This window comes from Marivita geojedonensis (assembly GCF_002115805.1).
GTDB lineage: Bacteria > Pseudomonadota > Alphaproteobacteria > Rhodobacterales > Rhodobacteraceae > Marivita > Marivita geojedonensis.
The window spans coordinates 168,016-625,956 of record NZ_JFKC01000001.1 but is presented as its reverse complement, the minus strand read 5'-3'; the positions used below and the strand labels follow the sequence as shown (position 1 = coordinate 625,956).

Below are 457,941 nucleotides of genomic sequence, written 5' to 3'. Positions count from 1 at the left end.
CACGGAAAGCGTTTGGAGCAGCCTGGTATGAACGTTCTTCTCGTCAACGGGACTGTTGGCAAAGGGGGTGCTGGAATAGCGGTGGAGGCCCTGGGTCGTGGTCTTGAAGACTACGGTCACCGTGTCGATTTCGCTGCAACATCCTATGACAGAGATATCGGTCCGAACTGCCACTTCATCCCGCGGGTTGGAAATATTTGGCAAAAGCTCGCGAGCAGGGCGACCTATGAGGCCGGACTGGGCAATATCGGCATTTTGAATACCCGCGCCATTGCTCGTCAAGATTGGTTCCAAAGAGCGGACATCGTTAATTTTCACAACCTGCACGGTGGATACATCAACTATCTCGCATTGCCAAAGTTGACGCGAAAGTGCCCCGCCGTGATAACGCTACACGACATGTGGAGCTTTACGGGGCACTGTGTTTACAGCTTCGACTGCGACCGCTGGTTGATCGGATGCGGGCGATGCCCTTATCCAAAAAGCTATGAGGCAATGAAGCGCGACGGGTCTGCGCTCTCGCATCGGCTTAAGCGTCGAGCGTTTCACGCGGCCAATGTAGAGTTTGTCGGCGTGTCGAGTTGGATAGCGGATCTTGCTCGGCAAAGCTTGCTTGCGCCGATACCTGTGCATCATGTGCCCAACGGGATCGATACGCAGGTCTATCGCCCCGAAGATCCCGTTCAGGCACGCCAAGACCTTGGTTTTCCGCTTGATCGTCCGGTCGCGCTTTGTCTTGCGCACAATATCTCCGACCCGAGAAAGGGTTTTGACCTATTGCAGGAGGCGCTGAAGCGACTTTCTCCGGATGTTCGCAAGAAGCTCTTCCTTGCCATCGTCGGTACGGTCGACAGTGATAGCGACCTTAACCTCGCGGTCGATCACAGGTATCTGGGCTATATCGCCGATCCGCTAGAAAAGCGGAAGATCTTCTCGGCCGTTGACATCTGCCTGTTCCCGACACGCTCTGACAATTTGCCGGTTGTCCTTCAGGAAAGTCTGGCCTGCGGCACTCCAATGGTAGCATTCGACGTGGGCGGCGTAGCTGAACTGGTCCGCGAAGGACAGACGGGGTTGCTCGCTCTGCAGGATAATTGCGAAAGCTTCGCGCGGTGCATCGAGACCTTGCTGGACAGGCCCGACCTTAGGGGCGAAATGGCTGCGGAGTGTCGAACAGTGGCCGAACGTGAATTTTCGCTAGAGCGGCAGGCTGACGGCTACAGCAAGATTTTTGAACGTATCCTGGAGACAGCCAGGCGGTAAGCGCCTCGCTCGTTCTAGAGGGAAGATTGTTCGTGATCATTATCATCGAGAAATGGGGGTGGAAGTGGCGACACTATTAGTAACAGGCTCTTCGGGGCTCATCGGATCTGAAGTCGTGAGCCATTTCTGCCAGAAAGGATGGCAGGTCTACGGCATCGACAACAATATGCGGGCCGACTTCTTCGGGGCGTCTGGGGATACGCGCTGGAACCAGCACCGCCTGTCCGAGCGTTTCGACAGGTTCATTCATGTCGAATGTGACATCCGGGATCGCAAGGCGGTTCTGGAGTTGGTCGCACGAATAAAGCCGTCGGCTATCGTGCATTGTGCAGCGCAGCCTAGCCACGATCTGGCCGCTTCGCGTCCCTTTGACGATTTCGACACGAATGCCATGGGGACGCTGAACCTGCTTGAAGCGACCCGGCAAGCTTGTCCGGAATCGCCATTTGTGCACATGAGCACGAATAAGGTCTATGGCGACGCACCCAACCTCATTCCGCTCGTCGAGAAAGAAACACGCTGGGACTATGACGATCCTGCCTTCTCCGGCGGAATCTCTGAGACTTTCAGCATTGACCAGTCCAAGCATTCAATCTTTGGCGCATCAAAAGTCGCGGCCGACGTGATGGTTCAGGAATATGGTCGTTACTTCGACATGCCGACCTGCTGCCTGCGCGGGGGTTGCCTCACAGGGCCCAATCATAGCGGGGTCGAGCTACACGGGTTCTTGAGCTATCTCATTCGTTGCAACTTGGAAGAACGGACGTACCGAATCTTCGGATACAAGGGGAAGCAGGTTCGTGACAACATTCACAGTGCCGACGTCACAGCGTTCATTGCCGCCTTCATTGCCAATCCGCGCAAAGCCGAAGTCTACAACATTGGTGGTGGCAAGGCCAATTCAGTATCCATACTAGAGGCTTTCGATATCATCGCGGGTATTTCGGGCAAACCAATGCAATACGAATATGACAATACGAACCGGATTGGTGACCACATTTGTTACTATTCTGACCTCACCAAGATGAGGGCGCATTATCCTGGATGGGACATCACTCGCACGGTCGAGGAGACGATTGGGGAGATCTATGAGAGCTGGAAACGGCGAGTAGATGTCTAAGGTAAGTTGGTTCTATTGAACAAATCAGACAATTGATGACAGCGAAACCAAATGAGGCTGCGCCTGGGCAAATGGCCAGCGTCGAACCACTACTTAAGAGTCTACCCCGTCTCGCCTATGTCGGCGATGTTCCGGTCGAGGCATCCTATCATGGTTCAGCACTTCTCTATCGTCTGATGGCAGATTATCCCACCGGACAGTTGACTATAGTCGAGGCCGGACTGGAGCGATCCAAGGTTGAGAGGAGGATCGAAAATGCGATTTATCTCTCGGAACCGGTGCCGTGTTCGCGGTTGAACTCGACACGTTTTCACCTCGAATATGAAGCATTGCGCATTGTAACCGCGCGTTTTCTTGGACGCCGGCTTGCAGATAGGCTCAAACCATTCAAACCTGAAGCGATTGTGACGGTTAGCCATGGGGTGAGTTGGATTGCCGCTGCTCATGCGGCGCGCATCCTCGACGTACCGTTTCACTTAATCTGTCATGACGAATGGGCCAAACTTCCCTCAAAAATAATTGGACAGTCCAGCCGCGAGGAGTTGTTTGGCAGGACCTACCGTGCGGCACACTCACGGCTGTGCGTTTCGCCGTTTATGGAGGAAAACTATGGGCGGCGCTTTGGTGAAACAGGAACGGTGCTTTATCCTTCGCGAGACAAGCTCGAACCTAGCCAAGACGGACCCCAAGCAAGGGCTGCCAAGACCGGTGACGGGCTGATTTGCACCTTCGCTGGCTCGATAAACTCGCCTGGTTATGTTGGCGCGTTAACGCGGGTTGCTGACGAGTTGGCGAAGATCCGCGGTCAACTCGAAATTTTCGGCCCGGTCGATGCTGAAGCGGGCGCACGCGCAGGACTGAACAAACCTAACATTCGCTTCCGGGGCATGGTTCCGTCCGCCCAGTTGATCGAGACCTTACGGCGGGAATCTGATATACTGTATGTGCCCATGTCTTTCGAAGCTCGCGACCGCCTAAATATGGAGCTCAGTTTTCCGAGTAAACTTACCGATTACACATTGACTGGTCTTCCATTGCTTATCTCAGGTCCCGATTATTGTTCGGCGGTCCAATGGGCGGAAAAGTATGAGGGCGTGGCCGAATGCGTCACTGAAGTGGAGGGCAACGGGCTTGCTGAAGCTTTGCGTCGTCTTACCGATCCGGCGCATCGGTTGCGCGTTGGCAGGCGAGCGGCTGAAATCGGCGAAGAACTTTTTTCCTATGAGCGCGCTATCGCGACATTCTATAGGGCGTTACAGAAGTCCCCACTGTTTGTGGAAGCGAGCCTCGATAATGAGGCGTGAACTTTTTTCCAATCCGCTGCTTCTGATTGAGCGCATTGGCGAATGGGCTACTGATAGGCGGCGTCTACGCCGATTGAAATCTACTCCTGCGCAGCACTTGCGGAGCGGTCATATCGACTCGCTTGAACTGCTTGACCTGATTTCTCGGGAATGCGGTCCACCTAATGTCATCTACGATGTGGGTGCCAATGTAGGCACATGGGCGCAGTTGGCACACAGTCAGTTCCCAAGAGCCGAAATTCATGCTTTCGAACCGCTGGAAAAGCATCTGGCTCGATTGCGAAAGTTCGCGACGGAAACCGACAGGGTTCATATTCATGAAGTTGCGCTAGGTGCCAAATCGGGCATCCATACTCTGCACGTAACGAACTTCAGTGATGCCTCCAGCCTGCTGGAGCTTGGGGCGAAGGGCGCTGAGGTCTGGGGGCTTTCAGAGTCTGAGCAAATCAACGTACCTGTAGAACGCCTAGATGACCGGATAGCGGAACTAGCCTTAGCTTATCCGGGTCTCATAAAGCTCGACGTTCAGGGTTTCGAACTGGAAGTGCTCACAGGAGGCACCGAAGCACTTCGTCGTGCTCATAGTGTCCTAATTGAACTTAGCTTTGAAGAAATCTATGAAGGTCAACCCGCTAGTCATGAGGTTCTAGGCTTTTTGGCGGAGGCAGGCTTCGTTTTACGAGCATTTGGGAAGGGCGTTCGCCTTGGCGAACCTGTGTTTCAGATTGATGCTCTGTTCATGCGCCGCGCAAGCAGACGTGACGATTAAGGTAGTCCTACAGTAATGCTTCAAATTCTTCAGAAGAACGTCCTAAGAGCATTGAGAAAGTCACCTGTTCTATATGCGGCCTTGAAGGGAGCCTATCGCGAACGGAAGCTGCAGGTAGAGCCGGTGCAAACGCCCTTCGGGTTCAAGCTGCTGGGTCCCGACGCGATGCAGAATGGAGCATTCGAGCCAATGGAGACTAAGTGCGTTCAGGCAATTCTGAGCGAAGTAGATGTCTTTGTAAATGTTGGTGCAAATGTCGGCTACTATGTCTGCCATGCTTTGAACATGGGAAAGCGCGTTGTCGCAGTAGAACCTCTTGAAGAGAATTTTTCTACGCTTCTCAGAAATCTCGAGGCGAACCAATGGGACGAGGTCGAACTCTTCCAAGTGGCTCTTGGCGATAGAGCAAAAGTGACCAAAATCTATGGAGGCGGGACAGCGGCTTCCTTGATAAGTGGCTGGGCCAATTGCGAGGCCGGCCATTTTGCGCGCGTGCCCGTCCTTACCCTTGATACGATCCTTTCCGACCGTTTCAAGAACCAGCGAATGCTGGTAATGATCGATGTTGAAGGTTTCGAGCTGCCTGTGCTCGAAGGTGCGCTTAGACAACTACAGCGGGCCTTGGCGCCGGTTTGGTTTGTTGAAATCGGAATCGACGAACATATGCCCGATGGCATTGGGATCAACCCGAACCTTCTGCCAACGTTCGATATGTTTTGGCAGAATGGCTATTGTGCTGAGAACGTGTTTTCTCCCGGGAAGGCTGTCAGTCGAAGTGAAGTGGAGGCATGGTCACAAGGGCTGGATTTACCCGGTAACAACAACTTTATTTTCAAGCGCGACTGACTAACTCCACAGAGATCAATGAGTAATCCGCCAATGGTTATTGTCCGCCTGCTGGGCGGACTTGGCAATCAGATGTTTCAGTATGCGCTTGGACGGGTAATCTCCATGCGTACTGGTGCTCCCCTTGTGTTGGACAAGTTCTTGCTTGAGGACCATCGACCTGGGCTTCATTTGACCAATCGGAATTACGGGCTCGGTATTTTTTCACTCGAGGCGAATTTCGCTCGGCGTGATGACGTGCGCCGCTACCACTCTTTCGGTACGGGCAAGCTGGGTAAGGCGCACTTCCACTTGCGAAAACGGTTGGCGAGTGCTGGGTTGTTGCCGGCACGACTTGGCCCGCTTGAGATGTTGCACGAAAACGGCTTTCGTTTCGATCCAACAGTTCTCTGTGCCAAACCGCCGGTATACCTCGAAGGTCTGTGGCAATCCTGGAGATACCTCGAGGAACAACAGTCGCAAATTCGACAGGACTTAACCTTTCGCCATTCGCTCGGCGCTGCAGGTGAGGCGCTCGTGCGTAAGCTAGGCGAGGTTAACAGCGTTGTATTGCACATAAGGCGCGGAGACTATGTGAGTGTCGCGGAAAATGCTGATCTGCTTGGCTTCGTTGGCCTCGATTACTACCGCGACGCGATTGCACAGATCCGATCTGTAATCGACAAGCCCCGCTTTTTCGTCTTTTCTGACGACTTGGGTTGGAGTCGGAAGGAGCTACCGCAACTGGGTATTGAGGCAGAATATGTCGACATGCGCGCACCGGACGGTGTGCCTCAACACGCGTTCGAGATGCAATTGATGTCAAGGGGCGCAAATCTCATTATCGCAAACAGCACCTTTTCTTGGTGGGCTGCTTGGCTGGCAGCCGATAGCGCGCGCAATGTTCTCGCCCCTGCGCGGTGGTTTGCAGACAATTCTGTCGACACCAGCGATCTGATACCGCCAAACTGGAGGACGGTATGAGGCTACGAGCTGGGTGTATTTGGATTATCGGCACATGGTGCAGTTTTCAGTCATTGTCCCGACCTACAACCGGTTGAGCTATCTCAAGCACTGCTTAGAGTCGATTGCGGCGCAGACCTGCGCACCATTCGAAATCATCGTCGTTGATGATGGGTCGACCGATGGTACCGTCGAGTGGCTGCAAAACACACACCCCGAGATACGTGCGATACGGCAGCAAAATGCTGGCCCCGGCGCTGCACGCAATCGTGGTGCAGCTGAAGCCTCCGGTGATTATCTGGCCTTTCTCGACAGTGATGATCTGTGGCCACCTTGGGCGCTTTCAACCTATCGCGACCTGTTGAAGAGATACGATCGACCCTCTTTGCTGTTTGCCCGGTATCGAGATTTTGCAGAACTTCCGGATTTCGGTTTGCTTGAAGCAGCAACTGCTGAGGTCTATGCAAATTTCGCCGCGAGCCATAAAGTCGCGGCGTTCGCAGGTGGGGGGATGATGGTAGCTCGACGCGATGCTTTCGTGTACGCGGAAGGTTTCCCCGAAGACCGGCTGAACGGTGAGGATCACGATCTTGCTCTGCAGCTTTCCGATGCCCCAGGTTTCGTTCGCGTGGTCAGCCCCGTGACAGTTGCGCACCGCGTTCATTCTGGCAACGAAATGGGCGATGTGGAAAAGACCGTTCTTGGCGTAATCCGGTTGGTTGAGCGCGAAGAGGCTGGTGCCTACCCTGGCGGCCGATCCTTAGCGTCTGCCCGTCGCGAGATTATCTCGCGGCATGCGCGCCCTGCGATATTGGAAGCAGCAAAGACGGGCCATTCAACAGCGGCGGGTGACTTGTACCAGCGCACGCTCAGCTGGCATTTGGCAAAGGGTCGATACAAATTCCTAGCAGCAGCGGGGTTCTCGCTGGCGATCCGGAAGCTTAGGATGAGTGATTCAGGATGAGTGATCGACTGATCAATTTTGTCATTAGAGCACCATCAGCGATTGCAATGCGGACCAGGATTGCGCGCCTACGTATGTTCGGAATGCAAATCGGACAGAACTGCTGGATTCGCAGGATCTCCGTGCCACGCAATCCATGGGATATTTTGCTCTCTGAGCGTGTCGCCCTAGACGACGGCGTGGTTCTCCTGACCAGCGGCAAGCGTGTAGCACGCCCTCGCTTGCGAATTGGGCCGCGCGTTTATGTAAACCGGAACGTTATGATTGATGTATCAGACGAGTTGACGATCGGCGCAGACACGATGATTGGTCCATTTGTTTATCTTACCGATCATGATCATGAGGCTAAGCTCGGCCAGAGGGTCGGAGATCAACCGCTGAAAGCTGCGCCTACTCATGTTGGGCGTAACGTCTGGATCGGCGCCAATGCTATTGTTCTGAAAGGGGTGACAATTGGCGACAACGCTATTGTCGGCGCTGGTGCCGTCGTGACGAAAGACATTCCCGCTGGTGCTGTCGCCACCGGTGTTCCTGCACGTTTCAGTGAATGGCTCCACGGCTCCAGAAGAGGTGAGTTTGCGGTGGAAACTGATTAGATGAGGGCAACCGTTGTCATTACAACCAAAAATCGCCGGGATAGTTTGCGAGTAGCTCTTGCGTCATGCACGGAGCAGACTGCTCGCCCAGAGATTCTAGTGATCGATGATGGCTCGACTGATGGCACTTCGGAGATGGTCTCGGCCGAGTTTCCGCAAGTATACTTGTTGAGGCATGAGGCTTCCGCCGGGCTGATCGTTCGTCGCAACGAAGCCTTTCGCAAAGCATCTGGGGACATAATATTCTCGATTGATGATGACGCCGAGTTCTCGTCCATACACACGGTTCGACAAACGTTGGCCGACTTTGACGATCCTCGCATCGCGGGCGTTGCCATTCCACTTATTGAGCCAAAATACGCGGGTCGGCGGCTACAATTCCCGCCAAACAGTAGTGATACCTGGATCACCGACTGCTTCAAGGGCACTGCGTTCGCGGTAAGACGTGAAACGTTCTTGAGTGTCGGCGGTTTTCGAGAAGATCTGGTCCACCAAGGTGAGGAGACAGACTTCGCCATACGTTTATTGGATCAAGACTTTCTAATTCGCCTCGGGAGAGCAGATCCGATCATCCATTACGAGTCTCCCATACGCGATCTTCGCCGCATGCATTTCTATGGCCGAAGAAACGATATCCTTTTCGCCTTCAGAAATGTGCCGACAGAAAGCGTTCCATTGCACCTACTCGGTACGACTTGGAATGGTATCAAAAGCATGGTGCGGGCCAAACAGCCACATGACATGGCATATGGGCTGCTTGTAGGCTGGCTTGACGGGATAAGGCTACTCAACACGCGTTGTCCGGTAAGCAAAACGACCTATCGACTCTATCGCAGACTGCGCTCGACTGGATCTATGCGCCGCACAGACTTCTGAGACCGAAATATGGCGTTCGCATCAGAACCCCTATGGACCATCTGCCAGATCGGAGCGCGGGAAAATTACGCGATCGCACGCGCGCTGCAGCGGAAGGGGCGGCTGGGTCGTCTCGTGACGGATATGTGGGCGGACGGAATAATAGGACGCGTCTCGACTAGGCTTGGCGAGAGGTGGCATCAGGAGCTTGCGCAGGCGCAGGTTGTGGCACCGACTATATCCGCGCTTCGACGCGCATTGCAGGATCAAGTTGCCCGAAAGGAAGGATGGTCGCAGATCATGGACCGAAACGCCTGGTTCCAACGGGTAGCGGCCCACACGGTAATGCGGGCGCCAGAAGAGCACGGGATTGTCTTCGCCTATAGCTATGCAGCCGAACGCGTTTTCGCGGCGGCGAAAGCACGGGGTTGGCCCACGGTGCTTGGACAGATCGACCCGGGGCTCTCGGAGGCGCAGCTAGTTGCGGACCTATACAAACTGGCTGGACAGGTGCATGAGCACATCCCTTCCGCTTACTGGGAGAGTTGGCGCAGAGAAACCGCCTTGGCCGATCTAATTTTGGTGAATTCAGAGTGGTCACGGCAAGGATTGCTGAACGAGGGTGTGGCTCCCGACAAGATCGTGGTGGTACCGCTCGCCTATGAATCCCAAAAGGTCACTTCCCCGAAGGAGACGTCCCCGACTTTTCGATCTGAACGGCCTCTCAGGCTCCTTTTCCTCGGCCAGGTCACGCTGAGAAAAGGAATCGATATCGTATTGGACGCAATGGCGCTTCTACCAGATTTGCCTCTGAGGCTCGACGTCGTTGGTCCTCTACAGATTCAGATCCCTGAAACTGCAACCGTTGACGAGCGAATCATCTTTCATGGGGCAGTCCCTCGAAGCAAAGCAGCAGAGTTTTACTCTGCCGCAGATATCTTTTTGTTTCCAACGCGTTCAGATGGATTCGGTCTAACGCAGTTGGAAGCTCTTAGCGCAGGCGTGCCCATTATTTCATCGGATCGATGCGGAGCTGTTGTTGAGGATGGCAAAAATGGGTTTGTGCTTCAAAATCTTGAACCGAAGGCTTTGGCCGATTTGATTGCATTCCTTCTCCACAGTCCATCCTTGGTCCAGGCGCTAAGTGACGGGGCAACCCTGAGTGACAGGTTTTCCATCGACCGGCTCGGCTCTCGGCTGATGTCCCTATCTAGCCAATATTTCAATGTTGTGTGATGACACCTTTGATTGAAACTTCTGCACAGGAACCTTTTCTGAAGGATCACGCGCCTTCGGCACAGGTGCCGGCCCATCGATCAAATAACTTGAAGCTGATTTCGACGTTTATTCTTCTCTTCAGCCTAGTGACCGCTTGGATGTCGACACTTATTGCGGAAAACGCTGATCAAGCCTTCTCTAATCCAGCGTTTGCGCTCGCGGTCGGCTTGGTCGTCGCGTTTTTCGTAGAGGGACAAACTGGCGTTCGTAACCTCCTACGCATAGACCTTTTCATGCTCGGTGTTCTATATCTGCTAACGTTTCTTGAGTTCCTCCTTCCACAAAGGACGCTCCTCGGACTGGTTTCGCTGAACTCAGCCCAGACAGCGGTGACCGCCGTTCTGCTTGGGTTCGCAGGCATCGTCTTGGGGCGGCATGCTTTTCCCGTACGACAGTCCATTTCATCAAGTTTTGAACTTAAAGTTTCGCCAAATGCGACAGTGCGTTTGATGATCGTTTGCGCGGTATTTGGTTACCTTTATATGCTGATCGCTGTGCGCTTCGACATCTTCGAACTTTTTTACCAGTTAACTCGGCCGCGTTTTTCACAACCTTGGGCGCGTGGACGATTTGGGTCCCTGTCGACTCTGCTGAACGAATTGGCACTGCTGAAATACCTGATCCCCCCCCTTGCCGCCGCCATTCTGGCAAATCGTAAGAAGTATTACAGGTGGCAGATTCTGATTGCTATGGTGCTTCTTTCACTGGTTTTATTTGAGAGTTTTGCGTCAGGTACGAGAAACGTTTTCCTATCGCATCTCGCGACGTTCATTTCGGCGTATGCGCTTATGAAGCCTCGAATGAACCTGCGCAAGCTGGCTTTGGTATTCGCTCCGATAGCAACCGTTGCCTACTTCGCCATCTACTACCTACCGGAAATAAGAAACTTAGGCCTTCAGAATTTCGGCTTGGCTTTGCAGAGGACAGATAGCCTTTTCGTTGACATGAACATGGTCAACGTTGCTCATTTGACTGAGGTCTTCCCCGAGCGGGCTGGCTACCTCGGTTTCGAAATTCCCTACATCGCGGCAATCCGTCCCGTTCCTCGCGCCCTTTGGCCTGGGAAACCAGAAGGCTTGTCCTTGGGGATTGAGGAAGCTCTTGGTGTTCAAGGAATGACGTTGTCAGCTACCTTCGTGGGTGAGTTCTGGATGGCCGGCGGCTACATCGCTATCCTGCTAGCTTCTCTGTTTCTAGGTGCAATGGCTGCATTATGGAACCGGCGCGGAGCTCGAGCCGCGACAACATTCGATGTCATCACTTTCGCACTTGGTTTTTTCGCGGCTGGGATTGCGATGCGCAGCTATTTATCGGTTTTCCCAACCCTACTTCCAATTTTTGCGATCATTCTCCATAAAAAGTTTAAGATTAGATCATGAAGCTTCTTTTCTTGACTGTGATCCCCTCACCCTATCAAAGACAGCTCTTTTCAACAATTGCGTCATCGGGGGAAGTGGAAATCAAAGTATTTTACTATGCATCATCGGCTTCGGATCGGCAATGGAAGAGACCGGATTTTTTTGACTACGAAAGAGTCTTGCCCGGTTACTCAAAAGATATTTTGGGAGCGACTACTTACTGGAATCCGTCCGCAAACTCTGAAGTCAAGAAGTTCGCACCAGATGTTGTGATCGTTAGTGATTACTCGTCACTCACGGCGCAAGTTGTAATGCGAGGTTTGGCAAAACAAGACGTTCCGATGATCTACTGGGGTGAGGTTCCTGGCTTCTCAAAACGTGGAGCCATTGGAAGAAAAGCTCGTCAACTGCTGCAAACCCCGCTGCGGCGCGCCGCTGCCATTGCGGGAATAGGTGAAGTCGCCGTTGAAGCCTACGAAAAATTGTTTCCCGACAAGCCCACACTGAATATTCCGTACTTCTGTGACTTGGAGCCTTTCCAACAGGCGCGGTCAAAGGCAACAAGAAATAAACAGACGGTTGATGTGCTGTTCAGTGGTCAGATGATCGAGCGGAAGGGCGTGGACATCCTTTTAGCCGCCTTTGATCGTATTGCCAGGAGGCGTCCAAATTTGCGCCTAGTTCTCTTGGGCAACGGTCCCGAGAAAGAACGATACTATGCCTCAGTTCTGGCCGAACTACGGGATCGTGTTCTCTTCCTCGGCCATAAGGATCCTGAGGACCTTCCCTCAGTTTTCGCATCGGCTGACATCTTTTGCTTGCCCAGCAGGCACGACGGGTGGGGTGTCGTCGTAAACGAAGCTCTTGGTGCAGGCTTGCCCATCGTCGTCAGCGATGCCGTCGGCGCGGGACGAGATCTAGTGTCGCAAGGAGTGAATGGCTTCATAACACCAGCACAAGATGCACGGGCCCTTTCAAAAGCGCTTGAAAAGTTGGCGATCGACCCGGACTTGCGATGTGATATGGCTAGAGCCTCAAGCTTGGCAGCAAAGTCATGGGGGGTGGACGAGGGCGCGCGTAGATGGATCGCGGCAGCAAGAGAAGTGCTGTCTCGGCGCCGTCAGGTGTGAGGCTATGTCGAGTAGAGTGGCCTTGCTAAGAAATCGCTCGTTGAGCATCTGTTATGCCGTGAACGGCACTCGCAATATTTTCGATAACTTCGGTGGCCTGAATTGAGCCGCCGCGTATTGCATGTAACGCCTTATCTCGATGCCTCGGCTGGTGGTCCTCCGGTCGTAGTGGAACGACTGTCTGAGCATGCTGCCGAAAACGGCTTTTCTGCGCAAATCCTAACAACTGCAAAAATGACGTCAGATCGTGGCGAGGCTTTGAGAGCAACATGCCCCGGCGCAATCGTGTTACCCAACCAGTTGGCTGCCACTTTCGGTGCCGCCAGCCGACAGGTTGCAAAGGCGGTTTCAGCTGCCGACATCCTGCATTGTCATACCATGTGGAGCCCCCTTGTTGCTTCGGCGGTCCGTCAGGCAAAACGAGCCGGTGTGCCGTATGTTGTGTCACCACACGGTATGCTTGACCCATATTCGATCGGCCAAAAACCATGGAAGAAGCGTCTTTATCTTGCGGTGATCGAAGGACGTACCATCCGAGGGGCATCGCAACTTTTGTTCACGGCAGAGGAAGAGCGACGCCTTGCAAACCCAATCACAGGCGAGACTTCATCAGCGATCATTCCCCTGGGTGCGGACGCCCCCCCAGATCGTACTGAAACCCTCCGACAGGAATTCCTGTCGCAGCATCCGGAATTGCGAAACCGGAAGCGCGCCATTTTCCTTGGCAGGTTGCATGCCAAAAAGCGTCCGCAAACTGCGCTTCGATCCATGATTAAAGTTCTGCAGTCTGAACCCTCTGCGTGCCTTCTTTTCGTCGGCTCAGGTGAAGCCGAGGGGGAATTACGGCAACTCGTGGCGCAATTGAAGCTTGAGGAGAGCGTCCGATTCCTAGGGTTCTTGGCGGGCCGCGAAAAATGGCAAGCAATGGCGGCATCAGATGTCTTTCTCCTGCCTTCACAGCAGGAAAATTTCGCTATTGCTTTGGCTGAAGCTTTGCATGCCGGTGTCCCTGCGCTCATTACACGTAAGGTCAATATCTGGCGCGAGATTTCCAGGGTGGGCGCAGGGCAGGTTCTTGAGGAGGAAGATCTCGAGGTCAGCCTTTCAGCAGGTATGCTTCGATATTTCCATAATCATGAGGTGCAACAGAGGGCAAGCGAGGCCGCGCACGCTCTAGCTCACGGCTCTTTCGACTGGAGGATTTCGGCCCGTCTGACACACGGTCTCTACGATGAAATCCTGTCAGTTTGAGCCATCACTCCTTGTCGAGTACTACGGTTTGATCCGGGATAGCACTGCCTGGAGGAATCTGGCAAAACGCAGTAATCCAGACACTTTCTCCAATTTCAATCGGCGTGCAGAAGAAGGCGAATGCCGGATCATTCCAGTCGTGATTGCCGGTGAAGAGATATACACCCTGGCTTATGCAGGTATTTGGGCCGATGCGGACCGTCGTGTGATTGTCGATCCAGACCTGTTCACCGATCCAAACATGATCGCCAATCTCGAGAAACCACGGGGACTTAATATTGACCCTAGGCTTGATTACGACGCCGTTGCCGACCTTCGCGCCGAACATCCTGAGCACAGCCGTCTTGGATGGAGAAGGCATCAGGCCGAGCAGGCTACTGCGGAAGATTACTGTGTTTATGAGATACCAGAGAGCGCGGAGGGGTAGTGTCGGGTTGCCGTCTATCGAGGGTTTCTTGAACGATGCAAGATCCAACCGAACAATTTTCCGCTGCTGCATATGAGGCACCCGTACATTCGAAAGAGATTGGCGAACTGAGGCGTTTTGTATGGCTTGCGCGCGCGAATTTCGCAAACAGGTTGTCAGAAGCGGCCCTTCGCTGTTGCCGCTCGTTGTTTGGCTCTCGAAGTTTCGCGCCCAATTTTCAAGTTATAACTTTCAGCCTTCGACTGCCTATTCGCTTATATGGTGAAACGAGGCGTCTTTGATGGGAGCGAAGGGTTTCACTCCCCAGCCCACGAGGCGTGATACTTTTGCACGATACGATCGCTTGTTCGTGAGCAACCCGGAAACCAAGCTTAAACTTCACCAAAATTGGAGCAATCAGTGACGCGACTTTATGACAGCCGCAAACGCATTCTTGTAACGGGTGGAGCCGGGTTTCTCGGGTCCCATTTGATTGATCGGCTTCTCGATCAAGGGCACGAGGTGATCTGTGCTGATAACCTTTTTACGGGGACAAAACGCAATATCGAGCACCTGCATGGACACCCACATTTCGAATTCATGCGCCATGACGTGACCTTCCCGCTGTATGTCGAAGTCGACGAGATCTACAATCTCGCCTGTCCGGCCTCTCCAATTCACTACCAACACGACCCGGTCCAGACCACTAAGACGTCTGTGCATGGCGCCATCAACATGCTGGGTCTTGCCAAGCGACTGCGCTGCAGGATCTTCCAAGCCTCAACAAGCGAGGTTTACGGGGATCCGTCGGTCCACCCACAGCCCGAAGACTACTGGGGCAATGTTAATCCGATCGGGCCGCGGTCGTGCTATGATGAAGGCAAACGCTGCGCTGAGACGTTGTTTTTCGACTATTGGCGCCAGCACAATCTCGACATCAAGGTTGTCCGCATCTTCAACACCTATGGCCCGCGCATGCATCATGCGGATGGCCGCGTGGTTTCGAACTTCATCGTCCAGGCCTTGCGGGGAGAGCCGATCACGATTTTTGGGGATGGGCAGCAGACACGAAGCTTCTGCTATGTCGACGATCTCGTCGAGGGTTTTCTGCGAATGATGGAGACCGACAACTCTGTCACTGGGCCCATCAATATCGGCAATCCCGGCGAGTTCACCATTCGGGAGCTTGCTGAAAAGACAATCCAACTAACGGGTTCAAAATCGGAATTGGTTCAGATGCCTTTGCCGGCTGATGATCCCAAACAGCGTCAGCCGGACATCACGAAAGCGCGGGAGGCGCTGTCTTGGGAGCCAACAATTGAGTTGGAAGAAGGCCTTACGCGGACAATCGAATATTTCAAAAAGCGTTTGCCGGAACTCGTTGAAGTGTAGACGGGCGGAGCTACGCGGATTGCGACGATCCGGACCTGATCGTGCTGCTGACAGAGTGGAACGAGTTCCGCGCGCTGGACCTCGACAAGATCGCATCCAGCATGTCGCGGCCCGCCATGGCCGACCTGCGTAACATCTACAGCGCCGACGTGGCGCGGGACGCAGGCTTTGTCGCGTATGAGAGTGTGGGTCGGATCGGGTTCTGCGAAAATAAATCCGTCTCGTCTTGAAGGCGCTGCACGGCTCGGGTTGAAGACTCAAGCAGCGCGTAGCTGGTTTGGCTGCGTATGGAGGGCGTCCCGTTCTCTTTGAGATGTGCACACCAACAGAAGTTCAAGCGATTTGATCTTGGCTGATGGACAGCCTTTTCTTCGTTTTGTCCAAGCTTGTCTGGCTGCTTATTCAGCCGGAAAGCTGGCTCACCGTGCTGCTCGGTCTGACCCTATGGGGGCTTCACCGTCAGTCGTTTCTGGTCGCGCGCAGGTTTGTTTTGTGCGCGCTCAGTCTCGTTCTCATCATTGGGATTGTTCCAATTGGGGCAATTCTCATTCGTCCTCTGGAGGTCCGGTTTCCCGCGGCGCCGGATATCTCATATCCGGCTGCGATCATTGTCCTTGGGGGCGGTGAAGACGCACGCATGTCAGCTGTTTCTGGCTTGCCAGAGTTGAACGATGCCGGCGAACGGCTTCTTCTCGGGGCGGCGCTTGCAAAACAACATGGCGACGCGAAGCTCATTTTCACTGGCGGGAGTGCTAGTTTAATAGATCAGAGCGTTTCGGGGGCAGACGGCGCACAAACCCTCTTTGATGCGTTCGGGGTTTCCAGAGAGCGGGTCGTGCTGGAGCCAAAAGCTCGCAATACGGCTGAAAACGCCTCTCTGACACGGGCTCTAGTCGATGACATCACGGCAGGACCTTGGGTTTTGGTCACATCTGCGTTTCACATGCCGCGCAGTGTTGGCGCGTTCTGTGCCGCGGGTTGGCGGAACATTGTCCCGTATCCGGTGGATTATCGCGCTGCCGACCGGCCCGGGCTTGGTTGGTCTTTCGCCGCAAATTTGAAGCTTCTCAATGTCGCGGCCAAAGAGTGGATTGGGCTGGTGGTCTATCGCGTCACGGGTCGGACAACCGAGGTGATGCCACGCAGTTGCTGAGTGCTGCGGCTCATACACTTATTCCCAAACGTTGTGCTCCGCCTTTTCCAGATAGCGGGCAAGGATGTTGACGGATTTCCAGCCTCCCGCACGCATGATGGCAGCTGTATCAACACCTCTCTGAAGGAGGTCCTGAGCGGCTCCGACCCGCATTGAGTGTCCACTGAAGGCATCAATGTCTGCAGGATCGAGACCCGCGTTTCGCGCTGCATTTTTCACAATGCTTTTGACAATGGTGGCTTCAAGAGCTCGGTTGATCGGTTTGCATTGGTAAATTGGGCAGAAGAGAGGGATGATCTTCGCGCCGCGCCACTCCAACCAATCCTGGACCAGGCGAGCGGTCTTGCGAGACGTGAAGGATATGCGTCCCAATCCCTCCTGATCCATTTTGCTGCGCCGGATCAAAACGCGAAACGTCCCGTCTGACCGCAACTCAAGATCATCCGTTCTCAATGCAACCAGCTCGGATCGACGGGTCAGCAATTCGTATCCCAAGGACAGCATCGCGCGGTTTCGCAATCCCCACGGTGTATCGGGTTGAGCATCGAGAAACCGCTCAAGATACGCTTTGGTAAGACCCTTCGCCTGTTTCGGGCGCGCCGCTTTTTTTCGACGCACCCGACGGACTGCGAGTTGGACGTCCGGATGTCCGGTTGGATCAGGCTGATCAAGGAGGCGGTGAACCAGTCGAATGGCACAGAGACGGCGTTTGATTGTCGAATGCGCTTTCATTTCGGCTTGGTCGTCGATGAACCTGCACAACATATCGACGGTCGCCGGGAAAGGACCGGGTATCCCGGTGTCAAAGCACCAGGTTTCAAAGGCCTCGACATCCGCGCGGTACGCGCGCATCGTCAATGGCGCATAGGCCCCTTCGAGGCGTAGAAAGGCAGAGCGCCAATCTGGTTTGGCCGGATTATTCATTCATCCAATATGATACCAAAAGGATCATAATTCAAGTGCAGGACATAACAGCGGAACAGATCAAAGCTGCTCGTGCTGCGCTTGGCTGGAGTATCAAAGAAATTGCCGAAAGTACGGGTATCGGCTCCGCCACACTAAAGAGATACGAAGCGTCTCAGGGGATACCGAAGTCTCGAAAGGGACACCTGCAACTTCTAAGAACCCATTTTGAAAACGCAGGCATTGAGTTCATTGGCGCCCCTGATGATCGTCCTGGCATCCGGATCGGATCGCCGAAAACATGATCCGTGTTTGGTCAATGCTCACCAGCATCAAGAACCTGCCGGACGACACATGATTTCAATCGATCTTGAGCCGACACCATGGGCCTACAGTTCGGGAGCGGCGCGGAAACACCCTGCGGGGTCGTAAGCGCACCACCATGCCTGGTGGTTGCGTGAACGGGCGTCTCAATATATGGTGAAACAAAAGGGGAACGACTAGATTCGCGAGCGCATGGGGGGACGCGCACAAGGGGCCACACAGCCCAGAAGGAGTGCACAATGGCACAAGACCTTTCGCTTCCCGATCCAAATCGGTTCAACCTTTCGAGTTTTGCCGACATGCTGCCCGCAAGAGATCCCATCGTTGGAGAGGATCCCGGCTCTTTCCAAAGCTTTCACGACGGCATGATGCGCTCGCTGGCGCCACTTACGCCGTACGAATGTGTCATTGCCGAAAACCTCATCGCCATCGAATGGGAGCTGCTGCAGCACCGCCGTATGCGCGACGCAGGTTTGCGCCGTCATATTCAAACGGCCATTCGAGACGCTCTGCGCTCTTACTATGAGGACCTCTACAACTCCGAGATGGATGTTGAATATGATAAATTCATCGAGGAGGGCGGGGAGAGAGATGACTGGGACGAACCTTACGAGTTCGATCCCGCTCCGGCAGACAAACATGCAGAGCATCTCTGGAAGATGTGTCTGTCCGGCGATCCCGGCGAACAGGAAACCGCATATGGTGAGATTGCCAAGCTCGGGCTCGATCCGTTGGCATTGTTGGGCGAGGCGCATCGCTCCTACGGAGCATCTGTCAAATATCACGAGGAGAAGTTGCCGGATCTTGAGCGCCGTCGCCGTGAAGTGAGACGGGACTACGATCTTCTCCAAAATGCGCGCCCCGTCGAAGGAACGGTGATCGAGGGATGACCCACCGAGACCAAACCGCCCGCAATCGGGTCAATGCGCAGAAGAGTACGGGGCCAAGATCGGAGCGCGGGAAAGCCGTGGTCGCGCAGAACGCCCGTCGGCATGGCGTCACAGGCCGGCTCGATCCGACGTCTGTTGCCTCCTGGTTGGCGGTCATTCTGAACCAACCCGATCTGCAAGCGCAGGATTTGATGCCCGATGACGATCTTGGCGTTCAAGCCCTGATACTGGCACAGGCCGAAGCGGGTCTGGTGCGCGCTGAGCAGGCGCTCAAGGACTTCGAGTCAGGTCGCGAACGGCCATCCGATGTCCTGACTGAGTTCAAGGAGCTGCGGGACATGATCCTCGATGAGCTTGCTGTTGAGCCCTGTACCAAGCGCCAGCGGCGCGAGGCACTAAGCCTGCTTACGCGTATTGCCAAGGTTGAGGTCGAAGAGACGGCTCGGGGTGGCAAGCGGCACCGCCTGTTGCAGCGCTATGTGCGGGAAGCTCGCGCGCAGCGTCGCAAAGCTCTGCAGTCCTGGGTTGCGGTACGGGACCAAGCGCGGATGGCGGCATGAAACCTCTCAAGTCCCAAAACAAACACAGGATATGTCGACATGACATTGCCCTGGAAATCAGAACAAGCACGGTCCAGCAAGTGCGAGAGAGCGGAAATGTCTCAAACACGCGACGCTAGACGGTTTTTCCGCGCCGTTTGTAGCAGTACTGGCAAACCTCTTCGGGCATGCTGGAACTGTCCCTCCAGCTGTGCACGTTCAAGGCACAGAGGGCTCTGCGAAACAAACGTCTGGCGTCTCGGATCATTCGGCTTGACCTGTACTCCAAATTATCCTGTGCTCAAGGTCAGTATTTTTAAAGGCTCTTTTGCAAATGCACTGTCAGATTCTATCCAGATTGGCGCAAAATATCATTGGTGAAGAGCGGTATGCATAATCCGTGTGCAAAGGGCGATGTCCCGAAACAAAGCCAGAAATCAATCATAGGTTGAATTTGGCGATGTTGAAAGGTTAGAGCTTAAAGCGCTGAAATATCAATTCTTTTCGGGGTTGTGGTCAAAGAGGATGTGAGATGGTCCAAATACCTGATAGTGGGCGTTATTAGGATATTCCTTTCCTTCATGAGGGACGGGCGACCGGCAAAATACTATGGCCTTCAGTGCCAATCTCTACCCCATTATGGGCTTCAAACGACCTGGTATCTGCACTAACGTCACGGCTTCATCCCTGATCTGACCAAATCCCAGCCAAACCAATTTCCCCTTTGAAAATCTCCGTTGTCACCGCAGTCTATAACCGCCGGGCCACCATTGCGCAGGCGCTCGGCAGTGTGTCCTCACAAAATTATGCTCAGGTCGAGCACGTCATTCAAGATGGTGGCTCCACCGATGGAACGGTCGACCTGATTGCCGAAATATCCAACGACAGGATGCGCCTTACCTCCGAGCCGGATGACGGCATCTATGATGCAATCAACCGCGGCATTCGCCGTGCGCAGGGTGACGTCATCGGGCTTATGCATTCGGATGATTTGTTCGCGCATACTGACGTCCTGACAGCTGTGGCGGAGGCTCTTTCGAATCCGGATCTCGATGGCGTTTACGGCGATCTCGACTATGTTGCGGCAGACGACACGAGCCGTATCATCCGCCGATGGCGCTCAGGCCCATACAGTCAAGACCGCCTGTCCAAAGGATGGATGCCACCGCACCCCACCGTGTATCTGAGGCGCGATGTCTTTGACAGGTATGGCCTTTACGACACATCTTACCGGATTGCCGCAGACTACGACGCCATGCTGCGATATCTGGGAAAAGGGCAGATCAAGCTGGGATACATCCCGGACGTCATGGTCAAAATGCGGGTAGGTGGTGAAAGCAACAAATCCCTGGGCAAGATCCTCCGGAAAAGTCGGGAAGACTACCGTGCGATCCGGAGCAACGGGGTCGGGGGCCTGGGCACCTTGGCCCGGAAAAATCTCTCCAAAATCCAACAGTTCTTTTGAGGTAGACAGAGACCGATGAGCAAACGGGCATTGATCACTGGCGTGACGGGGCAGGACGGGTCTTATCTTGCCGAATTCCTTCTGGATAAAGGATACGAGGTACATGGCATCAAGCGCCGCGCCTCGTCGTTCAACACACAGCGGATCGATCACATTTATCAGGATCCGCACGAGACAAATCCAAAGTTCAAGCTGCACTATGGTGATCTGACGGACACCTCGAACCTCACCCGGATCCTGCAGGAAACGGAGCCGGACGAGGTCTATAACCTTGGCGCGCAGAGCCATGTCGCCGTGAGTTTCGAGGCCCCTGAATACACCGCCGATGTTGATGGGATCGGGACGCTGCGCCTTTTGGAGGCCATCCGGTTTTTGGGACTTGAACGCAAAACGCGTTTCTACCAGGCCTCAACGTCGGAACTCTACGGGCTTGTGCAGGAAACGCCCCAGAAAGAAACCACGCCGTTCTATCCGCGTAGCCCATACGCTGTTGCGAAACTCTATTCCTTCTGGATCACGGTAAACTATCGCGAAGCCTATGGCATGTATGCCTGCAATGGCATTCTCTTCAATCACGAGAGTCCGCGGCGGGGAGAGACATTTGTCACCCGAAAGATCACCAGAGGCCTCGCCAATATTGCGCAGGGTTTGGAGGACTGCCTCTACATGGGCAATATCGATGCTCTGCGTGATTGGGGGCACGCCAAAGACTATGTCCGCATGCAGTGGATGATGCTGCAGCAGGACGCGCCCGAGGACTTTGTGATCGCGACAGGACAGCAATACTCGGTTCGCCAATTCATCACATGGAGCGCGAAAGAGCTTGGCATCACCCTGGAATTCTCTGGGGATGGGGTCGATGAGATTGCGACTGTGGTCTCGGTGACAAGCGACAAGTCTCCGTCCGTGAAACCCGGGGATGTGATCATGCGGATTGATCCGAGGTATTTCCGTCCGGCGGAAGTCGAAACACTCCTTGGGGACCCGTCCAAAGCCAAGGCCGCGTTGGGTTGGGAGCCCGAGATTACAACGCAGGAAATGTGTGCCGAGATGGTCGCCGAAGACCTGAAGATTGCGCAGCGACATGCGTTTCTCAAGGCACATGGGCACGACATTCCAGTCAGCCTGGAAAACGGGTGACGCCCATGAAAATCTATCTTGCCGGACATCGGGGCATGGTGGGAGGGGCAATCCTGCGTCGATTGGAAGCGCGCAAAGCGTCCGGCGAAGATCTAACGATCATCACCCGCACCCATTCCGAGCTTGATCTGACCGATCAATCGCAGGTGCGCGCCTTCCTGAAGGCCCAACGTCCGGATGTTGTCATTCTGGCAGCCGCCAAGGTGGGCGGCATTCACGCCAACAACACCTACCCTGCCGAGTTCATTTACGAAAATCTGATGATGGAGTGTAACGTCATCCATGAAGCCTATGCTGCGGGCGTGATACGTCTTCTGCAATTGGGTTCGTCCTGTATTTACCCCAAACATGCAGATCAGCCGATGGCCGAGCAGGCGCTTCTGACCGGGACGTTGGAGCCTACCAATGAACCCTATGCCATCGCCAAGATTGCCGGGATCAAGCTCTGTGAAAGCTACAACCGGCAATATGGAACGGACTACCGTTCGGTCATGCCGACCAATCTTTACGGTCCGGGCGACAATTTCCATCCCGAGAACTCTCATGTTCTGCCCGCTTTGATCCGTCGATTTCATGAGGCAAAGGAAGAGGGTCGCGACAGCGTGACCATTTGGGGCACAGGATCACCCCGCCGTGAATTTCTCCATGTCGATGACATGGCCGAGGCAAGCCTCTTTGTTCTGGATCTCGACAAATCGACCTACCAAGCCAACACGGAGCCCATGCTCAGCCATATCAATGTTGGATCCGGAACCGATGTGTCGATCCTTGAGCTAGCGAAACTTGTGGCCAACGTCACCGGCTTCACGGGCCAGATTCTGACGGATCCATCAAAACCGGATGGGACGCCTCGCAAACTGATGGATGTTTCGCGGCTCAGCAATATGGGCTGGACCGCCCAGATCCCCTTGGAAAACGGAATTCGGGAGACTTACCGCTGGTTCCTCGATCATCAGGAGGATTTTCGCGCCTGAGGCTTTCTGCGACACGTCGAATAGTTGTTTTGGACAGTTCTTTCGTCCGACACAGTGTTAGTCTTTTGGCGTAGTCGAATGGACTACGTTGCGTGACTCGTTTGCAACGATCAGATTTCGTCCATGAAAACCTGTCGAAATCAATAGAGCGCGCGCATAGAACAGACGACGCTAGAGGCGGAGAGAATCCCAAAGAAAAATGATTCTCCGGAGGCAGCAGTGCGGTACTTGATCAGATCAACTCTTGTTGTGGCGTCTGGAGGCGTGTTTTTGGGCCAGTCTCTGGCTGAGCCGTATTCCGGATACAATACTTATGGCTATCCAGGTCTGATCGACACGCCGTCGGCGTTGAGCCGTCCGGATGCAGAACTGGCCTTCACGTCCAGTTACTTCAAGAACCAGTCGCGTAACACGATCACGTTCCAAATCACGCCGCGCCTGTCCGGGAGTTTCCGCTACTCAAATATTGAAAACTTCCAGCGCGAAGGATCCGAACTCTTCGATCGAAGCTTCTCGCTTCAATATCGTCTGATCGACGAAAACCCGGACACTTGGCAGCCTGCTGTAGCTGTTGGCTTGAACGACTTTCTCGGAACAGGGATCTATTCCTCTGAATATGTCGTTGCCACCAAAACGCTTGGAAGTGGTGTTCGCGTAACCGGCGGTTTGGGCTGGGGTCGTCTGGCAGGCGTCGGCGGGTTTGATAATCCACTCGGCGTCTTCAGTGATGCGATGAAGACACGACCAACCCGTGATTTTGGCAAAGGCGGAACCGTTGAAGCGGACCAGTTCTTCCGAGGTAACGCGGCGTTCTTTGGCGGGATTGAGTGGCAGGCGACCGAGAAACTCGCCATCACCGCTGAATACTCATCGGATGCTTATCCGTTTGAGGATGGATCTGCCTTTGAACGCAAGTCACCCTACAACTTCGGTGTTTCCTACCAATACCGCCCCGGCATCACGCTCGGCGCGCATTATCTCTATGGCTCGGAATTCGGGGTGCAGGCCACATTTGCAACCAACCCCAAATCACCCAGTGGGGGACCAGGGATTGATCGTGCGCCGATGCCGGTCTTGCCGCGACGCAATGCAGCTTCTCTTGGATGGAGCGTAGACTCCATTGGAGAAACCCGTGTCCAAAATAGGATTCAGGCTGCTCTTGCACAGTCCGGGTTGAAGCTGCATGGCTTCTCGGCGTCAGGGCGCAGCATCCGGATCGAGGTTGAAAACGCCACGTATCCGAACATGGCGCAGGTTGTTGGTCGAACGGCGCGGGCACTGACCCATTCGGTGCCAACAGGTGTCGATACATTTACGATTGTGCCTGTTGTCGCGGGACTTTCTGGGGCGGCCGTGACCTTGAACCGCTCAGATCTCGAAGAGCTCGAATACACCTACGACAATAGCTGGAGCAGTTTTGCCCGTGCCTCCATTGAACCTGACACTGGGCCGCTATCGCCGATCTCTGGACGGTATCCGCAATTCGAATGGCAGTTGCGCCCCTATCTGACGCCAAGTCTGTTCGACCCGGATGATCCCATCCGGGTCGATGTTGGCCTCGAACTGGCTGCAAAATACCAGCCTGCTCCTGGTTTTGAACTCCGCGGTGCCGTCCGCAAAAAACTCGCTGGCAATCTCGACGAAAGCACCCGTGCCTCTACATCGGTGCTCGAAAAAGTGCGCTCGGATTTCAACATCTACGATCGCGAAGGGGATCCTGCGATCACGGAGTTGGTAGGCGCGTATTACTTCAAGCCAGGCGAAGATCTTTACGGTCGAGTGACTGCCGGATACCTGGAGCCGATGTTTGGCGGGATTTCAACGGAACTGCTCTGGAAACCGATCGACAGTCCGTTCGCCTTGGGAGCTGAGCTCAACTACGTCAAGCAACGTGACTTCGACCAGCTCTTTGGGTTCAGGGATTATGAAGTCGCAACCGGCCATGTCTCTGGATATTGGGATATGGGCAACGGGTTTCATTCCCAGCTCGATGTTGGCCGCTATCTCGCCGGAGATTGGGGAACCACCTTTACACTGGATCGTGAGTTCAAAAACGGCTGGAAAGTTGGGGCGTTTGCCACTTTCACCGATGTCAGCTTTGATGATTTTGGCGAAGGCTCGTTCGACAAAGGTCTGCGGTTCGAGATTCCGATCAGCACGGTCACGGGGCAACCTAATACAGACAAACTGACCTACACGATGCGCCCGGTGCAGCGTGATGGCGGTGCGCGCTTGAATGTGTCGGACCGTCTCTACGAGACCGTGCGGGAGCTCCATAAACCGGAACTACAAAACGGATGGGGGCGGTTCTGGAAATGATGTGGCGGTCTTTCATAAGTCTCGTGGTTGCTACGATCCTTGGCGCGTGTTCTCAGCTCACATCACTTGCGGGTCTTGGTGGTTCAGAGGTCGTGATCGGGACAGCCACCCGTGACAGTCTCCAAGTGTCTGTTCCCGTGCTCGGTGCGCAGGGCTTTGCCACTGAAGCTGCCCGCATCGGCAGCGTTGTCACATGGCGGACGGCAGACAACGCAACGTTTTCATTCGATCAAGGCGTGATCGTCTCGACGCGTGGTCTGGGTGATGACCTCATGGGAGCTGATGCAACCCAGTCGATCGCGGCGGTAAATGGCGGAGCACTCGCGTGGGCGCCGCGGATCAATGGTTATATGAATGGCGAATACCAAAGCTTTTTCATGACGTTTCAGTGCCGCAGGTCTGACACACAATCCGTCCAAACACCTGTCGGAAATCGCCTTGTCACTGCCACACGCATCACAGAAGCCTGCATCAACGATGAGCGGCAGATCGAGAATACATACTGGCGAAATAGCAACGGCTTGGTTCTGAAATCACGCCAATGGGTCTCGCCGGGCGTTGGTTACGTGGAAACCGAGCGGGTCATCCGTTAAGTTTTCGCGATGGAACGCCGACGTCGAATCGGAATTGAGGGTCGAGTATGAAGCGCCGAAATTATCTTGGGATCGCGCTGTTGAGCACAGCTCTTGTGACAACGGCATGCGGCATTACCTACCATAGCCCGACTGTAAAAGACGCGGGCGCCGGCGTAGCCGTCCGTGAAATCCCGCTCACGGCACAAAGTGTGCTGGTGGCGAACCGCTCGTCCTACACACCTAAATCTCTTCCGGCAGCCTTCTACCAGACAGCGGGAGGAGGGTCTTTGCGGTTTGGGGGACCCCTTCCGGAAGAACCCTTCGTCCCGGAGGAAACACCGGGCACATTGCAGCTGCGCCCGCCGCCGCAAATCCTTCCGGAAACATACCGGATCGGGGTCGGTGACGTCGTTCTTCTCGCCACGAAATCCGTTGGAACAACCGTCGAAGAGCTGACCGGACTTCTTGCGGCCCAGAACCGGCGGCAGGGCTACACGGTGCGGGATGATGGCCGCATTGCCATTCCGGAAATCGGACAGATCGATATCGCCGGCTTGACGGTGGAAGAAGCGGAGGCCCGGATTTTTGAGATCCTTGTTCGGAACCAGGTCGATCCTGCCTTCAGTCTTGAAGTCTCGGAATTTAATTCGCAGCGCGTGGTGATCGGTGGCGCCGTAGGCAGCTCAACCCTGATACCCATCACGCTCCGGCCCCTGACCCTCGGCGAAGCACTGGCCGCTGCCGGTGGGGTTCAACTGGCAAATGACGAGTTTGGCTCCATCCGTATCTACCGAAACGGGACGCTCTACCAAATTCCCATTCGGGATTATTTTGCGGATGCCTCCCTGCAACGGCGTATCCTTCTCGATGGTGATGCCGTGTATGTCGATACCACCTACGATCTCGAGCAAGCCTTGCTGTTTTACCAACAGCGTCTCGATGTGATTGCCCAGAGAAACCAGGCCAGAACACAGGCTTTGGCTGAGCTGCAGGCTGAAGTTGGGTTTCGGCGGGCGGCTTTGGACGAACAACGGTCGAATTTTGGTGCACGAGCCGAATACGGTGCCGTCGAGCGGGATTATGTTTATCTGACAGGAGAGGTAGCCAAGCAAAGTCGCTTTGCGCTTCCTTATGGTCAGACAGCGACCCTTGCCGATGCGCTCTATGACAGTGGCGGTTACAGCAATGCGACCGGAAGCTCACGGCACATTTACGTATTGCGTGCCTCGGAAAACCCTGCGGAATTTGGTGCGGTGACAGCATGGCATCTGGATGCCAGCAACGCGGTGAACCTGACCTTGGCGGCTCGCATGGAGATGCGCCCCAATGACATCATCTTCATCGAAGAGCAGCCGGTAACAAAATGGGGCCGGTCGCTCCAGCAAACCTTTGGCCTCGTTGGGGCAGCAATCAGCACGGCAAACGCTGCGGGCAACTAAACCAAAACTTCCTCAAAACGATAAAAAAGCGGGCCTCTTCGGGGCCCGCTTTTTTCATGTGTCGTAGTAATGTTTGCCGTATTTGGCATAGGCCCCATAGGCGCTGTAGCGACCACCATAGCCGTAGCGCTGCATGCCTTTTGGGTCGATCTGAGACAGAACAAATCCAGCAACCTTGAGATTGGCGCCTGCCAGTTGACGCAGACCTTCGTCCACCTGGGCCTTGGCGGTCTTGTCCCACGCCACCGAATAGATAATTGCATCAACAGCCTGGCCGATGACACGAGCATCGGGAACCACAAGGACGGGCGGCGTGTCGATGATGATGACATCGTAGGATTTTCGGGCGTTCCCAATAAACTCCTGGAAGCGGTCGGAACTGAAGAGATCTGCCGCATTCACCGAGCTCTTTTCTCCCATAAGCACGTCTGCGCACAATGCCTTGTCATGAAAGACGATTTCATCCAGGGGTCGACGACGTGACAAAGCCGAGACGATCCCGCAATCAGGCGCGGTTTTGAAATATCGGCTGAAGGTTCGTCTCCGGATATCGCATTCAATCAAGAGAACACTCCGCCCCAAAGTCGCAAAATTCTTGGCCAATGCGATGGCCTGCGTGGTCTTGCCTTCGCCCGGAATCGACGAGGTCGACATGATGACCTTGGGTGGCTGGTCAATGTTTGACAGCATCACCGACGTGCGCAGGTTGCGGACGGCCTCTGAGGCTGCAGATGTGGGTTTGTCATTCAGATAGGGAATAAGGGCTTCGCGTTTTGAAATCGGGATCCGCGGAATTTGACCCATAACACCGATACCGGTGTGGCGCTCCAGATCCTCGGCGGTCCGGAAGCCATTGTGCAAAAACTGCTGCAGCAAGACAATGCCGACCCCCAGCATGCTGCCCAGGATCAGCGAGAGTGCCACGATCCGTGACTTGCGTGGTTCAACGTAAACGCCATTTATCGCAGGTGAGAGCACTCGGGCATCGGCCTCCTGCAACCCACGTTGAACAGTTGTCTCTTTCAGACGCGCTAGAAATGTATCGTAGAGAATGCGCGTTGCTTCCGCTTCGCGTTCCAATTGCTGTAGATCAATCAGATCCTGCGTCTGCAGGGCAATCCGGGTTTGAAGCTCGTCATAAGATGCAGACAGGGACTCGGCCTGCGTCAGGGCACGTTGCGTGTCTGTGGCCTCCCGATCCACGAGCAGTGCAAAACGGTCATCGAACAAAGTCAACCTTTGCGGACCGCCATCGCTCAGATCGTTGTAAAGCCTCTGAAGTACCGGGTCGGGAAAGGCTTCCAGGATTTCTTCCGGCGATCCATCGAGTTGAAGAGCTCGCAAACGTTCCAGACGGGTTGTTGCTCCTTCCGCGGTCTCACGCAGGCTTTGCAGGCGGTCCTGAATATCGTTTGCTTGCTGGTTTAATCCTGCAAGGACCTCTGCATTGACCACGTTTGACCTGGAGCGGAGATCCTTGATGGCGTCTTCTTTTTCTTTCAGTTCAATTTCCAACTCGGTAACACGCTCAGAAAGCCAGGTGACCGCATTTTCAGTGGCTTCGAATTTCACGGCGATCTGGTCCGCGATGTAGAGCTGAGCCAGCGTATTCACGAGCAAGACGGATTTCTGCGGATCAACCGTTTTGGCTGAGAGCGTGAACACGTAGGTATCACGCTGTAACGACGCGCTGATCGCGCTCATCGCGTTAACGACTGTGCGATCGAACTGCTGAAACTCCGTCGGTGTCGGCTCTTCCGGAAATTCGAAGCCGAACCAATCCTTCAGATAGGGTTCGAGATACGGTTCGTAGAAGGCTGGCCCCGTGTCCGCGAGATAGGGATTAAATGCGGCATCCGCTGTGAGATTGAGCTCTCTGACGAGTTGCTCTCCCAGTTTGCGCGATTTGATGACCTCGATTTCCGTGTTCAGAGACACGGTGTCGGCGGAGACACCTGAAAACACGCTGTCGATATCGACAATTTGCGAGCCACCAACCTGAATGGCGAGAGTTGTTTGCGCAGAATATTTCGGTACCGCAAGTTGGAACGCATAGTAGCCGCCACCAAGACCCGCCAGCAAGGCGCAGAGCAAAATGATCCATTTGCCGCGCCAGAGCGACCCGAACAGCTCTAGGAGATCGATTTCGTCGTCTCCGATATGCTCGGATTTCTGGTTGCGTCCAGCGCGTGCGTAGTCCTGCAACAAAATCTGTGTTCCTACTGCTGATCTCACATGTAAGCGCGACTTGGTCCGTGTTTCGACAAAGTCGCTGTTCCGAACCTACAAACCTTTTCCTCCAAAGACGATCAACAAGGTGCGCCATACGATCCAAAACTCCAGCAGGAAGCCGGAATTTCTGATGTAATAGAGGTCTGCCAGCACCTTGCGGCGCGTGTCACTCGGACCCTGCACATAGCCAATTTCCGTTTGAGCCAGCCCACTGATTCCCGGACGCACTTCGTGACGTTCACGGTATCCTGGAATGTCCTTCAAAAACACTTGGGCGTGCGGCAGGTAGTCAGGACGCGGTCCAATCAGACTCATTTCCCCCTTCAGCACATTGATGATCTGGGGCAGCTCATCAAGCCGGGTGCGTCGCAGAAACTTGCCAAGCTTTGTAATGCGATGGTGTTCGAGGGGGTCATTTACATCTCTGTGCGACAACGTGCAGGGGAGCAACGTTCGGAATTTGTACGCGACAAAGGGTTGGCAGTGCCGTCCCATGCGTTGCTGCCTGAACAGCAGAGGCCCACGGTTGAGCAGCGGATTGAGTGCAAGAATCGCAAGCGCGGACGCGGCGAGCAGAGGCAGCAACATCAGGCTGACGAACAAATCAAACAGCCGCTTGAACGCCTTGAATACAAAAGAGCTGCGCCTCTTCGACGTCGCTAAACCCGCGACATCGTCCATCAAACTGTCGAACACAATGAACCCCCACCGTTCACGTGAAATGTCTGCCAATATCTACAACTAAAACGATACTGGTTTTGCCTCCAACGCTCAATCCATATTGTCACACTGATAAGAGTCACAGGGCGATAACTTGCCCGTCGACCAAATTTTGGTCATTCAACGCGGCCTGTATCTCTTTGCGATGCGTGCCTAGCCAATTATTGCAGTTACAAAAAGACTCCAACGGATCACGGTTTCGGCGACGCTAGCGCAGTCAAACAAAGAAGACTGCCCGCAAAAGTCCAAAAAGATCATACACAAGCCGCGATTATCACTGATTCTCTGAGAAAATCAGGAGTATCTTGCCAGTTTTGTGAGATGCGGAGGTATGTCCAACAAGGCTCGAAGTCCTTTCCATGTGTAGACGTGCTGCCACTGCTTTCCAAGCTGACCGAAACGGCTTTTCATTTATACATATTATTGCGGAGGTCATGAGATGACGCCTGAAATCCGAGATTTTTTCACTTGATCTTTGGCAGCTCAGTTTAATCATGTTATCTACCCGCAAAGTTGTGTCGTCGTCAGAACCGGAGTCCACTATGAAAAGCCCCTTCCTCGCCGCCATGATGGCCTTGACCGTTTCGGCCACGGGTGCATTTGCTCAATCCAATGCTGAGGCTTTGGCCATCGCCCAAGCTCAGGAAGCATGTGGTGAAGGTCAGAACGATTTGATCGTGTCGGCGCGCTTTCTCGAGGATGGGCGCGTCGGTGTTCGTTGCGCGGAAGGTGTGGCTGGCGCGCAATGCATTCCCGTCGCTGCTACGGGAGCATCGGAGTCTGAGCGTCGCGCGTACGAAATCGCCCGCAGTCAAAATGCTTGCGGAGACCGGGCGATCATCAGCGCGCGTTTCGAAACGAATTCAGAGATCCGCGTTCAATGTTCGGCGGCCGCGGCCGTTGTCGGCACCTGCCCGCCTGGTACAGTTGCAGCCGGGGGCGCAGCTGCAGGCGCGGTTGTCGCAGGCAGTTTCACACCCACGGTGGTCGGTGGTGTCGCCGCGTTGCTTCTGGGTGCAGCAGCCATGGGCAACTCGACGGCCACGTCCGACACCCAGTAGACGCAATCTTCGGCAAGACGTGACACATGTCGACCTCGACGTCTGACGTGTGTCTCTCTTGACACCTTTTCGAGACCAGTGACCCGGCGCCGTGTTCATCGGATTCGGCCCGGTTCATCAATCTCAAAGATCTTCGCAGTCTGCGCCATTTTTGGGGGTGTTTGTCGCTGTCGAGACAACTGCTCGCTTTTCTCCGTTACTCGCTGGTTTGCCAAAAATTGCGTTTCTTCTCAGATGGCGACAGTCTGTGATTTCGAGACGTCGACGAGGGGGACAGCAGATGACATCCATCCAGAGCAACGTGGTCACGAGAGGGTCTTGGGTGCTTGCCTGTATGCTGGGTCTTTTTGCGACCTGTGTTCTCTTGCTCTCAACAGTCGCAGTGCCGGCCCAGGAAACTCTCTCAGAGGGCGATGCTAGCAGGACAACGGGTGCCAATTCGGAGCAGGTTGTCGATGATAATGCGGCCAATTCCGAACCCGGTCTTTCGCGCGACATACTGGACCCGAATATTCCCCTAAACGAGCTTGAACTGCGACTGATCCCCCTCACGAAATCCGAGTTGGAAAGTCTCGCGGAAACCTGGTTGGAAACTGTACGCGCAGCGACAGAAGAGGTGATGGCCGCACAAATCACCATCTTGCGGACGGATCAGGGTGTCGAAGATGCGGCTCGCCAAAACCTGTCCGCGCTGGTCCTTGAGAGAAAGGCACTGTTCGACAAATACAGCAGGGTCATCTCCTCCCTGGAAAAGAAGGGCGGTGATCCATCTCTGGTCGCGGAGTATCGGGCGTATCGGTCCTCGGTCATTATTGACGAAACACGGAACACCGATTTTGAAACTCTCGTGTCCGAGACTTTGAGTTGGCTTATGGATCGCGAAGGTGGCATTTCGGTTGGGCTGAACGGGGCCGTACTTGCCGTTGCACTCCTAGGGTTGCTCTTGTTTGCAAGAGTGAGCCGGCGCACAAGTCAGCGGATGATGGGCCGTGTTCCAAATCTCTCCAAGCTCTTGCAGGCCTTTCTCGCGACGGTGGTCTACTGGCTGGTTCTGGCGTTTGGTCTGCTGGTGGTATTGTCTGCCATGGGGATCGATATCACACCCGTTTTCGCCCTGATTGGTGGTGCTTCGTTCATTTTGGCGTTTGCGTTTCAGGACACGCTTGGAAATCTCGCAAGTGGACTGATGATCATGATCAACCGGCCATTCGATGAGGGCGATTATGTCGATGTTGGTGGTGTGGCTGGTACTGTGCGATCCGTCAGTATCGTTGCTACCAAAGTGGTCACGCCCGACAACCAGGTGATCGTGATCCCGAACAAGAATGTTTGGGGGAACGTCATTACAAATGTCACTGCAAGCACAACACGCCGGGTCGATTTGTTGTTTGGTATTTCCTACGCGGACTCCATCTCTGATGCGCTAGACGTCATCAAAGAGACAGTGACCGCCCATCCCCTGGTTCTGGCCGATCCGGAACCTGTTATTCGCGTACATGAACTGGCGGATAATTCGGTAAATTTCATCTGCAGGCCGTGGAGCAAGACAGCTGACTACTGGACGGTTTATTGGGACCTGACACAACAAATAAAGGAAAAATTTGACGAGGCCGGGATCTCGATACCGTATCCGCAACGGGATGTTCATATTCATCACCATGGCACGGATGCGTCCCGGGCAGACTCGTCATGAGCACGTGTCAGTGGACCTCGCGCGCACAGGTCAAAACGCGACCAGGTGCTCCCTAATTGAAACTGTCGGCCACAATTAGGGTTCTTCACGCCAAACGCGCCGACCGTCCATGAGGCTGTGCCATTCTCGACCAACTTGAGGTGTCGCAATGGCATCGGGCTCACCCGCCAATTCCAAGGCCTCCCGCATGCTGCCTGCATAGGCGTAGCACGGCGGGCGTTCCGTGCTTCCCTGGTCGCCGCGCGCAGTGATCTTCCAAACATACTTCATGCCTGTCATGACGCGCGTGACCTCCAGATTGCGGGTTTGTTGACGCTGAAGTGTGCCATCCTGTCCGGGATCGGGATTTGATCAACATCAATGCAATGCTGTGAACGCCTTTCGCACATTCGGGCCCAGGCATTTCTGTTTGCACTTGCTTCAGCGGACCTTCGATGCCGCATGTCTTTAGGGCGTCCTCATGCAAAAAACCGCACCGATGAAGAAGGGGCCTCCGCCTAGGAAAGAGGTGGGGTGGGCGCAGGCCCCTTCACTTGGGAGCTCGGACCGATGAGTCCGCAACGCAAGAAGCGTCCCACAGAACGCACATAAATCAAGTGAGCAATGCTGACCTTTCTACCGGATTTTCCGTCTCCATAACTTTTCTGGTGCCCGCAGCGACGGGTTGATCGGGCTCTACTCTGCGTCAACAGTACCCGCGCTATTGAGGCGTCATTAAAGGCCAGGACGCGGTCACGGCAACCAGCCAAGGCGTCACCGGCGGACTATTCGTTCTTGGGTCTCGACGTGTGAGGTTTGTCCTTGCCGGATCTTTACGTGTGCATGCCCGCCAATTGATAGATGGGGCATCGACCGATGAACGCCGTCATAAACAGCACAACCCCCAGAAACCCGCTTATCCAAACAACAACGGGCCCAAGCGCCTGTGCAAATGGGCAGAATAGTGCAAACCCTAGAAGTACCAGTGCCAGGATCAGCCGAATGATCCGATCCAGTGGTCCAACACGCCCCGCTTTTCCGGTTGCCATCTGCATGTCCCCCCTTTTGAAACACGTGCCCAGTAAACGTGTTTTGGGACGTGATTGCGTTGATGTGGGTCAACGCGATCGCTCAGGGGTTTGGGACTGTCCGCGTCGGGCCTCGACATCACCTCCGGACGTGACTCGGCGCTGAAGGCATGTCGTGGGCATCAGGCATGTGCCCCTGCGATGTCACGTTCCCGTCGCGTGGACAGGCCGTTGTCGGGGTCCGTTATCGTGAACTCCGGGACAGTGTCTCGTCCCCTTGAACGATGCGTTCCACCAATCCGCAACCGTTCTGCTGCAAACTGAAATGCTGCCATGCATTGGTCGCAAACTTGCGGGGCTCCAGCCCATAGATCCAAATGTCGATCAGCCCAGTTTTTGGCGGCAGCGACACGGGAGCTGCAGAAATCAACACATCGCGCCATTGAGGCTCCATCAATTCGAGCTCAAGTGCGGCCGCAATGTATTCGTGATCAATCAGGGATACTTCGCGACCATTTGCACTTTGCGTAATGAGGGCATGCACCAGTTCGTGCGTGAGCGCATTTTCCAGCAAGACATCCGCTGGCAGCGTGGCATAGGGGCTGTCCTGGTCAATAACCTCTGGATAACGGGCGGGATTGGTCAGCCGGATGGAGTCGTGATCGCAATCAAACCACGCGAGGCAGTTTCCAATCTTGTGGCTCAACTCGTCCACAACCTTGATCGTCAAGGGTCTCGTCTGGGTCAGCCCGCAGTCTGAAAGCGTGTCCCGGATGCGCGGTGCGGCGTGACAGAGCGTTTCAAGCAACTCGTCATTTGGCGCCTCGACAGAAAACTGCCTATCTGAACAGGTTTGGAGGTCATCGGCGTAAACCGACGAAACCAGAAGACTGGCCAAGGCCGCGCAGATCCCGGTTTTCCACACTCGTCGCCTGTTGGACCTGCCTTGCTGACTCTGCTCGGGAGACAGCTTGGATATGAAGTGACGCCGTTGCACAGAACCAGTTCTGCGCCAATCGCTCAAAGCCTGGCGCATGTGCCCCATTCTGACCAAAGCGCCGAACCGCGTCGTTCGACACAGGACGTCACGCAAATCCGGCTTTCGTGGGAAGCCCGAGTTTCTTCAATGTCATGACAACGGGGCACATCCCCGTAAACGATGCCTGGATCAGGTGTGCACCCATGAGACCCGTCAGCCAAAGCCAATTCGGGTTATGGAACGCTGCAAGAAGTGCACTGCCAAGAACCACAACACCAACGATCAAAAGGATTGAACGTTCTACGGTCATTTGAGACCTCCCTGTTCGTGCATGTCTCAATAATCGCAAAAGAAGCTTCTGTGACAAGCTCTATTTCAGCCGGTCCTATCCTCTGAACGAGCAGCGCGGTTGGGTTATCGGTCAAGGCAGCGCCCCCGTCTCATGTGTCTCGAGGGGCTGCTGGAGGTGGGATTGGTCTGTTTTGGTCCATCACCTCCCAAAAGCGGGTGAGAGGTGCGGCCATGTCGAGATTGGTGTCGGGCTTTGGCCGAGGCCGGGAAACGCGGGATTAGGCGAAACCGCCAGGATCGGGTAGCATGAGAGCAGAGAGCGCGCAGACTATATCAAAAACAAGCGTGCCTCACGAAACGGGGGACCATCTATGCGAAACGATCTACTTGCAGCCCTGGTCATGGTGCTGCCCATCGCGGTTTCGGCTGAGCCCAGCCTGGAGCGCGGTGAATACCTGGTTCGCGGGCCAGCGGCCTGCGGCAATTGTCACACACCGCAGGGTCCAAACGGACCCGATATGGCAAATGAGCTCGGCGGATTCATGGTGGAGAAGTCAGAGGCGTTCGAGGCCTGGGCTGTCAACATTACGCCGGGGAGCCGTGTTGCGGAATGGACTGACGCAGAACTTGCGCGCGCCATCCGGGAGGGTATCCGACCTAATGGCTCTGTTATTGGACCTCCGATGCCGATTGGACTGTATCGCGGTCTCTCAGACGATGATCTCATGTCGATCGTCATGTTTCTCCGGACCGTCCCTGCAAGTGACAATACAACACCTTTCTCGACCTATAATATTCCCCTCCCACCGGCCTATGGCCCGCCCATCGAGAGCGTCGCCGCCATCCCTGCCGCTGTGACTGTCGAATATGGGGAGTATCTTGCAGGCCCGGTTGCTCATTGCGTGGAATGCCATTCGACGCCGGGTCCCATGGGCCCGATGCTGGATACACATCTTGGCGCTGGCGGGTTTCCGTTTCATGGGCCATGGGGAACCTCGGTTTCCGCAAACCTGACAAGTCATGAGGACGGTCTCGCAGGGTATACGGACGACGAGATCAAGATGATGATCACCCAGGGCAAGCGACCGGATGGCAGTCCCATGATGCCTCCCATGGGATATGGGTATTATGCCTCGATGACCGAAACAGATCTGGACGCTGTTGTTTTGTATCTGCGGCAACTGCCGCCTCTCCCGGATCCGGAATAGCGCTTCTCTGCTCTGGCCGCGGTTTCCAATCGCGGCCATGACTCACCAGCTCGGTCTTTGGGTCCGATCGCCGCGCGTCGGGTCGATCGCGCTTCAGGGCGTCCTGCGCTGTGCATGCGCAGGTGCAGGACATTTGCCCCAGAAGGCTTGAGCCGTGAAGGCCGACACTCTCTGGACTCCATTCCAAGCCTGATTTCAGCTTGTGACGCTTGGCCTCAAACCGGTGTTTGCCAAGCCGCAGTTCGCGCGGCACGCGCGCGCACCGGTCGAGGTGTTCCCGGCTGTGATTGATGGTTTCGTCCATGCTCCTAAGGCGGGGTTACCCGTGACCTGTCCGGGGAACGACACTGGGCGCCTCATGAAGCACGGCTAGGGCTGAACGCATCTCCCTATCCCTTGACCTGGGTTCCCGAAACACCCAAACCGCCCAGGTTCAGACCGGTTTTGGATGCACCGGCGAACCGGCCAAGCGTCCAGGACGGCGAAACCCGCGCATCCGCTCTTCATGGAGGGCTCAAAAACCGTCCTGCCATACCCAGGACTGGGATAGCGCCGGTTCTCCGTTTTGATTCATATCAACAACAATGGTTTTCGAACGTGGAAGCTTGCTGGTGCGAGGGTTTGCTGTTCGGTCGTTGCGTCACGTGGCCTGAAGTCTTGCCATCTCCTCGCATCCTGACGGGAGGACACCATGACCTATCCACTATCCCTGGCAGTCACCGCTGCAGCGCTTAGCCTTGCGAGTTTTGCCCATGCGGCCGACCCTCTGGTTGATGTGGCATGGGTGACGGAAAACCTCGACAGCGAAGATGTGGTGTTTGTCGATCTGCGGAGTGGGGGCGCGTATCTGGACGGCCATATTCCTGGCGCCGTGCATACCCAATATGGTGGTCCCAAGGACCAGTGGCGCATGAAGGTTGGACAGGTGCGGGGGCTGGTGCGCGAGCCGGAGCAGATTGCGGCGCATCTCGGGAGGATTGGTGTTTCGAACGACGATCATATCGTGCTGATCCCTGGCGGGACCAGCTCATCGGACATGGGTGCCGCGACCCGAGTCTACTGGACCTTGAGTTATTTGGGCCATGATGAGCTCTCCATTCTGGATGGCGGCATGGCCGCTTATCTCAAGGAGCTGGATGACAAGAAGATCCCTCTCAACCCCCTGCAAAAAGGCAAGGTCGATAGGGGTTCGGCGTCCTTTGTCGCCAAGCCAAGAGAGCACATGCTTCTCACCGCGGACGACGTCGAGATCATGGTGGCGACAGGTGTGGTGCCGGTCGATAATCGCACCCGTGACTTCCACTTGGGCATTACAAAATCAGGGGCTGCCAAAACCGCCGGGACCATCCCGAACTCGGTGAATCTTCCTCACAGCTGGCTGACGGTTGATGCAAAAGGGTCGTTCCGGGAGTCCGATGCTCTCGCGGCCCTCTATGCGGCAGCCGGAGTGTCCCTCACGGATCCACAGATCAACTTCTGCAATACAGGCCACTTGGCCAGTATCGGCTGGTTTGTGAGCCATGAGCTGCTGAACAACAAAAACGCCCTGCTCTTTGATGGGTCGATGGCCGAGTGGACTCACACGGGGCACATCACAGACCAAAAGGTGACGTTCTGATCCATGTTGCTCGGGCGCTGTTGGGCTCTCGGAGCTTTGCCCGATCAAAGCCGCGTCGCGCGGATCTCCCCCGGTCTCTGCTCTTTCCTGACCTCAAACTGAAAAAGGAACCACTATGAAACATATTGCATATTCCGCCCTGCTGGCACTGATCTTCGCGATCACAGGATGTACCGAGACAGGGACATATCCGGTGAGCGAAGAGGAGTGTGGTCCAAATGACCCTGTCCTTGACATGGATGCCAGTGACTGCAGCGTGATCCCGGGCGCGTAAACACGCTCCCTTGCACAACCCGGATCCGCTCAGAATGGCGGATCCGGCTTCATGGCCGGCGCTTCGCTGAGATCTGTGCAGGGCGTGTCGCAGTCCATGTCCCGCCGTTGCGTTCAGCCAGACTCTGTTGCTGCGGGATCCCGCAATCGCGGGTCATCTGTCCGCCGGGATGTCTTGAATGCTCCGTCCACCACGGCGCATACCTGTCCCGGACTCTCGCGTCCTGCGAGGATCCGCAGAACGGCAATCCTGGTCTCAGCTAAGAGCCTTGGCCTTCTGTCGTCCGTCTCAGCCCGCCGGCCAGTTTCCCATCGACGGGGGGCGCCTCATGCGGAGACTGGCGTTTCCAATCCGACAGCTGCATCAGCTCCTGGATATCGGTGATCTCGCCCAGGGGAATGCCCAGCTTGGCGATGTCCTGAGCGGTCAGGCCTCTGTCGACCCCGTCGATCACTTGGTCCACCACGCTGTAGTCATGTCCAATCCCGAACTCATCGGTCACACCTTTCGCCATGTCCGGCGAGGGAAGTTGCGTGGATATCTCCGAGGGCAGCGCAAGCGCCTTCGCCAATTGGCGTACCTGTGTCTTGTAAAGGCCAGTCAAGGGTTGAAACGGGAGATCGTCGATACCGTCTTTTACAAACCAGCCCACGTCACATTCCGAGAGGTTGGCTGCGCCAATGAGGGACAGTTTGCGTTCCAGGGCCAAGCGCTCAAGCAACACACGGCGATATTTGTGCCGGGCTGCAAAGCCGGAATCGACATGATGCATCGTCATTCCAAAGAGGAGTCTTTTGTACACGGGCTGAGATGTTCCCCGCGCCCAACACGCAGCGTCGATTTAAACGGGCTCTCTCCACAAATGACGCGATAGCTCCCGGCGCTGAGTTTTGCGATCAGGGGAGAGAGTCTTAACAGCTTGATGAAGAGCGGTTTGTAGACCTGGGAGTTTTTCATCTCCTCCGAAATATCCAGGATCTCCAGCTCAAGACCCAGATGCTGCGCCATCAGCCGGGCGTTGCGGCCAATTCCGGCATCGCTGTCGCGGTCGAAGAGATAGACAACCGTCACCTTCCCGGCGCCAAGGGCCTTGACGGCAAGGGCGGCCAAAACCGAGGAATCAAGCCCGCCGCTCAACCCGAGTATGACACCTTCTGACATGTCGCGCGTGACCTTCTCGGAGATGGCGTTGCAGATGGCCTCGATGGCTCGATCGGCATCAATCTCAAGAGGTCTCATAGATATGTCTCCGAACGGGGCATCCTGATTGGGCAGTGCTCTCCTCACGCCAAAATCGAGAACTTCGGCCGGGTGCCGAAATCCTCCCACCCTGGCGCTGGTCCAAGGCGACCCCGACGGTCAAACGTGACCGCCGCGCGTCGCGGTATCTGTCCCGCAGCGCAGTCGAGGTGGCGTGTTACTGTTGCTGGATGGCCTGGAGATAGAAGACCAGTTCGAGGATCCGCGCCCGAACCGCCTGCTCACTCCCGTATGGGCCGTATTTGCTGCCGGCCTGTTCCTTGTAGCGATCCCCCCAGATGGGCATTTCCCAGCCTTCCGTATGCCGGACGCCATGGGCTCCAAGTTCCGTGCGGCCATCGATGATCTGAAAGATTTCGAGGAGCGGAAACACACCTTCATTGTTCTTGGCGATTGCCGTCAGGTCCGAAGGTGTGACCGACAGGTATTCTGCCATCGGGCCATCGCCTTTGCCGCCAACCCCATGACACGCCAAACAGGCCGCCTCATATTCGTCAGCGCCAATGAGGTCTTCCTCGGCAGACACGGAGATCGGCGCGACAGCAAGCGCCGCAAGACAACAGAGTGCGCGCAGGCCTGACCCCAAATTCGGCGACAGCGTGGTGACGTTGATTTTGCGTTCCGGCATTTTTTGCACCTCCCATAAAAGTCTGGTGATGCTAGGGACTCAGGTCCTGACGCGCTTTGACATATCTCAATGTCACTATGTTTTGAGCGCGGTACCCTTCAATGGGTCGACTTCAAGATTGGAGGTCTTGAGCTCGACACAAAGGGAGGATTGATGATGAACCGAGCCAAAGCCGTTGTACTAGCGATATGTCTGTCTGCCCCAATTGCGCAGGTACAGGCACAGGAATCTGAGATAACATTGGGCAAATCCACGTTTACCGCGCGGTGTGCGCTGTGCCATGGACCGGATGCATCCGGCGGTGGTGAGATTGCCGAGCTCTTCAAGGTGCCGCCAGCGGATCTGACGACTCTGGCTGCGCGCGCCGGTGGGTCCTTTCCGTTTTCGGATGTCTACGAATTGATCGCAGCGGGGATGGACCAGCCAGGGCACGGGGATTCCGAGATGCCTGTCTGGGGTGATTATTTCCTGGCGGATACTTTGGAAGACCGCGGTGTCTCTCCCGGGGACGCCCTGGAGATCGCTGCCGGGCGGATCTTCTCCGTCGTGCTCTATCTCGAGTCCATTCAAAAATAGCGACCGGTGCGGGGTCGATGCGGGCACGGTCTCTTGCCTGCCGCGTCTCCTGATCCCGGAAACGCCGAACCCGTCGTTTCCGGTGAGTCCCGAAACCACAGGCACTCAGCGCGCATGGCGTGAAGGGTGTCCATTCAGCCAGGTGACGTCGATATCAACAAGGGAAGGATGTCAAAATGAAGTTTGGTATTCTCGTAGCATCAGTTTTCTTGGGTTTGTCATGCTTGCCGTCAAACGCGCAGGAGAGTTCCGGCCAAAAGGAATACATGATTGCCTGTGCCGGATGTCATGGCGAATCCGGGAAGGGTGATGGTCCTTTGGCGGGGTTGTTGAACATCCATACGCCGGATCTCACGACGCTGGCCGCGCGAAATGATGGTGAATTCCCGTTTGAATACACGCTGTTCATGATTGACCGGAGAAACGTGATCCCGGTGCATGGGAGCGAGATGCCGGTCTGGGGGGACCGCTTTCAAGCCTCAGCCACCAGCCGGAGTGGGGAAACGGCAGAGATGGTGGCCCTCGGGCGCATTCTATCGCTGACCTATTATCTCGAGACGATCCAGGAATAGGTCGGCAACAGGTCGGTGGCAGAGCGCTTTGCGTCGAGCTACCGGAGGGTCTCTGCCGCGACACCTGTCGTGGGTGCCCAAAGGCATGCGTCTCGGATATCGGGTGCGGGATGTGTCGTGCCGCCCGGTTTGAGGGGCCGGCAGGTCTTGCCTGTCGTTCTGCGCCCAGGGGGATGCGCACAGCCTGTCACATGGCCTGATTTGGGCCTGATTTGGGGGCGAGATGTCGAACCAGACGCGCGGGCGTTTACCAAGACGCCGTGGCCGTCGAAGTGCACAGCTCCGCCGTGCCAGCTGTGACAGGCGGGCGGTCGCTGGGCGACGCATATGTCAGGTTGGGTTTTTCGGGTGTTCAAGAGTTGTCGGTCGGTTCTGCGACGTTGGATTTAACTGAAGACCAATGGGAGGTGTTCCATGTTGAAAAGGGGAGTTTTGGCCTGCGGGCTGGTGGTGCTGCTTGGATCTATTGCCAATGCGCAAGATCTCGGGGCCATCGAATATTCCAACTCCTGTGCGGTGTGCCACGGACAGGATGGCAAAGGAGATGGACCTGTCAGTTCACAGCTCCTGAACACGCCGCCAGACCTCACTGTCCTGAGCAAGATGAACGGGGGGGTATTCCCCATCGCGGATGTGTACGCGATTATCGATGGCACGGCTGATGTCGCTGTCCATGGCGGACGGGATATGCCGATCTGGGGTGATCGGTATATGACCGAGATGCAGGATGACCCGACAGCCCATTATTCCTGGACCGAAGCGCGCGCCTACGCCTTGAATCGGGTTCTGGCCTTGGTGGAATACCTGTCCTCCATCCAGGAGTAACATCGGTCCTTTCCCCTGCGCCCTGGCGCAAAAACATCATGTGCCAGAGGCTGCTCGCTCTGCGTCTCCTCCGTGAGCAGCCTCTTCGGCCCTGTCGCGCGTTTTGGTCCAAGATAATCTGGCCCAGGACAGTGCATGAGCTGCCTTGGGTTGTGGCTGTGCGCACGTGTAGCTGGTGGGAGGCATCTGTCTTTGGTTTTTGGCACAAATGTGCCCGCCAAAAGAGGTGTCTTATGCCTGCAAAGGCCCGGTTGCCCCTCGATTGCCCTGTGTTCAGACCCTAAAGTAAGGCCCAAATGCAGCGGTTGACCCCCGATATCAAACCCCCGATCCTGCCGGCACGCTCCGTGGTGATGGACGGCTTCAGAGCCCTCACTCTGACTCTCTGCCTGTTGAGTGTGCTGACCCGGCCTGCGCTGGCCGAAACGCCTGTCGTCTCCTGTCACAGTGGTGCGTTCTCGGTCTCTGCAGAGGATCCGCAGGAGGCCGATCTGGCCTGCGCAATCATCGACAAGACACATGCCCGGCTCGCGCAACTGGGTTTCGAAATGCTTGAGCCTGCCCGTGTCGAGATCACCAGCGCGCTGGATGTGGCTCAGGGTGTCTGCGTCGGCCTGTATAATGCCATGGAGAAGAAGCTGCAGATCCTGTCCAGAAGCTGCCTGCAGGATCAAACGGCTCATTCGATCGGGTTTGCCGAGATGGAGCCGGATCTGCTGTTCGAGACAGTTCTGGTCCATGAGCTTGTGCATGCGCATATCGACCAGCACAGCTCGGGCCGGTTCCTGCCGCGGGTTGCTCATGAGTACCTGGCCTATTCCATCCAATTGGACCTTCTGCCCGAGGCGGACCGCATCCGGATCCTCGAGAAGGCCCAAATTGCAGCCCCGATTGTCTTCGATGAGATCAGTGCGTCCCTGCTGCAGTTCTCCCCCATCCATTTTGCTGCCATGGCGTGGATGCATTTCGACCAGGAGGGTGCAGATTCGGATCTCGTGGACCGGATCATTCGCGGTGACTTGCTGTTCAACACCCTCTGGGACTGAGAACCGCGATGTGCCGCAGGCTTCCTCAACAAAAGGCGATGATCCCATGTCTGGGGTTCCTCGCACTGCAGCAACGCTACGCTCCCGCTCAGATTACGCAGTCCCATCGGTGATTCGAGGGACAGCGTGCATTTCCCACACCCCCGAAAAAAGCCTGCTCGCCCTGACAAACATGCTCTCACAATGGCTCGCCGCTTGCGGGTAGACCGTGTTGCGCACCCGACTGGCTGCCGCGATTTCGGGAGTGCGTTCAGTGGCAGGACCGTCATGGCTTCCGCGCTGACGGCGTTCTGACTAAGGTCAGAGCCACACAAGAGAGACCGCGGTAACAAAAAGACACTGGTGGCACCGAGATGGTCTTCGGGACAGGAAAGACCACCCTGCGGTGCCACCAGCCGTCTTAAAATCGGCAATTATTACTGCCCCACCGTTCGGATCGTGCTGACCCGGGGGGCGTGCCGATCACTCGCTATTCATGCTGAACGAGTCACGATAGATCCGCCACGATCCATCATCCTGACGGCGGAAAATCGTCAGAAACTTCCCCTCCACTGCATCGTTGACCGTAAACGTGCCGCGCGAGTAGGCCCACTCATCTGCAATGACGATTTCTTCGGAGTTGATGTCCATCGACTTTGGCGGATTGGCAAACCGCTTCGCGGTTCCCGGCGCAAAGGTCTGATAGTCAACCGCTGGAACACCGGGCGGCATCCGGATGCCCTCTTTGTCCCAAAGGCTCAGCCAAGTCTCCGCATCACCGTCGACCCGTGCCTCCGTGTATGTCGACCAGATCCCCAGGATCGCTTCTTCATCGGACATGCCATCCGATACCGCCAGCGTCGGCAGAACAAGTGACGCGCCGAAAGCCAGCGCAGCCATGGTCTTGTGTGATAGCTCTTGCATAGATCCCTCCTCCCCAGGATTTCTCCACACTCTGGAGAGTATATGTGTTTCGAAACATTCCGTGTTTGACATGTATCAAACCGGGCGCTGCCCGCTCGGCGGGCGGAGACTGTCACAGGCGGCGACCTGCGTGGTCTCCAGGTGGGACAAGTTGCTTAAGGGACTGTGAGATGCAGACACGTGATGTGGTTCTGCAACCTCCTATCCGGATGAGATCCCACCTATTCAGCTGCATGAGCCTGGTCTGCGCTGCGCGGGGCAGGGCGATGATGGGGTCTCGCAGGCGACCTCGTCTCAGCTGTCCGGCGGCAGACCCAATATGGTGGTTCCATCGATCAGCGATTTTACGAAATCACATCCGTTTCCGTCTGTCTGAAAGTGCCGCCAGACCAAGGGCGCAAAGGCATCGGGTCCACCAAAGAAGAGTGTCAATTCGTTTATGGCCGAACGGTCCACTGGACCCTCGGCGCGGACGTCTTCCAAGCTTTGTCTAACGGCGCTGGGCAACGATGCCATCTGCATAGCGTAAGCAATGTATTCATGGGAAGCGACGCTGAGTTCCTCGCCCTGCAGCGCCTTGGTCAACCGCGCGTGGGTGATCTCATGCACCACAAGGCTGTCAAACAGGACTGCCGCATCCATGGAGCGGTAGATGTCAGACAGCACTTCGAGCGTGGCAAGCTGCTCTGGGGCAACAACGGCAATTTCATCGGTTTCGCAGATATACGCACCAAGACAGTGAGGTCCTGCCGCTTCGATCCGCTGCACCACGTAAAGACTGAGCGGTGTACGATCCGACATGCCACAGGCGGCGAGGGTCGGGGCTGTCTGTTTCTCAATGTCGCAAATGCGGCGCGCCAATTCGGGATCTGTTGCATATACTTCCAAATGGCCAGACGGGCATTGAAAGGCCGGTGGGTCGTCAGCCGTCAAACCATTTTCCTGCGCAGCCAGCGACATCGTCATGGACATGACGATTGCGGACGCTAGGGAAGCGTCTCTTCTCATGGATTTTCCATATCCGTCGGCAATCGTTTTTCCTTACGGCGCAGCATTCGCCACATGGCGCAGAGATTTCAGAGCGCCACAGGGGTATGGAATTCAAGGCACCCGTTTCGTGGCTTGCTCCGGACCTGCAGCATCCAGCCTTTGTTGAAAGTGCTCAAGCTGCATGACCAACTCTATCCTGCGATGTTCCGGGAGCCGTGTCCACAAATCCTGAGGTGAACCTTTGACTGCTCATGCACGCTCGGTGTGAATCAGGATTTGGGTTCACCCTTGTGCAGCGCGTCGAGGAATTGGCTTTGGGCCTGGCGCCTTTGATCATCGGTTCTTGCGGTTTCCCAAGCCTCGAACGATCGCACCCACTTGCATCAAGTGATCTGCCAACGGGTTGGACTTGCGCCAGATCATTCCGATCGTTCTTGACGGTGTTGGGCTGGGGAACCGGGCAATGGAAACGTCAGCTGACCGGGTTTCCAGGTTGAGCGCCATTTCTGGAATGAGCGTCACGCCCATTCCTGCGCCCACCATCTGCACCAGTGTGGACAGCGAACTGCCCTCCATCAATTGCCGTGGCTGCGTTTTCTTTATCTCGCAGAAACTCAATGCCTGATCGCGAAAGCAGTGACCTTCTTCGAGGAGCAGCAAACGCATGGTCCTGAGCATGTCAGGACTTGGCACGGGCTTTTCCGCGTCAGAGCTTGGACGAACAAGGACAAAATCCTCTTTGAAGAGTGCAAACTCCCTCAGGGCTTGTTCCGAAATCGGCAGCGCTACGATGGCCGCGTCCAGACGGGACTCCAATAGATCTGCCACGAGGGACTTCGTGACCGATTCCCGAACCTCCAGCTCAATATCAGGGAAGCGCTCTGACAAAGCAGCTATTGTCGATGGAAGGAGATATGGTGCAACTGTTGGAATGACACCCAGTCGAAACCGACCGGCAAGTGGGCCATGCGCGGCGCGGACAAGGTCCTCCAGTTCATCGACTGCAACCAGGACTTGACGCGCCTTACGAACAAAGTCTTCGCCAATGCGCGTCAGCCTGACTGTGCGGGGCCCTCGTTCCACCAGTGCCGTTCCCGTTATTGCCTCCAATTCCTTGATTTGAAGCGACAGTGCAGGCTGAGAGATCGAGCAGGCATCTGCAGCCTGTCCGAAATGCTGGTGTCTGGCCAAGGCATCAAGATACCGAAGCTGTTTGATCGTAAGAGCAGCCATTGGAAAATCTTATCATTATCTTTTGAATATCCAATTGGAATTTATCAATCCCAAAGGTTAGAACCATTCTAGAAAGAGCACGATGCTCTTCATGATTCACTGCGAGGGAGAAGATCATGGATGGAAACAACATCGACCCGACTGGCGGCTGTCCTGTAATGCATGGCGGCAATACGGAGATGGGCAACAGCGTCACGAAATGGTGGCCGAGTGCTCTGAACCTGGACATCCTGCACCAGCATGGTGCGCGCACCAACCCGATGGATCCGGATTATGACCACCGGAAAGCGGTGAAGGGCCTTGACTATGAAGCGGTCAAAGCAGACGTCAAAGCGCTCATGACCGACAGTCAGGATTGGTGGCCGGCCGATTGGGGTCATTATGGCGGACTGATGATCCGTCTGGCATGGCACTCTGCAGGGTCGTACCGGATGGGCGACGGACGTGGCGGTGCAGGCAGTGGCAACATTCGCTTCGCTCCCCTCAACTCCTGGCCGGACAATGCAAGCCTCGACAAGGCGCGTCGTCTGCTTTGGCCGGTCAAGAAAAAGTACGGCAATGCGCTCAGCTGGGCCGATCTGATCATCCTTGCCGGGAACATGGCCTACGAGTCGATGGGCCTCAAAACTTTTGGTTTTGGCTTTGGTCGCGCCGACATATGGGGTCCTGAGCAGGACGTGAACTGGGGTGCCGAAAACGAATGGCTTGCTCCTTCCGAGAGCCGCTATGGCGATCTGGATGACACTTCGACCCTGTATAACCCACTCGCTGCCGTTCATATGGGGCTGATCTATGTGAACCCGGAAGGCGTGAACGGGAATCCCGATCCGGCGCGGACAGCCAAACATGTCCGCGAAACCTTTGCCCGTATGGCAATGAACGATGAAGAGACTGCTGCTCTGACGTGCGGTGGGCATACCGTTGGTAAGGCGCACGGCCGCGGCGCTGTCGATAGCATTGGCGCAGAACCGGAAGGCTGTCCCGTCCACGCGCAGGGCTTCGGCTGGGACAACCCGGGGATGGAAGGCAAAGCCGCAAATGCATTCACGTCCGGCATCGAAGGTGCTTGGACCCAACACCCTACCCAATGGGATATGGGGTATTTTGACTACCTCTTCGGGTATGAGTGGGAACTCAAGAAGTCGCCCGCTGGCGCCTGGCAGTGGGAACCGGTCGATATGCCGGAAGACGTCAAGCCTGTCGATGCTTCTGACCCGTCGATCCGTCATAACCCGATCATGACGGACGCCGACATGGCAATGAAAGTCGACCCGATCTACAATGAGATCTGCCAGAAATTCCGTGCGGATCCAGAGTATTTTGCGGACACGTTCGCACGGGCCTGGTTCAAGCTGACACACCGGGACATGGGTCCTAAAGTCAACTACTACGGGCCCGATGTTCCGGCTGAAGACCTCATCTGGCAGGATCCGATCCCGGCCGGCAGCACCGGCTATGATGTGGATGCGGTGAAAGCGAAGATTGCCGACAGCGGTCTGACAGCTGCCGAAATGATTGCAACCGCTTGGGACAGCGCACGTACGTTCCGCGGCTCGGACAAACGCGGTGGCGCAAATGGAGCGCGCATTCGCCTTGCTCCGCAGAAGGACTGGGTCGCCAATGAGCCCGAGCGTCTGGCGAAGGTTCTGGGAATTCTGGAACCAATCGCAGCAGAGACCGGCGCGTCAGTTGCCGACGTGATCGTTCTGGCTGGCAATGTTGGCCTTGAACAATCTATCAAGGCAGCCGGTTTTGATCTCGACGTCCCGTTTGCACCCGGTCGCGGCGACGCGACGGAAGAGCAGACCGACGCAGACAGCTTCGAGGTGCTCGAGCCTCTGGCGTGTGGTTTCCGGAATTTCCAGAAGGAAAAGTATGCTGTCAAACCGGAAGAGCTGATGCTTGATAAAGCTCAGCTTCTTGGCCTGACCGCCGCAGAAATGACCGTTCTTGTTGGCGGGATGCGGATGCTGGGCACAAACTTCGGCGGCAATAAGCATGGTGTGTTTACGGACCGCGAGGGGCAGTTGACCAACGACTTCTTCGTCAATCTGACCGACATGTCCTACAGCTGGCATCCGGTCGAGGATGACCTGTACGAAGTGCGCGACCGCAAGTCGGGCGAAGTCAAGTGGACGGCAACAAGCGCGGATCTGGTGTTCGGATCAAATTCGATCCTCCGCGCCTATGCAGAGGTCTATGCGCAGGACGACAACGCCGAGAAGTTCGTGCGTGATTTCGTTGCTGCGTGGACGAAAGTCATGAACGCGGATCGTTTCGATCTGGTTGCTTGATCGACTAAACCAGCCCGGGCAGCTCTGACTGCCCGGGCGTTTTCAGTTCAAGCGCAACGTCTCCGAACCCAAAATCGCTTTCCAATTACTGTCGGTGTCAGGGCCAAAGGCGGTTGCGTCGTCTTTCTGAAAGATACCGAAGCTTTTACATCGGGTTCATTTAACGATATTGCCCTTCGAGGCACTTCGAGTTGGACTAGAAGGTAACATGGGCACATCGGGCAACCTCCTTTTTCTCATAGCTTTGCTGCCGTTCCTCGGCGCGCTGGTTCCGGGAGTGATGATTCGAGCCGGGCGGAATGCCTGCGCTTCCTTCACGGCGGTGCCAACGGCCTTGGCGTTGATCCTTCTGCTCACATTTGCGCCTGCAGTGATGAACGGCGAAACGATCCAGGCAGAGATCGAGTGGCTACCTCAACTTGGATTGTCCGCGTCCTTCTTCCTGGACGGTCTGGGCCTGCTATTTGCCTGCATGATCCTCGGAGTTGGCTTGCTGATCACGCTTTACGCGCGGTTCTATCTGTCGGGGGATGATCCAGTTGGTCAGTTCTACACTTACCTCCTGCTGTTTCAGGGTGCGATGCTCGGGATTGTGATTTCCGATAACATCTTGCTTTTGCTCATCTTCTGGGAGCTTACATCGCTGTCCTCCTTCCTGCTCATCGGCTATTGGAAGCACCTTCCAGAAGGCCGTCAGGGTGCGCGTATGGCGCTTGCTGTGACCGGGGCGGGTGGTTTGGCGATGATCGGGGGGATGTTGATCCTCGGAAACATCGTCGGCAGTTACAACCTGACCGATATCTTGCAGGCGGGCGATGCAATTCGTGCCTCGGATTGGTACATGGCTGCGCTGATCCTGATCCTGCTGGGCGCGTTCACAAAGTCCGCGCAATTCCCATTCCATTTCTGGTTGCCGCACGCGATGGCGGCTCCAACACCCGTTTCGGCCTATCTTCACTCAGCCACCATGGTGAAAGCAGGTGTATTTCTGATGGCGCGCATGTGGCCGGTTCTGTCAGGTACCGACGCGTGGTTCTACATCGTCGCCACCACGGGATTGGTCACTATGGTTGTGGGCGCGTTGATTGCGTTGTTCAAAGATGACCTCAAGGCGCTCCTCGCATTTTCGACCGTCAGCCACCTTGGTCTGCTGACGATGTTGCTGGGTTTCGGAACCGATGCTGCCGCGGTCGCGGCGGTCTTTCACATTATCAATCACCTGACCTTCAAAGCCGCTCTCTTCATGACGGCCGGGATCATCGATCATGAAACCCACACCCGTGACATCAAGCGGTTGGGAGGGTTGCGGCATCTCATGCCGATAACCTTCGGGATCGGAACCATCGCGGCATTGTCGATGGCGGGAATACCGTTGTTCAACGGCTTTCTTTCAAAAGAGATGATGCTGGAAGAAGCGTCCCACACGACATGGCTCGACAGTCACTACGTCGTTCCTGTGTTGGCGACCATTGGTGCTCTGCTGTCCGTGGCCTACTCTTTCCGATTTGTCGCGCATGTGTTTCTTGGCCCGGTCCGCGATGATTACCCATCGAAGCCACATGATCCGCCGTTCGGGCTGTGGGCGGCGCCTGCGCTGCTCGCCACGCTGGTTGTTTTGATCGGGGTCATGCCTTTCCTTGCCGAAGGTATCGTGACGGCGGCGGCCAATGCTGTCACGGGTGGTGACCTTCACCCGCATCTCAAGATTTGGCACGGTGTTACTCCGGCCCTTTACATGTCCGTAATCGCAGTAATCGGTGGCGGGATACTTCTGATGCTCCATGGGCCACTGGACCGAGCCTGGATCAAGGCACCTCGACCCGAGGCGAAGGATATCTTTGATCGCCTCGTTGCGGCGCTGGTTGGCTTTACCCGGTTGGTTACGGAAGCGACTCATAACGGTGCGATCAGCCGCTACCTTGCAATATTCACGGTGGCGTCCGTGGCACTCGGGACCATCGCCTTTTTCGGAGGCGGATTGTCTGCTCCTTCACGGGGTCTTCTTCCGGTTCCGGCTGTGATTGCCGTGGGTTGGCTGATGCTGATCGTCGCCACGGTGAGCGTTGTGACGATGCATCACAACAGGTTCCGCGCGCTTGTACTGATCGGGATCATCGGTCTGACCATATCTGCCGGCTTTGTATATATGTCCGCGCCTGACCTGGCTCTGACACAGATTTCTGTCGAAACGGTTACGATCATGCTGTTGCTTTTGGCGCTGCATTTCCTGCCAAAGGAAACGCCAAGAGAAAGCTCTGTCGGTCGCAAAACCCGCGATGGTCTGATCGCACTGGCTGCGGGAGGTGGCGTCGGCGGTCTGGCCTACGCGTTCATGCAACGCGATATTTCCACGATCTCCTCGTATCATGTGGAGAACAGTTACGAAGGCGGCGGAGGCACCAATGTGGTGAACGTGATCCTCGTCGATTTCCGTGGCTATGACACTTACGGCGAGATCATCGTTCTCGGAATTGCAGGTCTGTTGATCTACGCGCTGATGCACGCGTTGCTTGATGGACCGGCTGCCCGGAGACTGCGGAATACCGATTACTCCCAGGATCGTTCGCGCGACCGTCACCCGCTGATGATGGTTGTCGTAACACGTGTCCTGATGCCAATTGCGGTTCTCGTCGGCATCTACATCTTCCTTCGGGGACACAACCAACCGGGTGGTGGTTTCGTTGCCGGACTCGTCGTCGCCATCGCGCTTCTGATGCAATACATGGCTTCGGGTTTTGCATGGACGCAGGCTAGAAAACGTATCGAATATCACAGCATGATCGGCTTTGGCGTATTGATTGCCGGGCTGACAGGGGCGGGCGCTTGGGTGTTCGGTGTGCCTTTCCTCACCAGTTCCTACACCTATGTGCATTTGCCCCCGATCGAGGAGTTCGAGCTTGCTACGGCGATGCTGTTTGATCTGGGCGTTTTCCTTACGGTCCTCGGTGCTGTGATGCTGATGCTCTACAGCCTGTCGCGGATTGCACGCTATGCCGGTGAAACAGTGAATGTCACGCCCATGGATTACGATCCGGGCACCCGTACAACTGACAGCGTGGAGGAGGGCTGACATGGAGCTTCTCGTTGCAAGCGCTATCGGAGCGATGACGGCCGGAGGCGTTTACCTGATCCTGCGTCTCAGAACGTTCCCAGTGATCCTTGGTCTGGCGCTTCTGTCGTATGCTGTGAACGTATTCCTGTTTTCCAGCGGTCGGCTCGCCATCGACATGTCGCCCATTCTGTCGAAATACGGTGAGGCCAGTTACACCGATCCCCTGCCGCAGGCATTGGTTCTTACGGCCATCGTGATTTCTTTTGGCATGACCGCAGTCTTGGTGATGATCTCACTTGGAGCCTTTCTGGAAGCTGACAGTGACGAAATCGATATAGCCCAAGCCGATCAAATCGAGGATTCCGCGCAATGAGCCACTGGATCATCGTTCCTATTGTCTTGCCGGCCATGCTTGCACCGCTGATTGGCTTTGTCATGCGGCACGACATCGTACTTGCGCGCATCGCATCGACAGTCGGCACGGTTTTGCTGCTTGGCGTCTGCATTGGTCTTGCCGCTATGGCTGCCGATGGGGATACGCATATCTATCGTCTTGGCGACTGGCCCGCACCCTTCGGGATCGTGCTGGTATTGGACCGTCTGTCCGCCCTGATGATCCTTCTCACAGCCAGTTTGGCTTTGATGGTGCTGCTTCACGCCATCGCCACCGGATGGGACTCACGCGGCCGACATTTTCATGCGCTTTTTCAATTCCAACTCATGGGGATTTGCGGCGCGTTCTTAACTGGTGACATCTTCAATCTGTTTGTTTTCTTCGAGGTGTTGTTGATCGCGTCCTACGGCTTGATGATCCATTCTGGCGGTCGAGAGCGGATGCGCGCTGGCCTGCAATACGTCGTGATGAACCTCGCAGGTTCAACGCTGTTCCTTTTCGCGCTGGGCACGCTCTACGCCAGCACGGGAACGCTGAACATTGCGGATCTGGCTGCCAAAGTGGCGGACATTCCGCCGGAGGACGCCGCGCTGGTACGGGTCTCGGCGATGCTTCTGATGATCGTGTTCGCCGTCAAAGCGGCACTGTTTCCGGTGCAGTTCTGGTTGCCAGCAACCTATGCAAACGCCCCCGCTCCGGTTGCTGCGCTGTTCGCGATCATGACCAAGGTCGGTGCCTACGCGTTGCTTCGGGTGTATACGGTTGCTTTCGGCCCCGGCATAGATGGAACCGAAGGGATTGCGGATACGTGGCTGTTCCCGGCGGCGATTGTTACGATCGCGTTGGGCGCATTCGGTGTACTGGGCGCACGACGTCTGATGCCGATGATCAGCTTCTCGGTGATCGGATCGATGGGCACTTTGCTTGTCGCGGTTGCAGCGTTCTCACCGGCGGCAACCACCGCTGCTCTCTACTATATGGTGCACTCTACCTTTGCTGCGGCAAGCCTGTTCCTGATCGCCGATCTTGTGGTTAGCCGGCGTGAGGGAGACTCTCTCCGGCCGGAACCGGCCACGGTTCAGAACGGGTTGTTTGCCGCGATCTTCTTTGCCGCGATGATCGCCATGGCAGGCATGCCACCTCTTAGTGGCTTCTTGGGCAAGCTGCTGGTGCTTGATGCGCTGCGGGAACCGGGCCAAATGGTTTGGGCATGGACGGCGATCCTTATCGGTTCACTGATCACGATCGTTGGCTTCGCGCGCGCGGGGAGTGCCTTGTTTTGGAAATCGACTTCTATTCCACAAGCTTCACCCGACCCTGAAATCGAACCGGATGGGCAGTTGCTTCTGGCTCGTCACGCCGGTGTTTTCGAAGTCGCACCAGTGATGCTCACGCTCGCCGCCTTGGTCGGACTGGCCATTTTTGCAGGGCCGGTCGCGGAGTACCTGGACGAGACGTCTGCTCAGTTGTTTGACCGACCGGGATACATCTCGGCTGTGCTGAACCCAGACGCGGAGAACTAAGCCATGCTGCGTCGTCTGATCCCACACCCGCTGCTGAGCCTTGCTCTGGTTTTTGTCTGGCTCGGGCTGGTCAACAAGTTCACCTTGGGCAACTTGATCCTTGGCGTTGTCTTCGCCGTTATCATTCCGATGCTGACCGCGCCGTATTGGCCTGACCGCCCGAAGATCGCAAAACCGCTGCGTGTTATCGAATACGTGTTGGTTGTCCTTTGGGATATCGTGGTGGCCAATGTACAGGTGGCGGCCATCATTCTTTTCCGAAGCAATCCAGATATCCGCTCTCACTGGATTGTGGTTCCCCTTGAACTGACCTCGGCCGAGGCGATCACCGTGCTGGCAGGAACGATCACCATGACCCCCGGCACAGTCTCGGCCATGCTTGCCGCCGACGGAGGCAGTATTCTGGTGCACTGCCTGCACATTGACGATCCGGACGGAGTGCGCGATGAGATCAAGTCGCGCTACGAACGCCGATTGAAGGAGATTTTCCAATGATCGAAGCCGCGATACTGTTTGCAGCTGCGTGTTATGGCATCGCCCTGCTGTTGGATCTCTGGAGGATTGTGAAGGGCCCCAACGCAGCCGATCGCATTCTTGCGCTTGATACAATGGTCATCAATGTCATTGCCTTGCTCGTTCTTTATGGCGTCTGGCGCGACACGGCGATCTATTTCGAGGCAGCGATGCTGGTTGCCATGGTCGGCTTTGTGTCGACCGTGGCGTACTGCCGGTTCCTGCTTCGCGGCGACATTATCGAATGAGGCACTGACATGAGCTTTGTTACGGAACTACTCATCGCCATTTCTCTGGTCGTCAGCGGGGTGTTCGGTTTGGTGGGCTCCTACGGGCTGGTCAAACTCCAGGACTCGCTACAGCGGTTGCACGCGCCGACAAAGGCGACGACACTTGGCGTCGGCGGCGTGTTGATCGCGTCCATGCTGTATTTCTTTGCGAAGACAGACCACCTGTCTATCCATGAACTGCTGATCACGGTCTTTCTTCTTCTTACCGCGCCGATTACCGCGAATTTCATTGCAAAGACCTACATGGCACGCAATCTGAAAGAGTCGGATTTGCCGGACAGCCAAAGCTCTTGCGGCTGGTCCGTCTTTGATGAACCGCCCGAACAGACGGCCGATAAGTAGTAGCTTCGAACGGGCACCTATTGCAGGAACGACATCAGTTCCTTCACACGTGCCCGGCCCAGTTCGACACGGCAGGAGCGAATCGCGATCTCCGTACCGGATCCGCCTCCGAAGGTTGATCCGACAAATTCACAATGCGCATCGCGGTAGATCTCCCAAGCGGATTGCCCCGCCTTTAGTGCAGGTACGGCTGTATCGCGCTCGGTTGCGGCGTCCAATTCGGCTGCTGACTCCATGGCGAACCGCAGAGCGACCTCAATGGTTTGATTGACCGTTGTTTCGGCCTCGCCCACGCAATTCCCGATCTCGACCTGGCTTGAACTGTTCATACTGCATTCGAAAGAGGGGTCTGCCGATGCCGCAGACCAACCGACCATGGCCAGGAGAGTGACCGCTAAGGCAACAGCAAATCTCGTCATTCGGCTTTCCTTTCCGTCCTGATCTCTCCCGTCGTCAAGACCGGAGACGCGTCCAACCCGCGTGCATCAAGCATATCCGCAACCCGTTCGAGTGTCGCGACAAGCTGGGCCTGTTCCCAGTCTGCCAGTTCCAGAAATTTTCTCACATACCGTTGTTGCAGCGCGTCCGGAGCATCCTGAAGCCTGGTGTGTCCCTCTGACGTGACGGTGACGTTGGTTTGGCGCCGGTCCTGTTCAGAGGGAATTCGCTTGACCAGCTGTTGTGCCACCAGTTTGTCGACCAAGGCGGATACGGTTGCTTGGCTGACGCCCATCTGCGTCGCCAACGCCTTCTGCGTTACGCTTTCCTTCTCGTCAACGATCTGCAGCACCCGAAGCTGCGCGGGTGTCAGCCCCACGGCTTGAGCAAGATCCCGGGCATATAACTCGGTCGCTCGCAGAATGCGTCGCAGCGCAATCAGGCTGTCGTCCATCCTCTGAGGCGTCGTTGTGCTCATTGGAAGAGCTTCGCACATTTTTCGAAGCGGCCGCAATCTTCCTTCGCTTGGAACCAAGTCGGTCCTTGCGAGTTAACGCTTAGTAAAAGCAATAGAGATTCATGACGATTTGAATAGAATAACTAACTAAAATTTTGCAATGAAATATATAAATAACAGCTTTAAATTGCAGCTAGGCTATGTTCTTGAAATCAGTGACCAGATGAACTACTTAGCCAAACGAACTAAAGATGAGGTGGAAGCCATGCCAAAGAACAGTGATCCGGATCGAACGCGAAAGCCCCGTCTGCGCAAGCCAGATGCGACGGACGGGGCTGCCATTTGGGAGCTTGTGAAGGACTGCAAGCCTCTCGACGAAAATTCGATGTATTGTAATTTGGTACAGGCCGACCACTTCCGGGAGACCTGTGTTGTCGCAGAATTGGACGGATGCGTCGTTGGATGGGTCTCTGGGCACATGATACCAGATCAGGACGCGCTGTTTGTTTGGCAGGTGGCCGTTAGCGAAAAGGCGCGGGGTCTGGGCCTCGCCAAATCCATGCTTCTTGAGTTGATCGAGCGTGATGTCTGCGATGCCGCTACACACCTCAAAACCACGATCACGCGTGACAATGATGCGTCGTGGGCCTTGTTCCGTGGCTTCGCGAGATCGATCGGCGGAACTCTGACCGACGTGCCTCACTTCAAGCGCGACACCCACTTCGAAGGGCGTCACGACACGGAATACATGGTGTCGATTTCGCTGCCTAAGGTTAGCAACCTCAAGCGCGCGGCCTGACCGTCTCCCTCTACAATCCAATTTCAATGCCTTGAAAGGACATGCAATGCCCAAGGACATGAGTCATTCTGTTTCGATATTCGAGCGTCGCGAGAGTGCGGCCCGATCCTATTGCCGGGGGATGCCGGCGACCTTTGCCACGGCGCAGGGTTCAGAGATCACCGATGAGGCGGGTAAGACGTGGATCGACTTTCTAGCCGGCTGCTCTTCGTTGAACTATGGTCACAATGATCCGGACATGAAAGCCGCTCTGATTGAGCACATCTCCAATGATGGGCTGGCCCACGGTTTGGACCTTCATACCGACACAAAAGCGGCATTCCTTGAAGCGTTCGAGAGTCACATTCTTGAACCCCGCGATATGGACCACCGCGTGATGTTCACGGGTCCTACCGGCGCAAATGCCGTTGAGGCCGCGATGAAGATTGCGCGCAAGGTGACCGGACGCACTAACATAATCGCTTTCACCAATGGCTTTCACGGCGTTACCACTGGCGCGCTTTCGGCAACGGGCAATGGCTACCATCGCGGGGGCGCCGGTACGTCGTTGAACGGTGTCACGCGTATGCCATTCGACAATTATTTCCCCGGAGAGACCAATACGGCAGAGTTCCTTGAGGCCATGCTGAAGGACCAGTCCGGCGGTGTGGATGCGCCTGCTGCCATTTTGCTGGAAACGGTGCAGGGTGAGGGTGGTCTGAACGCCGCAAGCCCGGAATGGGTCCGACACATCGCAAAGCTGGCAAAAGACAACGGCGCTCTTCTGATTATCGACGATATTCAGGCAGGCTGCGGCCGCTGCGGAACATTTTTTTCATTCGAAGATATGGGTGTCACGCCAGATATCGTGACGATGGCAAAATCGGTTTCCGGGTTCGGTCTGCCGATGGCCATGGTTCTGGTGAAACCGGACTATGACATCTTCGGCCCGGCAGAGCACAACGGCACTTTCCGCGGGAACACGCACGCGTTTGTGACGGCAAGAGTTGCTATCGAAAAGTTCTGGTCCAATGATGCTTTCCAGCGCGAGTTGAGCGAAAAGGCGCAGATAGTGCACGACGCTCTGGCCGATCTCGCTGCAATGGTGCCCGACGCCCATCTCAAGGGGCGCGGTCTGATGCAGGGCGTTGATGTGATTTCGGGTGATCTTGCGTCGGAGATCTGCGCGCGGGCCTACGAAAAAGGTCTCATCATCGAAACATCGGGCAGCGAGGATCAGGTTATCAAGGTATTGGCACCTTTGACCACACCCACAGATACGCTGCGGAAGGGTCTGAACATTCTCCTCGATGCAGCGAACGACGTCTTGACCGGTACAAACAAGATTGCGGCGGAGTAACCGAAATGATTGTCAGAGACTTCAACAAGATCGTTGAGCAGGAAAAGAACCGGGTTGTCTCGGACGCGAATTGGACCAGCGTGCGGATGCTTCTGGCTGACGACAACATGGGTTTTTCCTTCCATATCACCTTTCTGGAAGAGGGTTCCGAACACACCTTTGAATACAAGAACCACTTCGAAAGCGTCTACTGTATGAAAGGAAAGGGTTCCATCACCGACCTTGCCACCGGTGAGACGCATGAGATCACGCCGGGTGTGATGTATGCGCTCGACAAACACGACCGGCACAGTCTTCGCGCGGACGAGGAACTTGTCATGGCCTGTTGTTTCAATCCGCCGGTGACGGGCAGTGAAGTCCACCGTGCAGATGGGTCCTACGCGGCGCCCGAGGACGCCTGACATGACCCACACTGTTGAAAAGATCGGCGGGACATCCATGTCCCGCCTGTGCGAACTCAGAGACACGCTGTTTATCGGAGGTCGTTCTGCAGAGGACATCTACAACCGAATATTTGTTGTGTCCGCTTTTGGCGGGATTACAAACCTCCTTCTCGAACACAAGAAATCCGGTGAACCGGGCGTATACGCGCTTTTCGCCAACGACGACAGCAATCACAAATGGCAGGACGCGCTTGACCGTGTTGCCAAGGCTATGAAGGCAGCGCATGGGGACATCCTCAGCCACAAGGGGGATATCCAGCAGGCGGATCTGTTCGTCGATGAACGGATTTTGGGGGCACGCAACTGCCTGATCGATCTACAGCGATTGTGCTCTTACGGCCATTTCCGGTTGCCGGAACATATGGGGCATATCCGTGAACTATTGTCTGGCCTTGGCGAAGCCCATTCCGCATTTGTCACAACGCTTCTTTTGCAGCGAAGTGGAATAGAAGCGCGGTTTGTGGATTTGTCCGGATGGCGGGACGAGGGAGACGTCGATCTCAAAACACGGATCACGGATGCGCTCGAGGCAATCGATCCCGCATCTGAGATGCCAATTGTGACTGGGTATGCACAGTGCGTCGATGGTTTGATGAACGAATTTGATCGAGGATACTCCGAGGTCACGTTCTCACATCTCGCTGCTCTGACCGGTGCAAGAGAAGCGATCATCCACAAGGAGTTTCACCTGTCCTCGGCGGATCCAAATCTTGTTGGGGCAGGTGCAGTGCGAAAGCTTGGTCGTACGAATTACGACGTGGCCGATCAACTTTCGAACATGGGCATGGAGGCCATCCATCCGAACGCGGCCAAGACCCTTCGGCAGGCTGGAGTGCCACTGCGCGTCACAAATGCCTTCGATCCGGGAGACCCGGGTACGCTGATTGACGACCAGCCTGCAGATGAGGCCGCAGCAGAAATTGTCACGGGGTTGGACATCGTGGCGTTGGAAGTGTTCGAGCAGGACATGGTTGGGGTCAAAGGCTACGATTCCGGAGTCCTCGACATTTTGAAGCGTCATAATGTTCGGATCGTGTCGAAGGTCTCAAACGCAAATACGATCACGCATTATCTCGATGCGTCGCTCAAGACGATGCGTCGGGTAGAGCGCGACATCGCCAAGCTTTTCCCGGCAGCCGAGATCTCGACACGCCGACTTGCGATGGTTTCCGTGATCGGTCGTGATCTGCGAGGTCTGTCTGTTCTGACGCGGGGATTGCAGGCTATCGCCAATGCAGGCCGCGAAGCGATCGGCGCGAGTCAGGGGCCCCGCAATGTGGACGTTCAGTTTGTGATGGACCGGGATTCCATGGAAGCGGTCATTAAAGCGCTTCATGCCGAACTGATCGAAAATGCCCCTACAACGCTGTCGCGCGCGGCATGACATGTCCGGAGTATTCCGATGCCCTGATCAGGGCATCGGAATACCGGTAACGAACTTCGGAACTTGATAGCCTCTTTGAGCGGCGGGTCGGTTTGCAATCCGAAGATACCATTCCCGCACATTCGGAAAGTCGTTCAGGTTGATCTCCTGCCACTCGAACCTCGCAGCCCAAGGGAAGATTGCCATATCTGCAATCGAATAGTCCCCAGCAACATAGCTGCGCCCTTCAAGCCGTGTATCTAGTACGGAATACAGGCGTGCGGCTTCTTTGCCGTATCGCGCTTCGGCATAGTCAGATGTCCCTTTGTTGAATTTCAGGAAGTGATGGGCTTGTCCAAGCATTGGCCCGAAACCGCCCATTTGCCACATCAGCCATTCCATCATACTCCAGTAGTCATCCCCTTGGGAAATGAAGCGACCATATTTCTGTCCGAGGTAGAGCATGATGGCGCCACTCTCCATTAGAGCGAGGTCAGCTTCCCTGTCGACGATTGCCGGGATCTTGTTGTTGGGTGAAATTTTGAGAAACTCTGGCGCAAACTGATCGTCCTTTCCAATATCGATCGCATGGACGGTGTAGGGGACGCCCAACTCCTCCAAGAGGATCGAAACCTTCCGTCCATTTGGCGTCGTCCACGTGTAAAGATCGATCATCGCGCAGGTCTCCAGCAAAGTCTTTCAGGGGCAGATAGTCTGATTACGGCTGTAAGCCAAAGGGTGTCAGCCTCCAGGGTGCAGGTCAACCAACCGCGCCGTTCAGCTTCAGATTGTGTTCAAAAACTTTTGTTTTGCCGCGCGCTAAGAACATGTAAAGTTTCCGGAAAGAATGAGGGAGGAGGCGTCAGCCGCTTGCTGAAGAGGAACGCTCATGACGCAAAAACGAATTCGTAACATGGAAGAGTTCGCTGCAGTTAGCGGAATATCACGACCAACAGTTTCCAAGTATTTTAATGATCCGGACAGTGTCCGAAGGTCGACACGTGCAAGGATCGAAAAGGCGCTCGAACGGTATGACTACCGGCCGAACATCTTTGCGATGAACCAGAACCGGAAGCTTACAAAGAATATCGGCATCGTCGTGCCCTTTATGGCTGACCCCGTCTTTGCCGAGCACGCAAGAAATATCGAGCAGCGCTGTATCAGTGCAGGTTTCAGGCCGACACTCTACAGTGCGCATGGTGACCCTGCGCTCGAAGTGGACATCCTGGATGGGCTCCGCTCGCTCAAGCCTGCCGGGGTTCTGCTTGCCCCGCTGGGACGCGCGTCCGACCAGAAAGAGATCGAGAAATTCTGTCGGGACGTTCCGACCGTCCTTTTTGACAGTAATATCGAAGGGCTCGGAGAAGCGTTTATCGGTTCTGACAATTTCAGCTTTGTGTCGCAGACCGTTGAATACCTCACCAGAACAGGAGCGCCGCCCTCCTTTTTTGAGATGCGGACGCCTGCAAACCCAAACGCAAACAAGCGGCGCGTCGCCTACATCCAGATGATGGACAGGCTAGGTCTCGAGCCTCATATCATCCAGATTGAAGGCGAGGGCTGGGCCTTTGAGGAGATCGGACGGCGCGGTGCTCTTGAAATCCTGCGGGACAACCGTCTGCCAACGGATTCGATCCTTTGCAGCAACGACCGCCTGGCCATCGGGCTTTTGTCGGCCTGCTGTGAACTGGGATATCGAGTCGGTCGCGGTCCGGATTGTAACCTGCGCGTTGCGTCGAATGACGATCATCCTTTCGCACGTTTCACATGTCCGTCCCTGACGACAGCCGCGCATGACTACGACTCCGTATCCAATCGCAGCGTGGAGACGCTTTTCGAACTCATTGAAAGTGGGGGGGAATTTCGGAACCGAGAGGAAACGTTGTTCCCGTCGCGGCTCGTGCTGCGAAATTCAGCGTAAACTTAAAAGTTTCCGCGCGTCAATTTAATATTGACGGCGCGGCAACTCTTCGGCTAACTTTTCGGTCACAACATCCAAGCTAGGGAGGATTCGGATGTCTTTCAGAAACGCACTCCGTGCGGCCACGGCGCTTTCTCTGATCACAGCAAGCGGCGCGTATGCAGAAACCATCACTATCGCGACAGTGAACAATGGCGATATGATCCGCATGCAGGGTTATACCGACGACTTCACAGCCAAGACCGGCCATGAAGTCGAGTGGGTAACCCTTGAGGAAAACGTGCTGCGTCAGCGTGTGACCACGGACATCACCACCAAAGGTGGTCAGTTCGACATCATGACAATCGGCATGTACGAAACCCCGATCTGGGGCGCCAACGGCTGGCTCGTTCCGCTGGACGATCTGTCCGCTGAATATGACGTAGATGACATCCTGCCCGCGATGCGCGGCGGTCTCTCCCATGACGGCACGCTCTATGCGGCACCGTTCTATGGCGAAAGCTCCATGGTCATGTACCGCACCGACCTGATGGAAAAAGCAGGTCTGGACATGCCGGATGCACCGACCTGGCAGTTCATCCGTGAAGCCGCTGCGGCGATGGATGATCCGGCCAACGACATCAATGGCATCTGCCTGCGCGGCAAGGCCGGTTGGGGTGAAGGCGGCGCGTTCATCACTGTAACAGGTAACTCGTTTGGCGCACGGTGGTTCGACGAAGAGTGGAACGCTCAGTTCGATCAGCCGGAGTGGAAAGCCGCACTGGATTTCTACGTTAACCTGATGAACGACTACGGCCCGGAAGGTTTTGCGACCAACGGTTTCAACGAAAACCTGTCGCTGTTCCAGCAGGGCAAGTGCGGCATGTGGATCGATGCGACCGTTGCGGCGTCCTTCGTGACCAACCCCAACGACTCGACCGTTGCTGAGCATGTCGGATTCGCGCTGGCTCCCAACGCCGAAGGCGTCGAAAAGCGCGCCAACTGGCTGTGGGCATGGGCTCTTGCCATCCCGGCAGGCACCCAGAAAGAAGCGGCAGCTAAGCAGTTCATCGAGTGGGCTACATCCAAAGAGTACATCGAACTGGTTGCAGCGAAAGAAGGCTGGGCCAACGTTCCTCCGGGTGCGCGGACGTCTCTCTACGAGACACCTGAATACCAGGATGTTCCGTTTGCGAAGATGACGCTCGACTCGATCAACGCAGCTGATCCGACCGATCCGACCGTCGATCCGGTGCCGTATGTCGGTATCCAGTTCGTCGCGATCCCGGAATTCGCAGGCATGGCGACAGAAGTCAGCCAGGAATTCTCCGCAGCTTATGCTGGTCAGCAGACCGTGGACGAGGCGCTTGCCAAAGCACAGGCGATTGCGACAGAAGTTATGGAAGCCGCTGGCTACCGCTAAACTTCGGGCTTGACCTTCAGGGGGCGGCCCCGCGCCGCCCCCTGACACCCCACTCCATTTAAACGTTTCCACTTTGAAGTGGTTCTATTCGGACAGCGCGGTATCCTGCGACGGGCTGGCAACGGAGGAGATGTATCCCATGGCGACGAAAGCATCCCGATCAGCGGCCCGACTTATGATGGCCCCGGCGGTTATTCTGCTTCTGGGCTGGATGTTGGTTCCGCTGATCATGACGCTCTGGTTTTCGTTCCGCACCTATCTGCCGCTGCGCGGTGGTGATCAGGGGTGGACCGGGTTTGACAACTACGTACGGTTCGTCAGTTCCAGCGCGTTCTGGCCTGCAGTGCAGACCACTCTGGTTATTGTTCTTGGCGTGCTTGTGATTACCGTCTGTTTGGGCATCCTGCTGGCCATTCTTTTGGATCAGCCGATGTGGGGGCAGGGTGTTGTTCGTATCCTTGTCATCGCCCCATTCTTTGTGATGCCGACCGTTTCAGCTCTGGTCTGGAAAAACATGTTCATGGACCCGGTGAACGGTCTCCTGGCGCATTTGTGGCGCTTCTTTGGAGCCGATCCGATCAGTTGGTTGTCGGACGCCTCGCTGCAGTCGATCATCATGATCGTGAGCTGGCAGTGGCTGCCTTTCGCAACGCTGATCCTGCTGACGGCAATCCAGTCGCTTGACAGCGAACAGTTGGAAGCTGCCGAAATGGATGGTGCCCCTGTTCTGAAGCGCTTTGCCTATATCGTTCTTCCGCATCTGAGCCGCGCGATCACAATCGTGATCCTTATCCAGACGATCTTCCTTCTGGCCATCTTTGCCGAGATTTTCGTCACCACAGGCGGTGCGTTCGGAACCCGTACCCTGTCTTACCTGATCTTCCAGCGGGTGCTGGAAAGCCAGAACGTGGGACTTGGCTCAGCCGGTGGTGTCTACGCCATCATCCTTGCAAACATCGTCGCGATCTTCCTGATGCGGATCGTCGGCAAGAACTTGGACAACTGATCATGGCACGTGCAGTTACACCCCGCCGCAAACTGATCAATACCGGTCTTGCCTGGGCAATCGGATTGCTGATCTTCTTCCCGATCCTCTGGACGATCCTGACCAGCTTCAAGACCGAGGCTCAGGCCATCGCCAGCCCTCCGCTGTTCCTCGGCTTCGATTGGACGCTCGAGAACTATGGCGTCGTGATGGAGCGGTCGAACTATGCTCGGTTCCTGATGAACTCGATCATCATCGCCGGTGGCTCTACGGTTCTTGGCCTGATTGTCGCGGTGCCTGCCGCCTGGTCGATGGCCTTTGTACCTTCGCGCAGGACCAAGGACATCCTGCTTTGGATGCTCTCGACCAAGATGCTGCCGGCCGTCGGCGTGCTTTATCCGATCTACCTGCTGTTTATTCAGTTGGGTCTCCTCGACAGCCGCGCCGGCCTAGTGATCGTGATGATGTTGATCAACTTGCCGATCATCGTCTGGATGCTCTACACCTACTTCCGCGAAATCCCGGTCGAGATCCTTGAAGCCGCCCGGATGGACGGTGCGACGCTTAAGGAAGAAGTACTTTATATCCTCACGCCCATGGCGGTTCCGGGCATCGCATCGACTATGCTGTTGAACTTTATCCTCGCTTGGAACGAAGCCTTCTGGACGCTGAACCTCACGGCTGTAGATGCTGCTCCGTTGACTGCGTTCATCGCCAGCTACTCCAGCCCGGAAGGCCTGTTCTTCGCAAAACTCAGTGCAGCCTCGACCATGGCCATCGCGCCGATCCTCATCCTTGGCTGGTTTAGCCAGAAACAACTTGTCCGCGGCCTGACATTCGGCGCGGTGAAATAAGGGACCAGACCTATGGGACGTATTCAACTCAAATCGGTCACGAAGTCTTTCGGCGACATTCAGGTGATCCCACCGCTGGATCTGACCATCGAGGATGGCGAATTCACGGTCTTCGTCGGACCATCCGGCTGCGGCAAGTCCACACTTCTTCGCCTCATCGCGGGTTTGGAGGACATCACCACCGGCACAATCGAGATTGACGGTAATGATGCGACAAATCTTGTTCCCGCGAAGCGCGGACTGGCCATGGTTTTCCAGTCATATGCCCTGTACCCGCATATGTCGGTGCGCAAGAACATCGCGTTCCCGCTCAAGATGGCCAAGATGGACCCGGCAGAGATCGACAAGCGGATCGAAGCAGCCGCCTCTGTTCTGAACCTGACGGCTTACCTCGACCGCCGCCCAGGCCAGCTTTCCGGAGGTCAGCGTCAGCGTGTTGCAATCGGTCGCGCGATTGTCCGCGAGCCCGCTGCCTTCCTTTTCGACGAACCGCTGTCAAACCTCGATGCGGCTCTTCGCGTGGGAATGCGTCTGGAGATCTCGGAACTGCACAAGCGACTTGCAACGACCATGATCTACGTTACTCACGATCAGGTCGAAGCGATGACAATGGCCGACAAGATTGTCGTTCTTCAGGCCGGTGTAATTGAGCAGGTCGGCAGCCCGCTTGAACTCTACCAAAGACCGCGCAACACCTTCGTGGCCGGATTCATCGGTTCTCCAAAGATGAACCTGATCAGCGGTGCCGAAGCGCAGAAACACGACGCGGCGACAATTGGTATCCGTCCGGAGCATATCGATATTTCCGAGAGTTCAGGTGCTTGGAAAGGCAAAATCGGTGTTTCGGAGCACCTTGGATCCGATACTTTCTTCCATGTGCAGTGTGACGTGACCGACGAACCTTTGACCGTTCGAGCCACAGGCGAGGTCTCGTTTAAATACGGCTCCGAGGTTTATCTCACGCCGCGGCCGGAGCACCTGCACCGCTTCAACGAGCAGGGTTTGCGTATCGAATGAAACGGCTGCAGGACAAAAGCGCGCTGATCACAGGCGCCGCCCGAGGGATCGGGCGCGCTTTTGCGGAAGCTTACGTTCGCGAAGGTGCAAAGGTCGCCATTGCGGATATCGACATTGGCCGCGCACGGGAAACTGCAGAGCAGATCGGTGATGCAGCTATCGCCGTCGAAATGGACGTCACCCAGCAACAGAGCATCGATAGTGCCGTGGCCACAGTCGCTGAGGCTTTTGGCCAAATCGACATCCTGATCAACAATGCAGCGCTTTTTACTGCCGCGCCCATTGTCGAGATCGAACGCAAAGACTTTGACCGCGTGTTCGAGATCAACGTAGCCGGGACGCTATTCACAATGCAGGCTGTAGCGAAACACATGATCGAGCGAGGCGTTCGCGGCAAGATCATCAATATGGCAAGTCAAGCAGGACGCCGCGGTGAGGCTTTGGTCGGGGTTTACTGTGCAAGCAAGGCTGCGGTTATCAGTCTCACGCAATCAGCGGGTTTGAATCTTATCGGGCATGGGATCAATGTAAACGCAATCGCTCCCGGGGTCGTCGATGGCGAACACTGGGATGGCGTTGATGCGTTTTTTGCCAAGTATGAAAACAAGGCTTTGGGGCAGAAGAAGAAGGAAGTGGGCGAGTCCGTTCCATACGGCAGAATGGGCCGCGCAGAAGATCTAACTGGAATGGCAGTCTTTCTCGCCTCGGAAGAGGCCGACTACATTGTCGCTCAAACGTATAACGTTGACGGCGGCAACTGGATGAGCTGATGGACGATTTCGTAAAAGGGCCACATGCCATGAAACTGTGCAACGCAAACCTCGACATGCTTTCTGCCGACGTTGTGCGCCCGCAGTATGACCGATCCAAGCTGACGCCTGGGATCGTCCACATCGGTCTCGGTAATTTCCATCGTGCGCATCAGGCGTGGTATCTGCATAGCCTGATGCAGCAGGGCGAGGCACATGATTGGGCGATCATTGGGGCCGGGGTTCGGGTCTACGATGCTGCGATGCGCGAGAAGCTTCTGGCGCAGGATTGCTTGACCACCTTGATCAAGCTGGATCCTCTTGGCTCCTCGGCTGAAGTGTCGGGCTCGATGATAGATTACCTGCCGATCGAAGAAGGCAACGCCTCTTTGATTGAGGCGATGTCCAACCCGGCGATCCGCATTGTGTCCATGACTGTAACGGAAGGCGGGTACTACATCGATCCGGATAGCGGTGACTTTGATCAAAGCCACGAAGACATCCGGCACGATGCTGCGAACCCTGATCGTCCGCGCACAGCATTCGGTGCCATGGTTGCGGCTCTCAAAGCACGCCGGGCGAATGGAGTAGGGCCCTTTACAGCTCTGTCCTGCGATAACCTGCAGGGCAATGGTGCGATCTTGCGCCAGTGTGTGGTGGAGCTCGCGCGCCTTTCTGACCCTGATCTGGCAGATTGGATCAACCGTGAAGCGACATTCCCCAATTCGATGGTCGACTGCATCGTTCCTGCGACAAGCGCGGAACTGATCGCACGGACACATGCGCTCGGTATCGAGGATGCCGCACCTGTGTCGCATGAGAGTTTTCGCCAGTGGGTCATCGAAGACGCGTTTGTTGCAGGTCGACCGGCCTGGGAAAAAGTCGGCGCGACAATTACCGATGATGTGCACACGTATGAAGCGATGAAGCTGCGGATGCTGAACGGTGGACATCAGCTTCTGGCAAATGCGGGAGAGTTGCTTTCTGTTGCGACGATTGCGGACTGCATGGCGGATGACGACATTTCCGGCTTTTTCCGCAAAGTCGAAGAAAAAGAAATCGCACCTTTTGTTCAAGCGGTTCCAGAGATTACACCTACAGGCTACCTCGAGCTTATTGACGGTCGGTTCTCCAATCCTCAGATCCGGGACAGCACGCGGCGCGTTGCCTTCGACGGATCATCCAGACACCCCGGGTTCCTGTTTCCGAGCCTTCGCGATGGACTTGCGGCAGGTCGAACCGTGGATGGACTGGCACTCGCCGAAGCCCTCTGGGCGCGTATGTGCGCAGGTGAACGGGAAGACGGAACCGCGATTGAACCCAACGATCCGAACTGGACGGAACTTCAGGCTGCGGCGCTTTCCGCACGCAGCGATCCGTCCGCTTGGTTGCAGTTGAGTTGCTACGGCACGCTTGGGCAAAACGTAGTCTTTGCCGATAGTTTTTCGGCCTGGCTGAACAGCCTCTGGACAGATGGCTGCCGGAATACTCTGCGGCGCTTCCTGGAACAGTAGAGACAGAAAGGTTCTTTTCTTACTGTCACTGGCCTTGGACGGATTGGGACGCCGCTTTCGCGGCGTCCTCGCCGCCGTGTCCAGTGGCCGGTCGGCTGTCCAGATCGAGGTCCAGATCCGGGAAACCCTCGCGCGATAACAGGATTGCGAAAGGCCGCAAATTGCGGATGTGCGAGCAGACGATCATGATTGAAACCATGATCGGAACCGCAAGAAACATCCCGACAATTCCCCAGACTGCCGCCCAGAAGGCGAGCGAAATAATGATCCCGAAGGAAGACAGTCGAAGGGTCTTTCCCAAAAGTAGAGGGTCGAGAACCTGACCCACTACAAACTGCATCATTCCGACGATCAACAGCAGCGACAGCCCAATAACCGTATCGCCCGTTTGAACATAGCTGACGAGCGCGACGACAAACGTAGCGATGATCGAGCCGATATTCGGAATAAAGTTCAGAACGAATGTCAGAACACCCATCGCAAATGCCAGTTCCAAGCCGAAAACCGTCATCACAGCATAGACCAACCCGCCGGTCAGAACGCTAATCAACGCCTTTACAACAAGATAGCGGTTCACCCTGTGAATGATGGAGGAGATGATCATCTCCACGCGTTCAGCGCTTTCCTTGTCGCCCATCAGGCTGGTGAGTTTGGTCGAGAACCAGATCCTTTCTAGGAACATGAAGCCGACGAATAGAGTGACCAGGACGGCTCCGGATGCGATGTTCCCCGCTTGCCCGGCCATTGACGTCAGATACGGTCCAAAGCGAATGCCCTGCAGCCATTCGAGCACCGCGGATTCAACATCCTCACCCATCCAGCGAAAGAGTTCCGCCACCGCGCGCTGCGCAGGGTCGGCGTATTGAAGGATTGTCACGACAACGGTGTTGGCTTGTGTCAGGAGGATCGCAGAAGCCGAAATCAGGATCGCGGCGATCAACAGGACGGCCAATGTCGATGCAATCCAGATCGACACCTTGGCGCTTCCGATCCTGAGCTGCTGGAAATAGCTGATTGCATCGGAGGTCAGCGAGAACAGCATAATTGCGATAGCAAGAGAGATCAGAAGAAATTTTGCCTGAACAAGGAGAAACAGAATAACCGCAAACGCGATGATGCCCAGAAACCAGATCTGGGCTTTTTGCACATTTAGAACGATGGACTTGGCGTCCTGCTCTTCTTCGGTTGACTGTGGCATAGTGTGAATGCTGGCCCAAGTGGGGGAACGGCGAGGCGGCTCAAGGCTACAATAGCTTGCTTGCAACCGAAACCCCAGTTTGGCCAGACATATTCAATTGTGAAAACCTGTTTTTTGGATGAATTCGATTGGATGTGCTGATTTCCTCATCGCTGTCCCGCACAACACCGGCTGCAGTTCCACAATGCTCGAGTTCGGCCGTTATTGCGCAAGTGGTTCAGACGCTTGGAGATGTCGTTTCTTTCCGCAACGCGGCTTCGACAAAGCGAAGGAATCTACGGCCTGCAAAGGCCAATTCCGAAGTCGGTCTTCCAAGAAGCTCAACCAAGCTTCGGTCGCGACTGAATAAAAGTTCATGGACTGGTCAAACTGATCCTGCAGCTTCACACGATCCCTCCGAGTATCCATAGGTTGTTTCGAGTGAATTTTTCGGAAAGGCCTTGCGAAGCGAGGCGCGCCAAACCGGGGGTGCGCCGTCAATAATGAATAGTGGACCGGCCATGCCAGCTTGAGATGTGCGAAGGGTTTACGCGGCCCGCGTTGGACCGGCTTCGCGCGGTACAACTTCGACGGACGCAAGACGCCTCAGATCAAATATAATGTCGGTCTGGTATGGAAAACGACTGAAACAGTATTAGTAAATCAGCTGTCGTACCCTATCGTGGGTCGAAAGGTGTTTGGGGAGGCACCGACAGGTAAAGCCACTCAACTTGGCGTTCACTCAGGCTCTGGACTGAATCCAGAGATGACGGTTCCGCTGACTCAACAGCTACCGGTTCGTGACGAATTTGGGCTGTCGATGGGCAATGCCGGAAGACAGGTGAAACGTGAAAAAGACAATGAGCAACAAGAAGGACTGATCCGACATGACACTGGCAAAGACGATTGTGATCCACGAGAACGGAGGGCCGGAGGCGCTTAAACTGGAGGAATGGCCGGTGGGCGACCCCGGTGAGGGTGAGGTTCGTATTCGGCATGCGGTGTGTGGACTGAATTTCATCGATGTCTATCAGCGCAGTGGGCTTTATCCACTGAACCTTCCCCATGCGATGGGCATGGAAGCGTCAGGTACTGTCGAGGCCGTCGGTGCGGGCGTAAAACACCTCAAGGAAGGGGATCGTGTTGCTTATGCGTCGATGCCGCCTGGGGCATATTGCGAAGCCAGAGTGATGCCGGCTGCGCAGGTCTGCCCAATACCGGACGAGGTCGATTTCGAGACTGCCGCCGCGGTCATGCTGCAGGGTCTGACGGTCGAATACTTGTTCCATAGGACAACTCCGATCGCCAAAGGGGACACGGTTCTGTTCCATGCCGCTGCGGGTGGCGTCGGTTTGATCGCCTGCCAGTGGGCGCGTTCTGAAGGGATAACTCTGATCGGGACCGCTGGATCCGATGAGAAGTGTGCCCTCGCCAAGCAAAATGGCGCGGATCACGTCATCAATTATCGTACCGATGACTTTGTGTCCGGGGTCAAAGAGATCACCGGCGGTAAAGGTGTTGATGTCGTGATGGATGGTGTCGGCGCAGATACTTTTGACAAGTCACTCAATTGCCTGAAGCCGCTCGGAATGATGATTTCGTTCGGCAACGCCTCTGGGCCTGTGCCGCCAGTCAACCTGCTGACTCTGGCCGCCAAAGGGTCATTGAAGGTGGCGAGAACAACCTTGTTCACCTACGTTGCCGACCATGATCGCTGTCAGGACATGGCACGCCATCTGTTCGACAAGGTGGCGTCAGGTGCGATCAAGGTGACTATCGGCCAGCGGTTCAAGCTCGAGGATGTGGCGGACGCGCACCGCGCGCTTGAAGGGCGTCAGACGACGGGGTCGACTGTCCTGACGCTCTAATACGGGTTGCGTGCGTCGCGGCTCTCCGACAGAGATTGCTGGCGAAGCTGCACCAGCAATTCGATGGCATCGGCAAGGTGGACGCGGTCGATATTGTGATCGCCGCGTTCCACTCGAATACGGTGTGCTTCGATCATCACATCCGAATGACGACAACCTTCTGGTGGTTCGAACCGGTAGGACGCCAGTTCTATGCGAAGACCCAGAGGGTCACGGAAATAGATCGAGTCCATGAAGCCGCGGTCTACAGGACCGGAATGTGGAACACCTCTCGCATCGAGCCTCTCTGCAACCTGCCAAAACGTGGCCTGACTGACATTCAGGGCAAGATGGTGAAGCGATCCCGTGGCTTCGGGGACCGGTGTGTCATCCGGTTCACGCTCTTCATTGGTGAAAATGGTGATCAGTCGACCGTCACCCGGGTCGAAATAAAGATGTCCCTCATTCGGGTTGTCGAGATTGGGCTGGTCGAAGACGAAAGGCATTCCAAGCACACCTTCCCAGAAATCGATGGACGTCTGCCTGTCCGCGCCAATGATCGTGATGTGGTGGACGCCCTGCGTCTGAATTTTTCGAAGTCCTTTCGACTGCATACCTTCGTCCTCGCTCTAGGTTCTTCCCCTGTTCTAGCCGTATTCGGCCCGAACAATTGCCGCACCGTCCGCCATTGCCTTCATTTTTCCAAAGGCAACATCACGCGGGAGGTATTTCAGCCCGCAATCCGGTGCGACGACTACGTTCTCTGGATCCACATAGGGCAACGCACGTCTGATGCGAGCGGCGATTGTTTCCGGGGTTTCGATTGCCATGTCAGACAGATCAAGAACGCCGACCATGATGGTCTTGCCACGCAGGTCTTCGAGCACCGACGTGTCGAGATTGGCCTGCGCGGTTTCGATGCTGATCTGGTTGCATGTGCAACTCTTCATCTGAGGCAGGAACGAGTAGCCATCTGGGCGCTTCTTGGTCATCGCTGCGTAACCGAAACAGATATGAACAGCCGTGGTCCCGGCCGCGCCCTCGAGCGCTGCGTTGATGGCTTCGATCCCATACTCTTCAGCGACTTCGGGTTTCGCCTGCAACCAAGGCTCGTCAAGTTGCACGATATCAGCGCCGGCTGCAAAGAGATCAGCGATTTCCTCCTTTACCGCTTGCGCATAGTCCATCGCGGCATCCGCTGTTGACGCGTAGTAGTCATTCTGCGCCTGCAGGCTCATGGTGAACGGACCGGGCAGCGTTATTTTGATTTTGCGGTCAGTATTCGCCCGGAGAAACTTAAGGTCTTCGACCTCGACAGGGCGCGCTCGAGAGATCTTGCCAACAATGCGCGGAACTGGAACAGGGCTTCCCGAGCGTGTCATGACCGTTCCGTAGTCATCAAGATCAAGCCCGTCCAGCGCAGTCGCGAAACGATTTGAATAACTCTCGCGCCGGATCTCGCCATCCGTGATTATATCCAGCCCGGCCAGTTCCTGATCCCGGATTGCGATCCGCGTGGCATCGTCCTGAGCTTCCCTCAGCCAAGGTTCCTGAATGCGCCATAGCTCTTTGGCGCGCGTGCGTGGCGGGAACTGACCTTTGAGTTTCTCGCGATCGATCAGCCAGTTTGGCTGGCAATAGCTTCCGACGAGCGTTGTGGGAAATAGCATGGCGTCCTCCTGTGCCGGGCGCATCGGTTGCGCCCGGAGGCATGTCTTCAGGAAAAGAGGTCGCGGTCGACACCGGCCTTTTCGAAGATGTAATCGCGGCTTTGTTCAAGCTCCCGACGCAGTTTGTCGAGGTCATGTCCAAGCAGTTTACCCTGCCACTTGCGGATTTTCCCGGCGACCATCACTGTGTCCACGTTGGTCCGATCCATAAGTGTCACGACGGCACCCGGGGCATTGTTCAGCGGTGCGACGTTGATGGCTTCGGCATCAAGCAGAATGATGTCGGCCTCCTTGCCCGGTGTGAGGGATCCGGTCTTTCTGTCGAGGCGCAGCCCTTTTGCACCTTCAATGGTGGCATGGCGAATGGCATCATACGACTTCATCAGGCTTGGGAAATTTTCGTCACCCGACAACGCGCGTTCGTTCGCGCGCATCCGTTGAAGTGTGATTAGTCCACGCATCTGCGTGAAGAAGTCAGCCGACATCGTGCACTCAACGTCAGATGACAGAGACACAGACATGCCGAGGTCGATGGCCTTCTGGATCGGTGGCTCGCCGTGGCGCATGTGCATTTCGATCGGAACCGACAGCGATACATGCGCGCCCGCGTCTGCTGCGGCCTTCCATGCGTCATCCGTCATTCCGGTCATGTGAATGAAAATGTTGTCCGGGCCGAATACGCCCTTCTTGGCCAGTTCGTCGAAGGTCGGGGTCATGCCGAACGTTGTGACGACATGCAGCGCGATCTGAAGGTCAAGATCGCGACCGATCTTCCAGGCGTCTTCGTATCCCTCAATGTAGATTTCTCCACCCATCACCATGGACAGAAGCTGATCATCGGACGAGAAATACTGTTCCCGAATGCGCTTGGCGCCGCCGGGGTATTCCTTGCCGTCCCACCAGCCTTCGAAATAACCGAAAACACCACGGCGCCCGGCGTCGCGAAGACCTTCTAGCGCAGCATCGGAATGGTCCGCAGAATGGTGGATCTGGCTAACGTCCATTACGGTCGTGACACCGGCATCCAACTGGGCAAGTCCACCGTAAAGTTCGTTGATATAAACGTCTTCCGGACGGTAGTGCTGCGAGAAGTTCAGCAGCATCGTTTCATAGTAGTTTTTCGAGTTTTCGGGCCGACCATCGTTTACAACAATGGCATCCGCCAAAGATGATCTCAGCCCTGTTTCAAACTGGTGATGATGCGTATCGATGAAGCCCGGCATCACGATCTTGCCGCTTGCATCGATGACGTGCGCATTGGACGCTTCGATGTGGGCCCCGACCTCAACGATCTTTGACCCTTCGATCAGCACGTCACCCTTCGAGAAATTGCCGACCGCATCGTCGACAGACATCACGACGCCACCCTTGATCAGTATGCGTGTGCCGGGTTCACCGGAGAGCTCGGGCAGAGGTGCAGCTGTGATCCGGGGGTTGGCTGCCTGTGCTGCAGATGCGCCGGATGCGGTTTCAGCCGGGGCCATCATAAACGCCGGAACGCCCGGACAGAGTGCCCTTGGCGTCGTTGGTTTGCAGAGTCTGCACATTTGTTGTTTCCTCCCTGAAACGTTTCTAACCGCCAAGCGCCGAGCGAAGTGTCGGGTAGCGGGTCAGTTGATGTGCGATGTGCGATGCCGCCTCTTGCAGCGCCGGCAGGCGTTCAGCGACAAGTGTCTCTGGTGAGGTCAACCCGGTGTATCCAGAGGTATTGAGCGCAGCGATGGTCTTTCCCTTCGCATCGCGGATGGGAACGGCCAGAGCCGTAATGCCATAATCCAGCTGGTCTACCGTGGTTGCATATCCGTCGCGGCGGGCAACCATCAGTTCCGCCCGCAGAGCCTTGGTATTGGTGCAGGTCTTAGATGTTAGTTTTTGCGGTTGCACTTCGTTTAGGTATTGATCGAGCTCGTCGTCGTTCAACGCCGCCAGCAGGACTCGGCCCATCGAGGTCGCATACGCTGGATAGCGGGCTCCGGCGACCGCGGCGGCCCGTCTGGCACGCTGAACAGAGTGGTGCGCGACGTAGATGACGTCACCGCCATCCAGCGTGCCGACTGAGGAGGCATCCCCGAACCGTTCCACGATTGAGCGTAGGTCTTCCTGAAGAATTTCATCGACCCGCGCTGTGAAGTAGAATGCTGATCCAAGCGCCATCAATTTCGGCTTCAGGTGAAACCGCTTTTCCTTGCGCCCGATGTAGCCGAGGGTTTCTAGCGTCATTAGGGATCGACGGGCTGCCGCAGGGCTGAGGCCAACGCGCCGCGCGACTTCTGATAACGTCATCTCTGGATTGTCGGCATCGAAGGATTCCAGGATCGCGATGCCTTTGGCCAGAGCCTCGACAAATTCCGCCGGTTTTTCGGTAGTCTGCGTCAACGATCATCCTTCCGGTGCAAGCACAAAATCAAATTCGCAGATCGCATCGGGAGTCTTGTCGAGTTTGTAGCCCAAGACGTCCACGTCTTTGGCTGGGCCGAGTTTTGCGATCAACGATTTGCGCACACCGAAGACGGCATCATTGTCGAGATATTCGGCATTTTCGAAGAAGATCTCTGTCGTGATCGAACTCATTCCAGGCGCGCGAACAATGTAGTGCAGGTGGGCCGGGCGCCATGCATGTCGGTTGCCAGCGCGCAGGAGCTTTCCAACCGGTCCGTCGTAGGGGACGGTGTAGGGTTTGGGAAGCACGGTTGTATAGTAATAGCGGCCATGCTCGTCGGTTTCGAAAACGCCTCGCAGATCGAATTTGTCCTGGCCTTGTTCCTGCTCCTGAATTGGGTAGGTGCCAGCCGCGTCTGCCTGCCAAGTGTCCACGATGGCACCGCCAAGCGGGTTGTGGAGCGTGTCCGTCACTTTGCCGTGCACCAGAACGCAAACACCTTCCCTGTCGTCAGAGAGGTCCGCGCCCAAGGTTTTGCGTGGCGCTTCGTCCAGATAGAACGGGCCAAGGTTCGAGCCCTCAGTTGCGCCGCCTCTTGTGTTGATCATGTCCACGAGCGCAGAGAACCCAACCACGTCAGACAAGAGAATGAACTCGTGCCGTTCCGGCGTAGAGATTTGCCCGCAATCATAAAGGAAATTGAGCACACCCATCCACTCTTCATGGGTGATCTGATTTTCGCGGGTGAAGTCGTGCAGATGATCCAGAAAACTGTGCAAAAGCTGCTCGAAGCGACTTCCCTCTTCGGTCTTGAATGTTTTCTTCACCGCGTTGGTGATGGTGAACTCGTTGATATCCCGCATTAATTTTCCTCCCGCTCCAAACGCTCGTTCCGAGCCCGCGACATATTGACTTGACCAGAACCTAGAACCATCCATATTTTTCGACAAGAGCAAAAAATTTCGTAATGCGAAAAAAGAGAGACTCATGCGAATCGGAAAGCAAGACCAATCGTTCACAGCAATTGCGACTTCTGACGCCGACAGCGTGACTGTGCGGGGGTATGACCTGTGCGACGAATTGATCGGAAGGATCAATTTCACGGATTATTTCTGGCTGCTCGTACTTGGTGAAAAGCCGACGTCCGCACAGCGTGACATGATGGACGCGTGTCTTGTCGCAATCGCTGAACATGGGCTTGTACCCTCTGTGCAGGCAGCACGAATGACGCTCGCGGCTGGTCCGGATGCGTGGCAGGGTGCGATGTCGGCTGGTTTGCTCGGCATGGGTAGCGTGGTTGCCGGGAGTTCCGAGTCGGCGGGCCGTTATCTCGCGGAAGTCATTGCCAGGGCCGAAACGGATGGCACCGACATCGAAGCGGCGGCCATCGCCAGCCTGAAGGAGCACAAGGTAAAGAAGCAAAAGGTTGCTGGTCTTGGCCATCCCCAACACTCTGGTGGCGATCCACGAGCAGACCGGCTGCTGGCGATTGCCGATGATTTGGGTGTGACCGGCAGATACATTGAGACGCTTCGGATACTCGGCAAGCACGCGCCTGGGATCATTGAGCGCCCTCTGCCGATAAACGTGTCGGGTGCGATCCCTGCCTGTATTCTTGATGCGGGTTGGCCGCTTGATGCGATTAAGGCAGTGCCTTTGCTGGCGCGCGCAGCAGGGCTTTCTGCGCACCTTTTCGAAGAGGCGCAGCGCTCCATTGGTTTCATCATGTCTCACAAGGCCGACCAGGCCATTGCGTATGACGGCAAACCGTCCAAGCGCCATTCAAAGGCAGCGGAGTAAACCCGATGGTCAAACTGCTGAAAGACATTCGCGTTGTTGAACTGGGCACCTACATCACAGGTCCTGCAGCCGGGATGCATCTCGCAGATCTGGGCGCTGATGTGATCAAGGTGGAGCGCCCGGGGACGGGTGACCCGTTTCGCGCTTTCAAGGGCGGCCTCTACTCACCGCATTACCAGACCTATAACCGCAATAAGCGGTCGATTGCGTTGGATACAAAAGACCCCGCGGATCTGGCTGTCCTGCACGATCTGGTTTCGACAGCAGATGTATTCATCCAGAACTTCCGTCCCGGCGTCGCCGAGAAGCTGGGAGCGGGTGAAGAAGATCTGCGGAAGGTCCGTCCTGATATCATCTATTGCGCCATTTCGGGGTTCGGCACGTCTGGCCCGTCGCGGGATCGGCCGGCCTATGACACAGTGGCCCAAGCCGCGAGTGGCTATCTCCGCTTGCTCACGCCGCCAACCAACCCACGTGTTATTGGCCCTGCGATCGCTGATGCTGTGACCGGGCAATACGCGGCCATGGCGTGCCTTGCTGCTCTTCTCGAGCGCGGCAAGACCGGCAAAGGGCGGCGCATCGATATCTCCATGCTGGAAGCGATGTGTCACTTCAACCTCGACAGTTTCACCCATTACTTCTCTGTGAACGAGATCATGGGGCCACTGTCACGCCCGGTGGTTTCTCAATCCTACACCTTCGAATGCTCTGACGGAAAATGGGTTGCGATCCACATGTCTTCGCCAACGAAGTTCTGGGAGGGCTTGTTGGCGGCCACGGGGCAGGAACATCTTAAGGATGATCCACGATTTGCCGAACGGCTCGAGCGCATCAAACATCAGGATGACTTGATCGCGCACTTCACACCCATCTTCAAAGCAAAACCAAGGGATGCTTGGTGCGATTTGCTCTTGAAACATGAGGTGCCGCACGCGCCTGCCTACGATTCCAACGAGGCGTTGGAAGACCCGCAGGCGCAACACCTGAATATCAAGGTTGAGGCACCGTCATCCGAGCTAGGAACATTCACCACTGTACGTCCGCCTTACACTTTCGACGGGACGCCCGAACTTCAGGTGTCACCGCCCCCTGTTCTGGACGAACACGGCGATGAGATCCGGGCTGAGCTTGCACGCAGAAAGGCAAGTTGAGCCGGAGATAACGGAAGCGGCTGGAGGGCCGCGAAAATGGGAGGAAAAACATGAAACTATTCCGCGGTGCGCTCTTGGGCGCAGTGTTGGCTCTGCCTGTTCACGCACAGGAAACTATCAACCTCACCGTTGCGTCGAGCCACCCAACAGTGGTTCCTTGGGTCGGTATGATCCAGAGCCATTTCATGTCAAAAACCGATGAATTGCTGGCCGAGGCCGGCAATTATCAGATCGAATGGAACGACGCCTTCGGTGGACAGCTCTACAAAGCCAACGCCACGCTGACGTCTGTGGAAGAAGGCATCACAGATGTCGGATGGGTCTTTTCGTTCCTGGAGCAGGCTAAGCTGCCGCTTAGTCAGGCATCCTCGAACGCGCCCTTCGCAACGTCGAACCCGCCGGTCCTGCTCGACGTCATGGAAGACCTCATCGAGAACAATGAGGCGTTCCGAAATGAGTGGGAGCAACACAACCTGAAGGTTCTCGGACTGACGGCCACGGACCTTTACGATTTCTATCTGAAAGATCCGATCACCGGCATTGATGACCTGAATGGGCGCAAGATCTCGGCGCCCGGCGTTCTGGGCAACTGGCTGCGCGGGACAGGTGCAAACGCCGTCGATGGCGCTCTGACAACATACTACACCGACGTCCAAACCGGTGTATCCGACGGTGTGTTGTCGCTTGCTCTTGGGGCTCTGCCGATCAAGCTTTACGAGGTCGCCCCGTATATCGCGCGCTTCGATGGCGGATCGGTGTTCTCGGGTGCAGTGGCCATCAACCGCGACACGTGGGACTCGCTTCCGGATGAGGTGCAGGCCGCAATGATTGAGGCTGGCAAATACTATACTGCCAGCCACGGTCAGGATCTTGTCGACCGGCATGAATTTGCTCTCAATAAAATGGTCGAACTGGGCGCCCAGATCATCGAGATGCCCGAGGGCGAGACCGCCAAATGGGTGGGTAAATTGCCGAACATCGCTGCCGACTGGGCGGCGCCTCTCGAAGACCGCGGGATCCCGGCCAATGCGTTTCTGGCCGCATATCTTCAGGGGCTCCGCGACGCGGGTGAAACGCCGTTGCGAGACTGGGACAAGTGAGGTCACGCTTTGAGTGTGCCTGACGACAATCGCTCCTTCCCACAAGGGAAGGGGCCTGACACCGCTCTGGAACGGGTTTGGCATAGGCTTGTCGAAGCCTTTGCAGCGACGGGTACAGTGATGATCGGCATTTTGATGGTCATCATTTGCGCCGACATCGTCGCGAGAAACTCCATGGGAGCTTCGCTGCCGCTGATCTCGGAGGGTGGTGCCCTTCTTGTTGTGACGCTTGTCGCGCTGCAGCTGGCAGCCACAGTGCGGGCAGGACGACTGGCCCGAACCGAAGTCTTCATCGTGCCGTTTTCCGCCCGCTTCCCGCGAGCAGGAGCGCTTTTGAACGGTATCTTCGATCTCGTCGGTGCTGTCGTTCTTGGCACGATTGCCTGGGTATCGATCCGCGTGGTCGAAAAGGATGTGTCAGCGGGTGAATTCATCGGGATTACCGGAATGGCGACTCTGCCAACCTGGCCGTTCCGCGTGCTGATCCTTGCGGGCTTTGCCGTTGCGGCCATCGAGTTCGCTGTTCGAATTCTGTCGGCTCTGCGCAAAATGGGGAGTGACGCGCGGTGACTCCCTTCGACATAGGTTTGATCGCCATCGGGGTTCTCGTCCTGCTCATCCTGATCGGCATGCCTATCGGGATTGGTATGTTGGCCGTCTCCTGCGTCGGCGTGCTTTTCATAAGGAATGAGACCGTTGCCATCAGAATGATGACACAAGTCGCGAATGACAGCCTTGAGGAATACCTTTTTGCAGTTGTTCCACTTTTCGTTCTGATGGGGCTGTTGGTGACCGTGTCAGGCGTCGGTAAAGACACCTTTGACGTGTTTCAGAAGATGCTACGGCGCATCACGGCAGGTCTTGGCGTCGCCACTGTTTTCGCCAATGCCGTCTTTGCGGCGATCACCGGGATATCGATTGCGTCGGCAACCGTGTTCAGTCGTATTGCTGTTCCCGAAATGCGCCGACACGGATACACACGCAGCTTTTCGACCGGAGTCGTCGCCGGGTCTTCTGTGCTGGGTATGCTGATCCCGCCGTCACTCTTGATGATCGTCTATGCTGTTCTTGCGGAACAGTCGGTCGGTCGGATGTTTCTTGCGGGCATTGGTCCCGGTCTTCTCTTGGCGGTCGCGTTCACGATCACCATCCTCCTGTTGGCTTGGTCACAGCGGAGTTTCGTGTTCGAAGGTCACGACGACGCCACCTATGATGATATCGGATTGGTCGATGTCATCCGGAAATCCATCCCGATCTTCTCCTTGATGGTCGTCGTGCTGGGGGGACTTTACGGAGGTTTTCTCAACCCCACTGAGGCCGGCGCAGCAGGGGCCTTCGGTGCCTTGGTCATCGCGGTGATGCGCCGCTCGCTTGATCGGGCCACCTTCTGGAGACTGCTGGTCGAAACAGGTCAGATCACGGTTTCCGTTCTTTTCCTGATCCTCGCCGCGACGTTTTTCAGTCGGATGCTTGCACTTTCTGGCGTCCCCCGTGAACTGTCGGAACTGTTCCTGTCAGGCAATATCGGCCCCTACGGATTTCTGGTCGCCTACATTGTCCTGATCGTAGCATTGGGATGCCTGATCGACTCCATCTCAATCATGCTGATCGTTCTTCCGATTGCTTTGCCAATAGCAGACGCCGCTGCGTTCGATCTGATCTGGTTCGGTGTGATTACCGTGATCGCCGTTGAAATAGGTCTACTGACTCCGCCATTCGGGCTGTCGGTCTACACCATTAAATCCGCGATGGATGATCCGGATCTGAAGGTCGGAGAAATCTTCCGTGGTGCGGTCCCCTTCATTCTTGCGATGCTTGCGACGCTTGCGGTGATCGTTGTCTTTCCATCCATCGCCACGTGGCTGGCACAGAACTAATCCAGAGGTTCAAATGAGCAGAATTCTCGTCATTCCCGGCAGTTTGAGAGAGGCGTCGTCCGCCCGTGCAACAGCGCGAGCAATCGTGAATCGTCTTGGCGACCGCGCGACGTTTATTACTGCCGATGTCGGGCGTTTGCCCCACTACAATGCAGATCTAACGGACGATGCGACAGTTGCTGAATTCATCAGTCAGGTCGGCGCCGCAGATGGCATTCTCTTCGTTACTCCGGAATACAACTACAGTATTCCCGGCGTCCTCAAGAACGCCATCGACTGGGCATCGCGACCTGCCTACGCATCTGTTTTCAAGGACAAACCCTGCTTTGTCGTCACGGTGTCCGGTGGCGTGCTGGGCGGCGTTCGCGCACAGGCGCACCTGAAATACATACTCAACGGGATGCTGGCGCGAGTGCATAGCGGCAAGGAGGTGCTTGTTCCGGAAGCGAACGCAAAAATCGTGGATGGCATGATGACGGATGAGACAATTCTCGGGTTTGCTGAAACCGAACTCGCAGGGTTCATCGAAAGCCTCGGCTGAACGCCGACAACAAAATCAACAGAAATGAAGACGAGGGACGAAATATGCGGCTGGTGAGTTTTGAGCGGAAAGATGGGCGGCATTCCTATGGCACTCTGAACGGCGATGAGATTCTCGACGCGGGCGCGGTGCTGGGCGACACGTTTGGCGATTTGAAAAGTGTGTTGTCTGCCGGTGCCGCGAATTCGCTGAGTGGAGTTGGGCAGGCGCTCTCGCTTGCCGACGTCAAGCTGTTGCCGCCGATACCCAACCCGAGCAAGATCATCTGCGTCGGTTTGAACTATCTTCCGCATATTCTCGAATCCGGTCGGGCAAAGCCCGAGTATCCTTCTCTGTTCATCCGTTATCCTGAATCAATCGTCGGGCATGGAACGCCGATTGAGCGGCCAAGTGTAAGCCGTGAATTCGACTACGAGGGCGAGTTGGCGCTGGTTATCGGGAAGGATGGTCGCCACATCAGTGAAGCCGATGCATGGGATCACATCGCAGGATATTCGTGCTTCAACGAAGGTTCTGTCCGCGATTATCAGAACCACACGACCCAGTTCTGGCCCGGAAAAAGCTTTGAACGGTCCGGGTCGATGGGTCCTGCGCTGGTTACGCCGGATGAGGTTGGCGATATCCGCGACCAAACACTGACCACGCGGGTGAATGGAAACGTCGAACAGCATGCCCCGATTTCGGATCTGGCCATCGGCATTCCCGAGATCATCGCTTACGCGTCACACGTGATCACGCTTAAGGCGGGAGATATCATTGTCACCGGCACGCCCGGCGGTGTCGGACGCTATCGCAAGCCGCAGCTCTTTCTCGAACCGGGCATGTCTGTCGAAGTCGAAATTTCCAATGTCGGGCTGTTGGCCAACGGAGTGATCGACGAACCGATGGTTTGAGCGCCGTCTTGGTTCAGTTGGCGTGACTCAACGAGCCTGTTGCCATCGCTTTTCGGTCTTCAAGGATCATGTCAGATGCTTTTTCGCCGATCATGATTGCAGGTGCGTTGGTGTTGCCCGAGACGATCTCGGGCATGATGGAACAGTCCGCCACCCGCAGCCCGGAAATCCCGTGAACGCGCAGCCGCGCATCCACAACTGCGTCCCGCCCTGGCCCCATCTTGCAGGTGCCCGTCGGATGGTAAATCGTCGTGGAATTGTTTCTCGCCCAGTTGAGCGTTCCCTCGTAGTCATCAAGGTCAAGAGAGCTGTCCGGGCGGTACTCTTCGGAGATCTTGTGGGTCAGCGGCTCACAACGCGCGATACGGCGGGCAATCTTGATACCTTCCACAATTGTTCGGCAGTCGGTCTCTGTTGAGAGATAGTTTGGGTGGATCTTGGGGTAGACAGCAGCGTCCGAGGACGCCAGCCGGATCTCCCCCCGGCTCTCGGGACGAAGCTGACACACCGACATCGTGAAAGCCGAGAATGGATGCACCCCAGCGCCGGGGCTGTCCGCAGACCAAGGCTGCACGTGGAACTGAATATCCGGAGTTTCAACGTGATCACCAGTACGCATGAAACCTGTCGCAAGGCTGGCGGCCATTGCCATCGGTCCTGATCGGAACAATGCGTATTTCAGAGCGATACGTGCTTGATCGATCAGGCTTCGCACTTCGTCATTGAGGGTGGGTTCCTTGCACTTGAACACAAGCCGGGCTTGAAGATGGTCCTGCATGTTCTTGCCCACACCATGCAGATCCTGAACCACGTCTATGCCGTGTTCCCGAAGCTGATCCGCTTCTCCGACACCTGATACCATCAGCAATTGGGGCGAACCTATCGCACCGGACGAGAGGATGACTTCGGCGTTGGCCTTTACGACATGCTCGGTCCCCGAGGGGTCTCGATAGGCGACGCCGCAGGCGCGTTTTCCATCGAACACGATCCGGCTTGCCGCAGCCTTTGTGATGATTGTCAGATTCGGGCGCGACTTCGCTGGGTTCAGGAAGGCAACCGCGCTGGAACAGCGCCGACCATTGCGGGTCGTCAACTGAAAGTAACCGACACCTTCCTGTGTTTCGCCGTTGTAGTCGGGGTTGAACGGGTAACCAGCCTCTTGGGCTGCTGCGACCCAGGCATCGCAAATCGGGCGTTGCAGTCGCATGTTCGAGACAGACAGCGGACCCTGATCACCGTGATACTCATCCGCTCCGCGCTCCTGTTTCTCGGATCTCTTGAACAGCGGAAGGACTTCGTCCCAGCTCCAACCCGGGTTTCCCATCTGTGCCCAGCGGTCATAGTCCTGCGGTTGGCCCCGAACATAGAGCAGCCCGTTCAAGGACGATGAGCCACCCAGAACCTTGCCGCGGGGCCAATCCAGCTGACGACCGTTCAGACCAGGATCGGGTTCGGTTCGGTAGCACCAGTCGACCGAGGGGTTGTGCATGGTTTTGAAATAACCGACCGGGATGTGAATCCATGGATTAAGGTCGCGCCCGCCTGCTTCCAGTAGCACCACTTTGATATCCGGACGTGCACTCAGCCGATTTGCCAAGACACAACCGGAAGAGCCGGCGCCTACGATCACATAGTCTGCTTCCACGTCGAAATCCCTGTGGTGATTAAAAAACTCTATGCAAATGGATAATACCGGTCTAGCCTTTTTTGAAACTAAAGATCTCAATAATTGCTAAAGTGGGAGGAGACAATGGCAGTTTATGATCGTATCCGCGGAGTCTCGAGACGAGATTTCTTCAGGATCGCAGGAACTTATGGGATGAGTTCGACGCTGCTCGCGGCGGGGGCGTTTGGCGGGGCAATGACCGCGGCAAACCTCGCGCGGGCGGCAGAATCGACCTATGAGCGTCGCTTCGCGAAAGAGCCGAAGTTCCAGCTTACCTTTGGTGCGGCAGGCTTTAATCCACAGAACCTTCTGATCGAACGCGCCGGGGCTCTTGAGTTTGCGCGCGATATCGAAGCGCGGACTGACGGAGAAATCCGTGTCGAATTCATCGGCAACAACCAGATCTGCGGTCAGCTGTCTTGTGTGGAAAAGACCCAGCAGGGCATCACTGACATTTATGCGGCTTCGACCCAGAACTCGGCCGGCGGCGCGCCTTACCTGAACGTGCTGGACTATGCGTACATGTTCCGCAGCCGCGCAGACCAGTACCACTTCCTGTATCACCCGAAGAGCCAGGAACTTCTTCGCGACCCTTATGAAAAGCGTCACGGTCTGAAGTTCCTGTTCAGCCATGCTGAACTGCGCGGCATTCAACTGGGTCTGTCGTGGCAGGACAAGCCGACAGTTACCAAGCTGGAAGAGCTGTTCGGAACCAAGAACCGCGTGACAGGTACTCAGCTTGGCCGGATCGCAATGAATGCGCTGAACCTCAACCCTGTGCCAGTCGCTTGGGAGGAAACGCTGGACGGTCTCAAGCAGGGCCTCATCGATGGTGCGGAGACATGGGCATCGGCTGTGGCCTACGCCAACATGTCGCCTGTAGTCAGCCAGTGTGTCGATCTCAAATTCTTCTGCGGGACCGAGCACACGGCAATGAGCGCGTCTATCTTCGACAGCCTTGGTGGCGAATTGCAGGATGCCGTTATGGAGTCCGCCTACTGGGCGCAGACCCATGTGCAGGCCGCCAACGAAGCTGCACTGGTCAAAACCGTCGGTTTCTCAGATCCGCAGATGCCGGGAACGATCTTTGCCGAGAACGACGTCCGTGTGGCGTTCCTCGACGATGCCGAGATCAAGAAGGCCGAGGAAATGTGCTCGCCCGAATACCAGCCGCAGCTCTGGGAAGAGTGGCGCGAGCGCCTCAACGGCTGGGCCGGTGGCCTCGATACCTATCAGGAAATCTACAACATCGCGCGCGAGATCGATGCAGATACGCTGCCCGAGAACGTGGAGCCCCGCCGCTGGTGGAAAGGCTGATACGCACTTGCTAGCCTGACATCCTGTCCCGGCCACCGGGACAGGATTTCGTATTCGGACCGACAGATCGGGATCAACCCGGCGGGTCCAACCTAAGGGAGGAGGGGCCAATGTCGATCTGGTCCGACTTGGGCACGCTTGTGGCGGCCTTTGCCAGTCAGGATTCGTTCGAGATCAGACAAGCGCTGAGATCGGACACGTCATGGATCTTTGGAGCGGTTTTTCTGATCATATCCGGAACGCTACTCGCGTGGGTGTACCAACGCGTTCCTGTGATCGAGCGGTATTTCGAGCGTACCGTGATGGTCACCAGTTATCTGGCGATTGCCCTGATCATCTTCTGGGGCGTGATCGACCGGTTCATTTTCTCCAATCAACAACCTTGGTCGACGACAATCCCGCCACTGCTGTTCATGATCATGGCGTGGTTCGGTGCTGCGTATAACATCCGCGTCAGGACGCACCTAAGCTTTTCTGAATTCAGAACGGCAATGCCTCGCACAGCGCAGTTCCTTTGCCTCTGGCTGGACTTCTTCTTATGGTTCGGGTTCGCCCTCATCATGTTTGTTACGACAATGCGCCTGGTCGCGCTGTCGGCGTCGAATTTCCAGATTGTTCTCGGGACAGATAACACCATGCAGTGGTGGTTCCTGATTGCTGCGCCGATCGCGGCAACCCTTATGGCGGCACGTGCTGTCGAGAACATCCAGGATGATGTGAAGAATTACCGAAGCGGGCAACCCTTGATCCGCCAAGCTGTGATCGGAGGAGACACCTGATGGCGGACGGAACTCTGATCACGCTGATCTCAATCGGCGTAACCCTGCTGTTCATGCTGGGTGTGCCTGTCTTGCTCGTGATCGCCTACTGGGTCGTTGGCTGTTCATTTGTTCTGGGATTGACCCTCGACAATATGGGCGCCGAGCTTCTCAATGTATTCAACAAGGGCTTCGCTCTCTTGGCGATGCCACTGTTCATTCTGACAGGGGACCTCATCAACAAATCGGGCATTGCGCGACGCTTATCCGATTTCGCTTATGCATGCCTTGGCTGGTTGCGCGGTGGTCTGGCCATGGCATCTCTCGGGGCATGTGGGCTGTTTGCCGCGATTTCCGGATCCAACTCGGCCACGACAGCCACCATCGGGTCGATGTTGCACCCCGAGATGGTCAAAGGTGGATATGACGAGCGCTTCTCAGCCGCGACGGCGGCGGCGGGCGGGACGGTCGGGATCATCATCCCTCCCTCGATCATCTTTATCGTCTACGGTTTTCTGATGAACCTACCGATCTCTGATCTCTTCGTGGCCGGTATCATTCCCGGAGCGCTGATGGTTATTGGCATGCAGTTGGCGTGCTGGATAATCTGTCGGATCAATGGTTGGGGCTACCTGATCCCGCTGCAACTCAATCGCGTGCTGAAGACGGCATTTGGTGCATGGCTCGGTTTCTTTGCCATCGGATTGGTGCTCTGGGGTATCTACACCGGCAAGTTCTCCCCGACGGAAGCCGCAGGCGTGACCGTTGGCTTTTGTATCATCGCGGGCCTTGTGTCTTGGGTACTCAGCCGTGTGATGCGGCAGGATCCGAACAAGACCTGGGAAGACAAGAGTTACGGTGAGATGCTTGTCGTCGAAGGGTTCACTCTGTGGCAGATCCCCGGTATCACGATGCGGTCTGCGGAAATCACCGGAATCCTTGCACCACTGATCGCCATTTCGGTTGTGATGCAGCAGATCCTGTCGCTCCTTGGGGCACAGCAGGTAATTGGAGATTTCGTAACCGCGATGGGCGGGTACTACGCCGTGCTCTTCACCGCGATGATCATTGTATTCTTTTCGGGCATGGTTCTTGAGTCCCTGCCAGTCACGATCATTCTCGCGCCGATCCTTGCGCCCATTGCGTCAAGTGTAGGTGTAGACCCGATCCATTTCTCGGTGATCTTCCTCGTTGGGGCCTCAATTGGCTTCATCACGCCGCCCTACGGACTGAACCTTTACGTGGCGTCCGGGGTGACTGGCGTTCCCTATTTCCGCCTGCTTCGATACACGGTACCCTATCTTATTGCGTTGATCGGTGTCTGGATCCTTGTGTCCCTCACACCTGAACTCGCGTTGTTCCTGTTGCCGAATAGGTGAGCGTACTGAATGCCCAAAGACCCCGACACAGATACGAAAGGACAAATTCCGACCAACCTAAGGCTCTTACTTGTCATTGAAGAGGTGGCCCGCGCGGGCGTGCCGGTATCACCCGCCGCTTTAGGCGAGGCACTCGACCTTCCCAAGCCAACGATCCATCGTCTGCTGACAACGGCAGAAGAGGAAGGATTTCTTCAACGCGACATCGATGGTCGATCATATGGTCCGGGTCGCAGACTCAGAAAGCTGGCCGGCAATACGCTGTCGTCACAGCGCTTGCGGACCGAACGCCTGATCATAATGCAGGCACTTGCAGGTGAAGTGGGTGAGACCTGCAATCTTGCTGCTCCGGGTAGATATGGCATGGTGTATTTGGATCGGGTTGAAACCCATTGGCCGCTCCGAATTCAGCTGCCAGTCGGTACGCAGGTGCCGTTTCACTGTACGGCCAGCGGCAAGATGTATCTGTCTTCTCTTCGCGCCGACAAGCTGAAGCGCCTGTTGTCCTGGTTGGAGCTGAAGCCTTCAACGAAGAAGTCGATTTCCGGAAAACAGGACCTTCTTGACGAATTGGCAGCGACACGCGCGCGCGGCTACTCCACCGATAATGAAGAGTTCATGGATGACATGGTGGCCATCGCCTGTCCCATCCGGGATACCGAAGGCCGTCTCCTGACAACTCTGTCAATACATGCTCCGCGTCAAAGGCATGATCTGGAAAGCCTGAGCAAGATGGTCCCGCAGGTGCGGCAAGCAGCGTCGCGCCTTGAAAGCTTGGGGCGGGAATAATCGGCGCCTGCGTGGTGAGTGAATGACAAAGAGAGGCTTCGAAAGAAGCCTCCCTGTCGTGAACTGCCGTTTCCGATCTATTAAAGAATGGCTTCGAAAAGGGCTCTCGTGTTCGCCTCTGTCATCTTGACTGGATTGCCGCCGGTCGAAGGATCGTTCAGCGCATCGCGGACGAGGACGTCGATATTCGCATCCTTTACCCCAAGACCCGTGAGCGACTTTGGAATGGCGAAGCTGTCGTTGAACTGATCGACAAAAGCGCAGAAGCCGTCGAACCCGCCGTCGATGCCCAGATAACCCGCCGCGCGGTCAAACCGGTCGCGGATGGCGTCGGCGTTGAACCTGAGCACAGCCGGCATGCAAACGGCATTGGTTGTGCCATGATGCGTATGATGATGCGCGCCGATGGGGTGGCTCAGGGCGTGGATTGCGCCGAGGCCTTTCTGGAAAGCGGTCGCACCCATGGCGGCGGCGCTCATCATGTTGGCGCGGGCTTCGATGTCGGTCCCGTCCGCATAGGCGCGGGGCAGGTTGTCGACGACAAGGCGCATACCTTCCAAAGCGATGCCCTGACTCATCGGGTGGTAATGCGGGCTGGAATAAGCCTCGACACAGTGGGCGAAGGCATCAAGGCCTGTGCCTGCGGTGATGAACTTGGGCATGCCCACGGTCAGTTCGGGGTCACAGATCACCACGGCGGGAAGCATCTTGGGGTGGAAGATGATCTTCTTCTCATGCGTTTCCGAATTGGTGATGACGCTGGCGCGGCCCACTTCGGACCCGGTGCCGGCGGTGGTCGGCACGGCGACGATCGGGTGGATGCCGACAGGATCAGCGCGGGTCCACCAGTCGCCGATGTCCTCAAAATCCCAGAGCGGGCGGGACTGGCCCGCCATGAAGGCAAGCGTCTTGGCGAGGTCGAGGCCAGAGCCGCCGCCAAAGGCGATGACGCCGTCAAAGCCGCCTTCGCGGTAGACTTTCAGACCTTCTTCGACGTTCTTTTCGTTCGGGTTGGGATCAACATCCGCGAATAGCGCGCGGCCCAAACCCGCCTGTTCGACGAGGTTCAGGGTCTTGGTGGTGATCTCCATATTCGCGAGGCCCCGGTCGGTGACGAGGAGCGGTTTGGAGATGCCAGCGGCGAGGCATGCCTCGGCGATTTCCGAGATGCGGCCCGCGCCGAAACGGATGGTGGTGGGGTAGGACCAGTTTCCAGTAAGCGACATCGGCTTATGCCTTCTTGAGATGGTAGGATTTGGGGCGTGTCAGGGCCTGATACGCCAGTTTTGACAGACCTTGGCCGCGTCCGGTGTCCTTGCAGCCGGTCCAGCAGAGCGCGGGGTCGAGGTAATCGCAGCGGTTGAGGAAGACGGTGCCGGTCTCGATCCGGTCGCCGATAGCCTCGGCGGTGGCGGTGTCGGCAGACCAGATCGACGCCGTAAGGCCGAATTGGCTGTCATTCATCAGCGCGATGGCTGCCTCATCGTCCTTGACCGGCATGATGCCGACGACGGGGCCGAAGCTTTCGTCGCGCATGACGCGCATCTTGTGGCTGACATTGGTCAGGATCTGCGGGGTCAGGTACGCGCCGCCATCATCCGCGGGCATGGTGTCGATATGCGCCTTTGCGCCATCGGCCAGCGCCTCTTCGATCTGGGCGCGAACTTCCTTGGCGAAGCGGACATTGGCCATCGGGCCCATCGTTGTGTCCGGGTCCAGAGGGTTGCCGAGTTTCTGCGCGTTGACCCAGGCGACGGCCTTTTCGACGAATTGGTCGAAAAGGCTTTCGTGCACATAGATGCGTTCGATGCCGCAGCAGCACTGGCCCGAGTTGAACATCGCGCCATCGAGCAGCGTGTCGACCGCTGCGTCGATATTGGCGTCAGCGCGGACATAGCCGGGGTCTTTGCCGCCAAGCTCGGTCGAGACCGGGATGAAGGTGCCCGCTGCCGCGCGTTCGATGGCCCGACCACCGCCGACCGAGCCGGTGAAGTTGACGAAGTCCACCGCACGTTCAGAGAGCAGCGCCGAGGTCGTGTCGTGGTCGAGAACAAGGTTCTGGAACACGTCGTCGGGCACACCCGCCGCGTGGAAGGCTTCGGCCAGATGGTCGCCCACGGCCAGCGTCTGCCCTGCGTGCTTCAGGATCACGGTATTGCCCGCGATGAGGGCGGGGGCCACCGTGTTGATCGCGGTCATGTAGGGGTAGTTCCACGGCGCAATAACAAGGACGGTGCCCCAGGGAGTGCGCTTGATCAGGCGGCGGAACGCGTCGCTGTCTTCGATCTGCATCGGTGCGAGCGACTCTTTGGCAACATCGGCCATGTAGGTGAGGCGTTCGTTGAAGCCACCGTATTCGCCGCCATAGCGGACGGGACGGCCCATCTGGTGCGCCAGCTCGGTCGCCATGCGGTCTTTCTGCTGGCCGATGATTTCCCCCGCCTTGCGCACCAGTGCGATGCGTTCGGACAGCAGGAGCGCCGCCCAACCGGCTTGGGCGGCCTTGGCGCGTTTGGCAGCGTCAAATGCTGCGTCGCGGGTCAGAACCTCGCGTGTGAGGTACACCGATCCGTCAATCGGGGAGATCAGGTCTACGGTCTTGGTCATGTGAATGCCTGCGTCATATCGTGTTCAAGTTCGTTCAGGCTGGTCTGCTGGATCAACCAGTCCCCATCCTTGTCTTTCGTCAGTGTGTTCACGCTAGCGCCGTGAACTCGCATTGGTCCGTTGTCGCCGGGAACGTCCGCCGAATAAGCGACGAGGCAGAAGCCGGCTGCACCATCGAGAGCTGCGTCGAGCACAATCATCGATTTGTTGGTTTCACCTTCAAGAAACCATGCGGCATGTTCGTCGCGAATGGCGGCCCGACCAATGGCCGGAGGGCCGTAAGGCGACAGGATCACACCAGTTTCTGCATAAAGATCAGCGCATCCCTCTGGGTCATGAGCCGCGTACCTTTCCAGGTATCGGTTCATGACTCTTTGGAATTGATCCTTTGCAGTCATTGTCAGGACCGTTCAAATCCGCGCTGGAGTTCCCAGTCGGTGACTACGGCGTCAAAGGTTTCCTGCTCAACCTCGGCGGCACGGGTGTAGTGGTCGATCACGTCATCGCCCATCGCGGTGCGAAGCATTTTGGAATTGCGCAGGGTTTCGGTCGCGGCACGAAGGGTGGCCGGGATCTCGGGGATGTGGTGCATGTGGTAGACATCGCCGGAGACCGGCTCTTCCAGTGACAGCTTTTCTTCCATCCCGGCGATCCCAGCGGCGAGTTGTGCCGCGCAGGCGAGGTAGGGGTTGATGTCGCTTCCAGGGATGCGGCATTCGATCCGGACGCCTTTGGTGCCGTCGCCCACAAGGCGGTAGCCTGCGGTACGGTTGTCTACCGACCATGCGATCTTGGTGGGGGCGAAGGTGCCCGGCAGGAAGCGCTTGTAGCTGTTGATGTACGGCGCGAGGAAAACGGTCATATCCGGAGCGTATTTGATCAGGCCCGCGACGTAGGATTTCATCGTGTCCGACATGGTCAGCTTGGCGTCCGCGTCGTGGAACACGTTGGTGTCGCCCTTGAACAGCGACTGGTGCACGTGGGCGGCGCTGCCCACCTTGTCGGCGCGCCACTTGGGCAGGAAGCTGGCCGCGTGGCCGTTCATCTGGGCGATTTCCTTGACCGCATGTTTCGCGATCGTGTGATTGTCGGCGCAGGCAAGCGCATCGGCGTAACGGATGTTCAGCTCTTCCTGACCGGTTTCGGCTTCGCCCTTGGAGTTTTCGACCGGCACACCTGCCGCCACCAGATGGTTGCGGATCGGACGCATCACGTGTTCTTCGCGGGTGGTCTGGAGGATGTTGTAGTCTTCGTTATAGCCGCTGATCGGGGTCAGGTTGCGGTAGCCGGATTTGCGGATCTCGTCGTAGCTGTGCTCGAAGAGAAAGAATTCCAGTTCGGTCGCCATCATGGGCGTGAGGCCCATCGCGTCAAGGCGCGCGATCTGTTTCTTGAGCATCTGGCGCGGGGAATGGGGGACCGGTTCGTGCGTGTGGTGGTCGATCAGGTCACAGAGCACCATCGCCGTACCTTCGAGCCACGGCATCGGGCGCAGCGTGGCCATGTCCGGCTTCATCACGTAATCGCCATAGCCTGCGGTCCAGCTGGTGGATTTGTAGCCGTCAGGGGTGGCCATCTCGAGGTCAGTGGCCAGCAGGTAGTTGCAGCAGTGGGTCTCTTTCCATGCGGATTCGAGGAAGTTCGAGACATGGAAGCGTTTGCCCATCAGGCGGCCCTGCATGTCGACCATGCAGACGAGAACAGTGTCGATTGCGCCGGTTTCGGCGGCGTTGCTCAAAGCATCCAGGGTCATGTGGGCCATTGGCGTGTCCTTTGCTTTCACGGTCAAAGCGACCCCCGGCAAGGGGATCGCTTTTCGATGGAATGTGCTTCGATTATTCGAAGTTGTACGGCGCGCCAGCCTGGTTGATGACGCTGTTGTACTCGCGGAAGATGTTGATGATCTTCTGCTGGATCTCGCCTTCCTCGGCAACCTCGTTCCAGAACTCCTTCGCGGCGTTCTCGACCTCGGCCCATTCGCTCGGCGGAACCTGGCGCAGTTGCAGCTTGTCGCCATTGGCGCGCAGGGCAGCTTCACCGCCCCAGTACCACTGGTTGCGATAGGTGTGGCCAGCTTCGGTGGCTGCCATCACGACGGACTTGAGGTGATCCGGCAGGTCTGCCCAGCGCTGTTGGTTGACGAACCACGAACCGATCCACGCACCCGAGATGTTGTTGGTGAGGAAGTAGTCTGTCACATCCGCCCAGCCGACGGTGTAGTCTTCGGTGATGCCGGACCAGGCCATGCCGTCAAGCTCGCCCGTCTGCACCGCGACTTCGGCGTCTTCGTAGGGGATCGAAACCGGCACGACGCCGAATTTCGACAGGAAGCGACCAGCGGTCGGGAAGGAATAGAGGCGCAGACCGTCGAGGTCGGCAACCGAGGTGATTTCCTTCGTGGTGTTGAAGTTACATGGATCCTGACCGGCGGCCGAGATCCACTGCACGCCGACCTTGGCGTATTCCTCTTCCCAGATTTCCTTGAGGCCGTACTGGTTGAACAGCACCGGGACGTCGAGGATATGCTTGGTGGCGAATGGGAAGTAACCGCCGAACTGGCGCAGCGGGGTCGGGGATGCCATGGAGTCGTCGTCCGAGTGTACGCCGTCGATGGTGCCGCGCTGAAGCGCCTGGAACAGTTCGCCCGTGGGGACGATCTGATCGGCGTAGAACAGCTCGACCGTGAGTTCACCGTTGGAGTTGTTGTTGATGTAGTCGATGACCGGCTTGGTCACGTGCTCACCCAGAGCGGCCCCGGCATAGGTCTGGAAGCGCCAGGTGATACCGGACTGTGCCTTGACGATTGCGGGCGCTGCAAGGCTTGCTGCTGCACCGATCCCGGCGGTTCTGAGAAACTTACGTCTTGTAGTCATGTCATTTCCTCTCGGTTGGGTTGCTGCCCCGCTTCCGGGGTCTTTTTGGTTATTTGTCGTACACGTATTCCGGCAGCCAAAGGGCTATATCCGGGAAGATCATGATGATCGCGAGTGCCATCACCATCACTGCTACGAAGGGAAGGATGGATGTGTAGATGTCACGAAGGCTGATTTCCGGCGGAGCCATCGCGCGCATCAGGAAGAGGTTATAGCCGAAGGGCGGCGTCATGTAGGCGATCTGGGTCGTGATCGTGTAGAGGATGCCGTACCAGATCAGATCGAAGCCCAGTGCGCCCACCAACGGAACGTAAAGCGGCGCGACGATCACCAGCATGGCGGTGTCGTCAAGGAATGTACCCATGATGATGAAGCTGAGCTGCATCAGGATCAGGATCATCCACGGGTTCAGACCAAGCTGTTCCGTAAACAGGTTCTCGATCGCCTTGACCGCGCCCAAACCGTCGAACACGGCGCCGAAGGCCAGCGCAGCGAGGATGATCCACATGAACATGCACGAGATGCCCAGCGTGTTGCGGACCGAGTTCTCGAACACCTCGCGGGTCATTCGGCCTTTGAGGACGGCAGCCATGAAGGCGGCGATGGCTCCGATGGCCGAGCTCTCGACAAGTGAAGTCCATCCGTTGACGAAAGGCACCATCATCACGAAGAAGATGACGAGCGGCAACAGACCGGCGCGCAGCAAGCGCAGCTTTTCTGCGCGGGGAATGTCGCGCTCCTCCGGCGAAAGAACCGGGCCAAGAGACGGGTTCAGTTTGCAGCGGATCACTATGTAGAAGATGAACATCGTCGCCATCATCAGTCCCGGGATCACACCTGCGAGCCACAGTTGGCCGACCGGTTGACGGGCGATCATCGCGTAGAGAACCAGCACAACAGAGGGTGGCACGAGGATACCCAGAGATGACCCGGCCTGGATCACCCCCGTCACCATGCGTTTGTCGTATCCGCGCCTCAAGAGTTCGGGCAGCGCGATGGTGGCGCCGATGGCCATGCCCGCAACGCTGAGCCCGTTCATGGCCGAGATCAGAACCATCAGGCCGATGGTGCCGACAGCGAGGCCGCCAGACAGGCCACCCATCCAGACGTGGAACATCTTGTAGAGGTCATCGGCAATGCGGCTTTCCGAGAGCACGTAGCCCATGAAGATGAACATCGGCAGCGTCAGCAGCGGATACCATTTCATCAACTTCATCGCCGCCGAGAAACCCAGGTCGTACCCACCCCGGTCACCCCAGAGGAAGAACGCCGCGACCACGGCCACAAAGCCAATGGCACCGAACACGCGCTGGCCCGTCAGGAGCATCAGCATCATGGTCGAAAACATGAGTGCCGCAATCAGTTCATACGGCATCAGATTTTTGCCCCCATGTCATGTCCCTTGAGGCGCAGGATGTCCTTGGCCAGTTCGCAGAGCACTTGCAGCAGCATCAGGAAGATCCCGATCACCATAATGACCTTGATCGGCCAGAGGTACGGCCGCCACGAGGTGGGGCTGCGTTCGAGGAAGCCAAGCTCTGCATTGCCGGTGGCGAGGCCCGCGAAAAAGCTGATCGGTTCAGAGCCGAAATAGCCCAGCGAGTAGGCTGTCGAAGCGATGCCGCCATAGAGCAGGAAAACCAGGTAGACGAGCAGGAATACCACGGTCAACGCGTCGATGGCGGCTTTGCGGCGATCGCTCATTTCACCGTAGATCAGATCCATGCGCACGTTCGATCCCAGCTGGATCGAATAGGGGCCGCCAAGGATGTAATAGGCGACCATGGCAAACTGAGCCATTTCCAGCGTCCAGAGCGAAGGCAGGAAGAACACTTTCGACACTGAAGACCAGAGCAGGATGCCCATCATCACGAAGATGCCGTACATCACGATCCGCCCGATTATGCGGTTGAACGGGTCGATCACCCGAACATAGGCCTGCAACGCGCCCGTCATGTCGCCTCCTGCTCTGCCAATGCCTTGGTCAGCATTCCCGCAAGGATGTCGGCAAATCGGGAAACACCAGCCGCATCGGAGATCAGGTCATTACGAACCTCGATCATGACATTTTGCAGACCGCGCGGGATCGCATGTTCGCGCAGGGTGTGGGTCACGCCATCGGTTGCGTCGTAGGGCGCATTCAGTCTGGTATCCAGCCCATCTGGGGCGCTTGCCAACATCGCCCTGGCCAGCCTGTCGTCGCTGTCATGCAGCAGACCAAGTTCAACTTCACGGGGTACGCCAAACCATACCGGTGTGAAGGAGTGTATCGTTACCAGGACAGGTGGCGCAGCAAAGGAATCGAGCGTGTTGCTCAGCAAGCTGCGGAAAGGTTCATAAATTTCGGTCACCCGCGCGGCCCGGTCTGTCTCCGACAACGCGGCATTTCCGGGAACGTCGATCACTTCGGATCGTGTTGGGATTGCATCCGGAGCAGTTGGCGGACGATTGCAGTCATAAACCAGTCGCGACACGCGGGCGCACACCAATGGTGCATTGAGTATGCGCGACAATGCGATGGCCAGCTCCCGCCCCCCGATATCCCACGCAGCATGGCTCAGGCGATGCTCTGGCGCGAGTCCAAGATCGTTGAGTCGCTGCGGTATGAAGGCGCTGGCATGTTCGCAAACGAGACAGATCTGCGCAGCGCCATCAGGCGCAATCACTTCAGCGGCGGGGCCGTCTGCTTCTGCCAGAATCGTATGTTGCGCGGATGTGGTCACGCAACTCATTAGGGTGCTGGCCCAGTCACCTGTCAAGATAATTTCGTTGATTTTTGTACCAATGAATTGCAGAATGTAGTGATTGCTACAAAAGGCATCAAACGATGGCAAAACCCTTGTCTGTCAAGGATCGTTTGCACGATCAGGCGGTTTCGCTGACACCCGCAGAACGACAGCTGAGCGGGGTTCTCATGCGCGATTACCCGGTGGGAGGTCTGCAATCCATTACCAAGATCGCAGAGGCGGCCGGTGTTTCGACACCCACCGTCATCAGGTTGGCCCGCAAACTTGGTTTCGACGGCTTTCCAGAATTGCAGTCGGCAATGCGCGAGGAAGCGTCAGCACAATTCAAGACCCCGATCCATAAGAGAGAGGGCTGGGGCAGCGCGCAGCCAGGGTCGGCAGCATTCAAGGCGTTTGCCGAGGCGGTGTTCGACAATCTCAGCCGAACAATCGACAGGCTGCGGCCTGAAACGCTGGACGCGATCGCCCGTGTTCTGGCGGACCGGCAAAGGCCGCTTTTTCTTTCCGGTGGGCGGATTACGCGGTCGAATGCCGATTACTTCTACAATCATCTTCAGATCATCCGCCCCGGCGTGACGCTTCTGGGGGCATCCCCCAACGTCTGGCCGCAATACATCCTCGATATGGACCGGGCCTCGGTCCTTATCCTTTTCGACATTCGCCGCTATGAACGTGACCTTGAACGCCTGGCTGAACTGGCAAAAGAGCGCGAGGCAGAAATCGTTCTATTCACCGATCAATGGGGGTCACCGATTTCCAAACTGGCCGATCACGTGGTCAACGCGTTGATCGAAGTTCCTTCGAACTGGGACTCCACACTGGCAATCAATCTGGTGATTGAAGCCTTGATCGCCGAGGTGCAGACACGCGTATCGGACACGGCGCGCGCCCGGATCGAGGCGTTGGAGGACATGTTTCAGTCCACCCGCATCTTCCGAAAGTCACCGTAAAGCCGGCGCAGGTTCGTCGTCGGTGAGGCGACTGTCCAACAACTGGCCCTCACGTAGAAGAATGGGGTGCGCAACGGTCACGATCCAGGAATGGATTTCCTTCAGTGTGTAGGCCGTTTCGATGTGCACGTCGCTTGAGGCAAAGCTCTCCGGCACACCGGCACTAAGGCGCTTGAGATGTTCCTTGCGCGTCTTCCGTTCGAGGCGCGCCATTTCAGCTTTTTCTTCCAAGAGCTGGCGGGCACCGATCAGATCGTTGCTGACCAGTACGCTGGACGCAGTCTGAAGGTTTTGGCACAGCCGCTTATGCAGGCCGGACAGTTCGGCAAATCCAGCCTTAGAGAACGACAGGCCATTCACCGATTTTTCTTCGGCCAGTGGCAGCAGTCGCTTCACCAGCAGGTCTCCCGCGGCTTCGATGGCGATGGCGTAATCCACCAGCGCACGCAGCTCGCGTTTTTCCGATTTCTGCATTGCATGGTGCGGCAATTCAGCAGCAAACAGTCGAATGTCATGGAGCGCCTTGTTTAGGATATCATCCTCTGCGGTCAGCGCGCGGGCCTGATCCCTGTCGTATGACTGATAGAGGGTCATCGTCGGGGCCAGCATTTCTGACAAAACATCCGCCATGCGAATGACCTCCCGCCGCAGACAGGCCAGTGCCCGCACCGGGGTGTCCGTCGTACCCGGATCAAGATGCGATCTGTGCAGGGGTTTGGGCGTTTTATTCGAGGCAAGATCCGGCATCACCCGGAGAAGCACTGTTTCGAGCGGTCGCGCCAGCAGGACAAGCGACAGCACACAGAAGTTGAACGCGATATGTACGGCCACCAGAGTAGCGGCATCGCTCAATCGGGCAGCACTGTCGGGCAGGCCAAGCAGATCTATCAGGGTTGCCACAACGACAGCCGCAAAGCCGCGCAGAATGAGATTGGCCACCGGGATGCGCCGCACCGATGGCGCAGCTCTCCGGGTCAACCAGACCGGAATGAACGCAGATCCCAGGTTGGCTCCCAAGACCAGAGAGATACCCGCCGCCAATGGGAGGGCGCCAATGCCGACAACGGCAACCGTCATCAGGATGGTCGCGACCGAACTGTGCATAACGAAGGCAAGTGCGGCCCCCGTCAGAAATGCAGTAACAAAGTCCTTCTCGAAGTAGCCGGCAAGCGCCGGAAGAATGGCGCTGTCGCGTACGGGTTCAACAGCTTCTCTGAGATATCGAAGCGCGATCAGGATCAGAGCGATACCGACAAGTATGCGACCCGCCTGTTTCCAGTTCCGCGCCTGCGATTTCAGAAAAAGCAAACCACCCACGACAAGCAGCGCGGGTATGACTTCTTCCAATGGGAAAGACAGCAGCATGATCAGCAAGGCTGACCCGAGATCTCCGCCGAGAACCATCGCGAGACCGGGGGCAAACCCGATACCTCCCGTTCCTGCAAAACCAGCCACCAAGAGGGTCACGGCCGCCGAACTCTGAAGGACCATCGCCATCAACAGACCAGATGTCATCATTGTCAGCGGGCCACGCGGTGTGCCCATCGCCCGATGCAGGCGCGGTCCGAGCGCGCGCTCGATCCCGGTTCGCACCATGCGAACAGCGAACAGCAGCAATAAGACTGCACCGGAGAGATGGAGGAGGAAGGAAAGTATTTGCATTTGCTTTCAAGTTACTCAGAACAGCGCAAGGATCATGATGCCTCCGGCTACGATGGTTGCAGCGACAAGTCTACGGCCCGCGGGTCCCTCGCCCATCCAGATCACACCGATCAACGCGGCAAAGATCACCGATGTTTCACGCACGGCGGACACAATGCCAATCGGTGCAAGGGTCTTGGCAAACAGTGCAAGGCCATAGGCGAGTCCCGAGATAACACCACCCGCCAGACCAAGCGCAAGGGCCTTTCTCCCAATTGCGCGCGTACGTTCGTATTGTCTTGCGAACACGAACCCTGCGACACAGACCTCGGCAGAGAACAGCCAGGTGACATATCCGACCGGAGATCCGGACACCCGAATTCCGATCCCGTCAACCACGGAATAGGCCGCAATAATCGCGGAATTCAGAAGCGCAGCCCAAATCCCCCGTTTGTCCGCATGGCGAACAGCGGCCAAAACCATGATCCCGGCAGATATCGTGAAGATACCAATCCATGCCCACAGAGACAGATGTTCGTCAGCCCAGATCATGGCACCCATTGCGACCATCACAGGGGCAGTTCCACGGGCGATCGGGTAAATCAGGGACAGGTCTCCAAAGCGATAAGAGACATTCAGGAAGTAGTAGTATGCCCAGTGAATAACCGTAGAGGCGACGATATAGGGAAAGGCTGCAGCAAGCGGAACGGGAACAAACGGCAAGAGAAAAAGCGCGGGAACACAATGGCCGGTTGCAACAAGGCCGAGAGTGATCGCCCTGTCTCCTGATGCTTTGACAAGAGCGTTCCACAACGCATGAAGAAGCGCAGCCGAGAGAACGATGGCAAGGACGGCAGCGGTCACACCTGCGCCTTTGTTGCGTCGATGACGATGTCGAGGGCTGTGTCTAGATCGGCTTCAGAGATCACCAGCGGCGGCGACAGGGTCAGAACACTGCCAGCGCTGATCTTGAAGCTGAGGCCTTTGTCGAGGCAGGCGTAATAGATGCGCTCGGCCCGGTCGGGATCGGGGGTGCGGCTGTCGCGGTCGGTGACGATCTCGACCCCGAACATGAGGCCGCGACCGCGGATGTCGCCGACATACGGGTGATCATGCAGCGCGTCCTTCAGGCGGTCCTGCGCGTGGGCGCCAAGAGTGGCGGAGCGGTCGACCAGACCTTCGTCCTCGATGATGTCGAGCGTGGTCAGGGCGGCACGGGCGGTGACGGGGTTTTTCTCGTGCGTGTAGTGGCCGATGGCGAAGTCGCCGGCGACGTTCAGATCGTCCCGCGCAATGATCCCCGCGATGGGAAGCATGCCGCCACCAAGCGCCTTGCCCAGAACCACGATGTCGGGCTCGATCCCGTCATGGTCGAAGGCGAACATGCGGCCGGTCTTGCCGAGGCCGGTGGGAATTTCATCCATGATGAGCAGCGCGCCGTGTTTGCGGCAGGCGGCCTGCACCGCTTGCCAGTAGCCCGGCGGTGGGACGACGGGCACAGCGCGCATGGGTTCGGCGATCACCGCCGCCACGTCGCCTTCGCGGGCAAGTGCGAATTCGACCATCTTGGCGCAGGCAAGGGCACAAGTTTCAGGTCCGGGGTGACCGTAGGCGCAGTGATAGCAGTGGAAGGGCGCGACGTGCTCCGCACCCGGCAGGAGCGGGCCTGCGATATGGCTGCGGAAGGTGGCTTCGCCGCCCACGCTGGACGCGCCAAAGCCTGCTCCGTGGAACGCGTCCCAGAAGCTGATCGTCTTGAACCGTCCCGTGGCAGCGCGGGCAAGGCGCAGGGCAACTTCGACGGCATCCGATCCGCCAGTCGTGAAGAGAACGCGGTTGAGGGTGCCGGGTGCGATCTGGCCCAGGCGTTCAGCGAGCGTGACGGAGACATCGTTGGTGAATCGGCGCGGTGAGAAGGGCAGCGCGTCGATCTGGTCTTTCACCGCCTGCACAAGGCGCGGGTGGCCATAGCCGATATGATGTACCGAGTTGCCGTGGAAATCCATGAAGCGGCGACCGCTGGTGTCTTCGATCCAGATGCCTTCGGCCTTGGCGATGGTACTGAGGCAAGGCGAGGACAGCGACTGGTGCAGGAAAGCGTTAGCATCGCGCGCGAGCAGGTCGCGGGTTTCGTTATGTGTTTCCCGCGACGCCCATTCGGCCCGCGCGGCGCTGGTGTTGGCTTCGCCTTCGGTGTGACGGGTTATGGCCACGGCAGGGAGTAGGTTTTGACGTTGGTGAAGAACTTCATCGCTTCGATGACGCCTTCCTTGACGCCGTTGCCGCTGTCCTTGATGCCCCCGAAGGGCGACATCTCGATCCGGTAGCCCGGCTGTTCCCAGATGTTGCAGGTGCCGACGTTGAGCCCGTTGATATAGGCAATCGCGCGGTTCAGGTCGTTGGTGCATACGCCGGAGGACAGCCCGAAATCGGTGCTGTTGGAGATGCGCATCACCTCTTCGTCGTTGTCGGGGACGCGGACGATGGGGATGATCGGTCCGAAGGTTTCCTCCATCACCAGTTCGCTGTCATGAGGAACATGATCGACCACGATTGGCGGGAGCAGTGCGCCCCTGCGGCCCGGATCATACAGCACTTTCGCGCCTTGATCTGCGGCCATGTAGACCCGTTTTTCGAACAGCTCTGCGGCTTGCGCGTGTATCACGCAGCCAAGCTCGGTTGCCGGATCCTGCGGATCGCCGAATTTGATCTTCTTGGCCTTCTCGACCACCAAAGGCACGAATTTGTCGGCAACGCTTTCCTGCACAAGAATGCGCTTGATCGCGGTGCAGCGCTGGCCGGAGTTGCCGGTGGCGCCCGCAACGGCAATGGTCGCGGCCTTGTCGAGATCGGCATCGCTCAGGTCGTTGCAGACGATCAGGGGGTCATTGCCGCCCAGTTCGAGTGCGGTGCGCTTGTAGCCCGCTTTGGAGGCGATGAGTTTGCCGACAGGGACGCCGCCGGTGAAGGTGATGATGTCGATGTTTTCGTTCGTCACCATCTCGTCGCCGATATCGGCGGGCATGCCGGTGACAACCTGGAACATCTCGGGCGGCAGGCCCGCCTCATACAGGATGTCGGCCAAGGTCAGCGCCGTGAGTGGTGTCAGTTCCGTGGGCTTGCACACCATGCAGTTGTTGGTGGCAATCGACGGTGCGATCTTGTGGCTGACCATGTTCAGTGGGTGGTTGAACGGGGTGATCGCGCTGATTGCGCGGACGGGTTCGCGCATGGTGAAGATCTTGCGCGCCTTGCCGTTGTGGGTGAGGTCGCAGGAGAAAATCTCGCCATCGTCCTTGAGCGCTTCGGCGGCAGCGAACTGGTACACGTCCTGCGCGCGCTTGGTCTCGTAGATCGAGTGCTGGTGGCAGATGCCCAGTTCCAGCGTCAGCCACTTGGCAAGGTAATCTCGGCGTTCGCCGATCAGTTCTCCGGCACGTTGCAGGATTCGGCTGCGTTCGTAGCGGGTGAGCTTGGGCTGATAGTTCGCGGCAATCTCGAACGCGCGTCGGGCGTGTTCGGCGGTGCCCATCGGGACGGTGCCGATCACCTCGTCGGTGTAGGGATAGCGGACTTCGAGCCGAGCATCGGTGTCGACCTTTTCACCACCGATGCGCATCTGTTCGTGACGGATCTCGGTCATGCGGTCACCTCTTCGAGCGCGGCGGCGGTGGTGGCGTAGAAGAATGCATCGAAGTTGCGCAGGGTCGGTGCGTCAGGCAGGTCGATCTTGCGGTTCACGATGAACGGCACTTCCTGTTCGGTCAGCCCGCCATGGCTGCGCAGCGGTTCCTTGAGCGCGGCAAGGTCGTGGTGGTGTGCAGAAGTGCCGATGGTCATGTTCTCGGTCGAGATCATGACGATGTCGCCGATGCGGTCTGCGGGCAGTTCGTATTTCTGAACTGCGGTGGCCTTGTCCACAACCTCGAGCATCTCCGGCAGCGCGCGCAGGCGGGCGATGATGTCGGCCTGATCTGCGCCCGAAGGCAGGTAAGCTGTGGCGAACGACCCAAGCGCGCCATGGTGCACCACGTATGGGTCCGTGATCGGCAGGATCACGCGCGCGGCTGCCTCGCCCAACCACTCGTCGAGCAAATCCTGAACGTAGATGACGGCAGGGTCGCCGTTGGCGTCATGCTTGGGCTTCATGCCGTGGTCGGCGGTGACGACGATGGCAGCTCCCATGGCGTCCAGTTCGGTCAGGTACTTGTCAAACATCGCGTAGAAGTCTTTGGCGCCCTGTTCATCAGGGGCGAACTTGTGCTGGATGTAGTCGGTGGTGGACAGGTACATCACGTCCGGTTTCCACTCTTTCAGCAGCTTTACGCCTGCCGCAAAAACGAATTCCGACAGGTCGGCGGAATAAACCTCGGGCACGGGCATGCAGAGCCAGTCGGACGCCTTGTCGATGCCGTGTTCCGCTTTGGTCGTGTCACCCGAGCGTTCGGATGAAAACGCGATGGCGCGGTCTTCGTCGAATTTCAGACCCGCACCCAGCAGCGCGCGCAGCTTGTCCTTGGCGGTGACAACGGCGACCCGTGCGCCAGCCTCGTAGAACTTGGAGAACACTGTCGGCGCGCGCAGGAAGCGAACGTCGTTCATCATGACTTCCTGACCGGTTTCCGGTTCATAGAGGAAGTTGCCGCAGATGCCGTGCACTGCAGGAGGACGACCCGTTGCGATGCTCATGTTATTGGGGTTCGTGAAGGAGGGGATCACCGAATGGGCCAGACGGTCTGTCCCGGTTTCGCGGATGCGCTTGAGCGTCGGCATCAGTCCTTCGGCGATGGCGACCTCAAGGTATTCGGGTTCGCAGCCATCCAGACAGATTGCAATCGCGCAGGTCTTGGGCGCGGGGTAGCTGCGGTCGTTGGCGACCACGGGATTGTTAATCGGCATATCTCTTCCTTCAGGCGGCGAGTTTCTTGCGTTCTTCCAAAGCGGCGGCGGGTGGAGCCGCGCTGCTTACGTTCATGTCGGTCAGGGCGTCGCGGGCGGCTTCCACCACGCGGCGCATCACGTGTTCGTCCATCTGCCCGATCACCCCGATGCGGAAACTGTTCACAACGGTGAGTTTGCCGGGATAGATAATGAACCCGCGTGCTTTCATGGCGTCATAAAAGCCCTGAAAGGTAAAGCTCGGATCAGCGGGGCAGAAGAAGGTCACGATGATCGGGCTGAGCCACCGGTCTGCGAGCAGGGTCTCGAACCCAAGATCGCGCATCCCCTGAACCACCACATCGCGGTTGCGGGTATAGCGCGCACCACGGGCGGACACGCCGCCTTCGGCTTCGTGCAGGTCGAGCGCCTTGAGGAACGCCGCGACCACGTGGGTCGGGGGCGTAAAGCGCCACTGGCCGGTTTTCTCCATCGTCGCCCATTGCGCGTGGACATCCAGCGACAGAGAGTGGGAGTTGCCTTTGGAGGCTTCAATCTCGTCCTTGCGGGCGATGACAAAACCGAAGCCGGGAACACCTTCGATGCACTTGTTTGCAGAAGAGACAAAGGCGGCGCAGTTGAGCTTGACCGGATCGAGCGGTAGAGCGCCAAAGGCCGACATGCTGTCGATCAGGAGTTTGCGTCCTGCGGCTTTGGTCGCCTCGGCAATCTCTTCGACCGGGTTTTGAATGCCGCTTGAGGTTTCGCAATGGATCGCCAGCACATGAGTGATGGCGGGATCAGCGGCGAGGATCGCCGCAACTTCGTCGCCGCGCGGTGGCAGGTAATCGCCTTTGTCGAGCAGGTGGTAGTCGCGTTCGAGGTAACCAAGGGTCTGTGCTGCACGCAGGCCGTAAGCACCATTAGCGAGGACCAAGACTTTGCCATCGCGGGGAACAAAGCTGCCGAGCATCGCCTCCACACAATAGCTGCCGGACCCTTGGATCGGCACGCAGTCATAGTCGGATGCACCACCACCGATAAGGGCCAGCAGACGCGATCGGAGCGCGCGGGTCATGGCACGGAAATCATCGTCCCAACTGCCCCAATCCTTGAGCATCGCCTGTTTCACGGAATAGGCCGTGGTCAGCGGGCCGGGAGTCAGCAGATAGGGCTCCCCGAGTTCCGGGGCAGGCAGCGGAGTAGCAGACATAGCGTGGTTCCAAAGCTGGTGTGGCTTCGGATATGCGCCTTACCCATTCATATGTAAAATCTTTGTTTTCTATTGTTTGATAGTCTAAGGCTATGCCACTTCACTAGACATACGGGAGATGCCATGCGGTACAGTCAGTTGCGCGCTTTTCATCACGTCGCCTTGCACGGGGGCTTTTCCCGGGCGGCGCGGGCGTTGAACATCTCGCAACCGTCGGTGTCGGACCAGGTCCGCCAACTCGAGCAGCGGCACGATGTTCTCTTGTTCACGCGCGAGGCGCGGCAGGTGAAGCTGACAGAAACCGGAGAAGCATTGTTCCGTCTTACCAGTGAAATGTTTGAGGTCGAAGAACGCATAGGTGTTCTTTTCGATCAGAACCGTGAGGCATTGTCCGGGCATCTTCGGATCATGGCGGATTCCGCCATGCATGTGACAGAAGCCGTTCGCCGGTTTCGAGAAGCCAGCCCAGACGTTTTTGTCACGATCCGTACAGGCAATACCGAAGACCTTTTGCGCAGGCTGAGGAATTACGAGGCTGAGATCGGCGTGGTGGGAAATTCGATTTCAGCTCCTGACCTCGACAGCGTCGATCTTGGCCGCACGCCAATTCTAGCACTTGTCAGTAAGGGCTATTTCCCGAGAAACATCGCCTCGCTCAAGTTTCAGGATCTCGCAAAATACCCGCTGATCTATCGAGAGCTGGGCTCACGCACCAGGGCGCAGGTTGAAGAAGAGGCGATCCGGCTAGGCCTGCAACTGGAACCGGCGATAGAGGTCGAGGGGCGCGAAGCCATGCGCGAGGTGGTAGCGTCAGGCGCTGGCATCGGATTTATCAGCGAGGCTGAGTTCGGACATGACGCGCGTCTCGTCGCGATTCCCTTTGCAGATGTCGATCTCGGGATGTCGGAATCCCTTGTCACACTTTCTGCGCGTCGGGATGTGCCACTGATCCGCGGATTTCTCAAGGCGGTTCAAAAGTCCCTTCATTCCGTCGACTTATAGGTCTAAGCTATAGAAGTATATCAATGACCTCTCTTTACATATGGTGACGGCTTGGCATGATCGATCTGATCCTGGGATAAGCCGTGCCACAGACCAAGCTGAATACGCTCTTCATCGTTATTGACCAACTGCGCGCCGATTGCGTGTTTGGGGATCTGTCCGCACATCTTGAACTTCCGAATATCAGGGCCTTGGCCAAGGACGCGGTCTCTTTCGAGAACCACTATTCTGTCACGTCCCCCTGTGGGCCATCGCGGGTGTCTCTGCTGACAGCGCAATATGCGTCAAACCATGGTGCAAAGCGCAATGGCACACCTCTGAAACGGGACACTCCGAACCTTGCTTCGGTTCTGCGTGACCAAGGCTACGATCCCCTTCTTTTCGGATATACAGACACCTCTCAGGATCCGCGGTTCCTGCCGCCAGACGATCCGCGTCTCTATTCCTATGAAGAGCTCATGCCGGGATTTTCCGAGGTCGTCCGAATGAGGATGGAGGGCGATTCTTCCGCCTGGGAAGACCATCTGCGCAGCCACGGCTATAATGTCCCTCCATACCCGGACATGTACAGACCATCCGGTGAAACACCGGACTCACCGGCCCTCTATGCGGCAGAGCACAGTGATACCGCCTTCCTCACGGACCGGACCATTGAAGACCTCACGCAGCGCGACAACGGTTGGTTTGCACTTCTGACTTACATCCGGCCTCACCCGCCATTCGTAGCGCCGGCACCCTACAACACCATGTATGACGCCTCAGCGATGCCGCCGGCTTTACAGTCTGACGAACCTGACTGGCACCCCTTCCACTCTACGGCCCGGCGAAAAAGCAGCGCAGCGTCAACGGTTGTCGGATTCCCGGACCTGAAGGACTCAGAAGAGACCACGGGATTGATGCGAAAGCTGTATTTCGCTTTGGCAACAGAGGTGGATCATCATATCGGGCGGGTCATTGGGTGGCTGAAGGAGACCGGGCAATACGAAAACACGTTGATCGTGTTGACGGCGGATCATGGGGAAATGCTCGGAGACTATGGTCTTTGGGGAAAGATGACGTTTCACGATGCCGCATTCCACGTCCCGCTGATTATTCGGCACCCGTTTGCCAAAGCGCGCGGAACCGTCATCACGGCGCCCACGGAGTCGATCGATGTCACGCCAACCATTCTTGAATGTCTTGAGGCAGAAACGCCTCACTCGATGGACGGGCGCAGTCTGAAAGCCTTCCTTGACGGGGTCAATCCGAAGGATTGGCGGCGGGTGTCGGTGTCGGAACTCGACTTCGGAAATCCAATCATTCCGACGGCCTGGCAGACCGATCATGGCCTGTCGATTGATGCCGCGAATCTGTCTGTCTTGCGTAGAGACCAGATGCGATTCGTCCAGTTCGCCGGAGGTCTGGAGCCCATTCTTATGGATGTATCGGGCGGCAAAGAGGACCAGAATCTGACAAAAAATCCGGCATTTGTGCAGACAATGCTTGATTTGATGCAGGATATGCTTTGCCATCGGATGGTTAACACCGATGGCACGTTTTCGCGGACATTGATTACCGATGACGGTGTGAAGGTGGCGTCATGACCCGACGCGCTGTCATGGATCTGTCACGGTTGCCAGAGATACAAAGCCCGGCTGTTTGGATTGGGCGCACACACTGAGTTTGAAGGAGACACCACGCCAGAATTCTGTCCAGCGCACGTCGGCAACTGCCAGACTGACCGTGTGAGCCTAAGGACACCCGATATTGCCGGACGTTCAAAGCGGACCGGGACAAAAAGGGGGAACAGCCCCCATCACCACTTGGAACCAACAGGAGAGACCATGAAACGGATCCTACTATCAGGCGTGGCCATGATTGCCCTGCCGGCAGCGGCCTACGCCAACTGCCCGGCAATCAGCCTTGCCGACATGCAGGGCGTTGCCCCCGGAGAATTCCCGCAGCAATACGAACTGAGCGCTTTTCAGGAAGCGGCCGGATGCACGATGGAGTTCAAGGCGAACCCCGAAATCGAGGCTCTGAACGCACAGATCAAGGGTAACCCCGACCTGCCGCCGCTTTCGGAGCGTCTGCCGTCCGAACCGTTGGTTGTCGTGCCCTATGACAGCGTCGGTCAGTACGGCGGTGAGCTTAACGTTCTGTCCAACGCGACCGAAGCGGGCACGTCTGACTTCCTGTCGGTGCGCCACGTCAGCCTCGTGCGTTATTCCGATGACCTTCAGACCATCGTTCCGAACGTCGCGAAGTCCTGGGAGTGGAACGACGATTTCACCCAGCTGACAATCAAACTGCGTGAAGGACACAAGTGGTCCGACGGCGCGCCGTTCACAAGTGCGGACATCGTGTTCTACCACGACAACCTGATGCTCGACACGAACATCTTCGAAACGCCCAAGGACTACATCACTGTCGCGGGCGAGCCGATGACAGTGGAGGCACCGGACGACACGACGGTGATCTTCAACCTTCCGGCACCGAAACCGGGCCTGATCGCACACTTTGCGACACACTATTCGCAACCGTTCCAGCCCAAGCATTTCCTTGGTCAGTTCCATCCGGATGTGAACCCGGATGCCGACGCCTATGCGCAGAGCCTGGGGTTCGAGAACGGCTATGACGCGATCCTGGCTTATTACGGGAACTCCGACTGGACCGACACGCCGACACCGATGCTGTCGCGTGCGGATATTGTGGATGGTCTGCCGAAGGCGACCTATCCGACGCTCGAGTCGCACATCTACATCAGCGACACGACCGAAGGCCGCAAGCTGGTCGCGAACCCGTACTTCTTCCAGGTCGATCCGACGGGCCAGCAGCTGCCCTACATCTCGACACAGGACGAACTCTATATCAACGACAACGAAGTCCGGATTCTGAAGCTCGTGAACGGCGAAGTGGACTACAAGTCCCAGTCGCTGCAACTCGCATCAGCACCAATCCTTCTCGAGAACCAGGAGAAGGGCGACTACACCATCCATCTCCGTCCCGAGATCACGATGGGTGTCTTCGGCTTCAACGTCACGCATGAAGACGCCGCCAAGCGCGAGGTCTTCAGCAACCTCGCCTTCCGCGAAGCGATGTCGGTCGCGATCAACCGTACAGAGCTGAACGAAATCGGCTTCTTCGGTCAGGGTACGCCGCAGCAGTATGTCGGCTTCTCGCCGCTGCCGGAGTTCGTGGATCAAAGCTGGCTGCAATACAAAGCCGAGTACGATCCTGATGCGGCCAAAGCTGCGCTTGATTCGATCGGAATGGTCGATACCGATGGTGACGGTTTCCGCGAACTGCCGAATGGCGACAAGCTGGTACTCAACCTGAACTTCTCGACACAGGGCATCGCCGGTCAGACCGTTGAACTCGTCGCACAGAACTGGGCCGATGTGGGCATTCAGTCCGTGGTCAAGGAAGTGACGCCCGATGAATACCGCTCGGCGCAGTCCTCGAACCAGCTCGACGTTGTCATGTGGCGGAAGTCGCAGCCTTTGGCGATCGTTCTGGGCAACAACGAACTCTGGGTTCCGCCCTATGAGAACTACTTCGGTGTCCGTAACGGGATGCTCTGGGCCGAGTGGATCGATTCCGGCGGTACAGCGGGTGTCGAGCCTCCGCAGTGGGCGAAGGACATGATCGACGATATCAATGCGCTTCAGTCCGCAGCTCAGGGAACAGCCGAGTTCGAACAGCTGGCGAATGATCTCGTGTCCGCGATGGTCGAGAACATGATGTTCATCGGAACGGTGAACGCGCCTGCGCCGATCTATCAGCAGAACAAGCTGAAGAACTTCGCAGACTTCAAGACACACTCCTACGAGTACTACCGGACCTACCCGTACCGTGCCACACAGTGGTGGCTGGACGAGTAATCCGACCCGAAACAGGACACGGGCGGGCCTCCGCCCGTGTCCCATGCCAAGAACGACAGCAGTCTGACGGACAAACCGGAACAACCGGGGGCGCAGACGCAATGCAGGGGCACCTATCATGTTGAACTTCGCGCGTTTCGTGCTGACCCGCGCTGTGCTGGCGATGATCACGCTGGTGATCGTGTCCCTTGTGGTCTTTTCCCTCATGGAGCTGGTGCCTGGTGATTGCGCTGAACGTTACCTCGCGTTCAAGAACACGCAGGGGTCGGGTATCTCGGTTGAGGATATCGAAAACGAGCGAATACGCCTCGGACTGGACCGGCCGTTTCTTGAGCGTTGGGGCAAATGGATCGTCAACGCCTTTCAGGGTGAGTTCGGCGACAGCTGTATCCTTCGCGTGAACATCGCCCAGCTTCTTGGTGACAAGTTCTGGATTTCGTTGGGCCTGTGCCTGGCCTCGCTCGTTTTGGCATATGCCATCGCGCTGCCAGTGGGCATCATTGCTGCGGCTTCGAACAACGCGGTTCTGAACAACTCGCTGCGCCTGTTCAGCTACCTTGGCCTAGCCATGCCGAACTTCCTTCTGGCGCTTATGATCATGCTGTTCTCTACGATGTATTTCGGAGACACGCTGACCGGACTGTTTTCTGCCGAATACCGCGATGCGCCATGGAGCTTTGACCGGATTCTCGACTTGCTGAGCAATGCATGGTTGCCGATCTTCATCCTTGGTTGGTCAGCAACGGCCTTTGCGCTTCAGACGGTCAGGGCGTTGATGTCGGACGAGATCGGCAAGCTCTACGTCACTGCGGCTGAGGCGCGGGGGGTCCATGGGCGCAAACTGCTTTGGAACTATCCGGCACGTCATGCGCTGGGCCCCATCGTCAACAGCCTGGGTTTCGACCTGAACCGTATCTTCAACGAACTTCCCATCGTGGCCCTTATTCTGACGCTGACCGAGGCAGGTGCGCTCTTGATCGAAGCGCTGGCACGGTCGAACGACCAGCAGCTTGCCGGTGCAATCATCTTCCTTCTGACTGCGTCGATTGTGACGCTGAATTTCCTGACTGACGTATTGCTGGCCGTGCTCGACCCGCGCGTCCGCAAGAGCATTGTGAGGTGACGCCATGACGACGACACCCGATCCCCTCAAGCCGAACCTCGCCGAGACAACCGGTCCTCACGTTCAGATCGTCGAGACCGAAGACGCGGTACAGCGCAGATCCAAAGAGGCGTATTTTACCGCCTCGCAAGGACAGCTGATCTGGGCACGCTTCAAGAAACAGCGTTCGGCCATGATTGCGGCATGTGTTCTGTTGTTCCTGATGCTGTCGGGAATCTTCGCGCCGTTTCTGTCGCCCTATAATCCGACCATTGCCGGGAAGAACGACGCATACCTGAATGGTGCCCCGCAGGTACCGATGTTCTGCGACACAAATGGGTGTTCGCTTCGTCCCTTTGTGCATGCAGTTGAGCGCGAGCGCTCGCTGGCCACCAATTTCAGGTGGGTGACCAAGGTCAATGAGGATCAACGCAACTATGTCTACTTCTTTGTCGACGGCTGGGAGTACAAGCTTTTCGGCTTCATCCCGATGGACACACACCTCTTCGGGACCGAAGAGGGTTTTGTGCATGTGTTTGGTACGGACGCGAGCGGAAAGGACATCTTCTCGCGGACCTTCCACGCGATTTGGACGTCCCTTCAGGTGGGTACAATTGGGGTCTTGATTGCCTTTGTTCTGGCGCTCGTCATTGGAGGCGTGTCCGGTTACTACGGCGGCTGGATCGACAGCGTCCTGCAGATGATCACCGATGCCGTCCGAACGGTGCCCGCAATTCCGCTGTTTATGGCGGTGGCGGCCTTCATGCCGCCGGAGATGTCTGCGGAAGAGAGGTTCTTCTACATCTCGCTTATCCTTGGCCTGATCGGTTGGCCAACCTTGGCCCGTCGGGTGCGGACGCATCTTCTGACCGAGCGGAACCAGGAATACGTATTGGCGGCACAGCTTTGCGGTGCATCTTCCGGCCACGTGATCCGGCGGCACCTGCTGCCCAGCTTCACCAGTTACATCATCGTCGATCTGGTGATCTCGTTCCCTTACATGGTGCTGTCGGAAACTGCGCTGTCCTTCATCGGTCTTGGTCTAAAGGACCCGGTCAACAGCCTTGGCGTCATGCTTCAGAACGTGACCAGCGCCGACGTGCTTCTCAACTACCAATGGTACTTCATCCCGGTGATCTTCTTCATCGCACTGGTGATGGCGTTCGTGTTCGTCGGTGACGGCCTGCGCGACGCGGCAGACCCCTATTCGGATAATAACAAATGACGGCCCTGATCGACGTAAAGAACCTGACGCTCAAGTTCCGCACCGACGAGGGGCTGATCACTGCTGTCGACAATGTCAGTTTCTCGCTGAACAAAGGCGAGGTGATGGGGCTGGTGGGGGAGTCCGGCTCTGGGAAATCCGTGACCGCCAAGGCGCTGATGCACCTGAACGCCAAGAACGCCGTTTATTCCCCGGAAAGCCGGATCACCCTTCACAATGACAAAGGGCCGGTGGACGTCTTGTCCCTGCGCACGCCGCGTGAGCTGAACATCGTGCGCGGCGGGGCGGTTTCGATGATCTTTCAGGAGCCGATGGCCAGCTTTGCGCCAGCGATCACGATCGGCAAACAGATGGTCGAGCAGCTTCAGTTGCACGGGAATTACACCAAGGAGCAGGCGAAGAAGATCTCGGTTGAGATGCTGGATCGAGTGGGTATTTCGGATGCAGCGCGCCGGTTCGACCAATATGCATTCGAACTGTCAGGTGGCATGCGCCAGCGCGCGATGATTGCTATGGCTCTTTCGACAAAGCCAAAGCTGCTGATTGCCGATGAACCGACAACTGCCCTTGACGTGACAATTCAGGCGCAGGTGATCGACCTTATGAAAGACCTCGTGTCTGAATTCCATATGGGGATCGTCTTCATCACCCACGATCTTGGCGTGGTGGCGCAGACTGCCGACAAGGTAAACGTGATGTATCTTGGCCGCATGATCGAAGAAGGCCCGGTGCGAGAGGTAATTCGCAATCCAAAGCATCCCTACACACAGGGGCTATTGGCAGCCCTGCCGAAACTCGAAGATCTCGATGCGCCGCTGACGCCGGTCCCGGGTGATATCCCGTCTCCGCTGGAACGCCCGTCGGGCTGTGTGTTCCATACGCGGTGTTCGCAGATCGTAGGAGATGTTTGCCGACATACTGAGCCGTCGGAAAAGAGCATCGATACAACCCACAAGGTGTCCTGCCATATCTATGACGAGGTGTCCGCATGAGCGACGTTCTGATCCGTGCCAAGGGATTGTCTGTCGGCTTCCCCATCGGGGGTGGGATGTTCAACAAGCAGATCCTGAAGGCTGTCGACAATGTCTCTCTGGATATCGAGAAGGGGTCGTTTTTCGGACTCGTCGGAGAAAGCGGGTCGGGCAAGACAACGCTGGGGCGGGCCCTACTGAAAGCGGCGCCGATTACCGGCGGCGGAGCGCATTACAGCGATGGTGAGGTGGATTACGACCTCGAAAACATTTCGAAGGAACAACTCAAGGATTACCGCAAGCGCGCTCAGTTGATCTTTCAGGATCCTTACGCAGCGCTGAGCCCGCGAATGACTGTCCGTGACATCATCGCAGAACCTTTGGAAGTCATGGGGCTGACCAAGACGCGAGCGGAAACCGACGCACGCGTGCGCGAGATTGCTGCGAAATGCCGGTTGAACCTCGAACACCTGCGCCGCTTTCCACACGCCTTTTCCGGCGGACAGCGTCAGCGGATCTCGATTGCCCGGGCGCTCGTTTCCGCGCCTAAATTCATCGTTGCCGACGAAAGCGTGGCGGCACTTGATGTGTCCATTCAGGCGGATGTTTTGAATCTGCTCAAGCAGATCCAGTCGGACATGGGGCTCACATTCATGTTCATCAGCCATGACCTGTCAGTGGTGGCGCACACCTGTGATCATGTCGCGGTGATGTATCTTGGGCGCCTGGTCGAGACCGCCCCGACCCGCAAGCTTTTTGCTGCGCCGCGCCACCCTTATACCAAGGCGCTGTTTTCGGCGATTCCGTCACTCGATCCGGATGATCGGGGAACCGCCCAGAAACTGACCGGCGAAATCCCGTCACCGACCAACCAGCCCTCTGGATGCAAATTCCATACGCGCTGTCCATTTGCCATCGACCATTGCAAACAGGTCGAGCCCAAACTGGAAACCGATGGCAGCGGGCACGATGTGTCCTGCCACCGCTGGAAAGAATTGATGGCACCCGAAGCAGCGTAATTACCCGTCCAGCGCGCGCCGCATGGCAACATGGGTTTGGGAACGGCTAAGGTCGTCTGCAAGGACAGGGCTGAGCGACAGCGCGCCGGTACGTGTCAGGAGGGTGGATGTCAGGTAATCGCTCGACAGTCCCCCTCGGGCATCGCACCGTGTATCGGTGCAGAATACCGTCCATGTGTTGACGTAGGACAGCTTGCCCATTGCCGATAGGCGCCGGAATATATCGTCTGTCGGTGCGTGGAGTTGCTTGAGGTAATCCGTGGCTACGGTTTTCGAAAGCAGCGGCATCCCGAGATACATCCAAGTGACAGGAACGCTCGCGCGTGCTGCAAGCTCTGCATCAAACTTCGGCTGTGCCGGGACCTGTCTGAGCACTGTCACCCGAAGTCCATGATCGACGATGCTTTGAACGGTATGTGCGGCAGCTTCTGCGACGTAGTCGGACTGCCGTCGCAGATCAATGGGCGACCCGTCAAGCGGACCCAACCGAACAGGTGTGCGCGGCAGCAATTCTGCCTTGCGTGTTCCCGTGTAGTAGAGCCAGTCGCCGACAAGTGTCACCTGCCGCACGCTTGGTAAGTGTGGAAGTGCCTGAAGCACCTGAGCGGAATGCTGATCGCAGTTGCGCCCCGCAGTCGGGCTGCCCTCGGAGTTCCGGGTTTGCAACCCGTGCAGAGGGATACAATTCGCCTGGCTGATCAAGAGCGCTGACACACCAGCCCGACGCGCTGCCTCGGCGTATCCCGGGCGCAACGCGTCGAGCTGATGGTCCCCCCAAATCAGGACGGTTGGTGCGCCCGGCGGGCCGACTCGACAAACCTCCAGCCCTGCCAAGGGGCCTTCGGTCGCGACAGGACAGGTGAACGAAGGGTGCGGGGCTTCAATTGCGTGGATATACGCCATGGCACCTGTCGAGAACCTGAGCTGTGCACCTTGTGTTGCGAGACCAATCAGACCGTTGATGAAAAGTACAACCGCCACGCCGGCGCTGATGATCATGTGATTGTGGCCGGCTTTCTGTTCCACGGTCTGCCATACGGCCCAGGAAAAGATTGCGAAGAGCAGGCAGGGAATGATCAGATACAAATAGTCTGAACTGTCAGGCTGATAGATGTTCAGTGATGAACTGATCTGCGTCAATGGAACGGCCCAAAGGAAAGTGTGCAAAGTCATCCCGAACCACCGACGTCGTTGGTCCGTCAGTTCGGGTTTGAAGTCCTGCGATCGGCTCCCGAGGTAAAGAAGCGCAAGCCCAAGCGCCAGAAGAGCCCGAGCGATCAGAGTATCACCACTGATTGTGATCAACAGGATGCCCGTGAGCAGGTTGATCACACCCAGCAAGAACGCGTGCCTCAGGATGGGAAAGCGGTTTGACGCAATAAACGGCAACGCACCGAGCATGAAAGGCCAAAGCCCTCCGAGGGGCAATAGCTGGACAAAAGACGATTTCGAAATCGACAGGAGCAGCGATACAACGGTGATCGCAGCCAAAGCCGCCAAGAGCCGTGTGGGGTTCTTGTGCAGTTTCCAATAAAGCAGGGTCAGGATTGCAGCGCACTGGGCAATCAGCGCCGGGATCCAGAGGTGATTGAACAGGCCGTCAAAGCGCATCCCGTTGTCGACAGGGAAAAACACCATTCCGATATTCGTCGTGAAGGTTGCGGCAAGCAAAAGAGAATGACCGAGGTTCCGGTATTCGCTGGGCAGGAACAGCATCCATCCAATAAAGAAAAGCAGCGCCGAACAGCACAGAACACCGATAAAATACGCCTGCAAAACGCAGATCACCTGTTGCCGGAATACTGCAAATCCCCGGATCAGCTGATTTGCGCACCATGCACCGCCAAAGACGAGCACAATATCAGCTGCAAACGCATTCGCGGCGATATTCTTCGTTCCCAAGGCTGCCATGACAAATGCGAGGCAAGAGATCGCCAGAAGAAACTGACGCATCTCCGACCTCGCATTCTCCGTATCCGGAACATGCAGCATTTTCTTAGAGAGTTTCGGCGTATGGGCGGTCACAATAACGATTTCTGAACTACATCGGCCCCACACCTGTCGCGAAATTAGCCGGCCACCTGTCGAGGAGGCAACGCCAAATGTGGAAACAATATGTCCTGTCGGATTAAGCGGTTTTGGCGGAAGTTTGCCGCAACTGCGTCTTAAAAATGTCAGGTTTTTCGGATCGGGTCTGCTGTGCGCACCAATCGTAAACCTGTTTGACCTGTTCGGCTTTACATGACCACAGGAAGTGCGATTGCACTTTTTCTTTGGCGGCATTTGCAAGTGGGGCGAGTTGGTCAGGATCGTCGGCCAATGTATTCAGGATTGTCCTGAAACCCGAAATGATCTCTTCACGGCTACCACAGGGAACCTTGAAGCCCGTTGCGTCGGATACAAGTTCGCCCGGTCCGGCGTAATCCACAATGACCGGAACCACGCCCAAAGCCATCGCTTCAAGAACCACACCGCCGCCGAACTCCCGGATGGATGGGAAGCTGAGGATATGTGAACGGCCGAGGATGGCCTGAACTTCACCATGCGGAACCCACTTGTGAAAAGTCAGACCGGCTTCGCAGTTCAAGGCTTTTGCTTGTGCCGTCAGCTGCGGCATCATCGGCCCGTCTCCGATGATGTCGAGTGTCATTCGGCCTTCGCGCAACAGGTCCGCCGCAGCCGCAATCAGCATATCCGCGCCCTTTTATTGCACCAGACGGCCCACGAAACAGGCGCGTAATACGTCGCCCGGCGGATTGGCTGTATGATTGAACCTTGAGGGATCAATCCCGTTTTCAGGGATGTAGACAGTCTTGTGTTGATGCTCGGACGGGATTTCGCTTTGCGTATGTCGCGAGCCAACGATGATGGCGCTTGCATTTTTCAGCGTGCTCGACCGCCCCGGAAGGTGTTTGTAGGCACTTCGCAGATAGCTGAGCCACTCTTTTTCTGCACGGCGTTCCGCATCGAACTGCTTGGGCCAGGGCACCCCACCGTTCAATGGGCCCAGAACAAAAGGCACGCCTGCCTTGGCCACTTTGGCCGCGATTGGCGAGGCGATAGTTGGACTCAGCGGAGTGATGCGGTGGACAACGTCAAATGCCCCATCCGCGATTTCCTTTCCAAACTTTCGCCAGACCAGATGCTCGAACCATGGATAGATCAGCGCATTCATGGCCTGAAGCGTTGTCCATCCCTTGCCGTCTCCCATTCGCAGCTTTTCGGCGAGCGCCCAGAGCGGGCGCGCTACGGCCTCGGAATCGATCGCTGTGAAATCGCGTCCCTCGACCAGCCCCGCCCGAAGGATCGCATCGCGGTTTCTGACCTGCGTGACCAGATGAACATCAGCCACCTCGCGCAGCGCCTGAGCAAGTGACCATCCGACCAGTGGGACACTGACCCATTCAGGGTTTGCAGCCTCTGCAATGGCGAGGATACGGGGGCGTTTCGAATTGGAACCAGTCATGGGTTTACTCGTTACTAGGGGTTACAAAACTGGGCGCCATTGCAGGCGTTGTTTGGATATGTAGCCGTCCCGACCCTGGCGGAGCGTCTCGGCATAGCCTGTTAACGCGCCTGCCATCAGCCAGGTCAGTGGCGTAAGCGTTGCGTTTGGCAGCATGTCAAAGACATTCACGGCAAGCATCAATGAGAGCGGAACGATCAACGGTGAATAGTCACTTGGGTTGCGGTAACGCGTCTCGCGCCACAGGAAGAAAACAGGAAACACCAGCAACCCGAATTCGGCAAGAAAGCCGAGCCACCCAAGCTGCCCGATCAGGATAACCCAGCGGCCATCGGTAACCGTCTCGACCTCACCTGTCGCAGTATTGAGGATCTGGTTGCGATCATAACTGCCCCAGCCGAACAGCGGTCGTTCCCTCGCCCGTTCGAGCAGCAGGTTTTCGTTCCCGAACCGAAACCCTAGCGATGCAGCGCGCTCCGGATCGATCTGCTCGACCGCAGCAAGAAGGCGGTCCTGCGGCACCACGTTGAGGCCTTTAAGTGCAGGATAGGCAATCGCAAACCCGGCGATCAGAATGGCAAGGCGCATCTGCCATCTGGCCCCAAGAAAAACCACTGTCGGGATCAGCACTACAGCAAACAGCCACGCAACAAGCGATTTTGCCAGAACCAGGATACCGGTGAGGTAAAGTGCGATCAGCAAAAGTTTCCAGTTTGCCTCGCCCTGTTTGTATTTCCATAGCGAAAATGCAGACAGAATTGCCATGAGAAGGAAGAAAGCGACCCAAATCCCGTGATACAGGAACACCATCGGACGGTAACCGCCAAACCGGATGGTTTGTACGAAGTCGTGTTGGAAGTATCCGTAGATCCAATTGTTCATCTGCGGAGAGAACCGGATCTCGATCAGCATGGGCAACGAATAGATCAGTCCGCCGATCATGAATGCAAAAAGCAGGTCGCGCTGGTCTTCCGCGCGGAAGAGGAAACGCCGCGCGAGAAGGAACGGGATGATCAGCAATACCTGCTGGATCACCAAGCCGATGGCATCCCTGATCGACATGGATTGAATGAAAAACTCGCCCCAATAGACAGGGTCTGAATTCAACATGGTCGTTGCCAATGGCGAAAACACAAAGAGCAGAACCATACCGACAGTGACCGGCGACCGGGGCATGAGGTTGATGTTCTGCGGGTGCAGCCATGCCCACATGACCAAAGCGCTCAACGCGGGAATTGTGTGCTTGGTCAGAGGGGGTATCAGTGGAAAATCGAACCCCGCAGGAGGTTCCGGAAGAAATAGATACCCTGTCAGCAATGTCGCGATCACCGCGCGACCCGGCGGCAGTTTCAGAAAAAGAAACACCGTCACCAAGGGCCAAACGGCCAATGCCAAGGTTGCCAATGCATTCGGCATTCGCGGTCCTGCCTTTGTGCTGCGGTCCTGTTTCTGGTCGCTTGGTGCCGCAGGTCCGGTGGATCAAGCGGCGCGTTGGTTCATCTGCCGTAAAGCATACTGCATTTGAAATCCGGCACAAATGGCACCGGATTGCAGCAAATGCGTGATGGTTTGTGCAAAATTCTGGGGTGGACCGTTAAGGGCACTGGGATCGAATTGGCTATAAGTCGGATGTAGATTTGGCCCTATTGGGCGCGCGGTCCGGAGGGTACTATCGCTTTCAACCGCGCCGACCATATCAGGTCGGCGTCCACATTTGGGAGATGCGCGATGAAAATGACCACCGAAGAAGCCTTTGTAAAAGTTCTCCAGCGGCATGGGATCGAACATGCTTTCGGGATCATCGGGTCGGCGTTCATGCCGATCTCCGATATTTTCCCAAAGGCGGGGATCACCTTCTGGGACTGCGCGCACGAAGGTTCCGGCGGGATGATGGCGGACGGCTACACGCGCGCCTCGGGCAAGATGTCGATGATGATCGCCCAGAACGGGCCCGGCATCACCAACTTCGTGACCGCTGTCAAAACGGCCTACTGGAACCACACACCGCTTCTGCTGGTCACGCCGCAGGCCGCGAACAAGACCATCGGCCAGGGCGGTTTCCAGGAAGTCGAGCAGATGAAGCTGTTCGAGGACATGGTCGCCTATCAGGAAGAGGTGCGTGACCCGACCCGCGTGGCCGAGGTGCTGAACCGGGTGATCCTGAATGCCAAGCGCGCCTCCGCTCCGGCACAGATCAACATGCCGCGCGATTTCTGGACTCAGGTGATCGACATCGAACTGCCGGAAGTCGTTGAATTCGAGCGCCCCTCGGGTGGTGATAGTGCGATCCAGCAGGCGGCTGACCTTCTTTCGAACGCCAAGAACCCGGTCATTCTGAACGGTGCCGGTGTTGTCCTTGCCGGTGCGATCCCCGCATCCATGGCGCTTGCAGAACGGCTGACCGCGCCGATCTGTGTGGGCTACCAGCACAACGACGCGTTCCCTGGATCGCATCCGCTCTTTGCAGGTCCGCTGGGCTATAATGGCTCCAAGGCGGCGATGGAGCTGATTTCCGACGCGGATGTTGTGCTGTGTCTTGGTACGCGCCTCAACCCGTTCTCGACTCTGCCGGGCTACGGCATCGACTACTGGCCCAAGACCGCCAAGATCATTCAGGTCGACATCAACCCCGACCGCATTGGTCTGACCAAGAAGGTCAGCGTAGGCATCGTCGGCGATGCGAAGAAGGTGGCTGAGGGCATCCTCGAGCGCCTGTCGGGCACCGCAGGTGATGAAGGCCGCGAAGACCGCAAGGCGCATATCGCGAAAACCAAATCAACCTGGGCGCAACAGCTTTCCAGCATGGATCACGAGCAGGACGATCCGGGCACCACATGGAACGAACGCGCACGTGCGGCCAAGCCGGATTGGATGAGCCCGCGGATGGCGTGGCGTGCGATCCAATCGGCATTGCCGAAAGAGGCGATCATTTCGTCCGACATCGGCAACAACTGCGCCATCGGCAACGCCTATCCGACCTTCGAAGACGGGCGGAAATACCTTGCGCCGGGTCTGTTTGGCCCCTGTGGCTACGGTCTGCCCTCCATCGTTGGCGCCAAGATCGGTTGCCCGGATGTTCCGGTTGTCGGTTTTTCCGGGGACGGGGCGTTTGGTATTGCGGTGACAGAGCTGACCGCGATTGGCCGCCCGGAATGGCCGGCAATCACCCAGATCGTTTTCCGCAACTACCAGTGGGGCGCGGAAAAGCGGAACTCCACGCTATGGTACGACGACAACTTTGTCGGCACCGAACTGGATGAAGGCGTCAGCTATGCCGCCATCGCGCAGGCCTGCGGTTTGAAGGGTGTTGTCGCGCGCACGATGGACGAACTGCGCGACGCGCTGAACACCGCCATCAAGGACCAGATGGAAAACGGCAAGACCACCCTGATCGAGGCGATGATCAACCAGGAACTGGGTGAGCCGTTCCGCCGCGATGCAATGAAGGCACCGGTGGCTGTGGCGGGTATCGACCCGGCAGATATGCGCCCGCAGAAGGTCGCCTGATATGAACGACCCCGCAGTAAACGGACCTATACTGGTTCTGAATGCGGGGTCGTCCTCCATCAAGTTCGCGCTGTTTGACGATGCGTTGAACGAAATCCTGTCCGGCATGGCCGAGGCCATTGGCGGCGCCTCCATTCTGCGGATCGGCGACGAAAAGCACGACGTTGTGTTGATCGATCATCGTGCAGCGCTGGAGGCGATCCTGAAGGCGTTGTCAGAGCGTGGCATCACGCCCGACACGCTTCGCGCGGTGGGGCATCGCGTGGTGCATGGCGGCCGCAAACTGACCGCTCCGATGCGCGTTACGGATGAGGTGCGCGCAGAGATCGCAAACTGCACGCCACTTGCACCACTGCATAACCCGCACAACCTCGCTCCGATGGAGGCCCTGTCGCGGCTTGCTCCCGACCTGCCCCAATTTGCGAGTTTCGATACCTCGTTTCATGCGACCAACCCGAACGTGGCCACCCGCTATGCCATCCCCAAGATGATGGAGACCAAAGGCATCCGCCGCTACGGGTTCCATGGTCTCAGCTATGCATCATTGGTCCGTCGCCTTCCCGAGATTTCGGGTGAAGCCTTGCCATCCCGCCTGCTGGCGTTTCACCTCGGCAACGGCGCGTCGCTCTGTGCAATCCACAACGGCCAGTCGATCGCCACGACAATGGGGTATTCACCATTGGACGGCCTGACCATGGGCACACGGTCTGGCGGGATCGACGCGAACGCAGTGCTGCGACTGGTCGGGGAAAACGGGCTGGAGCGCACCAAGGCGATCCTGAACCATGAAAGCGGCCTGCTGGGCCTGTCAGGTGGAAAGTCCGACATGCGCAAGCTGATGCTGGATGCGTCGGCAGAAAGCGCCTTTGCGGTCGAGCATTTCTGCTACTGGACGTTGCGCCATGCCGGGTCACTGATCGCCGCGCTTGAGGGCTTGGATGCCATCGCCTTTACCGGTGGCATCGGTGAAAACGCCGTGGGCGTCCGGGCGCGCATCCTGCGCGGTCTGGAATGGGCCGGCGTGCGGATCAATCCGGACTTCAACCACCGCTCGGGCCCGCGCCTACACGCGGAGAGTTCCAAAGTCGCCGTCTGGGTCATCCCTGCCGAAGAAGAGCGTATGATCGCGATGGACGCGCAGGCCTTGTTGGAGGCCGCATGAGATACACGGATCAGGCGCGCTGGGCCAAGGCGATGGTTACAAGCGTCGAGGCAACGATGTCGTCCACCGTTGCTCCTCGGCTCAGATCGCAGACCGGTCGGGCAAAGCCTTGCAGGAAGGGGCCGATGGCCTGCGCGCCCCCGAGTTCCTGGCAGAGCTTGTACGCGATATTGCCGGCATCGAGCGACGGGAAGACGAGGACATTGGCATCACCGCTGCCCAGTCCCTTCTTTGCCGCAATGGTCGCGTTCAGCGCGGCATCGGCCTGGACAGGACCGGCAAAGCCAGTTGCCTCTGCCACTGCGCGCACGCGCTCCACGCTGTCGCCCGCGCCGCTGGTGCCTGTCGAAAACGACAAGAGCGCGACCCGTGCATCGCCCAGCAGCGCTTTTGCGGTATCCGCTGAAGCTCGCGCAATGGCTTCCAGTGCGGCTGCATCCGGATCGACGTTCACTGCGCAATCGGCAAACACCAATTCGCGCCCGTCCGGGAACACCATCAGGAAATACGACGACGGGATCGCCACGCCTTCAGCAAGTCCGATCGCCATACTTGCCGCTTCGATCACGCGCCGCGTCGGGCTGTCCGCACCAGCCACCATCGCGTCGGCCTCGCCCGCAGCGACCATCGCAGCTGCGCGGTACAGGGGTTTCTGCAACAACCGGCAGGCCAGAGCCTCTTTCATTCCACGAGCGGACACGAGGGCGGCAACCTGCGCCTCTGTAATGTCTTCGCTCACGTCGAGCGCGATACACAGCCCGTCCGCAGTCAACCGCTGCGCCGCGTCTGCGACACGCGGATCGTCCCGTTCCGGAAACACCACCCGTGTCTGCGACCCTGCTGCTGCGGCACGTGCCTTGTCGAGTACGCTCATCTCACCCTCCCATTTCCGGCCGCAAAGGAGCCTTCAATGACAGACAACGTCAAGATCAACCGAGGTTTGAAGGGTGTCTATTTTGAACGGTCTGGCGTGAGCGACATCGACGGAGCGGCGGGCACGCTGCATTACCGCGGCTATTCGATCCACGACCTGGCGACCCACGCGACCTTCGAAGAGGTCTGCCACCTGCTGATGAAAGGCGAATTGCCGAACGCAAGTGAGTTGGCGGCATTCGACGCAGAATTGCGCAGTGCGCGGTCGGTGCCGGAGCCGGTGCTCGACATAATCCGCGTCTGCAAGGACGGCCATCCGATGGACGTACTGCGCACCGCAGTCTCGGCGCTCGCGGCGTTGGAGCCCGACAGCCTGGAGACTGGAGAAGAGGCGTTCCTGCGCAATGGCATCAGACTAACCGCACAGGTGCCCACGCTTGTTGCGGCGCATGAGGCCATCCGCAACGGCCGCGATCCTGTCGCACCGGATGACAGCCTCAGCCATGCCGCGAACTGGCTCTGGATGCTCAAGGGAGAAAAGCCGTCCGAGGATGCGGCCCGCCTTGCGGATGTCGATTTCGTCCTGCACGCAGAGCATGGCGCCAACGCATCGAGCTTTGCCGCACGTGTAACGGTCGGAACCGAGGCAAACCTGCACGGCGCCATCGTGACCGCGCTCAGCACGCTGGCAGGCCCCGCGCATGGCGGTGCGGCAGAAGACGTGATGAAGATGGTCAAGGAGATCGGCACGCCGGACAAAGCGGCGGAGTACGTGAAAACCAAGCGCGCTAACCGCGAGGCCGTCACCGGTTTCGGCCATCGCGTCTACCGCGCCGAAGACCCCCGCGCGCGCCACATGCGCGAAGGCGTGCGCAAGCTGGGCGAGGAGATGGGCGCGCCTGAGTGGTACGAGATCCTGCAAGCGGTCGTCGAAGCGATGAAGCCCTACAGCCGTCACGGTCTGAACGTGAACGTGGATTTCTATTCCGGGGTGATCTACCAACTGCACGGCATTCCAATGGATCTCTACGTTCCGATCTTCGCCATCGGGCGGATGCCGGGTTGGGTGATCCAGTGCATCGAACAGCAGCGCGGCAATATCCTGATCCGTCCGCTCACGCTCTACAACGGGCTGGAACCACGTGGCTGGGTGCCGATCGAAGATCGTTAAGGTAAAATGTAAGCGCTTGCATTATGCGCCTTTACCATCGGCGCAGAAACATGAACACTGTCGCCAACTCCGACCGGGGCGACACCCGGCGGATCAGGGAGGATAGATATGGGCCACGTCCAGCCAGAGCTGAACCTGTCACCAAAAGTCTCGGACGAGGTGCGTAAAACCACCTGCTACATGTGCGCCTGCCGCTGTGGGATCAATGTGCACATGAAGGACGGTAAGGTCGCCTATATCGAAGGCAACCGGGACCATCCTGTGAACCGGGGTGTGCTCTGTGCCAAGGGCAGCGCGGGCATCATGCAGCACAATGCGCCATCCCGCCTTCGTGCGCCTCTCAAGAGGGTTGGCCCGCGCGGTTCTGGTGAGTTTGAAGAAATCAGCTGGGACGAGGCGCTGCAGATCGCGACAGACTGGCTGAAGCCGATCCGCGACACTGCGCCAGAGAAACTTGCCTTCTTTACTGGGCGGGACCAGTCGCAATCCTTCACCAGCTTCTGGGCGCAAAATTTCGGCACGCCGAACTATGCCGCGCATGGTGGGTTCTGTTCAGTGAACATGGCCGCCGCAGGCATCTACACAATGGGCGGCGCGTTCTGGGAATTCGGGCAGCCGGATTGGGACCACACCAAGCTGTTCATGCTCTTTGGCGTGGCCGAGGATCACGACAGCAACCCGATCAAGATGGGCCTCGGCAAGATCAAGGCGCGCGGGGCCAAGGTGATCGGCGTCAACCCGATCCGCACCGGGTACAATGCGATTGCCGATGACTGGGTTGGCATCACGCCGGGGACGGATGGGTTGTTCATCCTTTCGCTGGTGCACGAGTTGATGAAGGCCGGGAAGATCGACCTCGATTACCTTGCGCGATACACCAATGCACCAGTGCTCGTGAATGGCGATCCAAAATCGCCGGAGCATGGGTTGTTCCTCAAGGACGAAAACGGCAAGCCGCTTGTGATGGACCGCGCGACCGGCAAGCTGACCCCCTTTGATCAGCCGGGCGTAAAACCTGACCTCGCCGCCAGCTACCGTCATGCCGGGATCACACACAAGACCGTCATGCACCTGATGGCCGAACGTTATCTTGATCCGCAATACGCCCCGGAAGCGGTGGCAGAAACCTGCGGTGTGTCCGCGAAGAAGATCAAGCGCATCGCGGCCGAGATTGCCCGTGTCGCCTTTGACGAGGCCATCGAAATCGACCAGCCCTGGACTGATTTCCGCGGTGAAAAGCATGACAAGATGCTGGGCCGTCCGGTCAGTTTCCATTCGATGCGCGGCATCAGTGCGCATTCCAACGGTTTTCAGACCTGCCGTGCGCTGCACATGCTGCAAATCCTGCTGGGCGCCGTCGAAACCCCAGGTGGCTTCCGCTTCAAGCCGCCTTACCCGAAACCGGCCACAGCGCATCCCAAGCCGCATTGCAAAGTCACGCCGGGCAAACCCTTGGACGGCCCGCATCTCGGATTCGTGCATGGTCCCGAGGATCTCTGCCTCAAGGATGACGGCACCCCCGCCCGCATCGACAAGGCTTTCACCTGGGAAAACCCGATGAGCGCCCATGGCTTGATGCACATGGTCATTTCCAACGCCTATGCCGGCGATCCCTACAAGATCGACACGCTGTTCATGTACATGGCGAACATGTCGTGGAACTCGACGATGAACACGTCGGGCGTGATGAAAATGCTGACGGACACAGACGAGAACGGCGAATACGTGATCCCGCGCATCATCTATTCCGATGCCTACTCGTCCGAGATGGTCGCCTATGCCGACCTGATCCTGCCCGACACAACCTATCTTGAACGGCACGACTGTATCTCGCTCCTCGACCGCCCGATCTGCGAAGCCGACGCGGCAGCCGATGCGATCCGTTGGCCGGTGGTGGAGCCGGACCGTGATGTGCGGGGGTTCCAGTCTGTTCTGTGCGAATTGGGTGCAAAGCTCGACCTGCCCGGTTTCGTCAACGAGGACGGCAGCCAGAAATACGCAGACTATGCCGATTACATCACCCACCACCAGCGCCGCCCCGGTGTTGGCCCGCTGGCGGGCTGGCGTATGGGCGAAGACGGCCTGACCGGCGGGCGTGGCGACGTGAACGAGGCGCAGATCGATAGCTACATCGCCAATGGCGGATTCTGGATGGCGCATGTCCCGGACGAGGGTCTCTACTACAAGCCATGGAACACCGCCTATCAGGACTGGGCGGTCGAAATCGGCCTCTACGATGCAGCCGCGCCCTACATCTTCCAGCTTTACGTTGAACCCATGCGCAAGTTTCAGCTGGCTGCCGAAGGGCATGGCGACCGCCAACCGCCGGATCACCTGCGCGAGCGGATCAAGGAAACGCTCGACCCGCTGCCGATCTGGTATGCCCCGTTCGAGGACAGCCGCGTAGATACAGAGGAATTCGCGATCCACGCGCTGACTCAGCGCCCGATGGCGATGTATCACAGCTGGGGCACACAGAACGCTTGGCTGCGGCAAATTCACGGCCGCAACCCGCTCTACCTGCCGACCAAGCTTTGGGAAAAGCACGGGTTCAAGACCGGCGATTGGGCGCGTGTGACTTCGGCCCATGGCAATATCACCGTGCCCGTCGCGCACATGGCTGCACTGAACGAAAACACCGTCTGGACGTGGAACGCTATCGGTAAGCGCAAAGGCGCGTGGGCCTTGGACAAGGATGCGCCCGAGGCGACCAAAGGCTTCCTCCTCAACCACCTGATCCACGAATTGCTGCCGCCCAAAGGCGACGGTTTGCGCTGGGCGAACTCCGACCCGATCACCGGACAGGCGGCATGGTTTGACCTGCGGGTGAAAATCGAAAAGGTCGATGGGCCTTCGGAATCTCATCCGGTGTTCGACGAGTTGAAATCACCTGTCGGCCAGGGGCCGGACGAACTGCGCTGGAAGGTGGAACCATGAACGGACCAGTGAAAGCCACACTAGCGGTTATCGCCATCGTCCTGATCGGCATGGCCGGGTCGTTCATCTGGTTCGTCGCAACCTGGGACAAAGAGGCGGAACAGCCCATAGGGTTTGCGCCCGGACCGACTATCAAGATCACGGAGGACCGCACCGCATGACGCAGCTTCCTGAAAAGACCGAGCGCAAGATGGGTCTGGTGATCGACCTCGACACCTGTGTCGGGTGCCATGCCTGTGTTGTGTCCTGCAAAGGCTGGAACACCGAAAACTACGGCGCTCCGCTGTCCGATCAAGACCCCTATGGCGCGGACCCTTCCGGCACGTTCCTTAACCGGGTTCATTCCTACGAGGTCCAGCCGGAAAGCGGCCCGGCACAGCTCATCCATTTCCCGAAATCCTGCCTGCATTGCGAAGACGCGCCCTGTGTGACCGTCTGTCCGACCGGGGCCAGCTACAAGCGCACCGAGGACGGGATCGTTCTGGTGAACGAGAAAGACTGCATCGGCTGCGGCCTCTGCGCCTGGGCCTGTCCCTATGGTGCGCGCGAGTTGGACAAGGCAGAAGGGGTGATGAAGAAATGCACCCTTTGCGTGGACCGCATCTACAACGAGAACCTCCCCGAGGAAGACCGCGTGCCCGCCTGCGTGCGCACATGCCCGTCGAACGCTCGCCACTTCGGGGATCTTGGTGATCCGGATAGTGAAGTCAGCCAGCTTGTCGCGGAACGCGGCGGCATGGACCTGATGCCGGAACAGGGCACCAAGCCCGTCAACAAATACCTGCCACCCCGTCCCAAGGACCGGCTGAACGAAGAAATCGACATCCTCGCTCCGCTGCTTGCACCGGTCGCGGAAGAGCCGAAAGGCTTTTTGGGGTGGCTCAACAAATCGCTGGAGAAACTCTGATGCATCCGGCTCCATCCATTATCGCCTTCAGCACATTTTCGGGACTGGGACTTGGTCTTCTGTTCTGGCTTGGTGTCGACAACACCGCGCCCACCGGCTGGGTCGCGTTCGCGTTCTTTGCAATTGCCTACATTCTGGCCGTAGGAGGATTGATTTCCTCGACCTTCCACCTTGGACGGCCGGAGCGCGCCATCAAGGCGTTTACGCAATGGCAAACCAGTTGGCTCAGTCGCGAGGCATGGTGTGCGGTTGCGGCGCTCGTGACGATGGGTCTCTACGGGCTGTTTCTCGTGTTTTTCGAAACACAGATCGCGGTGCTTGGATGGCTCGGAGCGTTCTTCAGCCTTCTGACGGTCTATACGACCTCCATGATCTACGCCCAGCTCAAGACGGTTCCACGCTGGAACACGGGTCTGACCTCAGCGCTTTTTGTGTCTCTCTCCCTCGCGGGTGGAGCATTGCTGTCAGGCCGGGTTACGGTCGGTCTTGTCCTGTTGCTCATTGCCGGAGCCATTCAAGGCATCTGGTGGAAGACCGGCGACACGCGGTTCAAGCAAAGCGGTACCGATCTGCAAACAGCCACCGGGCTCGGCCGAATGGGGCAGGTCCGGGCGTTTGAGCCGCCGCATACCGGGACCAACTACCTGCTGAACGAGATGGTCTACACGGTGGGCCGCAGACACGCCCAGAAACTGCGGATGATTTCGCTAATCCTGATGCTGGTCGTGCCGGTAGTCCTGCTGCTTCTGCCCTATCCCCACATCTTCGGCCTCTTAGCGGTCCTCAGCCATATCGCGGGTGTTCTGGTCTCCCGCTGGCTGTTCTTTGCAGAAGCCGAGCACGTCGTGGGCCTCTACTACGGGATGCGGTAATTCCCGGGTTCAGGCCGAACCGCGACGGATCAAAGCTACAGGCAACGGGGCAGGGGAGGTGACCTCTGTCCCGCCAATCTCTGACAGCAACGCGTTCACTGTTGTGGTCACCATCGCCTCGGCGTCCTGTTTGATGGTGGTCAGGCTGTAGGCGGGCCAAGCAGCACTCGGTACATCGTCAAAGCCGATCAGCGCCACATCTTCCGGTACACGCAAACCAAGTTCCGACCGCAGAACATCCATCACCCCGAAGGCCATATAGTCATTGGCCACGAACACCGCATCCGGGCGGTCGGGCGTGTCGAACATGCGTCGTGCCGCCTCTTTGGCACGGGGCAGGCGGTAATCACCGACCTCCCGCGCAAACAGACCGAGACCGGCGGCGCGCAGCCCTTCCATAAACCCTGCCTCGCGGTCGCGTTGCGTACTCGCGCCTTCCCAACCGGCGATGTAGCCGATGCGCGTGCGCCCCAACGAGATGAGATGATCCGCCGCCAGACGCCCCCCCATCCGGTTGTCCGAGACCACTGCCAATTCGCCCTCGGCCTCCAGCTTGCGGTTGAACAGCACCACGGGCACACCGGACGCGCGGCATCGTTTTGCCATGTCAGAGCTTAGTGCAACCGAGGCAAGGATCAGCCCGTCCACTTGGTAGTCGAGGATCTGGCTCACAACGTCTTCAACATCATCCGCCGAGTGGGCGGCCATGAAGACGAGCACGTGATATCCCTCGCGCTCCAAAGACTCGGAAAGCAGTTCCAGAACGGTCGGGTAGAAATGGTTGTCGAGGTAGGCCACCACCAACCCGATGATCTTGCTCTTCCCGGTCAGCATCGCACGCGCCAACACGTTAGGGCGATACCCCAGCGCATGTGCCGCCTCGCGCACCTTCGACGCTGTGCGTTCGCTGACGGAAGCGCCGGGCGTGAACACACGGCTCACTGCGGACCGGCTGACCCCGGCGCGTTTCGCCACGTCGAGAGAGGTAACCTTGCGCGTCGTCGTCATGGGGCAGGCGGGGTCCTCTCGCCCCGGTCATAGGCTTCCCAGCCTTCGCCGCCAAACACATCAACGCCAAGCTGCGCCAGCACATGCGGGAAATCGACCATCACGTAGTTGTCGACGATCTTTCCATCGACCACTTTCCAGAAATCCATGTACCGGATCGTGACGCGCTTGCCGGTTGGCTCTACACCCATGAACCGCCCGGAATGCACGGCCTCCTGCCGCCCGAATGCAGCTGCCCATTCGCCCATGTAAAGCCGCGCCTCATCGACACAGACCTTGTCGGAAAACGCCGCCTGAAACGGCTTCTGCCAGTTATCCTGGAATTCCCGCAGACCCTCTTTGGTCCCGCAGCCGGTATTGCCCATCCAGCGGAACCCTTCCGCGAAGAACTCGCCGATATCTGCAATCCGGTGGTCGTTGAGGCCATCCACCATGCCTTCGATCACCCGGCGGGTGTCTGCGGTCTTGGACATGTCCGTATCGCGGGTCAGAACCGCCTGTTCGGGTCGCGCGCCTGCCATCATTCCTCACTGCATGCGTTTGCAGGAGACTGGCCGAAACCGGGTTGCTTTTGCAAGCGCGTTACTTGGACTTCCAGCTGTCCAGCCACCGGCGGAACCCGCTGCGACGACGCGCGATGCCATCGCCAACCGCATCAAACCCCTCTTCCACGTCCTCAAGAACCGGGTCGATGCGCGCGATGCGGAACCGCCGCCAGCGCACATAGATCGCCCAGAAAAGCGCCGCGAGCGTCGTCAGGATGACGATATTGATCCACGGGATGATCCGCACATCGGGGCCGTCCACGGGCCGCACGCTGATCGCGTTGGGAAAGATCGTTAGGAATTCGTTGCGCCAGCCGTAATGCTTGATCACCACCCATTGCGGATCGGCCGACGTGCTGCGCAGGTCTGCCGCTTCGGCCTGCAAATTCGACGTGTCGAACTTGAAATAGGGCGGCCAGCCCCAGCCTGTGTCTTCGTTGCGATAGACCATGACCCGACCGTTGTCGCGGACGGTCGAGATGAAGAACACATCCCGGTTCGGCAGGGTGCCGTCACTGCCCACATCCGCGGAAGCCCAGAACCAGCGGTTCTCGCCGGGATCGATGCGGCGCACCTCGGTATCCGTGATCCGCGCAACATCATGCTGAGGCAGCGTGTAGTGCAGGAACGACGCGAACAGCACCCAGAAGGTCAGGATGAAGGCCCATTTGATATACCCCACGGCGTCGTCCCCTCAGTGGAAATTCGTCAAGTAGATGATGACAGAGATAACCGTCAGCGGCACGATATACACCCCCAGAATGAGCTTTCGCCGCAGCGACCCGTCATATTCGCGCAATCCCGCCTCGACGAAGGTTTCGCGATCCCCCTGCTGGATCTCCTCGTCCCATTCCTTTTCTAGTTTCCCGCGCCGCACCGCGCGGGAATAGAGCGACAGGCAGATATAGACCACGCTCAGGACCAGAAATCCGATCACCAGCAACCGACCAAGTGCAAACATACCCTACCTCCGAACCGCGCCCCAGGGGCCGACGCGTGTGATGATATCCTCGCGCACGGGCGCAGGCTCTTCAAGCGGCGCGTCATGGCCGAACAAAGCTTCCCGCGCGCCCGCCTTGTCGGCCACGTATTCCCGCGTCAGGAAATCGACCACATAGGCGCGCTTCGTGTCCGTCCAACCGCGATAGGCGGCGTAGAACGCCTCCTTGTGGCAGATGTATAGCTGCCGGATATCCTTGGGCGACAGTTCCGACAGCAGCATGTTGACCAGCGACGCGTCCTTCGTGTCACTGGCCCGCAGCGTATAGAAATAGGCCGGATGGTCGCTCGCGATCCGGGGCCATTTGGCATCCCCATCGGCCCATTGCACCAACTGGTTCAGTGCGTGCCACTCGGGCGGGAGCCGCTCGGCATAGCGCCGCGCCAGCCCGCGAATGTCCCGCCGGGTCGCCCGGGTCAGGTCGATCTCCGCCTCCTGTGCGATGTCCACAACGATGAAATCCATCTTCTGCCGCAGAATGGCCGAGGCATCGATCCCCCGCGCCCTCACGATCGGCTCCACCAATCCGTTCAGGTCGAGAAACTTCGCCACCTTGTTCCGTTGGTCCAGCCCGAACGTATAGGCAATCGGCAACCCCGGTACGACACCCCCGGAACAGATCGCCGCCGGATGCTCCACCTGACGGAACACATAGATCCCGCCGAAATGGCTGGTGTGAAAGTTCTCCTGCCGGAACTCCATCTGCCGCAGGCGCACCGGATTGCGCACCACATCGCCCGTGCGTTTCGCCAGAGTGATCATGTCCGCGATCAGCACATCATCGTGCCAGCCATCCGGCTCCGTCTTGAACCGATCCACCAGCGCACCCAGCTTTTCCGCGTCGCGCACTGTGCCGCTTGTCGTGTCCGCCTCGATCTTGATGGTGTGAATATCGAACAGCCGCTCCGGGTTCGACACGTCGAACACCGTGTTCACCAACTCCCCCGCCACCGCATCCTTGGCGGTCAGCGCGAACAACTGGCTCTCATTCGCCTCAATGAACTGCCGCAGGATATCCCGCGAGGTCGAAAACTTCGCATCGAGCAGCGGCGCCGTCTTCTGCTGCGTCGTCAGCAGGATGAACTGCCGGTTCACCCCGTTGTGGTTGAGGTAAAGGTGGTCGCCCAACTCGTCCCCCACCTCGGGCGAATAGCCGGAGATGTCGATGTGGAAATCGGTCTGGGCCGTGGTTTTGCCCGTCAGAGCCTCAAGCGCCCGGTTGTACCGCTCCACCAGCGCCGGCGAGGCGACATGGATCAGGTTGCCGAACATCAGGCCGGATTGGATGAGGCGGTTCATACATCAACCCTCGTAGGGTGGGTTTCCAACCCACCATGCGCAACCGTACCACACAGCACGAAGCGATGCGCCCGGCCCGAAGGTGGGTGCGGAACGCGCCCGCCCTGGGGGGCGGGTCGGGCGCGTCGCGGCTTCGCCGCGTTCTTTTCAAACTCTGTGTTCATGATTTGCCCAATGTCATTTTGTCTCCGTTTCCGATGTAAAAACCGGCAATACGAAATCTCCATCAGCTACAAACGCATCGGGCAAATCCATTACGATTTTGTCCACACTCTGATCGGGAAGCGTGTCTAGCAGCATTACCTCGTTGGTCTTTGCGCTCACTAGCCGCACCCACTTCCAAGCCCTGTGGTTCCACTTCCACCAAACGTTAAAAGCGCTTTCGCCTTCCTCAAGCTTTCGTGACGCGAACATTCTATTCAGGCGTCCAGTAAATGAAATCTCATCACCTATAAGTGTGAATGAGTTTGCATCAGGTTCTGCAAGGTACAGGGCAAGTTGCATTTCATCATTCAGGTGCTCCAGGTTTTCTTTAACTCGGACTGGATCATAGTGGTTTGTGGTATAGTCGCGGATGTTGCGAACGACGTTGTAGTCTCTTTGCAAGTTGTGTTTCTCGAACTCGTCGAGAGCAAAACTTGCTATCGCAGCGGTCCTATCTTCATTTCCTGCATTAGATTGTTTCTCAATGGCTTTGTGAAATTCAAAGAGCTTTGCCGAACGGCACCTTATTATGGTCAAGCTCTGATGTGTGACTGCTACTCTTAGAGTGGGCGAGAGCTCTTTGTGGTTAACCGAGTAATAAGCTAACCTTCCTAGGACATTGATCTCAGAATAAGCATGGTTCACCAATGCAAAAAAAGCTATTTCATCATCTGAAAGTGAACTAAGGATTTCTTTCGTTACGTTGATTCTATGGATGGTTTTTGTGTTCTGGATTTGACTCACCCCTTCCCCTCCAAATACCGCCGCTTCGCCTCTTCCGTCCGCCCGAAGTCCCGCACCATGGCCTCGATGGCCACCTCATCCGACTTGTCCGCATAACGGAACTCGGAATCCGCGTAGCGATTGATCTCCTGGATCACCATCTCGACCGTGATCGGCTTGCGTAACTCTTCGATCATCGCCGCCTTCTCGTCATAAGGCTTGAACAGGAACAGGTCCGGCTGCTCCATCCATTCGTCCGGCAGTTCGAAATCCATCGCGCGGACCTTCACTGCGTCGGTGATGTTCTTGATAGCCCGGCCCGTAAAGCGCGGATCGGCCTCCTGAATGGCCTTGAGATAGGTGCCCATCTTGGCAATCGTATCGAGCGCGCCAATCTGCGACGACACCCGGTCGAACACGTCCATCAACCCCGGTTCCTTGGGCCGGTTGTGCGATGTGAACGACGCCGCCACCGCCTTCTGGATCTGCTGCGCGGCGTACAATTCGTGATCCCCCAGCGGAATGTCGTGCTTCTTGCCCATCAGCAGCGCAAGGATGTCGATGTAATCCTCCCGCGTCTGCGGCCCGTCCACAAGAAACCGCGTCCCCGCCCGCTGCCGCAGCGCATCGTCCACGTTCTCCGGGAAGTTCGAGAACATCCCGAACGTGCAGTTCCCCCGCACCACCGTATTCGCCCCGGCAAAGGCCTCCATGAACACCGCCGTGACCTCCTGCTGACCCGCGCTGGATTGCCGATCCCCCCGCTTGCCCGCGATCTGGTCGATGTCGTCAATCGTCCCGAACCCGATCACCGACGGGTCGAGCACATTGTTGATAAACGCCTTCGCGTTCTGCCCCGACTTGCCCTGATAGCTGTCGATATTGTCGATGCCGAAGTTCTGATACCGGAACGTGTAACCCGCGTTCTGGCAGTATTCATTGATAAACCCCGCCATCATCTGAATGAGCGTCGTCTTCCCCGTCCCCGGCGCGCCATCCCCCATGAAGGTAAAGATGAACCCACCAAGCTCGGCAAACGGGTTCAACCGCCGCTCGAAATCATAGGCCATCAGCATCTTCGCCAGCCGCATCGCCTGATACTTGGCGATGTGGTTGCCCACCACCTGATGCGGCTTCTTGAACTGCATGGTCAGCGTCGTGCCCTTGGCCTTGGTCGCAGGCGTAAAGCCCCGCAGCGTCAGGTCATCCGCCTCCACCCGCCAATTGGCGCTGGTAAACGCCCCCGTCCGCGCCCCGTTCTGAGCGCGCAGGGCGATCCGTTCCATCAACTGCTCGGCAAAGGCGAGGACAGTGGCCACCATGCGCGGCTCATCACTCGCATGAGTGCTGAGCTTCTGGTCCAACTCCCAAAGCGCCCCATGCAGGGCCAGTTGTGCGTTGTCGGTCAGAACCTCCTGCACCTCGCCCACATCGACCGTCACCTCAGACGCCTGCGCCGCCAACAGAAACGCCGTCGTATTGGCGAACACATACCCAACCGCCAGCGCCTCCCCCTCAAGCAAAGCCGAGAACTCAGCCTTCCGGTCCGCGCCCAGCGCGCCTTGCAAATTCGCCCGCTTCATTTCGCCCAAGGGCGTCGCGTCCGAAAACGCCTCTCCAACCGCCAGGGCAATCCCCAAAGCCCGCCGCAACCCATGCATCACCGATGCCTGCGCGGGCGACACCAGCGGATCCTCCCCATCAGACCCGGCGATCCGCTCCAGCAGATGCACCCCCTCGGGCCGCGCCGTAGACCGTGTCACCAACCCTGGTGTTGTTGACCGAAACCGCCGGCGCGTGCCGATCCCCGCAGATCGTTCCACCGCCGCAGACTCCGACGCCGCCGCCACCCGTGGCGTATGGTCGAACCCCTCCAGCATCGCATTGGCCGCCGCATAATGCTTGCGGATCGCCTCTTCGCGCAACTCCATCAAATCGGATGAAACGGACATATCCCGACGCTCCTCAACTTCATCTTGCCAAATAAACTCCCGCCGGAGGCTCCCGCAGCAAACGCAAGCGCGACGGTCAATAACTCAATACCCGCCCCGCATCGTTCACCACGAACTTCCGCACGCTGGCAAAGCCCGGCGGGTTCAATTCCGCCAGCGCCTGGAACGGCCGCTCCGGCAGGATCACCATGCGTTCGGTCGCCGTCGTCCCGGTCTCCGCCCCGCGCCCCGCAAACGGGTCCAAAGCGAACACCTCGCGGTCCACCTTGGAAAACCACCCCGATTTCTCCTGCCGCACCCGCTCGCTTTCCAGCTCTTCCAGCGTCCAGGCCAAGGCCCAATCCTGCCCCTCGGGCGCGCGGGCCTGTTCCAGTACCTCGCGGATCGGGCCGGACTGCTGGGTGAAGGAATGCGAATACATCGGCCCGATGTGAAACCGCCGCAGCCGCTTGGGATGCAGGTCGTCAAAGGTCTCGTCAAACCCCTGCGCGATGGTCAGCAGCTTCAGCCCGCCCAACGACTGCGCCATCAGATGCGCCTGCACCTCGGGCCAGCGCCGGTCGTCCTTTGGCAGGGCATCGCGGCCACTGTCCTCGACCTCCATCAGGTAGATCGTCGGCAGGTTCACCTGGCTGTCATAGACCCCCCAATGCAGCAGATAGCGCCGGCGGGGCTCGGTCCCCGACAGCCACAGGCACTGCGGATCATTGCGCGCCCAGAACAGCTTTCCGCGCGTCAGTTCCTCGTAATAAAGCCGCTGGCTCAGGGTGAATTGCAGCCGCGTCGGGATCGCCTGGTCGCCGATGATCTCGGCCACCATCTGGTCCTTCAGCGCGTCGACCGACGGCATGGTCCGCAAATGCTGTGCCGCCTGTGCGGCGTCATTCGCCATGACCAGAAGCTCCGTCACCGTCGGAAACCCGCTGTCCTTGACGTCCATCGTCAGGGACCCGAAGAACTGCCCGGTGTCGCGCCCGACCAGCAGGTACTTCATCGCCAGTGCCCGGAAGGTCAGGTTGAGTGCAGTCACGTAACGCGCCAGCACCTCGACCTCTTCCTTGGTCAGCCGGTTTTCCACATGCAGCATCGCTGCGACCCGGCCCAGATGGGTGAGGATCTTTTCGAACTTCGCAAAATACCGGCGGCTGGCCTGAGTGTCAGGCAGCCCCCGGTGATCATTGGCCGCGTTGGTCATGCTCCATACAGGTTCTTGTCATGTTTCTCGACAATCGCCTGGAACCGGCGGGCAAAGCGTTCGTCCGCCTTTGCCTTGGCTTCAAGCACCTCGCGGGCGAACACCATGTGGTCTTCGTGGCTTTCCAGCATGTCCGCCATCTTCTGATTGGTCGCCGCCCCGATCCCGGCCATCGCGGTCTGGGCTTCCTGATCGGTCTTCACGCCGATTTCGTTGATCCGGTGCGCCACGTCCTGCTGCTGTGCAGTTTTCAGCGACTTCGACAGCGCATCATACAGAACCACGCGCTGCTTGGTGTCGGTCTGGAGCTTGTTGATCAGCACCATCTGCGTCGCCGCCTGGTTCTGCAGAGAGTCGATCCAGGTCTTGCCCTTCTCGATATAGCGTTCGAGCGTCTGGCTCTTGGCCAGCTTGACCTGCTCGTCCTGAACCATCGCGTTGTAGGCCGCATTCAGCTCGGCCAGTTCGGTTTCCAGCTTGGTTCGCGCGGCCGCGTCCTGTTCGACGCTGATCTTGTTTTCCAACTCGATGATCTTCGGGTCCATCGCCAGAATCTCGGCGCGCACGGTCTCAAGCTCACCAACGGTGGCTTCCCGCTCGTCCAGCGTTTCGGCGAGGTTTACCTCGACCTTGTCTTTCTGCTCGTTCAGCAGATTCAACTGGCCCTGAAGCAGATTCACGATCACGTCTGATTTGGCGATCAGGTCCTGCAGCTTGTCGTCAATGGATGCGGTTTTCATCCGCTCCTGTCGCATGGACTCGGATTTGCCTTTGGAGAAGATGCCGACAAAGCTTTCCCATCCGGTTTTCGAACGCATTTCGTCGAAATCCTTGGAAAACGCGGCTGTTACGTCGTCCAGCCCCATGATCAGTTCCGCGATATTCGCGTTCATCACATCCGTATGTGCGTGGACGTCCTCAAGCGTCGCGTTCTCGATGTCGAAGGTGACGTCTGTGCCATCCTTCATCTTGGCGCGTGCGGTTTCGATGCGGCTGGTCAGCTCCGCGATTTTGGCCTGTGCTTCGGCCACCTGTGCCTGACTCTCGCGAACCTGAGCGTCGAAATCAGCCATTCCAAATCCTCCAATCAATCCATCCGATCCGACCATCAATGCTGTGTTGGGGGCTATCGAACCGGGTCTGGCAAAACAATCGCAAATGCCCGGTTGAAAGGGAAGCAAAGATCGCGCTTAAAGGTGGTCGAGGTGCTGCGGCGGACCGCGGTGCTTGACCATCTCACTGGGGAATTTGACATGAAACGTTTTACCATCCTTGCCCTGACGGCGGCGCTTTCTCTGCCGCTTTCTGCTCAGGCCGACGAAATTTCCGACACTCTCCAAGCGGCCATTGATGCCTATAACGAAGGTGACATCACCTATGCGCTCGAAGAACTGGACTACGCCCGTCAGAAACTGATGGCCCTGCGTGCAGAGGCGTTCCAGCAATTCCTGCCCGCCGCCCCGGATGGCTGGAGCCGTGATGTGGAAACCGAAATGCAGGCCGGTCTTGCGATGATGGGGGGCGGCCTGGGCGCCAGTGCCGAATACCGTGCGCCGGACGGGTCGCAGTATTATACGATCACCATGATGGCGGACAATGCGATGGTCGTCAGCATGGGTGGCATGATCGCCAATGCGGCGGCCATGGGCATGAAGGTTGAACGGGTCGGCCGCCAGCGTGTGGCGATCAATGATGGACAAGCCATGGCGCTGGTGAACAATCGCATCCTCGTCACCGTCGAGGGTGGGGATGAGGCGTTGATGATGCAGGCGATGGAGTCGATCGACTTTGAGGCGTTGTCGAACTTCGGCAACTGAGAAATTTGACCATCCGGTAAAAACCCGAAAGGCGTCCCCCCTGCGGCGCCTTTCGTCGTCTTTGGACTTGCCGACCTGCGTCTTGTGACGCATCCCTTGCGCGACCCAGCCAAGGAGCGTCCCTCATGTCCGACCTGTTCCTGCGCGTCCTGACCTCTGTCGAACCAGAGCAAGACGCGCCACCCGCCGACCGCGTGATCTCGGGCGCGCCGAAGTTCACGACGTGGAACCATGAAGAGCGCGATGGTCTTTACTGTGGGATCTGGGAATCCACGCCCGGCCATTGGCGTATCTCCTATGACGAATGGGAATTCTGCCACATCCTGTCCGGCCATTCGATCATCACCAATGCCGACGGTACCGAATACGAGCTGAAGTCGGGCGACAGCTTCATCCTGCGCCCGGGCTTCACAGGCTCTTGGAAGGTCATCGAAACCACCCGCAAGGAATACGTGATCCGCACGTAACCCCCAACCAAGGAAGAACCGAATGAATTGGTCGCCTGACAAGACCCAAGTCAAAAGCTGGAACGAATGGGACACGCTGCGCCACGTGATCGTGGGCCGCGCCGACGATTGTCACATCCCGCCGGAAGAACCTGCGCTGGATGCGAAAGTGCCCGAAGACAGCGACATGCGCGGCCAGTGGGGCCGCCGGCCGCAGGAAACCATCGACCGCGCGAACGAGCTCTTGGACAACTTCGCTGACATGCTGCGCAAGCGCGGTGTGCGGGTGGATCGCCCGACGCCGACGGATTTCTCCAAACCGGTCACGACCCCGGATTGCATGCCGCCGCGCGATGTGCTGCTGACCGTGGGGCACGAGATCCTTGAGGCGACGATGTCCTATCGCTGCCGCTGGTTCGAATACCTCTGCTATCGTCCGCTGATGCAGCAATATTGGGAAGAAGACGTCAACTTCCGCCACGAAGCAGCGCCCAAGCCGCGTCTGACGGATGAGGATTACCACGCCGATTACCTGTCCGAGAAGATCGGCATCGAAAAGCGCCTCAAATGGACTGCCGAGAAGTTCTTTGTCACCACCGAGGAAGAGCCTTTGTTCGACGCCGCCGATGTGCTGCGCTTTGGCAAGGATCTGATCGTGCAGCACGGGTTCACCACGAACCTCAAGGGCATTGAATGGCTGCGCCGTCACTTCCCCGACCACCGTGTCCGCGCCGTGAACTTCCCCGGTGACCCGTACCCGATCCATATCGACGCGACCTTCACGCCGCTGCGCCCCGGTCTGATCCTGAACAACCCGAACCGCCGCTTGCCCGAGGAACAGCGGGAATACTTCAAGAAGAACGACTGGGAAATCGTCGACGCCGCCCAGCCCGCGCATAACACACCGCCGCCGCTGTGCTATTCGTCCACATGGTTGTCCATGAACGTGCTGGTGCTTGACCCCAAAACGGTTTGCGTCGAGGCGTCCGAGATCTACCAGATGGAGCAGATGGACAAGCTGGGGATGGAGGTTGTCCCGGTCGATCTGCGCGACGCCTATGCCTTTGGCGGCGGCCTGCATTGTTGCACGGCGGATGTCTACCGGGATGGCGAATGCGAGGATTATTTCCCGGTCCAGTAAGGCTGGGGGCCAAGTGTTTTCGAAAACACGTGGCACGACATTTCGAAATGTCGTGCCGCGCCGACCCGTACGGTCAGCCTATCCGAACCGTACGGTCGAGCAAATCCACACCCTGCTGCGCCCAGAGGTGCAGCAGGTCGATGAAGATCCAGTTCTCGGCCAGCTTGTCCCCCTCGCGGCGGTAGAAGTCGATCACCCGGAATTCCACGCGTTTCCCGGTGGCCGGCATCCCCATGAACCCACCGGTGAATTCGGCAGTGAAGTTGGGCCAGCCGAAGAACCCGCCGAAATGTCCCTCGGCCATCCGACAAAGGTGACCGGTTTTTGACCGATTGGTAAAACTTTTGCGGAACGGCCCGGAATGCTGTTCGGCATAGCGCGGGACCGTGTAGGTGGCCCCGATCCCCGCAGGCCCCCACCAGATCATATCCTCGTGCCAGGTGCGGCGGAGTTCTTCCTCCAAGGGTAGGCCAAGGTTCCAGTCGCCCAGATCCCCAACCATCGCGTTGATGGCGTGCAGGGTCGCGGCACCTTCGGCCTCGGGCGCGTCGTGGTAGAGCAGCGCGTCATGGGTGATCGGCCCCGGCTGCACCAGATGCGCGCCGGTCTGCGGGCCAAAGGGGTTTTGTCCGGCCTGCATCATCAGGTGGGGCAGGTCGAAATACATGACCTCTTCGGTGATTTTGCCGTCCTCAACCTTGTGAAACGCGCCGACGCGCAGCATGCCGATCTTGCGGGTTGGGCGGATGCCCCAGAGCGGTTGGTCGAAAAGGCCCATCAGATGCCCCATCGACGCGACCCAGATCGCGCCATCCTCGGCCATGTGGTTGCGCCCGGCGAAGAACAGGTCGGTGCGCCGTTGCAGAGAGGTCAGCGCGGTCTTGATCGGCGTCCAGAACTGCGCCGCCACAGCCTCGGGTCCGGTCAGCAGACCGACGGGGTGATAGCCGCGCCAGATCAGATCGGGGTGGCAGAACCGCGCCATCACGGTGGCACTGTCTTCAGCCCCGGACAAAGCGGCGTAATAGTCGCGGACAATCTGTTTTTCGGATTGGAAGCCGGGCATGGCGGGCCTTTTGCAATCGTATGCAGTCCCCTCACAATGCCCGAATTCACCGCTTCGGCAAGCTGAAAGTCAGATGTCGAGCGTGTTGTCCTTCTCCCACTGGGTGAAGTGCGACACGTAGGAATTCCATTCCTGCCGCTTGAGGTTCAGGAAGGCGTTCGAGAACTCATCCCCCATCGCCGCTTTCAAGTCCTTGTCCTTGTCATAGGCGCGCAGCGCGTCGAGCATGTTGAGCGGAAGCTGCGGTGCCCCGCGCACTTTGTGGCCTTCGGCGTACATGTCGATGTCATACCGCTTGCCCGGATCAGCCTTGGAGCGGATACCCGACAGGCCCGCCGCGATGATCACAGCCTGCAAGAGATAGGGGTTCGCCGCGCCATCGGCCAAACGCAGCTCGAACCGGCCGGGGCCGGGGACGCGCACCATGTGGGTGCGGTTGTTGCCGGTCCATGTAACGGTGTTGGGCGCCCATGTGGCCCCCGAGATGGTACGCGGCGCATTGATGCGTTTGTAGCTGTTCACCGTCGGGTTGGTGATCGCGGCCAGCGCACTGGCGTGTTTCATGATGCCGCCCAAGAAATGCTTGCCGCGTTCCGACAGCCCCACCTCTCCGGTCGGGCCATCGCCGTCCCCGGCAAAGACGTTGGTTTTCGCCTTGTCGCCGGGCGCGTCCCAGACCGAGACATGCACGTGACAGCCATTGCCCGTAAGCCCTTCGATCGGCTTGGGCATGAAGGTTGCGCGGAAGCCGTGTTTTTCGGCCACCGATTTGACCATGAACTTGAAGAAGGAATGTTTGTCGGCGGTGCTCAGCACATCGTCGAATTCCCAGTTCATCTCGAACTGGCCATTCGCGTCTTCGTGGTCGTTCTGGTAGGGACCCCAACCGAGATCGAGCATGTAATCGCAGATCTCGCGCACCACGTCATAGCGGCGCATCACCGCCTGCTGGTCATAGCAGGGCTTTTCCGCCGTATCGAACGGGTCGCTGATCTGGGTGCCTTCGGGGGTGAGCAGGAAGAATTCGGCCTCGACCCCGGTCTTGACGTGCAGGCCTTCGTCCGCCGCTTCGGCAATCAGACGGCGCAGCACGTTGCGCGGGGCCTGGGCCACCTCCTCGCCCTCCATCACGCAGGAGGATGCGACCCAGGCCACTTCGGGCTTCCACGGCAGTTGGATCACCGAGGACGGGTCTGGAACGGCCAGCATATCGGGGTGCGCCGGCGTCATGTCGAGCCATGTGGCAAAGCCCGCAAAGCCGGCGCCGTCTTCCTGCATATCGGCAATCGCCTGCGCCGGGACCAGTTTGGCGCGTTGGCCGCCAAAGAGGTCGGTGAAGGAAATCATGAAATATTTGACGCCCTTGTCTGCGGCGAATTTGGCGAGATCCGTGGTCATGCGATCTGTTCCCCGTTGTCTGTTTCTCAATTGAAAAAGGCGCAGCATCGTGGCCGCGCCTTTGGGTGTCTCCTAGAATGTCGTGCCGGGCTTGCCGGGCCACCAGTCGGTTCCTGCAAGCGGCACCTTGGCCATCGCCGCCGCCTCCATCGTCAGGGCGCAGAGGTCTTCGGGCTCGAGATTCTGCAGCTTGTTCTTGCCGCAGGCCCGCGCGATGGTCTGCGCTTCGAGTGTCATCACCTTGAGGTAATTGCGCAGGCGCCGCCCGCCTTCAACCGGGTCTAGGCGCGCGGCGAGGTCCGGGTTCTGGGTGCTGATGCCTGCCGGATCGTTGCCTTCGTGCCAGTCGTCATAGGCTCCGGCGGTGGTGCCCAGCTTCTGGTACTCGGCTTCCCATTTCGGGTCATTGTCGCCCAGCGCGATCAGGGCGGCGGTGCCGATGGACACGGCATCCGCCCCAAGCGCCATACATTTGGCCACGTCAGCCCCGGTGCGGATACCGCCCGACACGATCAGTTGGACTTCGCGGTGCATACCGAGGTCTTCAAGCGCGCGGACTGCTTCGCGGATACAAGCCAGCGTCGGCATGCCGACATGTTCGATGAACACGTCCTGCGTCGCGGCGGTGCCGCCCTGCATGCCGTCGATGACCACCACATCGGCGCCTGCCTTAACCGCGAGAGTGGTGTCGAAATAGGGCCGCGCGCCGCCGACCTTGATATAGATCGGCACCTTCCAGCCGGTGATTTCGCGCAGTTCGAGGATCTTGATCTCGAGGTCATCCGGCCCGGTCCAGTCGGGGTGACGGCAGGCGGACCGCTGATCAATGCCTTTGGGCAGGTTGCGCATCTGGGCCACGCGGTCGGTGATCTTCTGCCCCAGAAGCATGCCGCCGCCACCGGGCTTTGCGCCTTGGCCGACCACGACTTCGATGGCGTCCGCCTTGCGCAGATCATCGGGGTTCATCCCGTAGCGCGAGGGCAGGTATTGGTAGACCAGCATCTTGGAATGGCCGCGTTCCTCGGGCGTCATGCCGCCATCGCCGGTTGTGGTCGATGTGCCGGCGAGCGTCGCGCCTCGCCCCAAAGCCTCTTTCGCCGGACCGGAGAGCGCGCCGAAGGACATGCCTGCGATTGTGATCGGGATGTCGAGTTTGATCGGGTTTTTCGCGTAGCGTGTGCCAAGGGTGACGGATGTGTCGCACGCCTCGCGGTAGCCTTCGAGGGGGTAACGCGAGATCGACGCACCGAGAAAGAGCAGGTCGTCGAAATGGGGAACCTTTCGCTTCGCGCCGCCACCGCGGATGTCGTAAATGCCGGTCGCCGCAGCGCGCCGGATTTCTGCGTTGACCGGGTTGGAGAAGGTGGCGGATTGGATCGGAACGGTGCGCGGGGCGCTGCTGTGGTCGTCTTTCATCGGTCCGGCCCTCAATACGCGTTGTCGATGTTGAAGTTGTAAAGCTGCCGGGCCGAGCCGTAGCGTTTGAACTCTTCGGGTTTGGCGTCGCATCCACCGCGTTCCAGCAGGTCAGCCAGAAGCGCGATATGCTCGGGGCGCATTTCCTTTTCGATGCAGTCCGCGCCCAGCGACTTGACCGAGCCGCGTACGAAGAGCCGCGCCTCGTAGATCGAGTCGCCCAGCGCATCGCCGGCATCGCCGCAGACCACCAGATTGCCCGACTGCGCCATGAAGGCAGACATGTGGCCCACATTGCCATGCACGATGATGTCGATGCCCTTCATCGAGATGCCACAACGGGACGAAGCGTTGCCCTTGATGATGAGCGTGCCGCCATGGCCGGTGGCCCCTGCGTATTGCGAGGCGTCGCCGTCGATGATGACGGTGCCGGACATCATGTTTTCCGCAACACCCGGCCCGACAGACCCGTTGACTGTGATCGTCGCCTGTTTGTTCATGCCAGCGCAGTAGTAGCCGGTCGAGCCTTTCACCGTGACTTCGATGGGCGCATCAAGCCCGACGGCGATGGCGTGGCTGCCCTTGGGGTTCACGATTTCCCATGCGGTCTGGTTGGTCGCCTCGGCCTGCGCCTGAAGAGTGGCGTTCAGGTCGCGCAGGGCGGTGGTGGCCATGTCGATGGTCTGCATCTCAGGCGGCCTTTTCGGTTGGGGTGGAGGTGTGGTCGTGGCTCCAGAAATACACTGTCGCAGGTTCCGGTTCCCAGACGCGGGCGTCTTCGATGCCCGGCAGGCTGACCAGCGCGCGGTATTCCGACCCGAACGCAACGTACTGATCGGTTTCGGCCATGACGGCGGGTTTGCAGGCGATGGGGTCACGGACCACGCCGAACCCGTCCTTGGTGCCGACGAGGAAGGTGAAGAAGCCATCGAGATCGTTGAGCGAGCTTTCCAGCGCCTCGCCCAAAGTGGCCCCGTTCTGCATGCGCCATGTGAGGTAGGCCGCGCCGACCTCTGTGTCGTTCTCGGTTTCGATATGGATGCCCTCGCGCTGCAGCTTGCGGCGCAGACGGTTGTGGTTCGACAGCGATCCATTGTGGACAAGGCACTGGTCCGGCCCGGTGTTGAACGGGTGCGCGCCCATCGTCGTCACCATCGACTCGGTCGCCATGCGGGTGTGGCCGATGCCGTGTGTGCCGGACATGGACCGCAGGTCGAACCGCTCAGCGACGTCTTTGGGCAGGCCGACCTCTTTGTAGATTTCCACCGTGTCGCCCGAGGACATGACCCGGATGTTCGGGTTTACCGTGCCAAGGGCTGTGCGGGCGGCGGTCAGTTGACCGCGCGGGATATGCAGCACCGCATGTGTGTCTTTGCGGCGCAGATGCACCGGGCTTCCAAGAGCGGCGCCAAGATCGGCTTCCAGCGTGGCGAAGTCTTGATCCGGGGTATCGGATTGCACCGTCAGCTTGGAGATATTGGGGTTTTCCTCGCCATAGATGGCAATACCGGCACTGTCGGGGCCGCGATCTGTCATGGTGATCAGCATGTCGGTCAGCATCGACCCAAGCTGCGGTTCAAGCGAACGATCCTTGAGGAATAATCCGACGATTCCACACATCCCGCGTTCCTTCTGCGTTGACGGGTTCAAGACGATGGCACTGGATACCATCGCCTTTCTGTGTGGGCAACAAGGGGAATGAAATATTCCCCTGAGGAAAATTATTCGTGCTTAATTTTTCAGCTTTGGGCGTAGCAGATAATAGACAGGTACCGAGCGGGCAGCTCGACCAGGGTCTCCGGCCCATGCGGGGCGTCCGCCTCGAAGAACAGTGTATCGCCCGGACGAAGAGGATAAATCGTTGATCCGTGTCGGTAATCGACCGCACCTTCCAACATGAAGATGGTCTCGATCCCGTCATGCTGAAACGTCTGGAACGTGTCCGATTCCGAGGTCAGAACGATCAGGTACGGCTCGACGATCACGCCGCTGGTGTTGGCGCCGATATGGCCCAGAAGGTTGTACTGATGCCCGGCCCGTGTGCCCTCGCGTTCGATGGTGACGCCCTGACCGGCGGGCGTGTGCACCACCTCGCGCTTTTCCTCGAACCCGCGAAAGAACGCGGTCAGCGGCACCGAAAGAGCATTGGCCAGCGTCTGAAGCGTGGTGAGCGAAGGAGAGGTGTTGCCGTTCTCGATCTTTGACAGCATCCCCACAGAGATATCCGTCTGTTTGGACAAATCGGCCACGGTCATCTTCTTTTGCTTGCGGAACGCGCGAAGTTCGCGGCCGATCGCAACCTCGAGAACCTTCTCCTGACTGCCGGAAACACGGTGCGGGTTCTGCGTGAGTTTGACCAAGGATCACCTGTTCAGCGGATGCATCTCGCTACACCAGTTAGAGAGACTATATGTAAAAGGCCAGCATCGGAAAACCTGTGGCTTTTACCCATCAAACCCCATGAATCGCGACTGTGGGGAAACAATCACGTTTTTCTCATCGACTGGCGTGGAACCAGTCGCATATCCAGACGTTGCAGACCAACAGCGCTCATAATCAATCAGGCAGACGACGAAATGTTCCCGACCAAGGCCAAATTTCCGACCAGCGGTAAGGCGGACCGGGGCGACGTGCTGCGCGCTGCAAAACTGTTTCGATACGATAAGCAAGGCACATGCTGAAGCCCCATTCCGATACCGATGCGCAGGAAGAGCGCGCAACCGGGTTGAAGAGGTTCCGTCAAAGCCTCGTGGTGCGCATTGCGTTTCTGCTGTCGCTCGCGCTCTTGCCGATTGGTCTGGTCGCAATGGGGCAAAGCTGGCGCGCGCTGAACATCACCAACGACAATCTGCAGGCTTCGATTCATGCCCGCACCAGTGTTCTGGTAGAACCCGAGCGTCGTGCCCTGTTCACCAAACTGGGTACGGCGCGAACGCTCGCAGATACACTCGGCGCCGCGGATCTGGAAATCGAGGAATGTACCGCCATCATGCTGCGGGTCCTCGAAACCAGCCCGCGCCTTGCCTTTGCCGGTCTGCTTGAAGAGGGCGCCGTGTCGCGCTGCAACAGCATGGGGCGGACCTTTGACTTTCTTCCTGATCCCCGCTCGGAAGAACTGTTCGCCAACCCAGAACCTTACATCACTTTCAATCCGCAGGGCTCGGCCAGCGAACTTCCGGTGATGATCGTTGCCTATCCGACGTTCGACGATGGCGGCGGTTTGAAGGGGTTTGTCACCATCTCATTCGAGACCGAACCGTTGTTGCAGTCGGATGGGTCGTTCGACCTCGATGGCGATGTCGCGCTGATCACATTCAACAAATTCGGAGACACGCTGTCGACATTCACACCAGAGGGCAACATCGACAATTACCTGCCCAACGGACTCGCCCTTGAAGGCTTCGTCAATCAGGGCGACACGTTCTTTACCGCGACGTCTCAGAACGGCGACACGCGGCTGATTTCGGTTGTGCCGATCCTCCCGGGAGAGGTTTACGCATTGGGCAGCTGGGGCCGCACGGCATTGCAACGAACAACGGCACCGTGGTTCACAATCTCCACACTTCTGTTTCCGTTTCTGATGTGGCTGGTCGGGATCGTTGTCGCGGTGACGTCGCTGAACCGCCTCGTGCTTCGGCACATCCGCGATCTGGGCCGTCGGATGCGCCGTTTCGCAAATTTCCGGGATGTGGAGTCGTCGGAGCGTATCTCAGATGCGCCCAGCGAAATCCAAATGATCAACGGCACCTTCGAATCGATGGCGGATCAGCTCCTGCGCGATGAAGCAGACCTCGAGAATGCGGTATTCGAGCGCGAAGTGTTGCTGAAAGAGGTTCACCACCGGGTGAAGAATAACCTTCAGCTCATTTCATCGATCATCAACATGCAGGTCCGACAGGTGTCGAGCCCCGAAGCGGTGTCAGCCCTGCGCCAGTTCCAGGATCGCGTGACCAGCCTCGCTTCGGTGCACCGGGCGCTGTATCAGGAACCATCACTCACGCATATCCGGTTCGACGTGTTGCTGGGCGATCTGGTCGCCCAGGTGGATCCCTCGGGAACGCCCGGTCACCAGCCGGTCGAGATCACTCTCGATATGGATTCCGTGACGCTTCTTCCGGACCAGACAAGTCCGCTTGCCATGGTCACGACCGAAGCGCTTTCGAATGCGCTGAAGTATGGCGGTTCCGGTCAGGATGGTGTGTTCCGCCTGCACGTGACGCTGAAGGAGACACAGGAGGCCGACAGGACCCGTGTCCGATTGACGATTGAGAACAGCGTCGATGGGACTTCAGGAGGCGACACACGTGGAGGACTCGGTCGCCGCCTGATCCTTGCCTTCGCAAGCCAATTGAACGCTGATCTGAAAGAAAGCCGAGAAGGCGACAGATACGCGTTGTCCGTCAGCTTCGAATATCAGCCTTTCACCCCTGAGTGACGTTTTCTCCTATCCTGAAGAAAACGCGCACCCAGCCGAATGCGCGCATGTTTGTAAGCCCCGCAAGTTGATCAGGAGCATGGTGCGTCCACCACAAAACTGGATTTTGGCGCGCTCGATCTCTACAACGCGGACCGCATTGCCGTCAGCAGCGCATGATGCAAAGACCCGGCGGACGAGCGCCCGCCAAGGATCGTCAGCGCATCCGGCGCGCTGCGCAGGACATAAACCCCCATGTAGTGGATCACGCTGCGCGCGGCGGCCCCCACCGGCATCTTCTCGATGTCGATATTGGCGCACAACTGCATCACCTGTTCGACGCCGTCTCCCTGCATGTCGAACCACACCCAGGCGTCGGTCTGTTCGGTGATTGCCGCTGTCGCACCGAAGTGGGCAGTCAGTTGCGCGGCAAGGTCTTCATGCGTGTCGTAGGGAGCGCTGAGCATCCATTGGTCTGGTCCTGTCCAGAAAGCCGAAATCGGTTCGGATCGGACCCAGGACCCCACACCGGGGGCTTCGCTGCCCAGCAACGTGCCGAGGTGTTTGGTGCAAGCGTCTTCCTGTCCCAAACGGGCGGCGACAGAGGCGAGCGTGTGACCGGGGGTCTCGGTCAGGGTGACACCTGCCACCTTATCGGTGTGCGGTTCTGCGCCGCCAAGGGCGCACAGGGGGGTCAGATCATGCACGGAGCCGCTCTCCTTCCGGGTCAAAGAAATGCGGGCTGACAACTTCGACTTCGTGATCGACACCGGTCAGCGGGCTGACAAGACGGATGGTTTCTCCGATCCGCGTGTCGCCGGATTTCAGGAACCCCAGCGCGATGTGGCAGCCCAAGTTCGGTGAGTAACAAGCCGAGGTGACGTAGCCCTGATCGTTGGACGCCGTGACCTTGTCGCCCTTGGTCATCAAATGCGCCCCGGCGGGCACCTTGTGGTCGGGGTTCACCGGCTTCAGGCCCACCAGTTTCAGCGAGTCGGGTTCATTCAGGCCCGGACGTTCCGACAGTTTCGATCCGATGGAGTCCTTGGCCTTGGACACCATGCGGCCCATGCCAAGGTTCAGTGCCGTGGTTGTACCGTTCAACTCGTTGCCGGTCACATGGCCTTTCTCGATGCGCATGACATTCAACGCCTCAAGTCCGTAGGGCACCACGTCGAATTCCTCGCCCGCCTGCATCAACCGCCGTACAAGCGCGTCGCCATAGCGGGTCGGCACGGCAATCTCGTAAGCCAGTTCGCCCGAGAACGAGATGCGGAACAGCCGCGCGCGCAGCCCGCCGCAGATGGTGATTTCCGCGCAGGCCATGAAGGGAAACGCCTCGTTCGACAGGTCCATGCCGTCGTCCACGATCTTTTCCAGCAGCTTGCGGGACTTCGGCCCGGCGACCGAGAACTGCGCCCAGGCTTCGGTGGTCGAGATCAGCTGCACGTCCATATCGGGGTATAGACACTGACGCACGAATTCGAGGTGGCGATAGACCGGAACCGCCTTGGCGGTGGTGGTCGTGACGACGAAATGATCCTCGGCCAGCCGCGCGGCGGTGCCGTCATCCATGACGATCCCATCTTCGCGCAGCATCAGGCCATAGCGCACCTTGCCGACGGGCAGCTTTGCCATGCCGTTGCAGTAGACTTTGTTGAGGAACCCGGCGGCATCCGCGCCCTGCACATCGATCTTGCCCAGAGAGGTCACGTCACAGATGCCCACGGATTTGCGCGTCTGCATCACCTCGCGGTCGCAGCTTTCGCGCCAATGGGTCTCGCCCGGTTTCGGGTACCATTGCGCCCGCAGCCAAAGCCCCGCTTCGGTGAACACCGCGCCTTGCTCCTTGGCCCAATTGTGGCTGGGGGTGAGGCGCGTCGGGCGCACCTCCATCCCCCATGCGCGGCCGGCGAACACGCCCATCGCCGTGGGTGTGTAGGGCGGGCGGAACATGGTGGTGCCCACTTGGGGGATCGCCTTGCCCGCCACTTCGGCCATGATCGCAAGGCCCGCGATGTTCGAGGTTTTGCCCTGATCGGTCGCCATGCCCAGCGTCGTGTAGCGCTTGAGGTGTTCGACCGAGACATAGTTTTCCTGATGCGCCAGTTTGATGTCCTTTGCGGTTACATCGTTCTGCTGGTCCACCCATGCACGCTTGGCGGTCTTGACGTGCCAGAACGGCGTGATTTTGACCGGAGTGTCTTCGGCCTCGGGCAGGGCAGGGGCGCTGGCTTTGATGCCGAGATCCGCAAGAATCGCCTTGGCTCCGTCCGCGCCGGACTGCAGCGCGCCGTGGGTCGAAAAGACGCCATTTGCAGCGCCGGCAACGGTCATGCCCGGAGGCAGCGTTGCACTGGGGACAAAGGCGGCAAGCGCCTCGTTCCAGACAGGCCGACCGCCCTGGTGGCAGGTCAGATGCACGTTCGGGTTCCAGCCGCCAGAGACACCCAGCGCGCCGCACTTGATCCGGCGGATGCCGCCCTTGGGCATCTTCACCTCGATCTGCGAAAGGCCCAGCCGCCCCCATGTCTGGTCGATCACACCGCCCGCAACCACGTCATAGTCTGACGATGTCGGAGCTTCGGCGCGGGTGTCGATCACCGACACAACCTCAACGCCCCTCGCCACCAGATCGGAGGCGGTGCGATGCCCGTCGTCGTTGTTGGTAAAGATCGCCACCTGTTTCGCAGGCGTCGTGGCCCAGCGGTTCGCATAGGCGCGGACGGCACTGGCCTGCATGATGCCGGGGCGGTCGTTATTCTCGAACACGATTGGGCGTTCGGTGGCCCCGGCGCAAAGCAGCGCGCGCTTCGAGGTGATGCGCCACAGGATCTGCCGGGGCTTGCCGTCTTCCGGCACCGCAAGGTGATCGCTCACCCGCTCCACCGCGCCATAGACGCCGTGATCGAATGCGCCGATCACCGTGGTCCGGGGCATCACGCGGACGTTCGGCATCGCCTGCAGTCGCGCGACGGTTTCCGCCGCCCAGGCCGCGCCGGACATGCCGCCGACCGCGTAGGTCTCCAGGTTCAGGCGACCCCCGACCAGGAAATCCTCGTCACAGAGGATCACCCGCGCGCCGCTTTCGCCTGCGGTCAGAGCAGCGGCAAGGCCAGCGGGACCGCCGCCGATGATGAGCAGATCACAATGCAGGAAGCCCTTGTCGTAGCCATCGGGATCGTCCTGAAGGCTGAGCGACCCCAGACCGGCAGCGCGGCGGATGATCGGTTCATAGACCTTTTCCCAAAACGCGGCAGGCCACATGAAGGTCTTGTAATAGAACCCGGCGGCAAAGAAATTCGACAGAAGGTCGTTCACCGCCATTGCGTCGAATGTCAGCGACGGCCATCGGTTCTGTGAATTGGCGCGCAGCCCGTCATAAAGCTCGATGGTCGTCGCCCGCGTGTTGGGTTCCTTGCGCGCGCCTTCGCGCAGTTCGACAATCGCGTTGGGTTCTTCCGATCCGGCGGTCATCGGGCCACGCGGACGGTGGTACTTGAACGACCGCCCCATCAGCCGCACGCCATTGGCCAGCAAGGCAGAGGCCAGCGTATCGCCCTTGTGGCCTTTGTAATACTGGCTGTCGAAGCGGAACGACCATGCCTCGGACCGGTCGATCAGCCCGCCATCCAAACGGTTCTTCTGGCTCATTTCGACCGCCCCTCTGCCCGGGCCACATCGCGGGCCAGTTCCACCTGCGTGATCTCATGCGTGACGGTGTTGCGGGTCACCACCAGCCACGACCGGTCGCCTTGTTCGTGATACCAAAGCTCTCGGTGAAGCCCTGCCGGGTTGTCGCGGGTGTGGCCGTATTCGATGAACTGTTCCAGCGCATCGTCTGCCTGCCAGTCGGGACGGTTGATGAGGCACGCATCGCCCAGATAGACGAATTCGCTGGAATCGCGCGGGCCCAGAAGCGGATGGTTGATGATCATCAGTGCAGATTGGGCTGATTGCCCATCCCTTTTTCGTCGACCATGTGACCGGTGTGGAACCGGTCCAGTCGGAACGCTGTGGCGGTGTGGTGCGGTGTGTCGGTGGCCAGCAGATGGGCATAGACAAAGCCCGAGGCAGGGGTCGCCTTGAACCCGCCGTAACACCAGCCGCCGTTGAAATAGAGCCCGTCGATATGGGTCTTGTCGATGATCGGCGTACCGTCCATCGACATGTCCATGATCCCGCCCCAGGACCGGAGCAGACGCGCGCGGCCCAGCATCGGGAACATGGCAATCGCCTCTTCCATCACGTCCTCGACCATCGGCAGGTTGCCGCGCTGGGCGTAGGAATTGTAGCCGTCGATATTGCCGCCAAAAACAAGCCCGCCCTTGTCGGACTGGCTGCAATAGAAATGCCCCGCACCAAAGGTGATGACACCGGGCAGCACGGGTTTCAGACCTTCGGACACAAAGGCCTGAAGGACATGACTTTCAATCGGCAGGCGCATCCCGGCATAGGCCATGACCTTCGACGACGATCCGGCCACACAGGCGCCGACCTTCTTCGCGCCGATATAGCCGCGCGAGGTCTCGACCCCGAGGATCCTGCCGCCTTCGATCCTGAACCCGGTCACTTCGCAATTCTGGATGATGTCCACACCGCGCTGGTCCGCCGCGCGGGCATAGCCCCACGCCACCGCATCATGCCGCGCGGTGCCTGCGCGCGCCTGCAGCAGGCCGCCCATCACCGGGAAGCGGGCGTTTTTCACGTTGAGGAACGGGTACTTTTCCAACACCTGTTTCTGATCCAGCAACTGCGCATCCGCGCCGTTCAGGATCATCGCGTTGCCGCGCCGGATATAGGCGTCGCGCTGGGCGTCGGAGTGCATGAGGTTGATGATCCCGCGCTGGCTCATCATGGCGTTGTAGTTCAGGTCCTGTTCCAGCCCTTCCCAGAGCTTGAGCGAGAATTCGTAGAACGGTTCGTTCCCATCGAGCAGGTAGTTCGACCGGACAATCGTGGTGTTCCGCCCGACATTGCCGCCGCCGATCCAACCCTTTTCCAGCACTGCGATGCGCGCCTGCTTGTATTCCTTGGCAAGGTAATAGGCCGTCGCCAGACCATGCCCGCCGCCACCGATGATGACGTAATCATAGTCGGGTTTGGGGTCAGGGTCGCGCCACGCAGGCCCCCAGCCGCGATGACCGGTCAGGGCTTCCTTGATAACCCGAAATCCAGAATAGCGCATGTCCATCGACTCCTTCCCGGCGACACTTGCACGGGGTTCAGCACCGCGGCCTGCCTCTTTCAGTCAAATCGAGGTCCGAAAAAGACATTTCGCGTCGGAAGCTCTTTCCGAAACCCGGGAAGTGTCAAGACGGGGTGTCGAGAATTGCCCGCATCAGGGGGCTGTCCGATCGGGTCATGCCATTTATGACGTCAAAATGATGCGTGCCCGCGTCGATGACGATGGGACATCCCCAGGCATCGGCAAGCCATTGCGCCTGATCCAGAAAGGCGGGTCGCTCGTCGCTGCCGACCCAGACCGTGACCGGAATGTCGGGTGGGGTCATCGCAACCGGGCTTTCGGCAAGGGCCTGCGCCTCGTCCAGCTTGAAGTCATTGTTCATCGAGGTGCGCAGCAGCGGGCGCAGATCGGACAGGGGCGAGATCGGCACACATCGGGCAATGCGCGCCCGCACATCCTCGGGCAGAACTCCGGGGTCCAGCATCCGCGCCACCAGATGCCCGCCCGCCGAATGCCCGGCCAGCCGGATCGGCCCGGACACCTCGCGCGCGATCACGGAAATGGCGGTGGCCACCTGACGGGTGATGTCCGAGATGCGCACGCGCGGGCACAGGTCATAGGTCGGCATCGCCACGGCCCAGCCGCTGTCCACCGCGCCTTGCGCCAGATGCGACCAGAGCGATCCGTCCGTCTGACGCCAGAATCCGCCATGCACAAAGACGACCAGCCCCTTGGGCACGCCATCTGGCAGGAACAGATCGACGATCTCGCGCGTTCCGTGTCCGTACATCACACCCAGCCGGGCGCGGCCCAGAACGGACATTCTTTGACGGTAAGCATCCGCATCAGCCCGCCAGATGGCTGGGAACCCGTCCCCATTGGGGATATGCTTGCTGTTGGCGTAGGCGTCGTCCAATTCCACGTCACGGCTCCGAAAGATCAGCACTTGTCATTGCATCTAGCAAGTGTTCCACCTTTGTCAGCACAAAATCCGGAGGGACCTCATGCTCGACCAAACAACAAACCTTGCCAGCCTGCTCAAAGACCCATCGCTGCTGGAAACCCGCGCCTATGTCAACGGCGCTTGGATCGACGGCGATGATGGAACCTTTGCCGTGGACAACCCCGCGCGCGGTGACAAAATCGCCGACGTGGCCGACCTGTCGCGCGCCCAGGTGGCCGACGCGATTACCGCCGCTGAAAAGGCGCAGAAAGAGTGGGCCAAGTGGACCGGCAAGGAACGCGCCGCCGTTCTGCGCAAGTGGTTCGACCTGATGATGGAGAACCAGGACGATCTGGCCACCATCCTCACCGCCGAACAGGGCAAGCCGCTGGCCGAGGCCAAGGGCGAGATTGCTTACGGCGCATCCTTCATCGAATTCTTCGCCGAAGAGGCCAAACGGGTCTATGGTGAAACCATCCCCGGCCACCAGCGCGACAAGCGCATCATGGTGATGAAGCAACCCATCGGCGTCGTTGGCTCGATCACGCCGTGGAACTTCCCGAACGCGATGATCACCCGCAAGGCCGGTCCGGCGCTGTCTGCCGGATGCAGCTTTGTCGCGCGTCCTGCTGCGGAAACGCCGCTGTCGGCGATTGTTCTGGGTGTGCTGGCCGAACGTGCGGGCATCCCGGCGGGTGTGCTGAACATCGTGCCTTCGTCCTCGGCCTCCGAAGTGGGCAAGGAGATGTGCGAGAACCCGATCGTGCGCAAGATCACCTTCACCGGCTCCACCGAGGTTGGCCGCATCCTGCTGCGTCAGGCGGCGGATCAGGTGATGAAGTGTTCGATGGAACTGGGCGGCAACGCGCCCTTTATCGTGTTCGACGATGCCGATCTCGATGCGGCGGTCGACGGCGCGATCATGTGCAAGTTCCGCAACAACGGTCAGACCTGCGTGTGTGCCAACCGGATCTATGTGCAGGCCGGTGTCTATGACGCCTTCGCGCAGAAACTGAAGGACAAGGTCTCCAAGATGAAGGTCGGCGACGGGCTCGAGGCAGGCACCGATCTTGGCCCGCTGATCAACCCCGAAGCCCTCGACAAGGTGCGTGAGCATATCGCCGATGCCAAGTCCAAGGGCGCGCAGGTCATTCTGGGCGACGAGTCGGGCAGCAATGATGGCAACTTCATCGCGCCGACCATCGTCACGGGTGCCACCCGCGACATGGCCTTCTCGACCGAGGAAACCTTCGGCCCGCTGGCCCCGCTCTTCAAGTTCGAGACCGAAGATGACGTGATCGAACTGGCGAATGACACGATCTTCGGTCTGGCCAGCTATTTCTACGCCAAGGATCTCAGCCGCGTGTACAAGGTCGCCGAGGCGCTGGAATACGGCATCGTTGGCGTGAACACAGGCATCATCTCGACCGAGGTCGCCCCCTTTGGTGGCGTCAAGCAGTCGGGCCTTGGCCGTGAAGGCAGCCACCACGGCATCGAGGAATTCCTCGAGATGAAATACGTCTGCATGAGCGTTTGAGAAGCAATACAGACAGTACGAGACCCTTGAGGGTCTCGTACCTCGGCAGTGGGGCGATTGCGGCGAGGGTTCTTGCGCTCGTTTGCCTAAAGAATGGCGCGCCTAAGCCCTTGGACATTCGTCAGCAATATCGTTGACTCTTCGCTCCTTGGTCCCTTATCGCTTCCGGTATGATGAATTCGTTCTTTGTATCGCAGAACTATTATCCACAGCTTCGATAGCTGCGGGTAATTCATCATTTTTTTTCCGCTGCCCCTGACAGCGGTCAACATACAATCGACCTTGTGCCGGGCGGCAATTTCAAAGGTCGAAAAATGAACAAAAAAATCAGAAGCCAAAACCCTTCGCTCGGCATCGTGGGATTTGGCGCGTTCGGACAACTCGCAGCGCGTCATCTCGGACCGCATTTCGAAATCTCGGCTTATGACCCGTCCGAGAATGTTGCCGAGATCGCAAAGCAACTTGGAGTGCGGCTGTCATCCCTGGACTCAGTATCACATGCAGATGTGATCCTGATTTCAGCTCCCGTGTCATCGTTCGAGCGGGTTGTCAGCGAGATCGCGATTGCCTGTAAACCTGGCGCTCTGATTGTCGATGTCGGCTCAGTCAAAGTTGTTCCGTCTGAAATCATGCGGCGGTTGCTACCCAACCACGTAGACATTGTGGCATCTCACCCGTTGTTTGGTCCTCAGAGTGCCGCGACAGGTATCGCAGGTCTGAAAATTGCGGTCTGCCCAATTAGGGGACGACGACATGCGAGGCTGGCTGCGTTTTTACGAAAAGCACTCGGGCTGACGGTCATCATGACGACGCCTGAAAGTCACGACAAAGAAGCAGCAGTTGTCCAGGGGCTCACTCATCTCATTGCCAAGGTGCTAGTCAAAATGGGACCGCTGCCAACGCGCATGACAACGAAGAGCTTTGAGTTGTTAACTGAGGCGATTTCTATGGTTCAGCATGATGCGCCAGAAGTTTTCGAAGCGATTGAGAAAGAAAACCCATACGCCGAGAGTGTGCGACGGCGGTTTTTTGATTTGGCGGCAAGTCTGAGTGTTGAGTTGGAAACAGAATTGAGCACACCGTCACACAATGAAACCGGAAATCAATAAAGCCGCATGACAAGCAGGCTGGGTCGGCATTGCTGCCGATCAGAAACAAAAAAGGCCCAGCGCCATGCTGGGCCTTTTGCGTCAGTCATTCGATGGCTGTCAGTTGACGGCTTTCGCGTCGACCACGTCTTTTTCGACCGCATCAGCCTTGGCAATCGCGATCCGGCGCGGTTTCAGCGCTTCGGGGATTTCGCGTTGCAGGTCGATATGCAGCATGCCGTTCTCGTGGCTTGCGCCAACGACGCGGACATGGTCGGCCAGATGGAACCGGCGCTGGAAGGCGCGGGTGGCGATGCCGCGGTGCAGGTAGGTGCGGCCTTCGTCCTCATCGACCTTGCGCGCCGACACGTGCAGCGCACCGTCCTTGACCTCAACGGTCAGGTCGTCGTCCGAGAACCCGGCGACGGCGATCGAAATGCGATACGCATCGTCAGCGGTCTTTTCGATGTTGTAGGGCGGATAGGTGGGTTGGCTGACCTCATTGGTCAGAACCCGGTCCATCATGTCGGCGATTTTGTCAAAGCCGACTGTGGCGCGGTAAAGCGGTGCGAAATCATATCCTCGCATAGGTCATCCTCCATTGAGCGATACCAGATGTAAAAGCCTTCCGGATCGGACAGGCTCAGTTAACTGTGCCGGACCCCGTCTGGGCATCCCGACATCAGGAACTTGGGAATGGGAAATGCGCGTTTCAAGAGGTCCCGCGCAAGCCGTCAGGGACGGACGAATTTCGCACCCGTGTCCTTGCGGGCGTCCTTCTCGGCGCGAAAGGGTCTGAATGCGGAGCCTTCGGCAAAACCGGCCCCCTGATCCATCAAAGCGCGGATCGTTTCGATCTGGTCCTCCAGCGGTGCACCAAGCGATACGGGCATGTCACCGCTTTTCGCCTTGGACGAGACCACGGACACGATCTGCGGCCCACCTTCCGAAAAGGAAAAAACCGGCGACCCGGAGCTGCCGAAATCTACGGAACAGGACATCACGACAAGGTTGTTCTGCACCGACATGACCTCGCAGGTATCCTGCATGGAGGGCGCTTCCGACCGATTATGCGCGTATGACACAACCCCTACGCTTTCGCCGACTGGCGGGCGGATACCCGTGGTGAACGGAATGATCGTCGTATTGCGCACCGGATGCTGCAGTTCGATCAGCGCGATGTCATAGAACACCCGGTCAGAACTCGGCTCGGCATCGAACACGTAGTTCGGATGTGCCACAGCCCGCCGGACCCGGCGATACGCCGCCGCGCGCCCATTGCGCCAACCGGCAAGAAACTGGATTTCATCGGGCCCAAGCAACCGGCCCATCTCATCGTAAAGGCAATGTGCAGCGGTCAGAACGATCTCCGGGGTGATCAATGAGCCGGTGCAAAACGCAGTGTCCGCGAGTTCCAGCCGCCCAACGGCCTCCCAGGCACGACCATCCTGCCTGCTCTCCATCGAGAACAGCCCGGTATTCTGCGCTGCCGCAAGTATCGGCAACGCGCTGAGAAGAATCCCCAGGATCAATCTGCGCACAGTCCACCTCCGTGTGCCTTGGCAGTTACAAAGGCAATTGGGCAAAACTATGACTCAGAGGTTAATTTTTGGACATCTCCATGGCTTTTGGCGCAGGCCCGCCGGTCGCCCAGTCCAACAGCTCGACCGTGTGCACGATGGGCACCGCCGTTCCCGACCCGATCTGCATCATGCACCCGATATTGCCTGCCGCGATGATGTCGGGCTGCTTGGCCTCCAGCGTTCTGACCTTGCGCGCCTTCAACTGCTTGGAAATCTCCGGCTGCATCAGGTTGTACGTCCCCGCCGACCCACAGCACAGGTGGCTGTCCGCAGGCTCCACCACCTCGAACCCGGCCGCCTTGAGCAGCGTCTTGGGATGGGTCTTGATCTGCTGCCCGTGCTGAAGGCTGCACGCCGCGTGATAGGCCACTTTCATCCCGCCGTGATGCGTCCGCGCCTCTGCGACGCTGGCCTCGTCGATCAGGTCAATCAGCACTTCGCTCACATCCCTAGCAATCGCCGACACCCGCGCCGCATCCTCCGCCAGCGGGTCATTGCGGAACATATGCCCGTAATCCTTGACGGTGGTGCCGCAACCGCTGGTGTTGATGACAATCGCATCAAGCCCCGCGCCATCCATCTCGCGCACCCAGGCTTTGATGTTCGCCGCTGCCGACCCGTGGCTCTGATCCACCTTGCCCATGTGATGCGTCAACGCTCCGCAGCAGCCCGCGCCTTCGGCCACGACGACCTCGCAGCCCAACCGCGTCAGCAACCGGATCGTTGCATCGTTGATATCGGTGTTCAGCGCCTTCTGCGCACAGCCGGTCATCAGCGCCACGCGCTTCTTGCGCGGCGCAACCGGCGCAAAGCTCTGCGGATCGTCATTGCGGCTGACCGGAGGAATGCGCTTCGGCGCCATTTCCAGCATGGCCTTCACCCGCGCGTCGGGGATCAGCGGCGCAAACGGCTTGCCGATCTTGGCCAGCAAAAGCGCCACCCGGAACCGTGTCGGATACGGCAGGATATTCGCCAGCGCCCAACGCAGCGCCTTTTCGTGCCACGGCCGGTCGTAATGCTCCTCGATATACGCCCGCGCATGATCGACCAGATGCATGTAATGCACCCCCGACGGGCAGGTCGTCATACACGCCAGACAGGACAGGCAGCGGTCGATATGCTTGACCGTCTTCTCGTCCGGCTTGCGCTCGTTCTCGAGCATGTCCTTGATCAGGTAAATCCGGCCACGCGGGCTGTCCAACTCGTCGCCCAGCACCTGGTAGGTCGGGCAGGTCGCGGTGCAGAACCCGCAATGCACGCAGGTGCGCAGCACTTCGTTCGAGCGTTTGAAATCCGGGTCACGGAGCTGGTCTTCGGTGAATGTCGTCTGCATCGCTTACCCCATCAGCCCTGTGTTCAGGATACCCTTCGGATCGAACCGCGCCCGCAACCCGCGCGACAGAGCCGCAATCGGTGCCGGATCCGGTGGGAACTTTGCCTGCCCACTGCCGCGCACCAGCGTGGCGTGCCCGTCAAATGCACCAAGACGCGCCCGAACATCCGTGCCTTCGGCCACGCGCGCCCAGACAAGCCCGCCGCCCCAATCATAAAGCAGCGCCTCGGCCCCGATCCTTGCCGCCAAGTCGGCAGCCTCGGTCGGCGTGCAGGACACCCGCCAGACATCTCCCGACTGCCCGTGAAACGCTTCGACATCCCGCACCCAGGCCCAGCCCTTGGCCACTGTGTCCGGGTCACGTTCCACCCGCACCGCCATGCCGCCAAACAGCCCCGCCACCTGATCCGCGCGGTAGGCGACCGACCCGGCAAATCCTTCGATCCGCAGCATTGTCACCGGTTGCCCGTCCAGCCCCACAGGGATATGCGCCGCCCCCGACACCTCGAACGGTGATCCCAGTGCCTTGGCCATCGCCAGCATCGCGTCCGCGTCGCTCAACCCGTCGATCAACACGCAGGCCGCCGTTTCCGGTTTCGGCAAAACCTTCAGGCTCACCTCGGTCAAAACACCCAGCGTGCCCCATGACCCGCTCATCAGCTTCACAAGGTCATAGCCAGTGACGTTCTTCATCACCCGGCCGCCATTCTTGACGACGACCCCCGCACCATCGACATAGCGCACACCCAGCATGAAATCCCGGCACGCACCTACCGACACCCGGCGCGGCCCGCTGACATTGGCGGCCACAACCCCGCCAATCGTTGGCGCGCCAGAGGTGCCTAACAGCCCGCGATGGTCCATCGGTTCAAACGCCAGCCGCTGCCCTTCCGCATCCAGCGCCGCTTCGATCTCGGCCAAGGGTGTGCCCGCCTGCGCCACCAGCGTCAGCGATCCCGGCTCATAAAGCGTGATGCCCGACAGTCCGCCGGTCTCCAGCACGGTTCCATCAAGGTGAACGCCCCGCGTTCCCCCGCCTCGCACGCAAACCGGCGCGCTGGCCGATGCGATCATGTCGGCCAGGTCGGCCTCTGTCTCAGGTCTCATGATCTTCTCTGTTTTCCAAATACCTCGGGGGAGTCGCGCGAAGCGCGGCGGGGGCAGAGCCCCCGATCCTCACTCTGCCGCCAGAGCGACGCTGCGACGGCTCTCGGAAGCCGCCAACGGGAACACCTTGGCCGGATTGAGCAGCCAGTGCGGGTCAAACACGTCCTTGACCGCCATCTGCGCCTCTAGGTCGGCCGGGGCAAACTGATCCACCATCAGGTCGCGTTTCTCGATCCCCACGCCATGTTCGCCGGTCAGGCAACCGCCCACCTCGACGCAAAGACGCAGGATGTCAGCGCCAAAGGCTTCGCACAGCTCCAGATCGCCCTCCTTGTTTGCATCGAAGAGGATCAGCGGGTGCATGTTGCCGTCGCCCGCGTGGAACACGTTGGCCACGTCCAGCCCGTACTCCTTGGACATCTCGCCAATCCGGCGCAGCACATAGGGCAGCTCCGACACCGGGATCGTGCCATCGAGACACATGTAATCATTGATCTGCCCCATCGCACCAAAAGCCGACTTGCGGCCCAGCCAGATGCGTCCGGCCTCGTCGGCATCCTTCGCTTCGCGCAGCTCCACCGGATTGTGCCGCCGTGCGATCTCCAGGATCAGCGCAAGCTGCTCGTCAATCTCGGCCGGGCTGCCTTCGACCTCGACGATCAGCAGCGCCTCGCACATCGGATAACCTGCCTTGGCAAAGGCTTCGGTCGCTTCGATACACGGGCGGTCCATGAATTCGATCGCCACGGGCAGAACCCCGGCCTTGATGATGTCCGCCACACAGGCACCGGCCACTTCGTTCGAATCGAACCCCATCAACACCGGCCGCGCGCCCTCGGGTTTCGGCAGGATGCGCAGCGTGGCCTCTGTCACGACGCCCAACTGTCCTTCTGATCCGCAGACCAGACCGAGAAGGTCATAGCCCCCCGCATCCAGATGTTTGCCGCCGATCTCCATGACGGTGCCATCCATCTGCACCATCGTGACGCCCATCAGGTTGTTGGTGGTGACCCCGTATTTCAGGCAATGCGCGCCACCCGAATTCATCGCGATATTGCCCGCGATGGCACAGGCGAGCTGGCTCGAGGGGTCCGGCGCGTAAAAGAACCCATCCGCCTCGACTGCGCCCGTGACGCTCAGGTTGGTGCGCCCGGTCTGCACCCGGATAAAGCGGTTGTCGTAATCGGTTTCCAACACGTCATTCATCCGCGCCACACCCAGGAGCACGCAATCGGCTGTGGGCAGCGCGCCGCCCGCGAGCGACGTCCCCGATCCACGCGGCACCACAGGCACGCCCATCTCGTGACAGACCTTGAGAACCGCGGACACCTCTTCAGTCGATGACGGCAGCACCACCGCCAGCGGCGGGCATTTATACGCGGTCAGCGCGTCGCACTCATAGGCGCGGGTTTCCATCTCGTCCGAGATCACCGCGTCGCGGGGAAGAACCTCCTGCAAACGGGCGACGATTCCGGCCTTGCGCGACAGCACATTCGCGTCTGGTGTGGGCATCTGCATGGCGTTTCCTCCAAATTGGTAAAAAGATATAACCAATACTCACGAATTGGCCAGTGAAAAATTCATCCCGAGCGACATCGCCGCCTCTTGCCTTTGCGGTCAAGCCCGGTCACCAAGAACATATGGACTGGATCAAGATCATTCATATTCTGTGTGTTATGGGGTGGATGACCTCGATTTTCGCCGTCCCGCGCGCCCTTATTTACTGGAAGCGCGAATATGACCGGATTGGCGAATTCGGCCCGTTGGGGGATCTCACGATCCGTCTTTACCGCTTTTCCGCCGGGCTTGCGATCATCGCGCTGATCACCGGCCTATGGCTTGGCGGGCTTTGGGGGATGCCGGGTTGGGTCTGGCTCAAGCTTGGTCTCGTGCTGCTCCTGGCACTGCATTACGCTTGGACCGGACGGCTGGTGCTGCGTGCGAAACGTGGGGTTTTCACCGAATCCGACCGTTACCTGCGCATCTTCAACGAAATCAGCGTTTTCGGCGCCATCGCGATCCTTTGGGTTGTGGTCGTCAAGCCGTTCTGACCGATGGAGTGGTTCGACCGGCTTTCGCTTTTCACAACGCTGGATGCCGTGGGGCTGGGGTTTCTGCTTTTCTGCTGGGTCGCCTGCAGTTTCGTCGTTGAGAATGCGCCGAAATCCTTTCAGTCCACATCTCAGATCATGGCCGAGTTCCGCCGGGACTGGATGCGGACCTTCTTGCAGCGCGATCCCCGTATTTTCGACAGCCAGATCATTTCGAGCCTGCGGCAGGGCACGGCGTTTTTTGCATCCGCAAGCATGATCGCCATCGGTGGGGGCTTCGCGCTCCTCGGCAACGCCGAACGGCTGCGCGGTGTTGCGCAGGATCTGACACTGGAAAGCGACCCGATCTTCCTGCTCGAGGTCAAACTGCTTGTCCTGCTGCTTTTCGCGGCGAACGCGTTTCTGAAATTCGTCTGGTCGCATCGTTTGTTTGGGTATTGCTCGGTGATCATGGCGGCGGTGCCGAACGATCCGAACGACCCCAAGGCGCTGCCAATGGCGCTTCAGGCAGGTGAACTGAACGTCACTGCGGCGCGCGGCTATAATCGTGGCCTGCGGTCGGTCTATTTTGGCATCGCGTCGTCGGCCTGGCTCTTGGGGGCGGGTCCGTTGATCCTCGCCACGCTGGTCACGCTCCTGGTCATCCTGCGCCGGGAATTCGCGTCGCAGTCACGCCAGGTGCTGCTGCACGGCGCGCCGGGCGCGGAAACGTGACTGCCGTGTGAAGATCGGTCTGTTATGCTGTGGAAATGTTGACCCGTTCCTTGATCGCTCTTTGTTGTTTCGCGGCACCCGTTCTCGCCGACCCACCTGACATTGTCGGGGTCGAAATCTCTGGATCGCGCGTTTCCGTCACGTTGGCGCACCCGGATACCGGATGGGACCATTACGCGGATGGGTGGCGTATAGAGACTGAGGACGGGACGGTGGTTGGCACGCAGGAACTGCTGCATCCGCATGTTGAGGAGCAACCGTTTACCCGAAGCCTGACGGTCAACGATCTGCCCGATGAGCCGCTGTTCATTCGGGCGAAATGTTCGGTGGACGGATGGTCAGACACACGTGTCATCCTGCGGCGTTGACGGTGAGCTCTTTAAGGGAAAGCCCAGCCGCTGTGACTGCCAGCCAAGTCCCCAAAAAAGTGTGAACGAAAAAGGGGCGAAGACCTGACCCAATGTTTCGCGCGCGAAACATTAGGACTGGTCCGGACCTATTTACGTTTCGTCAACCACATCCGCATGAAGGTGCCGCTCGCCGCGTGCTTCGGCCAGACGGATCTGCTTCTGCCGTTCGCGGAACCGCGCCTTGTCTTCGTCCGAGGTCTCATTGATGCACAGGTGACAGGACACGCCGTGCTCGTACTCAGGGCGTTTTTTATCATCCGGTAAAATCGGGCGGCGGCAGGCATGGCAAAGCAAATGCGGCCCTTCCTTGAGCCCATGCCCAACCGACACGCGACCATCAAACACAAAGCATTCGCCCTGCCATGTGCTTTGTTCGGCGGGAACTTCTTCCAGATATTTCAGGATCCCGCCCTTGAGGTGATAAACCTCATCCACCCCCTGACTGATCAGGTAGTTGGTGGACTTTTCGCAGCGAATGCCGCCGGTGCAGAACATCGCGATCCGCTTGTTGTGGAAGCGGTCCTTGTTCTTTTCCCACCATTCCGGGAATTCGCGGAAGCTGTCGGTCTTGGGATCGACCGCGCCTTCAAAGGTCCCGATAGCGACCTCGTAATCGTTGCGGGTGTCGATCACCGCCACATCCGGGCTTTTGATCAATTCGTTCCAGTCCGCAGGCTGCACGTAATGCCCGACCTTGGCGCGCGGATCGACATCGGGCACGCCCATCGTGACGATCTCTTTCTTCAGGCGGACCTTCATCCGGGCGAAGGGACGGTCCCGCGCGGTCGACAGCTTCCATTCCAGATCGGCGCACCCGGGGAGGGCGCGCAGGTGAGTTAACAAAGCGTTAATGCCAGCCTCGGGTCCGGCGACGGTGCCATTGATGCCTTCTTTGGCGAGCAGCAGGGTGCCGGTAATGGCGTTGTCGCGGCAGACGGCCAGCAGCGGCTCGCGCAGCGAAGCCGGGTCGTCGAAGCGGGTGAAGTGATAGAGTGCGCAAACCGTAAACATGGGCGCGGGATTACGCCTCGAATCCCGTGCAGGCAAGGTCCCTGAATGCCGCAACCCTTGACCCTTGGAGGCGGGGTTCTTACCCAAGACGTATCCAAGAGGAGGCTTGCCCCATGTCCGCGCTGATCGTCATAGACGTACAAAACGATTTCTGCCCCGGCGGTGCGCTGGCGGTGCCCGAGGGCGACCAGATCGTTTCCGGCATCAACGCACTGATGGACGGGGCCGAGGCGGTGGTTCTGACACAGGATTGGCACCCGGCGGATCATTCGAGCTTTGCCTCGCAGCATGAGGGGCAGGACCCATACAGTCTGATCGACATGCCGTACGGTCCGCAGGTGCTCTGGCCGGATCATTGCGTGATCGGGTCGGAGGGTGCGGCGTTTCACGCGGACCTGCATACCGACCGTGCAGAGATGGTGATCCGCAAAGGGTTCCGCCGTGCCATCGACAGCTATTCCGCGTTCTTCGAGAATGACCACACTACGCCGACCGGGCTGGAAGGCTATCTGCGCACGCGCGGCATTACAAAGCTGACGATGGTCGGACTCGCCACCGATTTCTGTGTCGCCTATTCCGCCATCGATGCCGCCAAGCTGGGCTTTGACGTGACCGTGAAACTGGAGCTGTGCCGCGCGATTGATCTGAACGGATCACTTGAGGCCGCCAAGGCGGATATGCTCAAGGCCGGCGTGACGCTGACATGAGCAAAGCCCCCACGCTGTCTGACCGTCTGAGCAAGGCCCGCTCTGGCAGCGCGCCCGAGGTAACTGACCGGGCACGGCGGGGGTTGATGGCCTATGTCGGCGCGCAGGCGGATGTCGCCCGCGCAGGTAAAGAGCTTGCCGATGGCACCGCCGCTACCGGCGTCGGGCGGGTGGCACTGTCGGCCATGTCACCGCAGGGTTTGGCCTGCGCGGAAGGCTGTGCCTTCTGCTGCATCCTGTCGGGGGACGATGGTGGGACCATCACCGAAGCGGAGGCTGTGGCGCTGCACAGGGCGCTGGCCGCGCTGGCGGGGCAACCCGATGGGCGTGCGTGGCACCCGAAGGCCTGCCCGTCGCTTGACCCGGAGACGCGCAGCTGCCGCGCCTATGATGCGCGGCCGATGATCTGCCGTGCCTATGTGTCGACGGATGTGGAGGCATGCAAAGCCGTGTCGGACGGGCAGGCGGCAAGCGGTCCGGGCACGCTGGGGCCGTACCACACTTATCTTGCTGCCATTGGCCTCAGCCGGGCCGCGCTGAAAGGGGTGAAGCGGGTATCGACCTATGCGATGGCCAGGGTTGCAGCGGCGGCGGTGGACGGGGCATCCTTGGAAGGCGCTCTGGCATCTGCGCGGCATAAGCCGACAGAATTGGACGCGGAACTGAAGCGCAGCAAGCGGGACCTGTCGCGCATCTGATCGGGGGTGTTTCCCAATCCGCACTGTTCTGGGCCGACACGCGGTCAAACCGGTTTCCCTCTTTGTCGCTGTCGCAGAGTTTCGTAGACTGAAAGAAAACACGACCCCTAGAGGCACCGAGCCATGTTTGAACGTATCCTTGCCCTTTTTGACAAGTCCACGCCGTCCACACCGCTGCCGCCCGCTGATGCGAAATTCGCGTTGGGTGCGCTGATGGTGCGGACCGCGATGGCGGACAAGGCCTATCTTTTCCAGGAGGTCGAAGAGATCGACCGCGTTCTGGCCAAGATGTACGGGCTGAAGCCTCTGGAGGCGGCCAAGATGCGCGCGCAGTGCGAAAAGCTGGAGCATGAATTGCCACGCACGGAAGACCTTGCCGCGATCCTGACCGATAATATCAGTGAGGAAAAACGCGAGGCGGCAGTCGCTGCGCTTTGGGATGTGGTCTATGCCGACGGCAACCGCCACGCCAAGGAAGACCTGCTGGTTGGAGAGATTGCCGGGCTGTTGGGAGTGGACGAGGCGACCTGCGAACGCATCCGCGATGAAGAGGTCGCGAACTGGGACAAGAACCACTGACACTGGACAAGTCCCGGCAGGGTTGGTCTAAGCGAGGCGCCTGCGCCTTTGGAGACCATTATGGTTGATATTGCCACCCGTGTCTGGAACCACAAATGGAAGATCGACCCGATTGTGCGGTCGCTCATCGACACGGATTTCTACAAGCTGCTGATGTGCCAGTCGGTGTTCCGCAACAAGCGCGACACGCAGGTGACGTTCAGCCTGATCAACCGGTCCTCGCATGTGCCCCTGGCCAAGCTGATCGACGAAGGCGAATTGCGCGAACAGCTGGATCACATCCGGTCGCTGTCTTTGCGCCGCAACGAGAGCACATGGCTGCGCGGGAACACGTTTTACGGCAAGCGTCAGATGTTCCGTCCCGATTTCATGGAGTGGTTCGAGCAGTTGCGCCTGCCGCCCTATCATCTGGAGCGCGTTGGCGATCAATACGAACTGACCTTTGAAGGCGCCTGGCCTGAAGTGATGCTGTGGGAGATCCCGGCGCTTGCTGTGCTGATGGAGCTGCGAGGGCGCGCGGTCCTGAACGGTATGGGGCGGTTCGAATTGCAGGTGCTGTATGCCCGCGCGATGACGAAGCTGTGGGAGAAGATCGAAAAGCTGCGCGAGGTTCCGGAGCTGCGGATTGCGGATTTCGGCACGCGGCGGCGGCATTCGTTCCTGTGGCAGGACTGGTGTGTGCAGGCGATGTACGAGGGGCTGGGTGACAGTTTTGTCGGCACGTCGAACTGCCTGATCGCCAAGAACCGCGACCTTGAGGCCATTGGCACCAATGCGCATGAATTGCCGATGGTTTATGCCGCGCTGGCCGAGGACGACGCGGCGCTGGCGAAAGCGCCTTATGATGTTCTGGCCGATTGGCATGAGGAGCACGAGGGCAATCTGCGGATGATCCTGCCCGACACCTATGGCACCAAAGGTTTCCTGAAGAACGCGCCTGACTGGTTGGCGGGGTGGACTGGTATCCGGATCGACTCGGGTGATCCGGCGGCTGGCGCCGAAACTGCGATCCGCTGGTGGCAGGAGCGGGGCGAGGACCCGACGAAGAAGCTGGTGATTTTCTCGGACGGTCTGGACGTGGAGAAGATTCTCGAGCTTCAGCGACAGTTTGCGGGGCGCGTGCGTGTCTCGTTCGGTTGGGGCACACTCCTGACCAACGACTTCCGCGGATTGACGCCGGATGACCGGCTGGCTCCGTTCAGCCTTGTCTGCAAGGCGGTCGAGGCGAATGGAAGGCCAACCGTCAAACTGTCGGACAATCCGAACAAGGCGATGGGGCCGCAGGACCAGATCGACCGCTACAAGCGGGTGTTCGGCGTCGGCGACCAGAAGCGTTTGGACGTGGTGGTCTGAGCGCGTCCTGCGCTTTGGGCAGTTTCCACCGGATTTCCGGTTCCTATATGCGCGCAGTGGCGATGGTGCTGGACTCTTTTTCAGCGCCAGCCATATCCTTGCGGCAAAAGTCCAAACAGGAAGGTTTTCGTTATGTCCAGATTTCTCACTCTGACTGCGGTGCTGGCCGTGGTATCGACGTCCGCTATGGCAGGTGGCCATTGCGCGGCGGGAAAGACGCTTGAAGACGGCAAGCTGACCATCGCCACGGGCAACCCTGCCTACTACCCCTGGGTGCTGAACGATGCGCCGGAAAGCGGCGAGGGTTTTGAGGCGGCTGTGGCGTACGCGGTGGCTGCTGAAATGGGGTTTGCCGACGAAGACGTTGTCTGGGTTCGGTCTTCCTTCGATGAGGCGATCCAGCCGGGCGCAAAGAATTTCAACTTCAATATGCAGCAATACTCGATCACCGCGGAGCGCGATGCGGTGGTTGATTTTTCGGTGCCCTATTACACCGCGCCCATGGCGGTACTGGTCAGCCCCGGTGCAACGGAGACCGAGCCGACACTTGCGGCGCTGCGGGGGCTGAAGTGGGGGGCGGTCGGTTCGACCACGGCCGTTCCGAAACTTGAAACCGTGATCCAACCGGACAGCGCGCCTTTGCTTTATGGGGACAACGCCGATGTGAACGCGGCAATGAGCGCAAACCAGATCGATGCGGCGCTGTTCGATCTGCCAACGGCTCTGTTCCTGTCGGCGGTGATGATCGAAGGATCGAAAGTTATCGGCCAGTTTGCGCCGGACGAAAGCGACAATCCTGATCAGTTCGGCATGCTGATGGAACAGGGCAACCCGCTCAAGGCCTGTGTCGATGAGGCACTGAACGCCATGAAGGACAGCGGAAAGCTGGCAGAGATCGAGGCTCAGTGGTTGCAGGACACCACCGGTGTGCCGCTGATCAAATAAGCGGGCGCGCCCTATGACAGAGCAGAAAGCGGCGGGCCTTACCCGCCGCCAACGCTATGAGGCCGCGCAGCGAAAACGCGCAGCGATCATCGCAACGACCAGCACCGTCTTGGTCGTTGCGGCAATCGTCATTCTTGTGCCGATGACCCCCGGCTGGGAAAAAGTGCAGCGCAGTTTCTTCAACGGCGCAACGCTGGTCCAGACCTTTCCCAAGCTGCTGGACGCCTTCAAGATCAACGTGATGATCTTTGCATGGTCGGCCCCCGCAATTGCCATTCTCGGCCTCCTGATTGCGCTGGCACGGGACACCAAGTCACCGGCGCTGTTTCCTTTGCGGATCTTCGGTACGGCATTTACCGATATCTTCCGGGGTATCCCTGTCATCCTGACGGTCTACCTGATCGGCTTCGGCATCCCCGGTCTGGGTTTGCCATGTCCTTGGAATTCGCCCTATATCTGGGGATCGCTTGCTTTGATCCTGACCTATTCGGCCTATGTCGCCGAGATTTTCCGGTCGGGCATCGACAGCGTCCATCACAGTCAGCGTTCAGCAGCATTGTCGCTTGGCCTCACGGAGCGGCAGGTGACGCGCGATGTGGTTCTGCCGCAGGCCATTCGCAACGTGGTTCCAGCGCAGATGAACATGCTGATCGCGCTGCAAAAAGACGTGTCGCTTCTGAGTTTCATCGGGCCTGTTGAAATCTTTCGGCAGGCTGGCGTGTTCAAGTCGCTGCTGGCCAATTTCACGCCTTATGTCGGTGCCGCCATCATCTTTCTGATCGTCACGATCCCGGCCACGCGCTATGCGGATTATCTGATGGCGCGACAGCGGCAGGAGCGGCGCTGATGGCCAAGCTGGAGTTGCGCGGCGTCGTCAAGCGCTTTGGAGATGTGACGGTCTGCGACGGGATCGATCTGGACGTGGAAGAAGGCCAGATGGTCTGCCTGATCGGCGCCTCGGGTGGCGGGAAATCCACGCTTCTTCGCTGCATCAACCTATTGGAACCTATTGAGGACGGAGCGATCCTGCTTGACGGGGAGGACGTGTCAGTTCCCGGCCTCGATCCACAGCGGGTGCGGTCACGCATCGGGATGGTGTTCCAAAGCTTCAACCTGTTTCCTCATATGACTGCGCTTGAAAATGCGATGCTGGCGCCCCGGCGGGTCAAAGGCAAATCCCGCGAGGAGGTGCGACCCGAGGTCGAAGCCCTGTTCACGCGGTTCGGGCTGGCTGATCGCATGGACAAATATCCGGACCAGCTTTCTGGAGGTCAGCAGCAGCGTGTGGCGATCGTCCGGGCGCTGGCGATGAAGCCCGATGTGATGCTTTTTGATGAGATCACCTCGGCGCTGGATCCACAGTTGGTGGGCGAGGTTCTGGATGTGCTTCTGCAGTTGAAGGCGGAAGGTATGACAATGGTGCTGGCGACGCATGAGATGGAGTTCGCCCGGCAGGCTGCCGACAAAGTGTGTTTCCTCAAGGATGGGAAGATCATCGAGGAGGGCCCGCCGTCGGAGATATTCAACGCACCGAAGCGGGCTGAGACCCGCGCGTTTCTGGAACGCGCACTGAAGTAAAAAGTCTTTCTTCGCCCGGTCGGCTTTTGGCTGGTCCTGTCCGCCGCCGGGGGGAGTCTTGGACTCTGACACCGGGTCACGTTAGAGACCGGGTCACCGACTCGTGTCGGTACGGGTTCGATCCTGGAACAGACAAGGAAATGTCATGACGCAGAACCATCCAGTTTATGGTCGCATCGACGGGCCGATTGTGATGATCGGTTTTGGCTCTATCGGCAAGGGTACATGGCCCCTGATCGAGCGGCATTTCGAATATGATGCGGACAAATTCACCGTGATCGAACCGGATGCGCGGCAGGCAAATTTCCTGCGTCAGCACAAGATCAATCATCTGCAGGTCGCCCTGACGCCCGAGAATTACCGCGAGGTTCTGGGCGAGCTGTTCTCTGAGGGCAAAGGTTTCTGTGTCAACCTGTCGGTCGATACCTCGTCTTTGGATCTGATGAAGTTCTGCCGCGAGATCGGCGTGCTTTACATCGATACGGTGGTCGAGCCCTGGGCGGGGTATTACTTTGACACCGCCGACAATGCCGCGCGGACGAATTATGCGCTGCGGCAGAAGGTTCGGGACGAAAAGGCGGCCAATCCCGGCGGGACCACTGCGGTCAGCTGTTGTGGGGCGAACCCGGGGATGGTGTCCTGGTTTGTGAAGGAAGCGCTACTGACGCTGGCCAAGGACACCGGTCGTGACGTCGCGGTGCCGCAGGACCGTGCGGGTTGGGCTGCGTTGATGCAGTCGCTGGGCGTCAAGGGGGTTCATATTGCCGAACGCGACACTCAGGCCCGCCGCCAGCCCCGGCCTCGGGATGTGTTCGTCAATACGTGGTCTGTCGAGGGCTTCATTGCCGAGGGGTTCCAACCGGCAGAACTGGGCTGGGGCACGCACGAGACGTGGTTCCCCGAAAACGGCCATTCCTATGACACCGGTTGCCAGGCTGCGATCTGGCTGGAGCGGCCCGGCGCGATCACGCGGGTGCACACATGGTGTCCGACGCCCGGCCCTCAGTTCGGGTTCCTCGTGACGCATAACGAGGCGATTTCGATCTCGGATTACTATACGGTCGGCAATGCAGATGCGCCCGAGTACCGGCCCACCTGCCACTATGCCTATCACCCCTGTGACGATGCGGTGCTGTCTCTGCACGAGATGTTCGGGTCCGGCAAACAGCAGAAGGTGCATCATATCCTGACCGAAGATGAGATCGTCGAGGGGATCGACGAGCTGGGCGTGCTTCTCTACGGCCATGAGAAGAACGCGCTCTGGTATGGATCGCGTCTTTCGAATGAGGAAACGCGTGATCTGGCACCTTACCAGAATGCGACGGGTCTGCAGGTGACATCGGCGGTTCTGGCCGGGATGGTCTGGGCGCTGGAAAACCCGAACGCTGGGATTGTCGAGACCGACGAGATGGATCACGCGCGATGCCTCGAGGTGCAGCGCCCCTACCTTGGTCCGGTCGAGGCGCACTACACTGATTGGACTCCGCTTCAGGACCGTTGGGAGCATTTCCCCGAAGATATCGACGAAAGCGACCCCTGGCTGTTCCGGAACGTACTGGCCAGCTGATTGCACCTGACGGGCAGGGCGGCGGCTGGTCGCCTGTCCGGCTTCACGAAGCTGTGGGACAGCTTTTCCGAACAGGATCTTTGGCCTAGCTTACCTGAATATCGACGTTCTGCCGGGGCGTTGACCGGAGGATATGCGGTCCGCGCCCCAAGACTGTTTCGACAGGAGATGTGTAATGAATATCCGTTCCCTGACACGACGTGGCATGATGGCCGGCGGTACGGCGGCGCTGGGACTTCTCGGTTCCGGCCTGATTGTTCCAGCACGGGCGAAGGGTGTCGCGCCGACCCCGTCGATGCGCGGTGGCTCGAACAATTACCGTCCGGGCGCTCCGATCGTGGAACGGATTGGAGGCGGCGGATTCTGGATGACGGGGTCGGTTCGACGGGCTGGCGACGGAGCGCCTCTGGCCGGACAGCGCATCCAGATCTGGGCGCATACAACCGAGGGACATGAGCGGGACTGGCACAGTCACGGCGCCACGCTGACCGATGCCAATGGCGAGTTCCGTTTGGAGATGCCGCAGATCGTGCCCGCCTTCGGTCAGCCGCACGGGCACCTTGCATATGACAGCGGTGAATTCAAAACGGTGTTTCTGCGGCCGATCATGGCGAATGCGGGGGATACCAGCCTGAGTGCGCATTTCGTTCTGGAACCGGCCTGAGCCGGGTTGGCAGGTGAGTGGGCTTCGTGCCGCGCTGATCTGGGGCGGTTTGATCGCGGCAGTTCTGGTGACGTGCTGGTATGCCCTGAGCAGTCCGCTTCTCCAGTGGCGAGACCCGATCTACATCCTCGCCGGTTTTGCAGGCGTCGTGGGGATGGTTCTGCTTCTTCTTCAGCCGCTCCTCGTCGGTGGTCTCCTTCCCGGTCTTGAGGCCTTGCGCGGGCGACGGGCACATCAAGTCATCGGGTTGGCGCTTGTCCTTTCGGTGCTGGTGCATGTCATAGGGCTTTGGATGACCAGTCCGCCCGATGTCATCGACGCGCTGCTTTTTGTTTCTCCGACACCGTTTTCCGATTGGGGTGTGATCGCGATGTGGGCCGTATTCGGAGCGGCTGTTCTGGCGATCCTGCGGCGGCGTATGGGGTCGCGCCTGAGGCTTTGGCGCATTGCGCATACAGGGCTTGCCGTGGTGATCGTCATTGGGACTGTTCTGCACGCCGTTCAGATTCAGGGCACAATGGAGACTGTTTCAAAATGGGTGCTCGCGGCGCTGATCGTGATGGCTCTGGGCCGCGTCGTGGCGGCTCGGCGTGTCTGGGCCCTGCTGTCTGCGTCAAAGTCCCGGTGACGGCTCCGTTCAGGCTGGCGCGGTGCGGATCGCACCGTTTCTCTGACCGCGCATGAAGATGAGGATCATGATGGCGATGTTCATACCGTTCCAGACGATCCCGTTCACGAACGCCCATTGGTAGCTGCCCGTGACATCATAGATCCAGCCGGACAGCCAGCCGCCAAGCGCCATTCCCATGATGGTCATCATCATCACGAAACCGACCCGCGCACCTGCTTCGCGCGATGGCATGTATTCGCGGACGATCACGGCATAGCTTGGAACAATGCCGCCTTGGCTCAGGCCGAAAACCAGACTGACGAGGTAAAGTGAAACCAGCCCGCCCGCGGGCAGGTACAGGAACAGCGCGATGGCTTGCAGCGTCGAGCCGATGAGCAGGGTGGGAACGCCGCCGATGCGGTCGGCCAGCGTGCCCGAGATCAGACGGGAGACCACCCCGCCGAGGAGCATCAGAGACAGCATCTCTGCCCCGACTGCTGCGCCGAAGCCGTAATCTACGCATAACGCAACGATGTGAACCTGCGGCATCGACATGGCTACGCAGCACCCGATTCCGGCGATGCCAAGCATCCACTGCAACTGGCGTGGGGTGAAGCCGGTGGCGCGCGTGCGGCTGGCCGATTGGGTGTCTGCGGTTGCGAGTGCTTCGGCGGGGACACGGGTGCGTAGCATCATCGCCAGCGGTGGAATGATGATCAGCGTCAGGGCTGCGAGCGCCGAATAACTCCAACGCCAGCTTGCCCCATCGGCAAGGTAGCCCAGAAGCAGCGGCCAGATCGCGCCAGACAGGTAGTTGCCGGATGCGGCGATAGCGACGGCAATGCCACGTCGTTTCAGGAACCACTGAGAGATGTCAGCAATGAGCGGACCAAAACTGCAGGCCGTTGCAAAGCCGATCACGAATTGCAGGGCTGTCAGGATCAGCAGCGATGGACTGAGCGCTGCGAGCGCGTAGGATGCGGTCAAGGTCAGGGCGCAGGCGATCAGCGCCGTTGTGATCCCGAACCGATCCACCGCGCGGCCAACGTAGAAATTGCCCAAGGCAAAGCCGATCATCGTCAGGGTATAGGCCAGCGACACATCCGCCCGCCCCGCCCCGAACTCTTCCTGCACCTCGGGCATGACGACAATGATGGCCCACATGCCGACATTACCCATCACCGCGATCAGCAGAGTGACCAGAAGGCGGGTCCAGGAATATCGGCTGTCCAGTGCAGAAGGTGCGTCCATGCCGACACTCTAGGCGGAACCCGGCGCGGAGCCAGCGGAATTTGCATATGCGCGCCGAATTCAGCAGGATCGGTTCATGGGGTTCGGGAGGGGTTTATGGATCAGATCGCGGCGTATGTGTTGCGGGACGAAGAGACCGAGGTAACCGTTCTGTCGATCGGGTGCGCGGTGATGGATTGGCGGATCCGAGGCAGGCCTGTCGTTCTTGGTTACGCATCGCCGGAGCACTATCGGCAGAACCCGGCCAGTATGGGCGTTATCTGTGGACGCGTGGCGAACCGGATATCGGGCGCGCGGTTCACTTTGGACGGTGAGATCCACGAACTGCCTGCCAACGCACCACCGCATCATCTGCATGGAGGGCCGCGGGGGCTTGGATGGCGCAATTGGGACATGTCGCCGGATGGGGACCGAGCGGTGGAATTTCGTCTGACTTCGGAAGATGGGGATCAGGGCTATCCCGGCCGCATTGCGTTTCGGGTGGTGATGCGACTGACGGGTGGTCGGCTGACCTGGGAAATGGAGGCTGTTCCCGACCGGGTTACGCCGGTCAACCTTGCGCAACATCTCTATTTCAACCTGATGGGACGCGGAACGGTGGCCGATCACAGGCTCCGGATTGCTGCGGACAGGTATACACCGAACGGCCCGGATCTCGTGCCCGTGGGAAGGATCGAACCGGTTGATGGCACCTCATATGATTTCCGAAATCCGGTCCGGCTTGGTGAGGGTGAAGCAGAGGGATGGGATGGGAACGTTGTTCTGACTGCCGGATCCGATCCGGCGGCAGAAGTCACGGTGCCTGACGGGACATATCTACGGCTCTGGACGGACCGTCCGGGATTGCAGGTTTACACCTCAAACACCCTGAAACCGGTCCTTCCGGAGGGCCGGGGCGCGGCGCATGGGCGGTTCGCCGGCTTGTGCCTTGAGGCGCAGGATTTTCCGAATGCGGTCAATGTGCCGGGCTTCGGATCGATCCTGTGTTCACCGGAACGCCCCTACCGTCAGGTGACGTCGATCGAGATCGGTTAGGGTGATGCTTGGACGCTATCCGCAGATGGAAAGCCGCGCGATGCCAGACTGGTCGCGTCAGTGCTGCCCGGTGGCGAGATCGCTGAGGATAGGGCAGTCGGGCCGGTTGTCGCCGGCGCAGCTTTGAACCAACTCTGACAACGTGTCGCGCATCGACTGCAGTTGCGCGATCTTGTCCTCAATCTTGTTCAGGTGCGCCTGTGCCAGTTCCTTTACATCGGCGCTGGCCCGGGTCTTGTCGTCATAGAGCGCCAGAAGGGTGCGGCAGTCTTCGATGGTAAAGCCAAGTGCCCGGGCACGGCCAAGAAAGGCCAGTTTGTGCAGGTCGCTGTCACGGAAACGACGGTACCCGTTATCATCTCTGAGCGGTGTGATGAGGCCGATATCCTCGTAGTAGCGGATGGTTTTGGCCGGAAGGCCCGCGCGCTTTGCAACATCTCCGATGTTCATACCGGGGCCTCCGTTGTTGTGGCGCTGCGCATTGGGCGGTCCTGTTGCGCCGGTGCGATCCGGCGCAGACGCAGCGCGTTTGTCAGCACAAAGACCGAGGACAATGCCATCGCACCTGCACCCAGCATCGGCGACAGGAGGATGCCGAAGGCCGGGTAGAGCACACCCGCCGCGACCGGGATCAGCGCTGTGTTGTAGGCGAAGGCCCAGAACAGGTTCTGGCGGATGTTGCGCATGGTCCGGCGGGAGATTTCTACCGCGTTGACCACGCCGGAGACGCGACCCGAGGAAAGCACGATGTCCGCCGCCTCGATTGCCACGTCGGTACCGGTTCCAATGGCGAGACCGATTTCGGCTTCGGCCAGCGCCGGAGCGTCGTTGATCCCATCCCCGACAAAGGCGACCGGACCGAAATCAGCCCGCAGCGCCTTGATTGCGTCGACCTTGCCGTCAGGCAGCACCCCGGCGGTCACATGGTCGATACCAAGCTGGCGCGCGATGGCTTCGGCGGCGGTCGGGCTGTCGCCCGAGATCATCGCCACTTTGAGACCGGCATCATGCAGCGCATCAATGGCGGCCTTTGCGGAAGGTTTGATCTGGTCGGCAACGGCGAAAGCAGCAGCGGCTTGGCCATCGACCGCGAGGCAAACAAGCGTGTGGCCCTTATCGGCAAAGCGCGAGATGGCGTCTCTGAGCGGCGTGGTGTCGACCCCCTGTTCGATCAGGTGACGTTCAGAGCCGACCAGCACGGCTTTGCCATCGACCGAGCCGGTCAGGCCATAGCCTGGAACGGTTTCCGCGTCCGTCACTCCGGGCAGGTCAGTTGGCGCCGCAGTCAGGATGGCGCGGGCGATCGGGTGGTCGGAGCCCTGTTCGAGCGCGGCGGTCAGTGCCAGTGCTTCGGCTGCGTCAAAGCCCGGCAGAGTGGCCTGATCGGCAAGGGTCGGGCGGCCCTCGGTAAGGGTGCCGGTCTTGTCAAAAGCCACGACCTTCGCCGCATCGAGCCTTTGGAGTGCGTCGCCCTTTCGGAAGAGCACGCCGAGTTCTGCCGCGCGGCCTGTGCCCACCATGATCGAGGTTGGTGTGGCGAGACCCATGGCGCAGGGGCATGCGATGATCAGCACCGCAACCCCGGCCACGAGGGCGTGGCTGAGTGCGGGGGAGGGGCCAATCGTCAGCCACACCAGAACTGTCAGCACAGCAATGGCAAGCACCACCGGAACAAAGATGCGGACCACCTTGTCAGCCAGCGCCTGGATCGGGAGCTTTGCCCCTTGTGCGGTCTGAACCATGTCGATGATCCGGGCGAGAACAGTATCCGACCCGACCGCGGTGGCGCGGTAGATCAGGGGCCGCTGTCCGTTGATGGTTCCGCCTGTTACGGCATCACCCTCGGCCTTGGCCACTGGGACCGGTTCACCCGTGATCATGGATTCATCGACAAACGATGTGCCTTCGGTCACCACACCATCGACGGCGATACGCGCGCCGGGGCGGGCTTTGATCCGGTCTCCGGTTACGACCTCGGACAGGGGAACCTCTGTGAAGCCGCCATCGCGATCGACCCGCACGGTGTCGGGACGAAGTCCGATCAGATGTCGGATCGCCGCTCCGGTGCGGCCCTTGGCGCGCGCTTCCATCCAGCGTCCGGCGAGGATCAGGGTAACGATCACACCTGCGGCTTCGAAGTAGACCGCTCGGGTCCCCTCAGGCAAAAGCCCCGGTGCGAACGTGGCAATGGTCGAATAGCTCCACGCAGCCAGTGTTCCCAGTGCGACGAGGCTGTTCATGTCCGGACTGCCCTTGGCGAGAAGCGGCAGCCCGATGCGGAAAAACCGACGACCGGGCCAGATCAGGACCAGCGTGATCAGAAGAAATTGAAGCACCCAGAAGGTTTGCACCCCAATGCTGCCCATGATGGCGTGGTGGATCGGCGGAAAGATGTGACCGCCCATTTCGGTCAGGAACACCGGCAGGGTCAATGCGGCGGCAATCAGCGTATCGCGCCTCAGCGCCGGAACCTCGGAAGGGGTTTCCGTCTGGGTGTCGGTGGTGACCGGTTTCGCCGGGTATCCGACCTCGGTCACGGTTTTTGCCAGCGCTTCGGGTGTCACCGAGCCGTCAAGCACACGAACGCTTGCGGTCTCTGTGGCAAGGTTGACGCTGGCTGACACGACGCCGGGCGCTGCCTGAAGAGCGCGTTCCACCCGACCGGTACATGACGCGCAGCTCATCCCGGAAATCGACAGGCGGAGAGTTGTTTCGCGCGCCGGATATCCCGCGGATTTCAGAGCGGAGCGCAGCGTTTCGGACGAGGCGCTGCCGGTCACCTGAGCCATGCGGTTTGCAATATTCACCGATGCTTCCGACACACCGGGCGCAGCTGCCAACGCGCGTTCAGCGCGCCCGGCACATCCGGCACAGCTCAGGTTGTCGACTGCAAAGCGAAGCGTTGTCATGGGTCTGATCCTTTGTTCTGGGGATCAGATAGGGTTTCCAGTCACCGGAAGGTCAAGGGGCTTTTTCGGAAAACCACACTGAGCGATGATAGAGGGGTTTCAGTTAAGCCGGGGGCGCACCACTTCGCTGCGGACCCGCGCGCGACAGTCCTCACACAGAAGCGGCAACCCGAACCGTGATGCCGCACAGACGAGTGGCAGCAGCGCGGCAGGTGAGACAAGGAATCCCGCTTGTGCAAGAGCAGCTTCGCGCTTTTGTTCTGTTGCCGCCATGACGAAACGGGCGATGGCGGCCTCGTCAGCGGAAACACCATCTGTGTCCCGCGGAAGAACAGTCAGAGTCTGCCAACCATGTTTGACCAGAAGCCCAAGCATCTGTTCGAAAGCCTGCAGGCAGGCGCGTGCGCGGGCCTGACCCATCGAGCGGCAAAGGTCGTTCCAGACGTCTGCCTGCGTTTCGACATCCCCTTGCCAGGCGCGGAGCAGAAAAACCACACGCAGTTCCGGTCTGCGGAGCTCACTCTCGGATAAACGAATCGGCGTGTGATGCATCCTTGATCCTCGGTTTTCAGCCTAGGGCCGACCTTAAAGAATAAATCTGATAAAAAAAATCGGGAATAAACTCTTTTGCTTTCCGGGCCCCTATCGGACTGGGCAGAGGGGTCCCGCCAGTCACCTTCGCAAAGGTATATTGGAGATGACAATTTTCCCGGATTGGGTGATGATGCCCCATTCGACGCGATGAAGCGCCGAAGATCTGAACGAAAGACCTGTTTCCCAATGACCCTAGACTACGAGGCGGTATTCCGGGAATCGCCTGCGCCCACGATGATCCTCGACGACTCGCTCGTCTTTGTTGCCGCCAATCCCGCGTATCTGAAAATGGTTGGCATGAGCCTCGAGGACCTTGTCGGAACGTATGTGTTCGACGCTTTTCCCGAATCCAATGACCGCGTGGGCAGCATGAAGGCGGTGTTTGAGGAAACTCTGGCGGGCAATCCGATGACGATCTCTGAGATTCCATTCAGGATTACCGTTGACGGTGTCGTGCGGGAACAGTGGTGGACGGCCTTGCACGCGCGGCTCGAGAACAGAAGCGATGGTCGTGCCTACCTGATCCAGTTCACTGAAAACGTCACCGACCAGGTCAAGATGCGCGATATGCGTAATGCGCTTCTCGGGGAGTTGCAGCACCGGGTCGGCAATATCTTTACCATCATCAGCGCGATTGCACGCCAGACATCGCGGGTCAGCCAGTCGGTACCGGAGTTCGTCCGCAATTTCGAAGAGCGGCTCGGTGCGTTTATTCGGGTGAACCGGCAATTGACCGGCGACCGGGGCGGACTGGAAACGCTCAGGGATGTGGTCGAGGATCAGCTGACCGCGCATGCCAAGGACGCGAAGGAGCGGATCCGTATCGACGGGCCGGACTACCCGCTGTCGATGGTGCAGTCGCAGGCGATTTCGATGGCGGTCCATGAGTTGGCGACCAACTCGATCAAATACGGTGCGCTGGGTCATCCCGATGGTGGTTTGACGATTTCCTGGGATATTCTTCCCCGCAATGGCTGCCTGTTCCGCTGGACTGAGAACGGGATCGATACGGGAAAGACATCGGACAAGTCGGGCTATGGCACCATGCTTTTGAACACGATCATCCCGAGCCAGCTTGACGGCAGCGCCGCGCGCGAGTTCTCGGACGGCAAGATGATCTATTCGCTCGAGATCGGGGGCGCTGGGTAAGCGCCCCTTTCCCTGCCAATCTGCGTCATACTCTCGTCCTATTGCCTGCTTTCAATCACGGGCAATCGATGTGTGAGAGGTGGATATGAGCGGGCCAGTTGCGGTTTTTGTCGATGGGGACAACCTGTCTTCGTCGTTTGCCGGCAGGATCATACGATCAGCACGAGCGCTTGGGCCGGTTGTGATGGCGCGGGTCTATGGTGCTGTAAACGCGTTGCAAGGTTGGTCCGACAGCCCCTCCTTTACGTTTCGCTATTCCGGGGGCGGCAAAAACGCCACGGACATCTGCCTTGCCGTTGAAGCGACGGAATATGTCTGCACCCATGAGGTAAAAAGCGTTGTGCTGTGCAGCTCCGACGCGGATTTCGTCCACCTCGCCTGTTGCCTCCGGGCAAGAGGTGTGCACGTTCTGGGCATGGGAGAAGAAAAGACGCGTGCAGAGATGCAGGCGGCGTGTTCGGAATTCCGGTTTTTGCGCAGCAAATCTCCCGTGCCTCCAAAGAAGACGCACCTTTCGGAGATGGATCAGAGGGTTGTCCAGACTGTCAGGGAACGCGGCGGGTCCATGCCGCTGTGTGAGGTCAACCCATTGATGTGGCAAAAATTTCAAACAAAGATCAGCGCGACCGATCACAAGAACTGGCGCGCCTATTTCAAGGGGCGAGAGTCGTTGTTCAAGATGAACGGCACGGGACAGGGCGCCCGTGTCCACCTGAAGCCGGACGTGTCGGACTAACCCGTACCCGTTTCCGCCGCAATCTGCGCCTTGCTCTTGCGGGCGCGTTCTGTTGCCGATTTCAACTGACCACAGGCCGCCATGATGTCTTCGCCGCGCGGGGTGCGGATCGGGGACGCGTAGCCGGCCTTGTAGATGATGTCGGCAAACGACTCGATGCGCGACCAGTCAGAACGCTGGTAGGGCGCGCCGGGCCATTCGTTGAACGGGATCAGGTTGATCTTGGCCGGGATGCCCGAGATCAGTTTGACCAGACGGCGGGCGTCTTCGTCGCTGTCGTTCACATCCTTGAGCATCACGTACTCAAAGGTGATGCGTTCGGAGTTCGATTTTTTCGGATACTCGCGCAGCGCGTCCAGCAGCGTTTCGATATTCCAGCGCTTGTTGATCGGCACCAGCCTGTCGCGCACCTCGTCGGTTGTGGCGTGGAAGCTGACCGCGAGGAGACAGCCGATCTCCTCGGCGGTCTTGGCGATCTCCGGCACGACGCCGGAGGTGGACAGCGTGATGCGGCGGCGGCTGAGGGCGATGCCTTCGCCGTCCATCGCGATTTTCATCGCGTCGCGCACGTTGTCGAAATTGTAGAGCGGTTCGCCCATGCCCATCAGAACGATGTTAGACAGAAGGCGCGGACCCGCGTCGCCTGTGCCGACGCCCGGTTGCGGCCATTCATCCAGATCGTCGCGGGCCAGCATGACCTGACCGATGATTTCGCCTGCGGTCAGGTTGCGGACCAGTTTCTGCGTTCCGGTGTGGCAGAAGGAACAGGTGAGCGTGCAGCCCACCTGGGACGAGATGCAGAGCGTGCCACGGTCGGTTTCGGGGATGTAGACCACCTCGACCTCGTGCCCGCCTGCAATCCGGACAAGGTATTTGCGGGTGCCATCAGCCGAGACCTGTTTCGACACGATCTCGGGCAGGGCGATTTCGAAATGCTCATCGAGTTGGGCGCGGTAGGTCTTGGCAAGGTTGGTCATCGCGTGAAAGTCACGCACGCCCCATTGGTAGACCCATTGCCAGATCTGGTTGACCCGCATTTTGGCCTGCTTTTCCGGCGTGCCGATCGCGATCAGCGCCTCGCGCAGCTTGTCGCGCGTCAGACCGACAATATTCGTCTTGCCCCCCTCCGGCAGCTTCCGGGGGATGGTCAATACGTCTTGCGTGATCGGTGCAGAGCCGGTCATGGGGTCAGCCTTTCTCGAAAAGAGATGGGCCACATATAGGATTCTTTGCCGGATGCCAAAGGGGAATGCGGGGCCAAGGCTCTTGCAAGAGCCTTGAAAAGCGTCTTCGAAGACGCTTTCCCGCGCTCAGATCAGCGTCCAGCCCTGATAGGCCAACCCGATCATAAACGCACCACCCAGCGAAATGGCGATGTAGAGCGTGAACACGCGCGGCTTCACCAAGGCCCAAACGGCGATAGCGGCGGGCAATGACGTGACACCCCCGGCGACAAGGAACGCCAGACCCGCGCCTTGCGCCATGCCCTGCTCCATCAACCCGCTGATGAGTGGCAGAGCGGCGTAGCCGTTCAGGTAAGCTGGCACACCAACCACGGTGGCAATTGCGATCGGGCCTATGCCGGTGCCCCCCAGAACCGAGGTGATGGTTTCCGCAGGCACATAGGCCAGCATGAGGCTTTCGAGCAGGAAGGCCAGTGTCAGCCATTGCGCCAGAAAGAGTGTCGTCTTGAACGCCTCTTTGCCGAATTTTTCGACCCGGTCCCCGTGGTTCCAGAAGCGCCAGACAACGGTCTTCGGATTGCGGATCTTGGCCGCGCCGCAGCCGCCATTGCCAACGCCGTCGCGCAGTGCATCGTGGAGGATGTGGCTTCCAGCCAGAGCCATCACAATGAACCCGCCTGCGACGCCCAACCCGATGGCGGCAAGCGTCTTGGCGATTGCGAATTCGAAGCCGAGCACGCCCGATGTCAGCAGGAACATCGACGGGTCCATCACAGGCGATGCCAGCCAGAACGCCATCACCGCAGACAGCGGCACACCCATGGTCAGCAGCGCTGCGATCAACGGGATCACCCCGCAGGAGCAGAAGGGCGACAGGCCCCCCGCCAAGGCTGCAAGAAAGATCATCAGCACCGGCGATCCGGTGAAAGCGCGGGCGATCAGGTTGTCTGCACCTGTGGCCACGGCCCAAGCTGCGATCCCGATGGACAGCAGCAGGTAGGGCGCGGTGGTCAACAGCGACTGCGCGACAAAGCCCAAGCTGTCCCTTGCCTGATCGGGTGAGAGAGCAGCGACCAGAAGCAGCAGGATGCCGGAGGCGATCCAGACCTTCTGTTTCTTGACGGCGACCCAGATTTGGTTCGGTGGGGCGTTGGAGGACAGGTCGGCCATCAGGTGTTTCCTTCGTTCAGGCGGCAGTATCGGCGCTGTCCGCCGCAAAGCCCTTGCAGCATTCTTCGGAGAGAAATCCGATCACGCTGTTCATCCGGTTGAAATCGACCGTGTTGATCACCTCGCGGCCCTGCTTGGTTTGAACAACCATGCCCGCATCAACCAACATACGCAGGTGATGCGCCTGTGTGGATGCGGGCAGGCCAAGATGGGCTGCGATCTGGCTCACGGTCAGGCCGTTATGCCCGGCTTTGACCAGCACGCGGAAGATCTGAAGCCGGGCTTCGTGGCCAAGGGACGCAAGGGCGCGGGCGATGAGTTGGGTCTGATTCATGTCACTATATGACTAGATTTATAGTTTTATTGCAACTGCGAATGCGTGGGCACAAGAATCCAAAGGCCGGATCGTCTGATCCGGCCTCTTGATCGGCGTTGAGTGTGTTGCGTCTGTCCTGACGGATTACCCGTTTGCGCAGCGCTTTTCCGCATCCTCGACCGCTGCGGTGAAGCCCAGCAGGGAGAACGTGTCCTTGGTGGTGGTCCCACGCGCCGATTGAGCGGTGAGCACCGCATCTGCGCCACGCTTCATTGCGGTGACGATCTTGGCATCGTCCTGCGGTGTTGCCGGCCATGCCCATTCACCCTCGGTGAACAGCTCGAACTCGGTGCCGCTGATATTCACGTTGACGGTCGATCCCGGCGCGAACGGGTAACCGCCGGTAAAGGCGACCTGACCCTGCACCTCGGCGCCCGGACGGTAGAACACCATCAACAGGATCTCGCCTCGTGTCACGGCGACAACACGACCGCCTCGGGTGTTCACGCTTTCCTTATAGGTGGTGACCGCCCAGCATTCCCGCGGGTCCTGCCCTTCGAACACGCTCCAATCGGTGATGGCATTCACGCGGTTCGTGCTTGTTTCCTGCGCTGCGCCCACACCTGCCGTTACCAGCGCAAGTGCGCCGACGACCGCTCCGCCAATCCATGAATTCATGCGTCCAGCCTCCAGACTGTCCCTTGCCTCAAAATGTTTGTCCGATGCAGTATGGGTTTAGCCCGTCATTATGTCACTGCAACTTTGCTCTCGACGGCATCAATTTAGCCTGATTTATGGGGGTGTTTAAAGCCCAATTGGCAGTTTTTTGCCCAAGATCGAGGACGTCTACCCATGGGACAACCCGCTTCACTGGCCGAAGTCTGGCGCGGCCCGTTTCAAGAGAGCCATCATGTCGGCCACGCAGTCATCTGCGACGGCTCCGGACAGATCGTGGCCGCATGGGGCGATCCGGATGCAGTGGTGCTTCCGCGCAGCTCGTCAAAGATGATACAAGCGCTGCCGCTGGTAACGTCGGGCGCGGCGGACGCACGTGGGTTGACCACGGAACACCTTGCCCTCGCCTGTGCGTCGCATCAGGGCGCCGCAATACATGTTGAGCGCGTCAATCGCTGGCTCGCGGACCTCGGTTTGGACGACTCGGCGCTGCTCTGCGGTCCGCAGGTGAGTCGGGATACCGATCTCAAACTGGCGATGATCCGGAATTATGAAACCCCATGCCGGGTCCACAACAACTGCTCGGGCAAACATGCGGGGTTCCTGACGCTGGCGCAGCATCTTGGAGCGGGTCCCGACTATGTCGATCCTGACCATCCCGTGCAGGCGGCTTGTCTTGAAGCGTTCGAAACCGTCACGGATCAGGCCAGCCCGGGGTTCGGGATCGATGGCTGCTCTGCCCCGAATTTCGCGACAACCATGCATGGCATGGCGCGGGCGATGGCGTGGTTTGCCACATCGGCGCAGCGGTCAGACACGATGAGCACGTCCGCGTCCCGACTCGTGGAGGCGATGCATACGCATCCCGAACTCGTTGCAGGTGAAGGCCGCGCATGCACGCGGCTTATGCGCGTGGCGTCAGAACCCGTCGCCCTCAAAACCGGCGCAGAAGGCTACTTCACAGCCATCCTGCCGACGCGTGGGCTTGGTGTCGCGGTCAAGGCTGCAGATGGGGCAACCCGAGCGGCGGAATGCGCGATTGCAGCACTCCTCGTGCGGCTTGAGATGCTCGACGCAGAACATCCCGAAGTCAAAGCCTTCTTGAATCCACCAATCGTGAATCGGGATGGGCTGGTGACCGGGGAGATCAGACCCGCGCCGGGACTTCTGGCGTAATCCAACTGTCTCGGGCGTATCCCTGAAGGAAAAGCAGGGCGGTCAGATCCCCGTGGTTGATGCGCAGCTTGGCCTGTGCCTGAACGCTTGGTTTGGCATGCAGTGCCACGCCCGCCCCGGCGCGTTGCAACATACCGAGGTCATTGGCCCCGTCGCCAACGGCAAGGACATCGTGTTCGGACAGAGCAAGCCGGCTGGTGATATCTTCCAGCGCGGCAATCTTGGCCTCCCGCCCGAGGATCGGCCGCGCGACATCACCCGTCAGCACCCCCGCTTCGGTGAGCAGCGTGTTGGCTCTGTTCTCGTCAAACCCAAGTGCTGCGGCCACCCGTGCCGTGAAGGCGGTGAAACCACCCGACACAAGCGCCGCATGGGCGCCATGTGTCTTCATCGTCGCAAGCAGAGCGGGACCTCCCGGCATCAGCGTGATGCGATGCTCCAGAACCTCGTCTATCACGCTCTCGGACAATCCTTTGAGCAGGCCGACACGTTCAAGGAGTGCGCCTTCGAAATCCAGTTCGCCATTCATTGCGCGGGCGGTGATCTCCTTGACCTGTGCGCCGACGCCTGCAACCTCGGCCAACTCGTCGATGCATTCCTGCTGGATCATGGTGCTGTCCATGTCAGCCAGAAGCATCTTCCTGCGGCGTCCTTCGCTGGGCTGGATCGCAAGGTCGACACCTTGATCCTGAAGCGTGGTCCAACTGGAGTCGGCTGTATCCGGCACGGACGGCATCTCGAATTCCGCGGCTTCATCCGGTGACAGCCAGACAAGATCGCCGCCACCCCATGCGTTGCGCAGCGCCTCGGCAAGCGCGGGATCAAGCGTTCCCGGACGGGCAATCAACGTGGCAGTGAACATGGTGTATCTCCAGTCAGAGTTTGTGGCGATCTATCCACCGACTCCGAAAAAGGCCAGATGGAAGAACCGCGCAGGTGTCTTCTTCTCTTTCCAAATACGCAAAGAACCCATCTCCCTTGCCGCCACCCATGGGGAAAAATCCCAAGTTTCCGATCCGCAACACGTGTTTCTGGGGAAACGTCAAATGCGTCACAATGGTCGCATTTTCCGACTTGCGCGGCGCATGCCGCCCGCATACACGCAGCGGTGGGACACCCCTCCCCAACGAGGGGCGCTTATCTGGAAGGGTAGCTACATGGCTATTGCAAAACCGGCAACGCGGCCGGCCAATCCGCGTTTCTCCTCTGGCCCCTGTGCCAAACCCCCCGTTTTCAAACTCGAAAATCTTGCTGACGCGCCGCTGGGCCGCTCCCACCGGGCTGCTGTCGGCAAGTCCAAGCTGAAAGCCGCGATCGAAGAGACGCGCGAGCTGCTTGGTGTGCCCGCCGACTACCGCATCGGCATCGTGCCGGCGTCCGACACCGGCGCGGTCGAGATGGCGATGTGGTCGCTGTTGGGCGCTCGCAAAGCCACGATGGTCGCTTGGGAATCCTTCGGCGCAGGCTGGGTCACCGATGTGGTGAAACAGCTCAAGATCGACGCCGAGGTAAAGACTGCTGAGTACGGTCAGATCGTTGATATGGCGACGGTCGATTACACCACCGATGTCGTGTTCACCTGGAACGGCACCACCTCTGGCGTGCGCATGCCCAATGGCGACGCGATCCCGGCGGACCGCGAAGGTCTGACGATCTGTGACGCCACATCGGCGGCCTTTGCGCAGGACCTGCCGTGGGACAAGCTCGATGTGACGACGTTCTCCTGGCAGAAAGTGCTGGGCGGCGAGGCGGCGCACGGGATGCTGATCCTGTCCCCGCGTGCGGTCGAACGGCTCGAATCCTACACACCGGCCTGGCCGCTGCCCAAGATCTTCCGCATGACCAAAGGCGGCAAGCTGATCGAAGGCATCTTTGTTGGTGAAACCATCAACACGCCCTCCATGCTGGCGGTCGAAGATTACCTTCTGGCGCTCGAATGGGCGCGGTCGGTTGGTGGTCTCAAGGGGCTGATGGCGCGGGCGGATGCCAACGCCAAAGCGGTCTGGGATTTCTGCGACGCGAACGACTGGATTGCCAACCTGGCTGACGACGCTGCAACGCGGTCGAATACCTCGGTCTGCCTGAAGTTCACCGATGACCGGATCACCGACGGTGCGGTTTTCGCCAAGGCTGTCGCCAAGCGGCTTGAGGCCGAAGGGGTGGCATTGGACATCGGTGCGTATCGCGATGCGCCGGCCGGTCTGCGCATCTGGTGCGGTGGTACGGTCGAAACGGCGGATATCGAAGCGATGCTGCCGTGGCTCGACTGGGCGTTCCACGCCGAGATCGAAGCGCTGGCTCAAGCCGCCTGATTCAGAAGTGCGCGCCCGCGCGCACTTTCCCCACACATCCCCCGAAGGGTGCGTGATGTCACGCACCTTCCCCCGATATTCAAAAGGACCACTGACATGGCCCCCCGTGTACTCATCTCTGACAAACTTTCCGACGCCGCCGTCCAGATCTTCAAGGACCGCGGGATCGAAGTCGATTTCCAGCCGAACCTCGGCAAGGACAAGGACAAGCTGGCCGAAGTGATCGGCCAATATGACGGTCTCGCGATCCGCTCGGCCACGAAGGTCACGCCGACGATTCTCGAGAACGCGACGAACCTCAAGGTGATTGGCCGCGCCGGGATCGGCACCGACAACATCGACAAGGACGCGGCGTCCAAGAAAGGCGTGATCGTCATGAACACGCCCTTCGGCAACATGATCACCACCGCCGAGCACGCCATCGCCATGATGTTCGCCTGTGCGCGCCAAATCCCCGAGGCGTCGGCCTCGACCCATGCGGGCAAGTGGGAAAAGTCGAAATTCATGGGTGTCGAGCTCACCGGCAAGACGCTGGGTGTGATCGGTGCGGGCAATATCGGCGGTATCGTCTGTGATCGCGCCCGTGGCCTCAAGATGAAGGTCATTGCCTACGATCCGTTCCTCGGTGAGGACAAAGCCAAGCAGATGCAGGTCGAGAAGGTCGAACTGGACGACCTGCTCAAGCGCGCTGATTTCATCACCCTGCACGTGCCTCTGACCGATCAGACCCGCAACATCCTGAGCCGCGAGAACCTCGAAAAGACCAAAAAGGGCGTGCGGATCATCAACTGTGCCCGTGGCGGTCTGGTGGACGAAGAGGCGCTGGCCGATCTGCTGAAATCCGGCCATGTGGCTGGGGCCGCGTTCGACGTGTTCAGCGAAGAGCCCGCGACAGAGAACCCGCTCTTCAACCTGCCCAACGTGGTCTGCACCCCGCACCTTGGGGCTGCCACAACAGAAGCGCAGGAAAACGTGGCGCTTCAGGTGGCCGAGCAGATGGCCAACTACCTGCTGACCGGTGCTGTCGAAAACGCGCTCAACATGCCGTCGGTGACCGCCGAGGAAGCCAAGATCATGGGGCCGTGGATCAAACTGGCCGATCACCTGGGCAGCTTTATCGGTCAGATGACCGACGAACCGATCAAGGCGATCAACATCCTGTATGACGGCACCGTCTCTTCGATGAACCTCGATGCGCTGAACTGTTCGGCAATTGCGGGCATCATGAAGCGGGTCAACCCGGACGTGAACATGGTAAGCGCGCCGCTTATCGCAAAGGAGCGCGGCATCAAGATCAGCACCACCAATCAGGCCAAGTCCGGTGCCTTTGATGGCTACATCAAAGTGACGGTGGTCACCGCTGAGCGCGAACGCTCGATCGCCGGGACCGTGTTCAGCGATGGCAAGCCGCGCTTCATCCAGATCAAGGGCATCAATATCGACGCCGAGATCGGGGCGCACATGGTCTACACCACCAACGAAGACGTGCCGGGCATCATCGGTACGCTGGGCACCACCATGGGCGAGAACAACGTGAACATCGCGAATTTCACGCTTGGCCGTTCTGCCGCCAAGGGTGAGGCGATTGCGCTTCTCTACGTTGACGAGCCGGTACCGGCGAATGTCGTGGACAAGCTCAAGGCGACCGGTCTCTTCCGGCAGGTCAAGCCGCTGCAGTTCGACGTGGCCTGAAGCTCGACATAACAAAGCACCGGGAGCGGTTCTGATTGCGCCGCTCCCGACCACATGCCACACAACAGGCATGACAGGCATACTTTACGCGATTGGCGATATTCACGGGCAGCATGGGATGCTGGAAACCGCGTTGTCGCAGATCGACGCCGACGGCGGTGCCAACGCGCGGGTGGTCTTTCTGGGCGACTACGTGGATCGCGGTCCGGACAGCAAAGGCGTGATCGACACTCTTGTCGATGGGCAGAATGCAGGACGCGACTGGATTTGCCTTAAAGGCAACCATGACCGATTCTTTGAGTGGTATCTTCACCCCGATGGCCCACGCTTTGATCCGCATCTGCTGGTTGGATATCACTGGTTTCACCCGGCTATCGGTGGGACGGAAACCATCGCATCCTATGGCGTTTACCTGCCGGACCGCATTCGCAAGGCTGACCTTGCCGATCTATTGCATGCTGAAGTTCCAGAAACGCACAAAGCATTCCTGCGCGGATTGAAAACATCGCATCTGGAAGACGGGTTGTTCTTCGCACACGCGGGCATTCGTCCGGGTGTTCCGCTGGATCAGCAGGCCGAAAACGATCTGCTTTGGATCCGGCAAGAGTTCCACAGTGACAAACGCGATCACGGTTCCATCGTTGTTCACGGCCACACGCCCGTGGATGCGCCCGAGCGCTATGCGAACCGGATCAACCTCGATACGGGCGCCGGTTACGGGCGCCCGCTCACCGTTGCGGTGTTCGAGGAGGACGAGGTGTTCCGATTGACCGACATGGGCCGCGAGCGCATCCCTAGTCGTAGCTGAGTGCCGTCGCCTTGCCGCGGAACACGGTGTAGGCGAGTGCGGTGTATCCCAGGATCATGGGCAGCACGAAGAGTGTGCCGATCAGGATGATGAACAGGCTTTCGGGGGCGCTGGCCGCTTCGTATATGGTCAGTTGGTCCGGTACGATGAACGGGTAGAACGAATAGGCCATCCCGAAGAAGCCCAGCACGAACAGAACGATGGTCGCCGCGAAGGGAAACCATGCAAAGCTGTCATCGCTGGTGGGCAGACGGCGCAGGCTCAGCCAAAGCAGAACGATCAGCGCGCCTGACATCAGCGGCAGAGGCATCAGCAGGAAGAATTCAGGAACCGAAAACCATTTGTCGAAGATGCGCGGGCTGACCAGAGGGGAGGAAATGGAGATCGCCCCAAGCCCCAGCACAACGCCCCAGATCCCGCCTTTGGACCAGCGCACCGCCTTAAGCTGCAACGCGCCCTCGGTTTTGAGGATCAGCCACGTCGCACCGATAAAGCTGTAAGCGACGGTGAGGAACACCGCCGTGACCGCCGAAAAAGCCAGAGTGAAGGCCGTCACTTCCAGCCCCATGATATACATGCCAAGCATGTAGCCTTGGCTCAACGACGTCATCATCGAGCCTGTGTAGAAGGCTGTGTCCCATGCCGGTTTATGTTTGACCGGTGCTTTGACCCTGAACTCGAAAGACACACCGCGCAGGATCAGGCCGACCAGCATCACCGCGACCGGCAGATAGAGCGCAGTCAGGATCGTGCCATGGGCGGTCGGGAAGGCCACCAGCAGGATGCCGATGGCCAGAACCAGCCATGTTTCGTTGGCGTCCCAGAAGGGACCAATGGAGGCGACCATGCGGTCTTTCTCGTCAGGGTCTGCGAAGGGGAAGAGCACGCCAACGCCCAGATCGAACCCGTCGAGAACCACGTAGATCAGGATCGACAGCCCGAGAAGGGCGGCAAAGGCCAGGGGCAACCAGGTTGCGGGATCTCCGAACAGATACATGGTTTACTCCGCTGGGACTGTGACTTGGGCTTCGGACGCTGCAGGAATGCGTGCTCCGAGCGGTTCACCTTTGGCCGCTTTGCGTGCGAGGTAGAACAGCACGCCGATATAAGCAGCAAGCAGGGCTGCATAGATTGCCAGGTAGGCGATCAGTGTCGAGGCGACCATCGGGGCGGGCACGTCGGCCACGGCGGCTTCGGTGGTCAGCACACCTTGCACCAGCCACGGCTGACGTCCGATCTCGGTGGTGTACCAACCGGCGAGCGTTGCGACCCAGCCCGAGAACGCCATCGGCACCATCGCCCAGAGCAGCGGTTTCGGCAGGCCTTCGACACCGCGCTTCTTGCGGGCCATGAAGAACACGGCGGACCAGCTGAGCAGCAACATCGCCATGCCTGTCGCGACCATGATGCGGAAGCTGTAGAACACGGGCGCCACTGGCGGATGCAGCACGGTGCCGTCTTGGGTGACGAAGTCATTCAGACCCGGCACCACGCCATCCGGGGAGTGCTTCAGAATCAAGGATGCGCCATTCGGAATGCCGATCTCGAAATCGTTGGACCGTGTCTCTTCGTTCGGGATCGCAAAGAGCACCAGCGGCACGTTCGGGCCGGTTTCCCAGTTGCCTTCCATCGCCGCCACTTTCTGCGGCTGATGCTCAAGCGTGTTCAAACCATGGAAGTCGCCGGCAAGGATCTGCAGCGGGATCAGCACCGCACCAAGGGTCATGCCGGTCTTGAGTGTCGCCCGGACGCCGTTCGACCGGTCACCGATCAGCCAGCGGAACGCGCTCAGACCTGCGAGCAGGAAGGCAACGGTGAGCCCGGAGGCCAGCAGCATATGCACAAGGCGGTACGGCATCGACGGGTTGAAGATGATCGCCCACCAATCGGTGGCGAAGGCGACGCCATCGCGCATTTCGAACCCGGCGGGTGTGTGCATCCAGCTGTTCAGGACCAAAATCCAGAAGGCCGACATTGTCGTGCCGAACGCCACCAAGAAGGTCGAGAGCGTGTGGAGCCAGCTTGGCACCTTCGACATGCCGAACAACATGATCCCAAGGAACACAGCTTCGAGGAAGAAGGCGGTCATCACCTCATAGGCGAGAAGCGGGCCGGCAATATTGCCGACGCTTTCCATGAAGCCCGGCCAGTTGGTTCCGAACTGGAACGACATGGTGATGCCGGACACCACTCCCATGGCAAAGCTGAGGGCAAAGACCTTGACCCAGAAGCGGTAGGCCTCAATCCATTTCTGGTCACCTGTCCGGGCAAAGCGCAGTTTGAAGAACAAAAGCACCCAGCCCAAGGCGATGGTGATCGTCGGGAAGAGGATGTGAAACGAAATATTGGCACCGAACTGGATGCGGGAAAGGATGAGCGTGTCCATTTGACCAACCTTAAGAAACCATTTCTGTCAGGAAATAAGATAGGTCGCAGATGCAGGTTTCCCCGTTCCTGCGACAGCATTGCGCACCGGTTTTCAAGCAGCGCCGTTTCGCCTTCTGCCCAAGGTTGCGCATTGCTCAAAACGTCTATTGCGCAGGAAATTCTTGCTCAGATGGATTGTCCTGCGAAAGATATTTGCGGCGATTGCGCTGTGTTCGGCAGGAAAAGAGGCAAATAGACTTTCCGCAAGATGATAGATTGTGAGGACCGGCGTTTAGACCGGGAACATTTCGCAAGGGGGACATTATGTCTGAGAAATTCGTTGTGGGATACGATGGGAGCGATGTTTCAAAACGCGCTCTTGATTTCGCCGTGTCGCGGGCCGAGGCCCAGGGCGGCAGTATCCTGATTGTTCACGTGCTGGAATGGTCACCGTATTCATTCCTCACTCCACAAGAAATTGAAGAGCGCCATGCGCGGCGGACCGAAGAGTTGGAACGCGCTGAAAAGGCATTGATGGCGCCGCTCAAATCCACAATCGCCGCTGCGGGTGTGCCGGTCGAAACTCAGATCAAGTACGGGCATGTCGCCAAGACACTGTGCGATGTCGCCAAGAAAGAGGGCGCGACACAAATGGTCATCGGCCGTGACGGCGATGGCGGTTTGTCGAGCCGGGTTTTCGGCTCAGTTGCCGGGTCTCTGGTTCAGGTCGCGCCAGTGCCCTGCACCATCGTTCCATAATCGCACAAGGAATTTCATAGATGACACGTCTTGTTCCAGCGGCGGTTTTGGCCGCCTTTTTCACCATGTCCGGAGCCCTCGCAGCATCCGCACAATCCATCGACGAAACCATTAACGGAATCTTCGCCAGCTCAACCGGCTGGTTTGTCAGCCTGATCTTCAGCAACTTCCCCGGCACCAGCTTTCCATGGATCGTCGGCTGGCTGGTGATCGCAGCAACCGTCTTCACCGTCTATTTCGGTGTGATCCAGTTCCGCGCCTTCGGTCATGCCATCGCGCTGGTCAAAGGAGATTACTCGGACCCCAACGATGCAGGTGAGGTCAGTCACTTTCAGGCTCTCGCCACCGCGCTGTCTGGCACCGTGGGTCTGGGCAACATCGCCGGTGTTGCAGTCGCGATCGGGATCGGCGGTCCGGGCGCAACCTTCTGGATGATCCTTGCCGGTCTGCTTGGCATGGCGTCCAAGTTCACCGAATGTACGCTGGGTGTGAAATACCGCAACGAATACGCCAACGGCACGGTGTCCGGCGGTCCGATGTACTACCTGACCAAAGGTTTTGCCGAACGCGGCGTCGGCGGTGGACGCATCCTTGCAATCCTGTTTTCGATCTTCTGCATCCTCGGCGCACTTGGTGGCGGCAACATGTTCCAGGCCAATCAGGCCCATGCGCAGCTGACCAACGTGTTTGGTGAATACCCCGGCTGGATCACCGGCGTGGTCTTTGCCGGCATCGTCTTTGCCGTGATCGTCGGGGGTCTCAAGTCCATTGCGCGCGTGACGGAAAAGGTCGTGCCGTTCATGGGTGTGATCTATGTCGGTACGGCGCTGATCATCATCCTGATGAACTATGACAAGATCGGTTGGGCCTTCGGTCAGATCTTCGCAGGTGCCTTTACCGGCCTGGGTGTTGCAGGCGGGTTCGTCGGCGCGCTGATCCAGGGCTTCAAGCGGGCAGCGTTCTCGAACGAGGCGGGCGTCGGTTCGGCTGCGATTGCGCACTCTGCGGTCCGCACAAAAGAGCCGATCACCGAAGGGTTCGTGTCGCTTCTTGAACCGCTGATCGACACGGTGATCGTCTGCACCATGACCGCGCTTGTGATCATCATCACCGGTCAGCTGATCGCGGACCCGAACACCGGCAACTACCTGTTGAATGAAGCTGGCACAGCGATCCAGACCGTCGGCGACACATCTGGCGTGGCTCTGACCTCGGCGGCGTTCTCGTCCTCCATTAGTGGGTTCAAATATGTGCTGGCGCTGGCGGTGATCCTGTTTGCTTTCTCTACCATGATCTCGTGGTCCTACTACGGGCTGAAGGCATGGACCTACCTCTTTGGTGAGGGCAAGGCGCAGGAGCTGACCTTCAAGCTGATCTTCTGCCTGTTCGTCGTGATCGGCGCAGCGGCCAGCCTTGGTCCGGTCATTGATTTCTCCGACGCGGCGATCTTTGCGATGGCGGTGGTCAACATCATCGGTCTCTACGTGCTGATGCCCATCGTGAAGCGTGAAATGAACAGCTACCTGTCGCGCCTCAAGTCGGGTGAGATCAAGAAATTCACCTGATTGCAGTATCTGCAGAGTGAAGGACGAAGGGGCGGGCCATTTGGTCCGCCCTTTTGCGTGGCGCTCCAGAAAAGCGGTTTCAAAACCGCCGGGACATCCTATATCTAGCCCTCTCGCGGGCAAAGGAGACCGCAGCGATGGCCAAGCCGAAGGACAATCCGAACTACAAGGTGATCGCCGACAACCGTCGGGCGCGGTTCGACTATGCCATCGAGGACGATCTGGAGGCGGGCATCGTTCTGCAAGGGTCTGAAGTGAAGTCGCTGCGCGAGAACAGCGCCAACATCACCGAATGTTACGCAGCGGTCGAGGATGGCGAGCTGTGGTTGGTGAACTCCTATATCGCCCCCTACAACCGTGCGATGTTCCCGCATGAGGAACGCCGCCGGCGCAAGCTCTTGGTGTCGCGCAAGGAATTGTCACGCCTTTGGAATGAAACCCAGCGCAAGGGCATGACGATTGTCCCGCTGGTGCTCTATTTCAATGACAAGGGCATGGTGAAGATGAAGCTTGGCATCGCCAAGGGCAAGAAAACCCACGACAAGCGCGAATCCGAGGCCAAACGCGACTGGGGCCGCCAGAAGCAGCGTCTGTTGAAGAACGCAGGGTAAGGCGGGGGCGGCTTTCCGTCGACGGAAAACCACGATGCGTTGACGCATCGAAGCGTCTTTCATGGGCAATCGCTTGCGAGTCGGATCATCGGGTTCTATGCAGAACCGATCCTTATCAGATGTGGCGACAGATATGGCACAGGACGATCCGAAGACTCTGGTTTCGACAGAATGGCTGGCCTCGCACATGCGCGACCCTGATCTGCGAATTCTCGATGGATCGTATTACCTGCCGGATGCAGGACGGGATGCAAAAGCGGAATACGCCGCCGGTCACATTCCCGGCGCGCGTTTCTTCGACATTGACGACATTGCCGACAGCCGCTCCGATCTTCCGCATATGGCCCCGCCGATTGAAAAGTTCATGTCCCGGATGCGGGCCATGGGCGTCGGAGACGGGCATCAGGTGGTGGTCTATGACGGGGCTGGTATCTTTTCCGCGGCCCGCGTGTGGTGGCTTTTCAAACTGATGGGCCAGAACGATATCGCCGTGCTTGATGGCGGTCTGCCGAAATGGGTGGCCGAAGGACGAGAGATTGAAGACTTGCCACCGATCGTGCGGGATCGCCACATGACAGTGCGGAGGCAGGCACATCTGGTCAAGGACGTGACGCAGGTCTCGGCCGCTTCCAAGCTCCGCGATCAGGAAATCATCGACGCGCGCTCGCCCGGCCGGTTCCGGGGTGAAGAGCCCGAACCACGCCCCGGCATGCGGGGCGGGCATATCCCCGGGTCAAAGAACGTGCATTACGCAAGCTTGCTCAATGATGATCAGACCATGAAGTCGCCCGAGGAAACCCGCGCGATCTTTGAGGCGGCGGGTGTGGACCTTTCGAAACCCGCAATCACCACATGCGGCTCGGGCGTGACTGCAGCGATCCTGACGCTCGCAATGACCCGCATGGGTAAGGACGACCATTCCCTTTACGACGGTTCGTGGTCCGAATGGGGAATGTTCCCCACGGTACCGGTGGCCACTGGAGATGACTGATGTTTGAGACCCTCAAGGAACAACCTGCCGACAAGATCCTGGCGTTGATGCAAACCTATCGCGACGATCCGCGCGAAGGGAAAATCGATCTGGGCGTCGGTGTCTACAAGGACGCGTCCGGTAACACGCCGATCATGCGCGCGATCAAGAACGCCGAGCAGCAGTTGTGGGAGGCCGAAACCACCAAGGCCTATACCGGGCTCGCCGGTGATCCGGCTTTTGCCGACGCAATGATCGCCATGGTTCTCGGCGATGCAGTGCCGCGCGCAAACGTGGCCGCTGTCGCCACGCCGGGCGGTACGGGCGCGGTGCGTCAGGGTTTTGACATGGTCAAGATGGCGAACCCGAACGCCAAGGTGTTCGTCAGCGATCCGACATGGCCGAACCACCTGTCGATCCTCAAGCACATGGGCATGACCATGGTGCCCTACCGCTATTTCGACGACGAGTCGCGCGGTGTGGATTTTGCAGGGATGATGGAAGACCTTGCCCAAGCGGGACCGGGCGACATTGTTCTGGTGCATGGCTGCTGCCACAACCCGACGGGTGCGAACCTCAACATGACCGAGTGGAAGGCGCTGGTCGATCTGCTGATCAAGACGGGCGCGACCCCCATGGTCGACATTGCCTATCAGGGCTTTGGCGACGGGCTTGAGGAAGACGCGGCGGCGACACGCCTGATTGCCTCTTCGGTGCCGGAGACCATCATTGCAGCAAGCTGTTCCAAGAACTTCGGCATCTACCGTGAGCGCACCGGTCTCCTGATGGCCGTGGCCGCCGATCCGTCGGCGCATAAGCTGAACCAGGGGACTTTGGCCTATCTGAACCGCCAGAACTATTCCTTCCCGCCCGATCACGGCGCGCGCCTTGTGACGATGGTTCTAACCGATGATGCGCTGCGCGCAGAATGGGCTGCGGAACTGGAAGAGATGCGCAATGGCATGCTGGGTCTGCGCGAGCAACTTGCCGCCGAGTTGCAGCGCCTGTCCGGTTCGGACCGCTTTGGCTTTATCGCCCAGCACCGGGGTATGTTCTCGCGCCTCGGGGCGACGCCGGAGCAGGTGGAGCGTCTGCGCGAGGAGCACGCGATCTACCTGGTTGGGGATTCCCGTCTGAACATCGCAGGTCTGAACAAGGACTCGGTGCCCATTCTGGCCAAGGCGATCATCGACGTCGGGATCTGAGTTTACCCGTTATTCAAATTGCATGGGCGCCTTCGGGCGCCCATTCTTTTTGTCTCGGCCTGCGGCCTCGTGTGTTTGTTCGCGTGATGCGTTTTTTGGGGCAGAGCGACCTTTGCAAAGTTGCGTTTGCATATTTGCAAAAAGGAGAAGGGTTAGCCGTGCGCCTTGATGCTGTCCTCGGGTGCCTGGTCGCGGTCGAACATGCCGTAATCGCGTATCACGTGGCAGACCCGCAGGTGGTAGTCCGAAAAGATGCCGTTCCGGCCTTTTGACTGGGCGTTCCGGTGTGCGGCGAGCTTTCGCCAGCGCAGGACGGCGTCTTCGTCTTCGAAAAAGCTGATCGAGAGCAGTTTGTCGGGGTTGGTCAGGCTTTGAAAGCGTTCGACCGAGATGAAGCCTTCGACCTGTTCAACCATGGGGCGCATGGTGGCTGCGATGTCGAGATAGGCGTCTTTCTGGCCCTCTGCGGGCATGACTTCGAAGATGATGGCGATCATGTGTTGCTCCCTTTCGCGGCGGAGAATGGCGGGGTTGGCGAGGCTTGGCAATCAGTCCGGGTTTGCGCGGGTGAAGGGCAGAGGCATGGGTGGTTTGTACGGTTTGGGTGTTGAAACGTACGGATCAATTGTGCGGGGCTGATCCGGCGTCAGGATGTGCCGCAGCAGCGCCACCGGATGGCGGCGCAGGGTGAGGCGCATGGCGACGTAATCTTCGACCACCTGTTCGCCCTCTGTCATCTGCGGCAGCAGGGCGGCGGGTTCGACGATGCCTTCGCCGTCGATGTCGCCATCGAAAAGCGGCAGGGTCTTGCGGGTGGTCAGTGCCTTGGCCTCCCATAGGGCTTGCCGGCGGGAAAGGCCGATCTCGCGGAACGTGTCGGCCTCGGCCAGTCGCGCGATGGTGGCGGGGTCCAGCCCGGCGCGGCGCCAGAGGTCGTTCACGCTCTGGTAGCCATTGCCGCGCCCGGCGGCGATCCATGACGCGTCTTCCTCGTTCAGGCCCTTGATCTGGCGGAAGCCCAGCCGCAGGGCGAGGCCACCTTTGGTGTCGGGTTCCATCACGTTGTCCCAGAAGCTGGCGTTGATGCAGACGGGCAGGACCGTCACGCCGTGTTCGCGCGCATCGCGGACGATCTGGGCGGGGGCGTAGAAGCCCATCGGCTGGGAATTCAGCAGCGCGCAGGCGAAGATGCCGGGGTGGTGGTGTTTGATCCATGCGCTCGCATAAACCAGCAGGGCAAAGCTGGCGGCGTGGCTTTCCGGGAAGCCGTAGGAGCCGAAGCCTTCGATCTGGGAGAAACAGCGTTCGGCGAAATCGTCGTCATAGCCCTTGTTGCGCATGCCGCGCATGAAGAGGGTGCGGAATTCGCTGACATTGCCGTGCTTCTTGAAGGTGGCCAGAGAGCGGCGCAGGCGGTCAGCCTGTTCGGGGGTGAAGCCCGCGCCGACGATGGCGATCTGCATCGCCTGTTCCTGAAAGAGCGGCACGCCCAGCGTCTTGCCCAGCACCGCGCCGAGTTCGTCGGAGGGAAAGCTCACCTCTTCTTCGCCGTTGCGGCGGCGGATATAGGGGTGGACCATGTCGCCTTGGATGGGGCCGGGGCGGATGATGGCGACCTCGATCACCAGATCATAGAAAGTGCGGGGTTTCATCCGCGGCAGGAAGTTCATCTGCGCGCGGGATTCGACCTGGAAGACACCGACGCTGTCGGCCTTGCAGAGCATGTCATAGACCGCCGGGTCTTCGGGGGGGAGCGTGGCGAGGTTGTAGTTTTGGCTGTGATGCAGGGTCATGAGATCGAACGCCTTGCGGATGCAGGAGAGCATCCCGAGGGCCAGCACATCGACCTTGAGGATGCCGAGCGCGTCGATGTCGTCCTTGTCCCAGCAGATGACGGTGCGGTCCTCCATCGTGGCGTTTTCGATCGGGACCAGTTCGTCAAGCCGCCCTTCGGTGATGATGAAGCCGCCGACATGCTGCGACAGGTGGCGGGGGAAGCCGATGATCTCGAAGATCAGTTCCATCGTCAGCTTGAGGCGGTGATCGTCGGGATCGAGGCCGATTTCGCGCATGCGGTGCTCTTCGAGGCCGTTGGTCGAGAAAAACCCCCAGAGCTGCGAGGAGAGCGCGCCGATGGTGTCTTGGCTCAGGCCCATGGCCGCGCCGACCTCGCGGATGGCGCGTTTGCCGCGATAGTGGATCACGGTGGCGCAGAGGCCGGCGCGATGGCGACCGTAGCGGTCGTAGATGTGCTGGATCACCTCTTCGCGGCGTTCGTGTTCGAAATCGACATCGATGTCGGGCGGCTCGTCCCGCGCCTCTGAGACGAAGCGTTCGAACACCATCGTGCCGATTTCGGGGGAGACCGAGGTCACGCCGAGGCAGTAGCAGACCACCGAGTTGGCGGCGGACCCGCGCCCCTGGCAGAGGATGTTCCTGTCTCGCGCGAAGGCGACGATGTCGCGCACGGTAAGGAAATAGGGCTCGTATTTCAGCTTGCCGATCAGGGTGAGTTCATGGGCGAGTAGCTTTTTCACCTTGTCGGGCGCGCCATGCGGGTAGCGCCATTTGAGCCCCTCATGGGCGAGGCGGGAAAGGCGCTGCGATGCGGTCTCGGTGCCGGTGATTTCGCTGGGGTATTCGTAGCGCAGCTGGCCGAGGTCGAAGGTGCAGGTCTCGGCCAGCTGCGCGGCGCGGTCCACCGCATCGGCATGAGTGCCAAGCAGGCGGCGCATCTCGGTCTCGGAGCGCAGGCGCTGTTCGCCATTGGCGAGCGCCTTGGTGCCCAGTTCGTCGACGCGGCAGCCTTGGCGGATGGCGGTGACCACATCGGCCAGCTTGCGGCGGCGGCCGTGGTGCATGATCGGGGTGGCAGATGCGATGGTGGGCAGGCCCAAGCGTTGTGCCAGTGCTGCGATGCGGTCGAAGCGGGGGCTGTCCTGCCCGTCATAGAGCGGGCTGAGCAGGAGATGGGTCTGTCCGGGGAAGCGGCGCGACAGCCGTTCCGCCTGTGAATGCCAGTCGCCCGCGCCGCCCGTTGCCGTCAGGGCGTGTGTTGGCGGGTGCAGGAGCCAGATGAGACCGTCGGTGCAGGGAACCAGATCGTCGAGCGTCAGGTGACATTCACCCTTGGGCGCACGGCGGCGGCCGGTGGTGATGAGGCGGCAGAGCTGCGCCCAGCCTTGTCGTGTGCTGGCGAGCACCGTGGCGGTGAAGCCGGTATCGGTGACGATCTTTGCGCCGGGGATAAGCCGGGGGACATGGGTCAGGATGTGGGAGCGCCGGTGGTCGATGTGACCCGGCACGGGGGGACCGATGGGGCCATTGCGGGCCTCGAGTTCGGTGCGTTCGCGGATCAGGCGCTGGAGGGTTTTCCCTTCCGTCCAGGCGCGGACGATGCCCGCGACCGAATTGGTGTCGGTGATGGCGATGGCCGAGAGGCCCAGCGTGGCGGCACGCTCCATATACTCCTCGGGGTGGGAGGCCCCGGTGAGGAAGGTGAAGTTGGAGGTGATCGACAGCTCTGCGAACATATCTCTCTTTTATGTTCTTATTTTGTTCTTTTTCCAGTGATTCGAGTCAGGTGAGCGGCCCGCGCTGTGGCCGCGGCGGATTTTGCATATTTGTAAAAAGGAGAAGATCAGGGGTTGGGCACAGCGAGCCATGTCAGGATGTGGGCCGATGTGCACCTGAGATGGATGTCGAAGCGGCTGCCTTTGGGCAGGGTTTCGGTGAGGTCGGTCGTCAGGGAGAGGGTCAGGCTCGTGTCTCCGGGCGGGTCGGTCAATGTGGCGGCGTCGAAGCCGAAATGGTGGCCGACCTGTGGGTAAAGGGCTTTGAAGAGCGCCTCTTTGGCCGAGAAGGCCAGCGTGGCGTTGGTGTTGGGCGGATAGGGGCCTTGCGTCAGCAGCGCACGTTCGTCCGGCGACAGGGTCTGTGACAGGATCGCGCTGAGGGAGCGGCCTTCGGCGATGGCTTCGGTGTCGATGCCGAAACTGCGGCTGGTGTCCTGTGACAGAAGGCAGGCGCAGCGGCCGCGTGCGTGGCTGATCGAGCCGGACAGACCTTCGGGCCAGAGGGGCGCGCGGCTGGGGGTTATGTCGACCGGGCGGAGGGGCAGGCCGAGGCAGGACATGGCGGCTTGTGCCATGGCGCGACCGGCGAGGAATTCGGCTTTGCGGCGCGGGACGGCGCGGGAGAGCGTGGCGGGGCGTGGAATGTCCAACTGGGCGAAGAGGTCATCGGAGAAGGCGGCCTCGTCATAGCTGGCCGAGACCAGAACCGCACCGGGGATCAGGCTGTCCTCCTGCGCCATGCCGGAGAGGAACCCGCGCGCGCGGGTGTTCAGGTCTGTGAAGAACGGTGTCGTCATCACCTGACTGCATTCCCGTTGCGCGTCAGACGGTCAAGGGGAAAGCGTGTGGCGGATTTACTTGAGGCAGACAGAGCGCTAGGCAACGCGGGACGAAGGAGAGGTTGGATGTCGGAGCAGAACCGGACACGCGGCGTGATGTATGTGGCCTGGGGTAAGGCGCATGTGGATGTGGCGCGGCGGTCTGCGGCGTCGGTGAAAAAGCACAATCCGGGTCTGCAGGCGGCGATCTGGTGTGCGGCGGACGATGACACCAGCGGCTTCGATCAAAGCTTTGTCATTCCGGCCGAGATGTCCCGGCCCAAGGTGGGGACGCTGAAGTTCAGCCCGTTCGACGAGACGCTTTATCTGGACAATGACACGATGATCCGGGCCGATCTGTCGTCGCTGTTCGACCTGTTGCAGCGGTTCGATCTGTGCGGCGCGCATGTGATGCTGTGGCATCGGCCGCGTCACAAGCGGACGTGGCAGACCGAGGTGCCGGAGACTTTTCCCGAGATCAATTGCGGGGTGCTGCTGTATCGCAAAAACCCGGCGACGGAGCGGTTCTTTGATGACTGGCAGGCGGCTTACGATGCGGCGGGGTTCAAGATCGACCAGCCGACCTTCCGCGAGACGCTGTGGAATTCGGACCTGCGGTTCTATGCCTTCCCGCCGCAATTCAACAAGCGCATCTTCGAGGTGTCGGAGTTGATCTGGTCGGACCAGCCGAAACCGCGCATCCTGCACCTACCGATCCTGCGCCCGCAGAAGAACGCGTTCAAGCGCTGGTTCTCGAACCTGATCCGATAGCGCGCTACGCGGCGTCGCGTCTTGTCTGCGCCGTGTGGCCGTGTCAGCATCGGCGCTCAAGGAGTAATGATCCATGCAGACCCAGACATCGCAGAATGAGGCTGTGCACCTGCCGCAGACTCTTGAGCCGCGCAATCCCGGGATGGAACTTGACCTCGACTGGGTGATACGTGCGACCGCGAACCGGTCGGCGATCGAGCGGCGGGCGGCGACGCTGCCGGGGCGGCGGTCAGTGAAGAAGGACTATCAGGCGGCGTGGCTGTGCCGGGCGATCACCTGCATCGACCTCACGACATTGGCCGGGGATGATACCGTTGGGCGTGTGGCGCGGCTCTGTGCCAAGGCGCGGCAGCCGGTGCGGGCCGATCTGCTGAATGCGCTGGGCATGGACGGGCTCAAGGTGGGTGCGGTCTGCGTGTATCACGACATGGTCGAGTCGGCGGTTGACGCGCTGGCGGGCACGGGGATTCCCGTGGCTGCGGTCAGCACCGGTTTCCCTGCGGGCCTGTCGCCGTTCCATCTGCGGGTGGCCGAGATCGAAGAGAGCGTGAAGGCGGGTGCTGCCGAGATCGACATCGTGATCTCGCGTCGGCATGTGCTGACGGGCAATTGGCAGGCTCTCTATGACGAGATGCGCGCCTTCCGTGCCGCCTGTGGTGAGGCGCATGTGAAGGCCATTCTGGCCACGGGCGAGTTGGGTACGTTGCAGAACGTCGCGCGCGCCTCGCTGGTCTGCATGATGGCGGGGGCGGATTTCATCAAGACCTCGACCGGCAAGGAAAGCGTGAACGCTACGCTGCCGGTGTCGCTGGTGATGATCCGGGCGATCCGCGACTATTTCGAGGAAACCGGCTACCGCGTGGGCTACAAGCCTGCGGGCGGAATCTCCAAAGCCAAGGATGCGTTGGTTTACCTTGCGCTGATGAAGGAAGAGCTGGGCGACCGTTGGGTGCAGAACGATCTGTTCCGCTTTGGCGCGTCATCGCTGCTGGGCGACATCGAACGGCAGTTGGAGCATCACGTCACCGGCGCCTATTCGGCGTCTTGGCGCCATGCGGCCGGGTGAGGCGGGACGATGGGCAATAACCCGATGGTCCTGCTGTTCGGTCTTTCGGCTCTGATGTGGCTGGGGGCGCAGAACTGGCGGCGACGCAGGCTCAAGCGCGCGGTGCGCGATCTGCCGACACTGATGCAGCGGATGCTGGGGCCGGAACCGGCCTTCGAGCCGCCGGCCGATCCGCCCGATGGCCTGCAGGGTTTTACGCGTTTGCATGACCGGACCCGCCGGGTTGAATGGGTCATCCGTGGAGCGGCGCTGCTCTGGCTGGCCTATGTTGTTTTCCTGCTTTTGAAAGGCACCTTCCAATGACCGTACAAGAGATTTTCGAGAGTATGGACTACGGAACCGCACCGGAATCGGCGGCGGATGCGCTGGCATGGCTGGTCGATCAGGGGGATCAGTTCGGGCATTTCATCAACGGCGCGATGACCGATCGCGGTCAGGTGTTCGAAAGCCTCAATCCGGCAAATGGCGAAGTGCTCGCACATCTGACGCAAGGCACGCAGGCGGATGTGGATGCGGCTGTGGCGGCGGCCCGCAAGGCGCAGAAGGGCTGGGCAAAGCTGGGGGGCACGGGACGGGCGCGGTATCTTTATGCGCTGGCGCGGCTGATGCAGAAACATGCGCGGCTCTTTGCGGTTCTGGAGACGCTCGACAACGGCAAGCCGATCCGGGAAAGCCGGGACATCGACGTGCCTCTGGCGCAGCGGCATTTCTACTATCATGCCGGTCAGGCGCAGCTCTTCGAGAGCGAATTCGCAGGGCGCGAGGCGCATGGCGTCTGTGGTCAGGTCATTCCGTGGAACTTCCCGCTGCTCATGCTGGCGTGGAAGGTCGCGCCTGCGCTCGCGGCGGGGAACACGGTGGTTTTGAAGCCTGCGGAATACACGTCTCTGACCGCTCTTCTGTTCGCGGACATCTGCCGTCAGGCCGGGTTGCCGAAAGGCGTGGTGAACATCGTCACCGGTGACGGGGCTGTGGGCGAGATGATCGTCACGCACCCGGATGTGGACAAGGTCGCCTTTACCGGGTCGACCGCCGTGGGGCGGCGTATCCGCGAGGCGACGGCTGGGTCGGGTAAGGCCCTGACGCTCGAGCTGGGCGGCAAGTCGCCTTATATCGTTTTCGAGGACGCGGATCTGGATTCCGCCGTCGAAGGTTTGGTTGATGCGATCTGGTTGAACCAGGGGCAGGTCTGCTGCGCGGGGTCGCGGCTTCTGGTGCAGGAAGGCGTGGCAGATCGGTTCTATGCCAAGCTGAAAGCGCGGATGGACAAGCTGCGGGTCGGATCGCCTTTGGACAAGTCGATCGACGTCGGGGCGATTGTCGATCCAAGGCAGTTGGAGACGATTACACGTCTGGTGGACAGCAACACGGTGGGCGAGACCTATCGCACGAATTGCGAGATGCCGCAGAACGGGTGTTTCTATCCGCCAACGCTGATCACCGGGCTGAACACCGCCGATCCGCTGATGCAGGAAGAGATATTCGGGCCGGTTCTGGTGGGTACCACGTTCCGCACGCCGTCCGAGGCAGTCGATCTGGCGAACAACACGCGTTACGGGCTGGCGGCGACGCTCTGGAGCGAGAACATCAACGTCGCTTTGGACATCGCGCCCAAGCTTGCCGCAGGGGTGGTCTGGGTGAACGGCACCAATATGTTCGACGCCGCGGCACCCTTTGGTGGCGTCCGTGAAAGCGGGTTTGGGCGTGAAGGCGGACCGGAAGGGATGATCGCCTACACCAAGCCTGCGGGCAGCGGTAAGGCGATGAGTAAGATCGAGGGCTATAGCAGTGGGCCGGATGCAGAGCCGCAGGCGGTAGACCGGACGGCCAAGCTTTATGTCGGTGGCAAGCAGGCGCGGCCCGATGGCGGCTACGCCTACGAGGTCTACACCAAGGCGGGCAAGCTGATCGGGCAGGCGCCGCTGGCGAACCGCAAGGATGTGCGCAACGCGGTCGAGGCGGCGCGCGGGGCGGCAGGCTGGGCTGGGACAACGGCGCATCTTCGGGCGCAGATCCTCTATTACATCGCCGAAAACCTCGCGGCGCGGAAAGACGAGTTTGCGGCGCGACTGAATCAGATGACCGGCGCAAAGACCGGCGCAAAAGAAGTGGATGTCGCAGTGAACCGGCTGTTCACCTATGCCGCCTGGGCCGACAAGTTCGACGGGCGCGTGGCGCAGGTGCCGCTGCGCGGCGTGGCGCTGGCCATGCGCGAACCCTGTGGGGTGATCGGGGCGTTCTGCCCGGACGATCACCCGCTCCTGGGCCTCGTGTCGGTGATGGCCCCGGCGATTGCCATGGGCAACCGGGTTGTGCTGGTGGCGTCGGAACCGTTCCCGCTCGCGGCGACGGATTTCTATCAGGTGCTGGACACGTCGGACGTGCCGGGCGGGGTGGTCAATATCCTCACCGGGCGGCACGCGGAACTGGCGCCGACGCTGGCGCAGCACATGGATGTGGAGGCGGTCTGGTCGTTCTCCTCGACCGACCTTTCGGCGGTGATCGAACGGGGTGCCGCGCTCAATCTCAAGCGGACCTGGGTCAATTACGGGCGCGGTCGTGACTGGATGGGTTCGGATGGCGAAGGGCGCGTGTTTCTTGATGCCGCGACCGAAACCAAGACGGTTTGGGTGCCCTACGGCGCGTGATCGCCAATTTTCGCACAGGTCATTGAGAAATTGCGGTGCCAATGCTATTTTTGTCTTACCCGGCGCCGGGTTTAAGGGCGTATAGACAAAGGAGGACGATGTCCTGTCACTTCAAACGGATGTGGCCATGGCCGCTGACGGGGGGTTGCCGGTGACCGGTGGATCCCGAACCGGATCAGCCAGCGAAGCGTTGCTCGCGGCGATCCTGACTGAGCTTCAAGACAACAAAGCCGAAGATATCGTGCAGATCGACCTGCGCGGTAAATCGGCTATTGGCGATTACATGGTTATCTGCTCCGGGCGGTCCACCCGGCAGGTGACGGCTATTGCCGAAAAGGTTGTCGATATGCTCAAATCCGAACACGGTGTTCTGTCCAAGATTGAGGGCAAGGAAACCGGTGACTGGGTGCTGATCGACACGGGCGATGTGATCGTGCACGTGTTCCGGCCGGAAGTGCGCGAATTTTACCAGTTGGAAAAAATGTGGCTCCCGGCAGGGGCAGCGCAGACCAGCTAGGATGCGGGTTCATCTTCGCGCCGTGGGACGGCTTTCGGGCCGATCTGAAGAGCGCGCGCTTGTGGACGACTACCTGAGCCGCTTTGGCCAGACCGGGCGCGGTCTTGGCTGGCGGTTTGAGGGAGAAACCGAGGTCGAGGACAAGAAGAATGGCGGGATGGCGGCAGAAGCCGCGTTGCTTCGGGCTGCGATCCCTTCAGGAGCGCTTCTTGTCTGTCTCGACGAGCGGGGAACGCTGATGTCCTCGCCCGAATTCGCCAAAAAACTGCAGGGATGGGCCGACCAGGGGCGGTCGGATGTCTGTTTCGTCATTGGCGGTGCGGACGGTATCGACCCGTCATTGCGGGCCGAGGCGGATATGCTCTTGTCGTTCGGCAAGATGGTCTGGCCGCACAAGCTTGTACGGGTGATGATCGCAGAGCAGCTGTACCGCGCTGCATCGATCATTGCGGGGACGCCTTATCACAGGGACTAGGTGAACGATGCGTTGACGCATCGCGGCTTTCGGTCGACCGAAAGCCTGCGACTGCGATCAGGTGTAGGCGATAACCAGCAGGATCACACCCAGGATCACGCGGTAAATCACGTAGGGCGTAAAGCTGACCGATTTCAGCAGTTTGAACATCAGTTTGAGTGCGGCCAGAGCAGCAACGAAGGCAAATACAGCCGCGATGGCGGCATCGCGTGCAATGGCCATGTCGGCTTCCTGAGCTACCTCGATGCTCAGCAGGGCGCCTGACGCCAGGATTGTCGGGATCGACATAAGCATCGCCAGTCGCGCGGCGCTTTCGCGATCATAGCCGAGTTGTCGTCCTGCGGTGATCGTAATACCCGACCGCGACGTTCCCGGAATGAGCGCCAGCGCCTGCCACAATCCCATGATCACCGCATCTCTGAGGCTCCAGTCGGTGGCGCGCTTTGTCACCGGTCCGGTCTGGTCCGCCCAATAAAGGACGAGGCCAAAGATCAGCATGGTCCAGCCGATGACTGCGGTGGAGCGGAGGAGATCGTTGTACCCCGACAGCTTAAGGGCAAGACCAAAGAGGATCACCGGAATCGTCGCGATAATCAGGCACAGCGCCCAAAACGCGCCCTGCGTGTCGATCCGTCCTTGAAGAAGCCGTCCGACCCCGCGCAGAACACCGGCAACATCGGATCGGAAGTAGAGCACGACGGCAAACAGCGTGCCAACATGTACCGCCACATCAAGCGCCTGCCCCTGATCGGCCATGCCGGTCAGATTCGGCAGCAGAATCAGGTGGCCGGACGAGGAAATCGGCAAAAATTCCGTAACGCCCTGAATCAAAGCCAAGATAAGCAGATGTGTCAGGGCCATGTCACGCGGTCCGGATAGCAAATACGCCTTGGGTATAAAGCCTTGGAAACCAATAGGAAGTCTTAATTTAGGTCCGAATCGGACATAAAATAGCTGCGATGCAGCGAAATTTTGTTAGTCACGGCCGATAATTCCTCAAAATAGGTCAGAATAAGTGACTTTTCTTTCCTGAAACTCTTCTATAATCAGGCGCGACCATATGAAGGGAAGGACATGCGCCATGGCAAAGCAGCCGATGTTGAAGTTCGTCAAAGTTGAACGCGACATGCCCACAAAGCGTGCTGCGAAAGAGCGGCGCGAGGACTTCCATGAGATTTATGCGGAATATGCCGACGCGAAGGCCAAAGAACAGGCCAGCCGCTGTTCCCAATGCGGTGTTCCTTACTGCCAGTCGCATTGCCCGCTGCACAACAACATTCCGGATTGGCTGCGCCTGACCGCCGAAGGCCGTTTGCAGGAAGCCTATGAGGTCAGCCAGGCGACCAACACCTTCCCCGAGATCTGTGGCCGCATCTGCCCGCAGGACCGTCTGTGCGAAGGCAATTGCGTGATCGAACAGTCGGGCCATGGCACAGTGACCATCGGGTCGGTTGAGAAATACATCACCGATACCGCTTGGGAAGAAGGTTGGGTTCTGCCGATCAAACCGGCGCGGGAGCGCAAGGAAAGCGTCGGCATCATCGGCGCAGGCCCCGGTGGCCTTGCTGCTGCGGACGTACTGCGTCGTCAGGGTGTGCAGGTCACGGTGTATGACCGTTATGACCGTGCAGGAGGTCTGCTGATCTATGGCATCCCCGGCTTCAAACTTGAGAAGCCCGTTGTCATGCGCCGGAATGAGCAGCTGGAAAAAGGCGGTGTGCGCTTTGTCCTGAACTGCAATATCGGTGAGGACATGTCGTTCGAAGAGATCCGCGCGCAGCATGACGCGGTGATCATCGCGACAGGCGTTTACAAGTCGCGCGATCTGGGAGGTCCGGGTTCGGGCGCCGATGGCATCGTCAAGGCGCTGGATTACCTGACCGCGTCGAACCGCAAGAGCTTTGGCGACGAGGTTGCCGAGTTCGACAGCGGCAAGCTGAACGCGGAAGGCAAGAAGGTTGTCGTGATCGGCGGTGGTGACACCGCGATGGACTGCGTGCGCACTGCGATCCGCCAGGGTGCCGAGTCGGTCAAATGTCTCTATCGCCGCGACCGTGCCAACATGCCCGGCTCGCAGCGCGAGGTGCAGAACGCCGAGGAAGAAGGCGTGCAGTTCGAATGGCTGACCGCACCAAAGGGCTTTACCGGCGATCCCGTCGACGGCGTGATCGTCGAGCGGATGCGTCTGGGCCTGCCCGATGCGACCGGTCGCCAGATGCCCGAGGTGATCGAAGGGTCGGACTATGTCGAACCTGCCGATCTGGTGATCAAGGCGCTGGGTTTCGAGCCGGAAGAGCTCCCGACGCTTTGGGGAGTACCGGAACTGGAAGTGACCCGCTGGGGCACCATCAAGGCCGAATTCACTACGGGTGCGACCGCGCTGCCGGGCGTCTATGCCGTGGGTGACATCGTGCGCGGCGCCTCGCTGGTCGTCTGGGCGATCCGTGATGGTCGTGATTGTGCCGAAGCCGTGCTGCGCCAGTTGAATGGCGCGAGTGCCGTGGCGGCCGAATGAGCGATCTCGCCGCTCCTTACAGGCGGACGGGTCGGCTTGACGGGGCCTGCCTCTGCGGTGGAACACGCATCCGCGTGGACGGTGACTATGTCGCCGCAGTCGGTGTGTGCCACTGCCGTAAATGCCGGGTCTGGTCTGGAACGATCACCGGATATTTTCTGGCCAAGCCCGAAGCTGTCCATGTCGAGGGTCCGACCAAGACCTACGCATCGACACCCTTCGCCTCGCGCACCTTCTGCGAGGTCTGCGGGACGAACCTTTGGCTGCGAAACAACAAAGACGATGCCGAGTACGAATTGATGCCCGCGCTGTTCCCTGCGGCGGATTCGTTCCCGGTGATTTCAGAAATCTACTGCGACCGCGCGCCGGCCTATGGCCAGCTCAAAGGCGACCACAAACGCGCGACGCAGGCGCAATATGAAGCGAACAACCCTTTTGTCGAAGGAGACACGCCATGACCAAGTATGATGCAGCATGGGTCCGTGCCGAGGAAGCCAAGCGCAAATGGATGGCGGAGAACGGTCTCTATTCAGAAGAAGACGAGCATTCGTCCTGTGGCGTGGGCCTTGTGGTCAGCCTTGATGGCAAGCCGTCGCGCAAGGTGGTCGAAGCGGGTATCGACGCGCTGAAGGCGATTTGGCACCGGGGTGCGGTGGATGCCGATGGCAAAACCGGCGATGGCGCGGGCATTCACGTGCAGATCCCGGCGCCTTTCTTCTATGACCAGATTGAGCGCACCGGACATACGCCGCGGATGGACGAGCTGATGGCGATTGGCCAGGTGTTCCTGCCCCGCACCGATTTCGGCGCACAGGAAACCTGCCGGACCATCGTGGAAACCGAAGTTCTGCGCATGGGCTATTACATCTACGGATGGCGGCACGTTCCGGTCAGCGTGGATTGCCTTGGTGAAAAGGCCAACGCAACCCGTCCTGAGATCGAACAGATCATTATCTCGAACGCCAAGGGCGTGGACGAAGAGACATTCGAACGCGAGCTGTACGTGATCCGTCGCCGGATCGAAAAAGCAGCGGCAGCGGCTGGCATTGGTCAGCTTTACATCGCATCGCTGTCCTGCCGGTCGATTATCTATAAGGGCATGATGCTGGCCGAGCAGGTGGCGGAATTCTATCCGGACCTGCAGGATCCGCGTTTTGAATCCGCCTTCGCGATCTATCACCAGCGCTATTCAACCAACACCTTCCCGCAGTGGTGGCTGGCGCAGCCGTTCCGCATGCTTGCGCATAACGGTGAGATCAACACGCTCAAGGGCAACGTCAACTGGATGAAGAGCCACGAGATCCGCATGGCGTCTGCGGCCTTTGGCGACATGGCCGATGATATCAAGCCGATCATCGCCAATGGTGCATCGGACTCTGCTGCGCTTGACGCGGTGTTCGAGGTTCTCGTGCGCGCGGGCCGCAATGCCCCGATGGCGAAGACCATGCTGGTGCCGGAATCGTGGTCGAAGCAGGCGATCGAGCTGCCCGAAGCGTGGCGCGACATGTATTCCTACTGCAACTCGGTGATGGAACCGTGGGACGGCCCCGCCGCGCTTGCCATGACGGACGGCCGCTGGGTCTGCGCCGGCCTGGACCGGAACGGCCTGCGCCCGATGCGCTATGTCGTGACTGGCGATGGACTTCTGATTGCCGGGTCCGAGGCTGGCATGGTGCCGGTCGACGAAGGGACCGTGCGCGAAAAAGGGGCTCTCGGACCGGGCCAGTTGCTTGCCGTCGATATGAAGGAAGGCAAGCTGTACCATGACGTCGAAATCAAGGACAAACTCGCCGCCAGCCAGCCCTTCGGAGAATGGGTCGGCAAGATCAACGAATTGGACGAAGAACTCGCAAAGGTGACCGAAGCGCCTCTGTTTGAGGGCGCAGAGTTGCGTCGCCGCCAGATCGCGGCAGGCTATACCATCGAGGAACTGGAACAGATCCTTGCGCCTATGGCCGAGGACGGCAAAGAAGTTGTGGCCTCCATGGGCGACGACACGCCGTCTGCGGTTCTGTCCAAGAAGTACCGCCCACTGTCGCATTACTTCCGTCAGAACTTCAGCCAGGTGACCAACCCGCCGATTGACTCACTTCGCGAATTCCGCGTGATGAGCCTCAAGACCCGGTTTGGCAACCTCAAGAACGTGCTCGACGAGTCGAGCGCACAGACCGAGATTCTCGTTCTGGACAGCCCGTTTGTCGGAAATGCGCAGTTCAAGGAATTGTCCAAGCACTTCAACGCGGGACTTTGCGAGATCGATTGTACGTTCCCGGCGAACGGAGAACAGGGTGCCTTGCAGGAAGCGCTGGAACGTGTCCGGTCTGAAGCCGAGGACGCCGTTCGCTCCGGTGCGGGGCACATCACCCTGACCGACGAGCACTGCGGTGAGGGCAAAGTGGCGATGCCGATGATCCTTGCCACCAGCGCGGTTCATAGTCACCTGACCCGCAAAGGTCTGCGGACCTTCTGTTCGATCAACGTCCGGTCGGCAGAATGTATCGACCCGCATTACTTTGCCGTTCTGATCGGCGCCGGTGCGACCGTGGTGAACGCCTATCTGGCCGAGGATTCGCTGAACCACCGGATCAAGCGTGGTCTTCTGGACCTGACGCTGACCGAGGCCGTCGCCAAGTACCGCGAGGCCGTGGATCAGGGTCTGCTCAAGATCATGTCCAAGATGGGTATCTCGGTCATCTCGTCCTATCGCGGTGGTCTGAACTTCGAAGCTGTGGGTCTGAGCCGTGCCATGTGTGCGGAATACTTCCCCGGCATGTTGAGCCGGATTTCCGGCATCGGCCTGAACGGTCTTCAGCGCAAGGCCGAGGAAATCCACGCTCTGGGCTTCCGCGGCGGTAAGGATGTGCTGCCCATCGGCGGCTTCTACAAGGCGCGGAAATCTGGCGAGACCCATGCCTGGGGTGCGCAGACCATGCACCTGATGCAGATGGCGTGCAACAAGGCGTCCTACGAGATCTGGAAGACCTATTCCAAGGCGATGCAGGCGAACCCGCCGATCCATCTGCGCGACCTTCTGGCAATCAAGCCGCTGGGCGAGCCGATTCCGCTGGAGCAGGTGGAGAGCATCACATCGATCCGCAAACGGTTCGTGACTCCGGGCATGTCGCTGGGCGCATTGTCGCCCGAGGCGCACAAGACGCTGAACGTGGCGATGAACCGGATCGGCGCGAAGTCCGATAGCGGTGAAGGTGGCGAAGACCCGGCGCATTTCGTGCCTGAGCCGAACGGCGACAACCCGTCTGCAAAGATCAAGCAGGTGGCGTCGGGCCGGTTTGGTGTGACCGCCGAATACCTGAACCAGTGCGAAGAGCTTGAGATCAAGGTCGCGCAGGGTGCCAAGCCTGGTGAGGGTGGTCAGCTTCCGGGGATGAAGGTCACTGACCTGATCGCCCGCCTGCGCCATTCGACCAAGGGTGTGACGCTGATTTCACCGCCGCCGCACCACGACATCTATTCGATCGAAGACCTTGCGCAGCTGATCTACGACCTCAAGCAGATCAACCCACGCTGCAAGGTGACGGTGAAGCTGGTGGCGTCGTCGGGCGTCGGCACGATTGCCGCCGGTGTGGCCAAGGCCAAGGCAGACGTGATCCTGATCTCGGGCCACAACGGCGGCACCGGTGCATCGCCCGCAACCTCGATCAAATATGCCGGTCTGCCGTGGGAGATGGGTCTCACCGAGGCGCATCAAGTTCTGTCGATGAACAAGCTGCGGGATCGTGTGACCCTGCGGACCGATGGGGGCCTGCGCACAGGGCGTGACATCGTCATGGCCGCGATGCTGGGCGCCGAGGAATACGGCATCGGTACCGCAGCGCTGATCGCGATGGGCTGTATCATGGTGCGTCAGTGTCAGTCGAACACCTGCCCGGTTGGTGTCTGTACGCAGGACGAATCCCTGCGCGCCAAGTTCACCGGCAACGCCGACAAGGTCGTAAACCTGATCACCTTCTACGCGCAGGAAGTTCGGGACGTCCTGGCCTCTATAGGTGCGCGGTCTCTGGACGAGGTGATCGGCCGTGCCGATCTGCTAAGCCAGGTCAGCCGTGGCTCGGATCACCTCGATGATCTGGACCTCAACCCGCTGCTGATCCGCGTCGATGGCTCGGATGACATCGTTTATGACCGCAACCGCCCGCGCAACGCGGTGCCGGATACGCTTGACGCGGAAATCGTACGCGATGCAGCGCGGTTCCTTGAGGACGGTGAGAAGATGCAGCTGTCCTACGCGGTGCAGAACACCCACCGGACCGTGGGCACACGTACCTCGTCGCATATCGTGCGCAAGTTCGGCATGCGCAACGCGCTGCAACCGAACCACCTGACGGTCAAGTTGACCGGCTCTGCGGGTCAGTCGCTGGGTGCATTTGCGGCACCGGGCCTCAAGCTCGAAGTGTCGGGCGATGCCAACGACTATGTCGGCAAGGGTCTGTCGGGTGGCACTATCGTGGTCCGACCGCCGATGATGTCTCCGCTGGTTGCCGCCGAGAACACGATCATCGGCAACACGGTGCTGTACGGCGCGACCGACGGATATCTCTTTGCGGCGGGCCGCGCGGGCGAACGTTTTGCCGTCCGGAACTCTGGCGCCAAAGTGGTGGTCGAAGGTTGTGGCTCCAACGGCTGTGAATACATGACCGGTGGTGTGGCAGTCATCCTCGGGGACATCGGTGCCAACTTCGGCGCAGGTATGACCGGCGGTATGGCCTATCTCTACGACCCGGAAGGCAAGGCAGAGGCGCTGATGAACATGGAAAGCCTCGTGACCTGCCCGGTGACGGTTGACCATTGGGTCGACGAACTGAAGGGCTTGATCGAACGCCATGTCGAGGAAACCATGAGCCGCAAGGCGCAGGACATTCTCCAGCACTGGGACATCGAACTCGGGAACTTTGTCCAGGTCTGCCCGAAAGAGATGCTCGACAAGATCAGCCATCCGCTCGGCATCGAAAAGAAATCCGTCCCGGCGGAGTGATCCCAAACATATCCAACAAAAAAGCCCGGCCATCGCGCCGGGCTTTTTCTTGCCAGGTGATGCCGGTCTGGACATGGATCGCCAATCCCGCCTTAGTTCTGGCCAGGGAGTTGAAGGAGCAAGCATATGAATCTCGCACGACTGGCGGCTGAGGCGGCTGAGCGTGGCACACCGGTGCGCGCGGGGCTGATCGGGGCGGGCAAGTTCGGGTCAATGTTCCTGAGCCAGGTGCCGACGATTGCAGGGTTGGACGTCTCGGCGATTGCCGATCTGGACGTGGAGCGTGCCCGTGCAGCCTGCCGGGTTGTCGGCTGGGACGACGCGCGGATCGGCGCAACGGCCTTTGTCGAGGACGGAGAAGAGCTTGCCGCGCGGGATGATGTCGATGTCGTTATCGAGGCGACCGGCAATCCGCGTGCCGGGATCGCCCATGCGCGGGCCGCGATTGCGGCGGGCAGGCATGTGGTCATGGTCAATGTCGAAGCGGATGTGCTGGCCGGCCCGGCACTGGCCGCCGAGGCGCGGTCGGCTGGCGTGGTCTATTCGATGGCCTATGGCGATCAGCCCGCGCTGGTGGCCGAGATGGTGGACTGGGCACGGGCCACCGGGTTCACCGTCGCGGCGGCGGGAAAGGGTACGAAGTACCTCCCGGCCTATCACCAGGTGACGCCGGATGACGTCTGGGCTCATTACGGCCTGACGCCCGAGGAGGCGCAGAAAGCCGGAATGAACCCGCAGATGTTCAACTCTTTTCTCGACGGCACCAAGAGCGCGATCGAGATGGTCGCGATTGCCAATGCCTGCGGCCTGACCGTTCCGTCCGACGGCCTTGCCTTTCCGCCCTGCGGTGTGGATGACCTTGCGCATGTTCTCAGGCCCAGGGCCGTTGGCGGGCAGCTTGAAGCGACGGGCATGGTCGAAACCATTTCCTCGGTCGAGCGAGACGGGCGTCCCGTATTCCGTGACCTGCGCTGGGGCGTCTACGTGGTGCTGGAAGCGCCGAACGACTATGCGGCGGCCTGTTTCAGGCAATACGGTCTGCCCACAGACAGCACGGGGCGCTATGCCTCGATGTACAAACCTTTCCACCTGATCGGGTTGGAACTCTCGGTTTCGGTGCTGAGTGCGGCGCTGCGGGGCGAGGCCACAGGCCAGTCGCAGGCGATGCGGGGAACGGTGGCGTCTGTCGCCAAGCGCGACCTCAAGGCCGGCGAGATGCTCGATGGTGAAGGTGGCTACACGGTCTACGGCAAGGCGCTGCCGGTGGAGCGGGCCGGGGCTGCGGTGCCCATTGGTCTGGCCCATCGCGTGCCCTTGCGTCGGGACGTGGCGGTAGGGACCGTCCTGACCTTCGACGATGTCGATCTCGGGGCAGATGCCGTGGTCGAGCTCTACCGGGGCCTGGTGGCCGGGGCTGCATAGTTCGGCATGGTTCAAACCGTCGTCTTGACCCGCAACTGACCCCAAACAGGCCTCATTGCTGCCTGATTGGGTGCTTATCCCAAGCCCAAACCAATGAGAGTTCGGGCCATGGAAACAATCAACGCGTTTCTTAACAACGTCATCGCCACGCCGTTCGACATGAACATCCGCTATTCGATGTTCTACCTTCTGTGTACGGTTCTGATTGCTTTTGCGATCTGGAAATATCGTGGCAGTCCCGACAGTTTCATGCGTTGGCTGTTGCCCAAAGAAGTCTACAGCCACAAATCCAACCTGTTGGATATCAAGCTTTTCTTCGCGTACCGGGTGTTCACCGTGCTTGGTGTTCTGGGCGCTGTGTTCTTTCCGACGACGGTCGCCTTTGCGCTGATGTCACACCTGGCCGGCAGCGATTTCTCCCCTCCGCCGGTAACGGGGATGCGGATGTTCCTCGTGACGCTGATCATCGTGGTTGTTTCCGATTTCTGCAAATACTGGGCGCATCGCTGGCATCACGAATTGAAAATTCTTTGGCCGTTCCATGCGGTGCACCACTCTGCCGACGTGCTGACGCCACTGACCGTTCAGCGGACACACCCGGTGGAGCCGATGATCCGCAACATCCTGATGACAGTGCTGGTGGGTGTCGCGCAGGGTCTGTCGCTGTATTTCCTTATCGGGGATATCAACCTTATGACAATCGGCGGAGCAAATGCGCTCTATTTCACGTTTAACGCTCTGGGCGCCAATTTCCGTCACAGCCACATCTGGATCAGCTATGGACCGGTGCTGGAACACATCCTGATCTCGCCCGCACAGCATCAGGTTCACCATTCGGTCGCCCGCAAACACCACGACAAGAACTACGGTTCGATCTTTGCAATCTGGGACTGGATGTTCGGAACGCTCTATATCCCGACTGAGCAGGAAAAACTGACCTTTGGGGTGTCCGATGGCACCGACAATCCCATGGAACAGCCCTATCCGACCCTGCGCGCCGCGCTGCTGAACCCGTTCCGGGAAAGCTGGGCGGCGCTCAAGGCGCAGTCGTCGAAAGAGTCGCGTCTGACGCGTCCTCTTGCACCGAGTGATGCGAAGATGACACCGGGCTTTTCGCTCTGGCTCGATGCGCTCAGAGCCGGGGCGGCGCTGACGGTGCTGTTCGGGCATATGGCCCATATCCGCTTTACCGGAGGTGACTTCTACGTCCTGCGTGAATGGAACGTGGCCAGCGATGCAGTCGCGGTGTTCTTCGTCCTCTCCGGTGTGGTGATTGCCTATGCCGCCGGTCGTGACGGGACCCTGGGCCGCTTTGCCTTCAACCGGATCACCCGGGTGATGTCGGTCCTCATCCCCGCGCTTGCTCTCACGTTGGTTTTTGATGCCATCGGTACGCGCGTCGATATGACGGCCTATCCGGAAAAGTATTATCAGGAATTGTCGCTTGGCGAATTCCTGTGGCGCGGTTTGACCGTGACAAACCTGTGGACCGGGACGGGTGAGTGGGTGCGCCTTGGCTCAAATGGCCCGATCTGGTCCCTCAGCTATGAGGTCGCATTCTATCTCATCTTCGGCGCGGCGATGTTCCTCACCGGCGCAATGCGGATCGTGGTCCTTGCGACGCTTGTTCTTCTGGTCGGAATTCCAGTGCTGGCGATGTTGCCCGCATGGTGGATCGGTGTGATGGTTTGGAAGCGGGCCTCGGCTGCTGCGACCCAAACCAGCATGATGCGGGCCTGGACCATGACGGTGGGAAGCATCGCGGTGCTTATCCTGATCAAGATTTCAGTGCTGCCGACCTATCTTGAGATACAGACGGCCAAGGCGCTGCTTCCTCTCAGCCACCATGACGTGCTGGTCTATTCAAACGAGTTCCTGTGGAACACGATCATTGCCATCTGTCTGGCCGTTCACCTGAGCGGTGTGCGCAAGTTGGCAGAGTCCTGGACGCCGCGCCTTGATGGCGGATTTGCCAAGGGGGTGCGCTGGGTTGCAGGCGGGAGCTTCTCGCTTTACCTCGTGCATTACCCGACGCTGCATCTTCTTGACGCGACCCTTCCGGAAACCCTTCCAGGCTACCAGCTTTGGCTTCTCGGGATCACGCTTGCGGTGTGCTTTGGCTTTGCAGCGCTGTTCGAACGCCCGATCCGCCAGTATCGCACCGGATTGATCCGGATGTGGGAACGGTTCAGACCGGACGTGACCGCTGCGCAGACGGGCACGCAGGTATGAGCCGGGCGTCAGGATGCAAAGGCTGCTGCAAGGCTCGCGGCGCATTGGGCTGCGGCGGTGGCGCAGGCAAGCCCATAACGCCAGTCTCGTTTTTCGCTGGTGACGCGCATGGCCCAGCCAAGGCTCAGTCCAAGTCCGATCATCAGCGCGGGCAGCGCGATGGTACCGGCCATGGCGATCGCGACCCACGGCTCGGTCATACCAGTCTGCGTTAACAGCCAAAGGGTCACTCCTGCCAAGCTGGCTGTGATCATCGTACCAAGTCCGCTAACGAGGGCCTGTCGGGGCAGCGTCACCCAGTGGGCCATGAGAAGGCCGAACAGGTAAAAACCGCATATGACAGTCAGGATAAGCATGCCAACTATTGGGGCCTGACCCGGACCCTGTGCAACGGTTTTCAAGGTTTTGCCATGACCATGCCGCGCAGGGACCGGATTTTGCGGGCAGGAATGGATGTAGACGTGAACAGTAAGGGATGTTTTCTCTGATGGCGGTTGCGCCTAATGTGCCTGCAATGGCAGGCGGTAAACCCAAATCGACATCGCAGCAGGGGCCTCGGCTGGATAAGCCGAAGAAGAAACGCGCGCGTGCGGTGAAGGAACCAGGGTTGGTGGATAAGATACTCGCGCCGTACAGGTGGCTGGTGAAGTGGAGCATCCGCACCGTATTGGGCGCGGCTCTGTTGATGGTTCTCATCGTTGCACTTTTTGGCGTGGTGAACCCCCCGACGACCCATACCATGTGGTCGGAGGGCCGCCGTCTTGGCGCACCAGTGGATCAGGTCTGGGTCGATGCCGACAGGGTCGCGCCGGTGATGTTCCGATCGGCTGTTGCGGCGGAAGATGCGAACTTCTGCCTGCATTGGGGCTTCGACGTCGAAGCCATCCAAGCGGCGATAGAGGCGGGTGGCGCGCGTGGGGCGTCTACGATTTCGCAGCAGGTCGTGAAGAATGTGCTTCTCTGGCAGGAGCGGTCCTGGCTGCGAAAGGGCCTTGAAGCGGTTTTGACCCCGGTCATCGAGGCCCTTTGGTCCAAGCGTCGAATTCTGGAACTGTACCTGAACGTGGCAGAGTTCGATGAGGGCGTGTTTGGCGTACAGGCGGCGGCACGGCACTACTTCGGTGTCGATGCACGCGATCTGAGCCCGCTGCAGGCGGCCCGGTTGGCCGCAGTGCTCCCCTCACCGAAAACGCGGTCGGCCTCGAAACCCAGCAATTTCGTTGAGCGTCGTGCCCGCTCGATCCGGGCCGGAGCCGAAACCATTGACAAGGATGGTCGCGCGGCCTGTTTCCAATCCTGAGCGGCGCGGGGTGAGACGAAAACCGCGCGTCGGGGATTAAACCGGCGCGAGCCCATTGTATTGCATGGCGCTTCGCGGCAATTAGAAAGCGACTGATCCACCATTTTCGGGGCGCGCTTCGCATGGCCAAACTCTATCACGTTCCGTTGTCGCCGTTCTGCCGCAAGGTCCGGCTGAGCCTTGCGGAAAAGAAGATCGAGTGCGAACTGGTGGAAGAGAAATACTGGGAGAAAGACCCGGATTTCCTGCGCCGCAACCCTGCCGCCAAGGTCCCCGTTCTCAAGATCGATGGGCGCACGATGGCGGAAAGCGCTGCGATCTGCGAATACCTTGAAGAGAAATATCCCGAGCCGCCTTTGATGCCGCGCTCATCCGAGGCGCGTTACGAAGTGCGCCGTCTCGTGGGCTGGTTCGACGACAAGTTTCACAACGAGGTTACATCGAAGCTGCTCTATGAGCGGGTGAACAAGAAGGTCACCAAACAGGGCTTTCCCGACAGCGCCAATGTCAAGGCGGGCGCGAAGGCGATCAAGTATCATCTCGATTACATGGCGTGGCTGCTGGATCACCGCCGCTGGCTGGCCGGCGATACGATGACACTGGCCGATTTTGCGGCTGCGGCCCATCTGTCGTCGCTGGATTACATCCGTGATGTCGACTGGAACCGCAGCGCTGTGGTCAAGGACTGGTACGCCAAGATCAAGTCGCGCCCGGCGTTTCGGTCGATCCTCGCAGATCAGGTGCCGGGTTTCCCGCAACCGCCGCATTATGCCGATCTGGATTTCTGATCCCGCAGCGCGGAGTGGGGGCCAGCCCCCACACCCCCGGGATATTTGTGGCAAGAAGAAAAGCAGGCCGTCATGGATCTGACGGAGCAGGTCAAGGCGCAGGCTATGGCCGAAGGGTTTTCGGCCTGTCGGATCTGCCGACCCTGGGATGTGCCGGAGGTTCCAGAGCGTCTGCAGGCGTTTCTCGATGCAGGCTATCACGGCCAAATGGGCTGGCTGGCGGAGCGGGCGCATTGGCGCGGTGCGCCGCAGGTGCTGTGGCCAGAGGCGCGGTCGGTCATTGTTTTGGCTGAAAACTATGGGCCGGAGCATGATCCGTTGGAGGTCTTGCAGCACCCTGAACAAGCGGCCATTTCGGTTTATGCGCAGAACCGCGATTATCATGATGTGGTCAAGAAGCGCCTCAAGCGTTTGGCGCGTTGGCTGATCGCCGAAGCCGGGGGCGGGGTGAAGGTGTTTGTTGACACGGCCCCCGTGCCGGAAAAGCCATTGGGACAGGCGGCGGGTCTGGGCTGGCAGGGCAAGCACACCAACCTTGTGTCGCGTGACCTGGGGTCGTGGTTCTTCATCGGGTCGGTGTTCACCACTCTTGATCTGACGCCGGACGCGGCGGAGGTGGATCACTGCGGATCGTGCCGCGCCTGTCTGGATGTGTGCCCCACCGATGCGTTCCCCGGGCCCTACAGGTTGGACGCACGGCGCTGCATTTCCTACCTGACAATCGAGCATCATGGTCCTGTGGATGAAGACCTGCGCGCGCTCATGGGCAACCGGATCTATGGCTGTGATGATTGTCTGGCGGTCTGTCCGTGGAACAAATTTGCCAGCCGCGCCGCAGAGGTGAAATACCATGCGCGGGAGGATCTGCTTGCTCCCGATCTGGCGGAGTTGGCGCAGCTGGACGACACCGCTTTCCGGGCACGGTTCTCTGGATCTCCGATCAAGCGGATCGGGCGCAACCGGTTTGTGCGCAACGTGCTTTATGCCATCAGTAATTCCGGGTCGCCGCGTCTGCGGTCAGTCGCGCAGGCGTTGGTGGATGATCCCGATGAAACCGTGGCCGATGCGGCGCGCTGGGCCGCGATGCGACTTGCCGATGTCGCAAACGCGCGGGCCGGAGCGGGCGACTAGTCTAGGTCAGTCGCAGGAGGCGGGATTATGGCAATTCTACTGGGTGTGGACACCGGCGGCACCTATACCGACGCGGTGCTGATGCGCGATGAGGATGCGGTGATTGCCAGTGCCAAGGCGCTGACGACGCGGCAGGATCTGGCCATCGGTGTGCGCGAAGCGGTCAAGGCGGTGCTGGCGCAGTCTTTTGTGTCTCCGGCAGATATCGCGCTGGCCTCTTTGTCGACTACGCTCGCGACCAATGCGCTGGTCGAAGGGCAGGGCGCGCGGGTCGCGCTGATTTATATCGGTTTCTCCGAACGCGATCTGGCGGCGCAGGGTCTGGCCGAGGCTTTGGCGGGCGATCCGGTGCTGGTGACGGCGGGCGGGCACAGCCACAGCGGGGCCGAAGTGGCACCCTTGGACGCGTCGGTGATCGCCGATTGGGCGGCGGCACAGGACGTGTCGGCCTTTGCCATTGCGGCACAGTTCGGCACGCGCAATCCGGCGCACGAAGTGGCGGCACGCGAAGCGGTGCGGGCGGCGACCGGGCGGCCTGTGACCTGTTCACACGAACTCTCGGCCAAGCTGGGCGGACCGAAGCGGGCGTTGACGGCAGTTCTGAATGCGCGGCTGATCGGGCTGACGCACCGGCTGATCGGGCGGGCGGAAGGGGCCTTGCGCGAGCTTGGCATCGATGCGCCGCTGATGGTGGTCCGGGGTGACGGGGCGCTAATGTCGGCAGCGCAGGCGCAGGAACGGCCCATCGAGACCATCCTGAGCGGGCCTGCGGCCTCCATCGTCGGTGCGCGTTGGCTTACCGGGGCGGATCAGGCGCTTGTGTCGGACATTGGCGGGACGACAACCGACATCGCCGTGCTGCGCAACGGTCAACCGGTGATCGATCCGGATGGCGCGCGGGTCGGTCCGCATCGCACCATGGTCGAGGCCGTGGCGATGCGTACGCACGGTTTGGGCGGCGACAGCGAGGTGGGTTTGGCGAGTGGCGGTTTGACCGGGGGTGTGACGCTCGGGCCAAGACGCGTGCTGCCGGTGGCGCTGGTGGCGCAGGATGCGCCCGAAGTGGTGCAAAAGGCGCTGGACGAGCAGATGAACCGGCCAGTTCCGGGCGAATACGATGCCCGCTTCGTGCGGCGGGTCGAGGGGCAGGATGCTGTGGGCCTGCCGGAGCGAGCCGAGGCGCTGCTGAACCGGATCACCGTTTTGCCGCAGACGTTGGGCACTGTCGTGCAGTCACGGCTTGAGGCGCAGGCGTTGCGGTTGCTGGTGTCGCGCGGGTTGGTGCAGGTCGCGGGGCCGACGCCGACGGATGCGCTGCATGTGCTCGGGCGCTTTACCCATTGGGATGCAACTGCGTCGGAAAAGGCACTGGCCTTGCTGGCCCGCAACCGGGCCGGATCCGGTGAGAGATACGCCCAGACCCCGCAGGAGATGGCCGAGCAGATCGTCGATGCACTGACCCGAGCGACCGGAACCGCGTTGCTTGAAGCCGCTTTTGCTGAAGACGGGATGGAGGACCCGACCACCCTTGCCCAGCATCCGCTGATGGCGCGGGGGTTGCGGCACACGCCGGGCTTGGTGCACCTGACGGCGGACCTGTCCGTTCCCGTTGTTGGATTGGGCGCATCGGCGCAGACGACTTATCCGGCGGTCGGGCAATACCTCAATGCCGAGATGCTGCTGCCGGATCATGGCGATGTCGCCAATGCCATCGGCGCTGTCACAGGCCGGATCAGGATGCTGCGGGAAGGTTTGGTCACCAGCCCGTCCGAGGGGCTGTTCAGGGCGCACCTGCCGGACGCCCCGCAGGATTTCCGCGATGCGGATGCCGCCATGGCGATGCTGGAAGCGAGCCTCAGCGCAGCCGCGACCGAAGACGCCGAAGCGGCGGGTGCAGCGTCGGTCCATGTACAGGTCTGGCGCGAGGTCAAACGGGCCGAGATCGAGGCGCGAGATATGTTCGTCGAGGCACGGATCGTGGTCGAGGCGACGGGCCGCCCGCGGATCGCGGCTCACGACCCGGAGACCGTGCTGTAACAAGGCTTGGACTTGGCACGGCGCGCGCCATCTATAGTGTCGAAACCACGAATGGAGGTCCCCGCATGGCCAAATACGAAAAGAACCCGGACGTGATTGCAACGCTGTCGCCGGAACAGTTCTACGTCACGCAGGAAAGCGGAACGGAACGGCCCGGCACCGGGGAATACCTGAACAACAAGGAACCCGGCATCTATGTGGACATCGTCAGCGGTGAGCCGCTTTTTGCGAGTGCCGACAAATACGAGTCCGGCTGCGGCTGGCCGAGCTTTACCAAGCCGATCGAACCGGCGCATATCAACGAACTGCGCGACCTGAGCCATGGCATGATCCGCACCGAGGTGCGGTCGACCCATGGCGACAGCCATCTGGGGCATGTGTTCCCGGATGGGCCGCGCGACCGGGGTGGTCTGCGCTATTGCATCAATTCCGCCAGCCTGCGGTTCATCCGTCGTGACGACATGGAAGCCGAGGGCTACGGCGATTATCTCGATCAAGTGGAGGATGTGGCATGACTGAACGCGCTGTTCTGGCCGGAGGCTGTTTCTGGGGGATGCAGGATCTGATCCGCAAACTGCCCGGCGTACAGAAAACCCGTGTGGGCTATACTGGGGGCGACGTGCCGAACGCGACCTATCGCAATCACGGCACCCATGCCGAAGGGATCGAGATCATGTTCGACCCGTCGGTGATCTCCTACCGCAAGCTCTTGGAGTTCTTCTTCCAGATCCATGACCCGACCACGCTGAACCGGCAGGGCAATGACCGTGGCATGAGCTATCGGTCCGCGATCTATTATGCGGACGATGAGCAGAAAGCCGTGGCCGAGGATACGATCGCCGATGTGAATGCCAGCGGTATCTGGCCGGGCAAGGTGGTCACCGAAGTCGAACCCGTGGGCGATTTCTGGGAAGCCGAGCCCGAGCATCAGGACTATCTCGAGCGGTTTCCGAACGGCTATACCTGCCACTTCCCGCGCCCCGATTGGGTTCTGCCCAAGCGCGACGCCGCGGAATGACATAGGTCCAATCCGGAAATCTTCTCTGACCCAGAGAACAGGAGAAGCTGAGAAGGCCGGGCTTGATCGCCCAGCCTTTTCACAGGTGTCGCATCAGGCGCATGGCGTCATAGATCGCTGCGTGGGTGTTTCGTGCCGAAACCGCGTCTCCGATGCGGAAAAGCTGAAATCCCTTTGAAGGGCCGGTCTGCGGTCTCCTGGCAATCAGCGCATCGTAGTCGACCTCGCCCCTGTTTCCACTGAGCGGCTTCAGGTCGAAATAGAGATCGTCCATCGGCATTGTGCCGTAATTGACGACCACTTGATCGTAGTCCTTCTCATATGTGTGATCGCTGTAGTCCGTGCCGATTGTGGCGGTCAGGGTGTTTCCGGTTCGGGTGACGCCAAGCAATCTGCGGGTGACGGTAAAGGTCACATCCTTGCTCTGCAGATTGCGCATGTAGGGGACGAGGTTCATTCCCATCACGTCTGGGGCAAAGGTTCGGTCCGGGGTCATGATTTCGACCTGAGCTCCGGCTTCGGCGGCGATTTCTGCGGCCTGCATGGCCGGGTGATCGCCGGATTCATCATAAATCAGAACGCGGTCGGCTGGCTTTACATCGCCCGAGATCAGGTCCCAGGCCGATATGACATTTTGTGCCTCTGCACCCGACTCGAACAGTTCGAGATTGGGCAGACCACCTGTCGCAATGATGACGATATCCGGGTTCAGTGCTGTCACGTCCCCGGCTTCCGCCCAGGTGTTGAAATGGAAGGTCACGTCACGAGCGGCACATTGCGCCATGCGCCAGTCGATGATGCCGATCATTTCGCGGCGTCGTGGCGTTTGCGCCGTCAGACGGATTTGGCCGCCCGGATCAGCTTGGGCCTCGAACACGGTCACGTCGTGCCCGCGTTCTGCTGCAACGCGCGCGGCCTCCAGTCCGCCCGGCCCGGCCCCGACGATCACCACCTTGCGGCGGGTCAGAGCCGGAGGAATATCGTGAGGTACCGACAGTTCCCGACCGGTAGACACGTTGTGGATACACAGCGCCTCGCCCGCGCCGTAGATCCGATCAAGGCAGTATGTGGCCCCGACACATGGACGGATGTCATGTTCCCGGCCCTGCACGATCTTGGTGACGATATGCGGATCGGCCATGTGCGCGCGGGTCATGCCGACCATGTCCAGAAGCCCGGCATCCACCGCATGGCGTGCGGTTGCGACATCCGGGATCCGCGCAGCGTGGAAAGTAGGCAGACCGGTCGCAGCACGTACCGACCCGGCGAAGTCCAGATGCGGCGCGCTCTTCATACCCTGCACTGGGATCACATCGGTCAGCGCCGGATCCGTATGCACACGGCCGCGGATCACATTGAGGAAATCGCACTGCCCGGTATCGGCGACAACCTTTGCCATCTGAACACCCAATTCCGGGTCGATCCCGCCCGTGGCGACCTCATCTGCACTGAAGCGGATGCCCACGATGAAGTCATCGCCGACGCGTTTGCGGATCGCAGCCAGCACATCAAGCGGCATCTTCATCCGGCTCTCAAGGGACTGACCGCCATATGGGCCGTCAAGATCGTTGGTCAGCGGCGACCAGAACTGATCGAGGAGATGCCCATAGACCTCCAGCTCTATCCCGTCCATGCCGCCGGCTTTCATCCGTTCGGCAGCATCGGCGAAGTCCGAAATTATGCGCGCGATGTCCCAGTCTTCTGCCAGTTTCGGGAAGGCTTTATGCGCAGGCTCGCGGTGCTTCGAAGACGAAACGGAGGGAAGCCAATCGCCTTTGCTCCAGACCGTTCGCCGGCCAAGATGGGTCAACTGGATCATCGCCGCGCACCCATGTTCATGCAGGGCATCGGTCAGGCGCCTGATCCATGGAACCACTTTGTCGTCATAGGCCAGAACGTTGTTGAACACCGGTGGACTGTCGCGTGACACGGCTGCGGATCCGGCGGTCATCGCCATGGCAACGCCGCCTTTTGCCCGTTCCGCGTGATAGGCGATGTACCTGTCCTTGGGCATCCCGTCTTCGGGATAGGCCGGCTCATGCGCGGTCGTCATGATCCGGTTCTTCAGTGTCAGGTGCTTGAGCTGAAAGGGCTGCAGAAGAGGGTCTTTTGACATTGCGCGTTCCGTCACTGACATGCGGTCAGTATTTGGCAATTGCGCCATGCTTGTCATTCACAAACCGACAGGTGGTGTCGTGTTGGGGCCAGTCCGTTCAGGCCTTGGAGCCGCCGATCCGTGGCTCTGTCCCGGCTTTGAGCCGCGCCAGGTTTGCGCGGTGCCGCCAGAGGATGAGACCGGCAAGGATCAGCGTCAGCAGGAAGATCTGACCCTGCCCCAGCATGAGGCAAACCAGCGGGGACCATGCCGCTGCGACAAGGGCTGACAGGCTTGAAATCCGACTGATGGCAGCCGTGGCAAGCCAAATGCCGCAGGCCAGCAGCCCAACCGGCCACGCCAGCGACAGCATCAGACCAAGGAAAGTGGCTACGCCCTTGCCGCCTTTGAACTGAAGCCAGACCGGAAAGCAGTGACCCAGAAAAGCCGCAAGCGCAGCGATCTGTGCGGCGTCTTCCGCAGCCAGCGCGCGGGCCAGCAGTACGGCCACGGCGCCCTTTGCGCCATCGAGCAGCAGAGTGGCTGCCGCCGCCCCCTTGTTGCCGGTGCGCAGCACATTTGTTGCGCCGATATTCCCGGAGCCGATCTCGCGCAGATTGCCGAGGCCCATCGCCTTTGTCAGGATCACGCCAAACGGGATCGAGCCGAGCAGGTAGCCGGCGATGGCCCAGAGGGCGAGGATCACAATGCCGGTTTCAAAGGCTGGCATCAGGTGCTCCGATAGACCGAGGTTCCGCTGACAAAGGTTTCAAGAACCTTACCTTGCAGCCGCGCTCCGTCAAAGGGTGTGTTTTTCGACTTCGATTTGAGTTTGAACCGATCGAGAATGATGGGTTTGTCCGGATCGAAGAGCACCAGATCGGCAGGTGCGCCCTTGGTCAGACGCCCACAGTCAAGACCAAGCCGTTTCGCCGGGTTCAGCGACAGCGCCCGAAACAGCGTTGGCAACTCGATATCGCCAGAGTGATAAAGACGCATCAGAACGGGCAGCATGGTTTCCAGACCGACGGCACCGCTCGCGGCTTCTTCGAAGGGGAGGCGTTTACTTTCCTCGTCCTGCGGCGTGTGAAACGAACCGATTACGTCGATCAGACCGGATTTAACGGCTTCAACAACTGCCTGACGGTCGTCTTCGGCCCGCAGCGGCGGCTTCACCTTGAAGAAGGTGCGGTAGTCGGCAACGTCGAATTCGTTGAGTGTGAGGTGGTGCATCGAAACGCCAGCGGTCACATCGAACCCGTTGCGCTTGGCGCGTTCCAGTGCGGGCAGGGCGCGTGTCGTCGTGATCTGGTCGGCGTGGTAGCGCACACCGGTCATTTCGACGAGAGCGATGTCCCGGTCAAGTCCCATCCGTTCTGCCATGGGTGAAACACCGGGCAGACCGCGCAGCGAAGCAAACTTGCCCGACGTGGTCGCCGCCCCTGCGGACAGGGTGGGCTCCTGCGGATGACCCACAACCAGTGCGCCGAGCGCACGGGCATAGGTCATGGCCCGGCTGAGAACCTTGGTGTCGCGCACAACCCGGTCGCAGTCGGTGAAGGCAACAGCACCGGCGTCCATCAGGAAGCCGATCTCGGTCATCTCGCGCCCCTCGCGCCCCTTGGTGAGCGCAGCCATCGGCAGCACGTGAACCGGGGCCGCTTCATTCGCGCGACGCCGGACGAATTCGAGAGTCTCCGGCGTGTCGATTGCCGGGGTGGTATCCGGACGTGTGACAATGGTCGTGACGCCGCCCGCAGCGGCGGCCTGGCCCGCAGAGCCATAGCTTTCCTTGTGCCGTTCGCCCGGTTCGCAGATCTTCACACCGATATCGACGATCCCGGGTGCAAGGCATTTGCCGCCAGCATCGCGCCGGTTGTCGGATGGCACGGCGTCAAAACTGACTTCAGGCGCAGGAGTGTCGAAAATCTCGGCAAGGACGCCATTGCGGATCAGAACCGCGCCGTCCCTGACCTCTCCGGCCTCCGGGTCGACCAGCCGCGCATTGGTGATAAGCAAGGTCATGTCAGGCCGCCTGTTTCTGCCGCGCCACGTTGATCTGTTCGATCACCGCTTGCGGGTCGGGTTGGTACTTGATGAGATGTTTGTTGCCCGCCGCCGTGATCACCTGTACCGCACCGGCAATGGTGCGCAGTTTGGTGATCTCATCCAGACGCGCCACGCGTTCATACGGCCCCTTGAGGCTGCCCTCAGCGAGCGTCCAGATCTCGTCCATCACCTCATCGGCAAGATACCATCCGCGCAGCGCAACGGCAGCAAAGCCGCCTACTGCGCCGGTCCAGATGTGCGGATTCCCCAAGGCCCAGAGGATCATCATTCCCGCCGCCATTGCGATCGCCGTCATCACCACATGTGCGCGGATGTATGTCTGCATGTCTGGTTTGAATTCGATCATCTGAGGGGCGTCGCTTCAGTCAATTGAGCAGGATCTTGGCCATTATGATGCCCGATGCGATCAGGCCGAACAGCCCGACCACAAACCACAGGGCAGAGCCGCTCTTGTTGGATCGAGGTGCCTTCGCTCCACTTCCGACGCCCTTCGCCGCATCGGAGTAAACAGGCGCACCGGGTGCAGTCGGTTTCGGCTCGTTGAATGTTCCGATCCAGCGCAGAGGGGTGGATATGGTCAGATCCTGTTCGGTCTGATTGAACGCCTGCGACGGCAGCACCAGCACGAAGCCTGTCAGTGCATTGAGCCGGTCGCGCATCGCATCCAGTTCCTTTGCGCTCAGGTCATGTGCGTTCGAAAGGTACTGCGACAGGGTCATTTCCCGCAGATCGCGCAGGTCGATCACTTCGACGAAGGCGGGGCGCAGCGATTTGGCCCCGAGCGCGTATTGCAGCGGCCATTCGCCGGTGCCGGCCTGTGTCGTGAAACGTTCGACCGCCTCGCGCGGAAGGTCGATATGGAACACGCGGATCACACCGCGTTCGCTGCTCTTGATATGCATGGATGTACTCACACCATCACGCCTTCATTGTGATTGGCACGCCGTGCGCGCAGAGACCGCGCCAGCAGGTCCATCGCGGCCATTCGCACCGCGACACCCATTTCCACCTGTTCCTGAATGACCGAGCGATTGATGTCATCGGCCAGTGTTCCGTCGATTTCGACCCCGCGGTTCATCGGTCCGGGATGCATGACGATCGCATCCTCCTTGGCATGTCCCAACTTTTCGGCATCAAGCCCATAGCGGTGGTAATACTCCCGCTCGGACGGGATGAAACCGCCATCCATCCGCTCTTTCTGAAGGCGCAGCATCATTACGACATCCACATCCTTCAGACCCTCGCGCATGTCCTCGAACACCTCGACACCAAACTCCGCGATACCGGATGGCATAAGCGTCGGCGGGCCGACCAGCCGCACGCGGTTTTCCATCTTGCCCAGAAGCAGGATGTTCGACCGGGCCACACGGCTGTGGGCGATATCGCCGCATATGGCGATCGACAGGCGGTGCAGACGGCCCTTGGCGCGGCGGATGGTCAATGCATCAAGCAGGGCCTGTGTCGGGTGTTCGTGTCGGCCGTCGCCTGCGTTCAGAACCGCGCAGTCCACCTTCTGCGACAACAGGTCCACGGCACCCGACTGCGGGTGGCGCACGACCAGCAGATCCGGCCGCATCGCGTTCAGAGTCATCGCCGTATCGACCAGCGTCTCGCCTTTCTTGATCGAACTGGCCTGCATTGCCATGTTCATCACATCGGCACCAAGCCGCTTGCCCGCCAGTTCGAAACTGGCCTGCGTCCGGGTGGAATTCTCAAAGAACATGTTGATTTGCGTCATGCCGGCAAGCACATCCGTGCTGGGCGTACGCTTGCGGTTCCGCTCGGCATACTGGTCCGACAGATCGAGCAGAGTGGTGATTTCGTCAGGGCGGAGGGGTTCGATCCCAAGCAAGTGTCGTTGATCGAAACGCATCTTGTGGCCTTTTCGGAATGGTCAGGTGCTTATAGAAATTGCGCTGCGGGGCGGCAAGGGTGCGATCCCTTTTGCGCGACACAATGCCGGGATAAGCTGAGCACATGGATTCGCAGATCGACTGGCATGCGGCACGCGCCGCGCTGGAATGGCAACTTGAAATGGGAGTGACCGAGGCGATCTCGGAAACTCCGATAAACCGCTTTGAGCAGGTGGCACCGCCGCCCAAAGCCGGTGTTGCACCGTCCGCGGCGGCGCCGGTTATGCCTGTTCCCGCCGCGCCACAGATTGATCCCGTCGCAGAATCCGAAACTGCGGCGCGTGCGGTCCAGGATTTGGCGGGGTTGCAGGCCGCGATGGCAAACTATCCCCATTGCGAACTCCGCAAGGGTGCCCGGAATCTGGTCTTCTGCGACGGTGTGCCGGGAGCGCGCGTGATGATCGTGGGCGAAGCTCCGGGCCGCGACGAAGACCGGATCGGAAAGCCGTTTGTCGGTCGTGCGGGACAATTGCTCGACCGAATGCTGGATGCAATCGATCTTGGGCGCGACCGGGACATTTCCGAGGCCGTCTACATCACCAATGTGCTGCCTTGGCGCCCACCCCAGAACCGCGATCCGAAGCCGGACGAGATCGCCATGATGCTGCCGTTCCTCAAACGGCACATTGCCCTCGCCAAACCCGAGTTTCTGGTCGTGATGGGCAACATCTCGTGCCAGGCCCTTTTGGGCAAACGCGGCATCACCCGCCTGCGCGGCAAATGGGCCGAGGCAGTCGGCCTGCCCGTGCTGCCGATGTTTCACCCCGCTTACCTTTTGCGTAACCCGGCGGCCAAGAGAGAGGCTTGGGCCGATCTTCTGGACCTGCGCACGCGCCTGACCATGAAAGCCTCAACATGAGCCGTATCGACGAAAGCAAAGAATTCCTGCCCATCCGCATTGCCGTTCTGACGGTCAGCGATACACGGTCTATGGCCGAAGACCGGTCTGGGGACACGCTGGTGGGCCGGATCGAAGGTGCAGGACATGTCGTGGCCGACCGCAAGATCATCCAGGACGAACGCGACCAGATCGCGGAACAGCTCCGCGTGTGGTGCGATCAACCTGACATCGATGTGGTCATTTCGACCGGCGGTACCGGTCTCACCGGGCGGGATGTGACGGTCGAAGCGCACCGCGATGTCTACGAAAAAGAGATTGACGCCTTCGGGACCGTGTTCACGATGGTGTCGTTCCAGAAAATCGGCACAAGCGCCATTCAAAGCCGCGCCACCGGGGGGGTGCGCAACGGAACGTACCTCTTTGCGCTGCCCGGAAGCCCCGGCGCCTGCAAGGATGCCTGGGACGAAATCCTCAGCCTGCAACTCGATTACCGGCACCGACCCTGTAACTTTGTCGAGATTTTACCGCGATTGGACGAGCATCTCCGACGGAAATAGCGTTTATCTTCGTTTAACGTAGGGATGTGTTATTGGAAAACATGCAGTTCTGGCTACCTGATAGGTCAGAGTTGGTGATGAGGATTGTCGCATATGCGGTTTTTGCGCCGTAGCCTGACCGGGCTTTTCCTGCTGTCATTGACGCTTGGCCTGCTGGCCTATGCCGGGGTTCAGGTGCGTGACGCCGTCCAGGCGCGCATGGCGCAAGAGCCACGCGCCTTTCAACAGCGTGAACGGGTCTTTGCCGTCAACGTAGTTAAGGCCGAGTTCGACACGATCACGCCGGTGCTGACGGCGTTCGGTCAGATTGAAAGCCGCCGTACCCTTGAAATCCGCGCTGCTGCAGGGGGGCGCGTGATCGAGATCGCACCGGAATTCGTCGAAGGTGGCACTGTGACCGAGGGGCAGGTGCTTGTGCGGCTCGACCCGACCGATGCGGAGGCGGTCCTCCAGAGGATGCAAAGCGACATCCTCGATGCCGAGGCTGAACAGCGCGAAGCCGAACGCGCGCTTATCCTCGCCCGCGATGAGCTTGCGGCCGCCGAAGAACAGGCGTCCCTGCGCGAACGCGCGTTCCAGCGCCAGCGCGATCTTCAGGATCGGGGCGTCGGCACGGCGGCAGCGGTCGAAGTGGCTGAACTGGCTGCGGCGCAGGCCCGCCAGGCCGTTCTGTCGCGCCGTCAGGCCGTGGCGCAGGCCGAGGCCCGGATTGATCAGGCCACCACACGCCTGTCCCGCGCCGTGATCGCCGAAGCCGAAGCGCAGCGGCGGCTCGACGACACGGTCATCACGGCCGATTTCTCGGGAACATTGGCGGACGTGTCTGTTGTTCAGGGGCGGCTTGTTTCGTCGAACGAACAGCTTGCCCGCCTGATTGATGCCGATGCGCTCGAAGTGGCGTTCCGCGTATCGACCCAGCAGTTCGCACGGCTGTTGGATGAAAGCGGACGATTGACCGAAACGGATGTGACGGTGGTTCTCGATGTCTTCGGGACGAACCTGACCGCACAGGGAACACTCAGCCGCGCAGGCGCGGCGGTGGGGGATGGACAGACGGGTCGCCAGCTCTTTGCCACCCTTGGCAGCGCGCCGGGATTCCGGCCCGGAGACTTCGTGACCGTTGAGATTGATGAGCCACCTCTGGAACAGGTGGCCCGCCTGCCTGCCACATCGCTCAACGCTGCAAACGAAGTGCTGGTAATGGGCGAGGAAGACCGCCTTGAAGTGGTCGGAGTCAATCTCCTGCGCAGACAGGGTGACGACGTTCTTGTGCGGGCAGATGGCCTTCAGGGACGTGAAGTCGTTGCCGAACGCACGCCGCTGCTGGGCGCCGGGATCAAAGTTCGCCCGCTACGCCCGAGCGGTGCGGCAATCCCCGAGGAACCCGAGATGGTGGAGCTTACCGCAGAACGCCGCGCGCGGCTCACCGCCTTCATTGAATCGAACACGCGGATGCCCGAAGAGGCCCGCCAGCGTATTCTGAACCAGCTGTCTCAGGGAACGGTCCCGGCACAGGTGGTCGAACGGATTGAATCCCGGATGGGAGGCTGATCCATGATGCGGACGCTGCCCGGACGTGCCGGAGGACTCCTGAGCTATTTCGTCCGTCACCGGACAGTAGCAAACCTGTTGCTGATCGTCCTGATCGCAGCGGGGGCGTTTTCCATCCCCAATATGCGGGCGCAATTCTTTCCGGATGTCGTTGTTGACGATGTCGATATCTCGGTGGCGTGGGATGGGGCCGGCGCCGAAGACGTGGACCGGGGCATCGTTCAGGTGCTCGAACCGGTGCTGCTCGCGGTCGAGGGAGTCGAAAGCTCTGAGGCCTCCTCGCGCGAAGGCCGTGCGTCCATCAGGCTTGAGTTCGAACCCGGTTGGGACATGTCGCGTGCGTCGGACGATGTGCAGACGGCTGTAGATGCCGTGACGACCCTTCCCGCCGATGCCGAAGACCCGGTGGTCCGGCGAGGCGGCTGGCGGGACCGTGTGACCGATCTGGTCATCACCGGCCCGGTCGAGGTGGACCAACTGGCCCGTTTCGCCGACGAACTGACGGCACGGCTGTTTGCAGAAGGGGTAACCCGTACAACAATTCGCGGGCTTTCAGCCCCACGAACTGTGGTCGAGGTCCCCTCCGCCAACCTCATCGCTTTTGACATTTCGATGCGGGATATCGCCAATGCCATCGCGCAGGAGGTCGATACCGACCCGGCGGGTGATGTCGGCAACGCCAACACCCGCGTTCGCACTGGGGTCGAAAAACGCAGCGCGGACCAGATCGCAAATATCGTCCTGCGCTCGAACGAAGACGGTTCAAACCTCACCGTCGGCGATGTCGGCACGATCTATATCGAGGGCATAGACCGGGAACGCAGCTATTTCGTCGGTCAAAACCCGGCCATCTCGATCCGTGTGGACCGCAGCGATCAGGGCGATGCAATCGCGATCCAGCAAAAGGTCGAAGATGTGGCGTCAGAGTTTGAAGCCTCTCTGCCGAACGGCGTGACCATCGACCTGATCCGCACCCGCGCCGAGATGATCTCGGGGCGTCTGGATATCCTTCTCGACAATGCGGCTACGGGGCTGGCGCTGGTTCTTATGCTGCTGTTCCTGTTCCTGAATGTGCGAACCGCGTTCTGGGTCGCCGCAGGTATCCCGGCCGCGCTGCTTGCGGCGATTGCCTTGATGTACGCGGCGGGAATCACCATCAACATGATCTCGCTCTTCGCGCTGATCATCACGCTCGGGATCGTGGTGGACGATGCCATCGTCGTGGGAGAGCACACCGACCATCTGGCACGCACCGGCCTGTCTCCGGTCGAGGCGGCGGAACGCGCAGCGCACCGTATGGCGCTGCCCGTGTTTTCAGCCACATTGACCACGATTATCGCCTTCTTTGGCCTGGTCGCGATCGGAGGGCGCTTTGGCGACCTGATCGCGGACATCCCCTTCACCGTGATCGCCGTGCTCGCCGCATCGCTTGTTGAGTGTTTCCTGATCCTGCCGAACCATATGGCGCACGCGATGGCGCACAGTGCAAAGCAGCATTGGTACGATGTGCCGTCCCGCGTGGTGAACCGGGGGTTCCGATGGGTGCGGGAAAACCTGTTCCGTCCTTTGATGGGTCTGGTCATCACCGCACGCTATGCCGTTCTCGCAGGGGCGGTCGTGCTGCTGGCCTCGCAGGCGGCCCTATTTATCCGGGGTGACGTTCAGTGGCGCTTCTTCAATTCGCCCGAGCAAAGCTCTGTTACCGGTAATTTCGCAATGGCCCCCGGAGCAACGCGCGAAGACACCTTCGAGATGATGCGTATCTTCCAGAAATCGGTCGAGGACGTTGCCAAGAGTTTCGAGGAGCGACATGGCGTCAATCCCATCGACTATGTGATTGCCGAAGTGGGTGGCAATGCCGGACGAGGCATCGCTGGGGCAGATACCAAGGATGCCGACCAACTGGGTGGGATTTCGATTGAACTGATCGACCCCGATCTGCGTCCGTTTTCAAGCCGCACCTTTGTCAGCGAGTTGCAGGACAGCGTTCCGCGACACCCGATGGTCGAAACCATCAGCTTCCGCAGTTGGGGCAGCGGACCGGCCAGTGACGCGCTGGACGTGCAGTTCTATGGCGCAACTGCCGAAACCCTCAAAGCAGCGTCCGAAGACCTCAAGGTTGCCCTCGGACAGTACCCCGAGGTTTCAGCGGTCGAGGATAACCTTGCCTATGACAAGGAAGAGCTGATCCTCGAGCTTACCCCGCAGGGGCAGGCGCTTGGTTTCACCATTGACGGGCTCGGTCAGGTGCTGCGCGCCCGCCTTGGTGGCATTGAAGCGGCAACCTATCCCGACGGCCCCCGCAGTGCGGAAATCCGTGTCGAACTGCCGGCAGGCGAACTGACCGCTGATTTCCTCGAACGCACCCAGATGCGGACACCAGAAGGTGCTTACGTTCAGCTTGCCGATATCGTCAGCGTTGAACGTCGCACCGGGTTTTCGACGGTCCGACGCGAAAACGGCATTCGTCTGATTTCCGTGACCGGGGATATCTCCGAAGATGATCCGGCCCGCGCAAACGATATCATGCTGGCGCTTGAAACCGAAATCCTGCCCGCCATCGCCAGCGAACGACAGGTGGACTATCGCCTCTCTGGGCTGAGTGAGCAGGAGGGCGAATTTCTCGATGATGCGCGGACCGGGCTGATCCTGTCGCTTCTGGCGATCTATCTTGTCCTGGCATGGGTCTTTGCCAGCTGGACACGGCCACTGGTCGTCATGTCGGTGATCCCGTTCGGTTTGGTCGGCACGATTTACGGACACGCGCACTGGGATGTTCCGCTCAGCATGTTCACCGTCGTCGGACTGCTTGGCATGACCGGCATCATCATCAACGACTCGATCGTGCTCGTGACAACGATCGACGAAAAGGCCCAGGACCGGGGGCTTGTCCCGTCGATCATTGACGGCGCTGCGGATCGACTGCGACCCGTGTTCCTGACCACGGCGACAACCGTGATGGGGCTTGTGCCGCTGCTCTATGAACAGTCCAGCCAGGCACAGTTTCTCAAACCGACAGTGATCACACTCGTCTATGGACTTGGATTTGGCATGTTCCTCGTGCTGTTGATCGTTCCTTCCCTGATTGCCATCCAGAACGATATTGGCAGACTGACCCAGACCGCCCGACGCGGCCTCCGCTTCAGGCACAATGGTGTTCAGGCGGCTCTTGTTACGGCGGCAGGGCTTATCCTCGCCTGGCTGGGCGCAACGATGGGAACCTTCGCGGTCACTGGCGCGCTGCCGACCGTCCTGGCAAACGCACTGTCCGAAACACCTTTTGGCGGCGAGGTGACGCTCGGGCTGAGCCTCGGCCTCTTCGTCGCGGGGGCGGCTGCGGTCTGCGTTCTGCTTTATCTTGTGGCTGCGCTGGCCATGGGTGTCAGCCGGCTGCGCCGACCGGCGTGATCAGGGCAGTGTTCAGGGCGTGCAACCCTGAATATCCACGGCCCGTGCGTCGCCGATCACTGTAAAGCGCAGCTCCGCGCGGTTGAGGGCAAAGCTCTTGCCCTCCACATGCACCATCCGCGTGCTGGCGTGCAGAACACCCCCTTCGCGGCGGCTGTCCGGTTCGGCGACCCAGACATGGGGATTGCCCGCCTCGACCACCACATACTCGATACCCCCGGCCGACGGCATGGAAATCTCCGTATGCAGGATGAGGCCGCCATCCGGACCCGCCTCGATCCGGCAGGTGATGCTTCTCAGACCCGCTTCACGTGCGGTATAGGGCATGTCCGTCAGTGCAGCGGCAATCATCGGATCGGGTCGCGTAGGGGTCATCGGCAGGTTTGCCGTGAATGACAGATTGGCCGGGATGCAGATGTCCTTGCAGAGACCGATCTGCATTCGTCCCTCAAGCCGCATCTCGGCGGTGTCATCCAGCGCCGTCAGATGCAGCGGGATCACAACTTCGGTCTTGTACCCGACCGATCGCATTCCCTGTTCGAAGAACACCTCGGGTGTCGGCCAATTCGCTGAAACGGCGCGGATATTGTCCGACCCGCTCCAGTCGAACTGCGGGGGGATGCCGACATCTCCCGGTGCACGCCAATAGGTCTTCCAGCCCGGATCAAGCACGAGGCGCAGCGCTGCCATGTGACTGCCGTCCTCCAGGCGCCAGCCGGGCCGGAGCTCGACTTTGGACAGGCCGGTGGTGTCTCCGGCACTGGCCGGAACTGCGGGGGACAGGGCCAGTACGAGACCGGCAACAAGGGATCGGAAGTGCGTCATCCCCAAGCACATGGCTGTTTTCAGGCGCGATGAAAAGTCACAAACCAGCGATCCTTCGTGTCCACGTGGCTCTGTGCTCTTGCAACCCCATCTGCCCCTCTCCATGTTTGGAATGTGAAAAGCACCGATACCATGACAGACCTGACCGGCCAGATGCTGATTGCGATGCCGGGAATGCCCGACCCCAGGTTCGAGCACAGCCTGATCTATATGTGCGCTCATTCCGATGAGGGTGCCATGGGGCTGATCGTCAACAAACCCTCTTCGGACGTGACCTTCGAGAACCTCGTACAGCAGCTCTCGATTGAAGAGGTCGGGGACGTCTCGGGCATACGGGTACACTTCGGGGGCCCGGTCGAACTGGGACGAGGCTTTGTTCTGCATTCGCCGGACTTCCGTTCGGAAATGACCACACTCAATGTCGATGACGGTTTCGCGATGACCGCAACGCTTGATGTGCTCGAAAGCATCGCCCGGGGCAGCGGGCCGGCCAAACGTCTGATCGTGCTCGGCTACGCAGGCTGGGGTCCGGGGCAGCTTGAAGGCGAGATCGCCGCGAATGGATGGCTGATCTGCGATGCGTCCAGCGATCTGGTCTTCGACACAGCCGATGGTGACAAATGGGAGGCCGCGCTGGGCAGCCTCGGAATTTCACCGCTGGCGCTGTCTTCGGAAGGAGGACGCGCCTGAGAGGCGCGCGCCGGAGGTGAGACCTCCGGGAGGGGCGCTGCCCCTCGCCCCGGACGATGTCCGGGTCTCACCCCGAGGTACTTGGAAAACGAAGAAGATCAGCCTTGGGCCTGGAACACCCAGGCGCCCGCATCATTCATGTGTCGGGTGGCGCGCCCCTCGTGCCAGAGGTGCAGGCAATGGGCCATCGATTCGACCAGCGCGAGACCGTATTCGCCATCCCCGATATGGCGTTTGAACAGAGGTGCGAAACAGTCTCCGGCCGTGCGCGGCGTCGTGAGATGCGCCTCTAGGCGCCGCAACGCTCCATGATGGTTCTCGATCAGCTGGTGCAGGCGCAAGGGCAGCCCGGTGAAGGGCAGCTTGTGCCCGCCCAGAACCAGATGATCCTCCCGCGCGAGGGTGGACAGCCGTTCGCAGGATTCGAGCCAGTCCGCCACCGGATCCGCTTCGGGTTCGGTTGCGTAAACGCCGATATTCGAACTGATCGACGGCAGGATCTGATCGCCGCCAAGAACGAGAGTGTCATCGCGGGACCAAAAGGTGGCGTGCTCGGGCGCATGGCCATTGCCGATGTGGATGTCCCACACGCGCCCGCCTGCCGTGATCGTGCCGCCCTGCTGGATGCGGGTGTAGCCCAGCGGAAGCGGAGCAACGCAATCGGCAAAGTTGAACGGTCTCTCGGACCGGCGTTTCTCCAGAATGGCTGGCGCCATGCCGCAACCCTGCCAGAACGCCAGGGTTTCCGCGCTCGGCAGCGGTTGCTCGTCCATCTGCAGCATCCGCGCCATCAGCCATGCGGTGCGCGTGGTGACCAGCTCCGCCCCGAATTCGGATTTCAACCATCCAGCCAGGCCGACATGGTCGGGATGGTGGTGTGTGACGATCACCCGCGTGACGGGTTTTCCCGCAAGCGGACCCTCCATCAGGCGCGTCCAGATCGCCTTGCCGCGTTTCGAGGCAAAACCGGTATCGACCACAGTCCAGCCATCGCCGTCGTCCAGCGCGTAGACATTGACGTGGTCGAGCTTCATCGGAAGCGGCAGGCGGATCCACAGAACCCCGTCAGCGACCTCGATAGCCTCACCTTCTTCGGGTGGCGTGTCCCAGGGGTAGCGAATTCCGCCTGTGCTTCGGTCCTTCATGCGGCGAGATCGTCCAGGCTCAGGGCATAGAGATCGCCGGCACCCTGCCGCGCGTGGGTCAGCAGACCGATATGTTCGGGCAGAAGGCGGTGGATGTAGAAGGCGGCCAGCCGCTCGTGTTTGCCGCCACGGTCGGCCCGTGCCGCCTTGAGGTGGAAATGTGCGCCCAGCACGCGGGCAAAGCCGCGCAGATAGGGCACAGACCCGGCAAAGCGGTCCTGCGCGCCTTGGGCGACCATCCATTCCGTGGTCTCGCGCAGGGTTTCGCAGGCCTGCCATACCGGTTCTGCCAGCTCCGGCAGATCGGCACGTGCCGCTTCGGCATCTGCTTCCATCTCGTCAAGCAGACGGTACGCAGCCTCGCCGCCATCCATCAGCTTGCGGCCGACAAGGTCCATCGACTGGATGCCGTTGGTGCCTTCATAAATTGCGGTGACCCGCACATCGCGCGAATACTGGGCCGCGCCGGTTTCTTCGATGAATCCCATACCGCCATGCACCTGCACGCCCAGTTCGGCAACGTCAATCCCCGTGTCGGTGCCGAACGCCTTGGTGATCGGTGTCAGCAGCGCCGCCCGCGCTGCCCAGTCGGCATGGCCGGTGGCGGTTTCCATGTCGATGGCGACCGCATTGGCCAGTGCGATGGCCCGCGCTGCGAAGGTATCGGCCTTCATCGTGGCCAGCATCCGGCGCACATCGGCGTGGTCGGTGATGGTGTTGTTCTCGGTCCGGCCCTGCTTGCGCCCCTCGGCATAGGCCAGCGCGTGCTGGTAGGCTCCTTCGGCCGCGCCGATGCCCTGCACACCCACGCCAAGCCGGGCGTTGTTCATCATGGTGAACATGGCGCGCATCCCGTCATTTTCCTCACCCACAAGCCATCCGGTCGCGCCGTCATACTGCATCACCGCGGTCGGGCTGCCATGCAGACCCATTTTGTGTTCGAGGCTCACCACCTTGAGGCTGTTGGCCAGACCGGGCGCGCCGCTCTCGTCCGGGATGCGCTTGGGCACAAGGAACAGGCTGATCCCCTTGGTGCCCGGAACCGCACCCGGCAGTCGGGCCAGAACCAGATGGCAGACATTTTCTGAGATGTCGTTGTCACCCCATGAGATGTAGATCTTCTGCCCGGTGATTGCATACGTCCCGTCGCCGTTCGGCTCTGCCTTGGTGGTCAGCGCGCCCACGTCGCTGCCTGCCTGCGGTTCGGTCAGGTTCATGGTGCCCATCCATTCGCCGGAAATCAGCTTGGGCAGGTACAGCTCTTTCAGTTCATCGCTCGCGTGGTTTTCCAGCGCCTCGATCTGCCCCTGTGTCATCAGCGGCGCCAGTTGCAGCGACAGGCAGGCGGCGCTCATCATATCGTTCACCGCCGTGGTCATGGTCATCGGCAGGCCCATGCCACCATATTCCGGGTCGGCAGCAATCGCGATCCAGCCACCCTCGGCAATCGCCCGAAGCCCGTCCCTGAATCCCGGCGAGGTGCGCACGATCCCGTTCTCAAGCCGTGCCGGATGCAGGTCCCCCGCGCGCTGTAAGGGCGACAGAACTTCTTCGCACAGCTTGCCCGCCTCACCCAGCACCGCATTGACGGTCTCCGGCGTGGCTTCGGCAAACCGCTCGGTCGCCACGACCTGATCGAAGCCGACCACATGGTCAAAGAGGAAACGAAATTCGGAAACAGGGGCGCGATACGGCATGTTCAGCTTTCCTTCGGCATCTGGACAGATGTGCTGCGGCTTGGCAATCGCGTGCCGGAACGGTAAGCAGCCGTCAGCTTTTGGTGCGACCATGACGAATGCGGCCAGCCCCATCAACAAAAACGCGGCGTCACGACGGATGAACCCTTCTTCCCCCGAGATATTGCCCGATACCGAGACCGGCCACGCGCGTGCCGCAGAAATCCTGCGTGCAGGTGGTCTTGTCGCCTTCCCGACCGAAACCGTTTACGGGCTTGGCGCCGATGCCAGCGATGACCGCGCCGTCGCGCGAATCTACGAGGCCAAGGGGCGGCCCAGTTTCAATCCTCTGATCGTGCATTTCGCCGATCTGGAGACCTTGAAACAGCACGTTCACTGGACGCCTGAAGCCGAGCTTCTGGCGCAAACCTATTGGCCGGGGCCGCTGACCCTCGTGCTGCGCAAGCAGGCGGACAGCCCGATCTCGCCTCTGGTCTCGGCGGGTCTCGATACGATCGCGGTGCGACTGCCCGCGCATAATTCGGCCCGTGCGGTGCTGCGGGCGTTCGGGCGTGGTGTTGCCGCGCCTTCGGCCAACAGGTCCGGCCAGATCAGCCCGACACAGGCCGATCACGTTGCCGCCAGCCTGGGCAACCGCGTCGATGCGATTCTCGATGGCGGGGCGTGCGAGGTCGGTGTCGAATCGACCATCGTCGGACTGCTCGACAAGCCCGTTCTGCTGCGCCCCGGCGGTATCACCGAGGAAGACCTGGCGAAAACCCTGGGCCGACACCTTGCCGTGCGCCACAAGGCCGAGGCGATCTCGGCCCCCGGTCAGCTCATGTCACACTATGCGCCCGACGCGCTTGTGCGTCTGAACGCCACCGAATGGGAACCGGGCGAACTGCGCCTCGGGTTCGGAGACGTGGACTGCGATCTGAACCTGTCCGAGACCGAGGATCTGGTCGAGGCTGCGGCGAACCTCTTCGACTACCTGCATCGGTTGGATGCGCGGGGGGGCGGCACGATTGCCGTATCCCCCATCCCACACGAAGGTCTGGGCATTGCGATCAATGATCGCCTCAGTCGCGCCGCAGCGCCGCGCGACTGATCGGGTTCAGTCGAACTTCCAGAGCGCCGGAACAAAGCTGTAGGCGTCGCCGTCGCGCATCACATGCCCGACACCGGGGAACGGGAAGTGGTACCCCAGAACCGCCATCCGATCCGTCGCCGCCATATCCAAAAGCCGCTTGCGGGTCGCCACCGTCTGATCGCCATCGGCGTCGAAACTGTTGTACCACTCGGGATGCGCAAAGTTGGTGTAAGCGTGGCTCATCGCATCCCCGAGCGCGATCAACTGCTGCCCGCTGCTTTCCACCACCACAGCCATATGTCCGGGCGTGTGGCCGGGCGTGTCGATGACCCGCACACCGGGGACGACCTCGAACCCGTCCGACATCAATTCCCATTCGGCGCCGTCGACATTGATCGAGTTCTGTGCACCGACGACGAATTGCTGCATGTCCACAGGCACCTGTGACGCCAGCCCGTCCTGCATCCAATAGGCGTGCTCGGTTTCGCCAAGGTAGTAGGCCGCGTCCGGAATGATCGCCTCGTCGAAATCGTCGCGGATGCCCCAGATATGATCCGGGTGCGCATGGGTGATGACCACGTGTGTGATCCCCGCCGCATCGATCCCTGCCGCATCCAGATTGGCCCAAAGCCGCCCGGCGGTGTCCAGAAACCGGTTCCCCGACCCCACATCGACCAGAACGGTATTGTCTCCGATCTCCACGATCAGATGATTGGTGTGCGAGGTGTTGGTCTCGGTCGACAGGTAATGCGCGGCCAGAAACGCCTGCACCTCTGCCGGATCGGCATTCACACCCAACCCGTTGGTCGGAAGGCTCAGATACCCGTCCGACACGATCGTGATCTTGGCGTCCCCCATGGTGAATCGGAAGTGACCGGGATTTCCGCCCACGGGCCCCCCGAGTTCGGCAAGCGCCTGCGCGCCCGGAAGCGCAAAGGCGGGCATCGCGGCAGCGGTTTTCAGAAACGACCGGCGAGTCGGGCGCAGAAGCATGAGGTCTCCTCCCAGAGATAAATTCAGATTTATGAATAACATGGCATCCCCGGTGATCGCAAATGCCTTTTGCAAGCAATCGAAGCGGGGAAACCGGGCCGTCAATTCCCCCGAACCACCATATTTCTCAATCACAGCAGCACATTGACGGGAAATCCTTCCGCGACGCAGTTGCGAGTCGTTTGCAACTGCCTCCAAGACCTCATACATAGCGGTCGTGCTGCACTGCAGCAGCATGCAACAACGCTTCAGACAGGAGGCGCGGACATGACCTTTCTCAAGACAGCCGCTCTCACCGCCATGCTTGGCATCACCGCAACCACCGGAATGGCGCAGGAAGTGACGCTTCGCTTCCAGCATTTCGTCTCGCCCAATTCGGCGAATCCCAAGTATTTCCTCGACCCCTGGGTCGAAAAGGTTGAGGCCGAATCGAACGGCCGGATCAAGATCGAGATCTATCCGTTCATGCAACTCGGCGGCAAAGCGACCGCACAATATGACCTGATCCGCGATGGCGTGATCGACGGCGGTTGGGTGATCCCCGGTTACACGCCGGGCCGCTTCCCCGAAGCCGAGGCGCTGGAACTGCCCTTCATGGTCACCAAAAGCGCCGAAGAAGCCTCGCGCGCGGCGTGGGAATTCACGCAAAAGCACCTGATGGACGATTTCGCCGATGTCCACCTGATCGCCGCCCACATGCACGGACCGGGGATCGTCCACAAGAAAGGCGCGGCCATCGAAGACCTGAGCGATTTCGCCGGCCTTAAACTGCGCGGTCCGTCCCGACCGGCAACCTTGCTGCTCGACAAGCTGGGCGCGGAACCCATCGGTCTGCCGGTACCGCAATTCCCCGAGGCGCTCTCCAAAGGCGTGGTGGATGGCGGTGTCATCACGTGGGAAATGTCGCCTTCGCTCAAGCTTGATGAGCTGACCGACAGCCACACTGATGTTGCGGGCGACAAGTCGCTCTACAACCTCTACTTCATCTGGGCGATGAACAAGGACAGCTACAACGCGCTGCCCGATGATCTGAAGGCTGTGATCGACGCCAATTCGGGTCTGGAAACCTCTGCCATGGCGGGTCGGGCCCATGACACCGGCGACCGCGACGGCTTTGTCCTGATGGAAGACGCCGGCAACGAGATCGCAACGTTGAGCGACGAAGTGACGGCGCAGATCCTGGCACTGGGCGATGCGGTCACGCAGGAGTGGATCGTCGAAATGACCGAGCGTGGGTTGGACGGCGCAAAGCTGGTCGGAGACGCCCTTGCGGCGGTCGAAGCGACCCGCGGCACAGCCACCGGCACAGACGGGTAAAGCACAGTCCTTATCACCAGCGACGCGGCATCCATGCCGCGTCGTTTTTGCATTGACGCAAGAACCATCCGCGCTGGTTCAGTCTTCCCGATCCCAGCGTTTCCAAAGCAGCGACAAGAGCGTTTCCCCAGCCACGGGCGTCACACAGTCTGCCATCAGTACCGGCCCGCCTTTACCCGGTGGGCGCACAGTGTCGGCGGCCCTGTCCTTTGGCCGCGCGAAATCCTGCGCTGTGGGTACAAACGTGGTCATAGGCGCAGCCTATCACGCATTGGGCTGATCCCCAAACCGCAGCACGGTCACATGCGTGTCGCCATAGCGCCGCGAGTCCAGAAGGGCGAAGCCGTCGGGCGCCATCTGCGGCGTGTTTTCCTCCCAGACGATCAGCGCGCCTTCGGCCAGCCAACCGCCTTTAACGGCAGCGGCAAGCGCTTTTTCCCCGAGCCCCTTGCCATAGGGCGGATCGAGAAACACCAACGTCGCGGGCTCCGTGTCACACGGCGGCAGCCTTGTGGCATCCCGTGCGATCACCCGCGCCGTTTCGCAGCGCAACAGCTTGAGATTGTCCTTGATCAGCGACAGCGCCTTGCGCCCGTCATCGACAAACACGGCCGACACCGCACCGCGCGACAGTGCCTCCAATCCCAGCGCCCCGGTCCCCGCAAAGAGGTCGAGCACATGTGCGCCCTCGAATGGATCACCGAACCGCCCGCCAGCCAGCATGTTGAACAGGCTTTCGCGCACGCGGTCCGTCGTCGGGCGCAGATGCGCGCCGGGATCGCCCTTTCCCACGCTGGCCAGCGGTCGCCCGCGCCATGTGCCAGCGATGATCCTCACGCCTTGAGCAGCGCTTTGAGATTGGTGTCGGGGTCGCGGATCAACTCCGAGTCAGGCGACTTGCCGCTCTCGATCAGCCGCTTGCCCACCATATAGGCGCGTGGATCGTTCATCGCGTCGATGGCCAGCAGGCTGTCGCCCGCATAGTACCAGAACGACACAACGCCGTCCTCCCCCTGCCGGGTGACGATCCGGTCATAGCCGGTGCTCAGCCCTGCGATCTGAAGCTTCACGTCATACTGGTCCGACCAGAACCAAGGCTTGGCCTCGTAGGGCCGATCCTCACCCAGAATGTTGTCCGCCACACATTCCGCCTGATCAATGGCATTGCCGACGCTCTCCAGCCGCATCTGCTGCCCGTTCATCGGGAAAGAGGCACAATCTCCGGCCGCCCAGATATGCGGGTCCGATGTGCGCCCCTGCGCGTCGGTGGCGATGCCGTTCTCGATCCGCACGCCCGCCATTTCGGCAAGCTGCGTGTTCGGAACAATCCCCACACCCACCAGCACGAAATCCACCTCCAGAGTGCTCCCATCGCTCAGCACCGCACCGGTCACGCGGCCCTCGGAGCCGGTCAGGTGATCCAGCCCGACGCCTTCGCGGATGTCGACGCCGTGTTCGCTGTGCACGGCGCGGAAATAGGTCGAAGTCTCAGGCGCTGCGACCCGTTGCAGAATACGGTCTGCCATCTCGACCAGCGTCACGCTCAGCCCCAGCTTGGCCGCCACCGCTGCAGCTTCCAAACCGATATAGCCCCCGCCCACGATCAGCACCCGCGCACCTTTGGCAAAGCGCGGGGCCATCGCATCCACGTCGTGCAAGCCGCGCACGACCATCACACCGTCGAGATCGCCGCCAATGGCGGCAGGCAGACGGCGCGGGGTCGATCCGGTGGTCAGTACCAGATCGTCATAGCTCAGCACCTCATCCCCCACGGTCAGTGTCCGCGCGGCAGGATCGATCGCCGTCACAGGCGCCCCCAGCTTCAGCGTGATGTCCTGTTCGGCATAGAAACTCTCGGGCCGCAGATAAAGCCGGTCGCGCTCCATCTCGCCCAGCAGATAGGCCTTCGACAGCGGTGGGCGTTGATAGGGCGGAAACGGCTCTTCCCCGATCAGCGTGATCCGTCCGTCGAACCCTTTGGCACGGAGACGGGCAACGCAGGACGCACCGGCTTGACCGGCCCCGACAACTATAACATGACTCATCGCTGAACCTTTTTTCACAATGCCATTGGTCTCGTTGCGCGCGACCCTATATGGCACAGCGTCCAGATTGCAATTCATCAACGAGGGACAGACGATGACAATCGCACCGGGGGATACCCTTCCTGAGGCCACACTTGTCAAAATGGGCGCAGACGGCCCCGAGCAGGTGTCGCTGGCCGACCATGCCAAAGGCAAGACAGTCGTGATCTTCGCCGTGCCGGGCGCTTTCACGCCGACCTGCCATTCGGCCCATGTACCCAGCTTCATCCGCACCAAGGATCAGTTCACCGCAAAAGGCGTGGACGAGATCATCTGCGTGTCGGTCAACGACCCCTTCGTGATGAAAGCCTGGGGCGAAGCCACGGGCGCAACTGAGGCCGGGATCACCATGCTGGGCGATGCCGAAAGCGCGTTCACCAAGGCCGTCGGCATGGATTTCACCGCGCCGCCTGCGGGTCTGATCTCCCGCTCCAAGCGCTATGCGATGGTTGTCGAGGACGGCAAGGTCACCAAGCTGCACGTCGAGGAAAGCCCGGGCGTCTGCGAAATCTCGGGCGGTGAAGCCCTGCTCGCCGAGCTCTGATCTGCGCGGGCAATCCTTCGAAGGATTGCCCAAAACTCTTCGAAGAGTTTTGGCCCGGTGCCGGATTACACTCCGTGCCGGGCCTTGTTGTACGCGGACCAGTCGTCGATCTCGGGGTAGTACTTCTCGCGCCACGCTTTGACCCGAGGGTTCATCATCGTCCGCCACTTGCGCGGGAAGAGCGCGAAGAAGGTCATCACCGGATAGCCATAGGGCAATTGCGGGGCTTCGTCCTCGTCATAGGTCTGCAGCAGCGGAAAGCGGCGGTCGGGTTTGTAGTGGTGATCCGAATGGCGCTGGAGGTTGATCAGCAACCAGTTCGACGCCTTGTGTGACGCGTTCCAGCTGTGGCGCGGTTTGACATGCTCGTACTTGCCGTCGCCCAGGTATTTCCGCGTCAGCCCGTAATGTTCGACGTAGTTCACCAGCTCCAGCTGGAAAATCGCGGCAAGGGCCTGCAGTACGAAGATCAGCACCCCCAACCAGCCGCCCAGCCCAAAGGCCAGCACGACGAACGCGCCCTGTAGTCCCCAGTAGCGCCAGAACGGGTTGCTGCTGTGCCACCACGGCAGAGATTTGCGCCCCAGCATCTCGCGTTCGGCGCGAAACGAAGAGAGCAGGCTTTGCCGCAGCACACGCGGGTAAAAGCGCCAGAAGCTTTCGTTGTAGCGCGCGGTGACCGGGTCGCGTGGCGTGCCGACATGGCGGTGATGCACCAGCAGGTGCTCGGACCGGAAATGACCGTAGAGCGCCATGCACATCAGCAGATCGCCCAACCACCGTTCGAGCTTATTGCGCTGGTGCATGAGTTCATGGGCGTAAACGATGCCGATCGTGCCCGACAACACGCCCATTCCGATGGTCACAAAATAGATCTCAAGCGGGTTCAGATGTTCGGTGCGCGGGACGTACCAGATCAGGCCAAAGATCATCATGAACTGCAGCGGTGGCCAGATCAGGGTGATCATCCGGTGCCAGTAAAGCGCGCTCTCTTTTGTCTGCGGATCGAGGTTGTCGGTGTCCAGACCAAGTGCTGCGTCGAGCGTTGCAAACACGCCCCATGTGGCAAGGATCGGAACGACGACCCAGAGCCCTCCTAGAATTGCACCTGAGAGAACCAGCGGGATCATCAGAAGCGACAGCCAGAACGGAAGGGCCGCACGAAGCGGCAGCCGGGAGGTGTCGGAAGGCAGGGTGCTGTCGGACATGGTAGGCCTGTGCTGCTTTTACACTGAGTTTACCAGCACCAGAGGTGGTTCACCAAGACTGACGTTACGCAGACCGGTGTCAGGACTTGGTCAGAGCATGGGCCTTTCGCATCACCGTTGGAAGGTTCTCCGGGTCGAACGCGTCGGCCTCGATAAAGAACCCCCGCGCTGGCGCGCGGTCCATCGGGACGAGCGCGGTCTTGACCGTCAGTCGGAGGTGGAAATGGGTGAAGGTGTGTCGCGCCTCGGCGGGCAGGGTGCGCCATTCCGCCCGGATCGGCGGGTCCTCGGTAGGGGCATCCCCCCAGTCGCTGCCGGGCCAGCCGAGCATGCCACCGAGAAGGCCGCTGTCGGGGCGTTGTTCCAGAAGCCATGCGCCATCGACCCTACGGGCGAGATAGGCGATGCCGAACCGGGTGGGCTTGCGTTTCTTCGGGGCCTTCTTGGGCAGGTCTTTGGCGGTGCCCGCCTCCCATGCCGCGCAGGACTTGCGCCACGGGCAGAGGTCGCAGGCCGGGTTGCGCGGGGTGCAGATCGTGGCCCCCAGATCCATCACCGCCTGGGCGTAACAGCCCGGTCGTTCCTGCGGGGTGAGGGCGGCGGCGTATTCCATGAACACAGGTTTCGCAGCGGGCAGGGGCGTGTGATCGTCGTAAAGCCGCGCCATGACCCGCTCCACGTTCCCATCGAGCACCGTTTCCGGAAGATCAAACGCGATGGATGCGATGGCTGCGGCGGTGTAGGGACCGATGCCGGGCAGGGCGATCAGGCCGTCATAGGTGCCGGGAAAGACGCCGCCATGATCATGATGCACCACCCGTGCGCATTTGAGCAGGTTGCGGGCGCGAGCGTAGTAGCCAAGGCCAGCCCATGCGGCCATCACATCGGCATCTTCGGCCTGTGCCAGATCGCTGACCGAGGGCCAGCGGGTAGTGAAGGCTTCGAAATAGCTTTTGATTGCGGCAACCGTGGTCTGTTGCAGCATGATCTCGGACATCCAGACGCGGTAGGGATCGGGGCGGACGCCGTTTGCCCGTGCTGCGGGTCCAACGCGCCATGGCATCTGGCGGGCGTGTCTGTCGTACCAGTCCAGCAACGCGGCGGGGTCGGGCCGTTCACGCAAGTCTGACATTCCTTTGAACTCGGGTCTCATTTGTGGGCTGGTTGCACAGGCGCCGCGCCACTAGAATAGTGTTCGAGACAGGGAGTCAAACATGCCGCCGCGCAACGGTCAGATCCACGGCTTCAAACGTACATCAAGCCTCTTGCAGACGCAGATCCGCAAGACGTCGGAGACCCGTGGCTTTGCGCAATCGCGGCTTCTGACCCATTGGGCCGAGATCGCTGGTGAGGACATCGCCGCCATCAGCCGACCCGTCGAAGTCCGCTATGGCCGGGGAGGTTTCGGTGCCACGCTGACGCTGCTGACCACCGGTGCGAACGCGCCGATGCTGGAGATGCAGAAGGAAAAACTGCGCGAAAAAGTGAACGCGGTGTACGGCTACAACGCGATCTCCAAGGTGCGGATCACGCAGACGGCCTCGACCGGGTTTTCGGAAGGGCAGGTGAGTTTCGATCACCGCCCCAAAGTGGCGCGTGATGATACGCCCGCGCCGATCCTGCCCGAGGCGCAGACTCTGGCGGATGGGGTTCAGGATGACGGATTGCGCGCGGCGCTGGAACGTCTGGCCACGAACGTCTATTCAAAAACGCAAAATCGGACCTAGGTCCCAGAGGAAACAGAACAAAGGGTTTCGCAATGAAACAACGGTTGACGACAATTGCACTTGCTGCGGCACTGGTCGCGGGCGCGGGATGGTGGGTTGCCGGAACGGGTGCGCAGGCACCGACGCTCAACGGACAGGCCATCGCGCTGCCGGGTGCGGCCAATGCGCAGGAGAGTGCTGCTGCGGACGTCACCGTTCAGGAGATGGTGCTGGGTGCAGAGGATGCTCCGGTCGAGATCATCGAATACGCGTCTTACACCTGTCCGCACTGTGCCAACTTCCATAAGGGCGTCTTCAAGGATCTGAAAGCGGATTATATTGACAGCGGCAAGGTGAAGTTCACCTATCGCGAGGTCTATTTCGACCGCTACGGTCTGTGGGGGTCGCTGGTCGCGCGCTGTGGCGGTGAGGAGCGGTTCTTTGGCATCACCGAAATGATCTATGACACGCAGAGCGAATGGGCCCGTGCGGGGTCGGAAGCGGCGATTGCCGATGAGCTGCGCAAGATTGGGCGGATCGCCGGGATCGAAAACGACCAACTGGAAGCCTGTCTGAGCAATGGCGACAAGGCGCGGGCGCTGATCGAGTGGTATCAGGCGAATGCCGAGGAACATGGCATCAGCTCCACCCCGTCTTTCGTGATCGATGGCACCACCTATTCCAACATGAGCTATGGTGAGTTTCAGGAAATCATCAACGAGCGGCTGGGCGGCTGATCGTTCTTCAATTTGTGCGAAAAGGCCGGTTCGTTGGACCGGCCTTTTTTATTTGTGTCGCGTATTTGAGAATGGGTCCGATCCGGACCAAATGTTTCGCGCGCGAAACAATAGGGCCGAAACGGACCCTTTAACCTTTTGTTAACAATGGCTTATGTCCGGCGCCCTTCGCGCAGCCACGCGCCGAGGATCAGGCCGGATGCCAGCAGCAGGACCAGCCAGCCGGGCAGCATGGGGGTTTGGGTCACATCCAGGGTCTCGAACGCTTCGCGCGGCGTGATGCCGAGCCAGCCGCGGCCGGCGGCGGGGCGGCCTTCACCGACGGAGCGGATGCTGGGCAGGCCGTCTTCCAGACGGCGGACGCCGCCTCGGGTGCCGTCCACAACCGGCTCCAGCACCTCGCCGCTGGCGATGGTCTGTTCGAACTCGCGCGGGGCGGCAGGGCCGAGGCCGACGACCGCCTCCTGGTCGCCTTCGGCAAGGCGGTAGAGCCCGATCTCGGGTCCGGTATAGAGCGCCTCAAAGCGGCCCGGTGTGACCTCTTCCAGCGTGATCTCTTCTTCAGTGCCATCAGGGCGGGTGACCGTCACTGTGCCGATGGTCTCGTCGAGCGTGCGGCGGATGATGCGCATGGTCTGGCCGGTGGGTTCGGCCCAGAGCGCCTCTTCCTCAAGCTCGGGTTCCTTCATCATCCAGTGGGCCAGACGGCGCAGCAGGTCGAGCTGCGGACCGCCGCCTTCAAAGCCGCGCGACCAGAGCCAGGCGTGATCAGAGGCAATCAGCGCAACGCGGCCTTCACCGACGCGGTCGAGGACAAGCAGCGGTTTGTCGTCGATGCCGCTCATCACGACGTCGCCGCCGATGGGGTCCACCTCGATCTGGCGCATCCAGCGGCCCCAGGTCTCGGCCCCGGCAAGGCCGGAGGTGACAGGGTGGCGGTCGCCCAGATCGGTGATGCCGGGACGGTAGCCGCGTTCGATCACGCGGGCGGTGGGTTCGGCCGGAATGATGCTGGACAGCGGCGAGCGGTAGATGCTGTCGGCGCTGGCGAAATCCGAGCCAGCGGCGATGAGGACTGCGCCTCCCTCTTCGACATAGTTTGCGACGTTGTCGAGATAGATCGCGGGCAGGATGCCACGGCGCTTGTACCGGTCGAAGATGATGAGGTCGAAATCCTCGATCTTCTCAAGGAACAATTCACGGGTTGGAAAGGCAATCAGCGACAGTTCGGTGACCGGGACGCCGTCCTGTTTCTCGGGCGGGCGCAGGATGGTGAAATGCACGAGGTCAACCGAGCTGTCGGATTTGAGCAGGTTGCGCCATGTGCGGCCCCCAGCGTGCGGTTCGCCGCTGACCAGCAGAACGCGCAGGCGGTCGCGGACGCCGTTGATCTGTACAAGCGCCGTGTTGTTCCTGTCGGTCAGTTCGTCTTCGGCGGTGGGGACGGTGAACTGGATCACGTTCAGCCCGCCATGGGGCAGGGTGATCGGCAGTTCAATGTCCTGACCGATGGGCATGTCAAAGCGCTGCGGCTCGGCCCCGTCGACGGAGATGTCGATCACCGTCGATCCGGTTTGCGGGGCGGCACCCTCATCGTCAACGCGCAGGGTCAGGGTGACGGACTCGCCAAGGATCGCGAAGGCGGGGGCGTTCTTGACGATCAGGCGGCGGTCCCAGTCGGTTTCCTTGCCGGTCAGCAGCAGGTGCAGCGGCGCGGGTAGATCGGGGGTGCGTTCGAGATCGTGAACGCGCCCGTCGCTGAGCAGGAAGATGCCCGCGATGCGACCGCGCGGCTCTTCGGCCAGCGCATCCGACACGGCGGACATGAGCAGGGTGCCGGTGTCGCCTTCACCGTCGCGCACTTCGATCCGGCGTATTTCGGTGTTTTCGCGCGCGTTGAGCTGTGCAGCCAGCGCGACGGCCGCGTTGCTGGTGTCGTTGAGGCGGTCGCCCAGCGATTGGCTGGCGCTTTTGTCTTCGACGATCAGCACGATGTTCGAGAGCGGCGCGCGGTCTTCGATCTGATACGACGGCTGCGCGAGGGCGGCGAGCACGACAAGCGCGGCCAGCGCCCGAAGCGCCCAGCCCTGCAACCCGCGCCACAGGGCCAGCGCCACGCCGAGCGCGGCCAGACCGGCCAGACCGGCGATGAACATCCACGGGAGAAGTGGATCGAAGACGATGCTGCCGGTCATCAGTTGCCCAATCTGTCAAGAAGTGCAGGCACGTGAACCTGATCGGATTTGTAGTTTCCGGTCAGCACATGCATGACCAGATTGACCCCGAAGCGGTAGGCGATCTCGCGCTGGCGTTCGCCGGCATAGCCGCGTCCGATGGGGAAGAGCGGGTTGCCGCGTTCGTCCATCGCCCAAGCCGACGCCCAGTCGTTGCCGCCGATGATCACCGGGGTGACGTTGTCGTTGAGGTTACGGAAGGGCATGCCTTCGACCAGTTCGGCATCGGGCGGCGCGGCTTCGACCCAGACATCGCGGCTGTTGTGGCGGCCGGGGAAATCCTGAAGCAGGTAGAACGTGCGGGTGAGGACGTGATCCTCGGGGATGGGTTCAAGCGGCGGAATGTCGAGCGGGGCGGCAAGCTGTTGCAGCTTGCGGCCGTTCGGACTGCCGGTGCCGAAACGGGCGATGTCGGCATCGCGGGTGTCGAACATGATCATCCCGCCAGAGCGCAGATAGGTGTTCAGCTTGGCATAGGCTTCGGCCGAGGGAGTCGGCTGGTCCGGCGTGATCGGCCAGTAGAGGAACGGGAAGAAGGCCAGTTCGTCGGTCTCGAGGTTGACCGCGACGGGGTCTGCGGGTTCGACGGAGGTGCGGAAGAACAGCGTGTCTGAGAGGCCCCGAAGGCCCGCCTGCGCCGCGCGGTCCAGCGTTTCGTCGCCGGTGATGACGTGGGCGAAGGTCACCTCGGAGGTGGCAGCAAGGGCGAATTGGTCGTCGGTCGACTGCGCCTGTGCCGGGGGGACTGGCATCAGGAGGAGGGCGGCGGCGACCCCGACTGCGGTCGTGGCGCGGGGGCCGGAGAGGCGACCGGAGAGGAAGAGCGAGGCGATGATGTCGGCAAGCAGGAGTGCGATTGCGAGGGCGAGGAGCCAGCCTGCGAGCGGTGTTTCCTCGGACTGGGTGAGACCTTCGACGGTGATGTCCGAGGGCCAGCTGGCCGGGGTCAGAACGGCGTCAGACGCAAGCACGTTGCGGGCCATGGCGCGGTCCTGACTTTGGTAAAGGCCGGGGCGCAGATCGGGGCCAAGGGCGGCTTCGACCATGTCTTCGCCCGGGACGCCGGGCAGAGTGCTGCCATCATTGAGCGATCCGAAGGCGTCGAGCACCATGTTCGGCTGCCAGATGGTACCAGCAAGTTCCTCGGCGCTGGGCTGGCTTGAACTGCCAGCCGCGATGGCGAGGCGTTCCAGCATCTGCACGAAGAGGCCGGAGAGCGGCAGAGAGGACCATTCCGCATTGGCGGTGACGTGGAACAGGATGATCTGACCCTGACCCACGGCTTTGCGGGTGACGAGCGGTGTGCCGTCGCTGAGTTGCGCGATCACCCGTTCGGCCAGGGCCGGATCGGGTTGCGCCATGACTTGCGCGGAGACTGTGACATCTTCAGGGATCGGCAGGCCGAAGAAGGGGCTGTCTTCGCTGAATTCGGCAAGGGATTTCGGCTCGCCCCAGCTCATTGCGCCTCCGACGCTGCGTCCTCCGGCGCGCAGGCGCACGGGCATCAGGGGGTCTTCGGTTTCGCGGCTCACGTCACTGGCGGCAAGGCGCGGGCCAGCGAAGCGCAAGAGGATCCCGCCGCCGTCGAGCCAGTCGAGCAGGGCTTCCTCTTCGGCTGCGCCAAGGGTTGCCACATCGGCCAGTGCGATCACATCCGGGTTGGCCGGGATCATGTCCATCAGCGCGCCGGTGAGGAGGTCGGCGCTGGGTTCAAGCGCCTTTTCCAGATAGTGCAGCGGCGAGAGCAGTTGCAGCTCTTCCCGGTCTTCGCGGCCTGCCATCAGAGCGACTTCGCGGCGGCGCAGGCTGTCGTCGGGCAGTGTGGTGGCCCCGGCGCTGCGATTGCCTTCGATCTCGAACCGGGTGATCCGGGCGCGGAGTTCCGAGGGCAGGGATAGCGCAGTTTCGGTGGTTGTCGCGTCGGACTCGAAGGTTGCGGTGGCGCGGGCGAGGACGGCGGGGTTGCCCGCCGGGTCGCGGCCTTGGGCAAGAACGACGATTTCATGTTCGCTGCCCGTCTGGGCGCGCAGGGCGGTCAGAACGATGTTGCCATCCTCAAACCGCGCAGGGGCGAGACCGAGGATGGTCTGTCCGGCCTGAAACACGGTGACGGTGCCGCGGTCTTCGAGAGCCTCCAGCAGGTTGGTGCGGGTTTCACGCTCCAACCCATCGGACATCCAGTAGGTGTCGAAGTCACCCTCGGGCAGCAGGTCAAGGGCGCGGGTGATCTGTGTCTCACCGGGTTCCCAAGGCTCGGGGGTCAGGCCGACAAGTCGGGCGCGGAGGTCGTCGGCGGTTTGGAAGCTGGCGGGTTCGGGTGCGCTGAGTTTCAGCAGAGCCACGCGGCGGTCGTCGCGGGCGGCTTGAGCCAACAAGCCGTCGAGTGCTTCGGTCCGGGCGCGCCAGCTTGCGGCGCTGGCCCATGAGCCATCCATCACCACAAGCAGTGGTCCATCATTCGCTGCAATGTCGTCGGTCTGAGGATTGAGGATCGGACCGGCCAGCCCGATGATGAGCGCCGCGACGGCCAGCATTCGCAACAGAAGCAACCACCACGGTGTGCGGTCGCTGACCTGATCATCGTCCTTGAGGCCCAGCAGAAGGACGACACCCGGGAACATGCGGCGGATCGGGGCTGGTGGGACGGCGCGCAGGATCAGCCACAGGATCGGCAGCGCCAGAAGCGTCAGCAGAAGCCAGGGGGTTGCAAAGCCTATTCCGAAAATCGTCATCCGTGCGCCCCATCCATAGCTCTGTAGATCCACAGAAGCGCAGATTGCGCGCTGTCACTCGTATGATGACACATGTATTGCCAGCCGGTGAGGCGCGAAAGGTGTTCAAGCCTGTCTTTCCGCTCGGCAAGCCGGTCGAGATAGCGGCTCCGCAGATCGCCGGCCTTGAGCGTTTCGTGAACAATTCCGCCGCCGACGCTCTGGAATATCGTGCGGCCATCGAAGGGGAAGGTTTCCTCGCTCGGGTCGAGGATCTGAACCAGTGCGCCGCGAACGCCGCGATCCGCAGCCTTGGTGAGGGCGGCCTCAACTGGGCCGGGATCACCGAGGAAGTCGGAGAAGAAGATCGCACGCGACTGGGGGATCATGCCCCGTGCCTCCGGCTCGGAGTAATCGTCTGGCTGATCGACTGAAAGCATCTGTGCCAGTCGGGTAATCTGGGCCTGCCCGCGTCTGGGAGGCAGATCAAAGCCGGTCAGTCCGACACGCTCACCGCCCCGGACCAGAAGGATCGCACTGGCGAGCGCGAGGGTCCGGGCGCGGTCTGCCTTGGTGGCGATGTTTGGATCATAGGAAAACCGCATCGATGCTGCCTGATCGACCCAGAGGATGACACTTTGCGCGATTTGCCATTCGCGTTCCCGGACGAACTGGGTGTCGCTGCGGCCGGACCGCCGCCAATCGATGTCGCGCAGCGCATCGCCCTGTTGCATTGGACGGTACTGCCAGAAATCATCGCCCAGCCCGGAGCGCCGCCGCCCGTGATCGCCAAGCAGGACAGTGCCTGCCAGGTGCTCGGCGCGTGCAAGCAGCGCGGGAAGCCTGGAGGCTTCTTCTTCCGCATGTTGACGAAGGGCGGCGAGTGTTGTCACGCAGCGGCCTCGGTCGCGACCATGCCGTGAGCCACTTCGTCGATCAAGCTACCGAGATCCTCGCCGCGGGCGCGGGCCGAGAAGGTGAGCGCCATCCGGTGTGTCAGAACAGGGCGGGCCATGTTGATCACGTCTTCGGGTGCCGGAGCGAGCCGCCCTTCAAGGAGCGCCCGCGCGCGAACCGTCAGCATCAGGGCCTGTGCCGCACGGGGGCCGGGGCCCCAGGCGACGGTGTCTTTGACCCGGCTTCCGGCGCGTTCGTCATGCGGGCGGAAAGCGCGGACCAGATCGAGGATCATTTCGACCACGGCATCGCCCACTGGCATCCGGCGCAGGAGCTTCTGCGCGGCGATCAGGTCTGCGGCTGTGAACACCTCGTAGGCCTCGGCTTCTTCGGCACCGGTCGTGGCGAGCAGGATCTCCTTTTCCGTTTTACGGTCCGGGTACTGCACGTCGATCTGAACGAGGAAGCGGTCCAGCTGCGCTTCGGGCAGCGGATAGGTGCCTTCCTGTTCGATGGGGTTCTGTGTGGCCAGAACGTGGAACGGTGCGTCGAGCTTGCGGGTTTCGCCCGCGACCGTGACCACCTTTTCCTGCATCGCCTGCAACAGCGCGGACTGCGTGCGGGGTGACGCGCGGTTGATTTCGTCGGCCATAAGAAGCTGGCAGAAAATCGGACCCTGGATGAACTTGAACGCACGGCTGCCATCGGCGCCGGTTTCCAGCACTTCCGATCCGAGGATGTCGGCGGGCATCAGGTCGGGTGTGAACTGCACGCGGTTGCCGTTGAGACCCATCACTGTCGAAACCGTTTCGACAAGGCGCGTCTTGCCGAGGCCGGGCAGACCGATCAGCAACCCGTGGCCGCCGCAGAGGAGCGAGGTCAGTGTCAGTTCGACCACCCGTTCCTGTCCGATGAACCGGCGGGTGATCGCGGTCTTGGCCTGCGCCAGTTTGTCTTCGAGCGCTTCAATCTCTGCCACCAGATCTTCGGCTGCGGCCATGACGTCTCTCCCTTGAATCCTATCTGGGTTTCAGGAAAGTGTAACGCGCAGCGGGGAAATGGCAAAAGCAATGAGCGCACAAGATCGTGTAATTCCATCCGCAGAGGGCATTGCTGCCTCTGTACGCGCCAGCAAGACCAAGGGTCTGCCGCCGGTGCACCTCTGGAACCCGCCGTTTTGCGGCGATCTGGACATGCGGATCGCGCGGGATGGGACGTGGTTTTACCTTGGGACTCCGATCGGGCGACCGGGGCTGGTCAAGCTGTTCTCATCGATTCTGCGCAAGGACGGGGACGCGTATTTCCTTGTGACCCCGGTCGAGAAAGTGGGAATCACGGTTGACGATGCGCCTTTTGTTGCCACCGATTTCGAGGTCTCTGGAGATGGCGAGGCGCAGGTGCTGACCTTTACCACCCATGTCGGGGATACGGCAGTCGCCGGGCCAGAGCACCCGATCCGGGTGGAGCGCGATGCGGAAACCGGAGAGCCGTCACCCTACGTGCTGGTGCGTGCCAATCTGGAAGCGCTGATCGACCGGAAGAGTTTTTACCGTCTGGTCGAGTGCGGCGCACATCACGATGTCGACGGCCAAAGCTGGTTCGGAGTGTGGTCTGGCGGCGCGTTCTTTCCGATCATTCCCTCGGACGACTTGCCGGACTGAGGCAGCGGGGCGCCGTCCGGAGCGTCAATCGCCGAGTTTGGCGTGCACTTCGTCCAGATCGATCTCGCCGATTGGCATCTTGTTGGCCGGATTTTCGAAGTCGTATCTGAACAGGTCGAAATCCTTTTTATAGATTTCATAGACGAGATGCATGGACAGATCGTCGAAATAGTCTTCGACCGGGTGGGCGCGTTTCGGCCCATGGCCTTCACTTTCGTTGAAGCGCGGGATTTTTGCCAGATCGACGGGTTTCTGGGTTTCGACATGGCTGAGAACTTCGGCCATTCCGTCATTGAAACTTTCGGTCCAGAAGATGTTGTCGTAACGGCCGCCATTCACGATGAAGGTGCTGATGTGGCCTGACATGGCCGACCAGTGGATGTCGGGGTCCATCGGGCGCCGCCAGCGGATGGTGTCGCGGGCGAACAGAAGGAAACGACGGAAGCTCTTGATCTGGTCGAACTCCTGCTTGCCATCGTCGCCGCCGACCTCGATCCCGTATTTCTGGATCAAGAGCGGGACAAGGTTGCCGCGATAGCGTTTCCCGTTGCGCTGGATGCCGCAGATCTTGTCGAAGAACGAACTGAGGATCCGGGTGTAGGGGTTGCGGACGCAGGTGAACGCATAGGTGTCATGCGCCTGAATGCGTTGGGTGATGGGATCTTTCGAATGATCCAGCGCCCATTTGTGCAGACCGGTCTGCGCATCGTGGATATCGCCGTCGAAGAATTCGCCGTGATCCGAATAGAACATGATCTGTCCGATGGTCGAACAGGCGCATTTTGGCACCACGCGATAGACCATGCTTTCGCTCTCGGTCATCCACGTTCCGGGAAATCCCATAGTCCTGCCGCCTCCAGCCTCGTCTCGGGCTCTTGTCGTCCCGTAATATAAACAAAAAATCAAAGAAAGTCGGTTTATTCAATCATTGAACGCGCGTATCGTAACGAAAACGAGGTAAAACACGGGCAGATGTCTGGCTGAATGGCAAATATTGCCTTCATATTGCTGTGCCACAAGGATCCGGACGCGATCATCCGACAGGCGCTGAGCCTGACGGCTGTGGGCGATTATATCTCGATCCATTTCGATGCGCGTGCGGATGCCGCGGCGTACCGGGCGATCACATCTGCGTTGTCGGATCACCCCAATGTCGTGTTTGCCAAGAAGCGCATCAAGTGCGGCTGGGGAGAATGGTCACTGGTGCAGGCCACGCTCTATGCGGTGGAAGCAGCGGTCGAGGCATTCCCGCGCGCCACGCATTTCTACATGCTGTCCGGCGATTGCCAGGCGATCAAAACAGCCGAATACGCGCACGGCTATCTGGACCGCTTCGAGGCGGATTTCATCGAGAGCTTCGATTTCTTCGCGTCCGATTGGATCAAGACCGGGATGAAGGAAGAGCGGCTGATCTACCGGCACTTCCTGAACGAGCGGAACAACAAGTGGCTGTTCTACAAGAGCCTTGAGTTGCAGCGGCGGTTTGGTTTGTCGCGGAAGGTGCCGGAAGATCTCGAAATCCAGATCGGAAGCCAATGGTGGTGCCTGCGCCGCAGAACGGTCGAGGCAATCCTCGATTTCCTCAGGCAGCGCCCGGATGTGAAGCGGTTTTTCCGAACCACCTGGATTCCTGACGAGACCTTTTTCCAGACATTGGTGCGCCATCTGGTCCCGGAAAAAGAGATCGAATGCAGAACGCTGACCTTCCTTATGTTCTCGGATTACGGGATGCCGGTCACGTTCTACAACGATCACTTCGATCTTCTGCTGAGTCAGGACTTCCTGTTCGCGCGCAAGATCTCTCCCGAGGCGTTGGAGCTGAAGGAACGTTTGGGTTCACTGTATTCGGCCAGGGGCGTCCAGTTCGAGATATCGAACGAGGGGCGGTCGCTTTACAAGTTCCTGACCGGCAAGGGGCGCATCGGACGCCGGTTTGCACCACGGTTCTGGGAAACCGAAAGCACACTGGGCCGAGAACGCGAGTTGCTGATCGTCGTTTGCAAGAAATGGCATGTCGCCAAGCGGCTGGTCGCGCGGATCCGCCAGCTGACGAATGTTCCCTGCATCGAATATCTGTTCAATGAAGAGCATACCGATCTGCCCGATATGGGGGGGATTCAATCCACCCTTGGCAAGCGGCACCGGCACCGCAGATCGCTTATGCGGATGCTGTTCGACTATTTCGAGACGGATCGCATGGTGATTTGCATGGACCCCGGCAACCTCGATCTGCTTGAGGATTTCTGTCGCGACCGGGCGACGACGCGTCTGCTTGAGATCGAGTGTGGCTTTACTGATGAGTACCTTATCGGTCACGCCATGCGGGTTGGTCTGGCCGGAGACAGGACACCGCGCGAGACGCTGGAACGCCTTCTGCCGACGATCCGAAACGACATGGTCCATGAAAGCGATCGGATCCGGGATTCGGAGTTTGAAAACCACGTCCGCATCCGGGAAAGTGACAGCGCCGACGTGAACGCGATTGCGCTGAGTGAATTCCTGTCGATCTCAACGGAACAGGCGCAGGACATCGCGCGTACCGACCACCTTTTCGCCGACTGAGGAGCCCAGACATGGCCTATGTCTATGACCACCAGAACATCTTCGCCAAAATCCTGCGCGGCGAGATTCCCAACGACACGGTTCTCGAAACCGAACATTCGCTCGCTTTCCGGGATATTCAGCCGCAGGCGCCGGTGCATGTGCTGGTGATCCCGAAGGGGCCCTATGTCTGCTATGATCACTTTGCCATCGAGGCGAGCGATGCGGAGATTGCGGACTTCACGCGTGCCATCGGACGGGTCTGCAAGCAGGAAGGTCTTCAGGAGGGCGGATACCGGATCATCTCGAACGCGGGGGTGGCCGGTGTGCAGGAGGTGCCGCATCTGCACATTCACGTGCTGGGCGGTCGTGGGCTGGGCCGTATGCTGCAACCGGCGCGTTAAAGGCTTTACGAAAACGCATCCCGCCCGGGTTCAGGCCGAGCGGGTGAGCGACAGGAACACGTCTTCCAGATCGGCCTGTTCGGTGCGCACGTCGCGGATCCGAACACCGTTGTCGCGAAGCATCGAAAGCACGTCCTCAGCTGAGGTTTGCCGCGCGCGGTAGCTGACGGCGAGGGTGCCGTCTTCCCGTGTACTCACACCAATCCCCTCGACTTCGGGCAGCGGTCCAACCTCGGTATCCGGCTGGATAACCATGGTTTTCGCGTCCAACTGACCCAGAAGGTTGCGGGTGCTGTCGCGGGCCACCACCTCACCATGATTGATGATCGCGATTTCGTCGCACATTTCTTCTGCTTCTTCGAGGTAATGCGTCGTCAGGATGATCGTCATGCCCTCATCGCGGTTGAGCTTGCGGACGTTGGTCCAGAGCATCTGGCGCAGTTCGATGTCCACACCCGCCGTCGGTTCGTCGAGAACAAGTACGTGCGGGCGATGGACCAGCGCCTTGCCCAGCAGCAGACGCCGCCGCATCCCGCCCGACAGTGTGCGCGCGTAGGCTTCGGCTTTGTCTGTAAGGCCGATCATTTCAAGGATTTCGTCGGAACGGCGCCGCGCTTTGGGCACGCCGTAGAGCCCGGCCTGCACTTCCAGTGCACCGCGCGGGGTAAAAAACGGGTCGAGGTTCAGTTCCTGCGGCATCACTCCGATTGAGGCGCGGGACTGGCGCGGGTTCACGTCCTGATCCCAGCCCCAGATCGTCACCTTGCCCGCGGATTTGGTGACGAGACCGGCCAGAATGTTGATTAGGGTCGATTTCCCGGCGCCGTTTGGCCCGAGCAGGCCAAAGACCGACCCGCGTGGGACATTCAGGTTGATGCCTTTCAAGGCTTCCTTGCCGCCGGAATAGGTCTTTTTCAGGCCTTCGATCTCAATGGCATCCTGTGTCATCGCTGTCTCTTGCTCCCGTGGCTTCGTCGTCTTAAACCGCACCTAGTGGAAAATCCGGACGAAGGAAACGCAGCTTATGGCAACGCAAGCGCCCGAAACCAAGATCGTGGACAGCTACCGCATCGCCTGTGACGGCGGCGAAGGGGCGTTGGGCCACCCGCGCGTCTGGCTGCAGATCCCGCATGACACCGGCTGGGTCGAATGCGGTTATTGCGATGCCAAGTACATCCACAAGGATTTCGCCGACCAGCCGGAGTCGTGACTCGGAAACGGCTGTGCGCTGCGCTTCTGGCGCTGGCGGTCTGCGCGACGATTGTCACGCGGATCTGGCTGCGGATCGACCGGTATGACATCGATCTTATCGATGCGTTGGCGTTCAATTTCCGCTACTTCACCATCTGGACGAACACGCTGATCGGCCTGACCTGCGCCTGGGTGGCGCTTGGCGGGCGCGAACCTGCGAGGCTGCAAAGCGGTCTGCTGCTGTCGATTGCGATGGTGGCCATCGTGTACCATGTGCTTCTGGCCCATCTGCGCGACTACCGGGGCATCGACATGGTGATCGACCTGATGCTGCACACGCTGATCCCGCTTGGCTTTGCGGGCTATTGGCTGGCTTTCGTGCGGAAAGCCGATCTGCGCTTTCCCGACATTCTGCCGTGGCTGATCCTGCCGCTGCTTTACTGCATCGTGGCGATGGTGCGCGCGGCGTATTTCGATGGGCGCTATCCCTATCATTTCCTGAACCTGGCAGAGCTTGGCGTACTGCGCACGGGGATCAACATCTTCGGTCTGCTGGTCGTGTTCTCTGGCTTCGGGGCGCTCATCGTCTGGGTGGGACAACGGCTGGGCCGACGCCCGGCCTTTGCCGGGGGCGATGCCTGATCAGAACCGTGCTCGGGGTGGGCCTTTAGCGCAGGTTCCTGCTGGCACCTTGCCGCCGACCGTGGCACATCTTGGGCCAGCACGAAAACGGGGACGCGCGATATGGCATTCGGCAAAGGACATCACCTTCACCTGATCGACGGGTCGGCCTTTATTTTTCGCGCTTATCACGCATTGCCGCCACTGACGCGCAAATCCGACGGTTTGCCCATTGGGGCTGTCAGCGGCTTTTGCAACATGCTGCAGAAATACGTGGAGGGGAACAACGGCTCGGATGCGCCGACCCATGTGGCGGTGATCTTCGACAAGGGGAGCCACACGTTTCGCAACGAGCTTTACGATCAATACAAAGCCAACCGCGAGGAGATGCCCGAAGACCTCCGTCCGCAGATCCCGCTGACCCGCCGTGCGACTGTCGCCTTCAACATCGCCTGCGAGGAAAAAGAAGGCTACGAGGCCGATGACATCATTGCGACGCTGGCCTGTCAGGCGCGCGAGGCCGGTGGTCGGGTCACCATCATCTCTTCGGACAAGGACCTGATGCAGCTGGTCGGTGACGGCGTTGAGATGCTCGACGCAATGAAGAACCGCCGGATCGACCGTGACGGTGTGTTCGAGAAGTTTGGCGTTTATCCGGAGCGCGTGGTCGATGTGCAGGCTCTGGCCGGAGACAGTGTGGACAACGTACCCGGTGCGCCGGGCATCGGAATCAAGACGGCGGCGCTGCTCATCAACGAATACGGGTCGCTGGAAGAATTGCTGGACCGGGCTGGCGAGATCAAACAGCCCAAGCGCCGAGAGACCCTGATCGAAAAGCGAGATCAGATCGAACTGTCGAAGAAACTGGTTCAGCTGGACTGCAACACGCCGCTGGACTTCACGTTGGATGATCTGGAGGTCAAGGATCCCGATCCTGACGTCCTGATGCCGTTCCTCGCTGAGATGGAGTTCCGCACGCTGACCAAGCGCATCGCGGAAGCTCTGAACGTCGATCCGCCTGCGATACAGGATACGACGCCGGAAGGCGCGAACCCGCCGGCGGAGGATGCACCCGAGATGCCGCCTCTGGATACGGCCAATTATGAATGCGTCCGGGATAGGGCGGCGTTGCAAGCCTGGATCGATGCTGCAACCGACAGGGGTTGGGTGGCGTTCGATACCGAGACCACCGGGCTGAACGAGATGACCGCCGACCTTGTGGGCGTGTCGTTGTGTATTGAGCCGGGTAAAGCCTGCTACGTGCCGCTGGGCCACAAGGCCGAGGGCGGCGAGGGGCTTTTCGGATCAGATGATCTGGCCGAGGGTCAGATCCCGATGGAAGACGCCCTGGCCGTTCTGAAACCGCTTCTGGAAGATCTGGCGGTGATGAAGATCGGCCAGAACATGAAGTACGACAGCAAGATCATGGCGCGTTTGGGGATTCATGTCGCGCCCATCGACGACACGATGCTCATGTCATATGCGATGAATGCTGGTCTGCACAGCCACGGCATGGACACGCTGGCCGAGCGGTACCTCGGCCACACGCCGATCCCGATCAAGGACCTTTTGGGCAGCGGCAAGAGCCAGATCACGTTTGACCGGGTGCCCATCGACAAGGCCACGCCCTACGCGGCCGAGGATGCTGAGGTCACGCTGCGGCTTTGGCAGATGTTCAAGCCGCAACTGCATCAGACCAAGGTGACACGCGTGTATGAAGGCATGGAGCGTCCGCTGGTGCCGGTCTTGGCCGAGATGGAGATGGCCGGGATCAAGGTGGACCGCGACACGCTCAGCCGCATGTCCAATGCGTTCAGCCAGAAAATGGCGGGGCTGGAGGACGAGATCTACGAGCTTGCGGGGCGCAAGTTCAACGTGGGCTCTCCCAAGCAACTGGGCGAGATCCTGTTCGATGAGATGGGCTTGGAAGGCGGAAAGCGCGGCAAGACCGGGGCCTATGCCACGGGCGCCGATGTGCTGGAGGATCTGGCGACCGAGCACGAGTTGCCGCGCCGGGTGCTGGATTGGCGGCAATTAAGCAAGCTCAAGTCGACCTATACCGACGCTTTGCAGGACCACATCAACCGTGACACGGGCCGGGTGCACACGTCCTATTCCATCGCAGGGGCGAACACCGGGCGTCTGGCCTCGACCGATCCGAACCTGCAGAACATCCCGATCCGTACCGAAGAGGGCCGTCGCATCCGCGAGGCGTTTGTGGCCGAAGAGGGCAAGACGCTGGTGGCGCTCGATTATTCCCAGATCGAACTGCGCATTCTTGCCCATATCGCCGACATTCAGGCGCTGAAGGACGCGTTCAAAGAGGGTCAGGACATTCACGCCGCGACCGCGTCGGAGATGTTCAACGTACCGCTGGATGAAATGACGCCGGATGTGCGGCGGCAGGCCAAGGCCATCAACTTTGGTGTGATCTACGGGATCAGCGGCTTCGGCCTTGCGCGCAACCTGCGCATCCCGCGGGCCGAGGCGCAGGGATTCATCGATCGCTATTTCGAGAGGTTCCCCGGTATCAAGGCCTACATGGACGATACGACCGAGTTCGCGAAGAAGCACAACCGTGTGGAGACACTGTTCGGTCGTGTGATCCATACGCCAGAGATCAATGCCAAGGGGCCGCGTGCCGGCTTTGCCAAGCGCGCCGCGATCAACGCGCCCATTCAGGGCACGGCAGCGGACATCATTCGCCGGGCGATGATCCGGATGCCGGATGCGATCAAGGGGCTGCCTGCCAAGATGCTGTTGCAGGTGCATGACGAATTGCTGTTCGAGGTTGATCAGGGCGCCGAGGACGATCTGATAAAGGTCGCCCGCGAGGTGATGGAAGGGGCCGCCGATCCGGTGGTACACCTGACCGTGCCTCTGGTTGCCGATGCCGGGCAGGGCAAAAACTGGGCCGAGGCGCATTGATCCGGGGAAGAGATTTCGAAATCTCTTTCCAAGGTTCTTTGAAGAGCCTTGCCCGCCCGTGATCAAAGTCGATGTCAAATTCCGCGGCGAGCTGCGCGCGTGAAGGGCTTCGGCCCAGCCCCCTCCGACGCTCATGGAACATATCCCCCTTGTCCGGGTTTTGAGTGAAAGGACAGACGAAGGGGTTACTTCATGGCGCAGTCGGCAGACACAAGATCACACCACAGACGCGAAAAGAGCCACGGGTCCTATCTGCGGTTCTTTGCCATGATCCTGACGTCTACCGTGGTGATGTACGGGCTGATGTACCTTAACACCTACGCGCTGGATCATGTGTTCTTTTCCCAGACGCGCATGTGGATGGCGCTTTACATGGGTGCGATGATGGCGGTGGTGATGCTCGCTTTCATGCTTGGCATGTATTCAAATCGAAAAGCCAACATAGCGATCTTCGCAGGCGCTCTGTTTGCGTTTGCGTTGGGTGTTGGACTGGTTCGTTCGCAGACCACCATTGGTGATGTCGCGTGGATGAAGGCGATGATTCCTCACCATTCGATTGCTGTGCTGACGAGCGAACGCGCCAACCTGTCCGATCCGCGCGTTCGGGCGCTGGCGGATGCGATCATTGAAACCCAACGCAGTGAGATCGCCGAAATGGAAAGCTATATGGCGGATATCAAAGCCAACGGTGATGCCGCGCCCGGGACGGATCGGGCAACAGGGAACTGATCGGCGCGTTTCTTTTGTGGGCTGGGCCTTTCCGGGCTCATGTCCTAGCATGGCGGGATTGCTGTTTTTGCCGGAGTCCTCGTGCGCCGTTTACACCTTTCAAACCGCACCGCGCGCCGGCTTTGGTTGCAGGTCAACGGTCTGGGCGACACGCCGACCGGACCTCTCGACCTCAAGGAACTGATCCATGATCTGGGCTTCGTGCAGCTGGACACGATCCAGGTCGTGTCGCGTGCGCATCATCATATTCTCTGGAGCCGAAATCAGAATTATCGCGAGCCCATGCTGAACCGGCATCTTGCGCAGGATCGCGCGGTGTTCGAGCATTTCACCCATGATGCGTCCGTCCTGCCGATGGAGTTTCTTCCGATGTGGCAACGGCAGTTCCGGCGGATGCGGGACAAGGTCAGTCGGTCGTCCTGGTTCGGCAAACATCTGGCCGAGGATCATCTGGATCACATCCGTCGCCGGATCTCCGACGAAGGGCCGTTGTCTACTCATGATTTCGATACGAAAATCGAGGGCGCTCGCGAGATGTGGAAGCGACCTCCGCACAAGATCGGGTTGGATTATCTTTGGTACGCGGGTGAACTCGCCACATGCCACCGCGAGGGATTCACCAAATATTACGATTTGTCTGAACGAGTCTTTCCTGACCATTTGCGCGAACAGGATTTGCCGGAGCAGGAGCAGATCGACTGGTTGTGCCGGTCCGCACTGGACCGGATCGCCGTTGGAACCCAGGGTGAAATCCGGAAATTCTGGGACGCAACCGATGTCGCTGAGGTTGCACTTTGGACCACCCAGAATGAAGGCTTGCTTGTCCCCGTCGAGGTGCAATCGGCAGACGGCTCTTGGACAAAGGCCTTGGCTGCACCGGATATCGAAGACCGACTTTCATCGTTGAACCCGCCGACATCTCGGCTGCGCATCCTTAATCCGTTCGATCCCGCCATCCGGGATCGTGTTCGGCTGAAGCGGCTTTTCGGATTTGAATATACGGTCGAGATGTTCGTGCCAGCCGAGAAGCGGCAATGGGGCTATTACGTCTATCCGCTTCTGGAAGGCGACCGCTTCGTTGGACGGATCGAGGTCAAGTCGGATCGGTCCAAAGGATTGCTGACCGTACAGAACCTGTGGTGGGAACACGCCGTCAAACCGACAGCGCAACGAATGGGCAAGCTTGAGAGTGAATTGGCGCGCCTAGCGAAGCTGGCTGGTGTTACAGACGTGGAGTGGTGCCAGCCTAAATAGCCGCGACGGCGCACTTTCGTTTTTCCCGATGTGCTGAGCCCAAAACCACAAGACATTCTGCTGTTGATATACATCAACGACGGAATGTGTTTGGCTGATCATCTTTTCCTCAACCGCGTGCAGTGTTGGGAGGGGACGAATGGCTGCAGGGTAGGCCGGAGGCTTTCAAAGCGTGCGGTGATTGCCTCGTTTGTTTGCCTGAGATGCCTGCCTACCACCCCCCATCAAACCGCGTTTGGCCTGACCGACGACGTGTTCGGTTCTGACAGGCGCGGGCACGTCGCCCCGCGCGCATGGGTGTTGAGGGAACACGCATTGGGTTCAGTGACGGTTGGATGACCAACTGGTGACGAGTGTGCGATCAAACATCAGAAAGGGGAGAGACCATGTTCAACATGAAGACCATCGGGACAGCCGTGTGCCTGTCCTTTGCGGCGGCGACCGTCGGTTTGGCGGATGACCTCGGAAAACAGGATTACATGCAGGGATGCGCCGGATGCCACGGGGAAAGCGGTATGGGACAGGGGCCGCTGGCCGAGCTCCTGACCATCGACGTGCCTGACCTGACGACACTGTCTGCCCGGAACGACGGGAAATTTCCCATGCTTGACGTCATCCATGTGATCGACGGGCGTATGGGGGTGCGGGCGCACGGAGGGGCAATGCCGATCTGGGGACTGATCTTCAAGGAAAACGCAGCGGGTGATTCCGGGCTTCTGGGCGGTGCGGAGGCCATCGCACGGGGGCGGATGCTGTCCATCGCGTATTATCTGGAGTCGATCCAGAAGTAGCCTTGCGCCGTTAAAGCAAGGTCAGAGGTCCAGTGCGATACCACTGTTTTCTGACTTGGCCAGCGCGTGGGTTGCAATTGCGGTGTCCTGCGCACCGGTTCCAGTCAGGTCGCAGATCGTGATCTGATCGGCGTGGGTCCGGCCTGTGATGCTGGCTCTGACCACTTGTCCCAGTTCGGGAACGGTGTCGGCTGTCATCAGACCAGCTGCAATGGCGCTGCGAAGCTCCCCAAGGGTCGCGCACTGGCTGACCCGGTCGGCAACATAGAGATCGGCCCGCGCCAAAGCGGTCGGGGCGACCTCGTTTTTTCCTGCCTGATCTGATCCCATGGCAGTGATATGCAATCCGGGGTGCAGCCATTCTGCTTGCAGGACAGGGGTGCGGGCTGGGGTTGTCGTCACCACCAACTGGCTTTGCGCGACAAGATCCGCCGGGTTTGTTTCGACACGGGCGGGCAGTCCGAGCGTCTGTGACAGATCCTGTGCGCAGGCCTGTGCCTTGTCCGCATCACGCCCCCAGACGAGAACCTGTTGAAACGGTCGCACAAGATGCGCCGCCTGCATTTGAAGACGCGCCTGCATTCCAGTGCCGATCACACCGGCGGTGTGAACCTCGGGGGCAAGAGCTTTGGCGGCAACGGCGCCGGCGGCGGCCGTGCGCACATCCGTGAGATACCCATTGTCCATCAACAGCGCCTCAACGAGGCCGGTTTTCGCGGAAAACAGGATCATCAGTCCGTTGAGGCTGGGAAGGCCGAGTTTGGGGTTGTCGAAAAAACCCGGGCTGACCTTGATGGCAAAGCCATCGAAGCCAGGGATATACGCGGTCTTCACATCGACCTCGCCGTTGGCGTCCTCGATCTCCATCGAAAGGATGGGCGGCATGACGACCTTGCCGGTTGCGAGCGTCGCAAACGCACGTTCCACAACGGCAATCGCCTCATGATCCAAAGGCACCGTACGGCGCAGATCGGTTTCCGTCAGCACGCGCACTTTACGGGCCATAGGATTGTCCTTTCACGATGTAGTCACCCAGTACGACGTCGCGCCCGGCCATGATGTCGGCATGTGACCGCATGTCGAGGTTCCTCCCGGTGATGATCGTTGCGGTCGGTCCGGTAAGGACGACCCTGCCGGATTGAACGGCAGCAATACCGACGACGCAGGCCCCTTCACACACGATCCGGTCTTCGTAGTAGACGGTCTGGAGGCTGCGGTAGATGTCTTCCTCGGTCACCAGAACGATGTCGTCGAGAAACTCACGGCACAGGGCAAACGAAAGGCGGTTCTGCAGGCCGATCCCGCCGCCGAGAGAGTCGGCAAGACTCGGTACCTCTTCCACCTCAACAGGGTGCCCGGCCTTCACCGACTCGTACATTGCTGCGCCGCGGTCCATCGTTATGCCGATCACCCGAATATCGGGCCGGATTTGCTTGGCGGTATAGGCGATTCCGCCGGCCAGTCCGCCACCTGACAGCGGAACGAGAATCGTATCGAGGTCGGGGCGAGCTTCGAGAAGCTCAAGGCCAATGGTGGCTTGTCCGGCGACCACGTATGGATCATCGAAGGGCGAGATATCAACCAGGCCTTCCTCTGCCGCGAGGCGCTCTGCTTCGTCCTGGGCTTCATCCTGGCTCTGACCGATGATGCGCGCCTCGGCTCCCAGTACGCGAACACCGGCGATTTTGCTCTGGGGGGCAAGATTGGACATGCACACCACGGCTCTCAGACCGCGCTGCCGCGCCGCGAAGGCAACGCCGCGTCCGTGGTTGCCCGTGGAGCAGCAGGTCACACCCTTCGCGCCATCGGGAAGATTGAGAACGGAGTTCAGCGCGCCACGCAGTTTGAACGCACCGATGGGTTGGGCAATTTCGAGTTTTAGGAGGAATTCCTGTCCAAAGGTCTCTGTCAGCGCCGATGGAACAAGCGGAGTGCCATCCGCCACTCCGGCAATTGTGTTTCGCGCGGCGAATACCCGGGCCAGAGAGAAGTCCATTTTCGTTATCCCAGCGTCAGTGCCCCTGTGCTCTTTGTAAGCGCAGAGTCAGAGACAAACAAACCCGTGGCGGGACCCTATGCGGGATGGCCGCGTGGTCCGCAGCATGCTGGGGTGTCGACCTGAACTGAAGACTCAGATCAGGCCAGCCTCCTTGAACAGCGATTGCAGATCCGCTTCGGGGCGCGGGCCGATATGCGAAATGACCTCGGCGGCAGCTGCGCAACCCATCCGGCCCGACGTTTCCATGTCCCGTCCCGTAGCGAGACCATAGAGGAAGCCTGCCGCAAACTGATCGCCTGCGCCGGTGGCGTCCACAGGGACCACTTTCTGAACGGGAATATCGACGCGCGCGCCGTCGCGGATGATCGACACGCCGTCGCCGGACCGGGTGCAGACGACGAGGGGGCAGATGGCGGACACGGCGGTCAGATCGGCCTCCAGATCGTTGTTCTGGTAGAGGGACATGATCTCGGCCTCGTTGCCGATCACGTAGTCCATTTCGTGTTCGATCAGGTTCAGGAAGTCGTCGCGGTGGCGTTCGACGCAGAACGGGTCGGAAATGGCGATCCCGGCTTTGCCGCCAGCGGCGCGGCAGGTGCGGGCGGTGCGGATGAAGGCGTCTTTGCCCTTGTCCTTGTCGAAGAGATAGCCTTCGAGAAACACCACTTCCGCCTCGGCTGCTACGTCTTCGGACACGTCCTCGGGACCAAGCTCTGCTGAAATCCCAAGATAGGTGTTCATCGACCGTTCCCCATCGGGCGAGACAAAGATCATGGAACGCGAGGTGGGGAGTTCGCCGCCCGGCACCGGCGGGTTCACGAAATCGGTGCCGTCCTCTTCCATCGCGTCCGCATAAAAGCGCCCCAGAGCATCATCATGCACGCGCCCGATAAAGGCGGTGCGCAGGCCCAGATTGCCCAGCCCGGCCAGCGTGTTGGCAACCGACCCACCCGGCGTCTGCACACGTTCCTTCATCGCTGCATAGAGCGTTTCGCCGCGTTCGCGTTCGACAAGTTGCATGATGCCCTTCTGGATTCCCATCAGGTCCAGAAACGTGTCTTCGGCACGTGCGATCACGTCCACAACGGCGTTGCCGATCCCGACAACCTGGTATTTCTTGGTCATACTGTTTTGTCCTCGAATGGGCAGAGATCGCGGATCACGCAGACGCCGCATTTTGGTTTCCGGGCCACACAGGTGTAGCGCCCGTGCAGGATCAGCCAATGGTGGGCGTGATGCTGGAAATCGACGGGGATGTGGTCTTCGATGGCGCGTTCCACGGCGACCACATCTTTGCCGGGGCAGATTCCGGTGCGGTTGCCGACGCGGAAGATATGCGTGTCGACCGCCTGGCTCGGATGACCCCACCACATGTTCAGAACCACGTTTGCGGTCTTGCGCCCGACGCCCGGCAGGCTTTCCAGCGCGGCGCGGGAATTGGGCACCTCACCGCCATACTGGTCGACAAGGATCTGGCTGAGCTTGATGACATTCTTCGCCTTATTGCGATAAAGGCCGATGGTCTTGATGTGCTCGATCACACCTTCTTCGCCAAGTGCCAGCATCTTTTCCGGCGTGTCGGCAATCTTGAACAACTCGCGCGTCGCTTTGTTCACGCCCACATCGGTCGCCTGAGCGGACAGCGCCACGGCGACGACCAGAGTGTATGCGTTGACGTGTTCAAGCTCACCCTTCGGTTCGGGGTCCACCGCCTGAAAGCGGGTGAAGATCTCGCGGATCGTGTGATAATCGAGTTGCTTTGCCATCGCCGCCTTATGACCGGCAGCGGGCGGGGGCTGCAACGGAAAATTGCCGTTACTTGGTCACACGTCCCCCGGCCATCAGTTCCGGATCAATGGCAAGTACGACGTGATAGGGTGTCGGCCCGAATCCTAGCTGCGTACAAAGTGCCTCGGAGGGCGTGTTGCCGGTGCGGATGCCGGTAAAGAACCTGGTCGTACCGTGCCGCCGGTTCATTTCGTCCAGCACCACTGCGCCAAGTCGGCTGGCGATGCCCTCGCCGCGCCGGTCCGGATGGGTGGACAGCATGCCCCACCAGCACAGGCCCGGCCAGTTCGAGTCGGGGTGGAACATTTCAACAGAGGCCGAGGCGCCGACGATACGGCCAGAAGGCTCGGCCACATAGGCGCAGACCGCAGGCCGTTCGAGCCCGCGTATGAACGGCCCGAGGGGCAGCAGAACCTCACACATCTGGGTGACTGCATCCAAACCAGCCATGACTTCGGCCGAGGTGTCCGGCCCGACAATACCCAGGGTCAGGTCATCGGCAAATGGCCGTGCAGCAAGTCGAGCGCGGGCCAGAGGCAGGGTTTCGGCGCTACTGCCCCAGTCGACAAAGCTGTCGGTTTTCAGTCCTTCTGCCTCCAGCGCGGTAAAGCGGGCGGCGAGTTCCGCCTCCGGTACATGCTCGCAGGCCGCAGCGCCCATCTCGCGGGCCAGGGCGACCTGACGCGACAGGGGTGCGGCATCCGGCGATGCCAACCCAAGCGCGCGTCCATGGGTGACGATGGCGGGATCATCCCGCAGCTCCTGCCACCTTGCCCAAGCCCGAGCTTGCAGAGCTTGTGAGGATGGTGGACCAAAGGTTTCAACTATCCGGGTCATGTTTCAGCATGGCATGACTCCGCTGCTTTCCAAAGCGGTAACGCGCAAAGCGCAATAAACGGGTCGCAGCCTGACGGGTCTGCACGATATGACGTGGGCAGGTGATGATAAGGTGACGCGATGCAGGCTATGACCGAAGACACACACGGCTATCATTTCCATGTCATGCGACGTGCGCTGGATGTGATCGATGCCAGCGGGCCGGCTGTTTCGTTGGATGATCTTGCCGCGCAGATGAATATGAGCCCGGCGCATTTCCAGCGGGTGTTCTCGCGCTGGGTCGGGGTCAGTCCGAAACGATATCAGCAATACCTCACGCTGGGCCATGCCAAGGCGCTGCTGGCCGAACGGTTCACCACGCTCGAGACGGCACATGCGGCCGGTCTTTCGGGCGGCGGGCGGCTCCATGATCTGTTCCTGCGCTGGGAGGCGATGAGCCCGGGTGATTTCGCCCGCAAGGGCGAGGGGCTGACGATCTTCTGGGGCTGGTTCGACAGCCCGTTTGGTCCGGCTCTGGTGATGGGGACGGAGAAGGGGCTTTGCGGGATCGGGTTCGGTTCGGAATGCACAGAGGCCGAAGCGATGCAGGATCTGACGAGCCGCTGGCCAAATGCGACCTACGTGGAAGCGCCCGACAGGCTCGATCCTTGGGTGAGGGCCGCCTTTGGTCAGGCCGAGGGCGATGTCCCGCTGTTTCTTATTGGAGCGCCGTTCCAGATCAAGGTCTGGGAAGCATTGATGCAGATCCCGTCGGGCCATGTCACAACCTATTCCGAGATCGCGGAGTTCATCGGCCATCCCAAAGCCGTGCGCGCTGTGGGCACAGCGGTGGGGCGTAACCCGATCAGCTATCTGATCCCCTGTCACCGCGCTCTGCGGAAGTCCGGCGGATTGGGGGGCTATCACTGGGGGTTGCCGGTCAAGCGCAGCATCCTTGCCTGGGAGTCTGCACGCGTCGAAGCCTGACCCTTGCGCGGAAATGCGCCGATTTTTTCACGACATGGGGGAACTAACCCTCTATGTTATCGCATAGCAGTAGTTGGACCCCTACAATCGGGCGCAGATAGACGAGGCAAATCCTATGACACTTACCAGACTTCCCCTTACCGCAGCATTGTGCAGCGCAATTGCACTGTCGGCCTGTACGACGGGAACCTTCAACGATCCGAACGACCCGAACCGCCAGGCCAAGACCGGCGCATTGATCGGCGCCGGAACAGGCGCCGTGATCGGTGCGCTGATGGGCAACGATGCCGAGGAACGTCGGCGCAATGCCGCTGCAGGTGCCATTATCGGCGCAGGTGGTGGTGCCCTCATCGGCAACCAGCTCGACAAGCAGGAAGCGGACCTGCGCGCACAGATCGGCAATGATAACGTGTCGATCCGCAACACAGGTGACCGCCTGATCGTGACGCTGCCGCAGGACATCCTGTTTGCGACGGACAGCGCGACCCTACGTCCTGACCTTCAGCGCGATCTGCGTACCGTGGGACAGAACCTGCTGGCTTACCCGGACACGACGGTTCAAGTCATCGGCCACACGGACAACACAGGCGAAGCGGGTTACAATCTCAACCTGTCGCGCCAGCGTGCCCAATCGGTCGCGAATATTCTGATGAGCGAAGGCGTGCCCTCATTCCGTATCCAGAGCATTGGACGGGGCGAGGATCAGCCTATTGCGAGCAACCTGACGCCCGAAGGCCGGGCTCAGAATCGCCGCGTGGAGATCGTGATCCTGCCGAACGCCTGATCCGTTTCATATCGGTTCAATGGCCCGTGCCGGTTCGGCGCGGGCTTTTTCTTTGGCCGCGCGCATTTTCGGGTTGCCCTGTCAAGGTTGAGTTCCAGTTTGCTGATCGACAGATCAGGAGACAGTAAATGAGTGACCTTAAGCTTGTCGGATTGTGCGGATCCCTTCGAAATGCATCGACGAACCGCCTGTTGATGAAAGAGGCCGCACGGCGTTTTGGGGAGGCAGAGTTCGTGGAGGGCGACCTTCGGTTGCCGCTTTATGATGGTGACCTCGAAAGCGGAGCGGGCATCCCGGATGAGGTGCAATCGCTGGCTGACCTGATTGCTTCTGCCGATGCGGTCATTGTCGCGACTCCGGAATACAACAAGGGCATTTCCGGCGTTCTCAAGAATGCGTTGGATTGGGTGAGCCGGACGGATGGAAACCCGTGGCTCGACAAGCCTGTAGCCATCATGTCGGCAGCAGCGGGCCGGGCTGGCGGAGAGCGCAGCCAGAACATGGCTCGCCTGTGTCTGACACCGTTTCGTCCGCTGCTTGTTCCCGGTCCGGAAGTACTGGTTGGCGCAACGGCATCGCAGTGGGATGACGAAGGCCGTCTGATAAATGAGCGAAACGCGAAAGCTCTGGATGACCTGATGCGGATCCTCAGGCGTTTCGCCGAGGTAAACCGGTCTGCCTGATCAGCAGCCGGTGCCTTTTGTCACGACGCTGACGGTCTTCCACATAACCGAAAGATCTTCGAGAAGCGTCACCTTGCCGAGGTATTCTGCGTCGTAATGCGCGCGTTCGGCAAAGCTGCTCTCGTGGCGGACCGAAACCTGCCAGAACCCGGTCAGGCCCGGACGCAGTGCATAATACGCAGAGCCGGGGTAGAGTGCTTGCTGATCCAGCATCATCGGACGCGGACCGACCAGCGACATATCCCCTTTCAGCACGTTCCAAAGCTGCGGCAGTTCATCCAATGATGTTTTGCGCAGGATCTGACCGATCTTGGTGATACGCGGATCATTGCGGAGCTTCTGGTTGCGGTTCCATTCGGCGCGGGCCGACGGGTTTTGTGCAAGATGCTCTTCAAGCGCCTGATCCGCGTTGGCCACCATGCTGCGCAGCTTCCACATCTTGAAGGTTTTCCCAAACCGGCCGACGCGCGTCTGATGATAGAACGGCGAACCGCCGTCACGGGCCACCGGCAGTGCGCAAATGCCCAAAATGATTGCAACGGGAAGCGCTGCCATCAGGACAAGAGCGATATCCAAGCCTCGCTTGAAGTGGTCGCGATAGATGCTTTTTGGCTCTGAGGACGAGAAGGCCGAGTTGACCAAGTTTTCAATTTCAGCGCCAGGCAGCGGTTGGCGAATGTGCAGTGTCATCGTTACACCCTTTGACCCTTTGTGCGGGGTCGACTGCATGGGTGCCGCAGGCATGAAAACATCGTTTGCCGACAGCGCAGTGCTGCAGGCATTCGAACAGATCTGGATCCAGATTTCGGCTTTCAGACTATGTGGCAGACTTCAGCAGACGAACCGTACGCAACTCCCAAGTGGAAGCACCAACCCCCAAGTGCCAAACTCAAACATGGCAGGAATGTGGCCTGCCAAAACATGGCTTGTTTATGACGCTCTGCCGTAATTAGGTCAACTTTCAGATCGAGGGGAAACTTTTGCGTGTATTCCCATGAACTGATCAATCAATGAGCGAGTGTGCGTTTGTCGAGCTTTCGCGCGGAGGTGAGGGTTAATCACTTTTTACGTATCGTGTTCAATCCGTCAGTTTCTTATGCGTGGAGCTTGTCAGGGCGGTGGTTCAGGCTTGCTTTTGCTGAGTTTTTAAGTCGGATATGCGGCGAAGAATTCTGATCAATTCGGCCGAATTCCACGAATTGATTTCCAGAGCGTCGATTATTGGGATTAATTGGCGGGTTTTCCGCAATACTGTTTCTTCAGTGGAAACATTTTTGCGCTGGTTCCGGGTATTGGGCAGTTTTCAAGTGTTCCCCAGTTGGCAACAATAAAGCATGCTGAATACGCCGTTATTGCTTTGTCTTTCGCCCGGCTTTTGGAGGTTGCGTTGGATCTCTGGGACCTCACGGGGTGAAACAAATTGAAATATATTGGGCCGAAATTGGGCGACGTGCCGGGACGCGGTCCGCTCAATTTGGGCCGAATCGTGACGAAATGCCGAGAATCGGGTCAAACTTGGGCAAAGCTGGGGCAGGTTGCGTCGTGCCCGGCGAAAGACTATCTGCCAAGCGATGTCTGTTGAGCAAGGACGGTTCTGATGGCCCACCAAGTCTACCTGCGCGATCTTCCCGACGATCTGGACCTAGGACCGGAGGTTGCCATCGATTGCGAAACGATGGGGCTGCACCCGCACCGTGATCGGTTGTGCGTGGTACAGCTTTCGGGCGGTGATGGAACAGCGCATCTGGTGCAGATCGAAAAAGGACAGACCTCTGCGCCCAATCTCGAACGGCTGCTGACCGATCCCAATGTGCTCAAGCTGTTTCATTTCGGACGGTTTGACATCGCGGCGCTCGAGAACGCGTTTGGCGTTGTGACCGCGCCGGTCTACTGCACCAAGATCGCCAGCCGCCTGGTCCGGACATATACGGACCGGCATGGATTGAAGGTCTTGCTTCAGGAACTTTTGGGCGTCGATATCTCAAAGCAACAGCAGTCCAGCGACTGGGGTGCCGAGGCCCTGTCATCGGCGCAAATCGAATACGCCGCGTCCGATGTGCTTTACCTCCACAAACTTCGGGATGCTTTGCAGGCGATGCTTGAGCGTGAGGGCCGTGCAGAGTTGGCGCAGGCCTGTTTCGACTTTCTGCCGACGCGCGCGCATCTCGATCTCGCAGGTTGGCCCGATACCGATATTTTTGCGCATTCCTGAGCGTATGGGCGGATAGGATGTATTCGCGCCTGATTGCATGGTTGAAGATCCTGCTTCCTCTGGGTGCATTGATCCTTCTGTCCACGATCTTTCTCTATTCGCGAGGCCCGGATCCGATTTCCACCATTCCGGTCCTGTCCGGTGGCGGCGATCCAAGCAAGACGGAACAGATCGGCAGTCCATTCTATGCCGGGACGACGGAAAACGGTCAGGGTTTGACGCTGGCCGCGCGGCAGGCGCGGATGCTGGATTCAGATGGTGCCGGAGTGGTTGCCGATGACCTGCGCGCCGTCATCGATGTGCGCGATGGAAATCGGATCACCATCGATGCGCGGACCGGACGGATGCAGGAAGGTGATATGCTCTTGTTGCGGGACGGTGTCACTCTGGAAAGCAGTTCGGGATATACTGTCACCACCAACGGGTTGAATGCCGAGATCGACCGCGTTGCGATCGAGAGCACGGAAGCGGTGGATGCGACGGGACCCGGGCTGACCTTGTCGGCAGGAAAGCTGCGGGTGGAAGAATCTTCGGACACCAATGACATTCAGTTGCTGTTCACGGACGGGGTAAAACTGGTATACACGCCGCAACCAAACGAGGCTGAGTGATGATCCGAACCGTGATGAGCGTTGTGCTGCTTGGCCTTGCGCCAGCGGCGTTTGCCCAAGGCACCGAGGTGGCGTTCGGAACGGTTCAGCAGGATACCTCGCTGCCGGTGGAAGTGAGTGCGGATGCGCTGTCGGTTTCCCAGAACGACGGATCGGCGCTGTTCACTGGAAATGTCATCATTGGTCAGGGCGACATGCGTCTCTCGGCGCCACGTGTCTTGGTCTATTACACTGAAAACCAAAGTGGCATCGAACGGCTTGAGGCAACTGGCGGCGTGACCCTCGTCAATGGTGATCAGGCGGCAGAGGCCGAAAGTGCAGAGTATGAAGTCAATCGGGGCACAATCCGAATGGTTGGCAATGTGTTATTGACCCAGGGTGCGAACACACTTGTTTCCGACAGTATGGATGTCGATCTTGAGGCCGGGACGGCACAGATGAACGGTCGGGTCCGGACAGTGTTCCAGTCGGGGCACAATTGATGGCCGCGCCCAATCTGTCCGTGACCGAGGGCCAGAGCGGGCTGGTCGTCCGGCATCTTCGCAAAAGTTACAAGAAGCGCGTGGTGATCCGCGATGTCTCTCTTGAGGTGCAGCGCGGCGAGGTAGTTGCGTTGCTCGGACCGAACGGAAGCGGCAAGACGACATCGTTTTACGCGATTGCCGGGCTTGTGAACCCCGAAGCGGGTCAGGTTTTGATAGACGGGCAGGATGTGACCTACCTGCCGATGTATCGACGCGCGCGGATGGGCATTGGCTATCTTCCTCAGGAAATGTCGATCTTCCGGGGCATGAGCGTCGAAGACAATATCAGCGCCATTCTCGATATCAGCCAACCGGATCGCCACAAACGGCGCGAACGGCTTGAAGAACTGCTGGGCGAATTTTCCATCGAACACTTGCGCCGTGCGCCTGCGCTCGCGTTGTCTGGCGGGGAACGGCGACGGGTAGAAATCGCGCGGTGCCTTGCAGCCGATCCGAAGTATCTGCTGCTTGATGAACCGTTTGCAGGGGTGGATCCGATCAGCGTTGGTGACATTCGGCATTTGGTGGCTGATCTCAAGAAACGGGGAATCGGCGTTCTGATCACGGACCACAATGTGCGCGAAACGCTCGAGATCGTGGACCGGGCGTACATTCTGCACGATGGCAAGGTGCTGATGTCAGGATCTCCGGATGAGGTGGTTCGGAACGAGAACGTGCGCAGGGTCTATCTGGGCGACAGTTTCCGCATCGGATAATTCCTGCAACCTGTGACGGAAATGATTGACACGCAGCCGCAGCAGGATTGAAATGGCGGTATGGCGTTTGAAGACTCAGACCGTCAATTTCCGCTCTGCCTGCCACCGCGGCTGGACAATGAAACACAACGGTCCCTACGCCAGATTCCTTTTGCAGCTGAACGCACCACCGGTTTCACCGGAGCTGTTCTGCTGCAGAACTAAAACAATAAAAAGGATATCCTATGCGTTACCAGATAACCGGCAAACAGATTGATGTTGGGGAAGCGCTCCAGACCCATGTGAAGACGGAATTGGACGGGATGCTTGGCAAATACGCCGGACGTCCGACCGATGCGACGGTCATCTTTTCCAAGAGCGCGCACGAATTTGTTTGTGAGACGGTGGTACACCTGTCGACCGGTTTGAACGCGACCGCCAAGGCGCACGCGACTGAAATCTATGCGGCGTTCGACGGCTGTTGTGAAAAAATGGACAAGCAGTTGCGCCGCTACAAACGGCGTTTGAAGGATCATCACAAGGACCGTACGGAACCTGTTGAACTCTTTGGGGCATCCTCGTATATCCTCGCCAGCGAAGCGGACGCGCATGACGACGAGCCGGAATCGCTGCAACCGATCATTGTCGCCGAGATGGAGACCAAGATTCCATCCCTGACAGTGGGCGAGGCGGTGATGCAAATGGAGTTAGCGGGACTGCCAGTCTTGGTGTTCCGGAATGACAAAAAGGACGGGGTAAACGTCGTATATCGAAGGGAAGATGGGAACATCGGTTGGATCGACCCATAATCTCGGACATACGGGCGGACACGTCCACAAAACGAGCAGCACATGAAATTTGCAGATCTGTTGAATTCCAAGGCCGTTAAGGCCGTCACAACTGCATCCAGCAAGAAGCGTTTGATGCATGACATCGCGGATGTCGCAGAGGTCGCTTATGGCATCTCTGCACAGCGCGCGGTTGAGGCGCTGCTTGAGCGCGAAAGCCTTGGCCCCACCGGTGTGGGCCATGGCGTTGCCCTGCCACATGCCCGGCTTGATGGCGTGGACGAGGTGGTTGGTGTGTTCATCCTGCTTGAGAAGCCTATCGATTTCGAAGCAGTGGATCGTCAACCGGTAGACGTGATCTTTGCGCTTTTTGCGCCGGAAGATGCAGGGGTGGAGCACCTTAAGGCATTGGCGCTGGTGTCGCGGACTTTGCGGGATCAGAATTTCTGCGCCAAACTGCGGGCCAATCCTGATCCGGCGACCCTGCATACGATCATCACAGAAGCCGCCGCGGTTCAGGCTGCATAGTGAAAACCCCGCTCAGGCGGGGTTTTTCGTGTCGAAATCCGAGAAACCGAGCATCATGTAGTCGCGTGGATACGCGTCTCGGCAGAGCCTTTCCAGGCGCGGTTCATAGATTGCGGCAAGGCGCGTTTGGTGATCAGTGCCTGCAGGCAGCGGCGGAACCTGACTGATCCCCAGGGATGTGGCAAGCTGTGGCAGTGCTTCGCCCACGTCCTCTTCGCGTATCAGATGATCCGGCAGACAGAAATCGGCCATTCCCTGAAGACACGCAACCTGGCTGGCCCAGTGTGCATCCACACGAATGCTTGTCTGTCCGTTCAGATTCGATTTGAGAAAGGTCAGGAAAGTCGCAAATGCCTCCCGGTGGGCGTGTATGTCATATCCCGGATCTGTGGGATCATCCGGAAGGTTGAGCCCGTGAAAACGGATCAGCTGCTGACGGATCTTTGCAAAGCTGCCCGGTCCGGTGTTCAGAATACGGTCGCAGAACGCGGCATGTGCGCGTGCCAATGGGTGCCGCACTACAGTGAAGCGGCGGTGTCCGGGGTTGTTCTGCATCCAGCCGCGCAGAGATTTCTGGTTGAAGTCCCCGACCAACTCGGACGTGCCCCCATCCAGTGCTTTCATCCAAGTGACGACTTGGCTCCCAGGCCCTGATCGGACCGGCATGAAAAGCAGTGGGTGCCGCGCGCAGGCCACGTAGGCGGGCACCACCGGCCCGCGTCGAGGTTCGAAATTCGGAGTGCGGGTAAGGTCGAAGCGGTCAAATGCGCTCAGTGCGGCAACCATCCGATCGAAGTTTGCGACCTTGTCCGACAAGGGTTCTGGGTTCTGGGGTTTCAGATTGCTCTGAAAGGCATCAGGCACCGTGGGCACCCCCAGCCATCCTGCCAGGCCGCTTAGGATCTCGGTGTCGTGGAGATCGTCATAACCAATGTAGAACGCGGTTTGCCCGGTGACCTGCAATGCCCGCATGATCTCGAGCTGGAAGCTCTGCATTGTTCCAACATGGCGTTCAAATTCGTGCAGATCGAAATGGGCCTGCGCCGCCTTGCGGTTGGTGACATTGGTCAGCTTCCACTGATCCGTTGCACGTGCGATCTTGAGGCTGACGTAGCTGTCCACCGGATTGCGCGTAAGCACGATCTTTGCACATCTCGGGTCTGCGAGGATTGCCGACAGAACCCGCGGGTCGTGGTCGTGAAAATATCGAAACCCGCCAAGCCCTGCGCTCTTTGATTTGATCGCCCGCAGCAGGCGTTCCGGGTTGTCCTCGCGTTGGCGCTGGGTCACGCCAAGAATGTCATCGCGGTTCGGATATCCAATGAAATTCGGATTGAACGCTTCGCCGTGGCACGCAATGCCGTCGATCTGGTTGAGGTAATCCTCAAGCAGGTTCGAGCCGGTTCGCATTTCGGCGAAAACGACGAAGTGATCGAACGGTCCGGCCACGACTTATTTCTTCACCAGATAGGGCCGCGGACGCTGTGTATCTCGCAGCGAAGCGGGTGTGATCGGGTCTGCGGGGAAATCCCCCATCAGGTATGGGTGCATGCCCTGGTTCTTGAGGTTCTGCAGGAACTGTCCAAAGCCAGCCAAATCGACCATCGTGGGCGCAGTGGTCAGACGGCGGTTGGGCTGAAACCCGATTTCATCCACGATGACCTGAATGGCTTCCATCGGGGCTTCGATGAATTCGGCCATCGTCCAGATCCGTTTGCGGCATTTCGAGTAGGGAGATCTCAGCGCGTCCAACATCTGGGTTTCGATCTTCTGCATCTGCGCGGCCTCTTTCCGTAATTCCCCGAAAGTCCGGTTGGACTGAAACAGCGGAATGGCCCACGCGCCGCTGATGACCGAAACCTGCGCATTCGGGTCTTTGGCAATGTCCCAGACAACGTTGGGTGTGCTCTTGGGGCCAAGCTGGAAGCATTGCCGTTCCCCGCGCGTGTTCCAGAGCAGGTTGGTCAGAAACATCTTTGGATCATAGTCGCGCAGGGTGGCGTTGTCCGACAGCGCGCCATTCATGACCGTTTGGCCTTCTGCAAAGTGGGCCCGGTCAGGTGCGAAAAGATGTCCGTGTACCCGCGCGCCGGTGACTTGGGCCAGCCACGGCTCAAAATCGGTAAACAGTTCCGTAAAGCCCTGAAACACCGAATATTTGGCAGCCGTCACACCGTTTTCCCAGTCTTCGTTTGGAAAACGGCTTTGCATGTAGAGCCCGGGTCGGCCCCGGGTCCGGCGGTCCACAGCCTTTGCGAAGATGCGGTCGATTTTGCCGGGGTTGGGCTCCTGACGGCTGAGTTCTCCGGGTTTCGGATTCAGGAATGTCTCGTAGAGACGATCTGCACTGTGCCAGATTTTTCGCGCGACAAAACAATCTGAGCGGCGCAGCAGTTGAAGATGGTCATCATAAAAGATGTGTGGCTTTCCCTGAAAATCGAATTTGGAAAGGGTCAGTGAGCGACTGATGATGCTGGTCGAATAAAGCCGCGAGAGCGTCTGGAAGTAGCTTTCATCCGGGATCCAGACATGGCGGAAGTACCGGTCATAGACCTTGCGTTTCGGGTCCTGCAGGATCGATGAGAGCGTTTGCCGCGTCAGGCACCACCATTGGCTGCCCATATGCGGGGTCAGGCCGTCGGGAATCTTGCGCGTGTAGCCGAGCTTGCGCTGCAACTCTACGAAGCGGTCGAACAGATACCGGTTCCGGCGCCATGAAAACGGAAACCGCATGGTGAACCGTTCCTCATCGAGTCCGCCCACCGTCCAGGGGACATCGGCAGTTGTCGCGCTTTCGATGTGATCTGTGCGGGGTCTTGCCTTGAGATAGTCGATCAGTTCCTGAACCGGGCGCAGCGGCAGGCAGGATCCCGAAGTCAGATAGACATGGCTGACGTCCTCGAACCCGGTCAGCATCAGCTCGCTCGCATCCTGACTTGCTGCGACGAGGCCCCATGACCCCCAATCGCACCGATGCCTTTTAGAGAACCGGATCAGGGGGTCGTCGCTCAGACGCTCGGTGAAGATGCGGTAGCGTTTTGGGGAAACCACCTGATCGACATGGATCACGACCGGGCAGCCTGCCTTGGTCCAATGCCGCGCGACCTGCTCTGCCCTGTGCAGCGCGGTGTGCGCCAACATGACAATTCCGATGCTCATGCCCAGTTGCCCATCGACATGAGGCCCAGAATTTCAAGCTGCCGCCAATTGATGTATTTCTCGGACCACTTGCACCAAAGATCAGGATGATCCTGAAGCGCGTTCGCGTAGGCCACATATTCGAGACTGCCCGCGTAGTGTTCGCGACGCTTCAGCTCTTCCATGGCTTTATCATTGAACGTGCTGAGGAATTTGGTGTGCAACAGCGCGCCCGATGCTTTTTCCCCGCCCCATTCGTCATAGACGTAATTCAAGCCACGCGGCAACAGCATGTGTGTCGAACTGACATAGGTGTAGCGGTGGTGCCATTTCACCAGCGGGATTTTGTTCAGGGCGGGCGCGGCTTCCGGTTGATCGGGGAAGAACACTCGTGCGCGCGCACCGCCCTGTATCCAGAGATTTCCCAAGAGGTGATTGCGCTTGAGCGTGTAGTTTCCCGAGTCGAACCAGGAAGCAATTTCGAGTGGGTTTTGACCGGCCTGGTAAGGCACTGCGTCGATGCGGCCCTTGGGATACATGTCCAGAAGCATCGCGCTGAACGATTTGATCGACGAGGCTTCCAGCCAGTCGGTCAGCGCGGGCAGTGGGCGGGAGTCGCAGAACGGGTAGACGAAAAGCTCATCCGGATCGACCGTAAGGCACCAGTGGTCGTGGCCGTAACGCCGGAGCAGCCAGTTCATCCAGTCGATGCCAAACCTGGCGCGTTTGTAGCTCTTGCGGGTATGCCAGACGGACACGTCCGGCTGCTCGGCCAGAAGCTCTGCGCTGCCGTCCGTGCTATCGTTGTCCACAAAAAAGAAATGGGACACACCCATGTCCCGATAATACTTCAGAAAGTAGGGAAGCCTGATACCTTCGTTTCGCAGGGTGCAGAACAGCAGGATATCGTTCTTGCGGATCTGATCTGTGCGATTGGTCACAGGCTTGAGTTCGCGACGTTTTCGAAACGCGCGAAGCCTCCAGCGTTTCCGCTGGAGCCTGAGACCGTATCGTTGCACCACTCCCAAGAGTCAGCTGCCTGTCTTTCCGCCGCAAGCAGCGTCCGGGTATCAAAGGAGTGTAAACAGCAGGTTGAAGTGTTCCTGCCAAGTCGGCACCAAACAAGACCCAACCGAATACTGCTCACCGCTTTGGCCCCGACGTACCTGCGTCAGTTGCTCAACTTTGCTGCGCCAAAGGTAGCGGTCTGATTCGTCTGCGTAAATAGCCGAGTTGCCGAGCACCTCGCGGAAAACGGGCAATGGCGTACAGATCACCGGAACCTGTAGCCGAATGGCCTCAATCGCAGGGTAGCCGAACCCTTCTGCTTTGCTGGGAAACAGCAATCCGCAACTGTCTTTCAACAAGGCCCACATTGCACTGTCGGGAAGGCCGGACAGTTCGTGCACATTGGGAGGATGCCGGTCTAGGCGCGCGAACACGTCTTCGCTCATCCAACCGCGCCGCCCGCAGATCACAAGGTGCGGGTCATCAGGGCCGGAGAACGTGTCCCACAGATCCAGCAGAAACCCGATGTTCTTGCGTGGTTCGATCGTGCCGATCGCCATGACGTAGGCTTCACCACTCCACGGTCCGTTTGGGGCCGTTCCCAGTTTGATGTCCGGCACGCCGGGCATCACAACATGCACCTGATCGTCTTTCAGATGGTCAGCATGGTACAGGACGCGCGATCTCGTGTGCTCTGAATTGCACAAGACCAGATCCGCGTGGCGGTCTGTCCTGCCGAAGAACTGCTTGAACCGGAGCCGCGACGCGTTTGTCTGTACCTCCGGAAAATCCAGTGGAATCGTATCGTGCAGGTATACGGAAATCCGAACGTCCTCGCAGGCTTTGAGGGCGTGTACGATCCGGTCGTTAAACTGTGTCTGGCCAGTATTCAGGTACGCGGTGCCGCGAGGCAGGTGTCGCTTGAGCATCGCGGTCAGGCGCGCAGGTGTTGCGCGGTCCAGCGCGATACGGCGAAGGCCGGTTTCCGTCCGCGCGCGGTCCGCATCCGAGCGGCGTAACAGGCGTGACAGCAGGTCGGCGTCCTGCCAGATTTGCGTTTCGCAATGCTCAAGCAGCGACTGGCAGCCTGAATCGTCGAGCAGCAGATATCCGAGCTTGGTTCGGACGAGACCGAACAAAGGAGCCGGATCATAAATCAATCGCGCAATATACGCCCGCTCGATCCGATCGATTCCCGTGGGCTGCCAATGCGCCCGACTGACCGTTCGCGTTACATCCAGAAGATGGGCTGAGGCCCGGCTATTCGCGATAGTCTGCAACTTGGTGCCACCGCCACGCATCTTCGATCATCTGAGGCATGGTCGATTTTTGCGGCTGCCACTGCAGTTCGTCTTCCGCGCGCTTTGATCCGGAGACCAGTTTGATTGCATCTCCTGCGCGCCGATCGCCAATCGTTGTCGGCACATCCCGATTTGTGACCCGTCGCGCCGAGTCGATCACTTCGCGGACGGAGAAACCTGATCCGGTGCCAAGGTTGAACACGCGGCTTCCCTTGCCATCCAGCAGCCACCGCAGCCCAAGGACATGCGCATCGACCAGATCGGAAACATGCACGTAGTCCCGAATACAGGTTCCGTCTTTGGTCGGATAGTCCGTGCCGTAGATCGTCACACCGTCGCGCACCCCGGCCACCGCATCGAGGACAATCGGGATCAGGTGCGTTTCCGGGCGGTGGAACTCTCCGACTTCGGCTTCGGGGTCCGCACCGGCCACGTTGAAGTAGCGAAAAATCACGCGCCGCAGCCCATGCGTGACTCCGAAGTCATGCAGGATGCGTTCCACGGCCTGCTTGGACGCGCCGTAGGCGTTGAGCGGCATCTGAGCGGTTGTCTCGTCGAGAACCACGTTGTCCTGATCGCCATAGGTCGCACAGGTCGATGAGAAGACGAAATCGAGGCAGTTGTGGTCGGTGGCAGCTTCAATCAAATTCAGCGAACCGAGCACGTTGTTGCGCCAATAGAGGCCGGGATTGCTCATCGCTTCGTCGACGCGGCTCAACGCGGCGAAATGCAATATGGCCTTGGGATCATGCGCCTCGAACGCCCGATCGATTGAGGCCCGGTCGGTCAGGTCGCCCTCGACAAAAGGCCCGAACTTGACCGCGTCACGCCATCCGGTCGACAGATTGTCAAAGGTAATCGGCGTGAACCCGGCCTTTGCGAGTGCCTTGCAGGCATGTGAGCCGATATAACCGGCCCCACCCGTAACCAGGATGTTCATACGTCACTCGGCCGCGTTGTCGATCTGCATGACCGAGTCGAGGAAACCGCGCAGATCGTCCTTGAGATCGTCTCGGGCCAGCCCGAAAGCCACGGTTGCCTGAAGGAACCCGGCTTTCGATCCGCAATCGAAGCGCTGTCCCCGGAAGCGATAACCGTAGACACCGGTGCCGTCGATTTCCTGTGCAATCGCATCGGTCAGCTGGATTTCACCACCTGCGCCGGTCTGTTTCTTATTCAGGTTCCGCAGGACGGCCGGGTCCAGAATGTAGCGCCCGATCACGGCAAGATTTGACGGTGCTTCCTCGGCGGCAGGCTTTTCCACCATGCCCTTGACCGAGACAAGCGACCCCATGTCGTCCTGAACATCAAGAATGCCGTAGCTCGACGTACGTTCACGCGGCACTTCCATCGCGGCGACCATATTGCCGCCGGTTTCTTCGTAGGCTTCGACCATCTGCTGAAGGCAGGGCTTCTCTGCCGAGATGACGTCATCCGGTAGCATTACAGCAAAGGGTTCATCACCGATCAGGCGGCGCGCGCACCAGACCGCGTGGCCCAGACCAAGAGCCTTGTGCTGGCGCATATAGGCAATCGCGCCGCTTTCCATATTGGTCGATTTCAGGTCTTCAAGGATGTCCAGTTTTCCCTTCTTGCGCAGCTCGCGCTCAAGAATAGGGGACTCGTCGAAATAGTCCTCAAGCGCGCTTTTCCCGCGCGAGGTTATGAAGATGAATTCCTTGATCCCGGCAGCGCGGGCTTCGTCGATGGCGTACTGCACCAGCGGACGGTCCACGAGTGTCATGATTTCCTTGGGGACCGATTTGGTTGCAGGTAGAAAGCGTGTCCCAAGTCCCGCGACGGGAAATACGGCTTTGGTAACTTTTCTACGCATGGGCTGCTCCTTACTGGTCACGTCTTACTGCGCGTCACTGGTTATTACACAGTATTGACCTTGGGTGTATGACATAACTGGGGAATTAATACGGTCTTTTGTCGAATTCTGCACAATCGCCGCTCACCAGCCCATTTTTTGAGCGGATCCCTGCAAGCCTGTCCAACGTGCTCTGTATGCGATCCTGGCGGTTGGATCTCCGGATGAGCGGTTCTGACCGTATCTCGCGACCATAGATCCCGCCTTGGTGGAGCCAGTACCCGTCTTCCTTATACTGGACGCGATGAAAGCGTGCGTTCGGTTTCAGGTCGAATACCGTGACCCGGTTCCCGAGTGCGACCTCTCTCGCAATTTGAGCGTCGCTGCCACGACCTGAAACCAGGTACATGTCGCGACGTTCTGCGACTTGTGCCTCCGGGATCTCTCTGGTGACGGATCCAAAGGATGGTAGGGGCAGGGCAGGCCGGCCGGAACCAGCGGCGTACCCGGTTGTAAGTTCGCGGTTCAGACGGGCAACATCGTCAGGCGTGAGTGCCCCGGACTGCATATGCCCGAGCAGCCATGCCTGTCGCTCTGACAAGAAGGCGTCCCGTGCATTTGCCATTTCGTGCGCTGCGCAATGCTTGCGGTGGAAGACGCCGGCAGACGCGGCGATCTCGAACACGCTGCGCGGGGTGCGTCGCGCATCTCGAAAGTCGCTTGGCCCGCTGGCATGGTGCACGATGGCTTTGGGGACAAGCTTCGTGCGGCCACCCGCCTTTGCAACCCTGAGGCTCAGGTCGGTCTCGTCGAGGAAAAACGCGAACCGTTCATCGAACCCGGAGTGATCCGTAAGGGTCTTTCGCCGAATGGCCATGTTGGTTCCATGAAGGCGCGGAAAAAGGTCTCCCGACCTTTCGATGTCCTGCGGTTCGCTTCCAATATGGCTGATCGGATGGGACCGCCCAAATGGATCAACCCGTGCCGCCGCGTGCTGGACCGAAATCCCGTTGCGCCCAAGAGTGATGCCTCCGGCCTGTGCCACCGTGGGATCTTCAAAAACCGGAGCAAGATGGAGCAGCCAGGTTGGTTCTGGAACGGCATCGTCGTCGATGAAGGCAACAACCTCTCCGGCGGCCTGCGCGACTCCGATGTTGCGAGCAGCCGAGATATTAACTGTGTCGAAGTGGATAACCGTATCCAGCTCCATCTCCTGTGCAACTCGGGCGCCCTCTGCACAGGCAACGACCACGGTTTCGAACCGGGGATAGTCGAGTTGCCCAACCGCCCTCAGGCATCGCCGAAGCCAACCGGGCCTGCCCCGACTGACGATTACGATGCTGATCGGAAGCAGGGACATCCGGCGGATCAGACGGGCGTCAGATCAATGCCCGGCGCTGTCGCCACAAAGAACGGGTTGGCAAAGGTTGGCTTGCCGTATGTCAGCGTTTGCAGGTCATCCAGCCGCAGAACCTCTCCCCCGGCGCCGTTCAGAACGGCATGCCCTGCGGCGGTATCCCACTCCATCGTGCGGCCGAGCCTCGGGTAGAAATCGGCTTCTCCGGTCGCCACAAGACAGAACTTGAGTGACGATCCCGCGCTCTTGCTGTCCTTGACGCTATAGCGGTTGATGTAATCATCGGTTGCCTGATCTCGGTGCGATTTGGACGCGACGACCATCAGCGCGTCCGTGTCCGGATCGGACACGTGGATTTTCTTCGTTGTGCCAATTGATGCTTTGGCAAAATCGCCTGTTTCCTCAACGCTTTGACCGTTGGCATCGGTAAAGAACAAACGGTTCTTTGCGGGGGCATAGACCACACCACGGGTCGGCACTCCGTCTTCGACGAGCGCGATATTGACGGTAAAATCTCCGCGCCGATGAATGAATTCCTTTGTCCCGTCGAGAGGATCGACAATCAGGAAATCCTTCACGTCAAGGTCATGTGTGTCGGACTGTTCTTCGGTCACCAGTGCGATGTCAGGAAAGGCTGCCCGCAGCCCGTCCGAAATAAGCGCATCTGCTGCTTCGTCCGCTTCCGTTACCGGGCTGTCATCTGATTTGGCCCGCACATCGAAATCATCGGCGTGGTAGATTTCCATGATTTTGTCGCCTGCTTCGAGCGCCAGCCTGCGCATTGTGTGCATCAGTGCATCATAGTCTATGGTCATCGTTCCCCGCCTCGATTGATTTGAAAGCGCGCCTCTCTTATCATCTGCTTAACAAATGTCCGCAACAACAGTCAGGGAAACTGGCGGCAGAAAACGCGGACTGAGGCAGAGGCAGACAAAGATGTTTCAGAAAACGGCTCCGACGAACCGGATGGCTTCGGCTGTAAACATCGCTGAGCTGATCTATCACAACACCGTTCGATCGATCCGCAAGACACATGGCAATGCCTTCATGTCCATCGCGATGAGTGTATTTCAATCGCTGATGTTCGTGCTGTTCTTCTTCATCATGTTCAGCGTTATGGGCATGAAGGGCCTCGCCGTGCGAGGCGACTTCGTGATTTTTCTGCTGACTGGCATCTTTCTGTTCATGACCCACAACAAGGCCGTTGGTGCGGTTCTGGGAAGCGAAGGGCCGTCAAGCCCGATGATGCAGCACGCGCCGATGAACACATTCGTGTCGATCGTCTCGGGGATGCTGTCGACGCTCTATATCCAGATCCTTGCCATGCTCTTCATCCTGTTCGTCTACGACGTGGCGATGAACCCCTACGTTCTCACTGAGATCGTGGACCCTGCGCCGGTGATGGGAATGTTGCTGCTGTCATGGTTTTCGGGTGGGGCTGTGGGCATGGTGTTCCTGGCGCTCAAACCTTGGTTTCCATCGCTTACCGGAACACTGTCCACACTCTATAAACGCGCGAACATGATCGCGTCGGGCAAGATGTTCGTTGCCAATTCCCTGCCCGGCTTCATGATCGCCATGTTCGACTGGAACCCACTGTTCCACACCATCGACCAAGCCCGAGGATACGCCTTCATCAACTATGTTCCGCGGAATACGAACTGGGAATATGTGCTTTATCTGTCGCTCACTCTGCTGATGATCGGGCTCATGGGTGAATTCTACACCCGCAAGCACGCCTCGGCGTCGTGGTCGGCCCGGCGCTGATCACGTCACGACCCGTAGCGTCAGGTTGATCCGGCCGCCTTTGGGCAAGAGAGTCGAACTGTCTGGGCGGACACGGTCTATGCCGTGATAAGCCCGTCGTGCCGCGCCGGCCATTACGACAACATCGCCCGACCGCAGCCACACAGAGTCTGTTTTTCCGCCGCGGGTGGTATTGCCCATTCGGAACAAAGCGTCGTCTCCAAGAGATATCGACACCACAGGGTGCGTCAGATCTGCCTCGTCCCGATCCTGATGCATCCCCATTTTTGCAGAGCCGTCGTACCAGTTGATCAAACAGCATTCCGGGTCCCGTGCGCCGGGCGCCAGATCGCGCCAGATGGACAGAACCGTGTCCGGAATCCGAGGCCAGCCCACGCCTGACGGATGCGCACGTTCGTAGCGATATCCTTTCCGGTCACTGATCCAGCCAAACTCTCCAGCGGCGCTCATCCGTACCGACATCGGTTTGCCGCGCGGCGTTACAGGTTGGAACAAGGGCGCCTGGGCAAGGCATTCGCGCAGCACGGCGACCATTGCCGCCTGCTGTTCTAGAGAAAGGTAGCCGGCATGAATCTCGAAATCGCGGACGCGTAGAACACTCATATGGCAAGATTACCGACCTCAACCGGCGAAGGCATACCGAATTTTCAGAAATTCCCTGTAGCTGCGGCGCTTGCAGGCGTCTTGATGCCTCCTTATATACCCACCGGACCTGCTGAACGATCTTTCGTCAGCGGACAGAAATGCGGGGCGGGATGCCGGAACGGGTCATCGTCTCGTGATATCGCCTTAAGAAATGAAGGGATCGAAAAACATGGCCAAAGTGATTGGTATCGACCTCGGTACAACCAACTCCTGCGTCGCGATCATGGATGGATCGCAGCCGCGGGTTATCGAAAACTCCGAGGGTGCTCGCACAACCCCATCAATCGTTGCGTTCACCGATGATGAACGCCTCGTTGGTCAGCCGGCCAAGCGTCAGGCTGTCACCAACCCTGAAAACACCATCTTCGGCGTCAAGCGTCTGATCGGTCGTCGCAACGACGACGCGGATCTCGCGAAAGACCGGAAGAACATGCCGTTCGAAGTGATCGACGGCGGCAATGGCGACGCATGGGTGCGCGCCAAGGGCGAGAAGTATTCGCCGTCCCAGATTTCCGCATTCATCCTTCAGAAGATGAAGGAAACCGCTGAGTCGTATCTTGGTGAAGAAGTGACCCAGGCGGTCATCACCGTCCCCGCCTACTTCAACGACGCACAGCGTCAGGCAACCAAGGATGCAGGCAAGATCGCCGGTCTCGAAGTGCTGCGCATCATCAACGAGCCGACAGCTGCCGCGCTGGCCTATGGTCTCGACAAGAAAGAATCCCGCACCATCGCGGTTTACGACCTTGGCGGTGGTACCTTCGACGTGACCATCCTCGAAATCGACGATGGCCTGTTCGAAGTGAAATCCACCAACGGCGACACGTTCCTCGGTGGTGAAGATTTCGACATGCGGATCGTCAACTACCTCGCAGACGAGTTCAAGAAAGAGAACGGCGTCGACCTGACAAAGGACAAGATGGCCCTGCAGCGTCTGAAAGAGGCGGCGGAAAAGGCCAAGATCGAACTCTCGAGCTCCAGCCAGACAGAGATCAACCAGCCGTTCATCTCGATGGACAGCAAGACCGGCCAACCGCTTCACCTCGTGATGAAGCTGACCCGCGCCAAGCTGGAAAGCCTTGTCGGCGACCTGATCAAGGCATCGATGAAACCGTGTCAGGCTGCGCTGAAAGATGCAGGTCTCTCGACATCCGAAATCGACGAAGTCGTGCTTGTCGGCGGGATGACCCGCATGCCGAAAGTGGTCGAGGAAGTGACCAAGTTCTTCGGCAAAGAGCCGCACAAGGGTGTGAACCCGGACGAAGTCGTGGCGCTTGGTGCAGCCATTCAGGCCGGTGTTCTGCAGGGTGATGTGAAAGACGTTGTTCTTCTCGACGTGACCCCGCTGTCGCTGGGTATCGAAACGCTGGGTGGTGTCTTCACCCGCCTGATCGACCGCAACACGACGATCCCGACGAAGAAGAGCCAGATCTTCTCGACCGCCGAAGACAACCAGAACGCCGTGACGATCCGCGTGTTCCAGGGTGAACGCGAGATGGCGGCCGACAACAAGATGCTCGGTCAGTTCAACCTCGAAGATATCCCGCCCGCACCGCGCGGCATGCCGCAGATCGAGGTGACGTTCGACATCGACGCCAACGGTATCGTGTCCGTGTCCGCCAAGGACAAAGGCACCGGCAAAGAGCAGAACATCACCATCCAGGCATCCGGTGGCCTGTCGGACGAAGACATCGAAAAGATGGTTCAGGACGCCGAGGCAAACGCCGAAGCCGACAAGGAACGTCGCGAGATGGTCGAGGCCCGCAACCAGGCTGAAAGTCTCATCCATTCGACCGAGAAATCGATCGAAGAGCATGGCGAAAAGGTCGACCCGACCACCGTGGAAGCGATCGAACTGGCGATTGCTGCGCTCAAGGATGATCTGGAGGACGAAAAGTCCACCGCCGACAAGATCAAGTCGGGAATCCAGAACGTAACCGAAGCGGCAATGAAGCTCGGCGAGGCGATCTACAAAGCGCAGCAGGAAGACGGTGATTCAGAGCCTGCCGCAGCCGATGCGCCAGGTGGTGACGACGACGATTCCATCGTCGACGACGATTCCATCGTCGACGCCGATTTCGAAGATCTCGACGACAACAAGCGCGGCTGACGCTTGTTGTTCGGAACCGAAATGGGGCCGGTCCGGACACCGGGCCGGCCTCTTTCGTTCCGTAGAAGGAGGGCATGATGTCCAAACGTGACTACTACGATGTGCTCGGCCTCTCGAAAGGCGCATCCGCCGAAGAGATCAAGAAAGCCTATCGCAAGAAAGCGAAAGAGCTTCACCCAGACCGCAACGCGGACAACCCCGAGGCCGAAAGCCAATTCAAGGAAGCCAACGAAGCCTACGAGGTCCTGAAGGACGCGGACAAGAAAGCGGCTTACGACCGCTATGGCCATGCCGCGTTCGAAGGTGGCATGGGCGGTGGCCGTCCCGGAGGTGGATTTGGCGGCGGTCAGGGCGATTTCGCCAGTGCATTCTCGGACGTGTTCGATGACCTGTTCGGCGACTTCATGGGTGGCGGCCGCGGCGGTGGTCGTCAGCGTGCGTCGCGGGGTGCAGACCTGCGTTACAATCTGCGTGTCACGCTCGAAGACGCCTATCAGGGCATGCAGAAGACCATTCAGGTGCCGACCTCTGTCCAATGTGGTTCCTGTTCGGGATCCGGCGCTGAAGGTGGCGCTGAACCGACGACCTGTCCGACCTGTTCCGGCATGGGTAAGGTGCGCGCCACTCAGGGCTTCTTTACCGTAGAACGGACCTGCCCGACCTGTTCGGGTCTGGGTCAGACGATCAAGAATCCCTGCAAATCCTGCAGCGGGGCCGGGCGTGTTCAGAAAGAACGCGCGCTGTCGGTCAATATCCCCAAAGGTGTCGAAACCGGTACACGTATCCGCCTTGCCGGAGAGGGAGAGGCCGGCCTGCGTGGTGGTCCGCCGGGTGATCTGTATATCTTCATCGAGGTTGCCAAGCACGAACTTTTCGAACGCGATGGCGTTCACCTGCACTGCCGCGTACCGGTCTCCATGACCGTTGCCGCGCTGGGCGGTAATATCGAAGTGCCGACAATCGACGGTGGCCGCAGCCGCGTTGCCATCCCGAACGGAAGCCAGTCGGGCCGCCAGATGCGTCTGCGGGGCAAAGGCATGCCCGCACTGCGTGGTGCAGGGCAGGGCGATATGTTCATCGAACTTGCGGTGGAAACACCGGTCAACCTGACCGCAAAGCAGAAAGATCTTCTGCGCGAATTCGAAGAGCTCAGCGAAGACAACAACCCGGAATCCAAGAGCTTTTTTAAATCCGTCAAAGGCTTTTGGGATTCCATGAAAGGCTGATGAAACGGCCCCGCGGCAAGCGGGGCCGTTAGCATTTCGTTAACCGTTTCTGCGCCAAGACTGGCGCATGGCGCGCTCCCGATCCCCCGACCTTCCACTATTTGAAGCCGCTGGAGCGGCACCCGCGCCTTCGTCGAAATCCAAATAACCGTCTTACATCCGCGGACATCGCGAACGCCTGCGACAACGGTTTCTAGAGGGCGGCGCGGAAGCGCTCCCTGACTACGAACTGCTGGAACTGATCCTCTTCCGCTGCCTCAGCAATGGCGATGTCAAACCGCTCGCCAATCTCCTGATTGCCACCTTCGGAGATTTCAACCGCGTCCTGTCCGCGCCCATTGAGCGCCTGACCGAGCTCAAGGGAGTGGGCCCTGAAATTGCCTTTGATCTCAAACTGATCGAAGCAGCGACCCACCGCATGTCACAGGGCAAAGTGCTGAAGCGACCCGTCATCTCAAGCTGGGACGCACTTCTGGATTACTGCCGCGTGTCCATGTCCCACCGTGACACCGAGGCGTTTCGCATCCTGTTCCTAGACCGCAAGAACGTCCTGATCGCGGATGAAGTCCAGGGCAGAGGCACGGTCGACCATGTCCCCGTTTACCCGCGCGAAGTGATCAAACGGGCGCTTGTGCTCAACGCCTCGGCGTTGATCCTCGTGCACAACCATCCCTCTGGCGACCCAACGCCATCTGCTGCCGATATCGACATGACAGCAGACATTGTCCGCGCCTGTGATGCGGTTGGCATCACGGTGCATGATCACCTCATCGTTGGCAAATCGAAGGAGGTCAGCTTCAAATCCGAAGGCTATCTTTAGCGCACCCAGACCTCGACCCGGCGATTTACCTGCCGCCCCCAACTGGTATCGTCGCACGCCATGGGCATTGCCTCTCCAAAGGCATCCGTAGCCAGTTGAATGTGTGACAGGGTGGATGTTTCCACTGCGGCCTCGACAGCCTGCTTGACCGTCTGCGCGCGTTGCTGTGCGATCTGGAGATTGCCCTCTGCCGGTCCCTCTCCGTCCGAGAAGCCTACGAAGACGAGCCGCCGCCCGTCATAAACCCCGGCTTCGATGGCACTTGCCAGTTGTTGAACATTCGAACGGGACTGCGCATCCAATCGCGATGCGCCCGGTTCGAACCGGAACGAGGTCGACAGTCGCCGCAACGGGGCAAGTGTCTCAACCATGCGCTTCAGGGCGTTCAGTCCGGTTTCCCCCTGTGCAACACGGATCGCGTTGGCAAATCTGTCGCCCTGGGCGTTGAGCGCGATTTCTTCGGGGGCCTGATCGACGAAACCGGCCCGCCGGGTGATGATCTGCGCGGGGCCCGTTCGGGTATAGGCGAGAAACTCGCGTGCGAGTTTGGGTAACCGACGCGCGGGTATGTAAAGGAACATCGGCGCTGTCAGCGGATAGTCCTCGGTTTTGATCGTCAACCGATTGGCCCGGAGTTGAAATCCGCATGTCCCGGTGAGTGCAAGCGGCTTGCTGTTGCCGATTTCCGAATAACTCGCCACCCCGATACCCAACGGGTCCTCGGCCACCGCGCGGGCCAGTTCGGCATTGGTCGGGTACCGTTTTATATAGTCGAGCAGTTGCAGGCGCGCTTGGCGCAAGACGCGGTCTTCGACCGCCTGCGCGATTCCGGATTGCGCATCCCGCATATGAATCGAAATCGGCGCGTCCGGCCCGCCAAGTGTGCGCCAGTTGTCGATGTCTCCTGACAGGATACGTGCAAGATCAGACACTGAAAGCGCCGACACCGGGTTGGTCGGGGATACGATCACAGTCATCGCATCCAGTGCCAGAACTCGGCTGCGGTTCACATCGTCGAGCTGCCCCAGACCAACCTCACGTGCCAACGCCAATTCGCCGGGGCGGATCTCTCGCAGCGCCATGACGAGGTCAGCCTCGTCTGCCAAAAGATCGGCGAACCCTTCGTCTGTGCTGGATACCCGAAACCGGAACCGGCCGACCGTCTTTTCGGTCGCCGCTTCGCTCAGGACGTATTCGAAATGGGTGTCGTCCTCGCGCAGCCGTTCGGATTTCAAACCGTTCTGCAGCGCGAAGCCTTCGACCAGGGCGGGCATCAGAACCTCGCCCACAGTGGATGAACCCGAGATCGAAAGCTCGGCCACAAAGTTGGTCAGTGACGGGCATCCCGGCCCTTCACAAAGAACGCCGGAACCATCGACCGTCAATTCGCCATATTGGGTCTCAACCCGGTAGAATTCACCGTCGAACCCGAGAAGCGTTCCCGAAAGTTCGATTGCTCCGTCGCGCGACCGAAGGGTCACGTCATCGGCCGAAGCGGTGACTCCACTCACTACAAGGAAAAGTGCGGCCCAAAGCGCCGCACAGAACTGTTTCATCTCACAAAGAGCCTTTGAACCGCCCGCTTATTTTGCGGCGATTGTCAGGTCTTCGACGATATTTTTCAACAGCAAGAAATCACCAACAGCGTCGCATCCGGGAACGTCGATCGTCAGCTCTTTCGACAGAAGGTCGCGACCGTTGCGCAGTTCAAGCGTTTGGGCCTCGACGCTGCTGCCACAGTTCGTGTCGAGAATCTCGGCCTCGACAGTCAGGGCAACCGTTCCGAAAGTGTCGGTCATACCCGTTGGGAAGGTATACACTTCTGCCAACAGGGCATCCGGCGCATCCGGCGCTCCCAGACGGGTCAGGAAGCCGCCTTCGCCTGTCGCGGCACGGGTCGGGTCCGACCCTGCACCCTGCCAGATATGACCTTCCGAGAAATACTCGGCGTCAAATTCGCGGGCGTGCAATTGCAGTCCGGACGTTCCGCGCCATTGCAGCACCACACGGTCGTAGAAGGGCACGGATGTCACCTGAGTCTGCGCCACGGCGCCGCCACCATCGAGGAACGACGCAATTACCAGCGCATTCTCCACCAGCGCGGGCACCTCAACCGAAAGCGTTCCATCGGGTTGCATCAACGTCGTGAACATCATTCCATTGTGATGCAGAGTCACGCGTTCGCTGCCGTGGCACGGTGCGATCACTTGGACGGCGATCATTGCGCCGGCGGCAGGCGTGGCCGTCATGGCGACCTCACAGGCGAAACCGGTTTCCTTGGGCGCTTCGGGTATTGCGATGACGGATGCGTCCACCGGTGCCGCTGCACTGCTGACAACTGCCGCGGGCAGCTCTGCCGTCATGGACGTGTCCATCGGGATCGGGGCTCTGGGCGCAGAAGACACTTCCTGCACGTCTGAAACGACAAGCGGTGTCTGAACCGTTCGCGTTCCTCCGGTGCCAGGCCAGTACTGCATGGCTGCACCGATTCCCAGCGCTGTGCAAAGCGTGAGTGCGGCGATGCGAATAGAGGACTTGCGTTCCATGGCAGACTCCCGATGCGTTTCTGCATCGATGTGTCTGCCAGAGGAATTGGGTGTGCCTAGGGCGCGGGTTGGGTCACTTTACGACCGCTTTGTGGCGGTCTCGCCTTACGCCAGCCGCCCGTGGCAATGTTTGAACTTCTTTCCCGATCCACAGGGGCAAGGCTCGTTACGGCCGGGGTTGCCCCACGTGTCCGGATCATTTTCGTCAAAGCCCTCGACGGCGGCATCAGAGGCAGCGCTGCCAGAGCCGTCCGGTCCCTGGGCGGTTGCAGTTTCGGCGGCCTTCGCCATCGCGGCCTGCTGTGCGGCAAGCTGCTGCATCATCGCCTGCTGCTCTTCTTCCGTCATCGGGCGCACTTGGCCAAGCTGCTTGCTGACGTCCTCGCGCAGGCTGTCCAGCATCGACTCGAACAGCTGGAAGGCTTCGGATTTGTATTCGTTGAGCGGATCACGCTGCGCATAGCCCCGGAAGCCGACAACCGAGCGCAGGTGTTCCAGCGTCAGAAGGTGCTCGCGCCACTTGCTGTCGATGGTCTGCAGCAGAACCTGCTTCTCGATCTGGCGCATCGTATCGGGGCCAAAGGCCTCGGTCTTCTGCGCCATCATCTCATCTGATGCTTCTTCCAGACGCTCGCGGATCACATCGGCATCAACGCCTTCTTCGTCACCCCATTGGACGACAGGCGCGTCTACGCCGACCAATTCCTTGACGGAGGCCTGCAAGCCTTCGGTGTTCCACTGATCCGAATAGGTTTTCGGCGGAATGTAGGTGTCGACCAGATCATCGATCACCTGGTACCGCATGTCCTGTGCGATCTCTGAGAGATCCTGCGCTTCCATGATCTCGCGGCGTTGGCTGAAGATCACTTTCCGCTGATCGTTCATAACGTCGTCGAATTTCAGAAGCTGCTTCCGGATGTCGAAGTTGCGCCCCTCGACCTTGGCCTGCGCGCGTTCCAACGACTTATTCACCCAAGGGTGCACAATCGCTTCGCCTTCCTTCATACCCAGCGTCGACAGCACCTTGTCCAGACGCTCGGACCCGAAAATGCGCATCAGGTCATCGTCCAGCGAGAGGAAGAAGGACGACCGACCAGGGTCACCCTGACGGCCCGAGCGGCCGCGCAGCTGGTTGTCGATGCGGCGGCTTTCGTGACGCTCTGTGGCCAGAACGAACAAGCCCCCGGCAGCCTTCACGGCCTCTTCATCCGCGGCGTGCCCTTCTTCGATCCGTTTCCGGATCTCTTCGGGGTCGCCCTCCGGGTCGGCCGCGATGGCTTCCATGATCTTGAATTCGACATTGCCGCCAAGTTTGATGTCGGTCCCGCGACCGGCCATGTTGGTGGCGATGGTGATCGCGCCCAGCTTGCCGGCATCCGCGACGATCTGAGCTTCCTGCTCGTGCTGACGTGCGTTCAGGACGTTGTGCTTCAGGCCGGCCTGCGTGAGCAGTTGGCTGAGCATTTCTGACTTTTCGATGGACGTCGTTCCGACCAGAACCGGCTGACCTTTTTCGTGCGCCGATTTGATCTCGGTTACGATGGCATCGTATTTTTCCTTCGCGGTCCGGTAGACCTTATCGTCTTCATCGATCCGCGCAATTTCGCGGTTGGTTGGAACTTCGACCACGCCCAGACCGTAGATTTCCGCGAACTCGTCCGCCTCGGTTGCGGCGGTCCCGGTCATGCCGGCCAGCTTCTCGTAAAGGCGGAAATAGTTCTGGAAGGTCACACTCGCGAGAGTGACGTTTTCCGGTCGGATGTCGCAGCCTTCTTTTGCCTCGATCGCCTGATGCAGACCCTCGGACAGGCGCCGACCTGCCATCATGCGTCCGGTGAATTCGTCGATCAGAACAACTTCACCATCGCGGACGATGTAATCCTTGTCCTTCTGGAAAAGCTTGTGCGCGCGCAGACCCTGATTGACGTGGTGAACGATTGTCGTGCTTTCCGGATCGTAGAGCGACTGGCCGTCGGGCAGCAGACCGCTCTCGTGCAGCACCTCTTCAAGGTATTCGTTGCCTTCATCGGTGAAGGTCACATTGCGGGTCTTCTCGTCAATGGTGAAATGCTCATCCGTCAGTGACGGGATGATCTTGTCGATCGAGACGTAAAGCTCGCTGCGGTCCTGCGCCGGACCAGAGATGATCAAGGGCGTCCGGGCTTCGTCGATCAGGATTGAGTCGACTTCGTCCACAATGGCGAAGAAGTGGTCGCGCTGATACATCTGGTTCAGCTCGGACTTCATGTTGTCGCGCAGGTAGTCGAACCCAAGCTCGTTGTTCGTCGCATAGGTGATGTCGCAGGCATAGGCAGCCTGTTTCTCCGCGTCGGGTTGACGTGGATAGACGACACCTGTTGTCAGACCCAGCGCGCCGTAGACCTTGCTCATCCATTCGCTGTCGCGCTTGGCAAGGTAGTCGTTCACGGTCACGATGTGCACACCGCGCCCGGTAAGCGCATTGAGATAGGCGGGGAAGGTCGCAACGAGTGTCTTGCCCTCACCGGTTTTCATTTCCGAGATATTGCCCTGGTGCAGGAAGATCCCACCCATGAGCTGCACATCAAAGGCCCGCAGCCCCAGCGCGCGCTTTGCTGCCTCGCGACAGTTGGCAAACGCCTCGGGCAGCAGCGCATCAAGCGTTTCGCCATTGGAATGGCGCGCCTTGAGCTCGGCTGTCTTTTCGATCAGCTGCGCATCGTCCAGCTTTTCGAATTCCGCTTCCAGTGCGTTGATCTTCTCAACCAGCGGGCGGGTCGCCTTGACTTTACGGTCGTTCGGCGTTCCGAACACCTTGCGCGCGACTTTACCTAATCCCAGCATTCATCCACTTTCAGCTTTGACATCTTCGTGTGCGGCATCTGCTTGCTCGCCTCGCACACAGCCCATATGTCACAGGGGAACGACTGGCTTTGCAGAGCCTTGTGGCGATGTAAGGTGAGGGAAATACACTGTCAATGTCACCCCATGGCGCGGGTGGCTCAGGAAGGATGAAACATGACGAATCTCATCACGAAATTGTCGGCAGGCGCGGTCGCCCTGATGCTGGCTCTGCCGGCACAGGCGCAGGATTCGCTGACCGCCGACTCTGTGGTGGCCACAGTCAACGGCACCGAGATCACGCTGGGCCACATGCTCATGGTGCGCGCGTCGCTCCCCGAACAGTACCAGCAGCTTCCCGATGACGTATTGTGGGACGGCATCCTGGATCAGATTGTGCAACAGACTGTGCTGAGCCAGCAGGACGCCAACGAAGACAGCCGACGGGTTCAATTGGCTCTTGAAAATGAACGCCGCGCGCTTCTGGCTGCGCAGGTCATCGAAGGTATCGTCGATGACGCCGTAACCGAAGACACCGTGCAGGCTTTCTATGACGAGACCTACCTTCAGGCGGAGCCGACACAGGAATTCAACGCGTCGCACATTCTGGTTGAGACTCAGGAAGAGGCCGCAGCGATTGTCGAAGAATTGAATGGCGGCGCAGATTTTGCGGAGGTCGCCCGTGAAAAGTCGACAGGCCCATCCGGCCCGAATGGCGGCCAACTGGGTTGGTTCGGTCCCGGCATGATGGTGCCTGAGTTCCAGACGGCGGTTGAGCAGCTTGAAGTTGGTGCGATCTCTGAACCCGTTCAGACACAGTTCGGTTGGCACGTCATCACGCTCAACGATAAGCGCAATCAGGAAGCGCCTGATCTGGCTGCTGTCCGTTCTGAAATCGAAACCCAGTTGAGCCAGCAGGCGGTTACCCAAAAGATTGCCGAACTGACCGGCACAGCAGATGTCACCCGCACGGCGAAGGAAGAGGTCGACACCTCTGTCCTGAGTAACCTTGACCTCCTGGAGGAATAAGAATTGGCCAAGATCACGTCGGTCTCCCCCCTCGCTCCGAAAAACTTTCCGGAGTTGCCCGTAATCAAGGGCGTGCGATTTGCGACAGCTGCGGCCGGTGTGAAATACTCCGGTCGAACCGACGTGATGCTGGCAGTTCTCGATCCGGGATCCCGTGTGGCGGGTGCGTTCACCAAATCCGCCACGCGGTCGGCCAACGTGCTGGATTGTCAGTCGAAAATCCGACTGACAGATGATCGTGGTGCGGCGATCATCGTCAACTCCGGGAACTCGAACGCCTTCACAGGCCGGGCAGGTGACGAATCTGTGCAGGCCATTTGCGCCGAGGTCGCCCGCGTGACCGACCTTCCGGCGAACCGCGTCTTCACAAGCTCCACCGGTGTGATCGGCGAACGCCTGCCGCATGATCGCATCGCGGCAAAGGTCGAAGAGCTTTACGGCAATCTGGACGAAGCTGGTCTGCCCAACGCCGCCAAAGCCATCATGACAACCGACACTTTTCCCAAGGGTTCGACCACCTCTGTCGACCTGCCGGGAGGCAAAGTCACCATCGCGGGCATTGCCAAAGGGTCGGGCATGATCGCGCCCGACATGGCGACGATGCTCGTCTACATCTTCACCGACGCGAAGATCGCGCAGTCCGATCTGCAAGCGCTGGTATCCGAGATCAACGAAAAGACCTTCAACAGCATCACCGTGGACAGCGACACGTCCACGTCGGACACACTCCTCGTCGCGGCCACAGGGGCGTCCGGTGTGAGCGTCACGGCCAAGGACACTGCTTTCCGTGACGGGTTGCATCATGTGATGCAGGATCTGGCCCATCAGGTGGTCCGGGACGGCGAAGGTGCCACCAAGTTCCTGCAAATCACCGTCACAGGCGCGCTCAATGACGCCGATGCCAAGACCCACGCCATGTCCATCGCCAACTCCCCGCTGGTGAAAACCGCCATCGCGGGTGAAGACCCCAACTGGGGCCGCGTGGTGATGGCCATCGGTAAGTCCGGCGCACCCGCCGACCGCGACACGCTCAGCATCTCCTTCGGGGATGTTAAAGTCGCCACGAACGGCTGGGTCGACCCCGACTACCGCGAAGAGCAGGGTGCTGCGATCATGAAGCAGGAAAACATTTCCATGACTGTTGATCTTGGCATGGGAAGCGGCGAGGCAACCGTTTGGACCTGCGACCTCACCCACGGCTACATCTCGATCAACGCCGATTACCGCTCGTGACCGTCGTTCTTGTTTCCGCAGTTGCGCTCATCGACCCCGATGGGCGCATCCTTCTGGCGCAACGCCCCGAGGGCAAGTCGATGGCGGGCCTTTGGGAATTCCCGGGCGGCAAGGTCGAGCCGGGTGAGACACCGGAAGAGGCGTTGATCCGCGAACTGCACGAAGAACTGGGCATCGACACCTGGCAAAGCTGCCTTGCCCCGCTCACCTTCGCCTCGCACAGCTACGATAAATTCCACCTGCTGATGCCGCTCTTTGCCTGCCGAAAGTGGAACGGCACCCCCGAATCAAAAGAGGGACAGGCGCTCAAATGGGTTCGGGCCAATCAACTCCGGGACTATCCAATGCCTCCCGCGGACATTCCTCTGATCCCGATTCTTCGTGATTGGCTTTAAAAAGCCTCCCCTTTCGTCGAAATGTGGCTTGGTTCCGCTGTTTTTTCTAGCCAAGTGGCGTGCCGCATTCTACCTACAAATTGTCAAAACTTGGGGGAGATTTGGCGTGTTGAAGACTATAATCATCGGTAGTTGCATATCGGTTCAGGGGATTTTGGAGAAAACCCTGCCTGACGGCCGGATCTCTGTGCGCGTCGGAAACCGCATCTTCACCGGCTTGCCTGTCCTGAAATCCGCATAGCAATTTTGGGGACAGAAAAGAAAAAGGGCAGCGTCACCGCTGCCCTTTTCTTTTTGGGAATATCCCTGGATCAGTCCAGCGTGCGCTCGACTTCCTGACGCTCGAAAATCTCGATGACGTCGCCTGGGCGAATATCGTCGTAGTTCTCGAATGCCATACCGCATTCCTGGCCCGACTGGACTTCCGAAACTTCGTCCTTGAAGCGTTTCAGTGTCTTGAGCGTGCCTTCGTGGATCACCACGTTATCACGCAGCAGGCGCACACCGGCACTGCGGCGGGCAACGCCTTCGGTAACCAGACAGCCGGCAACCTTGCCAACGTTCGATACCTTGAAGACTTCCTTGATCTCGGCATAGCCGATGAACGTCTCCTTGATTTCGGCGCTGAGCAGGCCGGAGGCGGCCGCCTTTACGTCGTCCACAAGGTCGTAGATCACGCTGTAGTATCGGATCTCCACGCCCTTCTGGTTGGCCGTGTTCCGCGCCGACGCATTGGCACGTACGTTGAAGCCGAACACCGGCGCACCGGATGCTTCTGCAAGGCCGATATCGGTTTCGGTGATCGCGCCCACGCCGGAGTGAAGAACCCGAACACGCACTTCTTCGTTGCCGATCTTCTCCATCGCCTGGACGATGGCTTCGGCTGAACCCTGCACGTCTGCTTTGACGAGGATCGGAAGCTCCGAGACATTCTCGTCTTCTTTTGCCTTCTGCATCAGTTGTTCGAGCGTTGTCGCTGCACCTGCGGCCGCGCGCTTTTCCTTGGCGACGTTGGCGCGGTATTCAGCAATCTCGCGCGCCTGCGCTTCGGTCTCGGTCACGTTCAGCACGTCACCCGCTTCGGGTGTGCCGTTCAGGCCAAGAACCTCGACAGGTACGGACGGACCGGCTTCTTTGACGCGCTCGCCCTTGTCGTTGATCAGCGCACGCACCTTACCGTACTGCTCACCCACAACGAAGATATCGCCCTGACGCAATGTGCCATTCTGAACAAGCACTGTCGCCACCGGGCCTCGGCCCACATCCAGCTGTGCTTCGATCACCGCACCCTGAGCCGCCCGATCCGGGTTCGCTTTGAGTTCGAGGATTTCTGCCTGCAGCGCGATGGCTTCGAGAAGCTCATCAAGCCCCTGACCGGTGGTCGCAGACACCTCGACATCCTGAACGTCACCGGACATCTGCTCCACGATCACTTCGTGCTGCAGAAGGTCGGTGCGCACCTTTGTCGGGTTCGCTTCCGGCTTGTCGATCTTGTTGATCGCGACGATCATCGGCACCTTCGCCGCCTTGGCGTGGTTGATGGCTTCGACAGTCTGCGGCATCACAGCATCATCGGCAGCGACAACGAGCACGACGATATCCGTCACCTGTGCACCGCGAGACCGCATCGAGGTAAACGCCGCGTGGCCCGGTGTGTCCAGGAAGGACAGAACCGCGCCGTCTTTCGTCGTGACCTGATATGCACCGATGTGCTGGGTAATCCCACCGGCTTCGCCGGAAGTCACGTTGGTGTCACGGATCGCGTCGAGCAGCGATGTCTTGCCGTGGTCAACGTGGCCCATGATGGTGATGACCGGAGGGCGCGGCTGCAGGTCTTCAGGTTTGTCTTCGACCTCTTTGATCACGTCTTCCACGTCTGCGTCGGAAACGCGGGTCACGTTGTGGCCGAACTCTTCGATGATCAGTTCCGCCGTGTCGGCGTCGATCGTCTGGTTCTGGGTCGCCATGATCCCGTTCGTCATCAGCGCCTTCACCACGTCGCCCACGCGCTCTGCCATACGGTTGGCCAGTTCGGCGACAGTAATCGCTTCGGGCAGCTGCACGTCGCGAACGATCTTTTCACGCGGCTGGTTGCCACCCATTGCCTTCTGGCGGGCACGTTCCTGCTTGCGCTTCATCGCGGCCATGGACTTCTGACGTCCGCCTTCGCCGCCCAGCGCCTGGTTCAGCGTCAGCTTGCCGGACCGGCGACCGCCATCATCGCCTTTGCGGCGACCGCGTTCCTCCCGTTCGCGCTCGGCTTTGCGGGGCGCGGCGGGCTGCGATTGCTTCGCACCGCCCGCAGGTTGCCGTGCCGCCGGCTGTTCCGCCGGTGCGGCAGCAGCTTGCTTGGCCGCTTCGGCAGCCTCGCGTGCCTTACGCTCTTCTTCTTCGGCTTTCTTTCGGGCGCGCTCTTCGGCCTCGCGCTGTTCGCGCTCTTTGGCCTCTTTCTCTGCACGCATCCGCTCGCGCTCTTCAGCGCGTGCCTTTTCTTCGGCCTCACGCTGCGCGGCTTCCTCGCTTTCGCGGGCTTTCGCTGCCTGAAGGGCCTTCAGGCGGCGTTCCATCTCTGCATCTGAAATGCCTGCGGGGCGTTTGCTGCCGGAGCCGCCGACCGCTGCGCCACCGGTGGACCCACCTGCAGTCGGTTTGGACGCGCCGGGCTTTGGCACCACCACGCGCTTGCGCTTGGTCTCCACCACGACGTTCTTGGTGCGCCCATGGCTGAAGCTCTGCTTCACGTTCCCCGACCGGGGGCCGCCGCGCAAACCCAAAGTCTTTTTGCCGTCGTTATCGCTCATTTAGCTCTTTTTTCCTTCCCAGCAGCCCCTGCCGCTGTCTTTGCATCAGACGTCCCGATGCGAAAGCCCTTCAATCTTTGGGCTTCCTCTACAACACGTTGCGTGAGTCCGCCAGCGCCAAGCGCGGCATGTATCACAGTTTGTCGCCCAAAGGCCATTCCAAGCTCATCTGCCGTCAGCCAGCCAATGTAATGGCCATAATGCGGCGTGCTGAGTTTCGATTTACCCCGGCTTGATCCGTCTTCGGCCTGAAGCAGGACCTCGGCGGTCTCCTTGGACAGAACGTCCTTGACCTTTTCATAGCCGGACACAGCCACACCGGATTTCCGGCTGAGGCTTATCAGATCGATGACACGGCGTGCAAGCTGCTGCTCAACGTCGCTCACTAGGCTGTCTGAGACCTTCAATTCGCTGCGTGCCGCACGCTGAAACATGTTCTTTTTCAGCGCTTTTTCAAGGGATGCCCGATCGGCACTCACCCAGAGACCCCGACCCGGCAGTTTACCTGCAAGATCGGGAACGAGTTGTGCATCGGGCCCGACGACAAAGCGGATCAGCCGGGCCGTTGGGCGCACCTCACCTGTCGCAATACACTTGCGCTCGGGCCCGCTTTCCCGGTCCTTGTGTTTTCCGCCGCGTGTCACGACTGTCGTCACCCTTAGTCCGGTCGCAGGTCAGACCTGCTCTTCTTCGACGCCTTCAAGATCGTCGTCTTCGCCGTCTTCTTCTTCGGCCTCAAGCTCTGTCGGATCGACCCAGCCCAGAAGAACACGCGCCGTCATCACGAGGTGCTGTGCTTCTTCCAGTGACACGTCGAACGGTTCCAGCAAGCCATCGTCCTTGATGCGTTCGCCGTCCACGGTGGTCCAGCCGCCGGCCAGTTCCCAGTCCGCGCAGGTCGCGAAATCCTCGAGCGTCTTGACGCCATCCTTGGCCAGCACTTCGACCATCTGCGGTGTCAGGCCTTCGAAGTCGATCAGGCTGTCCTCGGCACCCAGTGCACGGGCGTTTTCGAGGGCTTTCTTTGCCTGCTCTTCCAGGAATTCGCGGGCACGGGTCTGCAATTCCTCGGCGGTGCCTTCATCCACACCGTCGATGACCAGCAGTTCGTCCAGCTCGACATAGGCCACTTCTTCAAGGTTGGTGAAGCCTTCGGCCACCAGAAGCTGGGCAAAGAACTCGTCCAGATCCAGCGTGTCCATGAACAGCTGCGTGCGCTCTTCGAACTCTTTCTGACGACGCGCGGATTCTTCTTCCTCGGTCATGATGTCAATGTCGAGGCCGGTCAGCTGCGAGGCCAGACGTACGTTCTGACCGCGGCGGCCAATCGCCAGCGACAGCTGTTCGTCAGGGACCACGACTTCGATACGCTCTGCATCTTCGTCCAGAACCACCTTGCTCACCTCGGCAGGCTGCAACGCGTTCACGAGGAAGGTCGGAACGTCCTCGTTCCAAGGGATGATGTCGATCTTTTCGCCCTGAAGCTCGTTCACAACCGCCTGCACACGGCTGCCGCGCATACCAACACAGGCCCCGACCGGGTCGATCGAACCGTCGTAAGAAATCACGGCGATCTTCGCGCGCGACCCCGGATCACGGGCCACGGCCTTGATCTCGATGATGCCGTCATAGATTTCCGGCACTTCCATCTTGAACAGCTCGGCCATGAACTCGGGCGCGGTCCGCGACAGGAAGATCTGCGGACCACGGGTCTCGCGGCGCACGTCCTTGATGTAGCAGCGGATGCGGTCGCCGTTGCGATAGCTTTCGCGGCCGATCTTCTCGTTGCGGCGCAGGATGCCTTCGCCCCGGCCCACATCGACGATGACGTTGCCGTATTCTTCGCGCTTGACGACGCCGTTGATGATGGTGCCGGCGCGATCCTTGAATTCCTCGTACTGACGGTCACGCTCGGCTTCGCGCACCTTCTGCAGGATCACCTGCTTGGCCGACTGCGCCGCGATCCGGCCCATTTCGACGGGGGGCACTTCCTCTACAAAGGTGTCGCCCACCTTCGGGTCGTCCATATACTGCTTCGCCTGCTCGACGGTCATCTCCGCCTGGTAATTCTCAAGCTCATCGTCCTCGACCACGGTGCGCACACGGGTAAAGGTGGCGCGGCCGGTCTTGCGGTCGATCGAGACACGAATGTCCATCTCGCTGCCATAGCGGCTCTTGGCGGCGCGGGCGAGGCTCTCCTCCATCGCTTCCACGACAAGAGACGGATCGATCATCTTCTCGCGCGCCACCGCCTCTGCGGTCTGCAACAGTTCCAACTGGTTGGCGGATGTGATTGCCATCGGTCTTACTCCTCTTCGGGCCCTTCGGCCTCAATCACGTCGTCAAATTTCGTTTCATCCAGGCCTTGGGCTTTGCGCGCCTTCAGCATTTCCTTGATCAGGTCGTCGGTCAGAACCAGCTTGGCATCCGACAGCCAGTCGAATTTCAGGCCAACGGTGCCTTCCTCGATATTGATCAGAACCTCGTCTCCCTCGACACCGGCCAGAACGCCCTTGAAGCGTTTGCGCCCATCGATCATTTCCGAAGTCTCAATCTTCGCCTCATAGCCTTCGAATGTCTCGAAATCCTTGAGCCGTGTCAGCGGGCGATCGATGCCGGGTGAAGACACTTCCAGTGTATAGGCATCAAGGATCGGGTCCTCGACATCCAGTGTCGCGCTGACGGCGGTGCTGATCTCGGCGCAGTCATCCACCTCAATCCCGCCTTCGGGGCGTTCCGCCATAATCTGAAGCGTCGTGTTCTTGCCGCTCATCAGCCGGATGCGCACGAGTTCGAACCCCAGATCCTCGATCACCGGGGCAACGATCTCGGCAAGACGCCGGTCAATCGCGGCTTTTGCGATCAGGTCAGACATTGTCGTGTTGTGCTCCAAAAACAAAAAAACGGGCGCGCGGCCCGTTGAAACTTTCCGGTGGGTGCGAGCCGGAGCCTGCACGCCGCTGTTGTGCGTCATATACGGAGCGCTTCCTGAGTCTGCAAGGGCTTTGTCAGCGCCCTTGCCGGGAAATATCCTCATGCATGGAGAGCTCGTTTGCTCCGTCCCGCGTCAATAGTCGCGTTCGAAGAAAACACCGAGGGAAGAATTCCCGGTGTTGTCCACGCTGCCCCGTGCGGTGATGTCAGAGGTCACATCCAGGTTCAGATTGATCTCGGTCCGCCCGCCGCTTTCCACGACGACGTCGGTATAGATGTTGTCCGAGATGTATTTCCCTGCACGGACCGCAGTCCCACCGTCCTCGGTCTGGGTGACGTCCAGATCGTCAAGCCCGAAACCGTCACGCAGCCGGGACAGGATTCCGATGCCACCGCGGCCCGCCAGGGTCGCAACCGCATTCGCCAGTTCCAGTGCCTGAAGGGCCGAAAGGTTGGACAGGTTGCGCCCGAACAGGAGCTGCGCAAGGACTTCGTCTTCCGGAAGCTCCGGGCTGGACGAAAAGGTGATTTCGGGTGACGAAGCCGGACCTTCAAGGATGATCATCACGGTGATCCCATTGGCTTCGGTCTCGGCCACGAAGCGCAGCACTGGATCGAAGCTTCCGCTCATCTGGATGCGTCCCTCGTCCAGCGTGAACCGCTGATTCAGGATATCGAGCCGCCCTCGCACGAGCTCGAACCCGCCCTGTGGAATGATGTCCGACGTCGGGCCGGTCAATCGCAAAGACCCGCCGAGTTCGGCATCAAGCCCACGGCCTCGGACAAAAACCTGACTCGGGGCGCTCAGTGACAGATCGAGCCGGGTCGTCGATGGTCCGCGAGAGGCCTGAACCTGCGTATTGGTCGTGTCCTCGATGCCGGCCCGCTCGAGCGTCCGCATGACGGGGCGGGTGGCCCCAAGATGATGGATGGGCGGGAGGTCTCCCAGCGCCGAAATCCCCGACGATGGTACCTGAATCTCGGTTTCGTTCAGCCGAAGATCACCACTGACAAGCAGGTTTCGCCCGATTGGGCCGCTGATCGACACCGTGCCATCCACGCTGCTGTCATACAGATCCACATCTCGGATTCCGAAGCGGTTCAGCGTGGCTGTGATGTTGGCGTCGAGAGATGTCAGGCCAAGCCGCCCGTTCACATCCACCGATCCACCATTGTTGCCCTGCGCGCTCAGCGCGATCTGAGTCGCGCCATTATCCATCAGGATTTGTCCGTTGATCGGGGCGAGGATGATTCCCAGCGTCGGCGCGCTCAGTTCTGCCCCGACCGGCGTGATCCGTCCGGACAGGCTCGACAGGGCAAGCGGACCCGACATGCGCAGGTCCAGTTCCGCGCGTCCGTTTACGCGGCGCGGCGCGATGAACACGTTGGCAAGTCCAAGGGGGGCTGAACCGTTGATCGTTAGATTGGCGGTCCCGCCAGTGGCAACCGATCCGTCGACGGCAAGTGTTGTTCCTCCAGGGCCATCAAGGTCGATGTCCACCCCGAAACCGTCGCTACGTTGCTGCACCGTGCCATCGACAACCAGAGCGCCCTGAAAATCCGGGGCTATCAAGCCCACATTGGCCAGACGTGCGGCAATGTCGAGGTTGCTCAATGGCCCGCTTACCCGTGCGCTGATCTCCGGGTTCTGCACCTGAGCTGACAGTTCGCCCAATTCGGTACCGGTTCCATTGGCGCTGAATTCGAACCGCGTCAGCCCCGCAAGGAGCGGATCAACAGTGCTGTTGCCGATACCCAAGCCTGTGCCCTGACCGCTCGCGCTGACATCGAATGTCCCGCCATCCGAGTAGGTTCCGCTTACGTCAATCGACGCGCGCCCGCGCAGCGGTTGACCGACAAGACCCGCCAGCGGCGAAAGGCTGTCTGCGACCAGCGAAAGCGCAAACTGCGCGTCCGGATCAGACAGCAGGCTGGTTGCCATTGCCGAACCGGTTGCGTCAATGGCTCCGGTCTCAAGCCGGATGGATTGCAGCGCAAGACGTTCGCCATCCTGCTGCCAGTCGAAATTCGTGGTCAGAACCGGGTTCGGTCCGATCGCCTGCGCCAGTCGGGCATCTGCAAGCCGAAGGTTGGCTCCGTCCACGCGAAGGTCGCCCGCGGCCGACACGAAACCACCTGTATCGGTCTGGCGAAGCTCACCATTGCCAATGATTTCCAGATTGGCCGCCGAGATCTGCGGCGATCGAAGCTCGCGCACATCGATATCTGTGTCCCAGCGCCCGTTCTCACCGCCGGTTGCTGCGATCCGCACAGTTCCATTGGCAAGCTCCATTCCACCAGCGAACGGAAGCCGTACGGGTCTTGTCTGGTTCGAGAGATCGGCCGTCAGTTCAAGGTTCCGCAGCAGTGTTCCCGTCAGGGTCGCCACCCCGTTGATCCGGGCCGAACCACTTGTCTCACCGGGATATACCCGGTCCAGATTGCTGATCATCCCGTCAAGCCGCAGCGACGTCGCCTCGCTGGTGATCTTTCCTGCTGCTTCGAGATTCGCTGCCGGTGTCACTGCTCGGGCGGTTCGAATCGTCGTCCCGGTCTCATCCCGGCGCACATCCAGTCGCACCGACCCGACGCCCGCGAGTACCCGGTCAACTGCGTTTTCACCTATCGACAGGTCAAGAGTTGTGCCGTCAACAGTCACGTCGGCCATGCCGGAAAGCGGCCCAACCTTGCCGTCGACGTTGACCTCTACGCGTCCAGCAAGGTCTCGGCCGGCCAGTGTGGAAAAGCGCACGATGTTTTCGGCTACCAACTTGAGGTCCAGCGTCAGCGGCATCACCTCTGCAAAGGTCCATGTGGCCGTTCCGTCCAGCCCGTAATTCGCGCCATTGACCTCAAGACCGGTCATACGAACGGGCTGGCCGCTCTGGTAGTCCACACGCGCTGCGCCCTTTAGTTCGGACCCGACGGCCTCGGCCAACCGAACATCGGTCATCGCGATGTCGTTGGCCTCAAAACCGATATCGAGTCCGAAACGACCGTCAGCGGCAAAGCTCTTCTGATCGATCTCGCCGCGCCCGGTGATTGTCAGGTCATGGATCGTTGCTTCCGGGCTTTCGAACTCCTGCATCCGCGCGTCGAATCTCAGCACACCGTCGAGCGCCGCATCAAAGGTGACGGATTGCACCCGCGTCGTTCCGCCATCAAACGGCAAAGCTACCGGGCCGCCATTCGGATTTACGATCCGTCCCTCGGCATCCAGTGCCTCCAGCCACCCGGCTTCGGACACCATCGCACTCCCGGTCATCTGAAGGGTATTGGCACGCAGATCAAACTCGGGCAATTCCGTGCGTCCGGCCGCATCCCGCACCACGCGGGCACGAAGGCCAATGCTGGAGCCGAAAAATTCGCGAATCTCTTCCGTCACGAGAGGCGTAGGATCGCCGGTGATGTCCACCCGCGCATCCCATCCGCCGGTCTCGGCCGGAGCAAGGATTTCGACCGTCCCGGTGATGCGCGGCTGACCGTTGGTTGCCAGTGCAATTTCTGCCACGAAATCATCGACAAGTCCTTCGCCCTGGACGGTCAGAGATACCGACGGCGCACCGGGTATTTTGAGCAGCGTCGCCGCCAGCCCGCCCGCAGCCTCTTCCGCATTCAGATCAACAACAAGCTGGCGTGAAGACGGATCATAGCCTGCCGTCAGCGCAATCTCGGACTGCTTTCCATCGGTACGTTCGAGGTTGAGTTGCAGATCAGCTCCACCATCGGCGAGGTCCGCTGCGCCATTTATCGTAAACTCAGCCTCCTCACCCAGAAGGGGTGCGCCCAGTTGCAGAGAAGTGACTTCAAACCGCTCGATCTTCACCTCTACCGGGAGCTCCGGGATCTTGAACGGCTTGGCTTCTGCGCTGGGCAGGTCCTCGCCGGCGTCCGGAGGCCGCGAGACCACAACGGTTTCAGCTGTGAACGAAGTTACATCGACAATCCCCCGCAGCAGAGCTGCCCGTCGCCAGTCCAGAACGATATTCTCTGCACGGAACCATTCGCCCTGATCATCGATGATCGAAAGGGATGCAATTGTCGCCTCACTCGAAAGGGCGCCCTGAAATCCCCGGATCCGCACCTCGCGACCTGCACCGGACAGCGCATCCTGCAGCAGGCCCGCCAGGTATCCGGGGTCTTCGTCACTTTCCTGTGCCATGCCCGCGAAAGGCAGCCACAGAAGCAATAGAAGCGTTGCGATGAAGCGCATATCAGAAAGCCTGACCAATCCCGATGTAAATCTCGTAGTCCTTGCCAGCGCCGTCCCCTGTTGTGGGCGTTGCCAGATCGACCCGGATCGGACCAATCCCGGTATTGTAACGCAGGCCGATCCCCGCCCCGGCGTGCCAGTCGCTGTCGCCTGCGAACCCGCTTTCCTCGGTGATGAAGCCCGCATCGTAGAAGCCCACGAGGCCGATGTTCTTGCGCACCGTCGCGCGGATCTCGGCAGACAGTGCCGCAAAACTCTGACCGCCGGTGAATTCGCCATTGTCGGCGGTGACGCCCAGCGATTGATAGGGTTGGCCGCGGACTGTTCCCCCGCCGCCCGAGTAGAACAGGTAGTCCGGCACCGTGTCCTCAAGGCTCGGTCCCCAGACTGAACCAATCTGCGCCCGACCGGCCAGAACATATTTGTCATCTGCGCCCAAGCCGACATAGGCCCGCGCGTCAGAGATCAGGCGAAACCCGCTTTCCGTGTCGTCCAATCCGAGAAACGGTGTGCCGGTGGTGGAAAGATAGAAGCCTTCAGTCGGGTTGAGTTCGACATTCCGCGTGTCGTAGGTCGCGCCGAAGGTGGCAGTCAGAAGCTGGAACTCCCGTTCTCCAAAGGCATCCTTCGTGTCGATATACCGGTATCCCAGCCCGAAAGACGCGTTCAGCTCCTCCGAAAACCGGTGTGAAAGCCCGGCGCCTATTCCGGCCTGATTGCTGCTGAAGCCGGGTTCGTTCAACTGTTCGATCCCTGCAATCAGGAAGAATTCCGTGTCGGGTGTAAAGGTCGCGGGCCGCCCGTAGGTGAGGCTCAAACGGTAGTCGATATCCTCACCGTCGGTGCCGATCCCGGATATCTCGCCCTCCACGCGCAACCGCTCGGCCCCCTGAAACAGGTTGCGATGCAGCCAGAACGCGCTGAGCTTGCCACCCTCCTGTGTCGACACCTCGGCACCAAAACCAAACCGGCGGGGTTTCTGTTCGGCCACTTGCAAGGCGAGGTCCAGCGTGCCGTCCGCATTCGGAGTTTCGGCTTCGGAAATTGCGACCGAACTGAACACACCTGTCTGACGCAGACGACGCTCGGCCTCGGCAATGTCTTGAGGGCTGAATACGCCGCCCTCGGGCAAACCGGCGATCTCGCGTATCCGGGTCCGGCGCACGCGGTCGTTTCCTGTAACGACCACTTCGCCAAACCGCAGCCTCGGCCCGGGCGAAAGACCCAACCGTACGTCCACTTCGCGTGCCGGATGATCTGCGATGATCTGCTGCTCTGACAGGCGCGCCTTTGCGTGGCCAACGTCCCGCCAGCCGCTCACGCCGGCTTCGACCGCATCGCGGATCACCGCCGTTCCGGCGCGTTCGCCCACAGCAAATCCTTCGGGGACTTGAGTTCCCTCGGCCAAGGGGGCGATCTCTGCGCGGCCAAAACGGAAACGCGGCCCGGGATCGATCTCGACAAGGATGAGCTCAATCGAACGGGGAGCCTCGAAGGGGGAAATTCCGGCGGCTTCCCGCCCATCGACCTTGATGGACACAACCGGACTGAACCGGCCGACGGAATAAAGGTACGAAACGATCCTGCCGTAATCGGCCTGAGCGGCCGCGATCAGTGACTGCGGTGTCGGGTCTTCGCCGTCCAGCAGGCTGAACATCGACATCGCGTCTTTCAGCGGGCTGCGCAGGGCGTCGTCGTCGCGCGAGATATTGAGATCAAGGTCTTGGGCCGCTCCCATAACCGGAACTGCCAGCAGATATGCGCACAGAGCCGTGCGTTTCAGCCCGTACATTTGCCTCGAAACCTCATGCTTTGTTGCGCTGAGTCTAACAGCCCAACGACTCCTCGTGCAAACGGTTCCGCCGTCTCTTTCAATCAAAAGCCCCGTCAAAGCGTCGCGGCGCAAAAAAGCGCGCATGGCGCGGGGGTTCCATGCGCGCAAGGTGGGGGTGTCAAAGGACCAAAGACACCCCTGAACGGTGACTGCGGTCAGTTCCGCGCCAGCGTGTATCCCCGGTGGCGGAGGCAGGGCAGTGCATAGGCCCGCGCGGTACCCCGCCGTGTCTCGACCTTCATCCGGCACGCCTTGGGCAAAGTCCGGAGCGAAACGTCATTGCGCTCAAGGCAGCGCCCCATGACAACTCGGTTCACATGCCCACCTTCAATCCTGCGCACGCATTGCGCAGGCAGGGCATCGCGGTGGTGCTGCTTGGCATCGCGCGGAACCACCTTGGGAAGGGACCGGTCATTGTTCGGACGATCGTATCTCGGATTTTCGAAATATTGGACCTGGGGTCCCCTGCCGTGGTCTGGCTTGTAGTGGGTGACACCCTTCTTTTTGTCGTCGCGGTCGTTGTCGCGGGAACTCTGGATCGCTTTCCCGATGATGAAGATTGTTGCCGCTCCGGCCAGAAGGCGTGCAATGTCCTCTTCGGAGGCCGCCCGTGCCGGTGCGGCAGAAAACCCTGCGATGGCGGTCGAAACGGCAAGAACGGCGGCAATGAATTTGCGTGACATGTTGGGTTCCTTTCCCTGTCGGTAAAGCCGGAAATGGCGGTGTCGGGGGCAGGGGCCTGTAAGACGCTCTGCCGGTGCCATCCATCTCGGGTGTTCCCACAGGGTCAGGCAATAACGCCCCCCGGCTATCGGATAACCGCGCCACAGTTATTGAATTTCGCGAGGCTTGGTCGCAGGGTGGCCGCATGAAACACACGCTCCCCTTTCTGCTCTTCGCTGTGCTTTGCATGCCCGCCGCCGCACAGGCCGCGTGCTATGCCGATTACAAAGCGAAACAGGACGCCCCGCTCCGGCTCCATTACGGTGTTGCCGAAATTGCCGAACCCTGCACGCCGGACTCGGCGCGACAGCAGTTGCAAAGCCGTCTTGAGAAAGAGGGCTGGACACTGCTCAATGTGGTGTCGGTGTTTGATGAAAATGGGCTTGCGGAAAGGAAAGAAAGTGCCGGAACAAACTACCTCCGTTACTGACGCCCGCCGCTCCGGCACCCGCCTCGTGGTGGTCGGCATCAGTGGGATCCTCGCCCTATTGCTGCTCGCGGGGGTCTTTCTTGTCCTGACCCTGCCCGATGCCAACGCGTTCAATTCCCGCGTTGAACAGATCTTCGTCGAAAATGACGACCTGACCTCTCAGGCCGAGGTCAAGCTGCTCGAAATCCTCGCCCAATCAGGCACAGCCTTTTCCGACACTCTGGCAGGCTATCGAACAACGATCTTCGTGCTGCTCGTGTTCGCCACAGCGATGCTGATTGCAGCGCTCGTGTTTCTTGTGATGCTCGTCACTCTGAACCGGCGCATGGCGCAGATCGAACGGTCGGGCATTCAGGTCAATTCCCTGATCGTCAGCCGTGAGGAAAACACGGTCTATCTGAACACGATGGGATTCAAGCTGACAGACGCGATGATGGAGACCATTTCCATTCTGGCCGAAGCACGGTTGGACGATGAACTTCTGTCCGGCGCTCAGATCGAGGCGATCATATCGGGCCGGTCCGAGGCTGATTGCGACGAGGCCGCCGGAGCCACCCGCATCAAGCGCCTGCGCGACGGCTTGGGCAATCAGCTGGTCAGCGAATTGCTGATCAAGAACATCGCCCGCCGAGGATACATGCTTGCCATCGACAAAGACGTGATCGAGGTTCTTTGATCCGGAAATCATCCGCCGCTTTTTGATCGAGGTCCCGGTGACTTCAGCCCGTATAGACGAGGCGTTCCGCGATCTGCCCGTGCAATTCGTCGCTCGCGGCCACGACACCCGCCGTCTGCGGAAGCGCATTATTGAATCGCAGCGTACTCCCATGCCGGTCCGTCACGGTTGCCCCCGCTTCGGACAGAATGAGCGTCCCTGCCGCAATGTCCCATTCCCAGCTTGGCCGGAACGTCAACATCGCATCATATTTCCCTTGTGCCACCAGACACAGGCGATAGGCCAGCGAGGGGCGATGCGACCGTGCAAAGCCAGGCACGGCGTCGCGCCAGTGCTTCGGGTCCATGTTGGGTTTTGTCGCCAGAATCCGAGCAGCGTGAATATCAGTGATAGCAGAAACACTTAGCGGTTCTCCGTTGCAGAACGCCCCGCGCGTTCTGGCAGCGGAATACAGCAAATCCATTTCCGGAAGGTAAACCACACCCTGGGTGACGATCCCCTGTTCGACCACCGCCAGTGAGTGCGCCCAGGTGGTTTCGCCATTGACGAAACTCCGCGTCCCGTCGATCGGATCAACAATGAACACCCGATTCCGCCCCAACCGATCCGGCGTGTCCCGCGTCTCTTCGCTCAGCCAGCCATAGCCGGGCCGCGCTGCGGTCAGCGCCTCACGCAGTGCCTTGTCGACCGCGAAATCGGCTTGCGTTACAGGGCCGGCGTCATCCGGTTTATGCTCTACTTCCAAGCCCTTGGCCTTGTGGTAAAGGGCGATCTCACCAGCCTGACGGGCAGCGTCGATCAGAAGGTCAAGATCACTCTCCGGCAAGCGTCAGACCTTCCACCAAGAGCGACGGCACCACGCGGCTGAGCCACGGACGGGCGTCATTGGCCGGGACAATTGTCTTGAGCATCTCGATCAGGTTCCCGGCAATCGTCACGCCGCTGACCGGGTACGCGACTTCGCCATTCTCGACCCAGAACCCGGCCGCACCACGCGAATAGTCGCCGGTGTTCGGGTTGATCGTCGACCCGATCATTGAAGTCACGACAAGCCCGGTCCCCATGTCGGCAATCAGCGCCGCGCGATCCTTAACGCCTTGAGAAAGCGTCACATTCGACACGCTGGGTGATGGCCCACCCGTCGTCCCGCGCGCTGCGTTTGCCGTGGATTCGAGCCCCAGTTTCCGCGCCGTGGCCAGATCGAGCGTCCAGCCCGTCAGCACACCGTCCTTGACGATGTCACGCTTCTGCGTCGCCAAGCCTTCGGCATCGAACGGGCGCGATCCGCCAACCCGTACGCGGTGCGGGTCTTCGGTAAGGCTAAGCCCTTGCGGTAGAACCTCTTTCCCGAGCAGGTCCAAGGCCCAGGAGGACCGCCGTGCAATCGCAGCCCCGTTGATCGCCATCAACAGATGCCCGATCAGTGACGACGAAATCCGCTCGTCGAACAGCACCGGATACGCCCCCGTCTTGGGCTTGCGCGGGTTTATTCGTTCCAGTGTACGTTCCGCAGCAGTCCGCCCAATTTCGGCAGGCGACCGCAGATCTGCTTGGAAAATCCGCTGATCTCCGTCGTAGTCCCGCTCCATGCCAGTGCCGGAACCGGCGATGGCCACACAGGACGTGGACCGCGAAGTGCGCTGATAGCCGCCGGAAAATCCATTGCTTGCAGCAAGATAGACCTCTTGCGACCCATATCCGGCGGACGAGGCCGACACCTGCGTGATGCCCTCAACGGCCAAAGCCGCCGCTTCGGCGTCGCGTGCGTCCTGTTCCAGGTCTGCGGGTGCTGGTTCTGGTGTCGGATCGTACAGTTCAAGCCACTCGGCCTTGCGGTTCTCAGCCAACTGAGCCGGATCTGCCAATCCCACATAGGGGTCTTCCGGCGCCTCGCGCGCCATTGCCACAGCCCGTTCGGCCATAATGGCAAGGCTGTCGGCCCGCACATCCGAGGAAGACACGTTTGCGACCCGTTTCCCGACGAACACCCGCAGCCCGATATCCGTCGCCTCTGACCGCTCGGCCTGTTCCAGGACCCCGTTGCGCACGTCGATGGATATGGAGTTGCCCCGCACTGCCAGCACGTCAGCCGCATCGGCCCCGGCCTCCTTGGCGCGCTGCAACAGGCTTTGCGTCAGGTATTCAAGCGTGTCTGTCATAGGGCCTCCGAAGCCAGTTTTGCTGCTGCAGAGAGGTAGAGCGGCGCGCGGACCACCGCAACCCTGCTACCGTTCAAGAGGGGCGACCACGCCGACAATCGGACCCAGCCAGCGCCCGAAATCAGAGCGATTGAGCTGCGGCGCATGTATGCGCGACACGCTGCCATCGAGGAAGAGGGCGTTAGGCAGGTCAAGGTCATCTCGGAAGATGCGGCCGAATTCGTGGAAGGTCACGGCCTGATCGGAAATCACAAAAACCACGCGCGTGCCGTCATCCGATGTCCCGACCCCGTTGCGGATGTATCGCGAGTCGCTGTCTTTCAGGAACCGTGGGTGCAAATCCCCGTCGATCACCAGCATCGGACCGGACTGCGTGGCATATCGGCACGCAGGGCGCGCGGCGTCATAGGCCAGCGTCTCGATCACATCGGCGCGGTCGTCCTGGATGCAGAAGACGCCGTTCGGCAACAACCCGAAATTGCCCGGCCCGGCATTGGGGATCACGCGCATGATCTCTTGCCCGTTCTCGATGTAATGCCCGACCGGCGCGCGGTCGTCGTGATACATGCCGCCGTTCATTGCAAAAACGAGTGTTTTCCCGTCCTGCGCAAGAGTTCCTTCGAGGGTCGAAAACTGTCCGTATTTCTCGCCCGAGGGTGCATCAAGAAACAGACGCAGGTCATCGACACGCGGGTCGACTTCGCAGGCAGTATAGGCCAGCCCGTCAAAACTGCGCTCGGAACACGTCACCTCTGCAAATGCTGCGCTGCCGGTTGTTACACACAAAGCAAGCGCGGCAAGGGTGGTCTCAGCTTTCGAGATCACGGCGCACGGTGTCCTGTTCGAACATGCGGCGGGTGTCGTCCATGCGGTCGAACGTGTCGTCGAGCTTGAACCGGAGTTCAGGCGAGAACTTCAATGTGAGATTCTTGGCCACCGCGCGGCGCAATTCGCTGCGATTGCGGTGCAACAGCTCAAGGACGTCCTCCTGCCCCTTGCCACCCAGCGGAACGACATAGGCGGTCGCCACCCGCAGGTCGGGCGAGGTGCGCACTTCCCCCACGGTGATGGAGTAGCGGTTCAGGTCGGGATCGTGAATGTCTCCGCGTGCCAGCACCTCGGACAGGGTGCGGCGGATCAATTCGCCCACGCGCAGCTGTCGCTGGCTGGGTCCCTCAGAGCTGTGAGAACGGTTTTTTGCCATATCCGGCACATAAGCGGTCTGACGGGCTTTGCCAAGCAGAGGGTCAGCGGGTATTGAGGCGAAAATCCACCTGCGGAGAATGTCATGAGCGAAGAAATCGGGGTCGTCGTCACCGGAGTGTCCGGGCGCATGGGGCAGATGCTTGTTTCCGAGATCGCCAAACATCCCCGGATGCACCTTGCCGGAGCTGTCGAACGTGCGGGGCACGACTGGGTGGGCAAGGATGTCGGAACGGCTATGGGCGGCGCCGCGAACGGTGTGATCGTGGCTGATGATCCGCTTGACTGTTTTGCCCGTGCGCAGGCGGTGATCGATTTCACCGCACCTGCCGCGACGGTGGCCTTTGCCGAATTGGCCGCGCAGGCCCGCGCGGTCCATGTGATCGGAACAACGGGGCTTTCGGACGAAGACCTCACCAGGATCAAGACCGCAGCGCGCCATGCGGTCGTTGTGCGGGCCGGGAACATGAGCCTTGGCGTCAACCTTCTGACCGTTCTGACCCGTAAGGTCGCGGCGGCGCTGGATGCCGACTATGACATTGAGGTGATTGAGTATCATCACAACAAGAAAGTCGATGCGCCGTCAGGAACCGCTTTGATGCTCGGTGAGGCAGCTGCCCAAGGCCGTGGTGTCGAGCTGCGAGAGGTATCTGACCGTGGTCGAGATGGCATCACGGGTGCGCGCAAGCGGGGCGACATAGGCTTCAGCGCCATTCGCGGTGGTGACATCATCGGGGACCATGATGTTCTGTTCGCCGCAGAAGGCGAACGGATCACCCTGCGCCATGTTGCCAGCGACCGCGCGCTTTTCGCCCGGGGAGCGCTCAAGGCGGCGCTTTGGGGGCAGGACAAGGCCCCCGGCGAGTACGACATGCTTGACGTGCTTGGTCTGTCAGACGACTGATGTAATCAAGGTCGAGCAGTCCGCTTTGATCCAATCCTGCATTTCCTGCGTATCTTTCGCAGGATCAAACGCAGGAGGATCACATGCTCAAACCCGTTGCTTTCGCAGTCGCGTCGCTGGTTGGTGCCGCGCTTCCGCAGACGGCTGCCGCAGAGCTCAAGCGGATCGAAAACAAGGCCGAGTTTGTCCAGCTTGTTCAGGGTAAGACGCTGTCCCGTCCTCTGGTCAGTCTCCGGGTATCGCCCGATGGCAGGATCACTGGTCGCGGAGTGCGCTGGGATGTCACCGGATCCTGGTCGTGGGAGAACGGTTTTTTCTGTCGCGATCTGAACTGGGGCGGAGATGATCTTGGATACAACTGCCAGGAAGTCCGTGCCGATGGCAGATCGATGCGCTTCACCTCTGATCGGGGCGCAGGGGACTCGGCTGATTTCCGGCTGCGCTGAGGCTCAGAAGTCGATCGCCAGACCGCCTTTTTCCCAATCGCCATAGCGCACCGGCTCGGGCCCGTCGCGTCCACCCAACTCCTTTGGTAATGGCTTTTCCGCTGCAGCTTTTCTGCGCCGCTCTTCAGCTTCGGCTAGCGCGCGCTGGGCCGCAGGGGGCAGGTCTTTGGGTGTGTCGGCAGGCGTGTCGGAACTCATCGCGGTCTTCCATTTTTCCTGCCTTTGATATACGCGCCTTCCGGTCCGGGGCAAGCCCGGCTCGTTTTCAGGAGTGGCCCTTGCCCGGACCCATATCGCCCCGCCATGATGCCCTCGACGGGCTGAGCCAGATCATTGGTGAAGGACGCATGCTGTCGGATGTGACCAGCGACGCGACCTGGCAGGACCTCGCGCCAGCCGAGCGTGCTACGGCGCAGCGTTTGATCACCGAAACGCTCCGCTTCCTCGGACGGGCCGATTATCTTCTGACCCCGAACCTGACCCGTCAGCCGCCTTTGCGCGTGATGAACCTGCTGCGCATGGCGACGGTCGAACTGATGACGGGTGGCGCGGCACATGGAGTCGTGAACGAAGCAGTGAAACTCGCCGGGCGCAACCGGAAGACCGCGCCAATGAAGGGGCTCGTGAACGCGGTCCTGCGCAAGATCACTGCGCTGGAGCCGGCGGTTTGGGACGAAGCGCCGGATACGACGCTGCCGAAATGGCTTCGGCCGAGACTTGCCAAGGCGTGGAGCAAGAAAGCCGTCGCGCAGATCGAACGCGCGCACGCCGTCCCGCCGCCCGTCGACATTTCGGTCAAGTCAGACGCTCAGGGCTGGGCCGAGAAACTGCAGGGAACGCTTCTACCCACCGGTTCGGTGCGTCTGGGCGCGCGTGGCCAGATCTCTGCCCTGCCGGGATTCGAGGACGGTGACTGGTGGGTACAAGACGCTGCGGCGGCCGTGCCGGTGAACCTGCTTGGCGACGTTGCCAAAAAACGTGTCCTCGATATTTGCGCGGCCCCCGGCGGCAAGACGATGCAGCTGGCCGCGAAGGGTGCGGACGTCACCGCGCTTGATATCTCGGAAACCCGGATGGCGCGGCTGAGAGAAAACCTGCAGCGCACCCATCTCGCAGCACACACCGTTGTCGAGGATGCGCTGACTTTTGAAGATGGCTTTTTCGATGCGATCCTCTTGGATGCCCCCTGTTCAGCCACGGGTACGATCCGCCGGCATCCGGACCTGCCCTACGTCAAGACCCAAACCGGGATCGACGAATTGGTGGCACTTCAGCGCGCCTTGTTGAGCCGGACGCTTCAGCGCCTCAAGCCCTCTGGTCTGTTGGTCTATTGCACCTGCAGCCTTCTCCGCGAAGAAGGCGAGGATCAGATCAAATGGCTGGTGTCGCAGTACGAAAATCTTGAGGTTGTGACCCCTGACGTTCCCGGGATCGAACCGGACTGGATCAGTTCTGAAGGAGGTATTCGCCTGCGACCGGATTACTGGCCGGAACTGGGCGGAATGGACGGGTTTTACATGGCGCTGTTGCGCCGCAGCGGCGAACCCTCGCCCGGTTGAGATTTGAACAGTGACTTGAGGCGATCTCGGCGGTAAGATGCCCGCATAAGAAGACCTGCGCAAATGCAGGACAGAGGCAGAGCTGATGTTCCGACTGGACGCCGTTACGCGGGCGCGGGCCCGGATACTGAACCGTGTTCATGCACGGCTGTCCACGCGTGCCAAACCAGCGACCGCCTTTGTGGGCACACCAGAGCCTCGGACTGTAGGTTCGTACGCGCGGGGGCGCCAGATGACTGCAGGCAATCTGCTTTTTGCCGGCCATCTGGTTGAGGCCCCCGGCGCAGTGCTTTGGGACATCACGCCGCCGGACGATGCCTTTCTCGAGGAAATCCACGGATTTGTGTGGCTCGATGACATGGCCAGCGTCGGCGATCCGACCACACGGAAGATTGCGCAGAGCTGGCTTTTTGAATGGATCGCGCGCTATGGCAATGGCACAGGGCCGGGTTGGACGCCCGAACTGGCCGGGCGTCGGGTCATTCGCTGGCTTCATCATGCGATCTTTGTCTTGGGGGGCTGTACCCCGGAACAGTCCCGCGCGTTCTTCCGGTCGATTGCACAGCAGACCATTTTCCTCAACCGACGCTGGCACAGCTCGACCCCGGGATTGCCAAGGTTTGAGGCGCTGACAGGTCTGATTTCCGCAGGTCTGTCGCTTCAGGGGATGGAGCAGCAGGCGGACCCTGCGATCAAAGCGCTTGGGCAGGAATGTGCGCGCCAGATCAGCGAGAGCGGGGGCATCCCCACGCGCAATCCTGAAGAACTGATGGAGGTATGTACCCTGCTGATCTGGGCACGGGACGCGCTGTACGACACAGGGAGATCGCCGGAACTGGCACATGTGCAGGCCATCTCGAAGATCATTCCGACACTGCGGGCATTGCGTCATGCCGATGGAGGGTTGGCGCGGTTTCATGGCGGCGGGCGGGGAACCGAGGGTCGCTTGGACACGGCGCTTGCGGCAGCAGGGGTCAAGGCGCAGGCCGCCCGGGATCTTGCGATGGGCTACGCGCGTTTGTCAGCCGGCCGCACGACGCTCATCATCGACGCGTCCGCACCTCCGACCGGCACCGCCAGCTTCAACGCTCATGCATCGACGCTGGCATTCGAACTGACGTCCGGGCGGCGGCCCCTGATCGTCAATTGCGGGTCCGGGGCGTCGTTTGGTGAAGACTGGCGGCGGGCCGGGCGCGCAACGCCCTCGCATTCAACGCTCTGTCTCGACGGTCTGTCCAGCTCGCGCCTCGGGGCGACGTCGCGGATGGGTCCGATAGAACGCGAACTTCTGGATGACGTCCCCAAAGGCGTGCCTGTCGAAATGTCCCGCGCCTCGGATGGGGTGCGGTTTGAAGGTGGCCATGACGGATATCTCAAGACCCACGGTCTGACCCATGCCCGCATTCTGGAACTGACCTTCGACGGGCGCGGAATCGTTGGCGAAGACCTTCTTGTCGCGCTCGATGCACCGGACAAAACCCGCTTCAACCAGAAATTGGAAGACACGCGCCTGTCGGGTATTCCCTTCGATATCCGGTTTCACCTGCACCCCGAGGTCGACGCTGCCATCGACATGAATGGAGCGGCCGTCAGCATGGCTCTGCGCAGCGGGGAAATCTGGGTGTTCCGGTTTGACGGAAACTGTGATCTGGCCGTTGAGCCGTCAGTTTATCTGGAAAAAGGCCGCCTGCGACCACGCGCGACCAAACAGATCGTTTTATCTGCCCGCGCAATGGAGTATGCGACCCGCGTTCGCTGGTCGCTGGCAAAGGCTCAGGACACCGCAATCGCGGTCCGGGACCTTGTTCAGGACGACGCGACAACGCTGCTGAACTGAACATCTGGGACCTATCGCTGTCATGACCAATCTCGCCCCCCTTCGCCGTGCGCTTCTGTCTGTTTCGGACAAGACCGGACTTGTTGACCTTGCCAAGGCCCTGGACGCGCGGGGTGTGGAACTTCTGTCCACCGGCGGTTCGGCAAAAACGCTGCGCGACGCCGGCATCCCGGTCAAAGACGTGGCCGAGGTGACGGGCTTTCCGGAAATGATGGATGGCCGGGTCAAGACGCTGCACCCGATGGTGCATGGCGGACTTCTGGCGCTGCGCGACAATGACGATCATGTAGCGGCCATGACCGAGCACGGCATCGGCCCGATCGACCTGTTGGTGGTGAACCTCTATCCGTTCGAGGAAACCGTCGCCAAAGGCGCGGACTATGACACCTGCATTGAAAACATCGACATCGGCGGCCCCGCGATGATCCGCGCCGCGGCCAAGAACCATGCCTTTGTCACGACCATTGTGGATGTCGAGGATTACGACGCGCTGCTGGCCGAGCTTGACGCCAATGACGGCCAGACCACGCTGGCTTTCCGCCAGCGCCACGCGCAGATCGCCTATGCCCGCACTGGCGCCTATGACGCTGCGGTCAGCACTTGGATGGCCGGTGCCATCGGGGAAGAGACCCCGCGCCGCCGCGTGTTTGCCGGAACGCTCGCCCAGCCGCTGCGCTATGGCGAGAACCCGCATCAGGGCGCGTCATTCTATCACGATGGGTCTGCCCGTCCGGGGGTTGCCACGGCAACGCAGCTTCAGGGCAAGGAACTCAGCTACAACAACATCAACGACACCGACGCGGCCTTTGAACTGGTTTCGGAATTCCTGCCCAAGGACGGCTTTGCCTGCGCGATCATCAAACACGCCAACCCATGCGGCGTGGCGACGGGCCGGACGCTGAAAGAGGCGTATCAGAAGGCGTTCGACTGTGACCGCACCTCTGCGTTCGGCGGGATCGTGGCGCTGAACTCCACGCTTGATGGTGAGACCGCCGAGGCGATTGCCGAGATCTTTACCGAGGTCGTCATCGCCCCCGGCGCGCATCAGGACGCCAAGGATGTGTTCGCCAAGAAAAAGAACCTGCGCCTTCTGACAGCACCGGGTCTGGCCAACACGGCCGAGCCGGGCACGGCATGGAAACAGGTGTCGGGTGGCATTCTGGTTCAGAACCGCGACAACGGGCGGATCAACATGGACGACCTCAAGGTTGTGACCAAGATCGCGCCGACCGACGACCAGATGCGCGACCTGCTGTTCGCCTGGACCGTGGCGAAGCACGTCAAATCCAACGCCATCGTCTACGTCAAAGACGGCGCGACCGTGGGTGTCGGGGCGGGCCAGATGAGCCGTCTGGACAGCGCCCTCATCGCCGCCAAAAAGGCCGAGCGTATGGCCGAGTCGCTGGGCCTGCCGGAGCCTCTGACCAAGGGCAGCGCGGTGGCGTCCGATGCGTTCTTCCCGTTTGCCGATGGCCTGCTTGAAGCGGCTGCTGCTGGCGCGTCCTGCGTCATTCAGCCGGGCGGGTCGATGCGGGACGATGAAGTGATCAAGGCGGCGGATGAGGCCGGGTTGGCGATGGTGCTGACCGGGATGCGTCACTTCCGGCACTGAATTTGACCATCCGGTAAAATTTTCCGGGTGAGGACAAAGGAGACAACATGCGTCTGGTGGCCAGCGTCGCGGCAGCGGTCTTTCTTCTGGATCAACTGACCAAATGGTTGGTGGTCCACGTGATGGACCTTGCCCGCGTCGGCGCCATCGATGTGTGGCCCCCCTTCCTGAATTTCCGCATGGCGTGGAACACGGGCATCAATTTCGGCCTGCTGTCGGGTAACGCTGACTGGACCCGGTGGGTGCTGATTTCCGTAGCGCTGGGCATCGTTCTGTTCGTTCTGGTGTGGATGCGCCGCGATCCGCCGGGACGTACGGGGTTGATTTTTGCGGGGCTGCTGATCGGCGGCGCGCTGGGCAATGTGGTGGATCGGTTGCTATACGGGGCGGTGGCGGATTTCCTGAACATGTCCTGTTGCGGGATAGACAATCCCTACGCGTTCAATGTGGCGGACATTTCGGTGTTTTTCGGAGCAATTGGCCTGGCCTTGTTTTCGGGCAGCAAAAACGCCTCGTGACGAGTGCGGCATGATGCGTTAAAGCAGGGATGAGGCGACTACGGAGGCGGGCAGACAGCATGATGCCGCGCGCATTGATCATACTGGCATTGGTGGTTTTGACCGCCTGCGGATCGCGTCAGGACACGGCGGATCGGGACACCAATCTGCGCCAATTGCGCAATCCCAACGGGACTCCGGAAGAATTTTCGATTGTTCCACCGAAGCCGTTGCAGGCACCGGAAAGCCTGACAGAACTGCCGACTCCGACGCCGGGTGGCAGCAACCGGACTGACCAGACGCCGCTGAAAGACGCGGTTGCAGCGCTTGGCGGATCTCCCGCGCGGCTTGACCCGCAGCAAGGGATCGGTGCCGGGGATCAGGCTTTGGTTGCACGTGTTTCCCGTTTCGGCCGTCAGGCAAACATCCGCGAGGAACTTGCAGAGGCGGATCAGGCGTTCCGGGAGCGGCGGTCGCTGTTCAACTGGCGGCTTGTGCCTCAGGACACTTACAACCGCATCTATCGCAGCCAGATCCTCGACCCCTACAGGACGCTCGAAGCGGCGCGCCAGGCCGGGGCGCAGACACCTTCGGCTCCGCCGCGCTAAATCCTTAAGCGATATTGCCGGGCTCCGGGGCTTTCAGAGCCTGACTTGCTCACGATCCTGTTGGCACGCTTGAACTTGGCTGTCCGCATCGTACCTTATTTCAAAATTGAGGAGGATTGCCGATGCGTCGCCTGATGGCTCTTGCCGGTGCGTGTCTACTTGCCGCTGCACCGCTCAGCGCCAAGACCATAGAAGATCAGGTCACCACCTTCCAACTGGACAACGGGATGGATGTGGTTGTGATCGAGGATCACCGCGCACCTGCCGTGGTCCATATGGTCTGGTACCGTGCTGGCTCAGCCGATGAACAGCCCGGCGTTTCCGGAGTGGCCCACTTTCTGGAACACTTGCTGTTCAAGGGCACAGAGAAACTGGCTCCCGGAGAATTCAGCGAAACGGTGGCCGCCAACGGTGGCACGGACAACGCGTTCACCAGCTTTGACTACACCGCCTATTTCCAGCGTGTCGCTGCAGACCGGCTTGGCCTGATGATGGAAATGGAAGCGGATAGGATGAAGAACCTCCAATTGGATGGTGAGGACATTCTGACCGAACGCGATGTCATCATCGAGGAGCGCAACCAGCGGGTCGAGAACGATCCCGGTTCGCTGTTCCGGGAACAGCGCATGGCGGCGCAATACCTCAATCACCCCTACGGCACGCCGATCATCGGCTGGCGGCACGAGATGGTGTCGCTCGATCTGGACGATGCTCTGGCCTACTACCGCCAGTTCTATTCACCGAACAATGCGGTTCTCGTGGTCGCGGGCGATGTCCTGCCCGACGAGGTGCTGGCTCTGGCTCAGGAACATTACGGACCCATCCCGCGCAATGACGCTCTCCCGGAACGGGTTCGTCCGTCAGAGCCTCCGCAGATGGCTGAACGCCGGATTTCTTTTGAAGATCCCCGTGTCGCCCAGCCCTATGTCATGCGGACCTATCTGGCGCCCGAGCGGGATCCGGGTGATCAGCGGACGGCCGCAGCGCTGACCCTTCTGGCGGAGGTTCTGGGCGGGTCGCAGACTTCGGTCCTGCCACAGAAACTGCAGTTCGAGGAAAAACGTGCGGTCTACGCCGGTGCGTTCTACAGCGGTCTCTCACTCGACGACACGACCTTCGGCGTTGTGAATGTGCCCGCTCAGGGCGTCAGCCTCGAAGCCGCCGAGGCGGACATGGACAGGGTGATTGCGGAATTCCTTGAAACCGGGGTCGATGAGGCTCAGCTGGATCGGATCAAGTTCCAGCTGCGCGCGGCGCAGGTCTATGAGCTCGACAGCTCCAATTCCCTTGCACGCCGCTACGGCGCGGCGCTGACCTCGGGGCTGACCATTGACGATGTGCACGAATGGCCTGAGATTCTGCAATCCATAACTCCCGAAGAAATTATCGCAGCAGCCCGTGACGTGTTTGATCGGGACAATGCCGTAACCGGCTTTTTGCGTACGGCCGAGGAGGTGACACAATGAAGGTATTCGGTTCCCTGATCGCCTTCTTGATGCTGGCAGCCGCGCCGCTGCGGGCCGAGATCGACATTACCGAAGTGACCAGCCCCGGCGGTATCGACGCGTGGCTTGTTCAGGAAGAATCGATCCCCTTTGTCGCGCTGGAACTGCGGTTCAAAGGTGGGGCTTCGTTGGACCTGCCCGGTAAAAGAGGCGCCACGAATCTGATGGTCGGTCTGCTTGAGGAAGGGGCCGGTGATCTGGATGCCCGTGCCTTCGCCGAACAGGCCGAGTCGCTTGCAGCTAGTTTCGAGTTTGACGTCGGTGACGACGCCGTGTCGATTTCCGCAAGGTTTCTGACCGAGAACCGGGCTGCAGCGCTGGCGCTTCTGCGCTCTGCCATCACGCAGCCCCGCTTTGATCAGGATGCGATTGATCGGGTGAAAGCCCAGATCGTGTCGGTGATCCGTTCCGACGCGCAGGACCCCGATACCATCGTCGGGCGAGAGTTCGACCGGATGGTATTTGGCGATCATCCCTATGGCTCTGCTCTTGAAGGAACAGAGGAGAGCGTTGCGGCACTGACCCGTGACGATCTGATCGAATCGCACGCCGGGGCACTTGCCCGTGATCGTGTCTATGTCGGCGCAGCCGGGGATATTACGGCAGACGATCTGGCTGCGATGCTCGACACCCTTCTGGGCGATTTGCCCGAAACCGGTGCCGCCCAGCCGGCGGATGTGGATGTGTCAACCGAAGCCGGGGTGACCGTGGTCCCGTTCGACGTGCCGCAATCCGTCGCCATTTTCGGCCATGAGGGTATCGCGCGCGACGATCCGGATTTCTTTGCAGCCTATGTGCTTAACGAAATCCTTGGAGGAGGCGGATTCGAGGCGCGCCTGATGGAAGAGGTTCGGGAAAAGCGGGGTTTGACCTATGGCGTCTACAGCTATCTGGTGCCCAAGGACCATGCGGCGCTGTATCTCGGCCGTGTGTCGAGCGCAAACGACCGAATAGCGGAAGCCATCAAGGTGATCCGTGAAGAGTGGACCAAAATGGCAGAGAATGGCGTAACCGAAGAGGAATTGGCGAGCGCCAAAACCTATCTGACGGGTGCCTATCCTCTGCGGTTCGATGGGAATGGGCCGATCGCCAACATTCTGGTCGGGATGCAGATGGATGATCTGCCAGTGGACTATGTGAATACGCGCAATGAGAAGGTCGAGGCGATCACTTTGGACGATATCAAGCGTGTCGCGGCACGTATTCTCAAGCCCGAGGCTCTGCGGTTTGTTGTGGTGGGTCAGCCGGAAGGGCTTGAGTCCTGAATTTTACCGCCTGGTAAAAAAAGGCCGCGCCTAGTTTGCGCGGCCTTTGTCATTTCCGGAGGCAAGATCCGTGCAAGGAGTTGCCACACGCTTAGAACAGTTTGGTTCCGTTCAGTTGAGCAGACCTGCGTGGCGCAACCCATTGTCGATCAGATCGCGCGTCGGCTGGGACACAGGGAAGAGCGGCGCGCGCATTTCTTCTTCGCACAGTCCCAGGCGGCTCATGGCGTATTTCGCGCCGCACAGACCCGGTTCCACGAAGATGCTGTGATGCAGCGGCATAAGCCGGTCCTGAAGCTCCAGCGCGGTGATGTAGTCACCGGCCAGTGTTGCTTCCTGCATCTGTGAACACAGCGCCGGGGCCACGTTGGCCGTGACCGAGATACAGCCTACGCCGCCTTGCGCGTTGAAACCATGCGCGGTCGCGTCCTCACCGGAAAGCTGGACGAAGTCGGTGCCGCAGGTGATACGCTGTGCGCAGACGCGGGCGAGATCGCCAGTCGCATCTTTGACCCCGATGATGCGCGGCAGTTTCGCCAGTTCGCCCATGGTCTTGGGTGTCATATCCACAACCGAGCGGCCGGGGATGTTGTAGATGATGATCGGCAGCTCGCAGGAATCGTGCAGCATTGTGAAATGCCGGATCAACCCATCCTGTGTCGGCTTGTTGTAATAGGGCGTCACGACAAGACCCGCCTGCGCGCCTGCTTTTTCGGCATGCTGCAGAAAGCGGATCGCTTCTTCGGTGTTGTTCGATCCGGCACCGGCGATGACGGGGATACGTCCTGCCGCGGCCTCGACAACGAACGTCACGACTTCTTCGTGTTCCTCGTGGGTGAGGGTCGGGCTTTCGCCCGTTGTGCCCACAGGCACGAGACCATGGCTGCCCTGATCGACATGCCAGTCCACGAGGCGTTTGAGCGTGTCAAAATCCACTGCACCGTTTTTGAACGGTGTGACCAGTGCAGGCATTGACCCTTTGAACATTGTCACGCTCCTTCTTTGTTGGTGGCACGAGTGCCGTAACGCCTGTCCCGCGAATGTGAGTTGAAGGCCGCGGGGGGCGGGTTATCCTATAGCGAGCCGTCTATCCTGTTTCAGTGGGGAAAATGCAAGTCATGTTTCGGCGTATCGCGATCCTGACACTGGCTCTGCTCGTCCTGCCGCTGTCAGTGCTGGCCCAGGACGGTGGGCGTCCGCTTGAGCGCGCGATGGACCTGATGCGCGAGGGAAACTGGGCCGCGGCGCAGATCGAGGCCCGCGGTGACGGGCAGGCCGCTTTGGACGTTATTCTCTGGCACTACCTGCGCGCCGGGCTTGGGTCGCCGCGCGAGGTTCAGGATTTCCTGTCGCGCAATCCTGACTGGCCGGGGCTGCCCTATCTCCGCGAAAAGAGCGAAGGCGCTATGACCTCCGCTTCGGCGGAAGCGATCCGGGCTTTTTACGCAGACCACGTGCCAGAAACCGGTGCGGGCGCCTTGTCCCTGGCGCGCGCGTTGTTGACGGCCGATGACCGCGATTCGGCAAACGCTGTCATCCTCGAGGCCTGGCGGCGACTTCCTCTCACAACCGAGGAGCATGCGGCGTTTCTGTCTGCGTATGGTCCGCTTCTTGCACCGCATCACACAGAACGGCTGGACGTGATGCTTTGGAACGGATGGGACAGCAACGCGCGCGCGATGCTTCCGGTTGTCGGCGAGGACTGGCGTGCGCTGGCGGAAGCGCGAATGGCGCTGCGGGCAGACGCACCGGGAGTCGATACGCGCATCGAAGCGGTGCCTGCCGCGCTGAGCGCGGATGCCGGACTGGCCTACGAGCGTTTTGCGTGGCGGGTACGCAAGGGCCGTACGGCGGATGCCGTCGAATTGCTGCTGGCTCGGTCGTCATCACCGGAAACGCTTGGGCGACCCGATATCTGGGCGCGGCAGCGGGACGATCTTGTCCGCCGGTTGATGTGGGATCAGCAATACCAAACTGCTTACGAGGTCGCGTCAGGACACCATCTGACAGAGGGGTCGTCCTTCGCCGATCTCGAGTGGCTTGCGGGCTACCTTTCCCTGCGGTTCCTCGATGCGCCCGAGCGCGCCGCCGGGCATTTTCGCGCGCTGCGGGGCGGCGTCGACTCTCCGATTTCTCTTGGTCGGGCCGGCTATTGGCTTGGCCGGGCGCTGGAGGCGTCGGGCGATGCAGAAGGCGCGGCCAAGGCATTTGAATTCGGGGCGCAGTATCAGACGTCTTTCTATGGTTTGCTGGCAGCCGAGGCAGGTGGACTTCCGCCAGATCCGCTTTTGTCCGGAACAGAAGTGTTCCCGGATTGGCGCGATGCGCCATATACCCAATCGTCGGTCTTTACTGCCGCGATCCTGTTGCTCGATGCCGAGGAAAAAGTTCTGGCGGAACGGTTCCTCACCCATCTGGCCGAGTCGCTGGACCGACAGCAGATCGGGCAGATGGGGCAGATGCTCGAAGATCTGAACTTGCCGCATGTGCAGGTCATGCTGGGCAAGCGGGCTGCACAATACGGGCATGAGGTACATGCACCGTATTACGCGCTGCATCGGGTCGCCGAGTTGGAGCATCCGGTGCCGACCGAACTGGTTTTGGCAATTGCCCGACGGGAATCGGAATTCGACCCGGGTGTGATCTCACCTGTCGGTGCGCGGGGACTGATGCAGGTGATGCCCCGCACCGCGCAGGAAGTGGCCGGGTGGCTTGATGTCGAATATTCCGAGTCCAAGCTTCTGACCGATCCGATCTACAATGCGGTGCTGGGGGCGACCTATCTGGAACGGTTGGCCGAGCAGTTCAACGGCAATGCGGTGATGATCGCGGCGGGTTACAACGCTGGGCCAAGCCGTCCCGAACGCTGGATGCAGGAGCGGGGCGATCCCCGGCGCGGGGATATGGATGTGATCGACTGGATCGAACACATCCCCTTTACCGAAACCCGCAACTACGTGATGCGCGTCACCGAAAGCCTGCCGATCTACCGTGCCCGGCTGGGGCGTGACCCGCATCCGGTGCCGTTTTCGGAAGAGCTGAAGGGCTCAACCCTTTTGCCGCTGCCGCCACAGGGTGAATAGGCCCGCGCCGACGATCAGGCTTGCGCCAAACACCACGTTGGGGCGGATCGCTTCGCCGAACACGAGAATACCGAGGCTCGCCGCGAACGGCAGTTGCAGGTAGGCGAAGGGCTGGACGGCGCTGGCTTCGGCCACGTCGTAGCATTTTATGAGCAGGTAGTGGCCGGTGGCCCCCGTCACGCATAGCAGCGCCATCATGCCCCAATCCGCAGGGGTCATTGGTTCCCAGAACCAGATGCCGATCAGCGTCATGAACACCGCCCCCACTGTGCCGGTCCAGAAAAAGCTGGTGGCTGCACTGTCCTTGCGGGCGGCGTAGCGGGTGAGGAGGCCGTAGAGGGCGAACATCAGCGCCGAAACGGCGGGGATGATGGCCAGTGGTGAGAAGACGCCAAACCCGGGTTGCAGGATGATGAGGATACCGATGAAGCCCACGCCAATCGCTGTCCAGCGCCGCCAACCCACCTGTTCACCCAGGATCGGGCCAGACAGCGCGGCGATGAGCAGCGGGTAGCAGGCGAAGATCGCATGGCTTTCGACAAGGCCGAGGTAGGTGAAGCCAAGCACCATCACGCAAATCTCGGACGCCAGAAGCAACCCGCGAAACCCTTGCAGCCAAGGCTGGGTGGTGGCCGCCGCTGCGCGCAGGCCACCTGCACGGCGGCTGGCGACAAACATCACGAAGGCGGCGAAGAACCAGTAGCGGATCATCACCACCATCAGCACGTTGTATTCGCTTGCCAGATGCTGGGACAGTCCGTCTTGCATGGCGAAAACAAAGGTGGTCGCCACCATGAGCCAGATGCCCAAACGGTTGTTGGTCTCACTCATATCAGGCGGCTTTCCGGGCGATGGTCATATGGCGCTTGCGGCCAAAGCCGGGGATGCGGGTGGTGATGAGACCCGCCGCGTCAAGCGCGCGGCGCACATGTCCCGCAGCGGTATAGGTGGCGGCGGTGCCGTTCGGCGCGGTTTTTTCGGCGACTTTGGAGAGAAGCTCGGGCTCCCAGAGTTCGGGGTTTTTTGCCGGGGCAAAACCGTCCAGGAACCATGCGTCGGCGGGGGTGGGCATGGTCGGCAGGGTCTGGCGTGCGTCGCCTTCCACAAGGGTAAAGTGCAGGTCGGGCAGAGAGATGCGCCGTGCGCCTTCGGCCCAGAAGGGGGCGAGCTCTTCGGCAATCGCGGCAAGTTCCGGGAACGCCTGCTGCGCGCGGATCATGTCATCCGCCTGCATCGGGAACGCCTCAAAACTGGTGAAGTGGAGTGTGCCTGGCTGTTTGCCCGACCGCCAGAGGTCGAGTGTGGCCAGAAGGTTCAACCCCGTGCCGAAGCCCAGTTCGGCGATATGAAACCCGTCCCGAAACCGCGCAGGCAGGTCGTTGCCCGTCAGAAACACGTACCGCGTTTCTGCGAGGCCGTTGTCGAGCGAAAAATAGGGGTCGTCGAACCGGCGGGAGACAGGGATATCCCCGTCGCGCCAGTCGAGCGGTTCCGTCTGGAGTTCCATGATGACATACCTTAGCGACAGCGCGACCTTGGCGAGGAGAGACCGGAATGGCAATGCCCGAAATCACGGTGCGCGGTGCGGGAATTTTTGGCCTGAGCATCGCATGGATTCTGACGCAGCGCGGCGCGCGGGTGCAGGTGGTGGACCCGTTCGGAGCAGGTTCTGGCTCGAGCGGTGGGTTGGTTGGTGCCCTGGCGCCGCACGTGCCGGAGAATTGGAACGACAAGAAAGCGTTTCAACTGGAGAGCCTGCTCATGGCCGAAGCGTTCTGGACTGAGGTGCAGGAGGTTGGTGGTGTCGATCCGGGCTACGGGCGCACAGGGCGGTTGCAGCCGATCGCTGACGATCATGCCTTGGATCTGGCGCGGGCGCGCTGTGACGGCGCGCGCAGCTTGTGGCAGGGGCGTGCGGTGTGGGAGGTGATTGCGGCGGACAAGGCGGGTGATTTTGCACCTGTGTCGCCGTCAGGTTTCGTCATTCGGGACACTCTGACTGGAAGGATGCACCCAAGAAAGGCCTGTGCCGCGTTGGTTGCGGCGTTAAATGCAAAGGGCGTCGGGGTTGTTTCCGAAGCGCCGGACCATGGTGCGGTGATCTGGGCAACGGGCTGGCGTGGGCTTTTAACCCTGTCTGAAGAGGTCGGGAAATCCGTCGGTGCCGGAATCAAGGGCCAGTCGGCGGCCTTGGCCTATGATGCCGGACCCGTGCCGCAGGTGTTTGTCGATGGTTTGCATATCATCCCGCATGCCAACGGCACGGTTGTGATTGGGTCGACCAGCGAAAGGGAGTTCGACAGCCCCGATGGTTTGGATACGCAATGCGACGATCTGATTGCGCGGGCGATTGCCGCGATGCCTGTGCTGGCCGATGCGCCGGTCGTCGACCGCTGGGCCGGGGTGCGCCCGCGCGCCCGGTCACGCGCGCCGATGCTTGGGGAGTGGCCCGGACGGGACGGGCATTTCATCGCCAATGGCGGTTTCAAGATCGGGTTCGGAATGGCCCCGAAGGTGGCTGAGGTCATGGCCGATCTGGTGCTTGAAGGGAAAGATGCGATCCCGCCGGGGTTTCGTGTGGGCGCCTCTATGTGACAGGCGTTGCCTCGATGGCCTTGGCGATTTCCGCCACACCCGGGTCGATCCGGGCTTGGGCAATCGAGCTGTAGGCGAGGCGGTAGAAATTGCGCGGCGGGATGTCGTCGGCAAAGAATGCGGTGCCGGGTTCGATCAGCACGCCAACCTTGGCCAGACGCTGGGCCAGTTCTTCGCAATCGACATGATCCGGAGCGCGCATCCAGAAGCTCGACCCGCCATAGGTGCCTTTCCCGGCGATGGTCAACCCGTGTTTGCGGATTGCATGTTCCATGATTGCGCGCCGGTCGTTGAGCGCTTTGCCAGTCCGTCGGATCAGGCTGTCATAGTGTCCGAGGCTCAGGAAATACGCGGTGGTGCGCTGTGTCAGGCCCGGTGGGTGGCGGAGCATGGCAGCGCGCAGGGCGCGGGCTTCGCGGATGAACGGGGCCGATCCTACAAGATAACCCAGCCTTAGTCCCGGGAAGAGCGATTTTGAGAAGCTGCCGACATAGATTACCCGGCCGTCCTCATCGAGGCTCTTGAGCGCGGGCATCGGAGGTTTGAGATAGGCCATCTCGAATTCGTAGTCGTCTTCAACGATCAGCGCATCAAGCGCACGGGCCCGTTCGAGCAGCGCCTGCCGACGGGACAGCGGCATCGTGTAGGATGTCGGGCATTGGTGGCTGGGGGTGGTGAAGATCACATCGGTGTTTTCCGGAATCTCTTCGGGCGGCAACCCGTCTTCATCCACGTCGACCGCGCTCAGATGACATCGGGATTGGGTAAGCACACCACGCAGCGACGGGTAACAGGGGTTCTCGATCACGGCGTTGCGGCGCTGGGTCAGCAGGACCTGAGAGGTCATCCAGAGCGCATTCTGAGCGCCCATAGTGATCAGTACTTCATCGGTTGTTGCGGTGATCCCCCGGCGCGGCAGGGTGTGCCGCAGGATGAATTCGACCAGTTGCGGGTCGTCCTGATCGAAGTAATCGCGTGTCAGGGCGGCAAAATCCTTTGCCCCCAAGGCTTGCAATGCACAGAGCCGCCAGTTGGCATGATCGAAGAGTTGCGGGTCAGTCTGACCGTAAAGGAACGGATAATGGTACTGTGCCCAGTCCTGTGGTTTGACGAGTGTCACCGCGCCGGTGAATTTTTGGCCGATCGCACGGGACCAGTCGACGGCATCCTCTTTGCGTGGGGTGTTTTCGAAATGCGGCGGCTCGGGCGCGTCGTTCGACACGTAATAGCCGGAGCGGCCGCGCGATGTGAGGTAGTCGTTGGCCAGAAGCTCGGTATAGGCGAGTGTGACGGTAATCCGGCTGACGCCGAGGTGATGCGCCAGTTTGCGGCTTGAGGGCAGCTTTTCACCCCGGCGAAACCGCCCGGAGAGGATGCCTTCCGCGACCATCTGCTGGATGCGCGCCTGAAGGGTGCCCTTCGAGTCCGGTTTGAGAAAGAAGTTTTCGACGGGGATTGGCATTGCATGACCCTATGTTGGACTCATGCGATTGGCAATCTGGTCTTACGTTGAGGTGGCGGTCATTGTCGCCCCTTACAAGCCCGGAGTTTTGGAGTACTGCGAAGAAACGTCCTGCAGCGGGTCTTTCAGAACGCAAAAAGTCTAAATTCCAAAGTCCTTTGGAAAGCTGGCACGGATGCGGTGCAATACCCGCATCCGTGCCGGCACTCGTAAAGCGTCTTACTCCGACCAGCTCACACCGGTCAGGTCCGTGGCCTGGGTCGGCGCGTTCTGCCAGAGCCCCTTGATCCGTGTATCCGCAACTGTCGGGAAGGCCAGCTGGAAAAGATAGCCGTTGACGTAATCGTCCGCGATCATGGTTTGGGCCTGTGCGAGCAGGTCCGACCGCGCAGCGGGGTCGCTCGTGGCGCCAAGGGTGGTTATCAACTCCTGGAACGCCGGATTGTCATACTGGAAATAGTAATCCGGACGCGCATAGATGCCGATGTCGAACGGTTCGGTGTGGCTGATGATGGTCAGGCCGAAATCCTTGCCGCGGAACACCTCTTCCAACCACTGTGCCCATTCGAGATTAGTGATCTCGGTCTCGATCCCAACTGCACGCAATTGCGCTGCGATGATCTCACCACCGCGTCGGGCGTAGGAGGGCGGTGGCAGTTTAAGCGTTGTGGTGAAGCCATCCGCCAAACCGGCTTCGGCCAAGAGCGCCTTCGATTTCTCCGGGTCGTAATTCGATTTTGCGGTCAGATCGACGTAGTCGGGATTGTGCGGCGCAAAATGGGTGCCGATGGGGGTGCCCAGTCCGAACATGGCCCCGTCGATGATTGCCTGACGGTCGATCGCATGGGCGATGGCCTCGCGCACGCGCACGTCATCCAAAGGCGGCATCTTGTTGTTCGTGCTCAGGATCGTTTCGCCTTCGGTCGAGCCGACGAGCACCTGGAAGCGGGGATCGGCCTCGAACTGAGGCAGGTTTTCGGGCGCCGGGAAGCCTGCAAACGCGTCGATATCCTGCGCCATCATCGCAGCAAAGGCTGCGGTTGGGTCTGAGATGAACTTGAACGTCGCCGCTTCGAGCGCCGGGGCGTCGCCCCAGTAATCGGCATTACGGCTGATTTCGATCCGATCGCCCTGCACCCAGGAGTCAAACTTGAATGGTCCGGTGCCGATCGGGGTCTGCTTGATGTTATCGATGCTCTCGGGGGCCACGATCACCGCATCGCCCCAGGCCATGTTGAACAGGAAATTGCCGTCCGGGGCCGAGAGTTTCACTTCGACCGTTGTCGGGTCGATAACTGTGACTTCCGAAATCCCGGCAAAAAGAGCCTTTTGCGCATTGGCGCTGTCTTCGGCGCGGGCGCGGTCCAGCGTGAATTTCACGTCCTCGGCATCCATTGTGGTGCCATCGTGGAACGTCACGCCATCGCGCAGCTTGAACGTGTAGGTCGTGCCGTCGTCGCTGATCTCCCAGCTTTCGGCGAGACCGGCCACCACGGACCCGTCAGACATGAAGCGCGTCAGCCCTTCGAAGACGTTGGAGTAAAGCACGGAGTCAATCGCCCCGGCGGCCGCGCTTGTTGGATCAAGATGTGGTGGTTCGAGTTGCAGAGCGATGGTGAGGTCGGTCTGCTGCGCCATCGCAGGCGCCGAAAGAAGCGCCGCAAGGGCAACGCCCCGAAGGAAGTGATGTGTCATGGTGTCCCTCCTGTTGTTGTCCTCACTGTCCGCGCGAATCGTCCTGCAATCAAGCACATGCTGCAATTTGCGCAGTGCGGAGGTTGGCCGCGCTTGCTAGATGCGCGCGCAGAAATGACCCCAGAGGAGACGCCATATGAGCGCCACCGCCCGAAAGACTGCCCCCTTGCCCGACGATATCCGTGCGCGCAAAGGCGGGACACCCATCGTCAGTCTGACAGCCTATACCACGCCGATGGCCGAGTTGATGGATGCGCATTGCGACTTCGTGCTGGTCGGTGACAGTGTGGGCATGGTGCTGCACGGCCTGCCTTCGACGCTGGGCGTCACCATTGAGATGATGATTCTGCATGGGCAGGCGGTGAAGCGCGGCTTGCAGCGGGCGATGATGGTCGTCGACATGCCGTTCGGATCCTACGAGGAAAGCCCACAGCAGGCATTTCGGAACGCGGCGCGGATCATGGCGGAGACCGGCGCGGGTGCGGTCAAGCTGGAAGGGGGGCAGGGCATGGCCGAGACCATCGCGTTTCTGGTGGCCCGCGGTATCCCGGTGATGGCGCATATCGGTCTCACACCGCAGTCGATCAACACGCTTGGGGGATACAAGGTGCAGGGACGCGGTTCGGCAGGCGCGCGGTTGCTGGCGGATGCGCAGGCGGTGGCTGCGGCAGGGGCCTTTGCCGTTGTGTTGGAGAAGGTGCCGCAGACGCTGGCAGGCCGGATCACGGCCGAAGTGCCAATCCCAACCATCGGCATCGGCGCGTCGGCGGGATGCGATGGGCAGGTCCTGGTGGTCGATGACATGTTGGGGCTCTTCACCAGGTTCAAACCCAAATTCGTCAAACGCTATGCCACTCTGGGCGAGCAGGCCGAGGCTGCTGTCGCGGCTTATGCCGAAGAGGTGCGGACTCGGGCTTTCCCCGCAGACGAACATGTGTTCGCAGACGCTGCACCGGAGGCCAAGTCGTGATCGCTCCAATCGTGCGGGACAAAGCGCTGCTGCGCGAAATGGTGACTCCGTGGAAACGGGCGGGCGAGGTTGTGGGCGTCGTCCCGACCATGGGCGCGCTGCATGACGGGCATCTGAGCCTTGTCGCCGCGGCCAAGGCGGTCTGTGACCGGGTGATCGTGACGATCTTCGTCAATCCGAAGCAGTTCAACAATCCCGAAGACTTAGCCAACTACCCCCGCACCGAGGAGGCGGATGCGCGCAAGCTTGAACGGTTCGACGTGGATGCGATCTGGGTGCCGGATGGCGACCAGATGTATCCCGAATGTTTTGGGACAACCGTTTCAGTGACTGGGCTCACCAATTGTCTTTGCGGCACATCGCGGCCCGGGCATTTCGAGGGCGTGGCCACGGTGGTGGCTAAGCTGTTCCTTCAGACGCAGGCGGACAAAGCGTTTTTTGGCGAGAAAGACTACCAGCAATTGCAGGTGGTCACCCGGATGGCGGCTGATCTCGACATTCCGGTTGAAGTGATCGGCTGCCCGACAATCCGCGAAGAGGATGGGCTGGCGATGTCGTCCCGCAACCTGCTGCTGTCGGATCGTGCGCGTGTCTATGCGCCGGTCTTGAACGAGGTGATGGAGGGTATGGCGGACGCCTTGCGCGGTGGTGCGGCGATGTCGGAAGTCCTGCCGGATGCCTTGGCGCGGTTGGAGACCGCCGGATTCACCGGGGTGGATTACCTCGAGCTGAGGGCGGCGGACGGTTTGGCTCTACTGGAGCGGTCCGACGTTCCGTCGCGGCTTTTTGCGGCGGCGTGGCTGGCCGGGGTGCGGTTGATCGACAATATCGCGGTGTGAGAGAGCGATCCTGCGTCGATGCAGGATCACGTTTCTGTTGACGGAAACGGTTGGGGCGCTGCCCCGGCGTATTTTGAAAACCGAGAAGATCAGGGCAGCAGCAGGGTTTCGAGGCTGCGGGCCATGACCTTGGCGCTGTCGAGCATATCGGTGATCCCGACCCATTCATCGGGTTTGTGTGCCAGTTCCAGAACACCGGGTCCATAGGCGATGCAGTTCTTCAGCTTGCCGATCCGGTCGATGTGTTTCTGGTCATAGCTGCCCGGTGAGGCGACGTAAGTGGGGTCTTGCCCCAGCACTGCGTGGATCGCGTCATGGACGGTTGTGACGATGGGCGCGGTCTTGTCGGTCATTGACGGGATCACGCGGTTGATCTCGCGGATTTCGTAATCGAAGTTTTCGCGCCGTGCCTTGAGGTCTTCGAGCAGGTCGATCACCTCTTGCCGGACGGCTTCGATGGGTTCTTCCATAAGAAAGCGGCGGTCGATCACGATGCGGCAACTGTCGGGCACGCAATGGGCGGGCAGGCCGGTATAGTCGCTGGCCTGTTCGGGCTGGCCGCCGTGAATGGAGTTTATGTTCATCGTGGACTGACGTGCGCCTTCAGGGACGACGGGCATTTCCGTCCAGCGGGAGGCCATGGCCGGGTAGAGGGTTTCCTCAAAAGCCTGCAGAACGGCACCCATGTGGCGCACGGCGCAGACGCCGAGAAACGGCATGGAGCCGTGGGCGATTTCGCCCTTGGTTTCGATCTCGGCCCACCATCCACCCCGGTGCCCAAGGCAGATACGGTCCTTGTTCAGCGGTTCGGGGATGATGACATGCTGAACGCGCTTGGGGTCGAACCATCCCTGTTGGGCCAGATGGGCCACACCGCCATAGCCACCGGATTCCTCGTCGGCGGTGCCGCTGATTTCGATCGCGCCAGCATAGTCGGGATGTTCGGCGATGAAAGCTTCGGCGGCGATGATGGAGGTGGCGAGGCCGCCTTTCATGTCGCAGGCGCCACGACCGTAAATCCTGTCGTCCTCGACCGCGCCGCCAAACGGATCTCGGGTCCAGCCGTGGCCGACTTCGACGACATCGGTGTGGGAGTTAAAGTGAACGCATTCGCCGGGGCGCGAGCCTTCGTGTCGCGCGACCAGATTCCAGCGGGGATAGCGGTCACTGTCGCCGGGAGCGCCTTCTGCGCGCACCCAAGTGGTATCGAACCCGGCGTGGGACAGGCGGGTATCGAGCAGATCGCAGATCGCGGCGTAGTTCTCACCGGGCGGGTTGAGCGTTGGAATGCGGATCAGCTCCTGCGTCAGTGCGATCAGGTCATCGCGCGCGTTGTCGATCCGTTGGAAAAGCCCGTCTGCCATGTCTCACCTCGAATTTGGCACCAGTGTTGCGGCGCAGTGCGGGCTTGGCAAGGCTCAGCGCCATTGCAGAGGCGGTAAGGTTCCAATCGGGATCGGGCCGATCAGGACTGTGCCGCGATCCAATCCGAGTGTCACATCCAACGCATCGCGCGCGCCGCTCAGGCTGGACAGCATCGAAAGCAGATCGATCAGTCCTTCCGACAATGCAGGCGGCAGATCCCCCCGATTGCGGGCAGCCTCGATTGCATCGCGCCAGTTTTCCGCGGCAATATTGACCTCTCCCGTGGCGCGGCCCTGCATGTCAAAGCTGGCTGACCCGGTGAGTTTGAAGGTCACGGATCCATAGGTGATCTCGGACCTCTGCAGGGTTATGTCGCGTGGGGGAGGCGCATCAGTCAGACCATCTATGCGAAGCGGGGTATCAAATACGAGATCCATTTCTGCCCTCAGAGAGGCGAGCGAGTCGGGCCCCATATTCGTGGTCACGTTGGACGGGGATACGGCGATGCTTTCGACCGAGACTGCCGCGCGATATGCGCCGGGCGCGGTGTCCGTCTTTTCCAGCGCCGCCGAAACACCGGCCATCGCAACCGCGCGCTCGGGTCCCGTCAGATTGAGAACCATCGCCTCAAGGTTGCTGCGCAAGACTGTTTGATCTTCGAAAATCACGCTTGCGCGCAAGCCGTCCGAAGAGAGACCAATCTCGCCATCAGGTGTGGTCAGAGTCTGTGTGTCCGAAGGTACGACTATAACGTGCCCGTGTTTGTAACTCAGGCCAAGGATTTGCAGGAAAGGTGCACGCCATCCGATTGTACCGTCCGGCGACAGCAGCAGAGGGTCGGTGACTGTTGCATCGGTACGATTTGGAAAACCGCGCACACTGAGATCTGAGAATGTGGCTTGCCAGGAAGAGTTGCGCTGATCTTCGAACCAATCCTCAAGGCCCCTGCGCATGTCCTGAGCGGCATAGATCCACCAGCCACTATAAAGAACTGCCGCTGCGAGGATCACAGCCAGTAGACGTTTCACTCGGACACCCCTTTTGTCTGCCGCGCCTTTGGTGTTTACCGCCTGCATGACGGCAGGACCAGTATCATGACACATTGGGTTTTCGGTTACGGATCGCTTCTTTGGAACCCCGGGTTTACCCCGGTGGAGACAGTGCACGCGCGGCTGGATGGATATGCGCGGAGTTTCTGTATGAGATCGATCCACCATCGCGGAACTGAAGAGGATCCCGGTCTTGTGCTGGCGCTCGACGCGCATCCGGAAGCGGGGTGCGACGGGCTGGCGATGCAGATGCATGAAGAAGAACTCGATGCAACGATGGCGTATCTGCGCGAACGCGAACTGGTGTCTTCTGCCTATCTGGAAAAGATTCTGCCCATTCGGTTTGCAGATGGCCGCGAGGAACTCGCCGTCACCTACGTGATTGATCCTGACCATGTCCAATACTGCGGCGCGCTTGAGCTTGAGGAGCAGGCCCAGATCATCGCACGGGCTGTTGGCGGGCGTGGTCCGAACAGCGAGTACCTGTTCAATACGGCGGCACATCTGGCAGAATTGGGCATTCCGGATGCAGAGTTGGACTGGCTCTGCGCACGTGTACGTGCCCTGATCGCTTAACCGCTTGGCGATTGGCGGCGAACCGCCTAAAGTCTGCGACGAACAACAAGAAACGCGTCAGGAACTGTCCGCATGGATCAGCCGGACATCGAGGCCGAGCCACAGTTTTCTCAACCTGTCCGACAGGTGCTGATGATGCTCCTCGTTCTGGGGCTCACAGGCGCTGGCGGTTTTCTTGCACTGCCGCGGGTGTTGCCGGTGTTCGAGGCGAACCCGTATCTGAACGGCTTCATTCTGTTTGTCTTTGGCATCGGGGTTGTCGCCTGTTTCTGGCAGGTCTGGCAATTGATCCAATCCGTGCGCTGGATCGAGCATTTCGCTCAGGAGCGCGAAAGCGGAATTCAAAGCAAAGCGCCTCTTCTGCTGGCTCCGCTTGCAACCCTGCTGCGGTCGCGCGGCAAGCGGATGCAGATCAATACAACTTCGACGCGATCGATCCTCGACTCGGTTGCGACGCGGATCGACGAAGCGCGGGAGATCACGCGCTATATCGTCAATCTTCTGATCTTTCTTGGTCTGCTGGGCACCTTCTACGGCTTGGCGACGACCGTACCGGCGCTGGTCGATACGATCCGGGGCCTCGCGCCCGAAGATGGCGAGAGCGGGGTTGAGGTATTTGCACGGCTGATGAACGGGCTGGACAGCCAACTGTCCGGAATGGGGGTCGCCTTTGCGTCGTCGCTGCTTGGGCTCGCGGGATCGCTGGTTGTCGGTCTGCTCGAACTTTTCGCGGGTCATGGTCAAAACAGGTTCTACCGTGAACTTGAGGAATGGCTGAGCTCCATCACCAAACTCGGGTTTTCGAGTGGTGAGGCCGAGGGCGGCGGAGACATGGGAACCGCCGGGGTCATCCTTGATCAGATGGTCGAACAGATGGAGGCGCTGCAGCTCCTGTTTGCGCGGTCCGAAGAAGGTCGGTCAGAGGTTGAGGACAAGCTGGGTCAGTTGAGCGATACGCTTGAACGGATGACCGAACGAATGGAGGCCACCGCACCGAGTGCGACGGCATTTGCGCGCATCGCGGACAGTCAGGACCGTCTGATCGATGTTTTGACCCACAAGTCCGAGAATGAGGGGCTTGATGCCGAGAGCCGCATGCGGCTGCGATCCATCGACGTTCAGATGTTGCGGATCCTCGAAGAAGTGGCGGCCGGACGTCAGGAAACCATGGCGGAACTGCGGACTGATCTTTCTGCCATAAGCCGCGCCCTCGAACGCATGGCCCGCAATTCGGGCCGCAGGATCGAAAAGGGCGAGGGCTAGTATATGGCCCTGTCACGGCGCACCGGAGCCCGGTTCCAGGCCTCAATCTGGCCCGGTTTCGTGGATGCGATGACCGGGTTGCTGCTGGTTCTGATGTTTGTCCTGACCATCTTCATGGTGGTTCAGGCCGTTCTGCGCGACACGATCACCGGGCAGGAAAATGAGCTGAATGCTCTGTCTTCCGAGATAGCCGAACTGGCCCGCGCGCTGGGCGTTGAACAGCAGCGTACAACATCCCTGACCAATCAGTTGGGCGCGTTGAACGCGACGCTGGATGACACCCAGGCCAGGCTGACCGAACAGGAAGCAATCATTGCCTCGTTGTCGGCAACGCGCAACAGGCAGGCTGCGGCGCTTGAATCCGCCGACGCACGGATCGCCTCTTTCGAGGAGCAAGTGGCGGGACTGCTTTCCGAGCGCGATTCTGCGCGGGATCAGGTGGCTGATCTGACGGAAACGCGCGATCAGCTGCTGTCGGAGCAGGAAGCGCTCAATCTGGCATTGGCGACCGCGCGGAGTGAGATCGATGCGCAGGCAGAGGAGGCGCGTCTTGCGGCAGCGAGGCGGGAAGCGCTTGAGGCACTGGTGGCGGACCTGCGCGCCGAGAACGCTGAGACGACCCAGCAGGTTGGCGTTTTGACCGCGCAGGTCGCCGATCTTGAATCCGCGTTGAGCGAAGAAGAGGCTGCCAAGCTTGCCGAGGCGGCGGCGGCGGAGGCTTTGCGGAAGCGGCTTGAGAACGCCGATGCTGAACTGACTGCAATGACCATGGCTCTGGAAGAACAGCGCGCCCGGGCCGAAGAAACCCTCACTCTTCTTGCGGCGGCCCGTCAGGCAGAAGAGGATCTGAACGCACGCCTTGCGGCAGCTTTGCTCGAGGGCCGCGAGAGGGTGGATGAATTGCAATCGCGACTTGAGGCGGCACTTGCGCAAAGCGAAGAGCGGATCGCGGCGCTTCAGGCGCAGTTGGACACAGAGGTCACGCAAGGGAATGAAACTGAAGCGTCTCTTCAGGCTCAGTTGTCAGAGCAATCGTCCCGGATCGCTGCTCTTGAACAGGAATTGGAAGCAGCGCGGGTTGATCGGACCACGCTGTCCACTCTGGAAGCGCGACTGTCGCAGGCGTTGATCCGCGTCACCGAGGCGAACGCGCTAGAGGCGCGACTGGAGGACTTGCGCGCCGAGAACGCAACGCTCTCGCTGGAGTTGAGCGGTTCAGAGGAAGCCAGTGCGGAACTGCGGGCGACGGTCGATGCTCTGCGTCAGGCTTTGGCAGAGGCACAGGCAAATGCGGCTGCCCGAACCGACAATGAACAAACGCTCGAGCAGCGGCTGGCTGCCGCGCTGGCGCAGCAGACTTCTACTGAAGCGACACTTGAGGAGACCCGTAATCAGTTGGCCGCGGCACTTGCCGCGCAGGTGGCTGCTGAAACTGCGCTGGAGGACCGATTGTCAGAGTCCGAGCAGCGGCAAGTGCTTCTGGAACAGGCGCGCGATCAGCTTGAGGCGGAGTCACAGCGCGCGACCGAAGCGCAGCGCCAGACCGAATTGCTCAATCAGCAGGTCGGAGCGTTGCGCCGACAGCTGTCGTCACTGCAGGCTCTGCTGGATGAAGCCGAGGCGCGCGACGCCGAAGCGCAAATCCAGCTGGAAAGCCTGGGTAGCGAATTGAACACGGCCTTGGCGCGCGTGGCGGCAGAGGAACGGCGCCGTCGTCAATTGGAAGAAGCGGAACGCCAGCGGCTCGAAGAAGAGCGCCAACGCCTCGAAGAGGAAAAGCAGCGCCTCGCGGGGCAGAACCAGGATCTTGAACGCTACAGGTCGGAGTTCTTTGGCAGGCTGCGCGAAGTGTTGGGCAACCGGGAAGGTGTCCGTATCGAAGGCGATCGATTTGTCTTTTCCTCCGAAGTGCTGTTCCCACCAGCGGAAGCCGGGCTGTCCCCGGAAGGCCGTGCGCAGATTGCCAATGTGGCAGCGATCCTTCGGGACGTGGCGCAGGATATACCGGAAGGCATCAACTGGATCATTCGCGTGGACGGGCATACAGACAACCTGCCGCTGTCGGGGCAGGGGCTGTACGCCGACAATTGGGAACTGTCCCAAGCGCGGGCGCTGTCTGTGGTGCGCTACATGATTGAAGACCTGGGGATTCCCCCGCAGCGACTTTCTGCGAACGGGTTTGGGGAATACCAGCCGGTCAACACCGATGATACTCCTGAAGCACGGGCGCAGAACCGAAGGATCGAGCTGAAGCTCACCGAGCAGTGAGCCTCACTTCACCGTTACATCTGCGTGGCGCACCGCCAGAATGGTGTTTCCACGGATCAATCGCGCGTATCCACGATAGTTTCCCTTGGGCCAGCCGGCTGATGGGGCGCGGCGTCCATAGGCGCGCATAAGCTGTGCCTGGTCTTGGTCCAGCCGCGCCGTGTGTTCGAAGATCATGCCTTCGGGACCAGACATTGTGAATTCGATCCTGTCGTGGCGATTGCCGTGAAAGGCATGGGCGTACAACACCATCGCATCCGAAGCCGCCAGCGCAGTTCGCCGTGCCGCGCCTGAGGCCACGTCTTCAAGTTCTGGAACACCGTCCGAGACGCCAACCGTGAACAGGCCTGCATCCGAATAGGTTGGAGTGTCCAGCCAGAGGGTCTCAAAAGGCTCGCTGCACGCATTGTTCTGTGATGGTGCAAACGGGTCGATGATTTCAGCCCCTCGCGTGATCGTCAGATGCAGATGCGGATAGTTTGTCAGACCGCTCAACCCTACCTCGCCCAGAAGCTGTCCCTGCACGACGCGCTGTCCGGGGGTCACCCGGACCGACCCCAGCTTCATATGGCAGTAGATCGATTGATAGCCATTCCCGTGGTCGATGCGAACGGCGTTGCCGCACTCTTCGCCATTTAGATCCGTCCCCGGCACGTAAGGCTGGTCCGGGCGCGTGTTGCGTATGGCCTCAACCCTGCCGTCGGCTGCTGCGATCACACGAACACCCTTCTCCATCTGTTCGAAGCTGAGAAGGGAAAAATCCGTCCCGCTGTGCGCGTTTCTTGATTTCAAACCGCATCGGTAGTCCGAGCTTGCGTCGGTAGGGTCGATGTCGGGGTAATCCTCGATCACGCAGGTTTCACCAAGCACGCATTCGAGAGGCAGGGCCAGAAATGGAACGTCCGCCACAACCGGTGTGGCGGACGCAAGTGCTATTGCAATAAAGCGCGAGATCACTCCGCCGTCAGCAGCGGGGGTTTCTTGCTCGACAGGCGGGGATTGTCCGGGCCTGAGGTTTCGAGGAAGAGCTTGCCGTCTTTCACCGACACGCGCACCACGCCGCCTTTTGCCAGCTTCCCGAAAAGAAGCTCTTCCGCGAGCGGCTTTTTGATTTCTTCCTGGATCACACGAGCCAAAGGACGCGCGCCCATCTTGTCATCATAGCCTTTGTCGGCAAGCAGTTCCGCGGCGGGTTTGGTCAGTTCGATGGTCACATTCCGATCCATCAGCTGCGCTTCGAGTTGAAGCACGAACTTCTCGACCACGCGCAGAATGACCTCTTTCGGCAGCGGAGCAAAGGAAATCACCGCATCCAGACGATTGCGGAATTCCGGCGTGAACGTGCGTTCGATCGCAGCGGTATCCTCACCCTCGCGACGATCGCGGCCAAATCCGATGGCAGCCTTCGCCTGTTCGGCAGCACCCGCGTTCGAGGTCATGATCAGGATCACGTTCCGGAAGCTGACGGTCCGCCCGTTATGGTCGGTCAGCGAGCCGTGGTCCATGACCTGCAACAGGATGTTGTAGACATCCGGGTGTGCCTTTTCGATCTCGTCGAGCAGGAGCACACAGTGCGGATGCTGGTCCACACCATCGGTAAGCTGACCACCCTGGTCGAACCCGACATAGCCCGGAGGCGCACCGATCAGGCGGCTGACCGCGTGCTTCTCCATGTACTCGGACATGTCGAAGCGCAGCAGTTCTACACCCAGCGTGTCCGCCAGTTGCTTGGCGACCTCGGTTTTGCCGACACCGGTCGGACCGGCGAAGAGGTAGTTTCCGATCGGTTTTTCAGGTTCCCGCAGACCGGCGCGCGCCAGCTTGATGGCCGAGGACAGCGCTTCAATGGCGGCATCCTGCCCGAAGACCACGCGCTTGAGGCTTGCTTCGAGATCCTTGAGCACCTCTGCATCATCCTTTGAGACGTTCTTTGGCGGGATGCGCGCGATTTTGGCCACGACGGCTTCAATCTCTTTCGCGCCAAGCGATTTGCGGCGCTTGGATTCCGCGACGAGGTGCTGCGCTGCGCCAGCTTCGTCGATCACGTCGATCGCCTTGTCCGGCAACTTGCGGTCGTTGATGTACCGTGCCGAAAGTTCAACCGCCGTTTTGATCGCGTCGGCAGTGTATTTGACGTGGTGATGCTCTTCGAAATAGGGTTTGAGACCCTTGAGGATCTTGATTGCATCTTCCACCGAAGGTTCGTTCACGTCGATTTTCTGGAACCGGCGGCTGAGTGCGCGGTCTTTTTCGAAGTGCTGGCGGAATTCCTTGTACGTGGTGGAGCCCATTGTGCGCAGCTTTCCGCCCTGCAGCGCCGGCTTCAGAAGGTTGGAGGCGTCCATTGCGCCGCCGGACGTTGCGCCTGCACCGATCACAGTGTGGATCTCATCGATGAACAGAACCGCGTCCGGGTGTTCTTCCAGCTCGGTCACGACCGCCTTCAGTCGTTCCTCGAAATCACCGCGATAGCGGGTGCCTGCCAGAAGTGCTCCCATGTCGAGCGAGTAAATCGTGGTGTTCGCGAGAACTTCGGGAGTTTCACCAGCCACGATCTTTCGCGCCAGACCTTCTGCAATCGCTGTTTTGCCAACGCCGGGGTCGCCCACCAGAAGCGGGTTGTTCTTGCGGCGGCGGCACAGGACCTGAATACAGCGTTCCACTTCGGCATCTCGGCCGATCAGGGGGTCGATATCCCCCTCACGCGATTTGGCATTGAGATCGACGCAATATTTCGCGAGAGCGGACTCTTTCTGCTCTCCCTGCGGTTCCTGTGCCTGCGCTTCTTCCTCGTTTTCGGTTGCGCCGGTGACTGGGCGGCTTTCGCCATAGGCCGGGTTCTTGGCCACGCCGTGAGCGATGAAGTTGACGGCATCGTAGCGCGTCATGTCCTGATCCTGCAGGAAGTAGGCTGCGTTGCTTTCGCGTTCTGCAAAGATCGCCACCAGCACGTTTGCGCCTGTGACCTCGCTTCTGCCAGAACTTTGAACGTGGATGGCGGCACGCTGGATCACGCGCTGGAATGCTGCCGTAGGTACCGCCTCGGACCCTTCGATATCCGTCACGAGGTTCGACAGGTCATCGTCGATGTAATCGACCAATGTCGTCCGAAGTTCCTCTGTATCGACCGAACACGCCTTCATGACCCGCACCGCATCGGGTTCATCAATCAACGCCAGCAGCAGATGCTCCAGCGTTGCAAACTCGTGAGATCGGGAATTGGCCAGTGCCAATGCCGAATGGATTGCCTGCTCAAGGGTATTCGAAAATGAAGGCACGGTTGAGTGCTCCTTCCTTTTTATGTTGCCCCGCAGGGTACGAGGCAACTGTCATCTTAATATTAAAGTTTGGTCGTTACCGACAAAGCTTCAAGTTTTTTCTTTGGCTTGACAGGCCCCAGCGCATCGATTGCACACAAGTTCTTGTGAATTTGCCTCAGAAGCGATCTTTGCGAGCGCGTATTTCGGCAAATACCTCTGCCGGCGCCGCGCCGATCATGTCGAGATGGGCCTGGATTGCGGGGTCAGCGGCGCGCAGGAAGGGGTTTGTCGCCACTTCTTCGGAAAGTTTGCTGGGAACCGTCGGTTGGTTTCCGCTACGCAATGCATTTATGCGGTCTATGCGTGCTTTCAAGGCGTCATTGTCAGGGTCCACGGTGATGGCGAAGCGCGCGTTGGCCTGGGTGTATTCATGCCCCGAACAGATAATCGTTTCCGGATCGAGCGCGGCCAGCTTTTGCAGGCTGTCCCACATCTGCCCGGCGGTGCCTTCAAAAAGACGACCGCATCCAAGCGCCATGAGGCTGTCCGCCGTGAATGCATAGCCGGAATTCGGAACCACAAAGGCGATGTGGCCGATTGTATGTCCGGACACGTCCAGAACATCCACGACTTCGCCACCGAATTCAAAGCTGTCGCCGTCAGCAACTTCGCGGTTGAGCGTAGGCAGCCTGTGCCTGTCAGACTTTGCGCCGGTGACTTTGGCATCGCACGTCTTGAGCAGATCCTCGACCCCACCGATGTGATCATGGTGATGATGGGTCAGCCAGATTTCGGTCAGCGTCCAGCCCCGCTTTGCGAGTTCGTCCAGAATCGGCTCGGCCTCCGGCACGTCGATACAGGCGGTCGCACCACTCGCACTGTCATGCAGCAGATAGGTGTAATTGTCAGACAGCGCGGGCAGGGTGACAAGTTCAAGGGGCATGGCGTTTCTTTCCGTCGTGGTTACATTGCTTCATACCTAGGCCAATTGGACCGGAGGCCCAAATGCATCTCGACGTGCAACGACTGCACAACTTCTACTATCGGAGTGCAATCGGGCGTGTGGCGCAGCGCGTTGTGCGGGATCAGGTCAAGACGTTCTGGCCGGAAGCCAAACATCAATCCGTTGGCGGATTTGGTTTCGCGGTGCCATTGCTGCGCCCCTACCTGGCCGATGCGCGCCGGGTGATCGGGTTGATGCCGGCGCAGCAGGGGGTGATGCCTTGGCCGGCAGGAATGCCCAATGTCTCTGTTCTTTGCGAAGAGACCCTTTGGCCCATCGAGACAGGACGTTTCGACAAGCTGGTCCTGATGCATGGTCTGGAAACGTCGGAGCGGCCATCGGCTTTGCTCGAGGAATGCTGGCGCGTTCTTGGACCGGGAGGCAAGGCACTCTTCATTGTGCCAAATCGTTCCGGATTATGGGCACGCTCAGATGCTACGCCCTTCGGATACGGGCGCCCCTACTCCATGGGGCAACTCGAAGCCCAGTTGAAAGCCCATGATTTCGCACCACAGAGGCACACGGCCGTACTCTACCAGCCACCCTCCACGCGACGTTTCTGGATGAAGACCGGGCGTATCTGGGAACAGATGGGTCGGAGCGTGTCGGCGCTGGTCGCAGGAGGTGTCCTGATGGTGGAGGTCACCAAAGCCAGCCCCACACCCGGAGGATCGAAGGTCGAAAACCGGGTTCTTAATCCGTTGGGCAACCTTGTTCCGACACCCTCCGCCAAACCGGCGAGGGCAATGGTCAAAGCTGAGAAATAGGTTAGACGGAGCAGGAGAGCCGATGCGGGAAAGACGTTTCATCCAGACAGACGTGTTCGCGTCGGAACCGACCGCGGGCAACGGCCTTGCAGTGGTTCTTGATGCCGAAGGTCTGAGCGACACTCAGATGCAGGCCTTTGCTGCATGGACGAACCTGGCAGAAACCACCTTTGTCTTTCCGCCATCGGTGGCCGACGCGGATTACCGAGTTCGCATCTTCACGCCGGGCCGCGAAATGCCCTTCGCAGGCCATCCGACGCTGGGGACGTGCGCGGCGTGGTTGCACGCTGGTGGCGTGCCTCGGAATGCCAAAAGGGTCATCCAGGAATGTGCGATCGGGCTGGTCGAGATTGACATGACCGGCGATGTACCGGCTTTCGTCGCGCCTGCGACCGAAGTCGCTCCATTGGACGAAGGCATAGAGGTAGATCTTTGCAAGGCGCTGAGGATCGATCCAGCACGTGTGGTCCGGTCTGCAGCTTTGGACAATGGTCCGCAATGGAAGGTTCTGGAACTCATTGATGCGTACGATGTCCTTGGCATCGACGCCGATCTGGTGCGTTGGCCAACCTATTCAGGGCTTGGCGTTATCGGTCGCTACCCCGCCGGATCGCGCTGCGATTACGAAGTACGCAATCTGACGCCTTCGAGTGGAATGAGCGAGGATCCGATCACGGGATCACTGAACGCGGCAATTGCCCAGTGGATGTGGAGCGATGGACGCCTCAATCGGGACTTGGTCATCGCTCAGGGGACCTGCATAGGCAGAAAGGGTCGCGTGTTTGTTCGACTCGATACGACCCACGCGGAACGTGTTCTGATCGGCGGACACTCAATGGTTGTGATCGATGGAACGGTCCGAATCTAGCTTGTGGTGCCAATAACGCAGAGTGCCCAAATTATGGGCGCTCTTGGCAATCCGGCGATCAAGGCGGTGAGGAATCGCTGTTTCGCAGCAAAACTGACAGGAAATCTCATCTTTTCGGGGGCGCAATAAGTCGCAGTTGCGCCAAGTCCTTAAAAATAAGGGGTTTGGTGCTTCACACGAAAACACCTTACCGTGTTGCGGGCTTGGAACGCCTCTGCTACATCCGCGCTGATTTCTATGCCAAGCGGCATTTGCCAAACTGAAAACGCCTCTGACCACCGGTAACGCGGGGGATCGGAGGCAGAATAGCGGAAGGGTGGACGTGTCTGAACCAGCATCCATTTCCTCTGGCATCGCAGAACGCTATGCCATGGCGGTCTTTGACCTCGCCAAGGAGGGTAAAGAGCTCGACAAGCTCGAAGCCAACCTCGACGATCTGTCGGCCGCGCTTGCAAGCAGTCCAGAACTGACAGACCTGATCCATTCGCCGGTTTACAGCCGCGATGCGCAGGCCAACGCGATTTCGGCGGTTTCCGCCAAGATGGGCCTCACCAAGACAATGCAGAACGTGCTGGCGCTGATGGCGTCGAAGCGCCGCCTCTTTGTGCTGCCGCAAATGATCACCCGCCTGCGCGACCTGATCGCGGAAGAAAAGGGCGAAGTGACAGCCGATGTGGCGTCTGCCGTCAAACTGACAGCGGCCCAGTCAAAAGAACTTGCCAAGACGCTCAAGGCGAAAGTCGGCAAGGACGTTAAGATCAATGCGACCGTTGATGAATCCCTCATCGGCGGTCTTGTCGTTAAAGTGGGCTCGAAGATGATCGATACCTCGATCCGCTCCAAGCTCAACTCCCTCCAGAATGCAATGAAAGAGGTCGGATAAATGGGTATCCAAGCAGCCGAGATTTCTGCGATCCTTAAGGAGCAGATCAAGAACTTCGGGCAGGACGCCGAAGTCACCGAGGTGGGCCGCGTCCTTTCCGTTGGTGACGGTATTGCGCGCGTGTACGGCCTCGACAACATCCAGGCCGGTGAAATGGTCGAATTCCCGGGTGGAATTCGCGGCATGGCGCTGAACCTTGAATCCGACAACGTCGGTATCGTTATTTTCGGTTCCGACCGTGACATCAAGGAAGGCGACACCGTCAAGCGGACCAACGCCATCGTGGACGTTCCGGTGGGCGACGAGCTGCTGGGCCGCGTTGTTGACGGTCTGGGCAACCCGATCGACGGGAAGGGGCCGATCAACACCAAGAACCGCTCCATCGCGGACGTGAAAGCCCCGGGTATCATCCCGCGTAAGTCGGTGCACGAACCGATGGCGACCGGCCTTAAGGCCGTTGACTCGATGATCCCGATTGGTCGTGGCCAGCGTGAGCTCATCATCGGTGACCGTCAGACCGGTAAGACTGCCGTTGCTCTGGACGCAATCCTGAACCAGAAATCCTACAACGACGCTGCTGGCGATGACGAGAGCAAGAAGCTCTACTGCATCTACGTTGCCGTTGGCCAGAAGCGTTCTACCGTGGCGCAGCTGGTGAAGAAGCTCGAAGAGAGCGGCGCGATCGAATACTCGATCGTCGTGGCGGCAACCGCGTCCGACCCGGCGCCGATGCAGTTCCTCGCACCCTACGCTGCGACGTCGATGGCCGAGCACTTCCGTGACAACGGTCGCCATGCACTGATCATCTACGATGACCTGTCCAAGCAGGCCGTTGCGTACCGTCAGATGTCCCTGCTGCTGCGTCGCCCGCCGGGCCGTGAAGCGTACCCGGGTGACGTTTTCTACCTCCACTCGCGCCTGCTCGAGCGTTCGGCAAAGCTGAACGAAGACAACGGTGCAGGATCGCTGACAGCTCTGCCGATCATTGAAACTCAGGGTGGTGACGTTTCGGCGTTTATTCCGACCAACGTGATCTCGATCACTGACGGTCAGATCTTTCTTGAAACCGAACTCTTCTATCAGGGTATCCGCCCGGCCGTGAACACCGGTCTGTCGGTTTCTCGTGTGGGCTCGTCCGCTCAGACCAAGGCAATGTCCTCGGTTGCCGGTCCTGTGAAACTGTCTCTTGCGCAGTATCGCGAAATGGCGGCCTTCGCGCAGTTCGGTTCCGACCTTGACGCAGCCACCCAGCAGCTTCTGAACCGTGGTGCGCGTCTGACCGAACTGATGAAGCAGCCGCAGTATTCGCCGCTCACCAACGCGGAAATCGTCTGCGTGATCTTCGCGGGTACGAACGGATACCTCGACAAGGTTGCCGTTTCCGATGTGGGCCGTTTCGAAGCAGGTATGCTTGCACACCTGCGCGGCAAGCATCAGGCGCTGCTCGACGACATCACCAACAACGACCGTAAGGTGAAAGACGAGCTGGCCGACAAGATCAAGGCCGCGCTGGACGAATACGCCGCCGACTTCTCGTAAGGAGACGAGGCAATGCCAAGTCTTAAGGACCTGAAAACAAGGATCGAGTCGGTCAAATCGACCCGCAAGATCACCAAGGCCATGCAGATGGTGGCCGCCGCAAAACTGCGGCGGGCACAGGATGCTGCCGAAATGGCGCGCCCCTACACAGAGCGGTTCAATGCCGTGATGGGTGCGCTGGCAGCAAGCGTGGGCGACAGCGACAGCGCGCCGAAGCTGCTGAGTGGCACTGGCAAGGATGACGTGCATTTGCTCGTCGTCATGACGGCGGAACGTGGCCTGTGCGGCGGCTTCAATGCGAACATCGCGAAGCTGGCCAAGCAGAAGGCGACAGAGCTGAAAGCAAAGGGCAAGACCGTCAAAATCCTGACAGTCGGCAAAAAAGGCCGTGACGCGATGAAGCGTGACTTCGGCAGTCTGTTCATCGGTCACATCGACCTGAGCGATGTAAAGCGGATTGGCTACGCGGATGCGCAGGGCATCGCCAAGGACATCCTTGGCCGCTTTGATGCAGGCGAGTTCGACGTGGCGACGATCTTCTTCGCGAAGTTCGTCAACGTGGTCAGCCAGACGCCCACAGCGCAGCAGATCATCCCGGCCGCGTTCGACGCGCCCGAAGATGGGTCGGCTGAAGCGACAACGCTCTATGACTACGAGCCGGACGAGGAGGCGATCCTCGCGGATCTTCTGCCGCGTGGTGTCGCAACGCAGATCTTCGCTGCACTGCTCGAAAACGGCGCCTCTGAACAGGGCGCCCGGATGAGCGCGATGGACAACGCTACGCGGAACGCGGGCGAGATGATCGACAAGCTCACCATCGAATTCAACCGTTCACGTCAGGCCGTGATTACCAACGAACTGATCGAAATTATCTCGGGCGCCGAGGCGCTCTAAGAACCGGAGACGAAACATGGCAAACGCAAAAGGCAAAATCACGCAGGTGATCGGCGCCGTCGTGGACGTTCAGTTCGACGACCACCTGCCGGCTATTTTGAACTCGCTGACCACTGACAACAACGGCAAGACGCTCGTTCTCGAAGTGGCCCAGCACCTTGGCGAAAACACCGTGCGTACCATCGCGATGGACGCAACCGAGGGCCTCGTCCGCGGTCAGGAAGTTGTCGACACAGACGGTCCGATCTCGGTCCCGGTGGGCAACGCAACGCTCGGTCGTATCCTTAACGTCGTCGGTGAGCCGGTGGACGAAGGTGGCCCGGTTGAAGCGGATGAATACCGCCCGATCCACCAGCCTGCTCCTGAGTTCTCCGAACAGTCTACCGAGTCGGAAATTCTCGTGACCGGCATCAAGGTGATCGACCTGCTCGCGCCGTACGCGAAGGGTGGTAAGATCGGCCTCTTCGGCGGTGCCGGCGTGGGCAAGACCGTTCTCATCATGGAACTGATCAACAACATCGCGAAAGTGCACTCGGGTTACTCGGTGTTCGCGGGTGTGGGTGAACGGACCCGTGAGGGCAACGACCTCTACCACGAGATGATCGAATCCAACGTTATCAAGCCGGACAACCTTTCGGAGTCGCAGGTGGCCCTGGTCTACGGTCAGATGAACGAGCCTCCGGGTGCGCGTGCCCGTGTTGCCCTGACCGGTCTGACACTGGCCGAGCAGTTCCGCGACCAGTCCGGTACCGACGTTCTGTTCTTCGTGGACAACATCTTCCGCTTCACACAGGCCGGTTCCGAGGTGTCCGCTCTCTTGGGTCGTATCCCTTCCGCTGTGGGCTACCAGCCGACACTGGCAACCGACATGGGCGCGATGCAGGAACGCATCACCTCGACCAAAGCTGGCTCGATCACCTCGATCCAGGCCGTCTACGTGCCTGCGGACGACCTTACCGACCCGGCGCCTGCGACAACCTTCGCGCACCTCGACGCTACAACCGTTCTGTCGCGTGCGATTTCCGAGCTCGGCATCTACCCCGCTGTGGACCCGCTCGACTCGAACTCGCGTCTGATGGACCCGCAGATCGTGGGCGAAGAGCACTACAAGGTTGCCCGTGACGTTCAGGGGATCCTCCAGCGCTACAAGTCGCTTCAGGACATCATCGCGATCCTCGGCATGGACGAACTGTCCGAAGAGGACAAGATGACCGTGGCCCGTGCCCGCAAGATCCAGCGCTTCCTGTCGCAGCCGTTCGACGTGGCGAAGGTTTTCACCGGTTCCGACGGTGTTCAGGTTCCGCTCGAAGACACGATCTCTTCGTTCAAAGCTGTTGTGGCCGGCGAGTACGATCACCTTCCGGAAGGCGCCTTCTACATGGTTGGCGGCATCGAGGAAGTGAAAGCCAAAGCCGAAAAGATGGCGGCAGACGCAGCCTAAACCGGGCGTTCAAAAGTCCTCGCGGAAGTTTTCGCGGGGACGACACCCAAAAGGAGATCACACATGGCAGAGACCATGCAATTCGATCTGGTCAGCCCCGAGCGCAGCCTGATGTCGGCGCAGGTCAAATCTGTGCAGATCCCCGGTGCCGATGGTGACATGACGGCAATGCCGAACCACGCACCGCTGATCACGACGCTGCGTCCCGGCATCCTTACGGTCGAAACCGAAAAGGGCACCGAGGAATTCGTCGTCACAGGTGGTTTCGCGGAGCTGGGTGAGAGCCTGTCTGTCCTCGCGGAGCGGGCGCTGCCGAAAGGCGATGTGGATCAGGCGACCTATGAAGCGATGGTTGATGAGGCTCAAGCCGCGTACAACCAGACCAAAGAGACCTTCAAGAACGAGCCCGGTCCGGTCGATGACGCAGCCAAGCTGCTCGCCGACATGGTGGCTGTCGGTGGCCATATCGGTCTGTCGCCGAAACAGCCGTCTCTCTGAGAACGCTATCGTTTCCAAAATCAAAGCCCCGCGATGCAGCGGGGCTTTTTTCGTTTTTTCAGAGGGCGGCATGCAGTAGACCCTGTGATCATTTGGAATATTGGCATGCAGATCATTCAGGGATCACGATTGGGAATTGCGCAGGGCTCCGTCGATTTGTTTTCGGATTTCGAACAGGGCGGTGAGATGTGGACCGGCGAGGGCTCGCGCGAACGGCGTCAGCGAATCCATTTTGACCATCCTTTTGCGGAATTACCCATGGTGCATGTGTCACTGACACTCTGGGATATGGACAGTGCGCACAACGTCCGGGCGGATCTCTCGGCAGAAGATATCAGCAAGACCGGGTTCGACGCTGTCTTCAGAACATGGCTCGATACGCGCGTTGCGAGAGTGCGGATGTCTTGGATCGCGATGGGACCTGTGTCGAATGATGATGACTGGGACGTGCTCTGAAGCCTGTCATCAGCTCGGTCGTGGATTACGTCACTGCCTTTAAGACGGTTTCCCTTCAGGGGATCGGTTCCAGGCCTGCTACACATTCGAACACTACTCATCGATTGGTTCCAGTCCTCAGCCTCAAAGGGCCGATCAATCCAAAAGGATGAGCTGTTTCACCTGTGCCATGATGGCTCGATGGCATTCGCGTGCCGTTGCCCCTACAAAAATCGCAGCGCGGGTGCCCCACGTGTAGATCGCCCAGATTGATCTGGCCGTCAGGATGGGATCCAAGGACGGTCTGAATTCATCCGTCTCTTGTCCGTGCGTGATGATCGCGGCCACTGCTTCCTTGAAGTTCGCGCGAACGCTTTGATTGTCGTTTCGGTCTCTGGTGGCCAGACCCAAGAATAGCTTTGCATGACCGACAGGAGCCGTGTGTCCTCGGTGTCGCCATCAAGCCACGAGAGAATGACGTCCTCCAACTGGCCACGGGTCGGAAGCATCTTTTCGATTTGCATGATGGTTTAAGACCGGAACACAGGCTCCAACCGGCGGCGCGCAATGCACCACCGTTCATTCGTGGATCGGTCTTGGAATTTAACCTGTCAGAGGATGCCTTCGTAGATCGGGCCGAGAGTATCGGTCTCGAAAAGCGATGACACGGACGTTCCGTTCCAGATGTTCAGGATTGCCTGTGCGAACATCGGTGCTGTGGGAACGATACGGATGTTCTTTGCGGCAGAAACGGCTTCGGTCGCTTGGATCGAGTCTGTGATCACCAGAGATTTCATCACAGATTTGGTGATCCGGTCGACCGCCGGCCCCGACAAAACGCCATGAGTAATGTAGGAATGAACTTCGGTCGCACCGTGCTCCATGAGCACTTCCGCCGCCTTACAAAGTGTCCCGGCTGTGTCGCAGATGTCATCTACGATGATGCACTTCTTTCCGGTAACGTCGCCGATCACGGTCATTTCAGCCACTTCGCCGGGTTTCTCGCGACGCTTGTCCACGATCGAAAGCGGCGCATTGATCCGCTTGGCCAACTCCCGCGCGCGGGCCACGCCGCCCACATCCGGAGAAACCACCATCACATCTTTCAGCCCGTCCTTGAATTGTTCCATGATGTCGAGAGCAAAGATCGGAGACGCATAGAGGTTGTCCACCGGGATATCGAAGAAGCCCTGAATCTGCGCCGCGTGAAGATCCATGGTCAGAACCCGTTCGACTCCGGATTCGACGATCATATTCGCCACCAGTTTTGCGCTGATCGGGGTGCGCGCTTTGGAACGGCGGTCCTGACGGGCATATCCGAAATAAGGAATTACGGCAGTGATGCGCGCGGCCGAGGAACGGCGGAGCGCGTCGGCCATGATCAGCAACTCCATCAGGTTATCGTTTGCGGGGTTGGACGTCGGTTGAATGATGAACATATCCTCACCGCGGACGTTCTCGTAGACCTCGACAAAGATCTCTTGATCGTTGAAGCGTTCGACCCGCGCATCCACCAGCCCGACATTCATTCCGCGATACATCGTCATGCGGCGCGCGATGCCTTTGGCCAAAGGCATATTGGCATTGCCAGATATCAGTTTGGGTTCAACAATGCTGGGCATGGCGGCAGGCTCCGTAGACAGTCAGTTATGACAGATTCGTGACGTTGCGCTCGCCTTAGCATGGGCCTACCGTCGCGCAAAGCAACACACGCCCGGAGGGACCAAATGGCCCACATTGATTACTTTTTCTCAACACTCTCGCCATTCACCTATCTTGCGGGCACGCGAATGGAGGAGGTTGCGGCAAAGCACGGGGCAACGATCACCTACAAACCGGTGGATGTAACGACGCTTTTCGGACGAACAGGCGGCACACCTCCGAAGGAGCGCCATCCCAGCCGACAGGAATTGCGGGCGCAGGAATTGACCCGGCAATCGAAAAAGCTGGGGATGCCGTTGAACCTGCAGCCTGCATTCTGGCCGACAAATGCAGCGCCGTCTTCATATGCGATCATCGCGGCGCAGAACGCCGGTGGTGGTGATCTTGGAGCGTTGGTGCATGGGTTTCTGCGTGCCGTATGGGCTGAGGACAAAGACATCTCGCAGGATGACGTGGTGCGCGCGATGCTTGCAGATGCAGGTTTCGATCCGGGGTTGGCGGACAGCGGTCTTCTGACAGGGGCCGAGACCTATGCTGCAAATCTCGAAGAGGCGGTGACTCGCGGTGTGTTCGGCGCACCTTTCTACATCACTGATGACGGCCAGCGTTTCTGGGGACAGGATCGTATCGCTGATCTGGATCTACACCTGTCGGGACAGCTTTGATGCCCGACGCGATACGCGGAGGGTTTCCCGTTCACCTGCGACGTTTCGGTACCGGGAGGGATCCAGCCCTCTTGCTGCATTGTGCTTTGGCCCATTCCAAGGCCTGGACTCCGCTGGCACAACAGTTCTCGGACCGACTGACGATGCTCGCCCCGGACATGCCAGGCCACGGACGCAGCGCCAGGTGGGACCACCGACAGGACCTGCATGATCAGGTTACCGCTATTGCGCGTGACTGTCTGGGGGATGGTGGCCATGTGATTGGCCACAGTTTCGGGGCGACCGTTGCATTGCGGCTTGCAATCGAGGCACCGGAGGCGGTCCGAAGCCTGACGCTGATCGAACCTGTTCTATTTGCTGCTGCCGGAGAGAGCGCGTCAGACGTGCTGCGCGGCTATATCAACGAGACCGAGGCATTCAACGCCGCGCTTGCCCGTGACGACTGGACCAGAGCGGCAATAGATTTCATTCGGATCTGGGGTGACGGGCGTCCCTGGGAGGCTCTGACCGAGCGTGAGCAGGAGCTTTTCGCCTCACAAATGCATTTTATCCGCGAGACCGAGGCCTGTCTTCTGAAAGACAGTGCCGGATTGCTATTGCCGGGGCGGCTGGAATCCATTCGCTGTCCGGTCCACCTCATCCGGGGCGGGTCAAGTGTTCCAATCATCGCGGCGATTCATCGAACGCTTGCCGGTCGCATACCCGGAGCGCGCGACTGTGTGATCGCCGGGGCCGGGCATATGGTCCCGATCACGCACCCGATACCGGTCGCCCGCGAAATCGCCCCTCTGCTTGACCTCGCATCAGCCTGACCCCTTGCAAGACGGACATGGGTGCGCCATCTACCGCATGACACGACGGCAGCGGTGACAGGAGACGCGTATGATCGAACTCGGACAAGGCCCGGCGCAGACCGACCTGATCAAGGATGTATCGCAGGATGCGTTCATGGCCGAAGTTATCGATGGCAGCATGGACACTCCGGTCATTGTTGATTTCTGGGCGCCCTGGTGTGGCCCGTGCAAGACGCTTGGCCCGATGCTGGAAGCCGAAGTGGTTGCCGTGCGCGGCGCGGTAAAGATGGCCAAGGTCAATGTTGATGAAGCGCAAGGGCTGGTTCAGGCGCTCGCGCAACAGGGCCTCCCAATCCAATCCATCCCGACTGTGGTGGCCTTCGTCCAGGGGCGTCCGGTGGACATGTTCCAGGGCGCGCAACCTGCCTCCGAGATCAAGGCGTTCGTCGATCGCGTTGTAAAGGCAGCGGGTGGGGATGCCAGCGGCGGGCTGGATGAGGCCGTCGAGGCAGCGGAAGAAATGCTTGAGGCAGGCGCTGCGGTCGATGCGATGCAGACCTTCTCTGCCGTTCTTCAGGAAGATCCGAATCATGCCCGAGCCTATGCCGGTTTGGTACGCTGCGCTCTGGCAACTGATGATCTTGACCAAGCTGAAGCCATTCTGAACGGTGCGCCTGCCGAGATTGCCACGTCCGCCGAGATCGAGGCAGTTCGCGCGCAGCTCGAGTTGGCCAAGCAGGCGAGCAATTCCGGCCCCGTGGCGGAACTGCAGGCTGCAGTTGAAGCGGACCCCGACAACCATCAGGCCCGTTTCGATCTGGCTCAGGCGCTTTATGCGAAGGGCGACGGCCAGGCTGCCGTGGATCACCTGCTGGAACTCTTCCGGCGTGACCGCGAATGGAATGATGGCGCTGCCAAAGCACAGTTGATGACCATCTTCGAAGCGTTGAAACCGAATGATCCGGTGGCACTTAACGGACGCAGACGTTTGAGCTCGATGATATTTGCCTGATCGGCGACGCAGGCTACGTCTCTGCTCATGACAAGAGTTGCCGAATTGCCAGGGTCCATCCCAGTATTTCCGTTGCCCGGGGCGCTGCTGCTGCCCCGCGCACGGCTGCCATTGCATCTGTTCGAACCTCGCTATCTGCAGATGCTTGAAGATGCTTTGAAAACACCTGCACGGCTGATCGGCATGGTGCAGCCCAATGCTCGACCCAACGGCAGCAAGGATGCGTTGCATCGCATCGGCTGTGCCGGGCGTGTGACACAGTTTTCGGAAACCGAAGACGGGCGATACATGATCACGCTCACGGGCATTTCGCGGTTCCGGCTTGCGGAAGAGGTCGAAGGGTTCACGCCGTACAGAAAATTCGACGTGACCTGGGGCGGATTTGAACGGGATCAGGGCGGCCCGGAACACGACCGCGGTTTCGACCGCGATGGGTTCATGCATCTGCTCGACCGTTATTTCACGGCGCGGGACCTTTCCGCAGACTGGCCTACGCTCAAGGATGCCGACGACGAGCTGTTGATCAATTCCCTGTCGATGCTGCTGGATTTCGAACCGGAAGAGAAGCAGGCCCTGTTGGAAGCGCCGTCGTTGTCGACACGACGTGAAACGCTCGTCACACTGATCGAATACGCCCTGCGCGGGGGACAGTCCGAGGATATCCTGCAATGAACGACACACCGGGTTTTGACCGAAGAATGCTGGAAGCGCTGGTTTGTCCGCAAACGCAGGGCCGCTTGGAGTATGATGCGGCGAAACAGGAACTGATCAGTCGCAGCGCACATCTGGCATACCCGATCCGGGACGGTATTCCGATCATGCTTATCGACGAAGCGCGCGACCTCGACTGACACTTTTCCTCGAATTGACAGGCTGACTCCCCTGAGATACCTCGCCGGACTTCAAGACACGCGAGGATGACATGGGACGCAAACGCAAGGGACGCGATATTTCGGGGTGGCTGGTGGTGGACAAACCCGCTGGTGTCACCTCTACGGCTGTCGTGAACAAAGTGCGCTGGGCGTTTGATGCCAAGAAAGCAGGGCATGCAGGAACGCTCGACCCGGATGCTACAGGTGTATTGGCAGTGGCCCTCGGAGAGGCCACGAAGACCGTGCCGTACATAACTGACGCGCTCAAGGCATACGAATTCACCGTACGGTTCGGAGAGGCAACCCGGACAGACGATGCCGAAGGCGACGTAATCGCCACGTCGCCGCTGCGCCCGAGCGACGATGACATCAAGGAAGCGCTGCATGGTTTCGTCGGGGAGATCATGCAGGTGCCACCGCAGTTCTCAGCCGTGAAGATCGATGGGGAGCGGGCATACAAACTGGCACGCGACGGTGAGGATATAGACTTGGCCGCGCGCCCGCTCTGGGTCGAGGAACTGACCTTGCTCGACCGCCCGGACGAGGACCATGCCGTTTTGATGATGGTTTGCGGTAAGGGTGGGTATGTGCGGTCCATCGCACGGGATTTGGGCGAGACACTCGGCTGTTTGGGCCATGTCCGCACCTTGCGTCGCATCTGGTCCGGCCCGTTTTCGACAGATGATGCGCTGAGCCTTGAGCAAATTGATGCCATGGCAAAGTCTTCGGAACTCGATACGTTTCTGAAACCGTTGCAAACCGGTCTGGCCGACCTGCCGGAACTGTCCTGCAACGCCGAAGCCGCGACCCGGTTGCGCAATGGAAACCCGGGTAAGGTAATCACCTCTGGCGTGGACTACGGAGAAGAGTGCTGGGTGTCGCTCGATGGCGTTCCCGTTGCCGTAGGCCGCTACAAGGCAGGCGAAGTGCATCCGACTCGGGTGTTCGTCACAACATGACGTCTCTGCCATCGGATCTGCAGGCACAAATGGTACACCGCATGCATGAGGCGGAAGGCTGTTTGTCCGAGGTCTGGTATTCGACCTGCGATCGTTATCGCTATGGCTTGTCGCGTGTCTGGGACAGGACCGCGCCACGGATGCTGTTTGTCATGTTGAACCCGTCCACCGCGGATGAGCACCGCAACGACCCAACCGTTGCGCGGTGCGAAACGCGGGCACGCCGAATGGGCTTCGGGGCGGTCATGGTTGCGAATATCTTTGCGTTTCGCGCAACGTTTCCGGATGATCTCAAACGGGCGAAGGCTCCTATTGGCAAATTGAACGATTCCGTACTGGAGCATTGGAGCGGCCTGGCGGAGATGACGATCGCCGCATGGGGCGTACACGGAAGTCACCGGAGCAGAGCCCAATCGGTGGCACGCGGGTTCACCGGAAAGTTGCACCATCTCGGACTGACGAAAGATGGCCATCCCCGCCATCCGCTTTATGTGTCCTTCGACACAGCACCAAAGGCTTGGCCGCTGTCAGAGAGGTATCCTCAGGGTCAGACGTGAAGGGACTCCGGGTCGTGGGCAAGGTTTCCTTTACCCCTCGCGTTTAGTGTGTGCGCAATCACGTTCTCTGCAGGTTTCAATGCTGCCGTATTTCTTTGTGCTTGTGTGCCTCGTCGCCGTTTCGTTGGTGCCCTTTGCCCATCGCCGCCGGACACCGGAGCCTCTCTCTGATACCGGGGCGGGTCGATACGGACGTCCGCCGCCCGGGTGGCCGGATGTCCCTGTTGACGCTTTGGAACTCTTTCGACCGACTGGGCGCATCAATTCCATCGACGACCGCAAGATCGCACCGCAACGGGTGGCAACATTTGGCGAAGCGGAACGCTCCGTTCTCTCGTTGGTCGGGGCTGGGGCAGGCGCCCATCCAAAGATCACAATGCGATTGTGTCCCGAGGATCCGGAATGGATCGATGTGGTTCTCGATGGAAAAGTGGCTGTGCAACTGCCAGTTTGCGCGCTGATCGCGCGACCCGCCGCTTGACGGTGGGCTGGCCGGCGATCTTGGGGCTTTCCTCGCAAGCCGATATCGCCTATACGCGCGCATCCGCACATGTGCGGAGATTCTCCATAGGCCCTGCTGGACGACATCCCGGCTTGTGCCATTCACATCAAACCTTCGAAAGGAGACCCCGATGTCGATCACTGCTGAAGAAAAGAACCGCCTGATCAAGGAATTCGCAACGAAGGAAGGCGACACCGGTTCGCCCGAAGTTCAGGTTGCTATCCTGACAAGCCGGATCGCTACACTGACTGAGCACTTCAAGACCCACAAGAAAGACAACCATTCTCGTCGTGGTCTGCTCAAACTGGTTGCGCAGCGTCGTAAGCTTCTGGACTACACCAAGGCGAAAGACGAAGAGCGGTATCAGAACCTGATCCAGCGTCTGGGCATCCGCCGCTAAGACCTTCAGGACATGTCTCGCCTTGCGTGGGACAAAACTATTCGGATTGGCCGCGCAGAGTTTTGCGCGGCTTTTTCGTTCTGTGCTCCGCCAGACGAATTTATCCGGTTATCTAAATCCTATCTTAATCAGAATCCCCGAATTTTCGCAGAAAATTCGGGGCGCGAACAAGGATACAGGTTAAGTGTCCCCGCGCATTGACCTTGCCGTTCTTGGCAGAGCTGTCCATCACAGCCAGCGACGTACGGGTGCATCTGAACAAATGACGATGAATTGACCTGCACATTCAAGCAGATGAAAGCCGCGCTGTTCCACTTCGAGAACAAATCGCTCCCGTCCGATTTCGCGTTCCACCCACGGAACGGCACGCCGTACGATCCCACCCTTTGTTACGGCTTTCGCGGCGAAGACCTGTTCGATCCAATTTTCGGGACAGTCACGTTCCATAATTTCCATGCCATAGCCTTGCCTGTCGCCGGTTAAGCTTCGGTAAAGACCCATCATCGTCCCTTTCCAAAGCGCGCGTAATCCTGTAAGGCCCGCACATCTGAGACGTGACGCTGTGACCCCGGCGCATGACATGGATGAAGGGGTCGGCGGCAATGGGGCCGCCATTCAAACGGGAGACCCGGAGGGCCGGGAGTGCTCCCATACAGGAAACGATGATGTTCAACATTACGACGAAAAGCATGCAGTGGGGCGAGGAAACGCTCACACTGGAAACGGGCAAGGTTGCCCGTCAGGCCGATGGCAGCGTGATCGCTACCCTCGGCGAGACGTCTGTCATGGCCAACGTGACGTTCGCCAAGCAGCCGAAACCGGGTCAGGACTTCTTTCCGCTGACCGTCCACTACCAGGAAAAATACTACGCTGCGGGCAAAGTCCCGGGTGGCTTCTTCAAGCGCGAGGCGCGTCCGACCGAAAAGGAAACGCTGACCGCGCGCCTGATCGACCGTCCGATCCGTCCGCTCTTTGTGCCGGGCTTCAAGAACGAAGTTCTGGTGATGTGCACCGTGCTCAGTCACGATCTGGTCAACGACCCGGACATCGTGGCGATGATCGCGGCGTCTGCAGCCCTGACCATTTCCGGCGCGCCGTTCATGGGCCCGATCGCGGGCTGCCGCGTGGGCTATGTCGACGGCGAATACATTCTCAACCCCGAGGTCGAGGATATGGATCAGCTGCGCAACAACCCCGAGCAGCGTCTCGACCTCGTTGTTGCGGGCACCAAAGACGCCGTGATGATGGTGGAATCGGAAGCCTACGAACTGACTGAGGACGAAATGCTGGGTGCGGTGACTTTCGCGCACGAGCAGATTCAGCCGGTGATCGACCTCATCATCTCGCTGGCAGAAGAAGCTGCGAAAGAGCCATTCGACTTCCAGCCGCCGGATTATTCCGATCTTTATGACGCGGTGAAAGCGGCCGGCGAAGACAAGATCCGCGCAGCCTATGCGATCACCGACAAGCAGGAGCGCACATCCGCTGTCGCCGATGCCAAAGCGGCGATCATGGAAGCGCTGACCGAAGAGCAGCTTGAAGACGCAAACCTCGGCTCCGCGCTGAAAAAGCTCGAAGCTTCCGTTCTGCGTGGCGATGTCGTCAAGACCGGCAAGCGGATCGACGGTCGCGCGCTGGATGAAGTGCGTGATATCGTCTGTGAAACCGGCCTGCTGCCTCGTACGCATGGCTCCGCGCTCTTCACACGTGGTGAAACTCAGGGTCTGGTTGTGACCACGCTCGGAACCGGCGATGACGAACAGATCATCGACGCGCTGCACGGGAACTTCCGGTCGAACTTCCTGCTGCACTACAACTTCCCGCCCTATTCGGTTGGTGAAGCCGGCCGCGTCGGCCCTCCGGGACGTCGCGAAATCGGTCACGGGAAGCTCGCATGGCGTGCCCTTCAGGCGGTTCTGCCCGCAGCTACGGATTTCCCCTACACCATTCGCGTGGTGTCCGAGATCACGGAATCCAACGGTTCGTCCTCGATGGCGTCGGTCTGCGGTGGTTCCCTGTCCATGATGGATGCGGGTGTTCCTCTCAAGTCCGCTGTGGCTGGTGTGGCCATGGGTCTGATCCTCGAAGAGGATGGCTCTTACGCGGTTCTGACCGATATCCTCGGAGATGAAGACCATCTTGGCGATATGGACTTCAAAGTGGCAGGGACCGAAAACGGCATCACCTCGCTGCAGATGGACATCAAGGTCGCGGGCATCACGCCCGAGATCATGAAGACCGCCCTCGCTCAGGCCAAGGCAGGCCGGATGCACATCCTCGGCGAAATGGCCAAGGCACTCACCGGCGCTGCCGAGTTCTCGATCCACGCGCCGCGTATCGAGACCATGCAGATCCCGACCGACAAGATCCGCGAAGTGATCGGCTCGGGCGGTAAGGTCATCCGCGAGATCGTCGAAGTCTCCGGTGCCAAGGTCGACATCAACGACGACGGCATCATCAAGATCGCCAGCCCGAATGGTGAAGCGATTCAGAAGGCCTATGACATGATCCATTCGATCGTGGCAGAGCCGGAAGAAGGCCATATCTACAAGGGCAAGGTCGTGAAGATCGTCGACTTCGGCGCCTTCGTGAACTTCTTTGGCAAACGCGATGGCCTGGTGCATGTGTCTCAGATCGAGAACCGCCGCCTGAACCATCCGTCGGATGTGTTGAAGGAAGGCCAGGAAGTCTACGTGAAGCTTCTGGGCTTCGATGACCGCGGCAAGGTTCGCCTCGCCATGAAGATGGTCGATCAGGAAACCGGCGAAGAAATCGCGCCGGAGAAAAAGAAGGAAGACGCCGAGTAATTCGCGTCTTGTCAAGTTGTTGAAATGAAAGCGCTCCTTCGGGGGCGCTTTCTTTATTTGCACAATGAGCTAAGTCCCCGTCATGGGATGGAAAACGCTGGTAGGTGGTCTGATGCTTGCAGGACAGGTGGTTGCGGAAACCACATTCGAAGATTTCAGCGGCGATGCAAATGCGCGCTGGACCTATGTCTCAGACAGCGTCATGGGCGGTGTTTCGACGGGTACGGCTGGGATCATCGGACAGGGACTTGACGCAATGATCCATCTTCGGGGACAGGTCAGCACCGATAACAACGGCGGTTTCATCCAGGTGCGCCGACGATTTTCCGAAAGCTGGCCTGACTCGGTCCAAGGATTGCGCCTCACGGTCAAGGGAAATGGCGCACGGTATCATGTGTTCCTCAAGACACCGCGGTTGTCCCGCGTATGGCATTCATACCGCGCGTCTTTCGTGGCACCCGTCAGCTGGCAGACCATCGACATTCCTCTGGATATGTTCAGTCCGTCGCATATGGGCATTCCAGCGATGTTTTCCGCGTCAGAGGTAAACAGCCTTGCGATTGTTGCATATGGCGATGACTTCGAAGCCGATGTGTCGGTACGCGAAATCAGTCTTTACTAGAAAAAAGACCCCGGAAAAATCCGGGGCCAGGTCCAACAGGGAGGTGCATATGATGACCCGCATATGCGACGGGAACTGTTGATATCCGGATTAAAGATACGCGTATCATGCTTCTTTGATCTGAATCAAAATCGACGAAGGTCTTAAGACACCAGCCGGTAGCCCCCCGACTCCGTAACCAGCAAACGCGCGTTTGAGGGATCCGGTTCAATCTTTTGACGCAGTCGGTAAATATGGGTTTCCAGCGTGTGCGTCGTGACACCGGCGTTATACCCCCAGACTTCATGCAGCAGAGTGTCGCGGGCCACCACACCGTCGGTCGAACGGTAGAGAAACTTGAGAATGTTTGTCTCTTTCTCGGTCAGGCGGATCTTCTTGTCATCCTCCGTCACCAGCAGTTTCATCGACGGTTTGAACGTATACGGTCCGAGAGAGAAGACCGCGTCTTCGGATTGTTCATGCTGGCGCAGTTGCGCACGAATACGAGCGAGGAGCACCGGGAATTTGAACGGCTTGGTGACATAGTCATTGGCGCCGGCGTCAAGGCCAAGGATCGTATCGGCATCGGAGTCATGACCCGTGAGCATCAGCACAGGCGCTTTTACCCCCTGCTTACGCATCAGCCGGCATAGTTCGCGCCCGTCTGTGTCTGGCAAGCCCACGTCAAGGATGATCAGATCGTAAAGCTGTTCTTTTACACGACCCATCGCGGCGGTTCCGCAATCGGCCTCGAACACTTCGAAGTCTTCGGTTATCACGAGTTGCTCTGCAAGCGCCTCGCGCAGGTCGTCGTCGTCATCGACCAGAAGGATATTCTTGAGCTGTGCCATGTCGGTGTGTCTCCATCGCTTTCCCGTGACATGGGCAAGGCGTTGCACGCGGGCAAGAATTGCTGCAAGTGTTTCACGGCCTCGTGTATGAAGGGGGCAATTGTTTCATAAATCGGGGTCTTTTGTTGCAATGCCCCCCTTGGGTTATCATCGCACACATGACGCTCTCACCCGACATTACCGATCTTTTGGCTCGCGCGCGGGCTGATCTGCGCATGGGTGTGCCGGTGGTTCTCGGATCGGATCATGGGCTGCTGGTGCTGTCTGTGGAGTCTCTGGGCCCACAGCGTTTGGCCGACGTGATCGCGCTTGGCCCCGATGTCGATCTTGTTCTGACAGGGCGCCGCGCGACGACCCTCAAGGCGCCGGCTTACGACGGTGACATCGCGCGGGTGGCCTTGCCAAAGGACGCGACCCTCGAATGGGTGCAGGCTGTCGCTGATCCAGCGGATGATCTGAGCCATCCGATGAAGGGACCGCTGCGTATCCGGCGTGACGGTGACGCGCAGTTGCACCGGTTGGCGGTCACGCTTGCCAAGTCCGCGCGGCTCCTGCCTGCGGTCGTTACTGCCCCGGTTGAGGATGCTGCAGAATTTGCATCTGATCATGCACTCACGAGGATCGATCCCGACACGGCTGCGCCACGATTGGGAGCCTCCGTTCTGTTTGAAGAGGTTGTCGCCGCGCGGGTGCCACTGCGCGCGGCACAGAACGCCCGCCTGCACGTCTTCCGTCCCGAAGATGGATCGGAAGAGCACTACGCCATCGAAATCGGCCATCCCGACCGGGTGAAACCGGTTCTTGCTCGCCTGCACTCGGCATGCTTCACGGGCGATCTTCTGGGAAGTCTGAAATGCGACTGCGGACCACAGCTCAATGCGGCCCTCGAGGCCATGGGTGAGGCCGGCGAAGGCGTTCTTCTATATCTCAATCAGGAAGGGCGCGGGATCGGCCTCGCCAACAAGATGCGTGCCTATGCCCTGCAGGATCAGGGGTTCGACACGGTCGAGGCCAATCACCGGTTGGGCTTTGAAGATGACGAACGGGATTTCCGCATCGGCGCGGAACTGCTGCGCAAGCTGGGGTTCGGGTCGGTCCGGCTGATGACGAACAATCCGGCCAAGATTGCGATGATGGAGAAACAGGGCATCACCGTCGCTGAACGTGTGCCGCTGAAAGTCGGGGAAAACCCGCACAATACAGACTATCTCGCCACCAAGGCGCGCAAGTCAGGGCATCTTCTGTGACGCCGCAGGACATGGTTCTGACCCGTCAGGGTCTGCGCTTCATGGGGCGCATGTGGCCTTGCACCATCGGCAAAGGCGGTATCCGAGCCGACAAGCGCGAAGGCGATGGCGCGACGCCTGTCGGGGTGCATCGGATTGTTGGCTTTCTCTACCGTCCCGACCGGATGGCACGTCCCGTGGATTGGGCACTGCCGATCCGACCGGGGGATCTGTGGTCCGACGATCCCACGCACGAGGATTACAACCTCCTGGTGCGTGCGCCTTACCCCTATAGCCACGAAACCCTGCGCCGGGCTGATCCACTCTATGATCTGGTTTTGCTGACCGACTGGAACTGGCCGCGCGCCGAAAAGGGCCGGGGGTCGGCGATTTTCCTGCATCGCTGGCGTCGTCCCGGCTATCCGACCGAAGGCTGTGTTGCGTTCCGACCGGATCATCTGAAGCGGATCGCCGGACTGATCCGCTATGAGACCCGGCTGATCGTGCCCGCCTCATTGACCTGAGGCGCGGGACATTACATCTGGACGCATGACCGTTCAGGACCGCCTTTCCAACTGCACATTGTGCGCCGACCGTTTCGCCGCCACCGCAACCCGTCACAGGCCGAAGCCCGTGGTCTGGTTCCGACCGGGCGCGCGGCTGCTGATCTGTTCACAGGCGCCAGGGATGCGCGCGCACATCAGCCGCAAGCCTTTTGACGACCCGTCAGGCGACCGCCTACGGGATTGGTTGGGCCTCGATCGTGCTGCGTTCTACGATAAGAGCCGCATTGCTATTGTTCCGATGGGTTTCTGCTTTCCCGGCTATGATGCGGCGGGTTCTGATCTGCCGCCCCCCGCGATTTGCCGCAAGACGTGGCATGTGGAAGTGCTGGACCACGTCGGAGATGTGCCGCTGAAGCTGGTCGTTGGCGGCTATGCGCACAAATACCACCTTGGGACCAAGGCAGGTGTGACCGAAACCGTACGTTCATGGCGCGACCATTGGCCGTCGGTTCTGCCCTTGCCGCATCCAAGCTGGCGCAATACGGCATGGATCAAGAAAAACCCGTGGTTCGAGGCCGAGGTGCTGCCCGCTCTGCGCGCCCGGGTGCAGGAGGTGATGGCATGAGTTTGCAAACCCCGTTGGATCACGCCCATGCGGCGATGGAGGCGGCCCCTGATGCGGACGCGCTGCGTCTGCGGTTCTACGACCGTTTGGCCGAAGCCGAACTGTTTCTGATGCTCGTCCGCGAGGCTGAGGGTGATCAGGCAGAACCGGAGCTTTTCGATCTGGGCGATGCGCGGTTTGTGCTGGTGTTTGACACCGAGGATCGTTTGGGCGCTTTCGCGGGCCGCGTGGTGCCATATGCCGCTTTGTCGGGGCGTTCCATTGTCGGGATGCTGGCCGGGCAGGGGATCGGTATCGCGCTGAACCCCGAAGTTGCGCCGTCCTCAATCCTGCTGCCCGCGGAAGCAGTGGATTGGTTGGCGGAAACCGTGGCGCAAGGCCCATCCGAGGCAGAAGCGCGTCCGGAAGAATTGCGCGCGCCGGGGGCGTTGCCGGATGGTCTGCTCGAAGCGATTGACGCCAAGCTGCGCACGGCAACCGGTCTGGCCCGGCGCGGCTATCTCGCCGAAGTGGTCTATGACACCGGTGCGCGTGGACATCTGATCGGGTTTACCGGCGCTGTCCCCGGTGCAGAAGGGGCATTGGCCCGAGCCATACAGGAAGCGCTGGTGTTTTCCGGCCTGGAAGCCGCAGCGCTGGATGTGGTGTTCTTGCGCGACAGCGATCCGGTGACGGCGCAGTTGGCGCGGGTTGGTTTGCGCTTTGACCTGCCGGAACCCGAAGCGCCCGCGCGCATCGAGCGCGTCGCGCCGGGGAGTGATCCTGAGAAACCGCCGATCCTGCGGTGAGCAAACCCCAATGATGGAGTTTGCAAAACTGAAGGGTCAGTTTTGCCCCAGTTCCTGACGGAAGGTCGGTAGAGCGTCACCGGTGCTCGGTGTCGCCTCCCAGATCGCGCGAGCTATTGCGCGCGCCATGCAGGTCGCGGCGTAGTGCCCAAGCAAAGGCATTACCTCGTCGGAGGGCGGGCCGCGTCGTGCGGTGCTGGATGCAAAGATCAGATCGCCGTCATAGGGCGTGTGCGAGGGCACCAGTGCCCGCGCGAACCCGTCATGCGCTGCCGTGGCCAATCTTTTGCATGCCGCTTTGTCCAGCGTGGCATCGGTGGCGACGACACCGATGGTGGTATTGCCATGCTGCGCCATCGCCGCAGTCTTGCGACTGGGCGGAAGGTTTTGGAGATTGGAAGTCGGATCAGGCCCCAGCCTACCGAACTCATCACCGATCTCGAAGGGTGCCGCCCAGAAGTGTCTTCCGGATGGCGTTGTTGCACTTCCCAATGCGTTCACCACCACGAGCGCGCCGATGGTGGTGCCATCTGGTAAGACCATCGACGCGGACCCCAACCCTCCCTTGTGCTGGGCATCGGTTGCACCGGTTCCGGCACCTGCTGTACCGAGGGCGAAGTCTTGGCCTGTTTCGGTCAGCGCCTGTCGCCCCAGCGCTGGATAGGGGTTCTCTGCCCAGCCTTTTTGCCCGTTGTTCAGAAGATCGAAGATGATCGCAGCCGGAACAATCGGCACACGGGCCGAATGCACCTGAAACCCGCGCCCCTGTTCGGCCAGTGCGTCCATCACGCCCTGCGCGGCGGCCAGACCAAATGCTGACCCGCCGGACAGAACGATGGCATCAACCCCCGGCACGGTCTTGTCGGGTTCCAGCAGATCAGTGTCCCGTGTCCCCGGCGCGCCGCCCATCACGGCGTAGCTGGTGGTCATGGGGCCGTCTTCGGACAGCAGTACGGTGGTGCCGGATTTGAGGCTGTCGTCCTGTGCATTGCCGACGGCCAGACCGGTAACGTCGGTGATCAGATTGCGCGGGCCGGGTATCATGTCGGCGCTCCACCATTGGGAACGTCGGAGTGAGGGGCCAGCCCCTCACACTCCCCGAGGTATTTTTGAAACAGAGAAGACGGGGTCATATGCAACGGCCCCCGTCGACTTCCATGCAGACGCCGGTGATCATGCTGGCCTCGTCCGAGCAGAGAAAGGCGGCGGCGTTGCCAAGGTCTTCGGGCTGAGAAAAGCGACCCAGCGGTATGGTCGAGAGGAATTTCGCCCGCATCTCGGGGGTGTCCTCACCCATGAAGCTCTTGAGGAGAGGCGTTTCCCCCGCCACCGGGTTGAGCGCGTTGACGCGGATGCCATCGGGCGCAAGTTCAACCGCCATGGTTCGCGTGGCAGTGATCATCCAGCCTTTGGAGGCGTTGTACCAGTTCAGGCGCGGGCGCGGGGAGACACCGGCGGTGGAGGCGATGTTGAGGATATTGCCGGAGCCGCGGTGCTTGAAATGCGGCACCAGACTCCGCGCGCTGAGGTACACGGATTTGCAGTTCACGGCAAAGATACGGTCGAAATCTTCTTCGCTGATGTCTTCCAGTGGTCCCGGTAAGTGAGTCACGCCGGCATTGTTCACCATGATGTCGACATGGCCCATCGTCTTGATCGCGGTTTCGATCATGTCGGCGACCTGATCGCCGTTTGACACATCGGCGGTGTGAGCGTGGCCGCCTATCTCGGTTGCAATGGCTTGAGCCGCGTCAGTGTTCAGATCGACCACCATGACCCTTGCCCCTTCGGCAGCGAACTTGCGCGCGATGCCTGCGCCAAAGCCGGACGCGGCCCCGGTTACGATGGCGGTCTTGTTCTTGAGCCTCATGTCGGTCCTCCCTTAGCCGTGTTTCGCAGCGACGGTTTTGAGGGTCGAGAAGCCATATAACGCCTCGAACCCTTTTTCGCGGCCATGGCCGGATTTGCCGATCCCGCCAAACGGCAGTTCGACCCCGCCCCCCGCACCGTAGTTGTTGACGAAAACCTGCCCGGTTTTCAGCGCCTTGGCCAGCCGCATCTGGCGTGCGCCATCGCTGGTCCAGACCCCGGCGACAAGCCCGTAGATCGTGCCATTGGCGATCTTGATCGCCTCTTCCTCGGTCTCGAAGGGGATCAGCACCTGCACGGGGCCAAAGAGTTCGTCCTGCGCCAACGGGTGATCCGGGGGCACAGGGCCGTAGAGCCGGGGTTGGACATAGGCACCCTGTGGCGGCAGATCGGCCGGCATCGGGGTTTCCGCGATTGAGGGAAGGTCATGGGCCGCTTTGAGCAGGGTTTCGAAACGCGTTTTCTGCTTCAATGAGATCAGTGGACCGATATCGGGGTTGCTGCTGGCGGGGCCGATGGACTTGGCGCGGTAGGCGTCGACCATGGCGGCCGCGACCCTATCATAGACGCTCCGCTGGATCAGGACGCGCGAAGCAGCAGAGCAGGTCTGGCCCGCGTTCTGGAGACCTGCGTTTACGAGAAACGGCAGCGCGGCATCGATGTCGGCGTCGTCGAAAACGATCTGTGGGGACTTGCCACCCAGTTCCAATGTCACCGGCACGACGTTCTCGGCGGCCAATGTCTGGATAATGCGCCCGGTCTGCACTGAGCCGGTGAAGCTCAGATGTTGGACGCCGGGGTGTCGGGCCAGCGCCGCGCCCGCCTCTGATCCAAGACCGGGCACCACGTTCAACGCACCATCGGGAAAGCCGGTCTCCTTCGCCAGATGCGCAAACATCAATGCCGTCAGGCACGCATCCTCGGCGGGTTTCAGGACGCACGCGTTGCCCATCGCGAGGGCCGCCCCGACGGACCGACCGATGATCTGCATCGGGTAGTTCCACGGCACGATGTGTCCTGTCACGCCATGCGGTTCGCGAAGGGTGTAGACGGTGTAGCCGTCAAGATAAGGGATTGTGGTTCCATGCACCTTGTCCGCCGCCCCGCCGTAGAATTCACAGTAGCGGGCGAGCGCTATGGCATCGGCGCGGGCCTGTGTGACGGGTTTGCCCACGTCGAGGGTTTCCAGCGTCGTCAGCAGGTCGGTGTGATCCAGAACCAATTGGCTAAGCCGGGTCAGGCAGCGTCCGCGTTCCATCGCGCTCATCCGGCCCCAATCGCCATCCAATGCGTCCTGCGCTGCTGCGACGGCCTCATTCACGTCGGCGTCGGTGCTTCGGGCAATCTGGCACAGGGTACTGCCGTCCGAGGGGTTGATCAGTGGCAGGGTGTCTTTGGTTCCTCGCCATGTGCCGCCGATCAGGATGTGGCTGGGGTCAAAGGGCAGATTGGGTAGCATCTTGGGCCTCCGGATAGTCGGGCAGTTGCGGTGCGGCGTTCATCAGCTCGCGGGTGTAGGGATGATCGGGCGCGGCAAAGATCTCGGCCGTGGGGCGGTCCTCGACAATTTCACCTGCACGCATGACCATCACGCGGTCGGTGATGGACCGCACCACGCTCAGATCGTGGCTGATGAAAAGGTAGGTCAGGCCATAGGCGCGGCTGAGGTCTGCCATCAGGTCAAGGATTTGCGCCCGCACCCGGACGTCGAGAGCCGAGACCGCTTCGTCGAAGACAATCAGATCGGGTTTGATGATCAACGCGCGGGCAATGGCGATACGTTGGCGCTGGCCACCGGAAAAGGCGTGGATATGCCTGTCGGCATCTTCGGGCTCAAGACCCACTGCGGTCAGCGCCTCGGCAATCGCTGTATCGCGCGCCGCGCCCTTGGGCGGATCGGGTAGCAGGTGGAACGGTTCGGTGATCAGACGCGATACCCTGTGGCGGGGGTTGAAGCTGCCATAGGGGTCCTGGAACACCACCTGCATCTTGCGGCGCACGGTCAGGTTCGGATGGCCGTCCTGCCAGACCGGATCTCCGTCGAGGGTGATCTGCCCTCCTTGCGTCGGCTCCAGCCCGAGAATGGCGCGGGTCAAGGTGGATTTTCCGCAGCCGGATTCCCCGACGAGACCCACGCGTTCGCCACGTTTGATCTCGAAGCTGACGTTTTTGACGGCCCGGAACATTGGGCGCGTGCCGAAGAGCGAGCTGCGCGGGAGGGGGTAGTCGCGGCTGACGTTCTGGACTGAAAGGAGCGGCGCGTCTGCCTTGGCTGTCCCAAGATCGGCCTGATGGCGGGATGCCTCAAAAAGTTGACGCGTGTAGGGATGGCGCATCTCGCGCAGCACGTTGCGGGTGGGGCCAGCCTCCACAATCTCTCCGTGGCGCATGACGTTCAGCGTGTCCGCCATATCGCTGACCACAGCGAGGTCATGGGTGATCATCATCAGCGCCATGCTGTCTTCCTTGACCAGCCGCTTGAGCAGATCGAGTATTTGCGCCTGCGTGGTCACATCCAGCGCCGTTGTCGGCTCATCCGCAATGAGAAGCCGTGGGCGCAGCGCAATGGCCATGGCAATGACGACACGCTGGCGCTGGCCGCCGCTGAGTTCATGCGGGTAGCGGGACAACGGGAATCGATCAGGTGGCAGGCCAACGCGGTCGAGCACCTCGCGGGCGCGCTCTTCGGCTTGTTCGGGCGCCAGTGCCTTGTGGATGAGAATGGTCTCCATCACCTGCGCGCCGATGGTCTGCACCGGGTTCAGCGCCGTCATCGGTTCCTGAAACACCATGCCGATCTCGCGCCCGCGCAGGTCGCACATTTGCGGTTCGGGCAGGGTCAGCAGGTCAGTGCCATCGACGGTGACAGCGCCGCTGGTTGTCGCCCCTTTCGGCAAAAGACCCATCGTCGCGAAGGCGGTCATGGATTTGCCCGAGCCGCTTTCGCCGGTGAGCGCTGTAATCTCACCTTCGGCAATCGTTAGCGAAATCCCCTTGAGGATTGGCGTGCCATGTATTGCAAGCGACAGGTTTTCGATACTCAGGAGGCTCATGCGCGGACCACCTTGAGGCGCGGATCGAGCGCATCGCGCAGACCGTCACCCAGCAGGTTCAGCCCCAGCACCATCGCCACGATCGTCAGGCCCGGGATCAGCGCCACATGCGGGGCCAGTGACACCATCGTTTGCGCATCTGCCAGCATCCGCCCCCAGCTTGGGATCGGCGGCTGTGCTCCAAGGCCGACATAGCTGAGGCCCGCTTCGGCCAATATGCCAAGGCTGAACTGGATCGTCCCCTGGACGATCAGCAGGTTCGCCACGTTGGGCAGGATATGTTCAACGCTGATGCGGGTGCGGGTCTTGCCTGCCACTTGCGCGGCCATGATAAACTCGCGCTTCCACAGGCTGAGCGCCGCGCCGCGTGTGATGCGGGCAAAGACCGGGATGTTGAAGATGCCGATTGCGATGATCGCGTTGGTGGCCGAAGGGCCAAACACGGCGGTGATCAGGATTGCGATGACCAGCGACGGGAAGGCAAAGATCAGGTCATTCATGCGCATGATGATCTCGTCGAGCATCCCACCGCGCCGTGCAGCGGCCGCCAGCCCCAAGGGCACGCCAAGGCCCATGCCGATGCCGACTGCGACCAAGGCAACAGCGATCGACGTGCGCGCGCCGACCATCAGCATGGACAAAATATCCCGCCCGAAATGATCGGTGCCCAGAAGGTTGTCGGCGCTGGGTGGTTTTAGGCGGTTGGCGATGTTCATCGCCTCCACACTGTCCGGTGTCCAAACGAACGACAGCAGTGCTGTGACCACGAATACGCTGGTGAGCAAACCGCCAAGGATCAGATTGCGGCTCATACCCGTGTCCTCAGGCGCGGGTCGACGGCCGCATAGGCCAGATCGACAAGAAAGTTCACCATGATCACCGCGAAGACCAAGAGCATCACCACCGACTCGACCACAATCAGGTCGCGCTGGGTGATGGCCTGAAAGATCAGCCGCCCAAGGCCAGGCAGAAAGAACACCTGCTCGATGATGATTGCACCGGCCAGCAGAAAGGCGAATTGCAGGCCGATGATCGTCAGCACCGGGATCAACGCATTGCGCAGTCCGTGCCGCCAAAGCGCCTGACGCGCCGACAGCCCCTTGGCGCGGGCGGTGCGCATGAAATCTTCACCCAGAATGTCGAGCAGCGACGATCGCATGACGCGGGTCAGGATCGCCGCCTGCGGCAGAGCCAAGGCAATGGCGGGCAAGGTGAGCGCCTTCATCCCGCCCCAAAAACCTTTCTCCCAACCGGGAAAGCCCCCTGCGCTGAACCAGCGCAACTGGATCGCAAAGATCAGCACAAGCATCATCGCAAACCAAAAATTCGGGATGGCGACGCCCAGCTGGGTTGCACCCGTTACAGCCAGATCACCCGCGCCACCCCGGCGCGCCGCGGCGAAGATACCGGCCGGAAAGGCGATCAGGGTCGACAGTGTCAGCGCAAAAAGCGCGAGCGGCAGGGACACCCACATCCGGTCCGCGATCATCTGCGCCACGGGTGTGCGGTAAGTGTAGGACGTGCCGAAATCGCCGGTCAGCATCCCACCGACCCAGCTCAGGTAGCGGTCAAATTTCGACTGGTCCAAACCAAGCTCAGTCCGCAAGGCCGCCACCGTATCGGGCTGCGCGTTGATGCCCAACATAAAGCTCGCCGGATCGCCGGGGGCGACCTCGACCACGACGAAAATCACCACCGAGGCCACAATCAGGCTTATGGCAAGTGAGATCAGTCGTTTGACGATATAACCCAGCATCGCGGGCAGGTTAGGCGAAGCCTTGAGACAAGGGAACGCCGAAAAACCAAACCCTGGCTGCGCGTGCGAAGAGCGTTCTGGTCAGCCTCTGGCGCCGGTCAGTGCGTCCATCAATGGCGTCGTGCTTGGCTCGTTCAGCACGCTCTCGCGCAAAGCGGCCTGGTGGATTACGAAACCAAGCTGCGGTTCAACAAGCATCAACCAAGCCAGCTTGAACCCGCTGATACGGGTGATCCGGCTCATCCCGACAGAGCGCAGGAAATGCCGCGTGCCCATGGCGCAAAGCGGAGAGTTGTGGGCATCCTCGATCAACACGTCGAAACGCAAGCTGCCACGACGGAGAGCACGCGCGACCGAGGTCACATCGTCCCACCTGGACTTGACCTCGCGACGATGCGCAAGCGCAGTCTGCGCTTCTTCGAAAGCACCCACGGGGCAGGACGCCTCAGAATGATATCCACGGGATTTTCCGGTCGAAAACACCAGCCACAGCAACTCGCCCCGCGTGGTGATTGCGCGGTAGGCATATTGGCTGCCGTCGTCAGAACAGACCTTGTAGCCGGTGTCGTAGTACAAAGAGACCCAATCGGATCGCAGAGGTATGAAGTCGCCGCCCAAGGCAATGATGTCCCGATCAATAAGGGATGTCATTTGGCGCTCATGCGCCAGACGCCTGAAGGCGGCGACTTTGGTCAAAGTCTTTGTCATGTCAAATGCTTCTCTAAAAAGAATAGGTGCTGAAAAGGCTCAGTAACCTGACCCTAGGGACGCGATGTCTGTCGCAATATCCCCAAATGGGGACAAACTGCATGAATGTCTGAGATCGGGGATCGTGTAGATCCGGTCGTAGGGAGCGACGTCAAATCCCGCGGCGCGGGCGACCATCCAGGGCCAGCTGGAGATATGCTGATAATGCCCCTTGTCGTCGAACTTGGTGAATGATGCGTTGGGCAAGGTCCGGGCCAGTGTTTCGCCGCCCTGTGCCGGGGCAACGTTGTCGAAGGCGCCGTGGTAGATTTCGACCTCTGTGTGAATCATCGAAACGTCGAAATCCCAACCCCGTGCATTGAGAAGGTTCTCCTCGACCATCCCATTCACACCTCCGGCTGTCCGCTCTTCAAGCATCCTCGAAGACCGTATTCCGATGGTTGGATGGGACAGTAGCTCAACGTCGTGCGTGCTTGGCGTTCGGTTGCAGTACCGCTCCATGTAGCGCGGTGCGTTCTGGATGATCGACCGGACCAGAAACGGAATCAACTGACGGAACATCGCGGGCCAGCGCTGTGCCAGCACGGCGGACAAATGATAGAATTGGTCAAGTTCACGCCAGTTCTCGTGCTTGTAGGCCGGGTAGCTTGGCGACGAGAGCACCACCTTTCTGATCCGGTCCGGAAGTTCATGCGCGGTAGCAAGCGCAATGCCGGATCCGAAGGAAAAGCTCATCAGGGACACCTGATCGTTCCCAAGCGCATCGATCAGGTTTTCCAGATCCGGGGCGAAATCGCGGAGCGATGTCATCTTGCGGAAATCCGACCGGTAAATTCCGGGGCGGCAGGGCATCACGAGCCTGACGCCGTAATGCTCCAGATGCTCGTAATACTGTCGTGGAAACCCGGTCAGGTCGATGGACGATCCCGACAGCGCATCGAACAGCAGCACCGGTCGTCCTTTCTCTGGTCCGAGAATGAAATACTCGAGCATCCGCCCGTCCGGCAGCCGATGCAGTCGCCGCACCTGAAACCGTTCTTCGTCCGTGGTCTGTCGCTCGCGGAACATCGACATAGGGCTTCTTGCTATGGTGTTGATCAGGTCCACCTGACTGGTTAGTCCGGTTTTTTCAAATACGCGCTTGAGGTAGGTCCGCCCTGATTCATAGCTGATGCCCATCGCTTTGCTGGCCTTGCGCAGATCGCTTGTTTCCATAAGCCCGCGCACAAGCGCCTGCTCACGAAGTGTGAGATCATGCGCATTTGCCAGCGCGCGCAGGCCATCGGCGGTGTTTGGATTGGTTGCAACCAGAACTGCGGCGGCCTTGGCCGGGAAACCCATTCGGATTGCTTCCTGCCGAGGCAGGAGAAGGTAGGTCGTGTCACTGTCCCGCGTCATCAGGGATTGCGGTGTTTCGATCCGATTGGTTTCAGAGACCCAGCGGCTCAGGCTTTGCGCCTCGGGCAATGTGGCGTCGGCATGACCGGCCGGCAACAGACGGATCGGTGCCTCGAGTGCCAGACCGGTTTCGCGCATCGCGCGGTTGACGACAATCGGTCGGCCGCTGTCGTCGATCAGGGCAATGCCGACGGCAAACGTTCCCAGAACGGCTTCAAGATCAGATCCGCGTTCCTGAAGGCGCACCATCTTTTCAGAGATTTCGATGGCGCGACGGAAATGCTCCATCAGATCACTCAGATCCTGTCTCGACTCTGCCTCGATCATCCGCCCGTCGGCGGCCAGTTGAACCTGCTCGGTCAGTTCGAGGATCAACTCGGGCAGCAGTGAATTGTCGAGCGACGCTTCATAGACAAGGTGGGTGAGCCGGTCGTTCGTCTCTACTCTCATGGAAACCTGTTTTTACCTTTACACCACAACGACGTTAGCCGACGGCAAACACCACGCATAAGGAAATTAGCGTGAAATCAGCGCGTTTCACGCTTTACCCGTAACCCCGTGCTAGAGCGTGTCCAGTTTTCGGGCAAGTTTCGCATCCAGCGACGACAAGCCTTCCACGTCATGCGTGGTCAACGTCACTTCAACGCGGTTGTAGACATTCTGCCACTCGGGATGATGATCCCATTTTTCGGCCCAGAGAGCCGCGCGGGTCATCCAGGCGAAGGCTTCGGTGAAGTCCTTGAATTTGAAAGTCTTCGAAATCGCGTCGCGATCTTCCAGCAGAGTCCACCCGGATTCGAGCAACGGACCCAGAACCGTTTTGCGCGCGGTGTCAGAAAGCTTCTCGGTCATTGGTGCTCCTCCAGAGTGTCTTTACGGAATGGACCATAGCTCGTCAGGATCTCGATATCCTCGCCAACCGCGCGGGCCTCTGCGTCCAGAAACCGTGCGACAGCTTCGGAAAATCCGGGATCGCCAATCCAGTGCAGCGAATGGGTGTAAACCGGCAGGTAACCGCGTGACAGTTTGTGATCACCCTGAGCGCCTGCCTCGACACGCTTCATTCCATGCGCAATCGCGTAGTCCATGGCCTGATAATAGCACAGTTCGAAATGCAGGCAGGGATGGTCCTCGACGCAGCCCCAGTACCGACCGAAAAGCGTATCACGCCCGATCACGTTCATCGCGCCTGCTACCCACCGGCCGTCCCGTTCGGCCAGCACGAGCAGGATGTCGTCACGCAGCCTCTCCTGCGCGATATCGAAGAACCTGCGTGTCAGGTAGGGCGTCCCCCATTTGCGCGCGCCGGTATCCTGATAGAACTCCCAGAACGCATCCCAATGCTCGGGCTGAATCTGATCGCCGGTCAACTGGTGTATGGTCCCGCCGAATGCCTGCGCGCGTTCACGCTCCTTGCGAATGGTCTTGCGTTTGCGCGAACTCAGATCGGCAAGAAACGCCTCAAAGCTGTTATAGCCCCGGTTCTCCCAGTGGTATTGCTGAGTATATCGCCGCAGGAGGCCGATCCGCTCTCCTGCAATGGCTTCGGCTTCCGTGCAGAACGTGACATGGAGCGAGGATAGTTCGTTGTCCGCGGCCACCTGAATCGCGCCCTGTACCAGCGCACTCAACCCTTCCACCTCGAACCCCGGGCGGGTCAGGAAGCGCCGGCCTGTCGCGGGCGTGAAGGGCACCGCAATCTGAAGCTTCGGGTAGTACCGCCCGCCTGCGCGCTCCCAGGCATGCGCCCAGTTGTGGTCGAAGATGTATTCGCCCTGACTGTGGCTTTTGGCATAGAGCGGAGCGCAGGCGATGACCCTCCCATCCATCTCCGCAGTCAAATATCGGGGGTCCCAGCCGGTTCCGGTCCCGACGGACCGGCTCTCCTCGAAGGCGCTCAGGAACCGGTGCGTTGTAAACGGGTCATCGGCACGACCGCCATCTGCAACCTCGGGGCAGGCGCAGGCATCCCAGTCCGCTGGCGCGATCTGCGACAGCGACCCGTTCATGGTGATCGCGATTGTGGGCGCGTCAGTTTGGGTCGACATGACCTTTCCTTTGCTCTGCCCTGCTACTTGGTCCGCGTTGCGCGGCGTTCAAGCGGCGTAGCTCTCAAAGGTGATGTTGTCGGCGATCTTGCGTGCCTGATGTTCCTGTTCCGGGCTCCGAACCGTCCAGCACAGGATCGGGACACCCCGTGACTTGAGTTGTTCAACGCGCGGGGATTCGAGATTTGTCACATCGTGGCTCAGGAACTGCGCACCCACGCTTTCGAAATCCGGAATTCCCGCCAGCCGCGCGCGCGTATCCACCGGGACATGCGGCTCGTCGATGCGGCGCCAGGCAGAACTGATCAGGCCACGGGGCAGGTCGGGGGCCAAGGTCCCCACCCTCGCAATCATGTTGGGGTTGAAAGACATGAGCGCCACCGGCCCGTCGTACTGCGCAAGCGCATCGACTGTGGCCTGTTCCAGACGGCCGTCTGTCTCTCCCATTTCACCGTGTTGGTCCTTCAACTCGATCAGCAGAGGAACCGCGCCATTTACCTGCGCAAGCACTTGCCCGAGCGTCGGGATCGTGTCGCGGCCACCCCTGAGCACAATGCTCTGCAACGCTGCGGCGTCTCTCTCCCGAACAGGACCGGTTTCCTCCGTCAGCCTGTTGAGCAGATCGTCGTGAAAGACCATCGCCATGCCATCGCGTGACAACTGCAGGTCAAGCTCGATGCCATACCCTGCCTGGATGGCCGCAGAGAAGGTCGAAGGGCTGTTCTCGATCCGCCCCGCGGACTTGTCATGGTAGCCACGATGCGCGATGGGCCGCGCAAGAAAGACCGGCGGCAGTCTGTTCATAGCAGCTCGAAGATGCCTTCGATCTCCACCGCCACTCCGAACGGAAGTGATGCGGCCGAGACAGCTGAACGGGCGTGCCGACCGTTGTCACCCAGGACGGCAACCATCAGATCCGACGCGCCATTCACCACCTTGGGCTGATCTCCGAAATCCGCCGTCGAGTTCACAAAACCCACCAGTTTCACAACCCGAATCCGGCTCAGGTCGCCGCCAGCCGCCTTGCGTGCCTGCGACAGCAAAGCCAGCGCGCAGTATTTCGCCGCTTCGGCTCCGGCCTCCGCATCAAGATCTGATCCCAGCTTGCCTTTGATCAGACCATCGGGGCCGGTCGGAAGCTGACCGGATACGTAGATCTGGTTTCCGGTCTGCACGAAGGGCACGTAGTTTGCTGCAGGGGCCGGGGCGTCGGGCAAAGTCAGGCCAAGTTCGGCCAGTCGGGCGTCGATCGCGTTGCTCATGATATCTCCATGTTTTTGGTCCCGAAACGCTATTGCGCGTTCCCGGAAATGGGAAGGGGGTTTGTTCCCTGATCCCCGTCGTTCAGTTGCCGCCGAGGATGTCGCGCAAGAGCTGGTTCAGCGCATTCTCAAGCGCGTTCCCGCCTCGGTCCCGCTGCGGAGCGGGTTGCTCCTGTGGTTTTGGCTGCGCCACTTGCCGGGGCGGTTTTGGCTCGATCATCGGCAGCGGGCGTACGGGCAGGCCTTCATGCACGCGGCGCATCGCCTCGTGCCAGATCTCTGCTGGAAGACCGCTACCGGTCACTCCGGTCAGCGGCGTGTTGTCATCATACCCCATCCATACGCCAGCCACGTAATCTGCTGTGAACCCAATAAACCAGGCATCGCGGGCGGCCTGAGTCGTCCCGGTTTTGCCGGCGACCTGGCGGTCCGAGAGTTTTGCCCGGCCCCCGGTGCCCTGCGAGACAACGCGCTCCATCATCCAGATCAGTTGCCGTGCCGCGTCTTCATTGATGACGCGTTCGCCGATGCCTCCGCCCGATCCCATAAGCGGTTGGGGCTCACCGACAAGGCGCAGTTCCTCCAGGCCATAGGGGGTCACGGAGGAGCCGCCATTCAGAATTCCGGCATAGGCACCAGTCATTTCCAACAAAGAAGCCTCGGATGCACCCAGTGCAAGGGCCGGTGTGTCCGTCAGCGGGCTTTCGATGCCGAAATCCTCCGACACGCGTCGAACCAGATCGCGACCGACGGATTCCGAGACCTTGACCGCCGGGATGTTCAGGCTCTTGGCCAGGGCATCAACCAGCGTGACGGACCCAAAGTAATCCCGTGAATAGTTCTCGGGGCACCATTGGCCCGATCCCGGGATGTTCATGCAGAATGGCTCGTCCTGAACGCGATCATACGGGCTGTAGCCCAGTTCGAGCGCCGTGGCATAGACAAAGGGTTTGAAAGCTGACCCGGTCTGCCGTTTTGCCTGTGTCGCGCGGTTGAACACACCGGAGACGTTTGTCTGGCGACCGCCGACCATGCCACGCACCGCGCCATCGGCGGACATGACGACGATTGCCGCCTGAGCCTTTGAACCTTCACGAACCTTGGTGGTGAAGATGGTCTTGATCGCATCTTCCGCCGCCTTCTGGATACGCTGGTCGAGGGTGGTCGAAATGATCACGTCTTCGGTGGTGTCTCGGGTAAAGAAATCCGGTCCTGACTGCATGACCCAGTCGGCAAAATACCCGCCGGTCTGTGTTTTCGCTTTGTCAGACAGAGTGGCGGGGTTCGCCTGCGCGGCTCTGGTCTCCGCGTCCGTCAGGTAACCCTGCTCGTTCATCAGACGCAGCACCGTCGCTGCTCGGGCCTGTGACCGTTCGAGGTTCGATGTCGGTGCAAGGCTCGACGGGGCGGTCAGCAGACCGGCGATCATTGCGCCCTCCTGCGGTGTCAGCGCAGAAGCCGGTTTCGAGAAATAGCGTTCCGCGGCCGCAGCAGCGCCATAGGCGCCACCTCCCATGTACGCGCGGTTGAGGTAGATCGAGAGGATTTCGTCCTTGGTATATTTTGCCTCCATCGCCAGCGCGTAAATCGCTTCTTTCGCTTTGCGCGCAAGCGAGCCGCGTCGGCAGTCGGCGACATACTCTGCCTCGTTCTTCCATTCGTCCGGGTCATACACGACCCCGAGGCACAAGAGCTTTGCTGTCTGCTGCGTAATGGTAGAGCCGCCATGCCCCGACAGAGGCCCCCTGCCTTCGGACAGGTTGATCCGAACCGCAGAGGCGATCCCGCGCGGGGAAATTCCGAAGTGCCGGTAGAAACGCCGGTCCTCTGTGGCGACCACCGCATTCCTGAGATGAGGTGACACGGTGTCAGCCGTGACAACGCCGCCAAACTGGTCGCCCCGCCATGCAAAAGCCACGCCATCCCGGTCCAAGAGCTGCACCGACCCTCGTGCGCGACCGTCGAGCGCGTCCGAGACCTCGGGAAGGGTGGTGTAGGTGATCCCGACCCATCCGGCGACCAGAAGTGCAACAACAATACCTGCACGCAGGAAAAGGCGCAGGATGAACCGGAATACCCACGATACCACGCCGACAAAGAACCCCACGATACCCCCACGCTTCACTTTCGGGCGCGCGGGCTTGCGTCGTACTGGCGCGGGCTTCTTCGCGGCAGGCTTCTTGGCCGGTTTCTTCGGATATCGCCGGTCCGCGACCAGACGACCTTTTCCGCGTCGTGAATCAGTCATTCTGACCGCCTGTGATGCTGCTCTTTTTGTGTAATTTAGTGGTTTTCCCTGTCGATGTGGACCGCCCTTTGCCGGGGTTTTGGGTTTTTTGATTGCTTAAAAAGTAATCAATTGTGCAAAAGTGTGCAAAATTTGTGCAACTTTCTGTTCCGAGGCGCCAGAGTCCGGGGGTCTTAACTTCCATTCCCGCCATCCGTGACCCTTTCTGCGCTTGCAAACAAGATCGACCTGCAAGGGAAAGGGACCAAGGTGAAGTTCATCATAGCGACAATCAAGCCGTTCAAGCTTGAAGAGGTCCGCGAGGCGCTCACAGACATTGGCGTCCGCGGCATGATGGTAACCGAGATCAAAGGGTTCGGCTCTCAGTCGGGCCATACCGAGATTTACCGTGGCGCGGAATACGCGGTGAACTTCGTGCCGAAAATCAAACTCGAAATCGTGGTCGGTGCCGACATGGCCGACCAGGTGATCGAAACCATCACCAAAACAGCCCGCACCGGCAAGATCGGTGACGGCAAGATCTTCGTGCTCGATGCGCAGCAAGCCATTCGCGTGCGCACAGGCGAAACCAATGGGGATGCGCTCTGAACCGGCGCAGTGACAGAGACTAGGGGACACATTCAGATGAAACTACTCAAGACACTCCTGCCCGCTGCCGCGCTTGCCGCGCTGCCGGTTATGGGTATGGCTCAAGAGGCCGCCGCGCCGACCATGGACGAGGTTGGCCCGTATATCTTCACCACACTCCTGTTCCTCATGGCAGGCTTCCTCGTGTTCTTCATGGCGGCAGGCTTTGCCATGCTCGAAGCGGGCCTCGTGCGTTCCAAGAACGTGGCGATGCAGCTCACCAAGAACATCGCGCTCTTCTCCATCGCGGCCATCATGTACTGGCTGGTTGGCTTCAACACGATGTACCCGGGCGATTTCAACGGCTTCTTCGCCATCGGCGGCCAGACCGTGCTTGACCCGGTGGGCGTCGCTGCTGCGGATGCGGCGCTTGACTACGCGTCCGTCGGCTCCGACTTCTTCTTCCAGCTGGTGTTCGTCGCCGCAACCGCGTCCATCGTGTCCGGTGCCGTGGCCGAGCGTATCAAGCTGTGGCCGTTCCTCGTCTTCGTGATCGTCCTGACCGGCATCATGTACCCGATCTCCGGTTCCTGGCAGTGGGGTGGTGGCTGGCTGTCCGAGATGGGCTTCTCCGACTTCGCCGGTTCGACCGTCGTGCACTCCGTGGGTGGCTGGGCTGCTCTGGCTGGTGTGATCGTGCTTGGTCCGCGTATCGGCAAGTACAAAGACGGCAAGGTTAACCCGATCCCGGGCTCCAACCTGGCGCTGGCAACCCTCGGCACATTCATCCTGTGGCTCGGTTGGTTCGGCTTCAACGGTGGCTCGCAGCTCGCAATGGGCACCGTGGGTGACGTATCCGACGTGTCGCGCATCTTCGCCAACACCAACATGGCTGCAGCAGCCGGCGCCGTCGCCGCTCTGATCCTGACACAGGTTCTCTACAAGAAAGTCGACCTGACCATGGTGCTCAACGGCGCACTGGCTGGTCTCGTGTCGATCACCGCTGAACCGCTCGCTCCGACGCTCTTCGGCGCACTCTGGATCGGTGCAATCGGTGGTGTGATCGTGGTCTTCGCCGTGCCGTTCCTCGACAAGCTCAAGATCGACGACGTTGTCGGTGCGATCCCGGTCCACCTCTTCGCAGGCATCTGGGGCACCATCGCCGTGATCTTCTACGGTGAAGCAAGCCTGATGACCCAGCTCACCGGTATCGTCGCCTACGGTGTCTTCACCTTCGTCGCGTCCATCGTCCTGTGGTTCATCCTCAAGGCCACCATGGGCATCCGCGTCAGCGAAGAAGAAGAGATCAACGGTCTCGACATGGCGGAACTGGGCATGGAGGCCTATCCGGAATTCTCCAAAGGCTGATCTCCTCCTTCCAATCAGCCTTAGTGACCAACTGCCCGGGCGTTCGCGCCCGGGTTTTTTGTTGTCTGACCGGCGCTACCCGCTGCCGATCAGAACACCTGCTGCAAAAACGAGTGCACCTCCAAGAACCACCTGAAGCGCAGCTCGGAAAAACGGTGTGTCCATGTATTTGTTCTGGATCCACGCAATCGCCCACAGCTCGATGAACACCACGATGAAAGCGGTCACGGTCGCGGTCCAGAAATCCGGGATCAGGTAGGGCAGGGCATGCCCCAACCCGCCGACCGTGGTCATGATGCCCGACGCAAAGCCCCGCTTGATCGGCGACCCACGGCCCGACAGCTGACCGTCATCCGAGGCCGCTTCTGTAAAGCCCATCGAAATCCCGGCACCAACCGACGCGGCAAGACCGACCAGAAATGTGGTCCATGTGTCCTGCGTTGCAAAGGCGGTGGCAAAAATCGGGGCCAGCGTCGACACCGACCCGTCCATCAGCCCGGCCAGCCCTGGCTGAACCCAGGTCAGAACGAATTGACGACGGGCGTTTTCTTCCTCGCTGCTGCGTGTGTCCTCGGTCAGGTGTTCCTGTTCGAGCGCTTCGGCAGTGCTTTGATGCCCCGCCTCGGCAGCGGCGAGATCTCCGAGCAGCTTGCGTGTCGCCGCGTCGCTCGTTCGCTTGGCTGCCGCGAGGTAAAAGCGCTCCGCATCCCGTTCCATCGCCTCGGCCTCGGCGCGGATGCGATCAATGCCCAGATTTTCGACCAGCCACACAGGGCGCCGGGCATAGTACCCCGCCACATGTTCGCGTCGGATCAGAGGGATCACATCTCCGAACCGGTCGCGGTGCAGATCGACGAGTCGCTGGCGGTGCGTATCCTCTTCCGCCGCCATCCCGTCAAAAACCGACGCCGTTGCCGGGAAGTCGCCCCGCAACCGTTCGGCGTAAGACCGATAGATCCGCGCATCGTCCTCTTCCGAGGAAATCGCCAGTGCCAGGATTTCCTGTTCAGATAGATCAGAGAAACGGCGCCGGTTCAGTGAAAATCTCATCGTCAGTATCCTTCATACAATCGGGGTGTAGGCATCTCCTTCCGCCGCGAAGCCTTGTATTCCGGCGTCGGCACCTCACATCCCTATTGCGAGACTAAACTGATCTGTTTAGATTTTGAACGCGACATATGGGGTGGGAATGGCAACGGCGCAGGCGCAAATCCGGAAAGGCCGAAAGTTCGATCAGGTGGTCGAAGGCGCGCGGGAAGTGTTTCTGCGGGACGGATTTGAAGGGGCCAGCGTCGATGACATCGCCCGTGCGGCCGGGGTCTCAAAGGCGACGCTCTACAGCTACTTCCCGGACAAGCGGCTCCTGTTCATGGAAGTCGCAACCCGCCAGTGTCAGGAGCAGGCACAGACCTCGATCGAGAAGATCGACCACTCCCGTCCACCGCCCGAAGTTCTGACCTGCATCGCGCAGCAGTTCCTCGGCTTTATCTATTCGGAAATCGGACAGCGGATTTTTCGTATCTGCGTGGCCGAGGCTGACCGCTTTCCCCTTCTCGGGCAGGAATTCTACCACTCCGGTCCAATGATCATGCGCGCGGCCTTGGTGGATTACCTGCGTCAGGCGGTTGGGCGTGGGGAACTGGTGATCGACGATTACAACCTGGCTGCGGACCAGTTTGCAGAATTGTGCAAGGCCGATCTCTGGCCGAAAGTCGTGTTCGGGATCATTCATTCCGTCAGCGAGGACGACAAGGCGCGCGTGATCGACGGTGCCGTTACGACCTTCATGGCGCGCTACGGGGTCGCTGGCTCTCACTAATGCGCCGCAGCGCCCAGCGATTGATAAAGGCGCTCCAAATCATCAAATGCAGCATCCACCGTGGGCGAGGCCGCATCCGCCCCGGTACGCAGCGCGATGTCCGGCTCGACCTCGACGATGTGCCCACCAATCAAGATGCGCGCATGCGGCGCCGCAAGCCGCAACTCGACCACGGACGCCGCCAGAGACCTGATGCGTTCGGCATTGGTTGCGGACAATCCGATGATCATCACGTTGTTGTCCCGCACACGTTGGCACAGCTGTTCAATGGACTGGTTGATCTGAAGGTCGATCTTCCAGCCTTTGTCACGCATCAGATCCGCCGCCATCGTCACACCCAGTATATGCTGTTCGCCAGGAACCGAGGCAAACAGCGCTTCCCGGCTCCCCCGCTGCACAAAAGCCGGAGCAAGGTCGCGTAGGTCACGCAGAAAATGCAGCATCCGTCCGGCGGCCACGGCCATGTCGCCAAAGGTGATGATATCCTCATCCCACCATTCACCCAGACGTTTCGCCGCCGCGCCAATGTAGTCGACACACAGATCGCGATGGCTGGCACCGTTCTCATGCGCACGCAGCAAACGCAGCTTGGCCTCTTCCGCTTTCGGCTCGATCAGCGCCATGCAGAAGCCATCGAGATCAATTCGTGAAGAAGGCCCGCCATCGCGCGACAGGTTCGAAAGGCGATGGATCACCTCCTGCGCAAGCACAAGAAGCGCAGCATCCGACAGTCCGCGAACCTGACCATGCGCATCGTCATCGATGGCACGGATCAGGATCGGTGCATCTACAGTCATCATGATCACGGCTCCTGCCGCAAAATGAAGTGACCCCTCACCTTCGGACGATGCCACGCAACCCGGAGTCGCTCAAGAAAGATATATCCGACAGCGCGGATCAGTCGCGGCGGCGCACCATCAGCTGGTTGTTGGGGCCCCGCTTGACCTCAAGCACCTTCAGGTCGGTTACGAGGTCGCTCAGCTTGCGCTTGCCATAGGTGCGGGTGTCGAAATCCGGATTGGCCGACACGATGTGCTGGCCCAACTGACCCAGCCGATACCATTCATCGTCCTGATCAATCGCATCCATTGCCTTGAGGATCAGGTTCCGCGCCTCGTTCAGGTTCCCGCTCTTGCCAGGGGCCTGATCCCTGCTGCCGGTCTCCGGCCCGCCTTCGAGGTTCTCGAGGAAGATGAACCGCTTGCATGCCCGGCGGAAGGCTTCGGGCGTCTTCTGCATCCCCATCCCGTAAACGTCCAAGCCCTGCTCGCGCAGCCGCTGCGCCAACCGGGTAAAGTCGCTGTCCGAACTGACCAGCACAAACCCGTCAAACCGCCCCGTATGCATCAGGTCCATCGCGTCGATCACCAGCGCGATATCGCTCGCATTCTTACCCACGGTGTTGGCCGGTTGGTGATGAGGCACCAGACCGAACTCCGCCTGCACCTTTGACCAGCCCGCCATCTGCTGGCTGGAAAAGTCGCCGTAACAGCGCCGCACGCTGGCTTCGCCCAATGACGCGATCTCCTCGAACAGCGCACGGGCATATTTCGGAGAGGTGTTGTCGGCGTCGATCAGAACGGCGAGAAGTGAAGGCGTATCGGACATGTGTCAGGAACCTCGTGCACCGGGATCCGGTTCCCGCACGGAGGGGCGATACCCCTCCGCACGCAGTATCAGTAGATCACGACCGAGCGGATGCTTTCACCCGCATGCATCAGGTCGAACCCCTTGTTGATGTCGTCCAGTGACATGGTGTGGGTGATCATCGGATCGATCTCGATTTTCCCGTCCATGTACCAATCCACGATCTTCGGCACATCCGTCCGGCCCCGTGCACCACCAAAGGCCGTGCCCTTCCATGTGCGGCCTGTGACAAGCTGGAACGGGCGTGTGCTGATTTTGGCACCCGCCGGCGCCACGCCGATGATGATGCTCTCACCCCAGCCCTTGTGCGCACATTCCAGCGCGTCCCGCATGACCTGCACGTTACCGGTGGCGTCAAAGGTGTAGTCCGCGCCGCCCTTGGTCAGGTTGACCAGATAGGGCACCAGATCGCCCTCGACCTCCTTCGGGTTGACGAAATGCGTCATGCCAAAGCGCTCGGCCATCGGTACCTTGTCGGGGTTGATGTCCACACCGACGATCTGATCGGCACCCGCCAGGCGCAGGCCCTGAATGACATTGAGACCAATCCCGCCCAGGCCGAACACCACCGCGCGGCTGCCGATTTCGACCTTGGCGGTGTTGATCACCGCACCGATCCCCGTGGTCACACCGCAGCCGATGTAACACACCTTGTCGAAGGGCGCGTCCTCGCGGATCTTGGCCAGCGCGATTTCGGGCAGAACCGTGTGGTTCGAAAATGTCGAACAGCCCATGTAGTGCAGGATCGGATCGCCATCCAAGGTGCTGAACCGTGACGTGCCGTCCGGCATCACACCCTTGCCCTGGGTCTCGCGGATCGACTGACACAGGTTGGTCTTGGGATGCAGGCAGTATTCGCATTCCCGGCATTCCGGCGTGTAAAGCGGGATTACGTGATCGCCGGGCTTGAGGCTTGTCACGCCTTCCCCCACCTCGACCACAACCCCGGCGCCCTCATGGCCCAGAATCGCCGGGAACATGCCCTCGGGGTCGGCCCCGGACAGGGTGAATTCGTCGGTATGGCAAATCCCGGTCGCCTTGATTTCGACCAGCACCTCTCCGGCGCGCGGGCCGTCAAGGTTCACATCCATGATTTCCAATGGTTTGCCGGCTTGAACGGCAACGGCGGCGCGTGTGCGCATTGTCCTCTCCCTCGTTGGTTTTCGCCAAGCCTTGCGGGAAAGCGCTGGGTTTGCAAGCATTGGCTTGGATATTGGAGAGGTTTCTATATGCGGATTTATACTGCCCTTGCTGTGTGTCTGACGCTTGTCGCCTGTCAGGAGGTCACGGTCGCCGAAAAGCCGGTCGAATCCTGCGGTGCAGAAGATATGTCTCATCTGATGGGGCTTCAGCGGGCACAGCTGGAAACCATTGCGTTCTCGCAACCGCATCGCATCTTGGGCCCGAATGACCCGATGACGATGGATTTCCGGGGCGATCGGGTGAATTTCGCGCTGGATGACCGCGGCGCCGTGGTGCGTATCTATTGCGGCTGATCCGGTCGCGACAGTTGTGATCCACCAAAGGTGGCTCTGATCTCGACTCGCAGGGCAGCAAGAGTATATAGAACAAAAAAAGAACACTTGCTGCCCGAGTCTCATGCCCAACCGTCGCATCCTGTCCATCTGGTTTCCCCGGCTGGCCGCCGAACGCCATATCCGGCGCGACCCCAACTTGGGGGAAGTGCCCTTTGCCGTGTTGCGCGATGTCGGGCAGGCGCAGGTACTGGCTTCGCTCTCTCCGCTCGCGCAGGCGGCGGGGCTTTACGAAGGCCAGCCACTCCGTGATGCCCATGCCATGTGCGCCGACCTGCTCACGCGCCTGTCGAACCCCCATGCCGAGGCGGCGTTTCTGGGGGTGCTGCACCGCTGGGCAGGCAAATTCTCGCCTTGGGTCGCCCGCGAAGCGCCCGACGCGCTGGTCATCGACCTGACCGGCTGCGCGCATCTCTTCGGCGGTGAGGAACAACTGGCGCGGCAGGTCGAAGAGGATTGCACCGATCTGGGCCTCTCGGTGCAATTGGGCATCGCCGACACGTTGGGCGGGGCTTGGGCGCTGGCCCGCTTCGGCGGCGGGCAGGCCGGGGATCATCACCGCAACGGCGATGCGATCGACCAAGAGGCCCGCGCCACCCGTTCCCGTGCTGGCAAGCGACGGCACTGGGAACGCGGCGGTGCCGCACCTGCCGTCACGCTGGCCCCGGTGCAGGGGCGCGCCCGCATCGCGGCCCCCGGCAAGACCTATGACGCGCTGGCGCCTCTGCCGATTGCCGCGTTGCGATTGGAAAGCCACACGATGGCGCAACTCTCGCGCCTTGGTCTGCGCCGGGTGAAAGAACTGGTCGAACAACCCCGCGCCGGGCTTGCCCGCCGCTTTGGGCGCGGGCTGGTGGCGCGGCTGGACCAGGCGCTGGGCGCGTTGCCCGAACCGGTCAGTCCGGCCCCACCGCCCGACCGCTTTGCCACCCGCCTGAGCCTGCCCGACCCCATCGGGTTGGAAGAAGACGTGATGGCCGCCGTCGCCCGGATGCTGCCCCGGCTCTGCGATGCGCTGCGCAACAAGGGACGGGGCGCGCGCACGCTCCGCTTCGAGGCATACCGTGCCGATGGCACGATGCAGTGGATGAATGTCACGATGGCCAGGCCGTCACACGACCCCGACCACATCCGCCCGCTCTTGCGGCTCAAGGTCGAGGATCTGGATGCGGGCTACGGCATCGACATGCTGCGGCTCGAAGCGGTGCTGCATGAACCCATACATCTGCGCACCGCCGCCGGGCATCTGGAGGCCGCAGAGGCAGGGCGCGCGCGCATGGCGGGGCCGAAACCCGGATCGCTCGATCGGCTGATCGGGCGTCTCGGCACGCGACTGGGCATGGAAGCGATCACCCGTCTGCAACCTGCCGACAGCCACATCCCGGAAAAGACATCAGTCACCGTCGCGGCGGCGTGGTCCGACCCGGTGATGGACTGGCCCCAACGCAACAAACTGCGGCCGCTGCGCATGTGGATGCCCGAGCCGGTGATGGTGGCGGATGTCCCGCGCCTGCCCGAGGTGTTTCGCTGGCGTGGGCGCGACCATCACGTTCACAGCACCCGTGGCCCCGAGCGCATCGCGCCCGAATGGTGGCTTGATGATCCCGCATGGCGCAGCGGTCAGCGGGACTATTGGGAGGTGATCACCAAAGACGGCCACCGCCTCTGGCTGTTTTACGCCCACGGTGCGGCGAAATCCTCGGGCTGGTTCTGTCAGGGGGCTTTTGCGTGAAAAGGAAAGGGTGTCCATCGCGGTAGGGGTGGTGCCAAAATGCGTCGATGAATCCCGATCTGTCCTTCGCGGAAAAGACCCTCGGAAACCACAAAATCACTTTCATTAACAGATGGTTAAAGGGTCCGAAACGGACCCATTGTTTCGCGCGCGAAACATTAGGTCCCGATCGGACCTATCTGGGCCTTCGAAGGGGCAAGCTGCGAAACCGCTTGATTTACACCCCGGCCTGCACACATCATGAGATATGAACAGTATCACGCCGTTCCCTCAGCCTCGATCCGCGCCCGAGCAGGTGGCCTTTCACCGGACCGAGCTGAGTGAGATCCTGTCTCTTTACGGTCGCATGGTCGCCGCAGGAGAGTGGCGCGACTACGGGATTTCGACCCTGCGGGACGTGGCCGTGTTTTCGGTCTTCCGCCGCACCGCCGAAAACCCTCTCTACCGCATCGAAAAGCGCCCCAAGCTCCGCAACCGCCAAGGGCAATACGCGGTGATCGGGATGGACGGTCAGATTCTCAAGCGGGGACACGACCTGAAAACCGTGCTGCGCGTACTGGACCGCAAATTGATCCGCGCGGTCGAATAAGACCTCTCCACAATCCGGCAGAGACACGGTAATCGGCAGTCATGACGACCTTGCCCGACATCTATGCCGCACGTGTAGCGGACGGTACTCTGACCCGAGACCCGGCACAGGAAGCGGCCTTGCCCGAATTCGAACGCATCCGCGCAGCCTTGGCCGAGCCGGTGAAAAAGGGATTGTTTCGCAAAGCACCGGAACCACCCAAGGGTCTCTATCTCTGGGGCGGTGTCGGGCGCGGCAAGTCGATGCTCATGGATCTGTTTGTCGAGAGCCTGACCGTCCCGGCCCGGCGGGTGCATTTCCACGCCTTCATGCAGGAAATCCACGCCGCCATTCATAAGGCCCGGCAGGATGGGGTCGAGGACGCGATCAAACCGGTGGCGAAATCGGTGTCGGACTCCGTGCGGCTGCTGGCGTTCGACGAGATGCAGATCACCGACATCACCGACGCGATGATTGTTGGGCGGCTGTTCGAAAAACTGTTCGCTGCGGGCGTTGTCGTTGTCACCACGTCGAACCGCGTGCCGGATGATCTTTACAAGGATGGTCTGAACCGGCAGATTTTCCTGCCGTTCATCGACATGCTCAATTCGCGCATGGTGGTGCATGAACTGGCCTCACCGACGGACTATCGGCAGGATCGGTTGGAAGGAGCGCAGGTCTATTTCACGCCGAACGACGCTGCAGCCAAGGCTGAAATCGGTCGTATCTGGCAGGAATTGACCGGCGGCGAGCAGGACAGCCTGACGCTGCATGTCCAGGGCCGCCAGATCGAACTGCCGCGCTTTCACAACGGGGTCGCGCGGGCCAAATTCTATGATCTCTGCGGACGGATGCTCGGACCGGCGGATTACCTCGCGCTCGCTGACGCGGTGCGGGTTCTGATCATCGAGGACATCCCGCGCCTGAGCCGTCAGAACTTCAACGAGGCCAAGCGGTTCGTGACGCTGATCGACGCGCTGTACGAGGCAAGGGTTCGCTTGATCGTATCCGCAGCTGCGGAACCGGAGATGCTGTATATCGAAGGGACTGGAACCTTCGAATTCGAACGCACCGCGAGCCGTTTGCGTGAGATGCAGGCAGAGGGCTGGGGCGAGGCCTAGCGAAAAAAAGAGGTCCCGAAGGACCTCAAGGCTGCTCGATGTATCTCGCCTGTGTTCAGGTCCTTGCTATGCCTTACGTCGATGGAGGCGCGAGGGGGCGCCCGAGGTATGGTCGTCTTGGAGTTGGTGGTTGGAAGGTGCCGCGGCCGCACGGTTCAGGACGCCAAAATGCGTGTCGCCCGAAAAGGAGTGAGTACCAGAAGTCACCGTCAAAATCCCCCATTCCGCGTTCGCTTTTCCAGCAAATCACGAAGTCTGACCAGTTTGTGCCATAGTGATTCGCACCGGTCAACATTTAGGTGACTGGCAAGGGAACTTTTCTATCTGTGGCGCATTTTTCTAGATATTGTGTGCTATGGAGCCGGAAGTTTCAGCACCATTCCCGCGCGCAGACTGTCTGGGCGGGCCATTATATCGGTGTTGTTCGCATAGATCTCTGAGGACATGGCGCTGTCGCCATAGACCTCCTGCGCGATGCTGCTCAACGTATCTCCGGGCCGCACGAAATACGCTGCCGTCGCTGGAAAGCGCGGCGTTTCGCTGCGTATCGGTTCGATCTCTGATGGCTTGGTGATGACCTGCGTGCCTGGGGCGGCGCTGTTGGCCATGCTGCGTTGCACGACGCTGTGCAGGAGGCTTCCGGGCTGGCCGGGCGCCGGGGCTTCTCCTGTTGTGACCGACTTCAGATCGGAGATCGCACTAAAGGTCATGTCGCGCATCGTACTGGGCGCGGATGCATCAGAGGCCAGAGTTGGTTGAACCGGTTCTGTGACGGGAGCCAGGGCAGGAGGCGCCGTGGTATCAATGACCTTGGTCAACGGTTCGGCCACGCGGGTCACGGTATTGGCCTCTTCGAAAAGGGCGGTGGACTGTGTGTTGCGCGGCGAGCCGGGTTGAAACACCAGCAGCACAATCGTCAAGGCAACGAAGGCGCTGCCCATGAGCACCATGCGGATCAGGCCGGATTTTCTGGTTGGCTCGGTCATTGGCCGACCGCAATATTGAGACCCAGTGTGGACCATCCGGAGATGCCGCTCCGGTAATACTTGATCTTGGAGGTAGGATAGCCGGCGTTGATCAGGTGGGCGATTGCATCGCGCACATCGCCATCATCCGGACCACCGCCAAAGACCGCGAGGTTGAACGCACGGTCGAAATTCCGGGAGCTTCCGGTCTCCTGCACGCCAAGCGCAGAGAGAAGATCGCCCAGATAGGGGTTGTCCGGGCTGAACGTGGCCACAGGGACATTGACGGCGCTTGGGAGCGATCCGGAGGAGAAGATCGCGGGCATGCGAACATCAATAAGGAGGCCGGAGCCTGCGCTGACTACGGATTGCATGAAGCCGATCACTTCGAGTTCTCCCAGCGTGTCAACACCGGCTGCGGCGATCATGGGTTGAATACAGGAGGACGGGCAGGAAGGGCCGGAGCGGGACACGATCATCTCGGCCCCGTTCATCGAAAAGCTGAACGTGCTGGCCTCTTCGGTGATCGCTGCCGACTGGGCAAACAGCGGGCCACCTGCAGCGATGACAGCCGCACTTGCGACACGTCCTACCGATACCATCTTGCCACCTATTCGTCTCGCGTTTGTGCGGACACTGCTCTTTTTTAACGATATATAGGTGATTTAAGCCTTTTCGGTCAATATAAAGCGACCCGACCCAGATTTAGGTCAGCCGATCATCCGCAAAACATGTCCTGCGAGGTAGAGGGATCCGCAGATCAGGACGCGGGCCTGCGGGTCGGTTTCCGCGATCCAGCCAAGTGCCTCTTCGACGTTTTGCGCTTCCTGCGCGGTCAGTCCGACATCGCGCGCGGCTTGAGCCGTGTCGTCTGCGCTTAGGGTGTTGGGTTCCCCGGGAATGGAAATTGCGGTCAGGTGATCCGCCACACCGGCAAGCGGTCGCAGGTAGCCGCGCACGTCCTTGGTGTTGAGCATCCCGCAAATCATGTAGGTCGGACGCTTTGGCAGGCTGCGCAGGTGCAGCGCCAGTGCTTCGCCCGCAGCGGGGTTGTGCCCGCCATCGAGCCAAAGGTCAGCCTTGGGGGCAAGGTCGTTGAGCGGCGTGCCTTTCAGATGCTGCATCCGCGCGGGCCAGTAAGCGTCTTGCACCGCGCCGTCGAAAGATGCCTCGGGCATGTTCAGGTGCCGGAGCGCCGCAAGCGCTGCGCCTGCGTTCTGGATCTGATGCTGGCCCGGCAGGTTGGGCAGGTCGAGATCGAGCAGGCCGGTTTCGTCCTGATAAACGAGCCGTCCGCGTTCCTCTGACACGTGCCAGTGTTGCCCGTAGGCGAGGAGTGGTGCGCCAAGGCGGGCGGCCTGCGCTTCGATCACCTCCATCGCCTCATCGTCTTGCGGGCCGACGACACAGGGCACACCGCGCTTGATGATCCCGGCTTTTTCGCCCGCGATCTTGGCAAGCGTGTCGCCGAGGAAGCCTTCGTGGTCCATCGACACGGGGGTGATGACCGTCAGCGCCGGGGTGTCGATTACGTTGGTGGCATCGAGCCGTCCGCCGAGGCCAACCTCGAGCAGCGTGTAATCGGCTTGTGTGCGGGCAAAGGCCAGCAGCGCGGCGCATGTGGTGATCTCGAAATACGTGATGTTGGCGCCATCATTGGCGCGGTAGCATTCGTCCAGCACCTCGGTCAGGTGCGCTTCGGTGATGAGCTCTCCGGCAAGGCGGATGCGTTCGTGAAAGCGAGCCAGATGCGGAGACGTATAGGCGTGCACGCTTTTTCCAGCGGCTTCGAGACCGGCGCGGATCATCGCTTGGGTTGATCCCTTGCCGTTGGTTCCGGCAATGTGGATCACCGGTGGCAGTTTGCGCTCGGGATGGTCGAGCGCCGCAAGCAGCGTCCAGACGCGGTCCAGGGTGAGGTCGATCACCTTGGGATGAAGGGACATCATCCGGTCAAGGATGACGTCCGACCCGGTTTGTGCGGTCATGATTTCTGGTCAGCGGGGGCCGGGTCTGCCGGCGTGGTGTCCGCAGCGCTGGGGGCGGGCAGGTCGCCCGCCACGGGGGGCGGCATGTGCATCAGCATGCGGATGATCTGCACCAGCTCATCGCGCAGTTTGCGGCGGTCCGTGACGCGGTCTAGCATACCGTGTTCGAGCAGGTATTCTGCGCGCTGGAAACCCTCGGGCAGCTTTTCACGGATGGTCTGTTCGATCACGCGTGGCCCGGCGAAACAGATCAGCGCGCCGGGTTCGGCGATCTGGATGTCACCCAGCATGGCGTAGGACGCGGTCACACCGCCGGTCGTCGGGTGCGTCAGCACGACGATATAGGGCAGGTTCGCTTCTTTGAGCATCTGCACGGCGACGGTGGTTCGGGGCATCTGCATCAGGCTGAGGATGCCTTCCTGCATGCGCGCGCCGCCGGCGGCAGAAAACAACACCAGCGGGCGGCGGAGTTCGACGGCTTTCTCGGCGGCGGCGATGATGGCGTTGCCGACATACATGCCCATGGAACCGGCCATGAAGCTGAAGTCCTGGGCCGCAGCGACGATGGGCGTGCGGCCGATCTCGCCGGTGGCGACGAGCATCGCCTCTTTCTCGCCAGTCGCTTTCTGGGCGGCCTTCATGCGGTCGGGGTATTTCTTCTGATCGCGGAAATGCAGCGGATCGGATAGGGGTTCGGGGACCTCGACCTCGGTGAAGATGCCGCCGTCGAACAGACCCTGGAACCGTTCGCGCGGCGTGATGTTCATGTGGTGGCCGCAATTCGTGCAGACATTGAGGTTGTCCGACATTTCACGGTGGAACAGCATGGTGCCGCAGTCGTCGCACTTGACCCAGAGGTTCTCGGGAATCTCGCGGCGCGAGAAGATCGAGTTGATCCGGGGTCGGACGTAGTTGGTGATCCAGTTCATTCAGGCGGCTCCCGTCACCCTGACTTAGCTCGTCGTGATCTAAGACCCTCGGACCGGAAATGCAATCAGCCCTGCGGCGTCAGGTTGGATCGGGCGGGTCCTCGTTTGACCCCAAGCTGGCGTTCGCGCCAGATGATCAGAACGCCTGCGCCGATGATGACCACCGACCCGATGAGCGTATGGATCGTCGGTATTTCGTCGAAGATCGTATAGCCGATGACCAGCGCGAAGAGGATGGAGGCGTAGTCGAAAGGTGCGAGGAACGCCGCCTCGGCATGGCGATAGGAGGACGTCAGCAGGATCTGCGCAACCCCACCGATGAACCCCGCGCCGATCAGCTGGCTTGCGGTGATCGCGTCGGGCATCACCCAGCCGAAGGGCGCTGTCAGAAGTGACAGGCAGGAGGCCGTCGCGGCGAAGTAGAACACCACTGCAGAGGTCGTTTCGTTCTGTACCAGTTTGCGGATATGCACATGGGCCAGCGCCCGCAGAGTTGCCGACGCGAGAACCAGCGCCACACCCCAACGCGCCGCGGTGCCAAGTTCTTCGTTGCCCAACTGTGGAAGCATCACGATCACGACCCCGACCAGCCCGATCGCAACTGCCGACATGCGGACCAGCCGGATTTTTTCGCCCAGAAGCAAGGCGGCGAAGATCACCGTCATGATGGGTGCAGCGTAGCCCAGAACGGTTACTTCCGGCAGCGGGAGCAATCCGAGCGCGGCAAAGCCGCAGGCCATTGCGCTGACGCCGAACATGCCGCGCCACAGGTGTCCCATGGGGTTGCGTGTTCGCAGTCCGGTGCTCAGCTCACGCCGGAACGCCAGCCAGCCAAGGATGACGGGCAGGGCAAAGAACGACCGGAAGAACACCGCCTCACCCGCTGGAACCACATCCGAGCTGGCCTTGATGAGCGATGCCATGATCACGAATAGAAAGACGGCGCTGAGCTTCAGCGCCATGCCACGCAGCGGGGACATAGGTTCTCCGGTTCAGGGTTGCCGCAAGACTGCCTGTGCGATGCGGGAAGGTCAATCGCATGAGGTGGTGACGCTAGCGGACAAGAACCTCATAGACCAGCTTTGCGGAGACCACCGCGAGGGCGATTTCGACGAGCAGAAAGAACATCTTTTCGGGCAGGCGACGCGAAATCGCAGCTCCGCTCCAGGCGCCTGCGAGTGCTGCCGGGGCCAACCAAACCGCCTGAATGGCGCTGTCCCAGGTGATCTGTCCGGCAAGAATGAAGGGCGGCACCTTGAGAAGGTTCACCACTGTGAAAAAGATCGTCGTGGTCCCGAGATAGACCATTTTGTCGAGTTTCTGTGGCAGCACATAGGCCTGAAAGGGCGGGCCTCCGGCGTGGGAAATATAGCTCGTCAAACCGGTCAGCGTGCCCCAGAAGAGCCCGCGCGGCACATCCGCCGGTTTTGCCGGTACCTCGTGTTTCGAAAAGCGGCTGCGCAGGGCGCTGATGAGGTAGGACAGGCCGATTGCGGCCACCAGAAGTTTGACCACATCACCGGGCACATAGGCCACGGCCCCATAACCGAGAAGGATGCCGGCAATGGCTCCGGGCAGCAGAATTTTAAGGTTTCGGGCTGAGAATGCCCGGCGGAAAAGGTAGACCGCATAGATGTCGGCAACGATGTAGATTGGAAGCAGCAGTCCCGCCGCGAGGGCCGGGTCCATGAACAGGGACATGAGCGGCACCGAAAGCAGCGCGATCATGGGTACACCGCCCTTCGACAGCCCCATCAGAAAGGCCGCGAGCGCTGCGACTATCCAGTATTCCAATCGGGCCTCGTATTTCTGCAGCGGGAAAGTGCGTCTCGGTCACGATACAGGTGCCGGGGACGGTCGGAAAGGGCAGGCTATCGTGCGCCCCAGGTATCGCTCAGGCGGTACCCTTCGGGCCACGGATCGGATGGGTCGAGCATGTGCTGGTGGATACCGGTTATCCATCCTCGCCCGCTGATTTCGGGCAAAACAGCCGGGGCCCCGCCGACCGTCGTTTTCCCGAGGATACGGCCTGTGAAGGTGGAGCCGATAAGGGACTCGGTTGTCAATGCCTGGCCTTCCGATATCTGCCCGCGGGCGTGCAGGACGGCCAGCCTCGCTGACAGCGCTGTTCCGGTAGGAGAGCGGTCTACCTTGCCGGGCTGGATGGCGACAGCGGATTTCGCCTGCAGTCCGGTTTCAGTTTCTGCCAGAGCGCCCGCGAACAGGCAGAAGGAAAAATGCGTCCAATCCGGATTCTCCGGGTGTTCGAACTGCAACGCCTCGGTGGCTGCCCGCGTGATCCTGCTGCCCAGCCGCGCAATCTCGTGGGCTTCTTCGGGAACGAGGCGCAACCCCAGTTCGTCAGGATCGACGATCACGAAACTGTCGCCGCCATAGGCTGTGTCCACTGTAAGGGTTCCAAGGCCCGGAACCTCCAGCTGCGCGGCAAGCTTCTGTGCAAAGCTGGGGACGTTCTGAATGAAAATCCGCTCTGCCTTGCCATCGCGGCACTCGGCCCGCACGCGGACCAATCCGCCGGGCGCTTCCAGGGCGAATTCGGTCACAGGTTCCTGCATGGGCAGGATGCCGCCGTCCAAGAGGACGGTCGCGACACAGATCGAATTCGAGCCTGACATCGGCGGCGTATCTTCGGGCTCCATGATGATGAAGGCGGCATCCGCGTCCTGATGCTTTGGCGGCACAAGCAGATTGACGTGCCGGAACACGCCGCCACGCGGTTCGTTCAGAACGAAATTGCGCAATGTCTGATCGCGCGCGATCCAGCGGCTTTGTTCCCAAACGGTGTCGCCGGGCGGCGGGGCGACGCCGCCCACGATAACGTCGCCGACTTCACCTTCGGCATGGGCCGAAATCACATGGAGTGTTTTGCTGCTGCGCATGGCCGACCTGCTTTCCTGTCTGGAGCAGCGTAAGGATGCTGCGCCTTCAGGAAAGAGGGTTGCTTGAGAAAATGCGCCGGTGCAACTGGCGAATGAGTGTCACGCCGTTTCCCGGCAATGCCTGCGGAAAGAGCGTTTCAGCATGTCCAGTTCTGCGCGAAGCAGGGCCATTTCGGCTCGGATATCCTCGCCTGCAGCGTCTCCGGCAATGATCGAGAAGTCGCCAAGCGCCTGGCCGATGCTTGCCTCTGAAATCACAAAGGTGTGGACCCCGTCGGCCAGTATCTTTGCCGGGACCGGCACCTTGAGGAGCCAGGAGGCTGGATCGGAAAGCGGTTCAATTGCCACATCCGGAACTTCGCGGTCATGCACGCGCACGTCGATTTCGGGCGGCGGGGCATCGTCCCTGTCTCCGGCGATCACGCCTTCCCAGACACCTTCGAAAAACCGGGCTTTGAACAGCGAATAGGCGGTCATACTCTTTCCCTCACAACTCTGCCCGCGGGCGACGGCTGAAGAACAGGTCGCGGAGGATTACTTGACTCATCTCCGGGTTCTCGAAAATCAGGTCGACCCAGACCTTCTCTACCCGCTTCTCGTTGAGCTTGGTGTAGGCAAGGTCGAATTCCACGACCAGTTCGCGGTCGTTCATCGGGAGTTCGCGCACGATCTGTTCGGTGTTCGGGCCGTGCTGGACGTTGAGGCGCGCGAACACTTCCAGAGGACGTTCCAGTTCGACAATCGCGTCGAAACGGATGAGGTGCTTGCGTCGCAGATCCAGGGCGGCGGAGGCCGGAAGGTCGATCACAAGCGAGAGGTAAGATCCGTCAAAGCGGAACACCTCGAGCCGCAGGCCATAGGCCGCGAGATCCTCGGCGCTGGTGTTGCGCAGCTGGCGCAGCGTCAGCTCGGAATGGGTGCAGTCGTGAAACAGTGTCACTTCGCGACCGAGCGTGGATTTGTTTTCGACGGATGCGATGCCCTGCACGGGCAGAGGTCCGCACCACAGTTCCGGTCGCCACGACCAGTCGGCGTCATATGGTACCGGCACTGCCTGATTGCCGACCACCGGCAAGGCAAGGCGATCGTCCGCCACATGTATCAGTTCGTCGAGATGGAACTTCAGGCGCCGTGCGGCGGCCCGGTTGCGTCGCAGATCGCTCAGGTCAGCATCACGCGCGGTTTCGGCCCAGCGGCGGAACCGCATGAGCGCCGATTGCTGGATCACACGGTCGAGAAGACCGGGTTTCATCTCCGACATGAGCTGCTCGCTCCTGCTTATGTCTTTTTCCAATGCTTCACTGCATCGGTTCGGCACCTTTATTACAGATTGCCGCGTCCAAATAAACGGGTAAGTCGTTTTGCAAGCGGGTCTGCCGAGGCTTGCGACTGTTCTGCACTGGGTGTCGATGTCGGTTCTGACTTAGCGCGGATGCGTGAAGAAACCGTGTTCAGGAATGCCGCGCCTTGGGTGCCAAGGAGCGGACTGCCTTCAGGAGCATAGAGCGTCAGACCGATCAAGTGCGGTCCCAAGGAAAATGATCCGCGCCAGTGGACCGGCGCACTGCCGTTAAAGGCGGACTCTCCGCCGCTGGCAAAACGGCCGACATCCAGAGCGCTGAGCTCGCGGAACTCGAGGAGTTCCGTTGCAAGCGCTGCGGCAAGATCCTGCGGGGTGGGGGCGTCGGTGGTGGCTGGCCCGACGGTGACGGTCACCAGTACCGGTTCGACAATCGGACCGGTCGTTCCGCCAGAAAGGATGTGGCAGCTGGCAATGGCGGCAAACCCCCGGCTGCCTGACGTTCGAAGGGTGGCCGGGTCGATGCAATATCCATCGGGGCCGAAGACCACGATTTCACCCCGGCCGAGGCGCGTGGAGGCCAGAAGGGCGGTTGGGGTTTCGCCACCGCTTTCCAGCAGAGACATGCTGCCGAGGGTGCCGGGCCCGTCACATCCAGAGAGCAGTGCCGCGCCCAGAAGCGCGGCACCGAGTTTAACGGAAATCAATGTCACAGATCGCAATACTGGTGCTTCTCGCCTTCCGCGCCCGGATGGGTCACGGCGCCTTTGTAGGTCGGGCCGACGAGTTTGGCGAATTTCCAGATCGCGCCGGAGGTGTAGATTGTCTCGCGTGGGCCGGTCCAATCCGCTTTGCGCTGGGCCAGTTCTTCGTCCGACAGATCAACGCTGAGCGATCCGTTAACGGCGTCGATGGTGATCATGTCGCCGTTCTTCAGCAAGGCGATCGGCCCGCCGAGCGCTGCTTCGGGTCCGACATGTCCGACACAGAAGCCACGGGTCGCGCCCGAGAACCGGCCGTCGGTGATCAGCGCGACTTTTTTGCCCATGCCCTGTCCAGACAGAGCCGCCGTCGTGGCCAGCATTTCACGCATGCCGGGCCCGCCTGCGGGACCTTCGTTGCGGATGACGATGACTTCGCCTTCTTTGTAATCGCGCGCCTTGACGGCAGCAAAGGCGTCTTCCTCGCACTCGAACACGCGCGCGGGGCCGGTGAAGATCTGGTCCTCGGCCTTGATGCCCGCGACTTTGACGATGGCGCCTTCGGGCGCAAGGTTGCCCTTCAGGCCAACAACGCCGCCGGTCTTCGTGATCGGGGTTTCGATGGAGTAAATCACCTTGCCATCCGCTTCGCGTTCGATGCGGTCGAGCTCTTCGCCGATGGTGCGGGTCGAGGCCGTGACACAGTCCTCATGGATGAGGCCTGCCTTGCGCAGTTCCTTCATGACAACCGGGATGCCGCCTGCATCGTACAGGTCTTTCGCCACATAGGTGCCGCCCGGCTTTAGGTCGACGAAGTAGGGTGTGTCCTTGAAGATGTCACAGACGTCTTCGAGATAGAATTCGATCCCCGCCTCGTGCGCGATGGCGGGCAGGTGCAGGCCGGCATTTGTCGAGCCGCCGGTGCAGGCGACGACGCGGGCCGCATTTTCAAGCGCCTCACGGGTGACGATGTCGCGCGCCTTGATGTTCTGTTCGATCAGGTCCATCACCGCGCGGCCCGATGCTTCGCCATAAGCGTCGCGGGATTCATACGGTGCAGGCATGCCCGAAGAATTGAACAGCGCAAGGCCGATGGCCTCGGACACGCAGGCCATGGTGTTCGCGGTGAACTGACCGCCACAGGCGCCTGCGGACGGGCAGGCCACGCGCTCGAGCATGTCGAGCGCCTTGTCGGAAAGCTCGTTGTTCTGGTGACGTCCAACCGCTTCGAACATGTCCTGAACGGTCAGGTCGCGGGTGCGGAAATCCTCGGGGATCTCGGCGACCTGCGGCGCCTTGCCCGGCAGGATCGATCCGCCGTAGATGAAGACCGACGGCACGTTGAGGCGGACCATCGCCATCATCATGCCCGGCAGGGATTTGTCGCACCCGGCAAGGCCCACAACCGCGTCATAGCAGTGGCCGCGCATCGTCAGCTCGACCGTGTCGGCAATCGCTTCGCGCGAAGCGAGCGACGAGCGCATGCCTTCATGGCCCATCGCGATCCCGTCAGTGACAGTGATAGTGGTGAATTCGCGCGGCGTGCCGAACGCCTGTTTTACACCCATCTTCACGGCCTGTGCCTGACGGTTCAGCGCGATGTTGCAGGGGGCGGCTTCGTTCCAGCAGGTGGCGACCCCGACCAGCGGCTGATGGATCTCTTCCTCCGTCATGCCCATGGCATAGTAGTATGACCGATGCGGGGCGCGCTCAGGCCCTTCGGTGACGTGACGGCTGGGCAGTTTCGACTTGTCGAATGGACGCTTGAGCATGACGCTCCTCCCTGAAATCCTTGCTTGCTTCGGAATAGCGAACCGGGCAGGGCGGCACAAGGGATTGGGCGGGGTCGAAGCCATTTCGAAATGGCTTGCCGCCGCCTTTCGAAAGGCGGCTCTACCGGTCAAACAGGGTTGCCGCCGTATAGGCCGGGGCAAGCAGCAGACGGCGCATCGATCCCAGTGGAAATCGCGCTGGAGGAGACGACAGGAACACTGGAAATGGACCTGACTGTTTCCGTCCCAAGACGATGTCGGCGAGTTGCGCGCCAAGATAGCTGCCCATCGCCACGCCATTGCCGTGATACCCCATGGCTGCGAAGAGGCCGGGATGATCGGGCACCGGCCCCGCGAATGGCGTGAGGCTCCGCATCAGGCATAGAAGACCGGACCATTCATGGGTGATGTCCACATCCCGCCACTCGGGAAAAAGCCTGTGAAAGTCCGCGCGGATCTTCCGGGCCAGAGCGGCCTCGGCCCCTGCCGTGGCGCGCAACCCGCCGCGCATACCGAAGAGGAACCGCCCGTTCGGCATGAGGCGGAAGTAGTGCAGAAGGATGCGGCTGTCGTAACACATCTGCAGGCTCGTCCATCCCTGACGGAGTTGTTCGCTTTCGGTAATGGGGCGTGTGACGATGATGGTGGATTGAACCGGGATGTATCGGGCGCGCAGCCAGTCCGGGATATCCTCAGACGAATAGCCGTTGGTGGCCAGAATGACCTTGCCGGCGGTGATGGTCCCGGTCGGTGTCGCAATGCGCCACGTCCGGCCCGATTGCGTGATTGAAACCGCTGGGGTTTGACCGAACAGGCGGACACCCCGCGCCTGTGCCGTCCTCGCCAGCCCGGCGTGGTATTTTGCGGGGTTCAGGGCGAAGCCGATCGGCAGAGTGACTGCGCCGTGAAAATTGCCCCCGAGGCCGTGCTGGCGAAGGTCTTCGGCAGGAATCACGTCGGGTGCTGCGCCGTAGATGGCGCCATTTTCGGACGTCGATGACAGGATCTCTTGCATTGCCTTTGGCGTATGGGCCAGCAGGGTTTCGCCGTTTGAATGCCTGTCCGCGTCAATCCGGTTGTCCGAGAGCAGTGCGTCAACATGGTCCACAGCTGCGCGTTCTGCCCTGTGCCATTCCATGCGCTGGTCGTTTCCGAAGCGGTGTGCGAGCAGCGTGCTGCCAAGTTTCGATCCGCCAAGGCAGCAGAAGCCACCATTTCGTCCGGATGCGCCCCAACCGGGTTGTTCGGCGTCGATGACAATTGTCTCAACCCCCGCCGCGGCAAGGGCAATTGCTGCGTTGAGACCAGTGAAGCCGCCGCCAATAATGGCGACTTCTGTCCTGTGATCGCCCTCGAGCGTGGGTTGGGTTGCAGGCGGCGCAGTATCACGCCACCAGCAGATTGCGGGCGTCCGATACGCTTCGGGTTCGTAGATGCGCCTCATGCAGGGCGTTCGGCCATCCGCTCTTCACGGGCTTGACGGACTGCCGCCTGCTTGGTGATCAGCGAAGCGGTGATTACCCCGACCGTGACGATGCCAATCATGATCGTCGAGAGCGCGTTGATCTCCGGGCTGACGCCAAGACGTACTGCAGAGAAAATCTTGATGGGCAGGGTTGTTGCCGAGGGGCCTGTGGTGAAGCTGGCGATCACGAGGTCATCCAGTGACAGAGTGAAAGCGAGAAGCCATCCGGAGATCACTGCAGGTGCGATGATCGGAAGTGTCACAAGGCGGAACGCTTCGAACGGAGAGCAGCCGAGATCAAGCGCGGCTTCCTCCAGCGATTTGTCGAAGCTGACAAGGCGCGAGGAGACGACGACCGACACGTAACACATCGAGAACGTGGTATGCGCCAGCACAATGGTAAGGACGCCCCGATCCAGCCCGATTCCGATAAAAAGCAGCAGGAGCGACAGGCCGGTGATGACCTCTGGCATAACGAGCGGTGCGTAGATCATGCCGGAGAACAGCGTGCGCCCGCTGAAACGTCCGGCGCGCACCAGCACATAGGCCGCCATTGTTCCAAGGACCGTTGCGATGGTGGAACTCATGACGGCGACCTTGAGGGTCACCCAGGCCGCGCTCAGGAATTCCTCGTTGCGCAGCAGCTCGCCATACCACTGGGTCGAAAATCCGGCCCAGACGGTGACGAGCTTGGAGGCGTTGAAGCTGTAGATCACGAGAATGATCATCGGCATGTAGAGAAACGCGAAGCCCAGTGTCAGAGCTGTGGCGTTGAACCAGGAAAATCGTGTCATCCTTCGGCCTCGCGCTGTTTCTGTTCGTTGCGCTGGAACAGGATGATCGGGATCACGAGGATCAGCAGCAGGATCACCGCCACCGCAGAGGCCACCGGCCAGTCGCGGTTGGAGAAGAACTCTTCCCAAAGGACCTTACCGATCATCAGCGTCCCCGAGCCACCAAGCAGCGACGGGATGACGAATTCGCCGATCACCGGGATGAACACGAGGAAACAGCCTGCGATGATACCGTTCTTGGAGAGCGGGATCGTCACCAGCCAGAAAGCCGAAAGGCGCGAACAGCCAAGGTCTTCGGCGGCCTCTAGCAGGCTGTCATCCATACGTTCGAGCGCCGAATAGATCGGCAGGATCATGAAGGGCAGGTAGGTATAGACGATGCCGATGTAGACAGCGGCGTTCGTGTTGAGAATCGTCAGCGGTTCGTTGATGACACCGAGCCAGAGCAGGAACTGGTTCAGCAGGCCTTCGTTCGACAGGATGCCCATCCATGCGTAGACGCGGATCAGGAAGCTGGTCCAGAACGGCAGGATCACCAGCATCAGAAGAGTGGGCCGCCACTCGGGCGCCGCGCGGGCCATCCCATATGCAATGGGATAGCCGACCAAGAGTGTGAGCGTTGTCGAAAACAGAGCGATCTGAAGCGAGCTCAGATAAGCCTTCCAATACAAATCGTCGGTTGTCAGGAACCAGAAGTTTTCGAAGTCGAGTTCGGAAAAGAAGGTGCGAATGGAGTCCCATCCGCCGGTGATGTCGAGTTGCGGCAGATAGGGCGGACGCGCCAGTGCCACATCGGACAGGGCTATCTTGAGAACGATCACGAACGGGATCAGGAACAGCGCCACCAGCCACAGGTAAGGCACCGCGATGAGGACGAAGCGGCGCATCCCTCAGCGCTCCAGAAGGACACCCGCGGTGTCGGTAAAGCTGATCCAGACCGGGTCTTCCCACGTAATCTGGCGTCGCGACAGGCGGCGCGTGTTTGCGGTCTGTGCCTTGATCACATGCCCGGTGGGCAGTTCAACGTGATAGGTCGAGATGTTGCCGAGATATGCGATATCGAGCACCTTGCCCTGAAGCTTGTTGGCAGCGTCCAGCGGCTCTTCCGTGCTGATGGCAACCTTTTCGGGGCGGATGGCGAAATGGATTTCCTGTCCGGCGTCAAACTTGGTGGTGGTTGTGCCGAGGATATCCGGCTGACCTTCGGCCCATTGGATTGCAACCTTCTCGCCAGTGGGTTTGGCGCGGCCCGAGATGATGTTCACATCGCCTATGAAATCCGCCACGTAAACGGAGTTTGGTGCTTCGTAGATTTGCGCCGGAGTCGCGACCTGAATGATGCGGCCTTCGTCCATGACGGCGACGCGGCTTGCCACGGTCATCGCCTCTTCCTGGTCGTGCGTCACGATCACGAATGTGGTGCCCGTCTTTTCCTGAATGTCCATCAGCTCGAACTGGGTATCCTGGCGCAGCTTCTTGTCGAGCGCGCCGAGAGGTTCATCCAGCAGGAGCAGTTTCGGGGCTTTGGCCAGCGATCGTGCGAGTGCCACGCGCTGGCGTTGGCCGCCGGAAATCTGGTGGGGTTTGCGCTTTGCAAACTTGCTGAGGCGGGTGAGGCGCAGCATCTCTTCGACGCGCGCATTTATCGCCTCTTTGTCCTTGCCTTCGCGCTTCAGTCCGAAGGCGATGTTGTCCCAGACAGACAGGTGCGGGAACAGAGCATAGGACTGGAACATCATGTTCACCGCACGCTTGTTCGGTGGGATCCGCGCCATGTCCTGACCGGCAATAAAGATCTGGCCTTCGCTTGGCATGTCGAAGCCGGCCAGCATGCGCATCATCGTAGTTTTGCCACATCCAGAGGGACCGAGCAGCGCAAAGAATTCCTTTTCGAAGATGTCCTGGGTCAGGTCGTCGATTGCGGTGAAGTCGCCGAACCGTTTCGTGACATTTCGAAACTGGATCAGCGGTTTTGCATCGGGGTCATTCCACGTGGCAAAGACTGGCTGGTTCATAAGGATATCCGAAAGAGAAAGCCCGCCCCGGTGACAGGGCGGGCGGGGACAAATCGGATCAGGTGCCCGATTTGATCTTTGTCCAGAGCCGTGTAACGGTCCGCTGCACGCGGGGGTCCCAAGGCGTCGTGGTGAAGAGGTTGTTTAGCGCTTCTTCCGACGGGTAGATCGCCGGATCGCCGATCACGTCTTCGATCAGGTAATCTTTGGACGCCGCATTGCCGTTGGCGTAGTACACATAGTTCGACGCTGCAGCCATGTTCTCGGCATCCATGATGAAGTTCAGGAACTTGTGCGCTGCATCCGGGTTCGGGGCATCGACCGGGATCGCCATCTGGTCGAACCACATCTGCGCACCTTCCTTGGGCGCATTATATGCCACTTCGACACCGTTGTCGGCCTCGGCCGCACGATCCCGCGCCTGAAGGATATCGCCGGACCAGCCGACAGCGACACAGATGTCGCCATTCGCCAGCGCGTTGATGTATTCGGACGAGTGGAATTTCTGGATATGCGGACGGATGGCCATGAAGACCGGCTCGGTCTTGGCGATCACGTCGGGATCATGGCTGTCCGGATTCTCACCGATATATTTCAGTGCGGCCGGGATCATCTCTGCCGGGGCGTCGAGCATGTGAACGCCACATTCCGCGAGCTTGGAGATATTGTCAGGGTTGAAAATCAGTTCCCAGCTGTCGATGGGCGCATCCGGTCCGAGGATTTCCTGAACCTTGCCGACATTCACACCGATGCCCGTGGTGCCCCACATGTAGTTGATCGAGTAATCGTTGCCGGGGTCGTACTGCGCAGTGCGCTGTTCGACCACGTCCCACATGTTTCCGAGGTTCGGCAGCTTCGACTTGTCGAGCTTCTGGAACGACCCTGCCTGAATCTGGCGCTGAAGGAAGGTTCCCGACGGGACAACCACGTCGTAGCCCGAGCCACCGGCCAGCATTTTGGTTTCAAGCAGTTCGTTGCTGTCGAACACGTCGTAGATGAGGTCGATCCCGGTTTCTTCCTCAAACTTCGTGAGCAGCTCTTCGTCGATATAGTCAGACCAGTTGTAGACGCGCACTTCTTCTGCATGGGCGAGTGAGGCCATAAGTGCGGCACCTGCGGTCATGGTCAGCAGATGGGTTTTCATGAAAGTCTCCCGTTGATCCCGGAGCGCTTGCGGCCCCGTGGATTTGAATTTGATCAAATCTTGCCCGATCTGGCAATAGCCGTCATGTTTCCATGTCAGGAATGAACGTGCAAGATGACTTGTCAGGGGCTGGCTTTCGGGCATTGTGCCTAAAGCGACAGCAGTTTGCGAGGAGTGGCATGGCCGGTCAAACATCCACATCGCCTGTTTCCGGGCCCATACGGTTGCCTGCGCATGAACTGGTGTACCGGGATCTGCGGGATCAGGTTCTGTTTGGGGAATTCGAGCCGGGCCAACCAGTGACGATCCAGGGGCTGACTGAGTCGATGGGTGTCGGGATGACTCCTGTGCGGGAGGCTCTGAGGCGGCTTACGGCGGAAGGGGCGCTTGAGTTTTTGGGCAACAGGCGAATCGCCGTTCCAGTGCTGGATTCCCGTGCGGTGGAAGAACTGACCGTTGCCCGAAAAGCTTTGGAGCCGGAACTGGCGCGGCGTGCTGCGCAGCGGGCAGGTGCAGAAGACGTTGCCCGACTCACTGCGATCGACGCGGCGCTGGACGATGCCATCCGACGCGGGGATGTGCATCGATATCTCGTGGAGAATCACCGTTTCCACGCTGATCTGAACGCGCTCGCGAATGCACCCATCCTGACTGAGATGGTGGATCGGCTCTGGCTGCGGTTCGGACCGTCGCTTCGAGTCGTCTGTGGTCAGTTCGGGACGCGGAATCTTCCGGATCTTCACAAGGATGTGCTTGCTGCGCTGGCCTCGCAGGATGGAGCGGCCGCAGCAGAGGCGATGGATGGCGACGTCACTCAGGGAATGGAGCAAATCCGTCAGGGCCTTGTCTGATTCGATTGACTTGAAATAATTTGATCATATTTTGGCGGCAACCTTTCTGAGAGGATCTGTCCCCATGGTTTCGATCACCAATCACATGCCGACTTCTGAACTTCAGGCGCTGGATGCGGCACATCACATGCATCCGTTCACTCACGGTTCCGGGTTGGCCGGCAAAGGCGCCCGCATCATAACGCGGGCCAATGGGGCATGGCTCACCGACAGTGATGGAAACAGGATCCTTGACGCGATGGCCGGGCTTTGGTGCGTGAATATCGGCTACGGTCGCAAGGAACTGGCACAGGCTGCAGCGCGCCAGATGGAAGAACTGCCCTACTACAACACGTTCTTCCAGACCACGCATGTGCCTGCGATCGCGCTCTCGAAAAAGCTGGCCGAACTGGCTCCGGAGGGCTTCAACCATACCTTCTTTGCAGGGTCGGGTTCAGAGGCGAATGACACCAACCTGCGGCTGGTGCGGACCTATTGGGCGGAAAAAGGTCAGCCCGAGCGGAATATCGTGATTTCCCGCTGGAACGCCTATCACGGGTCCTCTGTAGGGTCGGGCAGCCTGGGTGGCATGAAGGGTATGCACATGCAGGGTGGGCTGCCCATCCCGGACATTCATCATATCGACCAGCCGAACTGGTGGGCCGAAGGTGGCGACATGACCCCTGAAGAGTTCGGGTTGGAGCGTGCCCGCCAGCTCGAGGCGGCCATCGAAGAGCTTGGTCCCGAGCGGGTTGCCGCATTCATTGCCGAGCCCATCCAGGGGGCAGGTGGTGTTATTGTCCCGCCGGATACCTATTGGCCGGAGATCCAGCGCATCGTCGACAAATACGGCATCCTGCTGATTGCGGACGAAGTGATTTGTGGCTTTGGGCGTACCGGCAACTGGTTTGGAAGCCAGACGATGAACATCCGTCCGCACATCATGACGATCGCCAAGGGGCTGTCTTCGGGGTATCAGCCGATCGGTGGGTCCATCATCTGTGACGAAGTGGCTGAAGTGATCAACTCGATCGAATTCAACCATGGTTATACATATTCCGGCCACCCGGTGGCCTGTGCGGTGGCGCTGGAAAACCTGCGTATTCTCGACGAGGAAAAGATCGTCGAAAAAGTCGCCACGGAAACCGCGCCTTACCTCAAGGAAAAATTCGAAACGCTGACCGATCACCCGCTGGTGGGAGAGGCAAAGATCGTGGGCATGATGGGCTCGATCGCTCTGACGCCGGACAAGGCATCGCGCGCGGCTTTCGAAGCCGAAGCGGGCACCGTTGGTTTCATTTGTCGGGAACGGTGTTTCTCAAACAACCTCGTAATGCGCCATGTCGGCGACCGTATGATCATTTCGCCGCCTCTGGTCATTGCGAAAGACGAGATCGACACGCTGATCGAGCGCGCGTGGCAGTCGCTGGACGAATGTCACGCGCGGTTGAAGGACGAGGGTCTGATGAAGGCGCGTGTCGCCAGCTAGAACCCGAATATTTCAGCCTTTGGCCAAGGTGTGCTCGTAGCGTTTCTTGGCCACTTCCTCGTGCGCTTCGGCCTTTCGGTTGTCGGCAAGACAGGTCTCGACATAGGTCAGGTGATCCACCACCGCCTTGCGCGCGGCCTCCGGCTCGCGCGCCTGCAGCGCATCGTTGATGGCACGGTGCTGACCAAGCAGGGTGGCGCGGGTCGTGCGCTGGCGGAACATGATCTGGCGGTTGTAGAACACCCCTTCCCGCAAGAGCTGGTACATTGAGCGCATCATGTGCAGCATGATGACATTATGGCTCGCTTCGATGATCGACAGGTGAAACTCCGCGTCCAGCGCCGCTTCATCCGCAGGGTTCCTCTTTTTGTGCGCGGCCTCCATGCGCTCGTAGACGGTGTTGATGACCTTGAGATCCGTGTCTGACGCAAGACGCGCGGCCCGCTCGGCGGCCAGACCTTCCATGTCTTTTCGGAAAGACAGGTAATCGAACACGGCCTCGTCGTGATTGGCAAAAAGTTGGATCAGCGCATCGGAAAACGCGGACCCAAGCACGTCAGCAACGAAGACACCAGCGCCAGCACGGCTCACCAGCAATCCGCGCTCAGACAGATCCGCGATGGACTCGCGAAGCGATGGGCGCGAGACGTTCAAGCGCTCGGACAGCTCGCGTTCGGATGGCAAACGTTCGCCGGGGCGCAGGATGCCCTGCAAGATCAGCTTTTCGATCTGCCGTGTGACAGAGGTCGACAGCTTTTCGGGTGTGACGGGCTGAAAGGGCATGGGACTCGCTACCGCTGTGATTGGTCAAACGATATGACCGAAACAGGACCTGAGCAAGTTACCAGCGGTTCAGGGCGTCTTCGTCTTCATCTTTTGCGGCCACCCAGTCGGTCTTTCCGGTTCTCGCATGTTCTTTTTTCCAGAAAGGCGCGCGGGACTTGAGGTAGTCCATCAGAAACTCCGCCGCTTCGAACGCGTCCTTGCGGTGCGGCGCGGCGGTGGCGACCATCATGATTTTCTCGCCCGGCTCCATCCGACCGTATCGGTGTATCACGAGCGCGTCGCCAAGAGACCAGCGTGATACGGCTTCAGAGGCGATTTTTTCGAGCGCCTTCTGGGTCATCCCGGGGTAGTGCTCGATCTCCATTGCATCGAGCCCACCCTGCCCGAAATCCCGCACGACACCGGTGAAGGTGACAATTGCCCCCATGTCGTGACGCCCATTGGCAAAGGCTTCCGCCTCTTGGCCGAAATCGAACGGGGCCTCCTGAACGACGATCCGCATAAATGTCAGCCCCCTGTCATCGGGGGAAAAAACGCGACCTCGCGTGCGCCTTCGATCGAGGCGTCGAAATCGGTCAGCTCCTGATCCACAGCCACACGCAGGGCGCTCAGATCCGAAAACGCCAGTTCATACCGATCTTCCCGCGCGCGCAGTTCCGCCACCAGTTCCGCCACCGTTTTGGCTGTGGTCGTCACGGTTTCTTTCGGCAGCCCAATCCGTTCCCGGACCCACGCGAAATAGAGGACATCCATCTGCTCAATCCTTCAAAAAGGGCACCGCTTTGCGGAAATAATCCCAGCCGGTGATCAGTGTCAGAAAGGCTGCGACCCACAAAAGCACCAGACCGATATTGCCGGCCCAGACCATGCCTGCATGTTTCCACCAAAGCCCGTGCAGGTCTTCGATCTCACCCATCATCACGCCTTGGAATATCTCGGGACTCATCCCCATTGCAGACATACCAAGGTAGTGCTCAAACACGCCCTGCGCAAAAAGAACGGCGATGGCGATCATCTGGAGCGTGGTTTTCCATTTGGCCAACGGCGTCACCTTGAGTGTGCCGGCGGTGTCGCCAAGGAATTCGCGCAGGCCGGACACGAAGACTTCGCGGAACAGGATGAATGTCGCGGGCAGGACGAGCCAGGGCGACATGGAAGAGTATCCGACGATTACCATCAGGGCGATCACCACCATCGCCTTGTCAGCAATCGGGTCGAGCATGGCGCCCAACTTGCTTTCCTGTTTCCACGCGCGGGCGAGATAGCCGTCGAACCAATCGGTGATGGCTGCCAGAATGAACAGGATGAGGGCGAACCAGTCTGCGGCAGGGCGCGAGAAATAAAGAAACATCAATGCTACACCGGGCGCGGCGAGCAGGCGCAGGACAGTGAGGATGTTGGGCACCGTCATGTTCATGCCCTTTACCTATCCTGCTGGTCCGGGACTGAAAAGACGAGGTTTTGTCGATTGTCGCCCTTTGCCGCAGCCCGGCGTGATCTGGCCTTGGCGGCCACTCAAATGAAAGGTTGGGGAATGGGCGCGATCAGCGTGCCGTTGTTGCCCGCCTGCCAAGCAAATCGATATAGCGCGCGCGGGCCTGTGGCAGAGGCTTACCGACTTGCTCCATCGCAAGTTTGTGTTCAAGAAAATAGCCCGTTGTTCCCAAGGCGGTCACGATATCGGCGTCTTCTGCTTCGCCCTCTCCCCGAAGGACGCCCGGCAGAGGGAGCAGCCGGTCGGCCCAGTCTCCGGCGCCGGAAGCTGATACCGCGCGGCCTGATTTCGGAGACACAAAGACCAGGTCTTCCGTTGCGCCGGTCACCGCGCAGCAGGTCAGGTCGAGGCCATAGCCCAATTCGTCAAGCAGTGACGTTTCCCAGCGCAGATGTGCGAGTGGCCACAGATCGGGTTGATCCAACAGGTCGAGCAGCGTCTGCGTCCGCGCATAAAGTTCCGGGTGCGCCTCGCGTTCCGGCAGCACAAACGCCAGAACCGCCAACACGGCGTTGAGACCGGCGAGCATCGTTCGGTTCTGCAGGGCGATGGCGGCACGCGCGCGCTGCAATTCGACAGTGTAGCTGCCGATATGGTCTTCGAGCCGCGCCCGCCAAGTGAGGTCAAGCTGCGCTCCGGGTTGCAGGATCGGTGCCACCTTGCGCGAGGCACCTCCGCGTACCACGCCCGCATGGCGTCCGCGCTCTGGAGTGAACACATCGATGATCATGGCGCTTTCGCCATGTCGCCGACTGCTGAGAAGGATACCGGTGTCGCGCCAATCCATTCGGGGAGGCTAGCCCGATAACCCGTCTTCATCCAGCAGGTGACGTCCGGCACGGTCTTCGACTTCGATCACCCACAGATCGCTGTCGAAGCTGCGTTGCCGGTCAATGCTGGCGTCCACGTCCGCTTCGATGCCATCGGCCAACACCTGCCAGTTGCGCGCGCCGCTCATCAGATCGTACTGGCGCACGAAGGCCTTGGACTGCCCGTCGAGCGTGTTGAGTTTGACCAGCACTGCCCCGGCCGTGTCGTCGCCATGAGCGGTCACGAAAGCCGGAATGTCATGCAGGGCCAGACGGCGCAGATACGCCTGGACCCAAAAACCGCTGGCCAGTCGGGCCTCAGCCATTGCCGTCCTTGAAATCAAGTCCCATCTCGGAGTACCGCTCGGCCTCATCAAGCCATTTCTCGCGTACCTTCACCTGCACGAACAGGTGAATCCGACGCCCCAGAAATTCCTCGAGCTCTTCGCGCGCCGCCTTGCTGATCGCCTTGATCGTTTCGCCGCGATTGCCCAGCACGATTCCCTTGTGACCATCGCGGCTGACATAGACGACCTGATCGATACGGGCGGATCCGTCTTTGCGCTCTTCCCAGTTCCCGGTCTCGACGGTCAGCTGATAGGGCAGTTCCTGATGCAGACGAAGGGTCAGCTTTTCGCGGGTCATTTCGGCGGCGATCATCCGCAGTGGAAGGTCTGCGATCTGATCTTCGGGGTAGAGCCACGGCCCTTCCGGCAGTTCCTGAGCCAGCCATTTGCGCAGATCATCGACCCCATATCCCTTTTCGGCAGAAATCATGAAGCTTTGGGCAAACGGGAAGCGTTCATTCATCTCTTGTGAAAGAGCGAGCAGCTTGGGGGCCTCGACGCGGTCGATCTTGTTGATCGCAAGGGCTACCGGCCGTTTGCCTGCCACGTCTTCAAGGTTTGCGAGGATCGTTTTCACACCTTCCGTGATTCCGCGATGGGCTTCGATCAGGAGGACAATGATGTCGGCATCTGCGGCGCCACCCCATGCCGCCGCAACCATCGCCCGGTCAAGACGGCGGCGCGGTTTGAACAGGCCGGGGGTGTCGACGAAAACGATCTGGGCATCGCCTTCGATGGCAACCCCACGAATGCGGGCGCGTGTGGTCTGAACCTTGTGAGTGACAATCGACACTTTTGCCCCGACCATCGTGTTGGTCAGGGTCGACTTGCCCGCATTGGGCTCTCCGATCAGAGCGACGAAACCGGCGCGCGTTGTCATATCATTTTCCATATCCAGAAGCCCGGCGTCATACGCCAGAACGGGGCGCAGAGCCAGCCCTGTCTTTGCGCCCGCTGCGCATCAGAGTGTAGACGCCGCTCCCAACAATCAAGGCCGCTCCGATAAGGGTCACCGCATCGGGTCGTTCCCCGAACAGAACGAATGCGAATACCAGCGCGATCAGAAGCCGCGCATAGCGAAAAGGCGCCACGACCGATACTTCGCCGGTGCGCATGGATTTGGTCAGAGCGCTGTAACCGACCAGACCCGCAAGGCCAGTGCCGAGCAATAGTGACAACGCAGGAATCGTGGGCGCCGAGGGTGGAGCCGTTTCGAACAGCGTGATCACGACCCCGGCGATAAAGACCATGAGAAAGCCAAGGATGCCCAATTGCGTTGCGGAAACCTCGGGGGGACTTGCGCGCGTCATCAGATCCCGCCCGGCAAAACCGATCATGCCAAGCACGGCAAAGATTGCCGTTGCATCGAAACCCGAGGGCGTGGGCCGCAAGATCATCAAAACCCCGGCAAAGCCGATCATCATGGCCACCCAGCGCCGCGGGCCGACCTTTTCTTTCAGGACGAGTGCCGCTCCGAGCGTCACGACCAGAGGTGCAGCCTGAAGGATGGACGAAGTTGTCGACAGGGGAGCAAAGGCTAGGCTGAGGGCAAAGAACAATCGCCCAAGGATTTCGAAAGCTGAGCGGATCAGCAGCGGCCCTTCGATATACGCACGGCGCAGGATCGGCTCCCTCGTCCACAGGGCGTAGAGCAGGAAGAACGCGGTTCCGAACGTGCCAAACAGGATTGTGCCCAGTCCTGCTGAAACGCCACCTGTGGCCGTTGCGGCCTTGAAAAACGCATCCTCAACCGCGAAGCCGAGCATGGCCAGAACCATGAACAGGCTGCCGCGCAGGTTGTCGTTCAAGATCCGCTCTTTTCGAGTAACGACAGCAGGGACTTTGCCGCTGCCTGCTCTGCCTGCCGCTTTGACCCGGCACGCGCCTCTGCGGACTGTCCGTCTTCGAGTTTGACGGCGATGACGAAAACCGGGGCGTGATCCGGTCCGTCGCGGGACACTTCGATGTAGCTGGGGGGTGGCATCCCGCGAGCCTGTGCCCATTCCTGAAGGGCCGTCTTGGCATCGCGGGCGTCTTCTTTGACGGTTCCGATCCTGTCGCCCCAGAGGCGCAGTACCAGCTCTTTGGCGGCACCGAACCCGCCGTCGAGATACACGGCAGCGATCACGGCTTCCATCGCATCGCCAAGCAGCGCCTGCTTGCGGCGCCCCCCGGACATCATTTCCGACCGTCCGAGTTTCAGCGCCGCTCCGAGATCGATCTGTCGCGCCACGTCGGCGCAGGTTTCCTTGCGCACAAGCGCATTGAAGCGGGGCGCAAGCTGGCCTTCAGTAGCAGTCTTGTCTTCGGCCAGCAAAGCCTCAGCCATGACCAGTCCGAGAACGCGGTCGCCCAGAAACTCAAGCCTCTGATTGTCCGTCCGGTTCGCACCGGACCGCGAGGAATGAGTGACCGCGCGCACCAGCAGTTCGGGGCGTTCGAACCGATGCCCCAAGCGCTGCGACAGCGCCTGAAGGTCAGCCGAGAGTTTCACTATTCGATCTTCTCGAAGAAGCGGTCGCTGCGCCATGTCCAGAAAAAGAGCATGGATGATCCTGCCGAAGAGAACATGACACGGTTCGCTTTGCCGACCAGATTTTCGAACGGTACGAAGCCCACGCCCCCGGCCACGTTTGGTACGCGGCTGTCCGAGGAGTTGTCGCGATTGTCGCCCATCATGAAGTAATGGCCTTCCGGAACGGTGTAGACAGGCGTGTTGTCAGAGCCCTGATTGCCGATGTTCAGGATCGAATGGGTCGTGCCGCCGGGAAGCGTTTCGAGAAAGCGCTCCTTCACGCATGTTCCGCCGGTTCCGACCGGTCCATTTGAACACCGGGGACGCAGTCCCTGCGGGCCCTGAGGTGCGGCGGTTTCCTCGAATGCCGGCTGCGGCTCGAGTTGGACGCTTTCGCCATTGATGTGGAGAACACCGCGGATCATCTGCACTTCATCGCCGGGAAGGCCCACCACGCGCTTGATGAAGTCGCGCCCGGTCACCGGATGGCGGAAGACCGCGACATCACCGCGTTCGGGCTCAGAGCCGAAAAGACGGCTGTTGTCGCCATCGGCCCAGCCGCAGAGGTCTTTCGCGTCGATGTCGATGCCGAAGTTCGGCAGGTAGAGTGACGGGCAGGACGCATAGGAATAGCCGTAGGACATCTTGTTGACGAAGAGGAAGTCCCCGATCAGCAGAGTGTCTTTCATGGAGCCTGATGGAATCCAGAACGGCTGGAAAAACAGGGTGCGGAATACTCCGGCGATCAGGAGCGCATAGACGATGGTTTTGATCGTCTCGACGATCCCGCCGCTTTTCTTGGATTCAGACGCCATGTTCCTGCCTTCTGCTCGGTTGTCCCGCGCTACATGAGCGGGGGCGGCGCGGGTGTCAAGCCAAGCGCCTGTTACTTGGGCCGTGCCTCGATCAGCACGGTGGCCTGTGCCCATGGGTGATCGTCGGTCAGGGTCACGTGAATGATCGCCTCATGGCCCGGCGGAGTGAGGTCGTCGAGCCGTTTCTTGGCCCATCCCGTGACCTCCATGATCGGTTGTCCGGTGTGCAGGTTGCGCACCGACATGTCTTTCCATGCGATGCCCATACGCAGCCCTGTGCCAAGCGCCTTGGAACAGGCCTCCTTGGCGGCCCAGCGTTTGGCATAGGTGCCGGCCACATCTCGGCGTCGCTCGGCCTTGCGCTGTTCGATCTCTGTGAAAACGCGGTTGCGGAAGCGGTCGCCGAACCGATCAAGCGTGGCGGCAATGCGCTCAATATTGGCCAGATCGGTTCCGATGCCGATGATCATGTTCCACCTCCTGCCACCGCGAACATAGGAAAGCTGACACCCAGCGCCCACGCGAGGATGATCCCAAGTGCTATCCCGGCCAGCAATGGCCCGGCGCGTTTGCCGAAGGCGCGGCCCATTGCACCGTGGACGAAGAAAAACAGAATGATCACTGGCGCAATGATCAGCAAAAAGAACAATCCTTCGAGGTCGAGCGCCACCGCGATTCCCAATGAGACCAAGAGCGCCACGCGCGCTGCGATGCGCCGCCAGAGCGGTGCTTTCCAAACCAGTTGTGCGTCAGCGACCATGAATGGGATCGCGCCGATGACCAAGGCTGCGATGATGGGCAGGCGTTCTTCGATGGGAAAGAAGTTCGCGCCGTATCGGTCCAATGCAAATCCGAACACGCCGATGCCCCAAGCAAGAAGCGCCACAAGCGCCAGTGTAAAGGGCACAATTCCGGTCCAGCCAAGAGTAAATGGCCCCCAAAGCCAGCGCTGCATGGTGAGGCTGAGCAAGCCGAATACACCTAGATGGATGGCAAGGTAATCGGCCACGAGCACCGGTAAGACGCCAAAATCCAGAGGCAGCGCGAGGAAGGGTGTCAGAACGGCGGGAACAATTAGAGTGCCGAGAAAGCGAAGCACGCCGGGTTGGTGGCTGGGGGGCAACGGGGCTTCAGGCACGACAAGCCGCACCAGAAGCGAGGCAAGAACGGTGATGGACGCCATCAGGGCAAGGAACGCCCAGCCGGTTGGCGGTGCGGATGCCATCATGTCACGGTCATAGGCGCGGTTCAGCCAGTCGAGCGCTGCAAGACGTCCGGCGCGGGATTGCAAGATGGCGACATGTTCGGACCAGGGTGCGATGATCGCGGCGCGGATCACGTTGCCCTGTTGCACGGTCTCGCCTTCCTGTGCGTCCGGATCGACCATCTGCACAGCATCGACGCCGAACTCCCGCAGATGCGGTTCCCATTGGCCGGAAATCAGGAGCATGTCTTTCGGCTGGTCCGCCGTTACCGCCTGCGAAAAGGCTGAGAGCAGGACAAGCGGTCCGGTGTCCGTCTCCATTGCAACGCGGATCAGCACGTCCGTTGCCATCGAATGACCCAGAAGGGCGACAGGTGTGCCATCCGCCACATCGTCGATTACTGCGCGGGTCTGGTCCATGAGAAGGCGGGTTGTGCCTTCAATCCGAGTCACATCTCCCGACATCGGCTCCGGATGCGCACCGTGGCCCTCAAAGTCGAACATGTGCACACGGTATCCCGCCTGCGCGAGTGTCAGGCCATAGCCCTGCATCATCTCGCGTGATCCGGCGAAGCCATGGGCGATCACCACGTTCGGCCCATCCGCGCCGTCCCGCGCGAGCGTGGTCACGGGCGTGGGGCCTACGGACCTGTCCGTAAACGTCACCCCGGTTCGCGCGACTTCGAGCACGAGGATCGAAAGACCCGCAATCAGGATCGCCAGGTAGGTCAGGAGCGGACGGGCCATACCGTCCCGTCAGGCCCGCGCGGCATCCATGAGGCGGCGCATCTCTGCGATGGCCGGACCGAGGCCGCGGAACACCGATTCTCCCATCAGGAAATGCCCGATATTCAGCTCGACCACCTCGGGGAAAGCGGCAACTGGTGTGACAGTGTCGTAGGTCAATCCGTGCCCCGCGTGGACCTCGAGACCCAGCGAATGGGCATACGCCGACATCTCGCGCATCATCTCCAATTCACGGTCGCGGGTTTCGAAATCGCCTTCGGCATGGGCATCGCAATAGGCGCCGGTGTGCAGTTCGATGACCTGCGCGCCGATGCGATGCGCGGCGGTTATCTGACGTTCGTCGGCACCAATGAAGATTGACACACGGCAGCCGGCCTCGCGCAGAGGTGCGATGAATCCCGCCAGTTTGTTCTCCTCGCGCGCGACCTCGAGCCCGCCTTCGGTGGTACGTTCTTCGCGCTTTTCGGGGACGATGCAAACTGCATGGGGTTTGTGACGCAGGGCGATTTTCTGCATCTCATCCGTGGCGGCCATTTCGAAATTCAGAGGCACACGCAGTGTGTCCATAAGACGGTCGATGTCGCTGTCGATGATATGGCGGCGGTCTTCCCGCAAATGGGCGGTGATGCCATCGGCCCCGGCTTCTTCGGCCAGTTGGGCTGCACGCACCGGGTCGGGCAAGTCCCCACCGCGCGCATTGCGCAGTGTTGCGACGTGGTCGATATTCACACCCAGCCGCAAGCGGCCCACATAGTCAGTCATTCTTGCCTCCGTTGCTGAGGCTGAACCTAGTCCGCTGCGTGCCCGTCGTCAGCCTGTTTCTTCTTTTTCTTCAGCGCGGCGAGTTTTGCTTTCAAAACACCCTTGCGGCGGTTCTGATAGGCCCGGATAAGCGGCACCGACAGGTAATAGCAGATCAGCCCGCATATGATGCCCGGGAGGATTCCGCCGACGAGCCACGGGAAGAAGACCTCGTGGTAGAAGATGGTCAAACCTGACCATTCCGCCTTATCCTCAGTGAAAAGGGCAACGAAGTTGCGCCAAAGATCTTCTCCGGCCTTGGCGAACTTGTAGCCGATGCTGCCGTGTTCATGCGCGATCTCGCCCAACCCAAGCAGCCAGTACCCCGTTTGCAGCGAGGCGACGCTGATAGGTACGTAGGTCAGCGGGTTGCCGAAGAAGGTCGACAGCAGAGAGGCAAGAATATTTCCGCGGATCACCCAAGCAATGATGGCCGCCGTTATGAAATGCATTCCGTAAAATGGCGTGAACGTGGTCAAGACACCTGCAAAAATCCCACGCGCAATTCGTTCCGGCGGGTCGGGCAGGCGGTGCAGGCGGTGCTGGACATAGCGGGCGGCACGGGTCCAGCCACCGCGTGGCCAGAGAGCCTCACGGAGGGTGGTCAGCATTGACCGCCTGTCCCGCCGTTTGAATACCACTTGCGTCCCTTCGATCTTCCTATTCGGCCGCAGCCGCTTGCATCGATAATGCGGGATCCCGTCTTCGGACGACCGACGCTACATCACTTTCCGCTTCCAACGCTGACATGACGGCATGCAGATGATTGGCATCACTCAGGTCGATATCTAGGAGCAGTTTGTAAAAATCCGGCTTACGATCCACGAAATTCAGATCGGAGATATTGGCCTTCTGTTCTCCGATCAATGTGCAAATCCGTCCCAGAACGCCTGCGTCGTTGCCGATCGTCATTTCAAGTGAAACGGAATAGACCGGTGGGTGGTTCCCGTCGGCCCAGTGCAGATCGAGCCAGCGAGTCGGTTGATCTTCGAACCCTTCCAGTGCGCCACAGTCGATACTGTGGACAACAACGCCCTTGCCACGTTGAACAATGCCGACAATCCGCTCACCCGGAAGCGGCTGGCAGCATGGGGCGCGGTCAAACGCCTGGCCATGTTCAAGACCTATGACGGCGCTTTTGATTTCGACAAATTCCGTGGGTTCCGGGGCAAGGTCGGGATAGACGGCGGCGACTGCTTCGCGCGCAGACATCTCGGCGCTGCCAAGTCGAGCAAGCAGTTCCTGCGCGTCCGGGATGCGCAGGTTGCGTGCGGCCATTTCAAGCACTTTGTCGCTGGCTTTCTTCCCCACGTTCTCGAAGGCCGCGCGGGCCAGCTCCCGTCCCAACTGCGCAAAGCGCTCGCGCCCTGCCTCACGAAGGGCGCGGCGGATGGCGGACTTCGCCTTGCCCGTTGTTGCGATATCCAGCCACGTTGCCTGCGGGCTCTGCCCTTCGGCGGTCACGATATCCACCGACTGTCCGTTCTTGAGACGGGTCCACAGCGGAACGCGGATTCCGTCGACCTTGGCTCCGACACAGCCCGATCCGATTCGGGTATGGATCGCGTAGGCGAAGTCCAGCGGTGTGGCCCCGCGTGGCAGTTTGACCACGTCCCCCTTGGGCGTGAAGCAGAACACCTTGTCCGGGTACATCTCGAGTTTGACCGCTTCGAGGAATTCGTCGTGATCGTCCTCGCCGTCGAATTGCTCGGTCAGGGAGGCAACCCACTTCGCAGGGTCCACGGCAAACGGATTTTCGCTGCGTACGCCATCCCGGTACGACCAGTGCGCCGCGACGCCCGTTTCGGCGACATCGTGCATCTGACGTGTGCGAATCTGCACCTCGACACGTTTGCCATCACGGCCGGACACCGTGGTGTGTATCGACCGATAGCCGTTCGATTTCGGTTCGCTGATGTAATCTTTGAAACGGCCCGGAATGGCCCGCCAGCGTTGATGGATCACACCCAGCGTGGCATAGCAATCGGCCTTGGAGCGGGTGATGATCCGGAAGCCGTAGATGTCGGAAAGACGGGAAAACCCGATCTCTTTCTCCTGCATCTTGCGCCAGATCGAGTACGGCTTCTTTGCGCGTCCGAATACCTCGGCGTCGATCCCGGCCTTTTCCAGCTCGTGCCGCATGTCGCCGGTGATCCGGTGGATCACGTCTCCCGTTTCCTTTTGCAGCGTAATGAACCGCCGGATGATGCTTGCGCGACCTTCCGGGTTCAGGACGCGGAACGCGAGGTCTTCAAGCTCTTCCCGCATCCACTGCATACCCATGCGCCCGGCCAGAGGCGCGTAGATGTCCATGGTCTCGCGAGCCTTCTGCACCTGCTTTTCCGGCTTCATTGCCTTGATAGTGCGCATGTTGTGCAGTCGGTCGGCGAGTTTCACGAGGATTACGCGCAGGTCCTTGGACATCGCCATGAACAGTTTGCGGAAATTCTCGGCCTGCTTGGTTTCGGAACTCGATAGCTGAAGATTGGTCAGCTTGGTAACGCCATCGACCAGCATGGCCACTTCGCTACCAAAACGTTTGGCGACCTCGCTATAGGTCGACTTGGTGTCTTCGATTGTGTCGTGAAGCAGCGCGGTGATGATGGTCGCGTCATCAAGCTGCTGTTCCGTCAGAATGGCGGCGACGGCCACTGGATGCGAAAAATAGGGTTCGCCGGAATGGCGGAACTGCCCTTCATGCATCGCACGGCCATAATCATAGGCCGCGCGGATCAACTTTTCGTTGGTCTTCGGATTGTAGTTGCGAACAAGCGCAACAAGGTCATCAGCCGCGATCATCGGCGCCTCATTCTCATGCGGCCCGCATCGCGGCGGGCCTTAGCCCTGACCCTGCGCCTCCATCAGTGCGCGGAGCAGTTTTTCCTCGGACAGATCGTCTTCGGCGGGCTTGTCGGGTTCTGCACCCATGAGCAGCGCCATGGCGTCTTCTTCCGGCTCATCGACCTCGATCTGGGTCTGGTTCGATTCGATCAGACGCTCACGAAGTTCGTCTGCCGACTGAGTTTCCTCTGCAATTTCGCGCAGCGCAACAACCGGGTTTTTGTCATTGTCGCGATCGACGGTGATCGCAGCGCCGGCAGAGACTTCGCGGGCACGGTGCGCAGCAAGCATCACCAGCTCAAACCGATTTGGGACTTTGTCAACGCAATCTTCAACCGTTACGCGGGCCATGGGAACTCCAATTCATCGGGCAGGCTTCGAGAACCTGTTAGATATCGCTCTGACAGCGTGAATACAAGTCGATATCAGATCTCAAGCACAACTATCTCCGCCAGAGCTTCTGGCGAGAGCCTGTTGCACATCTCGTCCACGGTCAGATCAAGGACCGGGTGACGCCAGTCTGGCGCAATGTCCCGCATAGGCACAAGCACAAATGCGCGGTCCTGCATGCGCGGATGCGGCAGGATGAGCGTCTCCGGGGCTTGGGATTTTTGCGTTTTCTGCGGCAAATCCCGCCATCTGGCGTAGGTTTCCAGGTTCGGCAAGACCATCCCGTCACAGGCGATCAAATCAAGATCCAGCGTGCGCATCCCCCAACGTACGTGACGTTCTCGTCCGAACTGCGCCTCAATCTCGTGCAGACGGGCAAGCATGGCATCGGGTGTCAGTCGGGATTTGAACCGGGCCGCCGCGTTCACGTAGTCCGGTCCTGCGCCCGGTGGAAAACAGGGGGTACTGTAAAAAGGGCTGACGATAAGGTCCACGACACCTGTGCGCCCCAGTTCATCCAGTGCCGCCAGTAGTGTATCTGTTGGCGAACGCTCGCCTGATGGTAAATTTGCGCCCAACGCGATATAAAAATCATTCATAAAGTTGTCATATTTGAGGTCCTGACCGGAAATCGTACCTTGCGATGCACGGTCGAATCATTAAATCACGCGTCGCGGCTTGGCCATGTGGCTTCGGACCAACCACTCCCGAAAGTCGGACAGGCTGTCATATTATTTTTGAGAGGCTCAATTCATGTTCTACAAAGACGAGCGTTTAGCGCTGTTCATTGACGGCTCAAATCTTTACGCGGCAGCAAAGTCCCTTGGCTTTGATATCGACTACAAACTGCTGCGTCAGGAATTTGTACGCCGGGGCAAGCTTCTGCGTGCCTTCTACTACACTGCGCTTCTGGAAAACGACGAATACTCGCCGATCCGGCCTCTGGTCGATTGGCTGCACTACAACGGTTTCAACATGAGGACGAAACCGGCGAAAGAATATACCGACAGCCAGGGCCGTCGTAAGGTCAAGGGCAACATGGACATCGAACTGACAGTCGATGCCATGGAACTGGCCGATCATGTCGACCACATCGTTCTGTTTTCGGGCGATGGCGATTTCCGTCCGCTCGTGGAAAGCCTTCAGCGCAAGGGCGTCCGGGTGTCGGTTGTATCGACCATTCGCAGCCAGCCGCCGATGATCGCAGATGAACTTCGCCGTCAGGCGGACAACTTCATCGAACTCGATGAACTGCGCGACGTGATCGGGCGTCCGCCGCGCGACCCGATGCCGGACCGTCAGCCGATTGCGGCTGAACAGGACTGAGCTTGATCCCGCATCCGATGGCCTATGTGGAGTGACTTTCTCGCTCTGAGCGGATTGTTTCTCGTGGCCTTCGGTGCGGCGACGATCCTGCCATTCCAATCAGAAATCGTGTTCGTCGCGCTGCAATTGCGCGGCGATATCGCGATTGAATGGATCGTTCTTTTTGCCAGTGTCGGCAATATTCTCGGATCGGGCCTGAATTACCTGTTGGGGCGCTTGATCGAACGATTCCGGGGGCGGCGCTGGTTTCCTGTGACGGAAGCTCAACTTGATCGGGCACGGGCCTGGTATCTGAAATGGGGCGTTTGGAGCCTACTTTTCAGCTGGGCACCACTTGGTGATGCGCTGACGATCGTCGCCGGGGTGATGCGAACGAATGTCTGGCTGTTCTTCCTGCTGGTCAGTATCGCAAAGACTATTCGCTACATCGTTGTCGCAATGATCACGGCTGCCGCGTTCTGAGGTCTGAAGCGGTAACCGCCGAGGGGATGTCACGTGCGGCGCGGGTGATTCCAAAAGCCATGAGAAGAGTTGTTGCGACAAAGAACATGGCAACCCCGATGAACTGTGTTTCAATCCCAACTCCGAGGTCGATCAGCAATCCGGTCAGACCGGGCCCGATGGCTGACCCGAGGACCATCACCGCCGTGGCCATGGACTTGATCGATCCGATATGTGCCGTGCCGTAGAATTCCGCCCAGAACGCATTCGGTAAGGTCGAATTCGCGCCCGATGTCATCCCGAGAAAGACAAAGCCGAGAGCAAGCCCGCCTGCGCTTTGCGTAAACGCAAAAGTCAGAAACGCGGCGACCATTGGCAATTGGTAGAACGGTGTCAGCCGCGCAGTGCCAAGCCGGTCCAATGCCCATCCTGACAATACCATCGAGGTGATCCCGACAGCCGTGTAAAGCGGAAAAAAGCTGACGAAGACCAGATGTTCCAATCCCTTGATTTCGGACACATGCACCTGGTGGAAAAAGAATGCCGTGTTGAAAGCGGCAGGTCCGAGAACGGCAGGGACCATGCACCAGAAGAGTGGATGCCGCAGCGCCTCCATCCGCCTCCAGTGTCGACCGGACATACCCACCGAAATATCAGAGTCGGCGTGCGAGGCGGGTGTGCGTTCCTGTGCCAGCAGACGTGACAGGATCGGGATGGCGGCGATGCAGACTATCGCGCCCATAACCCAAAGGTTTTGCCACGCCATCATCGACATGGCGGCAACGACCGCCATCGGGACAAGCGCTTCTCCCATTGCAAAACCAAGCGACGCAATCGACAGTGCCCGACCCCGCGTTGCGACAAACCACCGTGCCATCGCAATGACCGCAATATGCGAACACATACCCTGGCCAAAGAACCTCAGTGCAAAGACGATGAACGGCAGTGCCCACACCCATGGATTGAACGCCATCGCCAGACAGGCAGCAGCCAGCCCGCCGAGCACAATCGGCGCCAGCACGCGTACTCTGAAGAGGTCGGTCAACCCACCGGCCCAGATCATCAACGCAGCAGAGGCCATGGTCCCCACCATGTAGATGCCACCCCAAGCGCCGTGGCTTAGTTCAAAAGAAGTGCGAACCTCTCCGGCAAACAGCGAAATGAAATAGGTCTGTCCGAAAGAGGACAGAAAGGTAAGCATCGCACCGGCTGTCAGAAACGAGGCATTCGCACGAAGGTAAGGGAGCAGCCGCATGGGACCGCAATGCGCCCAAGTTCAGGGTGTTGCAAGCGTCAAAAGAGATCGACCCTGCGCGGCGTTCGGGTCACGGCAGGGTGCGTGAGTTGATCTCGTTGTGGATTTCCTGAATTTCGGTGGGCCAGGTGCTCTTGATGTAGCCCAGAACGCTTGCGATCTGTTCGTCCGTCAGGACATCCCCAAACCCGATCATGTTCGATTTATAGGTGCCTCCGACAATCGCTTCCGTGCCGTCCCGAACGATTCGCATCAGCAGTTCATTGTCGTGGTGCCAGGTGTGGCCGGTTTCGTCATGGGGCGGCGCTGGCAGGTAGCCGTCGTCTTTGCGATCCATCCAATTCGGTTCGCCCTCAAGATTTATGCCATGACAGCTTGCGCAGTAGGTTTCATAGACAACCGCACCCTCGGCAATGCGGGTGGTATCGGTATAGGGCAGGCTCGGGCGTGTCTTATCTTCGGTCCACCCCGGAAGCACGGCCACGCCAGCCGCGAGCAGGGCAGCTCCGGTCAGGCTTGCGAGCGCAGTTCTTTTCATCACCGTACCTCCGTCTGTTACAGGCTAATCGCGGCCTTCCTGCGCAGGAAGGTCAAATCACGGCTAAGTGAAAGCCGCATTCCACTGGAACCAGAGACCATCACGCTTTAGGTCTGGTGCAAGGATGTGGAGACTGACATGACCAAACCGCCCCTGACTCTCTACCTGGCCGCGCCGCGCGGGTTCTGCGCCGGTGTCGACCGCGCGATCAAGATCGTCGAGATGGCTCTCGAGAAATGGGGCGCGCCGGTCTATGTGCGGCACGAGATCGTTCACAACAAATACGTTGTGGACGGTCTGCGCGACAAGGGCGCGGTGTTCGTGGAGGAACTGGACGAGTGCCCCGACGACCGCCCGGTGATCTTTTCGGCGCATGGTGTCCCCAAGGCGGTGCCCGCCGCGGCCGCCAAACGCGAGATGATCTATGTCGACGCGACCTGCCCGCTGGTCAGCAAGGTGCATATCGAGGCCGCGCGCCATCACGAGAACGGTCTCCAGATGATCATGATCGGCCACGAGGGCCACCCGGAAACCATCGGCACGATGGGCCAACTGCCCGACGGCGAAGTGCTGTTGGTGGAAACGGTCGAGGATGTGGCAGCCGTCCAGGTGCGCGACCCGGAACGGTTGGCCTTTGTCACCCAGACAACACTGAGCGTGGATGACACCATCGACATCGTTGAAGCGCTCAAGGTGCGGTTCCCCAAGATCGTCGGCCCGCACAAGGAAGACATCTGCTATGCCACGACCAACCGGCAGGAAGCGGTCAAGGCGATGGCCCCGAAATGCGACGCCATGCTGGTGGTCGGCGCACCGAATTCGTCCAATTCCAAGCGATTGGTGGAGGTGGGCAGCAAGGCGGGCTGCGCGTATTCCCAGCTTGTCCAACGCGCGCCGGACATTGACTGGCGGTCCCTTGAAGGCATTGCCAGCGTCGGAATCACCGCTGGCGCGAGCGCGCCGGAAGAGTTGATCACCGAGGTGATCGACGCGTTCCGGGATCGCTACGAGGTGACCGTGGAAATGGTCGAAACCGCTGTCGAGAACGTGGAGTTCAAAGTGCCCCGAGTGCTGCGGGTGCCCGCATAAAGGTGCGTGCGAGCACGCACCCTGCGGGGTGTGGGGTGAGGTAGGGTGTTTTTACACGCCACCTATTTTTTGCGACCGGGTTTGCCGCCATTCTTGCCAGTTGGCTTGCCGCCCGGTTTCCCACCGAACTTGCCACCCGGCTTCCCAGCGCCTGAGCGTGGTTTCCGCATGCTATGTGACGGGTCACTTGCCCCTGCGCGTGCAGCCGCACGGGCCTTGTTCTTCTTGCTGTTGGGTTTGCCTTCGGGCGGAGGTGGGCCTTTGGGTTTATAGGGTTTCGCTTCGAACCCACTTTCAGACCGACGCGGCGGTCGGTCGCCGCCGGACTTGTCGCCATAAGGCTTGCGGTCTTTGGACGGTTTGTCAGATTTGCCCTTGTAGGGTTTACGGTCCTGAGACGCTTTGCCGACCGATTTGCCACCTTTGCGGTCAGCCGGCTTCGGCTTGCGCACACGAGGCGTCGGCTCATCGTTCCAGTCAATCGGAGCGGAGGACGGTTTCGCAGGAGCCACGGCTTCGGCCTTCGGCTCGGCCGTGCCCGCGTCATGCTGCTTGGCCTCGCGGTACGGCTTGCGCTCGGGTCTCGGCGCGTCATCACGGGGTTTTCGCTCTGGCTTCGGCCCGCGTGGGCCCGTTGGACGGGCGCCGCGCTCGAAGCTGGGTGCGTGATCCAGACGGGTCAGGGTCACACCCTTTTCCAGCTCCATCGACGGGCCAATGGCATTGAGGAACCGGGCCACCGAGGCTTCCTTGATCTGCACCAGCGAATGATCCTGCTGGATGCGAATCGCGCCGACATCGTCCTTGCTCAGATCCCCTGCGCCGCAGATCATCGGCAGGATGCGCCGCGGTTCGGCCTCGGCCGCGCGGCCGCCGGACACCGAGAACCAAACGCTCGGGCCGAACTCTTCGCGCGGGGCGCGCTTTTCGTTCGGATCGGACAGGTCCTCGGGCGCCGTATGCTGTTCGCGGAACATGCGCAGGTAGGCCGCCGCGATCTGCTCGGGTGTCTTTTCGGCGACAAGGCGCGACACGACCGCTTCCTCGGATTCCGCCACCGGCGTGTCCCATGCGGGATCGGCGAACATGCGGTCTTCGTCGCGCGCCAACACTTCGTCGGCAGAGGGCGCAGAGCCCCATTCCGATTTCAGCTTGGCCATACCCAGAATGCGCTCTGCCTTCTTGCGCACCTTCGGGGTCACGATCAGGGCAGACACACCCTTGCGCCCGGCGCGTCCCGTCCGGCCGGAGCGGTGCAGCAGGGTTTCGTGGTTCGACGGCAATTCGGCATGGACTACCAGATCGAGGTTCGGCAGGTCGATGCCACGTGCCGCCACGTCGGTCGCCACGCAGACCTGCGCACGCCCGTCGCGCATCGCCTGCAGCGCGTGTGTGCGTTCGGTCTGGGTCAGTTCACCCGACAGCGCAACCACCTGGAAGCCGCGGTTCGACAGGCGGGTGGTCAGGCGGTTTACCATCGCGCGGGTGTTGGCAAAGACGATGGCGTTGGGGGCCTCGTAATAGCGCAGCGTGTTGATCACCGCGTTGTCGGTGTCGCGTTCGTTCACCATCATCGCGCGATAGGCGATGTCGGCGTGCTGGCTGGTTTCGGATTTCGTGACCACGCGGATCGCATCACGCTGGTAGCTTTGCGCAAGCTTGGCGATCTGCGGCGGAACGGTGGCCGAGAACATCAGTGTCTGACGGTCTTCCGGCGACTCGCCCAGGATGAACTCGAGGTCTTCGCGGAACCCGAGGTCGAGCATCTCGTCGGCTTCGTCCAGCACCACGGCGCGGCACTGCGACAGGTCGATGGAGCCGCGCATGATGTGGTCGCGCAGACGGCCCGGCGTGGCCACGACGATATGCGCGCCGCGCTCCAGCGCGCGGCGTTCGTCGCGCATGTCCATGCCACCCACGGTCGAGGCCATGACGACACCGGCCTGTGCATAGAGCCACGCGAGTTCGCGCTTCACCTGCATCGCCAGTTCGCGCGTCGGCGCAATCACCAGCGCCAGCGGCGCGCCGGCGGCGTCGAACACCTCGTCGTCAAGGATCGTCGGCGCAATGGCGAGGCCGAAGCCCAATGTCTTGCCCGATCCTGTCTGGGCCGAGACCAGAAGGTCGGCACCGACGTAACCGGGGTTTAGAACCGCCTCCTGAACCGGGGTCAGCGTGTCGTATCCACGGGCATCAAGGGCGTCTTGCAGGGCTTTTTTCACGAGCGTCGTCTTTTTCCATAAGGTCGGCCCAACAGCGGGCCAAAGCGCGCGTCTAGATCATTGTCGGTCAAATGTATAGCGTCAACACAGCACACCCATCGAGGACCTGCCATGCTGTCCCTGCAATTCCTTCTGACCGCCCTTGTCGTCGTGATCGCACCCGGAACCGGCGTCATCTATACGCTGGCCATCGGGCTGGGGCAGGGGCGCTGGCCATCGATCTGGGCGTCGCTGGGGTGCACCATCGGGATCGTGCCGCACCTGATTGCCGCGACTCTGGGGCTGGCGGCAGTGCTGCACACTTCGGCGGTGCTGTTCAACGTGGTGAAGTTTGCAGGCGTCGCCTATCTGCTTTGGCTCGCATATCATTCCCTGCGGTCGGGTGGCGCACTGGCGGTGTCGGCGGATCGCAGCGCCGAAAGCGGGGTCCGCATTGCGCGGCGCGGTGCCTTGATCAACATCCTGAACCCCAAGCTGTCGATCTTTTTCCTTGCGCTGCTGCCGCCTTTCCTGTCGGGCAATCCCGCGACGGCCACGGCAGAGATGGCGCTGATGGGCGGTGTCTTCATGCTGATGACCTTCGTGGTCTTTGTCCTTTACGGTGTGTTTGCCGCCGCTGCGCGCAAATGGCTTTTGGGCAGCGAGCGGGTGATGCGGTGGCTCAATCGGTCCTTTGCGGCCCTCTTCGTCACTCTTGCCGGACGGTTGGCGCTGGAACGCGCCTGAGCTATGTCGCGGCCCAGACACTGATGACGGACCTGCCATGACCCAAATTCCCCGCTCTGCCCTGATCCTTGGCCTTGCTGGCGTGATCCCCTTTGCCTGGGGGGCGCTGACCCTGCTTTCCGACGCGGCGTCGCAATGGGGGGTGGACGTTTTGGGACCACGCTTTGTCGGACCTTACGTGCAACTGAGCTACGGGATGGTGATCCTGAGCTTCATGTCCGGGGTGCTTTGGGGGTTTGCCACCAAGGCAAGGGGAGCACAGGCCGCGACGGGGTATATTCTGTCAGTGATCCCGGCGCTCTGGGCGTTCTTCATGACAGGCGGCGGTCCGGTTTCGGCAGGGATGAATCTCATCTTCGGGTTTTTGGGACTTTTGGTTCTGGATTTCAGTTTCTGGAAATGGAACCTTGCGCCTTCATGGTGGATGCACCTCCGTCTTCTCCTGACGACGCTGGTTGTCGTTTGCCTTTCGGTAGGAGTGGTGCTGTGACCGACCGGCAGACCATCGATGTCTATGATGCCCGTGTGCAAGACTATGCAAAGCTTGAGCCATCGGACACTCCCAGTGACACGCTGGCCACATTCATCGCGGCGCTGCCGGATGGTGCACGGGTGCTCGACCTCGGATGTGGCCCGGGAACATCTGCGCGTCACATGGTGCGCGCCGGATGTGTCGTAGATGCGCTTGATGCTTCGGCGGAAATGATCGGTCTCGCATCGGCGATAGAGGGTGTCACGGCTCGGCAGGCGAGTTTCGACGAGATCAGAGGCACCCATATCTATGACGGGGTCTGGGCCAATTTCAGCCTTCTGCATGCCCCTCGGGCCGACATGCCCCGGCATCTCAGAGCGATCCACGAGGCATTGAAGCCCGGTGGCCTGTTCCATATCGCCGTCAAGGAAGGCACGGGTGAGGCTCGCGACAGCCTTGGACGACATTATACCTACTACACCGAGGATGAACTGACAGCGCGTCTCCAGGACGCGGGGTTTTCCGTTGGCCCCTATCGACGCGGCCGCGACAAGGGGCTAAGCGGCACAGACGAAAACTGGATTTCTGTAACTGCCCATGCCTGACCTTTACGCCTATACCGACGGAGCCTGTTCCGGAAATCCCGGACCGGGCGGGTGGGGTGTTCTTCTGCAGGCCAAGATCGGGAATGAGGTTGTCAAGGAACGTACGCTTTCCGGCGGAGAGGCGACGACAACCAACAACCGAATGGAGCTTCTTGCCGCGATCACGGCCTTAGAAACGCTTGAGCGATCGTCAAAGCTGACCATCGTCACCGACAGTGCCTATGTCAAAAACGGTGTCACTGGCTGGATTCACGGTTGGAAGCGCAACGGCTGGAAAACGTCGAACAAGAAACCGGTCAAGAATGTCGAATTGTGGCAGCGTCTGGACGACGCGCAGGCGCGCCATGATGTGACATGGGAATGGGTCAAGGGTCACGCAGGGCATCCCGAAAATGAACGTGCGGATGAGTTGGCGCGCGAAGGCATGAAACCCTTCAAAAAGGGTGCGGCGTGACACTGATCGCGTTGCTCGATCACGCGGCGGTGCTGGTTTTTGCGCTTACCGGGGCGCTTGTCGCCAGCCGGGCACAGCTCGACATCATTGGCTTCTCGTTCCTTGCGATCCTTACGGCTGTTGGCGGGGGAACGGTTCGCGATGTGTTGCTGGATCGCAATCCGGTGTTCTGGATGGCCGATCCCACCTATCTGGGTGTCGCGGTAATTGCCGCCTTGCTTGTCTTTTTCACCGCACATCTGATCGAGAGTCGCTACACCGCGATCCTTTGGCTGGATGCGGCGGCGCTGGCATTTGCTGTGGCAGCGGGGGCACGGATAGCTGAAACACTTGGCCAAAGCGCGGCCATTGTCATTGTCATGGGCGCAGTAACGGGATGCCTTGGCGGGTTGATGCGGGATGTGGTGGCAAATGAGGTTCCGCTCGTTCTGAAGCAGGGAGAACTCTATGTAACCTGCGCTGTTGCGGGCGCGTCGGTTATCGCCCTGGCACCGATGCTCGGTGTTGGGCCGGCGATGACCGTCACTCTGTCTGCCGCGATTACCTTTGCTTTGCGTGCGGGATCGATTGCGTTCGGGTGGCGGTTGCCGGTCTACAAGTCCCGGCCACCGCGCCGCTGATCAGCCTATTGCAGGTCACCGAACGCCGCCTGCAAGCGTTTCCCTGCTTCGACCACACGATCATGCTGCGTTGCGAGGTTGAACCGCAGGAAGGTTTCGCCACCCGGTCCGAAATCAGGTCCCGGGCTGGGAGCAATGCGTGCCGATTTGCGCACGCGCTGGCTGATTTCCTCATGCTCCATTCCAGTACCCGAGAAATCCACCCAGGCCAGATAGGTTGACGCAAGTGGAAGCGACCGCACGCCAGGGATTGCATTGACGGCGGTGTCGAAGGTCTTTCGGTTCTGGTCCAGATGAGCAATTTGCGCATCGACCCAGTCCGCGCCGGCAGGAGAGTAGGCGGCTGTGACCATTTCTATGCCAAGACGGTTCGGCGTATAGTCGAGAGCGCGCAGACGCTGCTGCAATTGCGCCCTCAGGTCAGCGTCCGGAATGATGAAATTGCCGGTCTTCATCCCGGCGATGTTAAAGGTCTTTGAGGCTGCGGTCAGCGTCACGGTCCTCTCGCGCGCCTCTGGCGCGGCGACGTCCATCGGTACGAACCTGTGACCCGGATAGACGAAGTCATGATGCACTTCGTCCGAGACGAGGATCAGGTTGTTTCGCTCGGCAAAATCCGCGACAGCTCGCAATTCCTCAGGGGTCCAGATGCGACCGGACGGGTTCTGGGGTGAGCAGAAGATGATCATCTTCTCTGTCCCATCCAGCATGTCCTGAGCGGTATCGAGATCAAGCGAATAGCTGTCGCCGGTACGCACGAGCGGGATCTGAACCGGGATGCGCCCTGCTTTGCGGATTTTGAATTCGAACTCGTGATAGACGGGATTGAAGGTCACCACACGGTCACCCGGGTTCGACCACACGTCGAGACAGAACGCGATCGCATTGCCGAGACCCTGCCCGCTCAGAATCCAGTCCTTTTGTATCGTCCAGTCGTGGCGGTTCTGCATCCACCACTGGATTGCGGTGTTATAAGCGTCGAGACTCGCGATGTACCCAAAAACACCGTGGTCCAACGCTTTCTTGACCGCTTCAAGAACGCAGGGCGCCGTGGGATAATCGCTGTCGGCAGTCCACATGGCCAACCCATCCTCGAGGGGCACGTCAAACCTACTCTCGAGCAAGTCCCATTTGGAACTGTTTGTACCGCGCCGATCAGTAGGCTGGTTAAAAAGGTCACGCATCCTGAATTCCATCTTCCGGTTTTTTGCCGGACGCTACCCGAGTGATTTTCGAGTGCAAGCCCCCCTCTATTGCTCTTGAAGCAGGGATTGCCTAGATCACTGGCATGAAACTGCCGATCCTTATCCACCCGGACCCGCGTCTGAAAAAGGTCTGTGCCCCCGTGCCCGTTCTTTCGGACGAGTTACGCACCCTGTCCAAGGACATGCTGGAGACGATGTACGACGCACCGGGCATTGGTCTCGCCGCACCGCAGGTTGGGGTCATGTCGCGTCTGATCGTGTTGGATTGTCAAAAAGACGAAGATTCCACTCCGCGCCCGCTTGTGATGTTCAACCCCGAAATCCTCGCGTCTTCGGACGAGATGAATGTTTACGAGGAAGGCTGCCTTTCGATCCCGGACCAGTTCGCCGACGTCACACGCCCGAAAGCCGTCAAGGTGGCCTGGATCGACGAGAATGGAAACCCGCAGGAGGAAGACTTCGATGGCCTGTGGGCGACCTGCGTGCAGCATGAGATCGACCATCTGAACGGCAAGCTCTTCATCGACTACCTCAAGCCTCTGAAGCGTCAGATGATCACCCGAAAGATGGTTAAGCTGAAACGCGAACTGGCGCGGGCATGACAGTCCGGCGCTGCCTGCCCTGGCCGAACAAATGCCTCCGCACCGCGGCTGAGCCGGTGGACGAAATCACTGACGAAATCCGTTCGATCTGGGATGACATGATCGACACGATGGAGGCCATGCCCGGTGTTGGCCTGGCTGCCAACCAGATAGGTGTTCTGAAAAGACTGGCAGTCGTGGATGCGTCTGAAGATCGGGGTCGCGCGGTTCGCATGGCAAATCCGGAAATCCTGCACGCCTCTGTCAAGCTGAGATCCCATGACGAGGCAAGTCCCAACCTGCCCGGAGTTCATGCCGAAATCGAACGCCCCCGTGCCGTGACCGTGCGGTTCATCGGGGCAGATGGTGCCATTCGTGAACAGGATTTCGTGGGGCTCTGGGCCACATCGGTTCAGCACCAGATCGATCATCTGAACGGAAAAATGTATTTCGATCATCTCAGCAAGACCAAACGGGACATCCTTCTGCGTCGCGCGAAAAAGCTGAAAGGCTAGGACATGCGGATCATTTTCATGGGGACGCCGGAGTTCTCGGTTCCTGTGCTCGATGCATTGGTCGTTTCGGGGCACGAGATCGCAGCGGTCTATTGCCAGCCACCGCGTCCGGCGGGACGGGGCAAGAAGGCCCGGCCGACGCCCGTTCACGCGCGGGCCGAAGCGCTTGGGTTACCGGTGCGACATCCGACGTCCCTTCGCACCGAAGAGGCACAGCAGGATTTCGCGGCTTTGGGAGCGGACGTTGCGGTCGTCGTGGCATATGGGCTTATCCTTCCGCAGGCGGTTCTTGATGCGCCGAAACGGGGCTGTTTGAATATCCACGCTTCGCTTCTGCCGCGCTGGCGCGGCGCTGCACCCATCCACCGGGCAACCATGGCAGGGGACGCGGAAACCGGTGTTTGCATCATGCAGATGGAGGCTGGGCTGGACACGGGTCCTGTTCTGCTGCGGCAGGCGACCGCAATCGGGGCGGCGGAAACAACAGGTGCTTTGCATGACCGCCTGAGTCACTTGGGTGCCTCTCTGATCGTGCGCGCTTTGGGCGAGTTGGACGTGTTGATGCCGGTCGCACAGCCCGAAGAAGGCGTGACCTATGCCGAGAAAATCGACAAGTCCGAGGCCCGCGTCGATTGGAACCGCCCTGCAGTTGAGGTGGACCGACAGATCCGTGGCTTGTCGCCGTTCCCCGGTGCCTGGACGTTGATAGGGGGCGAGCGGGTGAAACTTCTGGGCAGCGTCCTTGCCAACGGGCAGGGACCTGCCGGGACGGCAATCGACGATGCCTTCACCATTGCCTGTGCGGACGGAGCGGTTACCATCACCCGCGCACAGAGAGCCGGAAAAGCGGCGCAGGATGCCGACACTTTTCTGCGCGGTATGATGGTGTCCAAGGGGACCCGGTTGGGAGAGTAGGCATGTTCATGATTTTGATGGGCACCGTCGTGATCGCGGGGATCGTCGGCTACATCTCGGAAAAAACGGGCTTCACCAACAATGGAATTCTTCCCAGCATAATCATCTGTGTGGGTGGAGCATTTCTGGCCTATTCCGTCCGGATCATGTTTGGTGTCGGCTTTGGGTCACCGGGGATGAATGCCATCGTGTCTTCTTTGGGCGCGCTGATCATCGTTCCTACCCACTGGCGAGCCTCGGTCCGCGACAGGCGACGGAGATAGCGATGCATATTCTGTTCCTCCTGATCATCGGTGCCGCTGCCGGCTTTCTTGCAACGCGAGTGATGCGGGTCGAGATGAGTACACTCGCCACGGTGATGGTTGGTGTTGCAGGGGCTTTGATCGGCGGATTGGTGATCCGGCTCCTGCTGGCTGCAACTGGCGCGGTCGCCGGTTTTGTCGGAGCCATCTTGGGCGCAATGATCGTGATCTGGGTGGTGCAACAGCTCCGGTCTTGACGGGTGTGAATGGCGTATTCCAGGCGCGAGATGCCTTTCTGGGGCGGCGAAATCGTGTCCTGCACATGTTTGGGCGCCTTACCATTGAACCTACCAGAGCCGTTTTCACGTCCTTTACCGCGAAGCGTCATCCAGCAACGATTTGGAGATGCAAACAGACTCGGCGTAGGCTGACGCAGGCGGGGTCTCTTGGCGAAGGGAAAGTCTCATGTCCCAAATTGATTTCTGGTTTTCGATCGGCAGCACTTACAGCTATCTGAGTGTCATGCGGATCGGTGAGGTCGAGGACACCTACGGTGTTAGCTTCAATTGGCGTCCCTTCAACGTTCGGCATGTAATGATCGAGCAGAACAACATCCCGTTCAAAGACAAGCCGATCAAGACGTCATATATGTGGCGGGATATCGAACGCAGAGCCGATCGCTATGGTTTGAAGCCGCAAATTCCTGCACCGTACCCCTTGCCCGGTCTTGTCCTTGCAAATCTGGTTGCACAGGTTGGGGCTGAGAAAGGGTGGGCCAAAGACTATGTGCGGGAGACCTATCGACGCTGGTTCGAAAAGGGAGAACCCGCCGGTGAGGAGCCAAATCTGTCTGCCAGTCTGCGCGACATCGGTCACGATCCCGAACAGATTTTGCAAACGGCCCAGTCCGAACGGATTGAAAACGCCTTGGCCGAAGCCACGCAGGAGGCAATGCATCTTGGCGTCTTCGGCGCGCCCAGCTTCGTTGTGGGTGGCGAGGTATTCTGGGGGGACGACCGCTTGGATGACGCAGTTGACTGGGCTCTGGGGCGCCGTCGCATCTGAAGGAGTTGCACAGCTTTCCTGCATTTCCGTTGAACCTGGCGTCTGATTTGCGAGTTGTTCACGACAGGACGCGGCTTGACAGTTCCGGTGCTGTGGTGCCCCTTGCGATCAACCCCGAGGAGGCCTCATGACCCAGTTCAAAGCAGAGCTCAAAGAACGTCTTGTTCGGTATTGTGCCATCGACAGTCAGGCGGACATGGACAGCACGTCCACGCCATCGACCTCCTGTCAGCACGATATGCTCGACCTCGTGGTTGAAGAGCTGTCCGGCATGGGCGCGTCGGACGTGACCAAGACGAGCTACGGGACGGTGATTGCTACGATTCCGGGTAATTCGGAGGGACCGACCATCGGCTTTCTCGCACATGTGGATACAGCGCCGCAGTTCAATGCGACGGGAGTCAAACCGCGTGTCGTGGAAGGTTACAATGGCGGGGCGATCACCTTTCCGGACGATCCTGAACTTGTCCTGACGCCGGAAGCATTTCCTTACCTTTCCGAGAAGATCGGTGATGATATCGTGACGGCCTCGGGCCTCACTCTACTCGGGGCCGATGACAAGGCCGGAGTTGCCATCATCATGACGGCGGCGCGTCATCTGCTTGAGAACCCGGAAATCGAGCGCCCAACGATCCGGGTGGCGTTTACGCCGGACGAAGAAATCGGTCGTGGCGTAGACCCCAAGTTGCCCGCAGATCTGAACGTCGATTTCGCGTATACCTTCGATGGCGGTGAGCTTGGCGAAATCACCTATGAGACCTTCTCCGCAGACTTTGCGGTGGTTACCGTCAAAGGGGTTTCCATTCATCCGGGTACGGCGAAAGACAAGTTGGTAAACGCCCTGCATCTTGGCGCCAAGATCATCGACACGCTTCCGCAAGTGATCATGACGCCGGAGACCACAGATGGGCGCGACGGCTTCATTCATGCGGTGGATATCGAAGGCAGCGCAGCCGAAGTCGTCTTGCGTTTCATCCTTAGGGATTTCGAGTTGGACGGACTGGAAGCCAAGGGCGCTTTGGTGCGCCAGGTTTGCGAAACCATCTCGGCTACGGAACCACGGGCCGAAATCAGTTGTGATATTACGCCGCAATACCGAAACATGCGCTACTGGCTGGAAAACGACATGACGCCGGTTGAACTCGCCCGTGCCGCGCTGTCCGATTTGGGCGTGGCGGAAAAATCTGTTCCGATACGTGGCGGCACAGATGGATCCCGTCTTACGGAACTGGGAGTGCCCTGTCCAAACCTGTTCACCGGGATGCAGAACGTGCATGGACCCCTAGAGTGGATTTCTGTCCAGGACATGGTTCAGGCAACCGGATTGTGCCTCCGCATCGCCGAAAGAGCCGCGAAGCGCTGAGAGGCACCCTTCGAAGGTGGTTCCCCAGAGCGACACCTCTGATCAAGAGTGTCTGTGTCGCGTGGGACAGGCTTGCGGGGGTGCTCCGGGGATGCAAATTTGCGCCACAGACCAATTTTCCGGAGTGTTTTCAAATGACCAAAGGCAAGGCTTTTTTCGCGGTCCCGTTAGTTCTCCTCGGGCTTGCCGCCTGCGAACCCGTGCCGTCCGGCGGTTCATCCGGAGCCGGGTTGGTCACCGTGCCGGAGTCCGTGGTGGAGATCGCCGCCCCTTATCAGGATCTGACGACCGCGCGCATCAAGGCTGAGGACGGATGTTACTGGTACACCCATCGCGGCCCGGTCGAGACCACCGAACTTCCGTTGCGCACATCCAGCGGTAATCCGATCTGCACCCGCCCAAATGGCTGAGGGTGAATCGCGTTAAAGCGATCCTCCGTCAGTCGGATACAGAAAGGCCGTCACGCCCGTGCTCACCTGATCGTACAAAGCATTGATGTGAGGCATCACCATCCGTACGCAGCCCGAGCTGGCCCGCGTTCCGATCGAGCGCGGTGCCGGAGTGCCGTGAATGCGCAGGTATGTGTCTCGATTGCCTACATACAGATAGAGTGCACGTGACCCGAGAGCGTTTTCAGGGCCGGGAGGCATACCGTCCTCCCAGCGAGCGTACTTGTCAGGCTCGCGGTTGATCATGGCTGCGGTCGGTGTCCAGCCCGGCCATTTGGCTTTGCGGCGGATCGTATAAACGCCTGGCTCGTACAGACCGTCGCGCCCGATGGCGACGCCGTAGCGCATCGCGGTTCCATCGTCTTGGATATGGTAGAGATATCGAGCTACCGCATCGACATGAATATCCCCCGGTGTGAGCCCCGGATTTGCCTGAACTCTGACCGGAAGGAAGCGCGGATGCAGACCCCATGGGTTCGTCGTGCCAAGGTCGAAATTCGCCGGCGTCACCTGAGCATCCCAGCTGTCCCAGTCTCCTGGCGCAGCCAATGCCGGGCGTACGAGTGCGGGGGTTGCAAGGGCGGCGAGCGTTGCAATCATCTGGCGTCGGGAAATCATGCGGAACCTTTCAAAACAGTCCAATCAATGCGCAGGCGGGATCACAAATCCAAGCCGTGCGGGTCAGTCATCATGAAACCGTCAAACAGCGCTCAGGTTCAAACCCATTTTGCCCTGTTCACAACAATTTTTACGGGAATTGCGGTGAAAGGCCGCGCGGCAAGCTTTGCGAAAGTCGTGGTTTGCCTGCCGTATCGGCTGTTTGCTGCCGGTAACGAAAGGGCAAGGGTTGCGAAACACGGCAACCTGATAGTGCGGTTTTCAAATACTTCAGCGCGGAATCTCAACAAAAGGTCGACGAGCAGAAAGCAGGCAGGGTCCAGGCGCATGACCGGAGGCAGGGTGCGCCAGACCACTTTCCCGGATACATCAACCTGTGCACGCACAGACACAGTGATTTCGGCCGTCATTTTGCGCTGGCCGGTCATCGATTGTCTGGTCAGGGTGCAGGAAGATAGCCTTGCGGCCGGGGCTTGATGTTCAACGATCTGACGGAAGTCAGGCTTATGGAACAAGAAGTCAGCTACAATAACACCCCCAAAGGCCCAGTTACGATTCTTGGGATCGCCTATGTCGGGGAAACGCTTATTGCGCGGCCAAACGGGATCGGGGATGCCGATGGCATCGACTATTCCACCGCGACCTTCCAGTGGCTGCGCGATGGACAGGAAATCGTTGGCGCGACCTCTGCGACGTACGAAGTGACCAGTGAGGATGTCGGCACCCAAATCAGCATCCGTTACTCGTATGTCGATTTTGGTGGAACGTTGGAAATCCTGACGAGCGACCCGGAACCGGCTGTGCCTGTTGAGGGCACTCCTCTTCCTGATGACTCGGCTCCCTACAATCCGCTGATCGTTCTTGGTGATGCGGAGGTCGGCGAAACCCTGACAGCCCGTCCGAATGCGGTGACAGACCCTAACGGTATCGACCAGTCGACCGTGACGTACAAATGGCTCCGCGACGGTGAGCCGATTTCATGGGCGACCAACCAGCAATACACGGTGACCGAGGCGGATATCGATGCGGAAATCAGCGTTGTCTATTCATACTTGGACCTGCTTGGGAACAGCAAATCCCTGACCAGCAACCCCAAGCTTGAAGTCCCGGTTCCGAGCCCCGACGACCAATTGGTGTCGGACGATGCAGGGGAAAATGGGGACCTAGACGCCAGCGTTCTGATGGGAACCTCTGGGGCGGACACCCTGACCGCGATCTCCGGCTTGAAGGAAATTGTTGGCCTTGGCGGCACTGACACGGCGGTTTTTGCCGGCAACCAGAGCGAATATTCACTGATTCTGGGAAAGTCGGCGGTCTCTGTGTCCGACCATAAGCTGTTCGGTCTCGGGACGATCCTGCTTGACGATGTCGAACTGATCGATTTCGGAACTGACTTGGATGTTTTCGGCGGTCCAATGAATCTCGAGGTTTTCGGGGGACATACCGGACTGAGCCGGGATGCGCTTGAAGATGTTGTCGAAGTGTATATCGCCTATTTCAACCGCGCACCCGACGCGATTGGGCTTGGGTTCTGGGGAACGGCCTTTGCGAAGGGCTTGTCCATGGAAGACATGGCCCGGCTGTTTTCCGATCAGGCAGAAACCCGCGAAGCTTACCCGGAAGGCACTTCCAATTTGGCCTTTGCCACTACGGTCTACAATAATGTCCTGGGACGGACCCCGGACGACACCGGTCTGAGCTTCTGGGTCGATGCGCTGGAAAGCGGTTCAGTCTCCAGGGACCAGTTCATTCTTAAAGTGCTCGAAGGCGCAAAGGCCGAACTGAACATGTCGGCGGGCTATGAGTTCATGATGCAGCAACTGGCCGACCGGGCATATCTTGAAAACAAGGTCGATATCGGCGCGTATTTTGCTGTTCACAAAGGCATGTCAGACGTCGAGAACGCCGCCGAGGTTATGGCGCTCTATGACGGTTCTCAATCCAGTATCAACAGTGCCGTCCGTGCGATCGAAGAGCACTATCAGGATGCGCTGAATCCCTATGACGGCGAATTCCTCATGCAGTTGGTCGGCGTACTGGATACTCCGTTCGCTTCCTGAGGCCCAACAGTCCGGCTTGCGACACTCACGGTTTTCCCGGTGGTGTCGCGTGGTCTCGATATCGGATGGCGGCAAGTGTCAACGGTGGGCCGATGATCTCGAACACAACCGTTGCTGCAATGGTCAGTGTCATGATCGTTTCGCCCCAGCCCTTCAGCGTTTCGGCTGCCACAAGAGCCATGCCGACTGCGACGCCTGCCTGAGGGAGGAGCGCCGGACCGTAAAGATGTGTTTCGATCTTCGGCACTCGCCCAAGCCGGGCCCCGATTTCCCCACTCAGCAGACGCGCCAGAATGCGCAGTCCGATATAACTGGCGGCAATCCAACCCAGCGATAAGAGTGCGTGCAGTTCAAGTGAGGCCCCGGCGAGCAGAAAGAACAGCAGCATGAAGGGCTGTTCGATTCGTTCGATTTCGTTGAAGGCATAGTCGTGATGCCGCGCGAGGTTGGCAATTAAGGCTCCGGCGGTCATCCCGGCAATCAGGAATGAAACGTCCATCCATACGGCCAGACCTGCGGTCAGAAAGACGATACCGAACGCTTCGGTCTGCAGTGGTTCGCCCGGTTTGAGCCTGCCCGACAGATAAGCCGCCGGTGCGCCGATCAGAACACCAAGGAGAAGCGCTCCTCCAATATGGTGCCCCGCATCCATCAGTGGGCCGGACCACCCGTCTGACGGGTGCGCGACGGCAAGGCAAAGGCTGAAAACGATCAGCCCCCAGACATCGTCGATTGCCACGATCCCGCTGATGGTTTCGGTAAACCCGTTGCGTATGCCGGATTGGTGGATCACATCGGCAATTGCCGCCGGGGCTGTTGCGGTAGCAATTGCCCCAAGCAGAAGAGCAAGTGCGGGATCAAGCCCCAGTGCAGTCAGCCCTGCCCAAACGATGAGGGTCGTGCCCAAAACGATCATGATCGATATGGAAAAGATTGCACGCCCATGCCGGGCAAGATTCTCCTGCGTCAGATCTGCGCCCAAGAGGAAGGCGACCATGGTCAGGGCCACGACCGAGATCGGTTCGAACCAATCCGCAGACTGATCTGGCAGGAGACCGAAACCGGACTGGCCAAGCAGCAAACCCAGCAACAGTAGCAGCGTCACCCGTGGCAGCCGCGTGACCCGTCCGACATGGTCCGCCGCGAGCCCTCCGAGGAAGAGAACGCCGAGTGTAATCAACACCAAGGCCTGATCCATTCAGTTGGCTCTCTTCCTGCTAAGGGGGGTGATCTGCCGCTCAGCGCAGCAGATCAAGGTCTTCGATATCCTTGCCAAGAGCCTCGCTCAGGTCGGCAATGGAATCGTACAGCAGTTCCAGCGAATATTGCGGATTGTGCGCATAGTTTCCGGGGTCGGCTGTGACCAGTTTCCAGTTGAACGCGGTCCGCAAGCTGCGCGGGGTCCAGGACCCATAAGCAACAGGACGCCCGTCCTCACCCGTGTCGATCACACCATCTCCATTTGAATCAGCGAAGAAGTAGGGGTAGCGCGTCCCATCATAAACCACCGGCGCTCCGACCACGTCGTCGGTATAGTCGCGGATCAAATCAAGCAGTGTTGCGGCGTTTGCGGAAATGTCGGCGCTGATCCCGACCGAGGTGTTTCCGCTGCCGTCATAGCTTTGGCGGGCGATGCGAATGTCTTCGGGCTTTTCCGCCTGGTGGCAGGTCAGGCACGGTTCGAATTCGACCTCAAGCGTATGCGGTTCGTGACAGGAATTGCAGCTTGCGACAGGTCGGGCATGAAAGAACCGCCCGGAATACTCACGGCCATCGTAGTGATACCCCGCCGCACCATACCCACCCAGCCATGTAGCTGCTGCGGTTGCGTAATGAGGGTTGATGAAACGCAGTTCGCCGTTAGGCGTGTCGAGTTCCAGATTGGCGATGGCGGCCTCCACGGTGCTACCTGCTGCGCGACCCTGATGGCAGGTCAGGCACGAGGCTTCGACCCCCTGAACCGGGTGCACAACGCCGCTCGGGAAGGTGATCTCGCGGATTTCGGCCAAGCCGGCATTATGGCACGTGCCGCAGTCGACAACACCGCCGGTGTTGATCGTTCCGTTCACCACACCTGCTTCCGTTCCGTCCAATCCGTGGAAATCGCGAAAGCCTTCGCCAGAGTGGCAGGTTGCGCAGGCCGCGCGAATCTCTCCGTCATCGTCCCAGTGGCTGAAAGCCTCTGCAGCGGCATTCGCGTGTGCCGAACGGAACCAGTCTGCAATCGCCTTATCATTGTCGATCTTGATCTCTGCCGGGGTGAAGGGACCGGATTTCGGAAGTGCGAAGGGAATTGTCGCCTCTTCGTTTCCGGCATCGGGCGTTTCGCTTGCGGACTGTGCAAATGTCTGACCAACAAAGGAAATTGCGGCGAAAGCAGCAATGAAAAACAGTGGTCGTGTGGTGGATAAATCTGGTCGAAACATCAAACGTCTCCTGGACTGAGAATTGGATGAACTGGCCGAATCCTAAACCGGATAAGGGAACGCGGACGTTGATGTCGATCATATCAGGCGGCGAATCCCGTTGTTACCGTGGGGGGCGAAACGTGTCGGAGCACTCAAGGATCGCCGCAGACAGGTGCGGTGCAGTCGAGCGGAGGCAGCATGGGATTTTTCGGACGAGGTGCCGGGCTGATGCCGGTCTTTCCTTCTCCGTCCGGTCCAGCCGAGATCATGGACGTCACGACCGAAGAAGCCGCGGTACGCGCACCGTCCGGGTCTTCGATCGCAGTTACGCCGCTTGTGCGTGAAGGTGAACTTGTTGCGCAGGGGGCGGCTGTGGCCTGTTTGCGGCACGCGCCGAACGTCTGCCTGACCGCGCCGATCGCTGGACGCGTTGCGCGCATCTCGCTTCTGCCGGGGAGGAAGCTCTCCGAGATCGTTCTTTTCCGAGAAGAGGGCGCAGGCCGTCAGCATCACGATGTCTCTAACGCCGGGACAACGACCGGTCTTCGTCGGCTGATGCAAGAGGCGGGCTTTTGGCCTTTGCTGCGCAGGCGGCCCTTTGGCGGAATGCCGGCTCAGGACGAGACTCCAGCTGCAGTCTTTGTAATGGCGACCGACACGCGGCCTTTCGCGTTCAGCCCGGCAATGGCACTACACGGGCGCGAGAAGCCACTTGCGGACGGTTTGGAGGCGCTCACCCGGATGACGAGCGGACCGGTATTCCTGTGTCAGCCGGAAGGACCGTCTGTCGTCCCCACAGACGGCTTGAGCGACCAGATCAAGCTTGTCTTCCGCGGACAGAGGCATCCGCAAGGTGCAGCGGGCCTTTGCATCCACGAACATTTTCCCGCCGGTCTGGATGTCCCGGTTTGGGATATCAACGCCGAAGATGTGGCCAATCTAGGCAATTTGATCGCGACGGGTGAGGCGGAAGTTCTTCGGACAGTGCATATTGCTGGCGCGGCGCTGCGCGAAGCGCAAACGGTGCGCACACATTCGGGCGCTGATCTCAGGCAGTTGACACAGCGGATCGTTGCGCCGGGGCCTCATGTGTTGATGTCCGGGTCACCGCTGGACGGGCATCCGGCAAGATGGCTGGGGCCGAGAGACCGACAGATTACGGTTATGCCGCGAAGCGGCCCTCAGCCGCGCCCGCACTGGCTCATTTCAGCATTGACCGCCTCCCGCGAAGCAAGACCCGTCATTCCGACGGCGGCTTTGACGCAGGCGTTGGCATCTGCCTTGCCCGCCGCCCCCTTTGTTCGGGCGCTTGCAGCTGGGGATGATGAGGCGGCCGTTTCGTTTGGCCTCTTGTCTCTATTGGAGGAAGATATTGCCCTTCTCGATTACGTATTGAGCGAGGGAGGAACGCTTCCGGCGCAGTTGCGCGCGATGCTCGACAGGATCGCAAAGGAGTTTGCGGCATGAGTCGGGGATTGTGGAACCGGGAGACCGTAGCGCTGATGCTGCTGGCAGCATATCTTCCACTGGCTCTGTTCTGGCTTTCGGCTGGCCGAGCAGATGCGTTGGGGCGATTGGGACTTTGCGCTCTTGTGGTGGCTGTCTGGCATCTCGTCTTCATGCTGGTCCGGGCCCAGCCGCCTTCGCTCTCCGCGCTGATAACCGCGCTGGCGATCGCGGTGTTCGCTCCGGAAGACCTTGGAGTGTTCCGATTGGTTCTCGGCATCAGCTTCGGCGTCGTCATGGGAGAGCTTGTTTTCGGAGGCTGGGGGCGAAACGTGGTGAACCCGGCAACTGTCGCACTTTCTTTTCTCGGTTTCGGATTTCCAGCCTTCGCATGGCCGGACTTCGATGCGCCTGTCGCATGGGCAGCGATCCCCGCTGCGGTGATCGGTGTCGGGACAGGGGCAATGTCGGCCGCTCTGCTTGGAGGGGCGGCAATAGTCGCCGTCATCGCCTTTGGCATGGGACTGCTTCCTGAGCCTGTTCTTCTGGTGGCGGGGCTTGGACTGGTGCTGCTGGTTGCGGACCCGGTGACTTGCGCCGCGACGACATTCGGTCGCTGGCTCAACGGAGCGGTCTATGCTGCCCTTGTGTTGATGTTTGCTTCCAATTGGGACGGCGCGGCACCTGCCCAGATCGTTGTCGCGGCGTCCCTTTTGTCATCTCTGGCCGCGCCGCTCATTGATGAGTTGGTGCTGGCCATCTGGATTTCCCAACGCAGGAGGCGTCATGGCCGGACCTGACTGGAACCCTTTTCGCCGAATACTGGCCTTGCCGAATGAAAGCAGGCTCAAAACCGTCTTTGTCGCTTTTCTTGTCTCGGTGGTATGCGCTGCACTGGTGAGCGGTGCGACCGTGGTGCTGCGACCGATTCAGGCTGCAAACCGGGCGGCAGAGGAGCAGGCGCGGATTGCTGCGCTGGTCAATGGCATTCCCGGCATGGCTCAGCTGTTGGAGCAGTCCGGCGGCGCACTGTCGACTGTCGTGATCGATCTTGAAAAAGGGCGTGCAGCACAGGACGTGACACCGGCCAATCTTGAAGCGGCACTGAGCGATCCCGACAACTGGACGCAGCTTGAACCGGGGCAGGACATCGCTGGGCTTGGGCAGCGGCCTGATTTCGTGCAAATCTACCTGCTACGCGATACAGACAAGGTATCCTTGGCGCTGCTGCCATTGAGCGGACAGGGCTATGGCGGGCGGATAGATGCCATTCTCGCGCTGCGCGGGGACATGAACACATTTGCGGGTCTTGCCGTAACGCAACATTCCGAGACCCCCGGCCTTGGAGGTCGGATCGAGGAAGCATCGTGGCAGGCCGGCTTTCCCGGAACAGAGCTGCGCGACGACAGTGGCGAGCTTCGCTTCCGCGTCGCGCGCGGACCGTCCTCGGGGGTGCACGAGGTGGATGGGATCACGGGTGCAACCCGCACCGGGCGTGGCGTTACCCAGATGGTCCGCTTCTGGTTGGGTCCGGACGGGTACGGCCCTCTGATCGCTGCCATCTCGCGCGGGGAGTTCTGAGCGATGGCAGAACGCCTGAACTTCTGGTCAACACTGACCGATCCACTGATCCGGCAAAACCCCGTGACGTTGCAGATCCTCGGGATCTGTTCGGCACTTGCGGTAACCACGACGCTGGCAACCGCATTGACCATGTCCGTGTCACTGACCGTGGTTCTGACGATGGCCGCCGGGTTGGTGAGTATGATCCGCAGGCACATCCCCGATACGATCCGACTGATAGTCCAGATCGTCATCGTTGCATCACTGGTGATCGTGATCGACCAGATCCTGCAGGCCTATTTCGCCGAAATCAGCCGGGCTTTGTCGGTTTATGTCGGGCTGATCACGACGAACTGCCTCGTCCTGGGGCAGACCGAAGCATATGCGCGGCACCATGCTCCGCTGCCGGCGATGGTGGATGCCTTCGGGAATGGCCTTGGCTACTCTTTCGTGTTGATCGTGATCGGAAGTCTGCGTGAACTGTTCGGAAAGGGCGAACTGTTTGGCGCCCAGATCCTGCCGCTCGCAGAAAGCGGCGGTTGGTTCACACCATTGAGCCTCATGCTGCTTGCGCCTTCGGCGTTCTTCCTTCTGGGCCTGCTGGTCTGGACCATCCGTAGTTTTAAGCCCGAGCAGGCGGAAGCGCGCGAACACACTCCGCCCCTGTATGTGGAGCCGGCGGAATGACCGGGCTCTGGGATCTCTTTCTGACGGCGGCCTTCGTCGACAACATGCCACTGACGCTTTTCCTTGGCCTTTGCACGTTCCTTGCCTTGTCAAAACGGCC

General features: G+C 59.6%; 440 protein-coding genes and 2 pseudogenes (2 of these 442 cut by a window edge). 236 read left to right on the top strand and 206 right to left on the bottom strand.

The annotated features are described in order from the left end of the window. From MGEO_RS03065 to MGEO_RS03005, 14 genes are all read left to right on the top strand, one after another. Positions 1-31: the final stretch of a radical SAM protein gene (locus tag MGEO_RS03065; protein ID WP_143746217.1), read on the top strand. It extends 2,222 nt beyond the left edge of the window; 31 of the gene's 2,253 nt are visible here — the last part of the coding sequence; its start codon lies beyond the left edge, outside the window; the stop codon is at positions 29-31. Next, positions 28-1,263, top strand: a complete 1,236-nt coding sequence (locus MGEO_RS03060) for a glycosyltransferase (RefSeq protein ID WP_085635201.1) — start codon at positions 28-30, stop codon at positions 1,261-1,263. Before MGEO_RS03065 ends, MGEO_RS03060 begins: the two co-directional genes overlap by 4 nt. 52 nt (positions 1,264-1,315) lie before the next feature. Next, positions 1,316-2,383: an NAD-dependent epimerase/dehydratase family protein gene (locus MGEO_RS03055; RefSeq protein WP_085635200.1), complete on the top strand. Its 1,068-nt coding sequence runs from the start codon at positions 1,316-1,318 to the stop codon at positions 2,381-2,383. Between the two features lie 35 nt (positions 2,384-2,418). After that, on the top strand, positions 2,419-3,687 hold the full coding sequence (locus tag MGEO_RS21085) for a glycosyltransferase (RefSeq protein WP_143746216.1): 1,269 nt from the start codon (positions 2,419-2,421) through the stop codon (positions 3,685-3,687). After that, positions 3,677-4,456 carry an FkbM family methyltransferase gene (locus MGEO_RS03050; protein ID WP_158090968.1) on the top strand — a complete coding sequence of 260 codons (780 nt, stop codon included), beginning with the start codon at positions 3,677-3,679 and terminating at the stop codon, positions 4,454-4,456. The genes MGEO_RS21085 and MGEO_RS03050 overlap by 11 nt, the downstream gene beginning before the upstream one ends. A 15-nt stretch (positions 4,457-4,471) precedes the next feature. Next, positions 4,472-5,302, top strand: a complete 831-nt coding sequence (locus MGEO_RS03045; RefSeq protein WP_085635198.1) for an FkbM family methyltransferase — start codon at positions 4,472-4,474, stop codon at positions 5,300-5,302. Between the two features lie 18 nt (positions 5,303-5,320). Further along, a complete protein-coding gene (locus MGEO_RS03040) occupies positions 5,321-6,265 on the top strand; it encodes an alpha-1,2-fucosyltransferase (protein ID WP_085635197.1) in 945 nt (314 codons plus the stop codon). Between the two features lie 19 nt (positions 6,266-6,284). Continuing rightward, positions 6,285-7,208, top strand: coding sequence for a glycosyltransferase family 2 protein (locus MGEO_RS03035; RefSeq protein WP_143746215.1), 924 nt, complete (start codon positions 6,285-6,287; stop codon positions 7,206-7,208). Further along, complete coding sequence (locus tag MGEO_RS03030; protein ID WP_085635195.1) at positions 7,205-7,804, top strand: acyltransferase; 600 nt, start codon at positions 7,205-7,207, stop codon at positions 7,802-7,804. Before MGEO_RS03035 ends, MGEO_RS03030 begins: the two co-directional genes overlap by 4 nt. After that, positions 7,805-8,680, top strand: a complete 876-nt coding sequence (locus MGEO_RS03025) for a glycosyltransferase family 2 protein (protein WP_085635194.1) — start codon at positions 7,805-7,807, stop codon at positions 8,678-8,680. It begins immediately after the preceding gene. 279 nt (positions 8,681-8,959) lie between these two features. Further along, a complete protein-coding gene (locus MGEO_RS03020; RefSeq protein ID WP_158090966.1) occupies positions 8,960-9,895 on the top strand; it encodes a glycosyltransferase family 4 protein in 936 nt (311 codons plus the stop codon). Further along, positions 9,895-11,316: an O-antigen polymerase gene (locus MGEO_RS03015; protein WP_085635192.1), complete on the top strand. Its 1,422-nt coding sequence runs from the start codon at positions 9,895-9,897 to the stop codon at positions 11,314-11,316. Before MGEO_RS03020 ends, MGEO_RS03015 begins: the two co-directional genes overlap by 1 nt. Then, complete coding sequence (locus tag MGEO_RS03010; RefSeq protein WP_085635191.1) at positions 11,313-12,425, top strand: glycosyltransferase family 4 protein; 1,113 nt, start codon at positions 11,313-11,315, stop codon at positions 12,423-12,425. The genes MGEO_RS03015 and MGEO_RS03010 overlap by 4 nt, the downstream gene beginning before the upstream one ends. A gap of 102 nt (positions 12,426-12,527) precedes the next feature. Then, positions 12,528-13,676 (top strand): glycosyltransferase, encoded by a 1,149-nt coding sequence (locus tag MGEO_RS03005; protein ID WP_085635190.1) that lies wholly within the window; start codon positions 12,528-12,530, stop codon positions 13,674-13,676. Positions 13,677-13,680: 4 nt separating this feature from the next. Here the strand turns inward: MGEO_RS03005 and MGEO_RS21525 are convergent, their stop codons facing one another. Next, positions 13,681-14,175 (bottom strand): LbetaH domain-containing protein, encoded by a 495-nt coding sequence (locus tag MGEO_RS21525; RefSeq protein WP_085635189.1) that lies wholly within the window; start codon positions 14,173-14,175, stop codon positions 13,681-13,683. Between the two features lie 327 nt (positions 14,176-14,502). Here MGEO_RS21525 and MGEO_RS02995 point away from each other — a divergent pair, with 327 nt between their 5' ends. From MGEO_RS02995 to MGEO_RS02985, 3 genes and pseudogenes are all read left to right on the top strand, one after another. After that, positions 14,503-15,474: a UDP-glucuronic acid decarboxylase family protein gene (locus MGEO_RS02995; protein ID WP_085635188.1), complete on the top strand. Its 972-nt coding sequence runs from the start codon at positions 14,503-14,505 to the stop codon at positions 15,472-15,474. Between the two features lie 11 nt (positions 15,475-15,485). Next, positions 15,486-15,704, top strand: a pseudogene (locus MGEO_RS02990) (UDP binding domain-containing protein); the annotation flags it as partial. 125 nt (positions 15,705-15,829) lie between these two features. Then, complete coding sequence (locus MGEO_RS02985; RefSeq protein ID WP_085635186.1) at positions 15,830-16,627, top strand: YdcF family protein; 798 nt, start codon at positions 15,830-15,832, stop codon at positions 16,625-16,627. 18 nt (positions 16,628-16,645) lie between these two features. On the opposite strand, the gene MGEO_RS02980 is transcribed toward MGEO_RS02985, so the two are convergent. Continuing rightward, positions 16,646-17,479, bottom strand: coding sequence for a tyrosine-type recombinase/integrase (locus tag MGEO_RS02980; RefSeq protein ID WP_158090965.1), 834 nt, complete (start codon positions 17,477-17,479; stop codon positions 16,646-16,648). 5 nt (positions 17,480-17,484) lie between these two features. On the opposite strand from MGEO_RS02980, the gene MGEO_RS21905 reads away from it, so the two are divergent. The 9 genes from MGEO_RS21905 (at position 17,485) to MGEO_RS02935 (ending at position 27,195) form a co-directional block, all read left to right on the top strand. Further along, positions 17,485-17,835 carry a helix-turn-helix domain-containing protein gene (locus MGEO_RS21905; RefSeq protein WP_085635184.1) on the top strand — a complete coding sequence of 117 codons (351 nt, stop codon included), beginning with the start codon at positions 17,485-17,487 and terminating at the stop codon, positions 17,833-17,835. A 258-nt stretch (positions 17,836-18,093) separates the two neighbouring features. Continuing rightward, positions 18,094-18,744, top strand: a complete 651-nt coding sequence (locus MGEO_RS02970) for a hypothetical protein (protein ID WP_085635183.1) — start codon at positions 18,094-18,096, stop codon at positions 18,742-18,744. Then, positions 18,741-19,304 (top strand): hypothetical protein, encoded by a 564-nt coding sequence (locus MGEO_RS02965; RefSeq protein ID WP_085635182.1) that lies wholly within the window; start codon positions 18,741-18,743, stop codon positions 19,302-19,304. The genes MGEO_RS02970 and MGEO_RS02965 overlap by 4 nt, the downstream gene beginning before the upstream one ends. A gap of 703 nt (positions 19,305-20,007) precedes the next feature. Beyond that, a complete protein-coding gene (locus tag MGEO_RS02960; RefSeq protein ID WP_085635181.1) occupies positions 20,008-20,748 on the top strand; it encodes a glycosyltransferase family 2 protein in 741 nt (246 codons plus the stop codon). 15 nt (positions 20,749-20,763) lie between these two features. After that, positions 20,764-21,888, top strand: a complete 1,125-nt coding sequence (gmd, locus tag MGEO_RS02955; RefSeq protein ID WP_085635180.1) for a GDP-mannose 4,6-dehydratase — start codon at positions 20,764-20,766, stop codon at positions 21,886-21,888. Positions 21,889-21,893: 5 nt separating this feature from the next. Further along, a complete protein-coding gene (gene fcl / locus MGEO_RS02950; protein WP_085635179.1) occupies positions 21,894-22,862 on the top strand; it encodes a GDP-L-fucose synthase in 969 nt (322 codons plus the stop codon). A 270-nt stretch (positions 22,863-23,132) separates the two neighbouring features. Then, positions 23,133-25,181, top strand: a complete 2,049-nt coding sequence (locus tag MGEO_RS02945; RefSeq protein ID WP_158090964.1) for a YjbH domain-containing protein — start codon at positions 23,133-23,135, stop codon at positions 25,179-25,181. 23 nt (positions 25,182-25,204) lie between these two features. Next, positions 25,205-25,774 carry a YjbF family lipoprotein gene (locus tag MGEO_RS02940; protein ID WP_233139553.1) on the top strand — a complete coding sequence of 190 codons (570 nt, stop codon included), beginning with the start codon at positions 25,205-25,207 and terminating at the stop codon, positions 25,772-25,774. A gap of 47 nt (positions 25,775-25,821) precedes the next feature. Continuing rightward, positions 25,822-27,195, top strand: coding sequence for a polysaccharide biosynthesis/export family protein (locus MGEO_RS02935; RefSeq protein WP_198948073.1), 1,374 nt, complete (start codon positions 25,822-25,824; stop codon positions 27,193-27,195). A 54-nt stretch (positions 27,196-27,249) separates the two neighbouring features. Here the strand turns inward: MGEO_RS02935 and MGEO_RS02930 are convergent, their stop codons facing one another. Both MGEO_RS02930 and MGEO_RS02925 read right to left on the bottom strand, forming a co-directional pair. Next, on the bottom strand, positions 27,250-29,430 hold the full coding sequence (locus MGEO_RS02930; protein ID WP_085635176.1) for a GumC family protein: 2,181 nt from the start codon (positions 29,428-29,430) through the stop codon (positions 27,250-27,252). 48 nt (positions 29,431-29,478) lie between these two features. Further along, positions 29,479-30,159, bottom strand: coding sequence for a sugar transferase (locus tag MGEO_RS02925; RefSeq protein ID WP_233139551.1), 681 nt, complete (start codon positions 30,157-30,159; stop codon positions 29,479-29,481). Positions 30,160-30,689: 530 nt separating this feature from the next. Here MGEO_RS02925 and MGEO_RS02920 point away from each other — a divergent pair. After that, a complete protein-coding gene (locus MGEO_RS02920) occupies positions 30,690-31,208 on the top strand; it encodes a hypothetical protein (RefSeq protein ID WP_085635175.1) in 519 nt (172 codons plus the stop codon). A gap of 280 nt (positions 31,209-31,488) precedes the next feature. Further along, positions 31,489-32,901, top strand: a complete 1,413-nt coding sequence (locus tag MGEO_RS02915; RefSeq protein ID WP_233139549.1) for a mechanosensitive ion channel family protein — start codon at positions 31,489-31,491, stop codon at positions 32,899-32,901. 812 nt (positions 32,902-33,713) lie between these two features. Here MGEO_RS02915 and MGEO_RS02905 read toward each other — a convergent pair. From MGEO_RS02905 to MGEO_RS02895, 3 genes are all read right to left on the bottom strand, one after another. Further along, positions 33,714-33,929 (bottom strand): YgaP family membrane protein, encoded by a 216-nt coding sequence (locus tag MGEO_RS02905; protein WP_233139547.1) that lies wholly within the window; start codon positions 33,927-33,929, stop codon positions 33,714-33,716. Between the two features lie 223 nt (positions 33,930-34,152). Further along, on the bottom strand, positions 34,153-34,806 hold the full coding sequence (locus MGEO_RS02900; RefSeq protein WP_143746213.1) for a DUF6639 family protein: 654 nt from the start codon (positions 34,804-34,806) through the stop codon (positions 34,153-34,155). 187 nt (positions 34,807-34,993) lie between these two features. Then, positions 34,994-35,197 (bottom strand): YgaP family membrane protein, encoded by a 204-nt coding sequence (locus tag MGEO_RS02895; protein ID WP_085635170.1) that lies wholly within the window; start codon positions 35,195-35,197, stop codon positions 34,994-34,996. 352 nt (positions 35,198-35,549) lie between these two features. Between MGEO_RS02895 and MGEO_RS02890 the strand changes: the two genes are divergently transcribed. The 3 genes from MGEO_RS02890 to MGEO_RS21520 all read left to right on the top strand — a co-directional run bounded on the left by MGEO_RS02890 (position 35,550) and on the right by MGEO_RS21520 (position 38,278). Continuing rightward, positions 35,550-36,386, top strand: coding sequence for a cytochrome-c oxidase, cbb3-type subunit III (locus MGEO_RS02890; RefSeq protein WP_085635169.1), 837 nt, complete (start codon positions 35,550-35,552; stop codon positions 36,384-36,386). A gap of 691 nt (positions 36,387-37,077) precedes the next feature. Next, on the top strand, positions 37,078-38,004 hold the full coding sequence (locus MGEO_RS02885) for a sulfurtransferase (RefSeq protein ID WP_085635168.1): 927 nt from the start codon (positions 37,078-37,080) through the stop codon (positions 38,002-38,004). A gap of 115 nt (positions 38,005-38,119) precedes the next feature. After that, positions 38,120-38,278 (top strand): hypothetical protein, encoded by a 159-nt coding sequence (locus MGEO_RS21520; protein ID WP_170102883.1) that lies wholly within the window; start codon positions 38,120-38,122, stop codon positions 38,276-38,278. Positions 38,279-38,537: 259 nt separating this feature from the next. On the opposite strand, the gene nadE is transcribed toward MGEO_RS21520, so the two are convergent. From nadE to MGEO_RS02875, 3 genes are all read right to left on the bottom strand, one after another. Then, entirely contained in the window at positions 38,538-39,050 is a 513-nt protein-coding gene (gene nadE / locus MGEO_RS21515) for an NAD(+) synthase (protein ID WP_198948072.1), read from the bottom strand. Between the two features lie 2 nt (positions 39,051-39,052). Beyond that, on the bottom strand, positions 39,053-39,517 hold the full coding sequence (locus tag MGEO_RS21510; RefSeq protein WP_198948071.1) for an asparagine synthase-related protein: 465 nt from the start codon (positions 39,515-39,517) through the stop codon (positions 39,053-39,055). A gap of 178 nt (positions 39,518-39,695) precedes the next feature. Continuing rightward, a complete protein-coding gene (locus MGEO_RS02875) occupies positions 39,696-40,166 on the bottom strand; it encodes a c-type cytochrome (RefSeq protein WP_198948070.1) in 471 nt (156 codons plus the stop codon). 240 nt (positions 40,167-40,406) lie between these two features. Between MGEO_RS02875 and MGEO_RS02870 the strand changes: the two genes are divergently transcribed. The 4 genes from MGEO_RS02870 (at position 40,407) to MGEO_RS02855 (ending at position 43,185) form a co-directional block, all read left to right on the top strand. Continuing rightward, positions 40,407-40,742 carry a hypothetical protein gene (locus MGEO_RS02870; protein WP_085635167.1) on the top strand — a complete coding sequence of 112 codons (336 nt, stop codon included), beginning with the start codon at positions 40,407-40,409 and terminating at the stop codon, positions 40,740-40,742. 176 nt (positions 40,743-40,918) lie between these two features. Continuing rightward, positions 40,919-41,314, top strand: a complete 396-nt coding sequence (locus tag MGEO_RS02865; protein WP_233139546.1) for a c-type cytochrome — start codon at positions 40,919-40,921, stop codon at positions 41,312-41,314. Between the two features lie 414 nt (positions 41,315-41,728). After that, a complete protein-coding gene (locus tag MGEO_RS02860; RefSeq protein WP_106299099.1) occupies positions 41,729-42,139 on the top strand; it encodes a c-type cytochrome in 411 nt (136 codons plus the stop codon). A 296-nt stretch (positions 42,140-42,435) separates the two neighbouring features. Then, the gene (locus MGEO_RS02855) at positions 42,436-43,185 is read left to right on the top strand and encodes a hypothetical protein (protein WP_085635165.1); all 750 of its coding nucleotides are present in this window, start codon (positions 42,436-42,438) and stop codon (positions 43,183-43,185) included. Positions 43,186-43,647: 462 nt separating this feature from the next. Here MGEO_RS02855 and MGEO_RS02850 read toward each other — a convergent pair whose 3' ends face one another. From MGEO_RS02850 to MGEO_RS02840, 3 genes are all read right to left on the bottom strand, one after another. Continuing rightward, on the bottom strand, positions 43,648-44,088 hold the full coding sequence (locus MGEO_RS02850) for a YybH family protein (RefSeq protein ID WP_158090960.1): 441 nt from the start codon (positions 44,086-44,088) through the stop codon (positions 43,648-43,650). 294 nt (positions 44,089-44,382) lie between these two features. Further along, positions 44,383-45,096 carry a DUF6639 family protein gene (locus MGEO_RS02845; RefSeq protein ID WP_143746212.1) on the bottom strand — a complete coding sequence of 238 codons (714 nt, stop codon included), beginning with the start codon at positions 45,094-45,096 and terminating at the stop codon, positions 44,383-44,385. 315 nt (positions 45,097-45,411) lie between these two features. Beyond that, positions 45,412-46,311, bottom strand: coding sequence for a hydrogen peroxide-inducible genes activator (locus MGEO_RS02840; protein ID WP_085635162.1), 900 nt, complete (start codon positions 46,309-46,311; stop codon positions 45,412-45,414). A gap of 116 nt (positions 46,312-46,427) precedes the next feature. Here MGEO_RS02840 and katG point away from each other — a divergent pair, with 116 nt between their 5' ends. The 7 genes from katG (at position 46,428) to MGEO_RS02805 (ending at position 54,719) form a co-directional block, all read left to right on the top strand. Beyond that, on the top strand, positions 46,428-48,605 hold the full coding sequence (katG, locus tag MGEO_RS02835) for a catalase/peroxidase HPI (RefSeq protein ID WP_085635161.1): 2,178 nt from the start codon (positions 46,428-46,430) through the stop codon (positions 48,603-48,605). A 208-nt stretch (positions 48,606-48,813) separates the two neighbouring features. Next, a complete protein-coding gene (locus MGEO_RS02830) occupies positions 48,814-51,675 on the top strand; it encodes a monovalent cation/H+ antiporter subunit A (RefSeq protein ID WP_085635160.1) in 2,862 nt (953 codons plus the stop codon). Between the two features lies 1 nt (position 51,676). Beyond that, complete coding sequence (locus MGEO_RS02825; RefSeq protein WP_085635159.1) at positions 51,677-52,030, top strand: Na+/H+ antiporter subunit C; 354 nt, start codon at positions 51,677-51,679, stop codon at positions 52,028-52,030. Further along, the gene (locus MGEO_RS02820; RefSeq protein WP_085635158.1) at positions 52,027-53,574 is read left to right on the top strand and encodes a monovalent cation/H+ antiporter subunit D; all 1,548 of its coding nucleotides are present in this window, start codon (positions 52,027-52,029) and stop codon (positions 53,572-53,574) included. The genes MGEO_RS02825 and MGEO_RS02820 overlap by 4 nt, the downstream gene beginning before the upstream one ends. A 3-nt stretch (positions 53,575-53,577) precedes the next feature. Then, complete coding sequence (locus tag MGEO_RS02815; protein WP_085635157.1) at positions 53,578-54,069, top strand: Na+/H+ antiporter subunit E; 492 nt, start codon at positions 53,578-53,580, stop codon at positions 54,067-54,069. Next, positions 54,066-54,335 carry a K+/H+ antiporter subunit F gene (locus tag MGEO_RS02810; protein ID WP_085635156.1) on the top strand — a complete coding sequence of 90 codons (270 nt, stop codon included), beginning with the start codon at positions 54,066-54,068 and terminating at the stop codon, positions 54,333-54,335. Before MGEO_RS02815 ends, MGEO_RS02810 begins: the two co-directional genes overlap by 4 nt. Positions 54,336-54,344: 9 nt before the next feature. Beyond that, positions 54,345-54,719, top strand: a complete 375-nt coding sequence (locus tag MGEO_RS02805) for a Na+/H+ antiporter subunit G (RefSeq protein ID WP_085635155.1) — start codon at positions 54,345-54,347, stop codon at positions 54,717-54,719. 17 nt (positions 54,720-54,736) lie between these two features. Here MGEO_RS02805 and MGEO_RS02800 read toward each other — a convergent pair whose 3' ends face one another. Continuing rightward, entirely contained in the window at positions 54,737-55,048 is a 312-nt protein-coding gene (locus MGEO_RS02800; RefSeq protein WP_233139544.1) for a lysozyme inhibitor LprI family protein, read from the bottom strand. Between the two features lie 86 nt (positions 55,049-55,134). Then, positions 55,135-55,635 (bottom strand): MarR family winged helix-turn-helix transcriptional regulator, encoded by a 501-nt coding sequence (locus tag MGEO_RS02795; protein ID WP_085635153.1) that lies wholly within the window; start codon positions 55,633-55,635, stop codon positions 55,135-55,137. Between the two features lie 244 nt (positions 55,636-55,879). On the opposite strand from MGEO_RS02795, the gene ectA reads away from it, so the two are divergent. Genes ectA through MGEO_RS02775 form a run of 4 tightly spaced genes read left to right on the top strand, consistent with a single transcriptional unit; the run spans position 55,880 to position 59,579 of the window. Continuing rightward, positions 55,880-56,413 carry a diaminobutyrate acetyltransferase gene (gene ectA, locus MGEO_RS02790; protein ID WP_085635261.1) on the top strand — a complete coding sequence of 178 codons (534 nt, stop codon included), beginning with the start codon at positions 55,880-55,882 and terminating at the stop codon, positions 56,411-56,413. A 46-nt stretch (positions 56,414-56,459) separates the two neighbouring features. Then, positions 56,460-57,752: a diaminobutyrate--2-oxoglutarate transaminase gene (gene ectB / locus MGEO_RS02785; RefSeq protein ID WP_085635152.1), complete on the top strand. Its 1,293-nt coding sequence runs from the start codon at positions 56,460-56,462 to the stop codon at positions 57,750-57,752. A gap of 5 nt (positions 57,753-57,757) precedes the next feature. Beyond that, positions 57,758-58,153, top strand: a complete 396-nt coding sequence (locus MGEO_RS02780; RefSeq protein WP_085635151.1) for an ectoine synthase — start codon at positions 57,758-57,760, stop codon at positions 58,151-58,153. A gap of 1 nt (position 58,154) precedes the next feature. Beyond that, complete coding sequence (locus MGEO_RS02775) at positions 58,155-59,579, top strand: aspartate kinase (protein WP_085635150.1); 1,425 nt, start codon at positions 58,155-58,157, stop codon at positions 59,577-59,579. Positions 59,580-59,606: 27 nt separating this feature from the next. Here MGEO_RS02775 and MGEO_RS02770 read toward each other — a convergent pair whose 3' ends face one another. Next, positions 59,607-60,233 (bottom strand): glutathione S-transferase family protein, encoded by a 627-nt coding sequence (locus MGEO_RS02770; RefSeq protein ID WP_085635149.1) that lies wholly within the window; start codon positions 60,231-60,233, stop codon positions 59,607-59,609. Positions 60,234-60,447: 214 nt separating this feature from the next. On the opposite strand from MGEO_RS02770, the gene MGEO_RS02765 reads away from it, so the two are divergent. The 7 genes from MGEO_RS02765 to MGEO_RS02735 all read left to right on the top strand — a co-directional run bounded on the left by MGEO_RS02765 (position 60,448) and on the right by MGEO_RS02735 (position 68,000). Then, complete coding sequence (locus MGEO_RS02765; RefSeq protein WP_085635148.1) at positions 60,448-61,479, top strand: LacI family DNA-binding transcriptional regulator; 1,032 nt, start codon at positions 60,448-60,450, stop codon at positions 61,477-61,479. A 94-nt stretch (positions 61,480-61,573) separates the two neighbouring features. Further along, positions 61,574-62,881 carry an ABC transporter substrate-binding protein gene (locus tag MGEO_RS02760; RefSeq protein ID WP_085635147.1) on the top strand — a complete coding sequence of 436 codons (1,308 nt, stop codon included), beginning with the start codon at positions 61,574-61,576 and terminating at the stop codon, positions 62,879-62,881. Between the two features lie 139 nt (positions 62,882-63,020). Beyond that, on the top strand, positions 63,021-63,887 hold the full coding sequence (locus MGEO_RS02755) for a carbohydrate ABC transporter permease (RefSeq protein ID WP_085635146.1): 867 nt from the start codon (positions 63,021-63,023) through the stop codon (positions 63,885-63,887). Positions 63,888-63,889: 2 nt separating this feature from the next. Continuing rightward, positions 63,890-64,720, top strand: coding sequence for a carbohydrate ABC transporter permease (locus tag MGEO_RS02750; protein ID WP_085635145.1), 831 nt, complete (start codon positions 63,890-63,892; stop codon positions 64,718-64,720). A 12-nt stretch (positions 64,721-64,732) separates the two neighbouring features. Next, positions 64,733-65,737, top strand: coding sequence for an ABC transporter ATP-binding protein (locus MGEO_RS02745; RefSeq protein WP_085635144.1), 1,005 nt, complete (start codon positions 64,733-64,735; stop codon positions 65,735-65,737). Further along, entirely contained in the window at positions 65,734-66,507 is a 774-nt protein-coding gene (locus MGEO_RS02740; RefSeq protein WP_085635143.1) for an L-iditol 2-dehydrogenase, read from the top strand. Before MGEO_RS02745 ends, MGEO_RS02740 begins: the two co-directional genes overlap by 4 nt. Further along, entirely contained in the window at positions 66,507-68,000 is a 1,494-nt protein-coding gene (locus MGEO_RS02735) for a mannitol dehydrogenase family protein (protein ID WP_408607482.1), read from the top strand. The genes MGEO_RS02740 and MGEO_RS02735 overlap by 1 nt, the downstream gene beginning before the upstream one ends. Positions 68,001-68,025: 25 nt before the next feature. Here MGEO_RS02735 and MGEO_RS02730 read toward each other — a convergent pair whose 3' ends face one another. Beyond that, positions 68,026-69,198, bottom strand: coding sequence for an AI-2E family transporter (locus MGEO_RS02730; protein WP_085635142.1), 1,173 nt, complete (start codon positions 69,196-69,198; stop codon positions 68,026-68,028). 866 nt (positions 69,199-70,064) lie between these two features. Here MGEO_RS02730 and MGEO_RS02720 point away from each other — a divergent pair. Further along, complete coding sequence (locus MGEO_RS02720) at positions 70,065-71,045, top strand: quinone oxidoreductase family protein (RefSeq protein ID WP_085635140.1); 981 nt, start codon at positions 70,065-70,067, stop codon at positions 71,043-71,045. Here the strand turns inward: MGEO_RS02720 and MGEO_RS02715 are convergent. The 5 genes from MGEO_RS02715 to MGEO_RS02695 all read right to left on the bottom strand — a co-directional run bounded on the left by MGEO_RS02715 (position 71,042) and on the right by MGEO_RS02695 (position 76,063). After that, positions 71,042-71,638, bottom strand: coding sequence for a VOC family protein (locus MGEO_RS02715; protein WP_085635139.1), 597 nt, complete (start codon positions 71,636-71,638; stop codon positions 71,042-71,044). The two genes, MGEO_RS02720 and MGEO_RS02715, sit on opposite strands and share 4 nt — an antisense overlap. Before the next feature lie 33 nt (positions 71,639-71,671). After that, positions 71,672-72,694 (bottom strand): uroporphyrinogen decarboxylase family protein, encoded by a 1,023-nt coding sequence (locus MGEO_RS02710; RefSeq protein ID WP_085635259.1) that lies wholly within the window; start codon positions 72,692-72,694, stop codon positions 71,672-71,674. Between the two features lie 47 nt (positions 72,695-72,741). After that, on the bottom strand, positions 72,742-74,178 hold the full coding sequence (locus MGEO_RS02705) for an amidohydrolase family protein (RefSeq protein ID WP_233139542.1): 1,437 nt from the start codon (positions 74,176-74,178) through the stop codon (positions 72,742-72,744). A gap of 88 nt (positions 74,179-74,266) precedes the next feature. Further along, on the bottom strand, positions 74,267-75,070 hold the full coding sequence (locus MGEO_RS02700) for an IclR family transcriptional regulator domain-containing protein (RefSeq protein WP_085635137.1): 804 nt from the start codon (positions 75,068-75,070) through the stop codon (positions 74,267-74,269). A gap of 3 nt (positions 75,071-75,073) precedes the next feature. Further along, positions 75,074-76,063, bottom strand: coding sequence for a dioxygenase family protein (locus tag MGEO_RS02695; protein ID WP_233139539.1), 990 nt, complete (start codon positions 76,061-76,063; stop codon positions 75,074-75,076). Here MGEO_RS02695 and MGEO_RS02690 point away from each other — a divergent pair. The 7 genes from MGEO_RS02690 (at position 76,062) to MGEO_RS02660 (ending at position 82,436) form a co-directional block, all read left to right on the top strand. Continuing rightward, positions 76,062-76,874 (top strand): citryl-CoA lyase, encoded by an 813-nt coding sequence (locus tag MGEO_RS02690; protein WP_085635135.1) that lies wholly within the window; start codon positions 76,062-76,064, stop codon positions 76,872-76,874. The genes MGEO_RS02695 and MGEO_RS02690 overlap by 2 nt on opposite strands. A 5-nt stretch (positions 76,875-76,879) precedes the next feature. Beyond that, positions 76,880-78,025: a CaiB/BaiF CoA transferase family protein gene (locus MGEO_RS02685; RefSeq protein ID WP_085635134.1), complete on the top strand. Its 1,146-nt coding sequence runs from the start codon at positions 76,880-76,882 to the stop codon at positions 78,023-78,025. A 50-nt stretch (positions 78,026-78,075) separates the two neighbouring features. Beyond that, complete coding sequence (locus MGEO_RS02680) at positions 78,076-79,125, top strand: C4-dicarboxylate TRAP transporter substrate-binding protein (protein WP_085635133.1); 1,050 nt, start codon at positions 78,076-78,078, stop codon at positions 79,123-79,125. Positions 79,126-79,245: 120 nt separating this feature from the next. After that, a complete protein-coding gene (locus MGEO_RS02675; RefSeq protein WP_085635132.1) occupies positions 79,246-79,695 on the top strand; it encodes a TRAP transporter small permease subunit in 450 nt (149 codons plus the stop codon). After that, a complete protein-coding gene (locus MGEO_RS02670) occupies positions 79,692-81,002 on the top strand; it encodes a TRAP transporter large permease (RefSeq protein ID WP_085635131.1) in 1,311 nt (436 codons plus the stop codon). Before MGEO_RS02675 ends, MGEO_RS02670 begins: the two co-directional genes overlap by 4 nt. 13 nt (positions 81,003-81,015) lie before the next feature. Then, positions 81,016-81,543, top strand: coding sequence for an NADPH-dependent FMN reductase (locus tag MGEO_RS02665; protein WP_085635130.1), 528 nt, complete (start codon positions 81,016-81,018; stop codon positions 81,541-81,543). A 44-nt stretch (positions 81,544-81,587) separates the two neighbouring features. Beyond that, the gene (locus tag MGEO_RS02660) at positions 81,588-82,436 is read left to right on the top strand and encodes a fumarylacetoacetate hydrolase family protein (RefSeq protein ID WP_085635129.1); all 849 of its coding nucleotides are present in this window, start codon (positions 81,588-81,590) and stop codon (positions 82,434-82,436) included. A 13-nt stretch (positions 82,437-82,449) separates the two neighbouring features. Here the strand turns inward: MGEO_RS02660 and MGEO_RS02655 are convergent, their stop codons facing one another. Next, a complete protein-coding gene (locus MGEO_RS02655) occupies positions 82,450-84,081 on the bottom strand; it encodes a GMC family oxidoreductase (protein WP_085635128.1) in 1,632 nt (543 codons plus the stop codon). A gap of 105 nt (positions 84,082-84,186) precedes the next feature. Here MGEO_RS02655 and MGEO_RS02650 point away from each other — a divergent pair, with 105 nt between their 5' ends. From MGEO_RS02650 to MGEO_RS02635, 4 genes are all read left to right on the top strand, one after another. Continuing rightward, positions 84,187-85,419 carry a TRAP transporter substrate-binding protein gene (locus tag MGEO_RS02650; protein ID WP_085635127.1) on the top strand — a complete coding sequence of 411 codons (1,233 nt, stop codon included), beginning with the start codon at positions 84,187-84,189 and terminating at the stop codon, positions 85,417-85,419. Between the two features lie 110 nt (positions 85,420-85,529). Next, positions 85,530-86,198, top strand: a complete 669-nt coding sequence (locus tag MGEO_RS02645; protein WP_085635126.1) for a TRAP transporter small permease — start codon at positions 85,530-85,532, stop codon at positions 86,196-86,198. Further along, a complete protein-coding gene (locus tag MGEO_RS02640; protein WP_085635125.1) occupies positions 86,198-87,556 on the top strand; it encodes a TRAP transporter large permease in 1,359 nt (452 codons plus the stop codon). The genes MGEO_RS02645 and MGEO_RS02640 overlap by 1 nt, the downstream gene beginning before the upstream one ends. Before the next feature lie 9 nt (positions 87,557-87,565). Next, entirely contained in the window at positions 87,566-88,345 is a 780-nt protein-coding gene (locus MGEO_RS02635) for an IclR family transcriptional regulator (protein WP_085635124.1), read from the top strand. Between the two features lie 80 nt (positions 88,346-88,425). On the opposite strand, the gene MGEO_RS02630 is transcribed toward MGEO_RS02635, so the two are convergent. The 8 genes from MGEO_RS02630 to MGEO_RS02595 all read right to left on the bottom strand — a co-directional run bounded on the left by MGEO_RS02630 (position 88,426) and on the right by MGEO_RS02595 (position 96,659). Then, positions 88,426-89,571 (bottom strand): iron-containing alcohol dehydrogenase, encoded by a 1,146-nt coding sequence (locus MGEO_RS02630; RefSeq protein WP_085635123.1) that lies wholly within the window; start codon positions 89,569-89,571, stop codon positions 88,426-88,428. 4 nt (positions 89,572-89,575) lie between these two features. Then, on the bottom strand, positions 89,576-90,952 hold the full coding sequence (locus tag MGEO_RS02625; RefSeq protein ID WP_085635122.1) for an aldehyde dehydrogenase family protein: 1,377 nt from the start codon (positions 90,950-90,952) through the stop codon (positions 89,576-89,578). Further along, entirely contained in the window at positions 90,949-91,350 is a 402-nt protein-coding gene (locus MGEO_RS02620) for a YybH family protein (protein WP_085635121.1), read from the bottom strand. The genes MGEO_RS02625 and MGEO_RS02620 overlap by 4 nt, the downstream gene beginning before the upstream one ends. Positions 91,351-91,352: 2 nt before the next feature. Next, positions 91,353-92,714 carry a glutamine synthetase family protein gene (locus MGEO_RS02615; protein WP_085635120.1) on the bottom strand — a complete coding sequence of 454 codons (1,362 nt, stop codon included), beginning with the start codon at positions 92,712-92,714 and terminating at the stop codon, positions 91,353-91,355. A 73-nt stretch (positions 92,715-92,787) separates the two neighbouring features. Continuing rightward, positions 92,788-93,825, bottom strand: a complete 1,038-nt coding sequence (locus MGEO_RS02610) for a TRAP transporter substrate-binding protein (RefSeq protein ID WP_085635119.1) — start codon at positions 93,823-93,825, stop codon at positions 92,788-92,790. A gap of 49 nt (positions 93,826-93,874) precedes the next feature. After that, entirely contained in the window at positions 93,875-95,200 is a 1,326-nt protein-coding gene (locus tag MGEO_RS02605) for a TRAP transporter large permease (RefSeq protein ID WP_085635118.1), read from the bottom strand. Continuing rightward, complete coding sequence (locus tag MGEO_RS02600; RefSeq protein ID WP_085635117.1) at positions 95,200-95,781, bottom strand: TRAP transporter small permease subunit; 582 nt, start codon at positions 95,779-95,781, stop codon at positions 95,200-95,202. The genes MGEO_RS02605 and MGEO_RS02600 overlap by 1 nt, the downstream gene beginning before the upstream one ends. Then, on the bottom strand, positions 95,778-96,659 hold the full coding sequence (locus tag MGEO_RS02595) for an N-formylglutamate amidohydrolase (protein WP_233139534.1): 882 nt from the start codon (positions 96,657-96,659) through the stop codon (positions 95,778-95,780). The genes MGEO_RS02600 and MGEO_RS02595 overlap by 4 nt, the downstream gene beginning before the upstream one ends. Between MGEO_RS02595 and MGEO_RS02590 the strand changes: the two genes are divergently transcribed. Continuing rightward, the gene (locus MGEO_RS02590) at positions 96,653-97,522 is read left to right on the top strand and encodes a MurR/RpiR family transcriptional regulator (RefSeq protein ID WP_085635115.1); all 870 of its coding nucleotides are present in this window, start codon (positions 96,653-96,655) and stop codon (positions 97,520-97,522) included. The two genes, MGEO_RS02595 and MGEO_RS02590, sit on opposite strands and share 7 nt — an antisense overlap. Here the strand turns inward: MGEO_RS02590 and MGEO_RS02585 are convergent. The 6 genes from MGEO_RS02585 to MGEO_RS02560 are packed head-to-tail and all read right to left on the bottom strand — an operon-like array spanning position 97,514 to position 105,254. Then, positions 97,514-99,139 carry a Na/Pi cotransporter family protein gene (locus MGEO_RS02585; RefSeq protein WP_233139533.1) on the bottom strand — a complete coding sequence of 542 codons (1,626 nt, stop codon included), beginning with the start codon at positions 99,137-99,139 and terminating at the stop codon, positions 97,514-97,516. The genes MGEO_RS02590 and MGEO_RS02585 overlap by 9 nt on opposite strands. Positions 99,140-99,199: 60 nt before the next feature. Then, positions 99,200-100,027, bottom strand: a complete 828-nt coding sequence (locus MGEO_RS02580) for a DMT family transporter (protein ID WP_085635113.1) — start codon at positions 100,025-100,027, stop codon at positions 99,200-99,202. After that, the gene (gene pbfA / locus MGEO_RS02575) at positions 100,024-101,376 is read right to left on the bottom strand and encodes a (R)-1-hydroxy-2-aminoethylphosphonate ammonia-lyase (RefSeq protein WP_085635112.1); all 1,353 of its coding nucleotides are present in this window, start codon (positions 101,374-101,376) and stop codon (positions 100,024-100,026) included. The genes MGEO_RS02580 and pbfA overlap by 4 nt, the downstream gene beginning before the upstream one ends. Continuing rightward, positions 101,367-102,806, bottom strand: a complete 1,440-nt coding sequence (phnY, locus tag MGEO_RS02570; protein ID WP_085635111.1) for a phosphonoacetaldehyde dehydrogenase — start codon at positions 102,804-102,806, stop codon at positions 101,367-101,369. Before phnY ends, pbfA begins: the two co-directional genes overlap by 10 nt. Then, positions 102,803-104,062, bottom strand: a complete 1,260-nt coding sequence (gene phnA / locus MGEO_RS02565) for a phosphonoacetate hydrolase (RefSeq protein WP_085635110.1) — start codon at positions 104,060-104,062, stop codon at positions 102,803-102,805. The genes phnY and phnA overlap by 4 nt, the downstream gene beginning before the upstream one ends. Before the next feature lie 10 nt (positions 104,063-104,072). Continuing rightward, a complete protein-coding gene (locus tag MGEO_RS02560) occupies positions 104,073-105,254 on the bottom strand; it encodes a 2-aminoethylphosphonate--pyruvate transaminase (protein WP_085635109.1) in 1,182 nt (393 codons plus the stop codon). Positions 105,255-105,377: 123 nt separating this feature from the next. On the opposite strand from MGEO_RS02560, the gene MGEO_RS02555 reads away from it, so the two are divergent. The 7 genes from MGEO_RS02555 to MGEO_RS02525 all read left to right on the top strand — a co-directional run bounded on the left by MGEO_RS02555 (position 105,378) and on the right by MGEO_RS02525 (position 114,436). Next, positions 105,378-106,256 (top strand): LysR substrate-binding domain-containing protein, encoded by an 879-nt coding sequence (locus MGEO_RS02555; RefSeq protein WP_085635108.1) that lies wholly within the window; start codon positions 105,378-105,380, stop codon positions 106,254-106,256. Positions 106,257-106,339: 83 nt separating this feature from the next. After that, entirely contained in the window at positions 106,340-107,839 is a 1,500-nt protein-coding gene (locus tag MGEO_RS02550) for a sulfatase-like hydrolase/transferase (RefSeq protein WP_085635107.1), read from the top strand. Between the two features lie 240 nt (positions 107,840-108,079). Continuing rightward, the gene (locus MGEO_RS02545; RefSeq protein ID WP_085635106.1) at positions 108,080-110,119 is read left to right on the top strand and encodes an ABC transporter substrate-binding protein; all 2,040 of its coding nucleotides are present in this window, start codon (positions 108,080-108,082) and stop codon (positions 110,117-110,119) included. A 118-nt stretch (positions 110,120-110,237) separates the two neighbouring features. Further along, entirely contained in the window at positions 110,238-111,242 is a 1,005-nt protein-coding gene (locus tag MGEO_RS02540) for an ABC transporter permease (RefSeq protein ID WP_085635105.1), read from the top strand. Positions 111,243-111,246: 4 nt separating this feature from the next. Beyond that, positions 111,247-112,446 (top strand): ABC transporter permease, encoded by a 1,200-nt coding sequence (locus MGEO_RS02535; RefSeq protein WP_085635104.1) that lies wholly within the window; start codon positions 111,247-111,249, stop codon positions 112,444-112,446. Beyond that, on the top strand, positions 112,443-113,438 hold the full coding sequence (locus tag MGEO_RS02530; protein WP_198948069.1) for an ABC transporter ATP-binding protein: 996 nt from the start codon (positions 112,443-112,445) through the stop codon (positions 113,436-113,438). Before MGEO_RS02535 ends, MGEO_RS02530 begins: the two co-directional genes overlap by 4 nt. Continuing rightward, complete coding sequence (locus MGEO_RS02525) at positions 113,435-114,436, top strand: ABC transporter ATP-binding protein (RefSeq protein ID WP_085635103.1); 1,002 nt, start codon at positions 113,435-113,437, stop codon at positions 114,434-114,436. The genes MGEO_RS02530 and MGEO_RS02525 overlap by 4 nt, the downstream gene beginning before the upstream one ends. Here MGEO_RS02525 and MGEO_RS02520 read toward each other — a convergent pair whose 3' ends face one another. The 3 genes and pseudogenes from MGEO_RS02520 to MGEO_RS02510 all read right to left on the bottom strand — a co-directional run bounded on the left by MGEO_RS02520 (position 114,437) and on the right by MGEO_RS02510 (position 119,318). Next, positions 114,437-116,389, bottom strand: coding sequence for an SGNH hydrolase domain-containing protein (locus MGEO_RS02520; protein ID WP_143746211.1), 1,953 nt, complete (start codon positions 116,387-116,389; stop codon positions 114,437-114,439). A 175-nt stretch (positions 116,390-116,564) separates the two neighbouring features. Further along, positions 116,565-117,902, bottom strand: a pseudogene (locus MGEO_RS02515) (glycosyltransferase family 4 protein). 21 nt (positions 117,903-117,923) lie between these two features. Beyond that, a complete protein-coding gene (locus tag MGEO_RS02510) occupies positions 117,924-119,318 on the bottom strand; it encodes a hypothetical protein (RefSeq protein WP_085635101.1) in 1,395 nt (464 codons plus the stop codon). A 312-nt stretch (positions 119,319-119,630) separates the two neighbouring features. On the opposite strand from MGEO_RS02510, the gene xsc reads away from it, so the two are divergent. Together xsc and MGEO_RS02500 are read left to right on the top strand one after the other, a co-directional pair. Continuing rightward, a complete protein-coding gene (gene xsc / locus MGEO_RS02505; protein WP_085635100.1) occupies positions 119,631-121,409 on the top strand; it encodes a sulfoacetaldehyde acetyltransferase in 1,779 nt (592 codons plus the stop codon). 1 nt (position 121,410) lies between these two features. After that, positions 121,411-122,571, top strand: a complete 1,161-nt coding sequence (locus MGEO_RS02500) for an acetate/propionate family kinase (RefSeq protein ID WP_085635099.1) — start codon at positions 121,411-121,413, stop codon at positions 122,569-122,571. 10 nt (positions 122,572-122,581) lie between these two features. On the opposite strand, the gene MGEO_RS02495 is transcribed toward MGEO_RS02500, so the two are convergent. Then, positions 122,582-123,445, bottom strand: a complete 864-nt coding sequence (locus MGEO_RS02495; RefSeq protein WP_085635098.1) for a phosphate acyltransferase — start codon at positions 123,443-123,445, stop codon at positions 122,582-122,584. 36 nt (positions 123,446-123,481) lie between these two features. Here MGEO_RS02495 and MGEO_RS02490 point away from each other — a divergent pair, with 36 nt between their 5' ends. The 5 genes from MGEO_RS02490 to MGEO_RS02470 all read left to right on the top strand — a co-directional run bounded on the left by MGEO_RS02490 (position 123,482) and on the right by MGEO_RS02470 (position 129,331). Next, complete coding sequence (locus MGEO_RS02490; protein WP_085635097.1) at positions 123,482-124,615, top strand: citrate synthase; 1,134 nt, start codon at positions 123,482-123,484, stop codon at positions 124,613-124,615. A gap of 108 nt (positions 124,616-124,723) precedes the next feature. Further along, positions 124,724-127,552 carry a molybdopterin oxidoreductase family protein gene (locus MGEO_RS02485; RefSeq protein WP_085635096.1) on the top strand — a complete coding sequence of 943 codons (2,829 nt, stop codon included), beginning with the start codon at positions 124,724-124,726 and terminating at the stop codon, positions 127,550-127,552. Further along, positions 127,549-127,713 carry a hypothetical protein gene (locus tag MGEO_RS21505; RefSeq protein ID WP_170102885.1) on the top strand — a complete coding sequence of 55 codons (165 nt, stop codon included), beginning with the start codon at positions 127,549-127,551 and terminating at the stop codon, positions 127,711-127,713. The genes MGEO_RS02485 and MGEO_RS21505 overlap by 4 nt, the downstream gene beginning before the upstream one ends. Beyond that, positions 127,710-128,459 (top strand): 4Fe-4S dicluster domain-containing protein, encoded by a 750-nt coding sequence (locus MGEO_RS02475; protein WP_085635094.1) that lies wholly within the window; start codon positions 127,710-127,712, stop codon positions 128,457-128,459. Before MGEO_RS21505 ends, MGEO_RS02475 begins: the two co-directional genes overlap by 4 nt. Then, positions 128,459-129,331 (top strand): dimethyl sulfoxide reductase anchor subunit family protein, encoded by an 873-nt coding sequence (locus MGEO_RS02470; RefSeq protein ID WP_085635093.1) that lies wholly within the window; start codon positions 128,459-128,461, stop codon positions 129,329-129,331. Before MGEO_RS02475 ends, MGEO_RS02470 begins: the two co-directional genes overlap by 1 nt. A gap of 9 nt (positions 129,332-129,340) precedes the next feature. On the opposite strand, the gene MGEO_RS02465 is transcribed toward MGEO_RS02470, so the two are convergent. From MGEO_RS02465 to MGEO_RS02425, 9 genes are all read right to left on the bottom strand, one after another. Further along, positions 129,341-130,339 carry a LacI family DNA-binding transcriptional regulator gene (locus tag MGEO_RS02465; RefSeq protein WP_085635092.1) on the bottom strand — a complete coding sequence of 333 codons (999 nt, stop codon included), beginning with the start codon at positions 130,337-130,339 and terminating at the stop codon, positions 129,341-129,343. After that, positions 130,336-130,860, bottom strand: a complete 525-nt coding sequence (locus MGEO_RS02460) for an ester cyclase (RefSeq protein ID WP_085635257.1) — start codon at positions 130,858-130,860, stop codon at positions 130,336-130,338. The genes MGEO_RS02465 and MGEO_RS02460 overlap by 4 nt, the downstream gene beginning before the upstream one ends. Positions 130,861-130,921: 61 nt before the next feature. After that, on the bottom strand, positions 130,922-131,566 hold the full coding sequence (locus MGEO_RS02455; RefSeq protein ID WP_085635091.1) for a DUF1523 family protein: 645 nt from the start codon (positions 131,564-131,566) through the stop codon (positions 130,922-130,924). 12 nt (positions 131,567-131,578) lie between these two features. Then, positions 131,579-131,845 (bottom strand): hypothetical protein, encoded by a 267-nt coding sequence (locus MGEO_RS02450; RefSeq protein ID WP_085635090.1) that lies wholly within the window; start codon positions 131,843-131,845, stop codon positions 131,579-131,581. A 3-nt stretch (positions 131,846-131,848) separates the two neighbouring features. Beyond that, positions 131,849-133,183, bottom strand: a complete 1,335-nt coding sequence (locus tag MGEO_RS02445) for a DUF6638 family protein (protein ID WP_085635089.1) — start codon at positions 133,181-133,183, stop codon at positions 131,849-131,851. A 177-nt stretch (positions 133,184-133,360) separates the two neighbouring features. Beyond that, the gene (locus MGEO_RS02440; RefSeq protein ID WP_085635088.1) at positions 133,361-134,131 is read right to left on the bottom strand and encodes a hypothetical protein; all 771 of its coding nucleotides are present in this window, start codon (positions 134,129-134,131) and stop codon (positions 133,361-133,363) included. Beyond that, positions 134,128-136,062, bottom strand: a complete 1,935-nt coding sequence (locus MGEO_RS02435) for an AAA family ATPase (RefSeq protein WP_085635087.1) — start codon at positions 136,060-136,062, stop codon at positions 134,128-134,130. Before MGEO_RS02435 ends, MGEO_RS02440 begins: the two co-directional genes overlap by 4 nt. 76 nt (positions 136,063-136,138) lie before the next feature. Next, a complete protein-coding gene (locus MGEO_RS02430; RefSeq protein WP_085635086.1) occupies positions 136,139-137,257 on the bottom strand; it encodes a hypothetical protein in 1,119 nt (372 codons plus the stop codon). Beyond that, positions 137,254-138,330 (bottom strand): coiled-coil domain-containing protein, encoded by a 1,077-nt coding sequence (locus tag MGEO_RS02425; RefSeq protein WP_085635085.1) that lies wholly within the window; start codon positions 138,328-138,330, stop codon positions 137,254-137,256. The genes MGEO_RS02430 and MGEO_RS02425 overlap by 4 nt, the downstream gene beginning before the upstream one ends. 180 nt (positions 138,331-138,510) lie before the next feature. On the opposite strand from MGEO_RS02425, the gene MGEO_RS02420 reads away from it, so the two are divergent. The 3 genes from MGEO_RS02420 to MGEO_RS02410 all read left to right on the top strand — a co-directional run bounded on the left by MGEO_RS02420 (position 138,511) and on the right by MGEO_RS02410 (position 140,661). Beyond that, entirely contained in the window at positions 138,511-139,074 is a 564-nt protein-coding gene (locus MGEO_RS02420; protein WP_085635256.1) for a hypothetical protein, read from the top strand. Between the two features lie 125 nt (positions 139,075-139,199). Next, positions 139,200-139,541: a cupin domain-containing protein gene (locus MGEO_RS02415; RefSeq protein ID WP_085635084.1), complete on the top strand. Its 342-nt coding sequence runs from the start codon at positions 139,200-139,202 to the stop codon at positions 139,539-139,541. Between the two features lie 22 nt (positions 139,542-139,563). Continuing rightward, positions 139,564-140,661 (top strand): serine/threonine protein kinase, encoded by a 1,098-nt coding sequence (locus tag MGEO_RS02410; protein ID WP_085635083.1) that lies wholly within the window; start codon positions 139,564-139,566, stop codon positions 140,659-140,661. A gap of 73 nt (positions 140,662-140,734) precedes the next feature. On the opposite strand, the gene MGEO_RS02405 is transcribed toward MGEO_RS02410, so the two are convergent. From MGEO_RS02405 to MGEO_RS02380, 6 genes are all read right to left on the bottom strand, one after another. Then, positions 140,735-141,727, bottom strand: a complete 993-nt coding sequence (locus MGEO_RS02405) for an ester cyclase (RefSeq protein ID WP_085635082.1) — start codon at positions 141,725-141,727, stop codon at positions 140,735-140,737. A gap of 69 nt (positions 141,728-141,796) precedes the next feature. Next, the gene (gene glnT, locus MGEO_RS02400) at positions 141,797-143,125 is read right to left on the bottom strand and encodes a type III glutamate--ammonia ligase (protein ID WP_085635081.1); all 1,329 of its coding nucleotides are present in this window, start codon (positions 143,123-143,125) and stop codon (positions 141,797-141,799) included. A 72-nt stretch (positions 143,126-143,197) separates the two neighbouring features. Next, positions 143,198-144,541, bottom strand: a complete 1,344-nt coding sequence (locus MGEO_RS02395) for an FMN-binding glutamate synthase family protein (RefSeq protein WP_085635080.1) — start codon at positions 144,539-144,541, stop codon at positions 143,198-143,200. An 11-nt stretch (positions 144,542-144,552) separates the two neighbouring features. Continuing rightward, on the bottom strand, positions 144,553-145,230 hold the full coding sequence (locus MGEO_RS02390) for a GltB/FmdC/FwdC-like GXGXG domain-containing protein (RefSeq protein ID WP_085635079.1): 678 nt from the start codon (positions 145,228-145,230) through the stop codon (positions 144,553-144,555). 1 nt (position 145,231) lies between these two features. Next, positions 145,232-146,161, bottom strand: coding sequence for a class II glutamine amidotransferase (locus MGEO_RS02385; protein WP_085635078.1), 930 nt, complete (start codon positions 146,159-146,161; stop codon positions 145,232-145,234). A gap of 119 nt (positions 146,162-146,280) precedes the next feature. Further along, a complete protein-coding gene (locus tag MGEO_RS02380) occupies positions 146,281-146,901 on the bottom strand; it encodes a helix-turn-helix domain-containing protein (RefSeq protein WP_085635077.1) in 621 nt (206 codons plus the stop codon). Positions 146,902-147,215: 314 nt separating this feature from the next. Here MGEO_RS02380 and MGEO_RS02375 point away from each other — a divergent pair, with 314 nt between their 5' ends. Then, on the top strand, positions 147,216-148,976 hold the full coding sequence (locus MGEO_RS02375) for a sensor histidine kinase (RefSeq protein ID WP_085635076.1): 1,761 nt from the start codon (positions 147,216-147,218) through the stop codon (positions 148,974-148,976). A gap of 122 nt (positions 148,977-149,098) precedes the next feature. Here MGEO_RS02375 and MGEO_RS02370 read toward each other — a convergent pair whose 3' ends face one another. The 5 genes from MGEO_RS02370 to MGEO_RS02350 form a co-directional block, all read right to left on the bottom strand. Next, the gene (locus MGEO_RS02370) at positions 149,099-149,662 is read right to left on the bottom strand and encodes a sarcosine oxidase subunit gamma (RefSeq protein ID WP_085635075.1); all 564 of its coding nucleotides are present in this window, start codon (positions 149,660-149,662) and stop codon (positions 149,099-149,101) included. Next, positions 149,655-152,609 carry a sarcosine oxidase subunit alpha family protein gene (locus tag MGEO_RS02365; protein WP_085635074.1) on the bottom strand — a complete coding sequence of 985 codons (2,955 nt, stop codon included), beginning with the start codon at positions 152,607-152,609 and terminating at the stop codon, positions 149,655-149,657. The genes MGEO_RS02370 and MGEO_RS02365 overlap by 8 nt, the downstream gene beginning before the upstream one ends. Further along, on the bottom strand, positions 152,606-152,893 hold the full coding sequence (locus MGEO_RS02360) for a sarcosine oxidase subunit delta (protein ID WP_085635073.1): 288 nt from the start codon (positions 152,891-152,893) through the stop codon (positions 152,606-152,608). Before MGEO_RS02360 ends, MGEO_RS02365 begins: the two co-directional genes overlap by 4 nt. Then, positions 152,893-154,143, bottom strand: a complete 1,251-nt coding sequence (locus MGEO_RS02355; RefSeq protein WP_085635255.1) for a sarcosine oxidase subunit beta family protein — start codon at positions 154,141-154,143, stop codon at positions 152,893-152,895. The genes MGEO_RS02360 and MGEO_RS02355 overlap by 1 nt, the downstream gene beginning before the upstream one ends. 124 nt (positions 154,144-154,267) lie before the next feature. Continuing rightward, on the bottom strand, positions 154,268-155,065 hold the full coding sequence (locus MGEO_RS02350; protein WP_085635254.1) for an alpha/beta hydrolase: 798 nt from the start codon (positions 155,063-155,065) through the stop codon (positions 154,268-154,270). Positions 155,066-155,147: 82 nt separating this feature from the next. On the opposite strand from MGEO_RS02350, the gene MGEO_RS02345 reads away from it, so the two are divergent. Together MGEO_RS02345 and MGEO_RS02340 are read left to right on the top strand one after the other, a co-directional pair. Next, complete coding sequence (locus MGEO_RS02345; protein ID WP_085635072.1) at positions 155,148-156,623, top strand: NAD-dependent succinate-semialdehyde dehydrogenase; 1,476 nt, start codon at positions 155,148-155,150, stop codon at positions 156,621-156,623. Between the two features lie 284 nt (positions 156,624-156,907). Beyond that, positions 156,908-157,732 carry a prephenate dehydrogenase gene (locus MGEO_RS02340; RefSeq protein ID WP_269845868.1) on the top strand — a complete coding sequence of 275 codons (825 nt, stop codon included), beginning with the start codon at positions 156,908-156,910 and terminating at the stop codon, positions 157,730-157,732. A gap of 99 nt (positions 157,733-157,831) precedes the next feature. Here MGEO_RS02340 and MGEO_RS02335 read toward each other — a convergent pair whose 3' ends face one another. From MGEO_RS02335 to MGEO_RS02315, 5 genes are all read right to left on the bottom strand, one after another. Continuing rightward, the gene (locus MGEO_RS02335; protein ID WP_085635070.1) at positions 157,832-158,299 is read right to left on the bottom strand and encodes an Hsp20 family protein; all 468 of its coding nucleotides are present in this window, start codon (positions 158,297-158,299) and stop codon (positions 157,832-157,834) included. Positions 158,300-158,445: 146 nt separating this feature from the next. Then, positions 158,446-159,252 carry a trypsin-like serine peptidase gene (locus tag MGEO_RS02330; protein WP_233139530.1) on the bottom strand — a complete coding sequence of 269 codons (807 nt, stop codon included), beginning with the start codon at positions 159,250-159,252 and terminating at the stop codon, positions 158,446-158,448. 61 nt (positions 159,253-159,313) lie between these two features. Continuing rightward, complete coding sequence (gene glcF, locus MGEO_RS02325; protein WP_085635069.1) at positions 159,314-160,627, bottom strand: glycolate oxidase subunit GlcF; 1,314 nt, start codon at positions 160,625-160,627, stop codon at positions 159,314-159,316. 3 nt (positions 160,628-160,630) lie between these two features. Then, a complete protein-coding gene (locus MGEO_RS02320; RefSeq protein ID WP_085635068.1) occupies positions 160,631-161,734 on the bottom strand; it encodes an FAD-binding protein in 1,104 nt (367 codons plus the stop codon). 69 nt (positions 161,735-161,803) lie between these two features. Continuing rightward, positions 161,804-163,252: an FAD-linked oxidase C-terminal domain-containing protein gene (locus MGEO_RS02315; RefSeq protein ID WP_085635067.1), complete on the bottom strand. Its 1,449-nt coding sequence runs from the start codon at positions 163,250-163,252 to the stop codon at positions 161,804-161,806. A gap of 122 nt (positions 163,253-163,374) precedes the next feature. Here MGEO_RS02315 and MGEO_RS02310 point away from each other — a divergent pair, with 122 nt between their 5' ends. The 3 genes from MGEO_RS02310 to MGEO_RS02300 are packed head-to-tail and all read left to right on the top strand — an operon-like array spanning position 163,375 to position 164,867. Then, the gene (locus MGEO_RS02310; protein ID WP_085635066.1) at positions 163,375-163,785 is read left to right on the top strand and encodes a CopD family protein; all 411 of its coding nucleotides are present in this window, start codon (positions 163,375-163,377) and stop codon (positions 163,783-163,785) included. Positions 163,786-163,788: 3 nt separating this feature from the next. Then, complete coding sequence (locus MGEO_RS02305; RefSeq protein ID WP_085635065.1) at positions 163,789-164,499, top strand: DUF599 domain-containing protein; 711 nt, start codon at positions 163,789-163,791, stop codon at positions 164,497-164,499. 50 nt (positions 164,500-164,549) lie between these two features. Then, positions 164,550-164,867, top strand: coding sequence for a hypothetical protein (locus MGEO_RS02300; RefSeq protein ID WP_408607480.1), 318 nt, complete (start codon positions 164,550-164,552; stop codon positions 164,865-164,867). Positions 164,868-164,999: 132 nt separating this feature from the next. Here the strand turns inward: MGEO_RS02300 and trhO are convergent, their stop codons facing one another. Then, positions 165,000-165,920, bottom strand: a complete 921-nt coding sequence (gene trhO, locus MGEO_RS02295; protein ID WP_085635063.1) for an oxygen-dependent tRNA uridine(34) hydroxylase TrhO — start codon at positions 165,918-165,920, stop codon at positions 165,000-165,002. 113 nt (positions 165,921-166,033) lie between these two features. On the opposite strand from trhO, the gene pncA reads away from it, so the two are divergent. The 10 genes from pncA to MGEO_RS02245 all read left to right on the top strand — a co-directional run bounded on the left by pncA (position 166,034) and on the right by MGEO_RS02245 (position 174,639). Next, entirely contained in the window at positions 166,034-166,627 is a 594-nt protein-coding gene (gene pncA / locus MGEO_RS02290; RefSeq protein WP_085635062.1) for a bifunctional nicotinamidase/pyrazinamidase, read from the top strand. Next, positions 166,624-167,325: a YkgJ family cysteine cluster protein gene (locus MGEO_RS02285; RefSeq protein WP_085635061.1), complete on the top strand. Its 702-nt coding sequence runs from the start codon at positions 166,624-166,626 to the stop codon at positions 167,323-167,325. The genes pncA and MGEO_RS02285 overlap by 4 nt, the downstream gene beginning before the upstream one ends. 123 nt (positions 167,326-167,448) lie before the next feature. Then, on the top strand, positions 167,449-167,904 hold the full coding sequence (locus MGEO_RS02280; RefSeq protein WP_085635060.1) for a tellurite resistance TerB family protein: 456 nt from the start codon (positions 167,449-167,451) through the stop codon (positions 167,902-167,904). Positions 167,905-167,964: 60 nt separating this feature from the next. Continuing rightward, on the top strand, positions 167,965-169,257 hold the full coding sequence (pncB, locus tag MGEO_RS02275; RefSeq protein WP_085635059.1) for a nicotinate phosphoribosyltransferase: 1,293 nt from the start codon (positions 167,965-167,967) through the stop codon (positions 169,255-169,257). Positions 169,258-169,389: 132 nt separating this feature from the next. Then, positions 169,390-170,202 carry an ABC transporter substrate-binding protein gene (locus MGEO_RS02270; RefSeq protein ID WP_085635058.1) on the top strand — a complete coding sequence of 271 codons (813 nt, stop codon included), beginning with the start codon at positions 169,390-169,392 and terminating at the stop codon, positions 170,200-170,202. Between the two features lie 13 nt (positions 170,203-170,215). Next, entirely contained in the window at positions 170,216-171,049 is an 834-nt protein-coding gene (locus MGEO_RS02265) for an amino acid ABC transporter permease (protein ID WP_085635057.1), read from the top strand. Next, positions 171,049-171,780 (top strand): amino acid ABC transporter ATP-binding protein, encoded by a 732-nt coding sequence (locus tag MGEO_RS02260; RefSeq protein WP_085635056.1) that lies wholly within the window; start codon positions 171,049-171,051, stop codon positions 171,778-171,780. The genes MGEO_RS02265 and MGEO_RS02260 overlap by 1 nt, the downstream gene beginning before the upstream one ends. 145 nt (positions 171,781-171,925) lie before the next feature. Beyond that, positions 171,926-173,347, top strand: coding sequence for a homospermidine synthase (locus MGEO_RS02255; protein WP_085635055.1), 1,422 nt, complete (start codon positions 171,926-171,928; stop codon positions 173,345-173,347). Positions 173,348-173,552: 205 nt separating this feature from the next. Further along, positions 173,553-174,011, top strand: a complete 459-nt coding sequence (locus tag MGEO_RS02250; protein ID WP_408607483.1) for a peptidase associated/transthyretin-like domain-containing protein — start codon at positions 173,553-173,555, stop codon at positions 174,009-174,011. Further along, complete coding sequence (locus MGEO_RS02245) at positions 173,983-174,639, top strand: ferric reductase-like transmembrane domain-containing protein (protein WP_332908298.1); 657 nt, start codon at positions 173,983-173,985, stop codon at positions 174,637-174,639. Before MGEO_RS02250 ends, MGEO_RS02245 begins: the two co-directional genes overlap by 29 nt. A gap of 9 nt (positions 174,640-174,648) precedes the next feature. Here the strand turns inward: MGEO_RS02245 and MGEO_RS02240 are convergent, their stop codons facing one another. Further along, on the bottom strand, positions 174,649-175,872 hold the full coding sequence (locus tag MGEO_RS02240) for an MFS transporter (protein WP_085635052.1): 1,224 nt from the start codon (positions 175,870-175,872) through the stop codon (positions 174,649-174,651). 96 nt (positions 175,873-175,968) lie between these two features. Between MGEO_RS02240 and MGEO_RS02235 the strand changes: the two genes are divergently transcribed. Continuing rightward, positions 175,969-176,907: an aldose epimerase family protein gene (locus MGEO_RS02235; RefSeq protein WP_085635051.1), complete on the top strand. Its 939-nt coding sequence runs from the start codon at positions 175,969-175,971 to the stop codon at positions 176,905-176,907. Between the two features lie 57 nt (positions 176,908-176,964). Here MGEO_RS02235 and cueR read toward each other — a convergent pair whose 3' ends face one another. The 3 genes from cueR to MGEO_RS02220 all read right to left on the bottom strand — a co-directional run bounded on the left by cueR (position 176,965) and on the right by MGEO_RS02220 (position 180,311). Next, a complete protein-coding gene (gene cueR / locus MGEO_RS02230) occupies positions 176,965-177,357 on the bottom strand; it encodes a Cu(I)-responsive transcriptional regulator (RefSeq protein ID WP_085635050.1) in 393 nt (130 codons plus the stop codon). Continuing rightward, positions 177,354-179,816, bottom strand: coding sequence for a heavy metal translocating P-type ATPase (locus MGEO_RS02225; RefSeq protein ID WP_085635049.1), 2,463 nt, complete (start codon positions 179,814-179,816; stop codon positions 177,354-177,356). Before MGEO_RS02225 ends, cueR begins: the two co-directional genes overlap by 4 nt. A 99-nt stretch (positions 179,817-179,915) precedes the next feature. Beyond that, positions 179,916-180,311, bottom strand: coding sequence for a hypothetical protein (locus tag MGEO_RS02220; RefSeq protein ID WP_085635048.1), 396 nt, complete (start codon positions 180,309-180,311; stop codon positions 179,916-179,918). 285 nt (positions 180,312-180,596) lie between these two features. On the opposite strand from MGEO_RS02220, the gene MGEO_RS02215 reads away from it, so the two are divergent. Both MGEO_RS02215 and MGEO_RS02210 read left to right on the top strand, forming a co-directional pair. Then, on the top strand, positions 180,597-181,559 hold the full coding sequence (locus MGEO_RS02215) for an HWE histidine kinase domain-containing protein (protein WP_158090959.1): 963 nt from the start codon (positions 180,597-180,599) through the stop codon (positions 181,557-181,559). A gap of 85 nt (positions 181,560-181,644) precedes the next feature. After that, a complete protein-coding gene (locus MGEO_RS02210) occupies positions 181,645-182,295 on the top strand; it encodes an NYN domain-containing protein (RefSeq protein WP_085635046.1) in 651 nt (216 codons plus the stop codon). On the opposite strand, the gene rlmN is transcribed toward MGEO_RS02210, so the two are convergent. The 4 genes from rlmN to MGEO_RS02190 all read right to left on the bottom strand — a co-directional run bounded on the left by rlmN (position 182,292) and on the right by MGEO_RS02190 (position 185,643). Continuing rightward, a complete protein-coding gene (gene rlmN, locus MGEO_RS02205; RefSeq protein ID WP_085635045.1) occupies positions 182,292-183,479 on the bottom strand; it encodes a 23S rRNA (adenine(2503)-C(2))-methyltransferase RlmN in 1,188 nt (395 codons plus the stop codon). The two genes, MGEO_RS02210 and rlmN, sit on opposite strands and share 4 nt — an antisense overlap. Positions 183,480-183,605: 126 nt before the next feature. Then, complete coding sequence (locus MGEO_RS02200; protein ID WP_085635044.1) at positions 183,606-184,649, bottom strand: permease; 1,044 nt, start codon at positions 184,647-184,649, stop codon at positions 183,606-183,608. 16 nt (positions 184,650-184,665) lie between these two features. Continuing rightward, the gene (locus MGEO_RS02195; RefSeq protein ID WP_085635043.1) at positions 184,666-184,983 is read right to left on the bottom strand and encodes an ArsR/SmtB family transcription factor; all 318 of its coding nucleotides are present in this window, start codon (positions 184,981-184,983) and stop codon (positions 184,666-184,668) included. A gap of 126 nt (positions 184,984-185,109) precedes the next feature. Beyond that, positions 185,110-185,643 (bottom strand): invasion associated locus B family protein, encoded by a 534-nt coding sequence (locus MGEO_RS02190; RefSeq protein ID WP_085635042.1) that lies wholly within the window; start codon positions 185,641-185,643, stop codon positions 185,110-185,112. A 174-nt stretch (positions 185,644-185,817) separates the two neighbouring features. Between MGEO_RS02190 and MGEO_RS02185 the strand changes: the two genes are divergently transcribed. Continuing rightward, positions 185,818-186,816: an asparaginase gene (locus tag MGEO_RS02185; RefSeq protein ID WP_085635041.1), complete on the top strand. Its 999-nt coding sequence runs from the start codon at positions 185,818-185,820 to the stop codon at positions 186,814-186,816. Here the strand turns inward: MGEO_RS02185 and serB are convergent. Beyond that, entirely contained in the window at positions 186,788-187,678 is an 891-nt protein-coding gene (gene serB / locus MGEO_RS02180) for a phosphoserine phosphatase SerB (RefSeq protein WP_085635040.1), read from the bottom strand. The genes MGEO_RS02185 and serB overlap by 29 nt on opposite strands. 295 nt (positions 187,679-187,973) lie before the next feature. Between serB and MGEO_RS02175 the strand changes: the two genes are divergently transcribed. From MGEO_RS02175 to MGEO_RS02165, 3 genes are all read left to right on the top strand, one after another. Beyond that, on the top strand, positions 187,974-189,128 hold the full coding sequence (locus MGEO_RS02175) for a phosphoserine transaminase (protein WP_085635039.1): 1,155 nt from the start codon (positions 187,974-187,976) through the stop codon (positions 189,126-189,128). Positions 189,129-189,224: 96 nt separating this feature from the next. Continuing rightward, on the top strand, positions 189,225-190,820 hold the full coding sequence (gene serA, locus MGEO_RS02170) for a phosphoglycerate dehydrogenase (protein ID WP_085635038.1): 1,596 nt from the start codon (positions 189,225-189,227) through the stop codon (positions 190,818-190,820). Positions 190,821-190,890: 70 nt separating this feature from the next. Beyond that, entirely contained in the window at positions 190,891-191,628 is a 738-nt protein-coding gene (locus MGEO_RS02165; protein ID WP_085635037.1) for a metallophosphoesterase family protein, read from the top strand. Here MGEO_RS02165 and MGEO_RS02160 read toward each other — a convergent pair. Both MGEO_RS02160 and MGEO_RS02155 read right to left on the bottom strand, forming a co-directional pair. Continuing rightward, positions 191,615-192,625 (bottom strand): cytochrome d ubiquinol oxidase subunit II, encoded by a 1,011-nt coding sequence (locus MGEO_RS02160; protein WP_085635036.1) that lies wholly within the window; start codon positions 192,623-192,625, stop codon positions 191,615-191,617. The two genes, MGEO_RS02165 and MGEO_RS02160, sit on opposite strands and share 14 nt — an antisense overlap. A 3-nt stretch (positions 192,626-192,628) precedes the next feature. After that, positions 192,629-194,014: a cytochrome ubiquinol oxidase subunit I gene (locus MGEO_RS02155; protein WP_085635035.1), complete on the bottom strand. Its 1,386-nt coding sequence runs from the start codon at positions 194,012-194,014 to the stop codon at positions 192,629-192,631. 305 nt (positions 194,015-194,319) lie between these two features. On the opposite strand from MGEO_RS02155, the gene MGEO_RS02150 reads away from it, so the two are divergent. The 5 genes from MGEO_RS02150 (at position 194,320) to MGEO_RS02130 (ending at position 199,105) form a co-directional block, all read left to right on the top strand. After that, complete coding sequence (locus MGEO_RS02150) at positions 194,320-194,754, top strand: universal stress protein (RefSeq protein WP_085635034.1); 435 nt, start codon at positions 194,320-194,322, stop codon at positions 194,752-194,754. A 20-nt stretch (positions 194,755-194,774) separates the two neighbouring features. After that, on the top strand, positions 194,775-196,319 hold the full coding sequence (locus MGEO_RS02145) for an alanine/glycine:cation symporter family protein (protein ID WP_085635033.1): 1,545 nt from the start codon (positions 194,775-194,777) through the stop codon (positions 196,317-196,319). 137 nt (positions 196,320-196,456) lie between these two features. Continuing rightward, positions 196,457-196,930: an SsrA-binding protein SmpB gene (gene smpB / locus MGEO_RS02140; RefSeq protein WP_085635032.1), complete on the top strand. Its 474-nt coding sequence runs from the start codon at positions 196,457-196,459 to the stop codon at positions 196,928-196,930. A gap of 133 nt (positions 196,931-197,063) precedes the next feature. Beyond that, positions 197,064-197,921: a 3-mercaptopyruvate sulfurtransferase gene (gene sseA / locus MGEO_RS02135; protein ID WP_085635031.1), complete on the top strand. Its 858-nt coding sequence runs from the start codon at positions 197,064-197,066 to the stop codon at positions 197,919-197,921. Further along, complete coding sequence (locus MGEO_RS02130; protein WP_085635030.1) at positions 197,921-199,105, top strand: amino acid aminotransferase; 1,185 nt, start codon at positions 197,921-197,923, stop codon at positions 199,103-199,105. The genes sseA and MGEO_RS02130 overlap by 1 nt, the downstream gene beginning before the upstream one ends. Before the next feature lie 152 nt (positions 199,106-199,257). Here the strand turns inward: MGEO_RS02130 and MGEO_RS02125 are convergent, their stop codons facing one another. The 3 genes from MGEO_RS02125 to MGEO_RS02115 all read right to left on the bottom strand — a co-directional run bounded on the left by MGEO_RS02125 (position 199,258) and on the right by MGEO_RS02115 (position 203,477). Further along, the gene (locus MGEO_RS02125; protein WP_085635029.1) at positions 199,258-199,602 is read right to left on the bottom strand and encodes an antibiotic biosynthesis monooxygenase family protein; all 345 of its coding nucleotides are present in this window, start codon (positions 199,600-199,602) and stop codon (positions 199,258-199,260) included. Positions 199,603-199,653: 51 nt separating this feature from the next. Further along, positions 199,654-202,638, bottom strand: a complete 2,985-nt coding sequence (locus MGEO_RS02120) for an error-prone DNA polymerase (RefSeq protein ID WP_085635028.1) — start codon at positions 202,636-202,638, stop codon at positions 199,654-199,656. Between the two features lie 107 nt (positions 202,639-202,745). Next, positions 202,746-203,477, bottom strand: a complete 732-nt coding sequence (locus MGEO_RS02115; RefSeq protein WP_085635027.1) for a 4'-phosphopantetheinyl transferase family protein — start codon at positions 203,475-203,477, stop codon at positions 202,746-202,748. A gap of 108 nt (positions 203,478-203,585) precedes the next feature. On the opposite strand from MGEO_RS02115, the gene MGEO_RS02110 reads away from it, so the two are divergent. The 6 genes from MGEO_RS02110 (at position 203,586) to rlmH (ending at position 208,975) form a co-directional block, all read left to right on the top strand. Then, positions 203,586-204,269 (top strand): hypothetical protein, encoded by a 684-nt coding sequence (locus tag MGEO_RS02110; protein ID WP_085635026.1) that lies wholly within the window; start codon positions 203,586-203,588, stop codon positions 204,267-204,269. A 73-nt stretch (positions 204,270-204,342) separates the two neighbouring features. Further along, a complete protein-coding gene (gene deoC / locus MGEO_RS02105) occupies positions 204,343-205,335 on the top strand; it encodes a deoxyribose-phosphate aldolase (protein ID WP_085635025.1) in 993 nt (330 codons plus the stop codon). Between the two features lie 9 nt (positions 205,336-205,344). Next, complete coding sequence (locus MGEO_RS02100) at positions 205,345-205,638, top strand: hypothetical protein (RefSeq protein WP_085635024.1); 294 nt, start codon at positions 205,345-205,347, stop codon at positions 205,636-205,638. Continuing rightward, positions 205,635-207,983 carry an aldehyde dehydrogenase family protein gene (locus tag MGEO_RS02095; RefSeq protein ID WP_085635023.1) on the top strand — a complete coding sequence of 783 codons (2,349 nt, stop codon included), beginning with the start codon at positions 205,635-205,637 and terminating at the stop codon, positions 207,981-207,983. Before MGEO_RS02100 ends, MGEO_RS02095 begins: the two co-directional genes overlap by 4 nt. 127 nt (positions 207,984-208,110) lie before the next feature. Next, positions 208,111-208,500, top strand: a complete 390-nt coding sequence (rsfS, locus tag MGEO_RS02090; RefSeq protein ID WP_085635022.1) for a ribosome silencing factor — start codon at positions 208,111-208,113, stop codon at positions 208,498-208,500. 1 nt (position 208,501) lies between these two features. Beyond that, positions 208,502-208,975, top strand: coding sequence for a 23S rRNA (pseudouridine(1915)-N(3))-methyltransferase RlmH (gene rlmH, locus MGEO_RS02085; protein ID WP_085635021.1), 474 nt, complete (start codon positions 208,502-208,504; stop codon positions 208,973-208,975). Between the two features lie 57 nt (positions 208,976-209,032). On the opposite strand, the gene MGEO_RS02080 is transcribed toward rlmH, so the two are convergent. Continuing rightward, positions 209,033-209,836, bottom strand: a complete 804-nt coding sequence (locus tag MGEO_RS02080) for an undecaprenyl-diphosphate phosphatase (protein WP_085635020.1) — start codon at positions 209,834-209,836, stop codon at positions 209,033-209,035. Positions 209,837-210,056: 220 nt separating this feature from the next. On the opposite strand from MGEO_RS02080, the gene MGEO_RS02075 reads away from it, so the two are divergent. From MGEO_RS02075 to MGEO_RS02055, 5 genes are all read left to right on the top strand, one after another. After that, complete coding sequence (locus MGEO_RS02075; RefSeq protein ID WP_085635019.1) at positions 210,057-211,490, top strand: NAD(P)-dependent oxidoreductase; 1,434 nt, start codon at positions 210,057-210,059, stop codon at positions 211,488-211,490. Continuing rightward, entirely contained in the window at positions 211,487-211,948 is a 462-nt protein-coding gene (locus MGEO_RS02070; protein WP_085635018.1) for a GFA family protein, read from the top strand. Before MGEO_RS02075 ends, MGEO_RS02070 begins: the two co-directional genes overlap by 4 nt. Further along, positions 211,945-216,483: a glutamate synthase large subunit gene (gene gltB / locus MGEO_RS02065; protein ID WP_085635017.1), complete on the top strand. Its 4,539-nt coding sequence runs from the start codon at positions 211,945-211,947 to the stop codon at positions 216,481-216,483. The genes MGEO_RS02070 and gltB overlap by 4 nt, the downstream gene beginning before the upstream one ends. Positions 216,484-216,609: 126 nt before the next feature. After that, entirely contained in the window at positions 216,610-217,905 is a 1,296-nt protein-coding gene (locus MGEO_RS02060; protein ID WP_085635016.1) for an NAD(P)H-dependent oxidoreductase, read from the top strand. A 108-nt stretch (positions 217,906-218,013) separates the two neighbouring features. Then, positions 218,014-220,137, top strand: coding sequence for a sterol desaturase family protein (locus tag MGEO_RS02055; protein ID WP_158090958.1), 2,124 nt, complete (start codon positions 218,014-218,016; stop codon positions 220,135-220,137). Positions 220,138-220,145: 8 nt separating this feature from the next. On the opposite strand, the gene MGEO_RS02050 is transcribed toward MGEO_RS02055, so the two are convergent. Further along, positions 220,146-220,493 (bottom strand): hypothetical protein, encoded by a 348-nt coding sequence (locus tag MGEO_RS02050; protein ID WP_085635014.1) that lies wholly within the window; start codon positions 220,491-220,493, stop codon positions 220,146-220,148. 158 nt (positions 220,494-220,651) lie between these two features. Between MGEO_RS02050 and mtgA the strand changes: the two genes are divergently transcribed. The 6 genes from mtgA to msrA all read left to right on the top strand — a co-directional run bounded on the left by mtgA (position 220,652) and on the right by msrA (position 226,411). Continuing rightward, positions 220,652-221,437, top strand: coding sequence for a monofunctional biosynthetic peptidoglycan transglycosylase (gene mtgA / locus MGEO_RS02045; protein WP_085635252.1), 786 nt, complete (start codon positions 220,652-220,654; stop codon positions 221,435-221,437). A gap of 122 nt (positions 221,438-221,559) precedes the next feature. Further along, positions 221,560-222,225 carry an FtsZ-binding protein FzlA gene (gene fzlA / locus MGEO_RS02040; RefSeq protein ID WP_085635013.1) on the top strand — a complete coding sequence of 222 codons (666 nt, stop codon included), beginning with the start codon at positions 221,560-221,562 and terminating at the stop codon, positions 222,223-222,225. 72 nt (positions 222,226-222,297) lie between these two features. Continuing rightward, positions 222,298-223,356 (top strand): tRNA epoxyqueuosine(34) reductase QueG, encoded by a 1,059-nt coding sequence (gene queG, locus MGEO_RS02035; RefSeq protein WP_085635012.1) that lies wholly within the window; start codon positions 222,298-222,300, stop codon positions 223,354-223,356. 27 nt (positions 223,357-223,383) lie between these two features. Beyond that, positions 223,384-225,393, top strand: a complete 2,010-nt coding sequence (locus MGEO_RS02030; protein WP_085635011.1) for a hydantoinase/oxoprolinase N-terminal domain-containing protein — start codon at positions 223,384-223,386, stop codon at positions 225,391-225,393. 65 nt (positions 225,394-225,458) lie between these two features. Beyond that, positions 225,459-225,908 carry a peptide-methionine (R)-S-oxide reductase MsrB gene (gene msrB, locus MGEO_RS02025; RefSeq protein WP_085635010.1) on the top strand — a complete coding sequence of 150 codons (450 nt, stop codon included), beginning with the start codon at positions 225,459-225,461 and terminating at the stop codon, positions 225,906-225,908. Next, positions 225,905-226,411: a peptide-methionine (S)-S-oxide reductase MsrA gene (gene msrA / locus MGEO_RS02020; RefSeq protein WP_085635009.1), complete on the top strand. Its 507-nt coding sequence runs from the start codon at positions 225,905-225,907 to the stop codon at positions 226,409-226,411. Before msrB ends, msrA begins: the two co-directional genes overlap by 4 nt. Before the next feature lie 79 nt (positions 226,412-226,490). Here the strand turns inward: msrA and MGEO_RS02015 are convergent, their stop codons facing one another. The 6 genes from MGEO_RS02015 to MGEO_RS01990 form a co-directional block, all read right to left on the bottom strand. Further along, entirely contained in the window at positions 226,491-228,527 is a 2,037-nt protein-coding gene (locus MGEO_RS02015) for an NADH:flavin oxidoreductase (RefSeq protein WP_085635008.1), read from the bottom strand. 97 nt (positions 228,528-228,624) lie between these two features. Then, positions 228,625-229,236 carry a glycerol-3-phosphate 1-O-acyltransferase PlsY gene (gene plsY, locus MGEO_RS02010; RefSeq protein ID WP_085635007.1) on the bottom strand — a complete coding sequence of 204 codons (612 nt, stop codon included), beginning with the start codon at positions 229,234-229,236 and terminating at the stop codon, positions 228,625-228,627. Beyond that, complete coding sequence (gene pyrC, locus MGEO_RS02005) at positions 229,236-230,531, bottom strand: dihydroorotase (protein WP_085635006.1); 1,296 nt, start codon at positions 230,529-230,531, stop codon at positions 229,236-229,238. The genes plsY and pyrC overlap by 1 nt, the downstream gene beginning before the upstream one ends. A 1-nt stretch (position 230,532) precedes the next feature. After that, positions 230,533-230,922 (bottom strand): hypothetical protein, encoded by a 390-nt coding sequence (locus MGEO_RS02000; RefSeq protein WP_085635005.1) that lies wholly within the window; start codon positions 230,920-230,922, stop codon positions 230,533-230,535. 19 nt (positions 230,923-230,941) lie between these two features. After that, the gene (locus tag MGEO_RS01995; RefSeq protein ID WP_085635004.1) at positions 230,942-231,478 is read right to left on the bottom strand and encodes a hypothetical protein; all 537 of its coding nucleotides are present in this window, start codon (positions 231,476-231,478) and stop codon (positions 230,942-230,944) included. 8 nt (positions 231,479-231,486) lie between these two features. Beyond that, a complete protein-coding gene (locus tag MGEO_RS01990; RefSeq protein WP_085635003.1) occupies positions 231,487-232,449 on the bottom strand; it encodes an aspartate carbamoyltransferase catalytic subunit in 963 nt (320 codons plus the stop codon). A gap of 104 nt (positions 232,450-232,553) precedes the next feature. Between MGEO_RS01990 and MGEO_RS01985 the strand changes: the two genes are divergently transcribed. The 4 genes from MGEO_RS01985 to MGEO_RS01970 all read left to right on the top strand — a co-directional run bounded on the left by MGEO_RS01985 (position 232,554) and on the right by MGEO_RS01970 (position 238,846). Further along, positions 232,554-233,348 carry a uracil-DNA glycosylase gene (locus MGEO_RS01985; RefSeq protein WP_085635002.1) on the top strand — a complete coding sequence of 265 codons (795 nt, stop codon included), beginning with the start codon at positions 232,554-232,556 and terminating at the stop codon, positions 233,346-233,348. Beyond that, entirely contained in the window at positions 233,345-233,887 is a 543-nt protein-coding gene (moaB, locus tag MGEO_RS01980; RefSeq protein ID WP_085635001.1) for a molybdenum cofactor biosynthesis protein B, read from the top strand. The genes MGEO_RS01985 and moaB overlap by 4 nt, the downstream gene beginning before the upstream one ends. Before the next feature lie 93 nt (positions 233,888-233,980). Beyond that, the gene (locus tag MGEO_RS01975; RefSeq protein ID WP_085635000.1) at positions 233,981-235,438 is read left to right on the top strand and encodes an efflux RND transporter periplasmic adaptor subunit; all 1,458 of its coding nucleotides are present in this window, start codon (positions 233,981-233,983) and stop codon (positions 235,436-235,438) included. Between the two features lie 3 nt (positions 235,439-235,441). After that, entirely contained in the window at positions 235,442-238,846 is a 3,405-nt protein-coding gene (locus tag MGEO_RS01970) for an efflux RND transporter permease subunit (protein ID WP_233139529.1), read from the top strand. A 12-nt stretch (positions 238,847-238,858) separates the two neighbouring features. Here MGEO_RS01970 and MGEO_RS01965 read toward each other — a convergent pair whose 3' ends face one another. After that, positions 238,859-239,671: a protein-disulfide reductase DsbD domain-containing protein gene (locus tag MGEO_RS01965; RefSeq protein ID WP_085634999.1), complete on the bottom strand. Its 813-nt coding sequence runs from the start codon at positions 239,669-239,671 to the stop codon at positions 238,859-238,861. Between the two features lie 132 nt (positions 239,672-239,803). On the opposite strand from MGEO_RS01965, the gene MGEO_RS01960 reads away from it, so the two are divergent. Continuing rightward, a complete protein-coding gene (locus tag MGEO_RS01960; protein WP_085634998.1) occupies positions 239,804-240,361 on the top strand; it encodes a YqgE/AlgH family protein in 558 nt (185 codons plus the stop codon). 98 nt (positions 240,362-240,459) lie between these two features. On the opposite strand, the gene MGEO_RS01955 is transcribed toward MGEO_RS01960, so the two are convergent. Together MGEO_RS01955 and MGEO_RS01950 are read right to left on the bottom strand one after the other, a co-directional pair. After that, positions 240,460-241,506, bottom strand: coding sequence for an MBL fold metallo-hydrolase (locus MGEO_RS01955; protein WP_085634997.1), 1,047 nt, complete (start codon positions 241,504-241,506; stop codon positions 240,460-240,462). After that, positions 241,503-243,203 (bottom strand): acyl-CoA dehydrogenase, encoded by a 1,701-nt coding sequence (locus MGEO_RS01950; protein ID WP_085635250.1) that lies wholly within the window; start codon positions 243,201-243,203, stop codon positions 241,503-241,505. Before MGEO_RS01950 ends, MGEO_RS01955 begins: the two co-directional genes overlap by 4 nt. A gap of 139 nt (positions 243,204-243,342) precedes the next feature. On the opposite strand from MGEO_RS01950, the gene MGEO_RS01945 reads away from it, so the two are divergent. Then, positions 243,343-244,293 carry an L-threonylcarbamoyladenylate synthase gene (locus MGEO_RS01945; RefSeq protein WP_085635249.1) on the top strand — a complete coding sequence of 317 codons (951 nt, stop codon included), beginning with the start codon at positions 243,343-243,345 and terminating at the stop codon, positions 244,291-244,293. Between the two features lie 6 nt (positions 244,294-244,299). On the opposite strand, the gene MGEO_RS01940 is transcribed toward MGEO_RS01945, so the two are convergent. Beyond that, positions 244,300-245,268 carry an MBL fold metallo-hydrolase gene (locus MGEO_RS01940; protein WP_233139528.1) on the bottom strand — a complete coding sequence of 323 codons (969 nt, stop codon included), beginning with the start codon at positions 245,266-245,268 and terminating at the stop codon, positions 244,300-244,302. Positions 245,269-245,535: 267 nt separating this feature from the next. Here MGEO_RS01940 and MGEO_RS01935 point away from each other — a divergent pair, with 267 nt between their 5' ends. After that, entirely contained in the window at positions 245,536-246,585 is a 1,050-nt protein-coding gene (locus MGEO_RS01935; protein ID WP_085634996.1) for a TRAP transporter substrate-binding protein, read from the top strand. A 78-nt stretch (positions 246,586-246,663) separates the two neighbouring features. On the opposite strand, the gene MGEO_RS21320 is transcribed toward MGEO_RS01935, so the two are convergent. Genes MGEO_RS21320 through MGEO_RS01925 form a run of 3 tightly spaced genes read right to left on the bottom strand, consistent with a single transcriptional unit; the run spans position 246,664 to position 248,630 of the window. Beyond that, positions 246,664-246,837, bottom strand: a complete 174-nt coding sequence (locus MGEO_RS21320; RefSeq protein WP_158090957.1) for a hypothetical protein — start codon at positions 246,835-246,837, stop codon at positions 246,664-246,666. Positions 246,838-246,849: 12 nt separating this feature from the next. Then, positions 246,850-247,422 carry a 16S rRNA (guanine(966)-N(2))-methyltransferase RsmD gene (gene rsmD, locus MGEO_RS01930; RefSeq protein ID WP_085634995.1) on the bottom strand — a complete coding sequence of 191 codons (573 nt, stop codon included), beginning with the start codon at positions 247,420-247,422 and terminating at the stop codon, positions 246,850-246,852. After that, positions 247,419-248,630, bottom strand: coding sequence for an NAD(P)/FAD-dependent oxidoreductase (locus MGEO_RS01925; protein WP_085634994.1), 1,212 nt, complete (start codon positions 248,628-248,630; stop codon positions 247,419-247,421). The genes rsmD and MGEO_RS01925 overlap by 4 nt, the downstream gene beginning before the upstream one ends. Positions 248,631-248,724: 94 nt before the next feature. On the opposite strand from MGEO_RS01925, the gene MGEO_RS01920 reads away from it, so the two are divergent. Beyond that, the gene (locus MGEO_RS01920) at positions 248,725-249,213 is read left to right on the top strand and encodes a peroxiredoxin (protein ID WP_085634993.1); all 489 of its coding nucleotides are present in this window, start codon (positions 248,725-248,727) and stop codon (positions 249,211-249,213) included. Positions 249,214-249,278: 65 nt separating this feature from the next. Here the strand turns inward: MGEO_RS01920 and MGEO_RS01915 are convergent, their stop codons facing one another. Further along, the gene (locus MGEO_RS01915; protein WP_085634992.1) at positions 249,279-250,421 is read right to left on the bottom strand and encodes an alkane 1-monooxygenase; all 1,143 of its coding nucleotides are present in this window, start codon (positions 250,419-250,421) and stop codon (positions 249,279-249,281) included. 79 nt (positions 250,422-250,500) lie between these two features. After that, positions 250,501-251,544 (bottom strand): A/G-specific adenine glycosylase, encoded by a 1,044-nt coding sequence (mutY, locus tag MGEO_RS01910; protein ID WP_085635247.1) that lies wholly within the window; start codon positions 251,542-251,544, stop codon positions 250,501-250,503. Between the two features lie 91 nt (positions 251,545-251,635). Here mutY and MGEO_RS01905 point away from each other — a divergent pair, with 91 nt between their 5' ends. Further along, positions 251,636-252,148 carry a DUF721 domain-containing protein gene (locus tag MGEO_RS01905; RefSeq protein WP_085634991.1) on the top strand — a complete coding sequence of 171 codons (513 nt, stop codon included), beginning with the start codon at positions 251,636-251,638 and terminating at the stop codon, positions 252,146-252,148. 32 nt (positions 252,149-252,180) lie between these two features. Continuing rightward, positions 252,181-252,864 carry a DsbA family protein gene (locus tag MGEO_RS01900; RefSeq protein WP_085634990.1) on the top strand — a complete coding sequence of 228 codons (684 nt, stop codon included), beginning with the start codon at positions 252,181-252,183 and terminating at the stop codon, positions 252,862-252,864. Positions 252,865-253,016: 152 nt separating this feature from the next. Here MGEO_RS01900 and MGEO_RS01895 read toward each other — a convergent pair whose 3' ends face one another. Genes MGEO_RS01895 through MGEO_RS01880 form a run of 4 tightly spaced genes read right to left on the bottom strand, consistent with a single transcriptional unit; the run spans position 253,017 to position 259,706 of the window. Beyond that, on the bottom strand, positions 253,017-255,059 hold the full coding sequence (locus MGEO_RS01895; protein ID WP_085634989.1) for a hypothetical protein: 2,043 nt from the start codon (positions 255,057-255,059) through the stop codon (positions 253,017-253,019). Continuing rightward, entirely contained in the window at positions 255,059-257,830 is a 2,772-nt protein-coding gene (locus MGEO_RS01890) for a DUF4159 domain-containing protein (protein ID WP_085634988.1), read from the bottom strand. Before MGEO_RS01890 ends, MGEO_RS01895 begins: the two co-directional genes overlap by 1 nt. Further along, entirely contained in the window at positions 257,827-258,702 is an 876-nt protein-coding gene (locus tag MGEO_RS01885; RefSeq protein ID WP_085634987.1) for a DUF58 domain-containing protein, read from the bottom strand. Before MGEO_RS01885 ends, MGEO_RS01890 begins: the two co-directional genes overlap by 4 nt. After that, a complete protein-coding gene (locus MGEO_RS01880) occupies positions 258,699-259,706 on the bottom strand; it encodes an AAA family ATPase (RefSeq protein ID WP_085634986.1) in 1,008 nt (335 codons plus the stop codon). Before MGEO_RS01880 ends, MGEO_RS01885 begins: the two co-directional genes overlap by 4 nt. A 70-nt stretch (positions 259,707-259,776) precedes the next feature. Here MGEO_RS01880 and MGEO_RS01875 point away from each other — a divergent pair, with 70 nt between their 5' ends. After that, positions 259,777-260,367: a DUF1285 domain-containing protein gene (locus MGEO_RS01875; protein WP_085635246.1), complete on the top strand. Its 591-nt coding sequence runs from the start codon at positions 259,777-259,779 to the stop codon at positions 260,365-260,367. A gap of 24 nt (positions 260,368-260,391) precedes the next feature. Here MGEO_RS01875 and MGEO_RS01870 read toward each other — a convergent pair whose 3' ends face one another. After that, positions 260,392-261,210 carry a sulfotransferase family protein gene (locus tag MGEO_RS01870; RefSeq protein WP_085634985.1) on the bottom strand — a complete coding sequence of 273 codons (819 nt, stop codon included), beginning with the start codon at positions 261,208-261,210 and terminating at the stop codon, positions 260,392-260,394. 141 nt (positions 261,211-261,351) lie between these two features. On the opposite strand from MGEO_RS01870, the gene MGEO_RS01865 reads away from it, so the two are divergent. Both MGEO_RS01865 and MGEO_RS01860 read left to right on the top strand, forming a co-directional pair. Beyond that, on the top strand, positions 261,352-262,929 hold the full coding sequence (locus MGEO_RS01865; RefSeq protein WP_085634984.1) for a DUF5928 domain-containing protein: 1,578 nt from the start codon (positions 261,352-261,354) through the stop codon (positions 262,927-262,929). An 11-nt stretch (positions 262,930-262,940) separates the two neighbouring features. After that, the gene (locus MGEO_RS01860; RefSeq protein WP_085634983.1) at positions 262,941-263,312 is read left to right on the top strand and encodes a histidine triad nucleotide-binding protein; all 372 of its coding nucleotides are present in this window, start codon (positions 262,941-262,943) and stop codon (positions 263,310-263,312) included. A 30-nt stretch (positions 263,313-263,342) separates the two neighbouring features. Here MGEO_RS01860 and MGEO_RS01855 read toward each other — a convergent pair whose 3' ends face one another. After that, positions 263,343-264,260 carry an ABC transporter ATP-binding protein gene (locus tag MGEO_RS01855; RefSeq protein WP_085634982.1) on the bottom strand — a complete coding sequence of 306 codons (918 nt, stop codon included), beginning with the start codon at positions 264,258-264,260 and terminating at the stop codon, positions 263,343-263,345. 76 nt (positions 264,261-264,336) lie between these two features. On the opposite strand from MGEO_RS01855, the gene MGEO_RS01850 reads away from it, so the two are divergent. The 6 genes from MGEO_RS01850 to MGEO_RS01825 all read left to right on the top strand — a co-directional run bounded on the left by MGEO_RS01850 (position 264,337) and on the right by MGEO_RS01825 (position 270,826). Next, positions 264,337-264,522, top strand: coding sequence for a zinc-finger domain-containing protein (locus tag MGEO_RS01850; RefSeq protein ID WP_085634981.1), 186 nt, complete (start codon positions 264,337-264,339; stop codon positions 264,520-264,522). Continuing rightward, positions 264,519-265,145 (top strand): Pr6Pr family membrane protein, encoded by a 627-nt coding sequence (locus tag MGEO_RS01845; protein ID WP_085634980.1) that lies wholly within the window; start codon positions 264,519-264,521, stop codon positions 265,143-265,145. The genes MGEO_RS01850 and MGEO_RS01845 overlap by 4 nt, the downstream gene beginning before the upstream one ends. A 102-nt stretch (positions 265,146-265,247) precedes the next feature. Beyond that, on the top strand, positions 265,248-268,052 hold the full coding sequence (polA, locus tag MGEO_RS01840; protein ID WP_085634979.1) for a DNA polymerase I: 2,805 nt from the start codon (positions 265,248-265,250) through the stop codon (positions 268,050-268,052). A gap of 192 nt (positions 268,053-268,244) precedes the next feature. Then, on the top strand, positions 268,245-268,781 hold the full coding sequence (locus MGEO_RS01835; RefSeq protein WP_106299104.1) for a DUF305 domain-containing protein: 537 nt from the start codon (positions 268,245-268,247) through the stop codon (positions 268,779-268,781). 81 nt (positions 268,782-268,862) lie between these two features. Next, a complete protein-coding gene (locus MGEO_RS01830) occupies positions 268,863-270,035 on the top strand; it encodes a winged helix-turn-helix domain-containing protein (RefSeq protein ID WP_085634978.1) in 1,173 nt (390 codons plus the stop codon). Positions 270,036-270,421: 386 nt separating this feature from the next. Continuing rightward, complete coding sequence (locus tag MGEO_RS01825) at positions 270,422-270,826, top strand: c-type cytochrome (protein ID WP_233139527.1); 405 nt, start codon at positions 270,422-270,424, stop codon at positions 270,824-270,826. A gap of 21 nt (positions 270,827-270,847) precedes the next feature. Here the strand turns inward: MGEO_RS01825 and MGEO_RS01820 are convergent, their stop codons facing one another. The 5 genes from MGEO_RS01820 to MGEO_RS01800 all read right to left on the bottom strand — a co-directional run bounded on the left by MGEO_RS01820 (position 270,848) and on the right by MGEO_RS01800 (position 275,450). Next, complete coding sequence (locus tag MGEO_RS01820; protein WP_085634977.1) at positions 270,848-271,831, bottom strand: cyclodeaminase; 984 nt, start codon at positions 271,829-271,831, stop codon at positions 270,848-270,850. Further along, on the bottom strand, positions 271,821-272,822 hold the full coding sequence (eutB, locus tag MGEO_RS01815; RefSeq protein ID WP_085634976.1) for a hydroxyectoine utilization dehydratase EutB: 1,002 nt from the start codon (positions 272,820-272,822) through the stop codon (positions 271,821-271,823). Before eutB ends, MGEO_RS01820 begins: the two co-directional genes overlap by 11 nt. A gap of 135 nt (positions 272,823-272,957) precedes the next feature. Next, the gene (locus MGEO_RS01810; RefSeq protein WP_085634975.1) at positions 272,958-273,950 is read right to left on the bottom strand and encodes an adenosine kinase; all 993 of its coding nucleotides are present in this window, start codon (positions 273,948-273,950) and stop codon (positions 272,958-272,960) included. Continuing rightward, on the bottom strand, positions 273,947-274,591 hold the full coding sequence (nth, locus tag MGEO_RS01805; protein WP_085634974.1) for an endonuclease III: 645 nt from the start codon (positions 274,589-274,591) through the stop codon (positions 273,947-273,949). Before nth ends, MGEO_RS01810 begins: the two co-directional genes overlap by 4 nt. Before the next feature lie 49 nt (positions 274,592-274,640). Next, positions 274,641-275,450, bottom strand: a complete 810-nt coding sequence (locus MGEO_RS01800) for a GNAT family N-acetyltransferase (protein WP_085634973.1) — start codon at positions 275,448-275,450, stop codon at positions 274,641-274,643. 120 nt (positions 275,451-275,570) lie between these two features. On the opposite strand from MGEO_RS01800, the gene MGEO_RS01795 reads away from it, so the two are divergent. The 3 genes from MGEO_RS01795 to MGEO_RS01785 all read left to right on the top strand — a co-directional run bounded on the left by MGEO_RS01795 (position 275,571) and on the right by MGEO_RS01785 (position 277,883). Then, entirely contained in the window at positions 275,571-276,416 is an 846-nt protein-coding gene (locus MGEO_RS01795) for a methylated-DNA--[protein]-cysteine S-methyltransferase (protein ID WP_085634972.1), read from the top strand. 115 nt (positions 276,417-276,531) lie between these two features. Further along, positions 276,532-277,200, top strand: a complete 669-nt coding sequence (locus tag MGEO_RS01790; protein WP_085634971.1) for an OmpA family protein — start codon at positions 276,532-276,534, stop codon at positions 277,198-277,200. Between the two features lie 128 nt (positions 277,201-277,328). After that, on the top strand, positions 277,329-277,883 hold the full coding sequence (locus MGEO_RS01785) for an NADPH-dependent FMN reductase (protein ID WP_085634970.1): 555 nt from the start codon (positions 277,329-277,331) through the stop codon (positions 277,881-277,883). Here the strand turns inward: MGEO_RS01785 and MGEO_RS01780 are convergent, their stop codons facing one another. Next, positions 277,884-278,459 carry a sugar transferase gene (locus MGEO_RS01780; protein ID WP_332908297.1) on the bottom strand — a complete coding sequence of 192 codons (576 nt, stop codon included), beginning with the start codon at positions 278,457-278,459 and terminating at the stop codon, positions 277,884-277,886. Between the two features lie 1,021 nt (positions 278,460-279,480). Between MGEO_RS01780 and MGEO_RS01775 the strand changes: the two genes are divergently transcribed. The 7 genes from MGEO_RS01775 to MGEO_RS01750 are packed head-to-tail and all read left to right on the top strand — an operon-like array spanning position 279,481 to position 283,241. Then, positions 279,481-280,095: a ribonuclease D gene (locus MGEO_RS01775; RefSeq protein WP_085634968.1), complete on the top strand. Its 615-nt coding sequence runs from the start codon at positions 279,481-279,483 to the stop codon at positions 280,093-280,095. 17 nt (positions 280,096-280,112) lie between these two features. Next, positions 280,113-280,706 (top strand): LPS export ABC transporter periplasmic protein LptC, encoded by a 594-nt coding sequence (lptC, locus tag MGEO_RS01770; protein ID WP_085634967.1) that lies wholly within the window; start codon positions 280,113-280,115, stop codon positions 280,704-280,706. After that, the gene (lptA, locus tag MGEO_RS01765; protein ID WP_085634966.1) at positions 280,706-281,188 is read left to right on the top strand and encodes a lipopolysaccharide transport periplasmic protein LptA; all 483 of its coding nucleotides are present in this window, start codon (positions 280,706-280,708) and stop codon (positions 281,186-281,188) included. Before lptC ends, lptA begins: the two co-directional genes overlap by 1 nt. Then, positions 281,188-281,946 carry an LPS export ABC transporter ATP-binding protein gene (gene lptB / locus MGEO_RS01760; protein WP_085634965.1) on the top strand — a complete coding sequence of 253 codons (759 nt, stop codon included), beginning with the start codon at positions 281,188-281,190 and terminating at the stop codon, positions 281,944-281,946. Before lptA ends, lptB begins: the two co-directional genes overlap by 1 nt. Before the next feature lie 60 nt (positions 281,947-282,006). After that, positions 282,007-282,150 carry a hypothetical protein gene (locus MGEO_RS21315; RefSeq protein ID WP_158090956.1) on the top strand — a complete coding sequence of 48 codons (144 nt, stop codon included), beginning with the start codon at positions 282,007-282,009 and terminating at the stop codon, positions 282,148-282,150. A gap of 20 nt (positions 282,151-282,170) precedes the next feature. Then, the gene (hpf, locus tag MGEO_RS01755) at positions 282,171-282,734 is read left to right on the top strand and encodes a ribosome hibernation-promoting factor, HPF/YfiA family (protein WP_085634964.1); all 564 of its coding nucleotides are present in this window, start codon (positions 282,171-282,173) and stop codon (positions 282,732-282,734) included. Between the two features lie 42 nt (positions 282,735-282,776). Continuing rightward, on the top strand, positions 282,777-283,241 hold the full coding sequence (locus tag MGEO_RS01750; protein WP_085634963.1) for a PTS sugar transporter subunit IIA: 465 nt from the start codon (positions 282,777-282,779) through the stop codon (positions 283,239-283,241). Between the two features lie 12 nt (positions 283,242-283,253). Here the strand turns inward: MGEO_RS01750 and MGEO_RS01745 are convergent, their stop codons facing one another. From MGEO_RS01745 to cysQ, 8 genes are all read right to left on the bottom strand, one after another. Next, the gene (locus MGEO_RS01745) at positions 283,254-284,690 is read right to left on the bottom strand and encodes a sulfotransferase family 2 domain-containing protein (RefSeq protein WP_085634962.1); all 1,437 of its coding nucleotides are present in this window, start codon (positions 284,688-284,690) and stop codon (positions 283,254-283,256) included. Between the two features lie 3 nt (positions 284,691-284,693). Further along, positions 284,694-286,400, bottom strand: coding sequence for a DUF5927 domain-containing protein (locus tag MGEO_RS01740; RefSeq protein WP_085634961.1), 1,707 nt, complete (start codon positions 286,398-286,400; stop codon positions 284,694-284,696). Next, complete coding sequence (locus tag MGEO_RS01735; protein WP_085634960.1) at positions 286,397-287,407, bottom strand: glycosyltransferase family 2 protein; 1,011 nt, start codon at positions 287,405-287,407, stop codon at positions 286,397-286,399. Before MGEO_RS01735 ends, MGEO_RS01740 begins: the two co-directional genes overlap by 4 nt. A 42-nt stretch (positions 287,408-287,449) precedes the next feature. Then, complete coding sequence (locus tag MGEO_RS01730; RefSeq protein ID WP_158090955.1) at positions 287,450-288,526, bottom strand: glycosyltransferase; 1,077 nt, start codon at positions 288,524-288,526, stop codon at positions 287,450-287,452. Positions 288,527-288,647: 121 nt separating this feature from the next. After that, entirely contained in the window at positions 288,648-289,628 is a 981-nt protein-coding gene (galE, locus tag MGEO_RS01725; RefSeq protein WP_085634958.1) for a UDP-glucose 4-epimerase GalE, read from the bottom strand. Positions 289,629-289,631: 3 nt separating this feature from the next. After that, positions 289,632-290,522 (bottom strand): UTP--glucose-1-phosphate uridylyltransferase GalU, encoded by an 891-nt coding sequence (galU, locus tag MGEO_RS01720; protein ID WP_085634957.1) that lies wholly within the window; start codon positions 290,520-290,522, stop codon positions 289,632-289,634. 85 nt (positions 290,523-290,607) lie between these two features. Beyond that, complete coding sequence (locus tag MGEO_RS01715; protein WP_085634956.1) at positions 290,608-291,861, bottom strand: glycosyltransferase family 2 protein; 1,254 nt, start codon at positions 291,859-291,861, stop codon at positions 290,608-290,610. 8 nt (positions 291,862-291,869) lie between these two features. Further along, a complete protein-coding gene (cysQ, locus tag MGEO_RS01710) occupies positions 291,870-292,667 on the bottom strand; it encodes a 3'(2'),5'-bisphosphate nucleotidase CysQ (protein WP_085635243.1) in 798 nt (265 codons plus the stop codon). A gap of 127 nt (positions 292,668-292,794) precedes the next feature. On the opposite strand from cysQ, the gene MGEO_RS01705 reads away from it, so the two are divergent. Beyond that, positions 292,795-293,625: an ABC transporter permease gene (locus tag MGEO_RS01705; protein ID WP_085634955.1), complete on the top strand. Its 831-nt coding sequence runs from the start codon at positions 292,795-292,797 to the stop codon at positions 293,623-293,625. Here the strand turns inward: MGEO_RS01705 and MGEO_RS01700 are convergent, their stop codons facing one another. Beyond that, positions 293,626-294,228 carry an alpha-ketoglutarate-dependent dioxygenase AlkB family protein gene (locus tag MGEO_RS01700; protein WP_085634954.1) on the bottom strand — a complete coding sequence of 201 codons (603 nt, stop codon included), beginning with the start codon at positions 294,226-294,228 and terminating at the stop codon, positions 293,626-293,628. 211 nt (positions 294,229-294,439) lie between these two features. Here MGEO_RS01700 and dnaK point away from each other — a divergent pair, with 211 nt between their 5' ends. The 3 genes from dnaK to radC all read left to right on the top strand — a co-directional run bounded on the left by dnaK (position 294,440) and on the right by radC (position 298,426). Continuing rightward, entirely contained in the window at positions 294,440-296,380 is a 1,941-nt protein-coding gene (gene dnaK, locus MGEO_RS01695) for a molecular chaperone DnaK (RefSeq protein ID WP_085635242.1), read from the top strand. Between the two features lie 77 nt (positions 296,381-296,457). After that, on the top strand, positions 296,458-297,606 hold the full coding sequence (dnaJ, locus tag MGEO_RS01690) for a molecular chaperone DnaJ (protein WP_085635241.1): 1,149 nt from the start codon (positions 296,458-296,460) through the stop codon (positions 297,604-297,606). A gap of 157 nt (positions 297,607-297,763) precedes the next feature. After that, a complete protein-coding gene (radC, locus tag MGEO_RS01685; protein WP_233139562.1) occupies positions 297,764-298,426 on the top strand; it encodes a RadC family protein in 663 nt (220 codons plus the stop codon). On the opposite strand, the gene MGEO_RS01680 is transcribed toward radC, so the two are convergent. The 3 genes from MGEO_RS01680 to secA form a co-directional block, all read right to left on the bottom strand. Continuing rightward, positions 298,423-299,982: a phosphate ABC transporter substrate-binding/OmpA family protein gene (locus tag MGEO_RS01680; RefSeq protein WP_085634953.1), complete on the bottom strand. Its 1,560-nt coding sequence runs from the start codon at positions 299,980-299,982 to the stop codon at positions 298,423-298,425. The two genes, radC and MGEO_RS01680, sit on opposite strands and share 4 nt — an antisense overlap. A gap of 27 nt (positions 299,983-300,009) precedes the next feature. After that, positions 300,010-300,972, bottom strand: coding sequence for a hypothetical protein (locus MGEO_RS01675; RefSeq protein WP_085634952.1), 963 nt, complete (start codon positions 300,970-300,972; stop codon positions 300,010-300,012). A gap of 105 nt (positions 300,973-301,077) precedes the next feature. Further along, positions 301,078-303,795: a preprotein translocase subunit SecA gene (gene secA, locus MGEO_RS01670; protein WP_085634951.1), complete on the bottom strand. Its 2,718-nt coding sequence runs from the start codon at positions 303,793-303,795 to the stop codon at positions 301,078-301,080. 174 nt (positions 303,796-303,969) lie between these two features. On the opposite strand from secA, the gene MGEO_RS01665 reads away from it, so the two are divergent. From MGEO_RS01665 to mutT, 3 genes are read left to right on the top strand one after another with little or no spacing between them, the layout of a single operon-like run. Continuing rightward, entirely contained in the window at positions 303,970-304,821 is an 852-nt protein-coding gene (locus MGEO_RS01665; protein ID WP_085634950.1) for a peptidylprolyl isomerase, read from the top strand. A 3-nt stretch (positions 304,822-304,824) separates the two neighbouring features. Next, a complete protein-coding gene (argJ, locus tag MGEO_RS01660; RefSeq protein WP_085634949.1) occupies positions 304,825-306,054 on the top strand; it encodes a bifunctional glutamate N-acetyltransferase/amino-acid acetyltransferase ArgJ in 1,230 nt (409 codons plus the stop codon). After that, complete coding sequence (mutT, locus tag MGEO_RS01655; RefSeq protein ID WP_085634948.1) at positions 306,051-306,449, top strand: 8-oxo-dGTP diphosphatase MutT; 399 nt, start codon at positions 306,051-306,053, stop codon at positions 306,447-306,449. The genes argJ and mutT overlap by 4 nt, the downstream gene beginning before the upstream one ends. Positions 306,450-306,760: 311 nt before the next feature. Here mutT and infB read toward each other — a convergent pair whose 3' ends face one another. The 7 genes from infB to MGEO_RS01615 all read right to left on the bottom strand — a co-directional run bounded on the left by infB (position 306,761) and on the right by MGEO_RS01615 (position 318,914). Continuing rightward, the gene (infB, locus tag MGEO_RS01645) at positions 306,761-309,250 is read right to left on the bottom strand and encodes a translation initiation factor IF-2 (protein ID WP_085634946.1); all 2,490 of its coding nucleotides are present in this window, start codon (positions 309,248-309,250) and stop codon (positions 306,761-306,763) included. Next, on the bottom strand, positions 309,247-309,894 hold the full coding sequence (locus MGEO_RS01640) for an RNA-binding protein (protein WP_085635240.1): 648 nt from the start codon (positions 309,892-309,894) through the stop codon (positions 309,247-309,249). Before MGEO_RS01640 ends, infB begins: the two co-directional genes overlap by 4 nt. Positions 309,895-309,924: 30 nt before the next feature. Beyond that, positions 309,925-311,550 (bottom strand): transcription termination factor NusA, encoded by a 1,626-nt coding sequence (gene nusA / locus MGEO_RS01635; RefSeq protein WP_085634945.1) that lies wholly within the window; start codon positions 311,548-311,550, stop codon positions 309,925-309,927. Positions 311,551-311,555: 5 nt separating this feature from the next. After that, complete coding sequence (gene rimP / locus MGEO_RS01630) at positions 311,556-312,125, bottom strand: ribosome maturation factor RimP (protein ID WP_085635239.1); 570 nt, start codon at positions 312,123-312,125, stop codon at positions 311,556-311,558. 192 nt (positions 312,126-312,317) lie between these two features. Continuing rightward, entirely contained in the window at positions 312,318-316,397 is a 4,080-nt protein-coding gene (locus MGEO_RS01625; RefSeq protein WP_085634944.1) for a translocation/assembly module TamB domain-containing protein, read from the bottom strand. Position 316,398: 1 nt separating this feature from the next. After that, the gene (locus tag MGEO_RS01620) at positions 316,399-318,189 is read right to left on the bottom strand and encodes an autotransporter assembly complex protein TamA (RefSeq protein ID WP_085634943.1); all 1,791 of its coding nucleotides are present in this window, start codon (positions 318,187-318,189) and stop codon (positions 316,399-316,401) included. A 197-nt stretch (positions 318,190-318,386) separates the two neighbouring features. After that, positions 318,387-318,914 (bottom strand): hypothetical protein, encoded by a 528-nt coding sequence (locus tag MGEO_RS01615; protein ID WP_085634942.1) that lies wholly within the window; start codon positions 318,912-318,914, stop codon positions 318,387-318,389. Positions 318,915-319,099: 185 nt separating this feature from the next. Here MGEO_RS01615 and MGEO_RS01610 point away from each other — a divergent pair, with 185 nt between their 5' ends. Next, positions 319,100-319,384, top strand: a complete 285-nt coding sequence (locus MGEO_RS01610) for a hypothetical protein (protein ID WP_085634941.1) — start codon at positions 319,100-319,102, stop codon at positions 319,382-319,384. Next, entirely contained in the window at positions 319,356-320,060 is a 705-nt protein-coding gene (locus MGEO_RS01605; RefSeq protein ID WP_085634940.1) for a winged helix-turn-helix domain-containing protein, read from the top strand. Before MGEO_RS01610 ends, MGEO_RS01605 begins: the two co-directional genes overlap by 29 nt. A gap of 43 nt (positions 320,061-320,103) precedes the next feature. Here the strand turns inward: MGEO_RS01605 and MGEO_RS01600 are convergent, their stop codons facing one another. The 4 genes from MGEO_RS01600 to rbfA all read right to left on the bottom strand — a co-directional run bounded on the left by MGEO_RS01600 (position 320,104) and on the right by rbfA (position 323,423). Continuing rightward, on the bottom strand, positions 320,104-320,886 hold the full coding sequence (locus MGEO_RS01600) for a 3'(2'),5'-bisphosphate nucleotidase CysQ (protein WP_085634939.1): 783 nt from the start codon (positions 320,884-320,886) through the stop codon (positions 320,104-320,106). Further along, complete coding sequence (locus tag MGEO_RS01595) at positions 320,873-322,219, bottom strand: TldD/PmbA family protein (protein WP_085634938.1); 1,347 nt, start codon at positions 322,217-322,219, stop codon at positions 320,873-320,875. The genes MGEO_RS01600 and MGEO_RS01595 overlap by 14 nt, the downstream gene beginning before the upstream one ends. 66 nt (positions 322,220-322,285) lie before the next feature. After that, the gene (locus MGEO_RS01590) at positions 322,286-323,044 is read right to left on the bottom strand and encodes a phosphodiester glycosidase family protein (RefSeq protein ID WP_408607479.1); all 759 of its coding nucleotides are present in this window, start codon (positions 323,042-323,044) and stop codon (positions 322,286-322,288) included. Further along, positions 323,028-323,423 (bottom strand): 30S ribosome-binding factor RbfA, encoded by a 396-nt coding sequence (rbfA, locus tag MGEO_RS01585; protein ID WP_085634937.1) that lies wholly within the window; start codon positions 323,421-323,423, stop codon positions 323,028-323,030. Before rbfA ends, MGEO_RS01590 begins: the two co-directional genes overlap by 17 nt. 84 nt (positions 323,424-323,507) lie before the next feature. On the opposite strand from rbfA, the gene dapB reads away from it, so the two are divergent. Beyond that, on the top strand, positions 323,508-324,326 hold the full coding sequence (gene dapB / locus MGEO_RS01580) for a 4-hydroxy-tetrahydrodipicolinate reductase (protein WP_085634936.1): 819 nt from the start codon (positions 323,508-323,510) through the stop codon (positions 324,324-324,326). 83 nt (positions 324,327-324,409) lie between these two features. Continuing rightward, positions 324,410-324,772, top strand: coding sequence for a dihydrodipicolinate reductase (locus MGEO_RS01575; RefSeq protein WP_085634935.1), 363 nt, complete (start codon positions 324,410-324,412; stop codon positions 324,770-324,772). 3 nt (positions 324,773-324,775) lie between these two features. On the opposite strand, the gene MGEO_RS01570 is transcribed toward MGEO_RS01575, so the two are convergent. Next, positions 324,776-324,970, bottom strand: coding sequence for a DUF1674 domain-containing protein (locus MGEO_RS01570; protein WP_085634934.1), 195 nt, complete (start codon positions 324,968-324,970; stop codon positions 324,776-324,778). Positions 324,971-325,050: 80 nt separating this feature from the next. Here MGEO_RS01570 and MGEO_RS01565 point away from each other — a divergent pair, with 80 nt between their 5' ends. The 7 genes from MGEO_RS01565 to MGEO_RS01535 all read left to right on the top strand — a co-directional run bounded on the left by MGEO_RS01565 (position 325,051) and on the right by MGEO_RS01535 (position 333,655). Next, on the top strand, positions 325,051-326,331 hold the full coding sequence (locus tag MGEO_RS01565; protein WP_085634933.1) for an RsmB/NOP family class I SAM-dependent RNA methyltransferase: 1,281 nt from the start codon (positions 325,051-325,053) through the stop codon (positions 326,329-326,331). Between the two features lie 85 nt (positions 326,332-326,416). Further along, positions 326,417-328,168 carry a heparinase II/III family protein gene (locus MGEO_RS01560; RefSeq protein ID WP_085634932.1) on the top strand — a complete coding sequence of 584 codons (1,752 nt, stop codon included), beginning with the start codon at positions 326,417-326,419 and terminating at the stop codon, positions 328,166-328,168. A 22-nt stretch (positions 328,169-328,190) separates the two neighbouring features. Further along, on the top strand, positions 328,191-329,780 hold the full coding sequence (gene purH, locus MGEO_RS01555) for a bifunctional phosphoribosylaminoimidazolecarboxamide formyltransferase/IMP cyclohydrolase (protein ID WP_085634931.1): 1,590 nt from the start codon (positions 328,191-328,193) through the stop codon (positions 329,778-329,780). Positions 329,781-329,827: 47 nt separating this feature from the next. Continuing rightward, positions 329,828-330,298: a signal peptidase II gene (gene lspA / locus MGEO_RS01550; protein ID WP_085634930.1), complete on the top strand. Its 471-nt coding sequence runs from the start codon at positions 329,828-329,830 to the stop codon at positions 330,296-330,298. A gap of 59 nt (positions 330,299-330,357) precedes the next feature. Then, positions 330,358-330,885 carry a DUF3035 domain-containing protein gene (locus MGEO_RS01545; RefSeq protein WP_233139526.1) on the top strand — a complete coding sequence of 176 codons (528 nt, stop codon included), beginning with the start codon at positions 330,358-330,360 and terminating at the stop codon, positions 330,883-330,885. Positions 330,886-331,007: 122 nt separating this feature from the next. Continuing rightward, a complete protein-coding gene (locus tag MGEO_RS01540; protein WP_085634929.1) occupies positions 331,008-332,351 on the top strand; it encodes a M16 family metallopeptidase in 1,344 nt (447 codons plus the stop codon). Further along, positions 332,348-333,655 carry a M16 family metallopeptidase gene (locus MGEO_RS01535; RefSeq protein ID WP_085634928.1) on the top strand — a complete coding sequence of 436 codons (1,308 nt, stop codon included), beginning with the start codon at positions 332,348-332,350 and terminating at the stop codon, positions 333,653-333,655. The genes MGEO_RS01540 and MGEO_RS01535 overlap by 4 nt, the downstream gene beginning before the upstream one ends. Positions 333,656-333,766: 111 nt before the next feature. Here MGEO_RS01535 and dapA read toward each other — a convergent pair whose 3' ends face one another. Beyond that, positions 333,767-334,642, bottom strand: a complete 876-nt coding sequence (dapA, locus tag MGEO_RS01530; RefSeq protein WP_085634927.1) for a 4-hydroxy-tetrahydrodipicolinate synthase — start codon at positions 334,640-334,642, stop codon at positions 333,767-333,769. 131 nt (positions 334,643-334,773) lie between these two features. Between dapA and MGEO_RS01525 the strand changes: the two genes are divergently transcribed. Then, complete coding sequence (locus tag MGEO_RS01525) at positions 334,774-336,738, top strand: lytic transglycosylase domain-containing protein (protein WP_085634926.1); 1,965 nt, start codon at positions 334,774-334,776, stop codon at positions 336,736-336,738. Here MGEO_RS01525 and MGEO_RS01520 read toward each other — a convergent pair. Then, positions 336,703-337,569 (bottom strand): DMT family transporter, encoded by an 867-nt coding sequence (locus tag MGEO_RS01520; RefSeq protein ID WP_085634925.1) that lies wholly within the window; start codon positions 337,567-337,569, stop codon positions 336,703-336,705. The two genes, MGEO_RS01525 and MGEO_RS01520, sit on opposite strands and share 36 nt — an antisense overlap. A gap of 1 nt (position 337,570) precedes the next feature. Beyond that, entirely contained in the window at positions 337,571-338,245 is a 675-nt protein-coding gene (gene mnmD, locus MGEO_RS01515; protein WP_085634924.1) for a tRNA (5-methylaminomethyl-2-thiouridine)(34)-methyltransferase MnmD, read from the bottom strand. A gap of 47 nt (positions 338,246-338,292) precedes the next feature. Between mnmD and MGEO_RS01510 the strand changes: the two genes are divergently transcribed. Further along, positions 338,293-339,333: an NAD(P)/FAD-dependent oxidoreductase gene (locus tag MGEO_RS01510; protein WP_085634923.1), complete on the top strand. Its 1,041-nt coding sequence runs from the start codon at positions 338,293-338,295 to the stop codon at positions 339,331-339,333. Here MGEO_RS01510 and pdxR read toward each other — a convergent pair. After that, complete coding sequence (pdxR, locus tag MGEO_RS01505) at positions 339,326-340,795, bottom strand: MocR-like pyridoxine biosynthesis transcription factor PdxR (RefSeq protein ID WP_085634922.1); 1,470 nt, start codon at positions 340,793-340,795, stop codon at positions 339,326-339,328. The two genes, MGEO_RS01510 and pdxR, sit on opposite strands and share 8 nt — an antisense overlap. Before the next feature lie 219 nt (positions 340,796-341,014). Continuing rightward, complete coding sequence (locus MGEO_RS01500) at positions 341,015-342,490, bottom strand: ABC transporter substrate-binding protein (RefSeq protein WP_085634921.1); 1,476 nt, start codon at positions 342,488-342,490, stop codon at positions 341,015-341,017. Positions 342,491-342,626: 136 nt separating this feature from the next. Here MGEO_RS01500 and panB point away from each other — a divergent pair, with 136 nt between their 5' ends. Further along, positions 342,627-343,460 carry a 3-methyl-2-oxobutanoate hydroxymethyltransferase gene (gene panB / locus MGEO_RS01495; protein WP_085634920.1) on the top strand — a complete coding sequence of 278 codons (834 nt, stop codon included), beginning with the start codon at positions 342,627-342,629 and terminating at the stop codon, positions 343,458-343,460. Continuing rightward, positions 343,457-344,299 carry a pantoate--beta-alanine ligase gene (gene panC / locus MGEO_RS01490; RefSeq protein WP_085634919.1) on the top strand — a complete coding sequence of 281 codons (843 nt, stop codon included), beginning with the start codon at positions 343,457-343,459 and terminating at the stop codon, positions 344,297-344,299. The genes panB and panC overlap by 4 nt, the downstream gene beginning before the upstream one ends. Positions 344,300-344,388: 89 nt before the next feature. On the opposite strand, the gene MGEO_RS01485 is transcribed toward panC, so the two are convergent. After that, positions 344,389-345,663, bottom strand: coding sequence for an acetylornithine deacetylase/succinyl-diaminopimelate desuccinylase family protein (locus tag MGEO_RS01485; protein ID WP_085634918.1), 1,275 nt, complete (start codon positions 345,661-345,663; stop codon positions 344,389-344,391). A gap of 54 nt (positions 345,664-345,717) precedes the next feature. Further along, entirely contained in the window at positions 345,718-346,692 is a 975-nt protein-coding gene (locus MGEO_RS01480) for a DUF2125 domain-containing protein (protein WP_158090954.1), read from the bottom strand. Between the two features lie 66 nt (positions 346,693-346,758). Here MGEO_RS01480 and MGEO_RS01475 point away from each other — a divergent pair, with 66 nt between their 5' ends. The 3 genes from MGEO_RS01475 to MGEO_RS01465 all read left to right on the top strand — a co-directional run bounded on the left by MGEO_RS01475 (position 346,759) and on the right by MGEO_RS01465 (position 350,820). Beyond that, positions 346,759-347,289 (top strand): gamma-glutamylcyclotransferase, encoded by a 531-nt coding sequence (locus MGEO_RS01475; protein WP_085634916.1) that lies wholly within the window; start codon positions 346,759-346,761, stop codon positions 347,287-347,289. Between the two features lie 72 nt (positions 347,290-347,361). After that, positions 347,362-348,552: a biopolymer transporter ExbB gene (locus MGEO_RS01470; RefSeq protein ID WP_085634915.1), complete on the top strand. Its 1,191-nt coding sequence runs from the start codon at positions 347,362-347,364 to the stop codon at positions 348,550-348,552. A gap of 3 nt (positions 348,553-348,555) precedes the next feature. Further along, positions 348,556-350,820, top strand: coding sequence for a peptidoglycan -binding protein (locus MGEO_RS01465; RefSeq protein WP_085634914.1), 2,265 nt, complete (start codon positions 348,556-348,558; stop codon positions 350,818-350,820). Positions 350,821-350,823: 3 nt separating this feature from the next. On the opposite strand, the gene MGEO_RS01460 is transcribed toward MGEO_RS01465, so the two are convergent. The 3 genes from MGEO_RS01460 to gloB all read right to left on the bottom strand — a co-directional run bounded on the left by MGEO_RS01460 (position 350,824) and on the right by gloB (position 355,023). After that, a complete protein-coding gene (locus tag MGEO_RS01460; RefSeq protein ID WP_085634913.1) occupies positions 350,824-351,777 on the bottom strand; it encodes a M23 family metallopeptidase in 954 nt (317 codons plus the stop codon). Next, positions 351,774-354,098 (bottom strand): ATP-dependent Clp protease ATP-binding subunit ClpA, encoded by a 2,325-nt coding sequence (gene clpA / locus MGEO_RS01455; protein ID WP_085634912.1) that lies wholly within the window; start codon positions 354,096-354,098, stop codon positions 351,774-351,776. Before clpA ends, MGEO_RS01460 begins: the two co-directional genes overlap by 4 nt. A gap of 157 nt (positions 354,099-354,255) precedes the next feature. Beyond that, positions 354,256-355,023, bottom strand: coding sequence for a hydroxyacylglutathione hydrolase (gene gloB / locus MGEO_RS01450; protein ID WP_085634911.1), 768 nt, complete (start codon positions 355,021-355,023; stop codon positions 354,256-354,258). A gap of 62 nt (positions 355,024-355,085) precedes the next feature. On the opposite strand from gloB, the gene MGEO_RS01445 reads away from it, so the two are divergent. The 8 genes from MGEO_RS01445 to MGEO_RS01410 all read left to right on the top strand — a co-directional run bounded on the left by MGEO_RS01445 (position 355,086) and on the right by MGEO_RS01410 (position 362,429). Next, positions 355,086-355,850, top strand: coding sequence for a methyltransferase domain-containing protein (locus MGEO_RS01445; protein ID WP_085634910.1), 765 nt, complete (start codon positions 355,086-355,088; stop codon positions 355,848-355,850). Positions 355,851-355,872: 22 nt separating this feature from the next. Beyond that, positions 355,873-356,718 carry a PhzF family phenazine biosynthesis protein gene (locus MGEO_RS01440; RefSeq protein WP_085634909.1) on the top strand — a complete coding sequence of 282 codons (846 nt, stop codon included), beginning with the start codon at positions 355,873-355,875 and terminating at the stop codon, positions 356,716-356,718. A 316-nt stretch (positions 356,719-357,034) separates the two neighbouring features. After that, positions 357,035-357,601 (top strand): F0F1 ATP synthase subunit delta, encoded by a 567-nt coding sequence (locus tag MGEO_RS01435; RefSeq protein ID WP_085634908.1) that lies wholly within the window; start codon positions 357,035-357,037, stop codon positions 357,599-357,601. Then, positions 357,602-359,140, top strand: a complete 1,539-nt coding sequence (gene atpA / locus MGEO_RS01430) for a F0F1 ATP synthase subunit alpha (protein WP_085634907.1) — start codon at positions 357,602-357,604, stop codon at positions 359,138-359,140. It abuts the gene before it with no gap. 12 nt (positions 359,141-359,152) lie between these two features. Then, a complete protein-coding gene (locus tag MGEO_RS01425) occupies positions 359,153-360,034 on the top strand; it encodes a F0F1 ATP synthase subunit gamma (protein ID WP_085634906.1) in 882 nt (293 codons plus the stop codon). A gap of 16 nt (positions 360,035-360,050) precedes the next feature. Then, positions 360,051-361,475 carry a F0F1 ATP synthase subunit beta gene (atpD, locus tag MGEO_RS01420; RefSeq protein ID WP_085634905.1) on the top strand — a complete coding sequence of 475 codons (1,425 nt, stop codon included), beginning with the start codon at positions 360,051-360,053 and terminating at the stop codon, positions 361,473-361,475. Between the two features lie 63 nt (positions 361,476-361,538). Beyond that, positions 361,539-361,973 (top strand): F0F1 ATP synthase subunit epsilon, encoded by a 435-nt coding sequence (locus MGEO_RS01415; protein WP_085634904.1) that lies wholly within the window; start codon positions 361,539-361,541, stop codon positions 361,971-361,973. Between the two features lie 105 nt (positions 361,974-362,078). Further along, positions 362,079-362,429 carry an H-type lectin domain-containing protein gene (locus tag MGEO_RS01410; protein WP_085635236.1) on the top strand — a complete coding sequence of 117 codons (351 nt, stop codon included), beginning with the start codon at positions 362,079-362,081 and terminating at the stop codon, positions 362,427-362,429. Positions 362,430-362,564: 135 nt separating this feature from the next. Here MGEO_RS01410 and MGEO_RS01405 read toward each other — a convergent pair whose 3' ends face one another. Continuing rightward, positions 362,565-362,819: a hypothetical protein gene (locus MGEO_RS01405; RefSeq protein WP_085634903.1), complete on the bottom strand. Its 255-nt coding sequence runs from the start codon at positions 362,817-362,819 to the stop codon at positions 362,565-362,567. A 200-nt stretch (positions 362,820-363,019) separates the two neighbouring features. Continuing rightward, entirely contained in the window at positions 363,020-364,030 is a 1,011-nt protein-coding gene (locus MGEO_RS01400) for a ribose-phosphate pyrophosphokinase (protein ID WP_085634902.1), read from the bottom strand. Between the two features lie 105 nt (positions 364,031-364,135). On the opposite strand from MGEO_RS01400, the gene MGEO_RS01395 reads away from it, so the two are divergent. The 9 genes from MGEO_RS01395 to rpsO all read left to right on the top strand — a co-directional run bounded on the left by MGEO_RS01395 (position 364,136) and on the right by rpsO (position 369,831). Beyond that, positions 364,136-364,735, top strand: coding sequence for a 2-hydroxychromene-2-carboxylate isomerase (locus MGEO_RS01395; protein ID WP_085634901.1), 600 nt, complete (start codon positions 364,136-364,138; stop codon positions 364,733-364,735). Further along, positions 364,735-365,547: an alpha/beta fold hydrolase gene (locus MGEO_RS01390; RefSeq protein ID WP_085634900.1), complete on the top strand. Its 813-nt coding sequence runs from the start codon at positions 364,735-364,737 to the stop codon at positions 365,545-365,547. The genes MGEO_RS01395 and MGEO_RS01390 overlap by 1 nt, the downstream gene beginning before the upstream one ends. 70 nt (positions 365,548-365,617) lie before the next feature. Continuing rightward, positions 365,618-366,541: a thioredoxin family protein gene (locus MGEO_RS01385; protein ID WP_085634899.1), complete on the top strand. Its 924-nt coding sequence runs from the start codon at positions 365,618-365,620 to the stop codon at positions 366,539-366,541. A gap of 27 nt (positions 366,542-366,568) precedes the next feature. Continuing rightward, complete coding sequence (locus tag MGEO_RS01380) at positions 366,569-367,213, top strand: LON peptidase substrate-binding domain-containing protein (protein WP_085634898.1); 645 nt, start codon at positions 366,569-366,571, stop codon at positions 367,211-367,213. Next, positions 367,210-367,392: a Trm112 family protein gene (locus MGEO_RS01375; protein ID WP_085634897.1), complete on the top strand. Its 183-nt coding sequence runs from the start codon at positions 367,210-367,212 to the stop codon at positions 367,390-367,392. The genes MGEO_RS01380 and MGEO_RS01375 overlap by 4 nt, the downstream gene beginning before the upstream one ends. 71 nt (positions 367,393-367,463) lie before the next feature. Next, positions 367,464-368,372, top strand: coding sequence for a tRNA pseudouridine(55) synthase TruB (gene truB, locus MGEO_RS01370; protein ID WP_085634896.1), 909 nt, complete (start codon positions 367,464-367,466; stop codon positions 368,370-368,372). Positions 368,373-368,401: 29 nt separating this feature from the next. Next, positions 368,402-368,929, top strand: a complete 528-nt coding sequence (locus MGEO_RS01365) for a DUF1643 domain-containing protein (protein WP_085635235.1) — start codon at positions 368,402-368,404, stop codon at positions 368,927-368,929. A gap of 79 nt (positions 368,930-369,008) precedes the next feature. After that, positions 369,009-369,410 carry a hypothetical protein gene (locus tag MGEO_RS01360; protein ID WP_085634895.1) on the top strand — a complete coding sequence of 134 codons (402 nt, stop codon included), beginning with the start codon at positions 369,009-369,011 and terminating at the stop codon, positions 369,408-369,410. A gap of 151 nt (positions 369,411-369,561) precedes the next feature. Continuing rightward, the gene (gene rpsO, locus MGEO_RS01355) at positions 369,562-369,831 is read left to right on the top strand and encodes a 30S ribosomal protein S15 (RefSeq protein WP_085634894.1); all 270 of its coding nucleotides are present in this window, start codon (positions 369,562-369,564) and stop codon (positions 369,829-369,831) included. Between the two features lie 228 nt (positions 369,832-370,059). On the opposite strand, the gene MGEO_RS01350 is transcribed toward rpsO, so the two are convergent. Further along, positions 370,060-370,335 carry an N-(5'-phosphoribosyl)anthranilate isomerase gene (locus tag MGEO_RS01350; protein ID WP_233139525.1) on the bottom strand — a complete coding sequence of 92 codons (276 nt, stop codon included), beginning with the start codon at positions 370,333-370,335 and terminating at the stop codon, positions 370,060-370,062. Between the two features lie 161 nt (positions 370,336-370,496). On the opposite strand from MGEO_RS01350, the gene pnp reads away from it, so the two are divergent. Beyond that, positions 370,497-372,638, top strand: coding sequence for a polyribonucleotide nucleotidyltransferase (pnp, locus tag MGEO_RS01345; RefSeq protein ID WP_085635234.1), 2,142 nt, complete (start codon positions 370,497-370,499; stop codon positions 372,636-372,638). 82 nt (positions 372,639-372,720) lie between these two features. Then, positions 372,721-373,260 carry a CIA30 family protein gene (locus tag MGEO_RS01340; protein ID WP_085634892.1) on the top strand — a complete coding sequence of 180 codons (540 nt, stop codon included), beginning with the start codon at positions 372,721-372,723 and terminating at the stop codon, positions 373,258-373,260. A 143-nt stretch (positions 373,261-373,403) separates the two neighbouring features. On the opposite strand, the gene MGEO_RS01335 is transcribed toward MGEO_RS01340, so the two are convergent. Then, positions 373,404-374,090: a response regulator transcription factor gene (locus MGEO_RS01335; RefSeq protein ID WP_085634891.1), complete on the bottom strand. Its 687-nt coding sequence runs from the start codon at positions 374,088-374,090 to the stop codon at positions 373,404-373,406. A 158-nt stretch (positions 374,091-374,248) separates the two neighbouring features. Between MGEO_RS01335 and ribA the strand changes: the two genes are divergently transcribed. From ribA to MGEO_RS01315, 4 genes are read left to right on the top strand one after another with little or no spacing between them, the layout of a single operon-like run. Then, positions 374,249-375,337, top strand: coding sequence for a GTP cyclohydrolase II (gene ribA, locus MGEO_RS01330; protein WP_085634890.1), 1,089 nt, complete (start codon positions 374,249-374,251; stop codon positions 375,335-375,337). Then, on the top strand, positions 375,334-375,840 hold the full coding sequence (locus tag MGEO_RS01325; RefSeq protein ID WP_085634889.1) for a L,D-transpeptidase family protein: 507 nt from the start codon (positions 375,334-375,336) through the stop codon (positions 375,838-375,840). The genes ribA and MGEO_RS01325 overlap by 4 nt, the downstream gene beginning before the upstream one ends. 25 nt (positions 375,841-375,865) lie before the next feature. Then, positions 375,866-376,447: a uracil-DNA glycosylase family protein gene (locus tag MGEO_RS01320; RefSeq protein WP_085634888.1), complete on the top strand. Its 582-nt coding sequence runs from the start codon at positions 375,866-375,868 to the stop codon at positions 376,445-376,447. Next, positions 376,444-377,235 carry an SseB family protein gene (locus tag MGEO_RS01315; RefSeq protein ID WP_085634887.1) on the top strand — a complete coding sequence of 264 codons (792 nt, stop codon included), beginning with the start codon at positions 376,444-376,446 and terminating at the stop codon, positions 377,233-377,235. Before MGEO_RS01320 ends, MGEO_RS01315 begins: the two co-directional genes overlap by 4 nt. A 36-nt stretch (positions 377,236-377,271) precedes the next feature. Here MGEO_RS01315 and MGEO_RS01310 read toward each other — a convergent pair whose 3' ends face one another. The 13 genes from MGEO_RS01310 to MGEO_RS01250 form a co-directional block, all read right to left on the bottom strand. Beyond that, positions 377,272-378,279, bottom strand: coding sequence for a P1 family peptidase (locus MGEO_RS01310; protein ID WP_085634886.1), 1,008 nt, complete (start codon positions 378,277-378,279; stop codon positions 377,272-377,274). Between the two features lie 85 nt (positions 378,280-378,364). Continuing rightward, positions 378,365-379,105, bottom strand: a complete 741-nt coding sequence (locus tag MGEO_RS01305) for an SDR family oxidoreductase (RefSeq protein WP_085634885.1) — start codon at positions 379,103-379,105, stop codon at positions 378,365-378,367. Between the two features lie 12 nt (positions 379,106-379,117). Continuing rightward, complete coding sequence (locus tag MGEO_RS01300; RefSeq protein ID WP_085634884.1) at positions 379,118-380,563, bottom strand: aldehyde dehydrogenase family protein; 1,446 nt, start codon at positions 380,561-380,563, stop codon at positions 379,118-379,120. Next, complete coding sequence (locus MGEO_RS01295) at positions 380,541-382,157, bottom strand: ABC transporter ATP-binding protein (RefSeq protein ID WP_085634883.1); 1,617 nt, start codon at positions 382,155-382,157, stop codon at positions 380,541-380,543. Before MGEO_RS01295 ends, MGEO_RS01300 begins: the two co-directional genes overlap by 23 nt. After that, complete coding sequence (locus MGEO_RS01290; protein ID WP_085634882.1) at positions 382,154-382,969, bottom strand: ABC transporter permease; 816 nt, start codon at positions 382,967-382,969, stop codon at positions 382,154-382,156. Before MGEO_RS01290 ends, MGEO_RS01295 begins: the two co-directional genes overlap by 4 nt. After that, the gene (locus tag MGEO_RS01285) at positions 382,966-383,913 is read right to left on the bottom strand and encodes an ABC transporter permease (RefSeq protein WP_085634881.1); all 948 of its coding nucleotides are present in this window, start codon (positions 383,911-383,913) and stop codon (positions 382,966-382,968) included. The genes MGEO_RS01290 and MGEO_RS01285 overlap by 4 nt, the downstream gene beginning before the upstream one ends. An 81-nt stretch (positions 383,914-383,994) precedes the next feature. Then, positions 383,995-384,621, bottom strand: a complete 627-nt coding sequence (locus tag MGEO_RS01280) for a hypothetical protein (protein WP_085634880.1) — start codon at positions 384,619-384,621, stop codon at positions 383,995-383,997. A 39-nt stretch (positions 384,622-384,660) separates the two neighbouring features. Further along, on the bottom strand, positions 384,661-386,469 hold the full coding sequence (locus tag MGEO_RS01275; RefSeq protein ID WP_085634879.1) for an alpha/beta fold hydrolase: 1,809 nt from the start codon (positions 386,467-386,469) through the stop codon (positions 384,661-384,663). Between the two features lie 111 nt (positions 386,470-386,580). Then, on the bottom strand, positions 386,581-386,871 hold the full coding sequence (locus tag MGEO_RS01270; protein ID WP_085634878.1) for a 4a-hydroxytetrahydrobiopterin dehydratase: 291 nt from the start codon (positions 386,869-386,871) through the stop codon (positions 386,581-386,583). Next, positions 386,868-388,067: a GNAT family N-acetyltransferase gene (locus MGEO_RS01265; protein WP_085634877.1), complete on the bottom strand. Its 1,200-nt coding sequence runs from the start codon at positions 388,065-388,067 to the stop codon at positions 386,868-386,870. Before MGEO_RS01265 ends, MGEO_RS01270 begins: the two co-directional genes overlap by 4 nt. A gap of 48 nt (positions 388,068-388,115) precedes the next feature. After that, positions 388,116-388,871, bottom strand: coding sequence for a glycerophosphodiester phosphodiesterase family protein (locus MGEO_RS01260; RefSeq protein ID WP_085634876.1), 756 nt, complete (start codon positions 388,869-388,871; stop codon positions 388,116-388,118). Further along, positions 388,868-389,329 (bottom strand): RidA family protein, encoded by a 462-nt coding sequence (locus MGEO_RS01255; protein ID WP_085634875.1) that lies wholly within the window; start codon positions 389,327-389,329, stop codon positions 388,868-388,870. The genes MGEO_RS01260 and MGEO_RS01255 overlap by 4 nt, the downstream gene beginning before the upstream one ends. 82 nt (positions 389,330-389,411) lie before the next feature. Then, positions 389,412-391,577, bottom strand: coding sequence for a transglycosylase domain-containing protein (locus tag MGEO_RS01250; RefSeq protein ID WP_085634874.1), 2,166 nt, complete (start codon positions 391,575-391,577; stop codon positions 389,412-389,414). A gap of 249 nt (positions 391,578-391,826) precedes the next feature. On the opposite strand from MGEO_RS01250, the gene MGEO_RS01245 reads away from it, so the two are divergent. Further along, positions 391,827-392,165, top strand: coding sequence for a P-II family nitrogen regulator (locus MGEO_RS01245; RefSeq protein ID WP_085628146.1), 339 nt, complete (start codon positions 391,827-391,829; stop codon positions 392,163-392,165). A gap of 36 nt (positions 392,166-392,201) precedes the next feature. Next, on the top strand, positions 392,202-393,512 hold the full coding sequence (locus MGEO_RS01240) for an ammonium transporter (RefSeq protein WP_085634873.1): 1,311 nt from the start codon (positions 392,202-392,204) through the stop codon (positions 393,510-393,512). 75 nt (positions 393,513-393,587) lie between these two features. On the opposite strand, the gene mbfA is transcribed toward MGEO_RS01240, so the two are convergent. After that, positions 393,588-394,562: an iron exporter MbfA gene (gene mbfA / locus MGEO_RS01235; RefSeq protein WP_085634872.1), complete on the bottom strand. Its 975-nt coding sequence runs from the start codon at positions 394,560-394,562 to the stop codon at positions 393,588-393,590. Positions 394,563-394,701: 139 nt separating this feature from the next. Here mbfA and MGEO_RS01230 point away from each other — a divergent pair, with 139 nt between their 5' ends. Continuing rightward, a complete protein-coding gene (locus MGEO_RS01230; RefSeq protein ID WP_085634871.1) occupies positions 394,702-395,331 on the top strand; it encodes a TetR/AcrR family transcriptional regulator in 630 nt (209 codons plus the stop codon). Here MGEO_RS01230 and MGEO_RS01225 read toward each other — a convergent pair. From MGEO_RS01225 to MGEO_RS01215, 3 genes are all read right to left on the bottom strand, one after another. Continuing rightward, positions 395,328-396,131 carry a cobalamin B12-binding domain-containing protein gene (locus tag MGEO_RS01225; protein ID WP_085634870.1) on the bottom strand — a complete coding sequence of 268 codons (804 nt, stop codon included), beginning with the start codon at positions 396,129-396,131 and terminating at the stop codon, positions 395,328-395,330. The genes MGEO_RS01230 and MGEO_RS01225 overlap by 4 nt on opposite strands. A gap of 97 nt (positions 396,132-396,228) precedes the next feature. Beyond that, complete coding sequence (locus MGEO_RS01220) at positions 396,229-396,939, bottom strand: NYN domain-containing protein (protein WP_085634869.1); 711 nt, start codon at positions 396,937-396,939, stop codon at positions 396,229-396,231. Positions 396,940-397,007: 68 nt separating this feature from the next. Beyond that, positions 397,008-398,120, bottom strand: coding sequence for an S-(hydroxymethyl)glutathione dehydrogenase/class III alcohol dehydrogenase (locus MGEO_RS01215; protein WP_085634868.1), 1,113 nt, complete (start codon positions 398,118-398,120; stop codon positions 397,008-397,010). Between the two features lie 87 nt (positions 398,121-398,207). On the opposite strand from MGEO_RS01215, the gene MGEO_RS01210 reads away from it, so the two are divergent. The 4 genes from MGEO_RS01210 to zapE all read left to right on the top strand — a co-directional run bounded on the left by MGEO_RS01210 (position 398,208) and on the right by zapE (position 401,934). Then, the gene (locus tag MGEO_RS01210) at positions 398,208-398,474 is read left to right on the top strand and encodes an I78 family peptidase inhibitor (RefSeq protein ID WP_085634867.1); all 267 of its coding nucleotides are present in this window, start codon (positions 398,208-398,210) and stop codon (positions 398,472-398,474) included. A 103-nt stretch (positions 398,475-398,577) separates the two neighbouring features. Continuing rightward, positions 398,578-400,245 carry a Y-family DNA polymerase gene (locus MGEO_RS01205; RefSeq protein ID WP_085634866.1) on the top strand — a complete coding sequence of 556 codons (1,668 nt, stop codon included), beginning with the start codon at positions 398,578-398,580 and terminating at the stop codon, positions 400,243-400,245. 247 nt (positions 400,246-400,492) lie between these two features. Beyond that, positions 400,493-400,834, top strand: coding sequence for a DUF2794 domain-containing protein (locus MGEO_RS01200; RefSeq protein WP_085634865.1), 342 nt, complete (start codon positions 400,493-400,495; stop codon positions 400,832-400,834). 41 nt (positions 400,835-400,875) lie between these two features. After that, complete coding sequence (gene zapE / locus MGEO_RS01195; RefSeq protein WP_085634864.1) at positions 400,876-401,934, top strand: cell division protein ZapE; 1,059 nt, start codon at positions 400,876-400,878, stop codon at positions 401,932-401,934. Positions 401,935-402,287: 353 nt separating this feature from the next. Here zapE and MGEO_RS01190 read toward each other — a convergent pair whose 3' ends face one another. The 16 genes from MGEO_RS01190 to MGEO_RS01115 form a co-directional block, all read right to left on the bottom strand. Continuing rightward, positions 402,288-402,920 carry a LysM peptidoglycan-binding domain-containing protein gene (locus MGEO_RS01190; protein WP_085634863.1) on the bottom strand — a complete coding sequence of 211 codons (633 nt, stop codon included), beginning with the start codon at positions 402,918-402,920 and terminating at the stop codon, positions 402,288-402,290. Continuing rightward, positions 402,917-403,501: a rhodanese-like domain-containing protein gene (locus tag MGEO_RS01185; protein WP_085634862.1), complete on the bottom strand. Its 585-nt coding sequence runs from the start codon at positions 403,499-403,501 to the stop codon at positions 402,917-402,919. Before MGEO_RS01185 ends, MGEO_RS01190 begins: the two co-directional genes overlap by 4 nt. Positions 403,502-403,609: 108 nt before the next feature. Then, a complete protein-coding gene (locus MGEO_RS01180; protein ID WP_085634861.1) occupies positions 403,610-404,887 on the bottom strand; it encodes a bifunctional folylpolyglutamate synthase/dihydrofolate synthase in 1,278 nt (425 codons plus the stop codon). Continuing rightward, on the bottom strand, positions 404,884-405,816 hold the full coding sequence (gene accD / locus MGEO_RS01175; protein WP_085634860.1) for an acetyl-CoA carboxylase, carboxyltransferase subunit beta: 933 nt from the start codon (positions 405,814-405,816) through the stop codon (positions 404,884-404,886). The genes MGEO_RS01180 and accD overlap by 4 nt, the downstream gene beginning before the upstream one ends. A gap of 65 nt (positions 405,817-405,881) precedes the next feature. Next, entirely contained in the window at positions 405,882-406,796 is a 915-nt protein-coding gene (locus tag MGEO_RS01170) for a DMT family transporter (RefSeq protein WP_085634859.1), read from the bottom strand. 73 nt (positions 406,797-406,869) lie between these two features. Next, the gene (locus MGEO_RS01165) at positions 406,870-407,610 is read right to left on the bottom strand and encodes a sulfite exporter TauE/SafE family protein (RefSeq protein ID WP_233139524.1); all 741 of its coding nucleotides are present in this window, start codon (positions 407,608-407,610) and stop codon (positions 406,870-406,872) included. A gap of 77 nt (positions 407,611-407,687) precedes the next feature. Further along, positions 407,688-408,716: a trans-3-hydroxy-L-proline dehydratase gene (locus MGEO_RS01160; protein WP_085634858.1), complete on the bottom strand. Its 1,029-nt coding sequence runs from the start codon at positions 408,714-408,716 to the stop codon at positions 407,688-407,690. A gap of 99 nt (positions 408,717-408,815) precedes the next feature. Continuing rightward, positions 408,816-409,193 carry a hypothetical protein gene (locus tag MGEO_RS01155; protein ID WP_085634857.1) on the bottom strand — a complete coding sequence of 126 codons (378 nt, stop codon included), beginning with the start codon at positions 409,191-409,193 and terminating at the stop codon, positions 408,816-408,818. 10 nt (positions 409,194-409,203) lie between these two features. After that, entirely contained in the window at positions 409,204-409,977 is a 774-nt protein-coding gene (locus MGEO_RS01150; protein ID WP_085634856.1) for a DUF6478 family protein, read from the bottom strand. Between the two features lie 62 nt (positions 409,978-410,039). After that, on the bottom strand, positions 410,040-410,738 hold the full coding sequence (locus tag MGEO_RS01145) for a dihydroxy-acid dehydratase (protein ID WP_143746208.1): 699 nt from the start codon (positions 410,736-410,738) through the stop codon (positions 410,040-410,042). Then, entirely contained in the window at positions 410,726-412,489 is a 1,764-nt protein-coding gene (gene ilvD / locus MGEO_RS01140) for a dihydroxy-acid dehydratase (RefSeq protein WP_085634854.1), read from the bottom strand. The genes MGEO_RS01145 and ilvD overlap by 13 nt, the downstream gene beginning before the upstream one ends. Positions 412,490-412,610: 121 nt before the next feature. Beyond that, positions 412,611-413,933 (bottom strand): NAD(P)/FAD-dependent oxidoreductase, encoded by a 1,323-nt coding sequence (locus tag MGEO_RS01135; protein ID WP_085634853.1) that lies wholly within the window; start codon positions 413,931-413,933, stop codon positions 412,611-412,613. Then, positions 413,930-414,748, bottom strand: coding sequence for an ABC transporter permease (locus MGEO_RS01130; protein ID WP_085634852.1), 819 nt, complete (start codon positions 414,746-414,748; stop codon positions 413,930-413,932). Before MGEO_RS01130 ends, MGEO_RS01135 begins: the two co-directional genes overlap by 4 nt. Further along, complete coding sequence (locus MGEO_RS01125; protein WP_085634851.1) at positions 414,745-415,635, bottom strand: ABC transporter permease subunit; 891 nt, start codon at positions 415,633-415,635, stop codon at positions 414,745-414,747. The genes MGEO_RS01130 and MGEO_RS01125 overlap by 4 nt, the downstream gene beginning before the upstream one ends. Positions 415,636-415,638: 3 nt before the next feature. Beyond that, a complete protein-coding gene (locus tag MGEO_RS01120) occupies positions 415,639-416,763 on the bottom strand; it encodes an ABC transporter ATP-binding protein (protein WP_085634850.1) in 1,125 nt (374 codons plus the stop codon). A gap of 58 nt (positions 416,764-416,821) precedes the next feature. Then, on the bottom strand, positions 416,822-417,907 hold the full coding sequence (locus MGEO_RS01115) for a polyamine ABC transporter substrate-binding protein (protein WP_085635232.1): 1,086 nt from the start codon (positions 417,905-417,907) through the stop codon (positions 416,822-416,824). Between the two features lie 179 nt (positions 417,908-418,086). Here MGEO_RS01115 and MGEO_RS01110 point away from each other — a divergent pair, with 179 nt between their 5' ends. Together MGEO_RS01110 and MGEO_RS01105 are read left to right on the top strand one after the other, a co-directional pair. Further along, positions 418,087-418,758 (top strand): GntR family transcriptional regulator, encoded by a 672-nt coding sequence (locus tag MGEO_RS01110; protein ID WP_085634849.1) that lies wholly within the window; start codon positions 418,087-418,089, stop codon positions 418,756-418,758. Between the two features lie 64 nt (positions 418,759-418,822). Then, positions 418,823-420,226, top strand: a complete 1,404-nt coding sequence (locus MGEO_RS01105; RefSeq protein ID WP_085634848.1) for an aspartate aminotransferase family protein — start codon at positions 418,823-418,825, stop codon at positions 420,224-420,226. A gap of 12 nt (positions 420,227-420,238) precedes the next feature. On the opposite strand, the gene MGEO_RS01100 is transcribed toward MGEO_RS01105, so the two are convergent. From MGEO_RS01100 to folK, 17 genes are all read right to left on the bottom strand, one after another. After that, the gene (locus MGEO_RS01100; protein ID WP_085634847.1) at positions 420,239-421,009 is read right to left on the bottom strand and encodes an FCD domain-containing protein; all 771 of its coding nucleotides are present in this window, start codon (positions 421,007-421,009) and stop codon (positions 420,239-420,241) included. A 58-nt stretch (positions 421,010-421,067) separates the two neighbouring features. After that, positions 421,068-421,514, bottom strand: coding sequence for a molybdenum cofactor biosynthesis protein MoaE (locus MGEO_RS01095; protein WP_085634846.1), 447 nt, complete (start codon positions 421,512-421,514; stop codon positions 421,068-421,070). Between the two features lie 5 nt (positions 421,515-421,519). Further along, entirely contained in the window at positions 421,520-421,765 is a 246-nt protein-coding gene (gene moaD / locus MGEO_RS01090) for a molybdopterin converting factor subunit 1 (protein ID WP_085634845.1), read from the bottom strand. A gap of 4 nt (positions 421,766-421,769) precedes the next feature. Next, complete coding sequence (gene pgsA, locus MGEO_RS01085; protein WP_085634844.1) at positions 421,770-422,429, bottom strand: CDP-diacylglycerol--glycerol-3-phosphate 3-phosphatidyltransferase; 660 nt, start codon at positions 422,427-422,429, stop codon at positions 421,770-421,772. Positions 422,430-422,556: 127 nt separating this feature from the next. Next, positions 422,557-423,294, bottom strand: a complete 738-nt coding sequence (gene recO, locus MGEO_RS01080; RefSeq protein ID WP_085634843.1) for a DNA repair protein RecO — start codon at positions 423,292-423,294, stop codon at positions 422,557-422,559. Positions 423,295-423,303: 9 nt separating this feature from the next. Next, complete coding sequence (locus MGEO_RS01075) at positions 423,304-423,642, bottom strand: DUF1491 family protein (RefSeq protein ID WP_085634842.1); 339 nt, start codon at positions 423,640-423,642, stop codon at positions 423,304-423,306. Continuing rightward, positions 423,635-424,543, bottom strand: coding sequence for a GTPase Era (gene era, locus MGEO_RS01070; RefSeq protein WP_085635231.1), 909 nt, complete (start codon positions 424,541-424,543; stop codon positions 423,635-423,637). The genes MGEO_RS01075 and era overlap by 8 nt, the downstream gene beginning before the upstream one ends. 28 nt (positions 424,544-424,571) lie before the next feature. Beyond that, positions 424,572-425,471 (bottom strand): DMT family transporter, encoded by a 900-nt coding sequence (locus MGEO_RS01065; protein WP_085634841.1) that lies wholly within the window; start codon positions 425,469-425,471, stop codon positions 424,572-424,574. Next, positions 425,468-426,157, bottom strand: a complete 690-nt coding sequence (rnc, locus tag MGEO_RS01060; RefSeq protein ID WP_085634840.1) for a ribonuclease III — start codon at positions 426,155-426,157, stop codon at positions 425,468-425,470. The genes MGEO_RS01065 and rnc overlap by 4 nt, the downstream gene beginning before the upstream one ends. After that, positions 426,157-426,993, bottom strand: coding sequence for a signal peptidase I (lepB, locus tag MGEO_RS01055; protein WP_085634839.1), 837 nt, complete (start codon positions 426,991-426,993; stop codon positions 426,157-426,159). The genes rnc and lepB overlap by 1 nt, the downstream gene beginning before the upstream one ends. A gap of 71 nt (positions 426,994-427,064) precedes the next feature. Continuing rightward, positions 427,065-427,463, bottom strand: a complete 399-nt coding sequence (gene acpS / locus MGEO_RS01050; protein WP_085634838.1) for a holo-ACP synthase — start codon at positions 427,461-427,463, stop codon at positions 427,065-427,067. Further along, positions 427,460-428,944 carry an alpha/beta hydrolase gene (locus tag MGEO_RS01045; RefSeq protein ID WP_085634837.1) on the bottom strand — a complete coding sequence of 495 codons (1,485 nt, stop codon included), beginning with the start codon at positions 428,942-428,944 and terminating at the stop codon, positions 427,460-427,462. The genes acpS and MGEO_RS01045 overlap by 4 nt, the downstream gene beginning before the upstream one ends. Before the next feature lie 9 nt (positions 428,945-428,953). Beyond that, positions 428,954-429,706, bottom strand: a complete 753-nt coding sequence (locus tag MGEO_RS01040) for a pyridoxine 5'-phosphate synthase (RefSeq protein WP_085634836.1) — start codon at positions 429,704-429,706, stop codon at positions 428,954-428,956. Between the two features lie 26 nt (positions 429,707-429,732). Beyond that, on the bottom strand, positions 429,733-430,386 hold the full coding sequence (locus MGEO_RS01035) for a DUF2062 domain-containing protein (RefSeq protein WP_085634835.1): 654 nt from the start codon (positions 430,384-430,386) through the stop codon (positions 429,733-429,735). A gap of 19 nt (positions 430,387-430,405) precedes the next feature. Beyond that, a complete protein-coding gene (locus tag MGEO_RS01030; RefSeq protein ID WP_085634834.1) occupies positions 430,406-432,544 on the bottom strand; it encodes a RelA/SpoT family protein in 2,139 nt (712 codons plus the stop codon). Positions 432,545-432,583: 39 nt separating this feature from the next. Beyond that, positions 432,584-432,937, bottom strand: a complete 354-nt coding sequence (gene rpoZ, locus MGEO_RS01025) for a DNA-directed RNA polymerase subunit omega (RefSeq protein ID WP_085634833.1) — start codon at positions 432,935-432,937, stop codon at positions 432,584-432,586. A gap of 74 nt (positions 432,938-433,011) precedes the next feature. Then, positions 433,012-433,575, bottom strand: a complete 564-nt coding sequence (folK, locus tag MGEO_RS01020; protein ID WP_085634832.1) for a 2-amino-4-hydroxy-6-hydroxymethyldihydropteridine diphosphokinase — start codon at positions 433,573-433,575, stop codon at positions 433,012-433,014. A gap of 154 nt (positions 433,576-433,729) precedes the next feature. Between folK and MGEO_RS01015 the strand changes: the two genes are divergently transcribed. Together MGEO_RS01015 and MGEO_RS01010 are read left to right on the top strand one after the other, a co-directional pair. Continuing rightward, positions 433,730-434,302, top strand: a complete 573-nt coding sequence (locus MGEO_RS01015) for a LabA-like NYN domain-containing protein (RefSeq protein WP_085634831.1) — start codon at positions 433,730-433,732, stop codon at positions 434,300-434,302. Positions 434,303-434,326: 24 nt separating this feature from the next. Beyond that, entirely contained in the window at positions 434,327-434,764 is a 438-nt protein-coding gene (locus tag MGEO_RS01010; RefSeq protein WP_085634830.1) for a YqaA family protein, read from the top strand. Here the strand turns inward: MGEO_RS01010 and MGEO_RS01005 are convergent. Next, positions 434,745-435,998 (bottom strand): MFS transporter, encoded by a 1,254-nt coding sequence (locus MGEO_RS01005; protein ID WP_085634829.1) that lies wholly within the window; start codon positions 435,996-435,998, stop codon positions 434,745-434,747. The genes MGEO_RS01010 and MGEO_RS01005 overlap by 20 nt on opposite strands. A 70-nt stretch (positions 435,999-436,068) precedes the next feature. Next, on the bottom strand, positions 436,069-436,536 hold the full coding sequence (locus MGEO_RS01000; protein WP_085634828.1) for a c-type cytochrome: 468 nt from the start codon (positions 436,534-436,536) through the stop codon (positions 436,069-436,071). A gap of 138 nt (positions 436,537-436,674) precedes the next feature. Between MGEO_RS01000 and ispH the strand changes: the two genes are divergently transcribed. Further along, positions 436,675-437,625: a 4-hydroxy-3-methylbut-2-enyl diphosphate reductase gene (gene ispH, locus MGEO_RS00995; protein ID WP_085634827.1), complete on the top strand. Its 951-nt coding sequence runs from the start codon at positions 436,675-436,677 to the stop codon at positions 437,623-437,625. Between the two features lie 62 nt (positions 437,626-437,687). Here the strand turns inward: ispH and MGEO_RS00990 are convergent, their stop codons facing one another. Continuing rightward, entirely contained in the window at positions 437,688-439,847 is a 2,160-nt protein-coding gene (locus tag MGEO_RS00990) for a DEAD/DEAH box helicase (protein WP_085634826.1), read from the bottom strand. A 111-nt stretch (positions 439,848-439,958) separates the two neighbouring features. Here MGEO_RS00990 and MGEO_RS00985 point away from each other — a divergent pair, with 111 nt between their 5' ends. From MGEO_RS00985 to MGEO_RS00965, 5 genes are read left to right on the top strand one after another with little or no spacing between them, the layout of a single operon-like run. Next, positions 439,959-440,573, top strand: a complete 615-nt coding sequence (locus MGEO_RS00985; RefSeq protein ID WP_085634825.1) for a LysE family translocator — start codon at positions 439,959-439,961, stop codon at positions 440,571-440,573. Between the two features lie 37 nt (positions 440,574-440,610). Beyond that, positions 440,611-441,063 (top strand): DUF3429 domain-containing protein, encoded by a 453-nt coding sequence (locus MGEO_RS00980; RefSeq protein ID WP_085634824.1) that lies wholly within the window; start codon positions 440,611-440,613, stop codon positions 441,061-441,063. Continuing rightward, complete coding sequence (locus MGEO_RS00975; RefSeq protein WP_085634823.1) at positions 441,060-441,650, top strand: class I SAM-dependent DNA methyltransferase; 591 nt, start codon at positions 441,060-441,062, stop codon at positions 441,648-441,650. The genes MGEO_RS00980 and MGEO_RS00975 overlap by 4 nt, the downstream gene beginning before the upstream one ends. Further along, positions 441,643-442,104 (top strand): ribonuclease HI, encoded by a 462-nt coding sequence (gene rnhA, locus MGEO_RS00970; RefSeq protein ID WP_085634822.1) that lies wholly within the window; start codon positions 441,643-441,645, stop codon positions 442,102-442,104. The genes MGEO_RS00975 and rnhA overlap by 8 nt, the downstream gene beginning before the upstream one ends. Then, on the top strand, positions 442,101-442,724 hold the full coding sequence (locus MGEO_RS00965) for a trimeric intracellular cation channel family protein (RefSeq protein ID WP_085634821.1): 624 nt from the start codon (positions 442,101-442,103) through the stop codon (positions 442,722-442,724). The genes rnhA and MGEO_RS00965 overlap by 4 nt, the downstream gene beginning before the upstream one ends. A gap of 5 nt (positions 442,725-442,729) precedes the next feature. On the opposite strand, the gene MGEO_RS00960 is transcribed toward MGEO_RS00965, so the two are convergent. Beyond that, positions 442,730-443,908, bottom strand: coding sequence for a MalY/PatB family protein (locus MGEO_RS00960; protein ID WP_085635230.1), 1,179 nt, complete (start codon positions 443,906-443,908; stop codon positions 442,730-442,732). A 104-nt stretch (positions 443,909-444,012) separates the two neighbouring features. Between MGEO_RS00960 and def (MGEO_RS00955) the strand changes: the two genes are divergently transcribed. The 8 genes from def (MGEO_RS00955) to MGEO_RS00920 all read left to right on the top strand — a co-directional run bounded on the left by def (MGEO_RS00955) (position 444,013) and on the right by MGEO_RS00920 (position 449,020). Further along, on the top strand, positions 444,013-444,531 hold the full coding sequence (gene def, locus MGEO_RS00955) for a peptide deformylase (RefSeq protein WP_085634820.1): 519 nt from the start codon (positions 444,013-444,015) through the stop codon (positions 444,529-444,531). Further along, positions 444,528-445,025 (top strand): peptide deformylase, encoded by a 498-nt coding sequence (gene def / locus MGEO_RS00950; RefSeq protein ID WP_085634819.1) that lies wholly within the window; start codon positions 444,528-444,530, stop codon positions 445,023-445,025. The genes def (MGEO_RS00955) and def (MGEO_RS00950) overlap by 4 nt, the downstream gene beginning before the upstream one ends. A gap of 3 nt (positions 445,026-445,028) precedes the next feature. After that, positions 445,029-445,940 carry a methionyl-tRNA formyltransferase gene (gene fmt, locus MGEO_RS00945; RefSeq protein ID WP_085634818.1) on the top strand — a complete coding sequence of 304 codons (912 nt, stop codon included), beginning with the start codon at positions 445,029-445,031 and terminating at the stop codon, positions 445,938-445,940. A gap of 2 nt (positions 445,941-445,942) precedes the next feature. Next, positions 445,943-446,203 (top strand): hypothetical protein, encoded by a 261-nt coding sequence (locus MGEO_RS00940; RefSeq protein WP_085634817.1) that lies wholly within the window; start codon positions 445,943-445,945, stop codon positions 446,201-446,203. 2 nt (positions 446,204-446,205) lie between these two features. Continuing rightward, positions 446,206-446,439: a GlsB/YeaQ/YmgE family stress response membrane protein gene (locus MGEO_RS00935; RefSeq protein ID WP_085634816.1), complete on the top strand. Its 234-nt coding sequence runs from the start codon at positions 446,206-446,208 to the stop codon at positions 446,437-446,439. A gap of 208 nt (positions 446,440-446,647) precedes the next feature. Next, positions 446,648-447,247: a 2-hydroxychromene-2-carboxylate isomerase gene (locus tag MGEO_RS00930; RefSeq protein ID WP_085634815.1), complete on the top strand. Its 600-nt coding sequence runs from the start codon at positions 446,648-446,650 to the stop codon at positions 447,245-447,247. 127 nt (positions 447,248-447,374) lie between these two features. Beyond that, entirely contained in the window at positions 447,375-448,610 is a 1,236-nt protein-coding gene (gene pepT, locus MGEO_RS00925; protein ID WP_085634814.1) for a peptidase T, read from the top strand. 134 nt (positions 448,611-448,744) lie between these two features. Then, entirely contained in the window at positions 448,745-449,020 is a 276-nt protein-coding gene (locus MGEO_RS00920) for a hypothetical protein (RefSeq protein WP_085634813.1), read from the top strand. A 12-nt stretch (positions 449,021-449,032) separates the two neighbouring features. Here MGEO_RS00920 and MGEO_RS00915 read toward each other — a convergent pair whose 3' ends face one another. Both MGEO_RS00915 and MGEO_RS00910 read right to left on the bottom strand, forming a co-directional pair. Further along, positions 449,033-449,677, bottom strand: coding sequence for a L,D-transpeptidase (locus MGEO_RS00915; protein ID WP_085634812.1), 645 nt, complete (start codon positions 449,675-449,677; stop codon positions 449,033-449,035). Between the two features lie 98 nt (positions 449,678-449,775). After that, entirely contained in the window at positions 449,776-450,105 is a 330-nt protein-coding gene (locus MGEO_RS00910; RefSeq protein ID WP_085634811.1) for a hypothetical protein, read from the bottom strand. Between the two features lie 48 nt (positions 450,106-450,153). Here MGEO_RS00910 and MGEO_RS00905 point away from each other — a divergent pair, with 48 nt between their 5' ends. Further along, positions 450,154-451,737 carry a DUF4214 domain-containing protein gene (locus MGEO_RS00905; protein WP_085634810.1) on the top strand — a complete coding sequence of 528 codons (1,584 nt, stop codon included), beginning with the start codon at positions 450,154-450,156 and terminating at the stop codon, positions 451,735-451,737. A 25-nt stretch (positions 451,738-451,762) separates the two neighbouring features. Here the strand turns inward: MGEO_RS00905 and MGEO_RS00900 are convergent, their stop codons facing one another. Together MGEO_RS00900 and MGEO_RS00895 are read right to left on the bottom strand one after the other, a co-directional pair. Continuing rightward, on the bottom strand, positions 451,763-452,935 hold the full coding sequence (locus tag MGEO_RS00900) for a cation:proton antiporter (protein ID WP_085634809.1): 1,173 nt from the start codon (positions 452,933-452,935) through the stop codon (positions 451,763-451,765). Between the two features lie 40 nt (positions 452,936-452,975). Beyond that, positions 452,976-454,163, bottom strand: a complete 1,188-nt coding sequence (locus MGEO_RS00895) for a cytochrome c3 family protein (RefSeq protein ID WP_106299106.1) — start codon at positions 454,161-454,163, stop codon at positions 452,976-452,978. A 180-nt stretch (positions 454,164-454,343) separates the two neighbouring features. Here MGEO_RS00895 and MGEO_RS00890 point away from each other — a divergent pair, with 180 nt between their 5' ends. The 5 genes in view from MGEO_RS00890 to nqrE are tightly spaced (at most 3 nt apart) and all read left to right on the top strand, a layout consistent with a single transcriptional unit that may run on beyond the window. Beyond that, positions 454,344-455,612: a Na(+)-translocating NADH-quinone reductase subunit A gene (locus MGEO_RS00890; protein WP_085634808.1), complete on the top strand. Its 1,269-nt coding sequence runs from the start codon at positions 454,344-454,346 to the stop codon at positions 455,610-455,612. Further along, on the top strand, positions 455,609-456,391 hold the full coding sequence (locus MGEO_RS00885; protein WP_085634807.1) for an RnfABCDGE type electron transport complex subunit D: 783 nt from the start codon (positions 455,609-455,611) through the stop codon (positions 456,389-456,391). The genes MGEO_RS00890 and MGEO_RS00885 overlap by 4 nt, the downstream gene beginning before the upstream one ends. Next, entirely contained in the window at positions 456,378-457,172 is a 795-nt protein-coding gene (gene nqrC / locus MGEO_RS00880; protein WP_085634806.1) for an NADH:ubiquinone reductase (Na(+)-transporting) subunit C, read from the top strand. Before MGEO_RS00885 ends, nqrC begins: the two co-directional genes overlap by 14 nt. Positions 457,173-457,175: 3 nt before the next feature. After that, entirely contained in the window at positions 457,176-457,841 is a 666-nt protein-coding gene (locus tag MGEO_RS00875) for an NADH:ubiquinone reductase (Na(+)-transporting) subunit D (RefSeq protein WP_085634805.1), read from the top strand. Next, positions 457,838-457,941 carry the 5' end (the start) of an NADH:ubiquinone reductase (Na(+)-transporting) subunit E gene (gene nqrE / locus MGEO_RS00870; protein ID WP_085634804.1) on the top strand. The gene runs 511 nt beyond the window's last position, so 104 of the gene's 615 nt are visible here — the first part of the coding sequence; its start codon is at positions 457,838-457,840; its stop codon lies off the right edge, out of view. The genes MGEO_RS00875 and nqrE overlap by 4 nt, the downstream gene beginning before the upstream one ends.

Bases quoted from the DNA above. Each gene is read 5' to 3' on its own strand.
- MGEO_RS03060 (WP_085635201.1), top strand. From the start codon at position 28: ATGAACGTTCTTCTCGTCAACGGGACTGTTGGCAAAGGGGGTGCTGGA.
- MGEO_RS03055 (WP_085635200.1), top strand. From the start codon at position 1,316: ATGGGGGTGGAAGTGGCGACACTATTAGTAACAGGCTCTTCGGGGCTC.
- MGEO_RS21085 (WP_143746216.1), top strand. From the start codon at position 2,419: ATGACAGCGAAACCAAATGAGGCTGCGCCTGGGCAAATGGCCAGCGTC.
- MGEO_RS03050 (WP_158090968.1), top strand. From the start codon at position 3,677: ATGAGGCGTGAACTTTTTTCCAATCCGCTGCTTCTGATTGAGCGCATT.
- MGEO_RS03045 (WP_085635198.1), top strand. From the start codon at position 4,472: ATGCTTCAAATTCTTCAGAAGAACGTCCTAAGAGCATTGAGAAAGTCA.
- MGEO_RS03040 (WP_085635197.1), top strand. From the start codon at position 5,321: ATGAGTAATCCGCCAATGGTTATTGTCCGCCTGCTGGGCGGACTTGGC.
- MGEO_RS03030 (WP_085635195.1), top strand. From the start codon at position 7,205: ATGAGTGATCGACTGATCAATTTTGTCATTAGAGCACCATCAGCGATT.
- MGEO_RS03025 (WP_085635194.1), top strand. From the start codon at position 7,805: ATGAGGGCAACCGTTGTCATTACAACCAAAAATCGCCGGGATAGTTTG.
- MGEO_RS03020 (WP_158090966.1), top strand. From the start codon at position 8,960: ATGGACCGAAACGCCTGGTTCCAACGGGTAGCGGCCCACACGGTAATG.
- MGEO_RS03015 (WP_085635192.1), top strand. From the start codon at position 9,895: ATGACACCTTTGATTGAAACTTCTGCACAGGAACCTTTTCTGAAGGAT.
- MGEO_RS03010 (WP_085635191.1), top strand. From the start codon at position 11,313: ATGAAGCTTCTTTTCTTGACTGTGATCCCCTCACCCTATCAAAGACAG.
- MGEO_RS21525 (WP_085635189.1), bottom strand. From the start codon at position 14,175: ATGCAGCAGCGGAAAATTGTTCGGTTGGATCTTGCATCGTTCAAGAAA.
- MGEO_RS02985 (WP_085635186.1), top strand. From the start codon at position 15,830: ATGGACAGCCTTTTCTTCGTTTTGTCCAAGCTTGTCTGGCTGCTTATT.
- MGEO_RS02980 (WP_158090965.1), bottom strand. From the start codon at position 17,479: ATGCGCGCGTACCGCGCGGATGTCGAGGCCTTTGAAACCTGGTGCTTT.
- MGEO_RS21905 (WP_085635184.1), top strand. From the start codon at position 17,485: ATGGCGCATAGGCCCCTTCGAGGCGTAGAAAGGCAGAGCGCCAATCTG.
- MGEO_RS02970 (WP_085635183.1), top strand. From the start codon at position 18,094: ATGGCACAAGACCTTTCGCTTCCCGATCCAAATCGGTTCAACCTTTCG.
- MGEO_RS02965 (WP_085635182.1), top strand. From the start codon at position 18,741: ATGACCCACCGAGACCAAACCGCCCGCAATCGGGTCAATGCGCAGAAG.
- gmd (WP_085635180.1), top strand. From the start codon at position 20,764: ATGAGCAAACGGGCATTGATCACTGGCGTGACGGGGCAGGACGGGTCT.
- fcl (WP_085635179.1), top strand. From the start codon at position 21,894: ATGAAAATCTATCTTGCCGGACATCGGGGCATGGTGGGAGGGGCAATC.
- MGEO_RS02935 (WP_198948073.1), top strand. From the start codon at position 25,822: ATGAAGCGCCGAAATTATCTTGGGATCGCGCTGTTGAGCACAGCTCTT.
- MGEO_RS02920 (WP_085635175.1), top strand. From the start codon at position 30,690: ATGAAAAGCCCCTTCCTCGCCGCCATGATGGCCTTGACCGTTTCGGCC.
- MGEO_RS02915 (WP_233139549.1), top strand. From the start codon at position 31,489: ATGACATCCATCCAGAGCAACGTGGTCACGAGAGGGTCTTGGGTGCTT.
- MGEO_RS02905 (WP_233139547.1), bottom strand. From the start codon at position 33,929: ATGGCAACCGGAAAAGCGGGGCGTGTTGGACCACTGGATCGGATCATT.
- MGEO_RS02895 (WP_085635170.1), bottom strand. From the start codon at position 35,197: ATGACCGTAGAACGTTCAATCCTTTTGATCGTTGGTGTTGTGGTTCTT.
- MGEO_RS02890 (WP_085635169.1), top strand. From the start codon at position 35,550: ATGCGAAACGATCTACTTGCAGCCCTGGTCATGGTGCTGCCCATCGCG.
- MGEO_RS02885 (WP_085635168.1), top strand. From the start codon at position 37,078: ATGACCTATCCACTATCCCTGGCAGTCACCGCTGCAGCGCTTAGCCTT.
- MGEO_RS21520 (WP_170102883.1), top strand. From the start codon at position 38,120: ATGAAACATATTGCATATTCCGCCCTGCTGGCACTGATCTTCGCGATC.
- nadE (WP_198948072.1), bottom strand. From the start codon at position 39,050: ATGCATCATGTCGATTCCGGCTTTGCAGCCCGGCACAAATATCGCCGT.
- MGEO_RS21510 (WP_198948071.1), bottom strand. From the start codon at position 39,517: ATGAGACCTCTTGAGATTGATGCCGATCGAGCCATCGAGGCCATCTGC.
- MGEO_RS02875 (WP_198948070.1), bottom strand. From the start codon at position 40,166: ATGCCGGAACGCAAAATCAACGTCACCACGCTGTCGCCGAATTTGGGG.
- MGEO_RS02865 (WP_233139546.1), top strand. From the start codon at position 40,919: ATGAAGTTTGGTATTCTCGTAGCATCAGTTTTCTTGGGTTTGTCATGC.
- MGEO_RS02860 (WP_106299099.1), top strand. From the start codon at position 41,729: ATGTTGAAAAGGGGAGTTTTGGCCTGCGGGCTGGTGGTGCTGCTTGGA.
- MGEO_RS02855 (WP_085635165.1), top strand. From the start codon at position 42,436: ATGCAGCGGTTGACCCCCGATATCAAACCCCCGATCCTGCCGGCACGC.
- MGEO_RS02850 (WP_158090960.1), bottom strand. From the start codon at position 44,088: ATGCAAGAGCTATCACACAAGACCATGGCTGCGCTGGCTTTCGGCGCG.
- MGEO_RS02845 (WP_143746212.1), bottom strand. From the start codon at position 45,096: ATGAGAAGAGACGCTTCCCTAGCGTCCGCAATCGTCATGTCCATGACG.
- MGEO_RS02840 (WP_085635162.1), bottom strand. From the start codon at position 46,311: ATGGCTGCTCTTACGATCAAACAGCTTCGGTATCTTGATGCCTTGGCC.
- katG (WP_085635161.1), top strand. From the start codon at position 46,428: ATGGATGGAAACAACATCGACCCGACTGGCGGCTGTCCTGTAATGCAT.
- MGEO_RS02830 (WP_085635160.1), top strand. From the start codon at position 48,814: ATGGGCACATCGGGCAACCTCCTTTTTCTCATAGCTTTGCTGCCGTTC.
- MGEO_RS02825 (WP_085635159.1), top strand. From the start codon at position 51,677: ATGGAGCTTCTCGTTGCAAGCGCTATCGGAGCGATGACGGCCGGAGGC.
- MGEO_RS02820 (WP_085635158.1), top strand. From the start codon at position 52,027: ATGAGCCACTGGATCATCGTTCCTATTGTCTTGCCGGCCATGCTTGCA.
- MGEO_RS02815 (WP_085635157.1), top strand. From the start codon at position 53,578: ATGCTGCGTCGTCTGATCCCACACCCGCTGCTGAGCCTTGCTCTGGTT.
- MGEO_RS02810 (WP_085635156.1), top strand. From the start codon at position 54,066: ATGATCGAAGCCGCGATACTGTTTGCAGCTGCGTGTTATGGCATCGCC.
- MGEO_RS02805 (WP_085635155.1), top strand. From the start codon at position 54,345: ATGAGCTTTGTTACGGAACTACTCATCGCCATTTCTCTGGTCGTCAGC.
- MGEO_RS02800 (WP_233139544.1), bottom strand. From the start codon at position 55,048: ATGAACAGTTCAAGCCAGGTCGAGATCGGGAATTGCGTGGGCGAGGCC.
- MGEO_RS02795 (WP_085635153.1), bottom strand. From the start codon at position 55,635: ATGAGCACAACGACGCCTCAGAGGATGGACGACAGCCTGATTGCGCTG.
- ectA (WP_085635261.1), top strand. From the start codon at position 55,880: ATGCCAAAGAACAGTGATCCGGATCGAACGCGAAAGCCCCGTCTGCGC.
- ectB (WP_085635152.1), top strand. From the start codon at position 56,460: ATGCCCAAGGACATGAGTCATTCTGTTTCGATATTCGAGCGTCGCGAG.
- MGEO_RS02780 (WP_085635151.1), top strand. From the start codon at position 57,758: ATGATTGTCAGAGACTTCAACAAGATCGTTGAGCAGGAAAAGAACCGG.
- MGEO_RS02775 (WP_085635150.1), top strand. From the start codon at position 58,155: ATGACCCACACTGTTGAAAAGATCGGCGGGACATCCATGTCCCGCCTG.
- MGEO_RS02770 (WP_085635149.1), bottom strand. From the start codon at position 60,233: ATGATCGATCTTTACACGTGGACGACGCCAAATGGACGGAAGGTTTCG.
- MGEO_RS02765 (WP_085635148.1), top strand. From the start codon at position 60,448: ATGACGCAAAAACGAATTCGTAACATGGAAGAGTTCGCTGCAGTTAGC.
- MGEO_RS02760 (WP_085635147.1), top strand. From the start codon at position 61,574: ATGTCTTTCAGAAACGCACTCCGTGCGGCCACGGCGCTTTCTCTGATC.
- MGEO_RS02755 (WP_085635146.1), top strand. From the start codon at position 63,021: ATGGCGACGAAAGCATCCCGATCAGCGGCCCGACTTATGATGGCCCCG.
- MGEO_RS02750 (WP_085635145.1), top strand. From the start codon at position 63,890: ATGGCACGTGCAGTTACACCCCGCCGCAAACTGATCAATACCGGTCTT.
- MGEO_RS02745 (WP_085635144.1), top strand. From the start codon at position 64,733: ATGGGACGTATTCAACTCAAATCGGTCACGAAGTCTTTCGGCGACATT.
- MGEO_RS02740 (WP_085635143.1), top strand. From the start codon at position 65,734: ATGAAACGGCTGCAGGACAAAAGCGCGCTGATCACAGGCGCCGCCCGA.
- MGEO_RS02735 (WP_408607482.1), top strand. From the start codon at position 66,507: ATGGACGATTTCGTAAAAGGGCCACATGCCATGAAACTGTGCAACGCA.
- MGEO_RS02730 (WP_085635142.1), bottom strand. From the start codon at position 69,198: ATGCCACAGTCAACCGAAGAAGAGCAGGACGCCAAGTCCATCGTTCTA.
- MGEO_RS02720 (WP_085635140.1), top strand. From the start codon at position 70,065: ATGACACTGGCAAAGACGATTGTGATCCACGAGAACGGAGGGCCGGAG.
- MGEO_RS02715 (WP_085635139.1), bottom strand. From the start codon at position 71,638: ATGCAGTCGAAAGGACTTCGAAAAATTCAGACGCAGGGCGTCCACCAC.
- MGEO_RS02710 (WP_085635259.1), bottom strand. From the start codon at position 72,694: ATGCTATTTCCCACAACGCTCGTCGGAAGCTATTGCCAGCCAAACTGG.
- MGEO_RS02705 (WP_233139542.1), bottom strand. From the start codon at position 74,178: ATGGCCCCGGCTGAAACCGCATCCGGCGCATCTGCAGCACAGGCAGCC.
- MGEO_RS02690 (WP_085635135.1), top strand. From the start codon at position 76,062: ATGCGAATCGGAAAGCAAGACCAATCGTTCACAGCAATTGCGACTTCT.
- MGEO_RS02695 (WP_233139539.1), bottom strand. From the start codon at position 76,063: ATGAGTCTCTCTTTTTTCGCATTACGAAATTTTTTGCTCTTGTCGAAA.
- MGEO_RS02685 (WP_085635134.1), top strand. From the start codon at position 76,880: ATGGTCAAACTGCTGAAAGACATTCGCGTTGTTGAACTGGGCACCTAC.
- MGEO_RS02680 (WP_085635133.1), top strand. From the start codon at position 78,076: ATGAAACTATTCCGCGGTGCGCTCTTGGGCGCAGTGTTGGCTCTGCCT.
- MGEO_RS02675 (WP_085635132.1), top strand. From the start codon at position 79,246: ATGATCGGCATTTTGATGGTCATCATTTGCGCCGACATCGTCGCGAGA.
- MGEO_RS02665 (WP_085635130.1), top strand. From the start codon at position 81,016: ATGAGCAGAATTCTCGTCATTCCCGGCAGTTTGAGAGAGGCGTCGTCC.
- MGEO_RS02660 (WP_085635129.1), top strand. From the start codon at position 81,588: ATGCGGCTGGTGAGTTTTGAGCGGAAAGATGGGCGGCATTCCTATGGC.
- MGEO_RS02650 (WP_085635127.1), top strand. From the start codon at position 84,187: ATGGCAGTTTATGATCGTATCCGCGGAGTCTCGAGACGAGATTTCTTC.
- MGEO_RS02645 (WP_085635126.1), top strand. From the start codon at position 85,530: ATGTCGATCTGGTCCGACTTGGGCACGCTTGTGGCGGCCTTTGCCAGT.
- MGEO_RS02640 (WP_085635125.1), top strand. From the start codon at position 86,198: ATGGCGGACGGAACTCTGATCACGCTGATCTCAATCGGCGTAACCCTG.
- MGEO_RS02635 (WP_085635124.1), top strand. From the start codon at position 87,566: ATGCCCAAAGACCCCGACACAGATACGAAAGGACAAATTCCGACCAAC.
- MGEO_RS02630 (WP_085635123.1), bottom strand. From the start codon at position 89,571: ATGTCGCTTACTGGAAACTGGTCCTACCCCACCACCATCCGTTTCGGC.
- MGEO_RS02625 (WP_085635122.1), bottom strand. From the start codon at position 90,952: ATGACCAAGACCGTAGACCTGATCTCCCCGATTGACGGATCGGTGTAC.
- MGEO_RS02620 (WP_085635121.1), bottom strand. From the start codon at position 91,350: ATGACTGCAAAGGATCAATTCCAAAGAGTCATGAACCGATACCTGGAA.
- MGEO_RS02615 (WP_085635120.1), bottom strand. From the start codon at position 92,714: ATGGCCCACATGACCCTGGATGCTTTGAGCAACGCCGCCGAAACCGGC.
- MGEO_RS02610 (WP_085635119.1), bottom strand. From the start codon at position 93,825: ATGACTACAAGACGTAAGTTTCTCAGAACCGCCGGGATCGGTGCAGCA.
- MGEO_RS02605 (WP_085635118.1), bottom strand. From the start codon at position 95,200: ATGCCGTATGAACTGATTGCGGCACTCATGTTTTCGACCATGATGCTG.
- MGEO_RS02600 (WP_085635117.1), bottom strand. From the start codon at position 95,781: ATGACGGGCGCGTTGCAGGCCTATGTTCGGGTGATCGACCCGTTCAAC.
- MGEO_RS02590 (WP_085635115.1), top strand. From the start codon at position 96,653: ATGGCAAAACCCTTGTCTGTCAAGGATCGTTTGCACGATCAGGCGGTT.
- phnY (WP_085635111.1), bottom strand. From the start codon at position 102,806: ATGACCGAGATCCGTCACGAACAGATGCGCATCGGTGGTGAAAAGGTC.
- phnA (WP_085635110.1), bottom strand. From the start codon at position 104,062: ATGCCGATTAACAATCCCGTGGTCGCCAACGACCGCAGCTACCCCGCG.
- MGEO_RS02560 (WP_085635109.1), bottom strand. From the start codon at position 105,254: ATGTCTGCTACTCCGCTGCCTGCCCCGGAACTCGGGGAGCCCTATCTG.
- MGEO_RS02555 (WP_085635108.1), top strand. From the start codon at position 105,378: ATGCGGTACAGTCAGTTGCGCGCTTTTCATCACGTCGCCTTGCACGGG.
- MGEO_RS02545 (WP_085635106.1), top strand. From the start codon at position 108,080: ATGAAACGGATCCTACTATCAGGCGTGGCCATGATTGCCCTGCCGGCA.
- MGEO_RS02540 (WP_085635105.1), top strand. From the start codon at position 110,238: ATGTTGAACTTCGCGCGTTTCGTGCTGACCCGCGCTGTGCTGGCGATG.
- MGEO_RS02535 (WP_085635104.1), top strand. From the start codon at position 111,247: ATGACGACGACACCCGATCCCCTCAAGCCGAACCTCGCCGAGACAACC.
- MGEO_RS02530 (WP_198948069.1), top strand. From the start codon at position 112,443: ATGACGGCCCTGATCGACGTAAAGAACCTGACGCTCAAGTTCCGCACC.
- MGEO_RS02525 (WP_085635103.1), top strand. From the start codon at position 113,435: ATGAGCGACGTTCTGATCCGTGCCAAGGGATTGTCTGTCGGCTTCCCC.
- MGEO_RS02520 (WP_143746211.1), bottom strand. From the start codon at position 116,389: ATGCGTCAGTTTCTTCTGGCGATCTCTTGCCTCGCATTTGTCATGGCA.
- MGEO_RS02510 (WP_085635101.1), bottom strand. From the start codon at position 119,318: ATGCCGAATGCATTGGCAACCTTGGCATTGGCCGTTTGGCCCTTGGTG.
- xsc (WP_085635100.1), top strand. From the start codon at position 119,631: ATGAAAATGACCACCGAAGAAGCCTTTGTAAAAGTTCTCCAGCGGCAT.
- MGEO_RS02500 (WP_085635099.1), top strand. From the start codon at position 121,411: ATGAACGACCCCGCAGTAAACGGACCTATACTGGTTCTGAATGCGGGG.
- MGEO_RS02495 (WP_085635098.1), bottom strand. From the start codon at position 123,445: ATGAGCGTACTCGACAAGGCACGTGCCGCAGCAGCAGGGTCGCAGACA.
- MGEO_RS02490 (WP_085635097.1), top strand. From the start codon at position 123,482: ATGACAGACAACGTCAAGATCAACCGAGGTTTGAAGGGTGTCTATTTT.
- MGEO_RS02485 (WP_085635096.1), top strand. From the start codon at position 124,724: ATGGGCCACGTCCAGCCAGAGCTGAACCTGTCACCAAAAGTCTCGGAC.
- MGEO_RS21505 (WP_170102885.1), top strand. From the start codon at position 127,549: ATGAACGGACCAGTGAAAGCCACACTAGCGGTTATCGCCATCGTCCTG.
- MGEO_RS02475 (WP_085635094.1), top strand. From the start codon at position 127,710: ATGACGCAGCTTCCTGAAAAGACCGAGCGCAAGATGGGTCTGGTGATC.
- MGEO_RS02470 (WP_085635093.1), top strand. From the start codon at position 128,459: ATGCATCCGGCTCCATCCATTATCGCCTTCAGCACATTTTCGGGACTG.
- MGEO_RS02465 (WP_085635092.1), bottom strand. From the start codon at position 130,339: ATGACGACGACGCGCAAGGTTACCTCTCTCGACGTGGCGAAACGCGCC.
- MGEO_RS02460 (WP_085635257.1), bottom strand. From the start codon at position 130,860: ATGGCAGGCGCGCGACCCGAACAGGCGGTTCTGACCCGCGATACGGAC.
- MGEO_RS02450 (WP_085635090.1), bottom strand. From the start codon at position 131,845: ATGTTTGCACTTGGTCGGTTGCTGGTGATCGGATTTCTGGTCCTGAGC.
- MGEO_RS02445 (WP_085635089.1), bottom strand. From the start codon at position 133,183: ATGAACCGCCTCATCCAATCCGGCCTGATGTTCGGCAACCTGATCCAT.
- MGEO_RS02435 (WP_085635087.1), bottom strand. From the start codon at position 136,062: ATGTCCGTTTCATCCGATTTGATGGAGTTGCGCGAAGAGGCGATCCGC.
- MGEO_RS02430 (WP_085635086.1), bottom strand. From the start codon at position 137,257: ATGACCAACGCGGCCAATGATCACCGGGGGCTGCCTGACACTCAGGCC.
- MGEO_RS02425 (WP_085635085.1), bottom strand. From the start codon at position 138,330: ATGGCTGATTTCGACGCTCAGGTTCGCGAGAGTCAGGCACAGGTGGCC.
- MGEO_RS02420 (WP_085635256.1), top strand. From the start codon at position 138,511: ATGAAACGTTTTACCATCCTTGCCCTGACGGCGGCGCTTTCTCTGCCG.
- MGEO_RS02415 (WP_085635084.1), top strand. From the start codon at position 139,200: ATGTCCGACCTGTTCCTGCGCGTCCTGACCTCTGTCGAACCAGAGCAA.
- MGEO_RS02410 (WP_085635083.1), top strand. From the start codon at position 139,564: ATGAATTGGTCGCCTGACAAGACCCAAGTCAAAAGCTGGAACGAATGG.
- MGEO_RS02405 (WP_085635082.1), bottom strand. From the start codon at position 141,727: ATGCCCGGCTTCCAATCCGAAAAACAGATTGTCCGCGACTATTACGCC.
- glnT (WP_085635081.1), bottom strand. From the start codon at position 143,125: ATGACCACGGATCTCGCCAAATTCGCCGCAGACAAGGGCGTCAAATAT.
- MGEO_RS02395 (WP_085635080.1), bottom strand. From the start codon at position 144,541: ATGAAAGACGACCACAGCAGCGCCCCGCGCACCGTTCCGATCCAATCC.
- MGEO_RS02390 (WP_085635079.1), bottom strand. From the start codon at position 145,230: ATGCAGACCATCGACATGGCCACCACCGCCCTGCGCGACCTGAACGCC.
- MGEO_RS02385 (WP_085635078.1), bottom strand. From the start codon at position 146,161: ATGTGTGGAATCGTCGGATTATTCCTCAAGGATCGTTCGCTTGAACCG.
- MGEO_RS02375 (WP_085635076.1), top strand. From the start codon at position 147,216: ATGCTGAAGCCCCATTCCGATACCGATGCGCAGGAAGAGCGCGCAACC.
- MGEO_RS02365 (WP_085635074.1), bottom strand. From the start codon at position 152,609: ATGAGCCAGAAGAACCGTTTGGATGGCGGGCTGATCGACCGGTCCGAG.
- MGEO_RS02360 (WP_085635073.1), bottom strand. From the start codon at position 152,893: ATGATCATCAACCATCCGCTTCTGGGCCCGCGCGATTCCAGCGAATTC.
- MGEO_RS02355 (WP_085635255.1), bottom strand. From the start codon at position 154,143: ATGCGCTATTCTGGATTTCGGGTTATCAAGGAAGCCCTGACCGGTCAT.
- MGEO_RS02345 (WP_085635072.1), top strand. From the start codon at position 155,148: ATGCTCGACCAAACAACAAACCTTGCCAGCCTGCTCAAAGACCCATCG.
- MGEO_RS02335 (WP_085635070.1), bottom strand. From the start codon at position 158,299: ATGCGAGGATATGATTTCGCACCGCTTTACCGCGCCACAGTCGGCTTT.
- glcF (WP_085635069.1), bottom strand. From the start codon at position 160,627: ATGCAGACGACATTCACCGAAGACCAGCTCCGTGACCCGGATTTCAAA.
- MGEO_RS02320 (WP_085635068.1), bottom strand. From the start codon at position 161,734: ATGAGACCTGAGACAGAGGCCGACCTGGCCGACATGATCGCATCGGCC.
- MGEO_RS02315 (WP_085635067.1), bottom strand. From the start codon at position 163,252: ATGCAGATGCCCACACCAGACGCGAATGTGCTGTCGCGCAAGGCCGGA.
- MGEO_RS02310 (WP_085635066.1), top strand. From the start codon at position 163,375: ATGGACTGGATCAAGATCATTCATATTCTGTGTGTTATGGGGTGGATG.
- MGEO_RS02305 (WP_085635065.1), top strand. From the start codon at position 163,789: ATGGAGTGGTTCGACCGGCTTTCGCTTTTCACAACGCTGGATGCCGTG.
- trhO (WP_085635063.1), bottom strand. From the start codon at position 165,920: ATGTTTACGGTTTGCGCACTCTATCACTTCACCCGCTTCGACGACCCG.
- pncA (WP_085635062.1), top strand. From the start codon at position 166,034: ATGTCCGCGCTGATCGTCATAGACGTACAAAACGATTTCTGCCCCGGC.
- MGEO_RS02285 (WP_085635061.1), top strand. From the start codon at position 166,624: ATGAGCAAAGCCCCCACGCTGTCTGACCGTCTGAGCAAGGCCCGCTCT.
- MGEO_RS02280 (WP_085635060.1), top strand. From the start codon at position 167,449: ATGTTTGAACGTATCCTTGCCCTTTTTGACAAGTCCACGCCGTCCACA.
- pncB (WP_085635059.1), top strand. From the start codon at position 167,965: ATGGTTGATATTGCCACCCGTGTCTGGAACCACAAATGGAAGATCGAC.
- MGEO_RS02270 (WP_085635058.1), top strand. From the start codon at position 169,390: ATGTCCAGATTTCTCACTCTGACTGCGGTGCTGGCCGTGGTATCGACG.
- MGEO_RS02265 (WP_085635057.1), top strand. From the start codon at position 170,216: ATGACAGAGCAGAAAGCGGCGGGCCTTACCCGCCGCCAACGCTATGAG.
- MGEO_RS02260 (WP_085635056.1), top strand. From the start codon at position 171,049: ATGGCCAAGCTGGAGTTGCGCGGCGTCGTCAAGCGCTTTGGAGATGTG.
- MGEO_RS02255 (WP_085635055.1), top strand. From the start codon at position 171,926: ATGACGCAGAACCATCCAGTTTATGGTCGCATCGACGGGCCGATTGTG.
- MGEO_RS02250 (WP_408607483.1), top strand. From the start codon at position 173,553: ATGATGGCCGGCGGTACGGCGGCGCTGGGACTTCTCGGTTCCGGCCTG.
- MGEO_RS02240 (WP_085635052.1), bottom strand. From the start codon at position 175,872: ATGGACGCACCTTCTGCACTGGACAGCCGATATTCCTGGACCCGCCTT.
- MGEO_RS02235 (WP_085635051.1), top strand. From the start codon at position 175,969: ATGGATCAGATCGCGGCGTATGTGTTGCGGGACGAAGAGACCGAGGTA.
- cueR (WP_085635050.1), bottom strand. From the start codon at position 177,357: ATGAACATCGGAGATGTTGCAAAGCGCGCGGGCCTTCCGGCCAAAACC.
- MGEO_RS02225 (WP_085635049.1), bottom strand. From the start codon at position 179,816: ATGACAACGCTTCGCTTTGCAGTCGACAACCTGAGCTGTGCCGGATGT.
- MGEO_RS02215 (WP_158090959.1), top strand. From the start codon at position 180,597: ATGACCCTAGACTACGAGGCGGTATTCCGGGAATCGCCTGCGCCCACG.
- MGEO_RS02210 (WP_085635046.1), top strand. From the start codon at position 181,645: ATGAGCGGGCCAGTTGCGGTTTTTGTCGATGGGGACAACCTGTCTTCG.
- rlmN (WP_085635045.1), bottom strand. From the start codon at position 183,479: ATGACCGGCTCTGCACCGATCACGCAAGACGTATTGACCATCCCCCGG.
- MGEO_RS02200 (WP_085635044.1), bottom strand. From the start codon at position 184,649: ATGGCCGACCTGTCCTCCAACGCCCCACCGAACCAAATCTGGGTCGCC.
- MGEO_RS02195 (WP_085635043.1), bottom strand. From the start codon at position 184,983: ATGAATCAGACCCAACTCATCGCCCGCGCCCTTGCGTCCCTTGGCCAC.
- MGEO_RS02190 (WP_085635042.1), bottom strand. From the start codon at position 185,643: ATGAATTCATGGATTGGCGGAGCGGTCGTCGGCGCACTTGCGCTGGTA.
- MGEO_RS02185 (WP_085635041.1), top strand. From the start codon at position 185,818: ATGGGACAACCCGCTTCACTGGCCGAAGTCTGGCGCGGCCCGTTTCAA.
- serB (WP_085635040.1), bottom strand. From the start codon at position 187,678: ATGTTCACTGCCACGTTGATTGCCCGTCCGGGAACGCTTGATCCCGCG.
- MGEO_RS02175 (WP_085635039.1), top strand. From the start codon at position 187,974: ATGGCTATTGCAAAACCGGCAACGCGGCCGGCCAATCCGCGTTTCTCC.
- serA (WP_085635038.1), top strand. From the start codon at position 189,225: ATGGCCCCCCGTGTACTCATCTCTGACAAACTTTCCGACGCCGCCGTC.
- MGEO_RS02165 (WP_085635037.1), top strand. From the start codon at position 190,891: ATGACAGGCATACTTTACGCGATTGGCGATATTCACGGGCAGCATGGG.
- MGEO_RS02160 (WP_085635036.1), bottom strand. From the start codon at position 192,625: ATGTATCTGTTCGGAGATCCCGCAACCTGGTTGCCCCTGGCCTTTGCC.
- MGEO_RS02155 (WP_085635035.1), bottom strand. From the start codon at position 194,014: ATGGACACGCTCATCCTTTCCCGCATCCAGTTCGGTGCCAATATTTCG.
- MGEO_RS02150 (WP_085635034.1), top strand. From the start codon at position 194,320: ATGTCTGAGAAATTCGTTGTGGGATACGATGGGAGCGATGTTTCAAAA.
- MGEO_RS02145 (WP_085635033.1), top strand. From the start codon at position 194,775: ATGACACGTCTTGTTCCAGCGGCGGTTTTGGCCGCCTTTTTCACCATG.
- smpB (WP_085635032.1), top strand. From the start codon at position 196,457: ATGGCCAAGCCGAAGGACAATCCGAACTACAAGGTGATCGCCGACAAC.
- sseA (WP_085635031.1), top strand. From the start codon at position 197,064: ATGGCACAGGACGATCCGAAGACTCTGGTTTCGACAGAATGGCTGGCC.
- MGEO_RS02130 (WP_085635030.1), top strand. From the start codon at position 197,921: ATGTTTGAGACCCTCAAGGAACAACCTGCCGACAAGATCCTGGCGTTG.
- MGEO_RS02125 (WP_085635029.1), bottom strand. From the start codon at position 199,602: ATGATCGCCATCATCTTCGAAGTCATGCCCGCAGAGGGCCAGAAAGAC.
- MGEO_RS02120 (WP_085635028.1), bottom strand. From the start codon at position 202,638: ATGTTCGCAGAGCTGTCGATCACCTCCAACTTCACCTTCCTCACCGGG.
- MGEO_RS02115 (WP_085635027.1), bottom strand. From the start codon at position 203,477: ATGACGACACCGTTCTTCACAGACCTGAACACCCGCGCGCGCGGGTTC.
- MGEO_RS02110 (WP_085635026.1), top strand. From the start codon at position 203,586: ATGTCGGAGCAGAACCGGACACGCGGCGTGATGTATGTGGCCTGGGGT.
- deoC (WP_085635025.1), top strand. From the start codon at position 204,343: ATGCAGACCCAGACATCGCAGAATGAGGCTGTGCACCTGCCGCAGACT.
- MGEO_RS02100 (WP_085635024.1), top strand. From the start codon at position 205,345: ATGGGCAATAACCCGATGGTCCTGCTGTTCGGTCTTTCGGCTCTGATG.
- MGEO_RS02095 (WP_085635023.1), top strand. From the start codon at position 205,635: ATGACCGTACAAGAGATTTTCGAGAGTATGGACTACGGAACCGCACCG.
- rsfS (WP_085635022.1), top strand. From the start codon at position 208,111: ATGGCCGCTGACGGGGGGTTGCCGGTGACCGGTGGATCCCGAACCGGA.
- rlmH (WP_085635021.1), top strand. From the start codon at position 208,502: ATGCGGGTTCATCTTCGCGCCGTGGGACGGCTTTCGGGCCGATCTGAA.
- MGEO_RS02080 (WP_085635020.1), bottom strand. From the start codon at position 209,836: ATGGCCCTGACACATCTGCTTATCTTGGCTTTGATTCAGGGCGTTACG.
- MGEO_RS02075 (WP_085635019.1), top strand. From the start codon at position 210,057: ATGGCAAAGCAGCCGATGTTGAAGTTCGTCAAAGTTGAACGCGACATG.
- MGEO_RS02070 (WP_085635018.1), top strand. From the start codon at position 211,487: ATGAGCGATCTCGCCGCTCCTTACAGGCGGACGGGTCGGCTTGACGGG.
- gltB (WP_085635017.1), top strand. From the start codon at position 211,945: ATGACCAAGTATGATGCAGCATGGGTCCGTGCCGAGGAAGCCAAGCGC.
- MGEO_RS02060 (WP_085635016.1), top strand. From the start codon at position 216,610: ATGAATCTCGCACGACTGGCGGCTGAGGCGGCTGAGCGTGGCACACCG.
- MGEO_RS02055 (WP_158090958.1), top strand. From the start codon at position 218,014: ATGGAAACAATCAACGCGTTTCTTAACAACGTCATCGCCACGCCGTTC.
- MGEO_RS02050 (WP_085635014.1), bottom strand. From the start codon at position 220,493: ATGCTTATCCTGACTGTCATATGCGGTTTTTACCTGTTCGGCCTTCTC.
- mtgA (WP_085635252.1), top strand. From the start codon at position 220,652: ATGGCAGGCGGTAAACCCAAATCGACATCGCAGCAGGGGCCTCGGCTG.
- fzlA (WP_085635013.1), top strand. From the start codon at position 221,560: ATGGCCAAACTCTATCACGTTCCGTTGTCGCCGTTCTGCCGCAAGGTC.
- queG (WP_085635012.1), top strand. From the start codon at position 222,298: ATGGATCTGACGGAGCAGGTCAAGGCGCAGGCTATGGCCGAAGGGTTT.
- MGEO_RS02030 (WP_085635011.1), top strand. From the start codon at position 223,384: ATGGCAATTCTACTGGGTGTGGACACCGGCGGCACCTATACCGACGCG.
- msrB (WP_085635010.1), top strand. From the start codon at position 225,459: ATGGCCAAATACGAAAAGAACCCGGACGTGATTGCAACGCTGTCGCCG.
- msrA (WP_085635009.1), top strand. From the start codon at position 225,905: ATGACTGAACGCGCTGTTCTGGCCGGAGGCTGTTTCTGGGGGATGCAG.
- MGEO_RS02015 (WP_085635008.1), bottom strand. From the start codon at position 228,527: ATGTCAAAAGACCCTCTTCTGCAGCCCTTTCAGCTCAAGCACCTGACA.
- plsY (WP_085635007.1), bottom strand. From the start codon at position 229,236: ATGCCAGCCTTTGAAACCGGCATTGTGATCCTCGCCCTCTGGGCCATC.
- pyrC (WP_085635006.1), bottom strand. From the start codon at position 230,531: ATGACCTTGCTTATCACCAATGCGCGGCTGGTCGACCCGGAGGCCGGA.
- MGEO_RS02000 (WP_085635005.1), bottom strand. From the start codon at position 230,922: ATGATCGAATTCAAACCAGACATGCAGACATACATCCGCGCACATGTG.
- MGEO_RS01995 (WP_085635004.1), bottom strand. From the start codon at position 231,478: ATGCATATCAAGAGCAGCGAACGCGGTGTGATCCGCGTGTTCCATATC.
- MGEO_RS01990 (WP_085635003.1), bottom strand. From the start codon at position 232,449: ATGCGTTTCGATCAACGACACTTGCTTGGGATCGAACCCCTCCGCCCT.
- MGEO_RS01985 (WP_085635002.1), top strand. From the start codon at position 232,554: ATGGATTCGCAGATCGACTGGCATGCGGCACGCGCCGCGCTGGAATGG.
- moaB (WP_085635001.1), top strand. From the start codon at position 233,345: ATGAGCCGTATCGACGAAAGCAAAGAATTCCTGCCCATCCGCATTGCC.
- MGEO_RS01975 (WP_085635000.1), top strand. From the start codon at position 233,981: ATGCGGTTTTTGCGCCGTAGCCTGACCGGGCTTTTCCTGCTGTCATTG.
- MGEO_RS01970 (WP_233139529.1), top strand. From the start codon at position 235,442: ATGATGCGGACGCTGCCCGGACGTGCCGGAGGACTCCTGAGCTATTTC.
- MGEO_RS01965 (WP_085634999.1), bottom strand. From the start codon at position 239,671: ATGACGCACTTCCGATCCCTTGTTGCCGGTCTCGTACTGGCCCTGTCC.
- MGEO_RS01960 (WP_085634998.1), top strand. From the start codon at position 239,804: ATGACAGACCTGACCGGCCAGATGCTGATTGCGATGCCGGGAATGCCC.
- MGEO_RS01955 (WP_085634997.1), bottom strand. From the start codon at position 241,506: ATGAAGGACCGAAGCACAGGCGGAATTCGCTACCCCTGGGACACGCCA.
- MGEO_RS01950 (WP_085635250.1), bottom strand. From the start codon at position 243,203: ATGCCGTATCGCGCCCCTGTTTCCGAATTTCGTTTCCTCTTTGACCAT.
- MGEO_RS01945 (WP_085635249.1), top strand. From the start codon at position 243,343: ATGAACCCTTCTTCCCCCGAGATATTGCCCGATACCGAGACCGGCCAC.
- MGEO_RS01940 (WP_233139528.1), bottom strand. From the start codon at position 245,268: ATGCTTCTGCGCCCGACTCGCCGGTCGTTTCTGAAAACCGCTGCCGCG.
- MGEO_RS01935 (WP_085634996.1), top strand. From the start codon at position 245,536: ATGACCTTTCTCAAGACAGCCGCTCTCACCGCCATGCTTGGCATCACC.
- MGEO_RS21320 (WP_158090957.1), bottom strand. From the start codon at position 246,837: ATGACCACGTTTGTACCCACAGCGCAGGATTTCGCGCGGCCAAAGGAC.
- MGEO_RS01925 (WP_085634994.1), bottom strand. From the start codon at position 248,630: ATGAGTCATGTTATAGTTGTCGGGGCCGGTCAAGCCGGTGCGTCCTGC.
- MGEO_RS01920 (WP_085634993.1), top strand. From the start codon at position 248,725: ATGACAATCGCACCGGGGGATACCCTTCCTGAGGCCACACTTGTCAAA.
- MGEO_RS01915 (WP_085634992.1), bottom strand. From the start codon at position 250,421: ATGTCCGACAGCACCCTGCCTTCCGACACCTCCCGGCTGCCGCTTCGT.
- MGEO_RS01905 (WP_085634991.1), top strand. From the start codon at position 251,636: ATGCCGCCGCGCAACGGTCAGATCCACGGCTTCAAACGTACATCAAGC.
- MGEO_RS01900 (WP_085634990.1), top strand. From the start codon at position 252,181: ATGAAACAACGGTTGACGACAATTGCACTTGCTGCGGCACTGGTCGCG.
- MGEO_RS01895 (WP_085634989.1), bottom strand. From the start codon at position 255,059: ATGACCGGCAGCATCGTCTTCGATCCACTTCTCCCGTGGATGTTCATC.
- MGEO_RS01890 (WP_085634988.1), bottom strand. From the start codon at position 257,830: ATGACGATTTTCGGAATAGGCTTTGCAACCCCCTGGCTTCTGCTGACG.
- MGEO_RS01880 (WP_085634986.1), bottom strand. From the start codon at position 259,706: ATGGCCGCAGCCGAAGATCTGGTGGCAGAGATTGAAGCGCTCGAAGAC.
- MGEO_RS01875 (WP_085635246.1), top strand. From the start codon at position 259,777: ATGAGCGCACAAGATCGTGTAATTCCATCCGCAGAGGGCATTGCTGCC.
- MGEO_RS01870 (WP_085634985.1), bottom strand. From the start codon at position 261,210: ATGGGATTTCCCGGAACGTGGATGACCGAGAGCGAAAGCATGGTCTAT.
- MGEO_RS01865 (WP_085634984.1), top strand. From the start codon at position 261,352: ATGGCAAATATTGCCTTCATATTGCTGTGCCACAAGGATCCGGACGCG.
- MGEO_RS01860 (WP_085634983.1), top strand. From the start codon at position 262,941: ATGGCCTATGTCTATGACCACCAGAACATCTTCGCCAAAATCCTGCGC.
- MGEO_RS01855 (WP_085634982.1), bottom strand. From the start codon at position 264,260: ATGACACAGGATGCCATTGAGATCGAAGGCCTGAAAAAGACCTATTCC.
- MGEO_RS01850 (WP_085634981.1), top strand. From the start codon at position 264,337: ATGGCAACGCAAGCGCCCGAAACCAAGATCGTGGACAGCTACCGCATC.
- polA (WP_085634979.1), top strand. From the start codon at position 265,248: ATGGCATTCGGCAAAGGACATCACCTTCACCTGATCGACGGGTCGGCC.
- MGEO_RS01835 (WP_106299104.1), top strand. From the start codon at position 268,245: ATGGCGCAGTCGGCAGACACAAGATCACACCACAGACGCGAAAAGAGC.
- MGEO_RS01825 (WP_233139527.1), top strand. From the start codon at position 270,422: ATGTTCAACATGAAGACCATCGGGACAGCCGTGTGCCTGTCCTTTGCG.
- MGEO_RS01820 (WP_085634977.1), bottom strand. From the start codon at position 271,831: ATGGCCCGTAAAGTGCGCGTGCTGACGGAAACCGATCTGCGCCGTACG.
- eutB (WP_085634976.1), bottom strand. From the start codon at position 272,822: ATGGACTTCTCTCTGGCCCGGGTATTCGCCGCGCGAAACACAATTGCC.
- MGEO_RS01810 (WP_085634975.1), bottom strand. From the start codon at position 273,950: ATGACCAAGAAATACCAGGTTGTCGGGATCGGCAACGCCGTTGTGGAC.
- nth (WP_085634974.1), bottom strand. From the start codon at position 274,591: ATGGCAAAGCAACTCGATTATCACACGATCCGCGAGATCTTCACCCGC.
- MGEO_RS01800 (WP_085634973.1), bottom strand. From the start codon at position 275,450: ATGACCCGGATAGTTGAAACCTTTGGTCCACCATCCTCACAAGCTCTG.
- MGEO_RS01795 (WP_085634972.1), top strand. From the start codon at position 275,571: ATGCAGGCTATGACCGAAGACACACACGGCTATCATTTCCATGTCATG.
- MGEO_RS01790 (WP_085634971.1), top strand. From the start codon at position 276,532: ATGACACTTACCAGACTTCCCCTTACCGCAGCATTGTGCAGCGCAATT.
- MGEO_RS01785 (WP_085634970.1), top strand. From the start codon at position 277,329: ATGAGTGACCTTAAGCTTGTCGGATTGTGCGGATCCCTTCGAAATGCA.
- MGEO_RS01775 (WP_085634968.1), top strand. From the start codon at position 279,481: ATGGCCCACCAAGTCTACCTGCGCGATCTTCCCGACGATCTGGACCTA.
- lptC (WP_085634967.1), top strand. From the start codon at position 280,113: ATGTATTCGCGCCTGATTGCATGGTTGAAGATCCTGCTTCCTCTGGGT.
- lptA (WP_085634966.1), top strand. From the start codon at position 280,706: ATGATCCGAACCGTGATGAGCGTTGTGCTGCTTGGCCTTGCGCCAGCG.
- lptB (WP_085634965.1), top strand. From the start codon at position 281,188: ATGGCCGCGCCCAATCTGTCCGTGACCGAGGGCCAGAGCGGGCTGGTC.
- MGEO_RS21315 (WP_158090956.1), top strand. From the start codon at position 282,007: ATGGCGTTTGAAGACTCAGACCGTCAATTTCCGCTCTGCCTGCCACCG.
- hpf (WP_085634964.1), top strand. From the start codon at position 282,171: ATGCGTTACCAGATAACCGGCAAACAGATTGATGTTGGGGAAGCGCTC.
- MGEO_RS01750 (WP_085634963.1), top strand. From the start codon at position 282,777: ATGAAATTTGCAGATCTGTTGAATTCCAAGGCCGTTAAGGCCGTCACA.
- MGEO_RS01740 (WP_085634961.1), bottom strand. From the start codon at position 286,400: ATGAGCATCGGAATTGTCATGTTGGCGCACACCGCGCTGCACAGGGCA.
- galE (WP_085634958.1), bottom strand. From the start codon at position 289,628: ATGAACATCCTGGTTACGGGTGGGGCCGGTTATATCGGCTCACATGCC.
- galU (WP_085634957.1), bottom strand. From the start codon at position 290,522: ATGCGTAGAAAAGTTACCAAAGCCGTATTTCCCGTCGCGGGACTTGGG.
- MGEO_RS01715 (WP_085634956.1), bottom strand. From the start codon at position 291,861: ATGTCCCTGCTTCCGATCAGCATCGTAATCGTCAGTCGGGGCAGGCCC.
- MGEO_RS01705 (WP_085634955.1), top strand. From the start codon at position 292,795: ATGTTTCAGAAAACGGCTCCGACGAACCGGATGGCTTCGGCTGTAAAC.
- MGEO_RS01700 (WP_085634954.1), bottom strand. From the start codon at position 294,228: ATGAGTGTTCTACGCGTCCGCGATTTCGAGATTCATGCCGGCTACCTT.
- dnaK (WP_085635242.1), top strand. From the start codon at position 294,440: ATGGCCAAAGTGATTGGTATCGACCTCGGTACAACCAACTCCTGCGTC.
- dnaJ (WP_085635241.1), top strand. From the start codon at position 296,458: ATGTCCAAACGTGACTACTACGATGTGCTCGGCCTCTCGAAAGGCGCA.
- MGEO_RS01680 (WP_085634953.1), bottom strand. From the start codon at position 299,982: ATGAAACAGTTCTGTGCGGCGCTTTGGGCCGCACTTTTCCTTGTAGTG.
- MGEO_RS01675 (WP_085634952.1), bottom strand. From the start codon at position 300,972: ATGGAACGCAAGTCCTCTATTCGCATCGCCGCACTCACGCTTTGCACA.
- secA (WP_085634951.1), bottom strand. From the start codon at position 303,795: ATGCTGGGATTAGGTAAAGTCGCGCGCAAGGTGTTCGGAACGCCGAAC.
- MGEO_RS01665 (WP_085634950.1), top strand. From the start codon at position 303,970: ATGACGAATCTCATCACGAAATTGTCGGCAGGCGCGGTCGCCCTGATG.
- infB (WP_085634946.1), bottom strand. From the start codon at position 309,250: ATGAGCGATAACGACGGCAAAAAGACTTTGGGTTTGCGCGGCGGCCCC.
- nusA (WP_085634945.1), bottom strand. From the start codon at position 311,550: ATGGCAATCACATCCGCCAACCAGTTGGAACTGTTGCAGACCGCAGAG.
- rimP (WP_085635239.1), bottom strand. From the start codon at position 312,125: ATGTCTGACCTGATCGCAAAAGCCGCGATTGACCGGCGTCTTGCCGAG.
- MGEO_RS01625 (WP_085634944.1), bottom strand. From the start codon at position 316,397: ATGCGCTTCATCGCAACGCTTCTATTGCTTCTGTGGCTGCCTTTCGCG.
- MGEO_RS01620 (WP_085634943.1), bottom strand. From the start codon at position 318,189: ATGTACGGGCTGAAACGCACGGCTCTGTGCGCATATCTGCTGGCAGTT.
- MGEO_RS01615 (WP_085634942.1), bottom strand. From the start codon at position 318,914: ATGTCACGCAAATTCATTGCCGCCGTTCTTGCCGTTTCGACCGCCATC.
- MGEO_RS01610 (WP_085634941.1), top strand. From the start codon at position 319,100: ATGAAACACACGCTCCCCTTTCTGCTCTTCGCTGTGCTTTGCATGCCC.
- MGEO_RS01595 (WP_085634938.1), bottom strand. From the start codon at position 322,219: ATGACAGACACGCTTGAATACCTGACGCAAAGCCTGTTGCAGCGCGCC.
- rbfA (WP_085634937.1), bottom strand. From the start codon at position 323,423: ATGGCAAAAAACCGTTCTCACAGCTCTGAGGGACCCAGCCAGCGACAG.
- dapB (WP_085634936.1), top strand. From the start codon at position 323,508: ATGAGCGAAGAAATCGGGGTCGTCGTCACCGGAGTGTCCGGGCGCATG.
- MGEO_RS01575 (WP_085634935.1), top strand. From the start codon at position 324,410: ATGCTCAAACCCGTTGCTTTCGCAGTCGCGTCGCTGGTTGGTGCCGCG.
- MGEO_RS01570 (WP_085634934.1), bottom strand. From the start codon at position 324,970: ATGAGTTCCGACACGCCTGCCGACACACCCAAAGACCTGCCCCCTGCG.
- MGEO_RS01560 (WP_085634932.1), top strand. From the start codon at position 326,417: ATGTTCCGACTGGACGCCGTTACGCGGGCGCGGGCCCGGATACTGAAC.
- purH (WP_085634931.1), top strand. From the start codon at position 328,191: ATGACCAATCTCGCCCCCCTTCGCCGTGCGCTTCTGTCTGTTTCGGAC.
- lspA (WP_085634930.1), top strand. From the start codon at position 329,828: ATGCGTCTGGTGGCCAGCGTCGCGGCAGCGGTCTTTCTTCTGGATCAA.
- MGEO_RS01545 (WP_233139526.1), top strand. From the start codon at position 330,358: ATGATGCCGCGCGCATTGATCATACTGGCATTGGTGGTTTTGACCGCC.
- MGEO_RS01540 (WP_085634929.1), top strand. From the start codon at position 331,008: ATGCGTCGCCTGATGGCTCTTGCCGGTGCGTGTCTACTTGCCGCTGCA.
- MGEO_RS01535 (WP_085634928.1), top strand. From the start codon at position 332,348: ATGAAGGTATTCGGTTCCCTGATCGCCTTCTTGATGCTGGCAGCCGCG.
- dapA (WP_085634927.1), bottom strand. From the start codon at position 334,642: ATGTTCAAAGGGTCAATGCCTGCACTGGTCACACCGTTCAAAAACGGT.
- MGEO_RS01525 (WP_085634926.1), top strand. From the start codon at position 334,774: ATGTTTCGGCGTATCGCGATCCTGACACTGGCTCTGCTCGTCCTGCCG.
- MGEO_RS01520 (WP_085634925.1), bottom strand. From the start codon at position 337,569: ATGAGTGAGACCAACAACCGTTTGGGCATCTGGCTCATGGTGGCGACC.
- mnmD (WP_085634924.1), bottom strand. From the start codon at position 338,245: ATGGAACTCCAGACGGAACCGCTCGACTGGCGCGACGGGGATATCCCT.
- MGEO_RS01510 (WP_085634923.1), top strand. From the start codon at position 338,293: ATGGCAATGCCCGAAATCACGGTGCGCGGTGCGGGAATTTTTGGCCTG.
- pdxR (WP_085634922.1), bottom strand. From the start codon at position 340,795: ATGCCAATCCCCGTCGAAAACTTCTTTCTCAAACCGGACTCGAAGGGC.
- MGEO_RS01500 (WP_085634921.1), bottom strand. From the start codon at position 342,490: ATGACACATCACTTCCTTCGGGGCGTTGCCCTTGCGGCGCTTCTTTCG.
- panB (WP_085634920.1), top strand. From the start codon at position 342,627: ATGAGCGCCACCGCCCGAAAGACTGCCCCCTTGCCCGACGATATCCGT.
- MGEO_RS01485 (WP_085634918.1), bottom strand. From the start codon at position 345,663: ATGGCAGACGGGCTTTTCCAACGGATCGACAACGCGCGCGATGACCTG.
- MGEO_RS01475 (WP_085634916.1), top strand. From the start codon at position 346,759: ATGACACATTGGGTTTTCGGTTACGGATCGCTTCTTTGGAACCCCGGG.
- MGEO_RS01470 (WP_085634915.1), top strand. From the start codon at position 347,362: ATGGATCAGCCGGACATCGAGGCCGAGCCACAGTTTTCTCAACCTGTC.
- MGEO_RS01465 (WP_085634914.1), top strand. From the start codon at position 348,556: ATGGCCCTGTCACGGCGCACCGGAGCCCGGTTCCAGGCCTCAATCTGG.
- gloB (WP_085634911.1), bottom strand. From the start codon at position 355,023: ATGCCCCTTGAACTTGTCACCCTGCCCGCGCTGTCTGACAATTACACC.
- MGEO_RS01445 (WP_085634910.1), top strand. From the start codon at position 355,086: ATGCATCTCGACGTGCAACGACTGCACAACTTCTACTATCGGAGTGCA.
- MGEO_RS01440 (WP_085634909.1), top strand. From the start codon at position 355,873: ATGCGGGAAAGACGTTTCATCCAGACAGACGTGTTCGCGTCGGAACCG.
- atpA (WP_085634907.1), top strand. From the start codon at position 357,602: ATGGGTATCCAAGCAGCCGAGATTTCTGCGATCCTTAAGGAGCAGATC.
- MGEO_RS01425 (WP_085634906.1), top strand. From the start codon at position 359,153: ATGCCAAGTCTTAAGGACCTGAAAACAAGGATCGAGTCGGTCAAATCG.
- atpD (WP_085634905.1), top strand. From the start codon at position 360,051: ATGGCAAACGCAAAAGGCAAAATCACGCAGGTGATCGGCGCCGTCGTG.
- MGEO_RS01415 (WP_085634904.1), top strand. From the start codon at position 361,539: ATGGCAGAGACCATGCAATTCGATCTGGTCAGCCCCGAGCGCAGCCTG.
- MGEO_RS01410 (WP_085635236.1), top strand. From the start codon at position 362,079: ATGCAGATCATTCAGGGATCACGATTGGGAATTGCGCAGGGCTCCGTC.
- MGEO_RS01400 (WP_085634902.1), bottom strand. From the start codon at position 364,030: ATGCCCAGCATTGTTGAACCCAAACTGATATCTGGCAATGCCAATATG.
- MGEO_RS01395 (WP_085634901.1), top strand. From the start codon at position 364,136: ATGGCCCACATTGATTACTTTTTCTCAACACTCTCGCCATTCACCTAT.
- MGEO_RS01390 (WP_085634900.1), top strand. From the start codon at position 364,735: ATGCCCGACGCGATACGCGGAGGGTTTCCCGTTCACCTGCGACGTTTC.
- MGEO_RS01385 (WP_085634899.1), top strand. From the start codon at position 365,618: ATGATCGAACTCGGACAAGGCCCGGCGCAGACCGACCTGATCAAGGAT.
- MGEO_RS01380 (WP_085634898.1), top strand. From the start codon at position 366,569: ATGACAAGAGTTGCCGAATTGCCAGGGTCCATCCCAGTATTTCCGTTG.
- MGEO_RS01375 (WP_085634897.1), top strand. From the start codon at position 367,210: ATGAACGACACACCGGGTTTTGACCGAAGAATGCTGGAAGCGCTGGTT.
- truB (WP_085634896.1), top strand. From the start codon at position 367,464: ATGGGACGCAAACGCAAGGGACGCGATATTTCGGGGTGGCTGGTGGTG.
- MGEO_RS01365 (WP_085635235.1), top strand. From the start codon at position 368,402: ATGGTACACCGCATGCATGAGGCGGAAGGCTGTTTGTCCGAGGTCTGG.
- MGEO_RS01360 (WP_085634895.1), top strand. From the start codon at position 369,009: ATGCTGCCGTATTTCTTTGTGCTTGTGTGCCTCGTCGCCGTTTCGTTG.
- rpsO (WP_085634894.1), top strand. From the start codon at position 369,562: ATGTCGATCACTGCTGAAGAAAAGAACCGCCTGATCAAGGAATTCGCA.
- MGEO_RS01350 (WP_233139525.1), bottom strand. From the start codon at position 370,335: ATGATGGGTCTTTACCGAAGCTTAACCGGCGACAGGCAAGGCTATGGC.
- pnp (WP_085635234.1), top strand. From the start codon at position 370,497: ATGTTCAACATTACGACGAAAAGCATGCAGTGGGGCGAGGAAACGCTC.
- MGEO_RS01340 (WP_085634892.1), top strand. From the start codon at position 372,721: ATGGGATGGAAAACGCTGGTAGGTGGTCTGATGCTTGCAGGACAGGTG.
- MGEO_RS01335 (WP_085634891.1), bottom strand. From the start codon at position 374,090: ATGGCACAGCTCAAGAATATCCTTCTGGTCGATGACGACGACGACCTG.
- ribA (WP_085634890.1), top strand. From the start codon at position 374,249: ATGACGCTCTCACCCGACATTACCGATCTTTTGGCTCGCGCGCGGGCT.
- MGEO_RS01320 (WP_085634888.1), top strand. From the start codon at position 375,866: ATGACCGTTCAGGACCGCCTTTCCAACTGCACATTGTGCGCCGACCGT.
- MGEO_RS01315 (WP_085634887.1), top strand. From the start codon at position 376,444: ATGAGTTTGCAAACCCCGTTGGATCACGCCCATGCGGCGATGGAGGCG.
- MGEO_RS01310 (WP_085634886.1), bottom strand. From the start codon at position 378,279: ATGATACCCGGCCCGCGCAATCTGATCACCGACGTTACCGGTCTGGCC.
- MGEO_RS01305 (WP_085634885.1), bottom strand. From the start codon at position 379,105: ATGAGGCTCAAGAACAAGACCGCCATCGTAACCGGGGCCGCGTCCGGC.
- MGEO_RS01300 (WP_085634884.1), bottom strand. From the start codon at position 380,563: ATGCTACCCAATCTGCCCTTTGACCCCAGCCACATCCTGATCGGCGGC.
- MGEO_RS01295 (WP_085634883.1), bottom strand. From the start codon at position 382,157: ATGAGCCTCCTGAGTATCGAAAACCTGTCGCTTGCAATACATGGCACG.
- MGEO_RS01290 (WP_085634882.1), bottom strand. From the start codon at position 382,969: ATGAGCCGCAATCTGATCCTTGGCGGTTTGCTCACCAGCGTATTCGTG.
- MGEO_RS01285 (WP_085634881.1), bottom strand. From the start codon at position 383,913: ATGCTGGGTTATATCGTCAAACGACTGATCTCACTTGCCATAAGCCTG.
- MGEO_RS01280 (WP_085634880.1), bottom strand. From the start codon at position 384,621: ATGACAAAGACTTTGACCAAAGTCGCCGCCTTCAGGCGTCTGGCGCAT.
- MGEO_RS01275 (WP_085634879.1), bottom strand. From the start codon at position 386,469: ATGAGAGTAGAGACGAACGACCGGCTCACCCACCTTGTCTATGAAGCG.
- MGEO_RS01270 (WP_085634878.1), bottom strand. From the start codon at position 386,871: ATGACCGAGAAGCTTTCTGACACCGCGCGCAAAACGGTTCTGGGTCCG.
- MGEO_RS01265 (WP_085634877.1), bottom strand. From the start codon at position 388,067: ATGTCGACCCAAACTGACGCGCCCACAATCGCGATCACCATGAACGGG.
- MGEO_RS01260 (WP_085634876.1), bottom strand. From the start codon at position 388,871: ATGAACAGACTGCCGCCGGTCTTTCTTGCGCGGCCCATCGCGCATCGT.
- MGEO_RS01255 (WP_085634875.1), bottom strand. From the start codon at position 389,329: ATGAGCAACGCGATCGACGCCCGACTGGCCGAACTTGGCCTGACTTTG.
- MGEO_RS01250 (WP_085634874.1), bottom strand. From the start codon at position 391,577: ATGACTGATTCACGACGCGGAAAAGGTCGTCTGGTCGCGGACCGGCGA.
- MGEO_RS01240 (WP_085634873.1), top strand. From the start codon at position 392,202: ATGAAACTACTCAAGACACTCCTGCCCGCTGCCGCGCTTGCCGCGCTG.
- mbfA (WP_085634872.1), bottom strand. From the start codon at position 394,562: ATGAGATTTTCACTGAACCGGCGCCGTTTCTCTGATCTATCTGAACAG.
- MGEO_RS01230 (WP_085634871.1), top strand. From the start codon at position 394,702: ATGGCAACGGCGCAGGCGCAAATCCGGAAAGGCCGAAAGTTCGATCAG.
- MGEO_RS01225 (WP_085634870.1), bottom strand. From the start codon at position 396,131: ATGATGACTGTAGATGCACCGATCCTGATCCGTGCCATCGATGACGAT.
- MGEO_RS01220 (WP_085634869.1), bottom strand. From the start codon at position 396,939: ATGTCCGATACGCCTTCACTTCTCGCCGTTCTGATCGACGCCGACAAC.
- MGEO_RS01215 (WP_085634868.1), bottom strand. From the start codon at position 398,120: ATGCGCACACGCGCCGCCGTTGCCGTTCAAGCCGGCAAACCATTGGAA.
- MGEO_RS01210 (WP_085634867.1), top strand. From the start codon at position 398,208: ATGCGGATTTATACTGCCCTTGCTGTGTGTCTGACGCTTGTCGCCTGT.
- MGEO_RS01205 (WP_085634866.1), top strand. From the start codon at position 398,578: ATGCCCAACCGTCGCATCCTGTCCATCTGGTTTCCCCGGCTGGCCGCC.
- MGEO_RS01200 (WP_085634865.1), top strand. From the start codon at position 400,493: ATGAACAGTATCACGCCGTTCCCTCAGCCTCGATCCGCGCCCGAGCAG.
- zapE (WP_085634864.1), top strand. From the start codon at position 400,876: ATGACGACCTTGCCCGACATCTATGCCGCACGTGTAGCGGACGGTACT.
- MGEO_RS01190 (WP_085634863.1), bottom strand. From the start codon at position 402,920: ATGACCGAGCCAACCAGAAAATCCGGCCTGATCCGCATGGTGCTCATG.
- MGEO_RS01185 (WP_085634862.1), bottom strand. From the start codon at position 403,501: ATGGTATCGGTAGGACGTGTCGCAAGTGCGGCTGTCATCGCTGCAGGT.
- MGEO_RS01180 (WP_085634861.1), bottom strand. From the start codon at position 404,887: ATGACCGCACAAACCGGGTCGGACGTCATCCTTGACCGGATGATGTCC.
- accD (WP_085634860.1), bottom strand. From the start codon at position 405,816: ATGAACTGGATCACCAACTACGTCCGACCCCGGATCAACTCGATCTTC.
- MGEO_RS01170 (WP_085634859.1), bottom strand. From the start codon at position 406,796: ATGTCCCCGCTGCGTGGCATGGCGCTGAAGCTCAGCGCCGTCTTTCTA.
- MGEO_RS01160 (WP_085634858.1), bottom strand. From the start codon at position 408,716: ATGCGCAGCAGCAAAACACTCCATGTGATTTCGGCCCATGCCGAAGGT.
- MGEO_RS01155 (WP_085634857.1), bottom strand. From the start codon at position 409,193: ATGACCGCCTATTCGCTGTTCAAAGCCCGGTTTTTCGAAGGTGTCTGG.
- MGEO_RS01150 (WP_085634856.1), bottom strand. From the start codon at position 409,977: ATGTCGGAGATGAAACCCGGTCTTCTCGACCGTGTGATCCAGCAATCG.
- ilvD (WP_085634854.1), bottom strand. From the start codon at position 412,489: ATGCTCAAGCGTCCATTCGACAAGTCGAAACTGCCCAGCCGTCACGTC.
- MGEO_RS01135 (WP_085634853.1), bottom strand. From the start codon at position 413,933: ATGAGGCGCATCTACGAACCCGAAGCGTATCGGACGCCCGCAATCTGC.
- MGEO_RS01130 (WP_085634852.1), bottom strand. From the start codon at position 414,748: ATGACACGATTTTCCTGGTTCAACGCCACAGCTCTGACACTGGGCTTC.
- MGEO_RS01125 (WP_085634851.1), bottom strand. From the start codon at position 415,635: ATGCGCCGCTTCGTCCTCATCGCGGTGCCTTACCTGTGGCTGGTGGCG.
- MGEO_RS01120 (WP_085634850.1), bottom strand. From the start codon at position 416,763: ATGAACCAGCCAGTCTTTGCCACGTGGAATGACCCCGATGCAAAACCG.
- MGEO_RS01115 (WP_085635232.1), bottom strand. From the start codon at position 417,907: ATGAAAACCCATCTGCTGACCATGACCGCAGGTGCCGCACTTATGGCC.
- MGEO_RS01110 (WP_085634849.1), top strand. From the start codon at position 418,087: ATGGCCGGTCAAACATCCACATCGCCTGTTTCCGGGCCCATACGGTTG.
- MGEO_RS01105 (WP_085634848.1), top strand. From the start codon at position 418,823: ATGGTTTCGATCACCAATCACATGCCGACTTCTGAACTTCAGGCGCTG.
- MGEO_RS01100 (WP_085634847.1), bottom strand. From the start codon at position 421,009: ATGCCCTTTCAGCCCGTCACACCCGAAAAGCTGTCGACCTCTGTCACA.
- MGEO_RS01095 (WP_085634846.1), bottom strand. From the start codon at position 421,514: ATGCGGATCGTCGTTCAGGAGGCCCCGTTCGATTTCGGCCAAGAGGCG.
- moaD (WP_085634845.1), bottom strand. From the start codon at position 421,765: ATGGATGTCCTCTATTTCGCGTGGGTCCGGGAACGGATTGGGCTGCCG.
- pgsA (WP_085634844.1), bottom strand. From the start codon at position 422,429: ATGAACATGACGGTGCCCAACATCCTCACTGTCCTGCGCCTGCTCGCC.
- recO (WP_085634843.1), bottom strand. From the start codon at position 423,294: ATGGATTGGCGCGACACCGGTATCCTTCTCAGCAGTCGGCGACATGGC.
- MGEO_RS01075 (WP_085634842.1), bottom strand. From the start codon at position 423,642: ATGGCTGAGGCCCGACTGGCCAGCGGTTTTTGGGTCCAGGCGTATCTG.
- era (WP_085635231.1), bottom strand. From the start codon at position 424,543: ATGACAACGCGCGCCGGTTTCGTCGCTCTGATCGGAGAGCCCAATGCG.
- lepB (WP_085634839.1), bottom strand. From the start codon at position 426,993: ATGGCGTCTGAATCCAAGAAAAGCGGCGGGATCGTCGAGACGATCAAA.
- acpS (WP_085634838.1), bottom strand. From the start codon at position 427,463: ATGATCATCGGCATCGGAACCGATCTGGCCAATATTGAGCGCATTGCC.
- MGEO_RS01045 (WP_085634837.1), bottom strand. From the start codon at position 428,944: ATGGCCCGTCCGCTCCTGACCTACCTGGCGATCCTGATTGCGGGTCTT.
- MGEO_RS01040 (WP_085634836.1), bottom strand. From the start codon at position 429,706: ATGACTGACTATGTGGGCCGCTTGCGGCTGGGTGTGAATATCGACCAC.
- MGEO_RS01030 (WP_085634834.1), bottom strand. From the start codon at position 432,544: ATGATCGCGGCTGATGACCTTGTTGCGCTTGTTCGCAACTACAATCCG.
- rpoZ (WP_085634833.1), bottom strand. From the start codon at position 432,937: ATGGCCCGCGTAACGGTTGAAGATTGCGTTGACAAAGTCCCAAATCGG.
- folK (WP_085634832.1), bottom strand. From the start codon at position 433,575: ATGAATGATTTTTATATCGCGTTGGGCGCAAATTTACCATCAGGCGAG.
- MGEO_RS01015 (WP_085634831.1), top strand. From the start codon at position 433,730: ATGTTCTACAAAGACGAGCGTTTAGCGCTGTTCATTGACGGCTCAAAT.
- MGEO_RS01010 (WP_085634830.1), top strand. From the start codon at position 434,327: ATGTGGAGTGACTTTCTCGCTCTGAGCGGATTGTTTCTCGTGGCCTTC.
- MGEO_RS01005 (WP_085634829.1), bottom strand. From the start codon at position 435,998: ATGCGGCTGCTCCCTTACCTTCGTGCGAATGCCTCGTTTCTGACAGCC.
- MGEO_RS01000 (WP_085634828.1), bottom strand. From the start codon at position 436,536: ATGAAAAGAACTGCGCTCGCAAGCCTGACCGGAGCTGCCCTGCTCGCG.
- ispH (WP_085634827.1), top strand. From the start codon at position 436,675: ATGACCAAACCGCCCCTGACTCTCTACCTGGCCGCGCCGCGCGGGTTC.
- MGEO_RS00985 (WP_085634825.1), top strand. From the start codon at position 439,959: ATGCTGTCCCTGCAATTCCTTCTGACCGCCCTTGTCGTCGTGATCGCA.
- MGEO_RS00980 (WP_085634824.1), top strand. From the start codon at position 440,611: ATGACCCAAATTCCCCGCTCTGCCCTGATCCTTGGCCTTGCTGGCGTG.
- rnhA (WP_085634822.1), top strand. From the start codon at position 441,643: ATGCCTGACCTTTACGCCTATACCGACGGAGCCTGTTCCGGAAATCCC.
- MGEO_RS00960 (WP_085635230.1), bottom strand. From the start codon at position 443,908: ATGCGTGACCTTTTTAACCAGCCTACTGATCGGCGCGGTACAAACAGT.
- def (WP_085634820.1), top strand. From the start codon at position 444,013: ATGAAACTGCCGATCCTTATCCACCCGGACCCGCGTCTGAAAAAGGTC.
- def (WP_085634819.1), top strand. From the start codon at position 444,528: ATGACAGTCCGGCGCTGCCTGCCCTGGCCGAACAAATGCCTCCGCACC.
- fmt (WP_085634818.1), top strand. From the start codon at position 445,029: ATGCGGATCATTTTCATGGGGACGCCGGAGTTCTCGGTTCCTGTGCTC.
- MGEO_RS00940 (WP_085634817.1), top strand. From the start codon at position 445,943: ATGTTCATGATTTTGATGGGCACCGTCGTGATCGCGGGGATCGTCGGC.
- MGEO_RS00935 (WP_085634816.1), top strand. From the start codon at position 446,206: ATGCATATTCTGTTCCTCCTGATCATCGGTGCCGCTGCCGGCTTTCTT.
- MGEO_RS00930 (WP_085634815.1), top strand. From the start codon at position 446,648: ATGTCCCAAATTGATTTCTGGTTTTCGATCGGCAGCACTTACAGCTAT.
- pepT (WP_085634814.1), top strand. From the start codon at position 447,375: ATGACCCAGTTCAAAGCAGAGCTCAAAGAACGTCTTGTTCGGTATTGT.
- MGEO_RS00920 (WP_085634813.1), top strand. From the start codon at position 448,745: ATGACCAAAGGCAAGGCTTTTTTCGCGGTCCCGTTAGTTCTCCTCGGG.
- MGEO_RS00915 (WP_085634812.1), bottom strand. From the start codon at position 449,677: ATGATTTCCCGACGCCAGATGATTGCAACGCTCGCCGCCCTTGCAACC.
- MGEO_RS00910 (WP_085634811.1), bottom strand. From the start codon at position 450,105: ATGACCGGCCAGCGCAAAATGACGGCCGAAATCACTGTGTCTGTGCGT.
- MGEO_RS00905 (WP_085634810.1), top strand. From the start codon at position 450,154: ATGTTCAACGATCTGACGGAAGTCAGGCTTATGGAACAAGAAGTCAGC.
- MGEO_RS00900 (WP_085634809.1), bottom strand. From the start codon at position 452,935: ATGGATCAGGCCTTGGTGTTGATTACACTCGGCGTTCTCTTCCTCGGA.
- MGEO_RS00895 (WP_106299106.1), bottom strand. From the start codon at position 454,163: ATGTTTCGACCAGATTTATCCACCACACGACCACTGTTTTTCATTGCT.
- MGEO_RS00890 (WP_085634808.1), top strand. From the start codon at position 454,344: ATGGGATTTTTCGGACGAGGTGCCGGGCTGATGCCGGTCTTTCCTTCT.
- MGEO_RS00885 (WP_085634807.1), top strand. From the start codon at position 455,609: ATGAGTCGGGGATTGTGGAACCGGGAGACCGTAGCGCTGATGCTGCTG.
- nqrC (WP_085634806.1), top strand. From the start codon at position 456,378: ATGGCCGGACCTGACTGGAACCCTTTTCGCCGAATACTGGCCTTGCCG.
- MGEO_RS00875 (WP_085634805.1), top strand. From the start codon at position 457,176: ATGGCAGAACGCCTGAACTTCTGGTCAACACTGACCGATCCACTGATC.